Source organism: Natronosalvus caseinilyticus, assembly GCF_017357105.1.
GTDB lineage: Archaea > Halobacteriota > Halobacteria > Halobacteriales > Natrialbaceae > Natronosalvus > Natronosalvus caseinilyticus.
This window is the reverse complement of the sequence record NZ_CP071596.1, coordinates 3224724-3671740: the sequence shown is the minus strand read 5'-3', so window position 1 is coordinate 3671740 and position 447017 is coordinate 3224724. Positions and strand designations below refer to the sequence as shown.

The 447017-nt window shown below is 65.1% G+C and carries 451 protein-coding genes, 2 tRNA genes and 3 pseudogenes (2 of these 456 cut by a window edge); 218 read left to right on the top strand and 238 right to left on the bottom strand.

Going from position 1 to position 447017, the window contains the following annotated elements; translation table 11 throughout:
* A protein-coding gene (gene han, locus J1N60_RS17810) for a Hef-associated nuclease (protein WP_312909293.1) crosses the window boundary here: on the bottom strand, window positions 1-1768 show its 5' portion. Its footprint begins 161 nt before the window's first position; only the first 1768 of its 1929 coding nucleotides appear in the window; its start codon is at window positions 1766-1768; its stop codon lies off the left edge, out of view.
* 180 nt (window positions 1769-1948) lie between these two features.
* On the opposite strand from han, the gene J1N60_RS17805 reads away from it, so the two are divergent.
* Together J1N60_RS17805 and J1N60_RS17800 are read left to right on the top strand one after the other, a co-directional pair.
* Window positions 1949-2446: a Mov34/MPN/PAD-1 family protein gene (locus J1N60_RS17805; protein ID WP_312909292.1), complete on the top strand. Its 498-nt coding sequence runs from the start codon at window positions 1949-1951 to the stop codon at window positions 2444-2446.
* 130 nt (window positions 2447-2576) lie between these two features.
* Window positions 2577-3068, top strand: coding sequence for an FAD synthase family protein (locus J1N60_RS17800; RefSeq protein ID WP_312909291.1), 492 nt, complete (start codon window positions 2577-2579; stop codon window positions 3066-3068).
* Window positions 3069-3193: 125 nt separating this feature from the next.
* Here J1N60_RS17800 and J1N60_RS17795 read toward each other — a convergent pair whose 3' ends face one another.
* The 5 genes from J1N60_RS17795 to J1N60_RS17775 all read right to left on the bottom strand — a co-directional run bounded on the left by J1N60_RS17795 (window position 3194) and on the right by J1N60_RS17775 (window position 7024).
* Window positions 3194-4078, bottom strand: a complete 885-nt coding sequence (locus J1N60_RS17795; protein ID WP_312909290.1) for a sensor histidine kinase — start codon at window positions 4076-4078, stop codon at window positions 3194-3196.
* A gap of 78 nt (window positions 4079-4156) precedes the next feature.
* Window positions 4157-5305, bottom strand: coding sequence for a pyridoxal phosphate-dependent aminotransferase (locus tag J1N60_RS17790; protein ID WP_312909289.1), 1149 nt, complete (start codon window positions 5303-5305; stop codon window positions 4157-4159).
* 45 nt (window positions 5306-5350) lie between these two features.
* The gene (ribH, locus tag J1N60_RS17785) at window positions 5351-5785 is read right to left on the bottom strand and encodes a 6,7-dimethyl-8-ribityllumazine synthase (RefSeq protein ID WP_312909288.1); all 435 of its coding nucleotides are present in this window, start codon (window positions 5783-5785) and stop codon (window positions 5351-5353) included.
* Between the two features lie 194 nt (window positions 5786-5979).
* Window positions 5980-6204, bottom strand: coding sequence for a hypothetical protein (locus J1N60_RS17780; protein WP_312909287.1), 225 nt, complete (start codon window positions 6202-6204; stop codon window positions 5980-5982).
* 160 nt (window positions 6205-6364) lie between these two features.
* A complete protein-coding gene (locus tag J1N60_RS17775) occupies window positions 6365-7024 on the bottom strand; it encodes a GNAT family N-acetyltransferase (protein WP_312909286.1) in 660 nt (219 codons plus the stop codon).
* A 221-nt stretch (window positions 7025-7245) separates the two neighbouring features.
* On the opposite strand from J1N60_RS17775, the gene J1N60_RS17770 reads away from it, so the two are divergent.
* Entirely contained in the window at window positions 7246-8571 is a 1326-nt protein-coding gene (locus J1N60_RS17770; protein WP_312909285.1) for a dicarboxylate/amino acid:cation symporter, read from the top strand.
* 105 nt (window positions 8572-8676) lie between these two features.
* Here the strand turns inward: J1N60_RS17770 and J1N60_RS17765 are convergent, their stop codons facing one another.
* Window positions 8677-9228, bottom strand: a complete 552-nt coding sequence (locus J1N60_RS17765; protein WP_312909284.1) for a hypothetical protein — start codon at window positions 9226-9228, stop codon at window positions 8677-8679.
* Window positions 9229-9417: 189 nt separating this feature from the next.
* Between J1N60_RS17765 and J1N60_RS17760 the strand changes: the two genes are divergently transcribed.
* The gene (locus tag J1N60_RS17760; RefSeq protein ID WP_312909283.1) at window positions 9418-9666 is read left to right on the top strand and encodes a hypothetical protein; all 249 of its coding nucleotides are present in this window, start codon (window positions 9418-9420) and stop codon (window positions 9664-9666) included.
* A 25-nt stretch (window positions 9667-9691) separates the two neighbouring features.
* Here the strand turns inward: J1N60_RS17760 and J1N60_RS17755 are convergent, their stop codons facing one another.
* Window positions 9692-10204, bottom strand: coding sequence for an SPW repeat domain-containing protein (locus tag J1N60_RS17755; protein ID WP_312909282.1), 513 nt, complete (start codon window positions 10202-10204; stop codon window positions 9692-9694).
* A gap of 162 nt (window positions 10205-10366) precedes the next feature.
* On the opposite strand from J1N60_RS17755, the gene J1N60_RS17750 reads away from it, so the two are divergent.
* From J1N60_RS17750 to mutS, 6 genes are all read left to right on the top strand, one after another.
* On the top strand, window positions 10367-13252 hold the full coding sequence (locus tag J1N60_RS17750) for an AAA domain-containing protein (RefSeq protein WP_312909281.1): 2886 nt from the start codon (window positions 10367-10369) through the stop codon (window positions 13250-13252).
* Window positions 13253-13414: 162 nt separating this feature from the next.
* Window positions 13415-13702 carry a gas vesicle protein GvpA gene (gene gvpA / locus J1N60_RS17745; protein ID WP_312909280.1) on the top strand — a complete coding sequence of 96 codons (288 nt, stop codon included), beginning with the start codon at window positions 13415-13417 and terminating at the stop codon, window positions 13700-13702.
* 9 nt (window positions 13703-13711) lie between these two features.
* On the top strand, window positions 13712-14761 hold the full coding sequence (gvpN, locus tag J1N60_RS17740) for a gas vesicle protein GvpN (protein ID WP_312909279.1): 1050 nt from the start codon (window positions 13712-13714) through the stop codon (window positions 14759-14761).
* A 62-nt stretch (window positions 14762-14823) separates the two neighbouring features.
* Window positions 14824-15426 carry a gas vesicle protein GvpO, halophile-type gene (gene gvpO / locus J1N60_RS17735; RefSeq protein WP_312909278.1) on the top strand — a complete coding sequence of 201 codons (603 nt, stop codon included), beginning with the start codon at window positions 14824-14826 and terminating at the stop codon, window positions 15424-15426.
* Between the two features lie 133 nt (window positions 15427-15559).
* Complete coding sequence (locus J1N60_RS17730; protein ID WP_312909277.1) at window positions 15560-15901, top strand: CHY zinc finger protein; 342 nt, start codon at window positions 15560-15562, stop codon at window positions 15899-15901.
* 647 nt (window positions 15902-16548) lie between these two features.
* Window positions 16549-19371 carry a DNA mismatch repair protein MutS gene (gene mutS, locus J1N60_RS17725; protein ID WP_312909276.1) on the top strand — a complete coding sequence of 941 codons (2823 nt, stop codon included), beginning with the start codon at window positions 16549-16551 and terminating at the stop codon, window positions 19369-19371.
* Window positions 19372-19487: 116 nt separating this feature from the next.
* Here the strand turns inward: mutS and J1N60_RS17720 are convergent, their stop codons facing one another.
* From J1N60_RS17720 to J1N60_RS17675, 10 genes are all read right to left on the bottom strand, one after another.
* A complete protein-coding gene (locus tag J1N60_RS17720) occupies window positions 19488-19664 on the bottom strand; it encodes a 50S ribosomal protein L37e (protein ID WP_253437512.1) in 177 nt (58 codons plus the stop codon).
* Window positions 19661-19888: an LSM domain-containing protein gene (locus J1N60_RS17715; RefSeq protein WP_312909275.1), complete on the bottom strand. Its 228-nt coding sequence runs from the start codon at window positions 19886-19888 to the stop codon at window positions 19661-19663. The genes J1N60_RS17720 and J1N60_RS17715 overlap by 4 nt, the downstream gene beginning before the upstream one ends.
* 354 nt (window positions 19889-20242) lie before the next feature.
* Window positions 20243-21367 (bottom strand): phosphotransacetylase family protein, encoded by a 1125-nt coding sequence (locus tag J1N60_RS17710; protein ID WP_312909274.1) that lies wholly within the window; start codon window positions 21365-21367, stop codon window positions 20243-20245.
* Entirely contained in the window at window positions 21364-23460 is a 2097-nt protein-coding gene (locus tag J1N60_RS17705) for an acetate--CoA ligase family protein (RefSeq protein ID WP_312909273.1), read from the bottom strand. Before J1N60_RS17705 ends, J1N60_RS17710 begins: the two co-directional genes overlap by 4 nt.
* 72 nt (window positions 23461-23532) lie before the next feature.
* Window positions 23533-24594 (bottom strand): metal ABC transporter permease, encoded by a 1062-nt coding sequence (locus tag J1N60_RS17700; protein WP_312909272.1) that lies wholly within the window; start codon window positions 24592-24594, stop codon window positions 23533-23535.
* 1 nt (window position 24595) lies between these two features.
* Window positions 24596-25336 carry a metal ABC transporter ATP-binding protein gene (locus tag J1N60_RS17695; RefSeq protein WP_312909271.1) on the bottom strand — a complete coding sequence of 247 codons (741 nt, stop codon included), beginning with the start codon at window positions 25334-25336 and terminating at the stop codon, window positions 24596-24598.
* A gap of 62 nt (window positions 25337-25398) precedes the next feature.
* Window positions 25399-26895 (bottom strand): metal ABC transporter substrate-binding protein, encoded by a 1497-nt coding sequence (locus J1N60_RS17690; RefSeq protein WP_312909270.1) that lies wholly within the window; start codon window positions 26893-26895, stop codon window positions 25399-25401.
* A gap of 314 nt (window positions 26896-27209) precedes the next feature.
* Window positions 27210-27686, bottom strand: a complete 477-nt coding sequence (locus J1N60_RS17685; protein ID WP_312909269.1) for a YbaK/EbsC family protein — start codon at window positions 27684-27686, stop codon at window positions 27210-27212.
* Window positions 27687-27791: 105 nt separating this feature from the next.
* Window positions 27792-28268, bottom strand: coding sequence for a DUF7988 family protein (locus J1N60_RS17680; RefSeq protein WP_312909268.1), 477 nt, complete (start codon window positions 28266-28268; stop codon window positions 27792-27794).
* A 34-nt stretch (window positions 28269-28302) separates the two neighbouring features.
* On the bottom strand, window positions 28303-29265 hold the full coding sequence (locus tag J1N60_RS17675; protein WP_312909267.1) for a carbohydrate kinase family protein: 963 nt from the start codon (window positions 29263-29265) through the stop codon (window positions 28303-28305).
* Between the two features lie 203 nt (window positions 29266-29468).
* Between J1N60_RS17675 and dpsA the strand changes: the two genes are divergently transcribed.
* Window positions 29469-30014 carry a DNA starvation/stationary phase protection protein DpsA gene (gene dpsA / locus J1N60_RS17670; protein ID WP_312909266.1) on the top strand — a complete coding sequence of 182 codons (546 nt, stop codon included), beginning with the start codon at window positions 29469-29471 and terminating at the stop codon, window positions 30012-30014.
* 199 nt (window positions 30015-30213) lie between these two features.
* Here dpsA and J1N60_RS17665 read toward each other — a convergent pair whose 3' ends face one another.
* From J1N60_RS17665 to J1N60_RS17645, 5 genes are all read right to left on the bottom strand, one after another.
* Window positions 30214-31197 carry a tyrosine--tRNA ligase gene (locus tag J1N60_RS17665; protein ID WP_312909265.1) on the bottom strand — a complete coding sequence of 328 codons (984 nt, stop codon included), beginning with the start codon at window positions 31195-31197 and terminating at the stop codon, window positions 30214-30216.
* A 141-nt stretch (window positions 31198-31338) separates the two neighbouring features.
* A complete protein-coding gene (locus J1N60_RS17660) occupies window positions 31339-31548 on the bottom strand; it encodes a hypothetical protein (protein ID WP_312909264.1) in 210 nt (69 codons plus the stop codon).
* A 3-nt stretch (window positions 31549-31551) separates the two neighbouring features.
* Entirely contained in the window at window positions 31552-32046 is a 495-nt protein-coding gene (locus tag J1N60_RS17655; protein WP_312909263.1) for a DUF6691 family protein, read from the bottom strand.
* Complete coding sequence (locus J1N60_RS17650) at window positions 32043-32525, bottom strand: YeeE/YedE family protein (protein ID WP_312909262.1); 483 nt, start codon at window positions 32523-32525, stop codon at window positions 32043-32045. Before J1N60_RS17650 ends, J1N60_RS17655 begins: the two co-directional genes overlap by 4 nt.
* A 189-nt stretch (window positions 32526-32714) precedes the next feature.
* Complete coding sequence (locus J1N60_RS17645; protein ID WP_312909261.1) at window positions 32715-33512, bottom strand: M14 family metallopeptidase; 798 nt, start codon at window positions 33510-33512, stop codon at window positions 32715-32717.
* A 122-nt stretch (window positions 33513-33634) separates the two neighbouring features.
* On the opposite strand from J1N60_RS17645, the gene J1N60_RS17640 reads away from it, so the two are divergent.
* Both J1N60_RS17640 and J1N60_RS17635 read left to right on the top strand, forming a co-directional pair.
* Entirely contained in the window at window positions 33635-34111 is a 477-nt protein-coding gene (locus J1N60_RS17640) for an MGMT family protein (RefSeq protein ID WP_312909260.1), read from the top strand.
* Window positions 34112-34290: 179 nt separating this feature from the next.
* Window positions 34291-34530 carry a DUF2061 domain-containing protein gene (locus J1N60_RS17635; protein ID WP_312909259.1) on the top strand — a complete coding sequence of 80 codons (240 nt, stop codon included), beginning with the start codon at window positions 34291-34293 and terminating at the stop codon, window positions 34528-34530.
* A 7-nt stretch (window positions 34531-34537) separates the two neighbouring features.
* Here the strand turns inward: J1N60_RS17635 and J1N60_RS17630 are convergent, their stop codons facing one another.
* Genes J1N60_RS17630 through lonB form a run of 3 tightly spaced genes read right to left on the bottom strand, consistent with a single transcriptional unit; the run spans window position 34538 to window position 38197 of the window.
* Window positions 34538-34885 (bottom strand): hypothetical protein, encoded by a 348-nt coding sequence (locus tag J1N60_RS17630; protein WP_312909258.1) that lies wholly within the window; start codon window positions 34883-34885, stop codon window positions 34538-34540.
* A 32-nt stretch (window positions 34886-34917) separates the two neighbouring features.
* Window positions 34918-35895 (bottom strand): CPBP family intramembrane glutamic endopeptidase, encoded by a 978-nt coding sequence (locus J1N60_RS17625; protein ID WP_312909257.1) that lies wholly within the window; start codon window positions 35893-35895, stop codon window positions 34918-34920.
* A 4-nt stretch (window positions 35896-35899) separates the two neighbouring features.
* Window positions 35900-38197 (bottom strand): ATP-dependent protease LonB, encoded by a 2298-nt coding sequence (gene lonB / locus J1N60_RS17620; protein WP_312909256.1) that lies wholly within the window; start codon window positions 38195-38197, stop codon window positions 35900-35902.
* 165 nt (window positions 38198-38362) lie between these two features.
* Here lonB and J1N60_RS17615 point away from each other — a divergent pair, with 165 nt between their 5' ends.
* The 3 genes from J1N60_RS17615 (at window position 38363) to J1N60_RS17605 (ending at window position 40470) form a co-directional block, all read left to right on the top strand.
* Window positions 38363-38881, top strand: coding sequence for a nicotinamide-nucleotide adenylyltransferase (locus J1N60_RS17615; protein WP_312909255.1), 519 nt, complete (start codon window positions 38363-38365; stop codon window positions 38879-38881).
* An 84-nt stretch (window positions 38882-38965) separates the two neighbouring features.
* The gene (locus J1N60_RS17610) at window positions 38966-39412 is read left to right on the top strand and encodes an SHOCT domain-containing protein (RefSeq protein ID WP_312909254.1); all 447 of its coding nucleotides are present in this window, start codon (window positions 38966-38968) and stop codon (window positions 39410-39412) included.
* A 164-nt stretch (window positions 39413-39576) separates the two neighbouring features.
* Complete coding sequence (locus J1N60_RS17605; RefSeq protein ID WP_312909253.1) at window positions 39577-40470, top strand: SAM hydrolase/SAM-dependent halogenase family protein; 894 nt, start codon at window positions 39577-39579, stop codon at window positions 40468-40470.
* 67 nt (window positions 40471-40537) lie between these two features.
* Here the strand turns inward: J1N60_RS17605 and J1N60_RS17600 are convergent, their stop codons facing one another.
* A complete protein-coding gene (locus J1N60_RS17600; protein WP_312909252.1) occupies window positions 40538-40921 on the bottom strand; it encodes a HalOD1 output domain-containing protein in 384 nt (127 codons plus the stop codon).
* Window positions 40922-41014: 93 nt separating this feature from the next.
* Entirely contained in the window at window positions 41015-42559 is a 1545-nt protein-coding gene (thsA, locus tag J1N60_RS17595; protein WP_312912616.1) for a thermosome subunit alpha, read from the bottom strand.
* Between the two features lie 233 nt (window positions 42560-42792).
* On the opposite strand from thsA, the gene J1N60_RS17590 reads away from it, so the two are divergent.
* Entirely contained in the window at window positions 42793-43614 is an 822-nt protein-coding gene (locus J1N60_RS17590) for an amidohydrolase family protein (RefSeq protein ID WP_312909251.1), read from the top strand.
* A gap of 41 nt (window positions 43615-43655) precedes the next feature.
* Here the strand turns inward: J1N60_RS17590 and J1N60_RS17585 are convergent, their stop codons facing one another.
* A complete protein-coding gene (locus tag J1N60_RS17585; protein ID WP_312909250.1) occupies window positions 43656-43811 on the bottom strand; it encodes a hypothetical protein in 156 nt (51 codons plus the stop codon).
* A gap of 149 nt (window positions 43812-43960) precedes the next feature.
* Here J1N60_RS17585 and J1N60_RS17580 point away from each other — a divergent pair, with 149 nt between their 5' ends.
* Window positions 43961-45025 carry a M42 family metallopeptidase gene (locus J1N60_RS17580; RefSeq protein WP_312909249.1) on the top strand — a complete coding sequence of 355 codons (1065 nt, stop codon included), beginning with the start codon at window positions 43961-43963 and terminating at the stop codon, window positions 45023-45025.
* 231 nt (window positions 45026-45256) lie between these two features.
* Entirely contained in the window at window positions 45257-45955 is a 699-nt protein-coding gene (locus J1N60_RS17575) for a plastocyanin/azurin family copper-binding protein (RefSeq protein WP_312909248.1), read from the top strand.
* 93 nt (window positions 45956-46048) lie between these two features.
* Here J1N60_RS17575 and J1N60_RS17570 read toward each other — a convergent pair whose 3' ends face one another.
* On the bottom strand, window positions 46049-46570 hold the full coding sequence (locus J1N60_RS17570) for a type II toxin-antitoxin system RatA family toxin (RefSeq protein ID WP_312909247.1): 522 nt from the start codon (window positions 46568-46570) through the stop codon (window positions 46049-46051).
* Between the two features lie 340 nt (window positions 46571-46910).
* On the opposite strand from J1N60_RS17570, the gene J1N60_RS17565 reads away from it, so the two are divergent.
* A complete protein-coding gene (locus tag J1N60_RS17565) occupies window positions 46911-47792 on the top strand; it encodes a sensor histidine kinase (RefSeq protein WP_312909246.1) in 882 nt (293 codons plus the stop codon).
* A 386-nt stretch (window positions 47793-48178) separates the two neighbouring features.
* On the opposite strand, the gene gatB is transcribed toward J1N60_RS17565, so the two are convergent.
* A complete protein-coding gene (gene gatB, locus J1N60_RS17560; protein WP_312909245.1) occupies window positions 48179-49663 on the bottom strand; it encodes an Asp-tRNA(Asn)/Glu-tRNA(Gln) amidotransferase subunit GatB in 1485 nt (494 codons plus the stop codon).
* Between the two features lie 134 nt (window positions 49664-49797).
* Here gatB and J1N60_RS17555 point away from each other — a divergent pair, with 134 nt between their 5' ends.
* The gene (locus J1N60_RS17555; protein WP_312909244.1) at window positions 49798-51093 is read left to right on the top strand and encodes an alpha/beta fold hydrolase; all 1296 of its coding nucleotides are present in this window, start codon (window positions 49798-49800) and stop codon (window positions 51091-51093) included.
* Window positions 51094-51432: 339 nt separating this feature from the next.
* Here J1N60_RS17555 and J1N60_RS17550 read toward each other — a convergent pair whose 3' ends face one another.
* Window positions 51433-52491 (bottom strand): M42 family metallopeptidase, encoded by a 1059-nt coding sequence (locus tag J1N60_RS17550; RefSeq protein ID WP_312909243.1) that lies wholly within the window; start codon window positions 52489-52491, stop codon window positions 51433-51435.
* 132 nt (window positions 52492-52623) lie between these two features.
* Between J1N60_RS17550 and J1N60_RS17545 the strand changes: the two genes are divergently transcribed.
* From J1N60_RS17545 to J1N60_RS17535, 3 genes are all read left to right on the top strand, one after another.
* A complete protein-coding gene (locus J1N60_RS17545) occupies window positions 52624-52956 on the top strand; it encodes a hypothetical protein (RefSeq protein ID WP_312909242.1) in 333 nt (110 codons plus the stop codon).
* A gap of 177 nt (window positions 52957-53133) precedes the next feature.
* Window positions 53134-54093, top strand: a complete 960-nt coding sequence (locus J1N60_RS17540) for a zinc-dependent metalloprotease (protein ID WP_312909241.1) — start codon at window positions 53134-53136, stop codon at window positions 54091-54093.
* A gap of 111 nt (window positions 54094-54204) precedes the next feature.
* On the top strand, window positions 54205-55560 hold the full coding sequence (locus J1N60_RS17535; RefSeq protein WP_312909240.1) for an ATP-grasp domain-containing protein: 1356 nt from the start codon (window positions 54205-54207) through the stop codon (window positions 55558-55560).
* Between the two features lie 87 nt (window positions 55561-55647).
* Here J1N60_RS17535 and J1N60_RS17530 read toward each other — a convergent pair whose 3' ends face one another.
* Window positions 55648-56445 (bottom strand): PRC-barrel domain-containing protein, encoded by a 798-nt coding sequence (locus J1N60_RS17530; RefSeq protein WP_312909239.1) that lies wholly within the window; start codon window positions 56443-56445, stop codon window positions 55648-55650.
* A gap of 286 nt (window positions 56446-56731) precedes the next feature.
* On the opposite strand from J1N60_RS17530, the gene J1N60_RS17525 reads away from it, so the two are divergent.
* From J1N60_RS17525 to J1N60_RS17515, 3 genes are all read left to right on the top strand, one after another.
* Window positions 56732-57334 carry a DNA-3-methyladenine glycosylase family protein gene (locus J1N60_RS17525; RefSeq protein WP_312909238.1) on the top strand — a complete coding sequence of 201 codons (603 nt, stop codon included), beginning with the start codon at window positions 56732-56734 and terminating at the stop codon, window positions 57332-57334.
* Between the two features lie 202 nt (window positions 57335-57536).
* The gene (locus tag J1N60_RS17520) at window positions 57537-59612 is read left to right on the top strand and encodes an LVIVD repeat-containing protein (protein WP_312909237.1); all 2076 of its coding nucleotides are present in this window, start codon (window positions 57537-57539) and stop codon (window positions 59610-59612) included.
* A 70-nt stretch (window positions 59613-59682) separates the two neighbouring features.
* Window positions 59683-60231, top strand: a complete 549-nt coding sequence (locus J1N60_RS17515; protein ID WP_312909236.1) for a metal-dependent hydrolase — start codon at window positions 59683-59685, stop codon at window positions 60229-60231.
* An 8-nt stretch (window positions 60232-60239) separates the two neighbouring features.
* Here J1N60_RS17515 and J1N60_RS17510 read toward each other — a convergent pair whose 3' ends face one another.
* The 3 genes from J1N60_RS17510 to J1N60_RS17500 all read right to left on the bottom strand — a co-directional run bounded on the left by J1N60_RS17510 (window position 60240) and on the right by J1N60_RS17500 (window position 64474).
* On the bottom strand, window positions 60240-62909 hold the full coding sequence (locus J1N60_RS17510; RefSeq protein ID WP_312909235.1) for a heavy metal translocating P-type ATPase: 2670 nt from the start codon (window positions 62907-62909) through the stop codon (window positions 60240-60242).
* Between the two features lie 160 nt (window positions 62910-63069).
* The gene (locus J1N60_RS17505) at window positions 63070-63825 is read right to left on the bottom strand and encodes a helix-turn-helix domain-containing protein (protein WP_312909234.1); all 756 of its coding nucleotides are present in this window, start codon (window positions 63823-63825) and stop codon (window positions 63070-63072) included.
* A 79-nt stretch (window positions 63826-63904) separates the two neighbouring features.
* Complete coding sequence (locus tag J1N60_RS17500) at window positions 63905-64474, bottom strand: DUF8170 family protein (RefSeq protein ID WP_312909233.1); 570 nt, start codon at window positions 64472-64474, stop codon at window positions 63905-63907.
* 202 nt (window positions 64475-64676) lie between these two features.
* On the opposite strand from J1N60_RS17500, the gene J1N60_RS17495 reads away from it, so the two are divergent.
* From J1N60_RS17495 to J1N60_RS17485, 3 genes are all read left to right on the top strand, one after another.
* Window positions 64677-65114 carry a winged helix-turn-helix domain-containing protein gene (locus J1N60_RS17495; protein ID WP_312909232.1) on the top strand — a complete coding sequence of 146 codons (438 nt, stop codon included), beginning with the start codon at window positions 64677-64679 and terminating at the stop codon, window positions 65112-65114.
* Between the two features lie 130 nt (window positions 65115-65244).
* A complete protein-coding gene (locus J1N60_RS17490) occupies window positions 65245-65943 on the top strand; it encodes a haloacid dehalogenase type II (protein ID WP_312909231.1) in 699 nt (232 codons plus the stop codon).
* 109 nt (window positions 65944-66052) lie between these two features.
* Window positions 66053-66889 carry an alpha/beta fold hydrolase gene (locus J1N60_RS17485; protein WP_312909230.1) on the top strand — a complete coding sequence of 279 codons (837 nt, stop codon included), beginning with the start codon at window positions 66053-66055 and terminating at the stop codon, window positions 66887-66889.
* Between the two features lie 13 nt (window positions 66890-66902).
* On the opposite strand, the gene J1N60_RS17480 is transcribed toward J1N60_RS17485, so the two are convergent.
* A complete protein-coding gene (locus tag J1N60_RS17480) occupies window positions 66903-67001 on the bottom strand; it encodes a C2H2-type zinc finger protein (protein ID WP_312909229.1) in 99 nt (32 codons plus the stop codon).
* A 316-nt stretch (window positions 67002-67317) separates the two neighbouring features.
* Here J1N60_RS17480 and J1N60_RS17475 point away from each other — a divergent pair, with 316 nt between their 5' ends.
* On the top strand, window positions 67318-67800 hold the full coding sequence (locus tag J1N60_RS17475; protein ID WP_312909228.1) for a hypothetical protein: 483 nt from the start codon (window positions 67318-67320) through the stop codon (window positions 67798-67800).
* A gap of 321 nt (window positions 67801-68121) precedes the next feature.
* Here the strand turns inward: J1N60_RS17475 and J1N60_RS17470 are convergent, their stop codons facing one another.
* The gene (locus J1N60_RS17470) at window positions 68122-69273 is read right to left on the bottom strand and encodes an acyl-CoA dehydrogenase family protein (RefSeq protein WP_312909227.1); all 1152 of its coding nucleotides are present in this window, start codon (window positions 69271-69273) and stop codon (window positions 68122-68124) included.
* A gap of 114 nt (window positions 69274-69387) precedes the next feature.
* On the opposite strand from J1N60_RS17470, the gene J1N60_RS17465 reads away from it, so the two are divergent.
* Together J1N60_RS17465 and J1N60_RS17460 are read left to right on the top strand one after the other, a co-directional pair.
* Window positions 69388-71364 carry a 3-hydroxyacyl-CoA dehydrogenase/enoyl-CoA hydratase family protein gene (locus tag J1N60_RS17465; RefSeq protein WP_312909226.1) on the top strand — a complete coding sequence of 659 codons (1977 nt, stop codon included), beginning with the start codon at window positions 69388-69390 and terminating at the stop codon, window positions 71362-71364.
* Window positions 71365-71483: 119 nt separating this feature from the next.
* A complete protein-coding gene (locus tag J1N60_RS17460; protein WP_312909225.1) occupies window positions 71484-71867 on the top strand; it encodes a hypothetical protein in 384 nt (127 codons plus the stop codon).
* Here the strand turns inward: J1N60_RS17460 and J1N60_RS17455 are convergent.
* The 18 genes from J1N60_RS17455 to J1N60_RS17370 form a co-directional block, all read right to left on the bottom strand.
* The gene (locus J1N60_RS17455; RefSeq protein WP_312909224.1) at window positions 71855-72427 is read right to left on the bottom strand and encodes an NUDIX domain-containing protein; all 573 of its coding nucleotides are present in this window, start codon (window positions 72425-72427) and stop codon (window positions 71855-71857) included. The two genes, J1N60_RS17460 and J1N60_RS17455, sit on opposite strands and share 13 nt — an antisense overlap.
* A gap of 104 nt (window positions 72428-72531) precedes the next feature.
* Window positions 72532-73338 (bottom strand): CBS pair associated ParBc domain-containing protein, encoded by an 807-nt coding sequence (locus J1N60_RS17450; RefSeq protein WP_312909223.1) that lies wholly within the window; start codon window positions 73336-73338, stop codon window positions 72532-72534.
* 130 nt (window positions 73339-73468) lie between these two features.
* A complete protein-coding gene (locus J1N60_RS17445; RefSeq protein ID WP_312909222.1) occupies window positions 73469-75064 on the bottom strand; it encodes a DHH family phosphoesterase in 1596 nt (531 codons plus the stop codon).
* A gap of 41 nt (window positions 75065-75105) precedes the next feature.
* Window positions 75106-76713 carry an NADH-quinone oxidoreductase subunit N gene (locus tag J1N60_RS17440; protein ID WP_312909221.1) on the bottom strand — a complete coding sequence of 536 codons (1608 nt, stop codon included), beginning with the start codon at window positions 76711-76713 and terminating at the stop codon, window positions 75106-75108.
* Window positions 76713-78239, bottom strand: coding sequence for a complex I subunit 4 family protein (locus tag J1N60_RS17435; RefSeq protein WP_312909220.1), 1527 nt, complete (start codon window positions 78237-78239; stop codon window positions 76713-76715). Before J1N60_RS17435 ends, J1N60_RS17440 begins: the two co-directional genes overlap by 1 nt.
* Complete coding sequence (gene nuoL, locus J1N60_RS17430) at window positions 78236-80272, bottom strand: NADH-quinone oxidoreductase subunit L (RefSeq protein ID WP_312909219.1); 2037 nt, start codon at window positions 80270-80272, stop codon at window positions 78236-78238. The genes J1N60_RS17435 and nuoL overlap by 4 nt, the downstream gene beginning before the upstream one ends.
* Window positions 80273-80276: 4 nt before the next feature.
* Entirely contained in the window at window positions 80277-80582 is a 306-nt protein-coding gene (gene nuoK / locus J1N60_RS17425) for an NADH-quinone oxidoreductase subunit NuoK (protein WP_312909218.1), read from the bottom strand.
* Entirely contained in the window at window positions 80579-80980 is a 402-nt protein-coding gene (locus J1N60_RS17420; protein WP_312909217.1) for a hypothetical protein, read from the bottom strand. The genes nuoK and J1N60_RS17420 overlap by 4 nt, the downstream gene beginning before the upstream one ends.
* Window positions 80977-81255 (bottom strand): NADH-quinone oxidoreductase subunit J, encoded by a 279-nt coding sequence (locus J1N60_RS17415; RefSeq protein WP_312909216.1) that lies wholly within the window; start codon window positions 81253-81255, stop codon window positions 80977-80979. Before J1N60_RS17415 ends, J1N60_RS17420 begins: the two co-directional genes overlap by 4 nt.
* Before the next feature lie 62 nt (window positions 81256-81317).
* Window positions 81318-81779: a NuoI/complex I 23 kDa subunit family protein gene (locus tag J1N60_RS17410; RefSeq protein WP_253437332.1), complete on the bottom strand. Its 462-nt coding sequence runs from the start codon at window positions 81777-81779 to the stop codon at window positions 81318-81320.
* Complete coding sequence (locus J1N60_RS17405; RefSeq protein WP_312909215.1) at window positions 81776-82894, bottom strand: complex I subunit 1/NuoH family protein; 1119 nt, start codon at window positions 82892-82894, stop codon at window positions 81776-81778. Before J1N60_RS17405 ends, J1N60_RS17410 begins: the two co-directional genes overlap by 4 nt.
* Entirely contained in the window at window positions 82891-84546 is a 1656-nt protein-coding gene (locus J1N60_RS17400) for an NADH-quinone oxidoreductase subunit D (protein WP_312909214.1), read from the bottom strand. The genes J1N60_RS17405 and J1N60_RS17400 overlap by 4 nt, the downstream gene beginning before the upstream one ends.
* Window positions 84543-85247 (bottom strand): NADH-quinone oxidoreductase subunit B, encoded by a 705-nt coding sequence (locus tag J1N60_RS17395; RefSeq protein WP_312909213.1) that lies wholly within the window; start codon window positions 85245-85247, stop codon window positions 84543-84545. The genes J1N60_RS17400 and J1N60_RS17395 overlap by 4 nt, the downstream gene beginning before the upstream one ends.
* Window positions 85244-85657, bottom strand: coding sequence for an NADH-quinone oxidoreductase subunit A (locus J1N60_RS17390; RefSeq protein WP_312909212.1), 414 nt, complete (start codon window positions 85655-85657; stop codon window positions 85244-85246). Before J1N60_RS17390 ends, J1N60_RS17395 begins: the two co-directional genes overlap by 4 nt.
* 279 nt (window positions 85658-85936) lie before the next feature.
* A complete protein-coding gene (locus J1N60_RS17385) occupies window positions 85937-86569 on the bottom strand; it encodes an AIR carboxylase family protein (RefSeq protein WP_312909211.1) in 633 nt (210 codons plus the stop codon).
* Window positions 86570-86608: 39 nt separating this feature from the next.
* The gene (locus tag J1N60_RS17380; protein WP_312909210.1) at window positions 86609-87787 is read right to left on the bottom strand and encodes a 5-(carboxyamino)imidazole ribonucleotide synthase; all 1179 of its coding nucleotides are present in this window, start codon (window positions 87785-87787) and stop codon (window positions 86609-86611) included.
* A 74-nt stretch (window positions 87788-87861) separates the two neighbouring features.
* Window positions 87862-88806: a glycosyltransferase family 2 protein gene (locus tag J1N60_RS17375; protein ID WP_312909209.1), complete on the bottom strand. Its 945-nt coding sequence runs from the start codon at window positions 88804-88806 to the stop codon at window positions 87862-87864.
* A gap of 88 nt (window positions 88807-88894) precedes the next feature.
* Window positions 88895-89599 carry a class I SAM-dependent methyltransferase gene (locus tag J1N60_RS17370; protein WP_312909208.1) on the bottom strand — a complete coding sequence of 235 codons (705 nt, stop codon included), beginning with the start codon at window positions 89597-89599 and terminating at the stop codon, window positions 88895-88897.
* 91 nt (window positions 89600-89690) lie between these two features.
* Between J1N60_RS17370 and J1N60_RS17365 the strand changes: the two genes are divergently transcribed.
* Window positions 89691-89828: a hypothetical protein gene (locus tag J1N60_RS17365; RefSeq protein ID WP_312909207.1), complete on the top strand. Its 138-nt coding sequence runs from the start codon at window positions 89691-89693 to the stop codon at window positions 89826-89828.
* Between the two features lie 32 nt (window positions 89829-89860).
* Here the strand turns inward: J1N60_RS17365 and J1N60_RS17360 are convergent, their stop codons facing one another.
* Window positions 89861-90265 carry a PPOX class F420-dependent oxidoreductase gene (locus J1N60_RS17360; RefSeq protein ID WP_312909206.1) on the bottom strand — a complete coding sequence of 135 codons (405 nt, stop codon included), beginning with the start codon at window positions 90263-90265 and terminating at the stop codon, window positions 89861-89863.
* A gap of 135 nt (window positions 90266-90400) precedes the next feature.
* Between J1N60_RS17360 and J1N60_RS17355 the strand changes: the two genes are divergently transcribed.
* From J1N60_RS17355 to J1N60_RS17345, 3 genes are all read left to right on the top strand, one after another.
* Window positions 90401-90682 carry a MarR family transcriptional regulator gene (locus J1N60_RS17355; protein WP_312909205.1) on the top strand — a complete coding sequence of 94 codons (282 nt, stop codon included), beginning with the start codon at window positions 90401-90403 and terminating at the stop codon, window positions 90680-90682.
* Window positions 90683-90789: 107 nt separating this feature from the next.
* Entirely contained in the window at window positions 90790-91620 is an 831-nt protein-coding gene (locus J1N60_RS17350; protein ID WP_312909204.1) for an MBL fold metallo-hydrolase, read from the top strand.
* 36 nt (window positions 91621-91656) lie between these two features.
* Window positions 91657-92370, top strand: a complete 714-nt coding sequence (locus J1N60_RS17345) for a YkgJ family cysteine cluster protein (RefSeq protein ID WP_312909203.1) — start codon at window positions 91657-91659, stop codon at window positions 92368-92370.
* A 218-nt stretch (window positions 92371-92588) separates the two neighbouring features.
* On the opposite strand, the gene J1N60_RS17340 is transcribed toward J1N60_RS17345, so the two are convergent.
* Together J1N60_RS17340 and J1N60_RS17335 are read right to left on the bottom strand one after the other, a co-directional pair.
* A complete protein-coding gene (locus J1N60_RS17340; protein ID WP_312909202.1) occupies window positions 92589-93068 on the bottom strand; it encodes a TRAM domain-containing protein in 480 nt (159 codons plus the stop codon).
* Window positions 93069-93177: 109 nt separating this feature from the next.
* Window positions 93178-94908 (bottom strand): radical SAM protein, encoded by a 1731-nt coding sequence (locus tag J1N60_RS17335; protein ID WP_312909201.1) that lies wholly within the window; start codon window positions 94906-94908, stop codon window positions 93178-93180.
* A gap of 156 nt (window positions 94909-95064) precedes the next feature.
* Between J1N60_RS17335 and J1N60_RS17330 the strand changes: the two genes are divergently transcribed.
* On the top strand, window positions 95065-95223 hold the full coding sequence (locus J1N60_RS17330) for a DUF7559 family protein (RefSeq protein WP_312909200.1): 159 nt from the start codon (window positions 95065-95067) through the stop codon (window positions 95221-95223).
* A 159-nt stretch (window positions 95224-95382) separates the two neighbouring features.
* The gene (locus J1N60_RS17325; protein WP_312909199.1) at window positions 95383-95886 is read left to right on the top strand and encodes an Hsp20/alpha crystallin family protein; all 504 of its coding nucleotides are present in this window, start codon (window positions 95383-95385) and stop codon (window positions 95884-95886) included.
* 140 nt (window positions 95887-96026) lie between these two features.
* On the opposite strand, the gene J1N60_RS17320 is transcribed toward J1N60_RS17325, so the two are convergent.
* The 3 genes from J1N60_RS17320 to J1N60_RS17310 all read right to left on the bottom strand — a co-directional run bounded on the left by J1N60_RS17320 (window position 96027) and on the right by J1N60_RS17310 (window position 98902).
* On the bottom strand, window positions 96027-97262 hold the full coding sequence (locus J1N60_RS17320; RefSeq protein WP_312909198.1) for an NAD(P)/FAD-dependent oxidoreductase: 1236 nt from the start codon (window positions 97260-97262) through the stop codon (window positions 96027-96029).
* On the bottom strand, window positions 97259-98023 hold the full coding sequence (locus J1N60_RS17315; RefSeq protein WP_312909197.1) for a creatininase family protein: 765 nt from the start codon (window positions 98021-98023) through the stop codon (window positions 97259-97261). The genes J1N60_RS17320 and J1N60_RS17315 overlap by 4 nt, the downstream gene beginning before the upstream one ends.
* Window positions 98024-98119: 96 nt before the next feature.
* Window positions 98120-98902 carry a DUF7388 family protein gene (locus J1N60_RS17310; protein ID WP_312909196.1) on the bottom strand — a complete coding sequence of 261 codons (783 nt, stop codon included), beginning with the start codon at window positions 98900-98902 and terminating at the stop codon, window positions 98120-98122.
* A 363-nt stretch (window positions 98903-99265) separates the two neighbouring features.
* On the opposite strand from J1N60_RS17310, the gene J1N60_RS17305 reads away from it, so the two are divergent.
* The 3 genes from J1N60_RS17305 to J1N60_RS17295 all read left to right on the top strand — a co-directional run bounded on the left by J1N60_RS17305 (window position 99266) and on the right by J1N60_RS17295 (window position 101603).
* The gene (locus J1N60_RS17305) at window positions 99266-99862 is read left to right on the top strand and encodes a DUF420 domain-containing protein (RefSeq protein WP_312912615.1); all 597 of its coding nucleotides are present in this window, start codon (window positions 99266-99268) and stop codon (window positions 99860-99862) included.
* Between the two features lie 171 nt (window positions 99863-100033).
* Complete coding sequence (locus J1N60_RS17300) at window positions 100034-101044, top strand: ion channel (protein WP_312909195.1); 1011 nt, start codon at window positions 100034-100036, stop codon at window positions 101042-101044.
* A gap of 109 nt (window positions 101045-101153) precedes the next feature.
* Window positions 101154-101603: a pyridoxamine 5'-phosphate oxidase family protein gene (locus J1N60_RS17295; protein WP_312909194.1), complete on the top strand. Its 450-nt coding sequence runs from the start codon at window positions 101154-101156 to the stop codon at window positions 101601-101603.
* A 13-nt stretch (window positions 101604-101616) separates the two neighbouring features.
* On the opposite strand, the gene J1N60_RS17290 is transcribed toward J1N60_RS17295, so the two are convergent.
* From J1N60_RS17290 to J1N60_RS17255, 8 genes are all read right to left on the bottom strand, one after another.
* Window positions 101617-102396: an ABC transporter permease gene (locus J1N60_RS17290; protein WP_312909193.1), complete on the bottom strand. Its 780-nt coding sequence runs from the start codon at window positions 102394-102396 to the stop codon at window positions 101617-101619.
* The gene (locus tag J1N60_RS17285; protein ID WP_312909192.1) at window positions 102393-103502 is read right to left on the bottom strand and encodes an ABC transporter ATP-binding protein; all 1110 of its coding nucleotides are present in this window, start codon (window positions 103500-103502) and stop codon (window positions 102393-102395) included. The genes J1N60_RS17290 and J1N60_RS17285 overlap by 4 nt, the downstream gene beginning before the upstream one ends.
* Before the next feature lie 137 nt (window positions 103503-103639).
* A complete protein-coding gene (locus J1N60_RS17280; RefSeq protein ID WP_312909191.1) occupies window positions 103640-105463 on the bottom strand; it encodes a bacterio-opsin activator domain-containing protein in 1824 nt (607 codons plus the stop codon).
* The gene (locus J1N60_RS17275; RefSeq protein WP_312909190.1) at window positions 105460-105903 is read right to left on the bottom strand and encodes a response regulator; all 444 of its coding nucleotides are present in this window, start codon (window positions 105901-105903) and stop codon (window positions 105460-105462) included. The genes J1N60_RS17280 and J1N60_RS17275 overlap by 4 nt, the downstream gene beginning before the upstream one ends.
* On the bottom strand, window positions 105893-106306 hold the full coding sequence (locus J1N60_RS17270) for a hypothetical protein (RefSeq protein WP_312909189.1): 414 nt from the start codon (window positions 106304-106306) through the stop codon (window positions 105893-105895). The genes J1N60_RS17275 and J1N60_RS17270 overlap by 11 nt, the downstream gene beginning before the upstream one ends.
* A gap of 63 nt (window positions 106307-106369) precedes the next feature.
* Window positions 106370-108676, bottom strand: coding sequence for a DNA polymerase domain-containing protein (locus tag J1N60_RS17265; RefSeq protein ID WP_312909188.1), 2307 nt, complete (start codon window positions 108674-108676; stop codon window positions 106370-106372).
* A complete protein-coding gene (locus J1N60_RS17260; RefSeq protein WP_312909187.1) occupies window positions 108673-109062 on the bottom strand; it encodes a DUF8156 family protein in 390 nt (129 codons plus the stop codon). Before J1N60_RS17260 ends, J1N60_RS17265 begins: the two co-directional genes overlap by 4 nt.
* Window positions 109062-109826 carry a hypothetical protein gene (locus J1N60_RS17255; RefSeq protein ID WP_312909186.1) on the bottom strand — a complete coding sequence of 255 codons (765 nt, stop codon included), beginning with the start codon at window positions 109824-109826 and terminating at the stop codon, window positions 109062-109064. Before J1N60_RS17255 ends, J1N60_RS17260 begins: the two co-directional genes overlap by 1 nt.
* A 266-nt stretch (window positions 109827-110092) precedes the next feature.
* Here J1N60_RS17255 and J1N60_RS17250 point away from each other — a divergent pair, with 266 nt between their 5' ends.
* Both J1N60_RS17250 and J1N60_RS17245 read left to right on the top strand, forming a co-directional pair.
* On the top strand, window positions 110093-110935 hold the full coding sequence (locus tag J1N60_RS17250; protein WP_312909185.1) for an endonuclease III domain-containing protein: 843 nt from the start codon (window positions 110093-110095) through the stop codon (window positions 110933-110935).
* Between the two features lie 268 nt (window positions 110936-111203).
* The gene (locus J1N60_RS17245) at window positions 111204-111524 is read left to right on the top strand and encodes a HalOD1 output domain-containing protein (protein WP_312909184.1); all 321 of its coding nucleotides are present in this window, start codon (window positions 111204-111206) and stop codon (window positions 111522-111524) included.
* Between the two features lie 87 nt (window positions 111525-111611).
* Here the strand turns inward: J1N60_RS17245 and J1N60_RS17240 are convergent, their stop codons facing one another.
* Entirely contained in the window at window positions 111612-112025 is a 414-nt protein-coding gene (locus J1N60_RS17240; RefSeq protein ID WP_312909183.1) for an EamA family transporter, read from the bottom strand.
* Between the two features lie 238 nt (window positions 112026-112263).
* Here J1N60_RS17240 and J1N60_RS17235 point away from each other — a divergent pair, with 238 nt between their 5' ends.
* From J1N60_RS17235 to J1N60_RS17225, 3 genes are all read left to right on the top strand, one after another.
* Window positions 112264-113265 carry a transcription initiation factor IIB gene (locus tag J1N60_RS17235; RefSeq protein ID WP_312909182.1) on the top strand — a complete coding sequence of 334 codons (1002 nt, stop codon included), beginning with the start codon at window positions 112264-112266 and terminating at the stop codon, window positions 113263-113265.
* Window positions 113266-113487 carry a transcriptional regulator gene (locus tag J1N60_RS17230; protein WP_312909181.1) on the top strand — a complete coding sequence of 74 codons (222 nt, stop codon included), beginning with the start codon at window positions 113266-113268 and terminating at the stop codon, window positions 113485-113487.
* Between the two features lie 113 nt (window positions 113488-113600).
* Complete coding sequence (locus tag J1N60_RS17225; RefSeq protein WP_312909180.1) at window positions 113601-114056, top strand: response regulator; 456 nt, start codon at window positions 113601-113603, stop codon at window positions 114054-114056.
* Between the two features lie 119 nt (window positions 114057-114175).
* On the opposite strand, the gene J1N60_RS17220 is transcribed toward J1N60_RS17225, so the two are convergent.
* Both J1N60_RS17220 and J1N60_RS17215 read right to left on the bottom strand, forming a co-directional pair.
* Window positions 114176-115564: a bifunctional metallophosphatase/5'-nucleotidase gene (locus J1N60_RS17220; RefSeq protein WP_312909179.1), complete on the bottom strand. Its 1389-nt coding sequence runs from the start codon at window positions 115562-115564 to the stop codon at window positions 114176-114178.
* Window positions 115565-115665: 101 nt separating this feature from the next.
* Window positions 115666-117519 carry a MutS-related protein gene (locus tag J1N60_RS17215; protein WP_312909178.1) on the bottom strand — a complete coding sequence of 618 codons (1854 nt, stop codon included), beginning with the start codon at window positions 117517-117519 and terminating at the stop codon, window positions 115666-115668.
* Window positions 117520-117656: 137 nt separating this feature from the next.
* Between J1N60_RS17215 and fer the strand changes: the two genes are divergently transcribed.
* On the top strand, window positions 117657-118310 hold the full coding sequence (gene fer / locus J1N60_RS17210) for a ferredoxin Fer (RefSeq protein ID WP_312909177.1): 654 nt from the start codon (window positions 117657-117659) through the stop codon (window positions 118308-118310).
* A gap of 191 nt (window positions 118311-118501) precedes the next feature.
* Here the strand turns inward: fer and J1N60_RS17205 are convergent, their stop codons facing one another.
* Complete coding sequence (locus J1N60_RS17205) at window positions 118502-118858, bottom strand: helix-turn-helix domain-containing protein (protein ID WP_312912614.1); 357 nt, start codon at window positions 118856-118858, stop codon at window positions 118502-118504.
* Between the two features lie 119 nt (window positions 118859-118977).
* Here J1N60_RS17205 and J1N60_RS17200 point away from each other — a divergent pair, with 119 nt between their 5' ends.
* Window positions 118978-119679 carry a competence/damage-inducible protein A gene (locus tag J1N60_RS17200; protein ID WP_312909176.1) on the top strand — a complete coding sequence of 234 codons (702 nt, stop codon included), beginning with the start codon at window positions 118978-118980 and terminating at the stop codon, window positions 119677-119679.
* Here J1N60_RS17200 and J1N60_RS17195 read toward each other — a convergent pair whose 3' ends face one another.
* Window positions 119680-119802 (bottom strand): hypothetical protein, encoded by a 123-nt coding sequence (locus J1N60_RS17195; protein ID WP_312909175.1) that lies wholly within the window; start codon window positions 119800-119802, stop codon window positions 119680-119682.
* 122 nt (window positions 119803-119924) lie between these two features.
* Between J1N60_RS17195 and J1N60_RS17190 the strand changes: the two genes are divergently transcribed.
* Both J1N60_RS17190 and J1N60_RS17185 read left to right on the top strand, forming a co-directional pair.
* A complete protein-coding gene (locus tag J1N60_RS17190) occupies window positions 119925-121073 on the top strand; it encodes an ATP-NAD kinase family protein (RefSeq protein ID WP_312909174.1) in 1149 nt (382 codons plus the stop codon).
* Window positions 121074-121220: 147 nt separating this feature from the next.
* Window positions 121221-122252, top strand: coding sequence for a phosphate uptake regulator PhoU (locus J1N60_RS17185; protein ID WP_312909173.1), 1032 nt, complete (start codon window positions 121221-121223; stop codon window positions 122250-122252).
* Window positions 122253-122310: 58 nt separating this feature from the next.
* Here J1N60_RS17185 and J1N60_RS17180 read toward each other — a convergent pair whose 3' ends face one another.
* Window positions 122311-122607, bottom strand: coding sequence for a DUF7528 family protein (locus J1N60_RS17180; RefSeq protein ID WP_312909172.1), 297 nt, complete (start codon window positions 122605-122607; stop codon window positions 122311-122313).
* Between J1N60_RS17180 and J1N60_RS17175 the strand changes: the two genes are divergently transcribed.
* On the top strand, window positions 122593-122781 hold the full coding sequence (locus J1N60_RS17175; RefSeq protein ID WP_312909171.1) for a hypothetical protein: 189 nt from the start codon (window positions 122593-122595) through the stop codon (window positions 122779-122781). The two genes, J1N60_RS17180 and J1N60_RS17175, sit on opposite strands and share 15 nt — an antisense overlap.
* Before the next feature lie 87 nt (window positions 122782-122868).
* Here the strand turns inward: J1N60_RS17175 and J1N60_RS17170 are convergent, their stop codons facing one another.
* Complete coding sequence (locus tag J1N60_RS17170) at window positions 122869-124092, bottom strand: LEA/WHy family protein (protein ID WP_312909170.1); 1224 nt, start codon at window positions 124090-124092, stop codon at window positions 122869-122871.
* Between the two features lie 202 nt (window positions 124093-124294).
* Here J1N60_RS17170 and J1N60_RS17165 point away from each other — a divergent pair, with 202 nt between their 5' ends.
* The 7 genes and pseudogenes from J1N60_RS17165 (at window position 124295) to J1N60_RS17135 (ending at window position 128737) form a co-directional block, all read left to right on the top strand.
* A complete protein-coding gene (locus tag J1N60_RS17165; protein ID WP_312909169.1) occupies window positions 124295-124480 on the top strand; it encodes a DUF7525 family protein in 186 nt (61 codons plus the stop codon).
* Between the two features lie 128 nt (window positions 124481-124608).
* Window positions 124609-124833, top strand: a complete 225-nt coding sequence (locus J1N60_RS17160) for a DUF7123 family protein (protein WP_253437200.1) — start codon at window positions 124609-124611, stop codon at window positions 124831-124833.
* A 165-nt stretch (window positions 124834-124998) separates the two neighbouring features.
* Window positions 124999-125424, top strand: coding sequence for an SRPBCC family protein (locus tag J1N60_RS17155; RefSeq protein WP_312909168.1), 426 nt, complete (start codon window positions 124999-125001; stop codon window positions 125422-125424).
* 64 nt (window positions 125425-125488) lie between these two features.
* Complete coding sequence (locus tag J1N60_RS17150) at window positions 125489-126421, top strand: carbon-nitrogen family hydrolase (protein WP_312909167.1); 933 nt, start codon at window positions 125489-125491, stop codon at window positions 126419-126421.
* 374 nt (window positions 126422-126795) lie between these two features.
* A complete protein-coding gene (locus J1N60_RS17145; RefSeq protein ID WP_312909166.1) occupies window positions 126796-127398 on the top strand; it encodes a GNAT family N-acetyltransferase in 603 nt (200 codons plus the stop codon).
* A pseudogene (locus J1N60_RS17140) lies at window positions 127398-127997 on the top strand (GNAT family N-acetyltransferase); the annotation flags it as partial. The gene J1N60_RS17145 and the pseudogene J1N60_RS17140, both read left to right, overlap by 1 nt.
* Window positions 127998-128104: 107 nt before the next feature.
* The gene (locus tag J1N60_RS17135) at window positions 128105-128737 is read left to right on the top strand and encodes a GNAT family N-acetyltransferase (RefSeq protein WP_312909164.1); all 633 of its coding nucleotides are present in this window, start codon (window positions 128105-128107) and stop codon (window positions 128735-128737) included.
* Between the two features lie 40 nt (window positions 128738-128777).
* Here the strand turns inward: J1N60_RS17135 and J1N60_RS17130 are convergent, their stop codons facing one another.
* Both J1N60_RS17130 and J1N60_RS17125 read right to left on the bottom strand, forming a co-directional pair.
* Window positions 128778-129077, bottom strand: a complete 300-nt coding sequence (locus tag J1N60_RS17130; RefSeq protein ID WP_312912613.1) for a DUF5658 family protein — start codon at window positions 129075-129077, stop codon at window positions 128778-128780.
* Window positions 129078-129421: 344 nt separating this feature from the next.
* A complete protein-coding gene (locus tag J1N60_RS17125; protein WP_312909163.1) occupies window positions 129422-131209 on the bottom strand; it encodes an acyl-CoA carboxylase subunit beta in 1788 nt (595 codons plus the stop codon).
* Between the two features lie 397 nt (window positions 131210-131606).
* On the opposite strand from J1N60_RS17125, the gene J1N60_RS17120 reads away from it, so the two are divergent.
* Together J1N60_RS17120 and J1N60_RS17115 are read left to right on the top strand one after the other, a co-directional pair.
* The gene (locus J1N60_RS17120) at window positions 131607-132776 is read left to right on the top strand and encodes a hypothetical protein (RefSeq protein WP_312909162.1); all 1170 of its coding nucleotides are present in this window, start codon (window positions 131607-131609) and stop codon (window positions 132774-132776) included.
* A 55-nt stretch (window positions 132777-132831) separates the two neighbouring features.
* Window positions 132832-133089: a DUF8119 family protein gene (locus J1N60_RS17115; protein WP_312909161.1), complete on the top strand. Its 258-nt coding sequence runs from the start codon at window positions 132832-132834 to the stop codon at window positions 133087-133089.
* Between the two features lie 90 nt (window positions 133090-133179).
* Here the strand turns inward: J1N60_RS17115 and J1N60_RS17110 are convergent, their stop codons facing one another.
* The 4 genes from J1N60_RS17110 to J1N60_RS17095 all read right to left on the bottom strand — a co-directional run bounded on the left by J1N60_RS17110 (window position 133180) and on the right by J1N60_RS17095 (window position 135714).
* Window positions 133180-133998 (bottom strand): HFX_2341 family transcriptional regulator domain-containing protein, encoded by an 819-nt coding sequence (locus J1N60_RS17110; RefSeq protein ID WP_312909160.1) that lies wholly within the window; start codon window positions 133996-133998, stop codon window positions 133180-133182.
* A gap of 99 nt (window positions 133999-134097) precedes the next feature.
* Complete coding sequence (locus tag J1N60_RS17105) at window positions 134098-134676, bottom strand: SprT family zinc-dependent metalloprotease (protein ID WP_312909159.1); 579 nt, start codon at window positions 134674-134676, stop codon at window positions 134098-134100.
* Window positions 134677-134837: 161 nt separating this feature from the next.
* Window positions 134838-135167 (bottom strand): hypothetical protein, encoded by a 330-nt coding sequence (locus J1N60_RS17100; RefSeq protein WP_312909158.1) that lies wholly within the window; start codon window positions 135165-135167, stop codon window positions 134838-134840.
* A 133-nt stretch (window positions 135168-135300) separates the two neighbouring features.
* A complete protein-coding gene (locus J1N60_RS17095; RefSeq protein ID WP_312909157.1) occupies window positions 135301-135714 on the bottom strand; it encodes a DUF7548 family protein in 414 nt (137 codons plus the stop codon).
* Window positions 135715-135805: 91 nt separating this feature from the next.
* Here J1N60_RS17095 and J1N60_RS17090 point away from each other — a divergent pair, with 91 nt between their 5' ends.
* Window positions 135806-136144: a DUF5798 family protein gene (locus tag J1N60_RS17090; RefSeq protein ID WP_312909156.1), complete on the top strand. Its 339-nt coding sequence runs from the start codon at window positions 135806-135808 to the stop codon at window positions 136142-136144.
* Window positions 136145-136312: 168 nt separating this feature from the next.
* Window positions 136313-137293 (top strand): PLP-dependent cysteine synthase family protein, encoded by a 981-nt coding sequence (locus J1N60_RS17085; RefSeq protein ID WP_312909155.1) that lies wholly within the window; start codon window positions 136313-136315, stop codon window positions 137291-137293.
* Window positions 137294-137342: 49 nt separating this feature from the next.
* Here the strand turns inward: J1N60_RS17085 and J1N60_RS17080 are convergent, their stop codons facing one another.
* From J1N60_RS17080 to J1N60_RS17065, 4 genes are all read right to left on the bottom strand, one after another.
* Window positions 137343-137753 carry a CoA-binding protein gene (locus J1N60_RS17080; protein WP_312909154.1) on the bottom strand — a complete coding sequence of 137 codons (411 nt, stop codon included), beginning with the start codon at window positions 137751-137753 and terminating at the stop codon, window positions 137343-137345.
* A gap of 242 nt (window positions 137754-137995) precedes the next feature.
* Window positions 137996-138619 carry an RAD55 family ATPase gene (locus tag J1N60_RS17075; protein WP_312909153.1) on the bottom strand — a complete coding sequence of 208 codons (624 nt, stop codon included), beginning with the start codon at window positions 138617-138619 and terminating at the stop codon, window positions 137996-137998.
* Window positions 138620-138847: 228 nt separating this feature from the next.
* The gene (locus J1N60_RS17070; protein ID WP_312909152.1) at window positions 138848-139693 is read right to left on the bottom strand and encodes a geranylgeranylglycerol-phosphate geranylgeranyltransferase; all 846 of its coding nucleotides are present in this window, start codon (window positions 139691-139693) and stop codon (window positions 138848-138850) included.
* A 162-nt stretch (window positions 139694-139855) separates the two neighbouring features.
* Window positions 139856-140038 (bottom strand): DUF7511 domain-containing protein, encoded by a 183-nt coding sequence (locus J1N60_RS17065; RefSeq protein WP_312909151.1) that lies wholly within the window; start codon window positions 140036-140038, stop codon window positions 139856-139858.
* Window positions 140039-140193: 155 nt separating this feature from the next.
* Between J1N60_RS17065 and J1N60_RS17060 the strand changes: the two genes are divergently transcribed.
* The 5 genes from J1N60_RS17060 (at window position 140194) to J1N60_RS17040 (ending at window position 147056) form a co-directional block, all read left to right on the top strand.
* Window positions 140194-140268: transfer RNA gene (locus J1N60_RS17060), tRNA-Arg, on the top strand.
* A 330-nt stretch (window positions 140269-140598) separates the two neighbouring features.
* A complete protein-coding gene (locus J1N60_RS17055; protein ID WP_312909150.1) occupies window positions 140599-142161 on the top strand; it encodes a type I restriction-modification system subunit M in 1563 nt (520 codons plus the stop codon).
* The gene (locus J1N60_RS17050) at window positions 142158-143357 is read left to right on the top strand and encodes a restriction endonuclease subunit S (RefSeq protein WP_312909149.1); all 1200 of its coding nucleotides are present in this window, start codon (window positions 142158-142160) and stop codon (window positions 143355-143357) included. The genes J1N60_RS17055 and J1N60_RS17050 overlap by 4 nt, the downstream gene beginning before the upstream one ends.
* Window position 143358: 1 nt before the next feature.
* On the top strand, window positions 143359-146331 hold the full coding sequence (locus tag J1N60_RS17045; RefSeq protein ID WP_312909148.1) for a type I restriction endonuclease subunit R: 2973 nt from the start codon (window positions 143359-143361) through the stop codon (window positions 146329-146331).
* Window positions 146328-147056, top strand: a complete 729-nt coding sequence (locus J1N60_RS17040; RefSeq protein WP_312909147.1) for a M48 family metallopeptidase — start codon at window positions 146328-146330, stop codon at window positions 147054-147056. Before J1N60_RS17045 ends, J1N60_RS17040 begins: the two co-directional genes overlap by 4 nt.
* Window positions 147057-147063: 7 nt before the next feature.
* Here the strand turns inward: J1N60_RS17040 and J1N60_RS17035 are convergent, their stop codons facing one another.
* Genes J1N60_RS17035 through J1N60_RS17025 form a run of 3 tightly spaced genes read right to left on the bottom strand, consistent with a single transcriptional unit; the run spans window position 147064 to window position 148766 of the window.
* Window positions 147064-148002: a hypothetical protein gene (locus J1N60_RS17035; protein ID WP_312909146.1), complete on the bottom strand. Its 939-nt coding sequence runs from the start codon at window positions 148000-148002 to the stop codon at window positions 147064-147066.
* Window positions 147986-148204 (bottom strand): hypothetical protein, encoded by a 219-nt coding sequence (locus J1N60_RS17030; protein WP_312909145.1) that lies wholly within the window; start codon window positions 148202-148204, stop codon window positions 147986-147988. The genes J1N60_RS17035 and J1N60_RS17030 overlap by 17 nt, the downstream gene beginning before the upstream one ends.
* Window positions 148197-148766, bottom strand: a complete 570-nt coding sequence (locus J1N60_RS17025; protein WP_312909144.1) for an SWIM zinc finger family protein — start codon at window positions 148764-148766, stop codon at window positions 148197-148199. Before J1N60_RS17025 ends, J1N60_RS17030 begins: the two co-directional genes overlap by 8 nt.
* Before the next feature lie 219 nt (window positions 148767-148985).
* Between J1N60_RS17025 and J1N60_RS17020 the strand changes: the two genes are divergently transcribed.
* Window positions 148986-149306, top strand: coding sequence for a hypothetical protein (locus tag J1N60_RS17020; RefSeq protein WP_312909143.1), 321 nt, complete (start codon window positions 148986-148988; stop codon window positions 149304-149306).
* A gap of 496 nt (window positions 149307-149802) precedes the next feature.
* Here J1N60_RS17020 and J1N60_RS17015 read toward each other — a convergent pair whose 3' ends face one another.
* From J1N60_RS17015 to J1N60_RS16975, 10 genes and pseudogenes are all read right to left on the bottom strand, one after another.
* Window positions 149803-151251 (bottom strand): hypothetical protein, encoded by a 1449-nt coding sequence (locus J1N60_RS17015; RefSeq protein ID WP_312909142.1) that lies wholly within the window; start codon window positions 151249-151251, stop codon window positions 149803-149805.
* A 78-nt stretch (window positions 151252-151329) separates the two neighbouring features.
* A pseudogene (locus J1N60_RS20700) lies at window positions 151330-151494 on the bottom strand (DUF5817 domain-containing protein); the annotation flags it as partial.
* A 541-nt stretch (window positions 151495-152035) separates the two neighbouring features.
* A complete protein-coding gene (locus J1N60_RS17010; protein ID WP_312909141.1) occupies window positions 152036-152959 on the bottom strand; it encodes a DUF4352 domain-containing protein in 924 nt (307 codons plus the stop codon).
* The gene (locus J1N60_RS17005) at window positions 152949-153446 is read right to left on the bottom strand and encodes a hypothetical protein (RefSeq protein WP_312909140.1); all 498 of its coding nucleotides are present in this window, start codon (window positions 153444-153446) and stop codon (window positions 152949-152951) included. The genes J1N60_RS17010 and J1N60_RS17005 overlap by 11 nt, the downstream gene beginning before the upstream one ends.
* A gap of 344 nt (window positions 153447-153790) precedes the next feature.
* Entirely contained in the window at window positions 153791-154033 is a 243-nt protein-coding gene (gene ddfA, locus J1N60_RS17000) for a DdfA family disk-determining factor (protein ID WP_312909139.1), read from the bottom strand.
* Window positions 154034-154091: 58 nt separating this feature from the next.
* The gene (locus tag J1N60_RS16995; protein WP_312909138.1) at window positions 154092-154382 is read right to left on the bottom strand and encodes a DUF7344 domain-containing protein; all 291 of its coding nucleotides are present in this window, start codon (window positions 154380-154382) and stop codon (window positions 154092-154094) included.
* Window positions 154383-154608: 226 nt separating this feature from the next.
* Window positions 154609-155130 (bottom strand): Lrp/AsnC family transcriptional regulator, encoded by a 522-nt coding sequence (locus J1N60_RS16990; RefSeq protein WP_312909137.1) that lies wholly within the window; start codon window positions 155128-155130, stop codon window positions 154609-154611.
* A gap of 381 nt (window positions 155131-155511) precedes the next feature.
* On the bottom strand, window positions 155512-156300 hold the full coding sequence (locus tag J1N60_RS16985) for a hypothetical protein (RefSeq protein ID WP_312909136.1): 789 nt from the start codon (window positions 156298-156300) through the stop codon (window positions 155512-155514).
* A gap of 234 nt (window positions 156301-156534) precedes the next feature.
* Window positions 156535-157551, bottom strand: coding sequence for a tyrosine-type recombinase/integrase (locus J1N60_RS16980; protein WP_312909135.1), 1017 nt, complete (start codon window positions 157549-157551; stop codon window positions 156535-156537).
* 881 nt (window positions 157552-158432) lie between these two features.
* Window positions 158433-159905, bottom strand: coding sequence for a PAS domain S-box protein (locus J1N60_RS16975; protein WP_312909134.1), 1473 nt, complete (start codon window positions 159903-159905; stop codon window positions 158433-158435).
* Between the two features lie 238 nt (window positions 159906-160143).
* Between J1N60_RS16975 and J1N60_RS16970 the strand changes: the two genes are divergently transcribed.
* Entirely contained in the window at window positions 160144-160614 is a 471-nt protein-coding gene (locus tag J1N60_RS16970) for a PaaI family thioesterase (protein ID WP_312909133.1), read from the top strand.
* A gap of 166 nt (window positions 160615-160780) precedes the next feature.
* Here J1N60_RS16970 and J1N60_RS16965 read toward each other — a convergent pair whose 3' ends face one another.
* The 4 genes from J1N60_RS16965 to J1N60_RS16955 all read right to left on the bottom strand — a co-directional run bounded on the left by J1N60_RS16965 (window position 160781) and on the right by J1N60_RS16955 (window position 164904).
* Window positions 160781-162169, bottom strand: coding sequence for a M24 family metallopeptidase (locus J1N60_RS16965; RefSeq protein ID WP_312909132.1), 1389 nt, complete (start codon window positions 162167-162169; stop codon window positions 160781-160783).
* A complete protein-coding gene (locus J1N60_RS16960; RefSeq protein WP_312909131.1) occupies window positions 162166-164106 on the bottom strand; it encodes a UvrD-helicase domain-containing protein in 1941 nt (646 codons plus the stop codon). The genes J1N60_RS16965 and J1N60_RS16960 overlap by 4 nt, the downstream gene beginning before the upstream one ends.
* A 225-nt stretch (window positions 164107-164331) precedes the next feature.
* Window positions 164332-164490 (bottom strand): DUF7563 family protein, encoded by a 159-nt coding sequence (locus J1N60_RS20695; protein ID WP_425499167.1) that lies wholly within the window; start codon window positions 164488-164490, stop codon window positions 164332-164334.
* 228 nt (window positions 164491-164718) lie between these two features.
* Window positions 164719-164904: an HVO_0416 family zinc finger protein gene (locus J1N60_RS16955; RefSeq protein WP_254157529.1), complete on the bottom strand. Its 186-nt coding sequence runs from the start codon at window positions 164902-164904 to the stop codon at window positions 164719-164721.
* Between the two features lie 128 nt (window positions 164905-165032).
* Here J1N60_RS16955 and ubaA point away from each other — a divergent pair, with 128 nt between their 5' ends.
* A complete protein-coding gene (ubaA, locus tag J1N60_RS16950) occupies window positions 165033-165878 on the top strand; it encodes an SAMP-activating enzyme E1 (protein WP_312909130.1) in 846 nt (281 codons plus the stop codon).
* Between the two features lie 249 nt (window positions 165879-166127).
* Here ubaA and cofG read toward each other — a convergent pair whose 3' ends face one another.
* The 3 genes from cofG to J1N60_RS16935 form a co-directional block, all read right to left on the bottom strand.
* The gene (gene cofG / locus J1N60_RS16945; protein WP_312909129.1) at window positions 166128-167309 is read right to left on the bottom strand and encodes a 7,8-didemethyl-8-hydroxy-5-deazariboflavin synthase subunit CofG; all 1182 of its coding nucleotides are present in this window, start codon (window positions 167307-167309) and stop codon (window positions 166128-166130) included.
* A gap of 93 nt (window positions 167310-167402) precedes the next feature.
* Window positions 167403-168038, bottom strand: coding sequence for a 2-phospho-L-lactate guanylyltransferase (gene cofC / locus J1N60_RS16940; protein WP_312909128.1), 636 nt, complete (start codon window positions 168036-168038; stop codon window positions 167403-167405).
* A 98-nt stretch (window positions 168039-168136) separates the two neighbouring features.
* Window positions 168137-169318, bottom strand: coding sequence for a tubulin/FtsZ family protein (locus J1N60_RS16935; protein WP_253437123.1), 1182 nt, complete (start codon window positions 169316-169318; stop codon window positions 168137-168139).
* A 283-nt stretch (window positions 169319-169601) separates the two neighbouring features.
* Between J1N60_RS16935 and J1N60_RS16930 the strand changes: the two genes are divergently transcribed.
* Complete coding sequence (locus J1N60_RS16930) at window positions 169602-169850, top strand: formate--tetrahydrofolate ligase (RefSeq protein WP_312909127.1); 249 nt, start codon at window positions 169602-169604, stop codon at window positions 169848-169850.
* A 22-nt stretch (window positions 169851-169872) separates the two neighbouring features.
* On the opposite strand, the gene J1N60_RS16925 is transcribed toward J1N60_RS16930, so the two are convergent.
* Complete coding sequence (locus tag J1N60_RS16925; RefSeq protein ID WP_312909126.1) at window positions 169873-170814, bottom strand: complex I NDUFA9 subunit family protein; 942 nt, start codon at window positions 170812-170814, stop codon at window positions 169873-169875.
* A gap of 144 nt (window positions 170815-170958) precedes the next feature.
* On the opposite strand from J1N60_RS16925, the gene tmk reads away from it, so the two are divergent.
* The gene (gene tmk, locus J1N60_RS16920; RefSeq protein ID WP_312909125.1) at window positions 170959-171588 is read left to right on the top strand and encodes a dTMP kinase; all 630 of its coding nucleotides are present in this window, start codon (window positions 170959-170961) and stop codon (window positions 171586-171588) included.
* A 33-nt stretch (window positions 171589-171621) separates the two neighbouring features.
* On the opposite strand, the gene J1N60_RS16915 is transcribed toward tmk, so the two are convergent.
* On the bottom strand, window positions 171622-171942 hold the full coding sequence (locus tag J1N60_RS16915; RefSeq protein ID WP_312909124.1) for a DUF7991 family protein: 321 nt from the start codon (window positions 171940-171942) through the stop codon (window positions 171622-171624).
* A gap of 133 nt (window positions 171943-172075) precedes the next feature.
* Here J1N60_RS16915 and pdhA point away from each other — a divergent pair, with 133 nt between their 5' ends.
* Complete coding sequence (gene pdhA, locus J1N60_RS16910) at window positions 172076-173122, top strand: pyruvate dehydrogenase (acetyl-transferring) E1 component subunit alpha (protein WP_312909123.1); 1047 nt, start codon at window positions 172076-172078, stop codon at window positions 173120-173122.
* Between the two features lie 39 nt (window positions 173123-173161).
* Here pdhA and J1N60_RS16905 read toward each other — a convergent pair whose 3' ends face one another.
* From J1N60_RS16905 to J1N60_RS16880, 6 genes are all read right to left on the bottom strand, one after another.
* A complete protein-coding gene (locus J1N60_RS16905; protein ID WP_312909122.1) occupies window positions 173162-173515 on the bottom strand; it encodes a hypothetical protein in 354 nt (117 codons plus the stop codon).
* Between the two features lie 170 nt (window positions 173516-173685).
* A complete protein-coding gene (locus J1N60_RS16900; RefSeq protein ID WP_312909121.1) occupies window positions 173686-175209 on the bottom strand; it encodes a dihydrolipoyl dehydrogenase in 1524 nt (507 codons plus the stop codon).
* Window positions 175210-175282: 73 nt separating this feature from the next.
* Window positions 175283-175513, bottom strand: coding sequence for an Lrp/AsnC family transcriptional regulator (locus tag J1N60_RS16895; RefSeq protein WP_312909120.1), 231 nt, complete (start codon window positions 175511-175513; stop codon window positions 175283-175285).
* A 1-nt stretch (window position 175514) separates the two neighbouring features.
* Window positions 175515-176258, bottom strand: a complete 744-nt coding sequence (locus tag J1N60_RS16890) for a potassium channel family protein (RefSeq protein ID WP_312909119.1) — start codon at window positions 176256-176258, stop codon at window positions 175515-175517.
* A gap of 108 nt (window positions 176259-176366) precedes the next feature.
* Complete coding sequence (locus J1N60_RS16885) at window positions 176367-177515, bottom strand: MFS transporter (protein ID WP_312909118.1); 1149 nt, start codon at window positions 177513-177515, stop codon at window positions 176367-176369.
* Between the two features lie 216 nt (window positions 177516-177731).
* The gene (locus J1N60_RS16880) at window positions 177732-178328 is read right to left on the bottom strand and encodes a winged helix-turn-helix transcriptional regulator (RefSeq protein WP_312909117.1); all 597 of its coding nucleotides are present in this window, start codon (window positions 178326-178328) and stop codon (window positions 177732-177734) included.
* Window positions 178329-178757: 429 nt separating this feature from the next.
* On the opposite strand from J1N60_RS16880, the gene J1N60_RS16875 reads away from it, so the two are divergent.
* Genes J1N60_RS16875 through J1N60_RS16850 form a run of 6 tightly spaced genes read left to right on the top strand, consistent with a single transcriptional unit; the run spans window position 178758 to window position 184990 of the window.
* Window positions 178758-180359 (top strand): ABC transporter substrate-binding protein, encoded by a 1602-nt coding sequence (locus J1N60_RS16875; RefSeq protein ID WP_312909116.1) that lies wholly within the window; start codon window positions 178758-178760, stop codon window positions 180357-180359.
* A gap of 30 nt (window positions 180360-180389) precedes the next feature.
* Window positions 180390-181337, top strand: coding sequence for a nickel ABC transporter permease (gene nikB / locus J1N60_RS16870; RefSeq protein WP_312909115.1), 948 nt, complete (start codon window positions 180390-180392; stop codon window positions 181335-181337).
* Entirely contained in the window at window positions 181334-182260 is a 927-nt protein-coding gene (nikC, locus tag J1N60_RS16865) for a nickel transporter permease (protein ID WP_312909114.1), read from the top strand. Before nikB ends, nikC begins: the two co-directional genes overlap by 4 nt.
* 2 nt (window positions 182261-182262) lie before the next feature.
* Window positions 182263-183333 carry an ABC transporter ATP-binding protein gene (locus J1N60_RS16860; RefSeq protein ID WP_312909113.1) on the top strand — a complete coding sequence of 357 codons (1071 nt, stop codon included), beginning with the start codon at window positions 182263-182265 and terminating at the stop codon, window positions 183331-183333.
* Window positions 183330-184385, top strand: coding sequence for an ABC transporter ATP-binding protein (locus J1N60_RS16855; protein WP_312909112.1), 1056 nt, complete (start codon window positions 183330-183332; stop codon window positions 184383-184385). Before J1N60_RS16860 ends, J1N60_RS16855 begins: the two co-directional genes overlap by 4 nt.
* A 20-nt stretch (window positions 184386-184405) precedes the next feature.
* A complete protein-coding gene (locus J1N60_RS16850; protein ID WP_312909111.1) occupies window positions 184406-184990 on the top strand; it encodes a hypothetical protein in 585 nt (194 codons plus the stop codon).
* A 54-nt stretch (window positions 184991-185044) separates the two neighbouring features.
* On the opposite strand, the gene J1N60_RS16845 is transcribed toward J1N60_RS16850, so the two are convergent.
* Window positions 185045-185242, bottom strand: a complete 198-nt coding sequence (locus J1N60_RS16845) for a heavy-metal-associated domain-containing protein (protein ID WP_312909110.1) — start codon at window positions 185240-185242, stop codon at window positions 185045-185047.
* 161 nt (window positions 185243-185403) lie between these two features.
* Here J1N60_RS16845 and J1N60_RS16840 point away from each other — a divergent pair, with 161 nt between their 5' ends.
* Complete coding sequence (locus J1N60_RS16840; RefSeq protein ID WP_253437094.1) at window positions 185404-185634, top strand: Lrp/AsnC ligand binding domain-containing protein; 231 nt, start codon at window positions 185404-185406, stop codon at window positions 185632-185634.
* 142 nt (window positions 185635-185776) lie between these two features.
* On the opposite strand, the gene J1N60_RS16835 is transcribed toward J1N60_RS16840, so the two are convergent.
* Window positions 185777-186319 carry a DUF5813 family protein gene (locus J1N60_RS16835; protein ID WP_312909109.1) on the bottom strand — a complete coding sequence of 181 codons (543 nt, stop codon included), beginning with the start codon at window positions 186317-186319 and terminating at the stop codon, window positions 185777-185779.
* 208 nt (window positions 186320-186527) lie between these two features.
* On the opposite strand from J1N60_RS16835, the gene J1N60_RS16830 reads away from it, so the two are divergent.
* A complete protein-coding gene (locus J1N60_RS16830; RefSeq protein ID WP_312909108.1) occupies window positions 186528-186674 on the top strand; it encodes a hypothetical protein in 147 nt (48 codons plus the stop codon).
* 6 nt (window positions 186675-186680) lie between these two features.
* Here the strand turns inward: J1N60_RS16830 and J1N60_RS16825 are convergent, their stop codons facing one another.
* A complete protein-coding gene (locus J1N60_RS16825) occupies window positions 186681-187070 on the bottom strand; it encodes a DUF7522 family protein (protein WP_312909107.1) in 390 nt (129 codons plus the stop codon).
* Between the two features lie 166 nt (window positions 187071-187236).
* On the opposite strand from J1N60_RS16825, the gene pan2 reads away from it, so the two are divergent.
* Both pan2 and J1N60_RS16815 read left to right on the top strand, forming a co-directional pair.
* Window positions 187237-188463: a proteasome-activating nucleotidase Pan2 gene (gene pan2, locus J1N60_RS16820; protein ID WP_312909106.1), complete on the top strand. Its 1227-nt coding sequence runs from the start codon at window positions 187237-187239 to the stop codon at window positions 188461-188463.
* 101 nt (window positions 188464-188564) lie between these two features.
* Window positions 188565-189047 carry a pyruvoyl-dependent arginine decarboxylase gene (locus tag J1N60_RS16815; protein ID WP_312909105.1) on the top strand — a complete coding sequence of 161 codons (483 nt, stop codon included), beginning with the start codon at window positions 188565-188567 and terminating at the stop codon, window positions 189045-189047.
* Between the two features lie 123 nt (window positions 189048-189170).
* Here the strand turns inward: J1N60_RS16815 and J1N60_RS16810 are convergent, their stop codons facing one another.
* The 3 genes from J1N60_RS16810 to J1N60_RS16800 all read right to left on the bottom strand — a co-directional run bounded on the left by J1N60_RS16810 (window position 189171) and on the right by J1N60_RS16800 (window position 193146).
* Window positions 189171-191090 (bottom strand): aldehyde ferredoxin oxidoreductase family protein, encoded by a 1920-nt coding sequence (locus J1N60_RS16810; RefSeq protein WP_312909104.1) that lies wholly within the window; start codon window positions 191088-191090, stop codon window positions 189171-189173.
* Between the two features lie 207 nt (window positions 191091-191297).
* A complete protein-coding gene (locus tag J1N60_RS16805; protein ID WP_312909103.1) occupies window positions 191298-191480 on the bottom strand; it encodes a DUF1328 family protein in 183 nt (60 codons plus the stop codon).
* A 103-nt stretch (window positions 191481-191583) separates the two neighbouring features.
* Entirely contained in the window at window positions 191584-193146 is a 1563-nt protein-coding gene (locus J1N60_RS16800; RefSeq protein WP_312909102.1) for a bacterio-opsin activator domain-containing protein, read from the bottom strand.
* Window positions 193147-193259: 113 nt separating this feature from the next.
* Here J1N60_RS16800 and J1N60_RS16795 point away from each other — a divergent pair, with 113 nt between their 5' ends.
* Window positions 193260-193469, top strand: coding sequence for an HVO_0649 family zinc finger protein (locus J1N60_RS16795; RefSeq protein ID WP_312909101.1), 210 nt, complete (start codon window positions 193260-193262; stop codon window positions 193467-193469).
* A gap of 131 nt (window positions 193470-193600) precedes the next feature.
* A complete protein-coding gene (locus J1N60_RS16790; protein WP_312909100.1) occupies window positions 193601-194230 on the top strand; it encodes an HAD family hydrolase in 630 nt (209 codons plus the stop codon).
* Here J1N60_RS16790 and J1N60_RS16785 read toward each other — a convergent pair.
* From J1N60_RS16785 to J1N60_RS16775, 3 genes are all read right to left on the bottom strand, one after another.
* Window positions 194227-194874, bottom strand: a complete 648-nt coding sequence (locus J1N60_RS16785) for a helix-turn-helix domain-containing protein (RefSeq protein ID WP_312909099.1) — start codon at window positions 194872-194874, stop codon at window positions 194227-194229. The genes J1N60_RS16790 and J1N60_RS16785 overlap by 4 nt on opposite strands.
* A gap of 80 nt (window positions 194875-194954) precedes the next feature.
* Entirely contained in the window at window positions 194955-196829 is a 1875-nt protein-coding gene (locus J1N60_RS16780) for a molybdopterin biosynthesis protein (protein ID WP_312909098.1), read from the bottom strand.
* Window positions 196830-197059: 230 nt separating this feature from the next.
* Window positions 197060-198361 (bottom strand): molybdopterin molybdotransferase MoeA, encoded by a 1302-nt coding sequence (locus J1N60_RS16775; protein WP_312909097.1) that lies wholly within the window; start codon window positions 198359-198361, stop codon window positions 197060-197062.
* 91 nt (window positions 198362-198452) lie between these two features.
* Here J1N60_RS16775 and J1N60_RS16770 point away from each other — a divergent pair, with 91 nt between their 5' ends.
* The 9 genes from J1N60_RS16770 to deoC all read left to right on the top strand — a co-directional run bounded on the left by J1N60_RS16770 (window position 198453) and on the right by deoC (window position 206939).
* On the top strand, window positions 198453-199277 hold the full coding sequence (locus J1N60_RS16770; protein WP_312909096.1) for a GIDE domain-containing protein: 825 nt from the start codon (window positions 198453-198455) through the stop codon (window positions 199275-199277).
* Window positions 199278-199422: 145 nt separating this feature from the next.
* Entirely contained in the window at window positions 199423-199830 is a 408-nt protein-coding gene (locus J1N60_RS16765) for an Hsp20/alpha crystallin family protein (RefSeq protein WP_312909095.1), read from the top strand.
* A gap of 15 nt (window positions 199831-199845) precedes the next feature.
* A complete protein-coding gene (locus tag J1N60_RS16760) occupies window positions 199846-201510 on the top strand; it encodes an ABC1 kinase family protein (protein WP_425499358.1) in 1665 nt (554 codons plus the stop codon).
* A gap of 91 nt (window positions 201511-201601) precedes the next feature.
* Entirely contained in the window at window positions 201602-202684 is a 1083-nt protein-coding gene (locus J1N60_RS16755) for an enolase-like domain-containing protein (RefSeq protein ID WP_312909094.1), read from the top strand.
* Between the two features lie 84 nt (window positions 202685-202768).
* Window positions 202769-203863 (top strand): aminotransferase class I/II-fold pyridoxal phosphate-dependent enzyme, encoded by a 1095-nt coding sequence (locus J1N60_RS16750; RefSeq protein WP_312909093.1) that lies wholly within the window; start codon window positions 202769-202771, stop codon window positions 203861-203863.
* Between the two features lie 261 nt (window positions 203864-204124).
* A complete protein-coding gene (locus J1N60_RS16745; RefSeq protein WP_312909092.1) occupies window positions 204125-204499 on the top strand; it encodes a translation initiation factor IF-5A in 375 nt (124 codons plus the stop codon).
* Entirely contained in the window at window positions 204499-205350 is an 852-nt protein-coding gene (locus tag J1N60_RS16740) for an arginase family protein (RefSeq protein WP_312909091.1), read from the top strand. Before J1N60_RS16745 ends, J1N60_RS16740 begins: the two co-directional genes overlap by 1 nt.
* 308 nt (window positions 205351-205658) lie before the next feature.
* Complete coding sequence (locus J1N60_RS16735; RefSeq protein ID WP_312909090.1) at window positions 205659-206159, top strand: DUF5797 family protein; 501 nt, start codon at window positions 205659-205661, stop codon at window positions 206157-206159.
* 141 nt (window positions 206160-206300) lie between these two features.
* Window positions 206301-206939 carry a deoxyribose-phosphate aldolase gene (deoC, locus tag J1N60_RS16730; RefSeq protein ID WP_312909089.1) on the top strand — a complete coding sequence of 213 codons (639 nt, stop codon included), beginning with the start codon at window positions 206301-206303 and terminating at the stop codon, window positions 206937-206939.
* 57 nt (window positions 206940-206996) lie between these two features.
* Here deoC and J1N60_RS16725 read toward each other — a convergent pair whose 3' ends face one another.
* Window positions 206997-208385: a M28 family peptidase gene (locus tag J1N60_RS16725; RefSeq protein WP_312909088.1), complete on the bottom strand. Its 1389-nt coding sequence runs from the start codon at window positions 208383-208385 to the stop codon at window positions 206997-206999.
* A 213-nt stretch (window positions 208386-208598) separates the two neighbouring features.
* Between J1N60_RS16725 and J1N60_RS16720 the strand changes: the two genes are divergently transcribed.
* The 6 genes from J1N60_RS16720 (at window position 208599) to J1N60_RS16695 (ending at window position 213924) form a co-directional block, all read left to right on the top strand.
* Window positions 208599-209063 (top strand): universal stress protein, encoded by a 465-nt coding sequence (locus J1N60_RS16720; RefSeq protein WP_312909087.1) that lies wholly within the window; start codon window positions 208599-208601, stop codon window positions 209061-209063.
* Between the two features lie 82 nt (window positions 209064-209145).
* Window positions 209146-210909, top strand: coding sequence for an archaeosine synthase subunit alpha (gene arcS / locus J1N60_RS16715; protein ID WP_312909086.1), 1764 nt, complete (start codon window positions 209146-209148; stop codon window positions 210907-210909).
* Between the two features lie 68 nt (window positions 210910-210977).
* Window positions 210978-211400: a helix-turn-helix domain-containing protein gene (locus tag J1N60_RS16710; protein WP_312909085.1), complete on the top strand. Its 423-nt coding sequence runs from the start codon at window positions 210978-210980 to the stop codon at window positions 211398-211400.
* 13 nt (window positions 211401-211413) lie between these two features.
* The gene (locus J1N60_RS16705) at window positions 211414-211626 is read left to right on the top strand and encodes a hypothetical protein (protein WP_312909084.1); all 213 of its coding nucleotides are present in this window, start codon (window positions 211414-211416) and stop codon (window positions 211624-211626) included.
* A 148-nt stretch (window positions 211627-211774) separates the two neighbouring features.
* The gene (locus J1N60_RS16700; RefSeq protein WP_312909083.1) at window positions 211775-212683 is read left to right on the top strand and encodes a universal stress protein; all 909 of its coding nucleotides are present in this window, start codon (window positions 211775-211777) and stop codon (window positions 212681-212683) included.
* An 11-nt stretch (window positions 212684-212694) separates the two neighbouring features.
* Window positions 212695-213924, top strand: a complete 1230-nt coding sequence (locus J1N60_RS16695; protein WP_425499357.1) for an inorganic phosphate transporter — start codon at window positions 212695-212697, stop codon at window positions 213922-213924.
* Between the two features lie 28 nt (window positions 213925-213952).
* Here the strand turns inward: J1N60_RS16695 and J1N60_RS16690 are convergent, their stop codons facing one another.
* The gene (locus tag J1N60_RS16690) at window positions 213953-214384 is read right to left on the bottom strand and encodes a universal stress protein (protein ID WP_312909082.1); all 432 of its coding nucleotides are present in this window, start codon (window positions 214382-214384) and stop codon (window positions 213953-213955) included.
* Window positions 214385-214531: 147 nt separating this feature from the next.
* On the opposite strand from J1N60_RS16690, the gene gatD reads away from it, so the two are divergent.
* The 3 genes from gatD (at window position 214532) to J1N60_RS16675 (ending at window position 217080) form a co-directional block, all read left to right on the top strand.
* Window positions 214532-215806: a Glu-tRNA(Gln) amidotransferase subunit GatD gene (gene gatD, locus J1N60_RS16685; protein WP_312909081.1), complete on the top strand. Its 1275-nt coding sequence runs from the start codon at window positions 214532-214534 to the stop codon at window positions 215804-215806.
* A 3-nt stretch (window positions 215807-215809) separates the two neighbouring features.
* Window positions 215810-216808 (top strand): GNAT family N-acetyltransferase, encoded by a 999-nt coding sequence (locus tag J1N60_RS16680; protein ID WP_312909080.1) that lies wholly within the window; start codon window positions 215810-215812, stop codon window positions 216806-216808.
* A 137-nt stretch (window positions 216809-216945) separates the two neighbouring features.
* Window positions 216946-217080, top strand: coding sequence for a hypothetical protein (locus tag J1N60_RS16675; RefSeq protein ID WP_312909079.1), 135 nt, complete (start codon window positions 216946-216948; stop codon window positions 217078-217080).
* Between the two features lie 76 nt (window positions 217081-217156).
* On the opposite strand, the gene J1N60_RS16670 is transcribed toward J1N60_RS16675, so the two are convergent.
* From J1N60_RS16670 to J1N60_RS16660, 3 genes are read right to left on the bottom strand one after another with little or no spacing between them, the layout of a single operon-like run.
* The gene (locus tag J1N60_RS16670; protein WP_312909078.1) at window positions 217157-217456 is read right to left on the bottom strand and encodes a ubiquitin-like small modifier protein 1; all 300 of its coding nucleotides are present in this window, start codon (window positions 217454-217456) and stop codon (window positions 217157-217159) included.
* Window positions 217457-217488: 32 nt separating this feature from the next.
* Window positions 217489-218733, bottom strand: coding sequence for a DUF8167 domain-containing protein (locus J1N60_RS16665; RefSeq protein WP_312909077.1), 1245 nt, complete (start codon window positions 218731-218733; stop codon window positions 217489-217491).
* On the bottom strand, window positions 218730-220013 hold the full coding sequence (locus J1N60_RS16660) for a DUF8167 domain-containing protein (protein WP_312909076.1): 1284 nt from the start codon (window positions 220011-220013) through the stop codon (window positions 218730-218732). Before J1N60_RS16660 ends, J1N60_RS16665 begins: the two co-directional genes overlap by 4 nt.
* A gap of 184 nt (window positions 220014-220197) precedes the next feature.
* Here J1N60_RS16660 and J1N60_RS16655 point away from each other — a divergent pair, with 184 nt between their 5' ends.
* Window positions 220198-221385 (top strand): NAD-binding protein, encoded by a 1188-nt coding sequence (locus J1N60_RS16655; RefSeq protein WP_312909075.1) that lies wholly within the window; start codon window positions 220198-220200, stop codon window positions 221383-221385.
* A 172-nt stretch (window positions 221386-221557) separates the two neighbouring features.
* Here the strand turns inward: J1N60_RS16655 and J1N60_RS16650 are convergent, their stop codons facing one another.
* The 3 genes from J1N60_RS16650 to J1N60_RS16640 form a co-directional block, all read right to left on the bottom strand.
* Window positions 221558-221812, bottom strand: a complete 255-nt coding sequence (locus J1N60_RS16650) for a hypothetical protein (protein ID WP_312909074.1) — start codon at window positions 221810-221812, stop codon at window positions 221558-221560.
* Between the two features lie 101 nt (window positions 221813-221913).
* Window positions 221914-222969: a sensor histidine kinase gene (locus J1N60_RS16645; protein ID WP_312909073.1), complete on the bottom strand. Its 1056-nt coding sequence runs from the start codon at window positions 222967-222969 to the stop codon at window positions 221914-221916.
* Between the two features lie 84 nt (window positions 222970-223053).
* Window positions 223054-223998, bottom strand: coding sequence for a calcium/sodium antiporter (locus J1N60_RS16640; RefSeq protein ID WP_312909072.1), 945 nt, complete (start codon window positions 223996-223998; stop codon window positions 223054-223056).
* 136 nt (window positions 223999-224134) lie between these two features.
* On the opposite strand from J1N60_RS16640, the gene J1N60_RS16635 reads away from it, so the two are divergent.
* The 5 genes from J1N60_RS16635 (at window position 224135) to J1N60_RS16615 (ending at window position 229183) form a co-directional block, all read left to right on the top strand.
* On the top strand, window positions 224135-224944 hold the full coding sequence (locus J1N60_RS16635) for a shikimate dehydrogenase (RefSeq protein ID WP_312909071.1): 810 nt from the start codon (window positions 224135-224137) through the stop codon (window positions 224942-224944).
* An 87-nt stretch (window positions 224945-225031) separates the two neighbouring features.
* Window positions 225032-225715 (top strand): helix-hairpin-helix domain-containing protein, encoded by a 684-nt coding sequence (locus J1N60_RS16630; RefSeq protein ID WP_312909070.1) that lies wholly within the window; start codon window positions 225032-225034, stop codon window positions 225713-225715.
* 126 nt (window positions 225716-225841) lie between these two features.
* Window positions 225842-227560: an aminodeoxychorismate synthase, component I gene (gene pabB, locus J1N60_RS16625; RefSeq protein WP_312909069.1), complete on the top strand. Its 1719-nt coding sequence runs from the start codon at window positions 225842-225844 to the stop codon at window positions 227558-227560.
* Complete coding sequence (locus J1N60_RS16620; protein ID WP_312909068.1) at window positions 227553-228263, top strand: anthranilate synthase component II; 711 nt, start codon at window positions 227553-227555, stop codon at window positions 228261-228263. The genes pabB and J1N60_RS16620 overlap by 8 nt, the downstream gene beginning before the upstream one ends.
* Window positions 228264-228283: 20 nt before the next feature.
* Window positions 228284-229183, top strand: a complete 900-nt coding sequence (locus J1N60_RS16615) for an aminotransferase class IV (protein WP_312909067.1) — start codon at window positions 228284-228286, stop codon at window positions 229181-229183.
* A gap of 9 nt (window positions 229184-229192) precedes the next feature.
* Here the strand turns inward: J1N60_RS16615 and J1N60_RS16610 are convergent, their stop codons facing one another.
* A complete protein-coding gene (locus J1N60_RS16610; RefSeq protein WP_312909066.1) occupies window positions 229193-229576 on the bottom strand; it encodes a DUF7344 domain-containing protein in 384 nt (127 codons plus the stop codon).
* 354 nt (window positions 229577-229930) lie between these two features.
* Window positions 229931-230221 carry a transcriptional regulator gene (locus J1N60_RS16605; protein ID WP_312909065.1) on the bottom strand — a complete coding sequence of 97 codons (291 nt, stop codon included), beginning with the start codon at window positions 230219-230221 and terminating at the stop codon, window positions 229931-229933.
* A 99-nt stretch (window positions 230222-230320) separates the two neighbouring features.
* On the opposite strand from J1N60_RS16605, the gene J1N60_RS16600 reads away from it, so the two are divergent.
* From J1N60_RS16600 to J1N60_RS16590, 3 genes are all read left to right on the top strand, one after another.
* On the top strand, window positions 230321-230674 hold the full coding sequence (locus tag J1N60_RS16600) for a nucleoside triphosphate pyrophosphohydrolase (RefSeq protein ID WP_312909064.1): 354 nt from the start codon (window positions 230321-230323) through the stop codon (window positions 230672-230674).
* Window positions 230675-230752: 78 nt separating this feature from the next.
* Window positions 230753-231733, top strand: coding sequence for a nucleotidyltransferase family protein (locus J1N60_RS16595; RefSeq protein ID WP_312909063.1), 981 nt, complete (start codon window positions 230753-230755; stop codon window positions 231731-231733).
* Between the two features lie 65 nt (window positions 231734-231798).
* Window positions 231799-232491: a hypothetical protein gene (locus tag J1N60_RS16590; RefSeq protein ID WP_312909062.1), complete on the top strand. Its 693-nt coding sequence runs from the start codon at window positions 231799-231801 to the stop codon at window positions 232489-232491.
* An 18-nt stretch (window positions 232492-232509) separates the two neighbouring features.
* Here J1N60_RS16590 and J1N60_RS16585 read toward each other — a convergent pair whose 3' ends face one another.
* On the bottom strand, window positions 232510-233289 hold the full coding sequence (locus J1N60_RS16585; RefSeq protein ID WP_312909061.1) for a hypothetical protein: 780 nt from the start codon (window positions 233287-233289) through the stop codon (window positions 232510-232512).
* 570 nt (window positions 233290-233859) lie between these two features.
* A complete protein-coding gene (locus J1N60_RS16580) occupies window positions 233860-234099 on the bottom strand; it encodes a glutaredoxin family protein (RefSeq protein WP_312909060.1) in 240 nt (79 codons plus the stop codon).
* Between the two features lie 79 nt (window positions 234100-234178).
* Between J1N60_RS16580 and J1N60_RS16575 the strand changes: the two genes are divergently transcribed.
* Window positions 234179-235234, top strand: a complete 1056-nt coding sequence (locus tag J1N60_RS16575; protein WP_312909059.1) for a Gfo/Idh/MocA family protein — start codon at window positions 234179-234181, stop codon at window positions 235232-235234.
* A 263-nt stretch (window positions 235235-235497) separates the two neighbouring features.
* On the top strand, window positions 235498-235713 hold the full coding sequence (locus J1N60_RS16570; RefSeq protein ID WP_254157391.1) for a hypothetical protein: 216 nt from the start codon (window positions 235498-235500) through the stop codon (window positions 235711-235713).
* 35 nt (window positions 235714-235748) lie between these two features.
* On the opposite strand, the gene J1N60_RS16565 is transcribed toward J1N60_RS16570, so the two are convergent.
* Complete coding sequence (locus J1N60_RS16565; protein WP_312909058.1) at window positions 235749-236066, bottom strand: hypothetical protein; 318 nt, start codon at window positions 236064-236066, stop codon at window positions 235749-235751.
* Between the two features lie 109 nt (window positions 236067-236175).
* Between J1N60_RS16565 and lrpA1 the strand changes: the two genes are divergently transcribed.
* From lrpA1 to J1N60_RS16540, 5 genes are all read left to right on the top strand, one after another.
* Complete coding sequence (lrpA1, locus tag J1N60_RS16560) at window positions 236176-236604, top strand: HTH-type transcriptional regulator LrpA1 (protein WP_312909057.1); 429 nt, start codon at window positions 236176-236178, stop codon at window positions 236602-236604.
* A 148-nt stretch (window positions 236605-236752) separates the two neighbouring features.
* A complete protein-coding gene (locus J1N60_RS16555; protein ID WP_312909056.1) occupies window positions 236753-237232 on the top strand; it encodes an SRPBCC family protein in 480 nt (159 codons plus the stop codon).
* 81 nt (window positions 237233-237313) lie between these two features.
* The gene (locus J1N60_RS16550) at window positions 237314-238249 is read left to right on the top strand and encodes a DMT family transporter (protein ID WP_312909055.1); all 936 of its coding nucleotides are present in this window, start codon (window positions 237314-237316) and stop codon (window positions 238247-238249) included.
* A 29-nt stretch (window positions 238250-238278) separates the two neighbouring features.
* Entirely contained in the window at window positions 238279-238563 is a 285-nt protein-coding gene (locus J1N60_RS16545; protein ID WP_312909054.1) for a HalOD1 output domain-containing protein, read from the top strand.
* 72 nt (window positions 238564-238635) lie between these two features.
* Window positions 238636-239349: a J domain-containing protein gene (locus J1N60_RS16540; RefSeq protein ID WP_312909053.1), complete on the top strand. Its 714-nt coding sequence runs from the start codon at window positions 238636-238638 to the stop codon at window positions 239347-239349.
* 6 nt (window positions 239350-239355) lie between these two features.
* Here the strand turns inward: J1N60_RS16540 and hflX are convergent, their stop codons facing one another.
* From hflX to J1N60_RS16495, 9 genes and pseudogenes are all read right to left on the bottom strand, one after another.
* Entirely contained in the window at window positions 239356-240681 is a 1326-nt protein-coding gene (gene hflX / locus J1N60_RS16535) for a GTPase HflX (RefSeq protein ID WP_312909052.1), read from the bottom strand.
* Between the two features lie 407 nt (window positions 240682-241088).
* Complete coding sequence (locus J1N60_RS16530) at window positions 241089-241349, bottom strand: DUF3194 domain-containing protein (RefSeq protein WP_312909051.1); 261 nt, start codon at window positions 241347-241349, stop codon at window positions 241089-241091.
* Window positions 241350-241745: a prefoldin subunit beta gene (locus J1N60_RS16525; RefSeq protein ID WP_312909050.1), complete on the bottom strand. Its 396-nt coding sequence runs from the start codon at window positions 241743-241745 to the stop codon at window positions 241350-241352.
* A 91-nt stretch (window positions 241746-241836) separates the two neighbouring features.
* Window positions 241837-242376, bottom strand: a complete 540-nt coding sequence (locus J1N60_RS16520) for a hypothetical protein (protein WP_312909049.1) — start codon at window positions 242374-242376, stop codon at window positions 241837-241839.
* A 335-nt stretch (window positions 242377-242711) separates the two neighbouring features.
* Window positions 242712-242957, bottom strand: a pseudogene (locus J1N60_RS16515) (KEOPS complex subunit Pcc1); the annotation flags it as partial.
* A 10-nt stretch (window positions 242958-242967) separates the two neighbouring features.
* A complete protein-coding gene (locus J1N60_RS16510) occupies window positions 242968-243102 on the bottom strand; it encodes a DNA-directed RNA polymerase subunit P (RefSeq protein WP_252700721.1) in 135 nt (44 codons plus the stop codon).
* 28 nt (window positions 243103-243130) lie between these two features.
* A complete protein-coding gene (locus J1N60_RS16505; protein WP_312909048.1) occupies window positions 243131-243403 on the bottom strand; it encodes an eL43 family ribosomal protein in 273 nt (90 codons plus the stop codon).
* 137 nt (window positions 243404-243540) lie between these two features.
* Entirely contained in the window at window positions 243541-243942 is a 402-nt protein-coding gene (locus J1N60_RS16500; protein ID WP_312909047.1) for a hypothetical protein, read from the bottom strand.
* 251 nt (window positions 243943-244193) lie between these two features.
* A complete protein-coding gene (locus tag J1N60_RS16495) occupies window positions 244194-244916 on the bottom strand; it encodes a DUF2103 domain-containing protein (protein WP_312909046.1) in 723 nt (240 codons plus the stop codon).
* Window positions 244917-245095: 179 nt separating this feature from the next.
* On the opposite strand from J1N60_RS16495, the gene J1N60_RS16490 reads away from it, so the two are divergent.
* Window positions 245096-245362, top strand: coding sequence for a DUF7967 family protein (locus J1N60_RS16490; protein ID WP_312909045.1), 267 nt, complete (start codon window positions 245096-245098; stop codon window positions 245360-245362).
* A gap of 94 nt (window positions 245363-245456) precedes the next feature.
* On the opposite strand, the gene truD is transcribed toward J1N60_RS16490, so the two are convergent.
* Complete coding sequence (gene truD / locus J1N60_RS16485; protein ID WP_312909044.1) at window positions 245457-246893, bottom strand: tRNA pseudouridine(13) synthase TruD; 1437 nt, start codon at window positions 246891-246893, stop codon at window positions 245457-245459.
* Between the two features lie 201 nt (window positions 246894-247094).
* Here truD and J1N60_RS16480 point away from each other — a divergent pair, with 201 nt between their 5' ends.
* Window positions 247095-249059 (top strand): PAS domain S-box protein, encoded by a 1965-nt coding sequence (locus J1N60_RS16480; RefSeq protein ID WP_312909043.1) that lies wholly within the window; start codon window positions 247095-247097, stop codon window positions 249057-249059.
* Between the two features lie 37 nt (window positions 249060-249096).
* Here the strand turns inward: J1N60_RS16480 and J1N60_RS16475 are convergent, their stop codons facing one another.
* Window positions 249097-249669, bottom strand: a complete 573-nt coding sequence (locus tag J1N60_RS16475; protein ID WP_312909042.1) for a response regulator transcription factor — start codon at window positions 249667-249669, stop codon at window positions 249097-249099.
* A gap of 559 nt (window positions 249670-250228) precedes the next feature.
* Here J1N60_RS16475 and J1N60_RS16470 point away from each other — a divergent pair.
* Entirely contained in the window at window positions 250229-251386 is a 1158-nt protein-coding gene (locus J1N60_RS16470) for an ABC transporter ATP-binding protein (protein ID WP_312909041.1), read from the top strand.
* Complete coding sequence (locus J1N60_RS16465) at window positions 251383-252168, top strand: ABC transporter permease (protein ID WP_312909040.1); 786 nt, start codon at window positions 251383-251385, stop codon at window positions 252166-252168. The genes J1N60_RS16470 and J1N60_RS16465 overlap by 4 nt, the downstream gene beginning before the upstream one ends.
* Window positions 252169-252235: 67 nt before the next feature.
* Here the strand turns inward: J1N60_RS16465 and J1N60_RS16460 are convergent, their stop codons facing one another.
* The 4 genes from J1N60_RS16460 to J1N60_RS16445 form a co-directional block, all read right to left on the bottom strand.
* On the bottom strand, window positions 252236-254722 hold the full coding sequence (locus tag J1N60_RS16460) for a DNA topoisomerase I (RefSeq protein ID WP_312909039.1): 2487 nt from the start codon (window positions 254720-254722) through the stop codon (window positions 252236-252238).
* A gap of 148 nt (window positions 254723-254870) precedes the next feature.
* Window positions 254871-256538: a winged helix-turn-helix transcriptional regulator gene (locus J1N60_RS16455; protein WP_312909038.1), complete on the bottom strand. Its 1668-nt coding sequence runs from the start codon at window positions 256536-256538 to the stop codon at window positions 254871-254873.
* A gap of 60 nt (window positions 256539-256598) precedes the next feature.
* Complete coding sequence (locus tag J1N60_RS16450; RefSeq protein WP_312909037.1) at window positions 256599-257504, bottom strand: phosphatase PAP2 family protein; 906 nt, start codon at window positions 257502-257504, stop codon at window positions 256599-256601.
* A 63-nt stretch (window positions 257505-257567) separates the two neighbouring features.
* Window positions 257568-258176, bottom strand: coding sequence for a LysE family translocator (locus tag J1N60_RS16445; protein ID WP_312912610.1), 609 nt, complete (start codon window positions 258174-258176; stop codon window positions 257568-257570).
* 233 nt (window positions 258177-258409) lie between these two features.
* Here J1N60_RS16445 and J1N60_RS16440 point away from each other — a divergent pair, with 233 nt between their 5' ends.
* Entirely contained in the window at window positions 258410-259366 is a 957-nt protein-coding gene (locus J1N60_RS16440) for an SDR family oxidoreductase (RefSeq protein WP_312909036.1), read from the top strand.
* Between the two features lie 112 nt (window positions 259367-259478).
* On the opposite strand, the gene J1N60_RS16435 is transcribed toward J1N60_RS16440, so the two are convergent.
* Window positions 259479-260441: a DUF3267 domain-containing protein gene (locus J1N60_RS16435; protein WP_312909035.1), complete on the bottom strand. Its 963-nt coding sequence runs from the start codon at window positions 260439-260441 to the stop codon at window positions 259479-259481.
* Window positions 260442-260664: 223 nt separating this feature from the next.
* Window positions 260665-261300 carry a cupredoxin domain-containing protein gene (locus J1N60_RS16430; protein WP_312909034.1) on the bottom strand — a complete coding sequence of 212 codons (636 nt, stop codon included), beginning with the start codon at window positions 261298-261300 and terminating at the stop codon, window positions 260665-260667.
* 196 nt (window positions 261301-261496) lie between these two features.
* Between J1N60_RS16430 and J1N60_RS16425 the strand changes: the two genes are divergently transcribed.
* Entirely contained in the window at window positions 261497-261808 is a 312-nt protein-coding gene (locus J1N60_RS16425) for a DUF7111 family protein (protein WP_312909033.1), read from the top strand.
* Between the two features lie 16 nt (window positions 261809-261824).
* Here J1N60_RS16425 and J1N60_RS16420 read toward each other — a convergent pair whose 3' ends face one another.
* The 3 genes from J1N60_RS16420 to J1N60_RS16410 form a co-directional block, all read right to left on the bottom strand.
* On the bottom strand, window positions 261825-262493 hold the full coding sequence (locus J1N60_RS16420; RefSeq protein ID WP_312909032.1) for an alpha/beta hydrolase: 669 nt from the start codon (window positions 262491-262493) through the stop codon (window positions 261825-261827).
* The gene (locus J1N60_RS16415; RefSeq protein WP_312909031.1) at window positions 262490-263536 is read right to left on the bottom strand and encodes a VOC family protein; all 1047 of its coding nucleotides are present in this window, start codon (window positions 263534-263536) and stop codon (window positions 262490-262492) included. Before J1N60_RS16415 ends, J1N60_RS16420 begins: the two co-directional genes overlap by 4 nt.
* 69 nt (window positions 263537-263605) lie before the next feature.
* Window positions 263606-264544 carry an alpha/beta fold hydrolase gene (locus J1N60_RS16410; RefSeq protein ID WP_312909030.1) on the bottom strand — a complete coding sequence of 313 codons (939 nt, stop codon included), beginning with the start codon at window positions 264542-264544 and terminating at the stop codon, window positions 263606-263608.
* Window positions 264545-264664: 120 nt separating this feature from the next.
* Here J1N60_RS16410 and J1N60_RS16405 point away from each other — a divergent pair.
* A tRNA-Gly gene (locus J1N60_RS16405) sits at window positions 264665-264736 on the top strand.
* A gap of 331 nt (window positions 264737-265067) precedes the next feature.
* On the opposite strand, the gene J1N60_RS16400 is transcribed toward J1N60_RS16405, so the two are convergent.
* Window positions 265068-266090, bottom strand: coding sequence for a hypothetical protein (locus J1N60_RS16400; protein ID WP_312909029.1), 1023 nt, complete (start codon window positions 266088-266090; stop codon window positions 265068-265070).
* 286 nt (window positions 266091-266376) lie between these two features.
* Here J1N60_RS16400 and J1N60_RS16395 point away from each other — a divergent pair, with 286 nt between their 5' ends.
* The gene (locus J1N60_RS16395; RefSeq protein ID WP_312909028.1) at window positions 266377-267249 is read left to right on the top strand and encodes an NAD-dependent epimerase/dehydratase family protein; all 873 of its coding nucleotides are present in this window, start codon (window positions 266377-266379) and stop codon (window positions 267247-267249) included.
* Between the two features lie 32 nt (window positions 267250-267281).
* On the opposite strand, the gene J1N60_RS16390 is transcribed toward J1N60_RS16395, so the two are convergent.
* Both J1N60_RS16390 and J1N60_RS16385 read right to left on the bottom strand, forming a co-directional pair.
* Entirely contained in the window at window positions 267282-267578 is a 297-nt protein-coding gene (locus J1N60_RS16390) for a DUF8072 family protein (RefSeq protein WP_312909027.1), read from the bottom strand.
* A gap of 75 nt (window positions 267579-267653) precedes the next feature.
* Complete coding sequence (locus J1N60_RS16385; RefSeq protein ID WP_312909026.1) at window positions 267654-268304, bottom strand: class I SAM-dependent methyltransferase; 651 nt, start codon at window positions 268302-268304, stop codon at window positions 267654-267656.
* Between the two features lie 190 nt (window positions 268305-268494).
* On the opposite strand from J1N60_RS16385, the gene J1N60_RS16380 reads away from it, so the two are divergent.
* Window positions 268495-268899: a hypothetical protein gene (locus tag J1N60_RS16380; protein ID WP_312909025.1), complete on the top strand. Its 405-nt coding sequence runs from the start codon at window positions 268495-268497 to the stop codon at window positions 268897-268899.
* Window positions 268900-268974: 75 nt separating this feature from the next.
* On the opposite strand, the gene J1N60_RS16375 is transcribed toward J1N60_RS16380, so the two are convergent.
* Entirely contained in the window at window positions 268975-271053 is a 2079-nt protein-coding gene (locus J1N60_RS16375) for a type II secretion system F family protein (protein ID WP_312909024.1), read from the bottom strand.
* Between the two features lie 28 nt (window positions 271054-271081).
* Window positions 271082-273037 carry a type II/IV secretion system ATPase subunit gene (locus J1N60_RS16370; protein ID WP_312909023.1) on the bottom strand — a complete coding sequence of 652 codons (1956 nt, stop codon included), beginning with the start codon at window positions 273035-273037 and terminating at the stop codon, window positions 271082-271084.
* Between the two features lie 193 nt (window positions 273038-273230).
* Between J1N60_RS16370 and J1N60_RS16365 the strand changes: the two genes are divergently transcribed.
* A complete protein-coding gene (locus tag J1N60_RS16365; RefSeq protein ID WP_312909022.1) occupies window positions 273231-273707 on the top strand; it encodes a DUF5793 family protein in 477 nt (158 codons plus the stop codon).
* 94 nt (window positions 273708-273801) lie between these two features.
* On the top strand, window positions 273802-274986 hold the full coding sequence (locus tag J1N60_RS16360) for an ABC transporter ATP-binding protein (protein ID WP_312909021.1): 1185 nt from the start codon (window positions 273802-273804) through the stop codon (window positions 274984-274986).
* 46 nt (window positions 274987-275032) lie between these two features.
* Here J1N60_RS16360 and J1N60_RS16355 read toward each other — a convergent pair whose 3' ends face one another.
* Window positions 275033-275383 (bottom strand): VOC family protein, encoded by a 351-nt coding sequence (locus J1N60_RS16355; RefSeq protein ID WP_312909020.1) that lies wholly within the window; start codon window positions 275381-275383, stop codon window positions 275033-275035.
* A gap of 78 nt (window positions 275384-275461) precedes the next feature.
* On the opposite strand from J1N60_RS16355, the gene J1N60_RS16350 reads away from it, so the two are divergent.
* Window positions 275462-276958: a hypothetical protein gene (locus tag J1N60_RS16350; RefSeq protein WP_312909019.1), complete on the top strand. Its 1497-nt coding sequence runs from the start codon at window positions 275462-275464 to the stop codon at window positions 276956-276958.
* Complete coding sequence (locus J1N60_RS16345) at window positions 276955-277590, top strand: DUF998 domain-containing protein (RefSeq protein WP_312909018.1); 636 nt, start codon at window positions 276955-276957, stop codon at window positions 277588-277590. The genes J1N60_RS16350 and J1N60_RS16345 overlap by 4 nt, the downstream gene beginning before the upstream one ends.
* Window positions 277591-277608: 18 nt before the next feature.
* Here the strand turns inward: J1N60_RS16345 and J1N60_RS16340 are convergent, their stop codons facing one another.
* The 4 genes from J1N60_RS16340 to J1N60_RS16325 form a co-directional block, all read right to left on the bottom strand.
* Complete coding sequence (locus J1N60_RS16340; RefSeq protein WP_312909017.1) at window positions 277609-281979, bottom strand: outer membrane protein assembly factor BamB family protein; 4371 nt, start codon at window positions 281977-281979, stop codon at window positions 277609-277611.
* Between the two features lie 242 nt (window positions 281980-282221).
* Window positions 282222-282698, bottom strand: coding sequence for a DUF2062 domain-containing protein (locus tag J1N60_RS16335; RefSeq protein ID WP_312909016.1), 477 nt, complete (start codon window positions 282696-282698; stop codon window positions 282222-282224).
* 184 nt (window positions 282699-282882) lie between these two features.
* Entirely contained in the window at window positions 282883-283881 is a 999-nt protein-coding gene (locus tag J1N60_RS16330; RefSeq protein ID WP_312909015.1) for an AIR synthase family protein, read from the bottom strand.
* 102 nt (window positions 283882-283983) lie between these two features.
* Window positions 283984-284406 (bottom strand): CopG family ribbon-helix-helix protein, encoded by a 423-nt coding sequence (locus J1N60_RS16325; protein WP_312909014.1) that lies wholly within the window; start codon window positions 284404-284406, stop codon window positions 283984-283986.
* Between the two features lie 426 nt (window positions 284407-284832).
* Between J1N60_RS16325 and J1N60_RS16320 the strand changes: the two genes are divergently transcribed.
* The 7 genes from J1N60_RS16320 (at window position 284833) to J1N60_RS16290 (ending at window position 291943) form a co-directional block, all read left to right on the top strand.
* Window positions 284833-286281 (top strand): extracellular solute-binding protein, encoded by a 1449-nt coding sequence (locus J1N60_RS16320; RefSeq protein ID WP_312909013.1) that lies wholly within the window; start codon window positions 284833-284835, stop codon window positions 286279-286281.
* Window positions 286282-286289: 8 nt separating this feature from the next.
* Window positions 286290-287285 carry a carbohydrate ABC transporter permease gene (locus tag J1N60_RS16315; RefSeq protein WP_312909012.1) on the top strand — a complete coding sequence of 332 codons (996 nt, stop codon included), beginning with the start codon at window positions 286290-286292 and terminating at the stop codon, window positions 287283-287285.
* Window positions 287286-288344, top strand: coding sequence for a carbohydrate ABC transporter permease (locus J1N60_RS16310; protein ID WP_312909011.1), 1059 nt, complete (start codon window positions 287286-287288; stop codon window positions 288342-288344).
* A gap of 3 nt (window positions 288345-288347) precedes the next feature.
* A complete protein-coding gene (locus J1N60_RS16305; RefSeq protein WP_312909010.1) occupies window positions 288348-289556 on the top strand; it encodes an ABC transporter ATP-binding protein in 1209 nt (402 codons plus the stop codon).
* Window positions 289553-289765, top strand: coding sequence for a DUF8005 family protein (locus J1N60_RS16300; protein WP_312909009.1), 213 nt, complete (start codon window positions 289553-289555; stop codon window positions 289763-289765). Before J1N60_RS16305 ends, J1N60_RS16300 begins: the two co-directional genes overlap by 4 nt.
* Window positions 289766-289804: 39 nt before the next feature.
* A complete protein-coding gene (locus J1N60_RS16295) occupies window positions 289805-290884 on the top strand; it encodes a Gfo/Idh/MocA family protein (protein ID WP_312909008.1) in 1080 nt (359 codons plus the stop codon).
* 90 nt (window positions 290885-290974) lie between these two features.
* A complete protein-coding gene (locus J1N60_RS16290) occupies window positions 290975-291943 on the top strand; it encodes a sugar phosphate isomerase/epimerase family protein (protein ID WP_312909007.1) in 969 nt (322 codons plus the stop codon).
* A gap of 57 nt (window positions 291944-292000) precedes the next feature.
* Here the strand turns inward: J1N60_RS16290 and J1N60_RS16285 are convergent, their stop codons facing one another.
* Complete coding sequence (locus J1N60_RS16285) at window positions 292001-292900, bottom strand: phosphatase PAP2 family protein (RefSeq protein WP_312909006.1); 900 nt, start codon at window positions 292898-292900, stop codon at window positions 292001-292003.
* 114 nt (window positions 292901-293014) lie between these two features.
* On the bottom strand, window positions 293015-294919 hold the full coding sequence (locus tag J1N60_RS16280) for an ABC transporter substrate-binding protein (RefSeq protein WP_312909005.1): 1905 nt from the start codon (window positions 294917-294919) through the stop codon (window positions 293015-293017).
* 440 nt (window positions 294920-295359) lie between these two features.
* On the opposite strand from J1N60_RS16280, the gene J1N60_RS16275 reads away from it, so the two are divergent.
* The 4 genes from J1N60_RS16275 (at window position 295360) to J1N60_RS16260 (ending at window position 299023) form a co-directional block, all read left to right on the top strand.
* Window positions 295360-296532: a tubulin/FtsZ family protein gene (locus J1N60_RS16275; protein WP_312909004.1), complete on the top strand. Its 1173-nt coding sequence runs from the start codon at window positions 295360-295362 to the stop codon at window positions 296530-296532.
* A gap of 200 nt (window positions 296533-296732) precedes the next feature.
* Window positions 296733-297509: an SDR family NAD(P)-dependent oxidoreductase gene (locus J1N60_RS16270; protein ID WP_312909003.1), complete on the top strand. Its 777-nt coding sequence runs from the start codon at window positions 296733-296735 to the stop codon at window positions 297507-297509.
* 15 nt (window positions 297510-297524) lie between these two features.
* Window positions 297525-298529, top strand: coding sequence for a TIGR04024 family LLM class F420-dependent oxidoreductase (locus J1N60_RS16265; protein WP_312909002.1), 1005 nt, complete (start codon window positions 297525-297527; stop codon window positions 298527-298529).
* A 113-nt stretch (window positions 298530-298642) separates the two neighbouring features.
* Window positions 298643-299023: a cupin domain-containing protein gene (locus J1N60_RS16260; protein ID WP_312912609.1), complete on the top strand. Its 381-nt coding sequence runs from the start codon at window positions 298643-298645 to the stop codon at window positions 299021-299023.
* A 52-nt stretch (window positions 299024-299075) separates the two neighbouring features.
* On the opposite strand, the gene J1N60_RS16255 is transcribed toward J1N60_RS16260, so the two are convergent.
* Entirely contained in the window at window positions 299076-299516 is a 441-nt protein-coding gene (locus J1N60_RS16255; RefSeq protein ID WP_312909001.1) for a hypothetical protein, read from the bottom strand.
* Window positions 299517-299668: 152 nt separating this feature from the next.
* Between J1N60_RS16255 and J1N60_RS16250 the strand changes: the two genes are divergently transcribed.
* Window positions 299669-300595, top strand: coding sequence for an MBL fold metallo-hydrolase (locus J1N60_RS16250; protein WP_312909000.1), 927 nt, complete (start codon window positions 299669-299671; stop codon window positions 300593-300595).
* Between the two features lie 6 nt (window positions 300596-300601).
* Here the strand turns inward: J1N60_RS16250 and J1N60_RS16245 are convergent, their stop codons facing one another.
* The 6 genes from J1N60_RS16245 to folP all read right to left on the bottom strand — a co-directional run bounded on the left by J1N60_RS16245 (window position 300602) and on the right by folP (window position 306094).
* On the bottom strand, window positions 300602-301339 hold the full coding sequence (locus tag J1N60_RS16245; protein ID WP_312908999.1) for a TOBE domain-containing protein: 738 nt from the start codon (window positions 301337-301339) through the stop codon (window positions 300602-300604).
* 9 nt (window positions 301340-301348) lie between these two features.
* Window positions 301349-302230, bottom strand: coding sequence for an amino acid ABC transporter ATP-binding protein (locus J1N60_RS16240; RefSeq protein ID WP_312908998.1), 882 nt, complete (start codon window positions 302228-302230; stop codon window positions 301349-301351).
* Complete coding sequence (locus J1N60_RS16235; RefSeq protein ID WP_312908997.1) at window positions 302227-302946, bottom strand: ABC transporter permease; 720 nt, start codon at window positions 302944-302946, stop codon at window positions 302227-302229. The genes J1N60_RS16240 and J1N60_RS16235 overlap by 4 nt, the downstream gene beginning before the upstream one ends.
* A 47-nt stretch (window positions 302947-302993) precedes the next feature.
* Complete coding sequence (locus J1N60_RS16230; protein ID WP_312908996.1) at window positions 302994-303962, bottom strand: ABC transporter substrate-binding protein; 969 nt, start codon at window positions 303960-303962, stop codon at window positions 302994-302996.
* Window positions 303963-304066: 104 nt separating this feature from the next.
* Window positions 304067-304765: a 6-hydroxymethylpterin diphosphokinase MptE-like protein gene (locus J1N60_RS16225; RefSeq protein WP_312908995.1), complete on the bottom strand. Its 699-nt coding sequence runs from the start codon at window positions 304763-304765 to the stop codon at window positions 304067-304069.
* Window positions 304766-304900: 135 nt separating this feature from the next.
* Window positions 304901-306094 (bottom strand): dihydropteroate synthase, encoded by a 1194-nt coding sequence (folP, locus tag J1N60_RS16220; RefSeq protein WP_312908994.1) that lies wholly within the window; start codon window positions 306092-306094, stop codon window positions 304901-304903.
* Window positions 306095-306320: 226 nt separating this feature from the next.
* Between folP and J1N60_RS16215 the strand changes: the two genes are divergently transcribed.
* From J1N60_RS16215 to J1N60_RS16200, 4 genes are all read left to right on the top strand, one after another.
* Entirely contained in the window at window positions 306321-306878 is a 558-nt protein-coding gene (locus tag J1N60_RS16215; protein ID WP_312908993.1) for a DoxX family protein, read from the top strand.
* A 60-nt stretch (window positions 306879-306938) separates the two neighbouring features.
* Entirely contained in the window at window positions 306939-307490 is a 552-nt protein-coding gene (locus tag J1N60_RS16210; protein WP_312908992.1) for a DUF8114 family protein, read from the top strand.
* A complete protein-coding gene (locus tag J1N60_RS16205) occupies window positions 307487-308272 on the top strand; it encodes an RNA methyltransferase (protein WP_312908991.1) in 786 nt (261 codons plus the stop codon). The genes J1N60_RS16210 and J1N60_RS16205 overlap by 4 nt, the downstream gene beginning before the upstream one ends.
* A gap of 81 nt (window positions 308273-308353) precedes the next feature.
* A complete protein-coding gene (locus J1N60_RS16200; RefSeq protein WP_312908990.1) occupies window positions 308354-309466 on the top strand; it encodes a hypothetical protein in 1113 nt (370 codons plus the stop codon).
* 134 nt (window positions 309467-309600) lie between these two features.
* Here J1N60_RS16200 and gatE read toward each other — a convergent pair whose 3' ends face one another.
* The 3 genes from gatE to btuC form a co-directional block, all read right to left on the bottom strand.
* On the bottom strand, window positions 309601-311472 hold the full coding sequence (gatE, locus tag J1N60_RS16195; protein WP_312908989.1) for a Glu-tRNA(Gln) amidotransferase subunit GatE: 1872 nt from the start codon (window positions 311470-311472) through the stop codon (window positions 309601-309603).
* A 72-nt stretch (window positions 311473-311544) separates the two neighbouring features.
* On the bottom strand, window positions 311545-312903 hold the full coding sequence (locus J1N60_RS16190; protein WP_312908988.1) for a heme ABC transporter ATP-binding protein: 1359 nt from the start codon (window positions 312901-312903) through the stop codon (window positions 311545-311547).
* On the bottom strand, window positions 312900-313994 hold the full coding sequence (gene btuC / locus J1N60_RS16185; RefSeq protein WP_312908987.1) for a vitamin B12 ABC transporter permease BtuC: 1095 nt from the start codon (window positions 313992-313994) through the stop codon (window positions 312900-312902). Before btuC ends, J1N60_RS16190 begins: the two co-directional genes overlap by 4 nt.
* Window positions 313995-314055: 61 nt before the next feature.
* On the opposite strand from btuC, the gene J1N60_RS16180 reads away from it, so the two are divergent.
* Complete coding sequence (locus tag J1N60_RS16180; protein ID WP_312908986.1) at window positions 314056-315222, top strand: PGF-CTERM-anchored ABC transporter substrate-binding protein; 1167 nt, start codon at window positions 314056-314058, stop codon at window positions 315220-315222.
* Between the two features lie 226 nt (window positions 315223-315448).
* On the opposite strand, the gene J1N60_RS16175 is transcribed toward J1N60_RS16180, so the two are convergent.
* Window positions 315449-316135 carry a hypothetical protein gene (locus J1N60_RS16175; protein WP_312908985.1) on the bottom strand — a complete coding sequence of 229 codons (687 nt, stop codon included), beginning with the start codon at window positions 316133-316135 and terminating at the stop codon, window positions 315449-315451.
* Between the two features lie 407 nt (window positions 316136-316542).
* Between J1N60_RS16175 and srp19 the strand changes: the two genes are divergently transcribed.
* Both srp19 and J1N60_RS16165 read left to right on the top strand, forming a co-directional pair.
* Window positions 316543-316824 carry a signal recognition particle subunit SRP19 gene (gene srp19 / locus J1N60_RS16170; RefSeq protein WP_312908984.1) on the top strand — a complete coding sequence of 94 codons (282 nt, stop codon included), beginning with the start codon at window positions 316543-316545 and terminating at the stop codon, window positions 316822-316824.
* Window positions 316824-317123 carry an H/ACA ribonucleoprotein complex subunit GAR1 gene (locus J1N60_RS16165; RefSeq protein WP_312908983.1) on the top strand — a complete coding sequence of 100 codons (300 nt, stop codon included), beginning with the start codon at window positions 316824-316826 and terminating at the stop codon, window positions 317121-317123. Before srp19 ends, J1N60_RS16165 begins: the two co-directional genes overlap by 1 nt.
* 141 nt (window positions 317124-317264) lie before the next feature.
* Here the strand turns inward: J1N60_RS16165 and J1N60_RS16160 are convergent, their stop codons facing one another.
* Both J1N60_RS16160 and J1N60_RS16155 read right to left on the bottom strand, forming a co-directional pair.
* Complete coding sequence (locus J1N60_RS16160; RefSeq protein ID WP_312908982.1) at window positions 317265-318824, bottom strand: outer membrane protein assembly factor BamB family protein; 1560 nt, start codon at window positions 318822-318824, stop codon at window positions 317265-317267.
* 180 nt (window positions 318825-319004) lie between these two features.
* Window positions 319005-319181: a hypothetical protein gene (locus tag J1N60_RS16155; protein ID WP_312908981.1), complete on the bottom strand. Its 177-nt coding sequence runs from the start codon at window positions 319179-319181 to the stop codon at window positions 319005-319007.
* Window positions 319182-319238: 57 nt separating this feature from the next.
* On the opposite strand from J1N60_RS16155, the gene J1N60_RS16150 reads away from it, so the two are divergent.
* Window positions 319239-320333 carry a presenilin family intramembrane aspartyl protease PSH gene (locus J1N60_RS16150; protein ID WP_312908980.1) on the top strand — a complete coding sequence of 365 codons (1095 nt, stop codon included), beginning with the start codon at window positions 319239-319241 and terminating at the stop codon, window positions 320331-320333.
* A gap of 100 nt (window positions 320334-320433) precedes the next feature.
* Window positions 320434-320880: a DUF7575 domain-containing protein gene (locus J1N60_RS16145; RefSeq protein ID WP_312908979.1), complete on the top strand. Its 447-nt coding sequence runs from the start codon at window positions 320434-320436 to the stop codon at window positions 320878-320880.
* Window positions 320881-321201: 321 nt separating this feature from the next.
* Here the strand turns inward: J1N60_RS16145 and cysS are convergent, their stop codons facing one another.
* The gene (cysS, locus tag J1N60_RS16140; protein WP_312908978.1) at window positions 321202-322707 is read right to left on the bottom strand and encodes a cysteine--tRNA ligase; all 1506 of its coding nucleotides are present in this window, start codon (window positions 322705-322707) and stop codon (window positions 321202-321204) included.
* 157 nt (window positions 322708-322864) lie between these two features.
* Between cysS and J1N60_RS16135 the strand changes: the two genes are divergently transcribed.
* The gene (locus J1N60_RS16135) at window positions 322865-324013 is read left to right on the top strand and encodes an inorganic phosphate transporter (RefSeq protein ID WP_312908977.1); all 1149 of its coding nucleotides are present in this window, start codon (window positions 322865-322867) and stop codon (window positions 324011-324013) included.
* A gap of 84 nt (window positions 324014-324097) precedes the next feature.
* Here J1N60_RS16135 and J1N60_RS16130 read toward each other — a convergent pair whose 3' ends face one another.
* A complete protein-coding gene (locus J1N60_RS16130) occupies window positions 324098-324577 on the bottom strand; it encodes a DUF7523 family protein (RefSeq protein WP_312908976.1) in 480 nt (159 codons plus the stop codon).
* Between the two features lie 211 nt (window positions 324578-324788).
* On the opposite strand from J1N60_RS16130, the gene J1N60_RS16125 reads away from it, so the two are divergent.
* From J1N60_RS16125 to J1N60_RS16095, 7 genes are all read left to right on the top strand, one after another.
* Window positions 324789-325046: a BolA family protein gene (locus J1N60_RS16125; protein ID WP_254160583.1), complete on the top strand. Its 258-nt coding sequence runs from the start codon at window positions 324789-324791 to the stop codon at window positions 325044-325046.
* Between the two features lie 181 nt (window positions 325047-325227).
* Entirely contained in the window at window positions 325228-325689 is a 462-nt protein-coding gene (locus J1N60_RS16120) for a PH domain-containing protein (protein ID WP_312908975.1), read from the top strand.
* 2 nt (window positions 325690-325691) lie between these two features.
* Window positions 325692-327425, top strand: a complete 1734-nt coding sequence (locus J1N60_RS16115; protein WP_312912608.1) for a PH domain-containing protein — start codon at window positions 325692-325694, stop codon at window positions 327423-327425.
* 20 nt (window positions 327426-327445) lie between these two features.
* A complete protein-coding gene (locus tag J1N60_RS16110) occupies window positions 327446-328852 on the top strand; it encodes a class II fumarate hydratase (RefSeq protein WP_312908974.1) in 1407 nt (468 codons plus the stop codon).
* Window positions 328853-329086: 234 nt separating this feature from the next.
* Entirely contained in the window at window positions 329087-329320 is a 234-nt protein-coding gene (locus J1N60_RS16105) for a transcriptional regulator (RefSeq protein ID WP_312908973.1), read from the top strand.
* A 123-nt stretch (window positions 329321-329443) separates the two neighbouring features.
* Window positions 329444-329932 (top strand): PH domain-containing protein, encoded by a 489-nt coding sequence (locus J1N60_RS16100; RefSeq protein WP_312908972.1) that lies wholly within the window; start codon window positions 329444-329446, stop codon window positions 329930-329932.
* Window positions 329929-331686, top strand: a complete 1758-nt coding sequence (locus J1N60_RS16095) for a PH domain-containing protein (protein WP_312908971.1) — start codon at window positions 329929-329931, stop codon at window positions 331684-331686. The genes J1N60_RS16100 and J1N60_RS16095 overlap by 4 nt, the downstream gene beginning before the upstream one ends.
* Before the next feature lie 39 nt (window positions 331687-331725).
* Here the strand turns inward: J1N60_RS16095 and kynU are convergent, their stop codons facing one another.
* A complete protein-coding gene (gene kynU / locus J1N60_RS16090; protein WP_312908969.1) occupies window positions 331726-333030 on the bottom strand; it encodes a kynureninase in 1305 nt (434 codons plus the stop codon).
* A 55-nt stretch (window positions 333031-333085) separates the two neighbouring features.
* Between kynU and J1N60_RS16085 the strand changes: the two genes are divergently transcribed.
* Complete coding sequence (locus J1N60_RS16085; protein ID WP_312908967.1) at window positions 333086-334036, top strand: alpha/beta hydrolase; 951 nt, start codon at window positions 333086-333088, stop codon at window positions 334034-334036.
* Between the two features lie 153 nt (window positions 334037-334189).
* Here J1N60_RS16085 and J1N60_RS16080 read toward each other — a convergent pair whose 3' ends face one another.
* The 3 genes from J1N60_RS16080 to J1N60_RS16070 are packed head-to-tail and all read right to left on the bottom strand — an operon-like array spanning window position 334190 to window position 337115.
* Entirely contained in the window at window positions 334190-335206 is a 1017-nt protein-coding gene (locus tag J1N60_RS16080; RefSeq protein ID WP_312908965.1) for an NAD(P)-dependent oxidoreductase, read from the bottom strand.
* Window positions 335203-336015 carry a sugar phosphate isomerase/epimerase family protein gene (locus J1N60_RS16075; RefSeq protein WP_312908963.1) on the bottom strand — a complete coding sequence of 271 codons (813 nt, stop codon included), beginning with the start codon at window positions 336013-336015 and terminating at the stop codon, window positions 335203-335205. The genes J1N60_RS16080 and J1N60_RS16075 overlap by 4 nt, the downstream gene beginning before the upstream one ends.
* Window positions 336015-337115 (bottom strand): TrmB family transcriptional regulator, encoded by a 1101-nt coding sequence (locus J1N60_RS16070; protein WP_312908961.1) that lies wholly within the window; start codon window positions 337113-337115, stop codon window positions 336015-336017. Before J1N60_RS16070 ends, J1N60_RS16075 begins: the two co-directional genes overlap by 1 nt.
* Window positions 337116-337241: 126 nt before the next feature.
* On the opposite strand from J1N60_RS16070, the gene J1N60_RS16065 reads away from it, so the two are divergent.
* The 10 genes from J1N60_RS16065 to J1N60_RS16020 all read left to right on the top strand — a co-directional run bounded on the left by J1N60_RS16065 (window position 337242) and on the right by J1N60_RS16020 (window position 350441).
* Window positions 337242-338558 carry a glycoside hydrolase family 38 N-terminal domain-containing protein gene (locus J1N60_RS16065; protein WP_312908959.1) on the top strand — a complete coding sequence of 439 codons (1317 nt, stop codon included), beginning with the start codon at window positions 337242-337244 and terminating at the stop codon, window positions 338556-338558.
* Window positions 338551-340089 (top strand): alpha-mannosidase, encoded by a 1539-nt coding sequence (locus J1N60_RS16060; protein WP_312908957.1) that lies wholly within the window; start codon window positions 338551-338553, stop codon window positions 340087-340089. Before J1N60_RS16065 ends, J1N60_RS16060 begins: the two co-directional genes overlap by 8 nt.
* 100 nt (window positions 340090-340189) lie before the next feature.
* Window positions 340190-341506 (top strand): ABC transporter substrate-binding protein, encoded by a 1317-nt coding sequence (locus J1N60_RS16055; RefSeq protein WP_312908955.1) that lies wholly within the window; start codon window positions 340190-340192, stop codon window positions 341504-341506.
* Between the two features lie 15 nt (window positions 341507-341521).
* Complete coding sequence (locus J1N60_RS16050; protein ID WP_312908953.1) at window positions 341522-342412, top strand: carbohydrate ABC transporter permease; 891 nt, start codon at window positions 341522-341524, stop codon at window positions 342410-342412.
* Window positions 342413-342416: 4 nt separating this feature from the next.
* Window positions 342417-343328 (top strand): carbohydrate ABC transporter permease, encoded by a 912-nt coding sequence (locus J1N60_RS16045; protein ID WP_312908951.1) that lies wholly within the window; start codon window positions 342417-342419, stop codon window positions 343326-343328.
* A 1-nt stretch (window position 343329) separates the two neighbouring features.
* The gene (locus tag J1N60_RS16040) at window positions 343330-344472 is read left to right on the top strand and encodes an ABC transporter ATP-binding protein (protein ID WP_312908950.1); all 1143 of its coding nucleotides are present in this window, start codon (window positions 343330-343332) and stop codon (window positions 344470-344472) included.
* Window positions 344469-346532: an MGH1-like glycoside hydrolase domain-containing protein gene (locus J1N60_RS16035; RefSeq protein ID WP_312908948.1), complete on the top strand. Its 2064-nt coding sequence runs from the start codon at window positions 344469-344471 to the stop codon at window positions 346530-346532. Before J1N60_RS16040 ends, J1N60_RS16035 begins: the two co-directional genes overlap by 4 nt.
* Window positions 346525-347691, top strand: a complete 1167-nt coding sequence (locus J1N60_RS16030) for an ABC transporter ATP-binding protein (protein WP_312908946.1) — start codon at window positions 346525-346527, stop codon at window positions 347689-347691. The genes J1N60_RS16035 and J1N60_RS16030 overlap by 8 nt, the downstream gene beginning before the upstream one ends.
* A gap of 8 nt (window positions 347692-347699) precedes the next feature.
* The gene (locus tag J1N60_RS16025) at window positions 347700-349043 is read left to right on the top strand and encodes a glucoamylase (protein WP_312908944.1); all 1344 of its coding nucleotides are present in this window, start codon (window positions 347700-347702) and stop codon (window positions 349041-349043) included.
* A 9-nt stretch (window positions 349044-349052) separates the two neighbouring features.
* Window positions 349053-350441, top strand: a complete 1389-nt coding sequence (locus J1N60_RS16020; protein WP_312908942.1) for a glycerate kinase type-2 family protein — start codon at window positions 349053-349055, stop codon at window positions 350439-350441.
* Between the two features lie 123 nt (window positions 350442-350564).
* On the opposite strand, the gene J1N60_RS16015 is transcribed toward J1N60_RS16020, so the two are convergent.
* Together J1N60_RS16015 and J1N60_RS16010 are read right to left on the bottom strand one after the other, a co-directional pair.
* Complete coding sequence (locus J1N60_RS16015; RefSeq protein ID WP_312908940.1) at window positions 350565-351605, bottom strand: tyrosine-type recombinase/integrase; 1041 nt, start codon at window positions 351603-351605, stop codon at window positions 350565-350567.
* Window positions 351595-351987, bottom strand: a complete 393-nt coding sequence (locus J1N60_RS16010) for a DUF5805 domain-containing protein (RefSeq protein ID WP_312908938.1) — start codon at window positions 351985-351987, stop codon at window positions 351595-351597. The genes J1N60_RS16015 and J1N60_RS16010 overlap by 11 nt, the downstream gene beginning before the upstream one ends.
* A gap of 1909 nt (window positions 351988-353896) precedes the next feature.
* Between J1N60_RS16010 and J1N60_RS16005 the strand changes: the two genes are divergently transcribed.
* The 3 genes from J1N60_RS16005 to J1N60_RS15995 all read left to right on the top strand — a co-directional run bounded on the left by J1N60_RS16005 (window position 353897) and on the right by J1N60_RS15995 (window position 356290).
* The gene (locus tag J1N60_RS16005) at window positions 353897-354295 is read left to right on the top strand and encodes a universal stress protein (RefSeq protein ID WP_312908936.1); all 399 of its coding nucleotides are present in this window, start codon (window positions 353897-353899) and stop codon (window positions 354293-354295) included.
* Window positions 354296-354441: 146 nt separating this feature from the next.
* Window positions 354442-355587 (top strand): methionyl-tRNA formyltransferase, encoded by a 1146-nt coding sequence (locus J1N60_RS16000; RefSeq protein WP_312908934.1) that lies wholly within the window; start codon window positions 354442-354444, stop codon window positions 355585-355587.
* Window positions 355580-356290, top strand: a complete 711-nt coding sequence (locus J1N60_RS15995; RefSeq protein WP_312908932.1) for a polysaccharide deacetylase family protein — start codon at window positions 355580-355582, stop codon at window positions 356288-356290. Before J1N60_RS16000 ends, J1N60_RS15995 begins: the two co-directional genes overlap by 8 nt.
* Before the next feature lie 41 nt (window positions 356291-356331).
* Here J1N60_RS15995 and J1N60_RS15990 read toward each other — a convergent pair whose 3' ends face one another.
* The 3 genes from J1N60_RS15990 to J1N60_RS15980 form a co-directional block, all read right to left on the bottom strand.
* On the bottom strand, window positions 356332-357261 hold the full coding sequence (locus J1N60_RS15990) for a phosphoribosyltransferase HisG-related protein (protein ID WP_312908930.1): 930 nt from the start codon (window positions 357259-357261) through the stop codon (window positions 356332-356334).
* Window positions 357262-357505: 244 nt separating this feature from the next.
* The gene (locus J1N60_RS15985; RefSeq protein WP_312908928.1) at window positions 357506-359245 is read right to left on the bottom strand and encodes an AAA family ATPase; all 1740 of its coding nucleotides are present in this window, start codon (window positions 359243-359245) and stop codon (window positions 357506-357508) included.
* A 71-nt stretch (window positions 359246-359316) separates the two neighbouring features.
* Window positions 359317-360159 carry an MBL fold metallo-hydrolase gene (locus tag J1N60_RS15980; protein ID WP_312908927.1) on the bottom strand — a complete coding sequence of 281 codons (843 nt, stop codon included), beginning with the start codon at window positions 360157-360159 and terminating at the stop codon, window positions 359317-359319.
* A 143-nt stretch (window positions 360160-360302) separates the two neighbouring features.
* Here J1N60_RS15980 and J1N60_RS15975 point away from each other — a divergent pair, with 143 nt between their 5' ends.
* The gene (locus J1N60_RS15975; protein ID WP_312908925.1) at window positions 360303-361067 is read left to right on the top strand and encodes a superoxide dismutase; all 765 of its coding nucleotides are present in this window, start codon (window positions 360303-360305) and stop codon (window positions 361065-361067) included.
* Window positions 361068-361123: 56 nt separating this feature from the next.
* Here the strand turns inward: J1N60_RS15975 and dph2 are convergent, their stop codons facing one another.
* A complete protein-coding gene (gene dph2, locus J1N60_RS15970; protein ID WP_312908923.1) occupies window positions 361124-362173 on the bottom strand; it encodes a diphthamide biosynthesis enzyme Dph2 in 1050 nt (349 codons plus the stop codon).
* A gap of 97 nt (window positions 362174-362270) precedes the next feature.
* On the opposite strand from dph2, the gene J1N60_RS15965 reads away from it, so the two are divergent.
* From J1N60_RS15965 to J1N60_RS15955, 3 genes are all read left to right on the top strand, one after another.
* Window positions 362271-362663 carry a YlbF/YmcA family competence regulator gene (locus J1N60_RS15965; protein ID WP_312908922.1) on the top strand — a complete coding sequence of 131 codons (393 nt, stop codon included), beginning with the start codon at window positions 362271-362273 and terminating at the stop codon, window positions 362661-362663.
* Between the two features lie 119 nt (window positions 362664-362782).
* On the top strand, window positions 362783-363691 hold the full coding sequence (locus J1N60_RS15960) for a cell division protein CdpA domain-containing protein (protein ID WP_312908921.1): 909 nt from the start codon (window positions 362783-362785) through the stop codon (window positions 363689-363691).
* Window positions 363692-363787: 96 nt separating this feature from the next.
* The gene (locus J1N60_RS15955) at window positions 363788-364813 is read left to right on the top strand and encodes a disk-shape morphogenesis protein volactin (RefSeq protein WP_253436680.1); all 1026 of its coding nucleotides are present in this window, start codon (window positions 363788-363790) and stop codon (window positions 364811-364813) included.
* Window positions 364814-364911: 98 nt separating this feature from the next.
* Here the strand turns inward: J1N60_RS15955 and J1N60_RS15950 are convergent, their stop codons facing one another.
* On the bottom strand, window positions 364912-365082 hold the full coding sequence (locus J1N60_RS15950) for a hypothetical protein (RefSeq protein WP_312908919.1): 171 nt from the start codon (window positions 365080-365082) through the stop codon (window positions 364912-364914).
* A 161-nt stretch (window positions 365083-365243) separates the two neighbouring features.
* Here J1N60_RS15950 and J1N60_RS15945 point away from each other — a divergent pair, with 161 nt between their 5' ends.
* Window positions 365244-365651, top strand: a complete 408-nt coding sequence (locus J1N60_RS15945; protein WP_312908917.1) for a DUF7961 family protein — start codon at window positions 365244-365246, stop codon at window positions 365649-365651.
* Between the two features lie 3 nt (window positions 365652-365654).
* The gene (locus J1N60_RS15940) at window positions 365655-366353 is read left to right on the top strand and encodes an METTL5 family protein (RefSeq protein ID WP_312908915.1); all 699 of its coding nucleotides are present in this window, start codon (window positions 365655-365657) and stop codon (window positions 366351-366353) included.
* 18 nt (window positions 366354-366371) lie between these two features.
* On the opposite strand, the gene J1N60_RS15935 is transcribed toward J1N60_RS15940, so the two are convergent.
* Window positions 366372-368222 (bottom strand): rhomboid family intramembrane serine protease, encoded by a 1851-nt coding sequence (locus J1N60_RS15935; protein WP_312908913.1) that lies wholly within the window; start codon window positions 368220-368222, stop codon window positions 366372-366374.
* A 156-nt stretch (window positions 368223-368378) separates the two neighbouring features.
* On the opposite strand from J1N60_RS15935, the gene J1N60_RS15930 reads away from it, so the two are divergent.
* The gene (locus tag J1N60_RS15930) at window positions 368379-368663 is read left to right on the top strand and encodes a DNA-directed RNA polymerase subunit L (protein ID WP_312908911.1); all 285 of its coding nucleotides are present in this window, start codon (window positions 368379-368381) and stop codon (window positions 368661-368663) included.
* A gap of 275 nt (window positions 368664-368938) precedes the next feature.
* On the opposite strand, the gene hisF is transcribed toward J1N60_RS15930, so the two are convergent.
* On the bottom strand, window positions 368939-369751 hold the full coding sequence (gene hisF, locus J1N60_RS15925) for an imidazole glycerol phosphate synthase subunit HisF (protein ID WP_312908909.1): 813 nt from the start codon (window positions 369749-369751) through the stop codon (window positions 368939-368941).
* Window positions 369752-369934: 183 nt separating this feature from the next.
* On the opposite strand from hisF, the gene J1N60_RS15920 reads away from it, so the two are divergent.
* A complete protein-coding gene (locus J1N60_RS15920) occupies window positions 369935-370117 on the top strand; it encodes a DUF7550 family protein (protein ID WP_253436664.1) in 183 nt (60 codons plus the stop codon).
* Window positions 370118-370310: 193 nt separating this feature from the next.
* On the opposite strand, the gene J1N60_RS15915 is transcribed toward J1N60_RS15920, so the two are convergent.
* Window positions 370311-370523 (bottom strand): ribbon-helix-helix domain-containing protein, encoded by a 213-nt coding sequence (locus J1N60_RS15915; protein WP_252701061.1) that lies wholly within the window; start codon window positions 370521-370523, stop codon window positions 370311-370313.
* Window positions 370524-370645: 122 nt separating this feature from the next.
* Entirely contained in the window at window positions 370646-370939 is a 294-nt protein-coding gene (locus tag J1N60_RS15910) for a hypothetical protein (protein ID WP_312908905.1), read from the bottom strand.
* Window positions 370940-371139: 200 nt separating this feature from the next.
* Between J1N60_RS15910 and J1N60_RS15905 the strand changes: the two genes are divergently transcribed.
* Complete coding sequence (locus tag J1N60_RS15905) at window positions 371140-371730, top strand: sulfite oxidase-like oxidoreductase (RefSeq protein WP_312908903.1); 591 nt, start codon at window positions 371140-371142, stop codon at window positions 371728-371730.
* A 1-nt stretch (window position 371731) separates the two neighbouring features.
* Here the strand turns inward: J1N60_RS15905 and J1N60_RS15900 are convergent, their stop codons facing one another.
* The 4 genes from J1N60_RS15900 to J1N60_RS15885 form a co-directional block, all read right to left on the bottom strand.
* Complete coding sequence (locus J1N60_RS15900; protein WP_312908901.1) at window positions 371732-372517, bottom strand: ABC transporter permease; 786 nt, start codon at window positions 372515-372517, stop codon at window positions 371732-371734.
* Window positions 372510-373526 carry an ABC transporter ATP-binding protein gene (locus tag J1N60_RS15895; protein WP_312908899.1) on the bottom strand — a complete coding sequence of 339 codons (1017 nt, stop codon included), beginning with the start codon at window positions 373524-373526 and terminating at the stop codon, window positions 372510-372512. Before J1N60_RS15895 ends, J1N60_RS15900 begins: the two co-directional genes overlap by 8 nt.
* Before the next feature lie 101 nt (window positions 373527-373627).
* Window positions 373628-373987, bottom strand: coding sequence for a group I truncated hemoglobin (locus tag J1N60_RS15890; RefSeq protein WP_312908897.1), 360 nt, complete (start codon window positions 373985-373987; stop codon window positions 373628-373630).
* A gap of 142 nt (window positions 373988-374129) precedes the next feature.
* A complete protein-coding gene (locus tag J1N60_RS15885) occupies window positions 374130-376916 on the bottom strand; it encodes a heavy metal translocating P-type ATPase (RefSeq protein ID WP_312908895.1) in 2787 nt (928 codons plus the stop codon).
* A gap of 193 nt (window positions 376917-377109) precedes the next feature.
* On the opposite strand from J1N60_RS15885, the gene J1N60_RS15880 reads away from it, so the two are divergent.
* The 10 genes from J1N60_RS15880 to J1N60_RS15835 all read left to right on the top strand — a co-directional run bounded on the left by J1N60_RS15880 (window position 377110) and on the right by J1N60_RS15835 (window position 388488).
* Window positions 377110-378462, top strand: coding sequence for an isochorismate synthase (locus J1N60_RS15880; RefSeq protein WP_312908893.1), 1353 nt, complete (start codon window positions 377110-377112; stop codon window positions 378460-378462).
* A gap of 4 nt (window positions 378463-378466) precedes the next feature.
* Window positions 378467-380293 carry a 2-succinyl-5-enolpyruvyl-6-hydroxy-3-cyclohexene-1-carboxylic-acid synthase gene (gene menD, locus J1N60_RS15875; protein WP_312908891.1) on the top strand — a complete coding sequence of 609 codons (1827 nt, stop codon included), beginning with the start codon at window positions 378467-378469 and terminating at the stop codon, window positions 380291-380293.
* 88 nt (window positions 380294-380381) lie between these two features.
* Window positions 380382-381620 carry a cation:proton antiporter gene (locus J1N60_RS15870; RefSeq protein ID WP_312908889.1) on the top strand — a complete coding sequence of 413 codons (1239 nt, stop codon included), beginning with the start codon at window positions 380382-380384 and terminating at the stop codon, window positions 381618-381620.
* Window positions 381621-381717: 97 nt separating this feature from the next.
* Complete coding sequence (locus J1N60_RS15865) at window positions 381718-382605, top strand: 1,4-dihydroxy-2-naphthoyl-CoA synthase (protein ID WP_312908887.1); 888 nt, start codon at window positions 381718-381720, stop codon at window positions 382603-382605.
* A gap of 34 nt (window positions 382606-382639) precedes the next feature.
* Window positions 382640-383290, top strand: coding sequence for a thiamine phosphate synthase (thiE, locus tag J1N60_RS15860; RefSeq protein WP_312908885.1), 651 nt, complete (start codon window positions 382640-382642; stop codon window positions 383288-383290).
* A 114-nt stretch (window positions 383291-383404) separates the two neighbouring features.
* Window positions 383405-384373, top strand: a complete 969-nt coding sequence (locus J1N60_RS15855) for a 1,4-dihydroxy-2-naphthoate polyprenyltransferase (RefSeq protein ID WP_312908883.1) — start codon at window positions 383405-383407, stop codon at window positions 384371-384373.
* Window positions 384373-385416, top strand: coding sequence for a mandelate racemase/muconate lactonizing enzyme family protein (locus J1N60_RS15850; RefSeq protein WP_312908882.1), 1044 nt, complete (start codon window positions 384373-384375; stop codon window positions 385414-385416). Before J1N60_RS15855 ends, J1N60_RS15850 begins: the two co-directional genes overlap by 1 nt.
* Window positions 385416-387086, top strand: coding sequence for a class I adenylate-forming enzyme family protein (locus J1N60_RS15845; protein ID WP_312908880.1), 1671 nt, complete (start codon window positions 385416-385418; stop codon window positions 387084-387086). Before J1N60_RS15850 ends, J1N60_RS15845 begins: the two co-directional genes overlap by 1 nt.
* A 100-nt stretch (window positions 387087-387186) precedes the next feature.
* Window positions 387187-388062, top strand: coding sequence for an NRDE family protein (locus J1N60_RS15840; protein WP_312908878.1), 876 nt, complete (start codon window positions 387187-387189; stop codon window positions 388060-388062).
* A 75-nt stretch (window positions 388063-388137) separates the two neighbouring features.
* The gene (locus J1N60_RS15835; protein ID WP_312908876.1) at window positions 388138-388488 is read left to right on the top strand and encodes a helix-turn-helix transcriptional regulator; all 351 of its coding nucleotides are present in this window, start codon (window positions 388138-388140) and stop codon (window positions 388486-388488) included.
* A 74-nt stretch (window positions 388489-388562) separates the two neighbouring features.
* Here the strand turns inward: J1N60_RS15835 and J1N60_RS15830 are convergent, their stop codons facing one another.
* The 3 genes from J1N60_RS15830 to gatC form a co-directional block, all read right to left on the bottom strand.
* Entirely contained in the window at window positions 388563-388991 is a 429-nt protein-coding gene (locus J1N60_RS15830; RefSeq protein ID WP_312908874.1) for a DUF8048 family protein, read from the bottom strand.
* Between the two features lie 67 nt (window positions 388992-389058).
* Window positions 389059-390333, bottom strand: a complete 1275-nt coding sequence (gene gatA / locus J1N60_RS15825; RefSeq protein ID WP_312908872.1) for an Asp-tRNA(Asn)/Glu-tRNA(Gln) amidotransferase subunit GatA — start codon at window positions 390331-390333, stop codon at window positions 389059-389061.
* A gap of 6 nt (window positions 390334-390339) precedes the next feature.
* Entirely contained in the window at window positions 390340-390618 is a 279-nt protein-coding gene (gatC, locus tag J1N60_RS15820; protein WP_312908870.1) for an Asp-tRNA(Asn)/Glu-tRNA(Gln) amidotransferase subunit GatC, read from the bottom strand.
* Window positions 390619-390844: 226 nt separating this feature from the next.
* Here gatC and J1N60_RS15815 point away from each other — a divergent pair, with 226 nt between their 5' ends.
* On the top strand, window positions 390845-390973 hold the full coding sequence (locus tag J1N60_RS15815) for a hypothetical protein (protein ID WP_312908868.1): 129 nt from the start codon (window positions 390845-390847) through the stop codon (window positions 390971-390973).
* 72 nt (window positions 390974-391045) lie between these two features.
* Here J1N60_RS15815 and J1N60_RS15810 read toward each other — a convergent pair whose 3' ends face one another.
* Together J1N60_RS15810 and J1N60_RS15805 are read right to left on the bottom strand one after the other, a co-directional pair.
* Entirely contained in the window at window positions 391046-392215 is a 1170-nt protein-coding gene (locus tag J1N60_RS15810) for an asparagine synthase C-terminal domain-containing protein (RefSeq protein WP_312908866.1), read from the bottom strand.
* Between the two features lie 5 nt (window positions 392216-392220).
* Window positions 392221-392907 carry a PHP domain-containing protein gene (locus J1N60_RS15805; protein ID WP_312908864.1) on the bottom strand — a complete coding sequence of 229 codons (687 nt, stop codon included), beginning with the start codon at window positions 392905-392907 and terminating at the stop codon, window positions 392221-392223.
* A gap of 334 nt (window positions 392908-393241) precedes the next feature.
* Here J1N60_RS15805 and J1N60_RS15800 point away from each other — a divergent pair, with 334 nt between their 5' ends.
* Both J1N60_RS15800 and J1N60_RS15795 read left to right on the top strand, forming a co-directional pair.
* Window positions 393242-396052 carry a S8 family peptidase gene (locus J1N60_RS15800; protein ID WP_312908862.1) on the top strand — a complete coding sequence of 937 codons (2811 nt, stop codon included), beginning with the start codon at window positions 393242-393244 and terminating at the stop codon, window positions 396050-396052.
* A 93-nt stretch (window positions 396053-396145) separates the two neighbouring features.
* A complete protein-coding gene (locus J1N60_RS15795) occupies window positions 396146-398332 on the top strand; it encodes a S8 family serine peptidase (protein ID WP_312908861.1) in 2187 nt (728 codons plus the stop codon).
* Window positions 398333-398425: 93 nt separating this feature from the next.
* Here J1N60_RS15795 and J1N60_RS15790 read toward each other — a convergent pair whose 3' ends face one another.
* A complete protein-coding gene (locus J1N60_RS15790) occupies window positions 398426-399541 on the bottom strand; it encodes a Gfo/Idh/MocA family protein (RefSeq protein WP_312908860.1) in 1116 nt (371 codons plus the stop codon).
* A 155-nt stretch (window positions 399542-399696) separates the two neighbouring features.
* Between J1N60_RS15790 and J1N60_RS15785 the strand changes: the two genes are divergently transcribed.
* Window positions 399697-400932 carry a trans-sulfuration enzyme family protein gene (locus J1N60_RS15785; RefSeq protein WP_312908859.1) on the top strand — a complete coding sequence of 412 codons (1236 nt, stop codon included), beginning with the start codon at window positions 399697-399699 and terminating at the stop codon, window positions 400930-400932.
* Between the two features lie 56 nt (window positions 400933-400988).
* On the opposite strand, the gene J1N60_RS15780 is transcribed toward J1N60_RS15785, so the two are convergent.
* On the bottom strand, window positions 400989-402074 hold the full coding sequence (locus J1N60_RS15780; RefSeq protein ID WP_312908857.1) for a M48 family metalloprotease: 1086 nt from the start codon (window positions 402072-402074) through the stop codon (window positions 400989-400991).
* Between the two features lie 127 nt (window positions 402075-402201).
* Between J1N60_RS15780 and J1N60_RS15775 the strand changes: the two genes are divergently transcribed.
* The 6 genes from J1N60_RS15775 to J1N60_RS15750 all read left to right on the top strand — a co-directional run bounded on the left by J1N60_RS15775 (window position 402202) and on the right by J1N60_RS15750 (window position 408725).
* Window positions 402202-403338: a DUF4129 domain-containing protein gene (locus tag J1N60_RS15775; protein ID WP_312908855.1), complete on the top strand. Its 1137-nt coding sequence runs from the start codon at window positions 402202-402204 to the stop codon at window positions 403336-403338.
* On the top strand, window positions 403335-403997 hold the full coding sequence (locus J1N60_RS15770) for a DUF7269 family protein (protein ID WP_312908854.1): 663 nt from the start codon (window positions 403335-403337) through the stop codon (window positions 403995-403997). The genes J1N60_RS15775 and J1N60_RS15770 overlap by 4 nt, the downstream gene beginning before the upstream one ends.
* Complete coding sequence (locus tag J1N60_RS15765; RefSeq protein WP_312908852.1) at window positions 403994-405634, top strand: DUF58 domain-containing protein; 1641 nt, start codon at window positions 403994-403996, stop codon at window positions 405632-405634. The genes J1N60_RS15770 and J1N60_RS15765 overlap by 4 nt, the downstream gene beginning before the upstream one ends.
* Window positions 405631-407274: a DUF7519 family protein gene (locus J1N60_RS15760; RefSeq protein ID WP_312908850.1), complete on the top strand. Its 1644-nt coding sequence runs from the start codon at window positions 405631-405633 to the stop codon at window positions 407272-407274. The genes J1N60_RS15765 and J1N60_RS15760 overlap by 4 nt, the downstream gene beginning before the upstream one ends.
* 223 nt (window positions 407275-407497) lie before the next feature.
* Window positions 407498-408088, top strand: coding sequence for a 50S ribosomal protein L15e (locus J1N60_RS15755; protein ID WP_312908849.1), 591 nt, complete (start codon window positions 407498-407500; stop codon window positions 408086-408088).
* A 202-nt stretch (window positions 408089-408290) separates the two neighbouring features.
* Entirely contained in the window at window positions 408291-408725 is a 435-nt protein-coding gene (locus tag J1N60_RS15750; protein WP_312908847.1) for a universal stress protein, read from the top strand.
* Window positions 408726-408783: 58 nt separating this feature from the next.
* Here J1N60_RS15750 and J1N60_RS15745 read toward each other — a convergent pair whose 3' ends face one another.
* The 3 genes from J1N60_RS15745 to J1N60_RS15735 are packed head-to-tail and all read right to left on the bottom strand — an operon-like array spanning window position 408784 to window position 411203.
* Window positions 408784-409377: an NUDIX hydrolase gene (locus J1N60_RS15745; protein WP_312908845.1), complete on the bottom strand. Its 594-nt coding sequence runs from the start codon at window positions 409375-409377 to the stop codon at window positions 408784-408786.
* 18 nt (window positions 409378-409395) lie between these two features.
* A complete protein-coding gene (locus tag J1N60_RS15740; protein ID WP_312908843.1) occupies window positions 409396-410037 on the bottom strand; it encodes a DUF7109 family protein in 642 nt (213 codons plus the stop codon).
* Window positions 410038-410063: 26 nt separating this feature from the next.
* Window positions 410064-411203: a glycosyltransferase family protein gene (locus tag J1N60_RS15735; RefSeq protein ID WP_312908841.1), complete on the bottom strand. Its 1140-nt coding sequence runs from the start codon at window positions 411201-411203 to the stop codon at window positions 410064-410066.
* 230 nt (window positions 411204-411433) lie between these two features.
* Here J1N60_RS15735 and J1N60_RS15730 point away from each other — a divergent pair, with 230 nt between their 5' ends.
* Window positions 411434-411604 carry an HVO_0758 family zinc finger protein gene (locus J1N60_RS15730; RefSeq protein WP_254157149.1) on the top strand — a complete coding sequence of 57 codons (171 nt, stop codon included), beginning with the start codon at window positions 411434-411436 and terminating at the stop codon, window positions 411602-411604.
* A gap of 15 nt (window positions 411605-411619) precedes the next feature.
* On the opposite strand, the gene J1N60_RS15725 is transcribed toward J1N60_RS15730, so the two are convergent.
* The 4 genes from J1N60_RS15725 to J1N60_RS15710 form a co-directional block, all read right to left on the bottom strand.
* Window positions 411620-412714 (bottom strand): aldo/keto reductase, encoded by a 1095-nt coding sequence (locus J1N60_RS15725; protein ID WP_312908839.1) that lies wholly within the window; start codon window positions 412712-412714, stop codon window positions 411620-411622.
* Between the two features lie 89 nt (window positions 412715-412803).
* Window positions 412804-413949 (bottom strand): DHH family phosphoesterase, encoded by a 1146-nt coding sequence (locus J1N60_RS15720; RefSeq protein WP_312912607.1) that lies wholly within the window; start codon window positions 413947-413949, stop codon window positions 412804-412806.
* A 137-nt stretch (window positions 413950-414086) separates the two neighbouring features.
* Window positions 414087-414992: an SDR family oxidoreductase gene (locus tag J1N60_RS15715; protein ID WP_312912606.1), complete on the bottom strand. Its 906-nt coding sequence runs from the start codon at window positions 414990-414992 to the stop codon at window positions 414087-414089.
* A gap of 72 nt (window positions 414993-415064) precedes the next feature.
* Window positions 415065-415529 carry a DUF5791 family protein gene (locus tag J1N60_RS15710; protein WP_312908837.1) on the bottom strand — a complete coding sequence of 155 codons (465 nt, stop codon included), beginning with the start codon at window positions 415527-415529 and terminating at the stop codon, window positions 415065-415067.
* Between the two features lie 286 nt (window positions 415530-415815).
* On the opposite strand from J1N60_RS15710, the gene J1N60_RS15705 reads away from it, so the two are divergent.
* On the top strand, window positions 415816-416829 hold the full coding sequence (locus J1N60_RS15705; RefSeq protein ID WP_312908836.1) for a PQQ-like beta-propeller repeat protein: 1014 nt from the start codon (window positions 415816-415818) through the stop codon (window positions 416827-416829).
* Between the two features lie 21 nt (window positions 416830-416850).
* Here the strand turns inward: J1N60_RS15705 and J1N60_RS15700 are convergent, their stop codons facing one another.
* From J1N60_RS15700 to J1N60_RS15690, 3 genes are read right to left on the bottom strand one after another with little or no spacing between them, the layout of a single operon-like run.
* Window positions 416851-420141, bottom strand: a complete 3291-nt coding sequence (locus J1N60_RS15700) for a DUF7286 family protein (protein WP_312908835.1) — start codon at window positions 420139-420141, stop codon at window positions 416851-416853.
* Entirely contained in the window at window positions 420129-421298 is a 1170-nt protein-coding gene (locus J1N60_RS15695) for a DUF7284 family protein (RefSeq protein WP_312908834.1), read from the bottom strand. Before J1N60_RS15695 ends, J1N60_RS15700 begins: the two co-directional genes overlap by 13 nt.
* Window positions 421295-421855, bottom strand: a complete 561-nt coding sequence (locus J1N60_RS15690; RefSeq protein WP_312908833.1) for a DUF7285 family protein — start codon at window positions 421853-421855, stop codon at window positions 421295-421297. Before J1N60_RS15690 ends, J1N60_RS15695 begins: the two co-directional genes overlap by 4 nt.
* 88 nt (window positions 421856-421943) lie before the next feature.
* On the opposite strand from J1N60_RS15690, the gene J1N60_RS15685 reads away from it, so the two are divergent.
* Window positions 421944-423017, top strand: a complete 1074-nt coding sequence (locus J1N60_RS15685) for a tubulin/FtsZ family protein (RefSeq protein ID WP_312908831.1) — start codon at window positions 421944-421946, stop codon at window positions 423015-423017.
* Window positions 423018-423128: 111 nt separating this feature from the next.
* Here the strand turns inward: J1N60_RS15685 and J1N60_RS15680 are convergent, their stop codons facing one another.
* Window positions 423129-423485: a hypothetical protein gene (locus J1N60_RS15680; protein ID WP_312908829.1), complete on the bottom strand. Its 357-nt coding sequence runs from the start codon at window positions 423483-423485 to the stop codon at window positions 423129-423131.
* Between J1N60_RS15680 and J1N60_RS15675 the strand changes: the two genes are divergently transcribed.
* Window positions 423484-423651: a hypothetical protein gene (locus J1N60_RS15675; protein ID WP_312908827.1), complete on the top strand. Its 168-nt coding sequence runs from the start codon at window positions 423484-423486 to the stop codon at window positions 423649-423651. The two genes, J1N60_RS15680 and J1N60_RS15675, sit on opposite strands and share 2 nt — an antisense overlap.
* Here the strand turns inward: J1N60_RS15675 and J1N60_RS15670 are convergent.
* The 4 genes from J1N60_RS15670 to J1N60_RS15655 all read right to left on the bottom strand — a co-directional run bounded on the left by J1N60_RS15670 (window position 423648) and on the right by J1N60_RS15655 (window position 426708).
* Entirely contained in the window at window positions 423648-424886 is a 1239-nt protein-coding gene (locus J1N60_RS15670; RefSeq protein ID WP_312908825.1) for a DR2241 family protein, read from the bottom strand. The genes J1N60_RS15675 and J1N60_RS15670 overlap by 4 nt on opposite strands.
* A 1-nt stretch (window position 424887) precedes the next feature.
* The gene (locus J1N60_RS15665) at window positions 424888-425763 is read right to left on the bottom strand and encodes a CbiX/SirB N-terminal domain-containing protein (RefSeq protein ID WP_312908823.1); all 876 of its coding nucleotides are present in this window, start codon (window positions 425761-425763) and stop codon (window positions 424888-424890) included.
* A gap of 99 nt (window positions 425764-425862) precedes the next feature.
* Entirely contained in the window at window positions 425863-426501 is a 639-nt protein-coding gene (locus J1N60_RS15660; protein ID WP_312908821.1) for a DUF7524 family protein, read from the bottom strand.
* Window positions 426502-426510: 9 nt separating this feature from the next.
* The gene (locus J1N60_RS15655) at window positions 426511-426708 is read right to left on the bottom strand and encodes a methytransferase partner Trm112 (protein ID WP_312908819.1); all 198 of its coding nucleotides are present in this window, start codon (window positions 426706-426708) and stop codon (window positions 426511-426513) included.
* A gap of 146 nt (window positions 426709-426854) precedes the next feature.
* Between J1N60_RS15655 and J1N60_RS15650 the strand changes: the two genes are divergently transcribed.
* Together J1N60_RS15650 and J1N60_RS15645 are read left to right on the top strand one after the other, a co-directional pair.
* Entirely contained in the window at window positions 426855-428525 is a 1671-nt protein-coding gene (locus J1N60_RS15650) for a GAF domain-containing sensor histidine kinase (protein WP_312908817.1), read from the top strand.
* Between the two features lie 145 nt (window positions 428526-428670).
* Window positions 428671-430890, top strand: coding sequence for a hypothetical protein (locus J1N60_RS15645; protein WP_312908815.1), 2220 nt, complete (start codon window positions 428671-428673; stop codon window positions 430888-430890).
* Window positions 430891-430975: 85 nt separating this feature from the next.
* On the opposite strand, the gene J1N60_RS15640 is transcribed toward J1N60_RS15645, so the two are convergent.
* Window positions 430976-432358: an adenylosuccinate synthase gene (locus J1N60_RS15640; protein ID WP_312908813.1), complete on the bottom strand. Its 1383-nt coding sequence runs from the start codon at window positions 432356-432358 to the stop codon at window positions 430976-430978.
* Between the two features lie 271 nt (window positions 432359-432629).
* On the opposite strand from J1N60_RS15640, the gene J1N60_RS15635 reads away from it, so the two are divergent.
* The gene (locus J1N60_RS15635; RefSeq protein ID WP_254157134.1) at window positions 432630-432935 is read left to right on the top strand and encodes a hypothetical protein; all 306 of its coding nucleotides are present in this window, start codon (window positions 432630-432632) and stop codon (window positions 432933-432935) included.
* A gap of 1 nt (window position 432936) precedes the next feature.
* Here the strand turns inward: J1N60_RS15635 and J1N60_RS15630 are convergent, their stop codons facing one another.
* The 6 genes from J1N60_RS15630 to J1N60_RS15605 all read right to left on the bottom strand — a co-directional run bounded on the left by J1N60_RS15630 (window position 432937) and on the right by J1N60_RS15605 (window position 438469).
* A complete protein-coding gene (locus tag J1N60_RS15630; RefSeq protein ID WP_312908811.1) occupies window positions 432937-435444 on the bottom strand; it encodes a DUF7527 domain-containing protein in 2508 nt (835 codons plus the stop codon).
* A gap of 84 nt (window positions 435445-435528) precedes the next feature.
* On the bottom strand, window positions 435529-435807 hold the full coding sequence (locus J1N60_RS15625) for a UPF0058 family protein (protein ID WP_253436521.1): 279 nt from the start codon (window positions 435805-435807) through the stop codon (window positions 435529-435531).
* A 120-nt stretch (window positions 435808-435927) separates the two neighbouring features.
* On the bottom strand, window positions 435928-436581 hold the full coding sequence (locus J1N60_RS15620) for a uracil-DNA glycosylase (protein ID WP_312908810.1): 654 nt from the start codon (window positions 436579-436581) through the stop codon (window positions 435928-435930).
* Window positions 436582-436666: 85 nt separating this feature from the next.
* Window positions 436667-436888 (bottom strand): DUF7976 family protein, encoded by a 222-nt coding sequence (locus J1N60_RS15615; RefSeq protein WP_312908809.1) that lies wholly within the window; start codon window positions 436886-436888, stop codon window positions 436667-436669.
* A 30-nt stretch (window positions 436889-436918) separates the two neighbouring features.
* Entirely contained in the window at window positions 436919-438028 is a 1110-nt protein-coding gene (locus tag J1N60_RS15610; protein WP_312908807.1) for an Mrp/NBP35 family ATP-binding protein, read from the bottom strand.
* Window positions 438029-438121: 93 nt separating this feature from the next.
* Window positions 438122-438469, bottom strand: a complete 348-nt coding sequence (locus J1N60_RS15605; RefSeq protein ID WP_312908806.1) for a DUF7969 family protein — start codon at window positions 438467-438469, stop codon at window positions 438122-438124.
* A gap of 112 nt (window positions 438470-438581) precedes the next feature.
* On the opposite strand from J1N60_RS15605, the gene J1N60_RS15600 reads away from it, so the two are divergent.
* The 5 genes from J1N60_RS15600 to J1N60_RS15580 all read left to right on the top strand — a co-directional run bounded on the left by J1N60_RS15600 (window position 438582) and on the right by J1N60_RS15580 (window position 442608).
* On the top strand, window positions 438582-439433 hold the full coding sequence (locus J1N60_RS15600; RefSeq protein ID WP_312908805.1) for an eIF2B alpha/beta/delta subunit family protein: 852 nt from the start codon (window positions 438582-438584) through the stop codon (window positions 439431-439433).
* A gap of 155 nt (window positions 439434-439588) precedes the next feature.
* Complete coding sequence (pyrB, locus tag J1N60_RS15595) at window positions 439589-440509, top strand: aspartate carbamoyltransferase (RefSeq protein WP_312908804.1); 921 nt, start codon at window positions 439589-439591, stop codon at window positions 440507-440509.
* The gene (pyrI, locus tag J1N60_RS15590) at window positions 440506-441024 is read left to right on the top strand and encodes an aspartate carbamoyltransferase regulatory subunit (RefSeq protein WP_312908803.1); all 519 of its coding nucleotides are present in this window, start codon (window positions 440506-440508) and stop codon (window positions 441022-441024) included. The genes pyrB and pyrI overlap by 4 nt, the downstream gene beginning before the upstream one ends.
* Window positions 441025-441265: 241 nt before the next feature.
* Window positions 441266-442093, top strand: coding sequence for a hypothetical protein (locus J1N60_RS15585; RefSeq protein WP_312908802.1), 828 nt, complete (start codon window positions 441266-441268; stop codon window positions 442091-442093).
* A gap of 65 nt (window positions 442094-442158) precedes the next feature.
* Window positions 442159-442608, top strand: coding sequence for a universal stress protein (locus J1N60_RS15580; RefSeq protein WP_312908801.1), 450 nt, complete (start codon window positions 442159-442161; stop codon window positions 442606-442608).
* 21 nt (window positions 442609-442629) lie between these two features.
* On the opposite strand, the gene J1N60_RS15575 is transcribed toward J1N60_RS15580, so the two are convergent.
* From J1N60_RS15575 to J1N60_RS15555, 5 genes are all read right to left on the bottom strand, one after another.
* Window positions 442630-443076, bottom strand: coding sequence for an RNA-binding protein (locus J1N60_RS15575; RefSeq protein WP_312908799.1), 447 nt, complete (start codon window positions 443074-443076; stop codon window positions 442630-442632).
* Between the two features lie 70 nt (window positions 443077-443146).
* Window positions 443147-443380, bottom strand: coding sequence for a DUF1918 domain-containing protein (locus tag J1N60_RS15570; RefSeq protein ID WP_312908798.1), 234 nt, complete (start codon window positions 443378-443380; stop codon window positions 443147-443149).
* A gap of 84 nt (window positions 443381-443464) precedes the next feature.
* Window positions 443465-443746, bottom strand: a complete 282-nt coding sequence (locus J1N60_RS15565) for a hypothetical protein (RefSeq protein ID WP_312908797.1) — start codon at window positions 443744-443746, stop codon at window positions 443465-443467.
* Window positions 443743-444588, bottom strand: a complete 846-nt coding sequence (locus tag J1N60_RS15560) for a succinylglutamate desuccinylase/aspartoacylase family protein (protein WP_312908795.1) — start codon at window positions 444586-444588, stop codon at window positions 443743-443745. Before J1N60_RS15560 ends, J1N60_RS15565 begins: the two co-directional genes overlap by 4 nt.
* A gap of 111 nt (window positions 444589-444699) precedes the next feature.
* The gene (locus J1N60_RS15555; RefSeq protein ID WP_312908794.1) at window positions 444700-445392 is read right to left on the bottom strand and encodes a type 1 glutamine amidotransferase domain-containing protein; all 693 of its coding nucleotides are present in this window, start codon (window positions 445390-445392) and stop codon (window positions 444700-444702) included.
* A 258-nt stretch (window positions 445393-445650) separates the two neighbouring features.
* On the opposite strand from J1N60_RS15555, the gene J1N60_RS15550 reads away from it, so the two are divergent.
* Entirely contained in the window at window positions 445651-446109 is a 459-nt protein-coding gene (locus J1N60_RS15550; RefSeq protein ID WP_312908793.1) for an Hsp20/alpha crystallin family protein, read from the top strand.
* 5 nt (window positions 446110-446114) lie between these two features.
* Here J1N60_RS15550 and J1N60_RS15545 read toward each other — a convergent pair whose 3' ends face one another.
* Window positions 446115-447017 carry the 3' portion of a DHH family phosphoesterase gene (locus tag J1N60_RS15545; protein ID WP_312908792.1) on the bottom strand. The gene runs 114 nt beyond the window's last position, so the window shows 903 of its 1017 coding nt (coding positions 115-1017); the start codon falls outside the window, past its right edge; the stop codon is at window positions 446115-446117.

Genomic DNA, 447017 nt, shown 5'->3' with positions numbered 1-447017 from the left:
CCGCCTCGAGCTCAGAAACCATTCGGGGGATGTCGAGGCGGACGCCGTCGCTGCGGAGGACGGCGAAATCGGGCCCGTAGCCGACCGTGATGACCGGGTCGCCGGTTTCCTGGATCTTGCGGTCGTGGATCTCGCCCGTGGTCTTGCCCGGGGCGGGGTAGGTGAACCGATGGGCGTGGTTTTCGACGTCGATCCGGTAGAGGTGGACGCCGCTGTCGAGGCGTTCGTGCTCGACGTGGTTCATGGCGGCGTCGAGCTGGCGGTCGACGTCCCGGCGGGAGCGGTCGGCGAGGAACGTGACCAGCCGCCGGTGCCGGTCCTCGTCGGCGTCGGAGAGTTCGAGGACGTCCTGAATCAGGTGATCGCCGGAGTTGTAGCGGAGCCAGAAGGCGGCGTAGTCGAGGGCCTCGCTGACGTCTCGCAGGCGGTCTTCGTCGTAGTCGTTCTCGGCGGCGAGTTCGAGGTACTGGTCCATCGCGTCGGCCTTCGATCGATCCGAGACGCCGGCCACGGCGGGGACGTGCCGCAGGTCGTCGGTGAGGTCGGGGTCGATCATCCGGGCGAGTTCGACACAGAGCATGCCCGTCGTGATCCGGTAGTCCTCGTCGTGGAGGTACGGGTTGACGTGGGCGTCGAGCAGGCTGCCGACGGCGTCGGGGTCGGGGTGGTGGTGGTCGATAGCGACGATGGGGATGTCGTAGTGGGCCAGCGTCTCGTAGGCGGGTACGTCCTCGGCCGTCGAGCCGTTGTCGAGCATGAGAACGAGGGGCAGTTGCTGGCCGTGTCGCTCGCGATCCTCGAGCGCGAAGTTGAGGTCGCGCGTGGCGTCTTCCATCTCGTAGAACGGCGCCTTCGCGGGCAGGCGTTTGATCAGGTGCTGGGGTGCGTTCTCGTCCTGGTGCACCTCGGCGATGAAGTTCTCGAGGGCGAGCTGGAGGGGGACGGCCGCGCACATACCGTCGCCGTCGGCGTGGTGGCGGACGCGGATTGGTCGCCCCTCGAGGACGGTTCGCCGGAGGAGGGTCGCGACCTCCATGAGGTTCGGGCGGAGTTTCTCGAACGCGGGCCAGTCGATGAGCGGGTCGACGTCGTGGGGCTGGGCGCGCTCCTCGAGGGCGGCCTCGAGTCGTTCGCGGGCCTGGGTCGCGTCCTCGCCGTCGAGGTTCGAGAGGCCGTCGACCTCGATCTGGACGCTCTCCTCGCGGGTTTCGGGGGTCCCAGTGACGCGAACGATGTCGCCCACCTCGACGGAGGGGTAAGCGCGAACGCCGGCCTCCTCGAAGGCGGCACAGGGGACGACGCCGTACTCGTCGGCGATGTGGAAGATCGTCGGGCCGCCGGTCTGTTTGATCTGGACGATTTCGCCCTCGAGGTGGACCTGTTCGCCGACGTTCGCCTCGAGGCGGTCGGTCCCGGTCAGGGGATAGTCGTGGTCGACTGGTTCGACCGTGTAGTCGTCCTCCTCGAGGTCGACGTCGGCCGGCTGGAAGGCCATGTCGCCGTTGTCGCGAACCTCCTCGAGTTCGACGGCGAGTTCCTGGCCGACGCTGAAGGTGCCCTCCAGGACGGATTCGTGGACGAGGCCGGAGACGTTCTCCGAGAGATCGACGAAAACGCCGTACTCGACGATGCCGTTGATCGACGCGAGATACGGGCGGTCGGGTTGGACGTCCGAAGCGGTGCAATCGGGAGCGAGATCGTAGACGACGGAAACATCTCCGTCTTCACTATCACTGTCGCCGGAACCTCCGGCGGAGTCACGTGTCATCGGTGACGGTAGTTTGGTTTCGCCGCGTATAACGCTTGCCAAGGCGATCTGTGGGCGCTTTCGGCGGGTACGGGCGCAGAACCCACGGCCGGTACCAATCCGGACCGCCGGGAACACCGACTCGACCCCCGGGCGTCGGCTTCCGGAACGTTTAGCAACGTCAGGACCGGACGTAGAGGCATGGGTCTGCTGGACGCGCTCTTTCGCTCGAGCGAGATTCTCGGCATCGCCGAGGAAACTCTCGAGTTCGCCCTCGAATCCTCTGAGGCTGCCCACCCCGACGAGTACATGGGCTTTCTTCGAGGAACCGAAGCCGCGGAACTGGGACTCGATCGAGAGGGGCTGGTCATCACCGACGTGCTGATAATCCCCGGAACCGAGTCCAACAGCGTGAGCGCGACCGTTCAGACCAGTTCAATCCCGAACGACGTGAAGGCCCTCGGCAGCGTCCACTCCCACCCGAATGGCGTGATCCGGCCGAGCCAGGCCGACCTCGAGACGTTCGGCCGGGGCAGCGTGCACGTCATCATCGGCGCGCCCTACCGCCGGAACGACTGGAAGGCGTTCGACTCGCAGGGACGGCGGACGCACCTCGAGGTCATCGACGTCGAGTTACCCGACAGCGAGTCGTTTTTCGACTTCACGCAAGCGGACATCGACGAGGAGTTGCGCGGATGAGCGACGCGAACGAAGCGAGTGATACGAGCGATACGAGCGCGGGGAGTACGGCAAGCAAAGCGAGCGACACAAGCGCAGCGGACGCGACGAGCAGTGACGGCAGGAACGCGACTGACGGTGAGAGACTACCATGACGGACACGCGAGACACCGACCGAACGGCACGAATCCGGGGACGAGAGGATCGATCCGACGGGACACTCGTCGTCGCGCAGGGAACCTTCGACCTCCTTCACCCCGGTCACGTCCACTACCTCGAGCAGGCCAGAGCGATGGGCGACGAACTCGTCGTCATCGTCGCCCGGCCGACGAACGTCGATCACAAGGAGGCGCCGATCTGTGCCGCCCGGCAGCGCCGGGAGCTGGTCGCCGCTCTCGAGGTGGTCGACGAGGCCATCCTGGGTGATCGCGAGGACATCTTCCGGCCGATCGAGGAACTCGACCCCGACGTGATCGCGCTGGGTCACGACCAGCACCACGACCCCGGGGCGATCGAAGCCGAACTCGAGTCCCGCGGCATCGATTGTACGGTCGAGCGTGCGTCGGGGCGAGAGTCGAAGTACGACGACGAACTGTTGTCGACGCGATTGATCGTCGAGCGAATTCTTCGGCGTCGGGGGTAACGGGATTCGGCTTACAGGGTTCGGTTTAGGGGATTTGAGCGACGACTCGAGTCAGGTCCAAAGCGCTCGAGTTCTTGCCTCTGCTCGAGTTCGGGCCGATGGGCGTGAACTGGGGCCAAAACCAGTCAGAACACGGCACGCACGGTCGTCCCACCGGCGCCAGCGCTGCCGACCTCGAACGTCCCGCCCGACTCGAGGACGAGGATCTGGGCCAACCAGAGGCCGACGCCGCTGGCGTGGACGAGTTGATCCTCGATGGCCGTCTCGAGTGCCTCGCGTTCGGCCGCTGGGATGCCAACCCCGTCGTCGACGACCTCGAAGGCGACGTGCCCGTCCGCGGACCGCTCGACCGCGAGTCGCACCGTCGGCTCGTCGGATCCGTGGTGGACGATGGCGTTCTCGAGCAATTCGTCGACGGCGAGTTCGACCTTCGGGTGTGCCTCGAGACGGGCGGTCCCCGGAACGTCCGTTTCGATTCGGACATCCGGGTACCGTTTGCGGTAGATCTCGGCGTACTCCTCGACGATCCCCGCCAGATCGACCTCCGTTCGAGCGTGTGGGCCCGTTCCGATCACCGACTCCAGCGATCGCGATTTGTCGCCGATCGAAACCAGCCGTTCGGCTTCGTCCTCGATGATATCGAGGGATTCGTCGACGTCCTCGGTTCGATCGTGGAGCGTCTCGGCGGTCCCCTGGATCACGTTGCAGGTGTTCCGAAGGTTGTGCCTGAGCACGCGGTGGAGCACGCTCGAGTGTCGAAGCGCGAGGTCGAGGCGCCGGTTCGTCTCCTCGAGTTCGCGTCGACTCCGGGCGACGAGAGTGTAGATGATGGCCGTCGAGGCGAGGATGAAGACGAGCCCTTTCGCCGTCTGTGCGACGGCCATGGCCGCGATCGTTGGAAAGATGGCCTCGAGGATCCGATCGGTGAGCACGACCCACAGCCCGCTCACGACCGCGTAGATGCCAGCGATCTGTGCGGCTGTCAGCGATCGACGATTCTCGAGAGCCATATTCTCGCTACGGAGACAATATCAATAAAACTAGGTGTGGGGATGAAAAACGTGGCGGAAGGTACGTCTCGAGGCCGGTCAGAGGTAGTTTTCGGCCGCCAGCCGCTCGATTCCCTCCTCGAGTCGCTCCTCGCTCGCCGCGTAGGAGATGCGGGCGTACCCGGGCGTTCCGAAGGCGCTGCCGGGGACGGTCGCCACGTGGGCATCCTCGATGGCGCCCTCACACCAGGCCTGATCGTCGTCGTCGACGGGGAGCATCATGTAGAATGCGCCGTCCGGAACGGCCACGTCGACGTCGTGCTCCTCGAGCAAGTCGACGACCAGGTCGCGTCGGTCCTCGAACGCCTCGACCATCTGGGTCACGGCGTCGTCGGTGTTCTCGAGGGCCTCGATCCCGGCGTACTGGACGAAGTTCGTCGCCGAGGATACCGAGTGGCTGTGGAGTTTGCCGGCCTGGTCGATCAGGTCTTTCGGCCCGGCGAAGTACCCCAGCCGCCAGCCGGTCATCGAGTAGGCCTTCGAGAAGCCGTTGACCGTAATCGTTCGGTCGGCCATCCCCTCGAGCGTCCCCAGGCTCGTGGGCTCGACGCCGTAGGTAATCTCCTTGTAAATCTCGTCGGAGATGACCGTGACGTCGTGTTCGACGGCCAGGTCGCGAACGCCCTCAAGGGCGGCGTCGGAGTAGACAGCGCCCGTGGGGTTCGACGGCGAGTTGACGATCAGCAGGTCGGTGTCGTCCGAAACGGCCTCGGCGAGGTCGTCGAGGGCGGGCTCGAGCTGGAAGTCGTACGGTGAGAGGTCGACTCGCGAGAGGGAGCCGCCAGCCATCTCGACCATCGCCTCGTAGGAGACCCAGGCGGGGTCGAGGAGGACGACCTCGTCCCCGCTCTGAACGAGGGTCTGGACGATTTCGTAGAGCGATTGCTTCGCGCCGGGCGTGACGATAATCTCGTCCGGGCCGTGGTCGAGGCCGTCGACGGCGAGTTTCTCCGAGATCGCCTCGCGAAGCTCGAGGTGGCCCGCGGGCGTCGTGTAGCCGGTGTGGCCGGCGTCCATCGCGTCCTTGCCGGCCTGGACGACGTTTTCGGGCGTCGGAAAGTCCGGTTCGCCGACGCTCAGGTCGACGACGTCGACGCCGTCGGCCTCGAGTTCGGTGGCGAGTGCGGAGATGGTGAGGGTTGCGGACGGTTCGACTCGGGCAACGCGGTCGGTGAATTCCATGGTCATGGCTGAAGTGGGTTTGGCTGTGGTGGGTCTGGCTGTGAGGCGGTGTCAGTCGACTGGTTCGCGGTCTGATTCCGGTTCCGGCAGTTCCTCGACGAGGTCGATCGCGCCATCGACGGCCTTCGCGGCATTTTGGACGCGCTCTCGAGCCTCCGCGGCTGACATTCCGGGGCCCGTCACTCCGAGGGTTACCGGGGTGTCACGCTCGAGGCTGACGTCGGCCAGGCGGCCGGCGGCGGCGTCGGTGATCACCTGGTCGTGGTCGGTGTCGCCGGTGATGACCGTCCCGATCACGACGACGGCATCGACGGCGTCGAGACGCGCGAGTCGGTCGGCGGCCAGCGGCGCGTCGTAGACGCCGGGGACCGACACCACGTCGTACACGTCGGCCTCGGCGGCCTCGGCGGCTTCGAGGGCGGCGTCCTCCATCCGTTCGGTGATCGGGCGATTGAACTGGGCGATCACCAGCCCGAGCGTGGTCATACTCGAGGCGTGGCGTGGATGCCTAAAAGAGGTACCGCTATGGGCGAGTGTAGCGAGTCAGGCGTACAAGAACTCGTACCCGCTTTTCGGTCCGTTCCAGCGTTCGAGAACCGGTATTCGAGGCGGACTCCGCTGAAGCGCTTGAGCGAAACGGCCTTCCCGAACGGAGGGGTTCGGTCGACGACCGGGACGCCCTAGCTGTTGTACGGCGGCTCGTCCCGGTGATTGTCGGGGTTCTCCTGCTCGAGCGCCTCGTTCTCGCGTTCGGTCGATCCGTGCTCGATGTCCTCCTTTCGCTCTTCCTCGGCTCGGCGGCGACGCGCCTCTTTTTCTTCCTCGGTGAGTTCTTCGTCCTCGTCCGCCTCGGGATCCTCTTTGGCCAGTTCGACGTCTCGGCCGTGATCTGTCTCTTCGGACATAGGCTTCACCAGTTCGTGATTGTCGATTCGCCCAAAAGGCCGTTGGGCTTGCAACCGCCACGGCCTCGCCGCCCCGCGGCCCCACGGTCAGACGGAACGTCGTTCGAACGCAGGTAGACAATTACCATATTTTCTGCAGTATTATAGTATGTTTATTGTATTATTGGCTAGAACTGCCACGATACGGTGGAAAACCCCACTCGACGTCGAAGTCGAGCGTCTCGAGTTCCATTGTCGCCTCCTCGTACTCCGCTCGCACGATGGTGTATCGATGCTGGTCAGTCACCGTCCCGTCCGACCGTGGCGAGTGCTGGCGCAGTAGCCCCTCGTGGCGGCCACCGTACTTCTCGACGTACTTCTCGATCATCCGTCGGGACGGCTCGTTATCGGCAGCGCAGGTCGTGTAAAACGCCTCGAGGTCGTACCGCTCGAACGTCAACTCGACGAACGCGGATGCCCGCTCGAGGCCGTACTCGCGGCCCCAGTACGCCGGTGCGAGAACGATGTCCGATCCGGCGCGGCGAGTGTCCCACTCGGGTTTGTAGGCCGTGGTCCCGACGATGTCGCCCCCTTCGTCGTTCGAGCGAAGGAGGTACCGCGCCCGCTCGCGGTCAGCCCACTGCTGTTCGGCCCGGTCGACGAACACGGCGACCTGGTCGAGCCGCTGGAGCCGGAACCACGGCATGTGTTCGGTCGCATCGGTCTGCCAGTTGTCTCGACTCACGAACGCGTACAGCTCGAACGGGTCGACGGTTTCGTGGCTGATTCGTTCGAAAATCAGTCGGTCCGTCTCGAGGCGGGTGGGAAACAGTGTGTGCATCGTGTTATCCGTGTATCCATCGAATCCGAGGGGTACAAGGTGTGACGGTGCCGTTCAAAAATACCGTAACGCTCAAGGGTTTTTTACGCGTAGTAGTGAGTGACTCTTTGTGCAGTGGAGTGAACCGCGGTAGTAGGCTCCCGTGGCGTTCACCGTCACAGGTGGCGGAGAATCTCACCGACAGCGACACCGATTGATGGCCTCAGCTAGAAGCGGAACCAATGAGCCAGATTCGCGCGCCGCTCCACCGGCGCCTGTGGAGCAGGTATCGATCCGTCCCACTCATCTACCGCATCGCCGTCGCGTTCGTCCTCGGAACCGCCCTCGGCGCCGTCGTCGGGGAGCAGGCGGGCGTTCTCAGCCCGCTGGGGGACCTCTTCTTGCGCCTCCTCGAGATGCTCATCATCCCGATTATCGTCTTCACGCTGCTCGGCGGGATCCGCAAGCTGACGCCGTCTCGGCTGGGCAAGGTCGGCGGGCTCACGGTCGGGCTCTACATCGCGACGACGACTGTCGCGGCCGTCATCGGCCTCGCGGTCGCGAACCTGTTCGACCCCGGCACCGCCGTGGAGTTCACCGGCGGCGAGGCTCGAGAGGCCGAGCCGCCGACAGTCACGGAGGTTCTGCTGGGGATCGTCCCGGAGAACCCGCTCGGGGCGATGGTGGAAGGCGACATCCTCGCGACGATCTTCTTCGTGATCGTCTTCGGGCTCGCGCTGACGTCGGTCCGCGAGGCCACGACCGACGAGTCCGTCGAGGGGGCAATCGGCGGCTTCTTCGCGTTCGTCGAGGCCGGAACGCAGGCGCTGTTCAAGATCATCTGGGGCGTCCTCGAGTACGGCGTCGTCGGCGTCTTCGCACTGATGGCTGCGTCGATCGGGACCGAGGGACTCGGTGCGATCGTGCAACTCGGCGCGCTCGTGGGCGTCATCGCGGTGGGTATCGTGATCCACATGACCGTCACCTACCTCGGCGTGATGACGATGGGGATCCTCGGGCAGTCGCCGCTGGACTTCCTCAATGGGGCGAAAGACGCCATGCTGATGGCGTTCACCACCCGTTCCTCGACCGCCACCTTGCCCGTCACGATCACGGACGCCGAGGAGAACCTGCGAATCGACGAGTCAGTCTACGGCTTCGGGTTGCCACTCGGGGCGACGATCAACATGGACGGCGCGGCGATCCGGCAGGCGGTAACGGCCGTCTTTGCCGCGAACATGGTCGGCATCTCGCTGGGATTAGGCGAGCAGGTGCTCGTCCTCTTTACGGTGATCCTGATCAGCATCGGGACGGCCGGCGTCCCCGGGGCCGGGCTCATTATGCTCACCGTCATCCTGAACGCGCTCGGCTTGCCCCTCGAGATCGTCGGCTTCGTCGCGGGCGTCGATCCGATCCTCGGTCGGATCGCGACGACGAACAACGTTACCGGCGACCTCGCGGTCTCGTCGGTCGTCGGCAAGTGGACCGGTGCGATCGACCTCGCGGACGGGGCGTGGGCCGACGCGCCTGTCGACGGCGGGCCGGAGGAGACCGTGACGACCGATTGACGGTCGGCCTCGATCTCGTCGAGTGGTCTCGTCGATTATTCTCGTTAGGCGTTCTCCTCGAGCGTATTCGCCAAGCGTTCACGTGGAAGATGACGACGACGCTCGCTACATGAACCCACGATCCACCGCGTCCTCTTCGATCAGGTCCTCGAGTTCGGAATCCAGCAACTTCTCGGCGTCTTCGAACTCGTCTGATAACCCCTCGAGTTCGTCGGGGCGGTCGTCCTGGTCGTAGGCCATCGGCCCGAACGCGGGGCTCTCGAGGGCGCCCATCACGTCGTCGAAGAAGTCCTGGGGACGCGTGGGCGCGTCGGCGTGGGTCTGGACGACGGTCTCGAGGCGTCTGGCGACCGACTGGGCGTGGTCCTCGTCCTCCGGCGGGGACTGGACGGCGAACCGGCTGGGCGTCTCCTCGTCGGGGAGAAACGAGCCGATCTCGTCGTCCAGTCGCCGGGCGACCCGGCTTCCGACGCCCCTGACCTCGTAGGGATTTTTCGCATAGGTCTTCAGGACGAGCAGTCCGACTCGGGGGTGGGCGAGGTACATATCTTCGCCGACCCCTCGAGCGCGGTCGCCGGCGACCGCGCGCCACCCCTCGGGGTCGACGTCCCGTTCGACGACGTCCTCGAGCACGTCCTGCCAGTCACGAATCCGCATACTCGAGGATACGCGTCGGGAAGAAAATACGTATCGGTCGGGGCGACACGCGCCCCGTCCGCTGCGTAAGGCGACGTTTCCAGACAAATGTGGGATTGAACCGCCGTCTCGTGATCGGTTTCGAGATCGCTCGAGAACCACAAGAGCTACGAAACCCCCGTTCCGGATTCCGGTAAGAACGGATTTCGCATGCCCGCAACCGATACATTCCCGTTGACGGAACTGTTTCGAACCGCGCCCGTCGAAACCGCACTCGTCGTCGTCGCACCGGTGGTCCTCGCGCTCGCCCAGCTCGCGATCGGGGTGTTCACCGACGGACCGCTCCTCCCCGTTATCGGCTTCGCAATCGTCATGGGCGCGTTCGCCGCCGTCGCCGCTGGCTTTCTCGAGGCCACCCATCGACGGCGGCGACTCGAAGTCGAACTCGAACTCGAATGAGTCTCCCTCGAGCCGTGACTCGAACTCAGAATCGCGACCGCACATCCCCGGTCACGGTTCGCGCGTCTCGAGCCGTGTAGACGGTCCAGCCCGAGAGACCGACGACGAGGAGGCCGGCGGCGAACGTACTCCAGAACAGCGCGCCGACCATTCCGAGGGCGGGAGCCGCGACGATCAGCCAGAGGCCGAGGATGGCGACCAGTGAGGCGACGACCGGGCTCAGCGGGACGTCGTGTCGGATGCGATAGTAATTGTAACCGGCCGTGAGTGCGATGACCAGCCCGACGAGGAGGTTGTTCGTGACCGCGGTCGACGTCGCCCTCGCGTCGAGGAGAAGTCCCGAAAACGCGATCCAGAGGCCAAGTCCGGCGATGATCGCGCTGAGAATCGGCGTCTGTTTCCGCCGCTCTTCGTTCGCGATCTGGGTCGACTCGTCGCGCGGGTCGCGCTCCATGGTTCGATGGCTCCCGGTCGATTCGGTGTGGCGATCGGCCATGATCTCGAGCGGGGTGGGCGCTCGTCGATTCGACTGTCTCACGGTCTCGTCGGACGGCGAGGATAGACAAAAGCCCGTTCTACCGTTACGGCCTTCTGTGGGCAACTACTCCGGTAATACGGTGTTTCCAGGGTGGAAACGATCACGGGAGCGACGCGAGAGCGACCGATAGCGTTTTTCCCTCTCGGGTCCGTCAGAATACCCGTGAACGTACGCGGAACCGTCGCCGGCGAGGTGTCGATCCGAACGGTGTCGACGAGTTACGGCGAGAGCGAACTCGTGGAGGTACCCGTTCGCGTGGAGTCGCTCGAGAGCGAGGCGACGGGTTCGGGTGCAGCGAACGGCGCGGGTGCAGCGGTTCGAGAATTGGAATCGGACACGGACACGGAGACGGCCACGGCCACGGCCACGGTCACAGTCACCTGCTGGGGCAAGTGGACCGAATCCGCCGAACGCCTCGATCCGGGGATGGAACTGCTGGTCACGAACGCCGAGGAGCGCGAGTACCAGGGCGAGACGCAGTACTCGACGACGGGGGAATCCTACGTCGTCGTCGAACCGAGCTTCCTCGTGAACGTGACGGCTATTCGAAACTGGGTCGAGTGCCCGCGCCTGTACTACCTGAACAAGCTCTCGGGCGTGCCACTCAACTACCCGGTGGTCAAGGGGACCATCGTCCACGAGGTGTTCGGCGATCTGCTCCGGGGTCGCGACCTCGAGGCTGCCATCGACGAGCGAATCGACGACCGGGGGCTCGAGTTGGGCTTGCTCGGCGAATCGCGCAAAACGGTCGAAGAGGACGTCCGGAAGAATGCCGCGGCCATCGAGGGGTGGCTCGAGCAGGGGCGGCTTACGGGTGGGGGTGGGGCGGCTACTGCCGCCGAAGACGGGGTGGCCGCTGCCGCCGAAGACGGGGCGGCCGCTGCCGCCGAAGACGGGGCGGTTACTGCCGACAGCTCGTCTCGGTCGTTCGCGCCCGAAGCAAACGAGTGGCGGTCCGAGCAGTTACTCATCAGCGAAACCTTCGGCATCCGCGGACGGGCCGACGCCATCCGCCGGGGGGCACCCGTCGAACTCAAGACCGGGAAGAACCTCCGGAAGGAACCCCGGTTCAAAGACAAGGTCCAGGCGGCCTGCTACGCGCTCCTGCTCGAGGAACACGGCGACCCCGTCGATACCGGAACCCTGCTCTACACCAAGAACTCCGCGCTCGAGCGCGACGAGGAGACCGGCGACCTCACGCCCGCGAAGGACTTCTCGATGGGGGCAGGTCTGCTGAAGTACGTCGTCCGCCTGCGAAACGAGATCGCGGCGATGGAGATGTCGGGGTCGATCCCGACCGGAAAGGAAGCGGACGCGAAGTGTGAGTACTGCTTCGAGCGCGACACCTGTATGGTCGTCTCGGGACGACTCGACCAGGAGTCGAAGGCCGGGTCCATCGGCCAGGCACTCCCCGACGAGGAACTCGAGCACTTCGATCGCTTCTACCGAGCCATCGAGGAGGAACGTCGCGAGGTCCACCGAGAGTACGCCAAACTCTGGGAACAGACCGCCGAGGAACGCGCCGACGACGACCGGGCGATCATCGACCTCGAGTTCGACGGCATGCGTGAACTCGAGGGCGGGCGCTGGGAGTTACGCGCACGCCAGCGCTCCCCGGCGACCTCGAAGATCCGCGAGGGCGACCTGGTGCTCGCGAGCGACGGCCACCCCGTTCGCGGGGAGGCCGAACTCGCCCGCATCGAACGGCTGGACGAGGAGGTCGTCCTGACCGCCGACGAACCCGTCGAGGTGACTCGGCTGGACATCTACCCCTCCGAACTCACGACCGATCGACTGCTGACGGCCCTGCACGACGCCCTGCTGAAGGGCGACCAGCGGCGAAAGGACGTCCTCTTCGGTCGCGTCGAACCGGAGTTCGACGATCTCGAGGAGACGTTCGTCGACAACAACGCCGCACAGGACGAGGCGGTGCGGAAGGCCGTCGGCGCCCGGGACTGCGCGCTGATCCACGGCCCGCCAGGGACCGGGAAGACCTACACCATCGCTCGCGCGATTACCGAGATGGTCGAGCGCGGCGAGCGCGTCCTCCTGTCGGCCTTTACCAACCGCGCCGTGGACAACGCACTCGAGGCCGTGCTCGAATCGTTCGGCGAGGCGGGCATCGACGCCGACGCCGTCGTCCGGGTCGGCAGCGAGAGCGGCGTCCGCGAGGACATGCAGCGCTACCGCCTCGAGCGGTCGGGCGACCCCGAAGAGCGCCTCGAGGAACTCCAGGGCGCGCAGGTGGTCGCGGCGACGACGGCCTCGTGCGGTTCCCGGATCATGGCCGAGCAGTCGTTCGACGTAGCGCTGGTCGACGAGGCGGCCCAGCTCACCGAGCCGGGGACGTACGCCGCCATCGAACTCGCCGACCGGTTCGTGCTCGTCGGCGACCACGAGCAACTCCCGCCGGTCGTGCGTGCGGAGAACGACCTCTCGACCTCGCTGTTCGAACGCCTCGTCGACCTCCACCCCGACGCCGGCGTGATGCTCGGTCGCCAGTACCGGATGAACCAGCGCATCCAGTCGTTCGCCTCGCGGGAGTTCTACGACGGGGAACTGCGTCCGGCGACGCCCGAGGTGGCGGGTCGAACGCTCGGCGACCTCGAGGGCGTCTCCCGCGACGCTCTCCCCGAATCCCTCCGCGACCCCGTCGCGTTCGTCCCGGTCGAGGGCGACAACGAACAATACACGGACGTCGTCGAGGCCGAACGAATCGCCGAGTTGATCGAGACGTACGAGCGAGCGGGACTCGACCGAAGCCAAATCGGCGTCATCGCGCCCTTCCGGGCACAGGTCGCGACCATCTCGAACGCGGTCCCGAGCGACGTTACGGTCGACACCGTCGACCGATTCCAGGGCTCGAGCGAGGAGGTGATCGTCATCTCGTTTACGGCGACCGGCGACCTCGAGGGGCCGATCTTCGAGGACTATCGGCGGATCAACGTCGCACTCACCCGACCCAAACGGGCACTCGTACTGGTCGGTGATCCAGCGGCGCTCGAGTCCGATCCAGTCTACGCGCGGTTGCTCGAGTGGGCGGGGTGAGCTCGGTAAGCGAACAGGGACTCGGTTTGCAGGCGATTCACCGGTCATCGGTCGCGACGATTCGGCTCAAATTGGCGGGTGGAGACGCGTATCGAGTTCGACGAATAGGCTTGCAGTTGCAGTGCAAGCCGTGAACCCCGTTCCCGTTCCTAGTCTGGCTGTATGGCAGCACCACAACGCAGACCCGACTCCTCAAGTCTCGCCGAAGTACTCGACCGAATCCTCGACAAGGGTGTCGTCATCGACATCTGGGCTCGCGTCTCGGTCGTCGGGATCGAACTCCTGACCGTCGAGGCCCGCGTCGTCGTCGCCTCGGTCGACACGTTCCTCCATTATGCGGAGGAAATATCGAAAATAGAACGAGCGAGTTCCGAAGGTGACCTCGAGGACCTCGAGGAACTCGAGATCGAGCAGCGACCTGAATCGTCGCCGAAGTCGGCGGCCGAGTGATCACCACGAATGGGCTCGGACTCCGGACGCAAGCGAAAGGTTCGCGGACGGAAGATCAGAAGCGACCGGTCCGTCAAGGAGCGACGGAAAGCAGAGAAACAGCGTCGTCGGGCAGCGAAGGAAAACGGTAACGGGAGCGGTGCCACCGGCACAGCCGACGCCAGCACCGACGTCCTTCGCTCCCCGCAATCGGCAGCACCGGAGCCGTTCGTCTCGACGGACGCCGTCGAGGACCTCACGACCCGCATCGGGCAGTGGCTCGAGGCCGACCAGCCGGTCCACGTCGTCGGGCCAACCGGTTGCGGGAAGACCGCGCTGGCGCTCTCGGCGGCGGCCGAACGCGGCCGCCCGGTCGTCTGGATCGACGGCGATCAGGCGGTCGACACGGGTACGCTCGTCGGCGAGCACGCCGGTGGCGAGAGCTACGTCGAGGACGACCAGTACGTCAGCGGCGTCCACAAACGGACCGAGGTCGTGCGCGAGCGGTGGGTCGACAACCCGCTCTCGGTCGCCGCCCGCGAGGGTGCAACGCTCGTCTACAACGAGTTCTCCCGGAGCGACCCGCTCGCGCACAACGTCCTGCTGTCGGTCTTCGAGGAAGGCGTCCTCGAGCGGCCCGAGAAGCGCGGCGACGATCGAAAGATCGACGTCCACCCGGAGTTTCGGGCGATCCTCACCTCGAATACGGCCGAGTACGCGGGCGTCCACGAACCGCAGGACGCCCTCCTGGATCGAATGGTCGGCGTCCACGTCGACTACTACGACGCCGAGACCGAGCGCGAGATCGTCGCCGCGCACGTCGACTTACCGGACGACCAGATCGAGCAGGTCGTCGACGCGACGCGAGCGCTTCGCGACGAACTCGACGTGGTCGTCGGGACCCGCGTCGCCATCACGGCGGCGAAGGGGCTCGCGGTCTTCGGTTCCGGGAACGACGATGCCATCGACGACGAGGTGCTCGTGACGGTCTTCACCGACGTCCTGGCGCCGAAGTTCGCCGGTCGCGAGGATGGGGCGGACCTCGCCACCCTCGAGGACCGCGTCGCGGACGTCATCTGATCGACACACCCACTACCCAACGGACACCAACCACTAACTCGCTCGACGACGAAAGAAAACCTATGGCCGAAGCAGAATCCGCGTCGACCGACCAGTGTAAGGCGATCACGTCCTCCGGAGAGCAGTGCTCGCGGCCCGCCCAGGAGGATGGATTTTGCCACCAGCACGGGCCGGACGACGAGACGGTCGACGAGGAGGAGGCGAGCGAGAACGCCGACGAATCGGCTGCGGAGGGATCGACTTCGGAGGACGCCGACGAAACCGACGAAACCGACGAAACCGACGAAACCGACGAAACCGGCGATACCAGTGAGGACTCACAGATGAACCAACAGGAAACCACTGATCCGGAGGCGGTCGACACCGACGACGTCGACCTCGAGGCCGAAACGGACGACGACCAGCTCGAGGGATTCCTCGCGATCCGACGACGGATCGAACGTGCCGCCGATTCGATCATCGGCCATCCCCTCGACACGATCAGCGAGATCTCGCCGACCGACGAGGGCTGGGTGGCCGTCGTCGACGTGGTCGAGCGACGAGCAGTGCCCGACACCCAGGACATCCTGGGGCGGTACGAACTCACCCTCGATTCGGATGGGGCGATCCAGGGCTACCAGCGCCTCGACCGGTTCCGGCGCGGCGACACGGTCGCGTTCGACTGAGCGGACGCCCCACGAGTCTGGTGTCCTGCCGATACCGTCGTGTCCTCCCGGTAGCCTCGAGCCCTGCAACTGTCGGTCCCCTCGAACCCCCGCCGACGCAACACTCTCCTTTCCAGAACTCGACGTCTCGAGCGTGAGTGACTCCGACCGCGACGTACTCGTTCGAGGCGTCGACCTCGACGCCGAAACCCGCTGTGCCCACTACCGGAGCGACCGCGACGTCGTCGCCCTCCGATTCGGCTGCTGTGAAGACTTCTTCGCGTGCTACCGATGTCACGAGGCCGTGGCGGACCACGAGGCGGTCCCGTGGCCGCGCGACCGGTTCGACGAGCCTGCGGTCTACTGCGGCGCCTGTGGGTCGATCATGACGGCTCCCGAGTACCTCGAGTGCGAGCACACCTGCCCACACTGTGACGCGCCGTTCAACCCGGGCTGTCGACGACACGTCCATCTGTACTTCGAAAAACCCTCATAACCGTCCGAAACGCAAAAATCATCTTATGGGCAATAGATCTCCGTCTATACAATCATCGTGAACTAGTAGCCCACCCCCAGATTGAAGCCGAATCGTCCATCCGTGGATTTCCCCGTCTTTGGTACACTCAGCCGTGACATACTTTGACGTCGAGTCCCCACTGTTCGTATCGACCGATAGTTGATACTCGACGTCTTCTTTGACCAACTCGTGAATAATCGCAACCGGCCAGTATGACTTCCCATCGTCAGTATCTCTACTCGAGGGGTTGACCTCTGTGGTCTGTTCGAAAACCGTGGAATCCTTTCGTGCAATTTCAATTTCGACGGTTTGCATTCCCTCTCTGTTATTAATCACTCCAATCGCTACGGGAATTTCAGACTTGGTGAATTCGAGGCATCCCAATGCACTGCAGGCCAACCCGGATACAGCGGTACCAGTAAGAAAACATCGTCTGTTCATAGTACCGATACTTTGGATTTACATTTAACCATATTGATTACTCTTCGTAATCAGACCGCATCTTTTCGAAGCAAGTTCTAGGGTCATTAAATCGACTGCCGGTACTTCTCTATGGCGTTTAGCGACCGGTACTAATCTGGAGCCAACCCAGCAGGTATTTTTGCGTGCGGGCGCCGCTATCGAGTATGGACTCCGCGCTTGGTCCCCCCGAATCGATGTCCGAGCGGCGCGCGGAACTCACGCCGATGATGGCCCAGTACCACAACCTCTGTGCCCGGTACGACGACGCCATCGTCCTCTTCCAGGTCGGCGACTTCTACGAGACCTTCGGCGGCGCCGCCGAGACGACCGCGCGGCTGCTCGAGCTCACCCTCACCAGCCGCGAGGACTCGACCGGCGAGTACCCGATGACCGGGATTCCGGTCGACAATGCCGCCACCTACGTCGAGGACCTGCTCGAGGCCGGCTACCGGGTCGCCATCGCCGACCAGGTCGAGGAACCGGGCGAGTCGGCGGGCGTCGTCGAACGGGCGGTAACCCGGGTGATTACGCCCGGAACGCTCACGGAGGACGAACTGCTCTCGAGCGACGACAACAACTTCGTGGCGGCGGTCGCCGTAGGCGACGGTTCCGTGAACCCGAACCCGGACGCCAACGACAACACAGACGTCGCCCTCGCCCTCCTTGACGTCTCGACCGGCGACTTCCTGACCACCAGCGCCAGCGACGCCGAACGAATCGCCGACGAGATTAGCCGCTTCACTCCCGCCGAGGCGGTCCTCGGCCCGAACGCCCCAGACGAGATCCTCCCGGAGCGGTGTATGGTCACGCCGTTCGACCCCGAGGCGTTCGACCTCGAGCGCGCCACGGACCTTCTCGAGACGTACGTCGCTCGAGCGGAGGCGCTCGTCGCGAGCGACGCGGAGGTTCGCGCCTGCGGCGCCGTGCTCGCCTATGCCGAGTACGTTCGCGGGGGCGTCGAGGGTGCTGTGGACGAGGTCGAGAACGCGGACGAGAACGACCCTGGCGAGACGGACGACGGCGAACCGGACGAGCACGAGCACCAGGAAGACGAAAACGAACACGGAGACGAAGGCGAAGACGACGAAAGCGACGAATCCGGCGAACCAGACCGCCCGCGCCTCGAGTACCTCTCGCGACTCCGCCGGTACGACCCCCGCGAGTACCTGCTCCTCGACGCCGTCGCCGTCCGAAGCCTCGAACTCTTCGAACCGCGGGGCGTCCACGGCCGCGAGGAGGCCACCCTCGTCGGCGTCCTCGACCAGACGGCGAGCGCCCTCGGCGGCCGCAAACTCAGGGACTGGCTCCGGCGACCGCTGCTCGAGGCCGAGCGGATCGACGACCGCCTCGACGCCGTCGAGGAACTCTCCCGAGACCCTCGCACGCGAGAGGCGATCCAGGGCGCGCTGACGGGCGTATACGACCTCGAGCGGCTCATCGGGCGCATTTCCCGGGAGCGAGCCAACGCGCGTGACCTGCGCTCGTTGCGCGACACCCTCGCCGTGGTCCCCGAGATTCGGGAGGCGCTCGAGGACGCCGAGGCAGGCCGACTGGAACGGATCCGCGAGGCGCTCGACCCGCTCGAGGACGTCCGTCGGCTGATCGACCGGGCGATTGTCACCGACCCGCCCCACGAGATTACGGAAGGCGGAATCGTCGCCGACGGCTACGACGACCGCCTCGATACCCTCCGGGAGACGGCCAGGGACGGCAAGCAGTGGATCGACGACCTCGAGGACCGCGAACGCGAGCGGACGGGCGTCGACTCGCTCAAAGTGGGCTACAACTCCGTCCACGGCTACTACATTGAGGTGACGAACCCGAACCTCGAGGCCGTCCCGGAAGACTACCAGCGCCGACAGACGCTCAAGCGCTCCGAGCGCTTCGTCACGCCCGAGTTGAAGGAACGTGAGGACGAGATCGTTGGCGCGGAGAGTCGGGCCGACCAGCGCGAGTACGACCTGTTCTGTCGGATTCGTCGCGACGTGGGCGTGGAAGTCGAGCGCGTCCAGACGCTCGCCGACGCCCTCGGGGCGCTCGACGCGCTGTGTTCGCTGGCGACCGTCGCCGCCGAGTACGATTACTGTCGGCCCGAGGTGCTGGAGTCTGGGGGCGACAGCGATGGAGACGCCTCCCGCATCGAAATCGAGGCCGGCCGTCACCCCGTCGTCGAACGAACCCAGGAGTCGTTCGTCCCGAACGACGGGCGCTTCGACGCCGAGAATCGGCTGGCGATCATCACGGGGCCCAACATGTCCGGAAAGTCGACGTACATGCGCCAAGTGGCTCAAATCGTCCTGCTGGCGCAGGTGGGGAGTTTCGTACCCGCTCGAGGCGCGACGCTCACGCCGGTCGAGCGCATCTTCACTCGAGTCGGCGCCAGCGACGACATCGCGGGCGGGCGCTCGACGTTCATGGTCGAGATGGACGAACTCGCGACGATCCTCCGGGAGGCCGACGAGCGGTCGCTCGTCCTCCTCGACGAGGTCGGCCGTGGCACCTCGACGAGTGACGGCCTCGCCATCGCCCGTGCGATCACCGAACACCTCCACGACGAAATCGGGGCGCTGACGCTCTTTGCGACCCACCACCACCCCTTGACCGAACTGTCCAACGAACTCGAGGGCGCGTTCACTCGTCACTTCGAGACGACCCAGGAGGGCGGCGACGTCATCTTCGACCACGAGATTGCTCCCGGCGCGGCCGCTGGCTCGTACGGCGTCGAGGTGGCGACGGCGGCGGGCGTTCCCGACACGGTCGTCGAGCGTGCTCGCGCGCTGGTTGACGGTGGCGACGGTGATGCGGGCTATACCACCTCCACCACCTCGAGCGACGTCGAGCCGACTCCCGCGCCGACCGTAAGTTCAGACGGCGGCGACGACCCGAGCGACGTCGCGGCCGAGCTCCGGGCGCTCGACCTGGCCCACCTGACCCCCGTGGAGGCGCTCACCGAACTCGACCGGCTGAAGCGGTTGCTCGAGGAGTGAGTCGGGGCCGGTTGGTGAAGCGTGGCTATCGAGGACGGAATGCAACCGATGATCGACAGACGAGAAGTGGCGCGATCACCGAATCGATACGTGAAGAGTCGTCAGATTATCTCCCGTCAGTTGTCGCCGGTTTTGCCCTGCCAGGCGTACGAGCGGCGTTTGGCCGATTTGCCGAAGCCACACGACGAGCAGACGCTCTTCTTGACGTGGTAGGATTTCTCACCGCAGCGCCGACATTTGACGTGCGTCGTCTTGTTCTTCTTTCCTTGGCTCGGGGTTCCTGCGCCAGTCATGGAGTGATCGAAACGACGTTATCGCCGCGTATAATGGTTGTGTCTTGGACCGACGGCTCGTCGGTCGGGTCCGTTTCCTGGGAGACTGAGACGTCCTCGAGGACGAGATTCATGTGCTGGTCGTAGCCGGCGAGATCGCCGACGTACTCCTCGCCGCTCTTGAGCCGAACGCTGACCCGGTCGCCGAGTGACGCTTCGAGGACGTCTAGCGGTCGTCCACTCATACACGTGAAGGCAGTTGTTGGACACTTAACCGTACCGGTCCGGCGGCTCGAGTGGGACCCTTCCGCGGGCGACCAACCTCGAGTCGAACCCGGTCGAAGCGACGTGAGTATTTAAACCACGAAAATTATTAAATACTAGTAATCGCAAGCTGGGCACCAGGGCGACGAGTGAGGGTTTACCGCTGGCTACGTAATATAATGAGTGCCGGAGTGCCTCTGACAACCGGCGATTGCGGCGGGTCCCTGTGCCCGAGGGACGCGCCGTGGTGCTACCTTTTGCCCGACGCGATCATCGCCAGAGCGGTCGCGTTCGATCCACTCGTACACGGGGTCTCGAGCCTCGCTTCCGACCGCTCAGCGAAGCGACTCGAGGTCGGCGTGGTCGGCGAGAAGCGCCTGCATGCGCTCGACGGTCGTCGCGTCGCGGGTGCGGCCGCTCCGGACGATCTCCTCGGCCCGCTCGACGGTCGTGAGCGTGTCCGACTGGATCAGCAGGACGGGGACGCCCTTTTCGGCGGCCTGGCCGAGGATCGCCCCGGACGGGCGGTGACCGCCGGTCAGGATGAGACATTTCACGCCCGGTGCCTCGAGCGCCGCGGAGTGGATGTCCGCGCGGTCGCCACCCGTGATGACGGCGGCGTTTTTGGTCCGCCGGAAGTGTCTGAGTGCGCTGTCGGCACCCATCGCGCCGACGGAGAAGCGCTCGACGTACTCGTCGAGGCCGTTCTCGGACAGTACCCGCCCGCCGAGTTCGTCGGCCAGGTCCTCGACGGTGACGCCGGCCAGCGTCTGGTCGCGTGGCAGGACGCCGTGGACTGGTACGCCCCGCCCCTCGAGGAAGGGTGCGACGTCGGACTCGAGTTGGTCCCGGACGGAGTCGGCGACGGCGTTGAAGAGGACGCCGTCGAACTGGTCGCCGAACGCCTCCGCCGCCGCCAGCACGTCGTCGACGTCCCCCGGGGTCTCGTAGGGGGCGATCACCAGCACGCGCGCGTCGACCAGCGACGCGACGTCCGCGTCGGTCAGGTCCACGATGGCGCCCTGCTCGAGTCGCCCGGCGCCCTCGAGGTACATTCGGTCGCGATCCGCCGCGAGGGCGTCGTAGGCCTCCGAGACGCGCTCGCGAAGTTCCTCCGGGTGTTCCCGTCCCCGAATCGCCTGTTCGATGAACGTCGGCGAGTAGACCACGGGCTCGAGGTCGTGCATCTCGGCGTCGAGACCGAGGATTTCGCGCGCGAGCATCGGATCGGTGTCGATGGTCTTGCCGACGTTGCTCTGGAGTCGGGTTCCCTTGGGTTTCATGTAGCCGACGTCGTCGCCGGCTTCCGCGGCGTGGTTCGCCAGTGCGAGCGTGATCGCCGTCTTGCCCGTGCTCTCCTCGAGGGAGGCGACCAGGATCGGTCGGGTATCGTTCGTCGGTGCGTTCGCAGTGGTGTCGGTGTCGGTTTTGGTTTCGGTTTCCGTATCTGAGTCGGTCATAGCTCCTCCGTGTCAACGGTCAGTCTGAGGTCGATCGCCTGCACGCCGTCGGATCCGGCGACGAGGGGGTTCACGTCGAGTTCGAGGATCGCCGGGAAGTCGGTCACCAGCTGTGAGAGGCGCTGGATCGACTCCACGACGGCGTCGACGTCTGCTGGGTCACGCCCCCGAGCGCCGCGCAGGAGCGGCGCTGCCTTGATCTCATCGACCATCTCTCGGGCTTCGCTCTCGCCGATCGGGGCGACCCGAAGTGAGGTGTCCTCGAGGATTTCGACGAAGATGCCGCCCAGGCCGAACAGGAGTAGGGGACCGAACTGCGGGTCCCGATTCATCCCGATGATGGTCTCGGTCGAGGCCTCGAGGTCGAGCATCTCCTGGACTTGGACGCCGATGATCGTCGCGCCGGGCTGGTAGTTTCGCGCCTTCGCGACGACGTCCTCGTAGGCGTCGTAGACCTCGTCGTCTGCCACTCCTACACGAACGCCGCCGATGTCGGATTTGTGGCTGATGTCCGGGCTGACGATCTTGAGGACGACGTCGCCGTCGATCGACTCGGCGACCGTTCGCGCGTCCGCCGGATCGTCGACGATCTCGCCCGTCGGGGTCGGAATGCCGTAGGCCTCGAGTAGCTCCATCGCTTCGACGCCGAGGCGGTTGTCCGACCGGTCGCGGGCGGTCTCGAGGATCTCGCGGGCCCGCTCGCGGTCGACGTCGAAGGTCGCGGGTTCGTCGGTCGTCGCCTCGCGAATCGAGCGGTAGCGCTCGAGGGCGTCGAGCCCCGAGACGGCTCGGGCGGGGTCGAAGTAGTTGGGGATGCCGGCCTCCCGGAGGACGGCTTCCGCCTCGCGCGATCGACTGCCGCCCATCAGGCTCGTGACGATGGGTTTCTCGTGCTCGTTTCGCTTCTCGATCACGACTTCGCTCAGTTCGTCGTACGGGAGCACGGCTGTCGGGGCGCTGACGACGACGGCGCTGCCGACGTTGGGATCCGAGAGGGCGATATCGAGCGCCGTCTCGAACCGCTCGACGTCGGCGTCACCGATGACGTCGATCGGGTTGTAGACGTTCGCTTCGTCGGGCATCGTCTCGGTCAGTCGGTCGATCGTCTCGTCGGCGAAGCCGGCCATTGACAGCGTCGAGTCGCCGACGGCGTCGGTGGTGAGCACGCCCGGCCCGCCGGCGTTCGTGACGACGGCGACGCCGTCGGTTGCGGGCGTCGGCAGCCCCGAGAGCGCCCGTGCCCAGTCGAAGAGTTCCTGGACCGACCGCGCCCGGAGGACGCCCGCCTGTTCGAGGCCGGTCTCGTAGGCGGCCTCGCTGCCGGCGATGGCGCCCGTGTGCGAGGAGGCGGCCTGTGCGCCTGCGCTAGTCCGGCCCGACTTTACGAGCACGATCGGCGTGTCGTCGCTCACCTCGCGGGCGACCTCGAGGAACTCGTCGCCGTGGTCGATCCCCTCGAGGTAGCCGATGACGACGTCCGTCTCGGGGTCGTCGCCCCACTCACGGACGAAGTCGGTCTCGTCGAGTACCGACTTGTTGCCGAGCGAGACGACGTCCCGGAAGCCGATCCCCTGTTCGTTCGCCCAGTCGAGGACGGCGGTGATGAACGCGCCCGACTGGCTCATGAACGACACCGAGCCCTCGATGGCGTTCTCGGGGCCGAACGTGGCGTTCATCCCGGTCTGTGTGTTCATAATCCCCAGACTGTTGGGGCCGACCAGATTCAGGTCGTACGACGCGGCGAGGTCGCGCAACTCGCGCTCGCGAGCGGCTCCCTCGCCACCGGTCTCGGCAAACCCGGCGGTGATGACGACGACGTTCTCGACGCCTGCCGCGGCGCTCTCCTCGATCGTCTCGAGGACGATCGACGGCGGGACGACGATCACCGACAGGTCGACCGGCGGTGCGCTCGCGACATCCGGGTAACTCTCGAGGCCCAGCACGGACTCCCGGTTGGGGTTGACGGGGACGACGTCGCCCCGAAAGTCAGCCTGCAGATTCTCGAGAATCGCCCGTCCGACGGCGCCCTCGCGGTCGGTCGCGCCGACGACGGCAACGGTTTCGGGTGCGAATAGATCGCGTAACCTTCCCATCGAATGTACTGTTCCCCGGGAAGGGAGTTAAACGTGGGGCCGTTCCCTGCGGGTGGGATTCGCCGGAAGGGGTTAGTGGGTCGAAATCGCCGTGAACGACCGACTCGAGAGCGCGATCGTCAGCAGGTAGATGGCGATGGCGACGACGATGATCGAGCCGCCGGAGGGGAGTCCCTGCGAGATAGCCAGGACGAACCCGCCGGCGATCGAGAGCTGTCCGAACAGGACCGAGAGGACCATCGTTTCCCGGAATCCGCGGGCGATCTGCGAGGCGGCCGCCACGGGAATCACGAGCATTCCGGCGACGAGGATGACGCCCAGCACCTGCATCGAGCCGACGACCACAACCGCGGTCATCACGATCAGGAGGGTGTTGTAGGCGGTGACGTTGAGTCGCGCGACGCGGGCGGCCTGCTCGTCGAACGTGATGAACAGCAACTGTTTGTAGGTGTACGCGACGACCGCGACGACCGCGACGCTGAGGACGGCCATCATCCGGGCGCTCGAGGCCGTGACGATCGAGAGGTCGCCGAAGAGGTAGTCTTCGATGCTGATGCCGCGTTGCCCACGCCCCACACTCACGATCAGGGTGCCGACGGCGAAACTGCCCGTCAGCATGATCGCAATGGGGACGTCGCCGTAGGCGTTCGTCCGTTCGGAGAGCCACTGGACGCCCAGTGCGCCCAGAATCGCGACGACGAGCGCCGCGTACATCGGCGAGCCGGCCCAGCCGACCAACGAGCCGGCAGCGAAGCCGATGGCAACGCCGGCGAAGGCCGTGTGTGCGAGCGTCTCGCCGATCAGCGCCATCTCCCGGTGGACGAGGAAGCTCCCGATGAGTGGGCCGACGACGCCAATCAGAACGCCGGTGGCCATCTGTTGCCACATGAACGACCACTTGAAGACGTTCGTCCCGAGGTAGTAGTCGAGCCACTGGCCGGCGATCATGAACTGCTCGTAGGCGCCGGCCGCCAGCGGATGCGCTCGAAGCCAGTAGAGGACGACGAAGCCAATCATGACGGTGGCGACGAGGCCGGTGACGGCGAGGCCGGCGACCTCGAGGCCGTATCGCAGGCCGGAGTCGTGACTCGAGACCGGTTCGGCCGCCCTGGTGGTGTCTGTCCCTTCGGTCATCTCAGTGATCGTGGTGGACGATCTGTCCCGTCGCCCCGTAGGCCTCGGCGAGCGCGTCGCTCTCGACGAACGATTCCGTGTCGCCGTGGTGGTACAGTTCCGTGTTGATGCAGGCGATTCTCGAGGCGCGGTCCGTGACGACGCCGATGTCGTGCTCGATGAGGATGATCGTGATCCCCAACTCGTTGAGCGACTCGAGCAACTGGTAGAACGCGTCCCGGGACTCGGCGTCGACGCCAACGGTGGGTTCGTCCAGCGCGAGCAAATCCGCCTCGCTCGCGAGCGCACGGGCGATGAACGCCCGCTGGCGCTGGCCGCCCGATAACTGGGTGACGCGCCGGTCCGCGATGTCGGTGATACCGACGGTGTCGAGGGCGTCCTCGACGATCGCGCGATCCTCCTCGGTCAGCCGCGCGTGGCCCGCGTGGGCGAACCGTCCCATGGTCACCGCCTCGCGAACCGTGACGGGCATCGAACCGCCCTGTTCGGTCGACTGCTGGGAGACGTAGCCGATACGCTCGCCGTCGGCGAACTGATCGACCGGTTCGCCGAAGAGGTCGATCGAACCGCTGTCGGGCTCGAGGAGGCCGAGCATCAGGTGCAAGAGTGTCGTCTTGCCGGAGCCGTTGGGGCCGATCAATCCAAGGAACTCGCCTTCCTCGATAGTCAGCGAGACGTCTTTCACGACCGGCGTCTCGCCGTAGGCGAACGACACGTCGCGAACGTCGACCGCGGAAGTCACTGTCGACTCTCCGCCCGCGAGGGAGTTAGTTCTTGCACTTTTGTGCTGGTGTTCGAGGGACATCACTCGGCTTTGAGGGCCGCCCGGAGCGACGGCAGGTTCAGGTCCTCCATCTGTTCGACCCAGCCCCAGCCGCGTTCGTTCCACACGGCCATCGTGCCTCCAACGGGCGTCAGCGGCGCCGTCTCGGTCGCCTGACTGTCCTCGACGATGGTCTCGGCGAGCGGCGGGACCTCGCCCTCGGGAACCTCGAACGGATCGTAGAGGATCGTGTCGATACCGCGTTCGTCGACGAGTTCGATCGTCTCGGCGATCTCGCCAGGGCTCGGGGACTCCTCGGGTGAGACGCCGACCGGCGAGTGGAGTTCGAAGCCGTACCGGCGCTCGAGGTACCGGAACGAGTCGTGGCCGGCGAGGACGGCGACCTCGAGGTCGGCCTCGTCGACGAGCGCCCGAAACTGCTCGTCGACCTCGGCGAGGCGTTCGGCGTATGCCTCGCCGTTGGCCTCGAAGGTGTCCGCGTCGTCGGGTGCAACCTCAGCGAGTCCGTCGGCGATGGCGTGAACGACGTCCGCGGCGAGCACGGGGTCGAGCCAGACGTGCGGGTCGTGGAAGGCGGTCATCCCGGACCCGGCGTCGGCGGCGACCTCGACGCGGAGCGGGTCGGCGCTCGAGTCCCAGACGGGTTCGCTCTCTCGTCGGAGTTCGAAGACGAGGCGCGTGTGTCCTTCCTCGCGTCCGCGTAGTTCGACGGTCTGGCCGTCCACGTGGAGCTCGAGGACGTCCGTCGACGCGTCGTCGGGGACTCGGGCCTCGAGGTGGGCGGATTCGTCGTCCTCGAGCGATAGCTCCTCGCCGTCGGCTTCGAGTGCCACCTCGAGTGTGATCGATCCGTCGACTGGAACGGATGGAATGCCGCCGTCCCAGTGGTCGCCGTGCCAGTTGGCGGTTACCTCGCCCGAGGAGGTGTGTAGTTCGACGGTCTCGACGGAGTGCGATTCTCCGTCGTGGTCACCCTCGCCCTCGTGGTCGTGATCGTCGTGATCGTCGTGATCATCGTGACTGTCATTTTCGTGGTCGGCGTCGCCGTGATCGTCGTGGTCGTCGTGGTCGTCGTGGTCGTCGTGGTCGTGACCGTGATCATCACCCGAAAACGACAGAAACTGTTCTTCAGAAACGCCCGCGAGCGCGTCTATGACCGCCACGTCGGTTCCGTCCGCTTCCGCCTCGAGTTGGGCGGCGATGTCCTGTGCCCAGGTGAATTCGGGCGAGTCAAAGTAGACGAACGCGTCGGTTTCGGCGACGGTTCGAACTAGATCGCCCTCGGGGCTCCAGCCGTGACCCAACTGGCCGGCGTCGACGGGGTCCTCGAACGATCCCACCTCGCCAACCACCTCGTTCGTCCAGTCCCAGAGCGGGAAGAAGGCGGCATATCCGGTGACGTCGTCGGACCCACTGCCGTCGGTCTCGTCCCCGGGTTCGCTCAGACACCCTGCAAACGCACCGATACCGAGAGCCGTCGCACCACGACCCAGTACACGTCGGCGTGTCAGTTCCATACCTCCACCAGCGGTCACGTCGATAAAAGTGTTATTATATCGACGGCCAATATTAATAACTCGTGGCAGAAACACGGGGGTAGATTATTAGAACGGGTCTCGATTGAGTCTGCGCCGGACGGTTCCTCACTGCGACTCGCTGCCGATGGACTGGTGACGCGCGCCCCCGTCGATCACCCGATGTTACTGGACGAATAATACGCTTCCAAACGTCGACCGCTGAGAAGAACCGGACGACAACTCCTGGTTTCTCTCATCAGGTCTGGCTTGGAACACCACTAGACGAGACGGGCCTGCGTGAGAACGAACGCGATTCACTCGACCACCGAGACAACCTGGGCGTTCGTCAGGTTCTCGAGTTCCGTCGGATCGATCGGAAACACCGCTGTAGGCGTTCCGGCCGCCGCCCAGACCGTCTCGAACTCGAGCAGCGTTTCGTCGAGGTACATTGGGACGGGCCGGTCGTGACAGAACGGTGGGACGCCGCCGATCGACCAGCCCAGCCGGGACTTGATTCGCTCCGGATCGGCCATCTCGACGGTCTCGGGCGTGACGCCGACGGCCTCGGCCAGTGCACCTTCGTCGACCCGATTCGCGCCGCTCGTGACCGCCACCACGAGGTCGCCGTCGGCGTCGAACGCCAGCGAACTCGCGATCTGAGCGACGTCGCAGCCGACGGCTTCGGCGGCGTCGGCAGCCGTCTTCGTCCCTTCCGGAAACTCCTCGACGGCCGGATCGAACCCGTACTCCTCTCGAGCCTGTGCGACGAAGGTCGCTGCACGCGGATGCATTAGCCTGAGACTCACACGCACGGGTTTAATAGGTATCGCCCAGCCAGTCTCGTAGCGGTTGCCCGGCTTTCGTGACGGACTCGGCGATCTGAGCGACCACCGCGATCAATGCAGTTCGACAGCCACGGAGACGGACTCGAGCCGACGGTACGCCGGCCCCGAATCTCGTTCGTGTTCGCACTCGCATTCACACTCACACTCGCACTCATACTCGTACTCACGCTCGCGCTCGAGACCAAAGACGTCGAGGCGAACGACGAGTCGTCCCGGCTCGACGGTCGCCCGGAGCAACGGACCGCGACTCGTCACGACGACGTACGGCGGGGCCGCAACCGGTCGTGCGGGCAGGGCGTACCCCGCCGATTCGACCAGGTCATCGAGGAGCGGCGGAAAGGCCTGCAGGAGTCCAGACGCCTCGAGTTCGGCTCGCAGGGGGTCGACGACGGCCGCTCGTTCGGTGACGGTCTCGGCTGGCCACGCCTGGGAGACGGCGTCCGCACACGCCTCGAGGCGCCGCAGAACCCCTCCGTGCTCGTCACAGAGCCGTCTCTCGATCGCTCGCGTCGTGGCTCGGTGGCTCACGGGTGACCACCCGCAATCGCTGTGAGTCGGGGCGTCACGAGTCCGCAGCGTCCAGCCACTGCTGGACCTCGTCCCGGGTCGGGAGTGCCGTCATCGCCCCCGGCTCGGTCGTCGCCCGAGCGGCCACCGCGCTGGCGAAGGTCAGGGTCTCCTCGAGTCCACGTCCCTCGCGAAGCGAGGCAACGAGTCCGGCGACGAACGCGTCGCCAGCGCCAGTCGTATCGACGACGTCGACCTCGAATCCGGGGTGCTCGAAGACGGCCTCGGGCGTCGGTGCCGTCGCGTCCGTCACCACCATCGCGCCCTCGCTCCCGCGCGTCAGAAAGACGGTGTGGGGACCGCAGTCGAGGGCGTCGCGGGCGACGGCTTCCGGCGTCTCGCCCACACAGCCGAGGGCCTCGAGTTCCTCGACGGTGGCCTTACAGACGTCGGTCGCCGCGAGTGCCTCTCGGCCGATTCGCTCGAACGTCTTCGGGTCCGGCCAGAGTTCGGGTCGGTGGTTCGGATCGAAGGAGGTCGTACAGCCCGATTCCTGGGCGCGCTCGAGCAACTCGAGGGTCGCCTCGCGCGAGCGGCCACTCGAGAGGGTGACGCCGCCGGTGTGGACCCACTCGAGCGAGTCGAGGGCGTCGTCGTCGACGGTTCCGGGTGCGAGGCGCGTGTCGGCGGTCCCGTCGCGGTAGAACGAGAACGTCCGGTCGCCCGACTCGTCGTGGGTGACGAACGCGAGCGTCGTCTGCGCATCGTGATCGACCTCGACGAAGTTGTCGGGGAGGCCGTGGTCGGCGAGGACGTCCACCAGGTAGTGACCGAAGGGGTCGTCGCCCACGCGCGTCCAGAGGGCGGGGTCGTGCTCGAGACGAGCGAGCGCGACGGCGACGTTCGCTGGTGCACCACCAGGTCGGCGTTCGAACCGGCCGACGGTCGAGAGCGGTCCCGGTCGGTCGGGGAGGAAGTCGACCAGCGTTTCGCCGGCGACGAGGACGGAAGCGTTCATACGGGCGGATCGGTGGTCCTCGAGTATAGTGTTCCGGGTTCGAGTGCGTGGCTCACAGGCTCGAGCACCGAGCGGGAAACCGGGTCGAGAATTCGATCTCGAGCAATAATTTTCTCGATGTCGTAAAATCTGGTTCTTCCTCGAGAAGAATTATTTTCTAATGGAAAGGCTTTAAGAGGGATGACGACGTAGCCGGAGGTGGGATGAGCACTCAAAAGACCGTCCGCCAGCAGGCCGACACCGTCGAGGAGAACGCGCTGCGACTCGACCAGGAGAAGGCCGAGCAGGTCGTCGACGCGCTGAACACGGAGCTCGCGAACTCGTACGTGCTGTACCACCAGCTCAAGAAGCACCACTGGGTCGTCGAGGGTGCGGAGTTCCGCGACCTGCACCTCTTCTTCGAGGAGGCCTACGAACACGCCGAGGTGGGCGCCGACCTGATCGCCGAGCGTGCACAGGCGCTGGGCGGCGTCCCGGTTTCGGGTCCCTCGAATCTCGAGGACCGCGCGACCGTCGAGTTCGAGGGCGAGGACGTCTACGACCTCCGCACGATGATGGAGAACGACCTCGAGATTTACGGGGAGATCATCGAGTCGATGCGCGACAGCATCGAACTCGCGACGAACCTCGGGGATCACGCGACCGCCCAGATCCTCCGGGAGATCCTCGTCGACGTCGAGGACGACGCCCACCACTTCGAGCACTACCTCGAGGACGAAACCCTCGTGCTCGAGGACGCGACTCACTGAGCAGTCGCGAGCCGACCTGGTGAACGATCTCGTCGACGACCACTTTCTCATCGTTTTTCGCTTCCCGTGAGCGTCGAGACTCGGGACTCGATGCTCGACGTACGAACGTCCCCAGAAATGCTACGTGTACGGACGAGCCGACTTCTCGGCCGCGAACTGGGTTACCCACCGGCTATCGCGGTCCCTGCGACGATTCGTCTCAGGCTTCGCGAAGTTCGCGCAGTTTCTCGCGACCCGGCGCGATCAACTCGTCGAGGTAGCTTGCGAGCGTTCCCTTCGCGTCCGCGGGGTGGAGTTCGCCCGACTCGAGGTCGCTCGCCAGGTCCTCGTAGCTCCCGTACTCGAGGTCCCCGCCGTACTTCTCGGGGCGCTCGACGAGCACGGTCTCGAATCGGGGGAAGACGTGGTACTCGAACAGTTCGAGGACGGGGTTCTCGAGGTCGCCCTCCGGGTCGCGGGTCGGCGGACAGAACGCCGAGTTCACCTTCTCCTCGAGATCGTTGGCCGAATCCTCCATCGAGATGGTGACGCCCTGGCTCGAGGACATCTTCCCCTCGCCGGTCGTGAGGTCGGCGACGATGGGCGTGTGGAGACACGGACGGGCCTCGTAGCCCAGTTCGGGGAGTTCCTCGCGCATCAGCATGTGGACCTTGCGCTGGTCCATCCCGCCGACGGCGAGGTCGAGGTCGAGGTACTCGATGTCCAGCGCTTGCATCAGCGGGTAGACGACGTGGCTGACTTTCGCGGTCTCCCCCGATTGTAACTCCGCCATCGCTCGCTGGGCGCGATTCAGCGTCGTCGACAGCTCGAGTTCGTGGAGGTCCAGCACGTAGTCGTCCTCGAGCTGGTAGCTCGAGCCGTAGACGAACTCGGTCTGGGACTCGTCGAGGCCGTAGGCGAGGAACTGCGCGCGCATCTGCTCGGCGGTGTCCCGAATTTCCTCGAACGTCCCCTTTCCGTTGAGGTAGGCGTGGACGTCCGCGAGCAGGACGATGACCTCCATGCCGGCCTCCTGGAGGTCGATGAGCTTGTTGGCGGTGAGCAGGTGGCCCAGGTGCAAGACGCCGGAGGGTTCGTAGCCGACGTAGACGCGCTTGCCGGCCGGATCGGCGGCGAGTTCGTGTACCTCCTCGTCGGTGACGACCTCGTCGACGTTCCGCGTAATCAGGTCGTAGGTGTCCATACGTGGACGGTACCGGAGCAGGGATTTATGCGTTCTTGAACGATGCGAACGCGACTCGAGATATACTATAGTTTTTATAGTAATATCTGGACTCGAGTGCTTGCCCTAGCGTACTCGCTTGCCGAATACGAAGTGACGCCCTCACTTGTCGAACACGAACCGAAGCGGCAACCCGATCGCGAAACAGAGCGCGGCCAGGATCATCCCGACCGGTGGGATCGGCGCGATCACGAACACGATACCGAGCAGGATGAGCACCGTCGAGAGGCGAACCATACCAGTACGTTCGAGACCCAGCGGGGAAGCCGTGATGCCGGCAAACGCAGCCTCGGCCAGTACGGGGTTCGTCACTCGTCAATCGGCCGTCGTCGCGTCGGTCTTCGCAACCGCCGGCGACGACCGCCAGTAGGCCTGGAGGTACGCGCCGACGAACATACCGGCGATTCCCCAGAGGATCGCGTAGTTGCCGATGCCCAGGCTGGCGTAGGCGGCGCCGGGGCAGATCCCGGACAGTCCCCAGCCGACGCCGAAGATGCCGCCGCCGAGGACGACGTTCCTGTCGAGGATCTTGAGCCGTCGCCCGTAGCGAACGCCGGTCAACGGGGCCTGGCCGAGGACTCGAGACGCGCCGAAGAAGGCGAGGCCGGTGACGGCGGCGCCGCCGAACATGACGAACAGGAGGCCGAAGTCCTCGAACTGGAGAAACGAGAGGACGACCTCCGGTTTCGCCATCTCGCTCAGTGCGAGGCCGACGCCGAAGACGAGGCCACCGAGGAAGACGACGGGCAGGAACAGCGGATGCTGCTCGTGGTCCTGAACGACCGCGACTGGCTCGGGGCTGGGACTCACGGCGACACCCCCGCGGCCATCGCCAGTTGCGCGGTTACGATCGCGACGAGGAGGAACGAGAGCACGCCGACGAACGACGTGCTCGAGACCGACCCGACGCCACAGACGCCGTGACCGGAGGTGCACCCCTTCCCGAGACGGGTGCCGACCCCGATGAGCACGCCGCCGACAAGGAGCCGCCACGGCGCGACCGCCGTCACCCAGGCTCCGCCGCCGGTCGCGAGCGTGTAGAGCGCCGCCCCGGAGACGATGCCGAGGGTGAAGACGACCCGCCAGTCTCGAGAGGCCCGATACCGGTCGAGCCTCGAGAGCGACGAGCCGTAGGATAGCGTCGACTCGAGGAAGGTGCTCGCGCCGGGGGCGACGGCGGTCGCGAGGTAGATGATAACGACGCCGAGACCGACGAGGACGCCGCCGAGGGCGTAGTGATCGATCCCGTTGGGAAACGGTGCGGCCGGGAGGAGCGACTCGAGTGGCATTGGTGTACTCCTCGAAAGGGGGCGGCCCTAGTTCAATGTTTCAGCCGCGGCATCGGTTTCGTTGGTTCAGCGACGGCATCGGTCTCACTGTCTCAGCTGCGTCATCGATTTCACTGGTTCAGCCGCGGCATCGTCGACGCGAACTCGTCCTGCAAACTCGTCGGCGGCCCGACCGGCAGGACGAATCGCTCACTCGGCGACTGTGGAGGCGGTCAGCGTCTCGAGTTTGCGCGCGGTGTACCCGAAGACGTTGCGGTAGCCGTAGGGGGACAGCAAGACGGGATAGAAGGATTCGGTGGCGACCTGCTTATCGCCGTCGGCAGCCGCGAACGCCGCGCCCTCCTCGACGCGCTGGAAGTTGTCGACGAACACCTCGTAGGTGTCGGCGGCCGCCTTGTCGATCCGGTCGACGAGCTGGTAGACCGGGAGGTCCCGCCGAACCGTATCGCCCGGGAGCGCCCCGACGGCGGTCAGGAACGCCCGCGTCAGGCGGTCGGCGTTCTCGGCCGCGGCGTCGCTTCCCTGTAGCCCGCACTCGACCTCTATCGCATCGGCCCCGCTGAATAGTCGCCCGCCAGCGAAGGGGCCGGTTTCGACGAGCGCCGTCACCGGCAGCTGCGGACACAGGTCCCTGGTCGTCTTGCTCAGTTCGTCGACGATGGCGAACGGATCGGCGTGGCTCTGCGTGGAGTGCATCGAGAACGTGAGACAGCCCTCGAGTTCCGCCCCGAGTTCGTGGGCGAGTCTCCCCTCGTGGGTCTCCGCCTCCGGGTGACCCGGGAACGCCCGATTGAGGTCCTCGTCGACGTACCTGACGCCGCGCTCGAGGGCCTCCTCGTTCGCGATGACGAGCTTCACGGGGCGTTTGACCGACGGTTCCTCCTCGATCAGCCGTTCCACGGCGCGGACGCCGCAGGGCTCGTCGCCGTGAATGGCGGCGACGACCGCGAGTTCCGGCGTCCCGGTCCCGAGCTGTACGACTCTCATCGGGCCGTCCTACGCTCGTCGGCCCCAAAGGGGATTCGGTCGACGACAGTCCGCGAGAACGACCTGTTGTCGTCGGCGACAGCGGGCGAATATTCAAGGCGCGGCCGTCCCTGCACTCACCTATGAACGACTTCGCCGATGCGGACGCGGGCATCTACGCGTTCGAGTCGACCTACCTCGAGCGGTTCGTCCAGGTCGGGATCGCCAGCGGTCGAGTGGTGTCGGTCTCGTTCCCGGACCAGCCGGACGAGAACGCCGTCGTCGGGGATCACCCCGTGTTGGATCGCTTCGCCGAGTACCTCGAGGGCCTTTCCGAGGTCGACTTCGCCGATCTCGAGGTGGCCCTGACCGTACCGACCGACCAGCGATCGGTGCTCGAACAGATTCGTGGGATTCCCTACGGAGAGAACGTCGACGTCGCCACCGTCGCCCGGATGGCGGGACTCGATCCCGAGGACGAGGACGACACCATCCTCGTGCGCACGGCGCTCGACGAGAATCCGATCCCCATCGTCTTCCCCGACCACCGGGTTCGGGACGGTCCGAGCGCCGCGCCACCACAGGTCGAGCAGAAGTTGCGCTCGCTCGAGGAACTGTAGCCGCTGGCCTCCGTTTCTAGAGTGCCGGTCCGCCAACGAGCACTCACGACCGACTGTCCGTGACCGATCCTGTTTTCGGAGCGACGATTCCCGGGACTGACGTAACTGAATATGGTTTCTTATTCTGGGAAAAGATACCATACGTGGTTATTATTGCCCCTCGAGTGGACCAACGGACTATGCTCGACGATATCGTCTCGCGATCGGCACTCCAGGCTCGAAAACGAGCCATCGCGAAGACCCTGTGTTACCGCCTGTTCATGATCCTAATTACGACGGTCGTCGCCTGGGTCGTCGTCGGTGACGTCGGCGCGGCGCTCAACATCGGGATCGCGACGAACGTCGTGAAAACGGGGACGTACTACCTCTACGAGCGGACCTGGGATCACATCACCTGGGGCGTCTCCGCGCCGGCGTAGCTCGCGATCACGAGGCCGTCCAGATCGCGTAGACGTAGAGTCCGATCCCGACGAAGACGGCGATCGAGGCGATGGAATCGATCAGGATGTCGACGACGACGACCGCGACGAGCTGGGCGATGCCGCCGACGACGAGGCAGACGCCGGCGCCCCCGAGCGGGGAAAACGTCTCCCTGGCGTTGGAGAGGAACACGGCACCGACGCCCAGGGCAACGAAGCCGAATACGGCGTTTGCAGCGCGGCGAACGACGAAGACGTCGGCGACCTCGGCGTAGAAAAACAGCGCGAAGTAGAGCACGATCCCGACGACGATGGCTCGCTGGACGGTGTCCGAAACGGACTCGAGTTGCTTCATACGCGTTCGAGGGCGGCCAGGTGTTTAGATTCTTAGCTTCCGGTGATCGTCTCGAGCACCGACTCGACGGGCTCGAGTCCCAGCCCCTCGTGAACGACGAACTCGAGGGCGTTGACGAGGTAGTGAGCGACGACGACGGCGAGCAGGCTCTCCGTGACGATGAACAGCGCCGCGAGGACGAATCCCAGGAGGCCGGTGACGACGATGCCGGCGGGCCCTTGCATCCCGTGGCCGATCGCGAACGCGACCGACGACCCCGCGGCGAGCAGCCAGATCGGCACGTCGAAGCCGGCATCGAGGGCGCCGATCAGGGCCGCACGGAAGAGAAACTCCTCGAAGAACGCGACGACCGGCAGGACGGCGACGAGCAGGACGACCCACCCGCGAACGTCGTCTGGGGCCAGCAGTCCACGAAGCGCCTCGTCGTGGTCGACCCCCAGGCGAGTCGCCAGCGCGGCCCCGACTTCGTTCGCCGCGTAGAGGGCGGCGCCAGCGACCGCGCCGACGAGCAGACCGCTCCGCAGATAGCTCACGTCGAGTTCGATTCCGAGCGCCTCGAGCGGGATCGCGGTGTAGACGGCGGCTCCGAGCAAAATTGCGGCAAATAGCCCCTGTGAGAGAGCGACGTTCGCGAGCAACGCTCCGGTCGAGACGTCGCGAGGGTCGGCTTCAGTCTCCGATCGCGTGGTCTCTCGCGGTTCCGTCGGCTGGTGAGGCGCCCTCGCGTCTACGACGGACGCAACGTCATCGGCCGCCGGTCCGTCCCCCTCGACCGCGGACGTAGCCGCCTCCTCCGGCGGTTCCTCTCGAGACGCCGCGTCGGTCGTGCGATCCTCCGAGTCGGTCCGCTGAAGGGGACGGTCGGTCGAGGAATCGGCCTCGAGTGGCGAAGAACGGCCAACACTCGAGCCGTTCGGCTCCTCGAACGCGCGCTGGGTGAGTACCGACAGAACGAGAAGTGCGACGAGGACGACGCCGGAAAGTCCCGCGAACGCCGCCCACTGGGCCATTCGATTACTGCGGGCTCGGGTTCGAGCCGCCGGTTCCGGTCCCGGTGCCGGTGTTGACCTGGCTCTCGAACGCCGAGCCGGTGATCTGCTTGAGCCGGTCGACCAGCGAGTCCTTCTTCGGTTCGCCCATCAGGGCGACGTCGAGGACCTCGCTGATGTTCGAGCACGGGATGATCTCGATCATGTCCTCGTACTCGTCCTCGATCATGACGTCCTGCTCGTTGGTCCTCGGGATGATGACCTTCGTGCAGCCGGCTTTCGCGGCGGCCTCGATCTTGTGCGTGACGCCGCCGACCGGGAGGACGTCACCGCGGACCGAGAGCGATCCGGTCATCGCGACCGACTGATCGACCGGGATGTCCTCGAGCGCCGAGATGACGGCGGTCGCCACCGTGATGGAGGCGGAGTCGCCGTCGACGCCCTGTTGACCGGCCTGGACGAACTGGATGTGGACGTCCTTCTCCGAGAGGTTCACGTCCGAGAACTTCTTGATGATCGCGGAGACGTTCTGGACCGACTCCTCGGCCATCTCCTTCAGCTTCCCGGTGGCGATGACCTGACCCTGGCCCTGTGCCGGGGCGATCTCGGCCATGACGGGGAGCATGATCCCGCTATCCTCGCCCATGACGGCGAGACCGTTGACGCGGCCCTCGACGCCGCCTTCGTTGACCTGCAGTTCGTAGTCCTTGCGGCGCTCGATGTAGTCGTCGGCGAGTTGCTGTTCGATCGAGCGCGAGCGACTCTTCGCCTGCAGGACGTGATCGCGCGAGGTGAACTCGGCGTCCTCGGCCCGCGCGATGTCGCCGGCGACCCGGACGAGCCCGCCCAGGTTCCGGAACAGCAGGGTGAGGTGCTCCTTGCGACCCGCGCGACGCTTGGCCTCGAGGATGACCTCCTCGACGGCCTCGTGGGTGAAGTGGGGCAGGCGGCCGTCGCGTTCGACCTCCTGGGCGACGAAGCGCGCGTACTTGCGGCGCATCTCGGGGGTGTCCTCGATGGTGTCGTCCATGTAGACCTCGTATCCGTAGCCCTTGATTCGGCTGCGGAGCGCGGGGTGCATGTTCTCCATCGCGTCGAGGTTCCCTGCGGCGATCATGACGAAGTCACAGGGGACGGGTTCGGTCTGGACCATCGCGCCCGAGGAACGCTCGGACTGGCCCGTGATGGCGAACTCGCCCTCCTGGATCGCCGTCATCAGCTTCTGCTGGGTGCGGACGTCGAGGGTGTTGATCTCGTCGACGAACAGCACGCCCTTGTTGGACTTGTGGATCGAGCCAGGTTCGACGCGGTCGTGACTCGGGGTCTCCATCCCGCCGGACTGGAACGGGTCGTGGCGGACGTCGCCGAGCAGTGCACCGGCGTGGGCGCCGGTGGCGTCCTCGAAGGGCGCCGTGCGCTGCTCGCCGTTGTTGACGATCATGTTCGGCACCATCGCGTCCATGCCGCGGGAGGTGTACCGGAAGATCAGCCAGATGATACCCGCGGCGAGGATACCGAGGAGAATCTGTCCCGCGAAGAGCGCGTAGACCACGACGATCGCGATGATGATCCACATCAGAATCGACCGCATCTGGTTGCGCTTTCGGGCCTCCTCCTTGTGGGCCTCGATGATCTGTTCGCCCTTGCCCGCCGGCACCGTTCGAACCTTCGGTTCGTTGCCGTCGTCGGGGTTGTGGTAGACGAGTACGTCCTGCAGGTCCTCCTTCGGGAGGAGCTGGCTCATCGCCTTCGCGAGCATCGACTTTCCGGTCCCGGGCGAGCCGATCATCATCACGTGACGGCGCTGTTTGGCCGCCTTGATGATGATGTCGCGGGCTTCGTCCTGCCCGATGACCTGGTCGACCAGTCGGTCGGGAACCTCGATGTCGGCGGTCGAGTCGATCTGGAGGCCGCCGAGCAGGTCGTCTTCGGCGATCTCCTCGTCGATCTCGACGCCCGGGTCGACCTCGACCGTACTGCCGAGGTCCTCGACGGTCTCGATCTCGTCGTCTTCGTCTGCATCGTGTGCGTCGACGGCCGCCGCGTCGGCGTCCTCGATCCCGTCCTCGAGTTTCTCGAGCGATCGCTCGAGGGGGTCCTCGGGATCGGCGTCGGGGCCTGGCCCGGAGTCACCGCCGGCGTCCTCCGTATCGCCCGGCGATTCGACGGCGTCCGAGTCCGTCTCGTCGGACCCACCACTGGGGGAGTCGGCGGTCGTGCCGTCGTCGGCCGGGGGAGCCGCGTCCGCGGACGAGTCCTCCTCGTCGGGAGGGGTTCCATCGTCGTCCGGCGACGGGCCGTCAACGTTCGTATCGTTGCTCATAAATGGCTATTCGGTATCCGAACCGAAGGGATTGCGACTGATATACTTTCTCCCTTCTCCCGATTCGTGGCTACTACAGATGGGGCGTTAGACGGCCGATTTCGCCGGTTTCGCTCCCGCGGGAACCTCGCCACCCTTAAGAGTCCGACCCTCGAGGTGTCAGGTATGACGCGGGGGTTCTACATCGGCCGGTTCCAGCCCTATCACAACGGTCACCACACCATGGTCGAACGGATCGCCGAGGACGTCGACGAACTGGTTCTCGGAATCGGGAGCGCGGGCGACTCGCACTCGACGCGCAACCCGTTCACCGCGGGCGAGCGGATCATGATGCTCACCAAGGCGGTCCAGGAGTTCGATCTGACGACGTACGCAGTTCCGATCGAGGACCTAGAGCGAAACTCCGTCTGGGTGAGCCACGTCCAGAGCATGAGCCCGCACTTCGACGTGGCGTACTCGAACAACCCACTCGTCGTCCAGCTGTTTCGCGAGTCGGGGGTCGACATCCGTCAGTCCCCGATGTTCAACCGCGAGGTCCTCGAGGGGACGTCCGTTCGCGAGCGGATGATCGACGACGAGGACTGGGAGTCACTGGTCCCCGACGCCGTCGTCGAGGTCGTCGAGGAGATCAACGGCATCGAACGGATCCAGATGGTCTCGGAGGACGACTCGAACGGCGCGTGAGTGGCTTGGACGGTTGAACCCGCCAGTCAGGGACGGGCACCCGAACGGAAACAGCCATAGTGACGGGACAAAACTGTGACAGTAATGGCTGAAGACGAGGATGCGCGAGTACTCACGGGCGAGATGGTCGGCCTGTTTTTCGTCCTCGCGTTCGACCTGCTGGTCGTCGTCGGCGTCCTCTGGTACGTCGGCCAGCTCCCGAGTGCGGTCGCGGGTCTCGTGTTCGGCGGCACCGTCGCCGTCTTTCTCGGGTGGATCTGCTATCGCTGGTGGTCGATTCGTCGGTCGAGGGTCGAACCCGACGAGGACACGGCGGTCGATCCCCTGGGGACGCTCCAGGACCGATACGCGGCCGGCGAGCTCTCGGAAGACGAGTTCGAACGCAAACTCGAGCGCATCATGGAATCGACCGAAGCGGTCGAAGACGCCGGTCGAGAGCCGAGAGACGACTCTGACGACGTGACGATCGACCGACGAGAGGGAGCTACCTGCGACCGGTCGGAGACGAGCCAGGACGAACTGCGCGAGTGAACCGGGCTGATTCTCCCGTGTCGCGATCGACCCTCCCGGGTCCTAATCGACCCCAGGCCACAATCGGCTTTGATCACGAGCCGTCCGTCCTCGAGGCGTCACCGGGTGTGCTACGGTGAGAGCGAGCCGTATCGGCTTTGAGGGACCGCCCCGTATCGGCGACCATGATCACGCTCGCTTCGGACTTCGGCTCGCCCTACCCGGCGGCGATGAGGGGCGTCCTCTGTTCGCGAACCGACGCCCGCCTGGTCGACGTCTCTCACGACCTCCCCAGGGGCGACGTTCGCACGAGCGCGTTCTGGTTGCGCGAGACACTGCCGTACTTCCCGCCGGCGACGCACCTCGTGGTCGTGGACCCCGGCGTCGGGACCGACCGACGGGCGATCGTCGTCCGCGCCGGCGACCACGTTCTCGTCGGCCCGGACAACGGCGTGCTCCTCCCGGTCGCCCGCCGGTTGGCTGGCATCGAGGAGACGGCATCGAGCGACGGTAGCAACCTCGGGACGACGAGTGACGACGGCGCCCTCGAGGAGACGGCGCCGAGCGACGACCCCAGCCTCGAGACGTTCGCCGTCGACGAATCGGGCCTCGAGACGCCCGTTCCGTCAGGTCACCACACGAGCGGTGGAAGCACGACCTTCCACGGTCGGGACGTGTTCGCTCCCGCCGCAGCGGCCGTCGAAACCCGGGACGGGGCACTCGAGGATCTTCCCTGGCTCTCCCGACTGACGGAACCCGTCGACTGCAGAGTTTCGGTGGCCGACGTCAGCGAACCGAACGCAGTGACCGGCGAGGTCCTCGCCGTCGACGACTTCGGCAACGTCATCACGAACGTCCCGGGCGACGTTCTGGAGGAAGCCGAGAACGTTCGCGTGAACGACGAACACGTTCCCGTCGGCGAGACGTTCGCGACGGTCGCTCCCGGCGAGCAGGTTGCACTCGTCGGGAGCCACGGCTACGTCGAACTCGACGTCAACGACGGCCGCGGCGACGACGCCTTCGGCCTCGGGGTCGGTGACGAATTCGTCCTCGAGCGGGTGCCTCCCGTCGACGGGTAGCGGCGGTGGAGGTGAGCCTCGTCGCATCCACTGGTGCGGATTCGCCACCATCGCTGGCGGGGAGTCGTCATCCCCGCTTGCGCGGGTCGATGACGATCTCACCGCTTTCGTGAATTCGTATCCTGCATTCGGCGTACTCGAACGACACCACGAGCGCGTTCGTTCCGCCTCGAGATCGAGATTGGGATCGAGACTGGAATTGGGGCCGCACACCGCGGGTGAAGAGGTCGTCGAGCGCTTCGGGATCGACCGCTGCCGCCAGCGGCTCGAGCGACTCGAGGTCGGTCTCGAGGGCTTCCGAGACGGCCATCAGGACCGCGGTCGTAACCGGTTCGTATGTCCCCCCTTCGTACCATGTGTGGTACGTCCCCCGACGGTCGTCGTAGTAGATCGGTCGGTCGGCCGTGCCCCCGGCTCGAACCAGCCGATCTGTCGGTGAGCGATGGGACATACATTTTCGTATGGTATGTCACAACATAACACTATCGGCTGCGATCGGACGACGTGAACGGTCGAGAAAAACGGTAAAACGGACGCGAGGGCGTTATTCGGCGGCGATGACGTCGTCGATGCGGACGATCATCGTCGCGGCTTCGGTGGCACTCTCGACGGCTTCGCGCTTGACGTCGGCGGGATCGACGACGCCGTGCTCGACGGGGTCACCGATGGTGACGGTCTCGCCGTCGGTAATCAGTCCGGCGCGGCCCTCGGCCTCGTGGGCGGCGCGGAGGTCGACCAGCGCGTCGATCGGGTCCTGTCCGGTGTTGCCCGCGAGCGTGCGCGGAACGATGTCGAGCGCGTCGGCGAAGGCCGTCACGGCGAGCTGCTTGCGGCCCTCGATGCCGGCCGCGGCCGAGCGGATTTCGTCGGCGATGGCGATCTCGGTCGCGCCGGCGCCGGGGACAACCTCGCCCGAGTCCAGCGCCGCGGTGACGACGTCCAGGGCGTCCTCGATGGCACGCTCGAGTTCGTCGACGACGTGATCGGTGCCGCCGCGGACGAAGACGGTGACGGCCTCGGCGGCTGCGCCACCCTCGACGAACGCGAGGTCGTCGTCGCCGTAGGTCTCGGTGCGGACGCGGTCGGCGTGGCCGAAGTCGTCCTCGGCGAGGTCCTCGAGGGCGCCGACTCGGCGAGCACCCGTCGCGTTGGCGACCTTACGAGCCTTCTTGTTGGTGATGTCCGCGAAGGTGAGGATGCCCTCGCTGGCGAGCAGCGAAGCGACGCGGTCGTCGACGTCGTCGGTCGTGAAGAGCACGTCGACGCCGCTGTCGATGACGTCCTGGGCGTACCGGCGGAGTTCGTCCTCCTCGGCGTCGAGGGCGGCGTTGAGCTGGTCGATCGAGTCGATCGAGTACTCGGCGTCGACCTCGCCCGTCCGGATGCCGAGTTCGACGTCCAGGATGGCGACCGAGGCGTCCTCGACGCTCGTGGGCATCTCGTCGTGAGCCGACTCCTCGTCGATGACGATCCCGTTGACCAGTTCGGTCGCGTTCGAGGACGCGCCGACCTGGGTGTGGATCTCGACGTTGTCGCGCTGGACACCCTCGTCGGAGTTGACCTGGCGGATAGCACCGACGACGGTCTCGGCGAGCGTCTCCGTCTGGAGACCGCCGGTTCCCTTGCCGGTCATGCTCGAGACGGCGACCTGCTCGAGCAGTTCGTCGTCGACGTCGACGTCGAGAACCTGATCCTCGATGGCCTCGAGGGCGATGCGCGCGGCCTCGTGGTAGCCCTCGACGATGGTCGTCGCGTGGACGTCCTGCTCGATGAGGTCCTCGGCCTCGGCGAGCAGGTTCCCGGCGAGAACGGCGGCCGTCGTCGTACCGTCACCGACTTCCTCCTCCTGGGATTCGGCGACCTCGACGATCATCTGTGCGGCGGGGTGCTCGATGTCCATCTCGTTGAGGATGGTGGCGCCGTCGTTCGTGATGACGACGTTCCCGCTCGAGTCGACGAGCATCTTGTCCATGCCGCGCGGGCCGAGGGTCGTACGTACGGCCTCGGAGACCGCCTTCCCGGCCATGATGTTCGACGACTGCGCGTCGCGGCCCTGTGTTCGGTTGCTGTCCTCGCTCAGGATGAACATAGGCTGTCCGCCCATGCGTCGCTGTTGTGCCATGTGTGAAACCTCACTACTTGTATCGTCAGCACTTCTATAAAAGTATTTCGGAGCCACCGCGGTTCCCTCTGGCGATTGTGTGACGGATGCACACGCCACCTCGCTGGGTCGGTCCCGTTCGGCTCGACGGCGAATTGCCCGTCCTGGTCGAGAGCGGAAGTCGGTACGCCCATGTGTGTCGACCGCAAACGCACGGGCGAATGCTCGAGCTGGAACACGACTTCCGCGTCGTCGACGTCCACGCTCGGCTGTCCCCGGACGGCAGGGGCGACCCGTCGACTCGAGTGCCCCCGGCGACGCCCGACCGAATGGAACGGGAGATGCACCAGGCCGGCATCGTTCGGGCGGTCGTCTTTCCGGGAACCAGGCCCGACGAGTCCTACGTCGCCGCGAACAACGGCGTCGCCCGTCGGAGCGTCGAGCGGCCGTTCGTCGCCTTCGCCCGAATCAACGGCGTGAACGCGCTCGAGACCGACCGAACAGGGCGGTTCCGAAACGCCGTGAGCCGCCGCCAGCCGTTTCACACGACTCCCGAAGACGTCGAGCAGTACGCCTACGACGACCGGTTCCACGGGTTCGTCCTCGACCCGGCGGTCGACGGCGTCCCCGACGAGGCCGTCCTCGCGGAACTCGAGGCCGCGTCCCTACCGGTAATCGTCCGTGGCAGCGAGGACGCGCCGCCATCGGCGCTCGTCGATCCCCTCCTGGATCGGGGGTTTCCGGCGATCGTCTCCCACGGGGGCGGCCCCTCGGTCAGTCGGCCGTCCGCCCACACGTTTCTCGATTTGCTCGAGACCGTCGACGACTGCTACCTCGAGACCAGTGGCGTCCGCTATCGGGAGGTTCTCGAGCGGGCACTGCTCGAGCATCCCGACCGCGTCCTCTTCGGGAGCGGCGCGCCCGACTGGCACCCGAACGTGGCCATCATGGAGATTCTGACCCTCGACGTGTCGGCGGACAAACTGCGCCGCGCGTTTTCGAAAAACGCCTGCCGCGTAATCGACTCGTTGCGGCCCGAGTGACTCGGCGGGCGGAATTTGCAACGAGCAAAACCAGGGCGGCTTCAGTGACGATTGAGCCGAACCAGTAACCCGCCGGAGAGCGCCATCATTACCCCTCCCCAGAGTACCCAGAGCACCGCGTTCTCGAGTTCGTACACCAGCCAGAGCGTGACGACGAAACAGACGCTTAGCCCGAGGATTCGGCGATCGGCTGCCATTGCCCACCACTCGCGTCTCGAGTATCGTGAGGGCGTCGGTTTCGCGTTCGTCCCGGACCGTCGTGATCGAGTCGCAGTCCTCGAGTACGAAACCGGCACGCCGAACCCGTTCCCACGCACTTATGCGCATTCGGGCGACAGACTCGGACATGTCTCAACCGTTCGATCTCGACCTCCTGACCGAACTCACCGAGACCAGCGGGGTCCCGGGGTACGAAGACCGGATTCGCGCCCTCGTCGAGCGCGAGTTCGAAGAGAGCGTCGACCGCGTACGCATCGACGCGATGGGCAACGTCGTCGGCACCATCGAGGGCGAGAGCGACTACAGCGTCGCCGTCGCCGCCCACATGGACGAAATCGGCTTTATGGTCAAGCACGTCGCCGGCGACGACGACGGCTTCGGTTTCCTCCAGCTCGACGCCCTCGGCGGCTGGGACGCCCGCGTCCTCAAAGCCCAGCGCGTAACGATCCACACCGATGACGGCGACCTTCCCGCCGTCATCGGCTCGCCGCCGCCGCACACCCTCGACGAGGAGGAGCGCTCGAAGACCCCCGAGGTCGACGACGTCTACGTCGACACCGGTCTTCCGAAGGACGACCTCGAGGAGCGCGTCTCGGTCGGCGACCTCGTCACGATGGACCAGTCGACCGAGCGCGTCGGCGAGACCGTCACCGGCAAGGCGCTCGACGACCGCGTCTGTCTGTTCGCCATGCTCGAGGCCGCTCGCCGGATCGAGAATCCGGACGTGACGATTCACTTCTGTGCCACCGTCCAGGAGGAAGTCGGCCTCCGCGGGGCGAAGGCGCTAGGTGTCGACGTCGACCCCGACCTCGCCATCGCCCTCGACGTCACTATCGCCAACGACGTCCCGGGCTTCGAGGCCGCCGAGCACGTCACCCGCCTCGGCGACGGTGCCGCGATCAAGCTCAAGGACGGGAGCGTCATTACCAGCCCGAAGGTCCACCGCCGACTTCGGAGCGTCTCCGAGGACGAGGACATCGACCACCAGCTCGAGATCCTGCCCGCCGGGGGCACCGACACCGCCGGCTTCCAGAACACTCGCGGCGCGAAGCCGGTCGGCGCGCTCTCCATCCCGACGCGGTACCTCCACACCGTGACCGAGATGGCTCACGTCGACGACGTCGCGGCGACTATCGACCTGCTCGCGGCGTTCCTCGAGTCCGAGACCGGCGAGCACGACTACCGCTACTGAGCGTTTTCCGTCCGATTCGAGCGTCTTCATCCGTGCGTCGTCGCGTGCCATATCGAATCGGCTTCTCGCCTCACGTTGCGATCTCGCCTCGAGAAACCGGATACTTACACTATATTTTTTATACCAATGTTCGAATCGCGCCCTCTTCGTGTGAACCAGCGGCGACAATCGTGGCGAGTGACGAACGATGGAATCGAAGATTTCAGTACCGGGCGTTGCTAACCCCCTGGTATGAACCCATCCGAGGACGAGACACGACTCTCACGGCGACTCTTTCTCGCCGGTACGGCGGGGACGGCGGTCGCCACCGGCGTGAGTGCGAGTGCACTCGCACAGGAAGACAACGAGACGGATACCGGCGACGGCAACGAAACTGACGGCGACGGCAACGAGACGGCCGAGGATGGCGGTGAAGCGGACAACGAATCCGAAGACGGTGGTGAAGGAAACGAATCCGAAGACGGCGAAGGCGAGGGCAACGAATCCGAAGACGGCGGTGGCGGCGGAGGCGGCGCCACCGAAACCGTCGAGGTCGACGACAACGAGTTCGTCCCCGATAGCCTCTCGGTTGCACCCGGTACCACGGTCGTTTGGGAGTGGGTCGGTGACGCCGACCACAACGTCGCTCCCAGCGAGATCCCGGACGATGCCGAGTGGGAAGGACAAACCGACCTCCAGTCGGATGGGTCCTACGAGCACACGTTCGACGTCGAAGGGACCTACGACTACATCTGTGAACCCCACGTCAGCGTCGGCATGACCGGCAGCATCGAAGTTGCCGAAGGAGCCGGCGGGGGTGGGGAGGGCGGCGCCATCTCGGTAGTACCGGACGCCGCCTGGACGCTCCTCGTCGCGACGCTGGCCGGCGTCCTCTCGACGCTCTCGCTCGTGTACGGCTTCATGCGCTACGGCGGCGACTCAGGCGAGTAACTCGAAATCCACGAACGCAACCTCTTTCTCTCACTCTCTCGGATCCTTCGAAGCGACAGACTCACGCGCTTCGACTCTCGAAACTCGAGCCCGCTATGGCCCCTCGTGAACGGTCAACTCGATCGACCGACGTTCACCCTCGACGTCCGCCACGAGGCGTTCGAGGACGCGCCGGGCCTCGTTCATTAGTCGCGGCCGTAGTTTGTCGATCACCCACCCCATCGAGACGAATCGGGGGAGCGAAACGGCGTCCTCGCTAGCCGAGTGCGGGTCGTAGACGGCCTCGAAGTAGAGACGACTGGCAGTCTCTTCGCTCGGCGGCGCCGCGTCGGGTGCGGGCTCGACGCGCCACTCGCCCTCGGCGTCGAGGTCCTTCGTCAGTCGCCACTCGAGTGACGTCGGCGCCGACACGTCGGTGACCTCCGATCGCGCCGTGTAGCTGAGCTTCCACCAGGCCAGCCGCAGGTCGTAGCGCGTTCCTGGACCACCGTCGCCGTCGACGGTGACCGACTCGAGGTGGTCGGCGTAGCGCGGGTACCGCGAGAAGTCCGCCAGGTACGGAAACACCTCCTCGGGCGAGCGATAGACGACCGTGCTAACGAGGATTCGGTCCACACCTCGAGTATCACGAACGGGACTGTAACTGTGACGGACCGTTTCGAGGTGAGGCACAGCCTCGCGTTTCGTATTCCACCTCCACCTACCTCCTCTCCCACTCCCCAGGCCGCTCGCAGACGACCGTCGTCCGATCCGAATCGCCCCTCGACGGTTGCGACGAGTACGTCTCCAGAGCCGCTATTTTTATGCGAATGCCTCCCAATATCGTGATATCACCCCTAACCCCTCTCCCGACACGAAGCGGTTGCGACCGCCATCGAACGGCCATCGACACGTCATCGAAAACGTCCCCAACGGTATCCTGGTACTATTCGACGACTCTCTCCGGTACCGGATTGTGGGCCCGCGCACCCTTCCGTTTTCAGGAAAACCGACAGCCGAGATGGTCGGCGAATCACTCGACGAGCTCTTCCCCGACGAAACCGCCTCTCGGCTCGAACCCGAACTTCGCGAAACGCTCGAGGGAACGTCCCGCTCTTTCGATATCGAGTACGACGGGCGCGTTCACCACGTCGAGACGAAACCGGTCGCGATCGAGGACGAGCTCTACGGCGTCTTGCTCACCCAGGAGGTCACAGAACCCCGCGAGACGGCGGCCGAACTCGAGGCACAGAACGAACGACTCGACCAGTTCGCGAGCATGGTTTCTCACGACCTCCGAAATCCGCTATCGATCGCGTTCGGCGAGCTCGCGTTGTATCGCGAGACCGGCGACGAAGACAGCCTGGATCGCATTTCGGACGCGCTCGAACGGATCGACGATCTCCTCCTCGACCTGACGATACTGGCTCGCCCCGGCTTGCAATCGGTCGACCACGGTCCGGTTTCGGTCGAAACGGTCGCCCGTGACTCCTGGACGATGGTCGAGACGAAAGACGCTGCCCTCGAGGTCGACGATTGCACCGTGATCGGTAACGATGGACAGCTACAGGCCCTCTTCGAGAACCTGTTTCGAAACGCGATCGGCCACGGTGGGGCGGACGTGACGGTTCGGGTCGGTCCGCTGGCTGACGGGTTTTACGTCGAGGATACCGGCTCAGGTATCGGTGCGTCGACGCGAGAGCGAATCTTCGAGCACGGATTTACCACGGGATACAGCGGGTCCGGTATCGGCCTGACGATCGTCGCACGAATCGCCGACGAGCACGGACTCGAGGTGACGCTCGCGGAGAGCGAGAAAGGTGGTGCACGCTTCGAATTTCGACCCTCGAGCGACTGAGTGGGGAAGACGAGGATAGAGTGCTGGAAAGTGTGAGCACCCGGGCATCCAGTTCCCTTTGCTATGGTGAGAGCCGAGCACTAGCTGTCGGCGGCCGGGATTGCCCGGTGAGTAGCGTCACGACGGTTGCACGCGTGTCTTACAGCTCTCCGCCGCAGATGTGACACGAGTCGGGCTTCAGCGTCGACTGGTGGACGAATTCACAGTGTGTACAGCGGACGACGATGGGCTCTTCTGAACAGGCCATTACTCACTCGTTTCATATAGACAATCGTGTATGTTTCGGAGAGGCACAAGAATTGCACCAACTGAGAACGAACCCGGCTCAGATTCCCACCCGATCCGCCACAGCCCCGAAACGGACTCGAACCGCGTTTCAGTCCGTCTCAGTCCTCGAGTTCCGCGCGCAATAGTCCGTTGACGTCGCCCGGATCGGCGCTCCCGCCGGTCTTCTGCATGACTTGCCCGACGAGGAAGTTGATTGCGCCGCCCTCGCCGGCTTCGTAGTCGGCTACTGCATCGGGATTCTCCTCGATGGCCTCGACGACGGCCGTCTGGACTTCGTCTTCGTCGGTCTTTCCGAGTGCCTCGCGCTCGACGATGGCGTCCGGCTCGTCGCCGTCGTCGAGCATCCCGCGGAGGACGACCTCCTTCGCGTTCTTCGCCGTGATCTCGTCGGTCGCAACGAGTTCGACCAGTCGTGCGACCTCGTCGAGCCGTCCCTCGAGGTCGGTGACGTCCATGTCGCGGTAGTTGAGTTCCCCGAGGAGTTCGTCGGCGACCCAGGTCGCCGCCAGGTCGGGATCGAACGCGCTGGCGACGTCCTCGTAGAAGTCCGCGACCTGCTTCGTGGAGGTGAGCTTCGAGGCCGCCTCCTCGCCCAGGCCGTACTCCTCGCCGAAGCGCTCGCGACGGGCTTTGGGGAGCTCCGGGATCGTAATCTCGTCCTTCCAGTGAGAGACCCGCAGCGGCGGCAGGTCGGCCTCGCGGAAGTACCGGTAGTCCTTCTCGGCTTCCTTCGAGCGCATCGAGACCGTGATCCCGCGGCTCTCGTCCCAGTGGCGGGTCTCCTGTTCGACCTCGCGACCGCGCCGAACCGCGTTCTTCTGGCGGGTCTCCTCGTAGGCCAGCGCCTTCTCGGCGCCCTTGTGACTCGAGATGTTCTTCACCTCGGTTCGGTTGGCCGCCTCGAGTGCCTCGCGGCCGATCGAGCCGTTGCCGTCGACCTCCTCACCGTCGACGATCGAGAGATTGGCGTCAATCCGCAGGCTGCCGTCGCGCTCGGCGTCGAAGACGCCCAGGTACTCCAGCACTTCCTCGAGTTCCGCGAGGAAGGCCCGAACCTCCTGGGGACTGCGGAAGTCGGGGGCCGTGACGATTTCCATGAGTGGCGTGCCGGCGCGGTTGTAGTCGACGAGCGTGTAGTCGGCGGTGTCGATGCTGCCGCCGACGTGCTGGAGGCTCCCGGGGTCTTCCTCGAGGTGGGCGCGTTCGATCGTGATCTCCCGGCGCTCGCCCTCGACGGCGACCTCGAGTTCACCGTCCTGACAGATCGGCTCGTCGTACTGCGTAATCTGAAAGTTCTTGGGGAGGTCAGGGTAGTAGTAGTTCTTCCGGTGAAAGCGGGTCTCCTCGGGGATGTCGGCGTCGATGGCCTTGCCGATCTTGACGGCAGCTTCGACGGCGGCCTCGTTGAGGACGGGCAGGGCGCCGGGAAGGCCCAGGCAAACGGGACAGACGTGCTCGTTGGGGCCGTCGGCGGGGTCGGTGGAGCAGCCACAGAAGATCTTGGTGTTCGTCTCCAGCTGGACGTGCACCTCGAGACCGATGACGGTGACGAGGTCCCCTTGCTGGACGGTTTGTGCGGTCATTGGAAGCGATTTAACCTGCGGGCGCTAAAGGATAACGGACCCGGTGCAGTCACGGATCAGCGCTCGAGGCGGAGAAGCGTCTCACGAACTTGTCAAAGTATTTATTACCACTTCGGTAAATAACGATTTATACGATGGTTCCCTCGAGAAACGCCGAGGATACGGTACGTGAGTTCGTTACACGGTTTGGGGACGGGTCGTTCGCCCAGGCGACCGACCTGCTCACTGCGGACGGTCGAACGGCGGCCGTCGAGTCGTTTCCCGACGAATTTCAGGAGCCAATGGACGCCGAGGATGCACTCGAGTTGTACTGGCTGGGGCTCTATGCACAGTACGGCGATTTCGAGGGTGTGGGCGAGGTAGAGGTGGACGTGGATGAAACCGGCACGAACGTCACACTCGAATTCGAGGACGGTACTGAATGGGCGAGCATCGACATCGACGACGGCACCGGCATCACTGGGTTCTCGTTCTCCTCCACGTACGAGATCCCGGGATACGTCGACAGGAGCGCATTCAGCGAGCGCAACGTGACTGTGGACACCGGAGACGTGAACCTCGAGGGCGTTATCGCGATTCCCGACGGTACCGGCCCGTTCCCGGCCGTTCTGCTCGTCCATGGTGCCGGCATCCACGACCTGGACGGAACCGACGGCGCGTCGAAGATTCTCAAAGACCTCGCGTGGGGGCTCGCTAGCCAGGGGATCGCGACGCTCCGGTACGAGAAACGGCTCGCGAAACACGAGGTCGAGGACGAGAACTACACGCTCGACACCGTCGTCGTCAACGACGCAGTCGCGGCGGTGGACGAACTCGTTACGACCGACAAAGTAGCTGAAGACGCCGTATTCGTCGCAGGACACAGCCAGGGAGGGATGTGCGCCCCGCGAATCGCCGCTCGCCACGGTGACGTCACAGGCATCGTCGCTCTCGATGCGCGGGCCGACTCGACACTCGATCCTGACCACCTCGCGATCCTGCGCTACGAGTTCGAGCCGGATGGCAACCTCAGCGAGGACCAGGAGGCCGAACTCGAGCGCGAACGTGAGACGGTTCGACGCTTGTCCGAGGGCGACTACGCCGATGACGAAACGATCTGGGGACGTCCGGGGATCTGGCACCGCAGCGTCGGAGCCTACGACCCTGCGGGTACGGCGAGCAGTTTGGACGTTCCGTGCTTCGTTCTGAAGGCCGGCCGGGCGGACGAGGAGATGCAACCGGAACTCGCCGCGTGGTTCCGCGACGAATTCGAGAAGTGGCGAACCGTGGACCTCGCGGACGGGAGTCGTGTCGAGTTCTACGAGGGTCTCGATCACTTCCTCCAGAAGGGGTTCACTCCTGCGAATCCGATGGGCCTCTACTTCGGTGGAAACGTCGCGGAGTGCATCGTCTCGGATCTCGTTGGTTGGATTGACGACATCGCACGGTAAGCATCTAATTCGGCCCGGCGTAGATGTCGCTCGTTCGAATAGTGTGTCACCCGGAACACTAACGTCCAGCATCATCCCGTGGCGGCGCGCCGCGTCTGCTGGCTAACCCTCGTGCCGGGCGGGTGGGTTGTAGGTCCACTACCTGTCGTGGCGGTGAAACCGCCGAACGGCTGTCGCGTACCCGGGTTCGCCGAACGGTCATCGCACCCGAAGTGGGTCTACTCGGTCGGGGACTAAAGGTACGCACCCGAGCTAGGCGACGACGCCGCTTATATACTGCGGTCGTTTCTCGAGCGATTGCCGGTCCGGGTCAACGCCCGCTCGAGGCGCCGATACCGATCAGAGATCCACCGAAAACGGCGTGAACTCGTGGGCCGAACTCGCGAACGAGCCCAGCAGATCGGCGATGTCCTCGAGATCCTCGGTATCGACCACTTCCACCGGGGTGTGCATGTACCGGTTGGGGACGCTCACGACCTGGGAGGGAATCGCCCCCGCGGCGGTAAAGAAGCTGTCGGCGTCCGTGCCAGTGCCGAGGCCGAGGGCCTCGACCTGGACCTCAATTTCTTCCTCGTCGGCCACCGTTCGGAGGGCGTCGAAGAGGACTGGATGGTTGGTGCTGCCGCGGCCGAGTGCCGGCCCACCGCCCAGTTCCATCTGGCTCGTCTTCTCGCTGGGTGCAGAGGGGTAGTCGACTGCGTGACCGACGTCGACGACGATTACGGCGTCCGGCTCGAGGTCGAAGCCGACCATCTTCGCCCCTTTTGTTCCCACCTCTTCCTGGACGGTCGAGACGGCATAGACGGTGGCGTCGGTCCCACTCTCGACGGCCCGGCGGAACGCCTCGGCGGCGATCCAGGTGCCGACGCGGTTGTCCATGCCGCGGGCCGCCAGTCGGGTCTCCGAGAGCCAGGAAACGCTCGAGGAGAAGGTGATCGGGTCGCCGACGGCAACTCGCTCGGCTGCTTCGTCCTCGTCTTCGGCGCCGATGTCGATCCAGAGGTCCGAAATTTCGGGCTCGTCGTCGTCCTCGCGCAGGTGGATCGCCGTCTGGCCGATCACGCCCTCGACGGGCCCGTCCTCGGCGTGGACCGTCACGTGCTGGCCGCGAGCGACGGAGGGGTCGCTGCCGCCGATGCGTCCGACGTTGAGGAAGCCGTCGTCGTCGATCGAGCGCACGATGAAGCCGATCTCGTCGGCGTGGCCCGTCAGGGCGATTTCGGGGCCGTCGGGGTCGCCCTCGTGAACGGCGATCGCGTTGCCGTAGGCGTCGGTCCTGACCTCGTCCGCGAACTGCGAGACGTAGTCGATCCAGACGCGCTGGCCGCGGGTTTCGTACCCCGACGGAGAGGGCGTCTCGAGGAGTGAAACGAGAACGTCGCGTGGCTGAGATTCCATAGTGAGTGGTCGGAAGGCCGTGATTTGAACCTGTTGACTCTTCGCGTCCACTCCGGATACGGACTCGTACTCTTCCAGCACGCGGCGACGACCAGCACAACTGGTAAATGACCGCCCGTTGTGGGGCTCAGTATGGGCGATAAAAACATCACCCTCTTCGAGTTGCACCTCGACGGAGAAACCCAGTTCGGACCCAGGAGCCTCAGCGAGAAACTCCCGTTTGGCGACGAGGGAAGCCTCGAGACCGAATCGGAGTCGAAGTCGGAATCGGAATCCGAACTCGAATCCGCGACCGACGACGAGGACGAAGCCGCGGCCGACGACGGCGGCAGGGGAAGCGCCCTCGGCGTCGTCGTCGCGCTCGTCGTCCTGGTCGGCATCGCCGTCGCCGTCAAGAAGTTCCGTGGCGGCGACGAGGAGGAGACGGTCGAGCCGGAAGACGAGCCGGACGTCATCGTCACGTAAGCGACCCGCTCTCGTCGGTCGTCGGTTCGATCCACACACTCGTCGGTTTGGTCGATCGCCACCCTCGCGCGCCTCGAGCCGGGTCGCCGCCGACACGGCGATTACCCGAGCGAAATCGACCGACCGCGAGACGCCACGCGACAGAACGCTTTTTGCTCCCGTCCGCTTACTCGAGGTGTGAATCTCTATCGCAGCGTTCGCGCCGTCGCCGGCGCCTCCGGTGACGACGCGGTCGACTGGCGCGCCGCGGCCGAAGCCGCGAAGGCCTCGACCGAACCCGGATCGCTCGACCTCGAGCCCGACGAGGAAGCCGCCTACGCTCGCGACGTCCGGGATGCCCGCGCGGGCGTCCAGGAGGCCGCTGGCCTCGAGTTCGACGTCCCCGAAGTCGTCGAGATCCAGAATCGGCACCACTGGATCGACGCCAACATCGCCACCTTCGAGCGCGTGATGGCGCCCATGGAGTCCCAGCTGGGCGCGTTCCCCGGCGCCGCGCGGACGATCAACACCGGGACGATGACCGTTTTGCTCGCCTTTCTCGGACGAAACGTCCTCGGCCAGTACGACCCGCTGTTGCTCGCGGAGACGCCAGACGAGGACCACGCGCTGTACTTCGTTCGCCCGAACATCCTCAAGGCCGCGGAGGTCCTCGAGGTCGATTCTGACCGGTTCCGCCGCTGGATCGCCTTCCACGAGGTGACCCACGCGGCCGAGTTCGGCGCCGCGCCATGGCTGTCGACCCACCTCGAATCGCGCATGCAGGAGGGCATCGACGCCCTCGCGGAGGGGTCGTTCAATCGGGACGCGTTCCGCGAACTGGACGTCACGATGACGGTCGTCGAGGGGTACGCCGAGTTGCTGATGGATCACGCGTTCGACGACGAGTACGCGGACCTTCGGCGGAAACTCGACGCCCGTCGACAGGGGCGCGGGCCGATCCAGCGGCTGTTCAGGCGCCTGCTGGGCCTGGGTCTCAAACAGCGCCAGTACGAGCGCGGCAAGTCGTTCTTCGAGGGGGTCACCGACGCTCGAGACGTCGCGTTCGCGAGTCGGGTGTGGGACCATCCGGACAACCTGCCGACTGGCGAGGAACTCGACGATCCTGGACACTGGGTTCGTCGGCTCGAGCGCGCGTAACCCTCGCTCCCTCGAACTGTTCTTCTCTCCAAGGGGATCGACGGACTGAACCGTTCACACGGGCGGCGAGAACTGATAACGCTTTTCCGCGCAGCCAGAGTTTCGTCGACTATGACAGCCGCCGATTCCGTCACGGTGGGGGTACTGAGTCTGCACACGAGCAAGGAGTCGAAGGCGATTCTCAACGCGGTCGAGGAACTTGGCCACGAGACGGCGTGGCTTCGTGAGGAGAACACGGCGATCAGCGTCGACGACGGTTCGGTCACCCTCGAGCCCGACGTCGACGTCATCGCGAACCGCATGCTGCTCTCGAACACCGAACAGCCCTGCGAGGAACTCGGGCTGGCGGATACGCTTAGCCGGCTGGTTCCGATGCTCAACGAACCGTCGGCCACGTTGACGGCGTCACACAAGCTGGCGACGGCGGCGGCGCTCGCGTCGGCCGACATTCAGGTGCCCGATGTCTTCCTCTCGCTCAGCACGGAGCGACTGAACGCGAACCGGGATCGATTCGGCGAAGAGGCGGTCTACAAGACGGCGATCGGGACCCACGGGGGCGGGACCTGGAAGGTCGGTCCCAACGACCCCGTCAACTCGAAGGTCGGGAACCGCTACGCCTTCCTCCAGAAGCTGATCGACCGCGACGGGGAGCGCCACCGCGACATCCGCGTCTACGTCGTCGGCGACGAGGTCGTCGGTGCGATGTACCGCTACGCGCCCGACAACGACTGGCGGACGAACGTCGCCGTCGGCGGTTCGGTCGAGGACGCCACCGACGACCTTCCCGAAGAAGTCACGGACATCGCCGTCGATTCGACCCAGATCGTCGGCCTCGACTACGCCGGGGTCGACATCGTCGAGGGGGACGACGGCTGGTTCGTCCTCGAGGTCAATCCGACGGCCGGATTCAAGGGCCTCTACCAGGCGACCCACGTCAGCCCGGCCCCCTACATCGCGAAACTCGCCATCGAGCGGGCGGGCGGCGAGGTCGACGACGGGCGCGTCTGGGAACTCTCGGCGAACCTCGACGACTCGACGCCTTCTGCGATGCCCGAGAGACTCACCACGACGGACGGCGAGGCCGCGATCATCGGCTACACCGAGGAAGTCGTCCTCTCCGGTACCAGCGGCTCGAAGTCCGTCTACGCCAAGTCCGACACGGGTGCGACGCGGACCAGCATCGACACACGTCTGGCCGCCGACATCGGCGCCGGCCCGATCAAGTCGATCACGCGGGTGAAGTCGGGTAGCAGCAAGACCTCCAAGAGTCGACCCGTCGTCGATGTGGTCGTCGGCGTCGGCGGCAATCAGCACACCGTCACCGCGAGCGTCGAGGACCGCAGTCACATGGACTACCCGGTCATCCTCGGCCGCGACATCCTCGGGAACTACCAGGTCGACGTGAGTCGGCGCGTCGACGGCGACGTGCCGGAGAGTCCGGAGGAGGAAGAAGAGAGCCTCGAGTAGTCGCGAGGGAAAGGAATCTCGAGCAGTCGCGAGAGAAGGAGAGCCTCGAGTCATTGGCGAAAAAAGGACCTCGAGCAGCGCCACAACTCACTCCCGAGTCGACTCCGTCGGGGCGACGATCACAGATTCGTCGGTCACGTCCACAACCTTCGAACGCTCGATCGATACCGAGCCCCGTTCTTGACGTCCCCAGCCGAGTCGGGCCCTGAGCCGTTCTGTAAGTCCGCCCTCGGAGTCGACGAGAAGGTGCTCGTCAGTGACGCCGGCGACGGTGCCGAGTCGCTCCCCGGCGGTATCGACGACTGGCTTTCCCTCGTCGGTCGCGGTGAGCCGATCACCGCCCTCCGAACGTTCCGTTCGTCGTCCCGCTCGCGGCGTCGAGCGCGCGCCGCCGCCCATCGGGGCCTGTTCTTCGCGGACGACGACGCCGCCACCCATCGGCTCCTCGTGATCGATCGATTCGGCGCCGCCGCCCATCGGGACGATTTCGTCCTCGTACTCTCCGCCAGCGGGTTCTGCGGGATCGATCTCGATCTTCAGCGCCTCCTCGTCGGCGAGCGCCTGCTCGAGCGCCGGCCGATCGATCCCGGTTCGTCGAGCGACGCGCGCTCGAGACGTGAGCGCGAAGTACCCGACCTCCTGCGGGTTCGGGTCGTCCTCGAGGTGGACGAACGCCAGGTCGTATCGATCGAGGACGTCCGCGAACGCGCCCCACTCGAGTTCGCGGTGGTCTCCGTTTGGCGAAACGTCTTCCTGATGCACGAAGGTGTACGTTCGCTCGCCGCCCTCCTCGACGACGACGGGGCGGGCGTGGCGGTCGGCGGCCCAGCGTTCGATGCGGTTCGGATCGGTCGTCACCCAGGCGGTCGCGTGGTCGTCGGCCATACGGTTCGGCCGTCGTCCACCATCCCAAATCGTCCGGACTGTTTCGGTCGACAGGCGGCGATTGCCCCGTGCACGACGTCACGTCGATCTGTAACTCGCCGTCTCGGTTCGTCTCCAGACGGCCAACAGGGCCGTTCAGTCGGGCTATCCGCGCACATAGTGCGATTACGAGCGGGGGAGGGAGACGGGACGGCGAGTAACCGTAGCTTTCGGGGGAGACTGGAGACGGATTGGCCGGAGTGCCTCGAGCAACGACCTTTTGCCCGTTCCGTGCTTCTTCCCGTCAATGTCGACGCAGGCAGCAGCCGAAGACATCCTTCGGCGCGATCCGATCATGGCCGAGCTCGTCGAACGGTACGACCTCGCCCCGATCGACGCCTCGATGGGCGAGTACGAACGGCTCCTCGTCTCGATCATCAACCAGCAGTTGTCGACGGTCTCCGCGATGGCCGTCCGCGAGCGCACGTTCGACGTCCTGGGCCAGGAGATCACGCCGAGGCGCGTCCTCGAGATCGAGGACGAACCGCTGCTCGAGGCGGGACTGAGCCGATCGAAGGTCGAGTACGCCCGGAACGCCGCCGAGGCATTTCTCGAGCGCGACCTCACCCGGGAGGGGCTGGCCGATCACACGAACGACGAGGTGCTCGAGGAACTGACGGCGATTCGGGGCGTCGGCGACTGGACGGCTCGTATGTACCTCCTGTTCGTCCTCGAGCGCCCCGACGTGCTCCCACTCGGCGACCTTGCCGTCCGGCGGGGCATCGAAGCGCTATACAACGACGGGGCGGAACTCTATCGAGCGAAAATGCGCGAAATCGCCGAACCGTGGCGACCCCATCGAAGTCTGGCGACGCGGTACATCTGGGCAGACTACGAATCGGACGACTAACTGGAGTAGGCGAACTGGCGCGATCGGCCGGCGCTCGAGGAATTGACGGAACGACTAGCTATAGTATTCGAAGTTATTAACTACAATATATAGAGTAATGAGGCCGCAAAATCGAGGCCGAACACCGTTCGACGAAAGGTGTTGACGCGTTTGTCAAAACGCACTAAAGGCGTTCCATGGTACCACGGCTCGCAGGGATACGATGCCAGCACGTGACACACTCGAGAGCGAGACCAGACGAGCGGTACTCCGAGCGGCTGCCGGGGCGATGGGCGTCGCCGCAGTCGGCGGAACCGCGGGGGCGCACAAGGAGTCGACCAACGGGGGCACCGGCGAGCAGTTCGACGGCGAGCGACGGGACGCGGCGGCGAACACGGAGGTCGTCGGCTACCACAGCGCCGGTGGCGTCGGGCCGGCTTCCCTCTCCGGACAGCCAGCGGACCCTCACTACGGCGGATTCAGCGAATTCCGGGTCCACGACGACCTGGCATTTGCGTCCGTTTTCTCCTCGCGAGACGAGACGCCCGACAGGGGGCTGGCGATCTTCGACGTGAGCGACTTCACGCGCGCCGAGTCCCGTGACGACCTCGAGACGGCCGAAATCGGCTGTCTCGCCTTCTACCGGAACGAGAACGACGCGGCGGCGGTGATGGACGTCAAACTCAGCGACGACGGGCAGTACGCGTTCTGCTCGAAACAGCCGGTCAACGCGCTGTTCGACGAGTCCGACGGCTCGACCGGGACGGACGACCACGACGGCGGGGCCGACGGTGCGGCCCTCGAGGTCGTCGACGTCTCCGATCCGGGGAATCCGGAACTCGTCACTCAGACGACGCTGTCGGTGTGGGTGCTCGGCCCCCACAACGCCTGGTACCACCAGATCGGCGGCCGCGAGTACGTCTTCACCGCCCACGGCGAGGACGGGATAACCGGCGGGATCAACGTCTTCGAGTTCGACCGCGACCTCGGCACGCTCGAGCACGTCAACTGGTGGAACTACGACAGCGAACTCGGTGAACCCGAAACCGGCACCGAGGGCGGAGCCTACTACACCCACGACGTCGTCGTGCAGGACGATCCGCGATACGGAATCCCGATCCTCTACGACGCCAACTGGAACGCCGGCGTGCGTATCCTCGACGCGAGCGATCCGACGGACCTCGAGGAACTTGGCGTCTTCGAGATGGACCGCGCCCACCACGCCGTCCCCGCCCCGACGCTCCTCGGCGGCAAGCGCGTGTTCGTCGCGGGTCACGAGACGCCCGCGAGTCACGAGGACCAGGGGTACGTCCGCACCGACGGCGAGTCCGGGCACTACTACCTCGTCGACGCCGACCCGCTCGACGCGGTGATCGATGGCGACGCCGACTCCGCCTACCTCGGTATTTCGACGACGCTCCTCGAGGACGGCGTCGAACCCGCGAGCAGGGAAGCGTTCGAGATGTACGGCGGCGCCGTCGAGGACGGTGGACCGACTACCGAACTCGACCACTGGATCCTCTTCGAGTCAACCGACCAGACGTTCGAAGAGACGCCAGGTTTCGAGCACGAGGCCGCCGACGACGACTGGACCTACGAGGGCTTCGACGACTTCAACCTGAGCGCGCACAACTTCGACATCGACACCGACGGAACCGTCGTGGCGGGCCACTACCACGCCGGAACCCGGTTCCTGCAGATTACCGACGACTTCGCTCTCGAGGAAACCGGCTACTCCCGCGTCGGACCGGACGTGCCCGAGGACGCGACGCTCGGGGATCTGACCACGGGAACGCCGTTTCACTGGTCCGCCGTGATTCGAAACGGCGTCTCGTTCTCGGGCGGGATCAACGCGGGACCCCAGGCGATCGCCCACGACGGTATCGAGGTGGGCGGCGACACGCCTGTCGACCTCGAGATCGAGCGGGAGGCCGACGCCTCGCTGTTCACCGCCGGCCAGACGAGCCAGGTTCGCGTCCACGTCGACACCGACGAACCCGTCCGCGTTCGGGATCGGATCCCCGTCGACTGGGAGGTCGTCGCCGGCGACGTATCTGTCGAGCAACTCGACGGCTACCGAAAGGTCGTGACTTTCAACGACACCGTCGAGGAGCGCACGCTTCGATACTACGTCGAGGTTCCCGACGACGCGACGGACAGCTACGCCGTCGGCCCGCTCGAGTACGCCCGGCCGACCGTCGAGGCGGATTACGGCGGCGGCGTTTCGGCGAACAATCGACTCTGGCGGAAGGCGAACGGCGAAGTCGACATCTCGACGGTGGTCGGACTCGAGACCTGATCAGACATCGGGTGGATCGTCCCATTGGAGACGGCCACATTCTTTGAACGGTCGCGGAGAAGGTCGATACGTGCAGCCCGTCGTTCACCCCGTCGTCGGCTACCTCTGTTACGCGGCGTACGCACGGTGGAGCCGCGGTGAGCCACCGCGCGACGAATCGGCGCTCGTCGCCGTCCTCGCCGCTAGCCTCGCCGATCTGATCGACAAGCCGCTCGCCGCCGTGGGCGTCGTCGATGTCGGTCGAACAGTCGGTCACTCTCTCCTGTTCGCCGTCCCGCTCGTGGCCGTTGCCTGGATCCTCGCTGCTCGAGCCGACCGCCGAGACCTCGGGGTCGCGGTCGCCATCGGGTACGGCTCGCACGTTCTCGCGGACGTCCCCTGGCACGTGCTGTCCGGGGACTACGCGGAACTGGGGTTCCTTCTGTGGCCGGTGTCTCACATGCCGGCGTACACGGGAGTCAAGCCCCTCGGCCTCGGTACCGTCGCGGGTTTCGAGGCGACGACCCTGTGGCTCGAGGCGGTCATCCTGGTCGCCGGCATCGTGCTCTGGTGGATCGACGGCCGGCCGGGCGTCGGGGCCGTCGGGACCGCCATTGGTCGACTACGCGAGCGCGGATAATCACTGGTTCAGGCGGACGAATCGTCGTCGTCCAGCGTCTCCGGTTCCACTCGCGAGAGCCGCATGGCGTTGCCCGTCACGGCGAGGCTCATCCCCATGTCGCCGATCACGACGGCGTGGATGATCGTCACCAGACCGAACGGGGTCCCCGCAGCCAGCACCGCCTTGACGGCGAGGCTCGAGCCGATGTTCTGGCGGATCACGCCGTTGGCCGTCCCCGAGAGCCGGTAGAGGTACGGCAATCGGGTGAGGTCGTCGCCCATCAGCGCCACGTCGGCGGTCTCGAGGGCGGTGTCGGTCCCGGCGGCGCCCATCGCGATGCCGACGCTCGCGGTGGCCAGGGCGGGGGCGTCGTTGATGCCGTCGCCGACCATCGCGACGGTCCGTGCGGATTCTGTGGATTCGCCGCCCTCGAGGTCGCGAATTACCTCGAGTTTCTCCTCGGGGAGCAGTTCGGCGTGGTACTCGTCGATGCCGACCTCTTCGGCGATGGCGCGGGCGGTCCCCTCGTTGTCGCCAGTGAGCATAACGACGTGAACGCCCTGGTCCTGGAGTTTGGAGACGGCCCACGCGGCCTCCGGACGAACCCGGTCCGCGACGGCGATCAGCCCCAGGAGTCGGTCGTCGGTGCCGACCAGTACGACCGTCTTGCCCTCGGACTCGAGACGGGGCACCACTGTTTGCAGGAGGTCGAGGCAGTCCTCGCGGCTACACTGGGGCTGAGTATCGACCTCTTCGGGGGACACTACGCCGACGCCCGCGCCGCCGTCAGTTCGCGCGTGCGTGTGCTCGAGGTCCAGCCCCAGGCCGTCGAACAGGTCCGGCTTGCCGACGTAGTGGCGCTCGCCGTCGAGGTCACCCTGGACACCGCGGCCGGTGAGCGCCTCGAAGTCCGTCACCGTCGCGTCGTCGCCGTTTGCGTCGACTCCTTGCTCGTCCGCGTAGCCGACGATGGCCTCGCCGACCGGGTGCTCGCTCCGCCGTTCCAGGGCCGCCGCTCCCGCGAGCACGTCGTCCTCGTCGGCTCCCTCGAGGGCGACCACGTCGGTCACCGAGAGCTCGTCGGTCGTCAGCGTCCCCGTCTTGTCGACGGCGAGGACGTCGCTCTCGCCCACGGCCTCGAGGTATCGGCCACCCTTGATCAGCACGCCGTGTTTCGCGGCGCTCGTGATCCCCGAGACGACGCTGACGGGGGTCGAGATGACGAACGCGCAGGGACAGGCGATGACCAGCAGGGTGAGTCCCCGGAGGAACCACGTGTTCCAGTCGGCGCCGACGAGCAACGGCGGGCCGGTCGCCAGCGCGACCGCCGAGACGACGACGATGGGGGTATACACCGCAGCGAACCGGTCGACCAGTCGCTCACGGTTCGTCCGCTCGCGCTCGGCGTCGGCGACGAGGTCGACGATCCGGGAGAGCGTCGACTCGCCGGCCTCGCTCGTGACCTCGACCTCGAGGTAGCCCGACTCGGCGATGGTCCCCGCGTAGACCTCGTCGCCGCTCGAGCGATCGACGGGAACGCTCTCGCCGGTGATCGGCGACTGGTCGACCGCGCTGGTGCCCGCACGGACGACGCCGTCGGCGGGAACCTTCTCGCCGGGTCGGACGACGACGGTGTCTCCTGGCTCGAGGACGTCCGCGGGGACGGTCTCCTCCTCGCCGTCCGCGCGCTTGACGGTCGCCGTCTCCGGCGAGAGCTCCATCAGCTCCCGCAGGGAATCGCGAGCGCGGTCCATCGAGAACCGCTCGAGCAACTCCGCGACGCTGAACAGGACGGCGAGCATCGCCCCCTCGAAGGGGTGGTGGGCCGCGACGCTGGCCAGGATCCCGGCGCTCATCAGGAAGTCGATGTCGAGGCTCCGGGCTCGCAGGGAGTAGTAGCCGCTTCGCAACACCGGCGTCCCGGCGACGGCCGCCCCCGCGATGAACAGCAGGTGGGAGACGGCGAACTCCCGGCCCACCACGGTAGCGACGATCGGGTTCGCGCTCGTAAGGACGAACGCCAGCGCCATCCCGACCGCGAGGAACACGGCGCCGATGGCCGTCGTCAGGGCCCGCCGGGTTCGCCAGATCGGCGTCGACTCCTCGTACTCGGGGTTCCCGTTGTCACTCGAGAGCGGGCGAGCGTCGTAGCCGGCGCCTTCGATCGCGGCGACGACGGTTTCGTCGACGTCGGGCGCGGACCCAGTGCCCGACCTCGACGACCCTACGTCGGTCGCCGACTGGGTGTCCAAACTCGAGGTACTCGCGTCGATCCCCCTCACCGTCACCGTCACGTGCCCCGATCCAGGGAGTGTCTCGACCGACTCCAAGTCCAGGGCCTCGAGATCCGCGAGCGCTCGCTCGACCTTGCTGGCACACGAGGGACAGTCCATCTCCGGGACTGCGTAGGCTCGTTCGCCGGTCCCGTCGGGGTGACCGCCGTCGTCTCGGCGGGTCGACGCCACCACGTCGTAGCCGACGCTCTCGATCCGTGCGCGAATCGCGCTCTCGTCGGTTCGCTCCGGGTCGTATCGCACGAGGAGGCGGCCGCTGGCGACGGCGGGATCGATCTCGGCGACGCCGTCGACTCCCCCCAGGCTACGTTCGATCTTCGTCGCACACGACGAACAGTCCATCTCCGGCACCCGCACCTCGAGTTCGGCCACTCGGGTGCCATCGACGGCTCGATCACTCATTACTGGCGAGTACGAGCCCGGTACCTATACCGCTTATTTGGCGCACGCCAACTTTTGGTTCGATCGGCATGGGTTGGACCCACGGCACGACCCTGATCGACTGCACGTCACAATGGGGTCAATCGCATAAAATGCGGGCGACAGCCTCCTCGACGGACGGCTATCGAGCGGACAACACGGCCTCGAGCGAGTCGTCGCTCGCGACCACCGACTGTGCGAGGGCGGCCTCGGCCCGACGGAGGCGATAAGAGAGTGTCGACCGTGGGATCTCCAACTCCCCGGCCAGCTCCGAGAGTTCGACCGCGCGCGGCGTCTCGTAGTACCCGGCCTCGACTGCTGCCCGGAGGGCCTCGAGCTGCTCGGTCGACAGTCCCAGCCCATCGTCGTGGCTGGCATCGAGCGAGCGGTCGGGATCCACGTCGGTCAGGCGCAGCATCTCGATCCCCGTACACTCGCCGACCTCGGCGTCGAGCGCGTCGAAGAAGTCGTGAATCGGCGCCTCGTCGCCGAGGACGATCCGCCAGCGGTGGCGCCGGCCCTCGCGGTCGGTCTCGAACAGCAGGCCGGGCCCGAAGTGCTCGAGGGCCAGGTGGGGAACTGAGGTGCATACGTCGGTCCGCTCCCAGAACGTGTAGACGATACGCGTGTCGCTCGAGCGGTCGAGCACCTGGGTCTCACAGGAGGCGCCACAGTCGTCCTTGACGAGGCAGTCCGCGAAGTAGGCAGCGTCCTGGTAGGCGGCCTCGAGAGCCTCGAGGGCCTCGGTCGGGCCGGTCGCGTGGTCGACTCGCCAGAGGCTGTCGGGGGTGACGTGACACGACAGCGACCGAATCCGCGCGTCGGAGTGGTCTGCAAGCACGTCCGCCACGGGGTTGGTCCCGGGGTCGTACTCGAGGGCGAAGACGAACTCTCTCATTGGAAGGAGTACGGGGCAGCGGACAAAAAGGGTTCCTGCGGTGTTGCGGGTTTACAGAAGTTCCTGCGGGGTTGTGAGACTACGGAATCGACCCCGTCCGCTCGCGGAGTTCGGGTTCGGTCGACCACTCGAGGAGTTGGCCTTCGTCGTCCAGCAACTCGAAGAAGTGGGCGATCATCGCGTCGAACGCCTCGTACTCGGCCTCTCGATCCTCGTACGCGCGCTTCAGCGCCCACGTCTTTTCTCGAAGCGGCGGATGCGACAGCGCCCCGGCCTCCCATTCCTGACCGCCGCGGTTGTGTTCGAAGACGCCGACGACGACGTCGACTCGACGGACGAGCACGTGAAACTTGAGCGCGAAGTTCGCCGTAAACTCGGGGACCTCCTTCATCAGGAACGCGTGATCGTTGGGTCGGCGTTCGTCGAGGACGTCCCGGACCGCGACCAGCCGCGTCTCCTCCTCGTCGCCGTAACTCCCGATGACGAAGTACGATCGATCGCTGTAGAGCACGCGAGTGAACGCGTCGTGATCCTCGAAGACGGCCCGCTTCAGGGCCTGCACGTCTTCCGGCGTCAGCGACCGGTCGGCCGTCGTTTCGAGGGTCTCGAGTACGTCGTCGACGGCCTCGAGTCGGCCATCTTCGTCCATTATCGTATTTATCGGACGAAAGGCCGTGGAATAGTAGTGTCGGTTCGTTCGCTGGTCGACGTTGCAGCGATCGATTCAGTTACAATCGCCTTAGTCATAATCGACTCGGTTGTTACCAGTATAGTTGCAACCAGTCCAGTTACGACTGTCACAGTCTGTACCCAAACAATTAAATCGCCGGTCGACGTAGCTATCGATAGCCATGTCCCACGACGCCCACGCATCCAACCCGTCGACAGCGGACGCAAGTGCCGAAAGTACGGAGTGGGACCGTCTGCGGCTCATCACCCAGCCGACTCGAGCGGCGCTGCTCAGTGACATCCTCGGCCACCCGAAGGAATCCCCCAGCGTTCGCGAGTTCGACTACCGCAATCTGGACGTCAAACGGAGTACCATCGAGTACCACCTCCAGGAACTGGTCGAGGCCGGCGTCGTCGAGAGGATCACGCTCCCGAACGGTGAGCGGAAACGGGACCTCCCGTCGACGTTCTACGGATTGACCGACGAGGGCTACGACCTGCTCGAGCGTCACGGCCTCCTCGAGGAACAGCCGGTCTGGAAGGCGGTCGACGAACGCCTCGAGAAACCCCCCGAGATCCGGGCGGCGGAGGAACTCGAGCGACACGCGGACGACGCGTAGTCCACGACGCCGCTTTTGTGGTGCTAACTCGAGGGGATCTGCTTCTGGACCGGTAAACACGGTCGAGTTGAGCCGAACGAGAGAATGGGGCCGGCCAAGCTATTTCGCCGCCGGTCGCGAACCCAACGGTATGTCCTCGACCTTCGATCCCGACGCAGTCGAAGCGGTCGCGTTCGATTCGTACGGCACGCTCGTGGACGTCTCGGGGGTCGCCGACGCCCTCGAGCCCCACCTCGAGGAAGCCGATCCGGCCCTCGTCGCGACGATCTGGCGCCAGCGCTCGCTGGCGTACGCGATGGTCGGCAACGCCATCGGCGAGTACGACACGTTCTACGCGATGAATCGTCACGCTCTGCGATTCGCGCTCGAAACGGTCGACGTTGATCTCGAGGAAGCCGAACGCGAGGCCGTGCTCGAGACGTACCACGAACTGCCGGTGTTCGACGACGTTCGCGACGGCATCGAGCGCGTCCGCGACCTCGGGTACGACTGTTACGTCGTCTCGAACGGTAACGAGGCGATGCTCGAGTCGCTGGTCGACCACGCCGACCTCGGCGACCTGCTCGTCGACACGATCAGCGCTGACGAGGTCGAGCGGTTCAAACCCCAGCCCCGGCTGTATCGCCACGCCGCCGACCGAATCGACGCGCCGACCGAGTCGATCGCTTTCGTGGGCGCGGGCTGGTGGGACGTGCCGGGCGCGATGAACGCCGGGTTGCAGGGCGTCTGGATCAATCGACAGGATACGCTCTGGGGACCGTACGACGTCGAACCCGACCTGACGATCGAGACGATCCACGACCTCGCGGCCGAACTCGAGGGGGCGTAGCCTCCGGAGCACTCGTATCAGCCTCCGGTCCCCGTCGCCTCCGGTCTTCCCCTCCCGTGCGGAAGCAAGGCCAAGCACTATCGACAGTGGTGTGACAGCGCGACACGGTATGGAGTACGAACGCTGGACGACCGAGCAATGGACGGAGACGGTATCCGTCGACGAACACGACCTCGAGGTTGCCTACTACGACGAAGGCGACGGCGAGCCGATAGTATTCTGCCACGGCATCCCGACGTCCTCGTTCCTCTGGCGCGAAATCGCCCCGCCGCTCGCCGACGACTACCGCGTGATCGTCCCCGACATGGTCGGGTACGGAAACTCGGCGATGCACGATGGGTTCGACCGCTCGATCAGGGCGCAAGAGGAGATGATCGACGGACTGCTCGACGAACTGGGCGTCGACCCCGTTACGTTCGTCGGTCACGACCTCGGTGGGGGCGTCGGACTCCGGTACGCCGTCCACGAACCCGAGGCAGTCGATCGACTCGTTCTCTCGAACGCGGTCAGCTACGACTCCTGGCCGATCGAGACGATCGTCGATCTCGGGATTCCGTCGACCATCGACGAGATGAGCGTCAAGGACGTTCAGGAGATGGTCGAGAAGATCTTCCGCAACACCCTCGCTGGCGATCCCGACGAGGCGTTCCTGGAGGGAATGTTCGTGCCGTGGAACTCCGAGGAGGGGATCGTCTCACTCTCGCGAAATGCCATCGGGACGAACACGAGCCACACGACCGAGATCGACCCCGGCGAGGTTGCAGCGCGGACGCTGCTTCTGTGGGGTGCCGACGATGAGTTTCAGCCAATGGAGTACGCGGAACGACTCGAATCGGACGTTTCCGAGGCAGAACTCATCGGCCTCGACGGGGCGAACTACTGGGTAATGGTCGATCGGCCGGAGGCGTACCGCAATCGATTTCGCTCGTTTCTCGAGGATGCGTAAAGCGCCTGGACGACTACATCTCGTCTCGGTGTTCCTCCTGATTGTGTTCCTGTAGCTCTTCTTCGCTATCGAACGTCGCTCCACAGAGGTTGCATTCGTGTTCGTCTGCCATGGTGCGAGGTAACGGGCAACACTCGGCCTTATGTAACATCGGCTGTCAGTCGCAAGCACAATCGTCGTCGATTTCGAAGGCGGCTGCTCGGCTTTTGCTGTGGCCGTGATGACCATCGCTCGCAATCCCTCGTTGCAGTCGATGTTGAGCCACCACACCACGTGACGACACGAGAGTAGCTGCCGTCCAGAGCAGGCTGGTCGTTGCTCACGTCGAGAAGCGAGTGCTCGATGTGGGGACGTGGATCTGAGTGGGTGATCTACGGTTCTCGCCTCGAAAGAGGGTTGTCGCTGGTTCGCGTAGTAATCACGGACGCATGAGCGATCGTAAATGGTTCCGGGGGCTGTGGACGTTCTACCTCGAGTACACCAGAACGGGGATGCACACGGCGACCGCGGCGGCGTTCGCCATCTTCGCGCTCCTGGTGTTCGTCGATTCGCTCTTCGCCGTGCTCGCGATCGGCGTATACGTCGTCCCGCCCGTGCTGTTTTACGTGCTCGATCGGGATCTGTCGATAGCCGGTGACGTGGACGAGAACGAGAGGGAATTACCGCGTGAAACGGTCGCAGACAGCGGTGTCGGTAACCGGACCAGGGGTGATGGCGATACTGGCAGCGACTCGGATTCGGATACGGACAGCGACGGTGGTGATACGGATACCGACTCTGATTCGGATAGCGACGACGGCGACACAGACACGGATTCGGACAGCGACGATCGTGATACAGACTCGGATTCGGATTCCGATAGCGACGACGGCGATACGGACTCCGATTTCGACACGCTCCCGCCGGAGTAATCGAGCGTTCCCGACTCGAGAGGCGATGCAATCACAACCGGACGAGACGGTAGTGGCCAGGCGCGCGTCTCGAGCGACAGCGAGAGGCGAGCGCTCCAACGGAAACGCGCGCATTTCCGAGCATCGCGAACGCGTCGCGTTCGCTCAACGGGGAAGGGCAGGCAATCACAGCATCACTACCGCGAGCGAACGCAGTGAGCGAGCGGGCCGACGAGCGACCATCGGGAGCGAGGAGTGCTTTTGGTCCAGCTTTTATCGAGGGACGCTTCGCTGTGCGGCGAAGCCGTCAGCGAAGCAGACCGCAGAATAAAAGGTGGGTTTTTAGAACCCTTTCCCGAGCATCTCGCGGGCGATAATGTTCTTTTGGATCTCCGTCGTGCCCTCGTAAATCTGGGTGATCTTCGCGTCGCGGTAGAAGCGCTCGACGGGGAAGTCGTTGACGTAGCCGGCGCCGCCGTGGATCTGGACGGCCTCGTCGGCGACGTCGACGGCAACGCGGGAGGCGTACTCCTTGGCCATCGAGGCCAATTGGGTGATGTCCTCGCCCTGGTCGACGTTCCAGGCAGCCTTGTAGGTCAGGTTGCGGGCGGCCTCAGTTTTCGTCGCCATGTCGGCGAGTTTGTGCTGAATAGCCTGGAACTCCGAGATGGACTTGCCGAACTGTTCGCGATCCTGGGCGTACTCGAGGGCGGCCTCGGTGGCTCCCTTCGCAATGCCGACGCCCTGTGCCGCGACGGCGGTGCGGGTCTCGTCGAAGAACTGCATCTGCTGGAGGAAGGCGGCGTCTTTCGTGCCGACGAGGTTCTCCTCGGGGACGCGCACGTCGTCCAGGATCACTTCGGCGGTGTCCGACGCGCGGATGCCGAGTTTGCCGGTGATCTTCTCGGTCGAGACACCGTCGCGGTCGGTCTCGACGATGAACTGGCTGAAGCCGTTGTACCGGCCCTCGGCGTCGGGGTTCGTCTTCGTGAGGACGACGAGGAAGTCGGCGACCGTGCCGTTGGTGATCCACATCTTGTTGCCGTTGATAACCCACTCGTCGCCGTCCTTCTCGGCGCGCGTGGAGACGGAGGAGACGTCGGACCCGGTGTCGGGTTCCGAGATCGCGGCGCCGGAGACGGCTTCACCCAGCGCAACGGGCTCGAGGTACTCCTCTTTCTGTTCTTCGGTCCCGAAGTTCATGATCGCCTCACAGCCGAAGGAGGTGGCGACGATCGAGAGCGCGATGCCGGGGTCGACGGCGAACAGTTCCTCGGTGATGATGGCGGTGTCGAGGATCGAGTAGCCCGCGCCGCCGTACTCCATCGGGATGTAGGCGCCGGTCAGGCCCATCTCGGCGGCCTTTTCGACGACGTCGTGGGGGTACTTCTCCTCGACGTCGTACTCGGTCGCGACCGGTTTGACCTCGTTTTCGGCGAAGCGCCTGACTTCCTCGCGGATCTGTTGTTGTTCGTCGGTGAGTCCGAAATCCATAGCCCTAGGTTTCTGCCTGAACGATAAAGAACTTTGTAACCGGAACTAAACTCGAGAACAGTTGTTCCTGTCGAGAGGGAAACGTTGAAACGGGTGCCAGACGCATACGTTCCCATGGAACTGGAGGATATCAACACCATCGCAGTTCTCGGAGCGGGGAACATGGGCCACGGGATCGCCGAAGTGGCAGCGCTCGCGGGCTACGACGTGAACCTGCGTGACATAAAAGAGGAGTTCGTCCAGAACGGCTACGACCAGATCGAGTGGTCACTGGGCAAACTGGCCGAAAACGACCAGATCACCGACGAGGTAGCCGACGACACCCTCGAGCGGATCACGCCGCTGGTCGACGTGGAGGAGTCGGTCGCCGATGCCGACGTCGTCATCGAGGCCGTTCCCGAGAAGATGGACATCAAGAAGGACGTCTACGGCGAGGTCGAACAGTACGCGCCCGACCGCGCAATCTTCGCGACGAACACCTCCTCGCTGTCGATCACCGAACTGTCGGAGGTCACCGACCGCCCCGAGCAGTTTTGCGGGATGCACTTTTTCAACCCGCCGATTCGGATGCCGCTGGTCGAGGTCATCTCCGGGGCTCACACCGCCGACGAAACGCTCGACCTGATCGAGGCACTCGCCGAGGACGTCGACAAGTCGCCCGTCCGCGTCCACAAGGACAGTCCCGGCTTCATCGTGAACCGCGTGCTCGTCCCGTTGATGAACGAGGCGGCCTGGATGGTCTACGAGGACGAGGCCACCGTCGCCGAGGTCGACTCGACCGCGAAGTTCGACATGGGGCTCCCGATGGGCCTGTTCGAACTCACCGACCAGGTCGGTCTCGACGTCGGCCTGCACGTCCAGGAGTACATGCACGAAACCCTCGGCGAGGCCTACGCGCCGTGCCCGATGACCGAGGAGAAAGTCGAGGCCGAGGAACTCGGCAAGAAGACCGGCAAGGGCGTCTACGACTACGAGGACGGCGAGGGTGTCCAGATCCCGACAGACGAAGGGAAGGAGTGGATCGCCGACCGCCTGCTCGCCGTGATGGCCGACGAGGTCGCGCAGTTGATCGACGACGACGTGGCCGGTCCGGATGCCATCGACGAAGCGATGAAACTCGGCGCGGGCTTCCCCAACGGTCCGGCGAAGATGAGCGACCAGCGCGGCCTCGTGGACCTGCTCGAGGCCCTCGAGGACGCCTCCGACGAGAGCGGTGCGGCGCGACACGAGCCTTCGGACGCCCTCCGGGAGTTCGTGGACGAGGGCGGCTTTTACGGGCCCGACGAGGAGGGTGACGGCGAACTCGAGTTCGAGACCATTCGCCTCGAGTACCCCGGCAACATGGTCGGCCACGTCGTCATCGACCGGCCCCACCGGATGAACACGATCAGTTCGGAACTCCTCTCGGAACTGAGCGAGGCCATCGACGTCCTCGAGGACGACGACGAGGTGCGGGCGATCCTCATCACCGGCGAGGGCGAGAAGGCCTTCTCCGCGGGTGCGGACGTCCAGAGCATGGCCGCGGGCGGGGCCGACCCGCTTGGTGCGATCGAACTCTCGAAACAGGGTCAGGACACCTTCGGCAAACTCGAGTCCTGTAATATGCCCGTCGTCGCCGGTATCGACGGCTACTGTCTCGGCGGCGGGATGGAACTGGCGACCTGCGCCGACATCCGGATCGCCTCCGAACGGTCCGAACTCGGTCAGCCAGAACTCAACCTCGGGTTGATCCCCGGCTGGGGCGGCACCCAGCGACTCAAGCACATCGTCGGCGAGGGCCGCGCGAAGGAGATTATCCTCACGGCCGACCGCTACGAGGCCGAGACGATGGAAGACTACGGCTTCGTCAACGAGGTCGTGGGTAACGACGAACTGCTCGAGGAGGCCCTCGAGCTCGCCGAGAAACTCGCTGGCGGCCCGCCGATCGCCCAGCGCTTCACCAAGCGCTCGATGCTCGCCGGCCGCGACGACACCGATGCGGGTCTCGAACTCGAGGCCGCGGCGTTCGGTCACCTGATGGCCACCGACGACCTCATGACGGGGATCACGGCGTTCATGAGCGGCGACGACGCGGAGTTCGAAGGCAAGTAGGTCGTCGAAACGGCGTTCGAGCGATTCGTGTTTTATCGGCGCTTCGGAACCGTGCTCGAGCGAGCGTGAACAGTCAATCATCCAGAAAATATTTATCGATAAAAGGTTACTATTACAACATGAGTTCCCGCCCTCCACCCGCCCGCTCCACTCGTTCGTCGACGACCACGTCGTACGCGAGCGGACAGTCTCGACCGCTCGGCGTCTCGATCATCTGCGTCCTCGGCGGCCTCGGATTCCTGTTCGCCTGGATCCCGATCCTCCAACTGCTCGCCTACGGCGGCGTCGGTACGATCCTCGCGTTCGTGTTCACCGTCGTCAACGTTGGCATGCTGGCCGTCCTCGTCGGCCTCTGGAACATGCAGGGATGGGCACTGACGTGGGCGCTCATCCTCTACGGACTCAGCGCGCTCCTGGACCTGGTGACGCTCAACCTCGTCGGCCTGCTCATCTCCCTCGTGATTCTGGCCTACCTGCTGAGCGTGAGCGATCAGTTCGCGTAACGCTCGAGGAGTCGCCGGAGTTCGGATTCCATCGGCACCTCGTCCAGTGCCGTGGGCTCGAGCCAGGCGTACTCGGAAATGGGTTCGTCGTCGTTCGGGTTCGCCTCGATGTCTACCGTCCCACCGACTACCGCACACTCAAAGACCACGGAGACGGTGCCCTGCTCGCCGTCGGCCCAGGTGTAGGCGAACGCCTCGAGCGGGTCGCCGACGTCGACCTCGAGGCGCGTCTCCTCGTACACCTCGCGCACGAGGGCGTCTCGCGGGTCCTCACCGATTCGTGCGCGGCCGCCGGGGACGCCCCAGATCGGCCCGCTCGGCATGTCGTGTTTGAGGAGGAGGTAGGCGCCGTCGTTTGCGATCAGGCCGCGGACGGAGGCGTCCGCGTGGGCGCAGTCGTCGCTGCCAGCGTGGATGTCTGTGTCGCTGCCAGCGTCAGCGTCAACGTCGACGTCGATGGGGTCGTCAGCAGTCGCAGAGCCGTCAGCGGTAGCAGGATCGTCGACGCCACGGTGGTCGCTTTCGGGGTCACCTGAATTACGGAAACCGTCCTCTCGCATACCCGAGGACGACGCGGCGTGGACAAAATTCTGCTGATCGCTGATTCTCGGTTCCGACCGCTCGCTGGTCACTCACTGGCCCCTTGGTGGTCGCTATTGTGCAATCATTGCTCGCTCGACTGCAATCGTTTGGTCGTCTCCACCAGCGGATGTCTCGCGTAATCGACGACTTCGATGTCGCAGATGGATTCGAGACCCTCCTTTTTCGCCGTCTCGGCCATTCCCAGCGAGAGGCGCCGATCGACCACGATCACGTAGGCGTCCATCTTCTCGAGGTCGATTCGGTCGGCGGCCATCACCCGGTGGTGGCCGTCGGCGAGCAACAACTCGCCGGCGTTGTCGATGACGACGAGGGGTTCGGCCAGTCCCCGCTCGAGTTCGTACTTCCGGCCCTCGAGTTCGTCCGCGTAGACCCGACCCTGGGTCGGGGTCAGGTCGGACAGCTTGATCATCCGGCGTTCCTGGCGCAACTCGACTTCGTGGATGTTCTCGAGGGTCCGCATGAGCTTGCCGACCTTCTCGGGGGTCGCGCGTTCGATCTGGCTCCGGATCACGTCGGCGTTCGCGATGATCCCCACGAGGTTGCCGGCGTCGTCGACGACCGGAAGTTTCTGGATCCCCGATCGGAGGATCACTCTGGCGGCGTCGATCACCTTCATGTCGGGGTGGGCGACGATCAATTCGCGGGACATCACCCGGAAGATGGGTGCGTCGTCGTCGGCGAGCAGGAGGTCACGCGCGCTCACGAATCCCTCGACCCGGCGGCGATCACAGACGGGAAAGCCGCTGTGTTCCTCGCTCTCGGCGATCCGTTCGGCGACCGAGGCAACCGTCTGGTCGGGCGAGACCGTCACCACGTCTCGCGTCATGTAGTCTTTTACGCGGGGTTTGCTGTCGGTGACGATGTCCATGCTCGTTCCATCGTCGGCGGCCGTAAAAAACGCTCCTCTCTGCGGTTCGTCGCGTCAGTTCGACTCGTCGGGTCGCCTCGTTGGCTCGTCGGCTCGCGCGCGCTTCGTCGATACAGGCCTCGAGCCCCGCTCACCCGTCGCGTTCGGCGTCGGCTTCGAGCTGTTCGTCCAGGAGGGCGCTCGAGCCGAACAGCATCTCGCTGGTCTGGCTGTAGATACCGACGGGAGTCCCCGGCTGGGTATCCACCGCCTCGAAGAAGCGGTCTGTGATGACTTCTTCGACGATATTCAGGATGGACTCGCGCTCGGTGCTCTCCTCCATGTCACCGAGGACGCCCATCTCGAGTTGCGCCCCGGCCATGTCGGCGTGCCCGCCGGCGCTTCCGATCTGGTCGAACGCGTCGCGAAGCGTCTCCCCGAGGTCGAGGTCGTTCCCACGTGAACGCGCCGAGACGAACACCATCTCGTCACGAAAGCCGAATACCAGGGTCGTGTCGATGCCATCCATGGCGAGCAGTTGGTCGGCTGCCTGGGGCAGCGCGTCGCGGTCAGTGATGCGTCCGGCGCTGGCGGCGATCACCGATCCACGCTGGACGCGGTTCTTGATCGCTCGCGCGACGGTATCGAGGGTGTCGCCCTCGACGGTCGGGTACTCGATCTTTCGGAGCGTCGCGAAGTCGACGGCGTCCCAGAGCATTGCAGCAGCCTCGAAATCGGGTGGTGAGATTTCCCGGGTGAAGTCCCTGGTATCGACGCGAATCCCGTAGAGCAACGCCGTCGCAATCTGGCTATCGACGTCGATCCCGAAGTACTCGAGGTACTCGGTGAGGACCGTACTCGTCGCGCCGACGCGCTGGCGGAGGTCGTAGAACTCGCCCGGGACCGGTCCGCGCGGCGGGTGGTGGTCGATCACGATGTCGATATCGAGATCCGCCGGAAGCTGGTCGTTCACGCCGGGTCGAGAGTGGTCGACGAGCGCGAACGCATCGTACGCTTCCAGCGAGTCCGTCGGCTCGAGTGTGCGAAGGTCGAGGTCCAGCAAGTTGACCATCGCCCGGTTCTCCTGGTGGGAAATCTCGCCGTAGTAACAGGCCTCGGCCTCGACGCCGACGCTCTCGGCGAGTTCGACCAGCGCGACGGCGCTCGCGATGGCGTCCGGATCGGGGTTATCGTGCGCGATGACGGCGAGCGTCCCCGTGATCTGAGAGAGGTGGGCCCGCAGTTCGATCGCCTTCTGGGCCCCCTGTGAGACCGTACGCTCGGCGACCCACTCGACGACGGTTTCGATCGAATCGACGACGTGGGTCGCCTGCCGTTCGATGGTTCGTCTGTCGTCCTGGCGGTCCGCTTCGGACTCGCTCTCACCCACGTACGCCACGAATATCGCGTCGGGAAATACCGCTCGCGCCGTCTCGAGCGTCCGCCGGTTCTCGCCACTGTCGTCACCGGCGACGAACACGAGATCCGGCGAGCCGGATTCGAACTCCAGTTCGAGGTTTTCGAGAAGCGACCGCTCCGACGGCTCGCCTTGCCGAGCTCGCACGTTCTCCTCCCGAAGCGTCTCGACCACGTCTTCGTCTCTCGAGACGACGAACAACGTCTTGCGATCACGTGCCGTCGTGGCGGAGCCGGCGGTCGATCGAAGGGGTGGCGGGGCCGAGTCCGGCAGCCGCTCGACGACGCGTTGTCCGACGTCCCCACATCCGAGGACGAGCCGGGAGACCATACCGCGGATTTCCACCGAACAGGGTAAAAGCTACCGGGTATTCAGGAGACGACGACCGCACTCGCCGCGTCGATCGCGAGGTCCGCAACCGGCCCGAAGCCGGGCAACAGAACGAGCGTCATCACGGCGGCGAAGACGATGGCCGCGTACAGTCCCGTCGGCGAGCCGCCGAAGTCCCGGTCGACGCCCGAGACTGGGTCGTCGATCCAGACGGCCTTCACGAGCCGCGAGTAGTAGTACAGCGACAGCGCGCTGTTGACCACCAGCGCGGCCGCGACGATCAACATCGCGGGGTTGGCCGACGCCGCCTCGAGGGAGCCCGTGAACAGGAAGTACTTGCTCCAGAAGCCGCCGAAGGGCGGGATGCCGGCGAGGCTGAACATGAACACGGCCAGGGCGGCACAGGCGACGGGCGCCCGGGCCGCGAGGCCGTTGTAGTCCTCGAACGTTCGGCCGACGCCCCAGTACTCCGCCAGGGCGACGAACAGGAACGCGCCGGTGTTCATGAAGCCGTAGACCAGCAGGTGCATCATCGCGGCGCCGAGAACGAGTTCGCCGCCGTCGACGGTCAGCCCCGCCAGCCCGATCAGCGCGTAGCCCGCGTGCCCGACCGAGGAGTACGCGAGCATTCGCTTGACGTTCTCCTGGGTGGCCGCCGCGAAGTTCCCGACCGTCATCGTGACGATGGCCAGGATGATGAACGCGTGAGTCCACTCGAGGCCGATGATCTCGGCCGTCGCCTCAAGCGGGAACGCCGTCGTGAACACGCGAAAGAGGATCACGAAGCCGGCGGCCTTCGAGGCCGAGGAGAGGAACGCCGAGATCGGTGCCGGCGCCCCCTCGTAGGCCTCCGGCGCCCAAAAGTGGAAGGGTACGCTCGAGGTCTTGTACGCGAAGCCACCGATGAGCATCAGGAGCCCCAGTCCGAGCAGACCGCCCATCTCGGAGACGTCGTGGCCCGATCCGGGCTCGGCCTCGCCCGTGACGACGTCGGCGATGGCCTCGAGTTGCAGGTGGCCGGTGACGCCGTAGACGAGGCTGATCCCGAAGACGAAGATGGCCGAGGAGAACGCGCCGATCAGGAAGTACTTCAGACCGGCCTCGACGCTCCCACGGTTGGTCTTGAGGATGGACACGAGCGCGTAAGAGGGGAGACTCGCCAGCTCGAGGGCGAGAAAGATGGTGACGAGGCTGTTCGCCGCGGCCATCGTCGACATCCCGGTCGCCGCGAGCAAGAGCAGCGAGTAGTACTCGGCCTGGTAGGTGTGTCCGGCCATGTAGTCGTAGCTCGCGATCGCCACCATCGCGGTGACGACGGCGACGACGATCATGAAGAACAGCGCCATCTGGTCGACGATCATCTGGCCGCCGAAGAGGTCGATGGCGCCGGCCCCGGCCTGGGACTCGCCGACGACGAACCAGAGGTCGTAGCCAGCGTCGGCGTTCTCGGAGCCGGTTCCCGCGACGGCGAACCAGACCGCGATGGCGAGCGAGACGATGGCGCCGGTGGCGGCGATGCCAGCGAGCGCCGGGCGGTTCGTCGACCGCGGGCTGATGCTGTCGAAGACGAACAATACCATGGCGGTCAGGGCCAGCGCGAGCGTCGGCGCGAGTGCGAGCCACTCCGCCGGCACGAGTGCGTTAACCATCAGGCACCACCTCCCTGTTCGAGGATCGGATCGACTGCGTCAAGGATCATGTCGAAGATCAACTCCGGTGCGACGCCGAGGGCGATGATCAGCCCCAGCAACACGAACATCGGCGCGACGTCGTGGAACGGCGCGCGACCGATTTCGTAGTCGGTCTCGAGCCGGAAGGGGCCAAACAGCGTCCGCTGCATCGCGAACAGCAGGTAGCCGGCGACGATGACGATGCCGAACATCGCCAGGCCGGTAAACAGCGGCGCGTACGTCAGCACCTCGGAACCGAAGGTCCCGAAGAAGATGAAGTACTCCGCCGCGAAGCCGCTCATCAGCGGCAGGCCCATGTAGCCGAACGCGCCGGCGATGAGGATACCGACGGCGATGGGCATCTTGTCGGCCATCCCGGACATGTCGGTAACCATCCGGGTGTGGGTGGCGTTGTAGATCACGCCGACGGCCATGAACATCAGGCCCGAGATCAGGCCGTGGGAAACCATCTGGAAGGTCGCGCCGCCCACGCCGAAGTGAGTGAACGCGATCAGGCCGAGGATCACGTAGCCCATCGACGAGACAGAGGAGTAGGCGACGATCCGCTTGAGGTCCGTCTGGGCCAGCGCCAACATCGCGCCGTAGATGACGCTGATCACGGCGATGGCTGCGATCGGAATCGCGTACAGCTCGACCTGCTCGGGGAACATCGTGAAGTTGAACCGGAGCAGGGCGTAGGTCCCCATCTTCAGCAGGACGCCCGCCAGGAGCACCGACGCTGGCGTCGGTGCCTCGACGTGAGCGTCGGGCAGCCAGGTGTGGAACGGCACCACGGGGACCTTCACGGCGAAGCCGATGAACATCGCGATGAACACCAGCGAGGCGACCGTGCTACCGGCGACGCCGGCGAATCCCTCGGGGCCACCCGCGAGCATCGCCTGCGTAATCTCCGTGAGCGCGAACGACGAGACGTCGAGGCTGAAGACGAGCGTCATGAACGCCCCGAACATTAGCAGCGAGGCGACGTTCGTGTAGACGAAGAACTTGATCGCGGCGTACTTCCGGCGCGGGCCGCCCCAGACCCCGATCAGCAAGTACATCGGGATGAGGACGGCCTCCCAGAAGATGAACCAGACGAAGAAGTCCAGCGCAGCGAAGACGCCGATCAGGTTCGCCTCGATGAACAGGATCAGGCCGTAGAACTGCGACTGGCGCGTGTCGATCGGCGTCCACGAACTCAAGATCGCGAGCGTCGAGAGGACCGTCGTCAGGACGACCAGCGGCAGGCTGATGCCGTCGAGCCCGACGTACCACGAAATCTCGTAGGCGCCGAGTTCGATCCAGGTCGTTCGGGACTCGAATGCGAGCGTGCCGCCGTCGACTAACGCGTTCCCGCTGCCGTCGAAGGCAGTGAACAGCCAGACCGACAGCGCGACCGGCACGAGGCTGATCGCAAAGGCTAGTTTTCCGGCGATACGGTTGGGCGCGAGGAACGTCACCAGCGCGCCCACAAACGTGACTGCGAGTAGCGTCTCGATCATCATACGAACCACCCTCCGAGCACGCCGAGCACCACAAGCAACGCGATGAACCCGACGATGATCAGTGCCGCGTAGTTCGTCACGACACCGGTCTGCAACCGCTTCACGCGGCTTCCGCTAAAGAGGCTCACGCTCGAGACGCCGTTGACGACGCCGTCGATGACCGTCTGGTCGAAGCGGTCGGCGGCTCGAGCCACCGGCAGCGTGAACTTCTCGGCGAGCCAGACCTGGTACTCGTCCTGGTAGTAGTTGCTGCGCAGGACGGTTCGCGCGCTGCCCAGGTTCTGGGTGTGTGGGACCGGGTCGGGTACGTTGTACAGGATGTACGCGAGGCCGGCGCCCGCGAGCGCGAGGCCGAGCGAGAGGCCGGCGCCGAGCAAGAGCGTGATCGTCTCGGAGCCGATGTAGCCCTCCTCGAACGCCACGGCGTCGTGGTAGGCGTGGTAGGTCAGGTCGGAGAACCCGCCGTACTCGCCGTCGAGCCAGAACTCGAGGAACGTGATCTCGGCGCCGGTGAGCTTGTAGATCGGCGCGAGGTTGGCAGCGCCGGCGACCAGCGCCAGCACGCCCAGCGTCGCGAGCGGAATCTTGATCGGCAACCCGACCGGGTGGGGGTTGCGCGCGGTCTCCGTCCGGGGTTCACCGTGGAAGGTCAGGAAGACCATCCGGAAGGTGTAGAAGCCGGTGAAGAACACGGCGATCAGGCCCATCGCGTACGCTGCGAGGAAGATCGGCTGCTCGAGGCCGACGATGAGAGCGTCGTAGAGGATCTCGTCTTTCGACCAGAAGCCCGAGAACGGGACGATGCCCGCGAGCGCGAGTGCGCCCGCGAGGAACGTGTAGTAGACGACGGGGGCTCTGTCCTTGAGCCCGCCCATCTTCCACATGTCCTGTTCGTGGTGCATGAGGACGATGACGGCCCCGGCGCCGAGGAACAGGAGCGCCTTGAAGAAGGCGTGGTTCATCAGGTGGAAGACGCCAGCGACGTAGCCGCCGACGCCCAGTCCGAGCATCATGTAGCCGTACTGGCTGATGGTCGAGTACGCGAGCACCTGCTTGATGTCGTCTTTGACGACGCCCATCGTCGCGGCGAAGAGTGCGGTGAAGCCGCCGGTGAAGGCGATGACCGCGAGCGCCGTCGGCGACTGGGCGTAGAAGCCGAACATGCGGGCGACGAGGTAGACCCCGGCGGCGACCATCGTCGCGGCGTGGATCAGGGCCGACACCGTGGTCGGACCCTCCATCGCGTCCGGGAGCCAGGTGTGCAGCGGGAACTGCGCGGACTTCCCGATGACCCCGCCCAGGACGAGCAGGCCGGTGATCGTCACCCAGGTCTGGGCGTCGAAGCCGAACAGGGTCTCCTCGTTGCTGATCGCTTCCTCGGCGGCGGCGACGAACGAGCCGTCGCCCTGGAAGGCGAGGGTGCCGAAGGTCGCACCGATGGCGACGACGCCGATGAGGAAGAAGTAGTCCCCGAAACGGGTCACCAGGAACGCCTTCTTCGCGGCCGATGGCGCGGATTCGGTGCGGAACCAGAAGCCGATGAGCAGGTACGAACAGAGACCTACCAGTTCGAAGAACATGAACGCCATCAGCAAGTTGTCCGCGACGACGAACGCGAGCATGCTGAACGTAAACAGCCCCAGCTCGGCGTAGTAGCGTCGCAGCCCCGTTTCACCTTCGGCGTTCATGTAGCCGAGACTGAACAGGTGGACGAGGAACGCGATGAGCGTCACGATGACGAGCATCAGTGCCGACAGCGGGTCGAGCAGGATGCCGAACGTGAACTCGATCGTCTCCTCGCCGGTCTGACTCAGCGCGTCGCCGGCCACCCACGTGAAGTACGTCTCCTGTCGCTGGCCGCCGGTCGCGACGCCTGCCAGCACGAACAATGACAGGACCAGCGACCCGGCGGTCGCGACGATGCCGGCGAGTGCGCCCTTCTTCGGCATGTAGTCGCCGAAGAGCAACGCGACGACGAACGCCGCGAGCGGCAGGAGGACGATTGCCGGCGCCAGATCGAATGCAGTTTCCATAGAATTACCACCTCATTGCCGACGGAACCGTGACGTCGACGTCACGGAAGTTTCGATACAGCACCAGGATGATCCCGAGGCCGACGGCGACCTCTGCAGCCGCCAGCGCCATCGTAAACAGGGCGAACACCTGCCCCGTGAGATTGCCGTGATAGGACGAGAACGCGATCAGATTGACGTTGGCCGCGTTCAGCATCAACTCGACGGACATCAGGAACATCAGTGCGTTGCGACGCGTCAGGACGCCGAACAGCCCGATACAGAACAGGGCCATCGCCAGCAGGACGTAGGACGTGACCGCGACGGTCACCGGTCCTCACCTCCGTCGGTGGCGGCTTCGGCGCTCCCACTCCGGCTCGAGTCCGCCGGCTGACTCTGCGTCGAGAGCGCGGTGACGGGTTCGCCAGCCTCTTCGCGCTTTGCGAGCACGAGCGAGGCGTCGAGGGCGGCGTCGAGGACGACGGCGATCAGCAGGAACGAGAAGAGGAACGGCTCGGTGTTGCCCATTCCCATCTCGCCCGACTGCAGCGCCGTGTAATCGAACATCGCGTAGCCGATCTCGGCGGTGATCGACACGCCCTCGGGGAAGCCGACCATGTTGCCGAGGCCGGCGTTCCACGTGATCAGCGCCATCATCGCGAAGAGTACCACGGCGAGCACGCCGGGTACCAGGCTCGTTCCGAGTCGGAGCTTCGGGCCCGTCGTCATGCCCGCGGCACCTCCTCGTCCGGTTCCGATTCCTTCTCCGCCTGCGTGAGCATCACGGCGAACGTAATGAGGATGAGAACCCCGCCCACGTAGACGAGAATCTGCATCATGGCGACGAACTCCGCCGCCAACATCACGTAGTAGACCGCGACGCTCGTCAGCGACACGCCCAGCAGGAGCGCCGAATGCCACGGATCCTGCATGAGCACGACGCCAACTGCACTGCCCAGCGTGACGAACGCGAACAGTGCGAACGCGATCAGCTCGTATGTCATTGGTGTTGTCTGGTGTTGTATGCCCTTTGTAGATTTCGAGATGGGCTGGTCTCTAACTGGTGTTACTGGTAGTCGACCTCTCCTTCGCCCTCGCCGATCCAGCCGCCGCGGTCGGGTTCCCGGGACTCGAGCGGATCGATGTCCTTGTACCACGGAACGGCCTTCAGCTGCTCTTTGTTGTAGACGAGGTCGTGTTTCGTGTCGCCCGTGAACTCGAAGTTCTGGGTGAGCAAGATGGCGTCGACGGGACAGACCTCCTCACAGAGTCGGCAGTAGACGCACTGGCCGATGTGGAGGTTGTACTGTTCGCCGTTTCGTTGGGCGTCCGTGACGATCTGGATCGTGTCGTTCGGACAGACGTTCTCACACTGGCGACACCAGATACAGCGCTCCTGGCTGAACTTGTGGACGCCGCGGAACCGCGGCGAGACGTCCGGTGTCGTCTCGGGGTACTCCACCGTGAAGGTGTTGCCGTCCAGTGCGTGTTTCATCGTCGTGGCCATGGATTTGAGGAGTCCGATCATGGGAATACCACCATCGCGAGGGCGAGATCGGTCTCGAGGAGACCCACGATGATCGCCGTGAACACCAGGTTGGCGAAGGCGAGCACGAGCATCCCCTTCCAGCCGATCTCGATGAGCTGATCGATTCTGACGCGCGGAAGCGCCGAGCGGAGCCACTGGGTGAACAGGAAGACGCCCCAGATCTTGATGGTGAACCAGACGATACCCGGAAGTACCGGGCCGGCCGGGCCACCGAGGAAGATCGTCGCGATGATCGCCCCGCCGAGGAAAATGTGGATGAACTCCCCGAGGTAGATCAGGACGAAGTAGACGCTCGAGTACTCGGTCTGGTAGCCAGCAACGAGTTCGGTCGGCGCCTCGGGCGTGTCGAACGGGTTACGGCCGACCTCCGCCACGTTCGCCACGAGGAAGAGGACGAACGCGAACGGGTTGACGAACGCGTACCACATCGGAATGTCGAGGCCGCCGAGGCTGATCAGCGTCTCGGCCTGTGCGGCCACGATTTCACTCATCTGCAGGGTGCCGGCGAAGATGACGACGGACATCCCCGTGACGACGAGCGGGATCTCGTAGGCGACGTTCTGGGCGACCGCGCGCAGGCCGCCGAGCATCGAGTACTTGTTCGCGGAGGCGTAGCCGGCCATCACGAGGCCGACGCTAGCGATGCCGGCGACGGCGAAGACGTACGCCAGTCCGACCTCGGGGTCCGCGAGGTGGATGCCGGATCCCATCGGGATGACGGCGAATCCGAGCAATGCGGACGCGGCGATGACGATCGGCGCGAGGTCGTACGCCGGGCGGTCGGCGTTCTCGGGGATGATGAGTTCCTTCGAGAGCAGGCGAACGGCGTCGGCGACGATGATCAACAGGCCGAACGGACCGATTCGGTTGACCGCGATTCGGTCGGTGAACGCGGCCGTGATCTTCCGTTTCGCCCACGGACCGGCGACGGCGGTCATCGTCAACATGAACGTGCCGACGAAGGCTGCCGCGAGTAACGTCGCGATCAGTTCGCCGCCGAATCCGAGGTTGTTGAGCCCGGTCAGGTCCCCGAGGCGTTCGGGGAGCAAGGGGCCGCTGTCGCTCTGGAGCGGGGACAGACCTGCCGCGGTCATCGATCCACCTCCCCGAGCACGATGTCGAGGCTCCCGAGCGAGGCGATCAGGTCCGGGATGTACTCGCCGCGGGTCATCTCGGGTAGTGCCGAGAGGTTGTGGAAACACGGACTGCGGATCTTGAAGCGGCCGGGCTTGTCCGTTCCGTCCGAACGGATGTAGATGCCGAGTTCGCCCTTGGCTGCTTCGACACCGCGGTAAACTTCCGTGTCCGCCGGCGGCTTGAGCGTCCGGGGGACGTTACTCTGGATCTCCCGGTCGTCCTCGGGCCAGTCCTCGAGCAAGTCGACACACTGCTCGATGATCTTCGCGCTCTCTTCGACTTCCTGCATGCGCACGAGCACGCGCGAGTAGTTGTCCATCCCGTCTTCGGTGATGACGTTCCACTCGAGGTTCTCGTAGTAGCCGTAGGGGTCGTCCCGCCGGAGGTCGATGTCGACCCCGGAGCCGCGAGCGGTCGGGCCGGTCGCGCCGTAGGATTTGGCGACCTCCGGCTCGAGGATGCCGGTGTCGACACACCGGATCTGGAAGATTTCGTTGGTGACGATCAGGTCCTCGTACTCTGCGACCTTCTGGGGGAGGTCGTCGAGGAAGTCCCGCGTCTTCTCGAAGAACTCCTCGCGGGGTTCGGGCAGGTCCCAGGCGACGCCGCCCAGGCGGAAGTAGTTGAACATGAGCCGCTGGCCCGTGAGGTCCTCTAAGATGTCCTGGACGACCTCGCGGTCGCGGAACGCGTACTGGAAGACGGCGGTGAAGTCGCCGAAGACGTCCAGCGCGAAGGTACCGAGCGCCAGCATGTGCGCGGCGATCCGGCACAGTTCTGCGCCCATCGTCCGGATGACCTGGGCGTACTCGGGGACCTCGATGTCCGCGAGGTCCTCGACGGCCCGGGCGTAGGCCCACTCGTTGAGCAGGCCGGCCGAGACGTAGTCCCAGCGGTCGGGATAGGGCATGATCTGGTGGCGGTAGGTGCCCTGCTGGCACATCTGCTCCTCACAGCGGTGGAGGTAGCCGATGTCCGGGTCGACGTCGACGACCGTCTCGCCGTCGAGGACGGTCTTGACGTGCAACACGCCGTGGGTCGCCGGGTGGTGGGGCCCGACGTTCAGGAACATCGTGTCCGTGTCCGAATCGTGGTGGTCGGGCTGGAGCGGGTTGGCGTGTTCCGACAGCGTCACGACTTGCGGTTTCTCCTGGTTGTAGTCGTTCGAAAGCGGGTGTCCTTGCCAGGTCTCGGGCAGGAGAATCCGTCGCGGGTCCGGGTGGCCTTCGTAATCGATGCCGACGAGGTCGAAGTTCTCGCGTTCGGCCCAGTCGGCCGCCCGGAAGACGGGTTCGGCCGTCTGGCTGACGGGGTCGTCAGTCGACGTCGGGACGACGACGCTGACCTCCTGGGTCGGGTCGTCGTACTTCTTGAGGTGGTAGATAGACTCGTAACGGTCCGCGTACTGCTGGGCCGTCACGCAGGAGAGGTAGTCGAAGCCGGCCTCGTCGCGGAGGTCGAAGAGCACGTCCTGGACGGCGTCCGGCCGAATAACGAAGCCGGGCGCGTTCATGTGATCGTCTCGCGCGAGCGCGCGGTCGCCGATCAGTGCCTCGAGTTCGTCCTCGGAGACCTCGAGCCCCCCTCGGGGTTCGAGTTCAGTACTCATGGCGAGTCACCCCAGTTGTACCGCATGACGAGGTCTTCCTCGTCGATTTCGGCTGCCAGTTTCTGAACGAGTTCGTCCCGTGGGAGGTCGCCGAACTCCTCGAGTTCGTAGGGTTTGACGACGACCGGCGAGGACTCGCCGTTGGCGATGCGCTCCTGGAGTTTGGCGACGCCGTAGATGAGCGCCTCTGGCCGTGGTGGACAGCCCGGAACGTGGATGTCGACCGGGATGATCTCCTCGGCACCCTTCACGACGTTGTACCCTTCCTGGAACGGACCGCCGGAGATCGTACACGAGCCCATGCCGACGACGAACTTGGGTTCGGGCATCTGGTCGTAGACACGCTTCATGCGCGGTCCGAACTTCGAGACGATGGTCCCGGGAACGATCATGACGTCGGCCTGTCGCGGCGACGCGCGGGGGACGCCGGCCCCGAATCGATCGAGGTCGTGTTTGATCGCGTACGTGTGAATCATCTCGATGCTGCAGCAGGCGATGCCGAACTGCAGCATGAACATCGACGACCCACGGACCCAGTTCATGAACTGGTCGAACTTGGTGAGGATGAACGGCGAGGCTCCGAACGCCTCCCGCAGCTTCGAGTTCATCCTGGCGTCGACGCCGGCACCCATGCGGGCGTCGCGGTCCGCTGTCGAGGGAGCGGTACTCTCGTAAATTTGTTGGGTTGGTTGGTTACTCATGGTCGATCGACCTCGGATTCGACCTGCTGGGGCGATTTCGCCCACTGTACGGCACCGTTGCGCCAGGCCCACGCGAGTCCGACGACGAGGATGGCGACGAAGAGCAACATCGGACCCAGTGTGGACGCGAGTCCGTACTCCTCGGCTCCGAGCGCATCGGCGTAGGTGACTGCCCAGGGGAACAACAGGACGGTCTCGATGTCGAAAACGAGGAAAAGCATCGCAACCATGTAGTACTGGATGTTGAACCGAATGCGCGTCCCGCCGGTCGGCACCTCGCCACTCTCGTAGGTGGCACGTTTGCTCGTCTCGGGGACGGTCGGCCGCAAGAGGTACGATGCCGCCATCATGCTGAGCGGAATCAGTAGCCCCACGAGCGCCAGCGCCCCGATAGCTATCCAATCGTTCATCTCCGTAACGTTCGGGGGTTGGAAACGCACCCATATAAGGGTTGATTCTTTGTTTTTCGCCCGATTTCGACCCGCTGGAGCCCCTTGCGAACGGATCGCTCGAGTGAGAGTCAGCCGCCCCGAACGGTCGTCGCCGTCGAGGCGGGAAAAAACGGCAGAATGCGGCCGGTATGCCGTCGCTCGAGGTGTGGCTTCGATCCGGTTCGACGCGAGGCCACCTATCGGTGTCGAGGCGCGGCCTCAATCCGGTCCGACGAGTGGCCACGCGACGGTCGCCGGCTACTCCTCGCGGTAGGTCGTCACACCACCGTCATGGAGCCGCTTCGAGACGGCGCCGACCTTGAGCTGGAGGTTCTCGTGGTAGGCCACTAACCGCTCGCGAATCTCGTCGTGCTGGCGGGCGAGAATCTGGGCGGCCGACAGCGCCGCGTTGAACGACTTGCCCGCGTCGACGGCCGTGAGCGGGGCGCCCGTCGGCATCCCGATGACGCTGTCGACGGACTTCTCCTGGACGGGGACGCCGATGACGGGCAGGGGATAGGCGATGGAGGCCGTCATGTTCGGCAGGTCCGCCGATTTCCCGCCCGCGCCGGCGATGAGTACCTCGAGGCCGCGGTCCTCGGCCGTCTCGGCGTAGGCCGCCATCAGGTCGGGCGTGCGGTGAGCGGAGGTGACGTAGGTCTCGAAGGTGAAGCGCTCCTCGGGCGGGTTCTCGTAGTCGGTCTGTTCACCGAAGCCGAGTTCGCCGACGAGGGCGTCGTAGGCGCCGGGTCGCCGACCGCCGGTCAGCATGACCTCGAGGTCGGAGTCGCTACCCATGACGATGCCCACGTCGGGGGTCTCCTCGGTGGGTCGGTCCTGGTCGGCTTCGCGGTGCAGTCGGTCGATGAGGTCGGATACGGTGTCTGCCATCTGTGTGATGTCTCTGGTCGTGTTTCTGTTCTGATGCGTTCACTGACTTTCGAACGCCACCGCGTCTCGAAGCCCGCGGGCGCGCTCGAGCAGTTCCTCGCGTGTCTGATCCTCGCGCGTCTCGTCGCCGTCGGCGGTCACCGTGACGTGGCCCATCTTCCGGAGCGGCCGGGCCTCCCGCTTGCCGTACCAGTGGAGGCTCGCGGCGGGCGCCTCGAGGATTCGTTCGACGTTTTCGAGGGCGGCCGGTCGTGGCTCCTCGACGTCGGCGAGCAAGTTCGTCGAGACCGTCGGCACCCGAAGGGCGGTCGAACCGAGAGGCCACCCCAGGACCGCCCGTACGTGCTGTTCGAACTGCGAGGTGCGGGCGCCCTCGATGGTCCAGTGACCCGAATTGTGTGGACGCGGGGCGATTTCGTTCAGTAGAATCTCCCCGTCCCGGGTTTCGAACAACTCGATTCCGTATATTCCGCGCCCCTCCATCACCTCGAGCACGTCCTCGGCGACCTCGCGGGCGCGTTCGAGCACGGCGTCGCTCGAGCGGGCGGGAACGACGGTCTCTCGCAGAATCTCGTCTTCGTGGACGTTCTCCCCGACGGGGAACGTTGCCGTCTCGCCGTAGCCCTTGGCCGCGATGACCGAAATCTCGCGCTCGAAGTCGACGAAGGACTCGACCATCGCCGGCCCGGCCACGGCCTCGAGGGCGGCTTCGGCGTCGGCTTTCGACTCGACGGGGACGTTTCCGCGCCCGTCGTACCCGCCGGTTCGGGCCTTGAGCATCACTGGGGCACCGTAGTCGTCGATGGCCTCGCGAACGTCGGCGGCGTCCTCGACCGCCCGAAACGGCGGCACCGGCACTCCGGCGCCCTCGAGTTCGCGCTTCTGGACCAGTTTGTCGTGAATCGTCCGCAGCGTCGCCGGATCGGGGTGGACGGGGACGCCGGTCTCCTCGCGGACGCGCTCGAGGGCGTCCTGGTCGGCGAGTTCGATCTCGAAGGTGAGGACGTCGGCGCGTTCGGCGAGCTCCTGAATGCGGGCCTCGTCGTCGAAGTCCCCCACGAGCTGGTCGCGGCTGACGCCCGCGGCTGGGCAGTCTGGCGTCGGATCGAGGACGATCACGTCGACGCCGAGCGGCGAGGCGGCCTCGGCGAGCATTCGGCCGAGTTGCCCGCCGCCGACGACGCCGACCGTCGGGCCAGGTGACTCGAGAGTCGTCATGTCCGGCGATTCTCAGCGGTCGGGTATAAGGATTCTCACTCTGTATCTGTACGCGCAGTACTCGCCCGTCTCGGTCACTCCGGGGCGGCGTCCGGATTCTCGCCGTCGGTGGACCGACGGTCGTACACGCGGACGGCTCGATCGTGGCGCGTCGAGACCCCGTTCGGGTTCCGTCTCGGGGTCCGATCGTCGTAGCGGGCTCGAAACCCGTCGACGAGGCCGCGAGCCGATCCCTGGAGCACGTCGACGCCGTTCCCGAGCCAGTTCGTCGGCGTCCCCTCGCCTGAAAAGATGGCGCGAGCGCCGCTCGCGGCGTCGGCAATCGCTCGACAGACGAGGCGACCGAGTGCGGTCGGCCTAGGCCCGTAGTTCTTGGTCAGTCGGTAGCCGAGCGACTGGTACCGATCGCCCCAGTCCCGGTCGGGCGTGCCGCCGTCGGTTCCGACCTCGCTTCGGACCGCCATCTCGGGGAGCCAGGTCACGTCGAAGCCCAGTCCGGCGAGTCGATGGGAGCAGTCCTGGGCACCCGCGGTCGGCACGTACTCGTCGAACCCGTCGAGGTCCTCGAGCACCGTCCGATCGAACGCGACGTTGGCGCCCTCGAAGAGGGTGACCGACCGGCCGACGATCGACGTCGAGTCGGTCCCTCGCGGGCCGCGATCCGTTTGCCCCCGGATCGGGCCCGTAACGACCTCCGCGTGACCGGTGATGGCTGTCTCGAGGGCGTCGTACCATCCGGGTTCGACGACGTACTCGCCGGTGAGGAAGACGACCACGTCGCCGGTCGCCGCCTCGAGGCCTGCGTTCCGCGAGACGTTGCGGGCGCGATCCGAAATCTCGACGAGCACGTCGACGTCGTCGCGCTCGCGGACGGCCCCCGTCGTCCCGTCCGAGGACGGCCCGTTGACGACGATCACTTCGCTCGAGGCTGGGAGCCGGTCGTCGAGGGCGTCCAGGCACGAGAGCAACCGCTCCCGGTCGTTCAGCGTCGAGACGACCACCGAGAGCGTCGCGTCCATACGAACGTGTAAACGACACCGATACTAAAAATAGACCGGGTTCGCGTTGATACAGTCAGTTCTGCCGACATGACGCGAGAGCGCCGTCTCAGAGCCTGACGTTCCAGTACGAGACCGACATCAGGTGGTCGCTCAGCGGGAGTCGACCGACTGCCCGGTCGATCGCTCGGATCGGTGACGCGAACGCATTCGGGATCGCGCGATAGAGTCCGTAGGGGACGAGGAAGTCGTCCTCGACGTCGACCAGTTCGAGACCGTTTTTCGCCAGCAAGATGCTCACTTCGCTCTTCGAGTACAGCCGCGATCCCATCGGTAGCGCCCAGTTGTAGACGCTTCGCGTGCTGAATCGGTTGAACGTGTCGAAGACGATTCGTTCGCGGGAGACGCGTTTCATCTCGCTCAAGAACGCCGCCGGGTCGTCCGCGAGGTGGAAAAAGCGCATCGCGACGACGGTATCGAAGTGGTCGTCCGGGAACGGTAGCCGGCCCGCGTCACCGCGGAGAAACTCGAGCGTTCCCGAGACGCCGGCGGCTTTCGCTTTTCGGCGTCCCTGCTGTAACATCGCTGCGGAGATGTCGAGCCCGACGACGTTTGCCCCTTCCTGGGCCAGCATCACCGTGAATCGCCCGGTACCACAGGCGATTTCGAGTACGTCCTGATCCTCGAGCGGACCGAGCGCGTCGAGGACCGCGGCTTTCTCCCGGCGGTCGATTAGCTGCCCGCCGCGGGAGAATCGTTTCTCGTCGTACTCCTGGGCGACGTCGTCGGCCTGGTACCATTCCTGTCCTTTCACACTGAGCGAACCTACACGGGCCGGAGGATAAAACGATACTGGAGTCGGTTCGACAGAACGAGTTTTGTGCCGTGGTACCGTACTGCATAGTATGCCCACCTGCCCGTACTGCAAGCGAACGGTCGAGACCTCGGCGCTCATCCGTCACGAAACCGGCGACCTCCTGATCGTCCACTGTCCCGACTGTCACGGCGCGATCGGCACCTACCGGGAACCAGGACGGTTCTGAAATCGCAGTGGGTGTCTCGAGTGCGTCTCGAGTCAGTCACCGTTCGCGACCACGCGATCGGGTCGAATCCGTAGAATAACGCGTTCACCCGCTTCCTCGCCGTGATGCGGGTATTCCTCGCGCTCGAAGTACCGCCGGGTCAACTCGTCGATGTGCTCGACTGCCCCCTCGGCCGTGACTTCCTCGACTTCTCCGCGAATCGAGAGGTACCGGTACGGATCCTCGGGATCGGGAATCGAGACGCCGACCTTCTCGTTCTGGCGAACGTTTCGCTCTTTCTGGCGATTTCGGGCCGTGTTCACGAGGACGTACCCGTCTTCGTCACGGTCGATCCAGACCGGCGTCACCTGCGGCGTGCCGTCCGGCATGACGGTCGCGAGGTGAGCGACAGTTTTCCGTTCGAAGAGGTCCGCAAATCCCGCTGGGATAGAGTCCATACGCTCGTCTTGAGGCGCCGCGAAAAAGGTCCTCGGGCGCCGGATAGGTATGTGCCTTAAACACCTATTATAATCTCAATTGTTCGTATCCCCATATAGGGAAGGTTTACCAGTACGTCTCGGATCGTGTGTGGTATGAGCATGAGTACCGCTGACGACCATGCCGTAGCCGCCGAGGAGGTTCTCTCCGAGGCCGAATACCGCGACCGCCTCCGCGATCTGCCACCGAGTGCGAAACTCGTCGCGAAGGTTCTCGAATCCGATTCCCCGCTCTCGCAGGGACAACTCGCCGAGGAATCGCTCCTGCCCGACCGGACCGTCCGGTACGCGCTCAACCGCCTCGAGGAAGTCGACCTGGTGGACTCGCGGTACAGTTTCCGCGACGCGCGCAAGCAGGTCTACTACCTCCAGCACTGATCGCGAACTCCACTTACGTACCGACTGCGAACTGCACCCTGCCATACTCCCGGTGTCGCTCGCCGACACCGCCATTTTCAGCATCTCCGAGTCCCAACCGTGACCCGATGACGATCACGCGCCACCCGATCCCGGTCTCGACGCGGGCACCCGGCGGCCACACGAACGCCTACGTCGTCGGCGAGGACCCGGCTATCCTCGTCGATCCGGCCGGTCGAACGCCCGACCTCGACCGAATCGTTCGCGAGCGCGGGGTCGGCCACGTCGTGGTCACCCACACCCACCCCGACCACGTCGGCGCCGTCTCGTCGTACGCCGCGGAGCTCGAGGCGACGGTCTGGGCGCGCTACGGTCGAGACTTCCGATTCGAAGCCGCCACGGGCGTTCGAGCGGACGCGACCCTCTCCCCGGGGGACGTTCTCGAGGTCGGTGGCGGCTCCCTCCAGGTTCTCGACGCCCCCGGCCACGCCCCGGACCATCTCGCGTTCGTCGAGCGGAAAACGGGTGCGGTGCTCGTCGGCGACTGCGCCGTCACCGAGGGAAGCGTCGCCGTCGGCGCCCCCGAGGGCGACATGCGCGCGTATCTGAGTACGCTTCGACGGCTCTACGCTCGAGGCCCTCCGCGACTCTATCCGGGACACGGCCCGCCCGTAGCGGACCCACGCGAACGACTTGCTGCCCTCCTCGAACACCGGAAGCAGCGCGAGCGTCGCGTCCTCGCGGCCGTCGACGGGGGTGCCCGGACTATCGACGCGATTCTCGACGCGGCGTACGACAAACCGCTCGATGGCGTCCGGGATCTTGCTGGCGCGACGGTCGAGGCTCACCTCGAGAAACTCGCCGTCGAGGGGGCGGTGACCTGGGATGGCGCGCGGACCGATGTGACAGGAAGAGCCAGAGAGGGAGGGGCAGGGAGCAGGCGCGCCCGTGACGAGTGACTTATCCCCCGCTGTCGCCACCGACGACACGTATCCGTGAGCAGCGAATCACCCTCGACGTCACTCGAGGACGAACTCGAGCGCGCCCGTGCGCTGTCGGTCGACGACCTGGCGACGGCCATCGAGTCCATCGGCTTCGAGTGCACTCGCTGTGGCGCGTGTTGTCGAGGGCACGGGGAGGACGAGCACACCGCGACGGTGTTTCCCGACGAGGTGCGCGAACTCGGTGAGTCGAACGACGCATCCCAAGACGCCTCGAGCGAGGACACCAGCTACGACTGGCGCGACGTCGCCCGACCGATGCCCTACGGCCTGACCGAGGGCTCGGACGGACTCGAGGGCGAGACCTTCGAGTGGGCGCTCCAGACCGACGACTGCGGGGACTGCACGTTCTACACCGAAGACGACGGCGTCGGCGCCTGTACCGTCCACGAGGATCGCCCGCTGATCTGCCGGACCTACCCGTTCAGCGTTGCACTCGCGGGAACCAGCCAGCCGATGGGCGACGCCGTCGACGAGTCCGGGATCGTCCGTGCGCACGAGTGCGAGGGGCTCGGCCGCGATATTTCGAGGGGCGAGGCCGAAGACCTTGCTCGTGCGCTGAAAACTCGGGCCGTTCGCGAACTCGAGGAAGCGATCGCGGTTGTCGAGAATTACTCGCCCGCGGCCGCAGGTGGCGACGAGACGGTCGTCGTCCACGATTCGGAGGGGGCGAAACGGCCAGACGGGAGCCGACTCGAGGACGAGTAACCGGAACCGCGGTGGGACGGTTGTCGCTCAATTCCGGGTGCGATCCGCTGACAGCAGTTCGTCGGCAATCGCTCGCCAATGTGAGTCGACATTTGCCGCTGATAACTGATAGCCGATACCCGATAACTGATAGCCGGTAGCTGGTAGCCGGCAGCTGGTAGGCAATAGCTAGTAGCCGACCAGAACCTAGATCGGGGACGTGATCTCGAGAAAAACGGTCAGAACGTCTCCTCGATAATCTCGCCGACGGCGAAATTCGACTTGACCTCGCTGACCTCTATCTTCACGCGGTCACCAACGTCTGCACCGGGGACGATGATGACGTACCCGCGTTCGACGCGAGCGATCCCGTCGCCCTGCTTGCCGATGTCTTCGATCTCGACGTAGCGGGTTTCGCCGACGTCGACCGGCGGCTGCGGTTCCGATGGCGAGGTCGTCCGTGACGACGCCGTCCCCGAGCCGTCGGCGCCGGTCCCGGTTCCGGTTCCGGTTCCGGTCCCGCTGGCACTCGCGGTTCCAGCGTCGGTGTCGACGCTCGAGGCCGCGCGTTCACGCGAGATGAGCGCGACGCGGAGCACCTCCCCGGGTTCGACGTCCCCCGTATCGATCTCCTGACGCGGTATTTCGATGACGTAACGGTCGTCCTCTTCCGACACTTCTGTGCTAAACAGACACAGGAGTTTTTCAGATATTTCCACAGGTAGACCCTCGATTTCAGTCTGCATCGCATGTGTAATAGTACTACCGACCGATATCGCCCAATTACGGACTCGATCGGCCCGAAATGCTCCCGATTCGGGCTGGCCGTCAGTCCAGCGCGGAGGGCTGAGAGAGCGTCGCGAACACCGAGACGTCGACCGTCGACTCGAGGTCGGGCATCGATTCGTGGGGTCGGTCGACGATGATGTCACCCGCGGTGCGGTCGCCGACGCCGGGGATCGCCGTCAATTCGTCCATCGACGCCGCGTTGAGGTCGAGCGGGTACGGGACGCCCGTGACGGATCGGTAGCCGTGATCGACGACGGCCACGTCGATCGTCGACCCGAGCGGGCGTTCGCCGGGAATCCCGACCAGCAGGGGATAGGTCCCCAGCTGGCGGCCGAACGTGTGGCCGTCCTGGTGGTACTCGAGGTGGACGTCCGATAGCACGGTACCGGCCGGTGCGACGCGCTCGAGCATCGGGTTGTCGACGGTCTCGCGGACCTCGCGCTTGTACCGCTTGAACAGCTTCTTGTGCTCTCTGGCGATGGAGGCCCCGGTGTCGGACATCTCGGTACCGTCGAAGGCCATCACCTGCCTGATGTTCACTCGCCGGAGCACTAGCCCCTCGTCGTAGACCCGCCTGAGGAACTCGAGGTTGTGGTCGTAGGTCTCCTCGCGTTCCTCGAGCAGGCCGTGGAGCAGGTTGATGCCGGGGAGGAGTTTCGGGAGGCGTGGCGGCTCCTCCTCGAGGTCGGCCGGCAGCGAGGGACCGCTCCCCGGTTGCTCGCCGGGTCGCCAGCCGCCTTCCTCGTTGACGACGCGAACCGCTTCGAGACACTCCTCGGCAGTGACGTTGAGGTTGTTCGCCTCCTGGACCACCGGGTCCGCGGACTCGAGGCCGAACGCGGCCGTGTCGCCGGGCGTGTTGTGCTCGGCGATGATCCGGATTCCCTCCCGCGAGGCCTCGGGCCAGTTCGCGATGGTGACCGGATTCATGTTGTCGAGGTGGAGCGTCTCGAGGTCGGGGGCCACTTCCCGAATCCCGCCGTAGAGCTCCCGGAGGGCGTCGGGGTTCGGGGCCTCCCCGTCGCCGCCGTAAGCGAGGATGTCGGCCTGGCGGCCGAGGCGGAAGTGTTTCACGCCGTAGTCGGAGAGCGCGTCGACCTCGTCGATCACGGATTCGGGCGGCCGGAACGAGGGGTTGCCGTACAGCGGCTCCGTGCAGAACGAACACCGGTAGGCACAGCCACGTGAAGTCTCGAGTTCGCAGATGAGGTAGTCGGGATGGTTCGGGTGCTGTTCGACGATGAACGCACCTTTCCGGGCCCACCGCGTGGCTTCGGGGACGTCGCGCATCCGGTTGTTGAAGCCCTCGAGACCGCTCTCGAGGAGGTCGTAGACGGCGGCCTCGACGTCCCCCTTCGCGACGAAGTCGAAGTCCAGGTCCTGGCGCTCGGTCTCGGTCGCCCCCTCGTTGGCGTCGCCGACGCCGAACTTGACGGGGCCACCCATCAGGCTCGTGCCGCCGGCCGTCCAGGCCAGTTTCCGGACCTCGCCGGGTTCGGCGGGCGTTCCGCCGACGTACTTGCCGGGGACGGTCATCCCGCCGAGGTAGATCAACAGGTCGGCCTCGTCGACGTCCCGCCAGCGGTCGGGAACCTCGCGCAGGCCGTCGATCGTGTGGTAGGTGATTCGCTCGGGCGGAACGCCGGCGTCGACGAGCGCCCCGGCCGTGTAGCGCGGGTACGTCGACACGTACGGCGGGACCCCGAAGTGAGCCGGTTCGTCGACGTAGCCGTCGACGACGGTCACCGCGAGCGTTTCGGGGTCGGTCATGGCTCGAGGTAGCGCCCCGAGGCGTAAAACCGTGACTGTCCGTGAGTCGCGTTCGTCTCGACCATCGTAGGTGTCCCACTACGACGGCGATGGCTCCCGACCGCCTCCGGTGCCGCGAACCGTGCTTTGATACCGCTGCCCGCGCTACCCTGGCGTATGCCACCGACGAAGGAAATCGCGTGCACGGACGAGGACTGCTTCCTCGACATGTTCGAGAACCACTACACCTACGACGTCCCGGAGGACCACGGCGTGAGCGACCTCTCGTGTCCGGTCTGCGGGGGGACCGAGTGTCTCGAGGAGATCGAAGTATAATTCCTCTCGGAGTCGCTGGTCACGTCAACGCGTCGAACAGCGTCTGACGTTTATTTAGAAGATCCAAAAAGAATAACAAGGTGGACGTGGTATCGGTATACAGGGGAGCCCTCCCACCAGTACAGGCCGCCCGTCCCACTCCCCGCGAGGTGACAACAAGTGAGTCTCAGATCGCTGCGCGAAACCGTCGGCGACACGCTTTACCGACAGGTCGGTCGCGCACGCAGCCACGTTCAGGAGCACCGTTCGCTACCCGTCGACGTCCTCGAGAGCGAGGAGTCGTATCTCGTCGTCTTCGATGCCGCCGGCGCCGAACCCGGAGACCTGCAGGTCCGGTACATCGACGGCACCGTCAAGGTACGAGTCGAGCGCTATCGAGCGTATCACGACGGCTTCGAGATGCGCTTTCCCGGTCGCGGGATGACCCTCGACGGCAAAACGACCCTGCCCGACGACGCGCTCGTCAATCCCGACGCCGGCACCGCGACGCTCACCGACGTCGGAACCCTGCAGATCACGATTCCGAAGGAGGGCTCTATCGATAGCGACGGGGCCGAGGAAGCCCCGGCGGCCGCCGAAGACGACGCTCTCGAGGGGAATCCCGACGCCATGGCGCCGTCGGATCTCAAGCCGGGCGCCGAGCAGGTCGTCGTCGACGATTAACCGGGCTGTCAGCGGTCGTTTTCTCGCTTTCGGTCTCGAATGTCTCTTTCCGGCACAATCGATCGGTATCGAGTCTCGAGCGACGCCAACCGCCCGCCCTCGAGTCCGAATCCCGAACGGAGTGCGTGGCCGGACACCCGCTACCGTGGCTCGTCCTCGATAGCCATTCCCTCGACGACGTCGAAGGATTCGGTTCCCGTAAACCGAGTGGGGTCGAACGCCGGAATGCCCTCACCACCGAGGATCTCGTCCGCGATTCTGGCGCCGATGGCCGGCGCGCGCATGAAGCCGTGACCCTGGAACCCCGTCGCCACGTACAGGCCGTCGTGGCGTTCGCCCACGAGCGGGTCCCCGTCGGGCGTCGCGGTGCAGACGCCGGCCCAGGCGCGGGTGATCTCCGCCTCACCCAGTTCGGCCTCGGGGAACCGGTGGGCGACGCGCTCGCACAGTTCGTCGGCGAATCCGGGGTTCGCTCCTCGCTCGTAGTCGTCAGGATCGATCTCGCGTTCCTCGGTGCCGTTGCCCGCGAGCAGGCCGTCCGGATGCGGTCGGGCGTAGAAGCCGTCCGTCGCGTCGTAACACATCGGCTCTGGGAGGTCCCCGGTCGCCGTCATCGCCTGGACGCGATAGGGTTTCATCGCGATGGGGAGTCCCGCCGCTTCGAGGACGGCCTTCGTATGTCCGCCGGCGGCGACGAGGACGGCGTCGAACTCTCGTTCTCGCTCCGTCCCCTCGCGAACCACGCGCGGCGGATCGACGCGAACCTCGACCGGGGCGTCCGTCTCGACGGTCGCGCCCGCGCCGCTGGCCGCGGCGGCGAGGCAGGCCGTGTACCGCGCCGGGTCGGTGTAGCCCGCGGCCCCGGCGATGCCGGCGACGGCGACGTCGTCGGTTCGCAGGTGCGGGAACCGCTCGGCGAGTTCGTCGGCGTCGACCTCGAGGGCCACCACCCCTCGAGACTGCATCGCCTCGATCCCCTCCCGGATGTGTGCCGCTCGCCGCTCGTCGCCCTCGCGGGCGAGCCAGACGTACGGACACTCCACGAAGGGGAAGGTGTCGTCGCTCGAGAGCGATCGGAAGCGCTCGATCGCTGCCGCGCCGATTTCGGCGTCGAGGTCGTCGGCAAACGCGTTGTAACAGACGCCGGCGGCGCGGCCGCTCGAGCCGCCCGCGACCTGCCCCTTCTCGTAGAGCGTGACGTCGGCGCCCTCGCGAGCGAGGTCGTAGGCGGCCGTCGCGCCCACGGCACCGGCGCCGACGACGGCGACCTCGAGGCCGGCGCCGCGGTCGACGAACGCGTCGGCGCCGACGGCGAGTTCGTGTTCGGAGATCGTCTCCGCCCCCTCGTTTTTCGCGTCGAGTCCGCTTCCACTCATACGTGACCCGTGGGCCAGCAGTCCTCGAGCGGTCGTGCCGCCAGCCAGTCGAGCAGCGCGTGGAGTTCGTCGCTGGCGGCCTCGAACAGCCGTTCGCCCTTCGCGGGGTCGGCCTGGGTCGGCTTCCCGACCGCACCGGTCTCCGAGAAGTCGATGGTGTCGAAGCCGACGTTCGCACCGTGGACCGCCTCGCCCCAGCCCTCGCCGGCGCCCGATTCGGCCTCCTCGAGTCGGTCCGGTCGAATCAGGTCCTCGCGGACGTGCCAGAGGACGCTCGACTCCATCGCGTCGGCGTGGCCGCCGTTCTCGTCGAAGAGGTCGTCGGCGAGGTCGCCCACGCTATCCCACCAGTTCCACGGCGGCGCGAAGGCCGTTTCCTCGTCCCGAAGGGTACGAGCGACCCGGTTCAGTGCACTCGAGTTGCCGCCGTGGCCGTTGACCACGACGGCCTTCTGGACGCCGTGTTCGGCGACGCTCGAGAGCGTTTCCCGGACGTAGCGCTCGAAGGTCTCCTCGCTTACGAAGAGCGTCCCGTCGAACTGGCGGTGGTGGACGGAGACGCCGACCGGTACCGTCGGGAGCACGACGGCGTCCTCGCGGTCGGTGGCCGTTCGGGCGAACGCCTGCGCGGCCATGTGGTCCATGCCCAGCGGTAGGGCCGGGCCGTGCTGTTCGGTGCTCCCGGTCGGGAGGACGGCGACCTCGGCGGCCTCGAGCGTGTCGGCGGCCGCCGTGGTCGTCTGTTCGGCGAGCAGTGTCATGTGCCACCGTGGGCGTTCGGGGCACTTACGTGTAGGTGGTTTCTCGCTGAAACGTCGGCTCGTGTCGGACCGTCGAGGGTGGATCTGGGCCGAGAATCACTCGAGCAACGACTCGAGCCCCTGGGCCGGGTAGCCGACGACCGTGGTCGCGCCCGCCTCTCGGAGCGCGTCCGTCCGCTGGGCGACCTCGCGCTCGGTTCCCACGAGGGCGAAGTCCTTCGCAGCGGCCAGCAGTACTTCCCGCGCTCGGCCCTTCGCGGTCGAATCGACGGGCGCACCTTCGGGCAGCGCTCGCGAGACGGGCCGGCGCCTCGAGACGTAGGCGCCCACGGCGTCCAGGACGGCGTCCTCATCGTCGGTGAGGACCGTCGGCGCGTAGACGGCGATCTCGCCCGGAAAGCCCGCTGCGCGGATAGCCCGGAGCTCGCGCTCGGTCCTCCGCGAGAGCAGGTCGTACTGGGCCGCGCCGGTCGCCATTGCGACGCGCTCGACGCTCTCGGTGCCGACCCAGGCGTCCGGTGCGGTCTTCAGGGCGGCCCCGAGGCGCGGGGCGACCGCCCGCTCGCGTTCGGCGTCGGTCAGGTAGGCCGGGTGGCCGGCGACGAAGACGCGGCCGACGGTCTCGGGCAGCGCCGAGAGCAGGGAGTCGTCCCCCAGGGGGTCGAACCCGTCGGCGCGGACCGGCGCCGTGACCCGGACGTCGGCCGTCCGGGCGAGTGCCTCGAGGGTCTCGGCGCTCGGCAGGTGGTCTCGTCCCTCGTAGTCGACGGCGACCGTGTCGACGGGGACGTCTCGGGCGTCCAGGACGTCACACTCGGCGGGTTTGACGGCGATGCCGTCGAGGCCCGCTCGCGCGACGGCGGCGGTGCTCGTCAGCATCGGCGATCACCCTGTGCGACGGCTAGACGGCTGTAACTAGAAAACACGCGGAACTCGATCCATCGTCTGTGCGACCATGTGCTCGACCCTGGGCGGTACGCGAGCAAAAAGGTGGCGCTCCGCGCAATTGCGACCGCGAACCCGCACGCCGACGCGAGTGGACGCTGCGGAGATTTTGGTACCGGGCTCGAGTCACCTCGAGAGGCAGGTCCGACGATGAACGTATTACTATAAAACATATAGTATAGTGCGAAACCGACTGCCAGAGCGGGGCCGTCGGGCGTCGAGAATCGAGAGAACCAGACGGCTAGCGGGAAAAGGGCAAGACAGATACGAAACGCGTTCAAACCTCCGACAATGGCCATCGCAACCGCGACCGCGAAACGGCGGATCAGGAACAACCCGCTCCGGGCGACGATCCTCCTGACGGTCGTCGGCTACGGACTCGTCCTGGGAACGTTCTTGCTCGATCTGCCCATCTACCCCGACCTGACGAACGCACAGGTCAACGTCTTCTCGAGCGTCATCGCGCTCATCAACGCGACGACGACCGTCTTCCTCGCCGCTGGCTGGTACTGGATTCGTAACGGCGAGGTCGAGAAACACCGCTTAGCGATGTTGACCGCGTTCGCGCTCATCCTCCTGTTTCTCGTGGTCTACCTGATTCGGGTGGGTGGTGGCGGGACCAAATCCTTCGTCGGGCCCGACCTCGTGCGGACCGCCTACCTGCTCATGCTCGCGATCCACATCCTGCTGTCGATCGTCGCCGTCCCACTGGTGCTCTACGCGCTATTGCTCGGGCTGACGCACACCCCCACGGAACTGCGAAGGACGGCCCACGCTCGAGTCGGGCGATTTGCCGCCGGCTCGTGGCTCCTGAGCCTCGTCCTCGGCGTCGTCACGTACCTGCTGCTCGATCACGTCTACACATACGAGTTTAGCTGGCTGATCGTCGGCTGATCGTCGGCTGATCGTCGGCTGGTCGTCGGCTGGTCGCTGAGAGTCGGCACCTCGAGCACGTCGTCGGTCGTCGACCGTCGATCAGGCTCGAGGCTAGCGGATCCGACAGCGGGCCGACAGCGGGCATTGTCACGCGATCCTTTGACGGATATCGGCCCCGTGAAACGAGGTATGCAGTGGCTGTACCTCGGACTTGGCGCCGTCCTCTTGATCGCCGTAATCGTCGACATCATCTGGACGACGCTCTGGGTCGACGGCGGCGCCGGGCCGCTCTCCAGGCATCTGACGACGGGCACCTGGCGGATACTTCGTGTCGTGGGTCGGAGCCGACCGCGAGCGCTCAGCACGGCCGGCCCGCTGATCCTCACCCTCACGCTCGCCATGTGGATCGGGCTCCTCTGGCTCGGCTGGACGTTCCTCTTCGCCGGCGGCGACGTCGCGCTCCGGAGCACCCAGACGAGCGCTCCGGCCGACTGGGCGGGGCGGCTCTACTACGTCGCGTACACGATGTTCACCAGCGGCAACGGCGACTACACGCCGACCTCGAGCACCTGGGAAATCGCGAGTTCGTTCACGACGGCGACGGGGATGGCGCTCGTGACCCTCGGCGTCTCCTACGTGATCACGGTGCTGGGCGCCGTCTCGTCGAAGCGATCGTTCGCCAGCGACGTCACGGGACTGGGGAACAGCAGCGAAGCGTTCGTCAGGACGGGGTGGGACGGCGACTCCTTCGAGGGCCTCGAGCGCCCCCTCGAGTCGCTCGCGACGCAGTTGAGCCAGCTAGCCGAACAGCACAAGTCCTACCCGATCTTGCACTACTACCACAGCGAGCAGGGTGACCGGGCCTCCGCGATGGCGGTGCCGATTCTCGACGAGTCGCTCACGCTCCTCCGGTACGCCGTCGAGGCGGAGAACCGTCCGAACGAGACGGTCCTCACCCACGCCCGCTCGAGCACGGACGACTACCTCGAGACGCTCGACTCGGCGTTCATCGAACCGACTACGGAGGCGCCGCCGCCGCCCGATCTCGACCGCTTGCGCGAGGCCGGCATCGACACGGTATCGGACGACGACTTCGAGCGGGTTCTCGAGGAATCCGAGACGCGGCGTCGGCACCTCCTCGGTGTCGTCAGGGCCGACGCATGGTACTGGCCGCCGGTCGAAGAGGACGGTGAAGACTGACTCGGAGGGAAGGGGGAGTGACTCGAGTCGCTCGGAAGCGTCGCCCTTTCCACGGCACAGACCCACACTGGGTGGCGGCTTTTTACCTCGACTCGTCGATAGGGACTCCATGAAGATTCGCGACTCGTTCTCGAGGGCGGAAATCGACGACTATCTCGACGAGGCGACGGTTCCGATTCGCCTCGCCTGTCACACGCCTGCAGGCCGTCTCTGGATGCTCTCGCTGTGGTTCCAGTACCGCGACGGCGTTTTTCGGTGTGCGACCGGCGCGGACGCCGACGTCGTTCGGTACCTCGAGCACGATTCGAGCGTCGCGTTCGAGGTTTCGACCAACGATCCCCCGTACGCCGGCGTCCGCGGGTCGGGGACGGCGACGGTCGATCCGGATCCCGAGAAAGCGGTCCTGCGCGAACTGCTCGAGCGATACCTCGACGGGACAGACTCGAGACTCGCGCGCTCGTTGCTCGAAAAAGATCGTAACGAGGTGACGATCACCGTCGACCCCGACGTCGTCTACGGCTGGGACTTCAGCGAGCGGATGGCCGATGTGGTCGAGTAGCTTTCACCTCCCCTCAGTCCGTCCGCGGAATGGACCGAGCCCCCAGCGCGAACGTCAGGACGGCGAGGACCGCGAGGACCGCGAGGTTCCCGAGCGCCGGATCGACCCCGGCGACGCCCGCGGTGCCAGATGCCGCCCCCGGATACGTGACCGCGCGGACGCCGCGAGCGAAGTACGTCAGCGGCGAGAGGGCCACGACCGGCTCGAACCAGCCGGGCAGTTGCTCGAGCGGGACGAACGTCTCGGAGAGAAAGAGCAGGGGAAGCCCGAGGGCGTTGCTCGCGGCGACGGCGCCGTCCTGGGAGTCGGTGTAACTCCCCAGCATCGCCCCGATGCCACAGAAGCAGACGACGCCGACGAACACGTACGGGACGACCAGCGGCGAGTAGACGATCTCGGTGCCCGTGAGGAGAACGACGAGCGCGAGGATCAGCAGGCTCGCCAGGCTGATGATGATCGCGTTGACGACGGTCTGGGAGCCCAGCCACTCGGCGCGGGAGAGCGGGGTCGTCGCCAGTTTCTCGAAGCGGTTCCCCTCGCGGTGGCGGGCGACCTCGCTCCCGAGCCGCGAGAACGGCGTGAAGAGGACGACGACGGCGAGGTAGCCGGGGACGTAGTAGGCCGCCGGCTCGGCGAAGAGGCCGCCACCGGTCGGATCGGTGCGCACGAGGGCGCCGAAGATGACGATCAGGATGACGGGGAAGAAGAACGTGAAGAAGACGGCGGTCCGTCGACGGGTGAACGACCGCCAGTCGGCGTCGATCTGGGCCTGAAGGCGGCCGAGGCGGCTCATCGCGGGTCACCTCCCCGATCGAGGACCTCGGGAGTACGCTCGTCGGTATCCTCGAGGGAGCCGCCGGCACTCTCGAGGTCGCCCGCCAGCGCCAGGTAGACGTCCTCGAGGCTCGGCTCGCTCCACTCGAGGCCGGTGTAGCTCACGCCCGCGGCCTCGAGGGCTTCGACCACGTCGCCGATGTCGGTTGGCGGGAGGTCTCGGACGACGAGTTCAGCCGGGCTCGAGTCGACGGGGTAGGGGAGCGACTCGAGGGCGTCGGTCGCTGCGGGGACGTCGCTATCGGCTCCGGTGTCGGCGGGGTGAGGATCGGCCCTGGTGTCGGCGTTCCGCCGGCTGGGCTCGTCGCCGCCGTCGGCACTGTCGCCGGCCGACTCGAGTTCGATCCGCAAACGACTCGAGCCGCCGTGCTCGGCGACGAGTTCGGCGGGCGCTCCCTGCGCCAGGAGCGACCCGTTCGCGAGCAGGCCGACCCGGTCGGCGAGGCGTTCGGCCTCGGCCATGTCGTGGGTCGTAAGGACGATAGTCGTCCCGCCGGCCGCGAGGGCCTCGAGCAGGCGCCACACGGTTCGTCGACCCGCAGGGTCGATGCCGGTCGTCGGCTCGTCGAGGAAGAGCAGGTCGGGATCGTTGACCAGCGTCGCGCCGACGCAGACCCGCCGTTGCTGGCCGCCGGAGAGGTTCTCGTACCACGTGTCACCGGCGGTCTCGAGCCCGACGTCCTCGAGGACGGTTTCGGGGTCGCGCGCGTCGTCGTACAGGCCGGCGTAGTACGCGAGCAATTCGCGCGCGGTGAGTCGATCCGGCGGCGAGAAGTCCTGTGGCAGGACGGACAGCCGGTTCCGGTCGACGGCCGACGGCTCAGTGCCGAGGATCGCCACGGACCCCGAATCTGGGACGGTCGTGCCGGTCAGCGCCCGGACGAACGTCGTCTTTCCGGCCCCGTTGGGCCCGATGAGGCCGACGACTTCACCCGGATCGACGGTCAGCGAGACGCCCGAGAGCGCGACAGTTTCCCCGTAGGATTTCTCGAGGTCGTCGGCGTGGACGTCGACGATCGTCTCTCTCCCGTCGCTCTGCCTCCCGTCCGACCTGGACCGGCTCATACGAGCGCGTAGCCAGCGGTCGGGGGTAAGCGGTTCGATTGCGGGCTCGGGACGGGCACGATTGCGTCTCGAGTGGGTTTCGAGCGTATCTCGAGCGCGTCCCGAGCACGTCTCGAGTCGCCCGTCCGACGCGTCGCCTACTCGCCGCCCTCGTCGGACTCGGACGCCGAAAACACCGAATCGAAGAACTTCTGCTCGGCCGCTCGTAGGTGCTGGGTGAACGTCGCCGGCGAGATGTCGAGGCGCTCGGCGACTTCCTCGCCCGTGCTCGTTCGCGGCCACTCGAAAAAGCCCGACATGTAGGCCGTCTCGAGGGCCTCGTACTGTCGGTCGGTCAGCTTCGTCTCGAGCAAGCCCGGGCTGGGAATCGACGGACTCGAGCGATCGGTCGTCCGCTGGGCGGCGTAGGTCGCCCCCGGGCAGATCGATTCGACGGTCTCGATGACCCGCGCCGTCTCGCTCTGCTGGGAGAGTTCGATGACCAGCCGAAACGTCCCGTCGTCGATCCGGGCGGACTTGACGCGACCGCCGCGGGAGGCGACCGTCTCGAATAGCTCGATGTCGCCCGTCTTCGTGAGTTCGAAGTCGTACTCGTTTCGTCCGGGGGTGAGGACGCGAAACTCCTCGAGGTCGTCCGTGCGGTCGATCGCCGAGCCCAGCTCCTCGTGGTCGATGCCCTCGGCGGAGCCGTACGCCAGAATGCGATCGCCGGATCGGATGAACTGCTCGATCGTGACCTCGGCCGACTCCCTGGCCGTCGCCTCGACGAGTGGTTCGATCGCACCCTCGACCCGGAACTCGAGTTCGAGGACGGCGTCCGAGAGGAGCGCGTCCTTTCGCTCGAGCGCCGCAATCGCGTGCCCGATGACGTCGCCGAGCCGACCCAGGAGCGTCTGCTCGTACTCGGTAAACGCGTGTGGTCGAGACGAGTACACGTTCAGGATACCGTACCGGACGTTGTCGTGGAGGATCGGGATCGCTGCCGACGATCGAAACGAGCGCTCTCGTGCCGACTCCCGCCAGGGTTCGTAGGACGAGTCGTGCTCGATGTCTCGAACGACCTGAATCTCCTCCGTCTCGATCGCGAGGGCGGTCGGTCCGCTGCCGTGTTCGCCGTCGTCGTCGGTGATCGTAATCTCGTCCAGGTACCCGTCTTCGACGCCGGCCGCTGCCCTGGGAACGATCTGGGAGCTCCCGGGGCTGACGTCGCCGATCCAGACGAACCGGTAGGCGTCGTCGGCGGCGAGCCGATCGCAGACCGCCTGCTCGAGCGCCTCGCGGCTGCTGGTCGTGATCGCGTCGCGGGTGATTTCCTGGCCGATCCGGTTGAGTCGGTTGAGCGCCTCGAGTTCCTCGCGTCGGCGCTCGCGTTCGATGAGCTGCTCGTGGCGCTTGATGGCGTGAGCGATTGTCCGGACGAGCATTGGGCTGGTCACCTCGTCTTTTACGAGGTACTCCTGGGCACCCCGCGAGATGGCCTCGATTCCCGCGTCGCTGTCTTGCAGTCCGGTCAGGACGATGACCGGGGCCGTCGCGTCGCTCTCGAGAACGGCCGTTAGCGTCTCGAGCCCGGCGCTGTCGGGGAGGTTCAGGTCGAGGAGGACGACGTTGATCGAGGGGGTCGATGCGGACGTGGATGCAGATGCGGACTCGGACCCGGAGTCGGATGTAGACGGAGGCGCGGATGCGGACGCGGACGCGGGACCGGGGCCAGTCGGCAGCGTAGCGTCGGGGTCGTTCCCGTCGGTCGACGACGTGGCTCCGACGTCGGGGGAGTCGAGATACGCGAGGCCGTCCTCGAGTCGCGTCTCGTGGTGAACGACCGGCGACTCGCCGTCTGAGGAGTCCGATCCGAGTCGCCGGTTCAACTCCTCGACGCCCGAGAGCATCTCCTCGATGAGACGGGCGTCGCCTGGATTGTCCTCGATGAGCAAAATTTCGAGGGAGTCGTCCCCGCTCATTGGTCCTCCGCTGGCGGCAGGTTGACGACCGACAGCCAGAAGCTTTCGAACGACCGGACGACCTCGATGAACTCGTCCGGGTTGATCGGTTTCGTGAGGTAGGCGTTCGCGTACTTCTCGTAGGACCTGACCACGTCCTCTTCGGCCTCGGAACTCGTCAAAACGACCGTGGGAATGCGCCTGAGCGTGGGGTCATCCTTGAGTTCCTCGAGCACCTCCTCGCCGTTCTTCCGGGGTAGATTCAGATCGAGCAGGATCAGGTCGGGACGGGGGGCGTCCTCGTAGCCGTCTCGCCGGTAGAGGAACGACAGCGCGTCGACGCCGTTTCGGGCGACGTGAATGGTGTTGTCGATCCGTCCCTCCTTGAACGCTTCCTTGGTGAGTCGGACGTCGCCGGGGTTGTCCTCGACGAGCAGTATATCGATCGGGTCAGAGTGCATGAGTAGTGTCCTCGTGTCTATCGTCGTTCTCGTGGTCCCGTTTCCGTTCGGCGTGGGCGGCGGTCGGGAGCGTGAACTGGACCGTCGATCCCGTCTCGAGCGTCGTCTCGATCTCGGTATCGCTCACCGCGACCGTCCACACGTGTTCGTTCCGCGTCGCGTCACTATGAACGCTTGGTGGCTCGGTTTCGGCGTCCGTGATCGCGGTGTCGGTCGGGTTCGTCAGGAGGCGTCGCGGCCGACGTTCGCCACTGGCCACCGCTGGCAGTGATGCGACCGCCGACAACGACGTGACCGTCACCACCCTATCGCGCTCCCCGGTCATCGCTTCCGGTTCGACGACGGTCTCCCGTCGATCCAGGTGAGCGCACCGGTCGCCGGATGCCTGCTCCCTGCTCGCCATCGCTAGCGTCGAAAAGGTGATCTGCTCGGGTAAATGTAGCGGTCGAGACAGTCTACTCGTCGCTTATCGGGTAAATACCGACAGCGAAACCGTCCGATCGTCTTCGAGGGCGCGCCGGATTCGCGACCGATCCCATCCCAGGGCGGCGGTGACGCTCTCGGCCGCGCGGAGCAGCAGGGTCGCGTAGTAGTCGACGTCGTATCTGTCTCGTTGTTTCCCGTCGGAGTCCGATACCGTATGCTCACGGCCTGCATCCGCATTCTCGAACGCAAGACGTACGCGCTCCTCGGTCCGCGTCGCACCGTCGTCGACGACGACGTACTCGACGGCCTGTCCCGGCCGCCGGGGGACGTCGTGCCGTTCGTACCGGCGCAACGCACCCACGACGTGCGTCTCCTGGCTGTACGCCTCGAGCGGTCTCGAGACGCGTTTCGTGATCACCAGGTCGTCGCGGTCGACCGCGCCGCGACGGAGGTCACCCAGCCGACGGGCGAGGTGGTCACAGACGGCGGCCGGGTCGCGGGTCTCGTCGAGCACCTCGAGAAACTCGCGCTGGCAGTCGGCCACGAACGCCGGCGTGTGGCGCTGACGACACTCGAGGCCGCGGACTTTGAACTCGCCGGTCGTCCGTTTGCCGACGTATTTCGTGAGTGCACCGGCGCCGGCGCCAGCACTGACGGCGGTGGTCGCGATTCCGCTTTCGCTCCTGCGCTCGCCCTCGCCGCCGCTCGACTCCCGCAACGGCACGAAACACACCCACTCGTAGCGTCCGTCGTGCTCGATGTCGATACCGGCGTCGCGACTGATCTCGGCGATCACACCCTCGAGCGGATCGGGCTCGTCGACTCGCGGCGTCACCCAGAGGCTGTCGACGATGCCGTGGACGATTCGCCAGCCGGCGTCCTCGAGGCGTTCCTTGGCCCGGAGGGCAATCTCGCGGGCGTGGGCGTTGATCGCCTCGTGGCACTCGATGCGCCCGAACTTCGCGTTGCGGTAGCCCTGGTAGCCGAAACAGGAGACGAGCACCCACTTGATCGCGCCGGACTCGGCCCGCAGCCGAGCAGCCTCGTCCTCGCCCGGGTCGTCGCGGAGTCGGCGCTTGCAGGCCGCCCGGCGGTCGAGCAGGGGACGCAACACCGCCGGGAGGAAACCGTCAGTCGCGCAGACGTCGTACTCGAGTTCGGGGACCGACCCGTCCTCGCGGCCAGTTCCGAGGGTCGGACGGATGTCCCGGCACCCTCCCTGGCAGCCGACGGTCTCCGGACTCACGTTGTGTCGGCAGATGATCCGCGGGTACAGCGAGGCGAAGTCGAGTTCGTGGACGTCCTCGTGGAGGCCAACCTCGGGGGCGAACGTGAACCCGCCGCGGTCGGCCGCGTGCAGCGTCGAGACGTCCTTGAACACCTCGGGATCCCACTTGTTGAGCGGGGCGGGAACGCCCCACGCCCGCGCCTCACGGATCTGGATCGCCGTCAGCACGGACCCGATACTGGCCCAGGACGCCTCCTGAAGGGGTTTTCGAGACCGCTGGACCAGGTACTCGAGGCCGGCGAGCCCGGACTGGTGCCACAGGAAGCTGTTCGATCGGTCGACGATCGCTCGGCCCGGAACCCGGTAGCGCGCCGGGGAGTGGCCGACCTGTCCGTAACTCGCGTACGTGCTCTCGCCCGCCAGCTTCGTCCAGCCGGGGAGTCGCCCGAGGTGGACGCCCTCGAGGCCCGCGGCGGCCGCCGCCCGCTCGACGGCCGGCACGAGGTCGCCGTGGCTCACCACGAGCACGTCGGGGTCGCGGCGCTCGAGTCGCCGACCGAGCGACCAGAGGACGTCCGCCGGATCGCCGGTCACCGACTCGCCGTCGATCTCGAGGCTCGAGAGGTCGCCCGACGCGAGCGCCCGGTCGTCGACGGTAATCTCGAGGGTCCGGAGGGGTCGACTCGGCGCGGGGTCGATCTCCTCGTCGAGGCAATACCGAAAGCCGGGCGTGAGATCGACGTCGAACAGGCGGAGGGTCCCGGGGGCGTGGTGCTCGCGACCGTAGACGCCTCGAATTTCCGCGGCCAGCGTCCGAACCTCGTCGACGCGCTCGAGGCCGACGCGGAGCATTCTCGAGGGGTCGTCGGCGTGGTGGGCGTGCAGACTCGGGTAGCGGTTCTCGAACGCCGTCTCGCACACTTTGGGATCCGAGGCGAGGGCGTCTCGGAGGGCCTCGAGCGCTTCGAGCGGGCCGTCGACGAACAGCGCGGGGACGTAGTCGGTGCGTTCCTCGAAGGTCGCGCCAGGGAGGTCGTCGTCCGAATCGCCGTCTCCCTCCTCGCCCTCGAGCGTCCACTCCCTGACGAGGCCGTCTTCGAACTCGAGGGTGAAGGTCACGGCTGGTCGCCTCCTCCGGTGCTGGCTCTCGATTCGGCGTCCGGGTCGGCGTCGGCTCTCGAACCGGCGTCCGTATCGGCGTCGGGGCCGATGTCGATGTCGCTGTCAACCTCGGCCTCGAGCGAATCCAGTGCCGACTCGAGCGTCGCCACCCGCGCTTCGAGCCGTCGGATCGCCGTCTCGTGGGCCACCAGCAGCGACAGCACCAGCGCCCGCTCGGGGTCCGCCGCGTTCGCGTACCCCGCCGCGTCGGCCACGTTCCGCGCCCGCTCGAAGAGGCGATCGAAGTCGGCCTGGCGCTCCCGGCGCAACGCGCGTCGCATCGGTTTCCAGTCGTCCTCCAGCCGCCGGAGCGCGTCGCGATAGGTGGGGTTGGTTCGCCCCATCAGGCGAGCACCCCCTCGAGCGGGTCGATCGACGGGTGGTCGGTCCCCGTCTCCGTCTCCGTCCTGGGCTCCCACGGCCGCTCTGGATCGACGGCTCCGAAGAGGTTGACCCAGTAGGGGATCGTCGTCTGCCAGACGGGACCGTGCCAGTAGCCCATCGTCTCGAACCCCTCCCCCTCGAACCGCAGCCCCTCGCGGGTGCGCGTACACTCGATGGTCGAGTCCGCCGCGGCTTCGAGGCGCTCGACGGTCGTCCCGGGGACGTTCGGGCCCGCAGTGATCACGACGGGACACTCGAGGCCGCGACCGAGTTCACCCAGGACGGCGAGCGTCGACGCGAGCAGATCCGTCCGTTCCCACTCGCGGAGGTCGCCGTCCCGGTAGAGCGAGGCGACGTTCGGCGCGATCACGAGCGGGGTGTCGGCGTCGGCTCGTCGCACGACCGCCCGGACCAGCGAGTGGTGCTGGTAGGCGGTGAACGCCCGGGCGATCCGCAGTCGCTCGAGCGCTCTACCGGACCCCGGTGCACACTCGTAGAGGGCGTGTGTCGAGGCGACGTTGCCGGCGTCGATCCAGTAGGCTCGACCGCGGGAACTGCCCGCGGTCGCCGGTTTCTCGGCCGGCCGGTCCGACCGCCCGGGAGACGCATGGACGTCGGCCAGATACTCACAGACGAGTCGGTGAACCGCGGCCGACCGTCGTGACGGCGTTCGAAGCAGCGTGAGTCCGGACTCGAGCGTCGAATCGTGTGTGATTATCGTCATGGCTATCCGATCGGTCGAGCACGGCCGGGATAACTATCGGGGGGCCGTTTCCGAAATTTCCGATAACTGGTGAAGTACTCATATCGGGGGTCTTGGAGCGTATAACGCGGAAAACGTTCTTTCCGAAATCGTTTCCGAAACTCGAGGGCAGCCGTCGACGAACTAGCAAATGGTGCTCCGACGACGTACTCGAGGCACTCATCGAGCCGGCGCCTGCCAGCCGTGATTCCGGCGCCGTTTTGTGACCGTAGCGGCTACCCTCGAGCATGCCAGACGAGGCCGACCCCGAACCCGCGGTGAACATCAGCGGTGGCGCCGACGGCGGCGGCACGGCGGCTACCTTCGACCCCGCGACCGCGGACACGCGGGCCGAACTCGTCGTCGATCGCCTGGGTGAACGCTACTGGCAGAAGACCTACGGTGGACAGGACGCCTTCGAGTGTCTCGTCCGGACGATCCTGAGCCAGAACACGAGCGACGTGGCGAGTCAGCCCGCCCACGACGCCCTGCTCGAGCGATACGGTGGTCCAGAGACGGAAACCGACCTCGCAGCCGCGCTCGCCGACGCCGAACGCGCGAGACTCGCGGAGACCATCCAGCCGGCCGGGCTGTACAATCAAAAGTCCGAGGTCATCCAGACCGCCGCCGACTGGGTCCTCGAGCGCTGGGGCTCGGCGGCCGCCTTCGACGCGTTCGTTCGCGAGAGCGACCCCGCCGAGGTTCGGCAGACGCTGCTCTCAGTCTCGGGCGTCGGACCCAAGACGGCCGACTGCGTGCTCCTGTTCGCCGGCGGTCGAAACGGCGTCTTCCCCGTCGACACGCACGTTCACCGCATCTACCGCCGGCTCGGCATCGCCCCCGCCGACGCCGACCACGAGGGCGTTCGCGAGGTACTCGAGCGGGACGTTCCAGCAGAGAAGTGCGGCTTCGGCCACACCGCCAGCATCCAGTTCGGCCGGGAGTTCTGCACGGCGCGCACGCCGGCGTGCCTCGAGGATCCCGAGGCGTGCCCGATGGCCGACGTCTGCGACCAGGTCGGCGTCTATCCCGAGACGGGCGAGGTCGTCGACCCGGCGGACGCTCCAGAGGCAGCTGACGAGGAGCCCTGACGTCCGACCATCGAGTGAGTCTGCGGTGTAATTCGTACATTCCTGCCTGTCTGAGGAAGATAATAACTAGAGGTCACTCACTTCAGTATGTGAATCGAGAGAGGGAACGCCGTAAGACAACGTCCCCGGGGCCGTCGCCCGCACGCCCCCCGTTCGGACTTTATTTTGTAGGACAAATTCGTGTAACGCGTCTCACAAGCCTTTATTGTACATTCCAACATAGCAACTGGTCCGTCACACGATGTGACCGTTTCCACGACTGATACCCATGACAGCACCATCATCGACCCACCCCGGCACGCCAGCTGCAACCGTTCCACGAACGACGTCGTTCACCCACGACTGGGCGGACGGCGACGACGGTGAGGACCTCGCGACCAGGATCGTCGAGGCCGTCGCCGAGATCACCGACCAGGACGAAACCCGCGTCGAGCGCCTCTACGACCGACTCGATCCGGACTCGCTCAACAGCCTCTTTTCCCGGACCGACGCGAATCGGTACGCCGGAGACGGCCTGGTGATGTTCACGCTCGAGGGATGTACCGTCACCGTCTACGGCTCCGGGCTGGTCGTCGTCCAGCGGGCCTGAAAGGCGATCGATTCATCGCTCTCGTCAGGAGAGTGAGCAGCCCGCTCGAGGAAATCGCGAACAGCCCGCTCGAGGCGGGGGAGGACGTCAGTTCGCGAGCAAGACGACGGCGAGGACGGCGAATCCGATCCCGGCCACGTTCTGGATCGTCAGGGATTCGCCCAGGACGACGACGCCGATGATCGTCGCGACGACGAAGTACAGCGCCGAGATGGTGGCAACGACGCCGACTCGTCCGGCGCTCAGGCCCGCGTAAAACGCGACGGCGCCGACCCCGGCGAAGACGCCGGCCGCGAGTGCGTAGGTGACGCCCGTTCGCTCGAGCGCCAGCGGTTCGTTCTGCGCAGCGATGTAGCCGAGTGCGATGAGCACGCTCGCGGCGTACGAGAGGATCATCGCGAGTTTCGGGTCGATCGTCCGGGTCGCTTCGTTCGCGAGGACCGTCCAGAGGCCCCAGGCGCACATGGCGAGGACGGCGAGGGTGATCGCGTGCTGGCTCATACAGGAAGGGCATCGGGAGGGGACCAGTAATTTCCGTCTTCCGTCTTCCGTCGCTCGAGCGGTCCCGGTTCGCCGACACTCGAGTACAGCTGCAAACGACGTCACCACGACGTTCGGGTCGGTTCCCAGTCGATGGGAATCTGCCGTTCGTTCATGGGTCGCTCCGGAATAGCGCTAGACAACCACAGGCGGCCCGGCGGCTGCCGACCGCTGACCGCCGATCGTTGACGATCCACCGATGAACGAGACACTCGCCACCCAGACCGACGAGGAAGCGACCGACCGGACCGAGCAGCGCAACCGAACTGAGCAGAGTGACCAGACGACCAGCGACGCTCGGGTTCGGACGTGTCCGGAGTGTGACGGGCGAATCGCGCACGACGCGGAGCACGGCGAGCGTGCGTGTGTCGCGTGCGGACTCGTCCTCGACGACGACGAGATCGATCGCGGCCCCGAGTGGCGGTCGTTCTCCGACGCGGAGTCGAACGCGCGAAGCCGCGTCGGCGCGCCGACCAGCGATCTGATGCACGACAAGGGGCTCAGCACCGTCATCGACTGGCGCAACGAGGATGCCTACGGCAATCGTCTCTCGTCTCAGAAACGGGCACAGTTCCAGCGGCTGCGAACCTGGGACGAACGCTTCCGGACGAAGAGCGCTCAGGAGCGAAACCTCAAACAGGCGTTCGGGGAACTCGAGCGCATGGCGTCGGCGCTCGGGTTGCCGGACCCGTGCCGCGAGACGGCTGGCGTCCTCTATCGGCGAGCCGTCGAGGAGGAACTGCTCCCCGGGCGATCGATCGAGGCGATGACGACCGCCTGCCTGTACGCTGCCGCCCGCCAGCACGACACTCCGCGCACACTGGTCGAGTTCGAGACGGTCAGCCGGGTCGAGAAACTGCCGATCCAGCGGGCCTATCGGTACGTCTCCCAGGAACTCGGGCTCGCGATGGAGCCGGCCGATCCGGTTCACTACCTCCGCCAGTACGCCTCGGACCTCGAGGTCAGCAACGACGCCGAGCGCCTCGCCCGCGAGATGCTCGAGACGGCGAAGGACCGCGGCGTCCATAGCGGGAAGAGCCCGGCGGGGCTCGCGGCCGCGGCCGTCTACTCCGCGTCGCGCCTGGCGAACGAGACGGTCACCCAGGCGACCGTCAGCGACGCCGCGAACGTGAGCGAGGTCACGATCCGGAACCGCTACCAGGAACTGCTCGAGGTGTACGGCAAGCACGGTGACGAGTAGATGCACCAGGAACACCTCGAGCGACCGATCCTGCGTGCCCTCGAGGAGGGGCCGTCGATGCACGTGATCGACCTCGCCGACCGTCTCGAGGCGCATCCGGTGACGGTGGACCTGGCGTGTAGTCACCTCTACGAGGAGGGCTGTCTGGCTCCGTCCACCCAGGGCGTGTACGCGGTTACCGAACGTGGACGGCGGCGACTCGAGGTGGGGGACGATGGATGAAACGACTCTCGAAGAAGGGTGCGATTATCCTCGCCCTATTCCACCTGCTACATCCGTGAACCGAAAACGGAGCCAGGCGAGCCACTTATACTCTTCCGCCGGCAGATGCAACTATGGGTAGCCGCCCCTCGCCCCCCACCGAAGCGCAACTATTACTGGTCGAAGACAACCCCGGAGACGTACGTCTCATCGAGGAAGCCTTCCGCGACGGCCACATCGCCAACAACCTCCACACCGTCACCGACGGCCAGGCAGCGCTGGACTTCATCCACCGCCGCGACGAGTACGAGGATGCACCCCGTCCGGACCTCATCTTGCTGGACCTCCATTTACCGCGAGTGGACGGCGAAGACGTGCTTCACGAGATCAAATACCACGAGGAACTGGAAGACGTCCCAGTCATTATTCTATCGGGAATGAACGAGGATCTCATCAAGTCACGCGACCTCGACCACGATGCGGACGAGGATGCGGTCCTCGAGAAGCCGGTCGACCCGGGCGAGTTCGTCGACGTAATTCGCGAGTTCGACGACTTTCGGCTGTCCGTCGTTCGAACCGACGAGAACTGAGACGCCGAGACGGTATCGTCGAGCGCTCGAACGGGTGTGCTACTCGCCACGCGCCGTCTCCGGTGTCGTCTCTCGAGCGTCGAGGAAACCGACGGAATCCCTCTTCCCTCGAGCCGTGCTCAGTCCCTGAGCGACCGAACCGCCTCTGGCGCCTCGTCCACGGTCGCCGTCATCCGCTCCTCGACCGTCGAGAGCCCGTTCCGGGCGACGTACTCGACCAGCGCGGGGTGACATCGGCCGTGGACGTCGACGACGCGGTCGGGCTCGAGCGGGTCGAACAGCCGGTGCTCGAACGCGAACGCCGGCGCGGCCACGGTGTAGGACGCCCCCGGGTCCACCGACCTCCCGTCCAGCGTCGCTGACTCGAGTTCGAGGTCGCGTTCGGTTCGACGCCAGCGAACGCGTCCGCCGCTGAGGTGGCCGAACACCTCGAGGTCCGGGCCGGGCGTCGCCAAGCTCTCGAGCAGGGTGGTGACCTCCTCGCCGTCCAGTCGGGCGGTTCGGATCTCGTTGTCGAAGGGGACGGCCGACCGGAGGTCGCCGACCGTGACGGCGCCGGAGAGCGGTGGCCCGGCCCGCAGGGACATCGCGTTGTACACCGCGAGGTCGGCGTCGGCGGCCCAGCGGATGGCGTCGCCGACAGTGTTGCCGACTGCGCTCTCGGGATAACACTGATCGACGGTCCGAGGGATCGGCGTCTGCGCTTCGGCGATCGGTTGCTCGAGGCCGAGGTCGGCCCGCAGGTCGCGGTAGGCGTCGGCCACGTCGGTCGCGACCGGGGCGGCGGGCACGTCGTGGAGGTCGGCCATCGGGCCGTCGGGAGTCAGCCGAACCTCGGCCAGCAGACTCCCGCGCTGGCCGGGACGGACCACGAGGGTGCCGTCGACGCGCTCGGCCCGGACGTCGTGGACGTGCCCGCCGAGCACGAGGTCGACGCCCTCGAGTCGAGCGATATCGTCGTCGGCGTGGCCGGCGTGTGAGAGGACGACGACGGTCTCCGCACCCCGGTCTGCCAGCGCGTCGACCGCCCGTTCGACCGCCGGAATCGGGTCCTCGGCCGTCAGCGACTGGGCGCACGGATGCGGCCGAACGGTCTCGGGGTCGGTGACGCCGACGAAGCCGATTCGGGTGCTGCCGACGGATCGAATAGCGGTCCGTTCGACGCCCCGCTCGCCGGCGAACCGCTCGCCGGTCGCCGACTCGAGGAGGTTCGCCGTGAGCCAGGTCTGTGGGGAGTTCGCGACGACGGACTCGAGGGCGTCCCGGCCGTTGTCGAAGTCGTGGTTGCCGAAGGTCGCTAGGTCGGGTTCAACGGCCTCGTAGAATCGTTCGACGTGGCGACCGCGAGTCTCCATCGAGAGCAGCCCCGGCGCGGTGGTGTCGCCGGTGTCACAGAGCAGGGTCTCGTCGTCCCGGCACTCGCGGATCAGGTGCGCGAGTCGGCCGAGGCGGGCGGGGTCGTCGTAGGCGTTCTCGAGGTCGGAGTAGTGGAGCAGTCGGGGAGCCATCGCTTCGGGGTCGCTCGAGGTTCGTTCTTCAGAAGGGTAATTCTACCGGCACGTTCGCGATCGTCTCCAGGGCACGACCGCGACTGCGACCGAAACCGGTCCTATCCGCTCCAGCGCGCATCCGCGAGCGTCCGCTGGATCACGTCGTTGCCGACCGCCTCGCCCAGCGTCTCGAACCCGGCCCGTTCGCTCCGATCCTCGGCGTTGGCCACCAGCCGCGAGACGATAAATTCCGGCGTCGACCGGCCAACCGTCCCGAACCGGGGCTGGTAGTCGACCAGCAACTCGAGGTCGGGGTTCAGCCCCTCGGCGAAGATGCCGTCCACCCTGGCTTCGGGCGGCAGGGGCTCGAGGTCGTCCGCGAGGTGGGTGACGAAGACGCCCAGGGCGTCGCGCTCGACGGTCAGCCGGACGAGCCCGTGGAGCAAGTCGGCGGCGCTCCCAGGTTCGGTGATCGCCTCGAACTCGTCGACGAGCATGAGGGTTCGGCCGCCGCTCGAGAGCGGCGGGACGATCGATCGCAGCGTCGACTCGAGGACGCCGGCGTTGAAACTGGCGTGCCGGCGGTGGAAGACGAGCGCGTCGACGGGCGTCACCTCGGCGCGGTCGGCCGGTACGGGCAGCCCCATCGTCGCCAGCAGGACGACCTGGCACAGCGTCTCGAGCAGCGTCGTCTTCCCGCCGCTGTTGGCGCCGGTGAGGACGGCGACGCGTTCGTCGCCCGGCAGTTCCTCCTCTGTGACGGGGTTGCTCCTGGGCTCGAGTTCGATCCGGGTCGCGGCGTCAGTACCGCCCCCAGCCTCGAGGGCTTCGACTCCCTCCGTATCGAGCGCCTCGCCCGTCACGCCGTGCTCGCCCAGCGCGTAGGTCACCGGCTGGACCGACTCGCCTCGAGCGGCCAGCGCGACGTTCGTCGCCCGAACGACGGAAACCGCGGCCTCGTCGCCCGTCCGGAACGTCGGCCGGGTGCAGTCGTACGCCAGCGCGAACCGGGCCAGCGAGAGGTGGAAGGCGATGTCGTCGACGGCCGCGACCGCCCGGTCGATCGCCTCGCGGGCGTCCTCGAGTGTGGTCTCGAGGTCGCTTCGAACGGTCGCCTCGCGCTCGTCGACGGCGCTCGTGAGATCCGATCGCAGGCTCCGGAGGGTGCCGCCGACGAAGTCCGTCGCATCCGTCGCCTCGGTCGGCATGGCCTCGCGGACCTGGTCGATCGTGACCTGGGTCTCCTCGAGTAATCGATCCTCGAAGGCGTCCCGGAAGGCCGTCACGTCGCCGACACCGTCCGATCGCAGGTCCTCGATCACCTGGAGGGCGTTGGCGTCCATGTCCTCGACGGCGCCGAGCGCCGAGCGAAGCCGGTCGAGTTCCTCGTCCGCCCCCTCCTGAACGCGGCCGTCTTTGAGCGCGCCCAGCGCCGCGGCGGCCGCCTCGAGCGCGTCCGTCTCGAGGTCGGCGATGGTCTCGAAGGGACCCGTCTCGACTCCCGATTCGCACAGCGCGAGCGCGGCCTCGACGGCGGCGCGTTCGCTCCCGTCGCGGTCGTCGTATTGCTCGTAGGCCGCGAGGACGGTCTCGCGGTCGTCGTCCGCGAGCGATTTCCAGGCGTCCCGGGCCGCGAGCACGTCGTCGAGCCGGGCCTCCATCGCCTCGACGCTCGTCAGGGGCGTGAGCACGCGGATGCGGTCGGCCGCCCGGTCGGTCACGGCGTGGTCGACCGCCAGGTCGAGGAGTTCCTTGTACGCCGCCCGGGCGTCGCTCGTCGCGAGGGTGTCCATGCCCTCCCCGCCGGTCGCTCGCCGGAGGATTCGGGTCGCTCGCCCCCTCGAGAGACCGGCGTCGGTCAACGCCCGTACGTCGCCGCCCTCGATCGCCCTGATCGCCCGCTCGGTCCCCAGCGTGTCGGTGAGGGCTTCGCGGGTCTTCGGCCCGACGCCCCAGTACGCCTCGAGTCGCATACCTCCCGGTTCGAAGCGAGGACCGTAAAGACTGCGCTCGCCGCCGGCTATCCAATCAACGGTCGCCACCGGCTATCGCAACCGGCGGGATCGACCGTTGGGGCAAAGTATACAACCGCCATCCCGCTAGCCCTACTGTGGAGTCCCCGTTCGACGTTCTGCGGATCGAACCCGGCGCGGACGACGCGGCAATCGAACGCGCGTTTCGCCAGCGGGTGAAGGAAGCCCACCCGGACCACGGCGGGTCGACCGTCGAGTTCAGGAAAGTCCACGCCGCACGCGAGCAACTGCTCGTGGGCGATACCGGGCCGCTCGAGCGAAGCGATTTCGCCGTGGACTCCGGACCCGGGACGAACGGCGCGGCAGAATCCGACGACACCTCGAACACCGCCGAGGTCACCTACCTCAACTACGACGCCCTCACCGACCACGGCTGGGCCCTCGAGGACGACGCTCTCCTGGAGAAGGCGGCCGAAGCCGACCTCGCCTCGAGCGACTACGGACGCGTCCAGGTCGACCCCGGCGAGACGCTGCTCGAGGCCACCGAGGACGAGGGGTTCGACTGGCCCTACGCCTGTCGAGGTGGCGCCTGTGCGAACTGCGCCGTGGCGATGCTCGAGGGCGACCTGTCGACGCCGGTCGATCACATCCTGCCCGAGGAGATGGTCGACCGCGGCATCCGCCTCTCCTGTGTCGGCCGGCCGCTCACCGACGACGCGGCCGTCGTCTTCAACGTCAAGCACCTCCCCGAACTCGACGAACTCAGGTTGCCGCCGCGTCCCTTCGAGTGATCGACGGTCGTCTGCGGTTCGTGGTCGCCCGTTCGTCCGCTCGGCCGATACTATAGATTATATAGCCTGTAGCAAATGGCCCCGACGCGATTGCAGGCACAGCGACGCGCTCGAGAACGAACCCGAACTCCTCTCCACCACATCCGACGATCACGTATTCGAACGGTCGGCCCCCTTTCCCGACGTTGACGTCACCGCAGCTGATCCTGGAGCCGATTCTTCGCTTCCGTTCGGCGCTTCTGAGAGAACTGTGGGCGCTCGGAGGAGAAGTCGACCTCGATCTCGTCGAGCGTTCGCCGGTAGATGTTCGTCCGGCGCCCCTCGTTCGAGAGCTGTCGCCCCTCGCACTCGAGCAAGCCGGCGTCGACGAGTTCCTCGATCCGGCGATAGCAGGTCGCGATCGGGACCTCGATGTCCTCGCTCAGCGCCTGTGCGGATTTGGGGGTGCCTGCTGCACAGAGAATTTCCGCACTGTACTTGCTGCCGAGAGCCGACAGAAGCGCATCTGATTCGCTATTCCGTTGTTCCGTCCAGCCACCACGTGTCATCATTGTCTTCGCTATGTGAATTATAAGAATTGAATCTTGTGGCTGTTTCTACCCATACAGTTATATACCAGGACGCAGGCCGACGAGCAACCTTTCCACCAGCGGTCCCAACCACGGGTATGAACGTCGCGGTCGTCACGGTCGGAGACGAACTGCTCGCCGGACGGACGGAGAACACGAACGCCACCTGGCTCTGTGCTCAATTCGACGAACGGGGGATCGACGTCGAGCGCGTGACGACGCTTCCGGATCGCGTCGGTGACATCGCCCGCGTCGTCAACGAGTATCGGGCCGAGTACGACGCGGTCGTCGTCACCGGCGGCCTCGGACCCACCCACGACGACCGCACGATGGAAGGCGTCGCCGCCGCCTTCGGCCGGTCGCTCGAGCGCAACGACGAGGCGCTCGCGTGGCTGGAGTCCGAGGGCGGGTACGCACGCGAGGACCTGACCGCGGGGACGGCCGACCTGCCGCGGGGTGCTCGTCCCCTCCACAACGTCGAGGGGGTCGCACCAGGGTGCGTCATCGAATCGGTGTACGTCCTCCCGGGCGTGCCCGCGGAGATGGAGGCGATGTTCGCGACCGTCCTCGACGAATTCGACGGAGAGCCCCGCCACCGCGAGGTCGTCGTCGCCGACGAACCGGAGAGTGCGCTCGTCGGCCGACTCGAGGGCGTCCAGGAGGAGTTCGACGTGGTCGTCGGCAGTTACCCGGGCGAGTCCGTTCGGATCACCGTCCAGAGCCCCGACCCGGCAGACGTCGAGGCGGCGACGGCGTGGCTCCGCGAGCGCGTCGAGGAGGTCGAGGAAGTCGAGGAGTGATCAGCGATACAGGTACAGCGCCCAGAACGCCGTGATCAGGAGGCTGACGACGAGAACGGTCCAGCCGGCGATCTCGATTGGGAAGTCGCCCGAGGCGAGTACGACGTGCGTGAGGTCGACCATGCCCACACCTGTGTCGTCGCCCTTCTTAACTGTTCAGAAACCGCTCGAGTGCTCGAGCGACAGCACAGGCCGTCGACAGCCGAGTCGCACGGCTTTTTTTGCCGCGCGGTCGATGGCCACCCATGGACACGCTCGGGGTCGTCGTCAATCCGATCGCCGGCATGGGCGGCCGCGTCGGACTCAAGGGAACCGACGGGAAGGTCGCGGAAGCGCGTCGTCGCGGGGCCGAACCGCGCGCGCCAGAGCGAGCGGTCGAAGCCCTCGAGGCGCTTGCACGGCGCCGACCCGAGCTGACCGTCTACACCGCCGCGGGCCCCATGGGCGAGGACGCGGCTCGAGCGGCGGGGTACGACCCGGAGGTGGTCTACGGCCCGTCGCGCGTCGCCGGTGGAGGCAGTGAGAGCGATGAAGCCGATGGGGGCAATGAGGACAGCGAGACGAACGACCACGGCGATTCGTCCGAGACATCGGCCGACGACACGAAAGCTGCCGTCCGCGCGTTCCTCGAGCGCGGCGTCGACCTCGTGCTGTTCGTCGGCGGGGACGGGACGGCCGTCGACGTGGCCGAGGTGCTCTCCGAGGACGGTGAGAGGGAGACGCCCATGCTCGGCGTCCCTGCAGGCGTGAAGATTTACTCCTCCGTCTTCGGCGTCACGCCGGCCGACGCGGGACGAATCGCCGCCGAGTTCGACCGCGTCGAGGACCGCGAGGTCAACGACATCGACGAGGATGCCTACCGCGAAGGCGAGGTCCGGGCCGAACTCCGGGCAGTCGTCCCCGTCCCCGTTGCGAGCGGCGTCCAGTCGAGCAAACAGCTCTCGAGCGGGAGCGTCGACGCGCTCGCAGAGGGGTTCGCCGACGAAATCGACCCGGAAACGACCTACGTCTTCGGGCCCGGAAGCACCGTCGGCGCGATCGAGTCCGCCCTCGGAATCGACCCCTCGCCGCTGGGCGTCGACGTCTGGCGCGGCGGCGAGGTGCTGGCCCGCGACGCGAGCGAGTCCGAGATTCTCGCCGTGCTCGAGGAACCCGCGGTGATCGTCGTCTCGCCCATCGGCGGCCAGGGGTTCGTCTTCGGGCGGGGCAACCACCAGCTCTCCCCCGCGGTGATCGAACGAGCGGACGTCGAGGTGGTCGCCAGCGACGACAAACTCGATGGCGTCGGCCAGCTACGGGTCGATACGGACGACGAGGCGGTCGACGAGTCCCTCCGCGGGTGGATGCACGTTCGCACCGGTCGGTTCACGACGCGGTTGTTGAAGGTGGTCTGAGCGAGCGGCAGGTCCGAATCGCTCGGTTCGACGAGGCGTATAAGGTCGCGCTCGAACGGACCGAGAGACACTAGTACACATGGACAATCTGCAACGAATAATGGCCGTATAGTCAGGACTAAGGTGTGACAGCGCCTACCTCGTGCCATGGAGACGCGGAAAGTTCAGCGGCTCGGGCCGTCCACCCTGGCGATGACCCTCCCGGCGGAGTGGGCCAGCGAGCACGGCGTCGAGAAAGGCGACGAGGTCTCGCTGCGGATGGGCGGCAAGGGAACGCTGACGGTGATGCCCGAATCGGCGAACTTCGGGGAGACCGAGGCCACCATCCGAACCGACAACCTGGACGCCGACGCGGTCGAGCGTGCCATCGTCGCCCAGTACGTCCTCGGCCGGCGCGTCATTCGCATCGAGTGTACCGACGGCGCCCTCGAGTCCGCCCACATCAACGCGGTCTACCGGGCGGAGACGCAGCTCATGGGCCTGGGCGTCATCGAGGAAACGCCCGAGAGCATCTCGATCCGGTGTTCGGTCGACCCCGAAGACTTCACCCTCGACAACCTCTTAGAGCGCCTCGAGCGAACCGGCCGGACGATGCGCGGGGAGGCGATCAAGGCGCTCGCTCACGGCAATCCCGACCTCGCCCAGCGGGCGCTCAACCGGGAGCGCCAGGCAAACAAGATCTTCGTCCTCCTCCTGCGGTTGATCTTCACGGCGTACCAGAATCCCACGCTCGCCCGTGCGGTCGGTCTCGAGTCGGGCTTCCCCCTGATCGGCTACCGGTCGATCGCGAAGAACCTCGAGTTGACGGCGGACAACGCCGAGGACATCGCCGACATCGTGATGGAAGCGGAGGGCCACACCCTCAACGTCGAGAAGTCGGTGATGCGCGAAATTCGGGAACTCACGGAGGCCGTCGACGAGATCACGGCCCTCGCCGTCGAGTCGGCCGTCGAGCGCAACTACGACAAGACGATCGAGGCCCGCAAACTGTTCCACGACATTTCCGACCGCGAACGAGAGATCCTCGCGGACTTGCCCGAGATGCAAAACGAGGACCTCCTGCAGGTCAGGGAGGTGCTGGTCAGCCTCCAGCAGACGGCCCAGTACGCGATTCGAAACGTCGAGATTGCGGCAAACCTGGCGCTGAACGAGGAGTCCGAGCACACGACGATTAAATAAGATCCTCGAGTCCCCGTCGTGTTCGAGTCTCGTGAACACTCGATCGACGGCTACCGTTTCACCGTTTGACCACCTCGAGCGGCCGTCGACTCACGAGTCGGCAGTCGAACGCCGGATGCTCGACGAAGTGGCGGACCAGCATGTGACGCCTCGAGCCCGTGATTTTCGCCCCCTGGCAACCGACCGCGTCGGCGTCGAACTGGTTCGGAAGGTCGGCGTACAGTGACTCGAGCGCCTCGAACGAGTCGAACACCTGCTGGTTCCCCGCCGAGTCGGCACCGCGCCGGGAGACCACGTAGGTGCCGTCCTCGCGCCGGGTGCCGGCGGTGTGGACGTACTCGTGGCGATCGGTCAACGCGTTGCCGATTGCCGACTGGACCGCCAGGGCCTCCTCGCGAGTGAGGTCGTGGGAGGCGTGCTCGAGGTCCAGCGTGATGCCGTCGCCGTCGCCGGAACGAACGCGAACGGGGACCGAATCGTCGACGGATCGAGCGTGTTCGTGATCGTCTCGACCGTCGCTGGTCGATGAACTACGCGAGAAGAACGCGATCAGGAGCGGTTTGACTCCGTTGCATGTCGGGGTCTACAGGTGCCGGTACCAAAACCCTGTCGCCGGTTAGATACCGAGGAGGCCGTCGTCGTCCCCGTCGTCACTGTCGGTCCCGTCTTGGTCGTCTGTTTCGTTGCCGGTCTCCCCGGTCTCGTCGTCTGTCCCGTCCCCGGTCTCGTCGTCTGCCCCGTCCTCGGTTCCGTCGTCTGACTCGTCGCCCCCACCGTCACCCGACTCCGCCTCGTCGTCCTCGCCTGCACTCGAGTCCGTTTCGTTTTCCGCATCCGCACTCGAGTCCGGCTCACTGCCGTCGTCGCTTCCGTCACTGGCCTCGTCGTTCCCCCAGATGTCAGTCTCCATCGTCTCCTCGTAGGTCATCGACTCGAGGGGAATCGTGATCGTCGTGCCGGAGGCCAGTTCGAAGGTGGCATCGAACTCGATTCGGAGATCCGAGACCTGCTCGTTTTCGATGTGGGTGACCCACCAGTCGTCGAGGTTTTCGTTCTCGATGCGCGTCGTCGTCACGATGGTCGTCTCCTCGCCGGGCTGGAGGACGTACTCGCGGTCGCTCTCGCCGAGGCCGACGGTCACGTCGTTCATCGTGATCTCGTAGCCGAGCTGGCTCATCGGTATTGCGTAGCTCTTTGGGTTGTAGACGTCGAACTCGAGCCGAAGTTCCGTGTGTTGCTGGTCGACGCCAGCCCACTGGCCTCGCGTGGCGTTGACGTAGAGGATTGGATCCTCGACGAGCGCCCGGTTGGCGTTGATCGGTCGAGTCTCCTCGGAGTTAAAGGCCGAGAGGAGGTCCGTCTCGACGGTCTGCTCGTTCGTTACCTCGGTCGACCGGCCGACGAGGCCGCTCGAGATGGTCGCGTCGATCTCGACGTGGGTCTGCTCGCCGTTTTCGATGTGGGTGACCCACCAGTCGGGAATACGTTCGTTTCGCATCTCGGTCCGGAGCGATTCCGTCGACGTGCCCGGCTCGACGGTGATGTCCTCGCCGCTCCCGTTGGCCATTTCGACGCCGTTCATCCTGACGTCGTACTGTGCGTCGACGTCGGCGGAACCCAGGCCGATCGGGTTCGGATTGTGAATCGTCAGGTCGGTTAGAATTTCGGTTCGTTCGTCGTCGACGTCGCCGAACTCGTTGTCCATCGACTCGAGCGCGGGGACGCCGAGTACTCCCGCACCGAACGCGCCGCCGATAGTGACGGCGACGGCGAGCACGAGGGTTCCCACGATTCGGACCGCGCTCCCGAGAAAGAGTGATCGGAGTGTCTGAAGTACCATGCGTTCGTCGTGAGATCCGTTGGAACCTCGAGACTGTAAACGTGCGGGATTGTCTGGAATAGGTATCGGTGGCTTCGTCGTCACTCGAGGCACCTGCGAAGGGGGCGTGCTGGCTCGGCTGGAAGACCGCAATTTTGTCGCGAACGAACGGACTCGCTGACGAATGAATGCAATTAAGGAGGCCCCCACACAACGCGCCAGCATGGCAGACCACACGCAGACGACCGACAAGGGGGTCGGAGTGGGGCTGGTGTTCGGCGCCGTTGCGATCCTCAGCGCACTCGTGATGCTCACGACGGCACCGGAGATTCAGGCGGCCTGGGGCTTCGCCGCAGCCGTCACGTTCAGCGCCCTCGCGATCGTCGGCATGCACTTTTACTGGCACTGATCGCACGTTACTCGAGACAGACGATGGAGAGCGGACGGCTGACGACTGACGTGGTTCTCTTCGACTCCCATCGGCTGAAACCCCTCTCAAGAGTTAAGGCCACAGACGACCTATCTTACATACGGACGATGACGGACTACTCCGACGAAGAGCAGCGGATAATCTCGTACCTCCGTGAGAGCGCCGCCCGCGGCGAGCAGTACTTCCGTGCGAAAAACATCGCAAAAGCGATTGGCCTCTCCTCGAAACAGGTCGGCGTCCGCCTCCCCCACCTCGCCGAGAAGACCGAGGACATCGACATCGAGAAGTGGGGCCGCGCGCGCTCGACGACCTGGAAGGTCACGATGAGTTAATCGCTCGGGTTGGGATCGATCGGTGGCACGGCCCCACGGCGGCACGGTCGAACCACCGACCCACCCTGGGAGTGTGTCGCTCGGCGGCCGACCGATCGACACGTGCGTGAACGATGGTTCGCTCGATTCACCGTCTTTTTACCATTTACCCACCGACAAAGGAGTATGACTGTCCGGATCGATCGGTCGTTCGAGTTGCAGGCACCACCCGAGCGCGTCTGGGCGTTCATCGCCGATCCGGAAAAGCGCGCTCGAGCGATTAGCGTCGTCAAAGACTTCACGACGGACGACCCCGACGGTCGACGGGCGACCTGGCACGTCGAGATCCCGCTTCCGCTGGTAACGCGGACGGTCAGCATCGACACCGAGGACGTCACCAGGCGCCCGCCCGAGTACGTCAAGTTCGTCGGCCGATCGAAACTGCTCGACGTCACGGGCGAACACGAGATCATCGAGACGAGCGGGGGAAGCCGCCTCGAGAACACCTTCGTCGTCGACGGACACCTGCCGGGCGTCGAACGCTTCTTCAAGCGCAACCTCGACGGTGAACTCGAGAACTTACAGCGCGAACTCGAGCGCGAGGTCGAGTGATCGGGACGCCGACAGGCGGATTACGAGTACGGAGACGAGACACGCGACGGACTCACACACCACCATGACCGAAAATACCGACGCGGCGGCGGAGGCGACGACGGACGAGCACGGAGCGGCCGAGCACGAAGGCAAGGATGAGGGCAAGCACGAGCGTGAGCACGCGCACGAGGACGTGGACGAGAGCGAGGGCATCTCCCTCGCACTCGCACAACTGGCCGTCGAGGCCGGCGACCTCGAGGGCAACCGCGACCGGGCGGTCGACGCGATCGAACGAGCGGCCGCTCGCGGCGCCGACCTCGTCGCTCTACCCGAACTCTTCACGGTGGGATACTTCGAGTTCGACCTGTACGCCCGCAGCGCCGAACCGCTCGAGGGGGAGACCCTGGGCCGACTTCGCGACGCCGCTGTCGAGAACGATGTCGCCGTCCTCACGGGCAGCTTCGTCGAGGACCTCGCGGCGACCGACTCGGTGGAGACGCCCGCCGACGAGGGATACGCGAACACCACGGCACTGCTCTCCTCGTCAGGAGACCTCGAACTGGTATACCGGAAATACCACCTGTTCGGGTACGAGTCCGCCGAAACCGAACTCCTCGTCCCCGGGGAGGCTATCGACACGGCGACGGTCTGCGGACTCACCGTCGGCGTGAGCACGTGTTACGACCTGCGGTTTCCGGAACTGTACCGACGGCTGGTCGACCAGGGCGTCGAGTTGATCCTGGTCCCGAGCGCGTGGCCGTACCCGCGCCTCGAGCACTGGCAGACGTTGTCTCGAGCGCGAGCGATCGAGAACCAGTGTTACGTGGCGACGATCAACGGGTCGGGGTCGTTCGAGGAGGCCACGCTGCTCGGACGGTCGACCGTCTACGATCCCTGGGGGACGGTGCTGGCCTCGAGCGGGGACGACCCCGCCCTCGTGATGGCCAACGTCGATGCGGGGGCCGTTTCGAACGTCCGGTCGCGGTTTCCGGCCCTGCGGGATCGGCGACTGTAGGCTACGCTGCCGAGACCACTGGGTTTTTATTCGCTCGCCTCCCACCTTCCGACGCCGGTTACAAGACGCTTTTCACGTCACGACCGGCATTGCGCGTCGTCTCGGCCCGTCGCGCCTCGTTCCCGGGAAACGAGGGCAACTCACCGCCTCGCCCACTCCTTTCGCCACTCGATTTCGAATGCCAGTTCGAGCGCGTAGTCTCGAACGGACGACGAACGGCGACTCGAGTCGGTCGGGGACTCGCTCGAGACGATAGCGCCCCCGCTAGACGACGATACTTCGAAAAGTATCGTATCCCTATCGACCGTGGTACATTCGTTAGCGAGGAACACAGGTGGGTCAACGCTTTTTACTCCGCGTCCATCCACGCTCGTATGACGACGCTCTTTCCCGAGACCATCGAGACCGATCGGCTCCGTCTCGAACTGGCCGACCCCGAGTCGGTCGATATCGAAGAATTATACGGAGTATACTCGGGCGACGCACTCGAATCGGCGTTTCGGTACGTCCTGATCACGCCCTTCGAGACCGCCTACGACCCGCTTTCCTTCCTCGAGTCGGCACGCGAAAACCACCAGGATGGATCGTCGGCGATCTACATCATTCGACCTCGGGAGAGCGAAGACGGTGCCGATGAGCTGGCGGGAACGACGACCCTGTTCGTCGACTGGGACTGCCGGCGGGCGGAACTGGCGATCGCTCTCGTCCCCCGGTTTTGGGGTCGGGGCTACTCCGGTGAGCGTGCCGAAGCACTCCTCGAGGTGGCGTTCGAACGACTCGACCTGGAGGTCGTCGTGGTCTCCTGTCACCCCGACAACGAGCAATCGAGGCGAGCGATCGAGCGGTACGTCGATCGTTTCGGTGGCCAGTACGACGGCCGCATTCGGAACGCGAGAGTACTCGACGACGAGCCGATCGACCTTCGCCGGTACACGATCGACCGCGAGCAGTACGCCGGGGCGGGGGTGGCGGCCTGATGCCCGAGCATCCGCTCTTTCCCGAAGTGATCGAAACCGACCGGCTCCGTCTCGAGGCGCTCCACGTCGACGAGACCGACGATGACCTCTTCGACCTCTTCGAGATCTGCTCGTCGGATCCGGGTATCGAGGACGTCACCGAATACGTCACCTGGGATCCACACGAGACGCCGAAGGAGACCCTCGAGTTCCTCGAGTACGTCAGCGAGAAGTGGGACGACTCGAGCGGTGGCTCCTACGCCATCTATTTGCGGGACGGTGAAGACGGCGCTGGTGAGTTCGCCGGCGACGCCGGCTTCTCGGTCGACTGGGAGAAACGAACCATGACCCTCGGCGTCTGGTTCCGCAAGCGCTTCTGGGGTCGCGGGTACTCCGGCGAGCGCGCGGCCGCGTTTATGGAACTCGCGTTCGAGCGCCTGGATCTCGAGCTAGTGGCCGTCACGGCGCTGGTCGACAACGAGAAGTCGAATCGCGCGATCGAACGCTACACCGAGGCCCACGGCGGCGGCCGCGACGGGCTCCTCCGCAACTGGCGCGTCGAGGACGGCGAGCCGATCGACCTGTATCGCTACAGTGTCTCCCAGGAGGAGTACCGCGAGTGCGATGATCGGCCGGACGTCGGCGTCTCGTTTTCGGACGAGGCTCGAGGGCGACTCGACGCGGGAGTCCGGGAAGAACGAACGGACGAGGGCATTGACCGGGACCGATGAGCCACCTCTTTCCCGACGCCATCGAAACCGACCGCCTCCGCCTGGAGCGACTCTCGAGCGAGACGGTCGACCCTCTGAGGTACTACCGGATCTGTGGCTCGGATCCCGCCATCGACGACGTGACGAGGTACACGCCCTGGGACCCACACGAGACGCCGAACGAGACCCTCGAGTTCCTCGAGAACCGCGAGGACGCCTGGAACGAGTCGCGGTCGGCGGACTACGTGATTCGACCGACGGACGACCAGGACGGGGCCGACGAAATCGCCGGCACCTGCGGCCTCGGCGTCGACTGGGCGAAGCGAACCGGCGACCTGGGAATCTGGCTCCGCGAACGCTTCTGGGGCCGGGGGTACTCGGGCGAGCGGGCCGACGCACTCGTGACCCTCGCGTTCGACCGACTCGAGCTCGAGGTCGTCTCGGTGCTCGTCCGGGCGGACAACGAGCGCTCCCTGCGCGCGTGTGATCGGTACGTCGAGCGCCTCGGCGGGAGCCGGGACTGTCGGCTCCGAAACTGGTGGACGATGGCCGTCGACGAACCGACCGACGCGGTGCGGTACACGATCACGCGAGCGAGTTACGACCCGTCGAAGAGGCGATCGGCGGTGTCGCTCGAGGCGAGTCGGTGAGCGGATCACTGACTCGGACCGTTGCTCTCACGCCACCGACTCAGAGAATCGACGAGATCAGGTAGACGTTGAGCACCACGGCCGTAACCCACGGCAACGCCAGCGCCGCCGGGATGATCGGTCGGTAGGTTCGTTCGAGGACGGTCCGGCAGACGAGCGCGACGAGGACGGCACCCGCCTTGAGCGCGAGCATCCCGAGGAGTCCCCAGTTGTCGATTACCCCGCGGGCGACGGGGTTGGACTCCGCGAGGCCGAGCTGGAGGCCGACGAACGTCGTGACGACGTCACCGACGAGCGAGGCGGCGACCACCAGCCAGAGGGCGGTCTCGAGGCCGTCCATCCGGGCCGTCTCGAGTCGAAGGCGGCGAGACCGCTGGACCCGGGCGCGGAGGCCGTCCGTGGACATACGCTCCCTGCCGGAATCGAACCGGCGCGAACCAGCGAGAGCGTCTCCCGCTACCGTAGAGTCGGCTATTGTTATGGAGTCTCGAGGACGGTGTACGCTCGAGTTACTGGCGAGTAAGCGGACGCTACAGGCCTCGAGAGGGTTGGCGTCAGCTACACTCGCAGGAACTCGTAGTCGGCCGCACTCGCGGGCGATTGGCATCTCCCACACTCACTCACGAGCACGTCGAAATACGCCTCGAGTGACCGATTACCGGCTCACAGAATGCACCTACCGGATCACAGAATCGTGCCGTGTTTCTTGCTCGGCAGTTCCTTCTCGAGGCCCTCGTAGAACGCGAAGCGGTTGGCCAGTTCCTCCCGGAGCGAACTCGGGGGAACGATCTCGTCGACGACGACCTCGCTGGCCATGCGGTGGATGTCGATGTCCTCGCGGTACTCCTCGCGGAGGCGCGCCTCCTCCTCGGCGCGCTCGTCTTCGTCATCGATTTCCGCCAGTTTCCGGGCGTAGACGGCGTTGATCGCCGCCTCGGGACCCATGATGGCGATTTCGCCAGACGGGAGGCCGATGATGCTCTCGGGATCGTAGGCCGGGCCACCCATCGCGTAGATACCCGCGCCGTAGGCCTTCCGGACGATGACCGTCTGTTTCGGGACCGTCGCCGACGAGGTGGCGTAGATGAACTTCTTCCCTTTCTCGAGGATGGCGTCCTTCTCGACCTGGGAACCGGCCATGAAGCCGGGTGTGTCACACAGGTACAACAGCGGGACGTTGAACGCGTCGGACTTCCAGATGAACTCGGCGGCCTTCTCGGCGGCGTCGGGGAAGATGGCTCCCGCGCGGTGGGCCGGCTGGTTGGCGACGATGCCGACGGGGCGGCCGTCGATCCGGGCGTAGGCGGTGATGATCTCTTTGCCGTAGTCGGGTTTCAACTCGAAGTAACTGCCCGCGTCGACGACCCGTTCGATGACGTCGACCATGTCGTAGCCCCGGTTGGGGTGCTGGGGAACGATGGAGTCGATGCCGTTCGGGGACTTTTTGGGGGCTCGAGGCTCGCTACGGGGCGGGTTCTCGTCGGCGTTGTCGGGCAGGTAGGTGACGAGCTGGGCGACGAGTTCCCGGGCGTGTTCCTCGTCCGTGGCGACCAGGTCGGCCGAGCCGGACTCGCTCGCGTGGACGCGAGCGCCGCCGAGCTCCTGCATGCTGATCTTCTCGCCGGTGACCATCTCGACCATCCGCGGCGAGGCGATGGCCATCGCGGACATCCCCTCGACCATGATGGTGAAGTCGGCGAAGACGGGCGTGTAAGCTGCCCCGGCGATGCAGGGTCCGTAGAGGACGCAGATCTGCGGGACGCGCCCCGAGAGCATCGAGTGGTTGTAGTAGTACTTGCCGATCCCCTCGCGGTTGGCGAAGAAGCCGGTCTGCTGGTCGATTCGTCCCCCGGAGGAGTCCATCAGGTAGAGCACCGGCTGACCAGTCTTCAGGGCGCGCTGTTGCATTCGCAGGAACTTCTCGACGCCTTTGGCGGCCATCGATCCGCGCTTGACGGTGTAGTCGTTGGCCATGAAGTGCAGGTCCCGGCCCTCGAACGTGGCTGCGCCCGTGATCAGGGCGTCCGCCGGGAGGCGGTCGTCCGCGTCGAACTCCGCGAACTTCCCGTCCTCGAAGAGGAACTTGCTGTTCTCGCCGTCGAACCAGAGGTCGATCCGGTCGCGGACGAACAGTTTCCCCTCCTCGGGCAACTGTTCCTTGTACTTCTCGTGACCTCCCTCGAGGATCTCCTCGATTTCCTCGAGGAGTTTCTCCTCGCGTTCGGTCGGGCCGAGGTCGTCCGCCGTGGCGGACGCCGTGGCGACAGCCTGATTGGTGGCTGCGGCGCCTGTGGCGCCGTCGTCGTCGTTCGAACTCGAGGTCGAGTTCGATTCCGGCGGCGAGACGACGACGGCCGGTTCCTCCCCGTCCCCGACGTACACTTCGACTTCGTTCCCGACGTACTCGGCCAGCGCCGTCCCGATCGCCGACGCCTCCTCGTCGGACGCACCCGGTCCGATACGAACGTTCATGGCAAATTCTGCGAGGAGGGGGGAAAAACCGTTTTCCCTTTTGCCCGGTCGCGGGGTTCGTGATACCGTATCGCAATCCTCGAGACAGTCTCTCGACGTATCGTATCACATTTCTCGAGGCGATCACTCTGCGCGCCGGAGAGTAGGGTGAGCGGAACGATCGGGAGCGCCGCGAAGCGACAGTGAGACGAGGGCGAGACAGCGGTCGGTTCCGGACATCGGCCGTCGTGACCACCGCCGCAGTGGCACACGTTCGACGTGTATCCCCGGAATCACGCAAGTACACCAATTTAGTGGGTAAGTGTGGATTGTTCGATCTGTGCACTCGACCTGTCGATGTACGGGAGAATTAGCTTTCCCCGTAGGAGGGCCATCTACGCTCGTCTCTCGAGCCACGATGAGTTCTGATACCGACGGGTCGACCGAACAGCGACTGGCGTCCCTCCGTGAGCGGGTCGCTCGCGGCATGGACCGGCGGGAGTTCATCCGGACGCTCGTCGCGGCGGGGTACAGCCTCGGCCTGGCTCGCGTCCTCGGCGTCGACGACTTCCTCGCCGCAGCGGACGGCGAGGTGCCCGTTGTCACGGCCCTCGTTCGGACGGACCCCGACGACCCGTGGTCGGTCGACACCCGCACGCGATCGGTGCCAGCGTCGTGGTACGCGAGCGTCTCCAAAGCGTTCGAACTCAACGAACTCCTCGCGGAGTCGACGATCACCGGCTACCTCGGGAGTGCCGTCGTCCCGGGAACGTACGACGACGGTGGCGCGACGATCACGGTCGAGGTATCCGTCGAAGCCGACGCCGTTCGCGAGGTACTCGATCGAGCCGTCGACGGCGTGTCGATCAACGTCGATACCATTCGAAACCTCGACGGACTCGAGGACGACGTCCAGCGCGAACCCCGTCGAGCGCGTGACCCGGCGTCGACGCTCGTTCCAGCTGGCATCTCCTGTGAGACCGATACGAGCATCGCTACGCTCGGGCCGGCGCTGTACGAACCCGGGTCAAATACTCGCTACTTCTCGACTGCCCACCACGCGTTCGACGGCGTCGAGGACGCGCACGGGGCGACCGTCTCGCTCCCGTTCGAGAACGGCCAGCGAACGGAACTCGGAACGGTCACCGGGAGCTATTCGGTTGCGGACGTCGTAACCATCGACCCGACGGGTCCGTACCGGCCGAGCAGCACGATCGACGGCGACCGCCAGTACGACATTCAGGGACAGTTCACCCGATACGGCCTGGCCGACCTGGTCGCCCGCGACGAACCCCTCGAGAAGGTCGGTGCGCTCACCGGTCAGACAAGCGGCGAGATCCAGGGCATCGACGCCGTCTCCTGTCTCACCGGCTCGGTGTGTCGACGCGGCCAGTTGCGATGGGGCGACGAGACGGACATGGCCGACGGCGACAGCGGGTCGGTGAGCTTTCACGCCGATCCGGTCGGCGATGACGGGAGCGTTCTCATCGCGGGCTTCAACAACGCCCGAACCTGGTGGCCTGGACAGAGCTACGTCTGGGGAATCGCGGCCTATCAGCTGACCGAACAGCACGGGTTTCACTTCTGAACGCAGGTCAAAACCAACGCCAACGCCATACCAACCCACGGAACCAGCCAAACCAATGACCACCACATCACGACGACACGACTCGACCGACGGCGCGCGAACGTATCGGACGCTCGTCCTCGGCTGGATCCGCCTTCTCGCGGATCTCGCTATCCTCACCCTCTGGACGGTCTTCCTGGCGCTGCTGTTCCTCGAGACGGCCTGGCCCAGGTGGGCGTTTTACGCGCTCCTCGTCGGCGGAGCGGCAGGGTACGTTGCCATCACCGCTCCCTGGATTCGCGTCGGTGCGGTGACTCGGCAGGCCGAGGAGTAGAACCGGACTCGCCGCGCTGACTCGTCGAACAGACGGGGAGGACGGGAGTCGCCGTCACTCGTCGAACAGTCGGGCGGACAGGAACCATCGTCACTCGCCGGGATAGTTCTCGGCGTACTCGAGTTTGTGCTTGAACGCCCGGTAGGCGTTCTCGCCCTGTTCGGTGAGCGTGATCACGCGGCGTCGACCCACCGACTCGATCTCGACGTAGCCGTCGGTCTCGAGGGGATCCAGGACGTGCGTGTCGAGGACGCGAAAGGCACCCTTGTCCTCACCGCCGGGGTGGGCCTCCGGCGGGGCGCGATCGGCCATGAACGAGAGGCCGACGTCCCGGGCGAACTCGATGCAGTCTTTCTTCTTCGGTGGCGTCGTCCGGTCCTCGTGATAGCCGTCCCAGGCCGCGGGATCGGCGAGAAAGCCCATGATCGCGATCTGGTCGCGGGTGGGCGATTCGATCGGATAGGTCGGGAGACTGTAGACGTCCGCGGCCCCGTTCGAGATCGGTGCCATCGTCGGATCGTGTGCGTACCCCTCGGGTTCGACGTAGTAGGCGGTCGCGTCGGTCGAGACGTCCATGCAGGCCATGGTCGCGCCGATGGCCGCGATGGTGCCGCCGCCGGAGACGTTCACGGAGACGGAATCGGTCGCGTGCTCGTCGGCCAGGGTCGTCACCTCTCCGAGGACGGCGTAGACGTCCGTCAGATCGCACTCGCGGCGACGAACCGTGGTCGCAGTCGACTCGAGGTCCGAGACGAGCTCCTCGCGGTAGTCGGGGACGACCCGGTCCGGATCGTCCGTCGGGTGCTCGAGGAGGTAGACGAGGTCGGCCCGCTGGTCGCAAATCGGCTCGAGGACGCGGTCGAACTCGTAGCCGAGGGGTACGATGTGTACGCGCTTGACGACGTCCATACGACGACCGTCCGCGGCAGGGAGATAACTGTACGGGATTCCCTCTCCGTCCACCGGCTGCTGAATGTCGAACGCCGAGTATCGGGGTCGATTCTCCCGCTACCAGTCGTCGCCGAGGGCGGCCTTCGTGCCGGCGTACTCGCTCGCAGTCGTCCAGCGCCGGCCGCTCTCGGCGTGCTCGACGGCGTAGTCGCTTCCGCAGTTCCCACAGCGGTACCGTTCGGGCGTCGTCACCGGTGCCGACGCGCGGTGGCGACTCGCCCGCCAGTCGCAGTCGTCGTTCAGACAGCGCAGGACGTACCGCGGGTCCGCGAAGGAAGGGCAGTGACGCGGGGCCTCGAGTTCGGCGGCGACGCGGCGAAATCGCTCGCCGTGACCCGACTCGCCGAAGCGCTGGTACTCCCAGGCGTGGACCAGTTCGTGGCGAACGACCGCGGCGAAGGTCTCCCAGTCGTAGGCCTCGTAGGCCCGCCGCGAGAGCACGATGGTCGCCACCTCGCGGTCGGCGTGCCAACGACAGGCTCCCGCCCGGCGCTTCGCACGCGCCGAGACGTCCCACTCGAGGCGGTCCCAGTCGACGTCGATGTCGACGTCTCGCGCGTGGATCCGGGCGCGGGCGAGGAGTTCGTCGTCGATGGTGGGCGACGGGTCGGTGTCGCTCGAGTCGGCGTCGGACACGGGTTACCGACCGCGACGAATGCTCGAGACGTAGTCGTTACGGTCGTGATCGTGGTCGCAATCGAGACCGCGGCCGCGACGACCGTCCCGATCGTCCGATGGGACGTATCCGGGCGATGTCGCTGTCGCTGGTCGCACGATCCAGCGGAGAATCGAGAGACTCAGTTGGTGACGCCGTAATCGATGTGAACCGTCGGGACGCTCGTCGAGTCGGGTGCGGATTCCCCGTTCCAGTCGACGACGCGAACGTTCGCCATCTCGCCTGAGAATCGGAACCGCCTGACACCGGTGTCGATCGACCCTTCGGCGACACTTCCCGAGACGACGGTAGCCGACTCGGTGGGTTCGTCGTCGACCATCTCGAGATCGCCGTCGACTGCGATTTCGAAGCTCGAGGGGACTCCGCGACCGACGATTGTCACGAGGTGTGGAAGGGTGGAGTGGTGCTGTGGCGTCTGTGCGTCGTCTGCAGCCGGAGTGTCACGTGCCATATCCGATAACCTGAGTAGCGCGTCATAAGCTTTCCTGTAGAAATATTGGTAGAACAGGGAGACTGTGACGGCGGCGGTAGTTTTCAGCCTGTTGAGTCGAGTTCGCGATCGGCGGGGGATGGCCGAAGCGAGGTTAGACGAGGTCGAGTACCAGCGCGTACCAGCCGGCAGCGGCGGGCACCAGGGCCGAAATTGCGGTCGTGAGCCATCGATGGTACACGAACCAGTCGACGCCGCCCTCGAATACGACACTTTCGGGGACCGAGACGGCCCACTGGGCCGTCACGAGCAACAGGACGAGTCCCAGCACGAGCGTCACGCCGGCGACCAGATCCGGTTCGGTCCTGGTCTGCCTCCCCGCCGCGAAGAGGACGACCGCGACGAGCGCGAACAACGAGAGCAGGTTCGAGCCAGCGAGTCCGGCGGCGTAGTACTCCTCGAGGACGCTCGTCTCGACCTCGAGGAGGACGTAGGGCGCGAGCGCGACGGCCGCGTACGCGAGCGCCGCGACGATCCCGAGCGTAGGCGGGCGCTGGTGTGGGTGCATGCTCGAGGAATCGAAGGCGGATGGGTTAATTGCGACGATTGGCTCGAGACAGAGGACAACACTCAACCCGCTGGCGCGCACATCGGCTGGTATGGGACTCGGTAGTACGGCCAAGAAGATCCAGAACCTCTCGGATCGCGCGGAAGCCATGTATCGCCAGGTGCAGGAACTCCAGCAGCGAATCATCCACCTCGAGGAGGAAGTCGACGACACCCACGACACGGTGACGAAGCTCGACCACAACGTCACCGAACAGCGGGCGCTCCTGCTCGCGATCGCCGACGAGCACGGAATCGACGGCGAGCAGATCCTCGCCGATGCGGCGATCGACGACCCGGAGGGAACGGACGCCGAGGAGGAATCAGCCCAGTCGGAAGGGGACGCGAAAGGAGACGCAGACACCGACGCGCCAGCCCAACCGAGCGAGTAACGACCGGCTTCGATCCGGCGTCGGTATTCGATCCAGTGTCGGTATCGGCCACCGCTCGAGTCAAACGTTTCGATTCAGCGCTCCTTTTCTGCAGTTCGCGCTCCGAACTGACGCCCGCGCCAGTGGTGATGAGAAGACCTAACAACAGGGGTAACATTTGCCAGCACGATGACGACCTACGAGCGACCGTTGGATTCGGTGCTCGAGACGATCGGTGAAACGCCGCTCGTGCGGATCCACGAGGGACCGACCGACGTCCCGATCTACGCGAAACTCGAGACGTTCAACCCGGGGGGAAGCGTCAAGGACCGTATCGGCCGCTACATGCTCGAACGGATGCTCGAGCGCGGCGACGTCGAACCCGGCGGGACGATCATCGAACCGACCGCCGGCAACACCGGTATCGGCATCGCCGTCGCCGCCGGCCAGTTGGGACTCGACGCGATTTTCGTCGTCCCCGAGCGCTTCAGCGTCGAGAAACAGCAGCTGATGGCCGCGCTCGACGCCGAGATCATCAACACGCCGACCTCGGACGGGATGGGCGGGGCAATCGAACGGGCCCATCAGCTGGCCGAAGAACTCGACGACGCCGTCGTCCCCCAGCAGTTCTCCAACCCACTCAACACCGAAGCCCACTACGAGACGACCGCCCCCGAAATCTACGAGGCGCTCGAGGGAAGCGTCGGCGCCGTCGTCGCCGGCTGTGGGACGGCCGGGACGCTCATGGGTCTCGCTCGCTACGCCCGTGAACGGGACCCCGATACCTACGTCGCCGCCGTCGAACCCGAGGGCTCTCTCTACGGCGAGTTCCTCGGCGAGGATCGCGAGGAGGGCGAGTACAAGATCGAGGGCATCGGGACGCACAACGTGGAGACGAACGAACTGTTCGACCCCGACCTCGTCGACGACGTCTTCGCAGTTGGCGACCGAGCGGCCCACGACGAACTCGCCCGTCTCGCCGCCGAGGAGGGCCACCTCGTCGCCTCGAGCGCCGGCGCGGCCAGCGTCGCCGCGCGACACGTCGCCGAAGGGATCGCCAGCGGCGAGATCGACGCCCCTCACCAGTCGGTCGTCACGGTGTTCCCCGACTCGAGCGAGCGCTACCTCTCGAAGGGGATCTATCGCTCGTTCGAGGAGTGGGACGGGTGACGAAACGCGGATTCGTTCGCTAACCTGCTAACCTCTACTACTGCCCAAGCTACGCCATCAACCGCGGGTGCTCGACTTTCATACACCGATCCTGGACGACCGTCCGCCCCGCGTCCTCGGCTCGCTCGGCGGCGTCCTGATCGACAATTCCGAGCTGGGTCCAGATGACGTCGGCGTCCGCCCGCTCGAGGGCCGCGTCGACGATTCCCGACACCTCCTCGCTGGGTCGAAACACGCAGACGACGTCGATCGCCTCGTCGACGTCGGCGAGTTCGTCGACCGCCTCGCGACCGAGGAGTTCGTCGGCGTACGGGTTGACCGGGACCACGTCGTAACCGTGCTGGTGTAAGTACGTCGGCACGTCGTGGGCCGCCTTTCCGGGCGTACCCGAGCAGCCGACGACGGCAATCGTCTCTCGCTCGAGAATCTCCCGCAGCGTGGCATCGTCGGTTACTGGCATCACGTGGGCTTCGTGCCGGAAGCGGGTCAACGTATCTATTTTCTGGCGGGCGGGAAGCAGATGGGGTCGTGACTGGGGCCCGACGGAGATTCGATGAGGACTCGACGTGGATTCGACGTGGGTTCGATGAGCACTGGACGGTGATTCGACAGGGGACTCGAGTCGAAGGCGTCCTCCAGGCAGTCAGCAACCGAACGATGAGACTAGCCGGAAAAGCAGTTCCACTCGAGACGTACTCTCGATCAGGACAATCCAGCCGTCCGGATCGTCTGCTCGCCGTCGCCTCCTTCGTCGATCTCGACGACGCCGTCGAAGAGTTGTTTGAGCGTGTTCATCGTCTGGTCGTCGTGGGCCGTCGAGTCGATGACGTAGACGCCCAGGGCGTCGGCGCTCTGGATTCGGCCGGTAAAGACGTGGAGAAACCGAAAGACGGTCTGGAGGTCCGAGTACATGAGCAGCGTCGAAATCGAGTGGAGGAGGATGCGATTTTCGGTCAATCCGCGAACCTCGTAGAAGTCCTGGAGGTACTCAGAGAGTTTGATCCCGATTCCGGTCATGTCGACCGGCGAGGACGCGTACTTGATCCGCGGGTCGTCGTCGGCCGTGCCGATCCCTCGCTGTTTGGTCACGCAGTCGACGACCCCCACGTCGGGATCCTCGTTCACCGTCCGCGTTGTAAACTCGGTGAGAACTTTCTCGGCGCTGTCCTTCGTTGTGACGATTATCGTCCCCTCTCCCCCGTCGGCGCCGCTCGCGAGCACGTCGAGCGCGAGATTGCGCTTCCCCGTGAGCGGCGGGCCAGCAATCAGCACGTTCGTCCCCGGGGTGATCGACTCCTCCGGGCGGACGTCTGCGAGATCGTACATACCAGATACCCCGTTCGTCGGCAGCCACGGTCACGGTCGACGGTACTTCCCAGCGGCTGCACTGACGTATGGTATGTAGATGCAGCAAGCGGGATATAGTACTTTTGATTATACAGTTGTCTGCGTGTGTTTCGCGTCGGAAACGAGAATACTGAACGGCGAACAGGACTGGCAACGCTACAGACTGACCGCCCCGGTCTCGAGGCGGCGTGGTCGGTGGTCGGTGGACTACGTAAGGAGCAACGCGGCGCGACCGACGATGAACGCCAGCGCCGCGAGGAACATGCCGTACTTGAGGTGTGATTGTCCCGCCGTTGGATTCCGGTAACTCTCGACGGCCGCGTACAGCATGACGAGATCAGCGGGGACGACGACGAGCAGGTACGCGAGGCCGAAATAGCCGTTCAGGTACGGAACTGGGCTGGCCACCACCGCGACGACGAGCAAGACCGTCGCGACGTGGAGCGCCGATCGTTCGCCGATTGCAATGGGCAACGTGTTGAGCCCCTCTTCGCGGTCGCCGTCGACGTCCTCGACGTCCTTGATGATCTCCCGCGTCAGCGTCGACACGCCGGCGAGCAGGAACAGGACGACCGCCGCCCGGACGTCGCCGACGGCGGCCGCACCGAACAGGAACGTACTTCCGACGAGGTAGGCCACGAGCGCGTTGCCGATTCCGGGCAGCCCCTTGAAGTACTCCGTGTACGTGATCAGCACGAGGAGGTTGATCACCGCGATGGCGATCGCAATCGGCGGTAACGTGACTGCGATCGCGACGGCCGCGAGGAACATCGCGAGGCTGAACGCCAGCGCCCCTCGTGGGGACACCGCGTCTCGAGGAATCGGTCGCTCTGGCTGATTGATCCGGTCGATCTCCCGGTCGAAGTAGTCGTTGATCGCGTTGCCTGCACCGACGGCGAACGCCGTCGCCCCGATTGCCGCGCCCAGGTGCGGCGGCGCCTCGCCGACTCCGCCGGCGACGAACCCGCCGATGAACGTCAACACTGAGGCCGCGACGACGTTCATCGGCCGCGTCAGTTCGAGTAGCCCGCGGATCGTCTCTCCCGTCGCCATGTGCTGGTGTGCTCATCGATTCCGTATAAACGGACCGATACGTCCATCTGTGGGTGTTCGAGGTTGCTCGAGGATGTCTGGAGACGCCGCCATTGCCACGAAAAATTCGGAGTGAGCCTGGAGGACCCTGGTTCACTGGAGGCTGCTACCTGCCTCCGATAATCAGCGCATCTCCTCGAGTTCACACAGCACCCCGCTATCGACGGAAATCCACTGGGTCATTCGCTCGTCACCGGTCGCACCCACGGGGACCATCGTCCAGGTGCCTTCCTCGTCGGTGAGCAACTCGAGGACGTCGGCTGATCGGTCGGTCGGTGACTCGACCGGGGATTCGGAGACAGTCATGCTTACTTACGGGTTGGTCACCGTTACTGGTATCTATGCTGGTGATTATCACTACCTGGGAACAGGGGCCGGCGGTGGCCTCGAGAGTGAGATCACGTGACTCGGACGACCCGAATCGAGTGACTTATACCGGGTCGACGAAAAGCAGGTGGTGTGGGCGCTTAGCTCAGTCTGGACAGAGTGCTTGGCTTCGGACCAAGTTGTCACGGGTTCAAATCCTGTAGCGCCCATACTCAATTTAACCGATTGGAAGTTGACCGAAAGCGGCGAGGCCGTATAAACGATCGGTCGATTCCGGCTCGAGAGTTCATGACGATCTGGCACGGGGGTCGAGGCTGTCGTGCGAATTCCTCGAGAGTTACACCCACGCGCAGGGACATAAATCACGGGCTACATACATCGGGGTCGCGACGATACTGATACTGATTGATCAGCACGCGCCCGCGCATGAAGGCCCAAAGAAGCCACGAGCTCGGAGGTCGAACACCATCAAGAGCGATCCCCAGATATTCTCTCTCGGAACGGAAAGTTACACATAGCATCAATGACTGGATAGGGGTATGGATCCAGAACAGCAGACGCTCGAGAGCGTCGACGAAGATCACACGCTCTCCCTCCCCGATCTGCGTACGCATCTCTGGGAGGCCGCTGATATTCTACGCGGTAGCATTGACTCCTCTGACTACAAGAACTACATCTTCGGCATGCTCTTCCTCAAGCGGGTCAACGACCGCTTCGACGAGGAAACCCTTGAGATCGCCGACGAGCACGCCATCCCCGAGGGGATGGTTCGCGACGATCGCGACCTCCACGAGGAGTTCTGGGTGCCCGAACGCGCTCGCTGGGAACACATCAGCGCACAGTCGACCGACATCGGCGCGACGTTGAACAAGGCCCTCGAGGCGATCGAAGACGAGAACGACGAGATCGACGATCGCGTCCTCAGCAGTATCGACTTCAATGACAAAGACCGCCTGCCCGATCAGGTGCTCGACAAGCTCGTCCGCCACTTCGGGACATATCGGTATCGCAACGAGGACCTTGAAGATCCCGACATTTTCGGGCGTGCCTACGAGTACCTGATCCGGCAGTTCGCCGACGACGCCGGGAAGAAAGGTGGGGAGTTCTATACGCCGCGTGAGGTCGTCCAGCTGATCGTCGAGTGTGTGAACCCCGAAGAGGGTGATCGCGTCTACGATCCGTGCTGTGGCTCTGGTGGGATGCTCATCTACTCAGCCCAGCACGTCGCCGACAACGGCGGCAGTATGGACGATCTCGCCCTCTACGGACAAGAGCGCAACCTCGACACGTGGGCAATCGGCCAGATGAACATGCTCCTTCACGAGGTGAAGGACGCGAAGATCGCGAAGGGCGACACGATCACCGAACCCAAGCACGTCACCGAACACGACGAGCTCGAGCTCTTCGACAAAGTGATTGCGAATCCTATGTGGAATCAGAAGGAATGGAGCAAAGAGTGGGTCGAAGAGAACGAGCCCTACGGCCGCTTCCAACATGGATTGCCACCGTCGAACCGCGGTGACTGGGCGTGGATCCAGTTGATGATCTCGAGCCTGAACGAGACAGGGAAGGCGGGCGTCGTAATGGACAATGGCGTACTGTTCCGCTCACGATCTGAGAAGAAAATTCGGAAACCAATACTCGAGGCCGACATCGTTGAAGCTGTGATTGCGCTTCCAGAGAATTTGTTCTACAATACGTCCTCGCCGGGGTGTATACTCATTCTCAACAAGGACAAGCCTAAGGAGCGCGAAGAAAAGGTCCTCTTCATCTACGCCGAAGATCAAACGCTTCGAGAGTCTGGAGTACAGGTATACGAAGAACTTTCGAATCAGAACGAACTTCTACAGGATGGCGTCGATCATCTCGCCGAGACATACCTCTCAGGTCGAAAGGAGGATCATCACAGCCGATTAGTCAACTTAAAGGAGATTGAGGAGAACGACTGGAATCTTAGTGTCTCACGGTATATTGATACCACTGAACCTGAGGAACCAATCGACGTAAGCGAGAAGCTTCGAGAGTTAGATGAATTAGCGGAAGAGCGGAAGAAGAATGATGAAAAACTGCAGCAGTATATGGAGGACTTACAATACCGATGACCAGCGGACAATTCAGTGAAAAATCTCTCCAAGAAGGGTACAAATTTGCACAACTCGGGCCAAAATCTATCCAAATACCTAAAGAATGGTGTGTGACAAAAATATCAGAAATATCGGAAGTAAAATATGGAAAATCACTCCCTGATACTGGCGGAGAAATCCCAGCAGTGGGTTCAAGTGGATTATACGATTATGTAAACAAATCCCTGATCGATGATGACACGATTGTAATCGGGCGGAAAGGTTCAGCAGGAGAAGCTTATCTACTTCGTGAACCATGTTGGCCGTCAGATACGGCTTTTTATTTATCGGAATTTAAACATGATAAAATAGATTTAGGGTTTGTTTATCACCATATGTCATTACATTCTCTATCAGATGAACTTGAACAAACATCGATTCCAAGTTTGGACAGAAACCGTTTAGAAAATTATCAAATGCCTGCTCCGCCGCTCTCAGAACAGCAGCAAATCACTAATATACTCTCAGTAGTTGATCAGGAGATCCAGCAAACAGACGAGATTATTGAGAAAACAGAAGAATTGAAACGCGGTCTTAGAAATGATCTAATCATTAATGGGTTAACACACAAAGAGTACCAACCATTTAGAGTGGGGCCCTTTGATTTTAAAATACCAAGTAGTTGGGATGTATGCACCGTTAGTGAATGTGTTGACAATTTGGATAGCCAACGAATTCCTGTAAAGAAAACCGACCGTGAGGAGATGGAGGGAGACATTCCTTATTACGGTGCATCGGGGCAAATTGATACTGTCGATGACTGGTTATTTAACGACGAACTCTTACTACTAGCAGAAGATGGAGAAAACCTATTATCAAGAAACAAGCCCATTTCATTTAAAGTAAGTGGAAAATCATGGGTTAATAACCACGCACATGTTCTGAAACCAAACAGTGATATGTCCCTTGTTTATTTATTGAACTATTTTGAAGTATTAAGCTATGAGCCATACGCAACTGGAACAGCGCAACCAAAGTTGAATCAAAAAGTATTAAACTCGCTCAAGGTCCCCAAACCACCAAAATCAGAACAAGACGAAATTGCAGATGTTCTAAATCAGGTGACAGCTAAGATTGAACAAGAATACAAAAGACGCACAATACTTCAAGAACTTAAACGCGGTCTCATGCAGGACCTCCTCACTGGAAAAGTGCGCGTTAACATAAATAACTGATATGTCCAACGAGTATGCCGAGACCGAACGCCCCGCCCTCAAGACCCTTGCGCAACTCGGTTGGAAAGTCGTTGATCAGCAGGAAACGGGATGGAATGAATCCCGTGAAACGCTATCCTCTGTTGTACTCGAGCCCTGCCTTCGTAATGCCGTCGAACGCTTGAACCCTTGGCTTGACGAGAACAACCTGAACAAGGTCGTCCGCGAGATTCAGCAGACTGCGGGGACGAGCACAATGCACGAGAACGAGCAGATTCACGAGCTGCTCGTGCGACATACAACGGTCAAACAGGATCGCGGCCACGGCAAGAAACACCAGACGGTCAAGTACATCGACTACGAGCACCCCGAGAATAACGACTTCTTCGCGCTCAACCAATTCCGCGTCGAGGGACCGATCGAGACGATCAAGCCGGACATCGTACTCTTCGTCAACGGCATCCCGCTCGGCGTGATCGAATGCAAGGCTCCGACAATCAAAGAACCACGAAGCGAGGCACTCGAGCAACTCCAGCGCTACCAGAACGAACGGACTGAAACCGGCTCAGAAGGCGCTGAGCGACTTTTTCGATACAACCAGTTCTCAGTCGCGACGTGGTACGAGGGCGCGGTGATGGGCACCTACGGCACGCCGAAAGGCCAGTACAAGCCGTGGCGCGATCCCTACCCCGTCGACGACGAGTACCTCGCCGATCGCTTCGATCTCGACGGCTACGTTCCCGACCAGTACCGGATGCTTTACGCGCTGTTCGAGCCCGAGCGCTTGCTCGATCAGCTCCGCCATTTCACTGTCTTCGAGAACAAGCAGAACAAGCGCGTGAAACTGGTTGCTCGCTACCAGCAGTACCGGGCAGTACACAAAGCCATCGAGCGGATCGAGAAGCGTCACCAACGCGAAGCACCGGGTGGCGTCGTCTGGCACACTCAAGGGTCAGGGAAGTCGCTCACGATGCTCTTCCTCGGCCTCAAGCTTCGCCGCGAGAAGGCCGATCCCACGCTCGTCCTCGTCACCGATCGACAGGCACTGGATCGACAGATCCACGCAACGTTCGAACGCTGTGGCTTCCCGAACCCTGAGCGCGCCGAAGGGATCGACGACCTCCGCGATAAACTCTCGAGTAACGCGGGTGGGACGATCACCACCCTCATCCAGAAGTTCCAGCTCGAGGAGCACGAGGAGGGTGACTTCCCCGAGCTCTCGACGGACGACGACATTTACGTGATGGTCGACGAGGCCCATCGGACTCAGTACAAGCACCTCGCGAATAACATGCGGACGGCGCTCCCGAACGCGTTCTACATCGGCTTCACGGGGACGCCGATCGAGAAGGACGATCGCGACACCCGGCGAACGTTCGGCAACTACATTGATACGTACACGATCGACCAGTCGCTCGCCGACGACACGACCGTCGAGATCCTCTATCAGGGCCGCCTCGCCGACATGCACCTCGAGGGGGAGACGCTCGATCGCATGTTCGATCGGATTTTCGCCGACTACACCGACGCCGAGAAAGCGGAGATCAAGAAGCGCTACGCTCGTACACAGGATCTCGCCGAAGCCGAGTCACGCATCGAGCAGGTCGCCCTCGATATCATCGACCACTACGAGAACGAAATCGCGGACACGTTCAAGGGAATGGTCGTCACCACGAGCAAGCGCGCGGCCATCACCTACAAAGAGAAACTCGATCGGTTGAACGGCCCAGAGTCACGCGTCGTAATCTCGCACGGCCACAACGACCCCGAGGCCGTGAAACGCTGGGCACCAAGCGATTCGGAGCTCGCCGAGTACAAGGAGTCGTTCGTCGATCCCGATGGCGAGGTCGAGCTCCTCATCGTCTGTGACATGCTGTTGACCGGCTTCGACGCCCCTGTCGCACAGGTCATGTATATTGACAAGCCACTGAAAGAGCACACCCTCCTACAGGCGATCGCCCGGGTGAACCGGCCGTTCACCGACAAGAACTACGGGCTGATCATCGACTACTACGGCGTGTCGAACGATCTCCGCGAAGCGCTCGCGATGTTCAGCGCCGACGAGGTCGAGCGCGCACTGGTCCCCCTCGAGGATAAAGGAGCTGAGCTCGAGGCCGCCCACCGAAAGGCCATCATGTTCTTCGATGATCTCGACGACGTTGAGGCGTGCGTCCAGACGCTCGAGCCCGAGGACACCCGCATCGAGTTCAACAACGCGTTCAAGCGCTTCTCGACGCTCATGGATATCGTCCTCCCGGATCCGATGGCGAACCCGTACAAAGAGGATCTCGAGCGCCTGAGCGACGTCTACGCTCAAACAAAGCAACGCTACCGTGACGAGGAGATGAACCTCGAGGGGACCGGCGAGCAGGTCCGGGAGTTGATTCAGGACCACATCCGCTCCTCGGGAATCGAGGTATTGAACGACGAGCCCGTCTCGGTGATGGACAAGAGCGAGTTTGACGCGAAACTTGATACGTTAGAGAGCGACGAAGCTCGAGCGAGTGAGATGCAACACGCCATCAAACACGAGCTAAACGTACGCTTCGACGAGGACCCCGTCCACTATGGCTCGCTACAGGAACGCGTCGAGGAGCTCATCGAGAAGTACAAACAACAGCGCCTCTCCGATCGCGAGATCATCGAAGAGCTTCGAGAGGTGCTCAATGAGATGCAGTCACGCCACCAGCGCGCCCGCCGCAAGGGCCTCGACGGGACGACCGAACTCTCGTTCTACCACGCCCTCGAGGACGTCCTCGGCGAGCAGAAAGCCGAGCTCGACGAGGAGGTCGTGCTCGAGCTCACGGGGCGGCTCGTGGCCGCTGTCGAGGAGTCAGTGACGTTCGTCGAGTGGAAAGAGCGTGTGGGCGTTCTCCAGAAGATCCGCAAGCGAGTGAAGATCGCACTCTACAAGACCGAGGTCGACTTAACGTCTGCCGAGCGCGACGAGCTGACGAATCGCGTCATCCAGCTGGCTCGTGCCCACTACGAATGAGAACGTTTCATATCGGCCAGACCGTCATCCCCTACGAGATCGACTGGGTCGCGGATCGCGAAACGCTTGACCTCTCGCTTGACCACTCCCTCGAGCTAACCGTTCGGGCGCCGATGACGATGACCATCGACGAGGTCGAGGACGTCCTCGAGAGCCGCCGTGAGTGGCTCCTCGAGAAGCTCTATCACCTCAAAGAGCAGTCGGAGCCACCTTACCCCCGTGAGTATCTGAGCGGCGAGAAACTCCCCTACCGAGGCCGCCAGTACCGCCTCGACGTAATCGAAGCCGACGTCCCCGAGCCACAGCTCTCGTTCGATGGCAACGAGTTCACCCTCCGCACTCATCGGTTCGACGCGCCGAGCGATCACGTCAGCATCCGCCGCAAGCGTCAAGCCATCGTCGACTGGTACCTCCAACGAGCCGATGCCGATCTCCCCGAGCGGAGTGAGCGCTACGAGGCGAAGCTCGGCCTCTCATCGGTCCCGATCGAGGTCGGCGAGCTCGAGGGGAGCTGGGGCGAGTACCTCGACGGCACGATCCGGTTGAACTGGCGACTGATTCTCGCGCCTGTTCGCATCCAAGATTATGTGATCGTTCACGAGCTGGCGCACAATGTCCACGACGACCACTCAGACGCGTTTTGGAATACCGTTGGGACGTTGACCCCCGACTATAAGGACCGGCGGGAGTGGCTTCGTGTGAACGGCAATTCGCTCGTGGTTTGAGACCTCGCTATCGTTCGTTTGATGAGTTAGTCAGCCTTTCCCACGTGAAAGACACCCAAGGTTCATCGGTATACATCGCCCTCAACGCGTCCTCGATTATACTGTATTTCACTTTTGAAACTGCCGCCATGAGCACCAACAAAAACATCAATCCCTGAACGAACCCAACAAGCGATACAACTTTTTGATAGCCTAATGCGGCATCCATCTTGTCGAGAGACTCAAAGTCATCATCTGGACTGTATGCCAAGAATTCCAGCACAGAAGACCGGTAAATTATCGACACCGCGATAACTAATAGCCAGCCTTCGATTACCACATCCATAGGAATTCCATATATTGAGGCCTGTAGCACCTTTACTCCTGCCAACTGAGCTGCTATTAGTATGGCTCCAAGAAGTATCGACAATCGTGTCTCCCCCGATTCAAGTCTGTTTGTCGCATCCTGCTTTACTCGATCCAGCTCTGTCCGGTACCTTTCTGGCTCGTCGAAGCTGAGATGTCGTTCATCCTCTTCTGCTACAATCCGAACCATCATGTCTCGCATAGTACGAACCTGAACGGCGAGGTATGACGCTACCACTCCGTTCGTCAGCGACTCTCTCCAGACATTCCCTTTCCCACCAACATATGGAACCACGAATGTGACCAGATAGATTGCTGCTAAAACGACGGAAAGGATAGCGATTAGGACTGCTTTCAGTGATCCAACTACTAACTTCGGAATCACCAACACCACCCCAAACATCACCCCAACAAAGATCTGTAAAACAGAGAACAGAGAGCGAGAAACGATGGAGACGTACTTTTTGAACCATTCGAAGTGAAGAATATGAAGTATGAAGGCAGGGATAAGCAGGAGTGCCAATAAATATTCAAGTAACACTACTACCATTTCATCCGAATATACAAGGTAGAGTGACTTACCTCTAACCCATCCAACCATTCGCCGAAAGCGTCGTTTGTCGGGTCGTTGCGAGGACGACGTCGTCACCCCGCCAGCGCGCTCGACACGTGATCGAGCAAAAGTCGAGCGTATACTTGTTGCCGGGGCCGAACCCCGTCGAGACGATCTCGAGCACGCCCGAATCGACCAGCCGCCCGCAGTCGGCGCACGTTGCCTGAGTCGTGGCTGATGCACTACTCATCGGCTTCCCTCGTGCTCTCGTCCGCCGGCGTTCGGAAGCCAGCCCGCCAGCACATGAAGCACGGAAGCTCGCCGACACAACAGCAGTCGGCCGGGCGCTCACGGCCGCCGTCGGCGATCGCACGCCGTGGGGTGCCACGCCCGTCACTGCCGGCCTCGACATCGTCACCGTCGCCAGCCACGTGACCAGCGGCGAAGATGGGCTCGCCGTCGACGTGGGTGGCCTCAAGCAACTGGCTCTCGAGCGCGTCGCGGTTCACCCACGCCGGGATTGGCCGCATTCCCGTCTCGTAGGTGACGCGGGCGGCGTGCTTGCACGTCCGCCGACCATCGGCGGTCGGAAGATTGTACTGGGCGTCCGGGCACGTACAGCGGGGCTCGTCGAGCACATCGACCGTGTACGTCTTGCCGCTCTGGGTGACGACGACGAACAGCCCGTCAGCGCCCGCCACCTCGGGGGCGTGTTCCATCACCGTCATGCATTCGGTGAGCGCACGCACGTCGCGGCGGTCAAGTCGGTCGCCGGCGGTACTGTTTTTGCGGTCGGTTGCGTAGGTTGACATGGTCCTTGCTCCCTATTGAGGACCGGCCGCGGGTGTCCTACCACCCGCGCGTTCCGAAACACGCCGAGGCGGCCGTCTGTCCTCATCTATACCTACAACGGCATAGACTATAAAGCCCTTTCACGACACCTGAGACTGTCGTTATTGGTGATAAACCTACAACGGCATTGCCCACAACGGAACGATCTAAGGCACTCGGCAGTGTAGTCCAAATCATCGATGACACGACCGTACAGAGTTGAGGCCGACGCGTGCCTCGAGGCATTCGTCGATCGCGAGGATGCCGCGGAGCCGCTGACCTCCAGCGAGGTCGCCGAGGCAGTCGGGATCGCGCGTCGGACGGCACACAAGAAGCTTGAGGAGCTCGCCGATCGGGGGGTTCTCGCCTCGAAGCAGGTCGGCGCTCGGGGGCGCGTCTGGTGGATCCCGGACGATCACGGCGTCGATCTCGAGACGCTCATCGCGCAGTCAGCCACCAGTGACGGCGAGGAGGGCCCCACAGACGCCGAGAGCGCGTCTGCAGCCGAGAATGATGGATGACCAGCCCAGAGCAAGAACACGCTGACGGGCGTGAGAGGGCGCAGATGCAGCTGGGCGTATCGTACCCTTCGATCAGTGAAAGAAATAATGTTGGACATCCAATTCACTTGCGGGGAGAAACAGGAACCGGCCGATTCGCGAAATCGGAGTCCGTACCTGAGCGCAGATGGGTGATATACAACCTATACGTCCTTCATGATTCGATTGCCGGGGATGACGTAGTCATCCCCGATAGTTCACGAACTACTGGTTGTAAGGAACGAGATTTCGTCCCTGAAAGGTTCATATACTCCAGTTGGGAAGAGAGATAGACTTGTCCGGCGGCCAGCCCACCCGTGTTCATGATACCACCCCCGTCGTTTTGCGTAGGGGGTCGATTTGTTCAGTCAGCCGGACTACTTGCTACTGACGTTCTCCAGCCAACGCGTTCTACGCTATTCTTTGCTCTTCGCGTTAGTAACTAACAGGAGACGGTACCAAACCGTGCCATCGTAAATCATCCCTGTGTGAGCGTTTTCGATGCTGACGTGAATCGCGTATCTGTAGCAAAGGGTAAGGCCAAACCAGCGAGGTCACGGCCTTCCGATACTCGAGTTCCGTTCTCGAGGTCATCCGCAAGTCCATAAATCTCCTGCGGGGTCATCGACGCTAACCGTGCGAGATTTCGGAGCTCCGACCGGTGGTAGTCACGGATGTCTGTCTCATGATCCTCAGAATCAGTTACCCACCACCCTGACGGTTCTAAGGAGAGCGATCGAACAGCCACTTGAGCAGGTTTCCCAGCCGGTGCATTCAGCAACTCATGCCAGTCAGCCTGTAGGTCTGCAGGCTTCATCACTTGTTGTTCACCTCCATAGACGACGTGGAGATGAGCCACCAGATCACGGTGTGGCTCGAGCACGCACACATAGTCTGGGGTGTACCCCGGTCGGGGGCGCGACTGGGCATCATAGGTGAAACGATCCCGATGGAGACGGGTTAGCGTCTCTCTTATAACTCGTACTGAATCATACACTGACGAGATACACTCTCGCGGGGTCGTATACGTTACCCACGTTGCGTAGTCGTAGAATTCTTCTAATACGTCAGCGGCGCACTCATACACTGCACGCGTCCGGTTTGCCTCTCCCGAATCGGTAAATCTACATACTGCCTCCACTGGCTTTCCGTGAGGTTCGATCGTCTTCGGCTCCCCTTTTTCATCGATCATCGTTTCCCCGTGTTCAGCCAGTTGTCTCAGCAACAGCGCCCGTTGAGGATCTGTCTGAATCCGACGGGTTGACCGTAACACTCTCTCGACTCGCTCCCTTGGGAGAGCGCTACTTGCACTATCCCGACTTGTCGTGGCTACCCCGCCGCCGTCTCCGTTTCCTAACTCGTCTATGCTACGTATCAAGGTGACCCCTTTCTCAGCCGGGCGGACCCATACGAAATCGCCAGAGAGCTTCGACTTTTCGAGATATTCCGGGTATTGAGCGATGAAGTCGTGCAACAGGTGATAGTTTCGATCACCAGTCTCCCATTCATCGCCGAATACCTCATCCAGCAGTACTGAAAACGGGATCCCCTTAGCTGCCCGATCTGGGTGCAGTACTGCGGTTTTGAGCAGTAGCGTTTTCTTCATCGCTCGTTGATCGCCCTTCCACGGCACCTCTGCATCAGAGAGGTCCAGATACGGAACTCGCCCAGTTCTTTTGGACGGGCGCGAGGAACTCTCGTCGACGTCGTGTTCATTGACGGAAGACAGCTGATCATCAACCGCCTCAGCGAACGCGTCAGCGTAGAACGGCCGATCATCAACCAGCGCTTCAAACGCATCTGCTTCCGGAATCTGGAGGTCAACCTCCTCAGCGAACACGTCAGCGTAGAACGGCCGATCATCAACTTCCTCTGCGAAAACCTCCGCGAAGAGGAGTTCGTCAGCAACAGGTTTGAACTCCGGCACTGGCGCATTTGCTCGCTCGGCCAGTCTTCGAGTCCGTGATTTACGCGCGGCTTCGAATCGATCGTGCTCGGACAGTATTCGACGCTTTCGGGCAGGAAATTCCTTCTCGCATCGAGGACACAAGATGGTGTCTTTTTCCCGGAGCTGGTAGACAATCCACAGCTGTGAGCACTCAGAGCAGCCTATGACCGCGTAAGCCGGCTTAGAGGGCGACCTCCTGCTACGGTCCGCGTTCGTTACCACGCGAACCGCCTCCAGAAAACCAGTTTATCCTGAATATCCAACAATTCCGGCCGTGAAAGCAGGAACTTGCTACCGTTCGTGTTCGAGGGTGCGGGGTGTTCTACCGCGGTGAATTTCCGAGCGTACATCTCCAGCTGTGTCGATGACCTATCTCTACGGCGCGTCACTGCCGTCAAGAGAAACCCAGAGACGCCGTTTGGTCGCAGGAGCCCGCAAGGCTAAGTAGAGCCGGGGCTAACTGACCATGGGGAACTCCTCTGAGTTCCTCGAACTCATCACTTCAAGCTCGCGTGAGAGACCCGTACCAATGAGATGTCACGCGAGCGAGAGTTTAGTCTACATTTCTCTATTTGAGTATATTGCTCGGAATGTATAACTCGTTCGCTAAACCTCTTTAAACCCCCCGAGGGCGGCGCATTCTCTGATGTGATTTGCAGGTGGATCGCGCAGGTGTAACCTACAGAAGAAAACTACACGTGATGTGTCAATTAGCGCTATACATTACTCGACATGGTGGAAAGAAAATACGAAGGCAATTCTATTAACGGAGTTGCCAGAACGTCTTGTCCCCCTCGGCGAACAGCGAGAACTCGAACACCCAGTACAGTGGCTCGCGCTCCGCCTCGGCCTCGTAAGCGAGCTGGCCTCGGCGCTCGTCTCCATCCGCGATCGGCGCCCCCTCCTCGAAGGCGCGCTCAAGGGACGACGTCGCGCCCAGATCCTCGTCGTAACTCAGTCCCTCGCCATCCTTGAGTTGCATCTGCAACAGCGTCGAGACGAGCTGTTCCTCGCCTGTGGCGTTTGCGACCGTGAGGTCGACGATGACGTACTCGTGGTCGGCTGCGGCCTCCGTGAACTCGTCAAGCTGTGTCTCCGTGGTTGTCTCGTTGACGGTGACGGCCGTCCCCTCGTGCTCGACGGTGTCACCGACCCCGTGGACGTCGATCGCGAGCTCCTGCTCGAGCGTCGCCGGCTCGTCACTCGTGGTTTCGAGATCGATCACCGCCCGCTCGAGATCGCCGAACAGACCGATATCGAAGTCGAACTCGAGGACGAATCCCGACGCATCCTCGGGCACCTCGTAGACGAGATCCCCGCGTTCGACCTCGCCCGGCGCGATCTGGCCGTCATTGAGGGCCTCGGCCGTCCCGTAGAAACTCTGGTCGTAGGTGTAGGACTCATCGTCGCGAATGCGTGTGCTCAGCAGGCCGCTCACCGTATGGAACTCGTCGCTGGTGTTCTTGTAGGCGATCCGGACGACGAGGAACTCGGACCCTGCCTCGGCCTCCGTGAACTCGTCGAGCGAGTCCGTCAGCCGCGCTCCTTCGACGAGGAGGTGTAACGGGTCTCCTTCGATCAACTCGCCGACGACCGCGCTCGTGTCCTCCTGTGCGGCTGCTGAGGCGCTCGTGCCCGCAGTGGCGACGAGCGAGCCGAGGACGCCGAGGAAGACTCTACGGATCATAGCTCTCCTGTGAGGCGCTCGCTCGAGCACTGAGTTTCTTCTTAGCGCGTCGGTTACTGAAGTAGCCCAGCGTGAACACCACGAGGGCGATGAGGAAGAAGACGAACCCCCAGAGAAACAGACCGAGGATACTGCCGACGAACGCACCAGCCTCTTCCGCCCCAGAGCTGCTATCGGGGGCGAGGATCGTCGGGACGTAGAAGAGGATCGGCGCCAAGACCAGTAGGCCGGCGGTCAGATACAGTCCCGTCCCGAACACAGCACTCGGGAGGGGCTTTCGGTAGAGATAGTATGCCGACAGCAACGTAGCCACGACGAACCCGGCCGCCGCACCGCCGATATTCGACAACGAAAGGGCCACGAGGCCACCGATGAGCACGCCCAGCACGACGGCTGGAACAAGTTTCATCACCGCGATTCGGCGCCCCGTGGGTACTGTGTCGAACGATTCTTCCCCGATCTCACCGCTTGCTGTTTTTCGTGCCATGCAATCTCATACTACAGCACCATTACACATAGTCCAAACACAATTGTTACCATCGGAATATTTCATAGAGAAGATGGCTCTCTCGTCGTGAAGAGTTGCTTCTTCGACAACATGAATAGGGAAGTCACTGTGGAGTTGTGAGAAAGGAGTCGAGAAAGATAGGGAAGGGAAGCTCTGTTGAAATCCTTAGTATCTTATTGGATTCGCCTGCTGAATATAGGGGGTGTACTCAGCAGAACTCGGTGGCTTAGTTTTCATCTTCGTCTATACGAGAAACGACGGCACCGGGGGCGTGTGGGTCGAGTTCCTTTCCTGCGAGGACGTTGTAGCGCCGGAGTGAACCGTTATTCTTCAAGGCTCACGTCGCCGTCTGCGGTGACGGTGACTTCGTAGCCGCAGTAAGTGAACGTCACAGTTCCGCCTGTCGGGTTCCTGCTGGCGAATAGCGAATCTAATGAGTCGGGGTCGATTACGTCGTGCAGTTTCTCGGGCAGTTCAGTGGGGTGAACATCCATTTCCTTGGCAACAGCCTCAATTACGGCATTGCTCAATACATTGTTTGAAGAAGTGGGTGACGACGGACTCATGTGTAAGTCTGATTGTGCGACTACGCTTAATGTGGCGGCGAAGGCGGCCTCTTCGTCGTCACTCTACACCTTCGGACGCGATAAATTTGAGCAACGACCGAATCTCATCGAACTGTGGCCCCTTGATGATTTCATTTGTCTCTTCGTTCCACTCGATGTAGCCGTAGTCTTCGAGTTTGGGCAAGTGGACGTGATACATCCCGGTCTGCAAACGTTGTTCGGCGTCAGTCAGTACTGATTCTCCTGTGAGTGATTCAATCCCTGCATCCTGCGGATTCGATTCGAGAAGGTCAAGCAAGAGTGTTCGGCGCTGTTCGTGTGCGAGTGCGTTGAAGGTGTTGTCGTTCATTGTTTTGGTGAGGCGTCCACTGTGAGGGGTGAGGGGCCGTCGGACTCCGGTGGTTACATTTTTGGTAGCCGATAGAGCGAGTAGCGGTATAACCGTTTTGTAACAATAGATGTGCATATTCGAGATAACACAGATTCGCCAGAATTTATTGCGTATTTCCGGATTGGCTGTTGCTGATTACACGATATGCGGCTGAAAAACTGTGGAATACGGAAATCAACACCGCTCATTCAGTTGCAGACTCGTCTTCTTCGTCTGGTGTCTTGTCGCGCGCGTCCTTCTCTGCACTTTGCAGGAAGAAGTGGTTGAACGGTTGGACGTACCGCTGCCTCATCATCTCTGACGACTCGATTTGTACGCCGATCTCGTGGATGGCGTCGGTGATTCGGGTAACATCCCTCGAATTCGTCCCGACCACATCGACGTGGACGTTCCGTCGGCCAGTTAGCATTTCACGAACGTCGATAACACCCTGAATCTGTCGAATTTGCTCCGAGTAGTTTTGTAGTTCAGTTGGCAGCACGGAGATAACGAACGTGATTTGCAAAGGGAGATTGGCCGCTTCGTAATCTATCTCCGGGTGATAGCCTTTGATAATACCGTCATCTTCGAGTTGGTCGATACGATTGCGGATGGTACTGGCCGAGACGCCCACCTTGTCGCCCATTGCTTCGGCTGTCGTGCCCCGAGCGTCCCGCTGTAACAGGTAGAGGATACTCCGGTCAACGTCGTCCAAGTCGCGTCCCATGTATCGAACGTCGGCGTGGCAGGCATTAACACCTTTCCCCGACGCTGATTCGCAGTGGGGCCCACCTTCTGAGTGTGAGGGAACTATACCCTTCAACCGTGGTGCTCGTGTGAGATACGCGCCTTGTATCTCGCAGGGACTCTACGGACTATCGAGCTGCTGTCAGAATCGGTGTGCGAGATACAGAGGATGAGTACAGCACGATGGCTTCGTTTGTTTCACACTGAGTCCAATGAACCAGCTGTTCCGTAGATCTGCTTACTGGTTGTGTCACCCAATTATATCTGGCTTTGAATTATGGCCAGTGATCAACACTATTGCGAGAGACTGATTGGAGTTGCTGGCTTCAAGAGAGATTCTTCGTTTCTTCCGCGAAGCGAGCTACGGGTTATTCATCGTCGACCACTCGAGCCATCCCTCAACGTGGTCAATTTTCGCGGGATCGCATCGTGGATAGGGGAAGTAGACTGTTTGCGTGTCTCCCGGAGCGAGATCGTCAAAAAATTCAGTACTTTTGCCAGCGTATGCCACTGTCGTCTCATCGAGGTACGCCTTCAGGTGTGGGTATAGCCTGACATCCTTCGTGTGATCATTGGTAACTGTCCCAGCGTATCCATACACCGAAACGTCAGCGTACGTTCCAATCTGGCCCCACTCCCCATCAATCGTTGCGTACTCCTCAGGGACAGTCCCGATATCGTCAACCCCGCCTTCTTCGACGGTGAGCGAATACCCATCTATCGCGTTGGGCTCGCCTTCAGAAGTCACCACCGTGAACAAATACGTCTCGTCCTCAGCAACGCTGAATCCTGTATCCTTTGCATGGGACTCGTCGGAAAATTCTGCTTGGACCTCCGGGAAACTCCCATCTTCCCTCGCCGCAATTCGACCACGAACGCCGTATCGACCGCTCTCTGTGTCTCTGAAAAACTCGTGATCGGTCACGAGTTCCGCGTATAATCCCTCAAGATCCGATTCGAGAGATTCACCGTCGGCACAGATTGGGGTGAAATCGTCGTCGAACGTCTCCGTGGCAACCGTGTCGACGTCTCGGTCATCCTCGGGGGCCAATTCAGTTCCGTCATCCGGACTTGAATCACGTGAAAGACACCCCGCTACGCCAGCAGCTGGTGCCGTGAGCAATCCAAGGAGATACCGTCGTCGTCTCATTTGTTGAATTATTTAGACCCGCCCGGAAATAGTTATTTGGATAACTAAAAGAGGGGCTGTAGGTACTCCTGTGAGAGATGCGTAGTCTTGGCTGGACAGGGAGTACCCCGCCTGTACTGAGCGTTCGGTCTTCCGCGTTGGTCCTTCCTCATCCCGTGCAACATTCGCGCTCTGTATGCAGCACGTCTCTCGAATCATATCACCTATCAAGGGTTTCAACAGAGCCGGAAGGGATTAGATGGTATCCAGATACTGGCGTCGCTGTTCCATCTTCTCCGATTCCGAGCGCTGGTCGTAGTGAACCTCGAGCACTTCTCGCGAGACGTTCGCCCGATCGCTCACGGCGTGATCGGGCCACTCCGATTTCAGCCAGTGGGTGATCGCGCCACGCCGGATCGCGTGCGGCGACACTGATGACGGACACGCGTAGGGTTTCGTCGAGCCAGCGGCGTCACAGTCGTCGATCGTCCGCCCATGGGGACAGTCTCCGGTGACGACGCAGGGACGCGTCCACATGTATACCACCTTCCGAAGGTTGGTCTTGTGACTGCGACCGTGTGGCGAGGCGCACAGCGGCTCACGATCGAAGGCGTCGGTCACCGCTGGTCGACGATCGGCCAGCCAGTCGTCGAGGATCGCACAGGTGTCGTCAGCGAGGGCGATATGGCGCTCACCACCGCCCTTGTTCTTCAGGGGAGTCTCGCTCTCGGGCCGGTGATGAACCTCGAGCGAGCGGCTCGTTGGATCGTAGTCCTCGACGTCGAGCGTATGCAGGGCACCGATACGGAGTCCACAGTGCCAGAAGAGGGTAAGGACAACGTGATCGAAGGAGGCGTGCTCGTAGCGCTCGAGGTACTCGAGGATTGCCTCGGCGCGCTCGGCGTCGAGCATCTGCGTGCGGACGTTGTCCTCCGGTTCGAGCGTCGGGCTCTGGACGGCAAGGTGCAGGTCGGTCGGCGCGAAGCCGAGCTGTTCACACCAGCGGATGAACACCCGAAGGGTATCCATCTGCGTTTTCTCGCTCACGCGGTTGAGGTCACCGTCGTCACGCCGCCACAGCCGATAGGCGTGGAGATCGCGACCGGTCAGGTCGGCGATCGTCTCGATACCAGTTTCGTCACACCACCGAAGGAAGTGGCCGAGTCGTGAGCGGTGGGCGTAGAGCGTGCTGGTGGTGACGTCGGGCTCGCGGTCGGTGAGGTACATGTCGTACGCTTCGTCTGGGTCGATCGGGTCGAGTGTCGTGGTCATAGTCTCTGTGAGGAAGACCACGGTGCCTCGAGCCACCCCCGCCGAACCACGCCGCGGTGGCCGACTGGCGCTTCCACGTGGGGTCGGGGGCCTGCTTGGCCCACCGCGTCAGGAGCCCGGGCGCGCAGGCACGGAGTGCCGAGCACCCCGGAACTGGGAAGTTGTCACGGGTGAGCGCTGAGCAGCGCGAAGCGCGAGTTATGGAAGAGGTTCTGCAACTTTGTTGCAGGTTCTCTTCCCGTGGTTCCAAATCCTGTAGCGCCCATCCCTTCGCCGCCCGATTCGAATCCAGTGAACAACGCCGAGTCGCTTATATACCAGAGCACGGACTCGACGATGGGTAGCCGATCGGCGAGGGACCACCGCCCCATCAACGTCCTTTGGACGGCGGTATCGCCACACTATCGGGGGCTCGAGCGGGTGTGAAGATGGCCCAACTCGGCCGATACGATTACGACGCTCGAGGATAACTATCTATCAGCGCGGGGAGGGGGTTTGTCGTTGCCAACGTCGCCCTCACTGCGGATCAGCTACCACATCATTGTTAGCCCCGCGCTGCTTCTTTAGCCGAGTAGACCGTTCCTGGACCGACTGATCTCGTCCTGCTCATCGTCTCGCTCTTCGACGAGTCTACCATTACCACCATCTGCGACGAGTCCACCCGCCGCAGGCGACCGGAAAGAAACCTGGCATCTCGCCCTCATGGACCCTCGACGCTCGAGTACGTCCGCTGTCGCGCTACACCGACTCGATGCGGACGCCAGCGTGGTCGACGCGCCCGCCTGATCCGGAACCGAGTCACAGCCATTCGAGGGTCGTGCACGCTGTTCGTAGTCGAGAGCGTGGGCGAGCGCGAGTGTGTCGCAGCGGGCGGGAGACACTCAGTTGGTGACGGGCTCGACCTCAGTGACGTTCTCGAACTCGAATCGAGCGCCGCCGGATTCGCTGTCGGTCACTGAACACTTCCAGCCGTAGGCGTCGACCAGTTCCTGGACGAACGTGAGCCCGAGGCCCATCCCACCGTGGTCGCCGGCCGTCGTGTACCCCGTCTTGAAGATTTCCTCGCGCTCGCTTTCGGTGATGCCGACCCCGTCGTCGGCGACGTAAAACCCGGTCGGGAGATTGCCGACCGTAATCGTGACGTCGCTACCGCCGTGTTCGATGGCGTTTTCGAAGAGGTTGCGAAAGAGGTGCTGGACGTACGTCTCGTCGATTACCGCCGTCCGGTCGGTCGCAATGTCGATGGTCGCCTCACCGCCATCGATTTCGTCCCAGGCCTCGTGGGCGACCGCCGCGAGTTCCATGGGCGTGCGCTCGGCGTGGACGCTTCGTCCCTGGGTGAGCACGAGCATGATCTCGATGATGTCTTCAATACGGTCGAAGGCCTCGGTGACGTAGGCGTGTGCCTCCGGATTCTCGTCTGCCGAAAGCTCGCGGCTGTAGATCTGTCCGATCGAGACGGGGTTGCGAAGCTCGTGAGCGACCATCCCCGCGAAGCTCTCGAGGCGTTCGTTCTGTTTCTCGAGTTGTCGTTTCCGGCGGTTCCGTTCGGTGACGTCGCGGACGACGCCGGCGAGGTCCCGGTCGCCGTTCTCGCCCGGAAGCGGTGAAATCGTCCACTCGACGTCGACCGTCTCGCCGGAGGCAGTCTCGAGCGCCATCTCGTAGGAGAGTCGGTCGTCCGATTCGTCCTCGACGTCCCGCTTCGCCCGTTCCATCAGGACCTCCGGGTCCGCGTCCGAGTCCTCTATGAGCATCGAGGAGTGCGACCCAACGAGTTCGTCGCGCGAGTACCCGACCATCTCGGCGTAGGTGTCGTTGACCAGCAGGAAGTACCCGTCGTCGTCGACGACGAAGATGCCGTCGTTGACGGTCTCGACGATCGTCTTGTAGCGCTCGAGTTCCTGGCTGTAGCGTTCGGCTTCGCGTCGGCGTTCCCGCGCGTCCAGCGTTCGGGTCTTCGCCCGTCCATCGTGGTATCCCATCCCGAGACCGGCTGTCGCGGCGAGCGACGTGAGGATGAGGAGGTTCGCGACGACGTCGCTGAGACCCGAAACGACGTGGATGAACAGCAAGATAGCGAGTATCATCCCGATCGCGCGAAGACACCATTTGGCCACGCTCTCGTACGCGTCGGGCCTGATATCGGTGCTCGGTAACTGGTACCCGCCGTAGAGAAGGGTCAATCCGGCCAATCCTGACAGAATCGAGATGGTGATCACGTCGTCGAGCAATCGTAGCTCGAAGGCGTACGTCAGCGGAAATCCGGCGGCGGCCACCACGTAGAAACCGCCGAGATACAGGATTGTCCGCCGACCGCCGATCCTGGAGACCAGTTTGGAAACGATTCGCATTACGTAGAGGGCTACACTGAGTCCTATTGATAGTTCGTGTTTTTGTGCATTGGAGAGAGAATCCGACGGAAAACCCCGGATAGAGCGTGACAGCGCGGTCGCTCCTCGAGAGGGTGGCACCTGTGGAGGGCGTGCGAGTAGACTGCACTCTCGATAGACGGAGAACGCATAGAAACGAACCCGACCGGACGAACGCACAAACGCAGGAACCAAATCGCTGGCTTTCCCACTCGAGGGTATGACCGCGTCCTACGACGACATCGCCGCCGTTCTACAGGGATACATCGACGAGAACCACGAGTTCCTCTCGTGGCTAGGAACGACGGTCGAGGACGTCGCCGAGGGGCGGATGACCATGGCCATCCCCTACGACGAGAAGCTGACGAACACGCGCCCGTCGCGGGCCGACGGAAGCGATCGCCGTCCGGACATCCACGGCGGCGTCGCCGCGACGCTCGTCGACACCGTCGGTGGCCTCGTCTTTCACACCACCTTCGAGAAACCCCTCGAGGCGGGTTCGGCGACCATCAATCTCAACGTGAACTACCTCCGGCCGGCGACCGGCGACCTCGAGGCGACGGCGGAGATCGTCAGAGCGGGAAGCAGCGTCGGCGTGAGCGAGGTGACCGTCGCGAGCACGACGCCGGACGGGGAGACGCGAGAAGTCGCGACCGGACAGGGATCCTATCGGCTCTTTCGGCCGGAGTGACCCCCGTCCTGTGGCCGTAGCCAGCGCTCAGTCTCAGGAGAGTCACGGTTCACGATTTGCTGTTCACGGTTCTCGATTCATCCCTGCCGAATCAGGGGTGCCGACTCACGGTTCATGAGTGTCGGATGTCGACCCACTACCACGAGCCACAACCACCACGAAACCACTACTCGTTCGAGGGCCGCATCGACCACGAGGCCGGCGAGAGCCACTGTGCGTCGTCTTCGGTTCGAACCAGAACGTCCGCGAGGCGAACGCGTCCGGCGTCCGTCCCCACCGCCGCATCGACACAGATCGTGGTCCCGACGGCGACTGACTCACCGCTGCCGATCGGCCGCTCTCGAGGCTCGAGTCCGATCCCCGTCACCTGAACGTCGATCGCGTCCGACTCGCCGAACCCGAACGCGCGAATTTCCGCCTCGAGGTCGGCCTCGAGGGCTGAGACCGTGTGCTCGCTGGCGCTGGCCATCGTCCGAACCGACCGGAAGGCGTGGGTGAGCGCGACGTGTGCTCGCCGTTCGGCTCCGCCGTCTGGATCGACGACGAGGGTTCGAACGAGGCGGCCGTGGTAGCCCGACGGCGTCCGAACCAGGGCATCGATTTCGATCGGTCGGTCGGCCGCTAGCCGATCGTCGCCCGTCACGGTCGTCGACACCGGTCGGCATCCGGCGTCGAGAACGGCCTGGTCGACGGCGCTAGAGATGTCGGCTGGTGTGAGGGGGTTACTTTCACTCTCGCTTCTACCTTCTCCTTCGACCCTATCCTCGCCTTCACCCTCGACCTCGACTTCGGCCCTGAGCTCGAGCGAGTGTGTTCCTGTTTCCGTTTTCGTTCCCGTTTCCGTTCGCGTTCGCGTTCGCAGGCCGTCGCATTTCGCCTCGGAATCACCATCACCCCTCACGACCGTCGCCGTCGCCAGCATCGACCTCGCTCGCTCGAGGCCGTCGCGAGCGGCCGTCTGGGCGCGCTCGAGCGCCGCCAGTTCGAAGTTGTCTTTGGTCGTTCGAAGCGTCGACAGGACGTCGCTCGAGGCGAGGATGAATCCGGCCCGTTCGAGGTAGCAGGCGGCGTCGTGTAGTATCGTGGCCGGTGTTAGGACGCGTTCGCCACTCTCGCCGTCTCCGTGTGTCTCCGAAATCGCCTTCGCCACGGCTTCCGCGGGGTGGGTCGCTCCGTTCGCCCGCTGTTTTCGGGTCGCCGTCTCGAGGTACCAGTGCTCGCGTTCGGGCTCGTGCTCGCGGTCGACAGCGATCGCGACTGTCGTTCCGGTGGCGGTCGGCGCGTTCGTTGTCAGCGCGTTCGCTGTTGGCGTCGAATCGGCATGCTTCGCCCTCCCGTTCGCGGTCGCGAGCGTGCTCGCATTCGAGTTCGCGTCCGATTCCCGAGCGCCGTTGATGCCGGCAAGTAGACAGTACCGGATCAACGGATCGCGAACCGGACCGCAATGAACGAACGCCCTCGCCGATTCGTCCTCGAGGCGCGTTCGAATAGTGTCTCTCACCCGCGTTCGTATCGCCTCGTCGGTTGCCGTCGGGTGTGATGCCCGTTCGGTCACGGCGCTTCGACTTCGGCTTCGTCGACGTCGACGTCGGCTTCGGCGTCTGCGTCGACCTCACTTTCGCCGTCGAGTCGCTCCGCCTCTGACAGCTGGGCCTGCTCGACGAGTTCCTCGAGGTCGGCCCCAGTTTGGCGATTGTTGAGCAGGACGTCGATCGAGAGCGTCGGTGCACCGTCGACGAGGTTCTCGAGGAGGACGAGGCGTTCCCGGGCGCGGGACATGCCGACGTAGAAGACGCGGCGCTCGTTGTCCGTCAGGACGGGCACGGGCGAACTGGTCTTGGTGAACTCCTCGACGCCGGGGACGTCCTCGGGGTCGTCGACCGTGGCAACCATCTGCTCGACCACTTTCTCGGTGAGGTCGGTGCCGACGAAGACGTGGTCGGCCTCGCGCCCTTTCGCTGAGTGGATCGTGCCGACGCGGACCTGATCGGTGGCCATCCCCTGGTAGGTGCCGATGGCGAAGTAGGCCTTGATCGACTTCTTCTGGAAGTTCGTCACCTTCCGAACCATGTCCGAGGCCGAGGCCGGATCGGGGAGGAACGGGGCGTAGTCTCTGATCACGTCGACCGGGATCATGAGTTCCTCGAGGTTGTCGATGCCCGCCTCTTCCTGACGCTCGTCGATCTCGTCGAAGAGGGCGTCGCGCTCATTGGTGCCGAACGCCGAGTCCATGAGCATGTCGGCGAGACGCCGGGCCTGCAGGCCCGTGACGTCTTCGTCCGCGTCGATGGCCTCGATGGCGCGGACGTACTGGGTCAGTCGATCGGTCCACATGCGCTGGTCGGTCAGCGCGGTAAAGGGGATCCCCTCGGTGATGAACTCGTCGATGAACTGGAACATCTGGTAGCGCGCTCGGAAGAGCAGCATGATCGTCCCGTCGTCCTCGACCAGCGTCTGGCGGACCATCCGCACCAGATCGAGCATCGACCGGTTCTGGTAGGCCTCGACGAGGCCACCCTCCTTGCGTGGGTTGAGGTCCTTGTCCTGGCGAACCTCGATGTGGCGAATCTCCTGGTTGACCGCGTTGAGCACGTTCGACGGTAGCCGGTAGGAGTTCGGGAGGATGACGTCCTCGTCGACCTCCTCCTCGAGCAAGAGCGCGGGGTCGGCTCCCTGCCAGGAGTAGACGACCTGGTCGTCGTCACCGGCGATCAGGACGCGCTCGACGTGGGGTTTCCACTCCTCGTAGACGTCGTACTGCAAGGTCGTGATGTCCTGGAACTCGTCGATGATCAGGTAGTCGACGTTCGGGACGAGCGAGCGCTGTTTCACCCGCTCGAGCATGTCCGCGAACCCGATCTTGCCTTCCTGTCCCTTGTAGTTGCGCCAGGCGCGGATCGCCTCGGGGACGTCGATCCGGTCGTCGTCGGAGGGCCACGTCGGCGTGTACTTGTTCCCCTCCTGGGCGTTCGGGTCGATTTCGGGCGGGAGTCGAACCTCCTCGACGTCCCACTGGAACGGCACGTCGTACCAGTCGGCGACCTCCCGACGGGTGCGCTGGAGCCACTGACTCGTCGCAATGATCTTGTTCCCGATGGTCGTCGACCGTGCGGTACGCCGTCCGGCGCCGCTGTACTCGTCCTCGTACTCGAGTCCGTAGTCCTCGCAGAACTCCTCTTTGTCCTTCTCGCCGATGACGTCACCACGAGAGAGGTCGAGCAGGTTGTACGCCTTGGCGTGCATCGTACAGACGTTGCCCTGGAGGGCGCGTGGACTCTCGTCGAGGCGCTCGGCCAGCCGTTCTCGAATCTCCTGGGCGGCCGCTCGCGTGTAGGAGACGACGAGGATGTCACGAAACGTCACGTCGTCTGCCTCGAGGATCTCTTCGACGTGATCGAGGAGTGCCGTCGTCTTCCCGCTGCCGGGGCCGCCGAACAGCCGAGTGACGTGTGCCCCCGCCTCAGCATCCGCGTCCGTCTCCGTTGTAGCCATTGTACCATATCAGGGACGCAACTCCTATAAGTCACGTGGGTTTCATCCGACGAACGGGCGAATATTTGACGAGTCGGGGAATCACGGTACATTCGCTTTCTCGTCGACCTCGAGACTACAGAGTCTCGGTGCGGTTCGTCGACAGGATCCTCCGGATATTTCCGATAGTTGTTCCGGGGGAGGGAGTAGAGGGGGCGATTCCGGGGACGCTCTCGGAAACGTGATTCAATTATTCCGGGGCGATCGTGCCCGACGAATCTCTGCACCGTCACGTATCTTGTCCGTACACTCCGGACAGACGCGCGGATTGTCGACGTTCCGAGGGGTAAACACTCTCGCATAAGCGTCCGTCACGAACGCACCGCAGTTCTGGCATTTCGGCATTGATGATCCCTCGTCTCTCGGTCAGCGACACGTCGTAATAATTCTATCGACTATGAACATATGAAATTATGAGGGTCGGGAGGGAATAGCGCAATACCACGGCACCGCGGTGCGTATCGCAATCACTGCTCAGCGTCACCGTGTACGGCCGCGGTACGCACACCAGGCGGTGGCGATCGCTACGATCGACTCGAGTTCGGCGAAAAAGCGATGCGAACCTGTCCCTGGCTACGGTCGCGGATCCCACCCACAGACGGTACAGGTCGTCGCGGACGTATCGTGAAGGCCGCCGCAGTCCGGACACTGCTTCTTGTTGTAATCACGTTTCCAGCCTGTTCGCTCCGTAGAGTGGCCGTTGTCGGCGAGGAACTGATCGAAAACGTCGTCTCCGGCACCGTTGGGTGATGATGCCATGGTCATGCTACAACACACCATACACGCACATAAAGCATCGGGTAGTGACAGTCATTATCAGTCACACTCGAGAGCGACGACGCGTTCGGTCCCGCGGACTTTTCTCGTTCCCGTCCGAAGTAGAGGGCATGAGCGACCTTCGCTTCGATCCCACCCAGCTCGACCGCTACTCGAGACACGTCATCATGGACGAAGTCGGCCCCGAAGGCCAGCAGCGGCTGCTCGAGGGCTCGGTCCTGATCGTCGGAGCGGGTGGCCTCGGGTCGCCAGCGATTCAGTACCTCGCCGCGGCGGGCGTCGGCCGGCTCGGCATCGTCGACGACGACGTCGTCGAGCGGTCGAACCTCCAGCGTCAGATCGTTCACGGCGACGACGACGTGGGCCGACCGAAGGTCGACAGTGCGGCCGACTACGTCGCACAGCTCAACCCGGACGTCACCGTCGAGAAACACGAACAGCGGCTCACACCGGCGAACGTCGCGGACCTGGTTGCCCACTACGACGTCGTCCTCGACGCCAGCGACAACTTCGCGACCCGGTACCTCCTCAACGATCACTGCGTCCTGACGGGGACGCCGCTCTCTCACGGCGCGATTTACCGGTTCGAGGGGCAGATCACGACGTTCGACAACCGGAACCGCGAGGCAGCGTCGGAACCGACGCCGCCGTGTTACCGCTGTCTCTTCCCGGAAGCTCCCGAACCCGGCACGGTTCCCGACTGCACGACGACCGGCGTGCTCGGCGTCCTTCCAGGAACCGTCGGCTGCATTCAGGCGACCGAGGTCGTAAAACTCCTCCTCGAGACGGGCGAGACGCTCGAGGGACGGCTCATGCTGTACGACGCGATGGGCATGACCTTCGAGACCGTCGAAATCAGGCACAATCCGGACTGTCCAGTCTGTGGCGAAGAGCCAGCTATCGAGTCAGTTCGTGACGCGAGCTACGAAGAAACCTGCTCGCTACCGGCCGAGTAACCGCCACCGACGCGGCGCCTACACTTCCATCAGGTACTCTGGACAGGCGACCCAGTCGCAATCGTCACACGCGAAGCCGCGCTGTTCGAGATCGAGCGAACTGGAACCGCACTTCGGGCAGGCGCTGACTGTTGCCATACTACTCAATTAGTTATACTCGTACATAAAACCCAGTCACACCGGTCACCGTTGCTGACAGCGCCGTTCCAGAACTCGATTTCGAGTAAACAGCACCCTGGAATCAGCAGGCTACTCGAGCGTCGCTCGAAAGCGCCGCCCGGCGTCGTCGTTGGCCTCGAGGGCTCGCCGAATCGTCGGCGAGAGCCACGCTCGACCGTCAGCGACGCTCGCCTGTTGCGTTCCCCCGCTGACGCCGTCGACGCCGTCGGCCAGAACCCCATTGAAATCGTCACTTCGCAGTCCGGCGGGCAGGAACCGCTCGTAGACCGGCAGCCGCTCGCGGAGCGGGACGCCGGCGTGCTCGGCGACGGCCTCGAGTTCGTCCAGCGCGGGCCAGGCGTAGTCCGGGTTGACGTGGTCGTCGGTCACCGGCGAGACGCCGCCGAGGTCGTCGATGCCGCAGTCGACCAGATCCCGGGCAGGTGCGAGGTTCGGCGGCACCTGGACCGACACCTCCTCGGGGAGCCCGACCCGCGCCATCGCCGTCACCCGTCGCATCGTCTCGAGGCCGGGCGACCCGTCCGTCCAGCGCTCGTTGTTCGCGACGGGCTGGACGATCACCTCCTGGACGTGATCGTAGCGCTCGTGCAGCTCACGAATCGCGAGCAGGCTCTCAGCGCGGTCGCGCCAGGACTCACCGATACCCACCAGGATCCCGGTCGTGAACGCCACGTCGAGTTCGCCCGCGTTCCGAATCGTCCGCAGGCGCTGACCGGGCAGCTTTCGTCGCGGCCCTGCGTGGGCGTCCACGTCGGCCGTCGTCTCGAGCATCACGCCCATGCTGGCGTTGACGTCCGCTACCTCGGCCATCTGCTCGAGCGTCTGATCGCCGGGATTCGAGTGTGGGAGCAGTCCCTCCTCGAGGGCGACCTCGCAGGCCGCACGCAGGTACTCGTGGATCGAGTGGTAGCCCCAGTCGGCGAGCTGGTCGTGAATCTGCGTGTACCGGTCGTCGGGGTCGTCGCCGAACGTGAACAGCGCCTCGGTACAGCCGGCGTCGGCCCCTCGTCGGCAGATGTCTCGGACTTCCTCGAGCGAGAGGAGCGAGGCCTGACCCGGCGGATCGAAGTACGTGCAGTAGGTGCAGGTGTACCGGCAAGCCGTCGTGAGCGGGATGAACACGTTCCGGCAAAACGAGAGTTCGGGGGCGGGTTCGACGTCGCTCGGCGTCACCTCGAGCAGGCGCTCGACGTCCGATTCGGCTATCGACACCTCGACGTCGTACTCTGCAGTCCCCGGAATCGTCGTCATCGGCTCTCGTCTGGACGGAGTCCTCCCGGGCCTAAAACGCTTCACTTTACCGTCGACGGGGTGACGCCAGCCGATGCGAATACACACTGTCGTCTACCGGACCAGCCGAACCCGCCCCTCGGTCGTCTCGAGGTCGAAGCCGAACGCCTCGAGCGCCGCTCGCGTGTGGTCGCCGCCGTGGAGCCACCCCTCGACCAGGTCCGCTGGCTCGTCGACGTCGGTCGCCAGCCGGAAGGAGTCGACCGTCTCGAGGCTGGCTTCGATCTCGCGGGCCTGCCGCCGATGGTCGAGAATGGACGCGCCGTGGTAGTCCGTTCGGAACGCGGGGTGACGAACGACGAGCGCGTTGGTGCCGCCGCCGCGTCCCGGTGCGACGACCACCTCGCCGGGCGTCTCGAACAGCGTCTCGAGCGCCGCGGGCGTCGCGAGCGCGAGATCCGCCATGACGATTGCGACCGTGTCGTCAACGGACTCGAGGACGGCGTTGACCGCCGGTGTGAGCGCCCGGTCGTCGACGATCACGTTCACGTCGGGATCCTCGAGCGCGTTCAGCGTCGATGCCGAGAGCGGCTCCGTCGCGAGAATCGTCGGCTCTCGACCCACCGCCCGGAGCGCCGAGCAGACGTCAGCGAGCATCGCTCGGGCGAGTCGCCGTCGCTCTTCGCGCTCGAGGACGGGCGCGAGGCGGGATTTGGGGGATTCCTCGGCGAACGGGACGACGACCTGCATTCGTCGACTCTTTCGAACCGGGGAGTAAAAGCGCCTCGGAGTCGGCGTCGAGCAGACTGAAACCGTCGACCCACGAAACGAAAACGTAGCCGGTCAGCTCAGAACAGCGGCTCGAGTTCGTCCTCGTCGTCCTCGACGAGGGTCTCGAGATTCTCCTTGCTCTGGGACTCGATGTCCTCCATGTTGTCCTGGGCCTCGATGGCCACCTGCTGGAGGCGCTTGATTCGCGGGACGTTCGTCACGCCCGAGAGCAAGATCGCCGCCGACACTTCGGGGACGTTCTGGGGGTAGTCCCCGCCGCGGACCTCCATGCTGCCGGTTTCCTCCTCGAGCCACTTCCGCCCGCGCTCGATTCCTTTCCGGTTCAGGTACTCGCTGGGGCCGGAGAGAACGAGCAGGGCGCGTTCGGCGCCTTCGATCTCGCAGGGCAGAGTCAAGCGCCCGAGGGCGGCCTTGCGGACGAGGCTCGTGATGCGGTTGGTCGTGTTGGCCGCGTCGAGGCCGTCGTCGGCGCCGGCGCCACCGCCGGTAAATCGGGAGAGGAGCCCACCACTGGTGTTGAGTTCGACGTCCTCGGAGGCGTAGCCGACCGTGGAGACGCCGCCACCCGAGAGGGTGTTGATGATCTCCGAGGAGTCGACGACGCTCTCGGCGACTTCTTGGCCCTCGCCGACCTCGCCGGCACCGAAGAGGATGCCGAAGCGACGGACGATCTCCTCGTTGATCTGGTCGTAGCCGCCCTCGACGGACTCGCCGGTCTGTCGCCAGGAGTCGTTGTCGAAGACGAGCAGGTTGTCGACCTCGCGGACGAACGTCTGGAACGACCGGGCGGCGTTCAGCGTGTAGATGCCACCCTCGTCCGTCCCGGGCAGGATGCCCAGACCGTAGACGGGGATCGTGTAGATGCGTTTGAGGTGCTTCGCGAGGACGGGCGCGCCGCCCGAACCCGTGCCGCCGCCCATGCCCGAGACGACGAGGAACGCGTCGACCTCGTGAGTCGGGATGGCGTCGACGGCGTTTTGCACCTCGTCGATGTCTTCCTCGGCGATTTCCGCGCCGAGTTCGTTGTCTGCGCCCACGCCGTGGCCCTTCACCCGGGCCTGGCCGATGAGCACGCGATTCTCCTGGGGTATATTCTCGAGTCCGATGAGGTCCGCTTTCGCGGAGTTTACAGCGATCGCCGCACGGACGATTCCGCTGTTGGTCCGGTCGTCGAAATCGAGAAATCGATCGACGACCTTCCCACCGGCCTGTCCGAATCCAATCATCGCCAGCTTCATTGTTAGTAGGGGGCTCCGTTGACTCGAAAACAGAGCGATGAGGGATATAAACTTTGTGTTAGTCTGAAAGTCTCACACCCCTGAAAGTCGCCAAAAATTGGCAGACGGCATCGATGTGGGCACGTCGAGAACGTCGCTGTGAAACCCCTACACTGGTCGATTATTTGAACTGAGGGGAGGTCGCTCCACACGCCGAAACCACCTCACGTCGCCGCCGTATGCCGTTCCCAACGCGTAACAATCAGGCGTCTATTTTACCGCTTCGGCTGGTCGAGTACTCCCTATGACCAGTACGGATCCACGGTTCGACGCGATATCCGGCGACGCCGAGAGCTCCAACGCCGCGACGTATCGTCTCATCGAAGACTCGCCGCGGACCTCGGCCTCGAGCCGACGGATCTCGAGCACCACTGCGGGGCCGGGTTTCGTCGTCGAGCTCACCGGCGACGTGATGACGAAGACGGGGCTCCCGGCCGAACCGGCGGCGAAAGCACTCGACTTCGGGCCCGACGGAACGATTACCGGGCTGTGACCACGCTGATGGTCGGTGCCCGTCAGGCGGCTTCCGATCGGTGACTCGAGGGTGGTGACTCCGACGACTCCGGCCCCGACCCAGAGAGCCCGAGGTACTCCTCGAGCGTGCGAAGGTCATCCTCGGTGCGGCCGAACGCCGTCACGTCGTTGTCCGCGACGGTGTTGTCGACGTTCAGTGACCGAACCTGGTCCGGGCCGAACGGAACGAACGGGACCGGTCCAACGGCGGCGGCGCCGAGTTTGGCCAGCACCATCGGGATCGGGAGCACGGTGACCGACCGCCCGTCAGCCTCGTAGGCCAGCTCCGCCACCCGTTCCATCGTCAGGACGTCTGGACCACCGATCTCGTAATACTGACCGATGTGGCGGTCGTCCTCGAGAGCGTCGGCCATCATGGGAGCCAGATCGCCGACCCAGATTGGCTGGAACGGTGTTTCTCCGCCGCCCGGCAACCCCGTGAGGTACGGAGTCGTCAGCTTCTTCGTGAATCTGACGAACTCGTCACCTTCCCCAAAGACCACCGAAGGACGAAAGATCGTCCACTCGAGTGCCGACGCCGTCACCACGTCCTCCGCGAGGCCTTTCGTCCGGAGGTACTCGGTCGGGGCGTCGGGGTCGGCGTCGAGGGCGCTCATCTGGACGAACCGCTCGACGCCACCCTCTTCAGCCGCGCGCACGAGATTCTCCGTCCCGCCGAGGTGGACCTCCTCGTGGCTGGTCCCGCTCGGCGGTTCGAACAGCGGCGACAGCGCGACGAGGTTGACGACGGCGTCCTGAGCGGCAACCGTCTCGACGATCGAGTCGTACGCGCTCACGTCGCCCACCGCGGTTTCGACGCCCTCCGGGACCGAGTCGGGGTTCGGCTCTCGAGCGAGGGCCGTCACGTCGTGGCCGCGATCTCGCAACTCGCGACACAGGTTCGTGCCGATGAAGCCGGTTCCGCCAGCGACCAGTACGTTCATGGGTCGAGAAAGGATGTCGGACGGCTTATAAGTACGGCCTTACAGCGTACGTCAGCGTGCAGCGCGGTCTCGAGTGACGGCCCGCCGCCGACACATCGACCCGCCGCCGACACATAATTGTACCCCACGGCAGGATATCCGTGTATGTTGGTCACGCTCGAGGGACTGGACGGCACCGGCAAGACGACGGTCTGGGAGGCGCTCCACGACGTCTATCCCGACGCGACGTTCACCCGAGAACCGACGTCGGGCGAGACCGGATCGTGGTACGGCAAGGCCGTCTACCGCTCGATCGAGGACGACGATGCCGACTCCCTCGCCGAACTCTTCCTGTACACCGCCGATCACGCCGATCACCTCTCGCGCGTGATCGAACCTGCCCTCAAGCGCGGCGACCTCGTGATCTCCGACCGGTACTCTGACTCGCGCTACGCCTACCAGGGCGCGACCCTCGAGGGGCGGATCACCCGTCCGATGGAGTACATCGTGGGCATCCACCGGGCGTTCACGACCGATCCTGACCTGACGATCTACCTGGATCTCGACCCCGAGACGGCCGCCGCTCGAGCGGGCGCGACGAACAAGTTCGAACACGCCGCCTACCTCTCGCAGGTACGGGCGAACTACGAACGCCTGCTCGAGAACGAACCGGATCGATTCGTCCGGGTCGACGCCAGCCAGCCCCCGGAGGACGTCCTCGAGGCCGTCGAATCGGTGCTGGCGGATCGCCTCGAAGCGGACACGGATGCGGACCCGGGCGCAAACGCGCGCTGATCGCGCCGCAGGTTCGACGATTCGACGGGGACGTCACTTCGCGGTGTCTGGGAGCTCGACTTCCTCCGGGTGTGGCATCCAGAACACGTCGATCGTGTACCCCAGCACGATTGGCAGGGCGATGGCGACGACGAACGCCGTCACTGCCGAGCCGAGATTCGGCCCCAGTCCCAGCGGGCCGGAGAGAACCAGCAGCGAGACGAACAGCACGACGGGGATCACGAGCGCGACGTAGACGAGCGTCCCCCAGTCGGTCTCGAGTCGAATCCTGAAAAACCGGGTCGAGACGGCGGCAAACAGCGTGTGAACGCCGACGATGACGAGGAGCCCGATCGCGTCGAGGGGCGACACCATACCTCGAGTATCGGCCGGGGGCTCTTTTCCCTGTCGACCTGAACCTGAACCTGGACCCGGACCCGGACTCGCGGCGAGCGCGTCGGAAGTCGGAACCAGAACCACTTTCACCACCGCGAGAGACCCACCCGCCATGCACCGAATCATCGGGGAGTACGACCTCGAGGAGACGCCGTTTGGCGAGACGGAGGCGCTCGCGTGTTACCGGGACCTGGTCCGGACGCGGCGCTTCGACGAGCGAGCGCTGGCCCTCCAGCGCCGGGGCTGGATGAGCGGCTACCCGCCCTACAAGGGACAAGAGGCCTCGCAGGTAGGGGCCGCACACGCCCTGGACGAGGACGACTGGGTCGTCCCCACCTACCGCTCGAACGCCCTCCAGATCGCCCACGGCGTCCCGATGAGCGACATTTTCCTCTTTCGACGGGGCCACCCCGAGTACGCCTCGAACCACGACCTCAACGTGTTCCCGCAGTCGGTCCCCATCGCAACACAGATCCCCCACGCGGCAGGACTGGGAATGGCCGCGAACTACCGCGCGTCCGACGAGGCCATCCTCTGTTACTTCGGCGACGGCGCCACGAGCGAGGGCGACTTCCACGAGGGGCTCAACTTCGCGGGCGTCTTCGACGCGCCCACCGTCTTCTTCTGTGAGAACAACGACTGGGCGATTTCGCTCCCCCGGGAGAAACAGACCGCGAGCGCCACCATCGCCCAGAAGGCCGAGGCCTACGGATTCGCCGGCGTCCAGGTCGACGGGAACGACCCGCTGGCCGTTCTGGGCGTCACGAAGCGCGCCCTCGAGCGCGCCCACGACGGCGAACCGATGCTCGTCGAGAGCCTGACCTACCGCCAGGGCGCCCACACGACCAGCGACGACCCCTCGCGCTACCGCGACGACCGCGAGGACCTCCCCGAGTGGCGCACCGCGGACCCGCTCGAGCGATACGAGACGTATCTCCGCGAGCAAGGTGTCCTCGACGACGATCTCGTCGAGTCGGTCCGCGAGGACGTCGAGGCCGAAGTCGAGGCGGCCGTCGAGACGGCCGAGGATGCGCCGGCCCTCGACCCGTCGGACGTGTTCGACCCCGTCTACGACGAGCCGACCCCTCGGCTCGAGGAGCAACGCGCCTGGCTCGAGGGCTTTCTCACCGACCACGACGTGCAGGAACTCGAGCACTGACGCTCGAGCGACGTCGAGTCTCCGCGCCCCCAGGAGCAGTCACCGCGACGATTTCTCGCTTTCCCAGTGTTCCTTCCCGAACTGCGAGAGCGACTCCCAGCCGATCCGGTCGCCGAATGAGCGGATGGCCTCCCCGAGACGATCGGTCGATTCGACCTTCATCTCCGCGTCGCTTCCAGCTCTGGGGGTGACCCGGCCGTCGTCGGTCACGTCTCCCTGAAACAGCGTCCCCGATTCCCGGCTGTAGAGCACGGGCGTGCCGGGATTCGAGATGCCGACGAATCGGGCATCTTCCGGCGGTTCTCCTGAACGATCTTCGGGCCAGTGAATCTCGGGGTTGTCGTCGAGTGGTTGGTCCTCGAGGTACTCCGGTTCCGGGCGTTCGTCCGACATACGGGGCGATACGACGCGCCGTTCGAAAAAGCCGGGACTTGCATCGACCGGCCGCGGACTCGATCGATACGGAATGGGCTGGACGGGGACGGCCTGGACGATACGGTCGAGTCGCGAACGTGCGATCGTCGTGGCCGCTTCTCAAGAGGGTCACTCGGCAGATACGGGCATCAGTGCTGGTGGTCGGGGTCGTGCTGCTGGTCGTCGCCGTGATCGTGATGGTGGTCGGCGTCGTGCTGGTGATCGTCACCGTGATGATGGCCGGAATGGCCGTCGTGATCGTGATTGTCACCCCGGGTGAACTGCCCGGTAAACGCGCGCTGGACGACTTCGGGGAGCGCCGGGTGAACGTGGACCGCACTCCGAACGTCCTGGACCGTCCCCGTGCCGGACTTCATAGCGACGACGACCTCCTGGATCAGCGTCGAGGCGTCCGACCCCACGATGTGACACCCCAGGATCGTTCCCTCGAGGTCGATGACCACCTTCACGAACCCCTCGGCTTTCATCGCCGCGCCGCGGGCGGTGTCCTCGTAGCGGTACGTGTTCGTCGCGTACTCCCGGCCGTCGTCTCGGAGGTCGGCCTCGCGAGCGCCGACACCGGCGACTTCGGGCGAGGTGAAGACGGCGAACGGCATCGCGTCGTAATCGACCGGCTGTGGGTGGTCCCCGAAGAGGTTGCGGGCGACCGCCTGGGCTTCGTGGTTCGCACTGTGTTTCAGCAGGTACTCGCCGACGATGTCGCCCAGCGCCCACACGCCCTCGGCGTCCGTCCGCAGGTACTCGTCGGTCTCGACGAAGCCTCGAGCGTCCGTCTCGACGCCCGTCGCCTCGAGGTTCAGGGCGTCCGTGTTCGGGCAGCGACCGGCGGCGACCAACAGGGCATCGCCGGTGGCGGTCACCGGCTGCGCGTCCTCGAGGAGTCCGTCGCCGTACTCGTAGGGCTTCGCCTCGGCGGTGACCTGGCCGTCGGAAGCCGAGACGGCGGTCGCCTCGTGGCCGGTGTAGACGGTGAACCGGTCGGCGAATCGGTCGGTGAACGCCTCGGCGACCTCGTCGTCGGCCTCGGGGAGGAGCATCGGCCGCCTCCCGACGATCGTCACGTCGCTGCCGAACGTGCCGAAGAAGTGCCCCAGTTCGGCTGCGATGTATCCACCTCCTACGATCACCAGGTGTTCCGGTGGGCTCTCGAGGCGGAGTGCCTCGGTACTGGTCAGGTACTCGACGTCCTGAATGCCATCGATCGGCGGGATCGTCGGGCGAGTCCCGGCCGCGATGAGGATCGTGTCGGCCCGGAGCTGTACGCCGTCGTCGTCGCCGCCGGAGACCTCGAGCGTTCGGTCGTCGACGAACCGTCCCTCGGCCTCGAACAGCGCGTGATCGGACGAAGAGCGCAGGCCGCGGCGGATCGATTCGGCGTCCGCTTTCACGTCTTGGTTGACCTCACGAACGATACCAGCGAAGTCGACGTCGTCGACGCTCGCATCGATCCCGAACTCGCCGGCGGACTCGATCGTCTCGAGGACGTCGGCGTGATAGAGCAGCATCTTCGAGGGGATGCAGCCACGATTGAGACACGTCCCGCCGAGACGCCCCTTTTCGACCACGGCGACGGACTGTCCCTGGTTGACGGCCGCGTTCGCCACGTCGAGGCCCGAACCCGATCCGACGACGAGAAAGTCGAACTCCTGCATACGGGTTTCACGCGAAGATGTAGTATAAAACACCGAGGTCGAACCGATCGCCTGGCGACATCGTGATAGCAGATCAGTCCATCGCGATGTACGTCTGGGTGTCCTCGACACCCTGAATGCCCTGGATCCGCGTCGCGGAGATTTCCTTCACTGCAGCGGGCGTCTCGACGCGCGCCTTCGCGATGATGTCGACGTCGCCCGCGACGATGTGCGCCGATTCGACGCCCTCGATCGCTTCGACGGTGTCCCTGAGTCGATCCGCCTCGCCCGTATTCGCCTTGATCATGATGAACGCAGTGACCATACTAGTTGCCTCCGTCGTGTTCGCCGTCGTTCGCTGCATCCGGGATCTGGTCGACGATTCCGCCGTCGGCCGACACCGCCCGATCCGGTGACTCGCCCACGAGAATCTGCCTGACGTCGCTCAACACGTCGAAATCCGCCAGGACGACCAGTCGGTCACCGGTCTCGAGCGACTCGTCCTCGGTCGGAATCGCGAGCTGGTGACCCGCCTTGCCGAACGCGAGCAGGGTCGCGTTGGCCGGCAGCTGGAGTTCGCTGATCGTGTACCCTCGAACCGGGGCCTCGTCGGTGATCGTCAACTCGACGACCTGGAGGTGCTGGGCGATGTCCGCGATAGCACGAATCGTCCCGCCCAGCAGGGCGTTCTTCGCGCCCATCGCGCCCAGTCGCTCGGGATAGATCACGTCGTCGACCTCGTCGGCGTACTTGCGGTAGATCTCCTCGCGGTAGTCCTCGTCGATGCGCATGATCGTCCGACAGCCGTGGTGTTTGGCGATCATGCACGCCGCGAAGTTGACGTTCAGGTCGCCCGTCAGTGCGCCGAGGGCGTCGGCCCGATGGACGCCCGCTTCCTCAAGGTTCTCCTCGCGGGAACCGTCGCCCTGGACGACCTCGAAGTCCTGGCCGCGCGCCCGGCGGACCTTCGCCTCGTCGTACTCGACCAGCGTTACCTCGTGGCCCTCCTCACGTAAGACGCGCGCAGTGCGGAGGCCGACCCGACCGGCGCCGATGATGACGAACCGCATGGAGTGGGCTACGCCGGCAGCCGTGAATAATGTTACCCCGGTTCACAGCTTCGTTCGAGGGAGCAAGTAGACGAGATCATTCGTCGTTCTAACGAGGCCCGTGAGCCGTTAATCCGACGAAATCTTGGCTACCGTGTCGTCACTTCGAAGCGGAGAACTCAACGCGAGCAATGCCCCCGAGCCAGCTATGAGGACGAGACCGGCCAGAGAGAGGGCCAGAATCGGGCCCGTCACGTCCGAGATGACGCCGCTTCCGAGCTGGAACGGGATCACGGTGACCGAACTGACCATCGCCATCGCGCTCAACACGGAGGCACGGCCGGTCGTTCCGACGTGGATATTGACGTGCTGGATCGCGAGCGAGCGCGATGTTTCGACGACGCTACGCGCGCCCAGGAGGACCGGGATGGCGAGTACTGGTGCGAACCAGAGTGCCACTAACCCCGTACCGACGAGAAACGGGACCGTGGCGAACCAGCCTTTGACGCCGACAGTCTCGTAAATTCGACCGGTGTGATAGCTCAGCCCGGCGGATACGAGGCTCACAATCGCGTAGAACCAGCCGAGAAGCGGCTCGACGGTCGACTGCGAGGCGCCTAACTCGAGGACGGCCGTTTCGAAGACGGGCTGGAGGAATATTGAAGTGACGTATAGGACCGCTGCAAAGAGGACAAAGTAGTACAGGACGAACGCTCTAATCCGGCGGATGCCGATGGTCTTTTTAATCAGGTTCACCGATTCCCGAAACCGTAATCGATCGGGAGTAGCGCGCCGGTAGCTCTTCGGTTCGGGCATCGTAAACACGACGACGATGCCGATAGCCATCACCCCCGCGGCGAGAAAGAACGGATACGCGAGGTTTATTCCGCCGATGTAGCCACCGATGACTGACGCACCGGCGCCGATAGCGAGCGCGAGCGCTTCGCCCCGTCCACGAACGTGAGGAAAGTGATCGCTTCGGTTCAGGTCAGTTAGACTGTCGTACAGCCACGCGTCCTCGCTCCCGGACCGGAAGTTATAGCCCATCGACCAGGTGACGAACAGTACCAGTAACTCAAGAAACGAGTCCGCGAAACCGATCGCAACGAGAGTCGCTGTGATGAGTACCGACCCGATCAGTAACGACGGTCGGCGACCGAACCGGTCGCTCACGTAACCGGTCGGCACCTCGCCCAACAGGGTGGTCAGGTTGTACGCCGCCTCGAGAATCACGACTTGCGTAAACGAGAGCCCTTGAGAGAGAAAGTAGAGGTACATGATGGGTCTATAGAACTCGACAGCTTTCGTCGATTTGTAGAAGTAGTACTTTAGGATCGTAGGTGAAATCGACAAACTGCCTTTGAAAGCCATCGTACTAAACCGAGGTCAGCTATCGAGCATGAATCTTGTTATGACAGCGATCGCGATTCCGTAATACCTCGTTGCTACCGCTTTCGGTACAGAAAGTGGGCCGCTCTTTCCGCGCGGTATCTCTTAGCTTTCGGACTGTGGGCTAAGCCGGTCGTGACGTTTCGTAAAGTGATTTTCACACGACGTACAACAGAATTGTTTGAGTTTGCCGCCGACGCGGTTTACGACACCCTCGCTGGTTACGGTATTCCCGCATTCGGCACATGAGAGCGCGAATTCCGTCCCGCTCAACGTAAACGATCGATCGGTTTCCGTGAGGAGCGCGACCTCATATTCGGTGATCATCGTCTGATCGAACTGCGCGAGGATCCACTCTCGAGGATTCGTCTCCGGGGCGTTCGCGTAAAAGACGAGATCTGAACCTATCGTCGCATAGATGTGTTCGACTTCAGGAATCGTCGTTAACTGCTGTTTGACGATGTCGAAACACTCGGGCCGAGTGGAAACGGTGACGAGAATCGGGAGGCTCCGTCGAAGCTGCGAGCGGTCGATGTCGATGGTAAACTGGCGAATGATCCCCTGTTCTTCGAGTTTGCTGACGCGATCCGAGACGGCGGGAGCCGAGAGGTCCACGGCGCTCGCAACCTCGTTGAAAGGCCGTCGTCCGTCCTCCGCTAGAAGACGGAGAATCTCGAGGTCCGTCTCGTCGAAATTTTTCATAGTGGGGGATTTTCGAACCAACCATTATATAATTTACCTTGGCCGCTTCTATTCCTATGGATGTAAAGTGCCGGCGCCACGTGAGGTGACGCCGAGGTTCGACGACTTAACGCTGCAAGTGGCCGGTTCGGGAGGCAAGCGAAGAACTGAAACGTGCTCTTCCGTCCAATGGTCCGTTATCGACTTCGTTTCCCTAATTAATGTCTTCTAAACTTATTGGAACAATGCGATTGGAATGATTCACTCCAGTAAGTAAGTCATACCAGTGAGCACCATATTGTTTCAGGCGTTTTTTAGAGATTAATATTATATAGTAAATTATTAGACGGCCGAAATCACGACCGTATATAAATAACCCGCCCTACGGACATACAAGACTTATGGATGGGGGCGCCAGATTCATGGTATCGATCGCGAGAGTGTTAGAATATGACACGCAACACGCAATTGAACGATAGACGGACAGTACTGAAGACTCTGGGTGGCGCTGGTATCGTCTCCTTAGCAGGATGTCTTGGCGGCGGTTCGGACGACGACAACGGAAACGGGAACGGCAACGGTGACCCGGACGATCAGGACCGGAGTGAACAACTTCCAAGCGCGACGATAGCGCTGAACGACGACCCGACGAGAGACGACTGGAACCTCTACGGTGGCGTAACACCGTACTGGACAAACATCCTCGAACCACTCGTCTGGGTCTCGACGGATATGGAACTGGAACCGTGGCTCGCGACCGACTGGGAACAGGTCGAAGACACGGTCTGGGAGTTCTCGCTCCGCGAGGGCGTCACGTTCCACAACGGCGAGGAGATGACCGCCGACGATGTCGTCTTCTCGTTCGAGGGCATCCTCGAGGAGTGGGCATGGGCCCCTGGGTGGATCCACGTCGAGTCGGGTGACATCGTGGCGCTCGACGATTACACGGTCGAGTTCACGACGACGGATCCATTCCCGACGTTCCCAGGGACGATCGCACACAATATGGTCGCAATCCAGCACCCCGACCGGGACCACGAGTCCGGCACTGTCATCGGCACCGGACCGTTCCAGGTCGACGAGATCGAAAAACAGCAGGAAGTCAGGACGACGGCCTTCGAAGACTACTGGAACGACGAACCAGTCCTCGAAGAACTCACGTTCCGCGTGATCGAGGATCCCAACACGCGAACGCTCGCGCTCGAGAATCGCGAAATCGACCTCGCGCTCGCGCCGCCTCGCACGCGAGTCTCGTCGATTGAGGACGACGACTCGCTCTATCTCGAGCGCCAGAACCGCCCCGGCGCCGGGTACGTCGGCATCAACCTCTACAAGTCGCCGACCGACGACGCGGACCTCCGTCGCGCACTGAATCACGCCGTCTCCCAGGAGACCATCGTCGAGACGATCCTCGAGGGCGTCGGCGAACCCGCACGCGGCCCGATCTCGCCGGTCATCTACTGGTCGGCCCACGACGACATTGACGGCTACGAGAAAGACGACGACCGCGCCTCCGACCTCGTCTCGGATTCGAGTTACGACGGCCAGGAGCTCTCGATCCTCGTGGCGAACGACATGGTTGACGGTCGAGAGATGGCCCAGGTCGTCCAGGGAGCGATCGACGGAATCGGCGTCAACTCCGAGATTCAGGCCCTCGAACGGGCCGCGTATTCGGAGGCCGTCCGTAACGGCGAAGCCCACCTCATCCTCAAGGAGAGCGGCTCGAACAGCGGTGACGCTGATTACATCATCTACGAGGGATTCCACTCGGAGGGCGACGTCAACCAGCGCCTCTATGGGGAGGACGGGACGGGGCTGCACAACCTCGGTGGCGAAGTCGACGAACTGATCGAACAGGGATTCCAGACGGGCGACGAGGAGGAGAAAGCGTCGGCCTACAAGGAGGCCCAGCAGCACATCGCCGACCAGGCCGTGACGATTCCGCTCTATTACAGCGAGTACATCGCGGCGGCCCACGCGAACATCGACGGTGCCGAACTGGGTGCTATTCCTCAGTTCTCACGCTGGACAAACCTCGAGCACTGGGAGTAGCCCACGAGTCTCTTCCAGAATAGATAAACGATGTGGAAATTCGTTCTCAGACGGTCTGTAACGTCTCTGTTCGTCCTCTTCGGGGTGTCAGTCCTGACCTTCCTCATGGTGTTTTTCACGCCGGGGGACCCCGCGGAGACGATTCTCCGTCAGCAGATGGGCGGACGGACGCCACCGGATGCAGCGATCGAACAGTTTCGAATAGAACAAGGGCTGAACGATCCGATACTCGTTCAGTACGGAGACTGGGTCGCGAACATCCTGCAGGGGGACCTCGGCCAGTCCTACCACAACGACGCCTCGGTCGTCCAGTTGATTTTCGAAAACCTCTGGCCGACGTTCGAGCTGGCTCTCGCCGGACTGTTCGTCGCCCTCGTTATCGCCGTCCCGACGGGCGTCATCAGCGCCGTTCACAAGGGCGGTCGACTCGACTACGGGAGCCAACTTGCCGCGCTCCTCGGACTATCAATGCCGAACTTCTGGCTGGGTTACCTGCTCATGCTCGTCTTCGCGATTCAGTTGGGCGTGTTACCAACGTCCGGGTACGGCACGGCCGATCAACTCGTCTTGCCGGCGATCACGCTCGGTACTGGCATGGCGGCGATTGTCACCCGCCTGCTCCGGTCGTCCATGCTCGAGGTGCTCGACGAGGAGTACATCCGCACGGCGCGATCGAAGGGGTTGCGTGAGCGTATCGTGGTCTACAAACACGCCCTGCGCAACGCGCTCATCCCCGTGATCACGATCGTCGGGCTTCAGTTCGGGTATCTCCTCAATGGAGCCGTCATCATCGAGATGGTCTTTCAGCGACCAGGTCTCGGCCGACTGCTGATTGACTCGATCTTCGCCCGCGACTACCCGATCGTCCAGGGGCTCGTCCTCGTGATCGCGGTGTTCTTCGTCGTCACGAACTTCCTGGTCGACGTCACCTACCGGTACGTCGACCCCCGAATCTCGTTCGAAGGTGCATCCAAATGACTGACGCAAACCTCGACGAACGCGCGTCGTTCGAAGGACAAACTCGCCGTGAGCGGATACGATCGCTGTACAACTCACGAAAGGCACGACAGTTTCGGGCGAATACGTTGAACGTCGTCGGGCTGATGATCGTTCTGACCATCCTCTTCAGCGCCCTGCTCGCCCCGTTTCTAACGCCGTACGAGCCGGCCAAACAGGACCTCGAGAACCGCCTCGAGTCCCCGTCGGTCGACCACCCGCTGGGGACCGACCAGCTCGGCCGTGACATCCTGACGCGATTGCTTTACGGTGCTCGCATCTCACTGCGAATTGGCGTCGCCGTCGTCGGTATCTCGCTGGCTATCGGTACGGCGGTGGGAGTGACGGCGGGGTACGCCGGCGGCTACGTGGACGAAGCGCTGATGCGGTTCGTCGACGTCCTGCTGGCGTTTCCGGGGCTATTGCTCGCGCTCGTCATCGCCGGCATCCTCGGGCCCAGTCTGACGAACATCATGATCGCGCTCGCCGTCGTCGGCTGGACCAGATACGCTCGCGTGATACGCGGCAGCGTACTCTCGGTCAAAGAACAAGAGTTCGTCAAGGCCAGCCAGTTGATGGGCGTCGGTCGTCTCACGATCGTCGGTCGCCACATCGTGCCGAACGTCATCGGCCCGGTGGTCGTCCTCGCGACGATCGACATGGCCGGCGTAATCCTCGGGACCGCCGGATTGTCGTTCCTGGGTCTCGGTGCTCAGCCGCCGACGCCCGAGTGGGGGACGATGATATCCGAAGGTCGAAACTACCTGCAGGACGCCTGGTGGGTCGTGAACTTCCCCGGCCTGGCGATCATGCTCGCGGTTCTCGGATTCAACTTGCTCGGTGACGGGCTTCGCGACGTCCTCGACCCCCGGGAGACGGACGCGGTACAGAACGAGGGATTCTAAGCATGACAGAACCACTGCTCTCGGTCGAAAATTTACACACCTGCTTCGATACGTACGAAGGAACCGTTCACGCCGTCAACGGCGTGAGTTTCGACGTCGACAAGGGAGAGATCCTCGGCATCGTCGGCGAGAGCGGAAGCGGGAAATCCGTCACCGCGCTCTCGACGATGCGACTCGAGGACCCCGGACGAATCGCCGCTGGGTCAATACGGTTCAGAGACACCGAATTGACGACGGCCGACGACCGCGAGATCCGCCGGATCCGCGGTGACGGTCTCTCGATGGTGTTTCAGGATCCGATGACGACGCTCAATCCGGTCTTTACGGTCGGCGAACAGATCGTCGAATCGCTAAAGATCCACGATGACCCGACATCGCAGACGCTTCGAGAATACCTTCGTGTGCCGCTCTTACACGACCGCTCGGACTGGCGAGAAAAGCGCGCGCGGGTCGTCGACCTGATGGAAGAGGTCGGCATTCCAAACCCGGCCGAGCGACTCGATGCCTACCCCCACGAGTTCTCCGGTGGGATGCGCCAACGAGCGATGCTCGCCATCGCGCTCGCGAGCGAACCTGATCTGCTGATCGCCGACGAACCGACGACGGCCCTCGACGTCACAATTCAGGCGCAGATCCTTCGCATCATCGCCAGGCTCAGAGATGAACGTGACATGTCCGTCGTAATGATCACCCACGACCTTGGCGTCGTCGCCGACATCTGTGACCGTGTTGTCGTGATGTACGGCGGCGAGGTCATGGAGAGTGGACCGGTCGAAGAGATCCTGCAGGAACCGAAACACCCCTACACGCAGGCGTTACTCGAATGTATGCCCCAGGAAACCGCGCGGAAGGAGCGATTGGAGACGATCAAGGGGCAGGTTCCGGATCAACTCGGCGACGTCACGGGGTGTCCGTTCGCGTCTCGGTGTGACTATGCTCGCGAGGCGTGTCGGTCGGGACCGATGCCGACGATCGACTGCGGTGAGGATCACCGGGCGAAGTGCTGTGAAATTCGTCGGGTGAACGACGATCCCACGCTGGCCTCGACCCTCGACGCGGAGGGAGAACAATGAGCACGCGAGTCGAATCGACGGACGACCGCGATCACGAGCGCGACGCGAGCAGGGTCGTCGAACTCGAGAACGTCACGAAGGAGTTCGCCCTTGACGACTCCCTACTCGATCGTCTGTTCGGTACGCGGACGACGATCACCGCCGTCTCCGGTGTCTCGCTGGACGTGTACGAGGGCGAGACGCTCGGAATCGTCGGCGAGAGCGGCAGCGGAAAGTCGACGCTCGCGAACCTCGTTACTGGGCTTCACTCGCCGACGGCAGGTGACATTCGGATCGACGGGCAACCCGTTGGGTCCGTAACGAAGCGCTCGAGCGAACTGCTGGCCGACGTGGGGGTCATCTTCCAGAACGCCAAATCGAGCGTCGATCCGCGGATGACCGTCAGGCAGGCGATCGCCGAACCGCTCAAGACGCAGGGATGGTCGCGGGCTGATCGGAGAGACCGCATCGCCGAATTGCTGGAACAGGTGAACCTCTCGGAGCGCTACGCTGATCGATACGCCCACGAACTTTCGGGTGGTCAAGCCCAGCGAGTCGCGATCGCCCGGGCGATCGCGACAGAACCACGGGTGCTCATCCTCGACGAACCGGTATCCGCCCTCGATGCCTCGGTGAAAGGGAGCATCATCAACCTCCTGTTGCGTCTCCAGCGCGAACTCGATCTCACCTACGTCCTCATCAGCCACGACCTGAGCGTCGTCAAGCATATCGCCGATCGCATCGCCGTCATGTACCTCGGCGAGTTGATGGAGGTCGGCGAAGCGGGTCCACTCTTCGAGTCGCCAGCCCATCCCTACACGGAGGCGTTACTCGCGTCGATTCCCGACCTCGATCCCACCACGTCGGTGCTCGACGCAACCATTCTCGAGGGTGACATCCCGAGTCCAGTGGATCCGCCGAGTGGGTGCGTCTTCCACACGCGATGTCCGATTGCCGAGGACCAGTGTCGAACGGATGTTCCCGACGCAGTCGACCTCGAGGGGACGGTTTCGAAGTGCCACTTCGCCGAGCGCGTCGCTCGAGCGAACGACCAGCAGGACTATGGGTCATGACTCGAGATAGCGACGAGAGAATGGACGGCGACTCCCCGGCAGGACCGACCGACGATACGGAAGAAGCGAGCGACACGGCACCGGTGAATGCGACGGACGCCGAAGCGACCGTTCGGTCGGCGATCAGCGACGAACTGGGCGTCCCCGAAACCCCGCCGGACCCGGAAACGAGCTCGCACGTTCTCCCCGACGAGAAACTCGCCTACCCCGACTTCGCGTTCGAATCGGGGTCGATGGACGAGGACGGCGGGTTCGACCTCGAGCAACCGCTCGACCGCGAGGAGATGCGCGCGTGGCTCGAGGACCTCTCGAGCGGCCTCGCCAGTCACGACGTGGGCGTCTCGACGCCGACCGACCGGGCCATCTTCGGCATCGGCGCCGGCGACGTCTCGATGCGGTTCGACCCCGACGAAAATCACACCGGCACGCTCGAGGTCACGTTTTCGGTGAAGGCGAAACTCATGACGTTCTCCGACGACCCCGACGAGCGCGAGGCGGGGGCTCGCGGCGGCGAGGGATTCATTCCCCTCGAGATGCTTACGAGCGAAAAGCGGCCAGAGCACTTTCGGTGTTACAACTGGATCGACGATCCAGTCGACCGGTAGAACGAGTGTCCGATCAATCGGTAGAACGAACGGGCGTTCGCTGGCGAGCCGCGTTTAGGCAGAGGCGCCGTAGCCGGCGTTCTCGATCGCCTCGACGATCGCGTCGACGTTGGCGTCACCCTCGACGGTGACGGCGTCCGATTCGTTGTCCGCCGACGCCTCGACGACGCCGTCGACGTCCTCGAGCGCTCGTTCGACCGTGTCCTCGCAGCCGCCACAGCTCATGCCAGTTACCGTGATGGTTCGTGCCATACACTCACTTTGGGCTCCAGGTTTTTGCCAGTTACTGCTTCGACCTCTCGCTACACTCACCGCGGGACTTTTGATACGAAAGTTTCGGCGAATTCTCGAGGCGTCGGCGTCGGTGGCCGGGCAAACACTTTAGTCGTGCCAAGGAGTACCACACGAAAGTAATGGTTCACGCGTTCATCATGGTGAAGACCGCTGCCGGCAAATCCGAAGGACTCCTGGCGGGCATCCGCGACCTCGAGAGCGTTTCGGACGCTCACATCGTCGCCGGCAATTACGACATCATCGCCGAGGTCGACGCCGACGAGGTGTACGGCGTCCTGAAGGCGGCTTCGGGCGATATCCAGAGTCTCGACGGGGTTTCGGATACGAAGACCTACATCGCGATGGACTGAATCGACGTTTGCGAGATTGTGTACTGCGCGACAGGTCCCGTCGCTCGAGTTCGTAGATGACTACATCTAAGGAGAACATAATACGCCTCGAAACAGAACGCGGACGCATCCGTGCGGCGCGACTCGAGGCGATCAACCCTCGTTAAAACGGGCTGTCGTACTCGTCGCCGTGGTCGCCAGCAGCGCCTTCGGCAGCCCGCTCTCCCGCGGTCTGGGCGTTCTCGACTAGCGTTGCCGCGGGCCCCTCGTACTCGTAGCCTGGAATGATCCCCTGCGCGTAGGTTCCCTCGACGTACTCGATCAGCGCTTTGGCGTCGTCGATCCCCTCTCTGGCATCCCAGGCGACGTACTCGAGGGTGACCGTCACGACTCCGTCGTCGCGATCGATCCGCGGCGCGTCGTGCGTGCCGGTTTCGGCGACCGTGAACACGTCCGCGAGTCGACGCTCGAACGTCTCGAACCAGCCGTCTTCGACCACCGGGGCGACGCGGTCGGCGGTCGCCGCGTCGAGCGTCGGCAATCGGACGGTAACGGTAATCGAGCCGTCTCGCGGCCCCTCGGCGGCAGTTGCGCTCACGCGCGCCTCGAAGACCGTGGTCTCGAGCGCGTACGTCGCGTCGTCGACCGGCGAGAACGCCTCGTGCGCCTCGAGTGCGTCGGCGACGGCCGTCGGTAGCTTCGTCATACGTGGGCGAACGGTGGGTGCGAAAATGGGTGTTACGCCAGCGGTAGGCCTCGGCTTGCGATGTCAGGGTCCAATAGAACCGTCCCATCACTTCGGCTACCATTTCACAGGCGTTCGACCGGTTCCCGTCCGTTTCGCCGCGAACAACGGTGGGATACAGCGTTAATGTCGTGCATAACTACACGTGGGTCGCCCGTTCGTCGGAAGCATGGCACTCGATAAGTACGCTGCGGAGAAGCGACGGTTCGCTCGGCTGCTCGGCACCGACGGGGAACTCGGCTCGGGATTACCGATCGGCTCCCCCGACAGACCGAGCGAGTCAGGCGACGACGACGAGCGGTCGGAAGCGTGTTGACGGCGCTTACTCGCGATTGCGCTCGCCCAGGAACGACTCGAGCCCGGTTGCGACTTCTTCGAAGTCCTTGACTGTCAGCCCGTCGGTCGTCGCGAAGACGCCCTCCCGATCGGTCGTCACGCGGATGAGAAACCCGTTTTCGAATACGCGGATGGTGTACTCGTAGTCGCCCAGTTCGGAGCCCTCGTAAGCGGTCTGGGCGGTCTTGAAGCCGCGCCACTCGTGACCGATGAAGCTCGTGAGGTCGGCGTCGCGCTCGAGGTCGTCGCGGAGGTACAGCTGTTCGAAGTCGTCCCGGGTGAAGTACGTCACCGACCGGAGGCTGTCGCCGACAGCGGTTCGACAGGTGGTGACGATCTGATCGGCCGTTTCGTCCGTGAGCAGACCCGTGGCCATATCGGGGAAGGGGACCCCGGCCGCTTAAATGGCGCGGGCGGCGACAGACGGCCGACGGGTGCCGGGCCCGGGCCGTGAGCTTTTGCCGGCGAATCGGGACCACGTCGATGTCCTCTCCGCGACCCAAAGGCAGATGTACCGTCGGCAGTTATGCTCGGTCGTCAGGATGTCTCGAAGTCCCTCGCTCCCCGACACACCGAGTCGGGAGATCGATCCCGATCTCTCGGACGAAGAACGGCTCGAAGCGCTCCACGACCACTTTCTACAGCTGACAGCGGCCAGCGAGCAGCTGTCAGAGCAACTCGGCGCCGCCCGCGACCGGCGAACACGCCTCAAGGAACAGGTCGACCGTACCAAACGCGAAAACGAGGTCCTCAAGAGTTCGTCGCTGTACCTCGCGACCGTCGAGGACCACCTGGGCGACGAGGTCATCGTCAAGCAACACGGGAATAACCAGGAGGTACTCACCGAAATCGGTCCCGACTTCGCCGAGGAACTCGAGTACGGTGACCGCGTCGCCGTCAACGATTCCTTCGGTATCCAGCGGATCCTCTCGGCGGAGACGGACGCCCGCGCGCAGACGATGGAGATTACGGAAAAACCCGACGTCAGCTACGACGACATCGGGGGGATCGACGACCAGGTTCGCGAAGTCAGGGAGGCCGTCGAGCAACCGCTCGCCCAGCCCGAACTCTTCGAGAACGTGGGGATCGAACCGCCGAGTGGCGTCCTGCTCTACGGGCCGCCGGGCACGGGGAAGACGATGCTCGCCAAAGCCGTCGCCACCCAGACCGACGCCACATTCATCAAGATGGCCGGCTCCGAACTCGTCCGCAAGTTCATCGGTGAGGGGTCCCGCCTGGTTCGAGACCTCTTCGAGATGGCCCGCGAGCGCGAACCCGCCGTCATCTTCATCGACGAGATCGACGCCATCGCCGCCACGCGTACCGAGTCGAAGACCTCCGGCGACGCCGAGGTCCAGCGAACGATGATGCAGCTCCTGAGCGAGATGGACGGCTTCGACGAGCGCGGTGACATCCGCATCATCGCCGCGACGAACCGCTTCGACATGCTCGACGACGCAATTCTCCGCCCAGGTCGGTTCGACCGTCTCATCGAGGTCCCCGAACCCGATGGCGAGGGACGACAGCAGATCTTCGAGATCCACACGCGGACCATGAACGTCCACGACGAGGTCGACTTCGAGGACCTCGCCGAACAGACGGTCGGGTTCACGGGCGCGGAAATCGAATCCGTCGCTACCGAGGCCGGGATGTTCGCCATCCGCGACGAGCGGACGACCGTCGGGCAATCGGACTTCGAGGCCGCCCTCGAGAAGATCGAGGCCGGTGATCGGGAAGTCGTCACGTCGGCGAACTACTTCTTCGACTGAGCTACGCCTTCGAGCGACACACTCGAGACCCGCAATTTACGTACTGGCACGACGCCAGCGAAATCGCAAGCCCTTACGCCGTCGGTCCCCGACTCCCGCTCATGAGCACGATTCGCGTCGTCTGGGGATCGGCGACCGCCTCGACGGAGATGGCCTCCTACGACGCCGCCCTGGCCGACGCTGGCGTCGAAAACTACAACCTCGTGACGGTCTCGTCGGTGATTCCCGCAACCGCCGACGTCGAGGCGGTCGGCACGGCGCCCGACCTCGGTCCCGCCGGGGAACGACTCACCGTAGTACAGGCTCGAGCCACCGTTCGCAGCGAGGGACGCGCCAGCGCCGCGCTCGCGTGGGCCCAGTCCGATTCGGGGAACGGTCCCGGTCTGTTCTACGAGAACGCAGGCGAAGCCGACCCGGAATCCGTCGAATCCCGGGTACTCGAGGGCCTGGCGGGCGGACAGACCCTGCGCGAGTGGGTGTTCGACGAACCCGAGACGCGAATCGAGACGGTTCGGGGGGAACCGGACGGCTACGCGACGGCCGTGGTGCTGGCGGCGTACGGCGAGAGCGAGCCGATCTGCTAGCGGGTTTTAGCGAGGTCTCGACGCGGACTGGGTGCCAGCGAGCCGGTGAACGACGCTCGAGCGGGTCGAATTCCCGTCGAAAAGTGACTGGTGATCGGAAACCAGTCGACGACGACTGGATCGTCAGTCGTCGGCCGGAGCCGGCGAGTCGCCCGCCGAGACGCCGGTGCCGGGGCCCATGTCGATGCCCAGTTCGTCGAGTTTCTCGTCGGGAACGACGCCGTCGACCCAGCCGCGGTGCTCGTAGTACTCTTCTTTCATCTCCTCGAGTTCGCAGTACTCGCCCTCGCTGGCACCCTGGCCGCGGATGCCGTCCTCGAGGAACCGGTCCGGCAGGGAGTCGTCCGCGCCATCGAAGCCGGCGAGGTTGTTGTAGTAGCGCTCGAGGTTGTAGATGCGCTCGCCGGCCTCCATGAGTTCGTCCTCGCTCACGTCGAGGCCGGTCATGCCGTTGTACTGGGAGACGTACTCCTCGATACCCTCCGCGAAGGCGTTGAACTTGCAGATGTCGAAGCTGTCGGAGATGGCGTGGAGGTCCTGGAAAGCGGCGGTCAGCTCGCCCTTGCCCTCCCACTCGTAGGGATCGACCTTCTCGGGAATGCCGAGAATTTCGGCGGCGGGCGTGTACCCGCGCAGGTGACACGCGCCCCGGTTCGAGGTGGCGTAGCCGATGCCCATCCCCTTCATGCAGCGCGGGTCGTAAGCGGCGATGGTCTGGCCCTTGACTGCGAGCGAGTTGTCCTGGGCGTCCTTGCGGTCGGCGACCCGGCGCGGCCCCTCCGCGAGCAGGTCGGCGAGGTCGTCCTCGCGGCGACCGATTCGGTCGATCATGTCGATCATCGTCTCGTAGTCGCCCCACTCGAGGTCGCCTTCCTCGAGTTTGCCCTGCTCGGACATCTCCATGGCCATTGCCATCATGTTGCCCGTCTCGATGGTGTCGACGCCCACGTCGTTACAGCGCTCGATCATGAGGGCGACGGCGTCGCGGTCGGTGTGTCCCGAGTTCGGGCCGAGCGCGTAGGCCGACTCGTACTCGTAGGACTCCGTCCGGACGTTCATCTCCTCGCCCTTGTGCATGGTCTGCACCTCGACTTCCTTCTTGCAGGCGACCGGACAGGAGTGACAGGTCGGTTCGTCGACGAGGATGTTCTCGCGGACGTTCTCGCCGGAGACGCGCTCGGCGTCGATGTCGACGCCTTCGGCCTCGCGCATGCTCTCGGTCGAGGTGTACTGGGCGTTCTTCGTCGGGAGGCCGTCCATCTCTTCGCCGATGTTCATCAGGACGTTCGTCCCGTACATCGAGAGGCCGCCCTCGTTGGGTGCGGTGACGTCCGACTCCTGGATCGCCTTCATCGCTTGCTGGTGTCCCTCCCTGAACGTCTCCTGATCCGCGGGCTTTGGCATCTTCGTCGTCGACTTGACGACGACCGCCTTGAGGTTCTTCGACCCCATCACGCAGCCGGTGCCACCCCGACCGGAGGCCCGATCGTCCTCGTTCATAATGCAGGCGTACTTCACGCCGTTCTCGCCGCCCGGGCCGATGGCCATCAGCGAGAGGTTCTTGCCGTAGGAGCCGTCTACTTCCTCCTCGAGTCGGTCGCGCGTCTCGTGGACACCGCTTCCCCAGAGGTGAGCGGCGTCACGGAGTTCGACCTCGCCGTCCTCGACGACGGCGTAGACGGGCTCGTCGGCCTTGCCTTCGAACAGCAGGCCGTCGAAGCCGGCCCACTTGAGCCGTGCACCGGACCAGCCGCCGTGGTGGCTGTCGGTGACGGTGCCGGTCAGCGGCGATTTGGTACAGACCGCGATCCGACCGGACATCGGGACCTGCGAGCCAGTGAGCGGACCGTTCATGAACGCGAGCAGGTTCTCTGGCCCCTCGGGATCGACGTCTGGTCCGTTCTCGAAGACGTACTTTACGCCGAGTCCGCGAGCCCCGATGTACTTCCTTGCGTCCTCGTCGTCGATCGGCTCGTAGTCGACCGACCCCGAGGAGAGATCGATGCGAGCAACCCTGTCGTGAAAGCCGCCGAGTTCTGTCATGGTAAACTCTCTTCGTTATATTCGTTTCGTAGCCTGTTAGGCGTTCCCACGGGTCCGTAACCAATTGTCCTTACGTCGTGGAAACCGTCGACGGACCCGGCTCGGTGACGAGTCCGTCCGCTGGCGTCGCTTCTCTGGTTTCGGGTCTCTGGCCTCTGGTTTTCGAGTCTCGAGTCTCGGTTTCTGTGTGTCGAGACTCGAGGGCGGCTACAGTAACAGGGCGACGATCGCGAGGATGATGAAGATCAACACGAAGATCCGTGCGATCTCCATACTCACCCCGGCGACGCCGCGGGCACCGACCGCCGCGGCGATAATCGCCAGGACGAAGAAGATGATCGCCCAGTACAGGAAGCCGCCGCCACCGATCTGAAGCGGGATCTCGAGCATGTGTGGTCAGCCACCACAATCGAGTATATAAACGCTGGTGACTGTCCTACTCGATTTTCGACGCTAAGGGGCGACTACGCGATGGACCGCGAGAATAAGCCGATCATTCTTCGGCCCGCTCGTCGCCGAAGAACGCCCGACAGAGTTTCGCTTCGGCATTTCTGAGGTGTTCGTGAAACGTCGGTCGGGAGACCCCCATCGAACTGGCGAGTTCCTCACCGGTGGTCGGACGGGGCCACTCGAAGTAGCCGCCGAGGTAGGCCCGCTGGAGGGAGGCGAACTGGCGGTCGGTGAGTGCGTCCTCGAGTCCGGCGGCGAACTCCTCGCTGGTCTCGCCGCCGCGTTCGCGCTGTCGAAACGAGAGCACGTCCGCCCCGTCGTAGCGAGCCTGAACCGCCTCGACGACGCCACGAACGTTCGTCGAGTGTGGAATCCCGAGGCTGACCCGGGCACGGCCGTCTTCGGCCTCGATCGACTGGACGAGGATGCCGCGTTCGGAGAGCCACTCGACGAGGTCGTCCTCGGCGTCGAGTTCGATCAGCGTGCGGTCCGTCCGCTCGACGAGAACGGCGAGATCGATTCCCTCGAGACCGTCGGCGGCCGCCGCCAGTTCTTCGGCGTCGGCGTTCGTGACCGTAAACAGCGATGCCGTGTCGTCGCCCGTTCGGTGAACCGATCGGCGGTACTCGAGGCGGCCGTCCGTCTCCGCGCTGATCGCGACCGGCGCGAGGGCGCGGTCGCGGATCTCGAGTTCGACGACGACGACGGCGTCCGTCGCGAGCATGCGACTCGTCTCCCGGGCATTGATCCCGCTGGCGACCGCTCGCGTCAGTGCCGAGAGGATGATCGTTTCCCGGTCGTCGACGTCGCGTTCGGCGGCGCTGCAGACCGTCAGCGTTCCGTACTCGACGCCGTTGTAGTCGAGCGGAAACGAGGCGTGGGTCCACCCCTCGATCGTATCGACGGCGACCGACCCCGTGTCGAGGGTGGTCGTCGCCGGGTGGTCGGCCTCGATCGGCACGTCGCCGGGATCGACGCCGACGCTCGCTCGCACCTCGAGCGTGTCTGTTGCGGGATTGCGTTCGCCGATCCAGACGCCCTCGTAGGCGGCTTCCTCGGCGATTCGGCTACACACTGCGGTCTCGAGGTCGCTCCGGGAGGTCGATCCGGCGACGACACTGGTCATGTCCTGGATCAGGCCCTCGACGCGATCGAGGATGTACTCCAGTTCCTCGGTTCGTTCCTCGAGGGCGAACTCGGCTGCCTTTCTGGCCGTGACGTCGTTCTGGAAGCCGACGTAGTGTGTGACGGTTCCCGCCTCGTCACGAACGGGGGCGATCGTCACCTCGTTCCAGAACTCGGTGCCGTCATCTCGGTAGTTCCGGAGTTCGACTGTCGTCGGCCGTTCTTCCTCGATAGCGGCCCGCATTTCCGCGACGACTTCGGGGCTCGAGTCCGGCCCCTGGAGGAACCGACAGTTTCGTCCGAGAACCGCCTCGCCGTCGTAGCCGGTGAGTCGCTCGAAGGCCGGATTGACGTACACCAGCGGGTTGTCCTCGCGGGACGGATCGGAGAGCGAGACACCGATCGGTGCCTCGTCAATAGCCCTCGCCATCACGGCTCGGTCAACGTCACCTTCTCCGTGTCGTCCGTCCGTGTCGTCCATGTCCGTTCTAGTTTCGGGCCGGTCATAAAACGCCAGTCTCTGTCGTGCTGGTGAACATTCTTCGTTCGTGACTGATGCGGACAATTATACGACCTCGAGTTGTATGTTAACACATGTCTATACAACGAAGTCGGTCGCCGTTCGAACGACTGCGCCAGCGACTCGACCGAACCAGCGCCCGGTGCCGAGAGTGCGGCTACGACGGCGACGACGCGGGCTGGCACGTGACGACGTCCGGACGGTCCGTCCACTACCGGTTCGTCTGTCCCTCCTGTGCCGGCGTCGAGACGAGGGAAGTCAGGCTCGAGACACCGCGTCGGTGAGGGTACGGTCCTGTGAGTTCCGCGCCCTCGAGCGAGTGACGCCCGGCGCCCGACGCCCAACAGAGGAACCGTCTCCGACGGCGCTCGCGGCGACACACACTTATAAGCAGAGCGATTACTGGTAGCTCCACATGGTCTCGGAGTACGACTTCTGGCTCCTCGATCTCGACGGAACCCTAGTCGACGTCGAGTGGTCCTACACCCGCGACGTGTTCGACCGCGTCGGCGACCGGCTCGGTCGAGAGTTCACCGACCGGGAGGCCGACATCCTCTGGAACGGGCTCACCGGCTCTCGCGACGCCCAGCTCAGGGCCTGGGGCATCGAGCCGTCGGCGTTCTGGGACGCCTTCCACGCCGAGGAGGATCCGCTCGTCCGCGCCGAACAGACGTACCTCCACGAGGACGCCGCGTTCGTCGGCGACCTCGAGACGCCAGTCGGACTCGTCACCCACTGCCAGCAGTTCCTGGCCGATCCCGTCCTCGACCACGTCGGGATTCGCGACTGGTTCGACGACGTGCTGTGCTGTACCCCGGAGACGGGCTGGAAGCCCGACCCCACGCCCGTCGAACGGGTGATGACGAACCTGGGCGTCGCGAAAAACGGACACAAGGGCGTCCTCGCTGGCGACGGTGCCGGGGACGTCGGCGCCGCCTGGAACGCGGGTCTCGACGCGATTCACGTCGAACGCGTCGGCCACGACCGGCGCGGACGCTGCGTGCTCGGCGACTACCGCGTCCAGTCGTTCGAAGAACTGTTCTAGTCGGTCGTCTGCTCGGTCACCGGTTGTACCTCCGCGTCGACCAGCGTCCCGTACGCGCGGCGCAATCGTTCCGAGAGCGCCTGATGGGAGATGCCGAGGTCGCTCGCGAGTTCCTCCATCGAAATCTGGCGCGGAATCTTGAAGTACCCCTTCTCGAACGCAGCCGTCAACGCCTCGTGTTGCTCCGGCGTGAGCCGCGTGTTCCCCGTCGACACCGTCGAGACGTCAGTGACGCGGATCAGGTCGACCGTAATCCCCTGGCTCTCGAGGGTCTCGTGAGTATCGACGAGGTGCTCGCGCGTCCGAAACCGCATCTTGAACTGCCACCAGGAATCGACGCCGCTCGCCTCGAGCAGCGAACCGCCGGAGGAGAGCAACTCGTCGTAGAGGTACTGTCCGCGCTCGGAGTCGACGTCGTAGAGGAGTCGGTCTTCGGCGCTCGCGACCAGTTCGAATCGCTCGATCGTGTCGTCGGCCGCGAAGGCGTTCTCGATCGCCTCGCAGGTCGTCCCCGAGACCCAGATCGACGGGAGCGTCTTCGACACGGAGGACTCGAGTTCGAGCCTGGCCTGTGGGGCGCGCTCGAACGTCGTCTCCATCGCCGTATCCGAGGCCGGGATCCGAAACTCGGCAATCGTCGACATCACACACACTACACCGCTCGGGCGTAAAACTGCTACTTCGAAGATCCTGACTACCGGCGCCCTGAGACAGTCTCTGTACGTTATTCGAGTTTTTCGTGGAGAGCCGACTCGAGTTCCCGAACGCCCGGTTTGTCCACGCGGTCGGCCGCCGCCCAGACCCGGACGGGTTGGTCGCCGCAGGAAACGAATCCGAGGCTCAATCGCTCCGCGGTCTCCCGGAGCCCGAGCGCAACGTCCGCATCCCCGCCGATGACCCGTCGAGCGGGACTCTCGTGAGCACGGAGCCCTATGTCGAAGCCGTCGATAGCCGTAGTGAGATCGTGGCGGTCATGGCCACGTTCGTCCGCGAGTTCCGCGAGAGCGGCGCCCAGGCTCGTTCGCAACCCCGAGTCAGTCGTCCGATTGACGAACCGCAGGTCGCGGTCGACGAGCGACTCGAGCCCTTCGACCTCGGCCGGGTTCCCCGCAGGCACGATCAGCCCCCACTCCCGCTCCCAGGAGCCGAGTTCGGTGCCCTCGGGTTCGCGATCCGGCTCGACCGGCCCGGCGACCACGGCCACGTCCGGCGTTCCCGCCCGAAGCCGACGCAGTGCGGGGCGCGACCCAATCGGGAGGTATCGTGGTCGCTCGAGGCGGTCGAGGACGCGGTTGAGGGTCGGATCGTCCTCACCGACGCCGAACAGCGTCGGGAGCCGACGATCGGGCGAGAACAGTCGGATCTCGAGTGTCGCCCCCGTCCCGAGGTAGTCCGTGTCGGCGTCGATTTCGACGACGCCGTCGGCTTCGACGAGGCTGGTCGTCGCCCCGCTGCCCTTGTCGACGGGATAGACCAGGTACTCGCCGTCGCCGTCGGTCGTGACGCCGACAGGCAGCAGGCGATGTCGACCCTGCTCGGATCGTTCCTCTCGAGCCAGGCGGCCGGTCAGCGTCGCCGTCTCGGGTTCCGGAACGCCGGCTGCCTCGCGGATTGCGGGCGCGACGAACGTCCGGAAGACCATCATCGCCGAGACGGGGTAGCCGGGGAGGCCGACGTAGGCGGACTGTCCAGCCGAATCCGACCGCTCGAGGCGCCCGACCAGCATCGGTTTCCCGGGTTTGACGCTCACGCCGTGTAACAGCAGGTCCCCTCGCTCCTCGATCACGCGGTAAATCACGTCGACCGCGCTCGCGCTTGTCGATCCGGACGAGAGCACGAGATCGCACTCGTCGGCCGCGTCCCGAAGCACGCGCTCCATCTCTGCCGGATCGTCGCCCGCGTGGGGATAGAGCACTGCCTCGCCGCCCGCGTCCTCGACGCCCGCGGCGACCGTGTAGCTGTTGACGTCGTAGATCTGCCCGCGGGCACTCTCGAGGTCGCCGCCCGGGCGGACGAGTTCGTCACCGGTCGAGACGATTCCCACGCGGGGACGGGCGCGAACGGGGACCTCGCCGACGCCCAGTGCCGAGAGCAGGCCGATCTCCCGCGGCGTCAGCTGCGTCCCCGGCCCCAGCGCGCGCTCGCCGGCGGCGACGTCAGCCCCGGCGAACATGACGTTGTCTCCCGGCGCGACGCTCGTGCGGACCAGGACCGTCCCGTCCTCGACGTCCGTCCGCTCGACGGGAACCATTGCGTCGGCCCCCGGCGGCATCACCGCCCCCGTCGAGATTTCGACCGTGCCGCCCGATTCGACCTCGAGTCCCGGCTCTTCGCCGGCGTGGACCTCCCCCACCAGTTCGAGGCGAGCCGGGTCGGCCTCGTCCGCGCCGAACGTGTCGCTCGCGCGGAGAGCATAGCCGTCCAGACTCGAGCGGTCGAACCCGGGCACGTCCAGTTCGGCGTCGACGCGCGTCACCAGTACCCGGCCGCGCGCCTCCGACAGGGGGACGCGATCGATGCCGCCCTCGAGCGACAGCGATCGGATCGCCTCGTGGGCTTCCTCGGGCGTCGCGAGATCCCGAAATTCCTTGCGGTCCATGGGCGTTCTTGGAAGCGATGCGGTAAAAACCTCGAGTGTCCATCGGAGCGCTCGGCCACTGCGCTCCAGCAATGTGCCGAGGTTTATATCCGAAGGAGCGGCCACCCCCGGCGTGAACTGACTCGAGACGCGGTCCGCGCGGCGGTCGTGCGACACGACGGATCGCGGTCGCGGTCGCAGTTGCAGTGTGTCGCCTGTTCGCCACAGCCCGACGCCTCGCCGTTAGGTCCTCAGAACCAGGGCTCCCAGTTCTCCACTGCTACCGTTTCGCCCGCCGGAATCCCCTCTCGCTCCTCCGGGACGACGACCCAGCCATCGGCTAGCGCGACGCTCGAGAGTACGCCCGACCCGCTCGCTCGCGTGGGGGTCGCGACCAGCTCCCCACCTTCTTCCCCTTCCTCGTGTCGCTCGTGCGCCTGCTCGACTCCCTCATCCGCCTCGAGCGACACCCGGGCGAACGTTCGCGTTCCTGGCTCCGAGGCGATCTTTCGCTCGAGACGCGCCGTCACCGTCGGATGCGGGGTCGCCTCGGTCCCCTGGAGCCACGCGAGCGTCGGCCGCAGGAACTGGACCGCGTTGATGAGACACGCCACCGGATACCCCGGCAACGCGAGCACCGGCGTTTCCTCGACGATGCCGAGACAGACCGGGTGACCGGGTTTCAGCGCGACGCCGTGGACCAGCACCTCGCCGAGGTCGTCGATCACCTCCGGTAGGAGATCCCGCTGGCCCACCGAGGAGCCGCCGGTCGTGACGACGACGTCCTTCGTCAGGTCGCGCTGGATCGCCACGCGAAGCGCCTCGGCGTCGTCCGTCACGACCTCGCGGTGGGTCGCGTGTCCACCCCAGCGCTCGACCAGATGCGAGACCGTCAGCCCGTTGGTCTCGATCACCTCGCCGGGGTCGGGATCGGCCTGGACGACCTCCTCGCCCGTCGGCACGACGCCGACGGACGGCCGACTCGAGACGAGTGGCCGGTCGGTCCCCGCCGACCGAAGGAGGCCGAGGTCCGAGGGGCGCAGTCGATGGCCCGGTTCGTACAGGTTCTGGCCGGCCTCGACGTCTTCCCCGACGGGCGCGAGGTTTTCGCCCTCGGCGACAGCGTCGAGCACCTCGAGTTCGCCCGTCGCCCCGAGCGATTCGGCGTGTTCGAGCATGACGACCGCGTCGGCGTCGGCGGGGACGGCGCTCCCGGTGTGGACCCGACGGGCCGTTTTCGGGGGGAGCGCGGTTTCGGGGTCGGGCTGCTCCTCGAGGGCCAAGACCGCGGGTGAGCGTTCGCTCGCACCGAACGTGTCGGCCGCTCGCAAGGCGTAGCCGTCCATCGCCGCTCGCTCGTAGTGGGGGACGTCGACGTCGGCGGTGATCGGCTCGGCCAGGACGCGGCCGTCGGCGCGTGAGAGCGTCACGCGTTCCCGGTCACACCGGACGCTTCGCTCCTCGAGGGCGGCCTCGAGGGTCGATTGGGCGTCGTCGACGCGGGTTCTGACTCTGAACCCTGACTCCGTGCGGTCGTGGTCGGCACCCTTCATACCGCATAGAGGGACGGCCGAGGAGGAAAAACGTGCGGGTCGGCGGCGAACCCGACGACTTTTGTCCTCGCCTACAAATTGGAATCCGAACATGTCCGTCCTGGTCCTCTCTCTGGCCGCCCTCGGTGTGCTCCTGGGCCTCGTCCTTCTCGGCTACGGCCTCCGCGAACTGGGCTTCGCCTATCGCATCTTCGCACGCGACCCGCACACGGTGCTCGACACGCCCAACGGCGGGTCCGTCGAACTGTCCGGAACCGTACTCGCCTGGGACGACGTCCTCGAGTCGCCGTTCACCGAGACGGCCTGTGTCGCCGTCGAGTACGCCGTCGAGGAGAAACGCCGGAAGTCGACCAACAACGGAAGTACCACGAAGTGGGTCGAAATCGACGGCGGGACCCTGGTCGTGCCGTTCCGTCTCGAGGACGAGTCGGGGAACGTCCTGGTCGACCCGCGAGGGGCGGACCTGCGGCTCACTGAGGACGCGCGGATTCGCGTCGAGGGAGGCGAGGCGCCGCCGGTGCCGATCGCACGCTACATCGAGCGCGACGAGGACGTCTCCGACGAGAACACGAGCCTCTCACTCGGGCCGCTCGAGATTTCGACCGGACGGGATCGGCGCTACCTCGAGCGCCGGCTGGACGTCGGGGAGTCGGTCCACCTGCTCGGGACGGCTCGGCGCGACACGACGGCCTCTCGAGAGACGGGACAGGTGAACGCCGTCGTCGAGCGGTCGATCCCGCCGGAATCGGGCCTGCTGGCTTGCGTTCGCCACCGCCTGTTCGGCCCGCCGTTTCTGCTCTTCGACGTGAGCGAGCGCCGTGCGGCACGCCGCGTCGCGGTCCGAGGACTGCTTTCGACGCTCGCGGGCGTCCTGTTCACCGTTATCTCTCTCGCCGTCGGCGCCGGCGGCCTCTGATCCGTTCGTGGGTATGGAGACGTTGGTCGATACGGGAACGGTGGGTCAGTACGGGATAATTGGTCGAGACAGGTACGGTGAGTCGGCACGGAAACGGTCGGTCGGGACCGCGGCCTTTTTCGTCACGGCGTTCGAACCTGTCACTATGTCAGCGCTGCGCGACGCCCTCCGGGACCTCTCCGACGCCGCGTTCTTCGATCTCCTCGAAAGCGACGAATCCTACCTCCTCGTACTCGACGTGCCAGGGGTTTCCGCCGAAACCGTGGATGTCGCCGTCGAAGACGGCCGCATCCGGATCGAGGCTCGCCGCCAGAAGAATCTTCCCGAGGAGTACCACTACCTCGAGGAGAACCGCCCCCTCTTCGTTGACGTCGACCTCCCGCTACCCGACGACGCGACGGAATCCGACGCCGCGGCGAGCGTCGACCGCGGGGTGCTCGAACTCGCACTGCCGAAACGGGAGGGAACCGACCGGACGCCGATCGACGTCGTGAGCGATTCCGAGGACTCGGCCGCCGGAGACGCCGACAGAGACGGGAACGGAGACATCTAACCCGGGTGAGCTAACCTGGGCACCCTTCGCGCGTATCGACGGTTCGTCGTCGTCGCGTGGCACTTCCTGCCGCTGTTACTGGCGTACGCCCGCGACCGCCGTCGCTGGATCGTCTTCGGACGGCCACGCCGCGTCGGTTCGGAGACCCACCGCGAGCGCGCGGAAGTCCTGCTCGAGTCGTTGCTCACCCTCGGTCCGACGTTCATCAAACTCGGGCAGTTGCTCTCGACGCGACCGGACGTCCTCCCCCCGGCGTACATCGACGTGCTCTCGGCCCTCCAGGACGAGGTACCACCGGCCGACTGGGCCGACGCGCGAGTCGTGCTCGAGGAGGACATCGGCCCGGTCGAGACCCGCTTTCAGGACTTCGATACCGACGCAATCAGCGGTGCCAGCCTGGGACAGGTCTACCGCGCATCGATCGGCGGCGACGACGTCGCCGTGAAGATCCGGCGGCCGGGAATCGAGGCCCTCGTCGAGGCCGACCTCCGGGTGGTCCGGTGGTCGCTCCCGGTACTGATCCGGTTCGTCGACGAGTCCCGGTCGTTCTCCCTCGAGAACCTCGCCGACGAGTTCGCGAAGACGATTCGCGAGGAGATGGACTACCATCGCGAGGCCCGGATGCTCGCCGAGATTCGCTCGAACTTCGCCGACGACGATCGGTTTCTCATCCCGGAGGTGTACGAGGGCTACTCGAGCGACCGGGTCCTGACGATGGAGTACCTCGGCGGGACGAAGATCAACCGCGTCGACGAACTCGACGCGAAGGGAGTCGACCGCCAGCAGGTCGCAGAGAACCTCCAGCGGTCGTACCTCCAGATGATCATCGACGACGGGGTCTTTCACGCCGATCCTCACCCCGGAAACCTGGCGGTGACCGACGACGGACGGATCGTCTTCTACGACTTCGGAATGAGCGGCCGCGTCGACGCCTTTGTCCAGGACAGGATTGTCGAGTTCTACATCGCGATCGCCAACCAGGATATCGATGCAATCCTCGATTCCCTCATCGCGATCGGGACGCTGAGTCCCGAGGCCGATCGGGCCGTGATGGCCGACGTGATGGAACTCGCCATCGCCGACGCGCGCGGCGAGGACATCGAGCAGTATCGCGTCCAGCAGATCGTGGGCCAGATCGAGGACTCGATCTACGAGTTTCCGTTCCGCCTCCCGAAGAACCTCGCGCTCGTGCTTCGGGTGGCGACCGTGGTCGAGGGCGTCTGCGTGACCCTCGACCCCGACTTCGACTTCATCGCCACGGCGACGGACTACCTGACCGAACAGGGCTACCGCGAGGAGTCGATCCAGCGGGTCCTCGAGGACACTGCGGGCGAGGTCAGGGACGCCAGTCGATCCGCGGTCAGGATCCCGCCGAAACTCGAGCGGACGCTCGACCGTTTCGACCGGGACGACCAGTTCGTCCGGGTTGGGGTCGAGGACAGCGATCAGGTGTTCGCCACCCTGGCGAAGCGACTGGTCTACGGCATGCTCCTGACCATGTCGCTGTTCTCGATGGGGGTGCTCTACGCGCTCGACGCACCCATCGCGGCGGTCGTCGCGGCGATCTTTTCGGCCGTCCTCTCGATCGTCCTCTACTGGTCGTTCCGGACGCCGAGTTCCATCTCGACGAAACCGCAGTTCACGCGCCAGAATCTCAGGCAGCGTCGGGAGCAGGAGTAATCGAGGCCAGTCAGTGGCGATTGGCCAGCCTCGAGTGCTGCAAGCGCACGAGCGCACGAACGTTCATCGGTCTGGCATCCCAACGAGACGTATGGATACGGACTTCGACCGTCTCGCCGACCTCGAGGTACACGTTGACGACGTCGAACTCGAGCGACTCGAGCGGGACACGTCGAGCGATTTTACGCGGGTGACGACCGAGGTCGCGCTCTCGGGACCGCACTCGAGTAGTGAGCAGGTTACGGGACGCGGGGAAGACGTTACCTACGACGCCGAGGAACACGACGCCCTCCACCGGGTCGGGTTGCCAACCGACGACATCGAGGGCGAGTTCACGCTGACGTCGTTCTCCGATCGCCTCGAGGACCTGGACCTGTTTCCGGCGGGCCCACCCGACCGCAAGGACTTCCGGGACTACCGTCGCTGGGCGCTCGAGAGCGCGGCGCTCGACCTGGCGCTCCGCCAGGCCGGAACCTCGCTCGGGGATGCACTCGATCGCGAACCGAACCCGCTCCGCTTCGTTGCGAGCACCCGCCTCGGGGAGCCGCCGTCAACCGAACGGGTCGAGCGCCTTCGCGACGCCGTTCCGTCCCTCGAGTTCAAGCTCGATCCGACGCCCGAGTGGACCGACGAGGTCATCGACGACCTGGTGACGACCGACACGGTTCGCATCCTCGACCTGAAGGGACAGTACGAGGGAACCGAGGTGGACGTGCCGGCGGATCCGGAGTTCTACGAACGCGTGCTCGAGTCGTTCCCGAAGGCCGTGATCGAGGATCCGGGCGTGACCGAGGAGACGCGCCCGCTGCTCGAGGCCCCGGAGGTCCGGAACCGGCTCTCCTGGGACGCCCCGATTCACGGGGTCGAAGACGTCGAGGCGCTGCCGTGGGAGCCCCGCTGGCTGAACGTCAAGCCCTCCCGATTCGGCTCGCTCGAGTCGCTGCTCGAGACGATCGCCTACTGCGAGGAGCACGGGATTCGGTGTTACGGCGGCGGGCAGTTCGAACTCGGCGTCGGCCGCGGACAGATTCAGTTGCTGGCCGCGCTGTACTACCCCGACGGCCCAAACGACGTCGCCCCCGGTGTCTACAACGACCTCGAGGTCGCCACCGAGTTGCCGCCGAGTCCGCTCGAGCCGGCGGCGGGCGACGAGCGGGTCGGGTTTCGCGGGTAGGCGAGTCAGGTTCCGGTGGAGCAATTCGGATTTCTCTGTGAACGAGTCGGTGGCTCTTTGCCGTCTCGTCTCCCTCATTTTGGCATGCACATCGAACCCTTCGGCCTCGAGCGCTGGTTCGCCGAGTACGAACACGAGGCGGACGTCATGCTCGCCGAGAGCGGGATTCGAAGCCTGCCGGCGAGTCGCTTCGACACCGACCCCGGCGACCTGGGGTACGTGATTCCCACCGACGGCGACCCCGACCTCCGGGCCGAAGTCGCGGACCGCTACGACCGAGAGGCCGACGAGGTGCTCTTCACCGTCGGCACCCAGGAGGCGAACTTCCTGGCGTTTCTGTCGCTGCTCGGCGCCGACGCGTCGGCGAGGTCGTCGCGATCAACTGGCGACGGCCACGCCGTCGTCGTCACGCCCACCTACCAGGCGCTCCACGCCGTCCCCGAGGCCGTCGGCGAGGTCACGCGCGTCTCGCTCGAGCCGCCGACGTGGGAACTCGACGTCGACGCGGTCGCCGACGCGATCCGCCCCGACACCCGGGTGATCGTCCTCAACAACCCGAACAATCCCACGGGGCGGTACCATCCGCTCGAACGAGTCGAGGCGCTCTACGACCTGGCGGCGGACAACGACGCTTACCTGCTCTGTGACGAGGTCTACCGCCTGCTCGCCGACGACCCGCTGCCGCCGGTCGCCAGCCTCGGACCGCACGGACTCTCGACGACGAGTCTCACGAAAGCCTACGGCCTCGCCGGGACCCGCTTCGGCTGGCTCGTCGGCGACCGCGAGGTGATCGAGGCCGCCTGGACCTGGAAGGACTACACGACGATCTCGCCATCCATCTTCGGCCAGCACGTCGCGAAACAGGCCCTCGGCGAGCAAGAGGACGACATCCTCGAGGAGAACCGCACCCTCGCGGCGACCCACCGCGACCGCGTTCGCGAGTTCGTCGACGCCCACGACCTCGAGTGGTACGACCCCGTCGGCGTCAACGGATTCGTGACGATTCCCGACGGCTTCGAGAACGGGACCGAGTTCTGCCGAACGGTCGTCGAGGAGGAGAGCGTGGTGCTCGCACCGGGCGACCTCTTCGGCTTCGAGGACTACTTCCGTATCGGGTTCGGCCTTCCGACCGGGGAACTCGAGGAAGGACTCGAGCGCGTGGGTCGCGTGATCGAGTAAGTGAAAAGCTCGTCACTCTCGACTGGATTCGCCCGTCGTCGACGTCGATTTCGAGCGGGGAACCAGACAGCCGTTGTTGATCCACTACAAGTTTACTGACGGAGGCGGCGACGTGGAGTACCTCGTGGCGCCGCGGATCAGCGCAACCTGAGACGCAATGTGCAGTCCCCGCTGTCCGGGTCGATCGACCGCTCGAGGCCGCCGATTCGTCTCAGAGCGCGATTCAATCCCTTTATCACGTTCGATTGATTACCCCGCTGTATGGCGAAGCAACAGAAAGAAGTTCGCGACCTCGGAGAAGGCGGCTACGTCCTGATCGACGACGCAGCGTGTAAAATCGACTCCTACTCGACGGCTAAGCCCGGCAAACACGGCAGCGCCAAGGCCCGAATCGAGGCCCGGGGCGTCTTCGACGGCAAGCGACGCTCGCTATCCCAGCCCGTCGACGCGAAGATCTGGGTCCCGATCATCAACCGCAAACAGGGTCAGATCGTCTCCGTCGACGGCGACGACATGCAGGTTATGGACCTCGAGTCCTACGAGACCATCACCATGCGCATCCCCGAGGACGTCGACGCGTCCCCCGACGACAACATCGAGTACCTCGAGATGGAAGGCCAGCGCAAGATCGTCTGATGTACCCGGGGGCGACCGCCGATCGAACGGAGGCGAACTTCGTGGTCGTCGGTGCGCCCCTCGACGCATCGACGACCTTCGCGCCGGGGACTCGCTTCGGTCCCCGACGCATCCGCCATTTTTCGGAGACGTTCGACGATTACGACCACCGGACGGACCGGCGATTCACCGACTGCGCCGTCCACGACGCGGGCGATATTCGAGCGTGGGACGCGGTGGACGAGTACCTCGAGTTCCTCGAGGGCACCCTGCGCGACGTCCACTGGGACGACGCCGTCCCCCTATTGCTCGGCGGCGAGCACACCGTCTCGGCGGCAGGTGCGGGCGCGGTCGACGCGGACGTGTTCGTCTGTCTGGACGCCCACCTCGACTTGCGGAGCGAGTACGACGGCAATCCGCTCAGTCACGCCTGTGTGACCCGCCGCATTCTCGATCCTGACGACTACGATGACGCGCCCGACATCGACGTCGAGGAGGCGATCATCATCGGCGCGCGGACGGGCAGCGAGGAGGAGTGGGAGCGGGCGAGCGAGGACGACGTGACCGTCGTTTCGCCCGACGAGGCGGCCGACTTCGTCCCCGAACTCGAGGACCGCCTCGAGGGTCGGGAAGCGTATCTCAGCGTCGACATCGACGGCGCCGACCCGGCCTACGCGCCGGGCACGGGGACGATGGAACCGTTCGGCCTCGATCCCCGGACGATGCGCGACGTCGTGCGGACTGTCGCGCCACACGCCACCGGGTTCGACGCGGTGGAGGTCAACGACCGCGACGACGGGCAGGCCGCCTCGCTGGCCGGGAAGCTGTTGCGAGAGTTCGTCTTCTCGCGCGTTGATGCACTCGAGTCGTAGTCCGGGTTATCTGGACAACTCGAGCCGTAGCCTGGATTCTGAACACCGAATTCTCCAAACCTGGGATGCTCTGAACATTGGAATTGCTCGGTGTGACAGCCGACCGGTTCGAAGTCCTGTGTGTATTACAATAGATTTTATAGTATTGAACACAGTGGAGGCGTACCCGTACTGTTTCCCCTCGAGCGCTCTCATTTCGAACCCATGCTGTTCGCGTCGTATCGGCCGACACAGCGGCCAGCCTCGAGTCCCGTCCCCGTGACGCAACGCAAAAATAGCGGACGCCCGTACGTCGAGGTGATACGAGGATGACGCTCTCCGAGGAGGCTCGCGAACGACTGGCGGACGTGGTGGAGTTACAGCCGACGAAAAACAGCGAGTTGCAGGATCGGTGGAACCTCGAGAGCGGGAGCGAGGTCCACCAGTTCCTCGAGAACGAACTGGGTGAGTACTACTTCCGGGACGACAACAGCCTGATCCGGGCGACCCCCGAGGCGGCGGACCTGGTCGACGTCGAACCCGGCGTCGTTAGCGAGGAAGGCGAGGGACCCCCCTCGCGGATCCGCGTCCCCGAACTCCAGGCGCAAATCGTCGAGGTGCTCGCCGAGCCCGGGGAGCGTTCCCAGAGCGTCGTCGCCGTCCTCCACGCCCTCCGGGACGCGTTCGACGTCGACCCCGACGTCGAGGACGTCCGATCCGGCCTTCAGAGCCTCCGGCGCAAGGATGTCGTCGAGGTCGAGTACCGGACGGTTCCAACGTTCCGACTCGCCGTCGAGCGCGACGACCTCGAGGTCGCCGTCTCGCGGTGACTGCCGGCTGACTCGAGGCCCTGTGGTGACCGCCGGCGAACGCGAACGCGAACTCGAGCCTCGAGATAACTGCCACGAACGTCGGACCGGAGACCGCTCACTACCGGACGCCTTTTTATCCCGCGAGCGAGTCGGGCCGGTATGGACCGCAGCGAACTCGCACCCCTGATCGACCACACCGTCCTCGGCCCCGAGACGACGCCGACAGACGTCGAACGCGTGCTTGACGAGGCTTCAGAACACGGGATGAACGCCTGTATTCCGCCGTACGCGGTCGGAGACGCGGCAGACTCACATCCCGAGGTAACGCTCGCGACCGTCATCGGCTTCCCGCACGGCCAGCACGACCACGAGGTAAAACACCTCGAGGGCGAACTCGCCTGGAAGGCCGGCGCCGACGAACTCGACGTGGTGATCAACGTCGGCCTCCTGCAAGCCGGTGAGACGGACGCGGTAGAGGCCGAACTCGAGGAACTGGTCGCAGCCGTTCCCATCCCCGTGAAGGTGATCATCGAGACGGCGCTGCTGACCGACGAGGAGAAACGTGCGGCCTGCGAGGCGGCGAAGGCGGCCGACGCGACGATGGTCAAGACGTCGACCGGGTTCGCGGACGGTGGCGCCACCGTCGAGGACGTGGAGTTGATGAGCGAGTACCTCCCCGTCAAGGCGAGCGGCGGCGTCGGAAGTTACGAGGAAGCCCTGGACATGATCGACGCCGGCGCCGAGCGAATCGGCGCCTCGAGTGGGGTGGCGATTCTCGAGGGTGCCCCGGACGCCTGATCGGTGTCAGCAACCGGTCTCGAGGGGCGCCCTGTTCATCTCGAGGGGCGCCCTGTTTCAATCCCAGGCGCGAGGCCAGGTATCCGACGCGCGCATTCCCGGTTCGTAGTGCTGTTCTCGAAACGCCTCCCGAAGATCCGTGGCGTCGATTCGTGACGGGGTTCGCCTCGAGAGTGTGCGAACCAGGAGGGCTGCGAGCATGGCGTGCGTTCGAATATTCCGCACATCGACTTTATCGCGGGTGTCGGCGGCCGTGTGTCCCCAGCCACGCCCTCGCTCGCCGCCGCCCGCCGGTTCGCTGTGTAACTGGAGGGCGGGCACGCCGGCCCGGAGGAAGGGCCAGTGATCGCTGAACGGGTGCGGATCCGTCTCGTGGACGACGGGCTGACCGTAGCGTTCCCCGACTTCGGTCGCCAGCGCACGCATCTCTTCTGAAGCGTGGGAGTACGCCTGCGGGTTCCGGAACCGACCCGCCCCGTCGACGTTGACGACGGCGCGGATTGACTCGAGGTCGAGGCGCTCGGCCAGGGCTTCGGCGCCCAGTAGTCCAATTTCCTCGCAGCCGACGGCCGCGACGCGGACCCGACACCCGAGATCCGATTCGACGTCGGCGAGGATCGAAGCTGCCCCGAGGATCGTCGCGACGCCACAACCGTTGTCGAGGGCCCCTTCGGCGACGTCGTGGGCGTCGTAGTGAGCGAGCATTAGGAGTTCATCGTCGGTATCGGGGCCGAGGGTGCCGACGACGTTCTGGCTCGAGCCGTCCGTGGTCGTCGCCTCGACGCGGAGGTTGGCCCGGGCGTTCGCGGATTCGTCCGCACCACTCGTCGGCGAATTGGCGTACTCCGTCAACCAGTCGTGAGTCTCCGCGCTGACGCCGATTCCGGGGATGGCTGCCTCACGGTCGAACCGTAACGACCCGGTCGGTGGCAGTTGTCCGGGAACGTGGTTGGCGAAGACGAACCCGGCCGCGCCGGCGTCGACCGCGTGGCCGAACTTCTCCATGCGGTGGACGAACCGCTGGCCGGCCGGGGTGGTCGTGCTCGCGACGACGATAGCTCCCTCGACGGCCTTGCCCGCGGCGTCGATTTCCTCCGGGGTTCCGTAGCCGACGTCGACCAGCGGCGCCTCGAGGTCCGCCGCCGGGGCGTACGGCAGCGCGAGTGCCTCGAACTCGCGCTCGACGGGATCAGTGACGACGAAGGTCGTCTCCCCGCGTTCCCAGTACTGGATCGGAAACGACTCGAGACCGACGTTCGCCACGCCGACGCGTTCGAACGCCTCGGCGACGAGGTCGGCCGCTGCCCGTTCTCCAGGGGATCCACCCATGCGGTTCTCGAGCTGGGTGAGCGCGGTCAACAGCTCCCATGGTTGGTCGTCGGACCAGGCCCATCCGAGCGCTCGCTCGAGCCGACTCGAGTCGTCCGGTTCCGTCGGTGTGGTCATACCCGTTGGCAGGACTCGAATCGAGAAAGTCGTTGGGTTGGCGCGAGAGACAGGCAGGCACCCAATCTGTGAATTCTGACACGACTTTCCGTGGTTCATTCGATCGTGTCACCACTCCCCAACCCCGTGAGGTGCTCACAGACGTACGATACTGTTCCCCATGAGTCGTGTATTCACGCAAATATTATCACAATCCCGAGCGTATCAATGAATATGAACACAGGACTCGTCGTCGTCGACGACACGGACCGACATCGATCGCTGCTCGAGACTGCTGGCGAACTCGCCGCCGGAGCGGACGCCGAACTCGTCTTGCTTCCCATGACCACGACGGACGAGGTCGACGCCGAGCGCGAGGCCATCGGCCAGGTCAGCGACGCTCACGTCGCTGCCTACGGCACGGACACGATCGAAAATCGTCTCCTCCACAATACCGGCCAGCTGGCACGGGAAGCACTCGAGACCGTCGAGGGCGAGGTCGACTTCACCGTCGTCCCGAAAATCGTCGACGCGAACACGGAGGCGACGGCCATTCTCGACGCCGCCGAGGAACACGGCTGTGATCACATCTTCCTCGTCGGCCGCAAGCGCTCCCGGACCGGGAAGGCCCTCTTCGGCAGTCTCGCCCAGACGATCATGCTCACCTTCGACGGGCAAGTGACCGTCGAACTCGAGTAAGCCACCCTAACCCACGATTTTCGCGTCCCGGCGTTCGACCCGTATCGACAGCCTCTTTCACCCGCCGCGCTCGAGTGTGGATATGACCGACTACTTCGAAGTCCACGCGCGCGACGGGGCCGCGCGCCTGGGGGAACTCCGCCTCGAGACGCCGCGGACGACCCCGGCGCTCGTCGGCGACCTGCTCGAGGACGGCGGGTCGCTGTGGGCGGCCAACCGCGGCGTTCCGGACGGCGACGAGTCTTCGCTGACCGTCCTGCCCCACCGCGGCTTCCCCGGTGGGACGGCCGAGCCCGTTCGCGAATCGTTCGCCGTCGACTACCCCGACGTCTCCTATCCGAGCGTCGCCGTAATCTTGAGCGCCAGCCCTGCCGACGAGGGGACCGACGCCTACGCCGTCTCCGACGTGCAGTCGGTCGTCGGTCACGGGGCCGCGCTCGTCGAGGCCGTGGTGTCGGTCCGGGAGACCATCCCGGCCGACACCGCACTGGTCTTCTCGGGCGTCGCGACGCCCCGGAACGTCGCCCTGCTCGCTTACGCGGGCGTCGACTGCTTCGACGCCGCCAGAGCGACGATCAAGGGCACCCAGGGGAAGTACCTCACCACCGAGAGCGAGTACTTCCTCGAGGACCTCGAGGAACTGCCGTGTTCGTGCCCGGCCTGCCAGACGCCCCGCGAGGAGTTCACGCGAGCGGACTGCGCCGAACACAACCGGAACGCCTTGGACGCGGAACTCGCGATCGTCCGCCAGCGGATCCGGGACGGTCGTCTGCGCGACTACGTCGAGGGCCAGGCTCGCCAGGAACAGTGGCTCACCGCCGCGATGCGCGAACTCGACTCCCAGTGGACCTACCTCGAGGAGCGAACGCCCATCCTCCGGGAAGCGAACCTCGACGCCGCGACCGAGGACACCCTCCGGCGCGTCGAGATCCAGCGCTTCGCCGACCGCGTGACCAGCCGCTACCGCAACCGGTTCGACGCGCCGCTCGTGCTCGTGCCCTGCTCGGCCCGCAAACCCTACAGCGAGTCCCAGAGCCACAGCCAGTTCCACCGGGCGATCCAGTGGCGCGGTCATCTGGTCTCGATGACCTCGCCCATCGGCGTCGTCCCCCAGGAACTCGAGACGACCTACCCGGCCCAGCACTACGACACCGTCGTCACGGGGCGGTGGTCCGAGGACGAGAAAGGGTTCGTCGCCCGCGTCCTTCGGCGCTACCTCGAGCGAAACGCGTACCCGCGAATCGTCGCCCACGTCCCCGACGAGGGCTACCGCGACATCGTCGAGCGCGTCGAGGCCGAACTCGACCTCGAGGTGACCTATACCATCGACCGGGGTGCCCACCCGATCGACGACGAGTCCCTGGCGAATCTGAGCGACGCCCTCTCCGGCGAACCCGCGTACCAGAAGCGCGAACGTGAGCACAACACCGTCCGGGCACTCGCGGACTACCTCCTCGGCGACGGTGCCGGCGACGACCTCTTCGAGAAGTTCCGGACGACGAGTCGCTATCCGCGACTCCAGATTCGGGATATCGATTCCGAGGAGACGCAACTGGCGACGATGGTCCCCCAGTACGGCACCCTGTCGTTCACGCTGGAGGGCGCGAGACGCTGGGTCGCGAGCGACGCGCCGACGAAGCTCCTCGAGATCGACGGCTTCGTCCCGCAGGGAAGCGTCCTGGCGCCGGGGGTCGTCGACGCCGACGAGGACATCCGCGTGGGCGACGAGGTCGTCGTGGAAGGGCCGAAGGCGTTCGGTATCGGTCGCGCCGAGATGTTCGGCCGCGAGATGGTCGAGAGCACGCGCGGCGTGGCCTGTGAGATTCGCCACGTCGAGGAGAAATAAAAACCGGACTTCTCGACGGTTCGAGAGGCAATAACACTGAAGAAACCACCCTTCGTAGCCACTCGTAGATGGGAACCGATCGTGTGCATGGGACTGGCGGGGACCCTCCGGAAGACCCGAAGAACGTAGAAGACCTGCTTCCAGAACCCAGCGTCCTCCGCCTCGAGGAGTACCTCGCGATGCACGTCGCAATCGGCCACCGAATCCGCTACGAGATCCTGTACCGACTCGTCCACGGTGGCGACATGAGCCTGAAGGAACTCGAGGAAGCGATCGGGATCGACGACAGCACCCTCCGCTACCACCTCAACGAACTCGTGGACGTGGGACTCCTCCAGAAACGCCAACGTACGGAACATGACCAGGACGGGCTGTACACGTACTATCGGGCGACCGTGTTCGGCGAGGTCACGCTCATCGAGGGCGTCGACGAACTGATCCGCGGCGAGTGGGCGTTCGAACGGCTGTACGATAGCTCGACGGAGGCGTGACCCCCTCACCGCGATGAGTACGCTCGCCTTTCTCACGTTCGGCTGTTTCGCTCTCGGAGCGAGTGCACTCGTGTTCGTGCTCGTGGCGAATCTCGAGCCCCAGCCGGAGTATCCGCCGGTCATGACGACCACGATGCGATTTATCGGCGGGCTCATCGCCCTGTCCGGCGTCGTGCTGGGGCTCGTCTTTCTTGGATACGCGTTCCGCTCTTACACCGGTCTGTGAACCGTTCCAGTGCGTTTCACGGTTTGGAATCATCACCACGTCTGGAGCTCGGTACGGCGGTTCGATGTCCACGGTAGCCGTCAGGTCGTCCTCGAGACACCGTCAAGGAGACCATACCTTTTCATCACCATCCGTCGAACTAGTCTCGATGGACTACTCTCCGGAGTCCAGACCGGTGCTGGTCGCGGTGGCGAACCCCCAGCACGCCGAGCAACTGGTCCGGACCGCCAGCGACCTCGCCCGCCTCCTCGAGAGCCACGTCACGATCGTTTCGGTCGCCGTCAAACCCAGTTCCTCGCCGTTCTCGGTATACAAGGACGAAACGATCGTCGAACGCTTCGCCCAGGATACCCAGGAACTCCTCGACGCGTCAATCACGGTGGCCCCCGAGGACGTTCCGATCGAACGCGAGATCGTCGTCGGTCGGACGATCGCCGACGGCGTGCTCGAGGCGATCAGACGCACCGACGCGCGCGCGCTCGTCATCGGGTGGCACGACAGTCGGCGTCGAACCGACGCGATCCTCGGCACGAACCTCGACCAACTCATCGAGAACGCACAGTGTGACCTCTACGTCGAGCGAATCGGCTACGAAGCGAACGGCGTCGATTCGATCCTGGTGCCGGTGGCCGGCGGCCCCCACGTTCGACCGGCGACGCTCGCGGCGAAGGCGATCGCCGCCCGCAACGACGCGACGGTGCACCTCCTCTCGGTCGTCGAACCGGACGTCGACGAGGACGCCGCGCGCGACCACCTCGAGGCAGGGGTGCAGTTGCTCGAGGATGCGCCCGATTCCGCCTTCGGTCCCGATATCCGGGTCGAGACGGCGGTTCGAACCGGCGAGGACGTTCCCGCGACGATCGCGGAACTGGCACCCGATCACGACGTGCTCGTCTTCGGCGTAACGCGCCAGGGGGCGATTCAGCGGCGACTCGTTGGGTCGATCCCTCAGCGGGTCATCCCTCGAATCGACGAGACGGTCATCCTCGCGCGTTCGGGTACCGTCGTTAGCCCGTCTCGTCTCGAGAAACTCAGGGGATTGTGGAGACGAGGGTAACGGTGGCGACGATGCTGGCGCTGACGGTCGTCCCGGCGGCGACGTTGACGTTCTGGACGTTCGTCGGACTCGCGACGATCGCCTGCCTGTTCATGGCGTGGTCACTCGGTGCGAACAGCAACTCGCCCCCGTTCGCGCCCGCGATCGGTGCCAACGCGGTTTCGACGCTCCGAGCCGCCTTCCTGATCGGAATACTCGCCGCAGCGGGTGCCGTCACGCAGGGCGGGAGCATCTCCGAGACGGTCGGGGCCGAACTCATTCGCGGTGCCATGATCACCCCACTGGCCGCGACGACGGGACTGCTGGTCGCCGCGACGTTCATGTCGTTCGGCGTCTACTCCGGCTATCCGGTTCCGGCCGCCTTCGCGACGACCGGCGCGATGGTCGGCGTCGGCCTCTCGCTCGGCGGCGACCCGGCGTTCGGCACGTATCGACGAATCGTTACGTTCTGGGTGCTCGTCCCGCCGTCGTCGGGCGGAATCGCGTTCCTGACGGCGAAACTCCTCCGCAGAGACGACATTCCGGAAACCGTCGGCGTTCCGGTGCTGGCGGCCGTCGTCGCGGGCATTCTCGCCAATATTCGACTCGGCGTGATTCCCCATCCCGCCCGCTCGCAGGGATCGGTTGCGGAACTGGTCTCACACGCGCTCGGGAGTCCGACCGTCCTCGGCGTCGACCCGTCCGTCGTCGGTGCAACCGCCGCGTTCGCTGGCCTCGGCTTTCAGTTCATCCGTCGGAAAGTGGTCGCGTCGGTCGAACGGGGTATTCGGTCCTTCCTGCTCGTCCTGGGCGGGATCGTCGCGTTCAGTAGCGGCGGCAGCCAGGTCGGCCTGGCGACGGGGCCGCTCGAGGCGCTCTACGGGACCGAACTCGGACTTCCGAGCGTCGTGTTGCTCGTCATCGGCGCGTCCGGAATCCTGGCGGGGGCGTGGATGGGGGCGCCGCGATTGCTGCAGGCGACGTCGCGGGAGTACGCCCAACTCGGGGTTCGGCGCTCGATTGCAGCGCTCGTGCCGGGGTTCGTCATCGCCCAGGCGGCGATCGCGCTGGGCATTCCGATTTCGTTCAACAACATCATCATCTCGGGCGTGATCGGCGGTGGACTGGCCGCCGGATCTGCCGGCGTCTCCCGGCGAAAAATCGGGGTGACGGTACTCTTCTGGGTGCTCACGCTGGTCACGTCTATCGGAATCGGATTCGGACTCTACCGGCTGTTGTCGTCGCTTCTCGGGACGAGTTGAGGACAGGGTTACCGTCACCGGACGTTCGTCACCGGACGACCGTGACCGACACGGGCGCCTCGCCGACCACGGTCGTCGCCACGGTGCCGAGCAGGCGGCGAACGGTACCCATCCTGGGGCCGCCGTGACCGCCCAGCACGACGTGATCGACGTCTTCGGTGTCGACGTACGCGAGGATCGTTTCGGCCGGTTCGCCGGTCTCGACGACCGTTTCGATCGGCCGCTCCTCCGCCGAAACCTGGCGACGGGCGCGCCGAATCGACTCCTCGGCGTGGGCGCGCGCTGCCTCGAGTCGCTCCTCGTCGGCCTCCAGCACGCCGCCTTCGCTCATGGTCGCGTCGAGCGGCGTCACGACGTTCAATATAGTGATGGGTGAGTCGAACGTCTCGAGCGCGTGTGCGAGCGCATCGACGGCTAACGGTGAGCCATCCAGCGGGACGAGCACGTGTTCCGGGGCCACGCGTTCCCGTTCGAGTGCCAGCGGCTTGTATATCCCCCTGCCCAACGTGTGGGGTTCCGGGTAAACGAGCGCAATCGTCTACGAGCTGAACACCGTCACCCGGCCCGAAAGCGTGCTTTCAAGTCCGACGACGCGAAAGCGATCACCATGAGCCAGACCCCAGCCCCCGGCGATCGAATCCGCGTCGATCGTGCGGGCCGGACGTACGAGGGCGTACTGCTCCCCTCGAGCACCGACGAGCACGTCGTGGTGAAACTCGAGGGCGGGTACAACGTCGGTATCGACCGCGAGGAGGCGGATCTCGAGGTGCTCGCCGAGGACGTCTACGACGTCGAGGGAGCCCAGGCGGAGTCCGATGCGAGCTCCGAGTCCGAGATCGAGTTCGACGAGGACCTCCCCACCATCGCACTCATCTCGACCGGCGGCACTATCGCCTCGACGGTCGACTACCGGACGGGCGCCGTCACGGCCCAGTTCGACGCCGAGGACGTCCTCCGGGCGGTCCCCGACCTGGCGGGCCGAGCGAACTACCGCGGCCGGGTCGTCGCCAACATCCTCTCGGAGAACATGGAACCGCCGATCTGGCAGGACCTCGCCGAGGCCGTCGCCGAGGAGATCGAAGATGGCGCCGACGGCGTCGTCGTCATGCACGGCACGGACACGATGCAGTACTCCGCGTCGGCACTCGCGTTCATGCTCGAGACGCCGGTTCCCGTCGTCTTCACCGGCAGCCAGCGCTCCGCGGATCGCCCTTCCTCGGACAACGTGATGAACGCCGTCTGCGCCGTCGAGGCCGCGAAAAGCGACTGCGCGGAGGTGCTCGTCTGTATGCACGCGAGCGAGAGCGACACCACCTGTGCGCTCCACCGCGGAACTCGGGTCCGAAAGAACCACACGTCGCGCCGGGACGCCTTCGAAACCGTCGGCGCCGAACCGGTTGGCGAGGTCGACTACGACGACGAAACGGTCTCCTTTCAGGGGAAGTACCGCGAACGCGACGCGGTCGACCTCGCCGTCGAGGCCGACCTCGAGGAGGACGTCGAACTGGTCAAGTTCACCCCCGGCATGGACCCCGCCTTCCTCGACGTCGCCGCAGAGTCGTCGGGTCTCGTCCTCGAGGGAACCGGGCTCGGCCACGTCCACACCGATCTGATTCCAAAGGTCGAGGAACTGGTCGAGGAGGGCACGACGGTCGTCGTGACCAGCCAGTGTCTCGAGGGGCGGGTCTGTGACCGCGTCTACGACACGGGCCGAGACCTGCTCGCGGCGGGCGTCCTCGAGGGCGAGGACATGCTGCCGGGAACCGCGAAGGTGAAGCTCATGTGGGCACTGGCGAACGCGGACGACCTCGAGGAGGCCATGCGGACCTCGCTCGCGGGCGAGATTCAGGAGCGATCCGTCTCGTGGGAGAGCCAGCGGTGAGCCATGCGCGACAGCCACACCAGACCTGGCGACGGGACCGACGCCGACGACGACCTCGAGATTCGGCAGGCGACGCTCGAGGACCAGGACGCGGTCGTCGAACTGACGAGCGACATCTGGACCGACCGCGGCGGGGACTACCTCCAGTACGTCTACCCGGACTGGCTCGAGGACCCCGACGAGGACCACAAGCGGACGTTCCTCGTGGACGCGAATAGGAGCGACGCCGGCGGCGACGACGTGGCAGTCGCCGGACTCGTCCAGGCGGTCATGCTCTCGTCCGACGAGGCCTGGTTCCAGGGGCTACGAATCCACGGCGACTACCGCCGTCGCGGCCTCAGCCAGCGCCTCAATCGGGCGTGTTTCGACTGGGCGCGCGAACGCGGAGCGACCGTCGGCCGCCTGATGATCTTCTCCTGGAACGCACCCGCGCTCGGAGCGTCCCGGTCGGCCGGATACGAACCCGCGACGGAGTTCCGCTGGGCGCACCCTGCCCCCGACTCCGATGTGTCCGGTCCCGATCCGGTGTCGACCGCCGACAACGCGGCACGGGCGTGGCGCTACTGGAACCAGAGCGCGGCTCGAGACCACCTCCGGGGACTGGCGCTCGACCCGGACGAGTCGTGGGCCCTGCGAGAACTCATTCGAGCGGACCTCGAGCGGTTCGCCGCCGACGAGGGCGTGTTCACGGTCGATCGGCCGAGCGGCGTCGCCGGCGTGAGCTACCGGAACCGGACCTACGACCGGGAGACGGAGGCGGGCGAGACCGAACACTGGGTCGAGTACGGCGTTAGCGCCTGGGACGACGAGGATGCCGCCCGCTCGCTGTTCGCCGCGATTGCCAGGGACGCCGCTCGACTCGAGGCCGACCGGACGCGCGTCCTGATCCCCGAAACGGTCGGGGCCGTCAGCGACGCCTCGTTCGCGGGGGCGCCGATCTCGGACGAGCCGGATTTCGTCCTCGAGATAGATCTTAGCGGCTCTCACGGGCAGCTCGAGTGAGGGCACGACTCGGTACTGGCGCACGCCCCGAGGCCGTTCGTCGGCCAGTTTCTACCGGCCGAGAGGCCGTCCACTGACGAATCGAATCCGCTGAGCAACGACGAAAGGGTTAACTATCGAGACTCGGACCCTCGAGTATGTCGCTCGGAGACGCCCTGTTTACCTACGAGGAGAAACAACTTCCGCCGGTCGTCGTGATCACGACGGCGCTGTTGACCGTCGCGCTCGTCGCTGGAGCGGCGATTCGACTGGTGTTGACGCTCCTGTTGTGACTCGCGAAATTTCGTAAGTGGCTCCCGGGTCCGGCCCCAGCTTCCGGTTTCTATCCTGACCCCGACCCGAACCCGATCAGCCGCCGCTAACCGGCGGAAACAGCGCCAGTTCGTCCCCCGCCTCGAGTTCCGTCTCGAGTCCCTCCTCCTGTGACCGGACGTCGGCACCGTTGCGAAGGAGGTTGATCTGGGAACGCAACTCGCCGTCCTCGAGGACGCGCTCGGCCAGCGCCGGTCGGTCCTCGAGCAGGGCGTCGAGGGCGTCTCCGACGGTGTCGCCGGGTTCGGCGGCCACGGTCACCTCGCGGTCACCCGCGTGCTCGGCGAGGTCCGCGAACAGCTTCCATTCCAGAGAGGTGGATGTGGACGTGGTCATATATCGTCGCTATCGTCGCTGGAGGCAAGTAGCTACCGCTCCCGTTCTTGCTCTCGTTCCTGCTCCGGCACCCGCTCTCGAAACCGGGCCTGGGCCAGTTCGTCCGGCCGACCCATGATGTAACACGTGTCACCGGCCTCGAGGTACCGGTCGCCGTCGGGGAACGGCACGAGCGCAGGGACCGTAGTCGTCCCCGCGCGACCGCCTTTCGACGATTCGAGCACGAGCGGGAGTCCAGGCAGCACGTCGACTCGAGCATCGACCAGGGGGCCATCGGCCTCGACCGAGACCGTTGCGACGGTCGTGTCGGCCGTTCGCAACAGTGCCCGAAGCCCCCGACTCGCGTCGGCCGTGCTGGGACGCGTCACGAGCCGGAACTCGAGACCCGGGTCGAGGCTGGCGGCGTCGTCCTCACCGATTGCGAGCGTGACGACGTCCCCGGCAGTCGCCCGGAGGTCGGCCGTCGCGACTCGGCGACTGTCCGGGCCGTCGGCAGACCAGACCTCGACGACGTCGCCGGGGCTGGCGTCCGGGGCCGGATCGGCGCGAACCGCTACGGCGACCGATCCCGGCGCGAGCGTCGGCCCGATTCCAGACGGAACGCTCCCGACCGCGAGGTGGTCGACCGTGCCGTCCTGGCTCACCTCGAGGTCGACGTAGCCGATGCCGTAATCGGCCTCGAGCCGGTCGACGAGGCGGTCGCGCAGGGTAGCGACAGTGAGTCCGCGGGGAAACAGCAGCGTCTGCCCGGCGACGGTGGCTTTCGTCTCGTCGTCGACCGGATCGTAGCCCTCGGCGTCCTCGATCTCGTCGGGGAGGTCGATGGTGATGACCCGCCCGGCCGACCTGACCAGCTGGCTCACGTCGTCGATGGTTCGGGCGGTGGCGACGGTGCCGACGTCTGCCGCCAGTCCGTCGCCCGTTCGGCGGCCGACGTCGGCCGCGATCGCACTGACGACGAACGACGCGACGGTGAAGATAGCCGTCTCCGGGTCGAGCACGTCGGCGTTCCCGAGGATCGCGGACTGCAACGCCGTCTGGGTGTTCAGCCACAGGGCGACCGCGACCAGTCCCGACAGGACCGCGACGCCGTCCGGGATGCCGTCGCCGCTGTACCACCGGTAGACGAACGCCACGGCGGCGCCGATGGCCCCCGAGAGGACGACGAACCCGAGAATCCGCACGACCGCGTCGAGGACGAGTTCCGACGTTCCCGTCGTCACGAGATCGATTCCGCCGACGAGGAGGCCCCCGTTCGTGAGCGTGGCGTCGATCATCGCGCCCCCTCGGTGACGCTCGCTCGCGTCTCCGGCTCGAGGAACGCCTCGATGTCGGGCTCGCGACCGGCGACGTACACCTCGTCGCCCGGCTCGAGCGGGCCCTCGACGCCGGTACCGAACTGCCAGTTTCGTGCGGTGTCGGCGTCGCCCGCGTCCGGCCGCCGGTGGGCGAGACAGACGAGGCTGCTTTCCTCGGAATCGAGTCGTCGAGCCGCGTCGACGGTCCGGAGCACGATCCGTCTGATCGCGTAGCCGGCCTCTCGGAGGCGCGAAAACGCCTCGAACGCGTCTTCGGTCGCTCGAGCGCACACCGTGAGGCGGGCCGACTCGGCGCCGAGGACAGTTTTCGCGCGACGTCGGGGCAGGGAGACCGTGATTCGGCCGGTACCCCCGGCGGTGGCGAGCCGGGGAGCAGTCGCTGTGGGCGGGGTAACGGGTTCGTCGTCGCTCGAGGGCGTGTCGATCACGTCGTCGGCCGCGGGGTCCTCAGTCGCGTCGTCGGCCGAAAGCGACTCGTCGACCGCCGTTCGGACGCTACAGACAGTGCCCTCAATGGTCTCGCCATCGGCGTCGACGACGACCTCGTCGCCGCGAGCCGTCCCGGTTGGAACGAGTGTCGTGATCGAAACTGCTCGGTGGCCGTCGGGAATCCGTTTCGAGAGGCCGCTCGTAGGCGGCGCGGCGGCGATCGTCGCCTGCCCCCGCTCGTCGATCGAGACGTCGACGTCGGCGAGGTCGTGATCGGTTCGGAGCCGCTCCTCGAGGCGAACCGCCAGTTCCGAAAGCGGGAGGTCGGCGGGGAATCGCCACGATCCGCTCTTCAGCGTCGATCGAAGCGCGGGCGACAGCGGCGGGTACCCCTCGAGGTCGTGAATCTCGCCGGTGGGTCGGACGGTCACCTGGCCCACGCTGCCGACGAACTCGACGACGTCCGCCGAGAGCGTTCGCTGGCGGAGCGCCGTCAGCGAAAGGTGTCGCGGGAGTTCGGCGCCGAGTTTGTCCCCCTGGTTGTGGGCGTACAGCGCGAGCATCAACACGACCAGGACGGCGACGAGCAGGCGGGGCGACTGGGCGATGTCGGGTTCCACTAGCCCGAGGAGGCCGCCCTGAACGCTCGCGATGGACAGGGCCATCACCACGACACCGAAGCCGGGGAGGCCGACGCCGGTGAAGTACCGGACCAGGAAGCCGAGCGAGCCGGCGGCGAACGCGGGCACGATGCCGGTCAACAGTCCCAGGTACAGGCCGAGGAGTATCTCGAGCAGGAGCGTTGCCATAGGTTGGGACAGTCACGGATCGGATAAACCAGTACCGACCGCGGCGAGCGCCTCGAGTGCACGTCGAGGAGTGGCGTCACCTCGAGCCAGTGTGGGCGCCTCGAATCGCCGAGAGCGACGAATGGTCGGCGCAACCCGCCCTGAAACCGTGTTCGTTTAATCGCTGGCCGACGACACCTCGAGTATGGTCGGTGAGCGTGTGGCCCGGCGATTGCCACAGAACTGGACCTGGATCGTCGGGACGCGAGCGGCGGTGCTTCTCTCGCTGGCCGTTGCCCTATTGTCGGTCGCGACCGGCATCGTCAACATCGAGCAACCGGCCGCGGACTTCGGGCCCGTCGCTACCTACGTTCCGTCGATCGTCCAGCAGGGCGTCGGCTTCACCGGCGCGCTGACAGGGTTTCTGATGGTCGCGAGCGCGCTCGCGCTCCGACGCGGGCTGCGAGTCGGCTGGTACGCAACCGTCGTCTTGCTCCCGATGACGGCGATCCAGGGGCTCCTCCAGGCGAGTCCCTACTCGATTCCGCTGGTCGTCCTCTCGCTGATTTCGCTCCCGACGGTGCTCGTCACTCGCCGACAGTTCGACCGCGAACTCGGGCTGACGACGACCCAGCTAGCAGCGGGCGGGGCGCTCGTCGGTGTCCAGGCCTACGGCACCTTCGGCGCGTTCGCCCTCCGGGAGGACTTCGACGGCATCTCGAACCTCCTCGACGCCTTTTACTTCACGCTCGTCACCTCGAGCACCGTCGGCTACGGCGACATCGGCCCGACCTCGCCGGACGCACAGCTGTTCACCATGTCCGTCGTCGTCCTCGGCGTCGCCAGTTTCGGTATCGCCATCGGGGCGCTGGTCGGCCCGGCGATTCAGGCGCGGATCACGAAGACACTCGGAAAGATGACAGAATCACAGCTCGAACTCCTCGAGAACCACATCCTCGTCCTCGGTTATGGCGAGTTGACCGAACCGATCGTCGACGAACTCAACGCGGCCGGCCGCTCGTTCGTCATCGTCACGAAGGACCGTGAAGCGGCGACCGAGCTCGCCGAACGGGACATCCCCGTCGTGACGGGTGACCCGAGCGACGAAGCACCCCTCGAGCGCGCTCACATCGAGCGCGCGGCGGCCGTCGTCGTCGCGACGAATCACGATGCCGAGGACGCGCTCTCGGTACTCACCGCGCGCGAACTCGCCTCAGACCTGCGAATCGTCGCGGCCGCGACCGATCGGGAGAACACGACCAAACTCGAACGGGCGGGCGCGGACGCCGTGATCAGCCCGGCCGTCCTGGGCGGGAGCCTGCTGGTTCGCTCGGCCCTCGGGAGCGACAATTCGGCACTGATCGATCGGATACTCGAGGACGAGGAATCGTGACTCGGCGCTGATCGATTACGTTCTCGAGGACGAGGAATCGTGACTCGGCGCTGATCGATTACGTTCTCGAGGACGAGGAATCGTGACTCGGCGCTGATCGATTACGTTCTCGAGGCCGAGTGACGATGTCGAAAAGCGAACGCCAACTATACGTTCGGAAGTCGGTTCGGGCTCAGTGTCTGGCCAGGCTAAGTCGGTATCGGCGCTTCGTTCCCGGCAGACGGACCGTCTCGAGGGACCGCGCCGTTCGCACGAGTCGAGCGACCGTGAGCGCCCCGACGGCGCCGCCGACCGCTGCCAGCGCCGGAACCGGGTACGACAGCGCGATCAGGAACCCGACGAACCCGACCAGGATGGCCAGGGAGACGACGAGACGCGGCACCGACGCGACGTGGACGCGCTCGGGGTGGGGGTAGTGTGGCATCATACACGTAGTAGTAGGACCGACACCTGCATAAGTATAATCTGAAATTCATTTCTGTAACGCGGGTTACTGAAATTCGCTTCGGTAACGGGCAGTGAACGTCGTCACCTGCCCTGGACGCCCGTGAACTCGAATCGAGCGCCGCCAGTGGGGCTCTCGGTAACCGCGACGTCCCAGCCGTGAGCGTCGGCGATGGCGCGAACGATGGCGAGCCCGAGTCCGGAGCCGTCGGTCGAAGAGGAGACCCCCTGCTCGAGGACGGCTTCGCGGCGGTCCGCGGGAATGCCCGGACCGTCGTCCTCGACGTAGAAGCCGTTTTTGAGCGTGCCGATTCGAATCACGGTATCCGGTCCGGCGTGTTCGATCGCGTTCCGAAAGAGGTTCTCGAGCAGTCGTTTCGCTCGCGTCGGATCGGCTCGAATCGTCCGGTTGCTCGAGAGTTCGTAGCTCGAGTCGCCCGTTTCGACGACGGCCCACGCCTCCGAGGCGAGGTCCACGAGTTGAACCGGCTCCCGGTCGGTGACCTGCGTGCCGTTTCGGGCGATCGACAGTGAGTCGTCGATCAACTCGTCCATCCGCTCGAGGGAGTGATCGACCGCCTCGAGGTGGCTCGGGTCGCCCGTTCGATAGGTCTCCTGGAGCCGGCCCTGGGCCACGCTCAGCGGGTTCCGCAGGTCGTGGGAGACGACGCTCGCGAACTCCTCGAGGCGCGCGTGCTGGCGTCTGGCCTCGCGGACGGCCGATCGCTGGCGGATTTCGTAGAGTCCGGCAACGGTTCCGGCAGCGACCCCGACGGTCCCGCTCATGAGGGTCAGGTACAGCGGCGTCGTGACGCCGGCCCCGTCGAGGCGGAGGACGTGCAGGTGGAGCGCAGTGACGAGTGCGGCCGCCAGGAAGCCGCCGAGGCCGTAGGCGAAGACGGTGAAGCGGTCGCGGACGCCGACGCCGCCCGCAACCAGTCGTCGGTCGGCGAGGACGACGGCCGTCGCCGCGAGCAGCGGGAACGCGCTCTCGAGGAGCGCCCGGCTCGAGGCGTTCTCGACGGCGATGCGAAAGCCGATGGTCGCCGCGAGCAGGAGGCCGAGTGCCGAGAGCGGCGACACGGGCAGGCGCTCGCCGAGATCGGCTACCCAGTCGTCGTCCGCGACGGCGCGTTGCACGCTGAGGACTTCGCCCAGGGACGCATCAATCTACGGGATTGTCGCGGGCTCGAGTAAATCGAAGAAATCGGTCCGGAAGACGGGTCAAACGAACAGGAACCGGATGAACACGGCGTACGAAACGACGAGGACGGCCCCGTCGACTCGGGTCAATTGACGTCCGCGCCACATCATGCCGACGAGCACGAGCGTGAACGCGACCACGAGCGGGAGTTCGAACCGGAGCACGGCGTCCGTGACCGTAATCGGCACGGCGACGGCGAGTAGCCCCAGTACGGCGACGATGTTGTAGATGTTCGAGCCGACGACGTTGCCGACGGTGAACTCGGTCTCCCCGCGTGCGGCCCCGACGGCCGAGGCGGCGAGTTCCGGCAGGGACGTCCCGAGCGCGAGCACCGTCACCCCGACGACGAACTCGGAGACGCCCATCGCCAGCAGGAGCGAGGAGCCACCGGAGATCAGCCAGCGAGAGCCGACGAGCAGGGTGACCAGTCCGGCAAGGACGAACGCGACGTCGCGCGGGGCGACGCCGTCCCGGCCCCCGTCGGGCATCTCGGCGGCCTCGGGGCTCGAGTTCACGGTGTGGAGCAGATACCCGGTGAACCCGGCCAGCACGGCCAGCAGTATTCCTCCCTCGAGTTTCCCGATCCGCCCGTCGAGGGCGAGCACGGGGAGCAAGACGGCCGCGAGGACCATGAACGGGACGTGGCGACGCATCATCGCGTCGCTGATCGAGAGCGGTCGAATGAGCGCGGAGACGCCCAGGACGAGGGCGATGTTGGCGATGTTCGAGCCGACGACCGTCCCGAAGCCGACGTCCGACGAGACGTCGAGGGCACCCAGAATGGCGACGAACAGTTCGGGGGCAGTCGTCGCGAAGGCCACGACGGTGACGCCGACGGTGGCCGCCCGGAGGCCGAGACCGAGCGCGAGGTTGCCGGCGCCCTTGACGAGGAGTTCGGCTCCGCCGAAGAGCGCGCCGGCGCCGAGAGCGAGCAAGAGTGCGGAGAGGAGTGTTCCGTCGACCATCGATACCAGGGTGGTACTCGAGACGGTGGTATAAGGCGTGTGAAACGCGGTCGGTGCGGACTACCGGATCACTGGATCGTCAGGAAAGCCTGCCGGAGTCACACCCGTTATACCCGCCCGGGAACCACTCACGCGCATGCAGGTCTTCGGTCTCCTCGGGAATCCGGTTGGCCACTCGCTCTCGCCGCCGATGCACGAAGCAGCCTACGACGCGCTCGACGTCGACGCCAGGTACGTCACGTTCGAGCCGGACGCGAACCCGGACGCGCTCGAGCGGGCCATCGACGGCGCGCGGGCGCTCGGAATCGCCGGCTGCAACGTGACGATTCCGTTCAAGCAGGACGCGCTGGCCTTCGTCGAGCCAGACCCGCTGGCAGCGCGGATCGGCGCGGTGAACACGATCGACTTCTCGCCGGACGGGCCACCCGCGGGGTACAACACCGATGCCGTCGGCGCCGTCCGCGCGCTCCGCGAACACGATGTCGCCCTCGAGGGAGCGTCGGCGGTCGTGGTCGGCGCCGGCGGGGCCGGTCGGGCCATCGCGTTCGGACTCGCCGACGAAGGGGCGGAGGTGACGGTGGTGAACCGGACGGTGTCGCGCGCCGAGGAACTCGCCGCAGTCGTCCCCGGCGCGACCGCCGGCGGCCTCGACAGTCTCCCCGACGTGGTCCCGGATACGGACGTGCTGGTCAACGCGACCAGCGTCGGGATGGACGAGGACGTGTCGCCGATCCCGGCGGACGCCCTTCACGGCGAACTGACGGTGATGGACGCGGTGTACAGCCCGCTGAAGACGCGCCTCCTCCAGGAGGCGGCGGACGCCGGTGCGGCGACCGTCGACGGTGCGTGGATGTTGCTCTACCAGGGCGTCGAGGCGTTCGAGCGGTGGACGGGGCTCGAGGCGCCGGTCGACCGGATGAACGAGACACTTCGGTCGCGACTCTAACGGCACTACCTGTCGCAATCCGTGTGCGTACCGGCAACTGTCCGATATCAGACGACTTTAAGTAGCGGTGGTAACTACCCTCCGATAATGGGACTCCTGCAGAAGCTACAGTCGCTTCTCGGCATCGGTGACAGCGACGCCGACGCTCGGTCAACAGAGGGCCGTGACGGTGGTGTCACAATCGAACGCAAACGAGGCCAGGATGCGGCGGAGACGTCGACCGATTCCGGGGCGCCGACGGAGGAGGGAACGACCGAATCGACGACTGGTTCGTCTGACGAAGACGTTGGTGAGGACGAAGACGCCGAAGCGGAAGACGTCGCGGACGAACCGATCGTCGAAGCGGAAAGCGAACCCGCCGACGAAGCCGACGAAACCGAAGACGCCACAGTCGAATCGGACGAAACAGCTGAATCGACCGACACGGACGAGGCCGCGAAAACGGCCGCTGCCGGCACCGATGCCTCGAGTTCGACCGACGCGATGACCGAGGTTCCCGACGACGTCGACGAAGCCGCCGAACCGGCCGAAGCCACGGGACCGACCACCGAGGACGCCACCCCCGAGGCCAGCAAGGTGCCGGACGATCACAGTCAGGAACCGGTCGACGTCATCAAGGGCATCGGCCCCGCCTACGCTGACCGACTCGAGGGTGCCGGCGTCGAAACCGTCGCCGACCTCGCGACGGCAGACGCCGATTCGCTCTCGGAGGACACGGACATCTCCGCGAAGCGACTCCAGGGCTGGATCGACCGGGCGGAAGTCCGATAACTCGACTCGTCGTTCGGTTTTCCTCTCTGCCTCGAGTGACGCCGACAGTGCAGGGGCGAGCCGATACGAACTCGAACTGACGTGAGAACCGCAAAAGCGTTAGGCCACCCGTACCTCGACTCGAGCATGAACAAGCCGCGCGTCGTCACGGACGAGGAGGCGTTCCTCGAGGCCGTCAGGACGGTTCGTATCGACGCCGGCGACGGTCGCTCACCCGGAGTGCGGGGAGCGGGCCGAATTCGTCTCCCCGTCGAAGTCGCGGTCACCGTCAACGACCCCTTTCTCGCCTATCGCCGAGCTCGGCGCGAGTCGGCTCCCGGCGCCTTCCTCGAGACGACCGGCGGCCAATCGGGCTGGGGCTACTTCGGGGTCGACCCCGTCAAGCGGCTGATCGTCGGGCCGGATGCGGCTGTGCTCCGCGATCGGTCGTCCTCGGGTTCGGAGCGCCTCGACTCGCCGGAAACCGTCGAGGAGCCCGTTACGAGAGCGGCGTCACAGTCGAAGTCACAATCACAATCACAGTCGCCGACACTCGCTGCCCTCGAGGGACTGCTCGAGGGCACGTCGCTCGTCCGTGGGGACTGCGACGTGCCCTACCCCTGCGGCGTCGTCGGCTGGCTCTCCTACGACGTCGCCCGCGAACTCGAGGACCTGCCGGGGAGCGCCGTCGACGACCGCGGACTGCCCAGACTCGAGGTGGGCGTGTACGACCGACTTGCGGCGTGGGAGTGTCCGGTCGACCCGGACGACCGCGTACGACTCAGGGTGACGGCCTGTCCGTCTATCGACGCCTCGACGCTCGAGGAGGGGGATTCGACGGGCGAGTTAGAGAAAACCTACGAGCACGCTCGCTCGCAGGCGCTCGAGCTCGCCCGACGAGCGCTCGAGGGCGACCCCACCGTCGGCCCGCCACCGGCCGACGCGACGGAGGCGACCTTCGAGAGCACCTGCGGCCGGGACGCGTTCGCCGACCGCGTTCGATGGGTCAAGCAGTACGTTCGCGACGGCGACACGTTCCAGGCGAACATTTCGCAGCGTCTCGTCGCCCCCGCGGCGGTGCATCCCGTCGCCGCCTACGAGGCGCTTCGGACCGTGAACCCGGCCCCGTACTCCTGTTTGCTCGAGGGGCGATCCACGGACCTGGTGAGCGCGAGCCCGGAACTCCTCCTCGAGCGCGACGGCGCCTCCGTCCGCACCGAACCCATCGCTGGAACCCGTCCCCGGGGCGAGGATCCGGCGGCGGACGCGGCACTCGAGGCCGACCTCCGCGGTGACGAGAAGGAACGCGCCGAACACGCGATGCTGGTCGACCTCGAACGAAACGACCTCGGGAAGGTCTGTACCTACGGAAGCGTCGAGGTCGAGGAGTACCGCCGGGTCGATCGGTACTCCGAGGTCATGCACCTCGTCTCGAACGTCACCGGGCGCCTCCGACCCAACGCGACCCTCGGCGACGCGATCGCGGCGACGTTCCCCGGCGGGACGATCACGGGGGCGCCCAAGCCCCGGACAATGGCGATCATCGACGAACTCGAGGCGACCCGACGCGGGCCGTACACCGGCGGCGTCGGCATCTTCGGGTTCGACGGTCGGGCGACAATAAACATCGTCATCCGAACGCTCGTCCGCCACGCCGAGGCGTACCACCTCCGGGTGGGCGCCGGGATCGTCCACGACTCCGAGCCCGAGCGCGAGTACGACGAAACGCTCGCGAAGGCCCAGGCCTTGCTGAACGCGATCGACGCGGCGCTGGACGAGCGGGTGACGATGACGCTCGAGGCCGGCGGTGAGGCCGGTAGCGGTATCGAAGTCGAGAACGCCGACGGCGGTGATCGCGATGACTGATCTCGACCACTCGACCCGCATCCTCGTCGTCGACAACTACGACTCCTTCGTCTACAACCTCGTCCAGTACGTCGGAGAGTCCGCGGACGAGGTCGTCGTCCGCCGAAACGACGCGATCACCCTCGAGGACGTCCGCGCGCTCGACCCGACCGGCATCGTGGTCTCGCCGGGACCCGGAACGCCGGCAGACGCGGGCGTCACGACTGACCTGTTCGCCGAGCTCGCGTACCCTACCCTCGGGGTCTGTCTGGGCCACCAGGCGCTGTGTGCGGCCAACGGCGCGCCGGTCGTCCACGCCCCGGAGGTGGTCCACGGCAAGCCCTCGACGATCGAGCACACGGGCGAGGGAATCTTCGAGGGGCTCCCGACGCGACTCCGGGTTGGCCGGTACCACTCGCTGGCCGTCGAGCGGGAGTCGCTTCCGGACGACCTGCTCGAGACGGCGTGGACGACCGACGAGCGCGACGTGTTGATGGCCGTTCGCCACCGCGACCGCCCGCACCTCGGCGTTCAGTTCCACCCCGAGAGCATTCTGACGGGGACAGCCGATAGCGAACCCGGCGACGAGTCGGACGAGGACCCAGATCACTCGAGTCGAGCGTACACGGACAGCGACCGCATCTCCCTCGAGATCGGCAGGCAGATGATCCAGACGTTCTGTACCTTTGCCGCCGAGTACGACGCCAGAGGCCACAATGTCTAAAGACAACTCTGAGGGTAACGATGTCTGAGGACGAACTCACGAGCGAGCGCCTGTACCACCTCGACGGCGAACTCGTCTCCGCCTCCGAGGCGACCGTCAGCGTCGACGACCGGGGCTTTCGCTACGGCGACGGTGCCTTCGAGACCCTGCGGGCCTACGGTGGTTCGATCTTCGAGTGGGAGGCCCACGCAGACCGCCTCGAGCGAACCTGCGAGTCGCTCGGGCTCGAGCACGGCTTCTCGCGCCAGGAACTGCTCGACAGAATCGAGGCGACTCTCGCTGCTAACGACCTCGCGAACGCCTACGTCCGGCTGTCGATCACCCGCGGCGTCCAGCCCGGCACGCTCGCTCCCCGGCCCGAGGTCGACCCGACGGTCGTGGTGTACGTCAAACCGCTCCCCAGGGGCGGCCTCGAGGGCGAGCCAGTGTGGGACGGTCCGGCCACGCTCCAGACGGTCAAAGTGCGGCGAATCCCGGACGCCGCGCTCCCGGCGGGCGCGAAAACGCACAACTACCTGAACGGCATCCTCGCGCGGCAGGAACTTCACGACGCCGACGAGGCGCTCGTTCGCGACCTCGAGGGGGACGTCGCCGAGGGGGCGACGAGTAACGTCTTCTTCGTCGACGACGGCGGGTTGCATACGCCGACGACGGAGGGACCGGTCCTCCCCGGCATCACCCGGCGTGTCGTCCTCGAACTCGCGGCCGAGGCCGGGATTCCGATCGACGAGGGCCGATTCCGGCCGGAGGACGTCCGCCAGGCCGACGAGGTCTTTCTAACGAACACGACGTGGGAGGTGCGTCCGGTCGATCGAGTCGATGGGATCGCCCTCGGTGAGGGCGACGACCGTGAGCGGCCGGTGACGTCGCTCCTGGCCAGATTGTTCGACGAGCGAGTCGAACGGGCTCATTACGAGTGACGAGAGGGGTCAAAACGAGGCCGGCGCGACCAGGTCCCGTTCCTGGTCGTACTCGAGCAATCCGGCGTCGACCAGTCGGGGCAGGTGGTCGTGATACAGCGAAATGTAGACGTTGGCAACGCGTTCGGCCGACAGTTCGGTGATGGACTTGCCGGTTTCACACTGGGCGACTTCCTCGGCCGCGTCCGGTAACGTCAGCTCCTGTCCGTGTTCGTCGAGTACGGAGAGCAACAGCCGCCGGCGCTCGGCGGCCACTGCCCGGAGCGTTTCGTCAATCGCCGCCGCCGACTCCGGCTGATCGCCGATCCACTCGAGGAGGTCGAACGCCAGTTCCGAACAGGCCTCGTGTGGGTCGGAGTCGGGGTTAGGGTCGGGTCCGGGAGGTTGCGTCATCGTTTCCCTCCGGAATTAGTGCGGGTTCGCGCTCGTGAGCGCCACTGTCGTGTGCTGTGTAAGGGGTTGAAACGGGAAGAGGGACTGAAACGGAAACAGGAACGAGAACGCGAGCCAACCTGCACTCGAGTGAAGCGGCGTCTGCTGGAACGGAAACCGAAACGGAAACGAAACCGGCGATGGCGGCCCCGAGCGACGCCTATCGCAGACGCTCGGTAATCGTTCACTCGATCGTTCATACCCCGATTGTCGGTGCGACGACTGATATCCGTATCGACTTGGGCACACGCCAGCGCGGGTCGACCCGCCAGCGCTGTAGCCCGAATACGCCCCGTACGCCGCCCGGGCGGCCGACTACTCGATGGTGAACGTCGGTTCGTCGACGGCTTCGCTCTTGCACTCGGGGCACCGAGAGGGGAGATTCAACAGGTCGTCGTACGCGTCGAAGCCGCACTCGCGACAGGCGGGCGGGGCCACGAGAAACTGCTCGTCAGTCCCGTCGACCGAGCGGGCGACGTGTTCGGCGTGGCGGAGCACGGCCCCCGCCGTCAGGTCGAGTCGGGTCGCGAGCGCGCTCGGGGTCGCCGGTTCGTCCCGGAGCGCGTCGGCGAGGCGTTGACGCGTCGTTTCGTCGGCTTCTCGCATGGCGGTTCGTCGTGACTGAACGCCTCGTCGGTTATAGAAGTTCGCTTTCGACCGCCCCGAGTCGACACGCTCGAGTGGTTCCCGTTCGACCGCAGGCGTATGCCGCGCATCTACGACAAACTGGTCCGCGACGAAATCCCGACGATCGTCGAGGCCAACGACGAGCGACCGATCACCCACGTCGCCGACGACGAGGAGTACGATAGGCGGTTGCTCGCGAAACTCGAGGAGGAGTGCGCCGAGTATCGCGAGGACCGGAGTCTGGACGAACTCGCCGACGTCCTCGAGGTGGTTCGGGCGTGCTGCGTCCACGAGGGCTGGTCGACCGAGGAACTCGAGGAACGCCGACGAGAGAAGGCAGCCGAACGAGGCGGGTTCGAGGCGGGGATCGTGCTCGAGGCGGTCGTCGAACGTCACTCTCAGTCGACGCCCGACGAGAACCGAGAATTATAGGACAACTACGGGGACTCGCGAATTCCGTTGCTCGAGAAAGGGCAAGTGTCTTACACCCTGCTGGTGAATTGCGAGTGTATGAAGGCCGTCGTTCTCGCCGGAGGATACGCGACTCGGCTGTGGCCGATTACCAAACATCGACCGAAGATGTTTCTCCCGATCGGCGACTCGACCGTCATCGACCGGATCTTCGCCGATCTCGAGGCCGACGAGCGGATCGACGAGGTGTTCGTCAGCACGAACGAGCGCTTCGAAGCGGAGTTCGAGGCTCACCTCGCGGCGTCGGACTTCGAGAAACCACGCCTGTCCGTCGAAGACACCACAGCAGAGGACGAGAAGTTCGGCGTCGTCGGCGCGCTCGCCCAGCTCATCGAGCGCGAGAACGTCAACGATGACCTGGTGGTCATCGCCGGGGACAACCTCATCAGTTTCGACGTCGCCGACTTCGTCGACTACTTTGAGGCGCAGGGGACGCCGACGCTCGCGGCCTACGATGTCGGGTCGCGTGAGAAGGCCAAATCCTACGGCCTCGTCGAACTCGAGGGCGAACGTGTCGTCGACTTCCAGGAGAAACCGGACGATCCGAAGAGTACGTTGGTCTCGATCGCCTGCTACGCGTTCCCCCGCGAGGATCTCTCCTTGCTCTCGACGTACCTCGAAGAGGGGAACAACCCGGACGAACCCGGCTGGTTCATCCAGTGGCTGCAGAATCGCCAGCCGACCCACGCGTTCACGTTCGAGGGCGCCTGGTTCGACATCGGCACCCCCGACAGTTACCTCGACGCCGTCGCCTGGTTCCTCGACGGCGACAACTACGTCGCGGAGTCGGCGGTCCTCGAGGAGACGACCCTCGGCGAGAACGTCCACGTGATGGACGATGCGGTCCTCGAGAACACGACGCTCGATCACGCGGTCATCTTCCCGCAGGCAGAGATTCGTCACGCCGATATCCGCCGTTCGATCATCGACGAGCAGACGCGCCTCGAGAACATGGACCTCGCGGGGGCGCTCATCGGGGCACACACGACGATTACGAACGGCGCACCCGAGGAGCCGTAGGTGTCGAAGGGGTAGCGTGGGCGGTACACCTATTTATCCCGGCTGTGTTGTCGCTGACGAGAATTATGGCCTCTCCCCAGGCGGTGCTCGATCGGTTCGCCGACGGCGTCCCATGTACGTCGCTGGCCGATTCGTTTCGCTCGTTCGAGCGACCGGCCGGCGACGAGCCGATGTTAGCCCTCACGGCGGCGACGGCGGCCACGGGTGGCGGATCCGAGACAAGATCGGTCGTCGAAGCCGCCGAGGAGCGTCTCCTCGAGCCCGGCGAGGTGACGTCGTTTTCGGGCGTCGCCGACCTCGAACCCGACGACGAGCGACTCCAGGAGGTCTTTCACGCCGACCGAAAATGTCGCGTGTTCTGTGCGGTGGCCCGCGTCCTCGCGAACCGACCGGAGCCCTCCGACACCGAGGCGCTGTGGTCGTGGGCCGCTGAAGCCGACGTCTATCGGTACGACCGGGATCCGGTCGGCGACGTCTCGGGCGTCGGCCCGACCTCGTTCCAGTACCTTCGCCAGCTCGCCGGAATCGACACGGCCAGGCCGAACGCCGCACTCGAATCGCTGCTCGAGTCCGTTGAGGACGACTCCCGGACGGCCGTAATCGAGACGAGCGAGCCGCTGCGGACGCTGGCGTCGTGTGAGTGGCTCTCGCTGACGACCAGCTATCGGCCGCTCGAGATCGATCGTCTCGCGTGGTGGCTCGAGGCGAGCGACGACGAGCGAGCGCGGGCGCGAGCGGTCGACCAGTCCCTCGAGTGAACGGAGCCGCTTTCTCTCCTACTCGTCGTCGCTCGCCGATTCGTTGGATCCGCTTTCCGTCGAGTCGCTCGCGGAACTCCAGCCGACGCCTTGCTGGCCGCCCTGTCCATCGGTAATCGTCGCCTTGCCGCTGGAGGGCGCCTCACCGTCGTAGCTGACATGGACCAGCAGCCCAAGGTTGGTGATCTCCTGTGTGCACATCTCGTCGTCGCTACTGGTGTCGACCGCCGCCGCGGCCATCGAGATGCCGTCCTCGGTCGTCACCTCGAGTGACTTCAACTGGAGTTCGGAGCACCCGTTACTCCCCTGGGTCTCGAGCGCGACGAGCGAGTCCGCCTCGAAGTCCGTCGCCTCGAGGAGGTCCGTGATGGCGCTGCGTTCGTCGTCCTGTCGGGACTCGAGGTCGAGGTGAGACTCCGCTTCCTCGCGGCTCGAGAACGGTACAGCGGTCGTCTCTCCGTCGTTCGCCTCGTACTGGACGGTTTCGTAGTCGGTGACCTCGTCGCCGACCTCCGTGGATTGACTGTCGTCGCTCGAGTCGTTCTCCGTGTCGTCGTCTCCGTTGCCGCTGTCCGCGTCGTCTCCGTTGCCGTTCTCGGTGTCGTTCGATCCGTCGTCGGTGTCGTTCGAATCGTTCCCTGTTCCGGTTTCGTTCCCGTCGTCGGTGTCGTTTTCGTCGTCTCCGTTTCCGTTTCCGTTTCCTGCACCCGGGTCGCTACTCTCTCCGAGGCAGCCGCCGATCGCCGAGACGCTTGCGATGCTCGCTGCGGTCAACATCCGTCGCCGAGTGATCTGCATATGCGGGGGTTGTACCCGGGTTCCCCTATAAATCACGGAAGGTGAAATGCGTATTTTAGCGAGCGAGATAGCGCTCGTCTCGGACTCGAGACGGCGGTGGATCCGGTTCTCGAGAAGTGTGACGGCAGAATAGGCAGATAACGGCTGGCGTTACGGACCTGCCACATCGCCATAACGATTCTGCCAGGAGCCACACCACCACCCGAGGCGCTGTCTGGCGATGGCTCGTGATAGTGCGTTCGGTCGAAACCGGGCGGGGGCGGGGAGCCCGCCCTGGTGAGAGACATGAGCGTACTCGAAGCGGGGGCGAGTCCACGTTCGAGTTACGGGCACGGACACAGCACTCGACTGTCAGCGCGTCGTCCCGTCGGCCGCGACGTCCGAGCGAACGTCGAGTCGGCGACGGGTTTTGCACCGATCGCGCACCCGACGGGGCGTGTGTTCCCCGCATCGTCACCGACGACCGTTTCCCCCTTTGTTATTCAGTGGCACACGAGCGCGTAGCCCGTGCCGACTGGCGACAGGCACCGGCTACCATCACGTAGCCGGTTCCTACGGCTCTCGAATCGGTCAGGCGAGCGTTCGATCAACGTACTCGAGGATGTTGTCCGATTCGGCCATCGTGACCCCGCGGTCCTCGTCGACGAGCACCGGGACGCCGCGCTGACCGGAGATTCGCTTGACCTCGTCGCGTCCGGAGTGCATCGCCTCCGTCCACACCGTTTCGTAGCTGACCTGGGCGTCATCGAGCGCGTCGGCGACCGTTTCACAGAACGGGCAGCCCTCGAGCTGGTAGAGCGTGATCGACATGAGCGAGGCTTCGTGTGGCTCACCAAAAACGTCGCGGGTGACGGCGGAACCGTCCGGTTTTGCGTCCGGCCAAACACCCATGTCGGTCGACGGTGTGGAGACCCCTGTGACGACTGCTAGTACCCACGCGGAACCGCTTCGCATCGGCATCGTCGGCCTCGGCTACATCGGCTCGTACGTCGGCGATCAGTTCAACCGCCATCCCGACGCCGAAGTGGCCGCCGTCTGCGACCTGGACACCGACCGGCTGGCGTCCGTCGGCGACCAATTCGCCGTCGACGAGTCTCACCGGTACGAGTCCTACACGGCCATGCTCGAGGCTGCGCCGCTGGACGCCGTCCTGGTCGGGACGCCCCACACGCTCCACTACGAACAGGTGGTCGCCGCTCTCGACCAGGGACTCCACGTCTACTGCGACAAACCGCTCACGACGGATCTCGAGCACGCGCGCGACCTCGCTGACCGGAGCGAAGGGGGCGAGGAAGTGTTGATGGTCGGCTACCAGCGCCACCTCCAGACGGCGTTTCGGACGGCTCGAGACCGCTTCGCCCCCGAGAGCGAGGACGGAACCGACCCCACCTGGCTCACCGCCTCGATCACCCAGGGCTGGATCGAGGACTCCACAGGCACCTGGCGGCTCGATCCCGACCTCTCCGGCGGCGGCTTCCTCTACGACACCGGCAGTCACGTGCTCGACGGCGTCCTCTGGTCGACGGGCCTCGAGCCTGAATCCGTCCGGGCCAGCATGGACTTCCACGACGACGAGCAGCGGATCGATCGACGGGCACACCTCGACGTTCGGTTCACAAACGGCGCCACCGGCTCGTTCTCGTTCCTCGGCGACGCCCCGGCGGTCCGCGAGCACATTCACGTCTGGGACGACGAGGGCGCCGTCTACCTCGAAGGCAAGCAGTGGCGATCCCGACGCGTCTTCGAAATCGACACCGAGAGCGCGGAGTACCACCCCTACATCGACCCGCGTCGAGAGCGCTCACGCGCGGACGCGTTTCTCGAGAGTGTCCTGGAGGGGCACGAACCGCCGGCGACGGCCCGGGACGCCCTCGCCGTGACGGCGCTGACCGAAGCGGCCTACGCCTCGGCGCGACGTGGCGAGCGAATTCCGGTCGAGATCTGACTCGAGTGATCGATTTTTTGGCTCGAGTCGCGAGTATCGACGCCCCGGTAAACGACCGCCTTCGCTCGAGTAGGGGCGGCTAACGGCGAGGAGACGGCTCGAATCCTGGGTTTGCTCGAGCGAGGCTAGCCTCACGCGATCGCTCGAGTGAATCCCACCCGAGGCTCGAGAATATCTGCCGTCAACGGTAGCGAGCGCATAGCGAGCGCGTCGAACGCGGTACTCGCTGGATAACTACGAGTGATCTCAGTGTGTCGCCAGCTATGATAGAGTGTACCAACTGTGAGACCGCGCAGTTCCTGCAGATTACCCAGAGCCGCGTCTTCTTCGAGGATGGGGAACTGATCAACGAGATCATGGAGACGTACCAGTGTACGCTCTGTGACTCGACCGGCCAGTACACCTACAGCGAGGACGCCGAGGATCCGATCGTCGACGGCTCGATCCAGGTCACTGGCGAGCGGCCGAAGTACGCCTGATCTCGAGGGCCTCGGTTGCCCCCGAGCCGATCGGTTCACTCGTCGTGCCAGCCCCAGCCCTGGGCGAATCGCTTCGTGAGCGACGCCAGGACGAGCAACGTGACGAGCAACCCGCCGAACGCCAGCGGCTGGTAACCAAACCGGATCTGGGCGAGTCCGTACGCGATCGTCACGACGCCCATGAGCAGGGCGGTCGTCCCCGCTCGACGCGAGACGTAGGCGGGGTCGACGCTGTCGTCGTAGTGGACGTGGAGGTCGGCCCGACCACGGACGGCGATGAGCCAGGCGGGGACCAGGATGACGAGCCCGCACCCGACCCAGAAGAGTCCCATAGCGACGTCGAAGGCGACCATCGACGTCCGTTCTGTCGTCGGTGCGAATAAGTCCGCCGGTAGACACGTCGGCCGAAACTCGGCTTTTCAGATACAAAAGATATTTTTCCGCCCGAGCAAAAGAGTGGGTATGAGCACCCGCCCGACGGAAGATCGCATTCTCGAGGTCCTCGAGGAGGACGCCCAGGCGTCCTACGCCGAGATCGCCTCGCGAGCCGAGGTCTCGAAGCCCACGGTTCGAAAGTACATCAACCAGCTCGAGGAGGACGGCGTCATCGTCGGCTACTCGGCGGACGTCGACCCCAAGAAGCTCTCGAGCCAGACCATCGCCTTGGTCGGCATCGACGTCGCCAGCGAGCGCTACGTCGAGGCGACCCGGGCGCTCAAGGCCCTCGACGAGGTCGAATCGCTGTACACCTCGAGCGGCGACCACATGCTGATGGCCGAAGTGCGGGCGGCCAACGGCGACGAACTCGGGGACGTAATCGCGACGGAGATTCTCCAGATCGAGGGTGTGACCGCGGCACATCCGTCGTTTTTGCAGGAACGGCTGAAGTGAGGCCCCCTCGAGGCCCGTACACGGCTCTCTCCGGACGCTTCTCGAGAACTGGTGGCGATGTACCGGCCGTGGCTTTCCGAGAACTGCTGGCGAGTGAACCGCCGTCAATAGTCGAACTATTTTCCCTCGAGGCGTCGTATCCCCCGCCATGGCAACCTACGAGCGATCGATCCGCATCGACGCACCCCTCGAGGAGGTCTGGGATTTTCACTCGCGCGTCTCGGGACTCGAGGCCGTGACCCCGCCGTGGCTGAACCTGCGAGTCGAGGCAGTGATGGGGCCCGACGGCGAACGAAATCCCGACATTCTCGAGGAGGACGCGGAAATTTCGATGTCGATCCGCCCATTTGGCGTGGGTCCCCGCGTTCACTGGACGTCGGTCATCCTCGAGCGAGATTCTCGCCCGGGACGAGCGTACTTCAGCGACGAGATGGTTCACGGGCCGTTCGCCACCTGGGTCCACACGCACTCGTTTTTCGCCGACGGCGAGCAGACGGTACTACGTGACAGGATTGAGTACGCTCTGCCGGGTGGGTCCCTCGGCGAGGCGGTAGCGCCGTGTTCGCGAGTCGGCTTCGAGGGGATGTTTCGGGACCGTCACAGGCGAACGCGACGCGCGCTCGAGTAACGCCCTTCGTGCACTGATCCGGCGTCGCCCACGTTGTCCGGTTTCGCTACCCCTATAGCACTCCCCTCGAATCTGAGTCACGTGATTCCAGACGTCTGCGACGGCGGCGACCTCGAGGTCGTCCCGGGGGCTGCGCTCGCGTTCGCCGTCCTCGCGGCGAGCACGAGCGCAATCTTGATCCGCTGGAGCGCCGCCCCGAGTTCGGTCGCGGCGTTTTACCGCGTGCTGTTCACGACGGCGATCGTCGCCCCGATCGCGCTGGGATTCCACCGCGAGGAGTTCGATCGGCTCTCGAGACGTGACCTCCTCGGCGCGACCGTCGCGGGGGTCGCCCTCGCGGCCCACTTCGCGTCGTGGTTCGAGAGCCTGTCGTACACGAGCGTGGCCGCTAGCGTCACGCTCGTCCAGACTCAGCCGCTGTTCGTCGCCGCCGGCGCCGCGCTCGTCCTGCACGAACGGGTGACGAGAACGACGGTCGTCGGCATCGTCGTCGCCATCGCCGGCGCGGCCGTCATGTCGTTCGGCGACGCCGGGCAGGCCCCGGTCGCGGACGCGACACTCTACGGGAACGCGCTCGCGCTCTTCGGCGCGGTGACGGTCGCCGGCTACGTCCTCGCAGGGCGTTCGATCCGTCAGCGCGTCTCGCTGTTTCCCTACGTCACTGTCGTCTACGCCGCCTGCGCGGTCACGCTCTTCGTCCTCGTCGGCGTCCAGGGCCACGACTACGTCGCCTACCCGCCTCGAGAGTGGGCACTCTTCCTCGCGATGGCCGTCGGGCCCGGTATCCTGGGCCACACCGTCTCGAACTGGGCACTGAAGTACCTCGAGTCGGTCGTCGTGAGCGTCGCCTGGCTCGGCGAACCGGTCGGCTCGACCGTGCTGGCGCTCGCCCTCCTCGGTGAGATCCCCGACGTAGCGACGGTCGTCGGCGGACTCGTCGTGCTCACTGGAATCGGGTGGACCACGGTCGACCGCCGTCGCCGGAAGGCGCGACTCAGCGAGGAAGGACAGGCTTAATACAGGGACTCGGGAACGTGGGAATACGTATGGGGTCGGGGGAAGACACCATGGCTTCGCCGTTTCAGACAGCACCTAGCCTCGCCGTCGTCGAGGCGGTGGCTCACGCGGAGAACGTACCCGTCGAGGAACTCGCACCACCGACCTACCCGCCGCTTCAAGAGGCGATCGATCCGCAGGCGCTCGATCAGTTGCTCGAACCGACGTCACCGACCCGGCAGCAAAACGAGGTCACCGTGCAGTTTCAGTACTGTGGCCGCCAGGTCACCGTCGACAGCACCGGTCAGATATCCCTCGAGTCCCTCACAGACTGAAATCTCACGAGACCGTCCTGCCAATCCGGCGGACGGAACACTCTTTTTACCGAGTGACTTTCAGTGTGGTATATGGAGAGCCACTACGAGGTCCTCGGGGTGTCGCCGGAGGCCGACACCGAGGAGGTCCGACGTGCCTATCGGGCCCTCCTCAAGCGGCACCATCCCGACCAGGGTGGCTCTCGAGCGCGGTTTCTGCGAATCAAGCGTGCCTACGAGACGATCACGGGCGAGCAGCACGCCCCACCGGACGGCGTACACGTCGAGTACTACGACCCGACGACTCGAGACGGCACGCCACCGATCGGTCCGACGGTCGACGGCTCGCTCCTGACGCTGTCGCTCGTCGGCCTCGTCGACGGCGTCGCCCTCGGAAGGCTCCTCGAGCACCCCCTCGAGTTCGGGACGAGGGTGACGGCCGCATTTTTCACCGCACACAACACCGGTGACCGGCCCCTCGCGTGGCGTGGACGCTCGAACACCAGTTTCGTCGGCGACGACGGATTCCTCTACCAGGGGTCGAACGTCCTTCGCCCACCCGCCGCGAACCTCCCCTCGCGCTGGTGTGGTACCGACGCCGAGATTCCGCCGGACCTGGCGCTCGACGCGGTCGTCGTCACCCAGACCGTCCCCGAGGGCGTCTCCATCGAGAAGGTGGTCTACACCCAGCCGGGGCCCGATGGGAGCAGGGAGCGGTACCTGTTCGACATTCGCCCGGGGCTTCGCGAGACGCTCGATCGGGTGCCGTACGAGCGCGAGCGCGAACGCGACCGGAAGGAACCCTGAGGGTAGCTACATCCGGTCAGCGGCCCCCCGAAGCCGTTCGAGAACCGCCGGACGGCCCGTGCACTCGAGGACGACCGTCTCGTCGCGGTACGTGACGTCCTCGACGGCCGTCCGATCGTAGGCTCGCGAGATCAGCGCCATCGCCTCGTCACCCGTAGGCATCTCGAGGCGGAGGCGTTCCGTCGGCAGGTAGTCCTGGATGCGTTCTCGAAGCGCCTCGAGGTTCGTCCCCTCGCGAACGCTGACCGGGGTCGGGTCCAGACCCGCGTCGGTGGCGAGGGCGACGCGAGCCTCCCGTTCGCCGGACTCGAGGCGATCGATCTTGTTCAGCGCGGTGACGATCCGATCGGCGTCGACGTCCTGTTCGGCGAGGACGTCGAGGGACACCTGGAGCCGTTCCTCGACGGTCTCGAGGTCGTCGCTCGCGTCGACCACCAGGACGACGACGTCGGCCGCGCTTGCCTCCGAGAGGGTCGCGCTGAACGACGCGACGAGATCGTGTGGCAACTCGTCGACGTAGCCGACAGTGTCCGTGACGAGCACGGGTCGGCCGCCAATCGTGGCCCGGCGGGTCGTGGTCTCGAGCGTCTCGAACAGACGGTCCGCGACGCTGGCGGTGGCGTGTTTGTTCGAGCCGTCGAGGGGGTCGTCATCAGCGACGCCGGCAGACCCGGACGACTCGAACGACAGCTCGTCCGCCAGCCGGTGCAACAGCGTCGACTTCCCGGCGTTCGTGTAGCCGGCGATGGTCACGAGGTCGAAGCCCTCCTCGCGGCGACGCTCGCGGAACTGCTCGGCCGGATCCGGGCATTCGGACAGTCGACGCTCGAGTCGCGAGATTCGGTCGCGGACGTCGTAGACCGGCGTCCCGCTCTCGGTAAACCGGTTGAACATTCCCTCGTCGCTCGCGGCGATCAGTCGGGGCAGGTCGTAACGAAGCTGGGCGAGTTCGACCTGGAGGCTCGCCCGGCGAGAACTCGCCCCCGCCTCGAAGATGTCGAGGACGAGTCGGTAGCGATCCAGGACGCTCGTCTCGTCGGGAAGCGTCGATTCGATGGCGTGGTGTTGACCCGGGGTGAGCCGGTCGTCGACGACGACCGTCGACGCGTCGCTCGAGGCGACCGTTTCGGCCAGGTCTTCGAGCCGACCCGCCCCGAGGTACGACCCCGAATCGGGGTGCCCGGACTGGGTAATCGTGTCGACGACGCCGTAGCCAGCACTTTGGGCGAGCGATTCAATTTCGGCCGTTTCGATCGGCGTCGTCGGCTCGCGGGCGACGACGGCGGGTTTTGGCGGGCGGTTCGTGGACGGGTTTGCACTCGGTCGTGACATGTGTCGATGGTGGGTACCAGGTCGTTCAGACCTGGTCGGAAACGGTTCGGCGGCGCTGGATTCGTCGCAATCTACGCGAATAGGAGCGCCGCCGCTCGAGGCCTCCTCGAGTCCGGGGTTCTCGACGTGAACGAGTCGCGGATCAGCGTGCGAGCGACTTGCGACCGATTAGCAATGGACTAGCGATCGACCGATGCCGCTACGGACGGGAGCCGAACGCGCCGCAGCGGCCCCGTCGAGCGAGAATCCCGGTTCAGTGAAAAGAAAGGGTCTCCATTCGTCTCGACTCGAATCTCGACGGGTACCGTAAAAACCGTTGGGGTAGTGTGTTATCGAATCGCATATCTGGACGAACGGTCACTACTGTTCATCACTGGTTACTACGCCAAAAACCGGCCGAGGCGCCGTCACTCGCCGAACAGGTCGTCGACCGCCGACCGGGCAGCGAGGGCCGCCTCGTCCGCAACGGCATCGGGATTCCGTTCGCCGGCGTCGTCCGGCACGTTCAGGTAGACGTCCACCTCGAGGACGCCGTCTTCGAAGACGACGGTGACGTCGTAATCACGGACGGAAGATTGCTTGTACGCCGAGAAGATGACGTCTTCGGCGGCGTCTGAGGCGGTCTGGACGACCGTCTCGTCGTCCGGTTCCGACTCGCTCGCCGGCATCTACGCGCCGCCGGCGCCCGGGCCGCCCGGACCGGCGGGCCCGCCCATGCCGCCACCGCCCAGCAAGTTCTGCAGCTCTTCCTGCAGGCTCTCGAACTGCGTCTGGACGCGCTCTTCTTGCTTCTCGAGGGTCTCGAGGCGGATCTCGAGGGTGTCGGTTTTCTCCTCGAGCTGCTCCTGGGCCTCGTCGTACTCGGTCTGGACGAACAGTTCGCCGACCTGGCGGTACATCGTGGTGTCGTCGTCGACGTCCTCGAGTTCCTCGAGGGCGGCCTGCGCGTCGTCGAGCGAGGATTCGGCTTCCTGCTTCTGGACGGCGACGGTCTGGGCCGTCTCTTGCAGGTCCTGGAGCTGTTCGATCTTCTCCTGTGCCTCCGGTGGCAGATTGCCTTGCATGTCTCGACGGTTGCCCTCCGCACTGATAAAGCCAAGCTTTGCGTCTCGTGAGTCGATTCGCCTCCCGCCGTCGCGTTCGACGGGAGTCACGTCACCCCTCGAGACGGTCGCGAACGGACGGTGGGACGGCCGCGACGACGGATGCGGATCGATCATGGTCGAGCCACACGAGCGTCGTCTCGCCGAGCGACCGCGCCCGAACGCGCTGAATGGATGCACGATCGGCCTCGAGCGTCGTCTCGAGCGCACCGAACCAGCGACTGCCGACAGCCCTCTCGTGGGGAAACGACGTCACGACGAGCACGTCGTCGGTGAGGCGACCGGCGGTTGGCAGCCACCAGCGAACGGCGACGAAGGTCGCATACACACCGCCGACGGGGAGCAGGTACCAGAACGAGGATCGCTCGAGACCGAGCACGAGTCCGAAGCCGCCAGCGTGGATCACGGCGCCAGCGCCGGCGAACGCGACGAGCGATCGGATCGGCGCGTGCTCGACGACGGATCGGGTCGGATCGCTCGGTTCCGGCGCGCGAAGTCGGAGGAAGGTCCGGCTGTGTTTCCAGCGAACGAGTCGCGCGAGGAGCCAGCCAAATCCGGAGAGGGTGACGACGAAGGCGGCGATTAGGACCACACCGACTGCCAGCACTGGCGTCGAACCTGCGCGCGAAGGAACCACTGCCTCGAGAGCGAGAAAACGCGGCGAGCGCGGAGAGCAAGACGACGAACCCGCCCGAAATAGTCCAGGAGGCGTACAGCAACGCGCGGAGAAGTCTCGAGTTCGTCGGCGTCAACTGCCAGGTATCGATGGGTTGGGCCGTCGAGTCTTCGTTCGGGGACGGCTCGAACGGTGAGCAGGTGGCGTCGTCAGCCATCGCCGTCGTGGCTGTCGTGGCTGTCGTCGCCACCCGAACGATCCGTCTCGTCCGCCTCGATCGTCTCGAGGCTCCGGCTCTGGTACCGGTATCGCTCCCCGACTATCGTCGCTCGCTCCGCGACGTCGACCAGCGAGAACCAGGTGTTGAGCGCCGCGCGGAGCGCCGTCAGGTCACGGGCGAGGATCGAAACCGCCACCGTCTCCGCGTCGCAGTCGATCGTCGTCCGCGAACGGTCGTCGTCGATCTCGCCGACCTCGCGGGCGACGGCCTCGGCGACGGTCGTCGCTCGAGTCGGCGACTCGTACTCGAACTCGAGGGTGGCGTCGTGGGGAAACACCGGAAAATGCCTAGTTGACGTCGACGGTCTTGACGTCTCGACTGCGCTCTTTGAGGAGTACGCGGTGGCCGCAGTAGGGACAGCGGACGCCCCCGTACTCGTCGAGCTGTACGTCGCGTTTGCAGCGGGAGCACTTGTAACTCATGTGAGGTGGTGTGGTCTGGGTTGTCGGACTACTCGTCGGAGTCCTCGCCGAGTGCGGCCCGGATCGAGCGACGGACGGTTTCGCCGGCCGGGGTCTGGGGACGGTAGGCGCCGCCGGTGAAGACCTCGCCGGTCTCCTCGTTCTCCCAGATGCCGGGGCCGAGGCGTTTGACGTCGTCGCCGTCGACCTTCGAGGACTGCATGTCGTGTTCGATCTCCGAGACGCGTCGTCGAGCGACGCGTCCGTATCGCGCTCCGAATCGGCCGGCACTCCCGACCTTGCCTCGCTTCTTTTCGGCCATAGTATCGGTTTCTACCCACCTCGTTCTGATAAAGGTGTTGAGTTGGGCTCGTCGTCTTTCACGGAAGGTCTGCTTCAGTCCGGTCTGATTCGTCCTTTCGTCTCGATCTCTCGAGGTGGCCGTTCTTGGACGTTCCGTCAAACGCTCTCGTCAATAATGCGACCGACGCCGCGGTGAACGTCGTGGACCGACACCCGTCCGTTCCCGAGCTCCGAGGCCTTCGCTCGTAGCTGGCGGACGAGTTCGTCGTCCAGGTAGCCGTACACGTCGATCGATTCCATGTCCACGAACTCCCCGATCGGCGGGAACTTCGGTCCGGCGACCTCCATGTGTCGCTCTAGCGAACTCTGGTCGTCGTGCACGTGAATTACCGTCATCTGCTCTTCGTCCCCGCTGAAGTAGACGTTGTAGGCCAGAATATCCGGAACGTTCGCCTCGACGAAGTCGGCCAGCTCCGCCATCGCTGGCTCGAGGTCGTCCATCGCCCCCTCCCGTACCGCCGAGCGGTCGACGTACACGACGAGATTATGTTCGGCCATCCCGTCCCCTCGGAACAGCGTCCCGACGGAACGCTGTCGTACGATTCGGCTTCCACAGTGTCGGTGTTCTCGCTTCTGTCGTTGTCATGATCCTCTCCTATCTTGCGCCCGCCACGGCGCCACCTCCCTCGACGACGGAACGTCGGTACGGGCACTCTGACTCGCTACGTGATGGAGAATGTTATATGTTACCATACAACACTCATGCGAAGCGAAGGGTCGCCTCGAATCCCCTCGAGCCGCACAGCCCGTCACTCCTCGCGCAAGCCCGCCTCGAGCAACGCCTCGTTTAGATCCTCGCGGACGACCTCGCCCAGTTCGCGGTCGCGGGCCGTCGTCACGATCCGGTTCTCCTGGACGCTCGAGCCGTCGCGCAGGAGCATGCGGACGTTGCCGCCGTCGTCCGCCCGCGTGACCTTCGCCCGGAGCCCCGACTGCGAGCCGGTGCCGCCGGCGTCGATGGGACCGGGGATCACCTTCTTGACGTGGGGGTGGCCCGCGACGGTCTGGATCGCTCGCATGCCCGTCCGTCCGCCGATGAGGGTCGTGTGGCTCCCGCCGAGTTTGTCCGCCGGCGCCGTCTCGACCACGTCGAGCGCCCGGTCGCCGCGTCGCTCGAGGACGGCCGCGACGGGGTCGTCGTCCTCGACCCGGTAGAACGCGTAGTGAGTGTCCTCGCGAACCGCCTGGATCACGTCCCGATCGCCCGCGGCGTAGACCTCTTCGGGGCGCTTTCGGCGGAGTTCGTCCCCGAGCAGGCTCGCGAAGTTTCTGAACTCGACGACCTCGAGGTCGCCCTCCTCGGGCGCCGTCGTGATCGTCGTCTCTCCCAGCCGCGTCTCGTCGTCGAGCATCGTCAGCGTCGCCCGGTCGCGAGCGGCCTCGAGGACCACCGTGTCGGTGTTCCCGGTGCGACAGACGAGACAGAAGTCGCCGGGTTTCTCGAGGGGCGATCCGCAGTGGCGACACTCCATGGACGTGATTGCCGTCGAGCGCCTAAAACTGCGGTGTTTCGAGGCTGGGACCGTAACGGTGTCCAGAGCGGATCATCGGCCCGGGGGGTCGGCTCTGGCGCGAGTCGCGGGTACTGTCTCCACCGGCGCTGTCAGGGGACAGGGGAACAGGTATCAGTAACCGCCTCGTGTACGGACGCATGCCACCAGAGTCCGGCGACGTACGCGCGTGGCTCGTCGAACGCGGCTACACCGATCGCGACCTCGTGATTCTCAAGTACGCGACGCTCGAGGGGAACCGGGTCTACCGAAAGGAAATCGCCTCGCAGGCGCTGGGTGCGGTGACGGCCGCTAAAGACGTCTCGGTCGACGACCTCGGCACCGTCGAGGAGTCCGAACTGCAGGAACGGTACGCCGCCGAGGCGAAACGGATGGAAGCGGCACACGATCCCGACGACGAGGTCTGAGGGCTCGTCCTCGAGGGTGCCTGGACGCCGGTTCACGAGTCGCGAGGCGCGAGTCACGAGTAGTGAGCCGTAAGCCGGCCTGGTGAGACCAATCTCACCCGAGTGCGAGCGGGTCGCTCTTGAGGTACTCGCGCATCACGACCGTCGCGTACGAGCCTTTCGGGAGCGAGAACGAGAACGTCAGCGGACCCGCGTCGACGGTGAGCGGCGTCCGAACGAGGATCGCTCGCCTGGTTCCGGTCGAATCGAACTCCCCAGGTAACTCGAAATCCGCGGGCTCGAGGTCGAGATCCGCGAGCACCTGTCGTTCGATCTCGCCCGGTTCTCCGTCGGCCAGCGTCGTCTCGGTACCGACCAGCGGCGCGGTGACGAACGCCCGGCCGCGCTCGCAGTGGCGAGTCACCGACCGCACCCGGCGCTCGTCGACGCGTTGACTGCGGTCGACGTCGGGCAACTCGAGGCCCTCCGGCGCGTCGCGATCGGCGAAACAGACGACGTCGCCGGCGACCGGACAGTCGAACGGGAGGCCGGCCGCGAGCCGCTCGCTCAGGATGCGGTTGAAGACGAACGACTGGGCGGCGTGGACGAACAGCCGCTGGAGGTTCGAAGGGAGTCGCTCGAGGGCGTTTCGGAACGTCTCGGGGGACGGGTTCTCGCTGCCGTCGCCGTCTCCGCTCTCAACGTCTCCGCTCTCGCCCTCCCCGCTCCCGTCATCGCCGCCTTCAGCGAGCTCGTGGAGCATCGAGCGCTCGTACTGGAGGCGATTCGGAAAGCGCTCGAGCGCCTCCTGCCAGTCGCGAGTCTCCTCGACGAACGCCCGCGCGGACTGGGTGTCCTCGGGTTCCGCCTCCGTCGGTCGGCCGAGGTAGGCCATGACGGCACCCTCCCAGTCACCGCGGACGATTTCGAGGCCGACCTCGTGGGTAATGGGTCGCTTGCTCCCGAAGCGTTGCTGGCCGAAGACGTTGGGGACGCCGATGGTTGGCTCACTGTCGTCGCTCCCAACTCCACCCCCGTTCTCGCCCTCGAGCCCCGCAAACGCCGCCAACTCGTCCGTGATCGCCTCGACTCGCTCGAGCGCGCCTTCGTCCGGGTCGCTCACGACCAGTTCGAACGCGTTGCCCGCCAGGTCGCCGAACTCGAGGGAGCGCCCGGCCCGGCCCAGCACGTCGATGTCGGCGCGGTTGGGGTCGGGGAGGTCCGCGGGGTCGGCGCCGTAGACCGAGAACAGCTGCGTCGTGATCGCCCGCTTGTCCTTGGTTCCCGCCCAGGACACCCGCTCGCGGGAGACGCCGAGTTCGTTCGAGAGCCGTCGCGCGAAGTCGTTCGTGTCCCAGCCACGGAGCGTCGCCCGGAAGACCAGGTGCGGGTAGGCGTCGGTCGAGGCGTCGACCGGCTCCGTGGGGAACCGCTCGAGTTCGCGGACCCGGAAGTGCTCGTCGCGGTCGCGGAGGCGACCGCCGATGCCGTCGGTCTCGGAGACGTAGTGCTCGATGCCGACGGCCTGCTCTATGGGGTGGGCCTGGCGCATTCGTACGTCGTTCCGTGGCGGCGGCGCAAAGTTGCCACGGTTTTCGACGGTTCCTCGCTCGCATCGAGACGTCACCGCAAGAGCAATTTAGTATCGTGACGCACGAGGTACCAACACCGTGAGGAGTCCCGCCAGTAGCGCCCGGCCAGCCCCGTTCGCCGTCGATACCAGTCTCACATCGAGCGCAGGAGCTCCTCTCGAATGACCGTCGATACCCAATCAGCTCGAGACCGCCCTCGCGTGCTCTGTGTGAGCGGCGATCTGGAAACGCGAGCCGCCCTCACTCGAGCGCTCGCCGACGCGAGCGTCAACGTCGTGCTCGCCCGGACGAACGCCGCCGCAATCGAGCGACTCGAGCACGAACGGGTCGGCGTCGTCGTCCTCGACGTGGAGACCGTCTCCCAGGTGCCGTCGCTGCTCGAGACCGTCGAGACGCGGTGGCCGGGGACGCCCGTGTTCGGCTACCGCGACGGGGTCGACGCTCCGGAGGGCGGCGATCACGACGACGATCACCTCGAGGGCGTCGACGACACCACCGACCTGCCGACGTTCGAGCAACCAGATGCGCTCACCAGTGCGGTCGCGGCACACCTCAAGGACGGCGCCGCCCAGGTCGCGCTCGTCACCAATCGTGTGAAACGCCGCCTCGCGGACGCCCGGACCGCGAGCGAGATCGAGCGGGCGATTCGAGAGCCGTTTACGACCCGCGACCGCTACCTGTTCGCCTGGGTCGGCGAGTACGACCCCGGCGAGCGGGCGATTCTTCCCTGGATACCCACCGGCGCGGCCGTCGACTGGCCGCTCCAGCGAACGTTTTCGATCGGGGACGGCTCGCACCCGCTGCTCGAGTACGTGCTCCGGTCGCGAACGTCCACCGTCCGCCGCGGACTCGACGAACTGTCGACGGTAACGGCGATTCCGTTCGGAGAGGTCGCCGTCGAACGCGGGGCGACCTCCGTTGCGGTCGCCCCGCTGGCGACCGAGGACGATCGGTACGGCGTCCTCGTGGTCTACGCCGACGTCCCGTTGAGCGAACGCGAACGCGAGGCGATCGATTCGGTGGCCGAAACCGCGTCCTACGCCCTCGAGTCGATCGCGATCCGGGGCCAACTCTCCCAGCAAACGCAGTCGCTTCGCCGGTACGAACGACTGGTCGAGACGGCCGGCGACGGGATGTACGTCGTCGACGCCGACGGCCACTTCACGACGGTCAACGACGCGCTCGTCGAGATGACTGGCCACACCAGGGAAGGGCTCCTCGGGGAGCACCACTCACTCCTGTTCGAGGAGCCAGACGACGAACGCCAGGTCCAGGACGGTGCGTCCCGACACCCCCTCGAACGATTGCCCGACTCGAACGAGACGGCGACGACCTTCGAGACGATCCTCGAGACGAAGGCCGGCGAGCGAATTCCCTGCGAGACACAGGCGGCGGTCGTCGGCGACGACGACACCTTCCGCGGCACGGTCGGGGTAGTTCGCGACGTCACTGATCGAAAGCGACGCGAACGCAAACTCCGCGAGCAAAACGAGCGTCTCGATGCGTTCGCCCGGATCGTCAGCCACGACCTTCGCAACCCGCTCGGCGTCGCGCAGGGGTATCTCTCCCTCGCCGAGGAGACGGGCGCCCCGGACGATTTCGCGCAGGTCCGCGACGGACTCGAGCGCATGGAGGCGATCATCGCCGACGTGCTCGCCGTCGCGCGCGAAGGCGAGTGGGCGAGCGACCTCGAACCGATCGACCTCGAGACTGTCGCCAGGGAGGCCTGGGAGAACGTCACCGTCGAGAACGCGACCCTGACCGTCGAATCGTCGGTGACGCTCGAGGCGGATCGGTCGCCGATGCTCCGGTTGCTCGAGAACCTGTTTCGTAACGCGATCGAACACGGGTCGACCGACGATGCGAGTCCGCTCACGATCAGTGTCGGCCGACTCGAGCGCGACGGCGCAGTCGATGGCTTCTACGTCGCCGACGACGGCCACGGGATACCCGAATCGATCCGCAACGAGGTCTTCGACTCGTCCGTGTCGACCGGTTCGGAGGGAATCGGTCTCGGCCTCTGGGTCGTCAGGGAGGTCGCCCACGGCCACGGCTGGTCGGTCAGCGCGGTCGAGAGCGAGGAGGGTGGCGCGAGGTTCGAGTTCGAGTTCGCGGTCGAGGAGTAACCGTTCGGATTTCGGTCTGAAAGCAGAAGTGACACGCTCAGTTTTCGGTCTGGAGGTCCTGGAACGCGCCGACGAAGTCGTCGTGGGTGGACATTCCGGAAATCGTCTCGTCGACCTGATCCCGGAGCGTCTCGACACGATTTGTGAGTTCCTGGTACTCCTCGTGATCTGTGAGTTCGCGGTCGGCCTTCTCGGACTCGAGGAGCGCTTTCTTCGAGACCAGGGCGTAGTACTCCTGGATGTCGGTCTTGTACTCGGATCGGGTCGATACCTCCTGGACCATCTCGAGGAGTTCGTCCTTCGAGACCGGCTTGACCAGATAGTCGTCGAAGCCCATCTCGATGATGTCGAAGTCGGGGTCGACGGCCGTGACCATCACGACGCGACAGTCGTATCCATCGTTACGGATGTGCTGGAGGACTTCGTCGCCGGAGAGCCCCGGCATGCGACGGTCGAGGAGCACGACCTCGACAGAGTCGGTCATCTTCTCGAGGGCTTCCTCGCCGTCGTAGGCGGTGGCGACGGGACGGTCCGCTCCAAGCCAGGCCGCAAAGAGATCCGCGAGACGAGACTCGTCGTCGACGACGAGAACCTCGGGTTCGTCGCTCACGGAAGAATCACCCCGTTCTCGTCTTCGATTGCAGGCACGCGTCACAAATGGTGGCTCTAGTTGATAAATCTCGCGACCACTGATCAATAATTTGATGATTATCGACAATCTCGAGAGTTCCTGCCGAGATTCGTTTCCAGTAGAGTCGAGCGGTTCTCACCCGCGAGCACCGCCGTTCCCGTTCGCATCATCGATTGAACCGATTCTAGCGAACGAAGCCGTCGATAGAACCGCTTTCAGCGCGAGCAGCGAAGGATGGTGACACACCGTGCGTCTCTGATTCCCTGCAATCCTCTCATTATCGGCATTCCTCAAAACTCAATGGCCAATATATTTTGGATTCACCTCCCGGTGGCGCCATCGACGGCCAAAGAACGGTGGTCGACTCCGCGCTGCGAACGTGATCGACGGCCGATTCCGCGCGGGGAACGCGATTGTCCGCAGATTGCCAGCGGTCTGGTGTGCGACATCGGCCCGCCCGACGGAGCCGCGATGGCTGCAATCCCTCCGGAACGACTTCGGGAAATAGTTACGACAATCGGCGACGGAGATGCTGTCAATGAACCAATCATCTGGCCGTCTCGAGCCCTCGCCGGGAGCCGATCACGACTCTCGAGCGAGTCGATCCTCGAGCGACGAACCGACGGCCGATTCCCGGTCGAGCGAGCCGATTCTCTCGGCGACCGGCCTCACGAAGACGTACGGCGATGGCGACGCCGCTGTCAGGGCCGTCAACGAGATCGACCTCGAAATCGAGCGCGGAACTGTCGTCGGCCTGCTGGGACCGAACGGGGCCGGCAAGACCACCATCATCAAGCTCTTGCTGGGGCTGATCATCCCCGACTCGGGGACGGTTCGTCTCGACGGCACCGATCCCATCGACGACCCGCGCGCAAGCTATCGTTCGGTCAGCGCCATGCTCGAGGGCGCGCGAAACAGTTACTGGCGGCTCACCGTCCGGGAGAACCTCCGCTTTTTCGCCCGCCTGGCCGATCGACCGGCCGACGCCGACCGGATTGACGCCCTCATCGAGCAAGTCGGGCTCACCGCGAAAGCGGACACCACGGTCAACGAACTCTCTCGCGGGATGAAACAGCAGGTATCGCTCGCCTGCACTCTGATTCGGGACACCCCGATCGCGTTCCTCGACGAGCCGACGCTGGGTCTCGACGTCGAGCATTCCCTCGAGTTGCGCCGCCAGCTCCGCGACCTCGTCGAACGGGAGTCCCGAACGGTCGTCCTCTCGAGTCACGACATGGACGTGATCGAGGCCGTCTGTGATCGGGTGATCATCGTGAACGACGGCCGGATCGTGGCCGACGGGACGGTCGACGAACTGGTCAACGTGTTTCAGTCTCGCTCCTACCGGTTCACGCTCGAGGCCCCGGTACCGGACGCGGCGAAGCGGACCCTCGCGGAACGGTTCGGCGTCGACGAGTGGACCGAACGCGGCCCGGAGCAGTCGTTCGAGGTGGCGCTCCAGGACGACGCGTTCTACGACCTCGTGGCCGTTCTCGAACGGACGAACTGTACGTTCCTCGGCGTCGAGACCGTCGAGCCCGACCTCGCGGACGTCTTCCTCGAGGTGACTGGCGAAGCGAGTGGTGACGATGGCGACGACGATGGCGAGTACGGCCGCAACGGCGTCGACGCCGGCCACCAGCGGAGCGCCACACCGAGTGGGGACGTACCGGTCGACGACGGAGGGGCACGATGAGCGGGCGAGCTGGCTACATCGGACTGACGAGAGCCATCTTCGAGAAACAGCTCATCCTCTTGCGCCGATACTGGATCAACACGACGATGATGCTGGTCGGCTTCTACCTGTTTTTCGCCGTGATTTTCTTCGGCGGGCAGGCCGCCGCCGGCCCCGCCTTCGACGGCACCCTCGACGGACTCGTCGTCGGTTTCTTCCTCTTTCTCGCGGTGACGGCCGCCTACTTCGACGTCGCCGGTAACGTGATGCGGGAAGCCCAGTGGGGCACCCTCGAGCAGCTGTTCATGTCGCCGTTCGGGATTGGCCGGGTATTGCTCGCGAAGACGCTCTTCAACGTGGTCTTCAGCATCGCCATTGCCATCGCTCTGCTCGCGATCATGCTGCTGACGACCGACCGGACGCTCACCGTCGACCCGCTGACGATCGTCCCGCTCGTGCTCGTCACGATCCTCCCGGCGATCGGGCTGGGCTTTCTCTTCGCCGGACTCTCCCTGCTGTACAAGCGGATCGAGAACGTCCAGCAGCTCCTCCAGTTCGCCTTCATCGGCCTGATTGCCGCCCCTGGCGCGCTGGACTCGACCGTACTGGTGATCGTCCCCTTCAGCCTCGGGAGCGACCTGCTCTACCGAGCGATGATCGACGGTGTCCCTCTCTGGGCGATGTCCGGGCTCGAGCTGGTGGCCCTCGTGCTCAACGGCGTGGCCTATCTGCTGGTCGGCTACGCAGTCTTTCACCTCCTGGTTCGGCGGGCCCGGCGGCTCGGCGTGATGGGACACTACTGAGCTCGGACGGTCGCGTCGATTCGATCTCGAGTTCCGGGGCCGCACCTGCCGACTCTCGGCGAACGTCTCAGGCCGCCGTCTGCCAGGTCCGGACACGATCTTCGCTCACGCCCTCGACCGCACTGGCGAGCGACTCCGGATCGGCCTCGAGCAGGTCGTCGATCGATTCGATCCCGGCCGCGGTGAGTTTCTCGACGGTCTTGGCGCCGATTCCCTCGATCGACTCGAGGGCCGATCCGCTCTCGGCCTCTCGAGCCTGGAACTCGCGGTAGTTACAGATGGGACAGCCCAGTTCCCAGGGCTCGTCGCCGTTGTGGACGACGAGTTCGGGCAGGTCGTGTTCGTCACAGCGCTCGTCGGTGACCTCGATGTCCCCCCGGCGCGGGAGGGGTAGTGAGTACTCACAATCGGGGTAGCGGGTACAGCCGACCAGCCGCGAGCCGTTCTGAAGCGTCTTGATCGCGAGTTCGCCGCCGTGTTCATCACCGCAGTCGGGACACGTTCCCAGCACCGGCCCTTCGCCGGCCTCTTCGGCCTTACAGAGCGGGCAGCCGTGAACGAACGTCTGTCGCCCGGCGAGCATCTTCACCTCGTGGAGGTCGTGCTCGTCGCAGGTCTCCTCGAGGATCAGGGGCTTGCCCGTCGAGGGGAGCGGCAAGGTGAACTCGCAGTCGGGGTACCCGTCGCAGCCGACGAAGTACGAGCCGTAGCGGCTCCGGCGAACGAGCAGGTCCTCACCGCAGTCGGGGCACGGGCCCAGTCGCTTGTCCGCCTTCAATGACTTGCGGAGGTGATCGCCAACCTCGTCGCGGGAGGCCCGCAGCTGCTCGAAGACGGCTTCGAGCATCTCGCGGGATTCGTCCGTGACGTCTTCGAGCGTGGCCTCGCCCGTCGCGATGGCGTCCATGTCGGCCTCGAGCTGGGCCGTCATCTCCTCGCTGACGACGCGGTCGGCGTAGTTCTCCGCGGCGTCGACGACTGCCATCGCGAGCTGGGTCGGTCGCGGCGGGTCGTTCTCGATGTAGCCCCGGTCATAGAGCTTCTCGAGGGTGTTGTGCCGGGTACTCTTCGTCCCGATGCCGAGGTCCTCCATGGTCTCGATGAGCCGCGACTGGCCGTATCGCCGCGGCGGCTGGGTCTCCTTCTCCTCGAGTTCGACGTCGCCGATGGCGAGTTCCTCGCCCTCCTCGACGGCCGGGACGTAGTTCTCGGAGGTGTTGAAGTACGGGTAGACGTCGTGGTAGCCCGCTTCGACGAGGCGCTTGCCGTTAGCCTTGAGTTGGCAGCCGCCGGCCTCGGCGACCACCTTGAGGTGCTCCCAGATCGCCGGCTCGGCGACCGTCGCGTAGTAGCGGCGGACGACCAGTTCGTAGACTCGCCACTCGTCCTCGTCGACGTCTCCGCCGCGGGCTGGAATCTCGCCGGTCGGGTGAATGGGCGGGTGGTCGGTCGTCTCCTCGTCACCCTCCGTGGGCACGAGGTCGCCGTCGCCCTCGAGCAGGTCCTCGGCGGACTCGCCCAGAACGGGGTGACCGACGAACGAGTCGAGCAACTCCTCGGCCTCGAGGTCGTCGGGGTAGACCGTGTTGTCAGTCCGCGGATAGGTGATGTACCCGGCGGTGTAGAGGTCTTCTGCGATGGACATGGCCCGCTTCGCAGAGAAGCCGATAGCGCTCGCCGCCCGGATGAACTGGGTCGTGTTGAACGGTGCCGGCGGCGTGTCCGTCCGCGTCCGCGCGTTGACCGACGTGACCGTCGCGGAACTGGCGCTCGAGAGCGTCTCGTAGGCGCCCTCTGCCGCCGATTCCTCCCAGACACGCTCGGCCTCGTTGTCGTCCTCGTCGAGGTAGAAGTACTGGGCCTCGAACGGATCGTCGTTCTTGATCAGGTCGGCGAATAGCTCCCAGTAGGTCTCGGGGTCGAAGGCTTCGATCTCGCGCTCGCGGTCGACGATCAGCTTGAGGGTGGGGCTCTGGACCCGGCCGACGGAGATGAAGTCGTTGCCGAGCTGGCCCGACGACAGCGAGAGAAACCGGGTGAGCGCGGCTCCCCAGACCAGGTCGATGATCTGGCGCGCCTCGCCCGCCGCCGCGAGGTCGAAGTCGATCTCGTCGGGTTCGGCGAAGGCGCTCTGGACTTCGTTTTCGGTGATCGAAGAGAAGCGAACGCGGTCGATCGGCACCTCTTCGTTGACCTCGCGAACGATTTCGTAGGCCTCCTTGCCGATGAGTTCGCCCTCGCGGTCGTAGTCGGTCGCGATGGTCACGCGGCCGGCCTGGCGGGCCAGGATGCGAAGCGTCGCGACGATGTTCTCCTTCGTGGGCGTCTTCTCGATCGAGGCGTCGACGAGTTCGACGGGCTCGACGTCCCGCCAGTCCGAGTATTCCGGCGGGAAGTCGACGCCGACGACGTGGCCCGACAGCCCGACGCAGCGCTTGCCGCCCCACTCGTAGACGTTCACGCCGTTCTCGCGGGTCGCGTCGGCGGACTCGCCGCTCAGAATCTCCGCGATTCGTCTCGCCGCGTTGTCCTTCTCCGTGATAATCAGCTCCACGGCGTCTCACCTCCCGGTCCTCGAGGCACGATCATTGGGCCCCGGTACGACCGAGCCCCGGATAACCCTTTCGGGGAAACCGACGGACGCGGCCGCTGTACGTGTTCGCGAGCACGCGACGCGGCAGTCCGCAGTCGTCGTCGAGCGATCAGTCGTCCGCCGGAGCCGGAGCCGACGCCGGGTCGCTCGAGTCGACGTCGCCTTCGGCCTCGAGCAGGGCCGACCTGGCGTCCTCGGAGAGTCGATTGCGGACGGCCCGGCCATCTCGCTCGCGGACGACGAAGCCCGCCTCTTCGAGCGTCGTGAGGTGGTGGGAGACAGTGCTCGGATCGAGGTCGAGCGCCTCGGCGAGGCGTCCGTTGGACGCGTGCTCGAGTGCGGCCAGCTCCTCGAGCACTCGTCGGCGGGCCGGTTCGGCGAGGATGGCGTATCGCTCGTGGTCGGCCCCGTCCGTCCCGTCCGTCCTGCCCACTCCGTCCATCCCGTCTGCCCCGTCCGCCTCGATCGGGAAGTAGCGTCGCTTGCCCCCGACCTTGACTGAGGTGAGCAGGTTCTCGTCCTCGAGCACCCGGACGTGGTGGCGAACGGTCGACAGGGCGACGCCGCTCCGGTCGCTGAGCGCCGAGAGGTACAGTCCCGGCTCCTCGGTGATCGTGTCGAAGACGGTTCGCCGGTGATCGTTCTCGAGCGGATCCGAGTCGTCGTACCGGCTGTACCGGAGCAGGGCCAGCGCCTCGACCGGGAGGGCGTTCCGGAGCGCGGCCAGCCATCGACGAGGCTGGCTGCCGGTCCAGCTGGCGACGGCGTTCGTTGCGCTCGTCCCGGCGCCGGCGCCGGCACCCGCGCCGGCACCAGCACTAACCCCCATTCCCGACACGGCTACCGCCCCGAGTAACCCAACGAGCACACCGTTGACGGCGTGTTGCGTCTCGGGACTCGAAGCGGAGCCGAATCCGGACCCGCTATCGTCGGTGGTGGTCGTGGCGTCGTCATTTCGATCCCCGTCCCCCTCAGTGGCTTCGGTCCCGTCACTTTCCCCGTCGACCGCCGTCCCAGTACCCTCGAGCGATTCGTCTGCGTCGTCATCGAATTTCACGTCATCGGCGGACGCGTCGACGCTCACGTCGGCGTCGAGTCGCGTCTCGAGCAGGGAAGTGCCCGAGAGCGTGGTCGTAGTCGTGGTCTCGAGTTCGTTTACGGCGTCGGTGGTCGTGGTGTCCTCGATCGCGTCGACCGTCTCGTTAGTCGTGTTCTCGACGGTTTCGGTAGTATCGTTCGTGGTATCCTCGACGGATTCGGTAGTGTTTTCTGTCGTTTCGACTACCATCTCCGTCGAGGCCGTCGTGTCGTCGACTGTCTCAGTAGTTCCGTCAGTCGTGTTTTCGAGCGTGTCACTCGAGTCTGCAACCACGTCGTCTCCATCGTCGGTCACGGTTTCGTCGGATTCAGCCGTCCCATCGACGTCGTCGGTTTGATTTTCGTCGGTGTCGACTGTGTCGTCGGTTTCGTCTTCGACGGCGTCGGTGGTGTTCTCACTCCCGTCGGTTACGTTTCCGTCAGTTACGTTTTCGTCCGAGTCCGTCGTCTCGTTGACCGTCTCGTTCGTCTCTTCGATATCGTCGTCCGGATCGTCGTCCAGATCGTCGACTGGCAGAGTCGTCGACTCGAGCAGCGTACCCACGCTCGAGCCGTCGATGTCGTCGTCTCCCGTGGCCACCGCTATCGCGGTTCCGGCGACGATCCCCACGACACTGGCCGTGGTCACGACGAAGACGAAGAGGAGACTGGTGACGAAACGGGTGCTCGACGAAACCATACCTTCAGATAGCCAGTTATTCGCCAGCCACTATATGTTTTCTCTAATAATCAACCCAGATCACGCCGGAACGAGACGTTCGAGGCTCGAGGGGCGCACGACGGGTGCACCGATCGCGAACGCCGTGAACAGGCCCGCGACGAGACTCGCGGCCAGCGCGGGCACCCGGGTAACCGTCACGACGGCGAGGAGTGCCGCGCCCAGCGACAGCGCCGCGATCAGCGCGCGACCCGAGACGGGGTGACCGAACGGCGTCATCCGGATTCGGCTGCCGTCGAAACGGGTCGCCTGCCAGCCGACGAACGCGCCAAGGGTGGCTCCGGCCAGGAGTATCGCGTCCGGTTCGGCGGCGCTGGTGTACAGGTAGAACCCGCTACACAGGATGGCCAGCCCGAAGGTCGCTGCGGGTTCGTCGGTGTCGACGCGAGAGAGGACGAGGTGCGTCCCGGCCAGCAGCGTCAATCCCAGGGCAACGCCGGCGACGACGTCCTGGAGGTAGTGGACACGGAGGACGACGCGAGTCGCCGAGACGGTGGCGACGAGGGCGGCGGCAGCGGCGTATCGCGTCCGTCGGCTTCCGACGGCGAGGACGCCCGCCAAGCCGAAGTAGAGGATCGTGCTCGTCGTGGCGTGCCCGCTCGGGAAGCCATACCCGGTCGCGGTCGCCGTCGCCTCGTACAGCGGCTGGACCATCGTCGAGACCGTCTCCGGGTCCCGGAGCGGCTCGTCCGGGCGGGGAATCGCGAACAGTGCCTTGAAGCCGCGGTAGATGCCGATTCCCGAGAGCATCACCCCGGCGAGCGTGGCGACCTGGCGGCGTTTCGACGGGTGGAACCAGTACAGCCCCAGGAGGACGACGGCGACGAACCAGACGTCGCCGAGCTGGGTGAGCAGGGCGACCAGGATGGCCTGCCAGTCCGGGACTGTCGACTGGACTGGCTGGATCACGTCGGTTCCAGGGCTCATCGCTTCCACGTTCACGATGGAGCCTATAAACGCTTGTTCCAACCGGAACGACGGACACCCTTCTCACACGAGGCCCATCACGCCGAGGCCGAGAAACAGGACGCCAAATCCGGCGAGAACGAGGCCGCTCACCAGGGCTACCGCGGGGGCGAAGGCGTCGACGCGTCGACCGGCTCGGGCCAGCGCCGCCGGGTAGGTCGTAATCCAGAGGACGATTCCACCGAAAAAGCCGACCAGGAGGGCGAAACTGCCGGTCTCGACGACGAACGATCCGGCGAGCGCATCGCCGATCCCGGGAACGTGGGCGAGCACGTCGAGCGTGCCCGGCTTGATGAGGCCGACGCCAACGGTGAGCCAGAAGCCGATCTGGAACGGGTTCGTCGCAGCGAGGACGAACGCCTTCTGGAAGCCGGTCGCTCCCGCCTCGAGGTCGTCGGTGAACGACGCGGCGCCGCGGGCCTCCCGCCAGGCGCCGACCGCGAAGACGAGCATGAGGACGCCCCCGAGGAGGTAGAGTACCGACTGGAGGGCGCCGTAGCGCTCGACGACGGCGACGACGCCGACAAACGCGAGGACGAGAAAGAGGACGTCGGCGATCATCGCCCCGAGGCCGGCCCTGAATCCGGCGCCCCAGCCTCGAAGCACGCTCTCCTCGGCGATGATCGCGTTCATCGGGCCGGGCGGTGCGGCGAGAGCGATTCCGAAGACGACGCCCGCAGCGAGTGAGGTGAGAGTCGGCGACACAGCTACCGTCTCTCGTGTCGGCAGCGATAAAAGTTCGTCGGGGTCGCCCGTTTTCGCCTCGAGTTCGTCCTCGCCTGTCTCGAGTCCCTCCTCATTCGAGCGATTCCACGCAGCGCGACAAACCGTCGATACTTAGGCCCCCTCGCTCGAATCAGTCTCCTATGACGAAGGCAGCGGCGGACGACGCAGACAGGGTGGCCACCGACGAGCCATCCGCCGACCGCGAGGGTATCGACCGGGCCGGAGACGCGTCCCGCACGGGGACAGACGAAGCCGCTCGAGACACCGAAGGGTACACGCGAAAGCGGTGCGTCCTGATCACCGGCTGCTCCTCGGGAATCGGCAAGGCGACCGCCCGCGCGTTCCTGGACGAGAACTGGCGGGTCGTCGCGACCGCTCGCGACACGGCCGACATCGAGGACCTCGCCGACGCCGGGTGTGAGACGCTCGAACTGGACGTCACCGACCCCGGCCAGGTTGCTCGCGTCGTCGAGCGAACGGTCGACGTCGGCGGCGCGATCGACTGTCTGGTCAACAACGCCGGCTACGCCCAGATGGGGCCGATCGAGGACACGTCGACGGCTGACCTCCACCATCAGTTCGACGTGAACGTCTACGGCCCGCACCGCCTCGCTCGCGCGGCGCTTCCGCACATGCGAGCGCAGGGATCCGGCCGGATCGTCAACGTTTCCTCCGTGCTCGGTCGCCTCTCCTTCGCCGGCACCGGCCCCTACTCGGGATCGAAACATGCACTCGAGGCGATGAGCGACGCGCTCCGCGCGGAGGTCGAGGGGTTCGGAATCGACGTCGTGGTGATCGAACCAGGGCCGGTCGAGACCTCGTTCACCGAGCGGGTCGAGGAGGAAGTGCCGGACGACCAAACGTCAGCCTACGAGTCGCTCTACGAGATCATCGAGGAGAGCCAGCTCGTCGGCGGTGGCGGGCCGCTCGCCTCCGACCCCGAGGACGTCGCTGCGGCCATCGTCCACGCGGGGACGTGTCCAGAGCCGCCGGCCCGGTACCCGGTCGGCCCGCTCGCTGAGTACGGCCTCTACGCGCGCTTCCTTCCCGACAGTCTCCGGGATGCCGCCTACGGCCTCGTCAAGAAGCTGGTTTGAGCTGGTCTGTATAGATCTGAGTTGTCCTGAACAGGTCTCTGCCGGTCTGGGAACCCCAGCGCTCGTGCGCTCCGACCCCACACGATGATCGATCATCGAACTCGACGAGCGCTCAGCGTGGCGCCTCGAGTCCCCTGCCGACGCCGAGCCAGAGGATTCCACCGATCGCTCCGAGCGCCGCGACGACCCGGTGGCCGACCTCGATCAGTACGCCCCGGTCGGCCGTCGGTTCGTGACGGAAGAGGAGCCAGTTCCCGTCGCCGTCGCCGAGCACGACGGCCCCCGAATCGAACGCGAGCGAGACGAACACGAGGACGACGACCCCCAGCGCGGTTGCGACGACCGTCCCGACGGTTCCGACGAGAAAGGAGTGGGCGACTCGAGCGGGTGGCCTCGACTGTGAGCCTGTAGAACGGCCGTAGATTGCGAGTGCTCCGTCCCTGTTCTCGTCCCCGTCTACGTCTTCGTTTCTGTCTTCGTTTCCGTCGCCGTCCTCGTCTCCGCCCCCATCGGCAGGCACCGGCCCGACGCGAACGCACTCGGGGTACTCAAGCAGCCGGCTGGCCATCCAGCAGTCCCCGACGGATCCCGCGACGTTGGCGGCGAGGAGGACGAGCGGCCATCGAGCGCCCAGGGCGACCGCGAGCGCGAATCCGACGACCGAGATGACGACGACGGGAGCGACCAGGATGGCGACCATCTGATTGCGGCCGTAGTCGGTTCGCGTCTCGGCGTAGGCGTAGGGAATCCCGAACCGGGCCGTCCGAACGCCGTAGCGTGGTCGGCCGCCGAAGTGACGCATGACCACGCCGTGGAGGAGTTCGTGGGGAACGGCCACGACGAAGAACGCGCCGACGACGAGCGCGACGACCTCGAGTCCGCTCGCCAGGGCCGACGGATCGACGACGACGCCGTCGAACGGACGGCCGAGAGCGGCGCCGTGGAGGTCGAGTGCGACGTACCAGCTGTACAGGAATGCGACCGCCGAGCAGAGCGCCCAGCGGCCAGCAGCCGACCGCGGAGCCCGCAGGCTCGCGAGGTGCTGATAGGACGATCGATCGTCGGTAGCGGTCACGGCTGCGACAGGTGGCAGTTCGTGACGAACGAGTTAGGGGTATCGATTCGGACGGCTGTCGCGTTTCGGCGGGCGGTGATCGACTCGAGTACGCTTGCGGTCGCGCTCGCTGTTCGTACGCTGTTCGTACGCTGTTCGTACTCTCGTATACCGTACTCTCGTGTCCGGGTTTTCTCGCGTGACAACATGTTCGCGTGCGCGTTCACCAACCCTCGAGCACCGACTACGCACCGCCACCGTCGGAAACGACGTCGATGGACCCGCGCTGGCCCCAGGAGTCGTGTAGGTCGCAGACGTACGCCGCCGCGTCGGCGGTCGCCTCGAACGTGAGCGACTGTGACTCGGCATCCGTTGGTTCAGTTCGGTAGTCCCGGACGACGTCCTCGTTTTCGTCACGGATTTCGACGTTGTGCACGTGTCCGTCCGCGTTGTGCCAGGTGATCGTGTACCGCTCCCCTTCAGTGAGCACGAGCGTCGGATTTCGTTCGTCGGCGATGGCGGACGGTTCGAGCCCCGTGAAGTGAGACGTCCGGGCTTCGAAGACGAACTCGTCGACGTCCGTCGGGGCCGTCTCGCCGGAACCATCCGTTTCCTCCGCTCCATCGCTGTCGCCATCCTCGGTATCTCTGTCTGCGTCGGATTCGGAGTCGGATCGGCCGTCGTCCTCTGTTGTCTCGCCGTCGCTATTGGATTCGTCGCCGTCCGTTTCGTTCTCACCGGTCGGGGACTCGTCGGAATCGTTCGCTTCGGTTGTCGTGTCGTCGCGTTCGTTCGCCGGACCGTCGTCGGATTCAGGCTCCTCCTCTGCCAGACACCCGGCCACGAGCGACGACCCCGTAGTCGCTCCGAGGAGGACCACGAATTGGCGTCGCGAAACGAGTCTCGAGCGCGTCATCGGGTCGACACTCGAGAGCCGGTCGAATAAGTACGGGATCCATACTCTCGTCAAGGAATGATTATCATGTGGTTCGACACTACCGTCGAGACGAGTCAATCGCCTGTCCAGGAGACCAGAACCGATACTTTCGCGTACCTACCCCCCGAAATCGCGTCGTATGACCGACGAGCGAGCGGAAGGCGATGGCGACGCTGACGCCGAAACGCGTGCCGAAGCGAACGGCATCACCGCGACCTACAGCGAGACGGACGACGAACGGGTGCTCGAGTTCGACCGCGACGGGACCACGGCGGCCGTCGCCCAGAACCGCGAGGGGTACGCGATGCTCAAGGTTCGACCGACCGCGACGGGCGACGAGCTGGAGCGCTACTACGGGTTCGACATGGCCCTCGACCACGTCGCCGAGCGTCTGGGGGTGGCGCCACACGAGCTCCCGGTTCCGGAGTCTGCAGCGGACATGGGGATGTAGGCGTTCGAGTGGCCCGCTACCGAGTCGTCGACTCGAGCACTGCCTCGACCCGTCGCTCGAGCCAGGCAAACGCCTCGTCGCTGACGGCGTGGCCGGTGTCCGGCGTGATCACGAGATCGACATCTCCGTCGATAGACTCGAAAAATTCGGCGGTCGATCGTAGCCCCGACGAGGAGACGTTCGGGTCGTCTTCGCCCGATGCGAGCAGAACGGGGGTTCCCTCGAGCGAGCCTACCGCCGGACGGTCGTCCGCTCCGCTCGAGACGCCGGGAACCGTTCCAGCGAGGATGCCGGCACCGCCGTAGCGCCGAGGCGACTGGCACAGAAATTCGGCCACGACGCGAGCCCCCTGGGAGAAGCCGACGAGCACCGTTCGCTCGGCGCCGACGCCGACACTCGCCGCTCGCTCGAGACACGCCTCGACGCGGTCGACACTCGCTGCGAACCAGGGGTCGTCGGGTTCGAGTTCCGTTTCAGGCGTCGACGGATACCACCGGCTCCGGAACGCCTGCGGGGCGAAGACGGCGAGGCCGTGGCGCGAGAGTGGCTCGAAGAGGTTGATCGCCCCCTGTGCGGTCGCGCCCCGGCCGTGGACGACGACGAGGGCGGCCCGACTGGCTCCCGCTGGCGCTCCGGCCTGGAGTATCGGCTCCGTCGCGTGCGAGGGCGGTCGATCCTCGGTCACGGCCGATCGACCTGATCGTCGGTTTCGTCGGCTCTCGATTCGTCGATCTCGTCGGCTCTCAATTCGTTCGTTTCGTCGGCTCCCGATTCACCCTCGTCACCCCCGTCGCCACCTGGAATCGTCACCGGCGGTAACTGGCTCTCGATCAGCTCACGGTCGGCCTCGAATCGGGGAGGCAGGTACAGCGCGTTGGGGCTCGAGTCGGCGACATCGAAGCCGGGCGACTCGGTCGCGAGTTCGAACAGGATGCCGCCGGGCTCGCGGACGTACAGCGAGTGATAGAAGTGGCGGTCTTTTACCCGGGAAGTGTCGTACCCGCGCTCACGGAACAGGTCGTGCCACTCGTAGAGTTCGTCGACGCTCGCGGCCCGGATGGCGACGTGGTGGATCGTCCCCGGGCCCTCGCGGCCGTACGGCGTGGATCGGTCGAGAATATCGATAACTCTCGCGTGAGTGCCGTCTGCGCGATAGCGAATTCGATCCCCTTCTTGGCCGACTCGCTCGAGCCCCAGGGTCTCGAGCGTGGCCGCGGTCGCGTAGGGGTTGACCGGCGTCACGGTTACGCTGTGGAGTCCGCGGATGCCGATTGACGGCGGGACGGGGCCGTCCTTCCAGGCCTCTATCGGCGAGGACTCCGTGACCGGCGACGACCGCTCGACGAGTTCGATGGGTGTGCCGTCGGGATCTGTGATCGAGAGCACGCGTTCGTCGAACCGGGTTTCCTCCTTGACCTCGTGACCCCGGCTCTCGAGTCGCCGCCGCCAGGACGAGACCGAACCCGACGGGATCGCGAAGGCGACGGCCGTCGGCTGAGGCGCGCCGAGTCGGCCGGGATCGACGTCGCCGTAGGGAAAGCACGTCAGGATCGCTCCCGGCGTGGCCGCGGGGTTGCCGAAGTAGAGGTGGTGGGCGAGGATGTCCTCGAAGTTGACCGTCCGACAGCGCAGGGCCAGCCCGAGCGTCTCGAGGTAGAACTCGAGCGTCGGCTGGGGCGGGCCCGTGATCGTCGTGACGTGGTGGAGTCCGGGAGTATCGGTGAGCATCTTCGGTCTGGTCCGGTTGATTCGCGTCCGGATTCCCCTCGAGTGCCATCGACTCGAGCGAACGCGGAATCAGGAATCCGTCCGCGGCAACTCCGCCGAGACGTACTCGAGGAACTTCTCCGGGTGTTCGGCGTGGGGCATCTGGGTCGCGTAGTCGATGACGACGAGGTCGAGATCGGCGGCATCGGCGAGTTCCCGGCCGTCACGGAGCGGAACGAGTTCGGCGTCTCGCCCCCAGACCAGCGTGGTCGGGACCTCGAGTGCCGCGAGTTCGGTCGCCAGGTCGAAGTCGGAATCAGGGTCGAGTGTGCCGGCAACGAACGAGGCGGGCGCGTACTTCGCCCCAGGCTGGTGGGCGCTCTGCCAGGCGTACTCGAGGGATTCGGGGTCGATCCGGTCGGCGTCGTAGAACCCGTCGCGCTCGTAGAAGTACCGGGTCGAGGGTTTGCTCACGAGGACGTTGAACAGCGCGGTGCCGACGAGCGGGGTCCGGAACAGGGTCCGGATCCACGGCCGGCGCTCGGTGGTATCGGCCAGCGGGCAGATCAGGATCAGGCGCTCGAGGTCGACCTCGGACGCGGCGTCGACGGCGAACGACGCCGAGAGCGAGGAGGCGACGACGATCGGGGTCTCGGTCTGGTCGTGGAGGAACTCCTCCAGGAACTCCGCGTAGAGTTCGGGCGAGTACACGAGCGGCGGGCGGTCGGAGCGCCCGAACCCGGGGAGGTCGACGACCGTCACGCGGTAGGTGTCAGCGAGCTCGTCGACGACGTCGGCGAACTCCTGCCCGCTCGCCGCGGCGTGGATCCCGTGAACCAGCACCATGTCCGGGGCGTCCGGCTCACCGGCGACCGTGTAGCAGACGTCCATCCCTCGCCAGTGGTAGGTTCGCTCGACGCCGGGAACGGGGTTCTCGAGGGGACCGGCGCGGGACGCCAGGAGGCGGTTCCCGAGTGCGGTCAGGCCGACGGTTCCGGCGGCCACTCCGAGGGCAGATCGAAGCTTCATGGGGTATTCTTCGACGCGCGTGCCCTTATCGATGGGGTTTGTGTATCCCGGGCGTCGGTGTATAAGTAGCGTCCGAAAAGGGAACGCCCTTAAACCAGGGCACCCAACAATCGGCTGCCTGCGTGGTTGGTCTAGCGGCTATGACCTCAGCCTTCCAAGCTGATGACCCGGGTTCAAATCCCGGACCGCGCATTACTGTCGCGAGCAAATTCGCGAGCGACGGCAATCGCACTGCGGGATTTGAACTACGCGAGACCGAACGGAGTGAGGTCTCGCCATCGAGTTCAAATCCCGGACCGCGCAGTCGGCGGACGACACTTTCAATTCACAATTGGTGGTCCTCTCTCGAGCGCGAGCGACATCTGAGAGCCCGAATCTCGAGTAACCGGAACTCGAGTAGTGCACGGATTTCGAGTTCGCTTTCGATTTACCGGTCTTGTCGAACCCCGCTGACAGAGATACGTTTCAGCAGCCAAACTGAATACACTCACGCGGAATCGGTTCTCGGGGTCGAACCGAATCGTTACGTCGACAGGTCGTCGGCCCACTTCGCAGGGAGGATGCGTAGCAGGCCGTCAGTCGTGAGATCCTCGGTCGTAACGAAGAGAATGTCATCGCCACCGAGGACGGCGGTACCGCCGCCGAATACCTCGTCCCAGTGGTTGAGGACGGCGTCGGGGATCGGTAGCTCGCGGACGTCCTGGCCGATTTCGCTACTGGCAACGTACTGTATCTCGTCACGACCATCGAGAGCGTCGTAATCGATGGAGACCAACACTGCGTCGTCGCGCGCACGGATTCCCCAGAACGTCTCTGTCGAGTGAGCCAGATAGCCCTGATTGAACGCTCTCTGTGGCGCCGGGACCTCTCGACTCTGCCTGTCGAAGGCCGCCTCGCCCAGACGATCGATATCCGCTGTTTCGGTGCCATCGCCGGCGTCAGTGCCCTCATCGGTCGTCGTCACGTCGCTCGTCCCTTCCTCGCCACCGACATCTCCCGTCTCGCGTTCGGTTGCCTCCGATAGGTCCTCGCTCTCGACGCCGATGTCGACGACATCGCGCTGGCTGACCGATGCCGACTCGGCGTCAGATTCGGGCTCGAGCCCCGATTCCACGTTCTCGATGTCCGGGGACGTGTCAGCGACCTCCACGGCCGTCTCGCCGGTGGTGTGGTCTCCCTCGCCGACGTCGCCGGTTTCATCGGTGACCGCATCGAGATTGGGCGACGTGTCTGCCACGTCAGTTTGCTCGACGTCAGACACTTCGCCGCGGCTCTGGGACCGCCGCTGGCCGAGTGCGGCCGCCACGAATCCGGCTCCCAGGACGAGCCTGGCGAGCCCGCGCTCGCGCTCGCCGGCCAGGAGCGCTCGGATGCCGCTGAGGAGGCCCGTCCCTCCGATGATTGCCGTTACTGTACCCGATTCGACGCCGCGCCGGAGGGACGGTGCTGCCCTCGAGAGGTACTCACGGCCGCTTCTCGCTGCGGCCCGCACGGTATCGACTTCTGACTTCGACTCCGATCGTGCGCTGGTATCGGTCTGGTTCACGCCGGATCGTTCGGTCGCGACACACAAATCCTCACCGTCACACATGTTATAATTCGATCAGTAATCGCGCCCAGTTGGTGCTCTGTTAAATAGATGCCCCGTGCCTGTATTCCGTAGGCAAATGTTCTCGTCTACGGATGATTTCAACGAAGCTACTATAGCTGGTGAACTGTCTCGTGTTACTGCACTCGAGTCACGAATCCCAATTGACGAACGGAGTAACTACGAGTGACGAGATAGCGGCTCTCGCACGGAACGCTTTGTACGAGGCCCCTGTACAGCCCGTATGAACGTCCTCGTCACCGGCGCGAACGGTACAGTCGGCACCGCGCTTCGCGACCACCTCGAGTCCGAACTCGACGCGAATTTCGAGCCCACCTGGATCGACATCGAACCACACCAGGAGTACGAGACGACGATGGGCGACGTCACCGACTACGCGACCGTCCGGGAGGCGATGGTCGGCCAGGACGCCGTCGTCCACCTGGGGATGCCCGACTTCCTCGGCGGTCCGGGTTCGCGTTCACTCGCCTGGAGCGAGGGGTTCGCCGCGAGTTGTCAGGCGATCGGCAACGTCCTCGAGGCGGCGGCCAACGAAGGTCTCGAGACGGCCGTCTACGCCTCGTCGAACCACGCGGTCGGCATGTACGAGGTGCAGAACGCGCCCGAGATTTACGGCTCGGATTTCGACCTCGATATCGATCACACCGCCCCACTGCGGCCCGACTCTCGCTATGGCGTCGTCAAGGTCTTCGGCGAGGCGATGGGACAGCTGGCGGCGGACGCCCACGGAGTGAACGGCTACGCGATTCGGATCGGTTCGGTTCGCGATCCGGAGTACGACCACCCCTACGGGGACGCCGAGCGCGGCGTCGACCGGGGCGAGTTCGAACGCGAGAGCGAGGCCTACGAGGAGCAGGTCGCCCGCCAGAAGTGTATGTGGCAGTCGCGTCGAGATCTCGCCCGGGAGGTCGCTCGCTGTCTCGAGCGCGGGGCCGAGGTTGCTCGAGCGGCGGCTGACGACGAACGTGGCGAGTTCGACGTCTTCTACGGCCGCAGCGCGAGCGACCGAAGCTGGCTCGACCTCGATCACGCACGCGAGGTTATCGGCTACGACCCGGCTGACGATGCGACGGCGTGGCAGGGGCCGCCGGAGTGACGATCGGGGAGATCGACAGGCGGTTACGGACGTTACTCATCGGCCGCCTCGGCCTCGAGTACGCGTCCGACCATCGACCAGTCCGCTTCGTCTCCCTCCTCGTTCGATGCCCGGCGACCGACGAGGACCGACTCGTTGTCCGCGCTCGAGACGAACCGATACTCGACGTCGGGTTCGTCCTCGCGGCTCCCCTCGGCTTTGAACTCCTGCTGGAAGAACTCGACCCAGTCCATTTCGAAGACGGCCTCGGTGCCGTCCTCGAGGGTGAGTCGAACCGCCCTGGGCGAGACGTTGTGGATGCGCTTCGCGATCGGATTCAGATCGGCCATATGAGTCTCGAGACGGTGGGAGGGAGAAACGGTACCGGTTTCGCTCTCGGCTGTCGCTCGAACAACCGCCCCGGATCAGCCGTCCGATCGAACCACCGCGTAGCAGTTCCCGCTCGAGATCACGAGAGAGACGGTTTCGAGCGCGCTCGTCTCGAGATCGGCCTCGAACTCGTCGGGATCGTAGATGTGGTAGAATCGGTCGACCGCCTCGCCACCGGGGAGGGTCCACTCGACGGTCGTGTCGAAGCCCGCGTTTTCGTCGAAAGCGTCGTGGGCGGTGCTCCAGGCGCTCACGAGGGCGACGCCCCCGGGGGCGAGCACGCGAGCGAGTTCGTCGAGGCTCGCTACCCGCGCAGCCCTGGTCGGCAGGTGGTGAATCGTCGCGACGTAGACGGCGGCGTCGACGGCGTCGCCTCGGAGCGGGAGGGACGCGGCCTCGCTCTGCACGAGATCCACCGAGAAGCCACGCTCGAGGGCGCGGTTTCGGCCGGTCTCGAGTAACCCGCGGCTGACGTCGAGCCCGACGACGCGCTGAACCCGCTCGGCGAGCACCTCGGCGTGTCGGCAGTTACCACAGCCGAGGTCGAGACCGAGTTTCAGGTCGTCTGCACCGCCGACGTACTCGTCGACGAACGCCTCCACCTCCGGCCAGGCGTACTCGCGCGTGGACGCGAAGTGGGTGGCGATCCGGTCGTACGTCTCCCGTACCTCGCTCCGTCTGTCCATCTGGCTCGAGGTCGGTGGCGTCGAACCAAAAACGTTCGTTCCTGCCGGTGACGGGCCCGTTCGAACGCGTCGGTCGATGTGCAGCGTCGTCACCGCCAGAATTCGTGGAGTCCATCGCCTACTTCGGCGGGTGGCTGTCTGTTCCGTTGCAAGCACAATCCCTACACCCGCTCGTGGCGCACGTTCGCCCATGACCGACGTTGTCGACGACGACCTCGAGATCCAGCGCGATCTCGGCGAGGCCACGATCGTCTACGAGGAACCGGACGAGGGAACCGTCAGGAAGACGATCCCGAACGAACACGTCGCGTACTTCCAGGACCACTGGATCATCAAGACCGACGAGGACGAGGAGGGTCACGACATCATCCGGCGGATCCCGACCCGGCGCGTCCACTACGTCGAACGATCCGTCGAGGAGTTCGAGCAGGAAGTCGAGACGCTGCTCGACCGGGTCCAGTCGTTCGCCAGCGAGTTGCAGACGAAGATTCCGGTCGGCGGCGGCAAGGGCGGGAACGACGAACCCGCCGAGCCGCGGCGAATCACCGTCGACGATTCCGACACGGACGCCGACGGTCAGACTGGCGAGGAGTGACTCGAGTCCGCTGTCGACGACAATCCTCGGATCACGACGGCCCTCCGATCGATACCACGAACAGCACTTCGACCCTCAGATCACGACCGCGAACAGCACGAACGAGAGCGCGACCATCGCCACGGCGTGTTTCACCCCGGCTTTCACGTCTCCTGTACTCAACTGTCCGGCGATCAGCCCCGAGAGCGCCCCCTGAATGAGCGTCGCGTGGTAGAACAGGAGCGTGTAGGTCGCAGCATCGACGTTGTCGAGCCCCGACAGCCCGTCGACCTGGGACGACTCGAGCGACTCGCTACCACCCTCGACGGCAGCCGCCTGGAGCGTCGGCAGCATGTAGCCCGCCAGGACGGCGATGATGAACAGGAAGACGAGAAACGAGATGTAGACGACGACCATGTACTCGAGCATCGCCTGCTGTCGGGCGCGCTTGAGCCGTCGGTCGGCCGCGGCCTGCCGGGCGGCGATCCGCAACACGGTGGCGAGGTTCCCGCTGGCGTTCATCGCCTCCGTCAGGAGCGTCACGACGCGGGAGGCCGCCCGCGTCCGAACCCGGACGCCGAACCGGACGAGCGCCGTCTCGAGGTCGGCCCCCCACTGGACGTCCGCCCAGATGCGCTCGAGCTCGACGTCGAGTGCGCCGAGGTCCGAGTCGCGGAGGCGACCGATCGCCGAAACGAGCGCCACACCGGCCTCGTTGACGCTCGCGAGGCGGTCGAGGAAGTCGGGGATGGCCGCTTCGACGGCGTCGACCCGCCGCCGGTGAATCGCATACAGGACGGCGAACGTAGTCCCCACGAGGAGGCCGGCGACGACCAGGACGTCGTCGATGGCGGCCGCGTCGATTCCGGCCTCGGTCGTCGCCTCGGGGAGTCGCCAGGCGATCAACCCGAGCGCGACCGGCCCCGTTACCAGGAGCGAGCGTGCCGGTCGGTCGAGCAACGTCTCGAGCGGGGATCCCAGTCGGTCTCGAACCGCTCGAAGACGTCTGTAGATGTGGATTCGCTCGACGTTCGGTGGGGTGTCGTTTCGGAACCCACCGTCGGTTTGGGCGAGAGCCTGCTGGGACGGTCCCGGATCGTCGACGTCGCCCTCGTCGATCGTTCGGCCGGGGTTGACCGAGTCGGTGACCATGCTCAGGTAGACGATGAATGCCAGGTTGCCAAACGGCAGGATGACGTAGATCAACACCTGCAGGGGGCCGAGGGTGTCGCCGACGGAGATGCCGATGACGAACAGAATCGTGATGAGAAACAGCGGCCCGGCGACGAGGACGGTGACGTACGATTCCGCGAGCGTGCCGAGCAAGTCGAGCATGCGCTCTTGCTGAGACTCTGACTCCTCCTGATAGTCGTGATACTGGCGCTCGAGGAACGACGAGAGGCTGTGGCCGCTCTTGAGGACGCTGATCAGGTTTTCGGAGAACTCGCGGAACTGGGGGCTCGGGGAACGCCGGCTCATCGTTTGCAGCGCCGTGATCACGTCCGTCCCGAAGGTGTCCATGTTCCGAACGGCGACGCGAAACTCGCTCGCAGCCTCCCCGTAAGTGTCGTCGTGAGCGGCGACGATACGGACGACCGTGGGGAACTCCATTCCGCTCTGTGAGAGGGCGTAAATGAACGCGACAGTCGACGGCAGGGTGTACTCGATTCGTCGTGCGCGGTTGTCGGCGACGTAGCCCGGGTACCACCACCGAAACCAGTAGGTGCCGACGCCGGCGAGCACCCCGAGGGTCAGACAGGAGACGAGCAAGAGCCCGAATAGCTCGAGTGCCGAGAGCGTCGGGATGCCGGCGACGTTCGCGAGAAAGGAGAGGGCACCCGGTAGCTGCTCGCGCATCACCGCGGGTTCGATCGAGAGGACGAGCAGGAGTCCCCAGCTGACGTAGATGCCGAGAATACTGCCGACGACGGCGAGCAGGCCGGCGTAGAGGAGGGACTTCGCCCCGTACTCGCGGTAGGTGGTCGGGATGTGGGCCGCTCGAAGCGCGTCCTGTCTCCCGGGGTGTTCGGACCTGAACTCCTCGACGTAGGGGCCGAAGAGCCGATCCGCCATCCGGGCGAGGAGCGTATCGACTCCCCGGTTGACGGCCGCGAACAGAACCGGCGAACAGAGGACGACCGCGAACGCGAGCGGGAGGAAGTTTGCGCGAGTCATGATTGTGGGTGCAGTCGCGCTCTCCGCGTTACTCCGTCTCGAGCGAGTCGCCCGCTCGCTTCGGCGGTGTTGGGTCCGTGTCGTTCTCTTCGTTTTCGGTTTCGCCGGTCTCGGTCCCGTCAACTCCGCCGCTCTCGCTCGCGTCCTCGATCCGCTCGAGCACGCGTTCCTGATCGGCGTAGTACTCGTTGACGAGCGCCGTGAATCGTCGGTAGTCCGAAATCTCGTGTTCGAGCGCGTACTCGAGGAATCGTTCCCGGTTGCGTCGTTCTGTCAGGAGCTCCTGCTGGGTCCAGCCGCGCTCGTGTTGAATCTCGGCTACGACGTGGCTGGTTTCGGCGGTGAACGTGTCCGTCTCGCCGTCCCACGAGTAGGCCGTCGAGTAGTCCAGCTCACCCGTTCGCTGGTCGACGCCCTCGATCTCTGCGAGGACCTTGTTCCGCCGGACGCGCTCGCCGCCGAGCCTGGTGAGCGTCTGCACCGAGAGGATGTCCAGGCTCTGGACCATCGCCCGGGGGACGTTGATCGGCTCGTTCTCGAGCCGATTGATGACCGTCTGCACGGAGTCGGCGTGCATGGTCGAGTAGGTCGTGTGGCCGGTGTTCATCGCCTGGAAGAGCGTGATGGCCTCCTCGCCGCGAACCTCGCCCACGACGATGTACTCGGGGCGGTGGCGAAGCGCCGACCGCAGGAGGTCGTACATGGTGACGTTCTTCCCCTCGTGGATGCGCTCGCGGGTGACCGAGGAGAGCCAGTTGTCGTGGTGTAACTGAAGTTCGCGGGTGTCCTCGATGGTGAGGACTTTCGAGCGCGGCGGGACGAACATCGAGATGGCGTTCATGCTCGTCGTCTTCCCCGAGGCGGTCCCACCGGCGAAGAGCAGGCTCTTGTTGTGCTCGATGGCCAGCCAGAGGTAGGCCATCTGCTCGACGCTGAACGTCCCGTACCGGACGAGGTCGACCGGCGTGAGCGGTTCGTCGGCGTACTTTCGGATGGTGAACGCCGATCCGCGCGGGGTGACCTCCGTCCCGAGGGCGAGTTCCGCTCGGGAGCCGTCCTCGAGGGTCGTCTCGACCATCGGGTCGCCGATGGAGATGTGGCGTCCGGAGTGCTGAGCGAGGCGGACGACGAACCGATCGAGTTCGTCCTCGCCGAAGCTAACGTCCGTCTGGACGTCCGTGTACTGGTCGTGGTAGACGAAAATGGGAAGGTCGTACCCGTCACAGGAGACGTCCTCGACGTGCGGGTCGTGCATGATCGGGTCGAGCCGTCCGTAGCCTCGAAAGTCCCTGAATATGTAGTAGAAGAGTCGGTAGAACGTCGCCATGTCGACCTCCGCGCCGTAGCGCTCGAGGTACTCGCGGACGGTGGATCGAAGCAGTTCCTCCACGTCTTCGTCCTCGTCGGTCTGTCGGTAGAGCAGCGGATCGCGCACGTCCTCGAGCAGCGTCTCGAGCACGAGTCGCTCCTCGTTGGTGAGCGTGGGTTCGACCGTCCGGTAGCGGTGGTGGTTGGCGGCCTCGTCGTACTGGATCACGACGAACGAGAAGGGGGCGTTCACCCAGTAGCGACCGACTTCCTCGAGGCCGTCCACGTCGTCGAACGTGACGAGCGGGCCGTGGGCCTCGGGATCGTAGGCCGTCACGTCGATGTGCGAGCCCTGTAGTACCTCGACCACTCGACGCAAGGTCCGTCGAATCTGGTCGAACGTGGACTCGAGTGCCGAATCGGGAGGGATCGTCGTGTCGTCGTCGACGTCCGAGGAGATTTCGTCGGTTCCGGCGTTCTCGCCGCTGCCAGCATCCTCGGCGGTTCCGGCGGTTCTGGCGTCCTCGAGGCCCGTGGGCGTCGAACCGTCGTCGCCGTTCACTTCGCTCGCGTCGGTTGCCGACGATGGGTCACTCGCGGGGGCATTCGTGTTCCCGGTAGTGTCCGCGGTGGTGTCGAGTTCGGCCCCTGCATCGGTGTCGTTGTGTGGTTCCATCGTCTCTGTTCGCAGTCTCTTCTACGGAGAGGCCGTATCGTCTTAAATCAGATGGCCATCTGCCGAGTACTAGACGCGCGGATTCGGCGGACGTCGGCTCCGTTTCCTCACTAGACTGTCTTGTTCGGATGTGCAGAAAACGCACAATGGGCGTTACGTTCATACCCCGTGAGTGCGAAGTTGCCGGTGCGTAATGAAGCGCGAGCACTTCACGTTGTCTGCCAGCAACGTCGACTGGATCGAGACCGACAGTGACCCGAAGAAACCCGCCGTAACGATCGACTGCACTGGTCCAGCGACACTCCTCCGAGACCGTCTCACCGGCCCAGATGGCGAGCCGCTCGAGGCCCGCGAGACGGACGCCGCGCTTCGACTCCAGGGCCCGATCGATGCCGAAGATACCGACGGCGTCGTCAGCGTCACGAACCGCGTGACCGGCGAGTTCGTCCTCGAACTCAACGTCCCCGCCCAGGACGTCCTGCAGTTCATCCGGGCCGCTCGTGGGTACGACGAAGACACGACGGACGACGACGGCGGGCGCTACCACGTCACGATCACCCTCGACGGCGAACCGTTCGTCGAGTACGAAAAGCGCACGTTCCTCGTTTACGACGACGACGGCGACTTGCTCCGTCACCGGAGCCTGATCCCGAGCGGCGTCGAACTGTAGCCGCTTGCGGGGACTCAGTTCCGACCTGCCGGGAACGGACCGGCAGCTATAAGTGTTTTAGGGTAGCCTAAACTAACGAAGACAGCGGTTGCCAATGGCTCACGAATCCCTGCTCACGTCGACGGCCGACGACCGGCCCGCGGACGCACCGCCCACCAGCGACGTCGTCCTCGAACTCGAGAGCATCGCCAAGCGCTACGGCACCGAGGCGGTTATCGACGACCTCTCGCTCACGGTCCACGACGGCGAAATCCTGACCCTCCTCGGCCCGTCCGGCTGTGGCAAGACGACGACGCTCCGGCTCATCGCGGGCCTCGAGCGACCGAACGGCGGCGAGATTCGCCTCGACGGCACGTCCGTGGCCGGGAACGGTTCGTTCGTCTCACCGGAAGAACGCGGCGTCGGCGTCGTGTTCCAGGAGTTCGCGCTCTTTCCGCATCTGACTGCCAGGGAGAACGTCGCGTTCGGGTTGACCGACTGGCCCGCGGACGAACGCGAGGCCCGCGTCGACGAACTGCTCGCCCTCGTGAACCTGAGCGAGCACGGCGACGACTATCCCCAGGAACTCTCCGGCGGCCAGCAACAGCGGGTCGCGCTCGCTCGCTCGCTCGCCCCCGAACCCGAGATGTTACTGCTTGACGAACCGTTCTCGAACCTCGACGTCGACCTCCGCGTCGAGATGCGCGAAGAGGTTCGGCGCATCATCAAAGAAACCGGCGTGACCGCCGTGTCGGTCACCCACGACCAGGAGGAGGCGCTCTCGGTGTCCGACCGCGTCGCCGTCATGAACGACGGCGACCTCGAGCAGATCGACGAACCCGAACGCGTCTTCCAGCACCCCAAATCGCGGTTCGTTGCAGGCTTTCTCGGGCACGCGAGCTTTCTGTCGGGGACCGTCCGCGGCGACCACGTCTCGACGGCCCTGGGTCGCGTCCTGCGAGCGGACGTCGACGGTCTCGTCGCCGAGTACGACGGAACCGACATCGACCTCCTCCTCCGCCCCGACGACGTGACGGCTTACCCCGCGAGCGGCCCCGAAGCCGACGGGACGGTCGTCTACCGGCGCTACCTCGGGCCGACGATTCTCTACCGCGTCGAACTCGACGACGGCGGGACCATCGAGTGCATGCACAATCACTCGGACCGGATCGACCTGGACGAGCGCGTCGCCGTCAGGGTGACCGCCGATCACGACCTGGCGTGGTTCCCCGCCGACCAGCGCGTTGACGCCGTCGAATCGAGCGTCGAGAGCGAGGCGACCTCGAGTTCGGCTGATTGATCGTCTGTTCGGCCGATTGAGCGTCTATTCGACTGCCTGACTTCTCTTACAGCGAATCAGTCTCGTGACGAAACGTCTGAAACTCGAGCGTCCGTCCCTCCGGATCCTCGGCGAAGAACTGGTAGATTCGATAGCGATCGTTCTCGACCGGTTCCCCGCGCGCCCGATCCGCGAGGTGTTCGTACATCGCGTCGACCTCGCTCGCGGTGTCGAAGACGAACGTGATCGTCCCGTCCGTGTCGGCGTTCTCGCGAGCACAGAATCCGATAAGGAGGTTGTCGGAGGAGAGGATCGTACAGTCGGGCTGTTCGAGCCACCGTTCCGCGCCGAGCTCCTCGACGTAAAAGTCGACGATCGACTCGAGCGATTCGGTGCCGAAGAAGACGATGCCGGCCATGGTCGAATCGAGTACGGGTGACGGAAAAACCGTTGGGGTGTCGGAGTATTTATAGGACGTCCATCGACAGTGACAGGTATGTCTCAGTCGGTCGGTCGACGGATGGCGACGGCCGCCGTGTTGTTGTCGGTGGTGCTCGCCGGCTGTGCGGCGCCGATGGCCGACACGAGCGGCGACGGGCCGCCGGACGACCGCGCGACCGACGAGCGATCGCTCGAGGTCCACGGGGACCTGCCCCTCGACGCGAACACGACGTTCGAGCGTGTGCAGGCGCTCCTCGCGGTCGACCTCCGGCCGCCGACGGTGTACGTGAACGAGCCCATCGCGCGGCTACCGCGAACCGTCCAGGACCCCTCGAGTTTCTATGCCGTGATGGGAATCCCGGCACCCGATCCTGATGACGGGGCCGAGGAACTCCGGGTCGGTGGCGTCTCGAGTCCCATGCAGGCGGTGTACCTCTTGCCCGAGGCGGACGCCTCGGCGGCGGCAATCGAACAGGTGCTGGTCCACGAACTGGTCCACACCGCGCAGTTCCAGCGTGGCGCACCGCAGCGAGTCCAGGCGGAGATTCCAGCCGAACACCGCGGCACGACCGACGCCCGACTGACGGTGACGAGCCTGATCGAAGGAAGCGCCGTCTACGTCTCGAGTGCGTACGTCGAAACCTACGACCTGCTCGTGGCGCCCGAGGACGAGTTACTCGAGTCGCTGTACCCGAACGCGAATCCGGGAACCAGGGTCGCCTGGGGGCCGTACCACCACGGCGGTCGATACGTCGAGGCAGCGGTCGATTCGCCGGCGACCCACTGGAGCGTCTACGAGACGCCGCCGGTGACGATGCAGGAGGTTCGCCGCGGCGAGCCGGCAATCGCCTCGGGCGAGGCCGAACTCGAGCCGTTCGATATTGACGTCGATACCGAATCCGCTAGCTGGGAGCGCGACCCCGCCGGAACGGACGTCGTTGGGTCGTTTGTCCTCGAGCAGGTACTCGCATCAGAACTCGTCCCGGACGCGGCGAGAGACGCCGCCGCGGGCTGGTCATACGACCGCGTGCGGCGGTTCTCGAGCGAAGGGGCCGTGGCCGGCGACGGCGACAGCGGCGATAACCGGGTCGACAGCTACGCCTGGGCGATCAGATTCGAGGACGAATCGAACGCCTCGCTCGCGACGGACGCGATGGCCACGGCACTCGAGCGCCGGGCGACGAGCCTCGAACCCGAATCCGGAGTCGACGCGGCGAATCGCACAGCGACGACGACGCGCTGGCGAACCGAGACGTACGCCTTCAGCCTCGAGCGCGCCGACGACCGGACGCTCGTTCTGTTCGCCGGCGACGAGGCGTTCGTCGAGTCGGCGAGTCTCGAGAGGATTTCAGCGACGGGCGACGTTCGAATTACGTTCGACGAGGGGGGCTCGACGGATTCGTCGCTCGACTCGAGTCGACGCCTGTTCTCGAGCGAGGTGATCGAAACGGCCCAATCGGCAGTACGGCCGCCGCGCCCTTCGCCTGGCGACACGCTGTCGGACGCACGATCGACGGCTCGCGGCGCCGTTCCTCTCGGTGGTGCGCCATGACCGACTATCGCTCGCTGGCGATCCGCTGTGGCGTCGCCGCCCCGACCGTCGCCCTGGCCGGAATCGTCCTGTCGACGTTCGTCGCGACTCCCGAGACGTTCACCTGGCGAACGCGCGCACTTTCGGACATGGGCCGAGTCACTGCACGAACGTTCTGGCTGTTCAACGGCGGTCTCGTCCTCGGTGGCCTCTTCGGTACACCGTTCGTCGCCCTGCTCTGGACGCGTGCTCGCAATCGGCTCGAGCGGATCGGTATCGCGCTCACCGGTGTCGCCGTCCTCTGCATGGTCGGCGTCGGGATCTTCTTCCTCGGACACACGGCGTACTACCTCGAGTCGAGCTTGCACGGTCTCGCCGCGCTGACGGTGTTCGGCGTCGCTCCGGTCGCCCAGCTGCTCACCGGGACGGGACAGGTGCTGGCCGGCGATCGGTGGGTCGCGATCGCGTCGATCTGGCTCGGTGTCACCCACCTGCTCGGTTGGCTCGGCTGGCTCCTCGTTCGTTCTACGGCGCCAGACCCGGGGCGCTGGTTCGCCGTCCCGGAGTTCGTCGCCGCCGTCGCCTTCGGCGCCTGGATACTGATCCTCGCGAGAACGGCTGCCGCTCGGTCAGGGACTCGAGGCGGGTCCTGAGAGACGGCTCGAGAACGGCTACTGGTTCGCGCCGAACCGGGTGAACAGCCCGGAGAACCCGATGCGATCGGCCCACGAGGACTGGTCGTCGCCGAGGGCGGCGATACCGCCGGGGCCGGCGGTACACAGCAGCCCGCTCGCCACCGTCAGCCCCTCGAGGGCCGCCCCGGTTTCGGTGTCGTATCGCCACCGTGCCGCGCCGTCGGTCGCATCGAGTGCGTAGATGACCCCCTCGTCGGTGCCGACACAGCAGGTGCCATCGACGACGGCCGGTGCGGTCGGCGTCGCTCCACCGGTGTCGAACCGGAACCGTTCGACGCCCGAGGCCAGGTCGACCGCGTACACGCTCAGATCGGCGCTGGCGACGTAGACCGTTCCGCGGGCAACCGCCGGGGCCTCGAGGGCGCCGCCCGTGTCGAATCGCCAGCGAATCGCGCCGTCGGCCGCCTCGAGGGCGTAGAGGCTGTCGCCGTCCGTGGCGACGACGAGGTCGTCCGTGGCGGCGAGATAGCTAGTTTCCTCGGCGTTCGCGTCCTCGTCGCCGCCGCGGCCGCCGTCGTCCTCGACGTCGACCGCTGCCCGGAGGTCGCGCGTCCACTCGAGCGAGCCGGATTTGCCGTCGATGCGTCGAACGACGCCGTCCGTGGTTCCGGCGAAGACGCCACCGCCGGTGACCGCGACCTCCGCGACGGCCACGGTCTCGTCGGTCGCGAACGTCCACTCGACGCGGCCCGACTCGGCCTCGAGGGCGTACACCGATCCGTCGTCGTCGGCCGCGTAGACGGTTCCATCGGCGACGGCCGGGGCGACCCGGCAGGTCGCGTCCAGCCGGTACTGCCAGCTTCGTTCGCCGGTCTCCCGCTCGAGCGCGTACATCGTCCCGTCAGCGCTCGCGGCGTAGACCTCGTCGGCGACGACAGCGGGCGGCCCGGTCACGATGCCGTCGGTTTGATACCCCCAGCGCTCGTCGCCGGTCTCGAGCGAGATTGCCAGTACGCGACCGCTGCCGGTGCCGACGTAGACGGTGTCGCCGACGACAGTCGGTGCGGTCGTTCGCACGTCCGGATCGAACCGCCACTGGACGTCGACCGCCGACGAGAGCGGGTTGCCGTCGGGAACGGCCCCGGTCCGTGCGGCGTCGGCTCGAGCGGCGCTCCAGTCGCCCCACTCGTCGTGGTCGTCGATGGGTTCGTGCGCACTCGTCGCCCGGTTCTGGGCTCGAACGGCGGCCTCGGCGACGGCCGGGACTGGATCGGCTCCGAGCGGCTCGAGGATCGACGGCTCGACGCCCACGAATCCGAGGCCGTGACACGCCTGTTCCCTGACGCGGCTGTCGGGATCGGCCAACCGGGCGACGAGGGTGTCTCTCGCCGCCGCGAGGTTCACGTCGCCGCGAGGTGCCAGTGCGGACAGCGCGCGAATTGCGAACGCTCGAACGCTGTCGTCTTCGTCCTCGAGCGCGTCCACGAGCGCCGAGGCGCTCGACTCGAACCCGCCGTCGTCGTCTTCGGCGACCGCTGCGAGGGTTCGGGCTGTCGTAACCCGAACCACGGGCGAATCGACGGCGAGGCCGGCGGCGATTTTCGAGATCGCTGTGGGTCGCAACCGCTCCGAGCAGTCGGCGAGCACCGACAGTGCGAGCACTGCCGTTCCGGCCGCCCAGGGATCGCCGTCGACGCGGCGGCCGAGCCCCGAGAGCTGATTGTTGATCGCGTCGGTATGCGTCGGCGTTTCCCCGCCGGCCACGAGCGACGCGGCGTCGACCAGTCGATCCTCGACGGCGTCGAACTCCGTCTCGAGCGTCGAGTCGTTCTCGAGGACGGCGACGGTCGCGAGTGAGAGCGTCGCGTAGCCGCGAACGGCCGGCGTCTCGTGTTCGAGGAGGTCGGCGACGGCATCTGCATCCTGGCTCACTGCTCCCGGCTCGACCACGGCGAGCGTCGCGAGGTCGGCCGCGACTGCTTCCATCGGTCGATCACCTGGACGATCGAGGAGGAGCGCCACGACGGCCCGATCCGATCCATCGGCGACGGCCGAGAGGGTTCGAAGGTGGGCCTGGCGTTCGAGACGCTCGGCGTCCGCCAGTCGCTCGAGCAGGCTCGAGGCGAGCGGTTCCACGATGGCCGTATCGACGCGAGCGAGGTCGGCCAGCGAACGGGCCAGGGCGGTCGTCCTCGCCCCCGACCCGTCGTCGAACTGGTCGAGGACGGCCTCGGTCGGCGTCGGATCGGTCTCGATGGGTCTCGTGAGGATGGTTTCGAGGGCTTCGAGCGCGGCACTCCGTTCGGCTGGTCGACAGTCGTCGGCGAGTCGATCGAGAACGGCGTCGACGACGGCAATCGTTTCGTCGCCAGTCTCCGGGAGCAACACGCCGAGGGCCTCGAGTGCGCCGGTTCGAATCGAGGCGTCGTCGGCGGTCGTTTCGGCGACAGCCAGTGCCCGGGCCGGCGATCGAACGCGATCGCCATCGGGACCGATCGTGGTGAGTGCGGCGACGACGTTCGTTCGGACAGTTCGGTCGGGATCGTCTACCGCTCCGAATAGTGCGCCCAACGCCGACCGAACGTCCTCGGGGTAGGCCTCCCCCAGTCTCCGGAGGGCGATCGCGGCGTTGTTGCGGACGCTCGCGTCGTCGTCCTCGAGGCTGGCCGCCAGCGGTTCGACGGCCGAACGAACGTCTCGTGGCCGTTCCGTGGCGACGCCGGCGAGGTCGCGAGAGGCCGCTCTCCGGACGGCGACGTCGTCGGCTGCGAGCCGGGTCGAGAGGGACCGAACGGCTGGATGAACGCCCGCGACCTGCGCTTCGGCCACCTCGGCGAGCGACCGGGCGGCGTGACCCTGTTGCCACGTGTCGATTTCGTCGCCTCGTCCCGTCTCGAGCTGTGCGAGGGACCGTTCGACGACCCCCTGATCGACGGCACCGTCGCGAGCGATGGCACCGAGCGCGTGGGCGGTCGGCCGTCTGACCGACTCGTTCGGCTCGTCCAGGCACGCGGTGAGGGAGGGAACCACGGCGCGAACGGCGTCGGGATCGACCGCCGCGACGGCGGCCAGGGCTCGAGCGACGTTCGCCCGAACCGACGCCTCGTCTTCGTCTTCATCTTCGTCCCCGTCCCCGTCCCCGTCCCCGTCCTCATCCTCGTCGTCGAGGCGAGCCGCGAGGTCCGCCACGACGGGCGCGACGGCGTCGGGGTGCTCCTCGGCGACGGCCTCGATTGCGGCGGCAGCGTGTTCACGGGTTTCGATCACGTCGTCCTCGAGGACTGCAGCGAGCGCGCCGACCGACGACTGCACGGTGGCTGGCCGTTCGTCGGCGACGGCACGCAAGGTCGCCGCTGCGTCAGTACGGACGGCTGTCTGAACGTCGGTCAATCGATCGGTGACGGGCGGAACGGACGACTCGAGACCCGACAGCGCGGGGTCTGCGGTGGCAACGTGCCGGAGTGCGTGGATGGTCGGTTCGCGAATCGAGGGGGCATCGGCGAGCGCCGCCGTGAGCGGATCGAGTGCGGTCGACGCTCGCGCCGGCGTCTCGGCTGCGACCGCCAGCAGCGTGTGCGCGGCGTCCTCACGGACGCTTCGGTTTTCGTCGTCGAGTCGTTCCGCGACGGGTTCGACGGCGATCGGTGTGGGGTCGTCTTGGACTGCGAGCGCGCGGAGTGCGGCCATCGCGTCGGCCCGGATCGCTCCGTAGTCGTCGAGCCGTTCGAGCAGGGGCGTGGCGGCGTCGGTCGTCGCGGCGAGCGCGGTCGGGTCCGATTCGGCGACGGCCCGCAGGGCTCGAACGGCGTGTTCGCGAACCATCTCGTCCTCGTGGTGGGCGACCGCGGCGATCGAGGCTGCCACGGGTCTGACCGCCCCGGGGTCGGCGTCGGCGACGGCCGCCAGTGCAGCGGTCGCTCGCCGGCAGACGAACGCGTCTTCGTCTTCGTGATCGTCCTGGTCCTCTTCCTCGGCGGAGACGACCGCCGCGAGCGCCTCGACCGACTCGAGCAACGCCGCCGGTTCTGCGTCACTGATCGCCGCGAGCGCGTCGACGGCGTCGACACGGACGGCGGTCGATCCCTCGAGTCGATCGGTCAGCGCCGGAACGCCAGCCGCGACTTCTGCCGGGTGCTCGGTGGCAATTGCTGCGAGCGCCGCCGTCGCGTTGGCGCGAACCGACGGTTCGTCCTCGAGTCGGTCGATCAGTGCCGGAACTGCCGAGCAGACCTCGCGCGGTCGGTCGGCCGCCTCACCGGCGAGCGTGCTGGCCGCGTACGTGCGAACGTCGGGGTCGTCGGCCGAGAGAAAGCGCTGTAATTGGTCGATCCCGAGGGTGACCTCGAGGTCGTCGTCCGGCTCCCCGAGCATGGGGTCGTCCGGGTTCGAAGTGTCGTTTCGTGGCATAGATGCGTGATGGACGCAGACCGTGCTGGTTCAGCACGGTCCACAACTGATTGTGAATCCGTCTGGGGGGAGTTAATTCTATCCCCACTATTTCGGTGCCTAAGACTGTCAGTTGGCGCTGTATCTCGAGTTTTCGGATGTGAAAGATCGTCTCGAAATGCGGGTGTGCATGTGTGAGTGGGGCGAACGCGTCAACTACCCCGTTGGCGGCGGTAGCGAGGTACAGAACGGACCAAAAACGGCTACTTCCGCCAGAACGGAGTGGGGAGGTCGCTGGCCGGGGAGGCCGTCTGCTGGTCGGCGCGCTCGACGTAGTTCCGGACCAGATAGTACGCCGCGACGTAGGCGACGCCGGCGAGCACCACTGCGAGGATGAGATTTCCGATGAGCAGGAGCTGGATCAACAGCAGGGCGGTCTCGAGGTGTGTCCACCTGGTCGCGATGAGGGGATCGGTGCCGAAGAGGGTCGCACCGACGTAGAAACTTCCGAGGTAGACGGCGGGTTTGATGGCGGGATTCAGGACGGCCACGGAGGAGAAGATCGCGGGCTTCGAGATCCAGGACCACCAGTACGCGAACAGGAAAAACGAGCCGATTCCGAGCCCACCGGTCGGCAGGGCCGTGACGAAGATGCCGATGGCAAAACTCGTCGCGACCTCGTGGGGCGTGTGTTCCTCTTCCCACGCCGTCCGGAGCGCGTGCCGTACCCGGTCCTGCACGCGTATCACTCGGTCACGGAACATACTGCCTATCAGCGCAACCTCATCTATCGAGAGAGAAAAGCGTGTCGACAGGTGTCAACCGGAAATACTGTATTGGGACTCGAGTCGGGTTTACACGACGGTACGCCAGCGCTCGAGAGTGGATAGATGAATGTTCGCGCGTACGAGTTCGACGCGCTCCTCAGGCGTCGCTCTCCTCCCAGAGCGAATAGAGGTCGTCCATCACCGGGTCGGCGATCGATTCCCCGTCCAGAACGAGCGACGGTCGTTCGGCGTCGCCCTCGAGTGCCCGGACGCGACCGACGACCGTCGCCTCGAGGTCGGCCGTCGAAACTGCGTCGAGACACGCCTGGAGGTCGTCGTCGGGAACCGTCGCGAGCAGTGCTCCAGAGCCGAAGATCCGGAGCGGGTCGACCCCGGCTGCCGCACAGAGGGTCGCCGTCTCCGACCGGACCGGAATCGCGTCGCGGTCGACCTCGAGTCGAACGCCCGAGGCCTGGGCGAGTTCGAGCAGGCCGGCCGTCACGCCGCCCTCGGTCGGGTCGTGCATCGCAGTCGCGTACTCTCGGAGGACTCGGGCGTCGGGGACGACGCTAATCTCCGACAGGAACGCCTCGGCGCTCGAGCGCGCGGTCTCGTCGACGTCGAGTTGTTCGCCGAAGTCCGCCGCCAGGATGGCGGTCCCCTCGATGGCGGCGGCTTTCGTCAAAAGGACGTGGTCGCCCGGTTTGGCACTACCGGTCTCGAGAACGCGGTCGGCGGCGCCCATCGCGGTCAGCGAGACCAGGGGTCGCTCGAGGGCGTCGACGTACTCGGAGTGGCCGCCGACGATGGTCGCCCCCAGCGAGCGAGCGGCGGCGTCCAGGTCGTGGGTGACGGTCTCGAGGGTGTCGTCCCCGTCGTCGGCCGCCGACGGGGGGAGCAGGATGACGGTCGTGAGCCAGCGGGGGTCGGCCCCGCTGGCGGCGACGTCGTTGCAGACGACGTGAACGCCGAGGGTGCCGACTTCGCTGGCAGCGAGTGAGATGGGGTCGGAACTCACGACGAGGTGGCCGCCGGGCCAGTCGATGGCCGCCGCGTCCTCGCCCGTCGCGGGACCCTGCAAGACCGACTCATCGGCGTCACCGGTTCGGCCGAAGACGTGCGCCACGAGGTCGTCGGGGTGGACTTTGCCGGGCATACGACGAACGTGGGCGATGGACGGCTTGTAGCTGTCGAAGGCACAGAGGCGGCAACAGCTACTTCAAAAAGTGTAGTAGCACGTCGTGCTACCGAGGATTGATCACTCGCTAATCGTCTCAAGTCCGTCGACCGGATTGACCGAGTAATCGACCGAGAGGACGTCTTTGGTCGCCCGGATCTTGCCGACGAACGTCGAGATGTCCTCGAGCGAGCCCTCCAGGACGAACAGTTCCATACAGAAGTGATCGCCGACGTGGCTGTGGAAGTTCGAGGCGACGAGCGACTCGTGTTCGTGGCGGAGGCGCATCATCCGCTCCTCGACGCTGGTCGTCTCGTAGTCGAACATGACGGTGACGATGCCCATGAGTTCGCGGTCCTCGAGTCGGGTGTCCTCGAACTCGCCGAGGAGGTTTCGGGAGGCTTCCCTGACGACTTCGCTCCGACCCGTGTACCCGTGATCGTCGGCGAACTGATCGATTCGCTCGAGCAACGCATCCGGCATCGAGACGCTTACGACGGCCATATAATAATCTGATACCATAGAATTGTTAAACCTTATTATTCCACCTCGGTCTGGGTTCAGAGTCAGAGTTAAAGCCGGACACGGATTCGGGTTCGACCCGGTAGTCGACGTTACCGCTCGAGTCGCGGATCGAGGGTTGACGATTGGCGTCGACGGCTTTACAGTCCCGAGAGAACTCCTCGTTACGCTTCCTCGCCGCGGGCCAACGGTGTCTTGCCCAAAAACTCGGAAACGGTGACGGGCGTCGACGAACGACGCGAGACGAACACTCGTGGCGAAACCGGGGGCTGGAATCGTTTGATTCCGACCTCGAGTCGGCGGCTATATCCCTCGATGAGTAACTCGAGATTACACGCCGGAAGCGACGAGGCTGGGATGTGTATTCTCTCTATTACAATGGCCGGTCCCCGCACACGAGTGCACGTTATGTCTGGAAATCGGCCCCGAAACGCGCCACGCTCGCGGGTCTCCCGTCGGACGTTCGTCGCCGCAGCGGGTGCCTCCGGTGCGGTGGGACTTGCCGGGTGCATCTACGGCGGCGGTGGTGACGACTCCGAGGGAACGGTCTCGTTCGGCTTCGACCCGAGCGCAGCGAACGAGGTCGGCGACGATATCGAGAGCCTGTACCACGAGAATGGGCTGAGCGAGGACATCGAGATCGAGTTCCGCCCCGGGGCAGACAACAGCGACGAACGCCGGGACAACTACCAGACGGCCCTCGACACCGGGGAAGCCGAACCCGACCTGATGCTGATGGACAACGGCTGGGTCAACGTCTTCATTCAGCAGGGACTCATCGCGAACCTGAACGAGGAACTCGAGGAGGAAGACGTCCAGCGCGTCAACGACGAGTACTTCGAGGGGTTCACCGCGACGGCTCGCGACCCCGAATCCGAGGACCTCTACGGCGTACCGCTCTTTCCGGACTTCCCGGTGATGATCTACCGAAAGGACTACGCCCGCGAGGCCGGCTACGAGGACGGCGACTTCGAGACCTGGGCCACCGAACCCATAACCTGGGAGGAGTGGTCGAATCTCGCGGAGGAAGTCGTCGACGCCTCCGGCGCCGAGTTCGGCCTCTCGACGCAGTGGGACGTCTACGAGGGAACGTCCTGCTGTACGTTCAACGAGGTGTTGAGTTCCTGGGGCGGCGCGTACTTCGGCGGGCCGGACAACCTGTTCGGTCCGGTCGGCGACCGGCCGGTCACCGTCGACGAGCCCGAGTTCGTGGACTCGCTGCGGATGATGCGAACCTTCGTCGATCCGGAGTACGGCGACGCGCTCGAGGGCTACGCCTCCGGCGTCGCCCCCTCCGACATCACCTCCTGGACCGAAGACGAGTCCCTGCCCGAGTTCGAGAACGGCAACGCGGCGTTTCACCGCAACTGGCCGTACGCGATCCGCGCCGCTGCCGAGGAACACGGCGTCGACAACGTCGGGACGATGCCGATTCCCTACGCCGTCACCGAGGACGAGGCGAACCAGTCCGGTACCGGCGGGACGACCTCCGCCCTCGGTGGCTGGCACATCGTGCTCAACCCGAACTCGAACAACCTCGAGCAGGCCCGCGAGGTGTTGCGGGTGTCGATGGAGGACGACTTGCTGCTGGGCATCCTCGACATCTGGGGCTGGCTCCCGCCCAAGCCCGAACTCTTCGAGTCCGAGGAGGCCGAGAGCATCGAGCCGATGGGCGCGTACATGAACACGCTTCGCCTCGCCGGCGAGAACACGATGCCCCGTCCCGTCACGGAGGTCTGGGGCACCGAGTCGACGCGGATCGCCGAGGAGGCCAACAGCGCAGTTTCTGGCTCGAAGGATCCCGAGGACGCTGCCGCGGACCTCCAATCAGCGCTCGAGGACATCGAATCGGGGTGACGTGACCTATGAGCACCGAACAGGGATCGAGCGGCCCGACGCGCGAATCGAAGCGGTCGGGACCGTTCGTCGCGATCACCAGGTGGATGGAGAACCTCGGCGAGACCGGCTTCGCCTACCTCCTGTTGACGCCCGTCTTCGTCCTCCTCGGAGCCATCGCGCTGTACCCGCTCTTGCGAACACTCGAGATGTCGCTGTTCACGGACCTCATCGGCGCGGGATCGGGGGAGTTCGTCGGCCTCGATCACTACGTGAGTCTGTTCACCGGCGACGCGGATCGGTGGCTCCCCGGATCGTCGACGTTCCTGCCGACTGACCTCACCAGCAGCGCGATGTTCCGAAGCGCCCTGATGGTGACGCTCATCTTCACGTTCGTGAGCGTCTTCTTCGAGACGATCATCGGATTCGGCCAGGCGCTCGTCCTCGACCAGGACTTCCGGGGCCGGAGCTGGGTTCGCGTGGCCATCATCATCCCGTGGGCGATCCCCATCGTCATTCAGGGGATGATCTTCTACCTGATGTTCCACCCGAGCACCGGGTTCGCCGCCGACCTGATCGCCGCGCTCGGCATCGTCGCCCAGGAGAACACGCTGAACGATCCCTCGAGCGGACTGATCATCGTCACGGTCGCGGACATCTGGAAGACCTCGGCGTTCATGGCCCTGCTCATTCTCGCCGGCCTCCAGAGCATCGATCGGAGCCTCTACGACGTCGCGAAGGTGTCGGGCGCCACGCGCTGGCAGCAGTTCAAGCTCATCACGTTCCCGCTCATCCTGCCGACGCTGGGCATCGCCATCCTGTTCCGGACGATCGACGCCATGCGCGTCTACGGCCTGATCGACTCGACGGCCGGCTGTACGGCCGTCCCGTCGCTTACGTGCATGGTCGTTGCGACGTTCACGAGCCAGCGTGGGCTCGCCTCGGCGATCGCGTTCGTCACGGCGGGCATCATCGGTGCAGTCGTGTTGATCGTCGTCTACCAGCAGTACAGGGAGGGATTGTAGATGAGTCCCGAATCGGGAACTGGAACGCCGCCTCGAGCCGAGTCCGGAACGCCCGACGCCGCGTCGGAAACACGCCGCGGACAGACCGAAGACGACGGGCGAGGCCCGCTCGAGCGATGGACGCGGTCGGTGCTCACCGACTCGGGGAGTCGAGACCGCCTCTACCGGGCGCTGTTTTACGTCGTCGCGATTTTTTTCCTGGCGACGACGCTGTTCCCGTTCTACTGGCTGCTGGTGCTCGCGTTGACGCCCAACACGGACATCATCGCGGGCGACTGGACGCTCTCATTCCTGGGCCTCGAGATTCCATTCCCGACGCCCCAGGCGTTCCGCGTGGAGTCGTTCGTCGAGGTCTTCGAGGTGATCCCGTTCCACCTCTACGTCTTCAACAGCTTCGTGCTGGCGACGATCACGACCGTTATCGTCATCATGATCGCGAGCCTCGCGGGGTACGTCTTCGGGCGCCTCGAGTTCCCCGGTCGCGGGGCGCTCATGCTCGGTATCCTGGCGATTTCGTACTTCCCGCCGGCGGCGTTCCTGGTGCCGCTGTTCGAGGCGTTCACCGGCAACGCGGTCGTGATCCCGTTCCTGGGCGTCGAACTGTTCCAGTCGCCGCGGCTGGTCAACAGCCCCGCGTCGATGGTCCTGCCGTTCAGCGCGCTGTTCTTGCCGCTGTCGATCTTCATCCTCACGACGTTCTACGCCCAGATTCCCGACGGCCTCGAGGATGCCGCGCGCGTCGAGGGGACGACCCGACTCGGGGCGCTGTTCAGAGTGATCATGCCTCTGTCGGCACCCGGTGTGGCGACGGCGGCCGTGCTCACCTTTATCGCCGTCTACAACGAGTACTTCTTCAGTTCGATCATGGCTATCGGGAACGAGCCCCAGAACTGGTCGCCGCTGGTCGGTGGCATCCTGAGCTACCAGACCCAGTACTCGACGGAATTCAACCTGATGGCGGCGGCGAGCATCGTCGGGGTCCTGCCCGTCGTGATCCTCGTCGTCGTCGCCCAGGAACGCATCGTCAGCGGACTGACCGCCGGCGCACTCAAGGAGTAAACTATGGCACGCGTAACACTCGAACACGTCACGAAACGCTACGAAGACGTCACCGCGGTCGACGACATGAACCTCGAGATCGAAGACGGGGAGTTCGTCTGCCTCGTCGGCCCCTCGGGGTGTGGGAAGTCGACGACGATGGAGACCATCGCCGGGCTGACCAAACCCACGGAGGGGAAGGTATATATCGGCGACGTCGACGTCACGACCTTGCCGCCGAAGGATCGCGGGGTGTCGATGGTCTTCCAGAACATCGCGCTGTTCCCGCACATGGACGTCTACGAGAACATCTCCTTCGGCCTCCGACTCCGAAAGTACGACAAGGACGAGATCGATCGCCGGGTCGACCAGGCCGCCGACATCGTCCAGCTCGAGGGCATGCTCGACCGGATGCCCGACGAGATGTCCGGGGGGCAGCGTCAGCGTGTCGCTATCGCACGAGCAATCGTCCGCGAGCCGGACGTCTTCCTGATGGACGAACCGCTGGCGAATCTCGACGCCAAGCTCAGAGTCCACATGCGGACCGAACTCCAGCGCCTGCACAAGGAACTCGACACGACCATCGTGTACGTCACCCACGACCAGGCCGAGGCGATGACGATGTCAGATCGCATCGCCGTCATCAACGCCGGCGAACTCCAGCAGATCGACCCGCCACTGGTCTGTTACAACGAACCCGCGAACCGGTTCGTCGCCGGCTTCATCGGCTCGCCGTCGATGAACTTCGTCGAGGGCGAACTCGTCGAGGATGGCCTCCGAAGCGAGTGGTTCGACGTCGCGTTCGATCCGGCAGCAATCGAGGGCGTCACCGTCGGCGACCCCGTGACGCTCGGCGTCAGACCGGAGGACGTCCACCTGGCCGACCGAACCGGGTCATTCGCGACCGCCACGCAGGAGATCCCCGTCACCACGGACGTCCTGGAACCGATGGGTAACGAGGTGTTCGTCTACCTGCGCCTCGCGGACGGCCCGAGTCGAACGATGGACGAGGACGTCGCCGGGGCCTCGACGGGCGAGTTGCTCATGAGTCTCGACCCCGACACGCCGATCGAGGAAGACCAGGAGACGGGCGTCGTCCTGGACCGCTCGAGCATCCACCTCTTCGATTCGACCACCGGCGAGGCGCTCGCTCACGGCATCGAGACGTTCGCCGAACAGCCCCGGGGCGACGACACGACGCCGACCGAGGCGGAGTCCGACAGCTACTCATGAGCGACCTCGTCATCGCGATTTACTACGGCGGCCTGCTCGTCCTGTTCTTCTTCTGGATCTACGGGATCGTCTCGTTCGTCCTCGACGTGCGATACAAGATCGTCCCCGGAATCCGCCGGTATCGCCGGGGACGACGGCGCCTCGAAGACGATGCGACGGAGCGAGACGAACGGAAAGAACGGGACGAACGGGAACGACAACTGTACTGAGTCGAGTCTGGACTCGACCGGGAGACGCACTCACCGCACATGACGCCACAACACGACCGAACGACGCTTCGAACCGGCCTCGTCGGCCTCGGCAACATCGGGCAGTACCACGCCGAGCGCCTGCTCGACCTCGGCGTCCCCCTCGTCGGCGGCATGGACATCTCCGCGGACGCTCGAGAGAGCTTCGCCCGCCGCTACGACGTCGACGCGTACGACGACCACACCGACCTCTACGACGAGGTCGACGCCGTGATCGTCACCACGCCGAACAAGTTCCACGAGGAGTACACCGTCGCCGCGCTCGAGCGAGAGGTGCACGTGCTGGTCGAGAAACCGCTCGCGCACTCCCTCGAAAGCGCCAGACGAATCGTCGACGCCGCGAAGGCGAGCGAGGCCGTCTGCATGGTCGGGTTCAACAACCGCTTTCTGAACACCGTCCGAATCGTTCGCGACCGGATCGAACGTGGCGACCTCGGGCGGGTGAATCACATCGAGGCGAACTACGTCCGCCGGCGAGGCGTTCCGGGTCGTGGCTCCTGGTTCACCCGTCGGGCGGTCGCGGGCGGCGGCTCGTTAATCGACCTCGGGGTACACGCCATCGACCTCGCGCTCTACCTTCACGAGTACCCCGACGTCGTCGAAGTCAACGGCGTGACGCGAACCGAGTTCGGCACCCAGGAGGAGTACGCTTACCTCGACATGTGGGGCGACGACGCCGGACCGGAGGAGTTCGACGTGGACGACTCCGCCAGCGCCTTCATCCGATGTGCGGACGAACGGACCATCTCGCTCGAGGTCGCCTGGGCGACGAACCGCCCGCCGACCCACGAGTTCTTCGTCCGCGGGACCGAGGCCGCCGCGCGGTTCGACTTCCTCGAAGGGGACCTCTCGTTTTACTCCGCGAGTGCGGCCGGCCCACACCACCTCGAGGATACGTCCGTGGAGACGGCGCACAACGACACCCACGCCGACGAACAGCGCGCATTCTTCGACGCCATCGTCGGCGGTCGGTCGCTCGAAGACAGCGTCGACCAGGCGTTCGCGGTGCAGCAGGTGATCGACGCGATCTACCGCTCGAGCGACCTGGGCAGGTGCGTGATGGATTTCGAGTCCCCTTGATCGCCTCAGGTATCGCTGTCGAAGCGTAGAGGACTGGACGACTGCGCGTACCCGCCCTTTTATTTCGCCGGCAGCCGTCGATCGAGACGTATGGACATCGGCGTACACACTCCACCACTGTACGGTGAATCGCTCGAGGACGCCGTCGCCTACCTCGCCGAGCGCGGCGTCGGCGCGATCGAACCCGGCGTCGGCGGCTATCCGGGCGACACCCACTTGCCTCGAGACGAGTACCTCGACGACGAGGACGCGCAGGCGGACCTCCACGCGCTGCTCGAGAACCACGAGATGCGAATCAGCGCGCTCGCGACCCACAACAATCCGCTCCACCCCGACGAGGAACGCGCGAGCGAGGCGGATACGGAACTCCGCGAGACGATCGAGTTGGCCGACCAGCTCGACGTCGGCACCGTCACCTGCTTCTCGGGTCTCCCGGCGGGTGGACCGAACGACGAGGTCCCCAACTGGATCACGGCGCCGTGGCCGAGCGAACACGCCGACGCCCACGAGTACCAGTGGGAGGTTGCCCGCGAGTTCTGGGGCGACCTGGCCGCCTACGCGGACGATCACGGCGTCGACCTGGCGATCGAGATGCACCCGAACATGCTGGTCTACGAACCTAGCGGCCTGCTTGAGTTGCGCGAAGCGACCAACGAACGCGTCGGGGCGAACTTCGACCCCTCGCACCTCTACTGGCAGGGAATCTCGATCACGGACGCGATTCGCCACCTCGGGAACCGCGACGCGATCCACCACGTCCACGCCAAGGACACCCGCATCTACGAGGAGGAATCGCGCGTGAAGGGCGTCCTGGACACGACGGCCTACGACGACGAGCCCAACCGGTCGTGGCTGTTCCGCTCGGTGGGCTACGGCCACGGCGAGGGCCACTGGAAGGACATCGTCTCGACGCTCCGGATGGTCGGCTACGACGACGTGCTGAGCATCGAACACGAGGACTCGCTCACGAGTTCGACGGAGGGCCTCGAGAAGGCCATCGAACTGCTCGAGCGGGCGGTCTTCACGGACCAGCCGGGCGAAGCGTACTGGGCCGAGTAGCCAGTTTCGCCGTCACCGCCGGTTGTGCTGATCTAGCGCCGTGCTACCCGCTACCCGCTACCCGCTACCGCTATCTGCTCGCCCCCAGGTCCGGCGAGACACGGCCGTCAGGAGCGGCCCTCGGTACTTCTCGAGGTCGAAGTTGAGCCCGATGTAGACGCTTACAGCGGCGAGAACGATTCCGGCGGCGACGTCCGAGAACCAGTGGATGCCGAGGTACATCGTCGAGAGAACGACGCTCAGTGCCAGAATGCCCGAGATGGGCACCCAGAGCGGATACTCGTCGCGGGTCGCCAGCGCGAGGAAGAAGACGCTCACCGACAGCGACGTGTGAAGCGAGGGGAAGACGTTCGTGTTCTGGTTGATCTCGTTGGTCAGGAACCGGGCCTGCGGGTAGGACTCGTAGAGGAGCGGGACGACCTCGAGGGCGAGGAGGTTTCGCGGCCCGTAAGCGATGAACAATACGTAACAGAGCAGGCCGATGGCGTAGTTCGCCGTAAACGCGAGCACCAGCGAATTGAACCGGTCCATTCGCCGCAGCGAGAAGTACGCGACGAACGGGAACAGGAGCAAGAATGCGTAGCCATAGAGGTAGCTGAAGACGAAAAACGACGTCAGGAGGTCGCTCTCGAGCGACTGGAGTACGATGACGGGGTTCTCGGCGAACAGTTCCCGCTCGAATCGGTCGATCAGCGGCGTGATGTTTCGGCCGACGACGCGAAACTGTAACCACGACATGACGTCCTGGGAGGTCCACGGGGCGCTCTGGGAACCTCCCCATCTGAGGGCCAACACGCCGAGGAGAGCGCCGAGAGAGAGGGATGCGCTTCGAAACCGCGACCCGGCATCCCTGAGTGCGCGGGTGAATCGTGCCGGCCCGACTAGGACCAGCGTCGCAGAGCAGAGCATCACGCCGACGCCGAGCGCGAGATCCACCACGACTCCTTCGAGTGCCATACGCACCTGGTACGTTCTCGACGGGGTTAAAACAATCTGCTCGCGGGCGAATCTGTTCACAGTGACTGACCGAAGGCCCAGCCTCAGGTTCGTACGAAAAGCCAGCGCGGCCGATCACTCGACGAGTTCGCCGTTGACGTAACTGTACCCGGCCTCCTCGAAAAGCGCTCGTGCCTGCTCTTCGTCGAGTTCTCCCTCCTGGCCTGGAAATCCGTATCCCGAAGCGTAGCGGTCGGTGTCCCACCGGTCGTCGGGGATGCCAACGAAGGCGCTCTGGGTCTCTGGCGCGCTCGCATACCCGTGAAAAATCGTCTCGACCGCATTTTCGCGGTCGATCAACTGCGATATCACGCCCCTGAACCGGGGGTTGCCGAGCGAGGAGTGGGTCAGGTTGTACCCGATCATGTAGAACGCCCCGGTGTCCTGGGTCGTCGTCCGAATGGATTCCTCGTCTGCGACCTCGTCGAGTTGGGTCGCCGGGACCTGATTGGCGATGAAGTCGAGGTCGCCGTCGATCAGCGCGTCGAGAGCGGCGCCAACGTTCGGCAGGACGCGAAACTCGAGGCCGTCGAATCTGGGAGCTGTCTCTGTGGACGCGTCTTCGTCGTCGGATTGCTCGTCCCCGTTCCCGTCTCCGTCTCCGTCTCGGTCACCGTCCTCGGGCCCGTCGTCCGTCTCGTTGTCGGCTCCGTCGTGCTCTGGCTCCGTCTCGGGGGCATCCGTCGCCGGTTCGTCATCGCCTTCGCCTTCGCCCTCGCCTTCGGTTTCGGACTCGGACTCGTACAGCACGTGATCCTCGAACACCTCGAGGGTGACCGACTCGCCGTCTTCGGATTCGACGAACGCGAACAGGCCGGAGCCGACGGGTTCGGAGTTGTCCCAGTTGAGGGCCTCGGTCTGGTGATCACCGACGAGTTCCGACCGCTCGTACCAGATGTGCTCAGGCAGCAAGGGGAGCGTCAGCGCCCACCGAGCCACTTCTCGAGAGACGCCATCGAAGTGAACGCGGACCGTGTGTTCGCCAGTCACAGTGACCTCGTCGATCAGCGATTGCCGACCTCGTAGCTGTGGAGCCGTGACGGGGCTTTCGGCTTCTCCGAGCGAGGTGTCGGAGAGGAAATCGACCGTGAACCGGACGTCCTCGGCGTCGATTGGCTCACCATCGTGCCAGTGGAGACCGTCGTGGAGCGTCACCCTCGCCTCGAGTCTGCCGCCGGATTCGTCCCACTCGATACGCTCGGCGAGCCAGTGGACGTACTCCTCGTCGAACTTTCGAACGAGCGGATCGTACACCAGGTCCAGAATCGTCTGGACGTCGGTCAGGTCGACGACGAGCGGGTTCAGGCGTGATGTGCGCTGATAGCCGAACAGGCCGGCACGAAGCGGGCGGTCAATCTCGTCGTCGGGTGGGTTCGTAACGGCCTCGAGGTACTCCCGTGGGGTGAACGGGATCTGATACAGCGAGAGGTCGGCGTCGACGGCGCCGAGGTGGTCGTGGTGGGCGACGACGGTGTACGGAGCCGTATCGTCCTGGGTGAGATAGGTAAACAGGGTATCGAAAATCTCGCGTCGGTCGTCTCCCCTGGCTTCGCGCTGTGAATCGAGGTAGCCGTCAGTCGTGGGATCGGAGAATCGAAACGGGTTCTGCCAGCCCTGTTCGCCGACGAAGTCCGAGTGGAGAAGCGACCGGAGCGAGTCGACCTCGTCGAAACCGGGGTGGCGAATGATGAAGACGTCGTAGTTTCGTTCGATCAGTACCTCCCGGTAGAGTTCGGCTTCCTCGAGCGGGACGTGATCGGTGTCGATCCCGACCGCACGGAGGTTGTCGGTCAACTGGTTCGCGATCTTCGGGGCGATGACGTCGTCGTCGGTCGGAACGGTCTTGATCTCGAGGGAGACCGGGTCGGGCGAGGTGCCATTGGTTCCAGACCAGATGTACTCCGAACAGCCGGCGAGGGACGCGCTGGCAGTGGCCCCGAGTGTGGCCAGGAGGTCTCGCCGGCGTACCCGTTTATCCATCACCTCTCTGGTTACTTACGGCGCAGTATATGACTTTCTACTCAGTCGACATTGCGTGTCTCTGGTAGTTTGCCGCCCTCGAACGAAGGCGGCACCCCTTCGATCACGTCGGAGAGGACGCATCGAACACGACGATCACCAGTGGGCACTCTGCAGTCGCGCGATACGCGCGAGACGGAAATCGAGTGTATAACTCGAGCGTCGAGAATCGAGTTCTGGTTCGAGTGACGCCTCGAGTAATCGCTCCCAAACGTCCCGTAGCGACCGATTACCCGCTCGCTCGAATCCCGGCGTTCGCAGTACGGTCGGCATAACAATGGACGTATACGAAGCCCTGATAGTACGGCTCCCAGACAGGTATTCCGCGACGATCGCCCGCGTGAATCGGGGCGAGCGCTGTAAGGCGGGAATACCAGGCGGTAGCCGACGGAAACAGAGCCATGAAACTCGCACTCATCGGTTTCGGTCAGGCAGGCGGAAAGGTCGTCGACGCCTTCTGTGCGTTCGACGAAACGATCGGCGGCCACGTCGTCGAGGCGGCGATCGCCGTCAACACCGCGACGGCCGACCTGCGCGGACTCGAGCACGTCACTCCCGAGAATCGCGTCCTGATCGGGCAGTCTCGCGTAAAAGGCCACGGCGTGGGCGCAGACAACGAACTGGGCGCCGAAGTCGCCGCGGCGGACGTCGACGAGATACAGACGGCAATCGATCGCGTGCCCGTCCACGACCTCGACGCCTTCCTGATCGTGGCCGGTCTGGGCGGCGGGACGGGATCGGGCGGTGCCCCCGTACTTGCGACGCACCTCAAACGGATCTACAACGAACCGGTGTACGGGCTCGGCATCCTCCCTGCGACGGACGAGGGTGGCATCTACACGCTCAACGCCGCCCGGTCGTTCCGGACCTTCACGCGCGAGGTCGATTCGCTGCTCGTCTTTGACAACGACGCCTGGCGCCAGACCGGCGAGTCGGTGGGGAGCGGGTTCGAACGGAGCAACCGGGAACTCGTCGAGCGAGTCGGCCGACTCTTCGCCGCGGGCGAAGTCTCGTCGGGTGACCACGTCGCCGAGAGCGTCGTCGACGCTTCCGAAATCATCAACACGCTCGAGACCGGCGTCGCCACGATCGGCTACGCAACTCAGTCGGTCAATTCGAACACGTCCGGTATCCTCGAGCGCGTATCCGGAACGTCCTCGAGCACCCACTTTGGCACCGAACACGAGGCGACAAATCGGATCACGAGCCTCGTCCGAAAGGCGACGCTGGGCCGACTGACGCTCCCCTGTTCGGTCTCGAGCGCCGACAAGGGGCTCGTCGTGGCGGCCGGCCCGCCGGACGAGCTCAGCCGGAAGGGAATCGAGCGCGGACGAACCTGGCTCGAGGAGGAGACCGGGAGCATGGAGATCCGCGGCGGCGATTACCCACGACCGGGCGCCGACGAGGTGGGGGCTATCGTCCTCCTCTCCGGGGTCACGGACGTACCACGCGTCGAGCAACTCCAGTCGGTCGCCGTCGAGACCAAAGAGACGACCTCGACGATTCGAGCCGAACAGACCGGCGGTCTCGAGTCGCTGCTCGACACCGGTGGGGAACTCGACGCGCTGTTCTAGGCGCCGGACGTTCGAGAAGGCCGAGTGACCATCCGTTTCGACGTTCCGCGACCGCCACCGCCCTCGAGTGCCCACTCCCTGGTTTTTAGCACGGACTCGAGAATCGTCCCCCGTCGATCGATCACGGGACATACAACGTTAAGAGAGTTGACTGTGTATTCGGCCACGAGCATGGGTACCACGAGACGGAGTGACCGACGATGACGGTCGAACAGTTCCACATCGACGGCGACGTCGCCATCGTGACCGGCGCCTCGAGCGGCATCGGCCGGACCATCGCCGAGCGCTTCGCCGACGACGGCGTCGACGTCGTAATCTGCTCTCGTGAACAGGAGAACGTCGACCCCGTGGCTGAGGCTATCGAGGAAAGTGACCGGCCTGGAAACGCACTCGCCGTCGAGTGCGACGTGACCGATAGCGAGGCCATCGCGGCCCTCGTGGAGGCGACCGTCGAGGCGTTCGGCGGACTGGACGTCCTCGTGAACAACGCGGGCGCCAGCTTCGTGGCCAACTTCGACGGCATCAGCGAGAACGGCTGGCGAACGATCCTGGACATCAACCTCACCGGAACCTACCTGTGTACCCACGCGGCCGCCGACCACCTCAAGGACGGCGGCGGCATCGTCGTCAACCTCTCGAGCGTCGCCGGGATCCAGGGCGCACCGTACATGAGCCACTACGCGGCGGCGAAAGCCGGCGTCAACGCGCTCACGTCCTCGCTGGGCTTCGAGTGGGCGACCGAGGGCGTGCGCGTCAACGCCGTCGCTCCCGGCTTCGTCGCGACGAAGGGCGTCGAGGCCCAGATGGGAATCAGTGCCGACGAGGTCGACCGCGACGACCTCGATCGACGGATGGGAACCGTCGAGGAGATCGCTGATGTCGTCCAGTTCCTCGCCAGCCCCGCCTCGTCGTACCTCGTCGGGCAGACGCTCGAGGCCGCCGGCAAACCAGCGATTATGGAGAAACCCGACGTCTGATATTTGAGACCTACTATGACCCGAAAAACGCTTCACCTGCCCGTCGCCGCACAGCCCTCCGTCCAGTCACTCGTCGACATCGCCAAACGAGGCGAGGATAGGGGGTACGAACGCGCGTGGGTCCCGGAAACGTGGGGGCGCGACGTCGTAACCGTCCTCACGCGAATTGCGACCGAGACCGACGAGATCGGCATCGGTCCGAGCATCGCCAACGTCTACTCGCGCTCCCCGGCACTCCTGGGCCAGACGGCCGCCACCCTCCAGGAGGTCTCCGACGGACGCCTCCGCCTCGGTATCGGCCCGAGCGGCCCGGCCGTCGTCGAGGGCTGGCACGGCGTCGACTTCGACCGACCCCTCCGGCGCACGCGCGAGTACCTCGAAATCGTCCGAGCCGTAACCAGCGGCGAGACGCTGTACTACGACGGCGACGTCTTCTCGCTGGCTGGCTTCCGGTTACGCTGTGACCCGCCCGAGACGCCGATCCCCGTAGACGTGGCCGGCATGGGGCCGAAGTCGGTCGAACTCGCGGGCCGGTTCGCCGACGGCTGGCACGCCATCGTCTTCACGCCCGAGGGGATGCGCGAACGCCTCGAGGACCTCGAGCGCGGCATCGGCCTCGGCGACCGCGAGCGCGACGACGTTCGCGTGACGCTCTCGCTGACCGCTTGCGCGCTCGAGGACGGCGAACGAGCCCGTACCCTCGCCCGCCAGCACCTGGCGTTCTACGTCGGCGCGATGGGCACGTACTACCGGGAGTCCCTCGCCCGGCAGGGGTACGAGGAGGAGGCGAACGACATCGCGGCCGCCTGGTCGAGCGGCGACCACGAGCGGGCGTGTTCGCTGATCCCGGACGACCTGCTCGACGACCTCGGCGCGGCGGGGACGCCCGAGCGAGCCCGCGCCGAACTCGAGAAGTTCGAGGCGATCGACGGCGTCGATTCACTCGCCATCGGCTTCCCGCGGGGGGCTACGACCGAGGAGATCGAGGCGACGATCGACGCGCTCGCGCCCGAACGGTGAGTCGTGCTCGAGGCTCCGGGTAAGAACTTCGACGGACGAATCCGCCGATCTCCTTCGCCAGCTAACACGAGTGAGCGTTTAAGAGAACGCGTCACGAAACTCTACCCATGAGCATGAGCTATCGGAAGGTCAACTACGAGGAGGTCGAGCAGGTCTCGGACGCGATGCACCTCCTGAGCGAACCGCTGGGCTGTCGGCAAGTCGGCGTCACGTTCTCCCGGTGCCCGCCGAACTGGAACAGCAAACCGCACGATCACACCGGCGACGATCACGAGGAGGTGTACGTCCTGGTTCGCGGCACCGCTGAGGTTCGCGTCGACGACGAGTCGGTCCCCGTCGAGGAGGGGGACGCGGTCTGGATCGCACCGGAGGCAGAACGGCAGATCAGAAACGGTGACGAAGAGAGCGCGTTCGTGCTGATAAGTGCCCCCGAGTTCGATTCGGGGCAAGCCGACGACGACGATACCTGGTCGCTCACGGGTTTTCAGGGTTGAGTCGCGATCACGGTCTTGCTCTCGCACGTACCCTCACTCTCACGCTAACTCCTCACTCTCGAGCGTCCGTCGGGCGAATCACGTCATCGACTGCCTCCCGAAACCCGTCACTCTCGCAGTACCAGAGCCACGTCCCGGTCAGGGCGGTCACGAGCGACAGGGCGACGACTGCGACGACCGACGCGGTGTACGCACCGGCGGAGTCGCCCGTGACGGCGCCGACGTTCGCGGGATTGTCGTGGACGAAGAAGAAGTAGACGACGAACCAGCAGGTCGTGGCGGTCGTTCCCACCAGCAGCGGCGCGCCGTAGCCGTAGTTCTTCACCCAGACGAACCCCATCGCGAGGAGCGGGCCGAGGTAGCCGACGAGCACGATGAACTCGACCTGGCTCTCCGTGTACGTCACGCCGGCCGCCGACTGGGCGATGGCGAACAGGGCGCCGCCGACGAGGTAGCCGGTGAACGCCATCGTAACGATGAGGCGTCGATCCACGTTCCTCACTGGCCGTTTGAGAGGCTTAATTGTTGCCGCCAACTCGAGGACTGAGTCGTCACGACAGCGGGACGCCACGCCCCTCGAATCCGGGAATCGCCGTCGAATTCGGGAACCGGTCGACTCAGGTACCGGGCGCCGAAACGACGACTATGACCGTGGTTCGACTGCCAGTCGGCGGCGGGACGCCCGAGGGAACCAACAGCGCCTACCTCGTCGACGAACGGGTCCTCGTCGACCCTGGACCGCCGACCGAGGCCGCGTGGTCGGACCTCCGAACGGGACTCGAGGCCGAACTCGAGACGCTCTCGAACCTCGAGTACGTCGTCTGCACCCACTGGCACGCCGACCACGTCGGGCTGGCGCCGCGCCTCGCCGAGACGTGCAACGCAACGATCACCATGGGCGAGCGCGACGCGCCACTGCTCATGGAGTACGCCGCCGAGCGCGAGGCGCGCCTCGAGCGAGACGCCGCGGCAATGACCGACTGGGGCGTCCCCGGGGACGTCGTCACCGCAGTCGTCGAAGGGGATCGGCCGTCACCGCTCCCCGACGCGACGCCCGTCGAGTCGCTGGTCGACGGGCAGACCATCGCGGGCCTCGAGGTGGTCGAGACGCCCGGCCACACGGCGGGGCACGTCTCGCTCGCCACCGACGAGGCGCTCGTCCTCGGGGACGCCGTGTTGCCCACGTACACCCCGAATGTCGGCGGGAGCGACACGCAGACTCGCGGCACGGACCCGCTCGGTACCTACCTCGAGACGCTGAATCGACTCCTCGCCCGCGAAGGCGTCGAATCGGGGGCGGTGACGCTCCGTCCAGGTCACGGTGAAACCGTCGATCCCGAGCGGATCGAGGCGATTCGAGACCACCACGACGAGCGAACGCGACGCGTCGAGACGGCCCTCGAAGAACGCACGGTGGCGACGCCGTGGGACCTCGCCCGTGACCTGTTCGGCGACCTCGAGGGGATACACGCCAAGTTCGGAGCCGGCGAGGTCGCGGCACACCTGGAGCGACTCGAGCGGGACGGTGCCGTAGAGTGCGAAGACGGTGGCGGCTACGCGCTCGCTGAGTAAGTTCTCTCAGTCCACGAGCGAGTCGTCCACACTCTCGAGCGGAATCGCCCGTGCCGCGGTCGCCTTGAACGACGCGACGATGGGGCGACCCGATTCGAGACCGAGGGAGTCGACGCTCGTGCGGGTGACGAGCGCCTCGAGCCTGGTTTCGTCGGCCTCCGTTCGCGCCTGTTCTCCGTCCACGTCGACGCGAATCTGGGCGACCGCGGTTCCCTGCTCGACGCGCTCGACGGTGCCCTCGAACCGGTTGCGAAAACTCGTCAGTCCGGGTTTCGATCGGTCGTCCGGATCGGACAGGACGACCGCGTCCGACCGGACGCTCACCTGGACCGTCTTCGAATCGGCGGGTGCGACGGCGACGACTCGCCCGATTTCGGTCTCGACCGTCGCGAGTTCGCCCTCGCGCTCAACGACGGTCCCCGACAGCACCGACTCCGTGACGCTCGCGACGCCCTCGAGGGCCGTCTGGTGGCGCTCGAAGCGTCGGCGGAGGTCCCGCGCGGTCTCGGTGATGGTGGTTCCCCCGCCGTCGGCGCCGCCCCGGTGGCGCTCGGTGAGTGGGCCGAGTTCGTCCTCGAGTTCGACGATCCGACGCTGGAGTCGGGCGTAGGACCGCCCCAGGGCGTCGGCCGCCGCGTGCATCGAGCCGTGGGCGTCGATCGCTTCGAGCATCTCGACGTCGCGGCGGTCGACCGTCACCTCGCCGACGGTGAGTTCCGTTCGATACCCGCGCTCGATCGTCATTGGTTCGTTTCAGTAGACCAGGTCCCCCCGGATAAACTGTCGCGTTCGGTCATCGGTCGGGTCCTCGAAGATGGTCTCGGTCTCGTCGATTTCGACGATTCCGTCGTCCAGGAGGAGGCCGACGCGGTCGGCCACGCGCCGGGCCTGGTGCATGTCGTGGGTCGCCAGCGCGACTCCGATACCGTTCGCGCGGGCCGTCCGGACGGCGTCCTCGAGGATCGCCGTGTTCCGGGGGTCGAGTTCCGACGTGGGTTCGTCGAGGACGAGGACGTCCGGATCGTACGCGAGCGCTCGAGCGAACGCGACGCGCTGGGCCTCGCCACCCGAGAGCGAGTCGACGTCGCGGTCGGCGTACGAGGAGAGGCCGACGACCTCGAGGGCATGCGCAACGGCCGGGGACGTCGACGTGCGTCCGAAGATCGAGGCGAACCCGCGTCGGACCCGTTCGAGCCACCCCTGTCGAACGCGCAATCCGTAGGCGACGTTCTGCCGGACGCTCGCGTCGAACAGATTCGGCTCCTGGAACACCATGCCGACGCGTCGCCGGTGGTCGAGACGCTCGCCGTTACTGTTCGCCCAGACGTCCTCGCCGCCGTGACGAATCGTCCCGTCGTCGGGCCGCTCGAAGAGGGCGAGCAGTCGCAACAGCGTCGTCTTTCCGACGCCCGAGGGGCCGATGAGCGCGACGACCTCGCCGGGGGCGACCGAGAGGGTGACGTCCTCGAGGACGCGTTCGCAGCCGTAGCCGTGGGAGACGCTGCGAGCCTCGATGGGTGTCCTCGGTGCGTTCGTCGCGTTCGTCGCGTTCGGTCCGTCTGTCTCGTCCGTTTCGTCCGTTCCGTCTTTCCCGCCCGTTCCACCCGTCGAGCCCGCCCCATCTGCCGCCCTCATCGGTACCGTCCACCCCCGCTATCACCCAGCCGAAGTACCAGCGCGTTCACGAGCAAGACGAGCGCGACCAGCACGCCACCGAGGATCATCGCCGTCTCGTACCGGCCCTGACGGGCCTCGAGCTGGATCGCCGTCGTGAGCGTCCGCGTGTACGACTCCCCGGAGACGACGATGTTCCCACCGACGATGAGCACCCCGCCAACCTCGCTGATCGCCCGGCCAAATCCGGCGAGGACGGCCGTCGCGATGCCGTAGCGGGCCTCCCTGATCGTCACGATGGCCACGTCGAGCCGGGTGCCGCCCATGGCGAACGCCGCGTCGCGAACGCCGTCGTCGACGCTCGAGACCGCCGCGAGGCTGACGCCGGTGATGACCGGCATCGCGAGGACGATCTGGGAGAGGATCATCGCCTCCGGCGTGAAGGCGAGCTCGAGCGGGCCGAGTGGCCCCTGGTTCGAGACCCCGAAGAGCACGACGAGTCCGACGACGACGCTCGGAAAGCCCATTCCGGTGGTGATAATCGAGGTGAGCAGGCCCTTTCCGCGAAACGACGTGAATCCCAGCGCGAGCGCGATGGGCAGGCTGAGAAACGTGCTCACGAGGACGGCGGCGGTGCTGACGTACAGGGAGACCTCGATGATGCTCCTCACGTAGTGCCACTCGAAGGGGAACGCGACGGCCGGGGTCGACACGGCCTCGAGTGGCAGTTCGCTCATCGTCTGCGTCATCTCCGTGGAACCATTGTAGCCGTTCCGAATAGTGATCACTCCTGGTCGGTCGACCCGTTAGACGAACCGCTGGACGAGTCGCCGGACGACGACTGCCAGGCCGTCGGCACGTACTGCTCGAAGTTTGGCTCCTCGGCGAACGCCTCGGGGAAGAACAACTGCTCGTCCGAGACGGTGTACCCCTCGATGATCTCCTGGCCCTCGAGGCTCGTCAGGAAGCCGATGTAGGCCATCGTGAGGTCGTAGGCCACGTTCTCGTGGACGGCCGGGTTCACCGCGACGATTCCGTAGGGGTTCATCAGGGACTCCGGCCCGTCCTCGACCGGCCCCTGGACATGGATCTCGAGGTCGATCTCGGACTTCATCGAGAGGTAGGTCCCCCTGTCGGCCAGGGTGTACCCGCCCATCTCGTTCGTTCGGGTCAGCGCCTCGCCCATCCCCGACCCCGTTTCGACGTACCACTCGCCGCTCTCGGCGGGTTCGATGCCCGCGTCCGCCCACAGTTGCTTCTCCTTCGTGTGGGTTCCCGAGTTATCGCCTCGAGAGACGAACGTAGATTCGGTCTCGGCGATGGCCGAGAGCGCGGCATTCACGTCGCCGCTACCGTCGATCCCCGCCGGATCGTCGCTCCCGCCGACGATGACGAAGTCGTTGAACATGAGGTCACGTCGGTTGACTCCGTAGCCGTCCTCGAGGAACTCGTCCTCGAGCGAGCGTGCGTGGACCATGACGACGTCGGCGTCACCGTTTCGCGCCGTCTCGAGGGCCGCCCCGGTTCCCTTGGCGACGGTGTGGACAGTTGCGCCGAAGCGCTCCTCGAACGGTTCGTTCAGCGCAGCCAGAAGCCCCGTGTCGTCGGTGCTGGTCGTCGTCGCCAGCGTAAGGGTTTCGCCGGCGATCTCGGCCCCGTCGTGTTCCGAATCGCCGCTCGCGAAACAGCCGGCGACGCCGGCCGCCGCGGCGGATCCGGCGACGGCCAGGAACCGACGGCGTTGTATCGGCATGGATACCACGATACGCTCCAGTCGCAAATAACCGTCGATCGGCCGTAACCGGATGTGGTTACGGACCGGGGATGTGTGACGACACGCAGTAGCGTCGAGCTGAGTTACTCGAGCGGCAGCGCCCGTACGTCGATTCCGTCACGACGGCCGTCGAGCACCGAAAAGGTCTCGTCGCGACGACGCTCGATCCAGTAGAGTAACCGCTCGGCCCACGCAAGCTTTTTCGATTTCACCGCGTCCACGGACGGGTCGTCGAAATCCCAGCCGACGAATCCCAACCGACCAGCCTCGAGGTGGTCCGCGAGAAACGCCGCCCGGTCGCCGTCGGTGAAGCCGCCGAAGTTGCGGACGGGTCCAGCCGGTTCGGCCTGCGTTGTCGGCAGGACGAACTTCCGGTCGCACTCGGGGACCACGGTTCGAAGGGCGGGAACGTTGTCGCCGTGCGCGTGGACGACCACCGGGGTTTCGTGGTGGGTGAGCCGTTCGACGGTCTCCGGATTCTTGTCGAGATCGGTTACCATGCAATCGACCTCGACGCCGGCGGCCTCGAGTACGTCCACCGCCGTCGAGGCCGCGATCACGACCTCGGCCGCTCGAGCCGTCTCGAGGGCCACGTCGGTCTCGAGAGACGGTCCCGCTCCGGCGACGACGGCCCGGGCTCCGCTGACGAACGCGAGTCGCTCGAGGTCGAAGGGTGAGGTGAGCCCCGCGAGCACGTCGCGAGCGCGCTCGTCGGCGGCCCGATCGAATCCGAAGTCCCTGAGAATAGCGTCGTATACCGGTTCCCACTCGTGATAGTCCATAGACGTCACTGTCCCATGTTAGAGCCGACCGCAATAATCCGTTTGTGGGCCGAGCGTTGCCTCGCAAGTACCCCTACCCGTGAGGCCACCCGGCTTCCACTTCCCTCTTTCGAAGCGGACGCCATAAGCTTTCTCTTACTCGAGCACCCGTCTGACGGCGTTCCAGGCGCCTTCGGTTTCGTCGTCTGAGCCCTCGAGGCGCGCGAAAATCCCGGATAGTTGATCGGCAGACGCGCACAACAGCATACGCCCGTCAGACAATTCGACCGGGGTTGCGCCCGTATCGTGTGCCAATTCGCCGACTCGTTCGCGTTTCGATGGCGTGAGGCCGTCGATTTCGAGAACCTGATTAAACATTTCGTGGGCCAGCGACGGATCGACCCCACCCTCGCGAAGGTGCGCTCTGAGGTCGCGCGTCGACTCGACCTCGAGCCGAGTGACGCGAACACCGTCTTCCAGTACCTGCTCGCGGTCGGTGAACGCCTTCCCGATGCGTGCGGCATCGCGCGTCTCCGCCACGTCGTGCGTTCGGACGACGTGGGCCCCGCGCTCGACGGCCAGCGCGGTCGCCGCGAGGCTCGCGGGGAGTCGCCCCTCCGTATCGCGCCCGACGAGGTCGCCGAGGAAGTTCTTCCGGTTGATCGAGACCAGCATCGGTCGGCCGAGGGCGCGAAACTCGCGAAGCCGGCGAAACGTCTCCCGGTCGTGTGCGAGCGTCTTCGCCTCGCTCCAGCCGCCGAAAGCGGGGTCGACGATGGTCTTTGCGGTCAGCCCGTTCTGCTTCAGCGCCTCGTAGATCTGGTCGACGTAGTCGGCCGACTCGACCCACTCGGGCGACTTCCGGGCGCTCCAGTCGGTCTCCTCGACGGCGCCGGGTCGCTCGAGGTCCGGCGGGCTCGCCATCTTCACGACGGCTGCGTCGTGCTCCCGGCAGACCGCGGGCATCTCGGGGTCGGCGAACCCGCAGATGTCGTTGACCATATCGAATCCGCTCGCGAGGGCCTCGTCGGCGACCGCGGCGTAGCGCGTCTCGATCGAGAACACGGCGTCCCCGGAGACGCGATCGATCGTCTCGAGAGCGACGTGGAGGCGATCGAGTTCCTCCGCTGCGCTGAGCACGTCGAAGCGCTTGTTCGCCGACTCGAGGCCGACGTCGACGATGTCCGCACCCTCGCCGACGAGTTCTTCGTCGACGTACCGGGCCGCCTCTTCGGGATCGTCGAACACGCTCGGATCGTACGGCGACTCCTCGCTGACGTTCAGCACGCCCATGATCCGTGGCGGGTACTCGTCTCCGATGCCCAGTCCCGCGGCGTCGACGCTGTCCATGGAGGTACTCGAGCGGGCGGCTACAAAGGGACCGTGATTCCGGCGAGCAGTTCAGTCGTCGGACCCAGGGAGCGTCCGTCGCGAAGCGGTCTGTCGAGGTGATCACGAAAACGCCCCTCGAGCGAAACGAACATCCACTTGCAGATCTGTTTCCCAGCAATCGGGAACCACATCCCCTTCTTAGGTGGATAGGAAGCCTACGATTACCTGTAAGAGGTACAAGACAATGTCAACTAACACGTTCAACCGGCTCGAAAGCCGCTACGGCGGTATCACTCTCGAAGGCCACCCCCACGCCCTGTCGGCGTGGTTCGTCGTCGCCCTTCGGTTCGTCATCGGCGGCATGATCCTGTTCGCCGGTCTCGGGAAGGTCAGCGAGTGGCCGTTCGACGCGAGCGGTTACCTCGTCCACGGCGTCGACGCGGCCAGCCCCGTCAGCGGGCTCTACGCCTCGATGGCGGCCAACGCCGCGCTGATGGACGTCATCAACGTCGCCATCCCGGTGACTCAGGTCCTGATCGGCCTCGCACTCATCGTGGGCGCGTTCGTCAGGCTGGCGGCCCTCGGCGGCGCGCTCCAGATGACCGCCTTCTACCTCGGCGGATGGGAAGGCGACGTCCTCGCGCTGTTCGACTCGACGCTGATCTACGCGGTCGTCTTCCTGACGATCGCCGCCTTCGGCGCTGGCCGCATCCTCGGCCTCGACCGCTACCTCGAGCAGCTCGAGATTCGCGGCGAAGCGCTCGTCGAGCGGTACCCGCCGATGCGGTACCTGCTGGGCTGAGCCTTCGACCACTCGACCACCGAACAGTCTCTTTTTGTCTTCGCGGCCGAAACCCCGACCATGGGAAAAGTGAGTATCGGGATGCGCGGCTGGCGCTTCGACGAGGCGGACATCCTCGACGAAGACGGCGACTTTCTCCCGCTCGCGCAGATGCCCGAGGACGCCCGCAAACGGATGATTCGGCTCGACGTCATCTACAACGCGCCGTGTCACGGCTGCTGGTTGATCCACGGCGACGACAACCTCGAGGCGTGCAACCGCGCGCGGTACGTCTACGGCGAACCCCTCTCGGAGGTCATCCTCTGTGAGGAACACGAACCCGACTTCGTCTACTGGTTCCGCGAGGAGGGTGGCGATGACCACCGCGGCAGCGACGACTTCGCGGAGGCGTTCTACGAGTGGTTCCTCGAGGGCGGTCGCGCGCCCGAGGGCTACGAGGGCATGGAGTACGTCGAGACGGACCCGTCGGATCTACCGAAGCCGCCGAAGGCCGATCCCGACGAGCACGGCGACCTGATGGGCGACGACATCAGCGAGCGGGTCGGGCTGAGCGACGAGGACATCGCCAACGCGGACGTGGACTTCGGCGCCGAGTATCCGGGCCGGAAATGACCGACGACCCGCGAACGCCTTCGCCTGAAACCGGTGAGAGGGGTCGTCGAAATCCGCCCGCCGTCGCCGTCGTCGACGCCCAGACCCCCGGTAACGTCGGCACTATCGCTCGAGCGATGAAGAACTTCGGCTTCTCGGAGCTGCTGCTCGTCGACCCGCCCGTACTCGACCCCGATGGGGAGGCCTACGGCTTCGCCGGCCACGCGCGCGAGGACGTCCTTCCAAACGCGCGAGAGGTGTCGTTCGACGCCCTCGTCGAGGAACGCCACACTATCGGCACCACGGCGATCACTAACGAGGACGATCACCACCACGTTCGCTTTCCGTTCTCGACGCCCGCGGAACTGGCCGATCGCCTCGAGGGCGTCGCCGCCGACACCGTCATCGTCTTCGGCCGCGAAGGCGTCGGCCTGACGAACGCGGAACTCGCCCGCATGGACGAAGTCTGCTCGATACCCGCCAGCGCCGAGTACCCGGTACTCAACCTCGGCCAGGCCGCGACCATCACGCTCTACGAGCTCCGGACGCTCGCGCTCGGACCCGACGACGTTCAACTTCCCGACCTCGAGCGCGTCCGGGCCGACGAACCGTCGCTCGAGCGGCTGTACGACCAGTGGGAAGCCCTGCTGGCGGAGATCAACCACCCCGAGGAGAAGCGGGCGAAGACGATGCGGATGCTCCGGCGACTCCACGGTCGAGCCGATCCAACGGTTCAGGAGGTCAACACCCTGCTCGGCGTGTTGCGCCGGGCGACCGAGCGCCCGGACCGCGAGGGGAACTGAAGTGCAAGAATGGACGGAGAGGTATCAACACTCCCGGAAGTGGCCATCAGGGATATAGTCCTCGGCTCACGACCACGAGCAATGGACGCACACCGCCGCCACGTTCTCGCAATGCTTGGCGCCGCCAGCACGCTTCTGGCCGGCTGTTCCGACCTCGCCGACGAGGGCGATCAGTCACTCGAGACGAACGATGACGAGGATAGCGAGGAATCGAACGCCGACGATGACACCAACGGGGCCGACGAGGACGAAACCGACGAGGAGACGACGCCTGCCTGGCTCGAGGGTGGCGAACTTCCCAGTTATGCGTCGGTGCTACCGCCGGCTGACGCGCTGGTCGACGGCGAAACGACCTCGCGAGAGTACTTCGTCACCGCCGTCGACCTCGCGACCATCGTCGGGACTCTCGATGACGACCCGGGCGAGGGATCGGTGCCGGACGACCCCCTCCTCCAGAACCCGATCGCCGTGGTGTCGCTCGGCATCTACGGACTGTTCGCGCTCGGATCCTCGCCCATCGCCCAGGTACAGGCCGAAGCGGAGGGCGAGTCCGACGACGCCGCCCTCGTCTACGTCGACGGCGCATACGCCCTCTACGGCGCGTACGATCTCGAGACGGCCCGCTCGGGGCTCAAAGGTGAGGGCTACGAACTGCAGGCCGAGGCGGAAGACGGCGCCGACGACTTCGTCGTCTTCGCGGACGACGCCTCGAGCGAGGTCGTCGGCGTCACCGAGGAGGCGTTCGTCTACGCGTTCGGCTCGGATCAGGCCCGGTCGCTCGCGGTCGTCTCTGCCATCGTCGAGACGAACGTCGGGTCCCAGTCGCCGGCCCACGAATCCAACGCGACCGTCGAGACCCTGCTTCGCGCGGGGGCGAACACCGGAATCACGTCCTGTCTGACCGGTGGCGGCGAACCGCTCACCGACCTCGAACCGGGCGACCAGGTCCAGGAGGACGACGTCGCGTTCGATTTCTCGCCCTTCGAGGGGGCGACGGGCGTCGTCCAGGGACTGCAGCTCGCGGAGGACGAGTCGGATGCTCGCGTGATCGTCACGTACGAGTCCGAAGCCGCCGTCAACGTCGACCGCCTCGAGTCGGGACTCGGCGGCGAGGCGCGTTCGTTCGACCTCGAGACGGGCGGGTCGGCGGCACTCGTCACCGCCGTCTACGGGACCGATCCGATCGAGGAGTGACGGCCGGGTGGGCGGTTCTCGAACGGTGTGAGCGGAGCCACTATCATTTTTATACCATAATACTTCAAAATATGTATCAATAGTTGCCGGTTCGCCTCGCTACGGTCGCCTCGAGTACGAAAGGTCTCGAGCGATCAGGAACGCTTCTGAATCTCCTCGCGCAGCACCTGGCTCACGAGGTCGCCGTCGGCCTTCCCGCGCAGGGCGCCCATGCACTCGCCCATGAGCCCCGAGAACGCCTGCATGCCCTCACTCTCGACCTGATCGGCGTTTCGCTCGACGACCTCGAGGACGGCCTCGCGGACGTCGTCCTCGGCGGCCGACCCGAGGCCAGCCTCCTCGGCGACGGCCTGCGGATCCCGGTCGGGTTCGTCCGCGAGCGCCGCGAGGAGATCCGGCACGCCCTCTCTCGCCAGGTCGCCGTCCTCGGCCATCGCGAAGACGGTCTCGAGGTGATCGTCGGAGAGGTTCTCGACCGGCACGTCGTCTCGGTGTAGTTCCGTGAGCGTCGACTCGAGGGTCGTCGCGGCGAAGGTCGAATCGACGCCGTCGGCGACGACGCGCTCGAATAGCGGCATGTGGGTGCCGTAGGCGACCTGTTCGGCGAGGCCAGCGTCGAGGTCGTACTCGGCCTGGTAGCGCTCGACCTTCTCGGTCAGGAGTTCGGGTTCGGGAACCTCGCTCGGATCGGGTTCGACCGGCGGCACGTCCGTCTCGGGGTACATCCGGGCCGCGCCCGGGAGCGGGCGGAGGTAGCGCGTCGACCCGTCCTGGTTCGCGCCGCGGGTTTCTTCGGGAACGCCCTCGAGGGCCGTCCGCGCCCGGTCGGCGACGGCGTCGATGGCGGATTCTGCGACCTCCGTCGCGGCGGCGACGATGGCCACGGCGTCCTCGTTCGACGCATCCACTGCGTCGCGGAGCGCCGCAACCTCGTCGTCGGTCACGCCGTAGGCCGGCAGTTCGTCGGTGTGGAAGATGCCGCCCGCGCCGTGGCGTTTCGCGTGGTCGGAGAACTCGGTTCCGAGGCGGCGGTCGGGGGCGATATCGCGGCCGACGAGGCCGTCGAACCCTTCGAGGCGGACCCCGAAGACGGACCCGCCGTCGTTTAGCGCCCCGGCGACGACGCCGCTGTCGGTGTCCTCGAAGACCGCCGTCACGTCTTGTGGATCGTGGACCGCGGCCTCGCGAGCCTCGAGTTCGTCGCGGATCGAAACCAGTTCGGCCTGGCGCCCGACCTCGGTACGGACGATGTCAGCGATGTCGTCGAGGCTCTGGACGCCCTTGATCTCGACGCGAGCGCCGTCGGCGATGGAGACATTGACGTCCTGGCGGATCGTTCCCAGGCCGCGCTTGACCTTCCCGGTCGAGCGTAGCAACATCCCGATGCGCTCGGCCGCTTCCTGGGCCTGTTCTGGCGAACGGACGTCCGGTGCCGTGCCGATCTCGACCAGTGGAATGCCGAGGCGGTCGAGGCTGTACGTCACGCCGTCGTCGGTCTCCTCGACGCGCTGGGCGCTCTCTTCCTCGAGCATCATGTCCTCGATGCCGACGTCGCCCGCGGTCGTCTCGATCGACCCCCCGGTGGCGACGAGCGTCGAGCGCTGGAAGCCCGAGGTGTTCGAGCCGTCGACGACGATTTTTCGCATCACGTTCGCCTGGTCGACCGGCGTCATGTCCATCAACTGGGCGACTTCGAGAGCCGTCTCGAGGGCCTCCTCGTCGAGGCGGTGGGGCGGTTCGTCGTCCTCCTCGACGAGACAGGTGCTGTCGTACGCGAGGTAGGTGAACTCCCGTTCGACCCGACTCTCCTCGAGGGCGGCCTCGTCGAGTTCGCCGAGTTCGCTCCGGGTCGGGTGGAGGTAGCGGGTGAACCGGCGGGCCGATTCCTCGGGTTCGCGCAGGTCGGTCGGACACGCACAGAACAGTTTCGTCGCCGTATCGAGTTGCTGGTGAATCTCGAGTCCGGCGACGAGACCGAGCGCCTCGTAGTCGTAATCCGCAGTCATTGGCGAGCACTCGGTGGCCGAGGGGTAAAAAACCGTCCAGTCCGTCTCGGGAGCACTGTCACGAAAGCCGACTCAGTCGTCGTCGCTCGAGGGGTCGTCGAAGGCGGTTTCGCGAACGTCAGCATCTCGCTCGGCGATGGTTCTCGCCGTCACCTCGAGCACCGACCCCTCGGTCGCCTCGAGTGCGCCCGCCTCGACCCGTCGGTATCGCTCCGTCCCCGCCTCGCCGACGAAGTTCCGCTCGGACAGCGGCCGGGTGTCGAGGGCGACCAGCGACGGCGCGGCCTCGAGCGCCTCGAGCAGGAGTTGCGTTCCGGGCGCGAGGTCGAAGTCGACGAGCACTGTCGCGTCGGCCGCGCCGACGAGTTCGTCCACGCGTTTCCGAGCAGTGGCCGAAACTGGCGCGAACGGTTCGGTTCGCACGCACTCGAGGCTACGTTCGGTCGCACGTTGGTCGACAATTCCCCCGACTGGAGCGGGACCGACCGTCACCTCGGCGCCCGCGCGTTCGAATCGTTCTATCACGTCGGCGGCGGTTTCTCCCGTCCCCACGACGTGAACGCGCCGCCCCTCGAGCCTCGCCGGGGTCGTCGATTCGATCTCCTCGTCGTCCACGGTATCGCGATCACCGTGCTCTGAGCGCGGAAACGCCGTCACGCTCGCCGCCCCCGTCACCGGGTGGCGGGTCACGGTCGCGTTGGCGTCGAACGCGGACGCGAGTACCTCGGCGGTCAGCACCTCGGCAGGCTGCCCGGCAGCCCGCATCGACCCGTCGGCGAGAACGAGCAATCGATCGCAGTACCGGGCCGCCAGGTCCAGGTCGTGAATCGCGGCGACGACCGCCCGACCATCAGCGGCCAGTTCGCGGGCCAGCTCGAGCGTTTCGACCTGGTGGTTCACGTCCAGGCTCGCCGTCGGTTCGTCGAGCAACAGCAGGGGCGTGTCCTGAGCGAGCGCGCGAGCGATGAGTACCCGCTGGCGTTCGCCGCCGCTAACCGCGTCGATTGGCCGATCGGCGAAGCGGGCCGTTCGCGTCCGCTCGAGCGCCCGGTCGACCTGCCGACGGTCGGCCTCGGAAGGCGGGGAAAACCGCGATCGATGGGGGTAGCGCCCCATCTCGACCACGGTGCGGACGTCGAAGGCGAACGACAGCGAGGTGTTCTGGGGAACGACGCTCACCAGTCGGCTCGTCTCGCGGGAAGCGAGCGTCGCGACGTCCTCGCCATCGATCCGGACGTCGCCGCTCGCGGGCGTGATCGCGCCGCTGAGCGCTCGCAAGAGCGTGGTCTTCCCCGCGCCGTTCGGACCCACAAGCCCGACGAACTCGCCGCGATCGACGTCGAGTGAGACGCCCTCGAGGACCTCGAGGTTTCCATAGGCGACCTGGAGGTTGTCTATTTCGACGAGCGGTCGGGGGGACGAGGCGGTCACAGCGAGTGCACCTCCCGTCGAACGAGTAGAAAGAGGAAAAACGGCGCGCCGAGGGCTGCCGTGACGATTCCGACCGGAACCTCTGCGGGCCCTGCTCGAGCGAGGGTGTCCGTCGCGACCAGAAACGAGGCGCCGGCGAGCGCGCTTGTCGGGAGCAGGATTCGGTGGTCGGGTCCGACGACCAGACGCATCACGTGCGGGACGACCAGTCCGACGAAGCCGATGACGCCCGCAACAGCGACGCTCGCAGCCGTGACGACGCTCGCAACCGCGAGGAGGAGTATTTTGGTTCGTTCGACGTCCACGCCGAGGTGGTGGGCGTCCTCTTCGCCGAGTAAGAGCACGTTCATCTCTCTGGTGTACGCGCCGAGTACGATCACGCCGGCGAGAACGAACGGTAACGAGAGCGATACGTCGCTCCAGGTACTGTTCGAGAGGTGCCCCATCAGCCAGACGACCGCCTCCCTGAGACTGTTGCCGCTATGGACGAGCATGTACGAGATCATCGCACCGAGAAACGCCTGGACAGCGACGCCGGCGAGCAACAGCGTCGCGACGGGAGTCCTCCCGCCGTTGGTTGCGATTGTGTAGACGAGAAGCGCCGTCGCAATCGCTGTCGCGAATGCCGCCGGCCGCAGTCCGATCGGGACGAGCGCTGGAAACGCGATGGTCGCGACGGCGCCGACCGCTGCGCCGGTGGAGACGCCGATGATCGACGGATCGGCGAGTGGGTTCCGGAAGAACCCCTGCATGACCGTTCCCGCAGCAGCGAGTGCGAAACCGACCGTCGCTGCGACCGCAATACGCGGGAGTCGAACGTTCGCGACGATCGTCTGGTGGGCGTCGCGAATCTCGAACGAGAACAGACCGGTGTACTCGAGCCTCGGAACGGGGATAGACCACTCGAACAGTGGCACAGTCAGGCTTCCGAATACGACCCCTGACGGGATCACGACCGCGTTAAGAATGGCATGCGCCACCGTAATTGGATCGATTTTGACCGGGCCGAAGCCGGCACTGGTGACGACAACCACCCCCAGGAGCAGCGTCAACCCCGATGCCCACGAGAGGATCCGATCCCGTTCTCTCACAGTACGCAATCTCGCTTGCTTTAGATAAATATTTGTTGGAGTATGGCACTACGATCTATCGATGCGAAAACCACTGGCCGTATTGATTGCTGTGCTAGTCGTCATCGGCGGCTTCGCGCCGATGGCAGTCGCCGGTAGTAGTACTGGTAGCGTTCCGACCGCTCAGTCCACCTCGGACTGTGAGTATCCACTGACGGTTACGGACGCGACCGGTACGGAGGTCACGCTCGAAGAACCGCCGGAGCGCATCGTCGCGCTCCAACCGAGTGACACCAAAATCGTCTATGGTATCGGCGCCGAAGACCGACTCGTCGGCATGCCGATCAACGAGTACACCGCCAGTCACGACCCCGGCGACCGGACCGACATCAGCATCCCCGACGAACTTCACATCGACGTCGAAACGGTGATCGACCTCGAGCCCGACATCGTCCTCGCGGCAGACGTAACGCTTGAGGAGGACGTCGAACAGCTCCGAGATGCCGGCATCACGGTCTATCACTTCAAGACGGCGACATCCCTCGACGACGTCCGCGATATTACGACCCGGACCGGCGAACTCACCGGTGAGTGCGGCGGCGCCGAAGAGCGGATCGACTGGATGGACGAACGCCTCGAGGTCATCGAGACGGCACTTGAGGGCGAGGACCGACCGCTCGCGTTCTGGTCGCTCGGCTTTGGATACACGGCCGGCGCCAACACGTTCCAGGACGAAGTGCTGACGACTGCTGGCGTCGATAACCTCGCTGCAGAAGTGGGACTCGAGGGCTGGCCCGAGATCAGCGACGAAGTGGTTGTCGAGGAGGACCCCGATTGGATCATCTACGGCGTCAACGAGGAAGGGGAAGATCCGGCCCTCTCCGAGGGGGCGATGCAGACGACCGCCTACGAGAACGACCAACTGGTCGCCGTCGACGCGAACACGATCAATCAGCCGGCACCCGACGTCGTCTACGCAATCGAGACGATCGTCGAGGCGGTCCACCCCGAGGCGTACGCGGAAATCGAGGCTGAACTCGAGGGTGGCATCGACGCCGATGACGAGCAGACCGACGACGATCAATCGAACGAAAGCGAAGCTGATTCCGACGCGGAGACCGACGACGATGAGCGTGACGAGGAGAACGAAACTGCGGACGATGGCGAATCCGAGGATTCCATCCCCGGCTTCGGCGTACCTGCGGCACTGGCTGCCCTGGTGTGTCTACTTGGACTGCGTCGGTTGTAATTCCCTTCTGTTGTCTTTGCCGACTGACCCGCGGTGACGAACCGCGCGGAAATACCGACCATCCGCCGAGGCGGAGGCGATCCGAGGATTTTCGAGGACAAATAGTGGTCGGGTACGCTTCGAGTGATCGGTGAATTGGTCAGAAAAACTGCGTGTGATTCAGAGGCGCTAGGCTTCGAGTCACCTTTCGTCAGGGGTGAACGTGGGGTTATGCGTCTGAATTCTCTTATGCCTCTTCCTTTCGCTTCTCCTTTTTAGTCTTCTCCTCTGCCTCTTCTTTTCGTTTTTCCTTCTCGTTCTTCTCATCGTCGGCGTCGCAGTCATCGTCGTCGTTGTCGCTATCGCCGTCCTCGTCCTCGTCCTCGTTTCCCTCGTCACCATCATCGCCGTCGTCGCCGTTGCCGCCATCGCCGTCGCTTCCGTCGTCGCTATCATCGCCGCCATCACCGTTGTCTCCATTTCCGTCGTTGCCGTCGTCACCGTCACCGTCGTCGCCATCACCACCGTCGTCCTCCTCGAGTTCACCACAGAACCGAATATTTGAGATCCCGGCTTGCTGTCCGCTCTGTCCCGCTTCGAGATCCGTTTCAATTACCCCATCGGTCGCGCCGTCGCTGTAGTCGTAATCCTCGCAATCGTTACCACCGTAGACGCGCACGGCGTACACGACACAGTCGTCGTCGACGGCCCACTCGAAGCTGTATGCGTCGCAGTCGTCTCCCTCTTCATCTCCCTCCGACTCGGTCACTTCCACAGTGATCGCACAGTCGCCCTCGGTCTGCTCGACGGAGCAGTCGTCGAACTCGTGGACCGCTAGCAACTCGCCATCGGGACAGTCGTACTGCCCCGGCGGCACGCACCCCTCCTGCCCGCTATCCTGTAGCGATCCGAGACACCCACTCAGCGACCCCATGGCCACCCCAGTCGCCACCAGTACCGTTCGTCGTTTAATGGTGTTACCCATGTGCGCACCGATACCATCACCAGATATTGTTAGAGACGTGTTAAAAAACCGAAAAATAACCAGACTAGTGATTCGATACTACCTTCTCTCTGTACGATCGCCATATTTCCCGGCACAGTGGGACTACAGGCCAGGTAGGGTCACCGAACGCCTGATCTCTCGCCACGACGAGCAGATTTCCAGTCGACCGCGTCGCAAGTGACCGAAGGCCGATCCTCACGAGTCGCTATTCGAGACGAGACGGCACTCGAGTCCCGATTCCACGTCCCATACCGACTCGGAACCGGATTCCGCTCTATCTGCACGCCCGTCTCGTTTTGAAAAGCGTTTACTCACCCGCCCGCCGAGTTGGTCCCATGGTCGAGAACGTCATCTGGCCCGCGTACCTGGATTCCACCCGCTCGCGGGCCGAGGGGCGACGCGTACCCCTCGAGCTGGCAGTCGAGGAGCCGACGGTCGAGGAAATCGCGAAGGCGGTCCAGCAGATCGGCTACGACGCGACTGTCGAGCGCGACAAAGCCTACTCGAGAGAACACTGGGAGCCTCGTGGCCGGGTCGTCGTCCGCGGAACCGAGGACTCGACGAAGAACGACCTCGTCCAGGCAGTCGCGGCGTACGTCGTCGCGCTGCGAGAGTGATGCGGCGGGTTGGAACGGTCGTTCGGACGGCCCAGGGGCTCGCGGTGTTGCGGGCTGAGCCTGTGGGCGACGGGGACGGCGGGGACAGAAGGGACGGCGGGGACAGAGGGGACGGAGGGGACGGCGGGGACGATAGCGGACGAAACGCCATCGGTACGATGGTCCTGAACGACTCCCTCGAAACCGTCGGTCGCGTCGTCGACGTGTTCGGTCCGGTCGATCGACCGTATCTCGCGGTTACGCCGCAGTCGAGCGTTCACCTGCCCGGTCTCGTCGGGTCGACACTGTACGCACGATAACGTCGCACGTTTCGTCCGTTGTAGCGGATTCCTGTCGTAGTGGCCGTCGACGTCGGTCTCGAGCCACTTCCCCGGATCTGCCTCGAGCCACTGTTCCTCGGATCGACCTCGAATCATTATTCTCGGGTCGACCTCGAGTCGTCACTCCTCGGATTCGTCCTCGTCGACGCGACGTCGCAGCCACTCGAGGGCGAGTCCGCCGCCAGCGAGTGCCCCAATGCCGGTGAATCCAGGGGTCTCGTCAGCGGACGATCCGCCGTCCCCGGTTTCGGATTCGTTTTCGGTGTCGTTGGAGCCGATGGTCTCGTTGGTCTCGTTCGTCTCATCGGCACCGCTCGAGTTGTCGGTACTATCGCTCTCGTTGCCCTCGCTGATGTCGCTCGATTCGTCCCCGGAGCCGCCGTCGTCAGTATCGTCACTTCCGTCGGAGCCGTTCTCCTGGTCGTCGGTATCGTCGTCAATCTCGCTCCCTTCGTCGTCGTTGTCCCCATCCTCGCCCTCACCGCCCGGCCGCAACGCGGCCAGTGCGTCGCCGTCGACGCTCCCGACGTAGAGCGTTTCGTCGACGAGTGCGAGGGGACTCAGTACTGCCCTGGTGTCTCGCTCCCAATCGACGGAGCCATCCCAGGCGTCGAACGCGTAAAAGCGCATCCAGGACTCCTCGTCCTCGTCTGTCGATTCTGAATCACTCTTGAGACCGGCGTAGACGTGCTCTTCGTCGATGATGAGCGGACTGGTCCCTTCGCCGGACGGCTCCGGTTCCCACTCCTTCTCCCCCGTCTCGAGATCGTGGCCCGTCGCGGTATCGTTGTTCGTCCCATCGACGGTATAGACGAGTTCCGAACCGATCACGGGTGGGTGATTGTGCGCTCGACCGGCCACGCGAGCGACTCGACCCCCGGATTCGACGTCGTGGTAGGAGAGCCCAGCGTCCGACTCGCCCCGATAGCCGGCAGCCAGGGTGCCGTAGTCCACGACCGGCGTGATCGCCCTGAACTGTCCATCGTCGTCGTTGGCCTCGAGGTCGAACGTCCAGCGTTCGGAACCGTCGCTGGCCTCGCGTGCGTACAGGCGCGTCTCGTCCGCGACAAAAACGGCACCGTCGTCGATCGGGACCGACGATTCGTGTAGCTCCCCGTCGTCCGGATCGAACTGCCACTGTTCTTTCCCACTCGAGGCCTCGAGCGCGTAGAGGACGCCGTCGCCGACGACGAACACGACTCCGTCGGCGACGTTCGGTGAGCGAATCCCGTCGCTATACTCGAGATCGAGCCGCCAGCGAACGTCGCCGTTCTTGGCGTCGACCGCAGTGAGTGCCTCGCCGCCGACGTAAACAGTTTCGTCGGCAACCGCCGGCGTCCGATCGGCGCCGAGGTCGTCGGTTTGCCACAGCTGTGACCCGTCCGCGGCGTCGTAGGCGTGGACGGAGCCGTCGTCCGCTCGGAGGTAGACCGTCTCGTCGACGACTGCGATATGGCCGCCACAGTCACACGACCAGGCGACCTCGAGGGACCCGGGGTCGTCGATTCCCGAGGCGACCCGCGCGTTGTTTCCGGACCTCCCGCCGAGGGAAGGCCAGTCTCCCGGGTCGGCGGCCGTCGATGCGACGGCAGTCGTCCCACTCGCTGCGGCGAGGGCACTTCCGGCGGTGATCGTTAGCCCGGTACGCCGGAGAAACGTTCGTCGGCTGTGGTCTGACATACGCGGGCCCTTTGACGCTACCCAGTTATCTACTGTTTCGGTAACTCGATTTCGACATCGAAACGGTACTCGTGAGACGATTGCGCCGGGAGCAACGGACCACGTCCCTGGGTCGAAAATAACCGTTCACGAAACCAGGCTCCGATTCGTTTCGCCGAAGTGACACGCGAGGTGGCCGATTCAGGGACGTCGTGCGTTGGTCGGCGCTCCACTCATGAAGTCGCTTTCGGCCACCCGCCGGCACAGCCACTCGAGGGTGGATCCGTCACTGGCGTCGACCTCGTTCGAGTCGCCGGAATCGTTGGTGACGTTGGAATCGGTGCCGTCGGCCCGGATTCGTACTCTATCACCAGACACTAGTGCGATCGTTTCGAGAACGCAACACCAATACGACGGCCGCTCAAATCGCGACCCATGAACGAGCGGATCCGGTTGGGCAGCGCGGTCGGGTTCACCTGCCTCCTCTTTATCGGCGTCCAGTTCGGCGCGCTCGCGCTAGTCGAACCCTTCACCGCCGCCGAGATGCAGGCCGTCGAGGACCCCTCCGACCCGACGAACAGCCTAATCTACGTCGGGGCGATTCTCGTGATGACGGCGTTCATGCTTGCGGCGTTCAAGTACGACCTCCAGTGGGTCATCCGGGGACTCATCGTCGGCGTGAGCGTCATGCTCTCGTGGTTCGTCTTCGCCGAAATCCTCCCGCCTGTCGCCACGGTTGCCTCGTTCGGTGTCCTCCCCCTCTTCGTCTCGCTGGGCGTCGGTGCCGCCCTCGTGATCTATCCCGAGTGGTACGTCATCGACCTCGCCGGCGTCGTCATGGGCGCGGGTGCAGCCGGACTCTTCGGGATTAGCTTCGGCCTCCTGCCCGCTCTCGTCTTGCTCGTCGTGCTCGCCGTCTACGACGCGATTAGCGTCTACCGGACGGAACACATGCTCGACCTCGCCGAGGGCGTGATGGACCTGCACATTCCCGTCGTCCTCGTCGTGCCGACCTCGCTGTCGTACTCCTTCCTCGAGGCTGGCGAGGTGCCCGGTGAAATCAAGAATCGAGACGCGGGATCGACGACCAACGGCGGTTCCCCGGAAACCGATGCGGACGATTCCGACGGTTCAACCGTCGAATCGACCGATCAAGAGGCCGCCGAGAACGAACGAGAGCGAGAGTGGACAGAGCCAGAGCAAACAGAGCCAGAACCGGACACAGAACCTGAAGGCGTCCGCGACGCCCTCTTCATCGGTCTCGGTGACGCCGTCATCCCAACCATCCTGATCGCCAGCGCCGCCTCCTTCCTCGAGGCCGGCGCGCTCGACGTCCCGCTGATCACGCTCAACGCGCCCGCGCTCGGTGGCGTGCTGGGCACGCTCGCGGGGCTGCTGGTCCTGATGGCCATGGTCCTCAAGGGCCGACCGCACGCCGGACTGCCGTTACTGAACTCGGGAGCGATCGGCGGTTACCTCGTCGGCGCGCTGTGGGCTGGCGTCCCAATCGCGACGGCGCTCGGCCTGTGAGTCGGCGACTTTCGACCACGTCGATTCGTGCCTGGGGGCGGTCTCGATGGCGTGGACGTGAACGTGAAGGCTTATAGCTACCCAACTGGTCAGTTAACACATGAATCGGCCGTTCTCGAGGAAGCGCCCGTGGCTCGCCGCGTTGCTCGGGGTACTCGTCACCGGCTTCGGTCACTGTTACCTCCGGCGCTGGCGACGAGCACTGGGCTGGATCGTCCTCCTGATCGGCGTCAGCATCGCGTTCGTCGAGACGGCCACGATCGAGGCCCTCGCAGCCGGGGAGGGTGCAGATCTGGCGGAACTGTCCCCGCTCCTGTTCGTCGCGGTTCTCAGCGTCGTCGACGCGTATCTGCTCGCGGTGGCGCACAATCAGGTCGTCCAGCGGACACCCGCACCCGACGGGAGCCTCACGCACTGCCAGTACTGTGGGAAGGAACTCGATACGGACCTCGAGTTCTGCCACTGGTGTACGAGCGATCTCTCGGACATTACGTATCTCTCGGACGTCGAAGGGAAACAGGAGACGTTCTCCGAGTCGGACCGGTAGTCTCCACCCCCTCTCCTTCCTGTCTCCGTAACGTGGCCTCGACGTACGCGACAGCCACCCGCCGCAATCGAAAGTGCTGAGCGTTCGTCGAAGACGGTTGATGCCGACGAAAAACGAACGACGTAGTTTCGACCAATTTCTACGCGTCACGCTGTCTCGCTCCTATCGCTGGATTAGACCTGCTGCGACCGTTCCTGCCTGCGCTCGGAATGCTGATCTCGAGTCCATTACGAGCACTCTCGAGTTCATCACGAGCATTCACAAGTCGATTGCGAGCACTGACGACGGTCGAACCAGGGAGTGTGACGTGAATAGCCGCCGTCACGGAAGCCGATACGTCGGCCCCTCGTCCGTGTCCTGCACCTCGACGCCGATGGCCTCGAGTTCGTCGCGCAACTCGTCGGCGCGTTCGTAGTTACCCGCGTCTCGCTCCTGTTCGCGTATCTCGAGGACCAGCTCGACGACTTCGCCTGCGAGTTCGACGTCGCCGCTCGCGTCGACGCCGCCGAAGGTCAACCCGAGCACGCCGCCGAGGTCCTCGAGGGTCTCGACGGCTCGTTTCAGACCCTGGTAGTCGTACGCTTTCGACCCCGATTCGCTCTCGCCTTCGGCGCCCTCGAGGTGACGATTCGTCGCGCTCGCGACCTCGAGCAGTGCCGACTGCGCTTCCCGCGTGTTGAAGTCGTCGTTCATCGCCTCGGTGAACGCCTCCCGTGCGGCGTCCACGGACTCGCGAAGCTCCTCGTCGGCGAGTTTCGACTTCGCGGCGGGGGAATCGAGGGCGTCGACGGCGGCGTCGTAGGCGCGCTCGAGGCGTTCCCAGCGCTCTTCGGCCTCCGCGATGGTCTCGTCGCTGTAGAGTTGCTGGCTGTTGTACGCGCCCGCGGTGAGGAACGTGCGAAGGACGTTGGCCCCCCACGTCTCGACGGCCTCGTCGACGGTGACGAAGTTACCCAGACTCGAGGACATCTTCGTCTCGCCCATCTGGAACAGCTCGCAGTGGAGCCAGTAGCGGGCGAACCGGTGGCCCGTCGCGGCCTCGCTCTGGGCGATTTCGTTCTCGTGGTGGGGAAAGACGAGGTCCCGGCCGCCGACGTGAACGTCGAGGGTCTCCCCGAGGTGGGTCATGCTCATCGCCGAACACTCGATGTGCCAGCCCGGTCGGCCCTCGCCCCACGGCGAGTCCCAGGTCTGGCCGGTCGGCGTCTCCTCCCAGGTCGCGCCCTTGCTGTGTTCGTGGACCGCCTCCTCCGAGACCGGACCTGCCTTCCAGAGCGCGAAGTCGGCCGGGTGGCGCTTCTCGGCCTGTTCGTCGGGTTCGCCCTGGGCTTCGATCGACTCGATGTCCTGGTTCGAGAGCGCGCCGTAGTTCTCGAACGTCGTCACGTCGAAGTAGACCGAGCCGTTGGATTCGTAGGCGTAGCCCGACTCGACCAGCGTCTCCACGAGGTCGATGATCTCGGGGATGTGCTCCGATACCCTGGGGTAGACCTCCGCGCGCAGGAGGTTCAGCGAGCGCATGTCTTCGATCGTCCGTTGGACGTAGGTTTCGGCGACTGCGGCTTCGTCGTCGCCGAGGTCGTCCTGGCCGACGCGGGCGACGATCTTCTCGTTGACGTCGGTGAAGTTCTCGACGTGACGGACGCCGTAGCCGAGGTGCTCGAGCCAGCGGTGCATCACGTCGACGTGCACCCACGAGCGGGCGTGCCCGAGGTGGGGCGGGTCCGAAACCGTCAGGCCACAGTAGTAGAGGAGGACGTTATCGGGATCCTGTGGCTCGAACGGCTCCGTCTCGCCCGTCAACGTATTCGTCACGTGCAGGGTCATTACTCGAGTGTCCTCGCGGGCGGACCTTAAAGCGTCGGATGGGATGTCGACCGTCAACACGGGCCCGCTCGACGGGCCGACCGCTCGCGATTCACGCTCTCCCTCACCAAGCTATTTTGGAAGAAGCGTTATCAACGGATTTCGAAACGTTGAGACAATGCCCGAGCCACTGCTGATTTTTGCTATTCTCATCGCCGTCTTCGTCGGATTCAACATTGGAGGCTCGACGACGGCGCCGGCGTTCGGACCCGCTGTCGGGGCGTCGCTCGTCCCGAAAGTCGTCGCTGGGGGGTTGATGGCCGTCTTCTTCGGCCTCGGTGCCGCAACGATCGGCCGTCGCGTCGTCGACACGCTCGGACAGCAGGTACTCCACGATTCGTCGCTCTTCACGCTCGAGTCGAGCATCGTTATTCTCGGCCTCGTCGGCCTCGCGCTGTTCGCCGGGAATCGGACTGGCGTTCCGGCCTCGACCTCGATGACGACCGTCGGGGTGATCGCGGGTCTCGGCGTGGCCAGCGGCGAGCTGCAGTGGGCGACGATGCGTGAAATCCTGTTCTGGTGGGTCGTCGCCCCGATCGCTGGGTTCGCCGTCTCGGTAGTCGTCGGTTACGTCTACTACCAGCGAGTCGCCGACTGGATCTCGTCATCGAGTGCAGACGAGCCGCTGTTCGCGATCGACCGATCGGGAACGATCCCGACGGTGACCGTCACCTCGAGCCAGCGCGACGAGTTGCTGGCCGGTGTGATCGTCGTCGGGGTCGGCTGTCTCATGGCGTTCAGTTCGGGCACGTCTAACATCGCGAACGTCGTCGCCCCGTTGATCGGCGGCGGCGTGATCGAGATGCCGATCGGGATCGGTCTTGGCTCGGCCGCTGTCGCCCTGGGTGCACTGACGATCGCCCGTCGGACCCTCGAGACGCTAGGGAGTGACATCGTCGAACTGCCGCTCCCTGCCGCGCTCGTCGCCTCGACGGTCAGCGCGACGATCATTGTCGTGCTCTCGTTACTGGGGATTCCCGCCAGTTTCGTCGTCGTCGCGACGGTCTCCATCGCCGGACTCGGCTGGAGCCGAACGCTTCGAGGCGACGGCGATTCCGAGAACAGGCTCTCGACACCCGTGGGTGACGGTGGTGTCGAGCCAGCCGAGAAACACGGTGCCCTCACGCCGACAGGAGACGGCGAGCCCGAACGCGAACTGGACTTCGATCCGCTCGAGAGTGCCCGAGTCGTCACCCTCCAGCACGTGCTCCCCGGCGTCGCGACCGCCAGTGCCTACGTCGTGTTTTCCGTCGCACCGGTCTACTGAGCGCGGAGACACGAGGCTGGAGGCGTTCTTGCTCACTCGAGTTTCGATGCGTTCCAGTTCACTCGGGTTTCGACGTGCTCCTGTTCACTCGAGCGTCCTCTCGACCGCTCGAACGGTGTTCGCCCCATCGAGACGCTCGACCGCGACGAGCAGCGTTCCGGGTTCGAACCCGACGGCGACCACCTCGATACCGGCGATGGTCAGCGACGCGAGTGCCGTCGAAACCGCCCATGCATCCACCGCACCCGTCGCGACGATGACCGTATACGGACTCGAGTTGCCCCCGGTGCCGAGGACGGTCGAGCCGACTGCCAGGAGCGCTTCGTCGGGATCGTCGACCGGCCCGACGCCGCTTTGCATGCGAACGCGGACGCCCCGCTCGTCCGACTCGAGCGGTTCGAGTTCGTCGGCGTAGCGTCTGAGCGCCGTCGCGATCGCATCGGCTTCGCCGTCCACTGCGAGAAAACGAGCGGCGGCAGTGTAGTTCACCACGCCTGCACGGAGCGCGGTGTGGAGAAACGGGTGGGCGTCGACCGCCCGTCGCGTGTCGGCTGCGAGTGACATGGTCGGCGGTCTGGAGGCGACCAGTATAAACGCGCCGGCCGACGGCGAGGGAATCGGTACGGGTAGTAACGGAGACGATGACTATAGAAATCGTAGTAATGGAGGCGACGATAACGGGAACGGCAACGGCAACGAAGACGTCGACACGGGAGGCGGTGCCAGAGGCGACGAGACCGGGGCGCTTTTGAGCACATCGGACGATGAACCGGACATGGAACCCGAAGCCGTCGAATCCCTCATCGAATCCGAACTCGAGGACGCCGACGTGACCGTCGGTCGCGCCCGCGGCGACCACGACGACGATCACCTGGCGGCGACGGTCGTCTCGCCGGCGTTCGAAGGCCTCCCCCTCGTCCAGCAACACCAGCGCGTCTACGACGCCCTCGAGGGCCACATGACGACGGACATACACGCCCTCGAACTGTCGACGTATACGCCCGCGGAGTACGCCGAGCGCGTCGACGACTGAACGCTCGTCGCTTCCGGCTACGCGCTCGACAGCCACGACTCGAGACCCGACACTCGACGACGGCCCGAATCCCGGCGCTCGACCGAAACGGCCCAGTGATTGAACGCTCGAGCGCAACGTATCGAGACCGAACGTACCACCAATCCGCACGTTTATCCGACCCAGGTGTGAGGGTTCGGCTATGGAATCGTTGCATCCGCGCATTCGCCTGGTGTGGATCGCTCGGTGGGTGCTGCTGGCGACCCTCCTCGGCGTCGCCGTCAGCGCGGTCGACCAGTGGCTGTACTCGATCCCGGTCGCCGTGACGGTCGCCGTCGTCGCGCTCGCACTCGTTCTCGGCGTCGTCTACGCCGTCGTCCTCTACGGGCGCTGGCACTTCGACCTCCAGGAGGACGCGCTCTACCTCGAGCGGGGCGTCGTGACGTTCGTCGAGACGGCCGTCCCGTTCGTCCGCGTCCAGCACGTCGACACGCAGTTCGGCCCCGTCGAGCGCGCACTGGGCCTCTCGAGCGTCGTGGTCTACACGGCCGGCTCACGAAACGCGGACGTGCGGGTCCCGGGACTCACCCCCGAACGCGCCCGTCGGCTGCAGGACACGCTCCGCGAACTGGCCGTCGAGAGCGAGGCCGACGACGGCGTATGACTATGTCGGACTCGAGTATCCATCGCCTCCACCCGTTGAGCGCGCTCACGACCACGCTCCGGTCGGCCGTCGTCGGGCTCTCGATGCCGTTCTTCTTCGTGAGCGTACTGAGCGCCGTCTTCGACGCTGTCTCCGTCACCTGGGCCCTCTATCTCGCGCCCGTCGGACTGCTCGTCGGCGCCGGATACGGCCTCGCGTACTACTACCGGTTCGAGTACGCGCTCACCAACGACACGGTCGACGTCGCCTCCGGCGTCTTCTCCCGGCGCGCTCGAGAGATCCCCTACCGACGCATCCAGAACGTCGACGTGCGCCAGGGGGTGTTCCACCGCGTGGTGGGACTCGCCGTCGTCTCGATCGAAACCGCGGGCGGTGGCGAGACGGAAGCGGCACTCGACTTCGTCGGCGAGGACGAAGCGAAACGGCTCCAACGCGAAATTCGGCGACGAACCGCCAGACGAGTCGGTGAGACCGAGGCCGCCACCGGTACGTCCGCTCCAGCTCCACGCTCCACGAGCACGCCGGACGAAACCGACCAGCGCGAGCACGACCGCGACCGTGGGAGCGGGTCCGAGCACCTCTCGAGCGGCCAGACCTCGGCCTCCACGGACTCGGGTCTCGAGGCATCGACCACGGAGACGACGGAGGCGGAGACGGGGACAGAGGCGCCGTTCGAGGACGACCGGCCGACGCTACTGTTCGCACTTGACGCCCGAGAGCTGTTGCTCTACGCGTTCACGACCGTTCGTCCAGCGGCGGCCGCCGGCGTCCTCGCGCTCGCGTTCTTCTTCACCGACCAGGTGGGGGCGCTGTTGCTCGCGACGGCTCAGCCGTTCGGCGGGCCTGCCTCGTTCACGGATGCGACGCCCACAGGGTACGTCGCCCTGGGGATCGCCTCGGTGATCAACGCTGTCGTCGTCACCTACGCCGTCAGCGTCGCCTACACCTTCGCCACCTACTACGACTTCCGGCTTGGCCGTGCCGGCGACGACTTCGTCTACGAGCGCGGCCTGCTCCAGCGCTATAGCGGCTCAGTTCCAGCCGAGAAGGTCCAGTCGGTGACGATCACCGACAATCCGCTCCAGCGCGTCCTCGGCTACGCCGGCCTCTGGGTCGAAACCGCCGGTTACGGCCCGGACTCGAGCAGTGGAAGCACGTCCGCCGTCCCGCTGGCGAGGGTCGAGCGGGTCCAGACGTTCGCAGAGAACCTCACGGGCACCGAACCCCCGCGATTCGAGTCGCCACCGACAGTCGCTCGTCGACGCTACCTCGTGCGCTACGCGCTCGCCGCGGCAGTTCTCGTGGGGGTCGCGTTCGGAATTTCGAACCTGACCGGCTTCGGGACGGAGTACTGGTATCTCTCGGCAGCCATCTTCTTCGCGGTGCCCCCTGCAGCCCACCTGCGCTACGTCAACCTCGGCTATCACGTCGGCGACGACCACCTCGTGATCCGCCGGGGCTTCTGGCGGCGGCGAACGACCGTGATTCCGTACTACCGGATCCAAACCGTATCGAATCGCCGGTCGATCTTCCAGCGTCGACTCGGGCTGACCTCGGTCGTCGTCGACACGGCTAGCTCTCAGACGTTCGTCTGGAAGACGCCGACCATCTACGACGTCGACCTCGAGGACGGCCGTGCCGTCGCCTCGACGGGCCGAAAACGGTTGCAGACCGCCCTGGGCGAGCGCCGCGACGCGACGGACGAGGGGCCACGGTTTTCGGTGGATTTTACCTGACGCCCACGAACCGCTAGGGTATGGGAGACGAGTTTCGCATGGAGGAGGACAGTCTCGGCGAGATGCAGGTCCCGGCCGACGCCTACTGGGGCGCACAGACCCAGCGCGCGGTCGAGAACTTCCCCATCTCGGGGATCACGTTCGGCCGCCGGTTCGTTCGCGCCCTCGGCGTCGTCAAGAAGGCCGCAGCCCAGGCCAACCGCGACCTCGAGTTGATCGACGACGAGATTGCCGACGCCATCGTCGAGGCGGCCGACGAGGTTATCGCCGGCGAACTGGACGACCAGTTCCCCGTCGACGTGTTCCAGACCGGGTCTGGCACCTCCTCGAACATGAACGCCAACGAGGTCATCGCCAACCGCGCCGCCGAGATCATGGGATCGGAGATCGGTGACCGCGTCGTCCACCCGAACGACCACGTCAACTTCGGCCAGTCGAGCAACGACGTGATCCCGACGGCAATGCACGTTGCGAGCCTCGAAGCCGTCGAGAAGGACGTCATTCCAGGCCTCGACACGCTTCGTCAGGCGCTCGAGGCCAAAGAGGCGGAGTTCGACGACGTCGTCAAGACTGGCCGGACGCACCTCCAGGACGCCACACCCGTGACCCTCGGCCAGGAGTTCGGCGGCTACCGAACCCAGGTCGCGAAGGGGCTCGCCCGCGTCGACAAGACTCGCGAGCACCTCGCGGAGCTCGCCCTCGGCGGAACCGCGGTGGGTACAGGGCTGAACACCCACCCCGAATTCCCCGGACGTGCCGCCGAGTACATCACGAAAGAGACTGGCGTCCAGTTCCGCGAAGCCGACGACCACTTCGAGGCCCAGGCCGCCCACGACGCCATGTCGGAGGCCCACGGTGCGCTTCGCGTCGTCGCGGGCTCGCTCAACAAGATCGCCAACGACCTCCGACTGCTGGCCTCCGGCCCTCGAAACGGGCTCGGCGAAATCGAACAGCCCGAGAACCAGCCCGGCTCGTCGATCATGCCCGGCAAGATCAACCCCGTCGTCGCCGAGGCCGTGAATCAGGTCCACAAACAGGTCGTCGGTAACGACGCTGCCATCGCTGCCGGCGCTGCCGAGGGCCAGATCGACCTCAACCTCTACAAGCCCGTCCTCGCACACAACTTCCTCGAGTCCGCCGAACTCCTCTCGAACGCGAGCACGGTATTCGCCGACCGCTTCGTCCGCAAACTCGAGGCCAACCGGGAGTTCTGTGAACGGCAGGTCGAGCAGTCGATGGCGCTCGCCACCTCCCTCAACGTCCACATCGGCTACGACAAGGCCAGCGAGGTCGCGAAGACGGCGCTCAAGGAGAACAAGACGGTTCGGGAGGTCGCCCTCGAGAAGGGCTACCTCACGGAGGACGAGGCTGACGAGGTGCTCGACCCGCGGAAGATGACCGAGCGCGGCATCCTCGGCGACGAGTAACTACCAGGAACTCGATATAGTTCGAGTAGCGTTTTTCCACCGCGGTTTTCCCTCGTTTTCTCGAGTCGACCTGTAATCGAAATTGATAGGATCGCATCACGTTCGTCGGATCGTGACGCTCATTTTTCCTCGAATACGACGCCAAAATCGACCGATAGCCGCCCAATCGGCAGTGGATACGGTGAAATAAACGAACCCACGTAATTTTTGGCCTGGGTTCACGTCACTTCTAGTATGCACACCTGTCGTAACTGCAACCAGTCGTTCCAGACGTCGCTCGCCCTCGAGATCCACCGGGACTCGTGTGAGAAAGGGCAACTGTACTGTCAGGTCTGTGGGGAGCGATTCCGGGAACGCGACGCGACTCGAGACGGGTGGCACTACGCGTGCCCGACGGCGGACTGTGACGGCGAGGGACTCCACGAGGACCTCTACGAAATCGACGCGATTCGCAAGGCAACCCACTGATCGACTGAATCGACTACTCCACTGACCGTCTGACTGGCTGCCCCTCTAATCGCTGCGGCCACTCCTCTCAATTTCTGCCCGCTGTCAGACGCTTTATCGGGCTGTCCATCGAATCCCGACCCGATGGAACGACTCGAGCCGAGGATTCGTTGGGTCTGGATCGTCGCTGCCGTCGTTCGAACCGCGATACTGGGCACCGTCCTCGGCGGCCTCCTGGCGGCGTTACAGACTCGCGAAGTGCTGGCGATCGGAATGGATCGGATTCTTCTCGGAACCGTCGCCCTCGCCGTCCTCGTCTCCCTCGTCCGGGCCGCCGTCGCCTGGCGCCGGTACGCCGTGTTCGGCTTCACGCTCCGCGACCAGTCGCTGTACATCGAGCGCGGCGTCTTCACCCGGATCAAGACCGTAATCCCCTACGTCCGCGTTCAACACGTCGACTCCAGGCGGTCGCCGCTCGAGCGAGCCCTCGGACTCGGGACGCTCGTGGTCTACACGGCAGGGTCCAGGAACGCCGACGTGGCGATTCCCGGCCTTACGCCCGACCGGGCCGAGGCGTTACAGGAACGGCTCCGCGAACTCACGATCGAAACCAACGGTGAAGACGCCGTATGAAGCGCCTCCATCCGTCGTCGGTGATCGTCCGCTCGCTCTCGCGGAGTCTCAACCTCGGCTTTCTCTTCTTCGTCGTCGGCCTCGTCACGTCTCCCGGGGCGGCCGGACCGAACCTCTTCGTCGTCGGCGTGTTCGTCCTGGGCGGAATCCTCGTCGGCGTCCTCTACGAACTGGCTTACTACGAGCGGTTCCGGTACGCGGTCACCGACGACACCTTCGACGTCGTCTCGGGGGTCGTCTCGCGACGCGACCGCGAAGTTCCCCTCCACCGGGTCCAGAACGTCGACGTTCGCCAGACGGCGCTCCACCGCCTGTTCGGCATCGCGGCGGTTCACGTGGAGACGGCCGGCGGAAGTCGGACCGAGATCACGCTCCGCTACGTCGACGAGGCGGAGGCTCGAGCGCTCACCCGTCGTCTTCGAACGGGTGCTGAGGCCGAGGCCGAAGTCGAGGGGGAGGACGGTGGCGCCGATTACGAAGGGCCGGCGAGCGCTGACACTGACGCTGGCCACGCGACTCGAGAATCAGCCAACGGACTTGCGAGAGAGCGCCACCAGGACGCCGAACGGACCCTCTTTCGGATCAAACCCAAGGAACTCGCCATCCTCAGCGTCTTTACGATCGATCCCGGCGCGAGCCTCCTCGGAGGCCTCATCCTCTCGTTCGCGAGCGGGTTCGATCCGACGACGCTCGTCCCAATCGACCTCCTCGAGAGCGACCTCCCCGGGACGGGACTGGTGGCCGTCCTCTGGGCGGGATTCCTCTTTCTCCTCGCCGCCTGGGTGCTGAGTGCGCTCCTCACGCTGACGCGTTACTACGGCTTCCGGCTGACGCGAGTCGGCGACGAACTCTACTACGAACGCGGCCTGCTCCAGCGCTACAGCGGGACCATCCCGCTCGAGAAGGTCCAGACGCTCACGATTACCGAGTCCGTCCCCTACCGGTGGTTCGGGTACGCCTCACTGGCGGTCGAGACTGCCGGCTACGGTCCCGAACAGTCCGGGTCTCGCGGGACCGAGTCGGCGATTCCGCTGGCCGAGTTCGGGCGCGTCGTCGCGCTGGCCAGGTCGATCGAGCCGTTCGGGCCGAGCGAGACGAGCGAGACGGGTGAAGCGACCGGGGCGACCGAGCGGGCCGAGATGGCTGATTCCACGGGGCCTGCCTTCGAGGATATCGGCGGTGTCGCCACTCCTGCCGACACCATCGACGCTCCCACCGACGCAATCGACGCACCTGCTGACGACTCACACGACAATGACCTCCCATCGCTCGAGCGACCGCCGCTCAGGGCCCGCGAACGCTACGCCGTCCGGTACATCGCGGTCATCACCGTGGTGCTCGCCGCCGGCTACGTCCTGGCCGTTCGAACCGAAATCGTGCGCGACTGGCACGCGTTCGCGCCACTGCTCTTCCTCGTCCCGCCCGCCGCCCACCTGAAGTGGCGCAACCGTGGCTATCGGGTGGACGAGGCGTACTTTTACGCGCGAACTGGCTTCTGGCGACGTTCGACGAAAATCGTCCCCGCCTACCGGGTGCAGTCCGTCCTGTACGCACAGACGGTGTTCCAGCGCCGGCGTCGGCTCGCGAGCGTGACGGCGGACACGGCCAGTTCGGCGACCCTCCTCGGACGGTCCGCGACGGCCCACGACATCGACGCCGAGAGAGCGCTCGAGGTCCAGTGGACGCTCGAGCAGCGGTTACAGGAGCAACGACGACTTCGGTCTCGCGAAAGTGGTGGGTCGGCCAGCGACTGAGGCGAGGTGGACCTGGACCATTCGAGAACCGCCGGATTCTCAGGTCACGGCATCGGGGTTGACTGCCTCGAGCGAATCCTCGTCGAACAGCGTCTCCACGACGTCCACGAAGGCCCAGACGTCGTGATAGCCCAGATATAGCGGTGCAGGGCACACTCGAACCACGTTCGGCGGTCGGACGTCGACGACGTAGCCGCGCTCCCGGAGGGCTGCACCGAGGGCATAGGCCTGCTCGTGCTCGAGGGCGACGTGGCCGCCGCGGCGGTCGGTCTCGCGAGGGGTGCCGACGTCGACGCCGTACTCGCTCAGGCGTTCGTCGGTGAGCGCGATGAGGTACTCGGTGAGCGCGACCGACTTCCGCCTGATGGCTTCGAGTCCGGCCTCCTCCAGGACCGACAGCGCGCCGTCGAGCGGTGCGGCGGCGAAGATCGGAATCGTGCCGATCTGCCAGGCGCCCGCAGACGTGGCGGACGTGTACTCGAGGTTCAGGTCGAACTGGGTCTCCTTCTCGTGGCCCCACCAGCCGGCGAGTCCAGGACGCGTCCCGAAGTGGCGTTCATTGACGTAGAGGCCGGCGACAGCACCGGGGCCGGCGTTGCAGTACTTGTAGTGACACCAGACGGCGAAGTCCGCGCCGATTCCCGAGAGGTCGTGAGCCATCGCGCCGACCGAGTGGGCCAGGTCGAATCCCGCGAACGCGTCGTGCTCGTGGGCGACCTCGGTGAGTGCCTCGAGGTCGAACAACTGACCGCTCCGGTAGAGCACCGAGGGGAAGAAGACGATGGCCGTCTCGTCGTCGACGGCCTCGCGGATCGCGTCTTCCTCGATGGTTCGGCCGTCCTCGCTCTCGACGCGGACGAGGTGCTCGTTGGGGTCAAGTCCGCGCGCCCGAAGCTGGGAGGCGATGGCGTAGTGGTCGGTCGGAAAGTCGAGTTCGTTGACCACGACGGTGTCGCCGTCGGCCGCCTCGAGGAACGTTCCGATCAGCGTGTGGATGTTGACCGTCGTCGAGTTACCGACGACGACTTCGTCGGGATTCGCGCCGACCATCGGCGCCAGTCGCTCACCGAGGCGCTCACCGTACCAGAACCACGGCGGGTCGCCCTCGGTCCAGCCGCGTACGCCGAGGGTACGCCACTCCTCGACGACGTGCTCGAGGGTGGCGACGGCCTCGTCGCTCGCCGGGCCGAGCGAGTTGCCGTCGAGGTAGCACGTATCGGGTACGTCGAAGCGGTCGCGGAAGCCCTCGAGCGGATCGCTCGCGTCAAGTTCGCGGGCCGTCGACTCGCTCGCGTCGAACTCCCGGTCGCTATCCGGTCCGGATCCGGCCTCGGGGTCGCTCATATCCTCCCCTTCGGGGCCACCCCCATTCATCTTTGTGCCGCGGCAAAGGGCCGTCATGGACGCTCGACGGACCGACCTCGATCCGCAGGTCGCGGCCCTGCTCGCCGAACCGACCTACCAATCGCTTCCGCCGTGGCACGCCCTCTCGGTCGAGGCGGCCCGGCGACTCGAGGACGATGTCTTCGGCGGCGAGCCGACGATTTCGCTCCCCGAGGTGACAGACACCGCGATTCCCGGAGCTGACGCCGGAAGCGAGATTCCGATTCGCGTCTACCGCCCGCTCGAGGCCCACGACCTCCCGGTACTCCTCTTCTATCACGGCGGCGGCTGGACGCTCGGCACGCTCGACTCCGCCGACGACCTCTGCCGGGCCTTCGCCGCAGAGACCGAGTCGCTGGTCGTCTCGGTCGACTATCGACTCGCCCCCGAACACCCGTTTCCGGCACCGCTCGAGGACGCCATCGCCGCCCTCGAGTGGGTCCGCGAACACGCGGCAGCCATCGGCGGCGACCCGGATCGAATCGGGGTCTGTGGCTCGAGCGCGGGGGCCAACCTCGCGGCCGCTGTCGCCCGGTGGGACGCCCACAGGGGAGACGACGTGCTCGCCCAGCAGGTGCTCTGCTATCCGATCACCGACCACGCGTTTGACACGCCGTCGTACGTGGAGAACGCGGACAGCCCACTGCTCACCCGCGCGGACATGCGCTGGTTCTGGAACCAGTACCTCCGACACCCGGTCGACGGCGTGAACCCCTACGCGTCGGTCCTGCGGGCGTCCTCCTTCGATAGGCTTCCGCCCACTACTGTCGTCACCTGTGGCCACGACCCACTTCGTGACGAGGGAATCGCTTACGCCGAGGCGCTCGAAGATGCAGGCGTGCCCGTGAGCCATCACCATTACCCTTCGTTGCCCCACGGTGCGTTGAGCCTGGCCGACGAGGTCGAGCGGTCGGCCGAGGCGATGGAGAAGCTCACCGACCGGATCCGTTTGCGGTTCGTGCGGTAACGTAGCGTCCTCACGAGAAGCTGTACCAATCCGGCTGGCATATCACTACAGATCTTGTAGTTTATACTATAGGTGTATAGTAATGAATTGAGTAGATGGCGTCGTCGGGTGCTCCAGGAACACTCGCGTACAGGTGCCGTAGAGGAGGAACGATTACTCCGCGGCCCGAAAGTGAGCGTCTAGCAACTCGGCCCACGACTCGTTGGCGTCCCGCGTTCGTCCCGCGATGTGGGGGGTGTGAACGACGTTGTGCCGGTCGAGCAGTGGATCCTCGAGAGCCAGTGGTTCTTCGTCCCAAACGTCCGCCGCGAGGGCGATCTCGTCGGCGAGGACGCGCTCGCGAACCGCGTCCATGTCGACGACGCCAGCGCGCGTGATCAGGACGACGACACAGCCCTCGGGTAGCGCGTGAATCAGGTCGGCCGTGATCAGTCCCTCGGTGGCGTCGGTCAGGGGAACCGTAGGCGCGAACACCTCGGCGTCCGCGACCAGCGCCTCGAGCGAGTGAACGCGCCGCGCGCCGGTACGGTGGAAGCACGGTTCGTCGGCGTAGGGGTCGTAGGCGGCAACGTCCGCGCCGAGGACGTTCGCGACGTCAGCGTAGGTGCTTCCGATGTTCCCGACTCCGGCGACGCGGACTCGAGTTCCGGCGACGGTACCGTTAGTGAACCGGGGATCGTCAGCGAATTGGTGACCGTTCGCACCCGGCACGTCGTTGTCGAGCTGGTCGAGATCCCAGGGATCGTGGCTCTCGATCATTCGAGAGTGTTTCTGCGGGATCTGGCGGAGCGCATCGATAGTGAGACCGATGCCGAACTCTGCAACCGACTGCGCCCAGAACCCTTCGTTCGTGTGATCGAGGACGGTGACCCCGCGCTCGCGCAGGCGGTCGTGAACCGACTCGTCGACCGCGTACATCGAATCGGTCATGACGAACGCCGACTCGAGCCCAGAAAGGGCTTCGATGTCTGCATCGGTGACCGGAACGCCGAGGGCAGCGATCTCGGTTATGGACCCGGGTTCGTCGAGGACCGCCGTTAGCCGATCGGGTGTCTCCTCGAGCCGATAATAGTCGACGGGACCGCGCTCGGTCCACAACGTTCGAAGGTGGTCGGCGGCCAGCGGCCAGACGTCTTCGAACAGCGGCCCGACGACGATGGATCTGGTCACGCCCGCTCACCCCCGTCTCCGAAGAGAAATCGCATCGTCTCCAGCACGTCTACAGGCATTCGCTCGGGGAACGACGGATACGCCGGCACCTCTGCGGTGATCCAGCCGTCGTACTCGATTTCCGAGAGCGTCTCGCGAACACGCTCCCAGTCGACGTCGCCTTGTGGTGGATAGGTCACACGATGGTTGTCGACCAGCCAGTCCTTGACGTGGATTCTGGAAATTTGGCCCTGGAGTGTCGCCAGCCAGCGACTCGGAAGTCCCGAGCGGAGCGCGTTTCCGACGTCGAAGTAGGCCGCGACGGGTCCTGCTTCCGAAACCTCCTCGAGGAACGCTTCGAATTCGGTGGGAGACGGGAGAAAGTTATTCTGGACGTTTTCGAGAGCCAGGGTGACGTCCCGTGCTTCGGCGTATCCAGCCAGTTCACGGACCGACTCGACCGCCTGGTCGTATCCGAGATCGTACTCGCGCCCGTCCTCGATCACGGCGGGGACGATCAGCACGTTCTCGGCGTCGAGTGCGACGGCGGCATCGATCATGTTTTTGGCGAGTTCCATGCCGACCTCGCGGCGTTCGTCCTCCGAACTCGAAAGGGGGTACTCCCAGTGCTCGATCGTCGAAATTGCCGGCACCTCGAGGCCATAGTCCGCGATCGTCGCTGCGACCTCGCGCCGGCCGGCGTCGGTCGTTAGCGGGCCGCCGCGCTCGAGGTTCGGCTCGATGCCGTCGTACCCCGCTGCTGAGAGGATCTCGCAGGTCGTTTCGAGATCGTCCGCGGGGAACCCGCTCTGGTTGAGGCCGAAGCGCATCAGGTCTCACCCCCCACGTCGCCATCGATCGATTCGGGTGGGTCGATGACCACACGCGTCGCTTCGATGTCCTCGAGGGTCGCCCCTCGCCCGCCGATGCCGTACTCGAGACCGTCGGATTCGAGGACGAGGGTCGCCTGTCCGGCCAGTTGCGTCAGCGTCAGCGCCCCGTCCTCGTCGGGCCGTCCTGCGGAGATAATCTCCGTGATCTCCCCGGAGAGGCTTACGTTCTCGCCCGTCTGTGTGTCGAACCCACGAACGGTAGCCGGTATCGCAGTGCCAGCATTGACGATCGGCGCGATGTCCTGGACACATTCGCGCACGTCGACGTATTCCCGTTTGGTGCCCGCAGCGGGGGCGTAGACTGGTTGCCACGTTCCCCAGAGTGCGCTCTGGAAGTACCAGTGGAACACGTACGATAGCGTGAAGTCGTCGATGATAATTCCGTACTGGTCACTCGGGTGCGACTGAGACGAAAAGAACGTGTGGGTCCGATCGACGAGCGCGGTAAACGGCGCCGGCAACGTCCGGTGTCGAGCCTCGGTCGCCACGCTCTCGAAGTCAATCTCCTCGACGACGTGGGGCTCCTCGAACCCGGTGGCGATACAGAGTTTCACGAAGACGCCGCGCTCGACGGCGTCCTCGAGTGACGGGCGGACCGCCTCGAGTTGCGACGGTGAGACGGCGATCTGGATTCGATTGGTCGCTGCTTCGGCTGCTATCTGGAACTGCTCGATGACCGAGTCGAAGCGCTTGACGATCGAGATTTTGTGATCGCTGATCTCCGGCTGTTCCCAGCGCTCTTCGATCGCCTTCGCGGTCGTCGAGAGCGTCTTCGCTCGCTCCTCGAGATCGGCCATCACGTCCGCGGGATCGCGCGGCTGGGCTGTTAGCGCCGAGTCCTGCTCGAAGGTTTCGATGTAGTTGTCCCGCTCGAGATCCCTGAGTACGTCATAAATCCTTGATTTCGGTACCCCTGCCTGCTCGGCAATCTTGACCGCTGGTGCGGTACCGCGCTCGAGAATTGCGAGGTAGGCATCGGCCTCGTACTGGGAGAGGCCGGCTTCCTGAAGCCCGGATCGAAGGTCGTCTTCGTTCATCTTCTCACCTGATTATCCTTTGTCTGTACGAGGTGGTCGACGATCGATTACACGATACATATATTTTCACTATAGTACCTACACAGTAGCAAATGCTTATATATCTTTGTGAGACACCGCTTGCGTATGACAACTGTTGACGAAATACACGTCGTTCACCTCTCACACACCGACGTCGGGTACACTCACGATCAGCCGACGCTCTGGGACCTGCATTGCCGGTTTCTCGAGCGAGCCATCGACCTGGCAGAGGAGGATCTCGCCATCGACGGACCCGCAGCGTTTCGGTGGACGGTAGAGGCGACCGCGCCGCTCCTGCACTGGCTCGAATCGGCGCCGCCAGAGCGGATCAAAGCACTCCAGCGCGCGGAGTCGGCCGGTCGGATCGAAATCACGGGAATGCTGGCGAACGCGACGCCGCTGTACGGCCCCGCGGAAACCGTCGAGTCGCTTCGCCCGGTCGAAATTCTTCGAGACCGGTACGGGTTCGACGTCCGATACGCTGTGAACTTCGACGTCAACGGACAGAACTGGCCCCTCGTCGACGCACTCCTGGACGCCGGAATCGAGGGATTTTGGATGGGGATCAACAACCACTTCGGCGCGGCCGCGACCGACCGACCGTCGTTGTTTCGCTGGGAGGGGCCGAGCGGCCGAACGATCCCGACCCTCGACGGCTATCACTACTCCGCGGGTTGGAATCTCGGCATCGAACGAGACCTCGAGACGTTCCAAACTCGCTGGGAGGCGGTCGCCGACCGTCTCGACGCCGTGGGGTACGATTTGCCGACGCTTCCGATCCCGGCGTACCACCCGTTCGGCGACAACGGGCCGCCGTTCGACCGGTACGGCGCGTTCGTCGAGGCGTGGAACGACCGACCAGCAGTCCGCGAGGGGCGGTCTCCACGGCTCAAACTGTCGACGCCCTCCCTGTGGTGGGAGTCCGTCGACGACGCCCTCGGAGACGCGCCGATTCGACGCGGCGATTGGACGGATTACTGGAACTTCGGCTGTCTCAGCAGCGCTCGCGAAACGGGGATCAACCGTGAGAGTCGGCGCAGACTGCTGACTGCAGACGCGATGGAGGCGGTCCTCGGTGCGCTGGGCAACGGGCGGAACGAACGGCCACGCTACCGTCGCGTGGGCGCCGGTACTCGAGAACGCGCGTGGCGGAACCTCGCGTACTACGACGAGCACACGTGGGGTGCGGACACCGCGATAAGCGACCCGCAGAGCGAAGACACGCGAACCCAGTGGAATCACAAGGCCCAGTACGCCCACTCGGCACGCAACGACAGCAACGCGCTACGACGGGATGCGGTGGCAGAGGTAGCCCGCTACGTTCTCGACGCGGACGGGGCGGAAACTGCGGCGGAACGCGACCGCGAGGCCGAGTGCACGCCCGATCGTGAAGTCGCTTCCGAGGAGGTGGCCGATGAGTGAAAATCCGTCGACCGATCTGCTCGTCGTGAACCCGCTTCCGTGGCGACGAACCCAGTTAGGCCCGATCTCGCGGCACGTCGTCAGTCCCCGCGGCATCGTCGACGATCCGACGGCCGCCCGCCACTTTCAGGACCGGGACCGATCGCGCTCGACGCCTGCGGCGTTCGACAACGGGGACGACTCGGCCGTCTTCGGATCGAATGCCTACTGGCTGCCGCCAACGGAGCTTCCGGGATTCGGATACGTCGTCGTTTCGGCGGACGAACTGCGCATCCTCGAGGGTGAACGAATCGACCGAAGCGAGGTAATCGAAACCGGCGGCTACCGGGTAACGTTCGACCTGGAGCGCGGCGGCGTCTCGAGTTGGTACGACGTCGAACGCGAGACAGAGTGGATCGACGGCTCCTGTGAAGAGGGATTCGCAGGAATCGTTCACGAACGAGTCGCGGACGAAGGGCACGAGCGACCCCGACAGTTGCTCTATCGGTACGACGCCGACGTGAATCGTCGACTCGTAGCGACGGGTGCGACCGGGACGTACGACGGATTTCGGGCCGACTGGGGCGCCAGCCGTGAACGGTCGAACGAGGTGCTCAGTCATCGAGTTTCGGCGCTCCCGGGCGGATTCGAGATCCGGCAGCGTCTCCGCGTACCGACGCTTCGCTCCCCCGTTTCGTTACGGCTATTCCTCGAGGATTCCGGAGATTCGATGGTCGTCGACGCGGCGTGGGAGATGGGACTGGACACGCACCCCGAATCGACGTACCTGACGTTCCCGTTCGCCCTCGACAGCCCTACTCCGTACGTCGACGTCGGCGGGCACGCGATGCGTCCCGGCCGCGACCAGTTGTCCGGAACGTGCCACGACTACTACACCGCACAGCGGTGGGTCGCCTTCGGCGGCGAGGAACGGAGCGTCACGGTCGGTTGTCCGCTCAACCCGATGGTGCAGTTCGGCGGCTATCACTTCGCGGAGACTCGTTCGACCACCGATCTCGAGCGGGCGTTACTGTTGGGCTGGGTGACGAGCAACTACTGGGATACGAACTTTCGGGCCCGTCAGCCGGGGCTCGTGCGTGCGCAGTATCACTTTCAGCTACACGCCGATTCGTTCGACGAAGCGAGAGCTCATCGGCTAGGAATGGAAGCCGAGCACCACGAGCCGCTGGTCCAGACAACCGGTGAATCCACGGCCAAGCCGCTCGAGGAGCGATCCCGCGGGCTGACGCAGAGCTTCCTCGACCTACCCGAGCCACCGGTGTTGGTTCACCACGTTCGACCCGACGACGCGGACCCTATTGGATTCCCAGACGCGGGAGACGCGCGCGGCTCCGGGTGGATCGTTCTCGTTCTCTCGAACGTGAGCGACGAGCCTCGGGAGGCGTCGATCGGTTCCGGTCTCCTCACCGTCGAGGCCGTCGAGGCGGCGGTCGACGAGGGATCACTCCAGCTCTCGAACGGAACGGTTTCACTCGCAATCGACGGGAGATCCTCGTATCGTTTGCGACTGCGATGTGCACCAGCGGAGTAACGCACCACGACGACCACGCACTGACATCCGTAGTAACCTTAGTGAATAAGACACCCAAAAACATTAAGTAGTATTATTCTCCATATTGGGATGGACTACCATGACAGACCGAGAACTCGGGTTCGATCGGCGAGCGGTACTGCAGGGGATCGGGGTAACGGCAGCCGCCGGAGCGACTGCAGGGTGTCTGAGTACCATCACGGGGGGTGACGACGGAACCAACGAAACCACGTTCTGGACGACGAACGTCGAGCAGGATCGACAGGAAGTCCTGCAGAAGCTGATCGATAGCTACGACGGCGGAGAGATCGACATGGTCCCGGTCGAGGAAGGCGACCTCCCCACGCAGATTTCGTCGGCACAGGCATCGGACACCTTGCCGGCGTTCGGGGAGTGGGGGCTGGACCCGATGCAGAACCTCGGAAGCGAGGGACTCCTCTCGAGCGACACGGCGGAGTCGATCGTCGACGAAATTGGCCGAGACGACTTTTACGAGGGCGCACTATCGCTTGCGACGTCCGCCGACGGCGACCTGCTGGCGGTTCCGGCTCACGGTTGGGTGCAGGGATTCTGGTACCGACAGAGTGCGTTCGACGACGCCGGACTCGACGCCCCTACGACGTGGGACGCCATCCTCGAGGCCGCGGAGACGCTCCACGATCCGGACAACGACGAGTACGGGGTCGTCGTCGGCTCCGACGAGACGCCGTTCGCCCGGCAGTGTTTCACGCCTTACGCCCGGTCGAACGGGGCTCGCGTATTCAACGCCGACGGCGAAATCGTCTTCGACAGCGACGAGATGGTCGAAGCGCTCGAGTTCTACGGTTCACTCGCCGAATATAGCCCACCGGGGGCCGATACCTTCGACACGGCGAATAACACGTATCTCAACGACCAGTGTCACCTCATCATGTACTCCTCGTACATCATGGGCGACATCTCCAGCAACGCGGACGGACTGGCAGAGGACACCTCCTTCGCACCGTACATCGAGCATGAGCGGCGCAGTTCGTTCGGTCAGCTCGTCATGTTCAACGTACTCGACACCGCCAGCGACACCGAGACGGAGACCGCACAGGGCTTCGTTGAGCACGTTCTCACTGGCGAGGAATACGTCGACTTCCTTCACATGGCGCCCGGGGGTATGAACCCAGTACTCCAGTCGACGGCCGAAAGCGACGCGTACCGCGATAACGAGACGCTTCAGGAGTGGGGGCAAGAGACCCTCGGAAACATCTCGGGCGCGTTCGACAACATCGAACGCTTCGGCTACGTCGACGGCCAGATGATCCCCGAATTCGGGGACATCACCAGCCGCACGCTCGTCGCTAAAGCGGTCAGACGAGTGTCCGAAGGAGAAGACGCCCAGACCGTCGCGGACGAAGTTGCCGAGGAGATGCGCGACGTGATCAACTAACCACCACTCGAACCAATGGCCATACTCACCCGTAGCGGTGATCGGACGATCGAGGAGAAGGAGGCGCTCCTGGGTTACGCGCTGATTGCCCCCGCCCTGGTATTGATCGCGGCGGTTATCCTCTACCCGGTCCTGTACAACGTCTATCTCAGTTTCACGATTGTCCCGCTCAACCCCAACGAGTCTCCCCAGTGGATCGGCCTCGAGCACTACTCCACCCTGCTCGGGAGCAGTCAGTTCTGGGGCGCGTTGTGGACGACGGTCGTATTCACGTTCTTCAGCACGACGCTGGCGACCCTCGGGGGTCTCGGAACCGCACTTCTGTTCAATCGTGCGTTTCGTGGTCGACGGTACGTGCGCGGACTCGTGTTGCTACCCTACGTCGCACCCCTGATCTCGGTCGCGTTCGTCTGGCGGTTCATGCTCGACCCGCTGTACGGAATCGTCCCCTACATCGGGAGCGACCTCCTGGGGCTCTACGACGGCAACGTCGATCTGTTGAGCAACGGCGACACCGCGCTCTGGTCCGTCGTGTTCATCGACGCGTGGCGGTACTTCCCCTTCGCGTTCCTGATGTTGATCGCTCGCGTGCAGGCGATACCGAGCGACATGTATGAGGCAGCGAAGATCGACGGGGCCTCGAAATTTGCCCAGTTCAAGGACATCACGTTGCCGGAACTCAAGTACATCCTCGCGACGGTGTTCTTGCTTCGGTGGATCTGGAACTTTAACAAGTTCGCGGACATATGGTTGTTGACCCGCCGGGTCGAGACCCTCCCGATCTACGCGTACAAGGTGGCGTTCGCAAACTACCAGCACGGACAGGCGGCGGCGATCTCGATGGTGCTGTTTCTGGCGTTGATCGTGTTCGTGCTCGGGTACGTCGCGTGGGCACTAGACTGGTGAAACGATGAGTACGAAGCAATCCACCTACCGACACGTCGTCGACTCGTTCAAGAACGCACTCGGCGTCGGGGAGGCGACCATCGAGACGTCGCTCTTCGAACGGGTCGTATTCTATCTCGCGATGGGCTTGACCTTGCTCGTGACGCTCTTTCCGTTCTACTACATGACCGTCGCGAGCCTCTTGCCCGAATCGACCCTCTACACGCTGCCACCGACTCTCATCCCGACCGAAATCACGTTCGAGCACTATCGAACAGTATTCGGGCCCGAGACGTTCCCGTTCATCACGTACTTCAAGAACAGCTTCATCGTCTCGGTGGTCACCGCCGGAGCGTCAGTAGTCATCGCCACCTTCGGCGCCTACAGCTTCGCCCGCCTGGACTACCGCGGCCGGGGAATCTTTTCCCGCGGCGTCCTCATGGTCTACATGTTCTCGGGCATTCTACTCGTCGTCCCGATGTTTCAGGTGATCGTTTGGCTCGGCTTCGTCGACTCGCTGGCGAGCCTGTTCATCACGTATCTCGTCCAGACGCTACCCGTCTCACTGTACATGCTCGGCAACTATTTCCGGTCGATTCCGGAGGAGATCGAGGAAGCCGCTATCATGGACGGCTACTCCCGTCTCGAGGTAATCTTCAAGATCACGCTGCCGCTGTCGGCGCCGGCGATCGTGGCCGTGTTCTTCTTCACGTTCATGATCGCGTGGAACGAGTACCTGTTCGCCAGCATCTTCCTGCAGTCCCAGAGCGTGTTCACTCTGCCGATCGGGATCGAGGCACTGTCCTCGAGCTTCCGTCAGGTCTGGGGCCAGATCATGGCGGCGTCGTTGCTGACGAGCATTCCGCTGATCGTGATGTTCACCTATCTCGAGAAATTCATGGTCGAAGGGCTCACCTTCGGGGCGGTGGAGGGATAGCATGGCAGAGCACACACTCTCCGAGTCCGAGACGGAAACGACCAGCCTCGGAACCGACGCCTTCTCCGAAATTCGTCTCGACGGCGTCACCAAGCACTTCGGCGACCTGCTGGCCGTCGACGACCTTAACCTGACGATTCGGGACGGCGAGTTCCTCGTCTTGCTCGGCCCTTCGGGTTGTGGCAAATCGACCACTCTCAGAATGATCGCCGGCCTCGAGATCCCCTCCGAAGGAACCATCGAAATCGGAGAGCAGGACGTTACCGAAACGCTTCCCCAGAAGCGGGATCTCTCGATGGTCTTCCAGAGCTACGCGCTGTACCCGCACAAAACCGTCAGAGGCAACCTCGAGTTCCCGCTCGAGAAGCTGGATCTCGAGGACGATGAAATGGAGGCGCGAATCCGGCGAACCGCCGAATTGCTCGAGATCGACGACCTGCTTGACAACAAACCGGGTCAGTTGAGCGGCGGGCAACGCCAGCGGGTCGCACTTGGACGGACCATCGTCCGCGAGCCGAAGGCGTTCCTGATGGACGAACCGCTGTCGAACCTCGACGCGAAACTTCGCGTCCAGACGCGAACCGAACTGCGTCGCCTCCAGCAACAACTGGGAACGACGACGATCTACGTCACCCACGATCAGGAGGAGGCGATGAGTCTGGCCGACCGCATCGCGGTGATGAACGACGGTCGCCTCCAGCAGGTTGGCACACCAAAGGAGGTCTACGAGAATCCCGTCAACGAGTTCGTCGCGGGATTCCTGGGGGAGCCGTCGATGAACTTCCTCGAGCCCGAACAATTGAAATCGATTAGCGGCGAGAACTCGCTCTCTGGGGCGGCGACGATCGGCGTCCGTCCCGAAGACGTCACCGTCGCCGAAGAAGACGGCCACCGACACCGACAGGGAGATGAACAAATGCAGTCACACCACTCGGGGCAGACCTACCAGCTGGAAGGCGAGACGCTCGTCGTCGAGCCTCTCGGAAACGCGTACGAGATCGAGTTCGACTGTGACGGAACGGTCGTCACCGCTCGCTTGCGCCACCGGCCCGAGACGACCGAGCCGGGATCGGCGGCGACCCTGCAGTTCTCCGCCGACGCGATTCACCGGTTCGGGCCGGAGGGGGAGGTGATCGACGAATGATCCCCCAGGACTGTGCACTGACGGTTCGAAACGGCGTGGTCTGCGTCGTCGGTCCCGACGGAGACGTGCGAACCCAGCCTGATGAGTCGGGGGTCTACGCGAACGATACCCAGTACCTCCGGCAGTTCAGCGTTCGAGTAACCGACCGAACCGCTCCCGGACGAGGCTGGGATCGGCTGGAGCGACGCGCTGGACCCGGAGGCGTCACCACCGTTCTGATGGGTGCCGCCCCTGGGGACGGACGTGGGGACGCTCGTGAGTTCGTGCTGAAAAAGCGCCTCTCGATCGAGGAGGCTACGGTCGTCCTCGAGACGACGGTTCGAAACCACGCCCTCGAAGAGCGGGTGCTCGACCTCGAGTTCGAAATCGGTAGCGCGTTCCGACACGTCTTCGAGTGTCCTGGGTTCTTTTCGCCGCGTGAGCCGGTCGACCGGGAGATTTTCGCGACCGCCTCCGAACACGAAGAGACGGTAGCCATCGTTGGTACCTCGCCCGATGGGACCTCTCGCAGGGCGGCGATTATCGTCGAGGGATGCCGTCTCGAACGCGTCGATTCTGCCGGCGAGGGCGCTCGAGCCACGTTCGAGCGGACGATCGATCTGGCGGCCGGCGAGAACCGAACGGTCGTCGCCACCGCGACGCTACGACCGATGCGTGGCGAACCGATTCCTGTTCCCGAGTTCGACCTGTCCCCTGTGACGTCCCTCGAGGTCCCGACCGCGCCCCCGGCGTCGAAGACGGATCCGAGTCCAGCGTCCCTTACGAACGCGCCCCTCGAGCAGGTTCTCGAGGCCGCTGAAGCCACCCTGCAGGTGTTGATGCTCCCCGAGGGCGTCCCTGCTGCGGGTGCCCCACGTTTCGTCGCCCCGTTCGGACGCGATGCCCTCCTCGTCGGGTTTCAGACGCTGCCGTTCGCACCCGAGCTGACCGAACGAATCCTCGAGTACCTTGCCGAGCAACAGGCGTCGACGACCGACACCGACACCCGCGCAGAACCCGGAAAGATACCTCACGAGGGGCGTCTCGGGGACCGTCCGGCGCTCGGTCGATCGATCCGCAGGCCGTACTACGGAACGGTGGACGCGACGCCGCTGTTCGCCGCGCTCGTCGCTGCCTACGCGGAATCCAGCGAATCCCCGGTCTCGGACGACCTGTACGCCGCCGCCGTCGAGGCCGTCGAGTGGACGATTTCGGCGGGCGACGAAGACGGACTTCTCTGGTACGAGCCCCACGATCACGAGTACGGGCTCACCCACCTCGGCTGGAAGGACAGCGCTCGAGCGATCGCTCATCCCGACGGCACCGCGGCGACGCCACCGATCGCGCTGACGGAGGTACAGGGATACGCCTACCGGGCGCTTCGCGGCGTCGCCCGTCTCGCCAGTACACGCGACGACGAGGCCCGTTCGGCCTCGCTCGAGGAACGAGCCGGCAACCTGCAGAGCGCGTTCGACGAGGCGTTCTGGCTCCCCGGGGCAGACAGTTATGCCCTGGCGCTCGACGCCGGCGGACCGGTCGAGGCGGTCGCCTCCAACCAGGGCCACGCCCTGTGGTCGGGAATCGTCCCGGCCGAACGGGCAGAGAGCGTGATCGATCGACTGCTCGAGCCGGACATGCTGGCCGACGCCGGCGTCCGAACGTACTCGTCCTCGCACCCGGCGTTCGATCCACTCTCCTACCATCGTGGGAGCGTCTGGCCCCACGATTCCAGCCTCGCCGCGCTCGGGTGTGCGCGGTACGGCCGCGCGGACGCCGTGGACGAACTCGTCGACCGCGGACTGGGTGCGCTCTCGAGCGGCCTCAAGGCCAGTCCCGATCGGTGGGGCTTTCCCGAATTGCTCGTCGGCCTAGACGAGCCCGCCGTGGACGCCGGACGCGCTCGCCACCCAGATTCGTGCGAGCCAGCGGCCTGGAGCGCCGGAAGCGCGTTCGGCTTCACGCAGGCGGCGTTGATCGCTGATGGCGTGATTTCAGCGCAACCGATCGAGCGAACCGTGGACTCCGAGTCGGATCCAGACGTTGACGGCGACACCCACCCGGAGGTGACTATCGATGGCTGAACTCACACTACAGGACGTTACGAAAGTCTACGACGATACAGACGGCGAAATCACGGCGGTCGACTCCGTCTCACTAACCGTCGAAGACGGAGAATTTCTCGTTCTCGTCGGCCCATCGGGGTGCGGGAAGTCGACCACACTCCGGATGATCGCGGGCCTCGAGACGGTAACCGATGGCGCGATCAACATCGACGACCGGACGGTTCACCGACTCGCACCGAGCGAGCGAAACGTGGCGATGGTGTTTCAGAGCTATGCGCTGTACAAGCGCATGACGGCCCGTCAGAACATGGGCTACGGACTCAAGCACTCGACCAACATGGCCGCCGACGAGCGAGCAAATCGGGTCGAAGAGACCGCCGCCCTCCTCGACATCGAGGAGTTGCTCGAGGACAAACCCGAGGCGATGAGCGGCGGGCAAAAACAGCGGGTCGCACTCGGGCGGGCACTCGTTCGAGATCCGGACGTATTCCTGCTCGACGAGCCGCTCTCGAACCTCGACGCCAAACTTCGATCGCACATGCGTACCGAGCTCCAGCGGATTCAGGCCGATCTCGACGTGACCGCGGTGTACGTGACTCACGATCAGACCGAGGCGATGACGATGGCGGATCGCATCGCCATCATGGACGACGGCGTCCTCCAGCAGGTCGATCCACCGGAGGTCGCCTACGAACATCCCGTCAACGAGTTCGTCGCGAGCTTCCTCGGGAGTCCGGCGATGAACGTCTTCGACGTGATCGTCCGCGCCGAAGGCGATCACTACGCGTTCGACCTCGAGGGGACGACGCTCGGCCGCGTTCCCCAGGAGTCCGTCGAAGACGATCTCGAGGGACGGACGATCCGGTTTGGGGTTCGACCCGAGGACCTCACTCTCGACGCTGGGGGCGAAGACGAAAACGAAACCGGGAGCCACTTCCTGGCCACCGTTTCGGTTACCGAATACCAGGGTAACGACAACTTCGTCTACCTCGACGTCGACGGTCGTTCGATGACGGCTCGCGTCAGGCCTTCGGTCTACCCGGAGACTGGCGACGAAATCGAAGTTGCCATCGCTCCAGCCGACATTTATCTGTTCGATCCAGACACGACGGCATCGATCAAGACCCGCGGTTTCGGCGAAACACGCAGCGACACCCAACCGCTCACCCGCAAGTAAAATCTCTTATGACCTGTTCTCAGCAGACGACGGACGGTATCGCCTTTCAGCACTCCAAAGCGATCGCGAACCCAGAATTCCATCTCGACGTGCTGGACGAACTCACCTACGAAGCCGAGGTCGAGGGTGGGGTACCCCTCGCAAGCGATCCGGACAATCGGTATCCCTACGCATATCCGCGTGACATTGCCTCGATCACCCGCGCGTGGCTGACGGCGATCCGACACGATGTGCGACCGACGGAGTGTCTGAACCGGATTCTCGAATCGGCCCGTTTCATGATTGCCGTCGAGGATGACGGCCGCTGGTATCAACGATACGCGCTCGACGGGACCGAACAGGGCATCTACCGGCAGGAGGACAACGTCGCCCACGGCATCCGAATTATCGCTCACGCCGTGGTCGCCCTCGAGACCGTGACAGGTCTGGAAGCGGCCGACGAGGCGTTTCTCTCTGCGGCCGTCGAGGCGATCGACGCCGCAGTGGCACATGCGCGGCGCGACCTCTACGACGCTAACGCTCATCTGATCGAGAGCACCACGAGTATTCACGAGGGAGCGATCGAATCCGGCTACACCCTCTGGGTCAACTGCGCGTTCCTTGCCGGCTTTCGGCAAGCACTCGACGCCTTCGAACGGATCGACGCCGCTACAAACATTGCAGTCGATGCGGAGCGAGACCATATCGAGGAATTTCTGAACCGTCTCGAGCCTGGTGTAAAGCGGTGCTTCGCGGTCGACGACGTTCCAGTCCCCCGGCGCTTTACGCCGGACGGAGAGCGCGACGACCGTCCCGATATCACACTTCTGGCACCCACGTACTTCGACCTCGAGGATCTGTTTGGAGATCAGGCGATTCGAGCCGCTGAACGGGCCGCAGCGGGGTTAGAAGATCCGCGACTCGGGGGACTCCAGCGATTCCGCGGCTTCCACCGCGACCACGAAGTCCACCAGCACGGTGGTACAGGCCCCTGGATGCAGTACACGGCGTGGCATGCGCAGTATCGGTACGATCGAGGCGAACTCGATCGCGGTGACGACGTGCTTTCGACGATCGTTAGTCACGCGGACGACGATGGCTTCATCCCCGAGCACCTCTCGACGCGCGACCGGTTCGAACAGTTCCGAGCGCGGGAGTGGAACACTGGCGTTGACTTCGATAAGGAGTTCGACCCGGACGTGCTCCGCGACGTTCCCTTCGACCGTGTCGTCGAGGAACTCGAGTCCATGCGGAGGGCGTACGACGGGATGGCTGAGGCCCTCGAAGAGAGCGAGGTCATCGCTTTTGCGGCACCTCTGGCGTGGTGTCACGCCGAGTTCTTGACCGCGCTACTCAAACGGGCCAACGAGTAAGGTGTCGATATGGATGTCCCACGGATCACCGTCGAGGACTACGACGCACTCGCCTCGAGCGAACCGCGAGCGGTCGCTCTGGACTGTCTGATCGCGGGGACCGATGCCACCCACCCACGACGGGTCGTCTTCGACGCGCTCGCGCTCGAGGACGAGCACCTCACTGTCACCCCGGTCGCCGGCCCATCACAAACCTACGACCTCGAGGCGTACGACGACGTCGTCGTTATCGGCGGCGGAAACGCCGCAGGCCACGTGGCCGCGGCGCTCGAGTCCCTACTGGGGGATCGAATCGACGGCGGCGTCGTGGTCACCGACGACCCCGTCGAAACCGACCGGATCGACGTGATGCCCGGCGATCACCCCGTCCCCTCCGAACGCGGTCTCGAGGGGGCGAACGCGGTCCTCGAACGGGCCGCGAACGCTGGCCCGGACGACCTCGTCCTCGGCTGTCTCACCGGGGGTGGGAGCGCTCTCCTTCCGGCACCCGCCGAGAACGTTTCGCTCGAGGACCTCCGGAAAACTACCGAGGCACTGCTCGCCAGCGGTGCGCCCATCGACGAGCTCAACGTCGTCCGGAAACACCTCTCGAGGTTCAAGGGCGGGAATCTCGCCCGCGCCGCGGCTCCTGCGACCGTCGTCGGGTTGCTCGTCAGCGACGTCGCCGGAGACGACCAGAGCGTGATCGCCAGCGGACCGCTCTCGCCCGACGAGACGACCTTCGCGGACGCGCTCGACGTGTTCGAGCGGTACGGCATCGGCGCTCCGAAGTCGGTTCTCGAGCACCTCCGACGCGGAGCCGACGGCAACGAACGAGAGACGCCAACCGACGACGATCCCGCGTTCGACGACGTCGACTGCCACGTCGTCGCCAATGCGAACACGGCGCTCGAGGCAGCCCGCGAGGTCGCCGTCGACCGCGGCTACGCGCCGCTCGTACTATCCTCGTCCGTGCGAGGCGAAGCACGCGAGGCCGCGAAAACGCAGGTCGCCATTGCCGAGGAAATTGCCCGGACGGGGAAGCCAGTAGAGCCACCAGCCGTCGTCCTCTCGGGCGGGGAAACCACTGTCACGCTTGTGGACGATTACGGTCGAGGCGGTCCGAACCAGGAGTTCGTTCTCGGTGGGGCGCTCGAACTCGCGGTCCCGGCGGTCGTCGCCAGCGTCGACACCGACGGCATCGACGGTGCGACGGACGCGGCGGGAGCCATCGCCGACCAGCGAACCGTCTCCCGCGACGGCTCACTCGATCCGCTGAAAGCGCGACGAGCGCTCGAGCGGAACGACGCCTATCCGACGCTCGAGGCGGCCAACGCGCTGATTCGGACGGGAGCGACTGGAACGAACGTCAACGATCTTCGAGTTCTCGTCGTGGAACGGGGCGTCGCCGATCAGTAAAATCCGACTCGAGTTCGATATAGCAAGATACGATTTATTTGTCTGGCGTGGGTCGGGCAGTATGGACAATAATACAACATTTTTATCTTCGATTTACGAATCAAAAGCCCGGAAATCGACCGTTCAGACTCCCAGCGAGTAGATGTTCGCTTCGTACACCGTTCGGACTTGATCCCCCCAGTCGTGGGTGTACGTATCGATGACGTCGCTCGCGACGTCCCCGCGCAGATACTTGACGACCCCGCGGTCTCCCGTTCGGTCGCGGAGATGGGTCGTGAAGAAGTGTCGGAAGTAGTGGGGCGTCACGTTCTCGCTCGCGCCGCCGCCGGTCCGATACCAGCCTCGCCTGCGGGCGTGTTCCTCGACGATATAGCGCACGTCCGAGGGCTCGAGGCGCCGTCCCCAGCTGTCACCAGTGTCCAGAAAGAGCGGTTCGGCCGTCGACCGCGCGTCGGGTCGAATCGCCAGCCACTCGGCGAGAACCGCCTGTAGCTCCGAATCGACCGGGATAACGGTCCCCCGCTTGCGCTTGTTCGACGCCGTCCGCTCCTCTCCGTTGACGACCGCACCGCGAACCGGCTTCTCGTCGACGTACAGCGAATCGGGACGGGCCTCGAGCTGGACCTGCGGCGTCCACTCGAGATCGACCGTCTCGAAATCGGTGTGGAGATCGCGTAGATCCAGGTTGCAGAGTTCGCCGACACGCATTCCCGTCTTGAGGAGGGTGACGACCACGGCACGCTCGAGAGGGTGTGCGAGGTCGCCGACAAACGACCGCATTTCGGGAATCGAAATCTCACGCCTGGTCGGGTTCGTGTCGATCGATTCGTTCATCTCTTCGACAACCAGCGACATCGGATTCCCCTCGAAGGCCTCGACGCGGGTCATGTAGTCGTAAAACCGGTGGACGTAGGAGGCGTAGGTGGCGATCGTACTCGGCTCGAGACGGCCTCGCAGGGAGTGCACCCAGGCCATACACTCCCGTCGGGTCGCGTTCGCAGGCGAGACACCGCTCTCGTCCTCGACGAACGACTCGAACTGTCCGAGCACGCGTTCGTAGGCCTCGACCGTCCGCTCGCTCTTGCCGTGATAGCGTTGCTCTTCGAGGAAGTAGGATACTGGCTCCTCGATCGTGGCTGGCTCGCTCGCTCGGTCAGTTGCCATCGATATCACCACTCAGGGTGTACCCGCCGTGGCGACCGCTGTATCGAACCTGGTTCGTCGCCTGGAGACGCTCGAGCGTCTCGTCGAGTTGAGACTCGATGTCGTCGCTCACCGCCTCGAGCAATTCTTCCCACGAATACGTCCCGGAACGAAGCAGCTCGAGGACCTGTGTTTCGAGGCCGCTACCCCCAGGGGTGGCGTCCGGAGAACGGGGTTGCTCTGATGGCGACTCGAACCCCTTTCGGCCGGCTTGTACCATACTCCTTACATACTCGCTCTGGCTCATGTCGAGTTCGTCGGCGTGGGCGGCCCAGTTCTCTTTCTGGTAGCTGGGCACGTAGGTTCTGACGACGACGGTCTCGGAACCCGGATCGTCACTCATGAACGACGGTCCGTACTCGAGGATAATCAATCTAGCTGTTACTCGAGATAAGAGCCCTTATCTAAACTCGAACACCTGAATTACGCCTGTATCTAAGTATGTTATTATACATTTGCTACCCCAATACACTATGAATTGAGATTATAATCTATCCATGGTGAGTACGTGGCTCGAGATTACTATCTACCCGATTGCCGCTTCATTTGGAGACTCGCCTGGTGAGTTGCGAGTGACGAAGCTGAACTGGGGACGCTTCCTTCAGCGTCCATGTCGTTTACGTCCCAAATCTCTGGTTAGCCGAAGCAGGACTTCACTGATTTTTGAGAGTTATTTCGACGGCAATCGAGCTAACGGAAGCTGGTAGCGACAACCGGTCCTGGCAAGTGATCGAACGATGGTCAAATGACCTTCAAACGTTCGCTCAAGAGCGCCGATGAATGCGTTCGTCTGACGTCGCGAGGGATATCCATCTCTGGGTGGCGAGCGACGGCGGGACAGGTCGTCTGCGCGAAGCCGCTGGCCTAGTGATTCGCAGGTCAGCTATTCCAGAAATCAGCCGTAGTACGCACACCATCCCGGTATCGAGAGGGCAGTGTCCATCTACCGATCGGACTCGAGCGTCTACGTGAGGACGGAAGGAAACCCATGGATCCGGATTGCGTATCACAACCAATACGCTATCGATCCGACCTCATCCGAAGGCGGAAACGACTCGTTCTGCAGGATGGGGAGGCGGCTGATGCCGTTCGAGAGGGGTTTTCACCGGGATTATAGACGAGGGTCCGGAAGGTACGTTCGCTCTACGAGTGACACCGTCTGGAGGCGATTGCGACACTGAGACGGTACTGACCACGCTGTAGCAGCGTCGGGAAGCCTTCGTGTGGCTGGAGCGAGAATAGTGACTGTCCAGAACGGGAACTCACCCCGTATTCGATGACGATCTCCATCGGTCGACTGGATTGGCTGGCCTTTCGTGTCACTGTACTCTCGACACTCCTCCAATCGTCGTTCGTAGCGACTGAACTGCAATTGAATCGCACCCGAATCCCTCGAGGAGTACGCAGTCGAGGACAGCGCTGATCGTTTTGTCGATGGGGTAGCGCGTCCCGGTCGTGGAGAGAGCGCATTCCTCAATTCGGCCAGGTCACCTCGAGCCGTTCGAATCTGGCCTCGCTCCATACAGTGCGTACGGAGGTCAGTGTACGGGTGAGAGCTGGTGGGTTGAGGGCTTGGCGACCCCTATCTCTCGAGGGGCAGAGAACCGCTCACGCGGCCCGTGAGGGTGTTCGACGCCATGGTGACGGCCCCTTTATCCAGATCTGTCCCGGTGGTGTGCTGCGTCCAGCTACTGCCGTTTTCTACCGAACATAGCACGCCGTTCGTCTCACGATAGATTCGGAACTGGTGACGGGAACGGTCGATGTACCTCGTGGACGGTGAGCGTGAATATCGATGGGGACGTGGTCGGCTCGTCCGATCCAGGCGTTCGATTGCTGCTCGTCCTGAGCCTTTCGTGCAATTTTTCGTTCAGTCCGTATTTCCGGGCTGGAATACACGAGGTTCGATCCCTCGGTATCTCCTCCCGGCCCCGGCGAACCTGGACTGAACTGGTGGTAGTTGCGAATTTTATCCCAATATTTTGTCAAAAGGTCCGTCTAACCGAGGACTGGTACACGACGGATAAACACTATTCCGCTATATCGAATTGACGTTATTGGGAACAGTCACGGGAACTCGAGTATCGCCAGGAGTATCGCCAGACGGCGTGGCCACCGTGATAATCGGAGTCGGTTTCTCGAGTTTCTCGAGTGTGTTTCGCCCGGGTTACGAACTGAGTCACGAACTGGTCGCTTCCGGACTGGTACCCTTCGACCGTACCTATTTGTCACCGCGTCGTGACTGTCCACCTATGTCCACGATCCTGCTGGCAGTCGATCGAGACGAGGACCGGGCGGTCGCACAAGCGGAGTCCATCGTCGAGCTCGAACTCGAGTCGGCGTCAACCCGAGTCAGAGTCGTCCACATCTTCACCAATAATCCCGAAGGGGCGTCCGTCACACAGCTCGGTGCCGTTCGTCGAGCGAAGGCGGTGCTCGAGGGCGCCGGGTTCGACGTCGAGGTGGAGGGGAGAAGTGGTGATCCCGTCGACGAAATCCTCGACGCCGCGGACGAACACGACGCGGATGTCATTACGATTGCCGGTCGAAAACGGTCGCCGGCCGGAAAGGCACTGTTCGGCAGCGTGGCCCAGGGTGTGTTCCTCAACACGAACCGGTCTGTCTTGCTATGCAGTGAACGGGACGCCTGACCGCCTTCCGAGGCTGATCGGCCCAGGTGAGATCGGGATTTCATCGACGATACCACCCTCTGCGGGCCATCGATCGCTCGAGCAGGCATCGCCCACGTGATGGAAATCGGCATCTAACAATGTGACCGTCTATCTTCATTGCGGACATGACCGCCGACAGCGAACACTCGATCGTCTACGTCGGGTGTACCGCACCCGGGAACCAGGTGCTCGAGTCCCTCCTCGAGCACGACCTGCCCATCGACTCGGTCGTGACGATCGACCCCGAGATGGCCGCGGCGAACGCCGTCTCTGGCTACGCCTCCCTCCGACCGACCGCGGAAGCCCACGATCTCGAGGTGTACCACCCTCGGACGTACTCGATGACCGACGCGGCCGACCTGGATCACTTCCGGACGATCGATCCCGACCTCCTGATCGTCAACGGCTGGCAGCGACTGATCCCGGAGGCGATCCTCGAGACGGCTACCTACGGCGCGCTCGGAAATCACGGCAGCGCGTTCGGCCTGCCGAAGGGTCGCGGCCGCTCGCCGCTCAACTGGTCGCTCATCGAGGACCGCGACCGGTTCCTCCTCTCGGTAATTCGACTGGACCCCGGCGCCGACTCCGGGGACGTGGTGACGACCAGAAAGTTCGATATCACCGAGTTCGATACAATCGAAACGCTGTACTACAAGGTCTCGATGTGTCTCGAAGCGATGCTCGTCGAGGTCGTCGAGCCGATTCTCGAGGGCGAGCGGCCCTTCGAACCGCAGACTGGAGAGCCGACGTACTATCCGAAGCGCACTCCCGAGGACGGCGAGCTGCACTGGGCGAACGGGACTCGAGAACTGTACAATCTCGTTCGAGCGGTAGCCGATCCCTACCCGGGCGCGTTCACCTACGTCGACGTCGACGGCGACGTTGGCGGCGATTCGAACCTCGACGCGACCAGCAACGACGACGCCTCCCGAAACGGTCTCGAGCAGGTCATGATCTGGGACGCCATTCCGTTCTCGTCGGACCTCGCGAAGTCGCCTCCGCCCGGGACGATCGTCGAGGTCTTCTGGACCGACGAGTTCGTCGTCGCGACCGGTGACGGAACCTTGCTCGTCCGTGAGTGGGAAGTGGACTCGAGTTCGAACTCGGACTGGGAACCCGCCGTCGGCGATCGGTTCGAGTCCCGCGGCGAACCGAATCGCGTTGACCGGCCCGACCACCACGAGAATCTCTCGAGTTCGGGTTCGGATTCAGGTTCGGGTTCGAACACAGATTCGGATTCAAATTCAGATCAGGGTGACCGGAATGCCTGAGCTCTCGACCCTCGAGCGCCTCGAGTACACGCTCGAGGAGTACGAACACCTCCTTCGTACGTTGCTCGAAGATGGCGTCTCCTTCGTGGACTTCGGCCGACCGCTCGGTCGCGACGAGGTGATCCTGCGCCACGACGTCGACCTCTCGCCGGAACTGGCTCTCGAGATGGCACGACTCGAGGCCGCACTCGACATTTCGTCGACGTACTGCGTGCTGGTGACGACGCCGATTTACAATCTGCTCGAGGTCGATCAGTCGAAAGCCCTGGCCGAGATCCAGACGCTGGGCCACGACGTGGCGGTTCACTTCGACACCCACCACTACTGGGACGACCGGCCGAGCAACGACGAACTCCGCACGCAGGTGCGAGCGGAGTGCGACGTGCTGGGGACGATCCTCAACCGCCACGTCGACGTCGTCTCGTTTCACCGCCCACCGGAGTGGGTGCTCGACGTCGACTTCGATGGCTTCGAGAACGCCTACCAGCCGGCGTACTTCTCGGAGGTGACCTACCGGTCGGACTCGAGCCAGAAGTGGCGCTCCGAACCGCCGTTCCCGGAGGGACGACCGGAGCGGATGCAACTGCTGGTTCACCCGGGGTTGTGGGGAGAATCTCCCAGACAGATGGCCGACATCGTCGCCGAAATCGCGACGAGACAGCGTGCGCACGTCGATTCGTATCTGGACGGACTCGGCGTTTGAGGAGTGCGTGGCGTACCCGGAGGCTCGGTGAGGTGTTACGACTACGAGAGTGCGACCTCGAGTTCGGTCTCCGTGTCGTCACCCGCAAGTAGCGACCGTACGGCGGCCACTTCTGAGGAAATTTCGGCCGCGTTCTCCATCAGCACCGTCTCGCTGGGGAACAGTTGCTCGCCCAGCACCAATCCGTGGTCCCTGGCGGTCGAGCCGGTGACGGTGAGGTAAACGCCGACGCCCGCTTCGGCGATGGCACGCTCCTCCTCGACGCCCTCGTCGGGGTATCGAAACCGGACGTTCTCGAGACTGTCGGTCCCGAGGACGGCCCGAACCAGTCGTTCGTACCGCGGCGTGATACACAGCGGCCCCTCGTAAGTCTGCAGGAAGTCGCGATCGATCGGCTCGCTCGAGGGGGCCGCCTCGGGCGTCGCCATCAGCGTGTGGTAGACTGTGTCACCGAGACCCGAAACGACCTGGACGTCGGTGTTTGCGGGATTGATCCGGGCGTTGACGTCGGCGATGCGTTCGAGCGGTTCGGCGCGCAAGTCGACGACCTCTTCGAGGACGAGGTCGGCGCTGTCGAATCCGAGCGCGAACTCGTGGGTTCGAAGGGCGCGAAACGGCTCCTCGCGGCCGACGAGGACGAGTTCCGTTCCCTCGGAGACGCCGTCGACGCCCTCGAGCGGGATCGTGACGCTGTCGAAGACGATCCGCCGTGGCTTGCCGGCTCGATCGTCCCGGAGCAGGGTGTACTCGGGTGCCGTCGGATCGTCGACGGCGCTGTAGGTGGCGAGGCGATGGTAGACGTCGGGCTGGTCGGGCTCGACGGAGCCCTTGGTCACGGCTTTCTCGTGTCGAAGCGTCGTGATGACGTCGTCCGCGAGCTCCGGTACGTCGAGTCGACGCGCCAGCAGGTCGAGGACCGACTCGAGCGGCCGACCTTTTCGCGGTATCGCGAGTGGAATGCGCTCGCCCATTGGCGTAGCTGTGAGACGGGCGGCTAAACCGGTTGCGTTTCAGGTGAGATTGTCGTGACTGTGGTGTCGTGGCGGCTGTGGCGACCGTGGCGGCTGGCTACCCTAGTGTCCACGGTGGCGTGGCAGCCGTGACATAATACCCAGGGCGGTCGTGGCTGCGGTAGGGTCCGGAGCCAGCCAGATATCGATCGAAACGAGAGCGCAGAACGGTAGGCAGAAGGGAACGGCCAGCAGAACGGAACAGCTACTCCGAAAACATCGAACCCAGCTGATCGCGCCACTCCGTGATGTCCGTGACCTCGTCTCGAACCTCCTCGAGGTCCTCCTCGAGGTCTTCGACGTCCGATTGGACATCCTCGACGTCCGACTGGACGTCCTCGACCGACGATTCGACGTCGTCGATACCTTCCTGCAGATCGGTTTCGACTTCCTCGAGGTGGCCTTCGACGCGCTCCAGATCGTCCTCGAGGTCGTCGACCGTCGAATCGGTATCAGCGAGTTCGTCCTCGAGGTTCTCGGTACGTTCGTCGACGGTTTCGACCGTCTCGCTGACCGCCTCGAGGTCGGCCTCGAACGAGTCGACTAGCTCCGTGAACTCGGTGATGAGCTGTTCGCCGGTCCCGTTCTCGTCGAGGAACTCCTCGAGCGCGCCGGTGTAGGCGGCGAGTTCTTCGACCCGGGACTGGAGGTGCTCGATCTTCGCGGCGTCGCTTCCCGAGAGGGTGGCCTCCGGTGGTTCGGAGTCGACCTCAACGTCCAGGGCCGACCGGATCGCCTCGCGGTCGTCCTCGTCGAGTTCACCGGAGCGGAGTTCTTCGGCGAGGGCCGCGCCGATGGACGCGGCGTCGGTCGGAAGCGGTCGAGCGTCGGCCGCCGCGTCTGTGGTCTGCTCGTCGGTCACGTCGGTTTCGTCCGCGTCCGTATCGCCGTCGGTGGGATCCTCGAGGTCCAGTTCCTCTGCCTCGGCATCTTCGGCGTCGGCGTCTTCGGTATCGTCTACCGCGTCGTCTGCATCGTCTGCGTCGTCCGCCTCAGCGGCCGCCGCCTCGAGGTCGAGTTCGATCGTCGGCGCGTCGTCGTCTTCCGTTTCGTCCTCGTCTGCGGGATCCGGCAGTTCATCGCCGTCGAAACCGAGGTCGATGTCGGGGGCGTCCTCGTCCTCGTCGTCTTCTTCATCCGCCTCGACGGGGGTCGGATCGGTGTCGACGTCGCCCAGGTCGAGGTCGAGTCCTTCGTCCTCGTCGAGGAAGCCGCCGGTGTCTTCGTCAGCGTCGTCAGCGTCGTCGGAAGCCGTATCCTCGCTTTCCGATTCGTCGAAGTCGAGGTCGATCGACTCGTCCTCGTTTTCAGCTTCTGTGGTCCTGTCGTCTTCGGCTTCCGCGGATTCGTCCTCCGCTTCGCTCGACTCCTCATCGTCTCCATCGTCCACACCACCCTCGTCGTCCTCGAGGCCGGGCACGCTGTCGGCCTCTCCCGACAGCATGTCCTTGACCACCTGATTGCTATCGTCGGCGATGATGTCGTCGATCATCGTCTCGTCGAGGTGGTCGGCCGCCTCCTCGTCGACCTCGGCTTCGTCCTCCAGCCCCCCATCAGCATCCTCGTCCCCGTCCTCGTCCGTGGACACGCTCTCGATCGTCGGTTCGGTCAGGAAGTCGGTCTGATCCGTCTCCTCGTCGAGGCGGACGCCGTAGACCGTGACCAGCGGGTCACCGGGCGAGACGACGCCGGAGAACTCGACGTGGTTGTCCTGGAACGCCGTCCAGTTCTCGCTGTGGTACTCCGGGTGAAAGCCGACGCTGTCCATGGGGAACGATTCGGGAATGTCCTCAGAGAGTTGGACTGTCGCTGGTTCGTCTCTCGTCGATTCGAATTCGAACCGGACGGCCGGCACGGGGAACTCGTCTGCGGTGAACGACTTTCGCACCGTTATCCCACTGTCGGTCACCTCGACCACTTTCTCACCATCCGCGGTTTCGCTCATGCGAGCAACGTTAATTCAGCATTACCTTAAAACGAACGGGCGCTCGTTCGGGTGATCGAACGGGCTCTTTCTCAGCCGAGATCGACCCGATCGCCGATCTCGACGACCTCGAGTCGCTCGGGGTGATCGAAGCTCCGGGCGTGGTGGTGGAGCACTTTCGGATCGGCGGTCAGCCCCTTCCACATGTCCCAGTGACTGGGGAGCAGGGTCTCGAGCTCGAGTACCTCGGCACACTCGATAATCTGGTTCTCGTCGTTGTACCATCGCGTGCGCTCGGGTTCGCCCGTCTCCTTGTCGGGGATGGTGCCGACCGTGCCGAACGCGAGGATGCCGAGGTCGAGGTCGTACGCCTCGCCGATGCGCTCGAACGAATCGTCCTCGGGGGGTTTGGTGTCGCCGCCGTGGAACACCGTGCCCGCCTCGTGTTCGATCACGTAGCTCACGGGGTGGGTCGCGTCGGGGTCGTTGGCCGCCTCGACGTGGACCGTGAACTCGCCGATCTCGACGGTGTCTCCCTCCGTCACTTCCGCGAACTGGTCGTCCCTCACGTCCCAGTTGTCGGTCCACGCTTCGTCTTCGCGCGCGACCGCGAGGCTGTCGTCGGGGCCGTACAGCGTGGCGCTCGAGTTCGCCAGCACCGGCGCCTGACTCGGGCCATGGACGTGGTCGGTGTGTTCGTGGGTGACCAGGACGGCGTCGGCGTGGTCGACGTCCTCGGGGTCGAAGGGGACTGGAACCATCCGTACCGTCCGTGGCGGGTCGCCCAGGCCGACGTAGGGATCGACGTAGATGGTCGTCCCCTCGCGTCCCTTCAGGACGAAGCCGTTACAGCCCAGGTACCAGATCGCGACCCCGTCGGGGTCGGCCGATTCGATCGCGTTCGGGAGCCAGTCTCCCCAGTCGCTCGTTGCCATGCTCGAGTCTGTGCGAGGGCGGTGGGTAAGTGTTGTCGTTCGGTTCCAAACGTTTACTACGTCAATGCTGCAACGGGGTGGATTTCGCCACCCGTCTATCGCCTGCAGAACATTCATTCAGAAACTCGTGACAGTCACACCTGATGCATCGGCCAACACCTGACAGACGAACCGTCCTCCAGACGCTCGGTATCGCGGCCGGCACGGCGATACTGGGCTCGACGACGTCCGGTGTCTCGGCAGACGACCACGACGCGGACTCACAGACGCAAATGAGCTACGAACTCCCCGAACTCTCCTATGACTACGACGCGCTCGAACCGCACATCGACGAACGCATTATGGAACTGCACCACAGCAAACACCACCAGGGGTACGTCGACGGCGCGAACGAGGCCCTCGAGACGTTCGAGGAGATGCGTGCCGACGGCGACTTCGAGGATATCCAGGCGGCGAAGCGCGACTTCTCGTTCAACCTGTCCGGTCACGTCAACCACGTCGTCTTCTGGGAGACGATGAGTCCGAACGGCGGCGGCGACCCCGACGGCGAGTTGCGGGAGGCCCTCGAGGCCGACTTCGGTTCGATCGAGAACTTCCGCGCGGAGTTCACCGCGGCGGCCGAGGGCGTCGAGGGCGGCGGCTGGGCGATGCTGTTCTACGACCCGCTCGCGGACGGACTCGTGATCGGCCAGCTCGAGGGACAGAACGACCTCGCTCACCAGGGGTCGGTGCCGATCCTCGCGCTCGACGTCTGGGAGCACGCCTACTACCTGCAGTACGAGAACGACCGGTCGGCCTACGTCGAAGAGTGGTGGAACGTCGTCGACTGGGACGGTGTCACGTGTTACCACCAGGCGGCGACCGACGCCCAGGCTCGGCCACCGGAAGACTGTAAACAGAACTGCTAACCGGACTCGAACAGGTGTCCGGTTACTGGGTCCCGTGAACCGACAGGTCCTGTGGACTACCAGGTCCCGTGGAACGTGTCGAACTCGAGGCTCTCGAGGGGTTCGTTTCCGACGGCGATTTCGTACTCGCCGGGGGTCAGCATCGGCTTGTGAAATCGCGGCCCATCGTCGGTCGTGATCCGGGGACAGCCGGTGTTGACGAAGGCGTCCATATCGAAGTTGCGCAGGCGGTCGGGGGTGACTTCGTCCATCGTGATGAGGTAGGCGTCGTCGTTGCCCTCGAGGATCTCCTGGGCCATCTCCCAGCGGCCCTGCCCGATTTTGGTACAGAAGATGACGCCCCACTTTTCGGCGTCCATCGCGCGGTGGACGGCGCCGTAGCGCTGTTTCATGAACTTCTCCGTATCGGCGACGGTGACGACGTTGTTGACCGGGTCGGCGATGACGACGTGCTTGTCCGGGTGTTCCATCGCCAGCCCCAGCGGGTGGAACTTGCCGCCGCCGACGTAGAGCACCTGGTCGGCGGGGACGTCCGCGCTGGCGTAGTTGCACCCCAGCACCTGCCCTTCGTGGGTCAGGCGGTCGTCGCCGCGACGCGTCTTCACGTCGTAGCCGCGATCTTCGAGGTACACGCGCATCTCCTCGAACCGGTTCATGTGCTGGGCGGTGGTGACGAGTCCGACGTCCGGCGTCTCCTCGGCCGGCTCGAGGGTCTCGAGGGCTTCCTCGATGATCGGCGTCACCTCGACGTTCGAGAACAGCGGGACGTAGATGACCTTGTCCGTGTCCTTCATCGGCGAGTGGCCGAAGTGGACGAACACGTCGGTGCGTTTCATCAGGTAGGTGTCGAGGTCGCAGGCCCCGTAGCAGGGCTGGCCCGAGAGCATGATCGTCGCGTCCTCGGGGACCAGTTCCCGGAGGTCGTCGGCCACCTTCGGCCCGCGGCGTTTCAATCCCTCGGGAAACTGCAACCCAATTTTCTTCGCGTCCTTCTCCTCGACGGCCTCGACGATTCGCTCGAGTTCGTAGTCCCACTCCCGGTCGTGTTTGAGGGACATTCCCGTGTTCCGGAGGTCACCCTCGCTGTACTCCGACTCCTGGCTCATTGGACGATATTACGGACGCGGACGTAAAACGACGCGGGTTTCCGGCGCCGATGGCGGATCCGGCACATACAAACGGCCCGCGTCCCAACCTGGGTTCATGAGCGTCGAAACCGCCCCCGACCCGACCGAGACTGACGTCGAATCCCTCGGCGAAGCACTCGGCGAAGCTATCACGACCCTGCCCGAGTACGAGGCCTTCGAGGAGGCCCAGCGCGCCGTCGAAACGGACGAAGAAGTTCAGACGAAAATCGACGAATTCGAGCGCGTGCGCCAGGAGTTCATGATGGCCCGCCAGACGGGGACGGCCTCCCAGGAGGACTTACAACACCTCCAGGAGACCCAGCAGGAACTGCACGCGATGGAGCCGATGGCCGACTTCCTCGAGGCGAAAGGCGACCTGACGGCGCGTCTCGAGTCGATCAACCGGGCGATTTCGGACCCGCTCGCGGTGGACTTCGGCAGCGAGGCTGGCGGCTGTTGTCACGACTGAGCGGCCTCCACCGACCTGAACCACCGTTCTGGTCACTCGCGTTCCGCTCGAACCAATCGCGAACGAAGCGAGTAATTTTCGTCCCAACAGTCATAATACTGGAGGGTAAATGGAGGTCAATGGCAGCCGAAGACCCTGCAGATGGGTACCTGTTCGACCTCTACCGGCGCTACATCGGCGAACCGGACGACCGGACCGATGTGTACGTCGGGTTCGGACTGTTTCTCGGTGGTATCGGATTCGCGACCGTCGCGCTACTCATTTACCTGTGGAGTAGCACACTCGAGCCTCGCTCCCCGGCGCACCTCGCATGGGTAGAGCCGGCGTACTCCGTCGCGATGATCTCGCTTCCCGTCCTGATGCTGGGAATCGTGGTCTTGCTCCCGTCGGAACGACGTGTCCTGTACACCTCGATCGCCGGCCTCGCCGTCACGGTCGTGGCCGTCGGTGGATTCTTGTACGCCTACCCCGATCACTGGAACGGGTACGGGAACGATTACACCGCCCAGATCGTCGCGGTCTACGCCGTCGGACTCGCCGGCGTCACCGCTTCGACGGGGGCGGCGCTGATCGCGCACTATCTCGAGATGGCCCGAGCCGTCGACGACGCGAAATCGGATGAAAACAGCGAGGAACTCACCTACTCTGACGAGGAAATTCGAGACGACATCGACGCCGCGATGGAGGGTGTCGAACTCTCCTGGGGTGGCGTCGAGAAGTCCGAGCACAAGCGACTGACGTTTTCCGACCACGAGTTCGACAGTGAAAACCTGGACACGAACATGGCGACGAAGACGACGCGCTCGAGCGGCGTCGACGCGCAGGTCGCGGGCCTCAAGGGGCTCAAGGGTGGGGAGAAGAAGACCGCCGTCTCGGAGTCGTCGGTCGACGACCAGACCCAGAAGCTCAAGGAACTGCGAGAACAGCGACGCAAGGAACAGGCCGCTAAAGAGGCCGAGGGTCGTCGCATTGCGAACCCGTTTTCGGGGCTGCTCGAGCGTTTGCGTTCGCTGGTAAATCGTAATTAACGCGCTGACCGGTGGAGCAATCCGGGCTTATAACACCTAGCGGTACCGGAAATAAACGCACATAGATTTATAATCCGTCAGTGGAGTTGAGGAAACATGGCCAAAGGCCTAGACGTTGGAACAATGAACATCCTGTCGGCACAGCAGGATGGTTCCGATACCGTATTTGTGCAGCAGCGTAACTCCTTCGTGGAAATCGAATACTCCGATATGGCGGAGCAGATGCTCTCGCGGAGCGAAGTCCTTCACATCCGAAAGGACGACAAGGTGTACGTCGTCGGTGACGACGCGCTCAACTTCGCGAACATCTTCAACAAAGAAACCCGTCGGCCGATGAAACACGGCATCCTCTCGGCCGACGAGAAGAGCGCGATCCCGATGATGAAGCTCATCATCGAGCAGGTCGTCGGCGAACCGTCCTACCCCGACGAGAAACTCTACTTCTCGACCCCCGCCGATCCGATCGACGACGATCTCTCGACGCTCTACCACCAGAAGACGATCGAGTCGTTCCTCAACGACATCGGCTACGATGCCGAACCGATCAACGAGGGGATGTCTGTCATCTACTCGGAACTCGCGGACAACAACTTCACCGGCCTCGGCATCAGTTTCGGCGCCGGGATGACGAACGTCTGTCTCGCGTACTACGCGGTCCCGGTCATGAAGTTCTCCGTCGCCCGCGGTGGCGACTGGATCGACGAGCAGGCCGCCCGCGCGACTGGTACCCCGGTCGACAAGGTCACCTCCATCAAGGAGGACAACTTCGAACTCGACTTCACAACCGACGTTGGCGGCGTCGAGGGTGCGCTCTCGATTTACTACGAGAACCTCCTCGACTACGTCATCGAGAACATCGTCAAGGAAGTCGACGACGAGGACGTCGAGGAAGGCCTCGACGTGCCCGTGGTCGTCACCGGCGGGACCTCGAGCCCCAACGGCTTCGAGGCCCTGTTCCGCGACCACTTGCAGGACGCGGCGATCCCGTTCTCGATCAGTGGTGTGAGCCACGCCGACGAGCCGCTGTACAGCGTCGCTCGCGGTGGACTCGTCGCCGCTCGTTCGGACGAGGACGTCGATTACGAGGAAGAGGAAGCCGAAGCGACGGCTGCGAGCGAGTAGCTCGTCCGGTTCCCGGTTCTCGAGTTCCGGTTCTCGAGTCCCAATTCGCGTTTTTCTTCGATAGCGTTTCCCTCGAGTTCGACGGTCGTCAGCGATCGCTACGTTTCGTAAAAGCGGTTGAACGCGTCCTGCCAGGATTCGTACGCCATCTCTCGGCTCTCGTGTTCGACGGGTACGTCCGCGAATCCGCACCGATTGCACGCGATCGTCGTGACCTCCCCCAGCGTGAGCCGCTCGAGTGGAGCCTGGCACCGTGGGCAGTCGTCCATGGCTACGGCATGACAGGCAGCTATCTTAAGTGTATGTTCTCCGTCCGCTGGCGCTGACACTGACACCGGCGCTCACGGCGAACTATTGTCGTTCGACCCCAAACTATATTACTACTAAGCATTTGCAAAACTATTTGTATGCGGCCTGTGTATGCCGTCGTATGAGCACCACTTCGTCCCCCCAGTTCGAGCGAACGATCGACCGCTGTCGGCCGACCGACGTCACTCCCGTGGCGCTCGACGCCTCGGATCTCGACTCGACGGCCCCCGAGTACCTGCGCGACCTCAAGCGCGAGTTCACGCGAAACGACCTCTTCCCGGCCGGCCTGACGGTCGACGCCTGTTTCGCGGAGGACTGTTCGCTCGACACGCAAGCCGAAATCGATCGTATTCGAAGCTACGTTCGCGCCGGCGCGTTCCTCGGCGTCGGCACCGTGACCGTCGATTGCGACGACGTCGCGAACGCCGAGAAGGTCCGTCCCGCGCTCGAGGCCTGTGCCGAACGCGCCGACCGGGAAGGGCTCTCGTTCGAACTCGACGCACCCATTACCCTCGACCGCGAAGCGTAGGCGATGCCCTCGGGGCTCTCCCGCCGACAACTCGCCCGCGTTCTCGAGTCAGTTGCCGATTTTCCCGCTCCCGACATCGACCTCGAGCAGTACCTCACGCCCGCGGAGCTCGCCGCTCACCTCGGTCACCTGGCCGCCGTCCAGGGTGACCTGACCGGCGCGATGGTGCTCGACCTTGGAACCGGAACGGGGATGCTGGCGCTGGCTGCGGGCCAGTACGCCCCCGACGGCGTCGTCGGGGTCGACGTCGACGCCGACGCCCTGACCCAGGCGAGACGCAACGAGGGGACCGTCGGCGAGGCGGCTCGCGAGGTCGGCGCCACCTCGAGCGTCGGACCGAGTTCGGGCTACGAATGGATTCGCGCGGACGCGTCTCGACTCCCACTCGAGCGGGGGAGACTCTCCGCGCCCGTCACCGTCCTCTCGAACCCGCCGTTCGGTGCCCAGCGAGGTAACCGCCACGCAGATCGGCGGTTCCTCGAGGCCGCCGCCGACCTGGCCGACGTCTCCTACACCATCCACAACGAGGGGAGCCAGGCGTTCGTCGAGTCGTTCGCGGCCGACGAGGGCGGCACCGTCACCCATGCGTTCGGAGCCGAGTTCCCGGTCGACCACCGATTCGCCTTCCACGACCGCGAGCGGGCGGTGCTCGAGGCCGAGGTGTTTCGGATCGAGTGGCGGGGACGGGAGTCGCGGTCGTAGTTCGGGTTCGGAATGCGGTCAGTTGTACGTCTCCTTGCTCGCGATCTGAACCGTCGTCTCGCCGGTGGTCACGAACAGGTCGTTCCTGAGACGAGTGAACTCCAGGCCGTCGACCGTGACCGACTCGTCGGCTGCCGGAATGTCGGCTCTGGCCGGGTCGGCTGATTCGTTCTCCCTGACCTCGAGGACGAACGCGCCGTCGTCGGGTACGATCGTGACGTTCTTGCCGTCGATTATCGCATTAGCCGTCGACGGCTCCGAGGCGTGGGCGAGCACCCGCCGGTCGTCGTGCTCGAGCCAGACCTGGTAGACGGTGTCGTTCCCGACGGGGGTCCACCCCGCGCGAGTGGCGGTGATCGACTCCCGCCAGCCGGGGCCGCCGACGTGGACGGTTTCCGAGCCGCTGAAGGCTAGGCGCTGGGCGGAGACGGACTCCGACCAGATGTGACGGTCGGGACTCGAGACGATCACGCCGCTGCCCTCGACCCCTCCCGCGTCGAACGCCTCGAGGTCGACGACGGAGGCGATCGGGTTCTGTGCGCGTTCGGCATATGTGATCGAGTAGTCCTCGACGGTGAGCGTGCCTTCCGTCGAGCCTGCGTCGTCCCCGTCGAGGACGAACAGGTTGACCGGAATCGCTGGCCCGCAAATCGCCGCGAGAACGACGAAGACGACCACGACCGCCGCGTACTGGCGCGAGGTCCTCGCGAGCGATGGGACCCGGGATTTCGGGTGCGCGACGAGTTCGTGGAGTCGATCGTTGGTCGCCGCGTCGTTCGCGAGTAATCGGGAGAGGAGGCCGCCGTCCTCGAGTATCGGCGCGGTCGGCCGCGAGAGCCGACGCTCGAGACGGGCTGGGAGGATCGATCGCTGGGAGCCAGCGACCGCGATGGTGATCACGAGCGCGAGCGCGATGACGACGACGACGCCGGGGCCCCGAAACAGGACGTACCGGTTCGCGCCGTCGAACCAGTAGATCGCCCAGAGCGACTTCGAGAAGCCGTAGATGAGGACGGCGAGCCAGATCGCGAGCGGGTCCGGCCGGTAGCCGTCGTCCCGGCGGTCGAAAATCACGAGTGCGACGACGAGGCCGACGAAGAACCCGAGGGCGTGACCCTGGATGGCCGTCGACGCCCACCACGGGGCCGACGGCGGCCGGGGCTGGACGACGTACCACCCGATCGGCCGCTGGAGGGCGCCGTAGATCGTCGACAGGGTGCCGTGGACGCCGATGGCGCCGATGAGCGTGACGATGGGGTACCGAACGATCGCGAAGCCCGCGAAGGCGAAGACGACGCCCGAGAAGCCGATGACGGGGCCCAGCGCGAAGAGGCCGGTGATCACGCCGACGGCGAGGACGCCCGTGGGGAAGACGACGAGGGCACGAAGCCAGGGATTCGTCAGGAGGGTCGAGGCGAGGCCGCCCAAGGTACTTGAGGTGCTCGAGGTGCTCGAGGTGCTCGAGTTCGACTCGACGGTTCGAGTTCGACTCCCGTTCGCGTAGTGCCCCCACGCGTACTCGGCGATGGGCGCCACGACGACGGCGCCGGTGAGGTTCCCAGTGAGGTGACCCGGGTAGGCGTGAGCGAACGGAGCGGTGAGGATGCCCAGCGGATAGAAGAATGACCACGCGCGAAACGGCGTTACGACGGGGTTGTCGAAGTCGGTGATCCCGTCCTGGACGAAGAGGTAGACGGTGATCACGAAGCCGACGACGACCAGCGTTCCCCACGGCACGCCGAGGACGAACCGGTCCTCGAGGACCTCCCGCCAGCGTCGCTCCCGCGGATCGAGTCGGCTGACGACGAATAGCGAGCCGAGCACCGTCAGGACGACGAGTGCAGTGAGTCCGGTCGTCAGCCAGTTCATATCTGCTGGTAAGGGGGGAGCCGTATAGGGATTTCCCTCTTTACAGGGGCTCAAGTGCCGTCTGGTTTGTGGCGAGGGGAGCCGCGGCAGCCGACGAGTGAGGCCGATGCCAGCGGCTTCGAAAGGTACAAGCGGCCAACGGCCGGAGAGTGGGACATGGAACTGCGGGTCACCGAGAGCAGCGAGAACGAACTCTCGATCGAAATCGTCGGCGAGGATCACACGTTTATGAACGTACTCAAGGGTGCGTTGCTCGAGCACGACGACGTGAGCGCGGCAACGTACGACATGAACCCAGAACAGTCGGGCGGTCAGACCGATCCCATCCTGACGATCAAGACCGAGGGCGACGTCGAACCGCTCGACGCGCTCGAGGAGGCGGCCGGCGACGTTCGGTCGAAGACGGCGGCGTTCCGCGACGCGTTCGAAGCGGCGGTTTGAGGATCTCGCTGCTGTTCTCAACCTGGTTCGACGGACTGGTAGCACGTGGTCCGTCGTGAGCTGTGAGTCGGACGACTCGAGTCAGGCAAACCGTGCGAGTCTACGAACTGAACCATCCGGATGACCCAAGCGAGCCGTGCGAACAGCGTCGGCCGACCTGGATCGCTCAACTCGAGGTACCGACGCGATGCCTGCGCCGCCTCGAGACACCGAATACGACCTGAAATCGAACGCGATCGTTCAGTCCTGAAAGTGACGGCGGTGACTGCGAGCCGTTACAGCCTGACCGGCACGTCGCGCTCGTCGAGGTAGCGCTTGACTTCCTCGATCGAGTACTCTCCGAAGTGGAAGATGGAAGCCGCGAGGCCGGCATCGGCGTCTGCCTCGGTGAACACCTCGTACATGTCCTCGGGACCGCCACAGCCCGAGGAGGCGATGACCGGCGTGTCGACCGCCTCGGAGACGGCCTTCATCAGAGGCACGTCGTAGCCGTCTTTCGTCCCGTCGGCATCGATCGAGTTGACGAACAGTTCGCCGGCGCCTCGAGACTGAGCCTCCTGGGCCCACTTGACGACGTCGATGCCGGTCCTCTCGCGGCCCCCTTTCTTCGTGCACTCGAACCAGCAGGACTCGCCGTCGACGTCGACGTAGTGTTCGCCGCCCTCGTCGAACCGTCGCCGCGCGTCGACGCTGATGACGATGCACTGGCTGCCGAACGCGCGGGCGCCCTCGTTTATGAGGTCGGGGCGCTCGAGGGCGCCCGTGGTGATCGAGACCTTGTCGGCCCCCGCGCGCAGGGTCTCCTTGATGTCGTCGGCGGTCCGAATGCCGCCGCCGACGGTCAGCGGGATGAACACCTCGTCGGCGACTCGCTCGACGACCGAGAGCATGGTCTCCCGTCCCTCGGCGGAGGCGGTGATGTCGAGGAAGACGAACTCGTCGGCCCCGGCCTCGTTGTACGCGCGAGCCATCTCGACGGGGTCGCCGGTGTACTCGAGGTCCTCGAAGTGAACGCCGGTGTAGACCGCCGGGTTCCCGTCGTCGTCGACGTCGACGTCGATACACGGGATAATTCGCTTGGTGAGCATCTGACTCGAGGTTGGGCCGACCGGGGTTTGACGGTTTCGACCACGGCAGGTGCCCGCGTCTGCGTTCTCAGCGTCCATGGTCAGTCGCTCACGATCCGTGATTCATCATCCGCCGCCCGCCATCCATCTTCCCTCTTCCGTCGTCTAGTAGCGCTTAAGTGCTCGAGTCAGAAACACTCACGTATGACAGACGAGACGGAACCCACCCACGACGAGGATTCGGGGGCCACCGTCGGCCACGACCTCGAGGACGAGCGAACGACCGCGCCGATGAGCCCCTTCTCGCCGCGCGATGCGGCGTTCGGGTTCGTCGTGATGGTCATCGGCGTCGCGATCACTCTCGCGATCCCGATGGGTCTGTTCTAACTGCCAACCGCTACCTGCCATCCGCGTTTTCGCCGTCGCCCGAGGCTCGCGATTCTCTCGAGCACGCCACGTCGAACACATCACGCTGAGCACACCACGCCAAATACAGGAAATTCCGGTGGCTCGACCGTGAGCGAACACTGCACTATAATTAAAAAACGGCGTCGGAGGCCACCACAGCCACCGGAGAGAGTCAGAAAACGTACTCGTCGTCGTGGCCCATCATCCCGTCGTTCTCGAGGCCCGGTTCCTCCTCGTCCATCGGGCCACTCGTCTTGTACGCCTTGATCCCCGTCGAGAGCAGGTCTTCGATCGCTTCTTCGCGGTTGACGAACTCGCCGCGTTCCACCATCTGCGCGATCTGCATCTCGAGATGTTCCGGTATCGTGATCTCTACTTTCGGCATCTGATTCGGGTTTCGGTGAGGGGGTATTTAAGATTGACGGGGCCGGGAATGGGCGTCCACGGTGCAGTCGCTCGCGACGGTGTAGCGGTGAAAAATACGTGCGTCAGAAACGTCGGCGCCCGCTACTTGCTCATCATCGACTCGAGCGTGTTCTTGATCGACGAGGCCGGCTTCGCCAGCATGTCCAGTTGTTGGGTCATTTTCCGCTGGTTGAAGTAGCTCGCGAACGCCAGGATCGTCGGTGGCCAGAGGCCGACGAAGAGTCCTCGCTCCTTGTCTCCTCGCGCGAAGAAGTAGTACCACGAGAGGCCGACCGACGCGGCTGCAGCCATAACCGCAGGTCCCATGGCCTGGGATCCCTTCGTTTCCATCTCGCCACTCGTCTCTCGCTCTGTGAGTCGTTGTGTACTCGCCATGCGATTGCCCCATCGCCCACGTTCGTATTGGTTATAAAGCGCGTATCCCTCGGTACCGAGGGATTGGTTCCCTGGGGCGTTCGTTCCATCCGGTTCCATTGGGGTCAACGGGCGGGGAATCTCGGATTTACTGCGCGAAACGGAGCGCCCGTCGACCTCGAGCGGTACGGTTACGGTCGTCCCGCACGGACGAGTCGACGATGAAGGACGTCACGAACCTCTACCAGGAGTTCGGCGACGAACGGTTGCCGCCCGGACAGCGCGAGACGTCGAAGTTCCCGGTCCTCTCGAAGGGCGAGACGCCGCCGTGGGACCCCGACACCTGGGAGTTTACCGTCACCGGCGCCGTCGAGAACCCCCTCTCGTTCACGTGGGAGGAGTTCCGCGATCTGCCGGCCGAAACCCAGCGCCAGGACTTTCACTGCGTCACCGGGTGGAGCAAATTCGACTGCGAATTTACCGGGGTGCCCTTCACCGAACTGACCGAGCGCGCCGGGGTGACGGACGACGCGGTCCACGTCATGTTCGCGGCCCTCGACGACTACACGACGGACCTCCCGCTCGAGGACTGCCTCCGCGACGAGGTGCTCTTCGCGTGGGCCTTCGACGGAGAACCGATCGCGCGCGAACACGGTGGGCCACTTCGAGTCGTGACGCCACACCGCTACGCCTACAAGGGGGCGAAGTGGGTCACCGGCGTCGAATTCCTGACCGAACCGGAACTGGGATACTGGGAACGACGGGGGTACTCCGAGACGGCCGATCCCTGGCAGGAAGAGCGGTACAGCTAGATCAGACGTCTTTTCGCGTGAACCAGGCGCTGCTGGCGAGAACTAGGACGAGCGTGATCGCGACGAGAATCGCGACGCCGACGAAGTCGTACTCGCCCTGGAGGAGAACGTCGTTCGGATCGTAGTAGCGCATCGGGACGATTGCGCCGAGGAACTCGTAGCCGGTTCCCTCGAGCAGCGATTCGACGAGGAAGATTCCGAAGGTGATTCCGAGGGCGGCGCGCTGGGCGATCCCCACTCGGTCGAAGACGACCGAACAGCAGAGCCCGATCCCGGCGCAGGCGAAAAGGTAGGGGATCGACAGCAGGTGGACCGCGAAGACGTCCGCCACGGAGAGCGACTCGTCGATGAGCCACCCGCCCGCGAGGATCACCGGCGGGAGGAGGAGGTTCACCGAGACGATGGGCACGGCGAGGGCGGCGAACTTCTCGACGACCAGTTGCGGTCGCGAAACCGGCATCGCCAGGATGGTGTCCATCCGGCCGCGGTCGACGTCGTCGGCGATCAGTCCGGCGCCGCTGTAGGCCAGGTAGAGTCCGAGGAGGATGACCCAGCCGAAGACGTAGAACTCGAAGGCGAGAAAGCCCTCGAGCGACGCCATCGTCTCGACGTCGAACAGCTGGAGGATCTGCGGCGGGTACGCATCGAGGAGTTCGTCCTCCTGGAACGAGTTCCGGAAGGACGGATAGACCCAGACGATCATCGCGGCCAGCGCGATCATCCCGAGCGAGAGGTAGAGGCTGCCTTTCACTCGCTTTCGGGCCTCGTACCGGAGGAATTCAAACATCGTCCTCGCCTCCGTAGAACCGCATGAAGACGTCCTCGAGCGGCGCCTCCTCGATCGAGAGGTCCAGCAGGTCGTACGGCGAGAGGCGCTCGAGCAGGGCGTTGATGTCGCCGGTGAAGGTGAATGCACACTCGGTGAAGTGCGCCGTCTGTTCGCTCGCGACGGCCGGGCTACCCTCGCTGTGTCCGTCGCCATTGCCGCCATCGTCGCCTCTGTCACCTCCGGGTCCGTTGGTACCTCCGGCACCGCCACCACCCTCGCCGCTGGCGTTCGTCTCGAGCCCGTGAACGCCCTCGAGGTCGAGCGTGTCTACGGGGATCGAGTCGTTGGCGTGGATGCGGACGACTTTCCCACTCCGGGTCAGCAGGGTCTCGATGGGGTCCACGGTCACCAGTCGCCCGTTGCGGATGATCCCGACGCGGTCACAGAGCCGGCGAACCTCGCTCAGGATGTGCGAGGAGAAGAACGTGGTCACACCTCGATCCCGCTCTGATCGCAGGAACTCCGAGAAGCGCTGTTTCATGAGCGGGTCGAGCCCGCTGGTCGGTTCGTCCAGGATCACGAGGTCGGGGTCGTGCATGAACGTCGTGACGATCCCGAGTTTCTGGACGTTCCCGCGGGAGTACTCGCGCACCTGGCGGTCGAGCGGCGGGTCGAACAACTCGAGCAGTTCGTCCCTGCGCTCGCCCCCTTTCACCGCGGCGTGGAGGTCGAGGATTTCAGTTCCGGTCGCCTCCTCGTCGAACCCGGGGTCGTCCGAGAGGTAGCCGATTCGCCGGCGGGCCTCGAGCAATGCCTTCCGGTTGCGGATATCCGCGCCGAGGACCTGAGCCGATCCTGCCGTCGGCGAGATGAAGCCGAGCAGCATGCGAATCGTCGTGGTCTTGCCCGCCCCGTTGGGACCGAGGTAGCCGAAGATTTCGCCGCGGTCGACGGTGAGCGTGAGGTCGTCGGCCGCTCGCACGTCGCCGTAGTCCTTCGTGAGCCCCTCGAGTTCGATGACGGCCATACTCGAGGCTACTCAGCACGGCCATTTGGTTGTACTGGTGGTGATACCAGTTACCTGAGAGAATCCGGAGCATCTCGTGGCCGTGGCTCTCGAGGGGTCTGCTACCGACCGAGGATCGGTTCCTCGAGTTCACCCACTTCCGCGAGAATCGCCTCGACGTGGTCCTCGTCGACGCCGTTTTCGAGGAGGGCCGTCTCGAGGTAGGCTGCGACGGCGTCGAAGTCGGCGGGATCGAGATCCAGGTCCGCGTGCGCCTCGCGCATGTCTGCACCCGTGTACGTGACGGGGCCACCGGCGACCGAACTGATGAACTGGACCTGGTGGGCGTACAGTTCCTCCATGTCGTAGCCGTCGAAGTAGCCCGCGAGCTGATCGTCCGCGAGAACCATGTCGTAGAAGTCCGTGACGACCGATTCGACGGCTTTCCGTCCGCCGATTTTGGCGTAGACTTGTGGTGCCATCGTCGGCTCTATTTTGCCGTGAGATTCGAATCGTTCGCCACGTTCTCACTGCGTGGGAATCGGCGAAAGGGGGCGCCTACTCGAGGAGCGACCGGGGCATCTGGAACGTCTACTCGAGGAGCGACCGGAGCGACCGAAATACCTACTCGAGGAGCGATCGAAGGCAATTCCCGCCCAGCAGGCCGAGCCCGACGACGCTCGCGAGGATCGCCACGAGCGGGTTCAATAGTCCTGCAGCGGCGGCGGGGATCGTGAGCACGTTGTACGAGAAGGCCAGCCGCTCGTTTTGTTCGACCCGTTTCCGGGCGGCGGCGGCCAGTTCGAACGCCGTCTCGATCGACGCGAGGTCGTCCTCCACGATCGCCAGGTCGGAGGCGTCGGAGGCCAGGTCGGTGCCGCTCCCCAGCGAAATCCCGAGGTCAGCCTCGGCCAGCGCGGGCGCGTCGTTCGTCCCGTCGCCGACCATCGCCACCTGCCCGCGTTCCCGGAGGTGGCGAACCGTCGCGACCTTCCCCTCGGGTGGGACGCCCGCAAACGCGTGGGAGACCGCCGGGTGAGCCTCGAACGCGTCCGTGGCCTCCGGATCGTCGCCGGTCAACACGACGACGTCCATGCCGCGCGCCTCGAGTCCCGAGAGCGTCTCCTCCCAGCCGCCGCGGACCTCGTCGCCGACGACGATTACGCCCTCGGCTGTTCCGTCTCGACCGACGACGACGGGGAGGCGTCCGAAGCCGCGCGCCTCGCTCGCGCGGGTTTCGACGTCCGCACCCAGCGTCCATCCCCGGTCGACGAACGCGTCGGGGTGGCCGACGAGCACGCGACTGTCGCCGACGGCCCCCTCGACCGCGTTTCCGTGGCTCTCGAAGTCCGACACCCGGTTCACAGTGGCGTGTTCGCCGGCTGCGCCGCCGTCGGGGCGAGTCGCAGTGTCGTCGCCGTGGTCGGTACCAGTCGAGTCGGACCCGCCCGCGCCGTAGGCTCGAGCAATGGCGTCCGCAGCGGGGTGGGACGCCCGCTGCTCGAGCGCTCCCGCCGCAGACAGGAGTTCGTCGGGCGCCTCGGCCTCGAGGACGGTCATCTCGCCGCGGGTGAGCGTTCCGGTCTTGTCGAAGACGATCGTGTCGATCGCTCGGAGCCGCTCGAAGACGGTCTCGTCGAAGACGACGATGCCGCGCTCCAACACCGCCTCGATGGTCGTCGCGATGGATAGTGGCGTCGCCACGCCGAGCAGCCAGGGGGTGCCGACCAGGACGACCGTCAGCGACCAGAGGGTCGCCTCGCCTGGACCGCGCCCGAGGACGAGCGCGACGACGCCGGCGACGATTGCGGTGCCGACGAGCGGTCGAACGAGTCGATCGGCCAGGTCGTCGACCCGCCGCTGGGCCCCGTGGACGGCCGTCTGGAGGTTCCAGACCGTGTCGGTGAGGCGCTCGAGGCTGCTCGAGCCGCGATCGTCGACTTCGATTACGGCGGCGTCCGCAGTCACGATCGAGCCGCCGACGACCTCGTCGCCTGCCGCCTTGGCGATTGGAACGGACTCGCCGGTCACGATCGCTTCGTCGACCGTACAGGCCCCCTCCGCGAGGACGCCGTCGATCGGGATGCGTTCGCCCTGCTTGATGAGGACGGTGTCCCCGGCCTCGAGGTCGGCAACGTCGACGTCGGTCGTCGAGCCGTCGGCCTCGTACCGGCGTGCGCTGTCGACCTGGGAGATCGTGAGTTCGGTCAGCCGGTCCATCGCGCGCTGTTTGACCATCGACTCGTAGAGGATCGCGCCCATGACGGCGGAGGCGACGACGAGCACGAGGTCGAAGTAGACGTTCGGGCTGGTCACGAAGACGGCGACGGAGCTGTAGAGGTAGGCACCGACGATGGTCATCGCCGCGAGGAGGTCCGTGTTCGGGCGTCGGAGCTTGAGGCTGACGTAGGCCCCCCGGAGCAGCGGCATTCCGGTGACGTAGAGGACGATCCCCGTCAGGACGAAGTAGACCCGCATGAACATGATGCCGCCGTCGGTGAAGATCGTCTGGAACGACGAGAGCGGGCCGATGGGCGCCATGTCCGCCATGTACGACGGGTAGAGCATCACGACGTAGGGCAAGAGCAGGAACGACCCGAAGACGACCCCCAGGACGTACCGGACCTGGCGCATGTCGTCGGTTCGTCGCTTGCGGACGCCGCTCATCTCGCGCGAGCGGCGGCTCTTCCCGGTCTGGTCCGCCTGTATCTGTGATCCCGCATCCTCACGGAGGTACGCCGTGTACCCCGTGATGCTCAGGGCGTCCCGAAGTTCCTCCGGTGCCACCGCCGTCGGATCGTGATCGACGCGAACCGACTCCGTCACGTAACTCGCCTCGGCCTCGAGAACGCCGTCGAGGTCGGTCGCGACGGACTCGAGGTAGGCCTCGCAGGTGGCGGTGTGCATGCCGTCGACCCGGAGGTGGGTGCGTATCGGCGGGCGGTCGTCCTGTTCGTCCCCCTCGTCCTGGTCGCGCTGGTCGCCCCCTTCGTCCTGGTCGTCCTGGTCGCTCCCTTCGTCGGCCTCGGCTTCCGGCGAGGTCTCGTTCTCGCCTTCAGTTGGGTCACCGTCGGCATCGTCTGGGCTGCCCTCGTTCTCGACGTCGGCGTCTCTCAGCGCCTCTTTGGCTTCACCCGTGGCGTCTTTCAGCGGACCCTCCGACTCACCGTCTTCGTCCGCCGCCTCGAGGGGCTCATCGCGCACGTCGGTCGAAAGATTCGGGGGTCCCGATTCCACCGCGAGATCCGCCGATGGGTCCGGCTCGAGCGCCTCCCAGACGCGCCGACAACCCGGTGAACAGAACGTCGCCTCGTCCTCGAGCGTCGCCTTCTCTCCGGGCGACGGCTCCTCGACCGCGCGGCCACACAGCGAACACGCGATTGCCGCTGGCGCCTGGTCGTCCTCAGCCACTGCAGACCACCGGGCGGTCGGCGATCCACCCCTGTTCGCGGGTCCGTGCGAGCCGCTCGACGGGGCTACGTCGGCTGCCCGATCTCGAGACCATTGGCGACCGTAGGGACGCGAGCCGTTAAACGAGTTCGAAATTGGACCTCGAGAGAGCGACCTCGAAACGCTGAAGGCGCCCCCACTCCGAAATGCGCCAATGGATCGACCGTCGGGACAGGGACGAGTCGACGCGAGCGGGCGGGCGACGACGGCCGTTGCCGATGGCCGACTGGTGAGCCGAAGTCGTCCAATCGGCGACGTCTCGTTCGGCACGATTCTGGAGCACGCCCAGGGAACGCGGGCGCAGTGGGCGACGGCCGACGGCCTCGAACTGGTCGGCTGGGGCGAGACCGCCCGGTTGACCGCGAGCGGACCGGATCGGTTCGACGAGATCCGGGCGCAAGCGACGGCGGCGTTCGACGGCGTCGACCACGACGGCCCCGCCGTCGCCCGCCCGCGAGCGTTCGGCGGATTCGCCTTCCACGACGGCCACGAACCGCGCGACCCCTGGACGTCGTTCGCCGCGGCGACGTTCGTCGTTCCGTCGGTGGTTCTCGCGCGAACCGACGAGGGAACGTGGCTCACTACGGTCGACACGAGCGACGACGACGCGACGGCGGCACTCGAGTCCTGGCACGACCGACTTTCGGGCGGACCCGCGATGCGCTCGAGCGGGACGGGTCCCGGAATCGACGACACTCGACGAACGACGACGCGCGAACAGTGGACCGAGGGCGTCGAGACGGCCCTCGAGCGCATCGCGGACGGCGTCCTCGAGAAGGTCGTCCTGGCCCAGGCCCTCGAGGTCGACCTCGAGGGGCCCCTCGACGTGCCAGCCTGTCTCGAGCGACTGCGCCGACAGTACCCGAACTGCTACCGGTTTCTCTTTCGGGACGGCGAGAGCGGCACGTTCTTCGGCGCCCCGCCGGAGCGCCTGGTCGGGAAGTCCGGCGCCGACGTCCGGACGGAGGCGCTCGCGGGGTCGGCCCCCCGGGGCGACTCCAGGGAGGCCGACGAGGAGCTGGCCGACCGACTCCTCGACAGCGAGAAGATCCGGCGGGAACACGGCATCGTCGTCGACACGATTCGCAGCCAGCTCGAGGCGCTCGCGGCCGACATTGAAGTCGAGAAGCGACGGGTCAAACGGCTGGCCACGATTCAACACTGCTGGACCCCAATCGAGGCGACGCTCGAGTCAGACCACCACGTGCTCGACGTCGTGGAGGCCCTGCACCCGACGCCCGCGGTGGGCGGCATTCCTCCCGAAGCCGCCTGGGAGACGATCCGCGACGTCGAGACGTTCGACCGGGGGTGGTACGCGGCACCGATCGGCTGGTTCGACGCCGCCGGCGACGGCGAGTTCGCCGTCGGCATCCGCTCGGGAGTCGCTCACGAGGACACGGTGACGCTGTTCGCCGGCAACGGCATCGTCGCCGACAGCGACCCCGACGACGAGTGGGACGAGGTCGTGCTCAAGTACCGACCGATCCTGGACGAACTTCGCGAGTGATCTCATGACGGCACCGAACCGCGCGACGCTCTGGGCTCGCACGCTCGTCGACGAACTGGCCGCTGGGGGCCTCGAGGCCGTCTGTCTCGCGCCCGGCAGTCGGTCGACGCCGCTGACGGTGGCGTTCGCCGAACATCCCGAGGTCGAGACGTACTCCCACCTCGACGAGCGCTCGGCGGCCTTTTTCGCTCTCGGACGCGCGCGTCGAATCGGCGAACCGACCGCGCTCGTCTGCACTTCGGGGACGGCCGCGGCGAACTTTCACCCGGCGGTGATCGAAGCGAGCCAGGCCCGCGTGCCGTTGCTCGTCCTGACCGCCGACCGTCCGCCCGAACTGCGCGACAGCGGGGCGAATCAGACGGTCGATCAGGTGAAGCTCTACGGCGACGCCGTTCGCTGGTACGCCGAACTCCCGGTGCCCGAACCCGACGAGCGCGCACTTCGCTCGCTGCGGACGACGGCCGCTCGAGCGCTCGCCCGGACCTCGGGTACGCCGACGCCGGCTGGCCCGGTTCACCTGAATTGCCCGTTCCGTAAGCCACTCGAGCCGACGCCGGTTCCCAACGCCGTGCCGGCGGCGCTCGAGGACACGCTGGCTGGACGGGGTCGAGACGGGCCGTTCGTTCGGGTGTCGGCGGGGGAAACGACGTCACCGGCGGACTCGCGAGCACCCGAACGGATCGCTCGAGCGCTCGAAGACGCCGCCCGGCCGCTGATCGTTGCGGGGCCAGCGGACCCGCCGATCGGTGAACCCGAAACGAGCGCCGTCGTCGAGGTCGCGACAGCCGTCGGCGCGCCGGTCTTCGCAGACCCGTTGTCGACGCTGCGGTTCGGGCCGCACCTCGAGTGGACGGCTGAGGACGAACCGGTCGTCTACGGCGGCTACGACGCCTACGTCGAGGCCGTTCCGGACCCCGACGTCGTCGTCCGGTTCGGTGCCTCTCCAACGTCGAAACCCCTCCGATGCGCGCTGCAGGACGCCGACTGCCGGCAGTTCCTGGTCGACCCCGCGGGCGAGTGGCGCGAGGCGACGTTCACCGCGACCGATCTCGTCGTTTCCGAGCCCACACCCCTCTTCGAGGCCGTCTCGAGCGAACTCGAGGTCGAGACGGCGCGCAAAAGCGTCGAAAGAGACTGGCTCGAGACGCTCGCGGCCGCCGAGGCGCACCACTGGGACCTGTGCAGAACGACCCGGTCCCGATCGAGCCTCGAGTCTGCCTCCTTCGAGGGGGCCATCCTCGCGACGGTGCTCGAGCACGCGCCCGACCCGTCGACCGTCTTCGTCTCGAACAGCATGCCGATTCGGGACGCTGACCGCTTTGGCGAGCCCCGAGACGCGGACCTCACCGTTCTCGCGAACCGGGGAGCCAGCGGGATCGACGGGATCGTGAGCACGGCACTCGGAGCTGGCAGCGCGACCGACGATCCGCTGGTGGCCGTCACCGGCGACCTCGCGCTCTACCACGACTCGAACGGTCTGCTCGCGCTCGAGCGCTGCGGCGTCGACGCGACAATCGTCCTGCTCGACAACGACGGTGGCGGCATCTTCCACAAGCTCCCGATCGAGTCGTTCGATCCGCCCTTCACCGAGCAGTTCAGGACACCCCACGGCCTCGAGTTCGATTCACTGGGGGAGCTGTACGGGTTCGACGTCCGCCACGTCGATCCCGTCGAATTCGAAGACGCCTACCGCGAGTCACTCGCCGCGTCCGGCACCCAACTACTCTTGGTGTCGTTCGACGCCGAAGCCAGTCACCGACAGCGCGAAGCGCTCGAGGAGCGCGTGCTCGAGGCGGTCCGCGACCTGGTATCGAATCGCGACCTCGAGTAAGAGTCCATTGAGACCGTTGCCGGTACGACCCGAGTATATGCCTCGTTACCAATCCTCTTGCCGCTAGGCGGATTACTCGAGACTATCGATGGTCGAAGCCGCCGGTATCGATCTCCTGAACCTGCTGCTGGTACTCACGCTCGCGTGGATATTCGGCCTCCTCGTCGAGCGTGCCGGCTATCCCGCCCTGATGGGGGAGATCCTCGCGGGAATCCTCTTCGGGCCCGCACTGCTGGGACTCTTACACCCGAGCGAGACGCTCGACGTCTTCGCCGAGTTCGGCGTCTTTTTGCTGATGATCTACGTCGGCATGGAGGTCGACATTAACGACCTGTTCGAACTCGGACCGCAGGCGCTGATGGTCGCGTTCGGCGGCTTCATCGCCCCGTTCGGACTCGGCTACCTGGTCGGCGTCTTCATCGGCGTGTCGATCGAACAGGCGCTCTTCATCGGCATCGCGATGGCTGCAACCTCCCTGGCCACGAAATCCCGAATTCTCGTCGACCTCGACATCCTCGACACGCGGATCGCGGGGGTGCTTCTCGGCGGTGCCCTGCTGTCCGACGTGGGGGTGATGGTGGTGTTCACCGGTGTCATGAGCTTCGTCGAAACGGGAACCGTCACACCGCTGGGCCTCGGATTGGTCGTCGGTGAGGCCCTGTTGTACTTCGCGGCGGCACTCGTCTTCGGCAACCGATTCCTGCCGTACGTCTGGGTCAGGATGGAAGACTGGATGGAACGTCACCGATTCGTCGACAAGACGTCCGCGTTCACCGTCGCGCTCATCGTCGCCCTCATCTTTGCGTTCTTCGCAGCGCTCGTCGAACTCCACATGATCATCGGCGGATTCATCGCCGGACTGTTCCTTCGCCAGGCACAGCTCGAGCCGGACATCTACGAGCACATGTACGACGTGATGTACGACCTGGCGATGGGGCTGTTCGCGCCGATTTTCTTCGTCACCATCGCGTTCGACCTCACGCTCGACGTGTTCACCGACAGCCTGGGACTCCTCGCGCTCATCGTCGCGAGCGCATTTCTCAGCAAAATTCTCGGGAGCTGGCTGTTTACCCTTCCGACGAAACTCACCTCGAGGGAGGGCCTCGTCATCGGGTTCGGGATGAACGGCCGCGGCACCGTCGAGATCGTCATCGTCTCGATCGCGCTCTCCGCGGGCGTCATCGGCGAGGAGCTCTTCTCCATTCTGGTCTTCACGGCGATTTTCACCACGGCGCTCGTCCCGCCGACGGTCAAGCTGGGCGTCGAGTGGCTCGAGCGGTCCGGCGAACTCGTCTTCATGGATGATCTCGATCTCGAGGTCGATTGATCGAGCGCAACGGTCCGTCGGGGAGCGAATCCGTACACGGGAACGAGAGCAGCGGGAGACGAGAACCTATTTCACGACCTCGAACCCACGTCGAACCATGGTTTCGGAAACGTTCGACCCCGACCGGTGGGAGCCGGTCGAGGGGTTCGACTTCCGCGATATCACGTACCACCGGTCGCTCGAGTCGGGGACCGTCCGCATCGCGTTCGACCGCCCCGAAGTGCGCAACGCCTTCCGGCCCGGGACCGTCGACGAACTGTACGACGTCCTGGACCACGCCAAGCGCCAGACCGACGTCGGGTGCGTCCTGCTGACGGGAAACGGGCCCTCGCCCAAAGACGGCGGCTGGGCCTTCTGTTCGGGCGGCGACCAGTCGATTCGCGGCGACGCTGGCTACGAGTACGAGGGCGACGAAACGCGCGCGTCCGAACAGGGTCGACTGCACATCCTCGAGGTCCAGCGCCTGATCCGCCACATTCCGAAAATCGTCGTCTGCGTCGTTCCGGGCTGGGCCGTCGGCGGCGGCCACTCCCTGCACGTCGTCTGTGACCTCACGCTCGCGAGTGAGGAGCACGCGAAGTTCCTCCAGACCGATCCCGACGTGGGGAGCTACGACGCCGGCTTCGGCTCCGCCTATCTTGCCCGCCAGATCGGCCAGAAGAAGGCCCGCGAGGTGTTCTTCCTCGGGAAAACCTACTCCGCCGAGGAGGCCGCGGAGATGGGGATGGTGAACGAGACCGTCCCCCACGAGGACCTCGAGGAGACCGCCCTCGAGTGGGCCGCCGAAATCAACGCCAAGAGCCCGAACGCGATGCGGATGCTCAAGTACGCGTTCAACATGGCCGACGACGGCTTCGTGGGGCAGCAGGTGTTCGCCGGCGAAGCGACGAGACTGGGCTACATGACCGACGAGGCCAAGGAGGGCCGAGACGCCTTCAACGAGGGGCGAGAACCGGACTTCTCGGAGTATCCGTGGCACTACTAACAGTACCTGTGGCACTACTAGCCCGAGAGCGACGATGATTGACTCGAGCGCAACGGATCCCGGCGAGTGGCGCACCTACCTCGTCACCCAGGAGTCGGTCTCGGCCGGGAGATCGACCCTCGAGGTCGTCGACGCGGCACTCGAGGGCGGCGTGGACGTGATTCAGCTCAGGGAGAAGGGCGCGAGTGCCCGCCGTCGGTACGAACTCGGGCTCGAACTCCGCGAGCGAACAGCGGACGCGGACGTCCCCTTGATCGTCAACGATCGAATCGACCTCGCGCTGGCGATCGACGCCGACGGCGTCCACGTCGGTCAGTCCGACCTCCCAGTGGCGGTCGCTCGAGACATCCTGGGTCCCGACGCGGTCGTCGGCTGTTCGGCCTCAACGGTCGCCGACGCGAAGCGGGCGGAAGCCGACGGCGCGGACTACCTGGGCGTCGGCGCCGTCTACGCCACGTCCTCGAAGGACGTCGACCCCGACGAATCGGGCGTCGGGCCGGCGCGAATCGCCAGCGTCGTCGACGCCGTCTCGATCCCCGTGATCGGCATCGGCGGGATCACCGCTGAGAACGCGAGTCCCGTCGTCGAGGCCGGTGCGGTCGGCGTCGCGGTGATCAGCGAGATCACGGCCGCCGACGATCCGAAAGCGGCGAGCGAGCGACTGGCGGCGGCAGTTCGGCGTTGATGGGACCGTATGCCGTCGCTGTCGAGACCGCGGGCCATCACTGACAGCCACCGAAAGGCGCCACCGCGGCCGCAATGCCAACGTTAACACTCTCTCGAGTGGCACGTTCGAACAATGAGTACGGCAGAGGTGTCTCGAACGAAGGCCTGGGTGATGGCCGCTCGTCCCCAGACGCTGCCGGCGGCCGCCGCGCCAGTGCTCGTGGGAACGGGTCTCGCCGTTTCCGAGGGCGTGTTCGCGGCGCTCCCCGCGCTGATGGCCTTCGTCGGGGCCGCGTTGATCCAGATCGGAACGAACTTCGCCAACGACTATTACGACGCCGTAAAGGGTGCCGACACGGACGATCGCGAGGGGTTCACCCGAGTCACCCAGTCGGGGCTGATCGACGCCGGAGCGGTCAAATTCGCGACGCTCGTCGCCTTCGCCGCGGCCATTCTCTCGGGCGTCTACCTCGTCTACGTCGGCGGCCTCCCGATCCTCGTCATCGGCCTGGTGAGCGTCTTCTGTGGCTGGGCGTACACCGGCGGCCCCTATCCCCTCGGCTACCACGGCCTCGGAGACCTCTTCGTCTTCGTCTTCTTCGGCGTCGTCGCCGTCGTCGGCACCTTCTACGTCCAGGCGGCCGCCCACATCGAGCCCCTGATCACGACGATTCCGACAGGGACGATGCCACTCGAGGCGTTCGTGGCGAGCCTCCCCATCGCCGGCCTCTCGACGGCGATTCTCGTCGTCAACAACGTCCGCGACCTCGAGACCGACGCCGAGACGGGCAAGCGCACGCTGGCCGTGCGACTGGGCTACCGGTTCAGTCGCCTCGAGTTCGCGGCGCTCGTTTCCCTCGCGTACGTCGTCCCGCTCTGGTTCTGGCTCGGCTGGGGGTTCTCCGGCTCGGTCCTCTTGCCGCTCCTCACCGCCCCGTACGCGCTCGCGGTCATCCGCACGGTCTGGACCAGAACCGACGGCGAGGCGCTGAACCCGGCCCTCGAGCAGACCGGGAAACTGCTGGCGGGCCACGCGCTCCTGTTCGCGGTCGGCATCGCCCTCGAGGCCGGACCCGTGGTCGGAACCGGGGTGGGGCTCTGATGGGCCTCGACCTCCGGTTTCGCCCCTTCGAACTCGAACTCGAGGAGCCCTTCGAGTCGGGCGACGCGACGATCACGACCCGCGAGGGGTTCCTGATCCGCGCCGAGTTCCAGGGGGTCGTCGGCATCGGCGAGGCGACCCCGCTTCCGGGCTGGACCGAATCCCTCGAGGACTGCGAACGTGCGCTCGAGGAAGCCGTCGACGCCGCCGACGACGGGTCGGGCGCTGCCCTCGACGCGGTCGAGGACACGGCGGCGGCCAGACACGGCGTCTCGCTGGCGATTTCCGACTGCTACGCGACCCGCGGGGCGCGCCCGCTCTACCAGTATCTCGGCGACGGCTCTCGAGTCGCCAGGGTTCCGGTCAATTCGACCGTCGGCGACGACGACGCGGACGCGACCGCGGCGGCCGCACGCGACGCCGTCGACCGCGGATTTCGCTCGTGCAAACTCAAGGTCGGCCGGCGCTCAGTCGACGAGGACGTAACGCGCGTCGAGCGCGTCCGGGAGGCCGTCGGTGACGACGTCGAGTTGCGGGTCGACGCGAACGGGTCGTGGACGTTCGACGAGGCCGTCGAGGCCATCTGCGGACTCGACGACGCGGACGTCTCGATCGTCGAACAACCGCTGCCAGCCGGGGCGCTCGAGGGACACGCCGACCTCCGCGGCCGCGGTCCGAAGATCGCCCTGGACGAGGGCCTGCTCGAGCACGGCGTCGACGCGATCTGCGAGGCGAGTGCCGCCGACGTGCTGATCCTGAAACCGATGGCCCTCGGCGGCCTGGACGTCGCTCGAGAGGTCGTCACCTGGACCGGCGAACTCGGCCTCGAGAGCCTGGTGACGACGACCATCGACGGCGTCGTGGCGCGGACGGCAGCGGTTCACCTCGCGGCTGCGGTTCCCGACGTCCCGCCCTGTGGCCTGGCAACGGGCGAGTTGCTGCAGACGGATCTCGGTCGCGACCCCGTGCTCTTCGAGAAGGGTGCCGCCGTCGTCCCGCAGGCGAAGGGGCTCGGCATCGACGACGTGTGGGGGGCGACGTGATGGGCGCAGGTGGCTCAGCGGGTGCAGGCGACCCGGCGGGACTCGAGTGGGCGACCGAAGACCTCCTCGCACGGCGAACGGCGACGACGCCCGAGCGGACAGCGTTGATCGACGCCGACGAGGGCACTCGATACAGCTACGGGGACCTCGACCGAGCCGTGGACGCCCTCCTCGAGCGACCGCCAGGCACGTCAGGTGATCGACTCGGCGTCGTCCTGACGACCCGGCCCGCGTTCGTGACGCTGCTCTTCGCGGCGATGCGCGGTCGACGAACGCTCGTCCTGCTGAACGTCCGCGAGAAGGCCGAAGAGTTGCGGTCGAAGGCGACTCGAGCGGGCGTCACCGCCCTCATCTGTGAAGACGAGACCGAGGGGCTGGCACGTGAGATCGGCGACGGATTGGTCCCGATCTACTCGGTCGACGGCGAGCGGGGCGGGAGCGACTCGAGTCCGCTCGTGTCTCTCTCATCGCTCGTTTCACTCGAGCCGAACGCGGGACGTGACCGGTCACTCGAGTCGAGCACGGATCGAAACCCGATACCCGAGCCGGAGTCGGGTACAGAAGACGAGGCGAATCGGACCACCGAACTGGCCGACTCCGGCGGGGGAAGCGGCGGGAATGAACTCCTCGTCGCCTTCACCTCGGGCACGACCGGCGAACCCAAAGGCGTCCGTCTCACCGCGAGGAACCTCGTCTCGAGCGCCACGGCGTCGGCGTTCCGGCTCGGCGTCGATCCCGACGACCGCTGGCTCTGCTGTCTCCCCATGTACCACGTCGGGGGGCTGGCGCCGGTCTTCCGGTCGACGCTGTACGGGACGACGGTCGTTCTCCAGCGTGAGTTCGACCCGGACGCGACCGCGAAGGTGATCGAATCACACGATGTGACCGGCGTCTCGCTCGTCCCGACGACGCTCTCGCGGTTGCTCGAGACCGGCTGGCGGCCGCCGGCGAGCCTCCGGTTCGTCCTACTCGGTGGCGCTCCCGCGAGCCCAGACCTGATCGACCGCTGTGGGCGACGCGGCGTCCCCGCGTGCCCGACCTACGGCATGACCGAGACGGCCTCCCAGATCGCGACGGCGACGTCCGAAGAGGCGGTCGCCCACGAGGGTACCGTCGGACGACCGCTCGTTTGCACGGAGGTGGCGATTCTCGACGACGACGGGGACCCCGTCGAGGTGGGCGAGACGGGCGAAATCGTCGTCTCTGGCCCGACAGTCACGCCGGGCTACCTCGAGGCCGAGCGAACCCGGGCCGCGTTCGACGAGCGCGGCCTCCACACGGGCGACCTCGGTCGGCGCGACGAAGACGGTCGCCTCTGGATTCTCGACCGGCGGAGCGACCGGATCGTCACCGGTGGCGAGAACGTCGATCCCACTGCGGTCGCGGCCGTTCTCGAGGACCATCCCGCGGTGTCGGCCGCCGCCGTCGTCGGCCTGTCCGACGAAGAGTGGGGCGAGCGCGTCGGCGCGCTGGTCGTCGCCTCGAGCGGGGAGGAGATCGATCCGCACGCGCTCAGAGCGTACTGTCGCGACCGCCTGGCCGGATTCAAGTGTCCGAAGACGATTGGGATCGCGTCGTCGCTCCCGCGAACGCACTCCGGAACCGTCGACCGCGAGCACGTCCGCGCACGGCTCGAGGAGGTGGGCGTCGACGTCTCGAGCGGTCGGTGAAGTCCCGAGCGGGCGTTGGTGTCTCGAGTGACAGATGAAATGCCGAGCGGTCGGTGAGGCCTGCTAAAACGCTAAGGGCGTCGCGCACGTCCATTCCGACGTGTGCACCCTGACGCTCGCCTGGCAGGTGTTCGAAGACGCGCCGGTCGTCGTCGCCGCCAACCGCGACGAGGGTCTCGAGCGACCGAGCGAATCGCCGGATCTGTACGCGACCGACCCCCTCGTCGTCGCCCCGCGCGACGCCGAAGCCGGCGGCACCTGGATCGGGTTCAACGACCACGACCTGTTCGCGGGAATCACGAACCGGTGGACCGACGCCGACCTCGCGGGCGAGCGCTCACGCGGTCGCCTCGTCGCCGACGCGCTCTCACAATCCTCCGCGCTCGAGGCCCGGGCCTCTGTGACGGAGGCCGTCGACGCGGTGGCGTACGAGGCCTTCAGTCTCGTGGTGGCCGACCCCGACGACGCCTTCGTCCTCGAGTGGGACGGCAGGTTACGGGAAACGACGCTCGAGTCGGGCGTGCACGTCGTCGTCAACGTCGGCTTCGACGAAACGTTCGAGATTCCACACGAACGAGCGGACGCTGCGACGACTCAGGCCGAGAACGCCCGTCGCGTTCAGCGGGACCTCTCGTCCGCCGCAGTCGAGCTGGTCCCCGACGGGGAGGACACGGCCTCGAGCGACGGCGTCCAGGCTTCGAGTGCAGACTCGACCCGAACGCCTACGCTCGAGTGGCTCGAGCGGGCCCGAACCGTCCTCGGCGATCACGAGTACGGCGTCTGCGTCCACGGCGACGGGTACGGTACGCGGTCATCGTCGCTGATCGTCCTCGGGGACCGACGCGGGTACGCGTTCGCCGACGGCCCGCCGTGTCGGACGCCGTATCGGGACGTCGAGGTCGACGCCGGGAGCCGCCTGGAGCGCCCACTCGAGCCGCTGGCCGCGAACCTGACCGACCGCGAAGGGCACATTTAAGCGGCTTGCGACCGGTGGATGGAGTATGAACGCGCCGGAACCAGGAGCGATCGGTACGGTCGGAGGGGAGTCGCGATGAGCGTCTCGACCGCCGAAGCGGAGCTGTCGGAGGACGAGTTCGCAGGCCTCGAACTCGTCCGGCAGACGAGCGGGATCCACCAGAGCGACTTCTGGAAGGAACTCGGCGTCTCCTCGCGCAAGGGGAGCCGCATCGTCGAGTCGCTGGTCGAGAAGGAACTCGTCGACCGCGAGGAGACCGTCTACAACGGCCACAACACCTACTACATCACGCCGACGGCTCGAGACCTCGACTTCACCCTCCTGATGGCCGGTGACATGCTCTCGCCGTTCATCGGCGAGGAGGAAGTCGATCCCAACAGTGACGCCTTCTCGCAGTGGATCATGAACCTGGCCTATCAGGAGTAACGGCTCGCAGTTCGCGGTCGAACTACGCGTTTTACGGTCCGCGGTTCGCTGATTTTCGCCCCAGAATCCTCGCTTTAGACGCCGTCGGGGCGCCGTTCGATCAACACGAACGGGTCTCGCTCGCGGTTGTAGTAGGGAACGTCGCCGTCGATCGCTTCGATCAGGCGGCGGTGGACCTCGCGCGCTGCCCGCCCTTCGTCGGGACTGAGGTGGTGGAGTCCGCGCATGTCGAGCCAGAAGTCACCGTCGAGCCAGAGGAGCGTCTCGTCGTTCGACTGGTAGACCATCTCGCCTTCGTCGGTCAGTCCGTCGATCGCCAGTTGTCGGCCCGAGAGCTGGGCGCGCGCGAGCACGGCGACGAGCTGGCGTCGCGAGACCGGCGCGTGGAGGGCGACGTCGTCGATCGTCTCGCCGAAGTACTCCTCGACGAGGTCGCAGGCGCGAGAGAACTCGTCGAACTCGATTTCGGTAAACTCGACGTCCAGATCGGGTCTAATCTTCATGGGGACCTCTCGTCGTCAATTCGTCTCACGGTTCGCAAATCAAGTATATAAATTTACGTAAACGATCCTACTCGAGCGCGCTCGCCGCTCGGACAAGGCGGCGCTCGCCGAAGGCGGGGCCGACGAATTGGATGCCGACCGGGAGCCCCTCCGTCTCGCCGGCGGGTGCCGAAATCGCCGGCAGATCCGCCAGGTTGACCGGGACTGTGTTGGCGTCGGCCAGGTACATCTGGAGCGGGTCGTCGAGGCTCTCGCCGAGTTCGAACGGGGTGACCGGCATCGTCGGCGACGCGAGCACGTCCGCTTCCTCGAGCGCCGCGTCGAAGTCCTGCTTGACCCACGCGCGGGCGTCCTGGGCCTTCTTGTAGTACTTGTCGTGGTAGCCCGCCGAGAGCGCGTAGGTGCCGAGAAGGATGCGGCGTTTGACCTCGGGGCCGAACCCTTCCGCGCGCGCCTTCGAGAACGACTCGTTCCAGTTGCCCTCATAACCGCCCGAGTGGCCGTAGCAGACGCCGTCGAAGCGCGCCAGGTTCGACGACGCTTCGGACATCGCAATTACGTAGTAGGCCTCGACGGCGTGTTCGACGGAGGGGAGACTGACCTCGTGGGTGGTCGCCCCCTGGTCCTCGAGCGTGCCGATGGCGTCCCAGAACGTCTCGACGACGGCCTCGTCGGCGCCCTCGAGCAGTTCCGTCGGAATGCCGATGGTGAGTCCGTCGACGTCGCCGTCAGCCGCCGCGGCGTACGATCCGCAGTCGGCGTTGGGATCCTCGCGGGTCGTCCCGTCGTACTCGTCGGGACCGGCGATGACGTCGAGGAGGGCCGCGGCCTCCTCCGTGGTCGCCGCGAGCGGGCCGATCTGCTCGAGGCTGTTGGCGTAGGCGACGAGGCCGTACCTGGAGACGAGTCCGTAGGTCGGCTTGATCCCGACGACGCCGCAGAACGCGGCGGGACAGCGGATCGATCCGCCGGTGTCCGAACCCAGCGCGAGGTCGGCCTCGCTGGCCGCGACGGCCGCGGCGGAGCCACCGGAGGAGCCGCCGGGGACGTGCCCCGGCGCGGCGGGGTTGTCCGTCGGGCCGAAGTGGGAGGTTTCGGTGGTGGTCCCCATGCCGAACTCGTCCATGTTGGCCTTGCCGACGATGGTGGCGCCCGCTTCCGTGATGCGGTCGACGACCGTGGCGTCGTACGGCGGCACGTACTCCTCGAGCATCCGCGACCCGCAGGTGGTTCGCACGTCCGCCGTGGAGATGTTGTCCTTGACCGCGACCGTCTGACCGGCCAGCGGCCCGTCGTCGGCCCCGTCGATGGTCGTCTCGGTGATGAAGATGTCCTCGCTCATGGCTGATCAGGAGACGTTCGGCCCCTTGAAGTAGTCGTCCTCGCTGTCCGGCGCGTTCCGGAGCGCCGCGTTCGTCTCGAGGCTGTCGCGGACCTCGTCGGCGCGCATGACGTTCGTCAGGTCGGCGTCTGTCTCGACGTCCGGAACCGAATCGAGCGTCTCGAAGGCGGCCAGGATGTCGGCGAACTGCTCGGTGAACTGGTCGACCTCGTCGTCCTCGAGATCGACCCGGGCCAGCGCCGCGACGTGGCGGACGGCCTCGGGGGTGACGGCGTCCTCGCTCATATGCGACCACTGAGGGCACCGGGGAGTAAGGGTTTCGATACGCCGGGGTGGGCCGACTTCCGCCCGTCCAGGTTCTCGCGAGGGAGTTCGGATCCCTCGGGCCGGGCGACTTCTGGCAGGCCAGTGCGTTCAGGCCCGCCTTGACTCGTCCGAAACGACGGATTTCCGCCGCTCGAGGGGCGTTAACGACCCCATAGTAAGGGTAGGGAACCTCGATGGTCGTCGTATGGAATGCGATAACTGTGCCACGAACGACTCGATCGCGTACACGCTCAAGACGCACCTCGAGAGTGAGCCATCGGAGACAGTCGACCTGCATTTCTGTTCCTCGCGCTGTCTCGGCGACTGGACCTGAGCCCGCGCCTCGAGTCGTCGCGTCCTCGCCCGTCGAGCCGTCGATTCCGGCGGTCCATTCCACCCATCAGCGCTAGCTCGAGAGAAGCGACTCGACGTACCGCGTGACGTGATCGTCCATCCGTCGCTTGTAGCCGGCCTGGCGGGCGAGACGGTCGAGTTCGCGAGCGACGAGGCTGCCGTACTGGACGGCCTTTTTCTCCCGCCGGGCAACGGAGTCGGGCAGGTATCGACTCGCGACCGCTCGGAGCGCCCGCTTTCGCACGTCCTCGTCGGCGAGCAGGTGCGGGGGAAGCGCGAGCGCCGCCTCGACGACGGCGTCGTGGAGCAGCGGCGCGACGGGTTCGACGCCGGCAGCTTCGACGGCCAGCACGTCTCGTGGGAGCTGGGCCGGGAGCGTCTCGATCTGTTCTCGAACCGCACCGCGGACCGTTTCGGCCTCGACGCGGTGATCGAGGTGGACGACCTTCTCGTAGCCGCCAAAGAGTTCGTCGGCCCCCTGGCCGACGGCCATCGCGTCGAAGCCGTCCGCGGCGATCCGTTCGGCCACGAGGTACAGCGGCAGGGCTATCTGAACGTCCATCGCGTTCGTTCGCCCGATGGCGCGGGCGACCCTGGGCGTCGCACGCTCGAGGTCGCTCGGCTCGAGGGAGACGACGGTCAGGTCTCGGCCCATCGCCTCGGCAGCCGTACGGGCGGCTTCGACGTCGTGACTGTCCGGGAAGCCGACGACGTACAGCGGCGCGTCGAGCAACTCGGCGACGAGCGCCGAGTCGACTCCGCCGGAGAAGGCGACGGCGACGTTTCGCGCGTCGACGGCGTCGATAGCGGTGGTGATGGCGTCGTCGACGGCGTCGATGGCGGTAGCATCGTCTCTTCCGTCGACCGCTGATTCCGAGACGTCGATTTCGGGAAGGGACCAGACCCGTTCGAGCCCCGACGGTCCCAGGCGGGAGCCCGCGGGAACGAGTGCTGGGGCCGCCAGGGGTTCGGGCGAAAACGCCACTCGATCGAGGGCAAGCGAGACGTCACCCTCGAGGACTGGTTCCTCGACGAATAGGGGAACGCGCCCGAGGACGTCACGCACGAGCGTGTCGTCGATCCAGCCGGCGAAGCCCGCGGTTCCGGGGAGGGGGTCGCGCGTCTCGAGGGCGTCGCGGACGAGGGTGGCCGAGGCGCCCTGAAGGGGGTGTCCCTCGGTATCGCCACGAGAATCGGAATCGGAATCGCAACCGGAATCCATACCCGTCATCGAAACAGCTGAAAGACGCCGCCCTTGATCCGGCGCTTGACGCCGCCGGCGGCCTGCCGGAAGCTGATGTGCCAGGGCGTTCGCTTCCCCTCGATCGTCGTCCGTCCGTCCGCGATGGCCTCGAGGATCGCGTCGGCCGACCGCTCGTCGGTGTCGACGCGCGTGACCGCCTGGCCGACCATCTCGCCGATGTGAGCGTCGCTCCCGGCGGTCATCGGCAGGTCTCGAGAGCGAGCGAAGCGTTCAGCCTGGCGGTTCGCCCGCCCGGTCAACAGGCGGGAGTTGTAGACTTCGATCGCGTCCGCCTGCGCGAGGTCGGTGCGCGATACCCGCGCCATCACCCCGTGCCGGGATTCCTGGAACGGGTGGGGGACGACGGCGATGCCGCCCTGCTCACGAATCGCCTCGAGGGTGGACTCGTAGGAGAGTCCCGGCGGAACGGCCTCAGAGAGACCGAAGCCGAGGACGTGGCCCGCCTTGCTCGAGATTTCCATACCTGGAATGCCCACGAGGCCGTAGTCTGGGGCGCGTTCGACGGCCTCGAGGCTCGCGGCGATTTCGTCGTGGTCGGTGATCGCGATGGCGTCGAGACCGACGGCGGAGGCCTGCTCGAGAATGAACTCGACCGGGTCGCGGCCGTCGTACGAGAGCGACGAGTGGACGTGGAGTTCGACCGACAACACGGTTCTCTGGGTCGTACTCGTGGCGGGCCGGACAAAATACTGCCGATCGATTGCGGCCGGTGGTGGCTCCCGGGTTGGAGTCTCGGTTCTAACTATAGATACTATAGTTAGCGGTCGAGACTGAACGACGCTCGAGGCGGACCGGGACGACGCTGGAAAAGCTAAGTTCTGGGTTCGAGCGTGATTCACAGGACTCGATAGTTCGACGAACCCTGAAAATATCAACAAAAAATATATCACGATCTATACGTTCCACAAACATGTAGCCTCATTTGGATCGGTTTGTCACAACCGTTTATGTTATCAAGGACGTTGGAATACGCGTTCACATCCCATGTCAGGGAGTAACGGAGATCAGCAGAGGGGAACCGGGTTCTCACGTCGAACATTCGTCAAAGCGACCGGGGTCGCCGTAGGGGCGGCACTGGCCGGTGGGGCTGCGACGAACACTGTTGGAGCGACCGACGACGTCGATCCACGATACCTGAACTGGCGGGCGCTCGAGGCGCGTCACGCCTGGGATCGAGGATATCGCGGCCGAACCGATCGGACGATCGCGCTGACCGACTCGGGACTGGACTCGCGACATCCGGATCTCGGGCCGTGGAACGGAGTCCAGGCGTTCGTCGAGGACGACCAGGTCAAACTCACGAAACCAGACGAAAACGACCTCGAGCGCGTCGAGACCGGCGACACCGAGTCCTTCTCGGGAACGATGGGGCCGGGAACGTTCGCCTCCGGCGAGGAGAAGTACCACGAGTTCACGACGCCCAGCGGCGTCGAGGAACTGGACGCCTCGCTCTCGTGGTCGCCGTTCGTCGAGAACAGCAACGACCTCGAACTGCGCCTGGACGAGTACGTCGACGGCCAGTGGGAGACCGCCGCGCGGGCCGCTTCGGCGGACATGCCGGAGACGATTCGAGCGGCGGTCACGCCAGACCGTCGCTATCGCTTCGTCATTGAGGCGTACATCAACACGCTCTCGGAGTACGATATTTCGGGCACCTACTTCGCGTACGAGGGCGAGCGAACGACCTACGATTCGAGCGTCGTCTTCGAGGGAACCGACGGGACGCCGACGGCCGACACCCCCAAGACGGTGGGCTGGTACGACGCCGGGTCGCGCTACGGGTTCTACGAGCGTCCGCGCGACGAGAACGGACACGGCACCCACTGCGCCTCGATCATGGGCGGCAGCGGACGGGCGAGTGCCGTCGACCCGGACACGGTCCAGACCGACGAACCTCGCACTGCGCTCTCGGCGGTGACCGGCAACTACCTCGCCTACGAGGTCGACGCCGACGCCGGGACGGGCGTCTTCGGTTCCGCGTTCGGCGAACTCATCGAGGTCCTGATCGAGGGACCCGATGGGCAGACGCTCGAGCGGACCACGCTCGACACCGACGAGGGCGTCCAGGACAACGTGACCGCGGTCACCCCGGCCGAGGAGTCGGGCACCTACACGGTCTACGTTCGGACGGCCGAGGGCGAACTGGCGACATCCGCGTACGTCGATTCGGTCGCTGCCGGGGCGTTCTGTGATCCCGAAACCACCGCGGCCGATCGAACCGGCGAACACGACGGCTTCCACTCCGGTATCGCGCCGAACGCGAGCCTCGTCTGTCTGCAGGGGCTCTCGGGTCCGACCGAGGACCTGGGCCGACACGCCGAGGACTTCGCCGACCTGTTCAACATGCGGGCGGTCAACATGTCCTGGGGCTACGTCGGCGGCTTGCCGCTGGGCGCAGCGGCGGGCACGCTCGACCGCATCCCGGCTCGAATCAAGGAGATCGCCGACGCGGGCGTGCTGACGGTCGCGGCGGCGGGCAACGCCGCGACGCCGGTGAACGGAAACGGCTCGCCGGCCGTCGCCGACGAGGCCATCTCCGTGGTCGCGACCGGCCCGCTCGACGGCATTTCGGCGTACTCGAGCGGCGGCATCGGCGGCATCGACGAGGAGGACTACGACACGTACATGAAGCCCGACGTCACCGCGCCGGGCGGGTACGTCACCGACCTCGCGAACGCCGCCGACACCGGCGTCGCGGACCAGCCGGAGGACGAACAGCCGCCGATACGGGGCTACACCGGCAAGGCCGGCACGTCGATGGCCTCTCCCTACACGAACGGGACCGCCGGCCTGGTCGCGCAGGCGATGGAGGAGGACGCGCCCTCGAGCATCGCGCTGCCCGAACCGACTGACACGACGTTCGACGACGTGATGCGCCTGAAACAGGTGCTCCTCGCCACCGCATCGGAGACGGCGCTCACCGCCGAACCTCACCACCGCGCGAAGGTCCCCACCTACGACTTCGGCGGTCGCGATCCGTTCGAAGGGTACGGTCGCGTGAACCCCGGCCCAGCGATCGACGCCGTGACCCGGGAACTGTCGGGTACCTCGAGCGAGGTCGTCGGCCTGAACGTCCCCGAAGACGAGCGCGCTGCAGCGGGCTACGTGCAGGCGGGGCCGGGAACGGTCACCGCGAGCGTCGAGGTCAGCCACCTCTCGGGCGGCGACAAGGGCGCGGCGAAGGGCGACCCGCACGTCGACCTGTTCGTCTACGACGCCGCAAACCCGGCCGACAACGGCGAGCCGAACGTACTCGGGCGGGCCCAGGGGCTCGACGGGGCCGCCGAGACGTCGGTCTCGTTCGGCCGCGACGCCGGCGAGCAGACGGTGTTCGTCGTCGCGAAACTGGTCAACATTCCGGGCTGCGTCAACGGCGACGACGTGCAGGTTCACTTCGACCTCTCGGTCGACGTCGAGGACGGCTTCTTCGTCGACGGCAACCGCGACGACGACGCCAGCGTCTTCACGGGCGGCCAGACCAACCACGTCGAGTTGACGGCGAACCCGAGCGCCGACGCCGAACTCCGGGACGTCGTTCCCGCCGAGTGGGACGTCCTGACCGAGTACTCCGACGACGTCGAGCGCGTCGAGGAGGGCGAGGGCGTCCAGTACGTCTACTTCGGGACGGCCGCGGCCGACACCGACACGTCGGTTGAGTACTTCGTCGAGGCGCCCGACGAACTGCTGCTGAGCGACACCTACGCATTCGGCCCCGCCGAGGTCGACGCAGGCGACGGCTGGGTCGCGATCTCGGGAACGAGCGACTCCAACGTCGTCGTCGGTCAGAGTACCTAGAATCCGGTTCACCGCCACGAGCCTCGAGTCTACGGCCCGAACGATAGCTCGAGTCTCGAAGCGCACCACTACCGATACGAATCTACTTCCACGATGTCAGAGGACACGTCACGACACGTAAACCGACGCACAGTACTCAGGACCGCCGGCGCCGCCGGCGTAGCCTCGCTCCTCCCGTTTTCGGGAACCGCGGCGGCCGACACGGACACGTCGGTGCTCGACGACCAGCTCGACACCACGAGCGACGCGCTCCAGGAGGTCATCGTCGTCTTCGACGACGCCGACTCGGTCGGCCTCCTCGGAGACCTCGACCTGCAGGCGGGCCTCGTCGAGTACGAGGTGCTCCCGATGGCCTACACCGCCCTGACCGGCGATCAGCTCTCGACGGTCGCCGACTGGGACGCAGTTCGGCGAGTCGCCAAGGCCGTCGAACTCGAGTTCTACAACGACGATTCGCGTGAGGCGACGGGCGCCGACGCGGTTCAGTCGGACCTCGGCTACGACGGCTCGTCGGTCGACGCGGTCGTCATCGACTCGGGCTTCTCCGGGCCGCACCCGGACTTCGACGGGCGACTCGAGTCGAACTGGCAGTGGGTCGACGATCCGCTGGGTGATCCCGATCCGGACTGGATCGACCTCGGTGCCGGCGCGGACACCGACGACCTGGGGCACGGCACCCACTGTGCCGGCATCGTCGCCGGCGACGGGTCGGCGAGCGACGGGCAGTACCGCGGGATGGCCCCCGGGGCCCGCGTGTCGGTGTATTCGACCAACGAAGCCGTTTACCTGCCGTTCGTCGTCGGCGCGTGGGATCACATGTTGGCCCGGGCTGACGACCCCGACGACGACTTCGACCCCGACGTCGTCTCGAACTCCTACGGCGTCGCCCGCGATATGCGGTACAACCCGAACGACCCCGTCAACGTCGCGTCCTGGGAGGCGTTCCAGCGCGGGATCGTCCCCGTCTTCGCGGCGGGCAACGACGGCCCCGACCCGGACACCCTCTCGCGGTTCGCGAAGGCGCCCCACGTCCTCGGCGTGGCGGCCACCCGCGACGATAAGCACGTGACGGACTTCTCCTCGCGCGGGCGAACGCCCGACGAGGATCGGGAGACCAACTACGACCGCCGGACGGCCCTTCGAAACCTCGAGAAGTTCCACGCCGCGATGACTCGCGGACAGTACGTCGTCGACACCGAGTCGTGGACGGGCGAACTCGGCCCCACCGGGACCGGGAGCGATTACTACGAGTGGGTCGCGGCGAAAAACGCCGACGTCCTCGAACTCGACCTCTCGTTGACGCCAGACGGCGAGCAGATCACGCTCACCGTCCACCGGGGTTCGAAAGACGGCGAAGAGGTCGCCAAACTCGGCGAAGAGCCGGTCTACCAGCACCAGACGCTGACGACGGACGTCGAGGGCGGCGAGACCTACTGGATCGAGGTCGAACCCGCGACCAACGTCGTGGTCACCTACGAGCTCGCCCTCGAGGCGTTCGAACAGCTCGGCGAACCGTATCGGTACCGGCCGGTCGGACTCTATCGCCCCGGCGTCGCGGCGCCGGGCAATTCAGTGATGAGTACGGTCGGCCCGACCGATCCCCTCGACGCGCTCGAGCCGGACGAGGAACTCTACTACTCGCCGATGACGGGGACGAGCATGGCCTGTCCGGCCGCCGCCGGCATCTGCGCCTTGGTGATCGACGCCGCGCGCAAGAACGGCCACGACTGGTCGCCCGCAGACGTCATCTACACGGTCGAAGCCCAGGCCCGCGACGTCCACCCCGCCTACACGCCGTGGAACGCCGGTGCCGGCTTCGTCGACGCACCGTCGGCCGTTCGGCGAGCGGAGACCGGCGACTTCGCGAAGCACAACGACGTCGAACTGGTTGATCCCGACACGCCCGAGACGCTCGAGGTGACGGGCGCTCGAGAGGACGACGGGTCGGCGTTCACCGCGGGCCAGACCAACCGCGTGGACGTGACCGTCGAGTCGGTCTCACACGAGGCAACGGTGCGGGACGTCGTCCCCGCCGAGTGGTCGGTCGACGAGGCACACGGCGACGTCGAGCGCGTCGAGGAAGATGGCGACGTGCAGTACGTCTACTTCGGGACCACGATTCCGGGCGAAACGGCCACGTTCACCTACTTCGCGGAGGCGCCAGCAGAGACGGGAACGTACACGTTCGGCCCAGGTGAGGCGAACGCGGCCAAAACGGACGACGACTGGGTGGCGTTCGGCGATGCCGACGACAATACCGTTCTGGGTGCAGAGACCTGAGGTAGTCAGTCTCCGTTTCGGCTCGAGCGGCGGCCCATCTTCGTTTCGGCTCGAGCGATACCCGTCGAGAATACGTTCCGCGACGCTTCCCAGCTACTCGAGGCTCACCCACTCGCCGCGCTCGTCGCTTCGCTCGACGGCGTCGAGCACCCGCTGGGCGGCCAGTCCGTCCTCGAAGCTCGGTTCGTACTCCTCGCCGGCATCGACGGCCGAGAGGAACTCGTAGTTCTCGTGGACGAAGGTGTGCTCCCAGCCGATGACGTGTCCCGGCGGCCACCAGTGATCGACGTAGGGGTCGTCCTCGTCGGTGACCAGCACGGTCTCGTAGCCCCGATTCCCCTCGCGCAGGACCTCGAGTTCGTTCAGCCGCTCGAGGGAGAATTTGAGACTCCCCTTCGAGCCGTGAACCTCGATCGTGTGGTCGTTCTTGTGTCCCGTAGCGAATCGCGACGCCTCGAGCGTGCCCATCGTCCCGTTCGCGAACTCGACCTGCGCGGAGTAGGCGTCGTCGACGGTGACGGGGCGCGTCTCCCCGCCCCCCGTGGGCCGTTCGTCGACGAAGGTTCGAAGGTGACCGCTAACACGCTCGATCTCGCCAGCAAGATCGTCGCTGCCGACGAGGAATCGCAGGAGATCAACCGTGTGCGAACCCAGGTCGCCGAGGGCGCCGGATCCGGCCATTTCCTCGTCGTTTCGCCAGGACCACTCGGCCTCGGGGTCGACCAGCCAGTCCTGGAGGTAGCGCCCGCGGACGTGGTGGATTTCCCCTAACTCGCCCGCCTCGAGCAGGTTCTTCGCGTACCGAATCGCCGGCACGAACCGGTAGTTGAACGCGGCGCCGGCGGGGACGCCGGCCTCGCGGGCCGCCTCGGCCATCTCCTCGGCGGCCTCGAGCGTCGGCGCAAGCGGCTTCTCACAGAAGACGGGGGTGCCGGCCTCGAGGGCGGCGATGGTTGGTTCGGCGTGGACGTGGTTCGGCCCGAGGTTGTAGAAGACGTCGACTTCGTCCACGACGTCGGCCCAGTCGGTGGCCGTCGAGGCGAATCCCAGGCGGTCGGCGGCGTCCGCGAGGGCGTCCTCGTCCCGGCCGATCAACACCTGCCGCTCGACGTCCGGCGCGTCGGGGAAGAACATCGGGAGCCGTGCGAACGCGTTCGCGTGCGCCCTGCCCATGAATCGATACCCCAGTACGCCGACGGAGAGACTCATGGCCGCATATTCATTCGCACGGTAGTTATTGGTTTGCGTCTCGACTCGATTCACACTCTCTTTGGGCGAAAAATAGCTGCCGATAATACGAGAGCGAGGCAAATATTACTGGTAGATGGAAAGGTATTACCGGCAATCTATCGTGGTCGTCGAGTATGGAACAGGAAGACCGTGCTGCGTTCGAGACCCGAGCCGTCACCGCCGGGGAGGAACCGTTCCGCGTCGGGAGCGAGGCGGGCGACGTCACCACCCCCATCCACCTCTCCTCGACGTTCACTCTCCCTGGACTCGACACCGACCTCAGCCTTGAGGACGTCGATCCCGACCGCGGCGAGTTTCTCTACTCTCGACTCTCGAACCCGACGCGACACGCCCTCGAGAAGCGTCTCGCGAGCCTCGAGGGCGGCGAGCACGCGATGGCGTTCTCCTCGGGTACCGCCGCGATCTTCACGACCCTGCTCTCAAGCGTCGAACCCGGCGATCACCTCGTCGCGGGCGACGGCCTCTACGCCGGCACCCGACGGATGCTCGAGTCCGTGTTTCGGGACCGCCTCGGCATGGACGTCTCGTTCGTCGACGGAACCAACCCGACGGCCGTCGAGTCTGCCGTCACCGACGAGACGGTCATGATCTGGATGGAGACGCCGACGAACCCCCGGATGACCCTGTGTGACGTGACCGCGGTCGCAGAAATTGCCGGGAGCTACGACGCCCTTCTGGGCGTGGACAACACCTTCGCCAGCTCCTACTTCCAGCGCCCGCTCGAACTGGGCGCCGACGTCGTCGCACACAGCACGACGAAGTACCTGAACGGGCACTCGGACTCGATCGGCGGCGCCGTTGTCACGAGCGACGACGACCTCGCCGAGGGGATCGGGTTCCAGCAGCAGGTCGGGGTGGGCGACATGCTCGCCCCCTTCGACAGCTACCTCGTCCTCCGAGGGCTCAAAACGCTCCCGATGCGCATGCGCCAGCACGAGACAAACGCGATGGCCGTCGCCGAGTTCCTCGAGGGCCACGACGCCGTCACCGACGTCTACTATCCCGGCCTCGAGTCTCACCCCCAGCACGATCTCGCCACCCGACAGATGGAGGGCTTCGGCGGCATCCTCTCGTTCGAACTCGACGGCGAACTCGAGGACGCGAAACGGTTCCTCGAGGCGCTCGAGGAGTTCACCCTCGCGGTCAGCGTCGGCGGCGTCGAGAGCCTGATCGAACTTCCGGCGGCAATGACCCACGAGCCGATCCCGCGAGCGGAGCGGGAAGCCGTCGGCATCACCGACACGTTGATTCGCGTGTCCGTTGGCGTCGAGTCGGTCGACGACCTGGTCGCGGACCTCGAGTCGGGGTTCGCGGCGCTCGATGCGCCGTCCGTGGCGGCCGACGACTGAGGCCGTTTTTTGGTTCCGTCTCCGATAACGACTGAGGTATTTCCTGCCCCAGAATTTCACCCCGCGTACGGCGTCCGTTCCAGTTCAGCAGCCAGTTTTCGGAGCCGCGCGATACGCTCGGTCGTCGAGGGATGGGCGTAGGTGTCCACCTGGAGCGGGTCGCCACCGTCCGTCGCTCCCTCCCGTGACCGATCGAAGCCGTGCGGAAGCAAGCACATTCCCTCGAGGCCACGGTAGTGGCCGCTGCTCGTCGCCCCGTCCTCGACGCGGGCGTCGTTCGTCGGGACCGTCGCCTCGCCGTCGAGTCGCTCGAGGACGCCCGCGAGCGTTGCCGGGTCGCCGGTGGCGAGGGCCCCGGCGCGGTCCGCGACGAACTCCCGCTGGCGCGAGAGACTCCGGCTGAGGAAGACGACGACGGTCGCGACCACGCCGAGGACGATCCCGCCGACGACGACGGTGACCGCCAGGGCCACGGCGAGTTGTAGGAGTCCACTCGGGGTGAACACGGGCGCCTCGATGAACGACGACCCGAGGAGTGCCGCGACGAGCAGGAGGCCGCCGTAGACGTACGGCCGGGTCCACTGCGGCAGGTGATCCCCGAAGACGACGTGTTCGTCGGCGATCAGTGCCGGGAGGAACGAGGCGAGGGTCATCACCGCCGCATCGCGGTTCTTCAGGTGTGCGAGTTCGTGGGCGAGGACGGCGTCGAGTTCGGCGGCATCGAGCGTCTCGAGGAGCCCTTCACTGACGACGATGGTCCCCGAGCGGACGCCGTCGACGGCGAAGCTGTTTGCCACGTCGGTGTCGGCCACCGCAACCGTCGGCACGGCAACGTCTAGCTGGGCGGCGAGTCGCGTCACGCGGTCGGTCAGTTCCGGCCGTTCGTCGGGTCCCAGTACCGCGGCGTCGGCTTCCGCCAGCAATTCGAGGCGTGCGTACCGCAACTGGACGGCGAGGAGACACCCCAGACAGAGGGTGGTCGTAAGCGCGTACGCGACGCCGCGAGAGAGCCCGATGCCGTCGAAGACGGGGACGAGCCAGGGCTCGAGCAGTGCGACGAAGACGAGGGCGAGCACCAGGTTGGCGAGGACGACGGCGCCGAGCGTCGTCGCCATTTGCCCGAGGAGTTTGCGAGAGACCATGCGCCAGGTTGAACCTGTCGCTCGAAAATAGTTTCGTCACGCAGACGTCGCGACCGTCAAACTGTCCGATCGACTACCGGTCACAGTGGTAATATTTTTACGGGTCGACCACGCACGAAGCGATAGTGTGGGATACGACCGCCACAACGCCGCCCTCGTCGTCTGTTGTGTCCTCGCGATCCTCGCCGCCGCCGCGTTCCTCCCCGCGGCCGGCTACGGCGACTACCCCGACCAGGACGCCGTGAGCGACGACCACTACCTCGACCTCGAGTCCGGACCCGAGACCGACGGCGAGAACGGCACCGACGACCGCGACAGCGAGCGAAGTGACGACCCCGACGCGAACGAGTCGACGCCCGACGAAGAATCCGTCGGCCGGGCGAACGACTCGGACGCCGAGGAGACGAACGAGACGGACGACGAAAACGAAACAGTCGACGACGAGAGCGGTACCAACGAGACTAGCGACGAAAGCGACGACGATAGCAGCGCCAGCGTCGGTTTCCTTCCGGCCGCCGGTCTGCTCCTCGCCTGTCTGCTCGTCGTCCCGATTGGCCTGCTCTGGCGGGCGACGCACCCCTCTCGAGCCCCCGGCGTCGCGAACGCCGACGTGACGATTCCGGACGGCTTCCTCCCCCGATTGCAGTTTCGACTCAAGCGAATTCCCCAGGTGACGATGACGGCGACGATCGGACTCGCGCGGGTGACGCCAGCGATCGTCGACGGCGTCGTCGGAACCGGTCGAGCTATCGGATCCGGGATCGGGCTGGTCGGTCGGGGTCTCGGGCGCGGGCTCGGCTCCGCGCTGGTCTCGATTCCGGCCGGTTTGTCGAGGACACTGGGTTCGCTCGGCGGGCTCTCGATCTCCGGCGGCGTCGCGTCGCTCTTCGGTGGCTTCACCCGCCGTCGACGTTCCAGCCGGTCTGGATCGGGAACGGCCACTCGAGGCAATGGCAACCGCGATGAAGACGAGGACGAGCCCGAAACAGGGGACGACCCCGGTCCGCAGACGGTCGAGGAAGCCTGGGCCGCGCTGACCGAACTCATCTCCGCGCGACGGGATCGATCGAAAACGCCAGGTGAATACGCCAGTGCGGCGGTCGACGCCGGTTTCCCCGAATCCGCCGTGTCGACGCTCACCGAGACGTTCCGACAGGTACGGTACGGAAACTACCCACCGACGGACGACCGTATTCGTCGGGCTCGAGCGGCCTACGACCGAATTGTCGCGACGGCTTCCCACGAGGACGGTGATCGGGAGTGAAGCGAACGCTCCTACTCCTCGTCGGAGCGGGCGCCCTGCTGGCAACGCTCCTGTCGACGACTGGATCGCTCCCCTCGGCGGCGGGCGCCATCGCCCGGGACGGGATCGTCCTCGTCGCCGGCGGCGTCGCTGCCCTGCTGGGGCTGGGCGTCCTGCATTCGGTCGCGGCCGAGACCGATACCGGACCGAACGCACGAATCGGGCGCGCGGACGAGCGCGTCGAGTCGGACGTCGAGCGGATCGGCGCCGACCTCGAACGTGCGCTCGAGCGAGGGTCCCTCGACGAGCCCCGGGACCAGCGTGTGCTCCGAGTGCGGGCCCGAAACCGGACCCGGGTCGCCGTAACTGACGCGGTGATGACGACGCTGATGGCCGACGACCACGGCGTGGATGAGGCACGCGAGCGGGTGCAGTCGGGGACGTGGACCGACGACCCGCGGGCGGCCGCCTACCTGTCTGGATCGGTGTCGGTGCCGGCGAAAATGCAACTGTTCGACTGGCTCGCCGGTCGCCGAGAACAGCGACAGCTCGAGGCGGCGCTGGCCGAGTTGGCGGCGCTGCGGGAGGTGCCAATCGAGAACCACCTCGCGACGCGGTCGGATTCCGGAACCCGTCGATCCGGCGCATCTTCCCGATCGCGAGGGAGGACGGACCCATGAGCGACGCGAACGCGCTCGATCTCGGCGGCGACGTGGATCGCGAGGGCGGCTCCGAGACGGTTCTCGACCAGGAGAGCGGCGCCGACGTCCGTTCGGAAACGGGGTCGGGGGTCTCGCAGACGGCGGCTTCGACGGATTCTGGTACCACCTCCGGTGAGGTGAGCGAGTCATCACGATCCTCGAGTGATGGCTGGAACGGAGACTCGAGCGCTGGCGAAAGCGGAGACGAGACCGAGCGTACAGGCGTCCTCACAGACGACGAACGGTCCGTTCGAACGGCGGGGACCGTCGCCGACCAGCAGACTGACTCGAGCGACCGCTGGACGGTCGCTCTCGGGATCGCTCTGCTCGCCATCGGCACCGGCGTCCTGGCTCGCGACGCAACCATCTTCCTCTCGTCCGTCGTCGCCCTCACGTACGCTGCCTACGGCTACGCGACGACACCGCCGTCCTCGACGTTCGACGTCGAGCGCCGACTCGAGCCGTCAGCCCCCGTCCCCGGCGAGTCCGTTTCGGTCTCCGTCGAGGTGACCAACCGGGGGAGCGACGCCGTTCCGGACGTTCGGGTGGCCGACGAGCCGCCGGTCGACCTGGCGGTCGAGGGGGAAACCCGGGCGATCAGTAGTCTGTCTCCGGGCGAATCGGTCGCGCTCGAGTACGTCGTCCGTCCCCGACGGGGCACGCACGTCTTCGGTGACGTCGTCGTCGAAACCCGGAACGTCAGCGGGAGCGAACGGCAGGTGACGCGGTACGAGTTCGGGATCGACGGCGGTGACGATGGCGACGGTACAGGCAACGGCGAAGACGACAGCGATAGCGGTGACGAGGGGGAGGAAGCGAACACGGACTGCCTGTCGTGGAACGACGCACTCGAGCGGCTCCCGCTCGCAGGCCAGACGATCCAGCACACCGGCCGGGTCGAGACCGACGTCGGGGGCGAGGGGCTCGAGTTTTACTCGCTTCGCCCCTTCCAGCCGAGCGACCCGATGCGCCGCGTCGACTGGAAGCGACTCGCCCGCACCGGCGAGTTGACGACCATCGAGTTCCGCGAGGAGCGGGCCGCGTCGGTCGTCGTAGTCGTCGACGCACGAGACGACAACGCGGTCGTTCGCGAACCGGGCGAACTCGACGCCCGGGCGCTCTCGGTCCGGGCGACCGAGTGGCTGGCGACCACCCTACTAGCCGAGAACAACCGCGTCGGCGTCGCCCTCTACGGCGGTCGCGGCGATTACCTGCTCCCGCGGACTGGCCGCGACCAGCTGGCACGCGTTCGCCGGTTGCTCGACGGGGAGTGGTGCGGCTCGTTCGGTCGCCCCTCGTGGCTCGCCCACGGCGACCGCGCAGTCGACCGGTTCTGCCGGCACCTGGCCGACGAGAAACAGCTCGTCTTCGTGACCCCGCTGCTCGACGACGACCCCGTCGCGTCCGCCCGGCGATTCCGCGCGTACGGCCACGAGGTGACGGTCGTCTGCCCGGCGGTGACCGAACGATCCGACGACACGGCGGCACTCGAGCGCCTCGAGGCGGACCGTCGGCGGTCGACGCTTCGCAGCCACGGCGTTCGCGTCGTCGAGTGGCACCCCGACGAGTCGCTCCACGTCGCGATCGACCGAGGAAAACGGCGGTGGTCCTCGTGAGTGCGGAACGCACGAACGAATCCGCGGATCTAGGAACGGCCGCCACGCTCCTGGCGGTGCTGACGACGGTCGGCGTCTGCTGGGGGGCTGGCGTCGAACTCCCGGGGACGGTAGCTGGCTTCGGCGCCCTCGGAGTGGTTTGGGGCGTCGCGCTCGCCGCGTCGGACCGGCTCGGTCGACGGGCCGTCGGCAGCGTGCTCGTTACGGGAGGTCTGTTCGCGGTTATCGTCGGGTTCAACGTGGCCGTCCTCGAGGGCGTCGTCGAGGCGCTTCTGGTCGCCGGGGCTTCCCTGGCGATCCTCGCCGTCGGCGCCGCTGGGGTCGACGCGACGACCGACTGGGCGTCGTTCGCCTGGTCGGTTCGCGATTCGACGGTGACGTCCCTGCCCGTCGTGGCCGGGACGTACCTGCTGGCGACCGGTGCCGTCGGCACGCTGTTTTTCGCGACGGCGGTACTACTCGAGGCGCTGACGAGCAGTACCCACGCGAGTGTTCTCTCCGTCCTCGCGTTGCTCGCCGTGGCGGTGCTCCTGGCTTCGTGTGCAGGGACCGTCCTCGAACTGGCCCGTCTCGACCGGACGTCACCGCTGACGTTTCGGTCGGTGGTGGGCCGCGTCGCCGACCTTCCGACGGGTGGCTACTACGTCCTCGTCGTCGCCGGCTTCGTTCTGGCGGCCCCGGGAACGGGTGACGCGATCGACTCGGTGCTGCGTGCGATGGGACCAGTCGGAACGCTCGTGCTGGCCGTCCTGTGGAGCGGCGGCCTCCACGTCGTTCTCCTGGGCGTAGCCCTCGGCGCGGTGGTGATCTGTCTCGGGTGGTTGGCCACGCCGCCGCTTCGCGCCTGGTTCGGACCGTACCCGCTTCGAACGGCTGCGTTCGCGACCGGCGGCGTGGTCGTCCCACCCGTGGCGTTCCTCGTCGCATCGGCCGTCCCGTCGATCGATCCGCTGCTGGCGATCTGGGCGGTGTTCGGTTCGCTGCTGGCCGTCGTCGTTGTCGAGTTGGTGGTCGCGTCGCTCGCCTCGGGAGTCGACGAACCGCGGCGCTGGCTTCGGCGACTCGGCTGTGGCTCGATACTGGGCGTCGCGTTCGTCGGATCGCGCGTGGGTACGAGTCCGATCGGGGTATTCCTCGCCGTCGCCGCGGCGATCACGGTCTGGGACCTCTCCGAGCGAACCCAGGGAATACGAACGCACCTCGGCCCGTGGACCGACAGCCGGCAGACGGAACTCGTTCACGCGACGGCGACGGTCGTCGTCGGCGGCCTCGGCGTCGGCCTCGCCGCTCTCGCGATGTACGGCATCGGCGCCGTCGATCCCCCAAGTCAGCGCTGGCACGCCCTCGCTCCAGTGACGCTGGCGCTCCTCGCCGTGCTCGCGCTCGCCGGTTCGATCGGCGTGGACGCCGACTGGGCCTCGGCGTCGACCCTCCGTGGGGTCGCTCGAGACAGGCTCCGGATCCAGGTTGCCGCCGTGCTCGTCGTCACCGTGTTCGTGCTGGTCGCCGCGGCCCTGGTCGACGCGGTTGACGCGCTACTGGCGGTCGCTCTGTTGATCGGCCTGCCGATTGCGGCGCTATGGATCGTCGGTCGGCTCTCAGGCAGCGACTTCAAACAGCCACCGCCGGGCGGCTATTGACGAACGCGTTCGGTGCCACGAGTGATCCCGTTCAGTCGACGTACACTCGCGAACGAACGGTTCGAAGCGCTTATACCCGCCACGCTGATAGCACCAATCGACTCGTCGGCCCGCGGGCGACGGCGGGCACCTGTTCGGCTCGCGCCACAGGTTGGAATGTGGAAGCTACTCGCGTCTCGAACGCGAGACCGCTTCTGAACCGGGAAACGCCCGCAGACTACCAATGGCACGAAGCTTCTACTCCCACATCAAGGAGGCATGGAAGAACCCGGGCGACGGCAAGCTCGGCGAACTGCAGTGGCAACGCAAGCAGGAGTGGCGCAAAGAAGGCGCTATCGAGCGTATCGAGCGCCCGACGCGACTGGACAAGGCACGCGAACTCGGCTACAAAGCGAAGCAGGGAATCGTCGTGACGCGCGTCGCCGTCCGCAAGGGGAACGCGCGCAAGCAGCGACACAAGGCCGGACGCCGGACGAAGCGTCAGGGCGTCAACCGCATCGGTCGCCGGAAGAACATCCAGCGTATCGGTGAAGAGCGCGTCTCTCGCAAGTACCCCAACCTTCGCGTCCTCGCCAGCTACTGGGTCGGTGAAGACGGCGGGCAGAAGTGGTTCGAAGTGATCCTCGTCGACCCGAACCACCCCGCCATCGAAAACGACGACGACCTCAACTGGATCTGTGCCGACACGCACAAGAACCGCGCCTTCCGCGGGCTGACCAATGCCGGCAAGTCCAACCGTGGCCTCTACAACCGCGGCAAGGGGACCGAACAGGTCCGTCCCTCGCTGAACAGCGGCAAGCGCAGTTCCGAGTAATCGCACACTCGGCCGCTCGTCCACTCAGCCGCTCGAGACTCACTTTCTGTAAACGCGTTCTGCTCTTCTCGAGCGGCGGCACCATTTTCGTTCGCGGTCGAGTAGTTCGAGTAGCTCACATCGCTCGAGCCACGCGAGCGAACGTTCCAGCCAGCCAGGAACGGTAGCCGATATTAACATACTGGAGCGTGTACGGTCACCCATGCGAGACCGAATCCTGGTTCCAGTCGACGGCTCCGACCGCGCGGCAGATGCCCTCGAGTTCGCATTCGAGGAGCACCCGGACGCGACCATCGTCGGCCTCCACGTCATCGACCCGGCCGACCTCTACGGGGCGCCGGGTCTCGAGGGAGGTGCGATGATCAACTACGAGGAGATCCACCGACAGAGCAAGGAACGTGGTGAGACACTGCTCGAGAACGTCGCCGAGAAGGCGGCCGACCGCGGCGTCGACTGCGAGACCGAACTCGTCGTTGGGCGCGTCGCGCGCTCGATCATCGACTACGCCGAGGAGAACCCGGTCGAGCAGGTCGTGATCGGGAGTCACGGTCGACGGGGTGCGAGTCGAATTCTCCTGGGAAGCGTCGCGGAGACGGTCGCTCGTCGCTCGCCGGTTCCCGTGACGATCGTTCGGTGAGTCGGCCGATACAGTCTTCTGGCACGTACTTACCGTACTTACTATCCACGGCGGGTCGTCAGTACTGCGAGCGCTCGACCCGCTCGGGCGCTTCGAAGGGCGTCGACAGTTCGAGCAACTGGACGAGAATGCGCCCCGTCGCCCCCCAGACGGTGTAGCCGTCGACGTGAAAGTAGTGGATAACGATGTCGCCGTAGTAGGGGTGGTCGCGTCTGTCGTACTCGTAGTTGTCGGGGTCGAGAAACGCCGAGAGCGGCAGGACGACGATTTCGGCGACCTCGCGTTCGTCCGGGTCGTACAACCGGTCCGGAATTCGCCCGACGAACGGCGTGACGGCGTACTCCGTGACCGTTCGAATGTCGTCTAGCTGGCCGACCACGTCGACCGCCGACGGCTCGAGACCGATCTCCTCGTCGGCCTCCCGGAGGGCTGTCTCGAGGATCGAGTCGTCCTGGGGCTCCCTGCCGCCGCCGGGAAAACTCATCTGGCCGGGGTGTTCTCCGAGGTGATCGGCCCGGCGCGTAAAGAGCAGGTGGTCCTCGCCGTCGCGGTCGATCACGGGGGTGAGTACGGCGGCGTCGTACGGCTGGTCGTCGATCTCAGTGGGCTGGAAGTCGGCGACCGCCTCGAGTGTGAGCCGTCGAGTCGTCATACGAATACGAATCCTCGGTCAGGCGTCCTCGAGCGCCTCGACGAGTCTGGTTCGTTCGGCCGTTAGGTCGAGCGGCGCCCACGCCTCGAGGTCGTAGCTCAGGTCGATCAGGTCCTCGATGGCCGTCTCGTTCACGTTCTCGGTACCGTCCATGCTCTCACCCTCACCCTCGAGCACCGCCTCGACGTCCGCCAGAAATCGGTCTCGAGCAGCCTCTCCGACCGCGTCCTGGTCGGGGTCGCGCGGCGACACGTCGAGGATGTGCGGGAGGTCCTCTGCGTGCTCGGGGGTGCGAGGGAACGCGGTCGGACCGGGGACGAAGAGCGCGTCCCCGTCGCCGTTGGCGTTGCCGTCGCCGTTGCTGTTGTAGTTGTTGTAGTTGTCGTAGTTGTCGTAGTTGTCGTTGCCGTCGCCGTTACCGTCCTCGGAACCTCCATCGGTGGCACGACCAGCGCCACGGGGTTCATAGCGAACCAGCGCGAACGCGTCCAGCGACGCCTCGATCGCTCCCGCCGCGGCGTCCTCGTCGACCGACTGCCCGTCCGCGCGGAACGCGACCTCCGAGAGGGCGCGCTCGAGTTCCGTCCGGGTGAGCCCGCCGAAGAGGTCGACGATCCCGGCGAGTTCGTCGCTCGTCCGCTGGTCGAGTCCGGTCCCCATAGCTCCTGCAACGGACGAAGCGGTGATTAGTCTTGCGTGGTCGACTCGAGCGAGGGAGCCGAAGGCGTCCACGGCGTCGCCGCCTGGACGAGCGCATTCGGATCGACGGGCGCCGCCGTCCAGGGTGGGAGCCGTCGTTCCCCTCCGGGTGGGGTGAGCGACCTCGCGTAGCGCGTTACCTGCTCACGCTCCCCGTCTCGATCGTACGAGAGGTCGTTGAACGCCGCGTCGGCCCCGTACTGGTCGATCAGCCGGTCGGCGACCGCGCGGTAACGCGTTGCCAGGGTCTCGTAGTCGACGTCGACGTCGTTGGCCTGGAGCACGCGAAGAATGGAAGCGGCGACGTCCCGACTCATCCCCTCGAGGCCGGATTCGCCGTCGACGGTTCGGTGATCGTGTCGGTGGATACCGAGGTCGACCTGCGCGGATCCCTCGAAGCCAGCGTGTTCGAACGCGTCGCCGAGGGTCGCCACCTCGAGCCCCCACGCCCGGGGCGGCTGGAGTCGACTGGCGAGGTCGGCCGTCATCGCGAACTCGCCCGCCAGCGCGTATCGAAACGCGGCGAGGTATTCGACGACGGGGTCGTCGTGGTCGGTGCGCAGCGCCTCGACGAGGGGCTCGTAGAGGAGGCGACAGAGCCGCCCGTAGAGTTTGCCGTTTTCGACGCGCGCGTAGTATCCCTTCGAGAAGTCGTAGCCCATCGCCAGCGGCTCGAGCAACCGAGCGACGTGGTCCGGTCGAAAGCTCGTCGCGTCGGCGTCGTGGACGACGACGTACTCCCCCTGGGTTGTTGCCGGGCCGAGCGCGAGCCACACGTCGCGTCCCTTCCCCAAGTTGCCGTCGAGTCCCCTCTTCGACAGCAGATCCCCGACAGCGGGTGCGTTACACCACAGCACCTGAACCGGCAGGTCGAACGACTCGACCCACTCGCGAAACGACTCGATCCGGTCGGGGTCGGCCCGCACCGGAACGATCACGCGCTCGGGGACCGGTCGAATCGACTCGAGCGCCGACAGGACGCCCGTCGCTGCAGGCCGCTCCTGTTCCCGGTCGGTCATCGGCACGACGACGACGGTCCGCTCGAGAACGGGTTCGAGGCCGTCGAATCCGACGGGGGCTTCCGTCAGTCGGTGGAGCGTGGCGACGCGCTCCTGGGTGTACTCCATCGATGAATCGTTCGGCTGGAGGGTAAAAACGGCGACGAATTCGGCGAAGCCCGCCTCGAGGCCGGTATTTCGACTATCTCAACTCTACGAACGGGATGACCGGCCCGCACGCGGCCCGGATCCCGGTCGTAACGCGCTTTGGCCCGTGCCCACGCAGGGTCAGTGACCTTCGAATCGAAATAGTTCCGAGACACCGGTCTTTTTCTTCTCCACCTTCGTAGGTGGTCAACATGAAATCTATCCGGAAGGCGCTCCGCGAAGGGGAACTCGAGAAAGACACCTACGAGCGAGTGACCTGCGCCGAATGCGGGAAACCGCTGAAGACGGAGAACGACCCGGACACGATCACCACGATTCGGCGGTGTCCGAACTGCGAACGGGAGTGGAAGGAGATCCGTTAGGGCTCGTCGGAATCGCTATCCGGGCCCGACGAAGAGGTCGTCGAACGTCGACGCCCCGAGTGGATCGAACCGCCCGGCGTCGACATTCTCCTCGACGTGTTCGGGCCGACTCGTGCCGACCAGCGACGTCGTTACCCCCGGCGCCGACCGCGCGAAGTTGATCGCCCGCTGGACCGGCGAATCGCCCTCGAGAACCGTCGCCACGTCTTCTGGAAGGTCGTTCGTGAGTTCGCCCTGGGCGATGCTCGCACTCGTGAACACGTTGAGCCCGGCTTCGGTGGCAAACTGGAGGACGCTCTGGGGCCCCTCTGGACCCGGCTGACTCGCGACCGTGAACGCGTCGGCCATCGCGACGTTGAACGGCAGTTGAATCGCCCGAAAGTGGGTACCACCCGTGCCCGCTTCGCGTGAGGCGGCGCGGGCGCGCTCGACGATCTCACCAATAGAGAGGTACGACGGGTGATCCTCCGGGATCCGGAACGCCTCCCAGGTCGCCACGCCGTAGTGTGAGAGGTCTCCCGCGGCGGCCCGCTCCTCGAGCCGGACGAACGTCGCCTCGAGCTGGTCGTAGACGGTTTCTCGGGACCGTTCTCGCAACTGGGTCTCCGGGTTGTGCACGTAGTAGAGGTCGACGTGCGTGTCGAGGTTCTCGAGGGACCGATCCAGCTGGTCCTCGATGTAGTCGGGGGCGATGCAGTGGCTCCCCGCGACGAGATCCTCTCGGTCGACGAGTCCGGGCTCCACGTAGGTTTCCCTGACGTACTCTCCTGGGTCGTCCGGGCGCTCGCCGTCGAAGGGGACGAAGCCGCCCTTCGTCGCGACGAAAATCGCGTCGCGGTCGACATCCGTCCGCTCGAGGGACCGTCCAACGACGCGTTCGCTTCGCTGGCACCGGTAGTTGATCGCGGTGTCGATCACATTGGACCCGCACTCGAGCGCTCGCAGGATGGCTGCCTCGTAGCCCTCGTCGACGTCGTCCGTCGGTTCGCCGAGGTAAGTCCCGAGGCCGATACTCGAGAGTAGCCCGTCGCCGTAGCGCCTGAAGTACGTTCGCCCGAACTCCTCGTAGTGATCGTCGCGGTATTCCCACGTCGCCGGTCCGGTAGCCATGCTCGTGTCTTGGACTGTCGACGGTAAAAGCGCGACTCTCCCCGGCCTCTCGAGTCGTGCGGAGCGGTGGGCAAGCAGTAGCGACGGCGTCAGGAACGCTCGCCCGACATCGCCGAGAAGACGCGTTTTTCGAACTCCGGTTTGCTCACGCCGTCGGAGGGGCCGATGCCGTTCATGTGATCGACCGACACCTGGCCGCCGCCCATGCGCGCGTGACCGCCCGCGTTCGCCATCGGGATGTCGCTGACGGCGTGGCGCAGGGCCTCACCCATGTGAACGCGGTCGTCTCGAGAGCGACCGGAGAGGTGAATCGTGCCGTCGTGTTCGCCGTAGACCACGACCGCCGTGACGCCCTCCAGGTGCATCAACTCGTCTGCGGCCTGGGGAATCGCGTCGACGTTACCGATCTCGCCGACGTCACAGATGGCGAACGATCCCTCGATGCGCTTCTTCTGGATCGCGTCGGCCTTGATCTGGAGCACGTCGTCGCTCACCTGCGGGTTCGCGATCCGGTCGAGCTTCTCCTCGTCGATGGCCGGAAAGAGGAACGAAGCGGCCTGGAAATCGGCCGCCGAGCACCCCTTCGTGAGGTGGTTCGTATCCGAGAGGATGCCGTAGAGCAGCCCCGTCGCCAGTTCCTCGGTCAAGTCCACGTCGCCACCACTGGAGTCCTCGCTATCGACCAGGTCGACGCCAATCTCCTCGAGGTACTCGACCAGGATCGCCGACGCGGCGCCGTAGTCCGTTCGCACGTCGGTAAACGTGGTTCCCGCGCCGTTTCCAGGGTGGTGGTCGACGACGACGAGCGGTTCGACCATCTGGGCGCCGGTGAACCCCCTCGGCGTGTTGTGATCGACCAGCACCACCGTCTCGGAGTCGATGTCCGAGGCCGACTCGACGGTCTCGAGTTCGAGTTCGAGTACGGTTCGAAACGCTCGATTCTCCTGGTGGCGGATCTCGCCCGGATAGTAGATCGTCGCGTCGGTATCGACGCTCTCTGCGATCGCCGCAACGCCCATCGCCGATGCCATCGCGTCCGGATCGGGGTTCGGATGCATCATCACCGCCACGTCGTCGTACTTCGTGAGGAGCCGTCGGAGTCGATTCCCTGGCGATCGGTTGAACCAGCGAAGAACCCACCAGCCACCGAGTGCGAGGGCCACGAGTCCGACGACTCCCAGCGAGAGGACGAGCGGGTCGATCACCCGTAACGACTCGACGGACTCGCTGACCATCCCGACGCCACCACTAGCACCATCGGCCACGGGATCGATTCGTGTGCCGCCCCGGGTTCCCATACCCCACACTCAAATTGAACGCCCATGAAGGTTCCCCTCGATTGTAACGTCCACAAACCGCCTGTAATAACCGCCTACGATGGCGAATTCTCCAGATATGCCGTGATCGCTGACTCGTATCCCTCTCGATAGGTCGGGTACTCGAACTCGTATCCCAGTTCGCGCAATCTTGCGTTCGAACACCGCTTTGCTGTGAGGATTCGTCGTCGGGCCGCCGCCGAGAGATCCCCGGTCTCGAGCCGCTCTGCTTTCGTTCGCTTCTCGGGTGCCTCCAGGCCACATCGAGCGGCCAGCCAGTCAGCGAACGCCCACTTCGACGCCGGTTCGTCGTCGACTACCTGTACGACGTCGCCGCGAGCGAGGTCGTGCTCGAGGAGGTATCGGACCGCGCCAGCGGCATCGTCTCGATGAACCATGTTCAGGTACCCCTCGGTGACCGGTCCCTCGAGATAGCGCTCCAGACGGTACCGGTCCGGCCCGTAGAGGCCGGCAAAGCGAGCGACCGTCCCCTCGAAGCCGTCCCCGTACTCGGGCGGCCGCTCGAGGGCAATTCGCTCGGCCGCTGCCAGCACCTCGGTCTTCTCGGTCGTCGGCTCGATCGACGTCTCCTCGTCGACCCACTCGCCGTCGTGGTCGCCGTGAACGCCCGTCGAGGACGTGTAGACGAGACGGTTCGGCTGATGGTCTCGTTCGCCGAATGCTCGGATCGCGGTCTCGAGTCCCTCGACGTACACGTCTCGAGCGGCGTCAGCTCCTCGACCGCCGCTGCTCGCGGCGAAGACGATTGCATTGACGTCGGGGACGTCCTCCAGCGACGGCGCGTCGGTCACGTCGGCCTGGACGGCCTCGAAACCGGCGTCCTCGATAGCCGCGAGTCCGTCGGCGGATCGACGGACGCCGATCACCTCGTGGCCTCGTTCCTCAAGCTGGCGGCCCAGTTCCAGACCCACGTATCCACAGCCGAGAATAGCGACGCGCATACCCATGCCCGTACTCGGGAAGCCGAGTGCATAACGACTTCGACGACATCATGACCTCGACGACTGCGCTCCTCACATACCGCGGTCGACGATTGCGTACTGAATCGCGACGTACTCCTCGAACGTCATCGGTGCGCGGCGTTCGATCTTCTGTTGAATCTCCGTGGCGCCGAGGCCGCCGTCGAGGTCGGCCGCAAGCGTATCCACGTCGACGACGGCCGTCGTCATTCCCAACAGCAGGTGTTCACCCGCGAGTTCGACGATCGTCTCCGGGTCGGGCTCGCCATCCTCGAGCGACTGAATCTGGGCGGCCTCCTCGAGAGTCAGGTCCGGTGCCTCCCTGTCGCGGAGCGCCTTCAGTTTCGATCGGTCGACGTCGGTTTCGGTCTCGGCGTGCTCGAGGCCAGCGTGCTCGAGTGCCGACCGAAGGTCGTCGTCGTATTCGGCTCGAAGCGCGGTGGCGGATTCGGGGACGGAAAGGCGCTGGTCGTAGAACATACCTGAGGAAAGGTCGGTCAGCACCAAGTCGGTTTTCATCGACGTGTTTCGATTCGATATTCCTATATTAAGATTGTAAAATCAAGTCATTACATTCTTATAGTTTTACTACCTCTGTCGGTCAATGCCTTCCCAGACGAGACGACGATGGCTCGCAACGTGCGTTGGTGCAAGCGTCACGAGCCTCGCCGGGTGTGCCGATTTCGGCAGTTCCGATTCGCCGAAAACCGACTCGAACGACTCTCAATCCACTGGATCGAGCAATGGTGGACTCATTTCGGGTGGACCCGGTGAGGAACCGACGGTCTCGAGCGACGAGTGGCCGATGGCCGGCGTCGACATCCAGAATACGGGATATCACCCAACCGCGACCGGCCCAACGGACTCCGTTTCGGAGCGATGGCGACTCCAGACCGGTGGCCGGATTACGGGTGGAGCAGCAATTGCCGATGGGACGGCGTATATTGGAAGTTGGGATTCGACATTTTACGCGATTGATTTGCTCGAAGGGGAGATTGAGTGGTCGGTGGACCGGGGCGCTTCAAATTTTGGAGAGACTGCAACGGTATTGGATGATAAGTTGTATGTTAATGATGGAGGAGGAGACGTTGTCGCATGGAATAAACAAACTGGTGATAAAATATGGGACAGTTTCAGGGATAGACTTGCTGCCTTAGGCAGTCCAACAGTTTTTGACGGGACTCTCTATACAAACACTGATGATGGGCAAATTGTTGCACTTGACTGCCAAACAGGTGATATTGAATGGACCCATGAAATACGCGGCCGGGGAACAAGAACGACAACGGTATCAAATGGTATACTCTATGCGGTCGGTGTTCCCCATTACATATATGCCATTGATCTTGAAACTCAAGAACGACTTTGGGAAACTGAGATGGATAATACAATGATGGGATTTGCTGCTAATGAGGATTATCTCTATGTAGGGTCCCAAGGCAGTGAAGCAATCTATGCGTTTGATCTCTATAACGGGGAAATCATATGGACTTGTGAAGTTAGTGAAATGGTCATATCATCTACTTCATATCATGATGGTTCTGTCTTCGCTACAACAAGGAACGGTATTGCGTGTGCAGATGCTCTAGATGGCAGTCTCCAATGGGAAACGGCATCTGGAGGATTCGGAGGAGGTGTCTCTCTTACTGATGAGACTTTATATACCGGTTCACCTGATGGTGTTTATGCTTTTGACAACACAACGGGCGAAGAGCTGTGGTATTATGAGACGAGTGGGAATATAGTATCTGAGCCTGCGTTAACCGATGGGATGCTTTTCATCGGGACTGGGGAAGGAACGATCTATGCGCTCGAGTAAGTGGACTTTCGAAGAGATTTCCTAGGAGCCACAGGCTACTGTCTCGCTGTTTTCGAGATACCCAACATCGGGCCATGTTTCTGTACATTCAGTTCTAACTCCTGTACGATCACCAACTCCTTGTCCACCAGGTGGAACAACAATTACGACGACTGTGCCCCCTCGAAACGATATTGCCTTATTTGAACCTAGTCGCTTCTGGTTGCCACCAATATTTACTGAAACGTTCTTGTCCTCTCGAACATAGGTCGTTCCTTCAGTAACCAGCGGTGTTCCAGTATTGGCTGCAACTTCAAATCGAGCGTACTTTGCTTCCACATCCACGTCCCACACGTTCGCCGTCGCAACCCAGTATCCCGGGACTGGGGTAATTGGAATGCCAGCAGGAACACGTTTCGGGGAGTCTCCTTGTAACCAGTCCTCTTCATCACTAATTACGATATCACCCTCTTCGTTGACGATTTCCGCGTTCTCGAGACGTTCTTTAATTACCTCATCTGTTTTTCCCTCAACTTTTTTCCGGATCTCTTCATCAAGGTCATCTAACCTATTATCGAAGGAAACAGTTTGGTCTGCAATACTCTCTGTAACAATCGGCCGAGCAATGGCTGCAACCTTTGCTTCCCACGCTTCTTGTCGCCCCTCAAACTCGTCTGGATACTCGTCGCTTAACTCTTCGACAATCACTTCAGTGATCGGTTCAGTAACAGCACCATCTCCTAAAGCTATCGCTGTTTCATCAATTGGCCCCCAATCATTCAGTGTCTCTTTAATCGACTCTTCAACTTTTGAGTTAACTCTTACAATATTGGTTTTATCTTCATCGAATAATTCGATACTCACATCAAAAGCAATATCGCCAGATAACCCAGTGAATGAACTGCCTATAATTCCTTCAATATCATCCACCTCTTCGTTCAAACCAGCCCCTACCGCCTCTGCCAACTTCGCCGCCCGCAACGTCTCCCCCGCCGTCCGCATCGGCACCCGCTGCTCTTCCTCTCCGAGATCCAACCTCGGAATCTTCGACAGAATACCCGTCATCACCGAATCGTACGGAATCGAGAAGTAGTTCGAATTTCGCGTCGCCATCGGCGCAAATTCCGAATCGTTTCCCACCGCCGGCACTCGCTCGGCCGTCACGTTCTCCGTCACCAGATACGACGGCGACCCCGACACCCGATAGCTCACCCCCTCGAGCAACGGAACCTCCTCGATCGGCTCCGGTTCCGGTTCTGACGTACTCATCGCCTCCTGCATGTACGCCGTCGCATCCGCTAATCCGGAGTTCGCCTCCTCGAGTTCGTCGTCCAGTTCGCCCATCACGTCGTCGTGCGTTTCGGCCACAGCCTCCAGGTCAGAGAGCAGGAGTTCGAAGTACGCGAGCCGAGCCTCGTACGTCGCCTTTTCCGCTGGATCGGCGTACGGTCTGTTCCGCTCGAGGTAGGTATCCCGTTCAGCCTCGACCTTCGCGATCAAATCCTCGACGGGCCCGTCCTCGCCAGGTTCTTTGATCATGTCCGCACGTTCGAAGGTCACCTCGAGGCCTTCGAGGTCCGCCTGGATCGCGGTGAGATCATCGATCACGTCGGCCTCGAGGACGCCATACTCGTAGCCGGCGTCGAGTCGTTTTCGCGACGGAATTTCGAGGGAACGCTCGAGGTCGGCCCCGGAGTGAGCCTCGACGGCGGCGTCCGCAAGCAGCCGCTCGAAACCGGTTTCGGTGCGTGCGCCGACGAACGCGTTCGCAGCTCTGTCGGGGACGTCGCTGAAGTCACTCGAGTAGACGCCGGTCCCGCCGTACTTTCGGTGAACGCCGTACTCGGCCCGGGCTTTGACCTTCGAGTCCGGGCTGTGATCGGCTTCGTACAGACGAACGCGCACGTCGAACGTACTCGTCCCGGTCGCGTTCGTCTCGATCCGTTCGGTCTCGTTCGTGCGGGTGTCGTTCCAGGTCGCGGTGCGTTCGAAGCCGTTGACGACGGTGGCGTCGTAGGTGTAGTACGAACTCGCCCGACCAGGATTGCGAACGATGACGTCGGTGACCGTCGTGTTACGGTACGTTCTCGGCGAGCGATCCAGACGCTCCCAGTGTGCGCCTTCGTCGGGTGGGGCGGGTTCTGCGCGCGTGTGTGTTTCGTCGATGGCGACAATCGAGGCGGCGTCGACGGTATAGACCCGGTCGAACGCCGCCGGAATCGAGTGCTCGTTGTCCTCGTCGAACATGTATCGAAGCGGCATGTACGCGCTCTCGCTAACGGCGATCGTCTGTTCTTCGTCCATCCCGGGTGCGTGACCGGAGAGGTCCTGCAGTGACGGTGCCTCGGGCGGATTGCCGCCGACCTGATCGCCGTAGACGTACTGGAGGGAGTCACACACGTCCTGGCTGTCGATACTCGGTGACTCGCCGTCGTTGTAGCCGCCGTAGAGGTCGTCGCCGTCTTTGGCCGCGAGACAGAGCCAGGCCTGGCGCATGGCGTCGCCGCCATCGGCGTCCTGGGTACCGAAGACGCCGCGCTGGGTCGCATAGGCGGCGCTGTTGGCCGTCACCTCGACGTGGCGATTGGCGATCACCTCCGAGACCGGCATACCGGCGTACTGGGCGTAGCCGCGGGCCCACGCGAGCGGGTACAGTCGGCCACTGAATTGCCGGCCAAAGCCCGATCCTTCGAGCGCACCGGTGTTGAGAGCGGTCTCGTAGGCGGCCGTCCGGCGCTGCAGTTCGAATAGCGGCGTCGGCACGGAGACCGTCACGGGTTCGACGCGGCTCGCGACCGTCTCGCCGTCGCGTTCGACGGCCGTTCGGACGCCGTCGATCGTCACCTCGAGGCGGCCGACGTCGTCCGCCGAGACCGTCATCCGATCCATCCCACGTTCGAGCGACTCGAGGTCGGTCGCGGGCGGGACGGAGACGGTCGTGGTCGTTCCGCGGACGTGCTGCCCGGCGCCCGCGAGGTTCCTCTGTACGTTCAGGTAAATCCGAAGGGCGAGGTAGTTTTCGAGGATTTCGCGGTCGCTACTGGCGTTGACGAGGTCCCCGTAAGGAGTGTTCGCGGGTTCGATAATCGGCTCGCTGGCGACCTGATCGGTCGCGTCCAGGACCGCGTGTCGGATGGCCGTTTGCGTCGCGGCGGTCGTTCGATCCATCGCGACGGCGGGATCGACGTCGGATTCGGGGGCCGGTCGCGACTCGAGTGCACCCACGAGAGTGATACTGCTGACGAGCAACAGTACACCGATGAGCGCGAACGGGACTCGCCCACGGTCGTCGTCCGCGAGCGAGATGGTGGGCGTTCGGGTCACGTCTCCCACACTCGTACGACGATGGTGACGTCCTCGACCGCGATGGCGTCCGCGGCTTCTTCAGGGGTATCGAACCGCGATTCCATATCGGCAGCCATCGACCCGGCGAGGGCGTCGACGATCTGTGCGTTCGCCGCCTGTGCGTCGCTGTTCGACTGTTCGAGTGAAGTCTCGAGATCGGCAGGATCGATCCCGTCCAGGGCAGTCGCGAACCGTTCGTACCGATAGACGGTTCGGTCCCGGTCGAGGCCGCCGCGCTCGAGTACGAGCGACGTCTGTTCCGGCGGGAAGTACCCCTCGACGATCGCTGTGGAAACGCTGGTTGCGATGGGATGGTACGCCTCTTCGTCCGGGTTCTCGTCCTCGTACTCGCCCTCGTTCCTGCTCCCGCCGCCACTCTCATCTACGTCCCCGTCGCCACCCTCGTCTCCGGCGAAATCGGCGGCATCGATGCGGTCGAGCGCGAAGCCGCTGGGCACGGTCATCGAGACGCTACTCACGTCGGCGGTCGGTGACGGGGTTGGACCGATGTGCGCTCGTCCCTCGAGTGGCGCCCCCTCGTAGGGCGTCCAGTGGGCCGCCACGGCGACGTCACCGTCGACGACCGCGAACTCGCTGGCGATCGGCCCCTCGATCGCCGTCGCGAAGAGGCGACCGTCCTGCGTGAGTAGTTCGTCCTCGAGCGACACGTTCGCGAGTGCGGCGTCCGCGAGAACGCCAGCGGCCGGACCGTGTGTCACGCGCGTGAGTTCGCTCCTGGTGTAGTCGTCCGGATCGGCGTAGGCGTCCTCGGGGGCGCGCTCGAGGACTGGTTCGAGCGTGTATTCGACGCTGACTGTCGTCGAGCCGAGCAGTTCGACCGCGTGAGTCGCCGTTTCGGGAGTGTGGCCGGTATCCTCGTCACCTGCGAGATAGATGCCGAGGACGCCGACGGCGGCGCTCATCAGCACGAGACAGAGTGCGACGTCGAGGACCGTACTGACGGCTCGGCCGTCGCCGATGCAGCGCCTCGGGGTGCCGGTATTGGCCGCGGCCGACTCAATATCATCGGTCGTGGATGGATCGGTATCATTCGTGGCCGACTCGGTTTCGGCCACGGACGCGAGACCAGATACTGACGACAGGAGGTCAGGCACTGACGACCCGGGGCCGGGCGTTGACGTCACGACCGGACCTCCACGTAGAGCGTTGCGCTCGACACCTTCCCCGAGGGCTCGAGGATGGCGATCGGGCGGGTCGCGGTGTCGTCAGCGCTCCCTCCAGGCGTCGGGGTGGATGAGGGCGGGCGATCACCCGTTGCAGAGCCACGCTCGTACCGACCGTCGACGTACCTCGCCCAGCGTCGCGTTTCAGGGTGACCTTCCTCGAGCGTCGTGACCGTCACCGTCACGGTCCGGTCGCTAGGCAGCCGATCCGTCGGAATCTTACCGAGCGAATCGCCCGGCCGGTTCGGATCGTAGACGCCGTCGGCGGCGATGGTCGCGTGCACGGCCTCGAGCGTGGGTTCTGCAACGGAGCGATCGCTGCTCGTCTGTCCCATCCCTGAGAGTGCGCCGGCGTACACGCCGAGTGCGAGACAGACCGTGGCGACGGCCACGAGTGCGGCGAGCGGTTCGGTTTGCCCGCGCCGGTTCGAACGGTCCGTTAGTGGAGCCGTACTCGAGTGAGGCGGGCCCTCGCAGTACCGTCGAACCACCCGGCGAGCGGTGGGAAACTGGAACATGGCCTCCTCTGGCCGCCCCATCGCATATAAACGTCAGACGGTGAAAATGATCCGGAACGTTGAACTTCATCCCCTCGGATTCCTGAATATGAAAGTAGCCCTGATTGGGATCGGCCAGGCCGGTGGGAAGGTGGTCGAGCGCCTCACGAAATTCGACGCTGAAATGGAGTTCGACGCCGTCCAGGGAGCGTTCGCCATCAACTCCGCGACTCCGGACCTCCAGTCGCTCGAGCACGTCGAGACGCACCTGATCGGCGCCGACCGGGTGAACGGACACGGCGTCGGCGGCGACAACGAACTCGGCGCTGAGATCATGCAGTCGGACGTCCAGGAGGTGCTGGGCGACCTCGATGGCCACGTCACCTCCAGATCCGAGGCCATCTTCGTTGTGGCCGGTCTCGGCGGCGGCACCGGAAGCGGTGGCGCACCGGTTCTCGTCCACCACCTCCAGCAGGTCTACGACATCCCGGTGTACGCGCTCGGCATCCTCCCCGGGCGGAACGAAGGGTCGCTGTACCAGGCGAACGCGGGTCGATCGCTGAAGACGCTCGTTCGCGAGGCCGACGCGACGATTCTCGTCGACAACGACGCCTGGCACAGCCAGGGCGAGAGCGTCGAGAGCGGATTCGAGTCGATCAATCAAAACATCGCGCAGCGATTCGGCCTGCTCTTCGCGTCGGGCGAGGCCGTCGAGGGCGTCGTCGACTCGAGCGAGGTCATCAACACGCTTCGCCAGGGTGGAATCGCCGCGCTGGGGTACGCAAGCGCGCCGTCGAGCGACGATAGCACGCAGAACATTCGAAGCGTGATGAGCGTCTCCCGGCAGGCGTTGCTCACTGGAACGAGTTTGCCGGAGGCGCGAGTCGGCGACGCAGCGTTACTGGTCATCGCGGGGAAACCGGAGACGATTCCGCGCAAAGGCGTCGAGAAGGCGCGGCGCTGGCTCGAGGACGAGACCGAGAGCATGCAGGTTCGGGGTGGGGACTTCCCCCTCGATAGCGATCGGATCGCCGCGCTGGTCCTGCTGGGCGGCGTCGAACGCTCCGATCGGATTCAGGAGTTCCTCGACCGTGCGCGTGCGGCCCAGCGCGTCGAAGACGAGAAAGCGGCCGGCGACCCGGCCGACGCCTTCGCGAACGACGAACTCGAGAATCTGTTCTGAAGGCTGTCGGCTTTCAAGCGGGCATCGGGATTCCCTCGGTCGTCGAGACCCCTCGATTATCGACCATCGATCACTCGACGTGGACTCCGCTCACCATTCACTACTCATCGCTCATTCGTTCGGATTTTCGTCCTGCACCTCGACGATCTCCGCCTGCTCGAACGTCTCGATGCCGCCCTCGAGTCTGACCTGGATGGTCTTTCCGGGGAGCGCCGAGTCGTCGTCCTCGTTCGATCGCTGGGGGACGGAGACAGCGGTGACGCCGTCGATCGTGACGTCGCGACGTTGAATGGGATCGCCCTCGTACTCGACGGTTTCCCAGGTTTCGACGTCGAACTCCTCGATATCTTCGCCGAAGTACTCCTCTGACTCCCGTTCGATCGAGTCCGCAGTCTGGGATTCGCCGGTCGTTCGGTTGTCGTCGAACTGGACTTCCTCGTGTTTGTACTGCTCGAGCTGGACGAGCATGCCATCAATCACCACTCGAGCGGGCAAAACGCTGTGTGCGGCGTATGCAAGAGACCCGTACCTCGAGCGTACGGAGAAGGAGCGGTACTCGAGACTCGAGGAGGCCGACGATCACCATCTCGAGGAGGTCGGCGCTCGGGACTCGAGGGGGTCTTCGGCTCCTTAGCGATCGGTCGCTTCCTCGCCGAACGAGCCGTCGTCCATTCGCTTCGCGCGGAGGTATCGCGCCCGGTAGCGGTTCGCACCGTCGTAGACGTCCGCCTCGCGGATCTCGTCCACTCGCCCATCGGCGACGGCGTTGACGATTTCGGCCAGCTGATTCATCTCGGTGGTCGTCAACTCGAGTTCCCACGTCTTCTCCTCCTCGCTCTCGAGGATGGCCCACTTCCGGGCCGCGGCCACGACGAGGGAGCAAGGTTCCCGGCAGGGGAAGACGCCGTCGCCGTGGTCGGTGTCGATCGGTTCGTCGGCCGCGTACTCCCACTCCCGCCGTTTGAGACACTGGGAGTCGACGCAGCAGGCTTCGGTCAGCCACTCGAGGGCCTCCCGCGGGAGTTCGTCGATCACGTCGTAGATGCCGGTCTGGCGCTCGGCCGTCTCGAGCCAGTGGTCGACGTCGAGGTCGCCGCGTTGCTCGCGGTGCCAGTTAGCGATGGTGGCCGGGTAGATCGTGCGGACGGTTTCGACGAGGTCGTCACCCGACAGGCCGGCGAAGTGCCACCCAGTCACGAGTGTCGGCGCGGTCTTCAGCGGCCGGTACCGCCCGTCCTCGTCGTAGGTGACGATTTCGCGAGCGTCGCGAGGATCGTTGTGATCCTCGAGCGTCTCGTCGGTGGCGTCGGCGTCCTGGACGTGGCGGATCTCGTAGACGCGCTCGCCGCAGCCGGAGTGGCCGCTGCTTTCTCTCGCGAGACGAGCCGTGATCTCGAGTTCGCCCCAGTGACGGACGACGCCCGACTCGAGGGCGTCGTATCGCTCGAGGACGTCGCTCGCGTCCGTTTTCGTCTCTCCTGTCTCGACGTCCGGATCGTCCAGCGGCGCCCCCTCACACCACCGCAAGAACGCGCGTCGAGCGGTTTCGCGGCCGCCGACCGTTCGCTCCCAGACGTACCAGTTCGTGACGTAGGGGGCGATCGGCTCGAGCGCCCGGCTGGGATCGTCTCTCGACGCTGGGCTCGCGCCCGCGTCAGCGACGGTCGACGCCTCGATTTCGACGGTCGCGGTCGGGGTTTCGAGCCGGTAGGCTGACCCGTCCGCGAGTCGCTCCGCGACGAATCCGTCGAAGTCGATCGTCGGCTGGCCGTCCTCGTCAGACTCGCGGATCGTCTCGAGGAGCGCCTCGAGCACTTCGTCGGCTACTCGCCACCCCGTCGTCTCTACGTCGGGAGCGTCTTCGACCACGTCAGTCACCCGCCGCCGGCGTCTCGCTCGTCCAGGACTCGACTTGCTCGAGCGCGTCGCCGACGTCGGCGCCGGCGTCGACCGCGCGTTCGAGGATCACGTCGGCCATCAGCGGTTCCGTTCCGACCGCTCCGGCGTACCAGATGCGCTGGCCGTCGACGATGCCAGGTACGTCCCAGCCCGTCCGGTAGTCGTCGGTGAGCCCCATGTCTTCGGGAATGTCCTCCTGTGTGTGGAAACCATCGGCGACGAACAGCGGGACGACGACGACGTCTTCGCTCTCGAAGTAATCGGTGACGTCGTCGACTTCCGGTTCCTCGTCCATGTAGAGGGCTCGCACTTCGTCGAAGCGATCCATCTCGCGGATGCGCTCGGTGTGGTACTCGATGGCCTTCGCGGAGTTCTCGTTTCGCTCGGTCCCGTGACCGACGACCGCGAGGCCGAAACCAGGGCCGACGTCGGGGTCGTCGGTCACCGTCTCGGCACGCTTGACGATTACGTCGGTCATCGCGTCGTGCGTGCCGACTGGGCCGCAGTAGTGGACGGTCTTCTCGGCGTCGCCGACCTCGAGCGTGACTTCGGTGGCGTCGGTGCCGTCGGAGTCCCACAGGTCGGGGTCCCAGCCCTCGAGGCGGAGCTCTCGCGGGATCACCTGTTCGGTGAAGTACCCCTCGCTGATGAACAGGGGGACGACGAACACCTCGTCGGATTCTACGGTCCGTATCACCTCCCGGAAGTGGGGCTCTTCCTTCCAGAATCCCTCCCGAACCTCGTCGAAGGCGCCCGTCTTCCGGATCGTATCCGCGTGGTCGTACGTCGGCTGTGCGGAGTCCGGATTCAGGTGCGATCCGTGTGCCGCGATGACCAGCGCTTGCATACTCGGTCGTTAGGATGGCAGCGGTTTATCGACTTCGCTGTCGGTGCGTTCGCTGTCGGCGTCCCTATTTCCTACCCTCTACCCTCTACCCTCTACCCTCTACCCCGGCGGCTCGAGCCGTCCGACCAGCAGGGCGACCGCGACGACAACTCCGACCGAGACGATCAACACGCTGACGTACGCGACGGTCCCGCCGATGACGGCCGCCGTCGACCAGGCAATCGCGATCGCGAGGACGGCCAGAGCGAGCACGCCGAGGGTACCAGGATCGAGCCCGCTGACGGCTCGAAGCTGTTCGACGGCGCGCTCGAGCGCCGTTGGTTCCGGTTCCTCTCTGGCGGGTTCGCCGAGCGTCTGGTCAACGTCGACTGGACGGGTCGTCGGGAGCAGCGTCACTGAGAGCGTCGTTTCAGTCGCGCCGTATCCCGTCGAGAGGACGATCGATCCCTCGAGTGGCGCCTCGAGCGCCACCGGATCGAAGTCGATCATGATGGGGGTCGGTCGGTCGGGGTCGACGTAGTGGTTTCCGTCTCGAGCGTTTCCATTGCCCCCGTTCAACGCCTCGATCGACGCGGCACCCGCTAGCTCGCCGGTCAGCCGGCAGTGAACGTGTGCCGGCCCACCCTCGCTCTCGAGTCGGATCTCGAACGGGTGGCTCGCCTCGAGCGAGCTGGCGCTGGCGGTGAGGCTGTCGGACCCGGTTCGATCGACGGTGACGGTGGCCGCGTGTCGAGACACGAGATCACCTTATGCCGGCGATTGTTCGCGCATGTCCGGAGGGAGCAGGTTCGGAATGCCGTCTTCGATCGGGTACGATTCACCACAGCTAGTGCAGACGAGCGAACCCGAGATGATCTCGTCGTCCTCGTCGTACTCGGGGTCCTCGAGTTCGAGGTCGTCTTTGTCGAGCGGGCAGCAAAGGATCTCCAGCAACGACTCGTTCATGGTTCGACAGGGGACCGCATCCAGCAAAAGGTTTCGGGAACGGCCGCGTGTCGACGATTGACTGACGGTCGTGAACATTTATATGAGTGGGTGAGAAGAATAAAACGAGACGACGGCGTCGAACGCTGGTCTCTCTCCTCTCGACTATGGTTGCTTCGAAGACCGTCGAATCCATCGGGCGACTGGGCGATATTGCGACGACACTCGATGCGTGTACATCCGTCGAATCCGTCTACGAGCACGCGCTGATCGCGGCGGCGGACGCGCTGTCGTTCGAGGCCGCGAGCATCTCCACAGAGCGAGACGGGCGCTTGTTCCCCCGGGCAGTGTACGCGAACCACCTGATTCCCGGCCAGGCGCTCTCGGCGGACGCCGGCATCGCCGGTCGGACGCTCGCAACCGGGTCCACCATCGTGGTCGACGACCTCCGAGACGACCCCGACGCCGCTCCGACGTGCAACTCCTTTCGCTCCGTCCTCTCCGTCCCCATCGCCGACGATGGCGTATTCCAGGCGTTCTCGTCGGAACCAGGCGCGTATTCCGACCTCGACCGACGAATCGGCGAGACGCTCGTCGCAATCGTGGTCAACGCTCGAACCAGCGTCGAGCACGAGGCAGCACTGGAGGCCGAACGGGATCGATTCGCCGCGCTGTTCGAGAACGTGTCCGACGCGGCTGTCCAGTACCGAATCGAAGGCGAGCGCTACCGGATCGAGCGCGTCAATTCCGCGTTCGTTCGCGTCTTCGGGCGTGACGCCGAATCGATCGTCGGCGAAACGATTGCGGACGTACTCGAGGTACCCGACGACGGAGGCGACGAATCCACTCGAACGCCGCTGATCGAACACGCACCCGACGGCGAAACCGAAACCGAAGTCGTCAGAAACACGCCATCCGGACCACGACCGTTCTTGCGCCGAACGGTCCCGATTGCAACGGACGACGAAACGACCCGAGGATACCGGATCTACACCGACCTCACCGAGCTGAAAGTCCGGGAGCGCGAACTCGAGCGACAGAACGAGCGCCTCGATCAGTTCGCGAGCATCGTCAGCCACGACCTCCGAAATCCCCTCACGGTCGCGAACGGCTATCTGGGATTCGTCCGGGACGAACTCGGCGAAGACCACGATGCTGTCGCCGCAATCCAGCAGGCTCACGACCGAATGGAACAGCTCATCGACGACGTGCTGGCGGTCGCTCGCACGGGTGACGCGACGGGAAGCCTCGAGCTGGTCAGACTGTCCGTCGTCGCCGAGCAAGCCTGGGAACACGTCGACACGCGAGACGCCCGTCTCGAACTGGACGACGGCGGTGTCTGGATCGATTCGGACCCGACGCGCTTGCTCCAGTTGTTCGAGAACCTGTTCCGAAATTCGGTGGAACACGGTTCGGCACGCGATCGCCGTGGATCTCGTGGTGCCGACGTCGTGGAGCACGGCACCGCTTCGGGCCAAACCGGATCCGAATCCGACCCTGGCGGCGATTCGCCAGGAACTCGAGGCGAAGCGGCGGTCTGCGTCCGGGTCGGCACGTGCGACGACGGGTTCGCGGTCGAGGACGACGGCCCCGGAATCCCCCCGTCTGAACGGGAGGCGGTGTTCGAATCCGGCTACAGTTCGGACTCCGGAGGGACCGGACTCGGTCTCGCGATCGTCGATCGAATCGCGGACGAACACGGCTGGAGCGTCGAGTGTACCGACGGATCGGCTGGTGGGGCGCGATTCGAGTTCACGAGCGTCTATCTCATCCACGAATCCGCGGTTGGAACGCCCGATTCGTCGGCAGTTCCGGAATCGAACGGTGATGAGCAGTGATCCGGTTCACTCGAGTCGTTCGATTCGGCCGATTCGCTCGAGTTGCCCGATCCGCCCGATCCGTCCAATTCATTCGACTCGCCCAACCTACTCGAGTCACTCGAGCCCATCGAGAGGCCGCCGTGTTGATATCGGGGGTGGTGGCGTGAACGGTGCTGGCCCCGGCGCTAGCCCCAGCCCCAGCCCTGGCCCCGGTCCGGACCTCGACCTCGTCGACGTCACGTTCCATACCGCCAGTTCGTCCCTCGACGTAACCGACATCGCGGGGAACGAACTCTCGTTTGGACTGACCGGGTGGGACCCGTTCGTGGACGACTGCGACGTCGGCGAGCAGGTCGACGCGACGATTACGGCTCGAGTCACGGAGATCAGGTACGACCTGCAGAACTTCCTCAAAGTAATTCGGTCCGACGGCTCGTTTCAGGTCGAACGGAACGGACAAACGACGGCCACTGCCCGCGACGACGTCGGCACCGACCGACCGGTCCGATACTCGTTACCCGAGGGACAGTACCGGTGTTCGGTCGAATCGACCATCAACGTCCACCTCTGGTTCGACGGTGCCGGAACGATCAGATACCGGCCGGAATCCGGACTTACGATCTCGTTTCCTCATCCCACGACGGTCACCTTCGGTTTCAAGACGTACGTCGACTACCCGCGCCACGAGTTGACCGTCGAACCCACGACGGAAGGGTTTGCAACGGCCGTGTCGCACCTCGGCGCCGCCATTACGAAGACATCGGTCGACCGAGTCCACCGGAACAACCGGGGCTATCCGCCGACGATTCGCCTCGGGTCGGAGACGGTCGTACCGGCGGCCGTCGAGGCGGCGACACCCGACACCGGCATCGAACTCCTGATCCCGGACTCGCTGTCGGCGCTCTTGCCGGCGGCTCCACTGGCGTACTATCTGGGGGCTCGCGTCCGCGTCCAGGACGACTCGGCACCGATCCTGCGTGCGCCTGCTGTCGACGTCCACCACGAGTTCGACCCGCTTCCGGCGTTCGAAGGGCAGGCGGCAGCGCTGTTGGAGCGCGTCTTCTTCCTCGATATGCTCGCCACGTGGTACGACGATTCGGAGTGGACCGTTCGGGCGCACGGTCTCCTCGAGTCGGCCGGAATCGACCTCGAGCCGTGCGTCGAGGCACCGCTCGCGGAGCGTCTCGAGGCCTATCTCTCGTTTCCAGGGTCGCCGCTCGAGGAGGCGCTTCCCTCCTGGCCGTTCCGGATGACGGTCGATCCGTCGCCGGAATCGGTCGCTCAACTTCCCCATCTGTTGTACGATATGGCGGCGATCGAGCTTCCGAAGGAAGCGGAGGCGGATGCGGTGGAGGTGACGGAAGCCGGTTCTCCCTCGAGCAACAAACGGCGATTCGAGGCGATTACTCGGCTGCGAGGTCGCCTGTGGTCGGGTCAGACCGCCTCGGACCTAACCGACGCCGCGTTCACGGCGACGCCCGTCGCCTACCGCAATCGCCTCGAGTATCTCGGACGCGACCACCGACGGCGAGCGGTCGTCGTCGCGTTCACGGACGAAACCACGGACGCAGAACGATCAGCAATCGTCGATCGCTACCGACGACGAGACGACGTGCTCTCACCGACCGTGACCGCGCTCGAGACGCCCTCTCGCGAGGAACTCGCCGACGTCTTCGAGACGGGGGTGGACTTCCTCCACGTCATTGGCGACTGCTCCGAGGCCGGCATTCGCTGTCGTGATGGCGTCCTCGAGCCAGCGTCGCTGGCGGAGAACGACGTCCAGTTGTTTCAGATTGACGGTCCTCGATCGCTCGCCCTCGACCTCGTCGAGCGCGGGAGCGTCGCCGGGGTCGCCAAAGCCCCTGGAGTGAGTAGCGATAACGACGAGAATGGCGATCACTCGAGCGACACGACCGTCGGCGAACTGCTCCTGTACGGTCACAGTCTGGCCACGGCGACGCTGTGTGCGGCCAGAACCGACACCATCCAATCCCAGTCCCAGCCTCGGTCGCGAGCCGTCGTCGGCGACGGCAGCTGCCGGTTCGTCGCTAGCTGGTGGCCGACCCTGATTTACGTGCTAACTGCTGGCGACCGTCGAGCCAGTACTGGGGACGGTGACGAGTGCACAGCCGGTGACGGAGACACTCGAGGAGAGCCGGACGACCTCCGGGTAACGGCCGTTCCGTTCCCGATCGATCCGGTCGGCGGATACGCGGTCCCCAACTGGGACGACGAAAAGCGCCTGCAACCGAATCCACTCTCGTTCGACGTCGATCCCGAATCGGTGACCGACTTCCTCGCGGAATCCGAAGCCCCGATCTACTACGACGGTCGGTTTTACTGGCCGGAAGAACAGCTACTGCTCGCCTATCCGATCGCGTGAGCCGGGTCCGTGACGAAACGGATCCTGACGTGCTCGAGAACGCGCCAGAAAACGGCTCGGTTCGTCGAACGGGCGGCCTGGAGCGCTACTCGTCGTAAGGCGACTCGAGGACGACCGTCTGTTCGCGTCCTGGACCGACCCCGATGGCGTAAAGCGGCGCGTCGAGTTCCGTCGAGAGGTACTCGAGGTACGTCCGCGCGTTCTCGGGGATGGCCTCGTAGCCCTCCTCGGCGACGGCCGCCCAGTCGACGTCCGGCCAGCCCTCGAAAGTACGGTAGGTGGCTTCACAGCGGGCCCACTGCTCGGTCGTCGGTGGGACGGTGAAGATTTCCTCGCCGTCGAACTCGTAGCTGTGGCCGACCTCGACCTCCTCGAGTCCGGCGAGGACGTCGATGTGGTTGACCGCGAGGCCGGTGAAGCCGTTTGCGCGGGCGGCGTGGCGCAACATGGGGATGTCGAGCCATCCGACGCGGCGGGGGCGCCCGGTGACGGTACCGTACTCGCCGCCCTCGTCGCGGATGTAGGTCGCGAGTTCTTCTTCGTCTTCGTTCTCGTCGGCCGCATCAGCCTCGTAGCCGGGAGTCTGCCCCTCGACGCCGCCGAGTTCGGTCGGCAGCGGGCCGGTGCCCACCCGGGAGAGGTAGGCCTTCACGATGCCGATGACCTCGCCCTGGCCGACGACGGTCGGTCCCAGGCCGGTGCCGACGGTCGCGCCCCCGGCAGTCGGGTTCGACGACGTGACGTAGGGGTAGACTCCGTGGTCGATGTCGATCGACGTCCCCTGAGCGCCCTCGAGCAGGACGTTCTCGCCCGCGTCGACGCGCTCCTGGAGGAAGGTGCCGCAGTCGACGGTCATATCCTCGTCCTCGAGGCGCTCGCCGTAGGCGCGGTAGGTCTCGAAGAGGTGGCCGACGTCGAAGGCGTCCGCCGTCTCGCCCTCGAGCGTCACGCCGAAGACGTCCTCGGCGAGCGCGCGCTTCTGGGGGACGACGTACTCGAGGCGGTCGCGCAGGACCTCGGGGTCGAGGAGGTCGCCGATGCGAACGCCGCGGCGGCCCGCTTTGTCCTCGTAGGTGGGGCCGATGCCGCGCTTGGTCGTTCCCGCGGCGAGGTCGGCCTTTTCTTCCTCCTCGATGCCGTCGAGCACGCGGTGATACGGGAGTATCACGTGCGCGCGCTCGGCGACGCGAACGTCGGGTTCGAGGCCCCGTTCACGGAGTTGATCGAGTTCGTCGAACAGCGTCTCGGGGTTGACGACGCAGCCGTTGCCGAGGACGCCGGTCTTGCCGCGCACGGCGCCGGATGGCACCAGCGAGAGTTTGTACGTTTCGCCGCCGTGAACGACGGTGTGGCCGGCATTGTCGCCACCCTGGTAGCGAGCGACGACGTCAGCAGCGTCGCCGTAGAGGTCGACGACGCCGCCTTTGCCCTCGTCGCCGAGTTGCGACCCGACGATTGTGACAGTCATACAGGCGCCGGATTCTTGCCCGGCCGATAAACCGGTTACGGTCTGTGGGGCGCGAGAGGCGACATTCGATCCACGTTCGTGTATAGGGGACTCCTTTTCGAAGAGAAAATCTGGGTAGTCGTGAATATCTTTTCGAGCATTCGTCGCCCTCTGCCCCAATATCTGAACCCGAAACGTTAACTCCTGTCACGACAGAGTGTCAGGTGACGGTTCATTTTGCCGCGACTCGAGGGCAATCTTTAAAAGGTGCAAAGACAAGTTAACAAATGCCATGATAGACCGACTTGAGAAGGAAGTCGATATGCTGGAACGACATCTGCAGGTCCTGAAGATGGTCATCGAGAACGAACCGATCGGGATCGTCAAGATGTCCAACGAAACCGGGTACCCCCACCACAAGGTTCGGTACTCCCTGCGCGTCCTCGAGGAAGAGAACCTCATCGAGCCCTCCAGCCAGGGTGCGATCAAGACCGAGCGGACGGTCGAGTTCGTCGACGAACTCGACGGCAAACTCGACGAGATCGTGGACAAACTCGAGGGCATGAAGATCGAAGACGTCGCCGAAGTCGAAGGCTAGCCTAGAGTTCTGGGACGTTCATGTGGAAGCCGCCCGAACGCGACTCCACGAGACACAGGTGATATCCACCCTGTTTTCGCGACAGCGACACGTAACTCAGCCGTGAGTCTCGCGTGAGGAAGCCGCCGCCGCCGGTCGCCTGCTCGGTCACCTCGAGGGCGCCCGGTTCGAAGAAACTCGAGGTGACGAAAAACGCCGCGGCGAGTTCGCCGTGGTTGGCTTTGACCGCCGAGACGGACTCCTCCAGCGTCTCGAGATCCGTCTGACTGGCGGGATCGCGCGATCCGTCGAGGTTGGCCGCGAGCAACGGGTTCCCCATCTTGTCGAAAGCGACGACGTCGAATGCGACTTCGTCGGGAACGCCCTCGGTGTCGTCCCCGTCGAGGGATATCGAGGCGTCGAGTTCGGCTCGATCGATGCGGGGGAGGGCGTCGTAGAGCTCACCGAGGCCGTCCGCGTGGCCGGTATCGCGGATCTCGAACGGCAGGGTCGCGACGAGCCACTCGACGAACTGGTACTCGATCCGCGACCCGAGGAACGCCTCGTAGGACTGGCCGTCGACGACGACCTCGCTCGCGTCGAACTGCGTGTGGTGTTCGAGACGGAGGTTCTCCGCGACGTCCTCACGACTCACGTTATCTTCGTGAGCCGTCGCTAACGTGGGCTGGCTCTTCGAGGCGTACCGGACGAACAGGTTGGTCCTGGAGAGCGCCTCCTGGGGCGAGAGGCTGGTCCCGTCGACGGGGACGCCAGCGGCGTCGGCCGCTCGAACCCGCTCGAGTTCGGTCTCGAGCGTCTCGATGCGCTGTTGCAATCGGTCGACGGTCGCCGAGAGTTCCTCGGCGCGCTCCCGGTACCGGTCGCGCTCGGTCGCGAGTTCCTGCTGGCGCTCCTTGAGCGTCCCCTTCTCTCGCTCGAGTTCGTCGACGCGCTGGGTGAGTCGGTCGATCTTGTCCTCGCGCTCGAGCATGTCCTCCTCGAGGGCCTCCCGGGGGACGTTTCTCGCGCTGCTGGCGTTGGACTGAGTACGACCCTGTCCCGGTCCGCTGGGGGTTCCGTCCTGCTGTTGCTTCGATTGGTCCTTACTCGAGTTCGACGCCTGGGTCGACGAGGCCCCACTGGCTGCTGACGAGGCGGTCGACGATCCGGACTGGCGCGACCGACCGCCCGTCGTTCGGCGCCGACCCTCGGTGCTCGATCGCGATTTCGACCCGTCGTCGGACCGGTCGGGACGCGAGGTCTTCTCCGGGTCGATCGAGGGGATGTTCCGGGTTTCCCGCCATTGCTCCTCCTGTTTGAAGCGTTCGTCGAGCGGATCGGTCTCCGACGGCTCGTTGTCGGTGTCGGGTGCTCGGTCGGCCGTCTCTCGTTCGTCGCCGTCCTGAACCTCGGGGGCTTCACGGTCTTCGCGGGCCTCGGCCCCCCTGTCGTCTTCGTCGTCTTCGTCGACACCCTCCCAGGGAACGCCGTCGGCGCCGAGTTCCTCCGCGGCTGCCTCAACCTCCTCGGGATCGGGCGACTCGCCCGAGGCCGGCGGCATCGGTTCGGCATCCTCCACGGGCGTCTCCGCGTCCGGCCCGTCGCCGGTCGACGTATCGGGCGCGTCGGAGTGGTCGCGACTGGGCTCACTACCCGCGTCTGATCGGCTCTCACCATCCGCTGGAGGCATCGGCTGCGCGTCGGTAGTCGACCCGTCATCGGCCGACTCGGCGTCCGCTCGAGCGTCGGCTTCGGTCGCCGGTTCCGTGATGCCGGTCGTCTCTACTGTCTCCGAGTCCGGTTCGGCTGTCGCAGTCGTCGTGATCCCACCGGCGGTATCGCTCGTTTCATCGGAGACCGGTTCTGACTGCGATTGGCCGTCGCGCTCGCCGTCGGTCGACGGACTGGACGCATCGGCTATCCCGCTCGCAGCGCCGGACCCGGCCGCCGATGCCGTCGAGCCCCCGGACGTCGGCTCCGGTGTCGGTGCCGACCCCGGGACGTCACGGATGTCGACGTCGACGTCGACGACCTCGTAGATACCGACCTCGTCGTCGGCACGCTCGAACGCTTCGTCGCCGGTCAGGAGTCGCTGTGCGTTCCCGATGTAAGCCGCGGCCATCCGGCGACCGCCGTAGTACACGAGGTAGTAGTCGCCGCTGAGTACCTGCTCACTCAGTTCGACGTAGCCGGTGAACGACCCCTCCTGGAGCGTCTGGTCGACCTCGCTCAGTGGCGTGTCGTTCGTGTAGTACTTCGCCCTGGTTTCGCCGCCCTGTTCGTCCATCGTACACAGCAACGGGAGCGAGGGGTGGGGTGCGACGTACGTCGTCCCACTCGCTCCGTCGAACTGCTCGAGAGCGCCGTCGACGACGCCGACGATGCGTCCGTTGAGCATGAACGCCCAGGCACCACCGGACGTCACGGCACCGGAGAACTCCTCGTCGGCGAGTGAAGAGAGACCGTCGTAGCCGCCGGAAAACGGACGGGAGTCCCATCGCTCGACGCGCTCTTGCGTGCGCGGATCCATGTTTCAACAAGCGAGGACCGGTGTAAATACGTTTCGCCTGGTTCGGTGGCGAACCCGAAAACGATCGTCGGCCTCGAGTCCCAGCTAGATCTTCGACTCGGCGTCGTCGGCCAGTTCCTTCATGCGTTTGCCGATCCGGCCCGCGCTCGAGAACTCGTCCTCGCTCATCGCGTTCGCGAGCGCATTACCGAGGACGAAGACGGCGTGTTTGTGCTCGCTCTTCGACTTGTGGACGTCGTCGGGGTCGACGTCGAGTTGGTGATAGGCGTCGAAGAGGCTCTCGTCGACGTGCTCTCGCTCGGAGAAGTACTCCATGATGACGACGAGTTCGTCGTGGAGCTCGAGCAGTTCGTCCTTGTGCATACTCGCGACTATGAACGGTTCCGATTTAAGCGTTGTGTGGCTCAGCGTGCCAAATTCGGGCGATCAGTCCCGACAGTTCCGGCGTCCGCGGCCTCCGCTTGGTCCTCCCCGCGGCCCCCGTCAGCGCCCCTGTCGCCCCTTCGTCTGTCGATAATCGGACGCCATCAGGTCGACGAAGTGCTCGAGCCAGGCCTGGGTCTGGGCCTGGGTCTGGGACGCGGGCTCGAGCATGGGCACGAGTTCGAAGCCGCGACCTCGGATCGTCGTCGCGTGGTGGGTCTCGATCTCGAGGTCGTCCGCGGCCGTCGTCGTGTACTCGGTGCCGATTTCGGTGAGCGCGCGCTGGCCCACGGGGACGATGATCTCGGGATTTATCATGCGAATTTCGGCGTTGAGGTACGGTTCGCAAGTGATAATCTCCTCGTCCGTCGGCGGGCGCTCGGGGTCCCGACAGCGAGTCAGCAGGGTGAGGTAGACGTTGGCGAGTTCGGGTTCCTCGGGGTCGCTCGCGCTCGCGCAGAGGCCGAGTCGCTGGAGGATTCGGTACAGTCCTCCCATCCCCTCCCCGGGTTCGTCTTTGGGGCCCAATTCGAGGAACGGAATCCCGACCGCGTCGGCGCGCGCGCTCGGTCGCTCGCCGACGAACAGGAAGTCGGCTCCCACGTCGCCGTAGCCGTGGACGACCTGCGTGCGCGGCGCACAGAGTTCAGGGCAGTTTTCGCAGGCCTCGTCCATGCCGAACGGGTTCGCCGTCGACTGCTGGTTCGCGTCCACGGTCGTCCCTGGGGCCGGCGGCTACAAAAACGACGCGCTCCGACCTCCGATGGCCCTCGACGCTCGAGGCCCCCAGAGCCGGACGTCAGCGCCCGAGACCGCCGCGTTCTGTGACCTCGAGGATGAACTTGACGTTCCGGACGATCTCCTCGGGCGAGGTGTCCTCGGCCTCGTCGTAGAGGTCGCTCGTTCGGTAGAGGATGTTCGCCAGTTGCTTGCTCTCGCTCGAGTCGCCGCGGACGTCGTCGGCGATTTCTCGGAGCAGGGCAACCCGTTCGGAATCGGGCTCGAACTCGTCGTCGCTCATGGTCTCTCAGTGTACTCGCTCATGATCGGCTCAGCGCTCGCTCTCGCCCGTACCCGCGCCTTCGCCCGCGTCGACCGGCGGCGTTCGCTCGGCAACCGACTCGGAGACGGCTCGCCGGTGGACGATGCCGGTGTTGTTCGCGACCGACGCGGTCAACTCGCGGAAGGCCTTGCCGGTCTCGCTCGCCTCGTCGAGGACGGTCGGCTGGCCCTCGTCGCCGCCCTCTCGAACGCGTGGGTCGAGCGGGATCGAGCCGAGGAAGGGCAGGCCGTGCGTCTCGGCAAACGCCGACCCACCGCCGGCTCCGAAGATGTCGTGTTCGCCGCCGCAGTCGGGGCAGACGAACGTGGCCATGTTTTCCGCGATGCCCAGGACGACGGTGTCGTGGCGGGCGAACATCTGGAGCCCCTTTCGGGCGTCGTCGAGGGCAACGTCCTGGGGGGTCGTCACGATCACCGACCCCGTCACCGGGATGGTCTGGAGCATCGTCAGCTGGGTGTCGCCCGTTCCCGGCGGGAGGTCGATCACCAGGTAGTCGAGGTGGCCCCACTCGACGTCCTCGGTGAGCTGGGTGATCACCTTGTGGACCATCGGGCCCCGCCAGATGACGGGGTCGTCCTCGCCGACGAGGAAGGCCATACTCATCAGCTTCACGCCGTACTTCTCCGGCGGGACGAGCGTCTCGTCCTCGGTCGCCATCGGCGGCTCGTCGGCGTCGACCATGCGGGGGACGTTCGGCCCGTAGACGTCGGCGTCGAACAGGCCGACGCGGGCGCCCTGCCGGGCGAGCCCCGCCGCGAGGTTGACCGCGACGGTCGACTTCCCGACGCCGCCCTTCCCGGAGGCGACGGCGATCACGTTCTTGACGTTCGGGAGCACCGCGTCGCCGCTCGAGTCGTCGCGGTCGGGAATGCTCGCGGAGAGCTCCGGGTCGATCCCGTCCTCGGCGAGGGCGTCCCGGACGGCGCCGGCGATAGCGGTTTCGGTCGGCGAGTACGGCGCCCCGAGGGCGAGGTCGACGGCGACCTCGCCGTCCTCGCTCACGGTCACGTCGTTCACGAGGCCGAGCGTGACGATGTCGTCCCCCAGTTCCGGGTCCTCGACCGTTCGCAGACGGTCTCGGACGGCGGCTTCGTCCATACCTACTGGTGGCCGCTGGCGCTCGAAAAGCGTTGTGTTGTCTTCAGCGGGCGCCGGCCTCGAGCGCTCGTCGCCCCGCTCGAGGCTGCCGTCTCACGTTCGGAAGTCGAACCGCGGGCCGCCGTAGGTGGGCGGCTCCGGCTCGAGTTCGACGCCGTGTTCGAATCGAACGAAGTTGAGGAAGTAGGGGCGGCCACAGCCCTCGATCACGTTCCCGTCGCGGTCGGTCACCGGTCCGTCCTCGCCGCAGCGAAAGGCGATGCCGTCCGCCGCCTCGCGAACCTCGAGCGGGTCGGTTCGCGTCGCGTACTCCCAGCCGGGCTGGCGGACGGTCGTCACGGACCGATCCGCGAGGTCGGGGGCGCGCTCGAGGCTCACGACGGCGTCACAGTGCGGGCAGGTGTAGCGAACGGTGACGGTGTCCGTGTCGGCGCCAGTCATACCAGGTTCCACGCCGCGGCGAGCCAAAAGCCGTGCACTCGATTTCGGCCGGCATCGACGGCAGAACCAACCACCCGGAACACCTTTTGTGCTGACCGCAGTCTGCTCGAGTATGATCGACGAGACGGCCGAGGAGATCAAGGAAATGCAGACGCACAGTTCCTCGGTGGTAGCGATAAAGGCGACGCGCGCGCTGACGGACCTCCTCGAGCGGGATTTCGCGACCGTCGAGGAGTACGTCCGCGACCTCGACCGAAACGCGACGGCCCTCCGTCGGGCAAACCCCTCCCACGCCTCGCTCCAGAACGCGGTCCGGGAGGTCGTCCACCAGGTCGAGGACGCCGACCCGGACACCGTCTCGGAGGCCAAGACGTTCACCGAAACGGCAATCGAGGACGTTGTCGCCCGCGTCGAATCCGGGAAGACGCGAGCCGCCGAGAACGCCCTCGAGTACCTTTCGGACGGCGAGACGATCCTGACCCACGACTTCTCCTCGACTGTCATCGAGGCCCTCGAGCTGGCCACCGAGCGCGGGATGAGCTTCGACGTCTACGTCACCGAGGCCCGGCCGCGCTACATCGGTCGCAAGACGGCCCGGCAACTGGCGACGCTACCGGGCCTCGACGTGACCCTGATCACCGATAGCGCCCACGGCCACTACCTGCCCGAGTGTACGCGCGTGCTCATCGGCATGGACTGCATCGTCGACGACTTTCTCTACAACCGCGTGGGCACCTTTCCGATTGCGTCGACGGCGGCCCAACTCGAGGTTCCGGTCACGGTGCTCGGCTCCGCCGCGAAGATCGTCTCCGAGGGCTTCGCCTTCGAGAACGAGTACCGGACGCCTGTCGAGGTCATGGCCGAGCCGACGGAGGGATTCTCGATCGAGAACCCGGCCTACGACGCGACTCCTGTCGCCCTCCTCGAGAGCGTGATCACGGACGAAGGGAAGAAGACGTTCTGAAGACGGGAAGGCGGGGAGGGGGACAAACGAGGTCGGAGCAGGGGCCAGGACCAGAGGCAGAACGAACAATTGGCGACCGGGGTCGGAGAAATAAACGGCGAACAGGGATGGGGAGATTCAAGAGGCCCGCGCGTCCCATCTCGAGTAGACACGAGATGCGCCACGATCACCTCATCACGAGCAAACACCTCACGCGAGAGGACATCGAGGCCGTCCTCGACCGGGCCGCCGAGATCGACGCCGATCCGGACGCCGTCGCCGGAAAACACGAGGGGACGATCCTCGGCCTGCTCTTTTTCGAACCGAGCACCCGGACGAAGATGAGCTTCGAGACGGCCATGAAACGCCTCGGCGGGGACGTCGTCGACATGGGATCCGTCGAATCCTCGAGCGTCAAGAAGGGGGAGACGCTCGCCGACACAGTCCGCGTCATCGAGGGGTACGCCGACGCTATCGTCGTTCGCCACCCGAGTCAGGGCTCTGCGAAGATGGCGAGCGAGTTCGTCGACGTCCCGCTGATCAACGCCGGCGACGGAGCGGGCCACCACCCGACCCAGACACTGCTCGACCTCTACACGATCCGGGAAAACGCCGGCCTCGACGACCTCTCGATCGGCATCATGGGCGACCTGAAGTACGGACGGACGGTCCACTCGCTGGCCTACGCGCTATCGAACTTCGACGCTCACCAGCACTTCGTCAGTCCGGAGAGCCTACAACTGCCGCGGGAAGTCGTCTACGACCTCCACCAGGAGGGGGCGTCCGTGCGCGAACACGAGAGCCTCGAGGAGGTCCTCGCCTCCCTGGACGTGCTCTACGTGACCCGCATCCAGCGCGAGCGGTTCCCGGACGAAAACGAGTACCAGCGAATCGCCGGCGAGTACCAGATCGATCTCGAGACGCTCGAGGCCGCGAGCGACGACCTCACCGTGATGCACCCGCTCCCGCGGGTCGACGAGATCGCGCCCGAGATCGACGATACCGATCACGCGGCGTACTTCGAACAGGCCCACAACGGGGTGCCGGTTCGGATGGCGCTGCTCGATCGCCTTCTCGAGGGAGGTGTGTCTCGATGAGCGATAATCACGGTCACGACGACGATCACGGCCACGAGCCCGACCACGACCACGATCAGGACCACGAACTCCGCGTCAGCAAGATCCGAAACGGCACCGTCATCGACCACGTGCGGGGCGGCCAGGCGCTGAACGTCCTCGCGATCCTCGGCATCGACGGCAGCCAGGATGAGGAGGTCTCTGTCGGGATCAACGTCCCCTCCGACCGACTCGCCCGCAAGGACATCGTGAAAGTCGAGGGCCGCGAACTGAGCCAGGAGGAAGTCGACGTGCTCTCGTTGATCGCGCCCGACGCGACGATCAACATCGTCCGCGAGTACGACGTGACGAGCAAACACCGCGTCGAACGACCCGAGGAGGTCGAAGGCGTGCTGACCTGCCCGAACGCGACCTGCATCACGACCGAGAACGAACCCGTCACCTCCCGCTTCGACGTCCTCGAGGACGGGGTTCGCTGTTCGTACTGCGAAACGATCGTTCGCGACGAAATCGCCGACCTGATCGACTCGCGCTAGCTGGCGAACCGATTTCTCGTTCTATTTCCGAGACTATCCAGAATTGCTAAGTGTTAGGCGATTGATTCTCTACGCGTACATGTCGCGTACGATCGAATTCCTGTTCGTCCTGGTCGTCGTCGTCGTTCTCTGGAAAGTCGTCTTCGCCACGTCCGAGGTCGACGTCGAGTACGAGCCGACCGAGTAGAGAGGAACCGAGCGAATCAGAACCGCTTACCGTCTCGACGTCCTATCGCGGCCCATGTACGGCGTCGTGACGCGAAACCCCGACGAGGTCGTGTGGGACGACTTCGGTCGGGCGTTCTACGAAGTCAAGGACGTGACCGGCCGGTCCGCCGAACCGCTCCCCGACGCAGTGAACATGGTCTCCTGTTTCGGCGACAACGCGGCGGCCGACGCCGACCCCTCGCTCGTCCCCGTCGACGACGAGGGTCGTCCCGCCACGCGAGAGCGGCCCTACTTCGACTGGGCCTACATCTGTCCTTCGCGAACCGAGTACCGGGAGGGGCTCCTCGAGATTATCGACGACTGCGTCGCCGCGAACGGGGACGTTCGACTCGATGACGTCGGCTTCCCGCGCGCAGAGTACTGCCGATGCGAGGTGTGCGAACGACGCTTTGCCGAGAGCGAGTTCGACGATCGCTTCGCGTGGCGCGCGAATGTGATCACCGAGTTCGTCGAGGCCGCTGCCGACCGCATCCCCGGTCGAGTATACCTGACGCTGTATCCCGACCCCTACCCGGGACACCTCTACGAGCGATCCGGGCTCGACCTCGCGGCCCTCGAGCCCCACGTCGACGAGTTCGTCGTCCCGCTCTACGACATGGCCTACACGACGACGTACTGGCTCGAGACGATCGCCAAAGGGTTCGAGAGCGCGCTCGAGACGCCGTTCAGTATCGAACTCTACGCGGTGAACATCGACCTCGAGAACCTCTGTCGGGCCGCCGAGGTGGCCGGTCACTACGGCACCGACGTCATCTTCGGCTACGAAGCGGGCAACGCGCGGGCCGCGGTGCGGCGACTCCAGGCCGACCGGCGCGAGGGTGTCTCACACGGCGACCCCTGAGGCGACTGCGGCAAACGCCGACACATACTATTTGACCGTGGGTATCGAACACACGACTCACACCGATGTACGAGCGAATCCTCCTCCCCACCGACGGCAGCGAGACGACGGGTCGCGCCCTCGAGCACGCGATCGACCTCGCGAACCAGTACGACGCCGCGCTACACGTCCTCTACGTGATCGACAAGGCCGTCTTCGCGGGCGACGTCGAGACCGGCCCCATCGTCGAGCAGTTCGAGACCGTCGGCGACTCGGTCCTCGAGGACGTCTCCGGCGAGGCCGCCCGGGCCGGCGTCGAGCCGGTTATCACCACGCTCGAGCGTGGCAGTCCCCACACGAAGATTCTCGAGTACGCCGAAAGCCAGGGGATCGATATGATCGTGATGGGGACGCACGGCCGGACCGGGCTGGATCGCTACCTGATCGGGAGCGTGGCCGAGAAGGTGGTTCGACTCTCCGACGCGCCGGTGTTGACGGTTCGCCAGGCAGAAGACGTTTCGGGCGACGGGCGGTAACCGGTAACGACGCGTTATCAGTCACTCCTCGCCGGATTCGGCCGCCAGCTCCTCGAGCACCGTCTCGGCGTTTTCGACGGCCTGTGGCTTCTTCGCCGGGTAGGCCTCGACTTTCGCGCGGAACGTGATTCCCTCGCCGAGTCGGACGTCCCCGCCGAAGGCGGCCTGCTTGTCCAGGCGGAGAAACAGTTCGCAGTTGTCGGTGACGCGGTCGTCGAGTTCCGCCAGCAGCCGGTCGAACGCCTCGAGGTCGGTCAACTGGGAGAGCACGTGGCGAACGTCGTCTGCGTTCTCGACGCGGGCTGAGAGCACGAGGATACGGTCCCCGTAGTGGCCCTCGCTCTCGACGCGGTCAATCTCGAACTCCTCGGGGAGGAAGCGTCTCAGCGCCGCCTCGACGCGCTTGTCGTCTTCGGTGGCGTAGCAGAACGTTCGCAGGTCGACGTAGTGAAGCGGAATCTGTGGCATCGGCGTGTCCTCGAGTCGGGGTCGAACGGGCGGTGGTGAGACGTGCTACTGAGGGCGGGATCGAGACCGATTACGCGTCGTCTTCCTCGTCGTCTTCCTCGTCCTCGACGGTGGCCTCGTCGACGTCCTCGGCTGCTTCGAGGGAATCCTCCGGAACGCCGGCCTCTTGGCCGTCCTCGAAGCTGATCGTGTAGGTCGTGTCGCCGAACATCGACTCCATCGTCTGGGTGATGGTGCCAGTTTCGCCGTCGAACTCGCTGTGCTTGTCGTGCAAGACGACGTGGTCGTCTTCGTCGAAGCTCATACCGGCTTTTCCCCGTCGTCGGGTAAAAAGGGCGTGATTCCTGCCAGCCTCGGCGAATCCGTTCGAGTCGGGAAGACCGATGGGTTACCGGGTGAACACGGCTCGCGTCCACTCGTATACCGTTCCGACGACGACCGAAATCCCGTAGCACCCGGCGACGAAGGGGATCCAGTAGACCCAGAGCTCGAACTGTGGCGCGAGCCGGTGGCCGATCGCCGACCCAATCGAGTAGATGATGTAGCCGGGAAGCGCGAGCGGGGAGAACAGGGCCGTCTTGAGCCAGCCGAGGCCGAACGGAACGACCAGGAAGAGAAACGTGCCGACGGTTGCCGGGCTGGCTAGGACGCGTCGGAGAGTGATAGTCATCGGGCCACCTCCGTGTCCGTGTCCATGTCTGTGTCCGTTTCCATCTCGAGCAGGCCGTGCAGTGCGAGAACGCGGGCCGCCGCCGCTCGCGTAAACGCGTTTTTCGTGGACCGGTCGAGCATGAAGCGGGTCGTCTCGAAGAGGTAGGCGGTCGACCCCAGTTCGTGCGCTGCCTTCTTGAACAGGAGCGGACTCGGTTGGGTACTCTCTCGAGCAACGAACCGATGGGCGGGCATGTACCAGGGAACGAGGTCCTCGTTGAGAGACGTCGCGAGGTTGTCGCCGTGGGCATCAGGCGTGTGGAAAATCGCCTGGCCGACGTACCGGTCGTGGAGGCCGAAGATGCCGAGCGATCGATGCAGGTCGAGCACGATGTCGGGGTCGTAGCGTTCGACGGCGTCCCAGATGCCGCGAGCGAGGTCAGTTATCGGTTCGCGATCCAGCGGAAACATCCGGTTGAGGTCTCCGTCGATGCCTTCTCGCTGCTCGTTCTCGACGGCGACGCGGTTCGTCTCGGGGACGACGACGAGCGTCCCTGCATCGGGGTTCCAGTCGGCCATTTCGTTGGCGACGTCGATGCCGTTGTACTCGTCGCCGTGGATTCCGCCGAACACCATCACTGTGGGACCGTCCGCCGGCGCATCGATCGCGTGCAGCGGTGTCTCGTGTTCTGTTCCGGGGAGGAGGCGCTCCGTCTCCCGTTCGCCCCCATTCGCCGTTGCCGACGCTCGAGCCGCCGAAACGAACGAATCGGTACGAAACGTCTGACTCGCGGCGGCCGCGACCGTGACCATCCCAGCGGCGAGCGCCCCACCGGCGCTCAGGACCGTCCGTCGGTTCATCGTTCAAACCGATAACGTGCTCCCTTAAGCGGGTTTCCATCGGCGAGACCAATGTCAAAATGGATATGATTCGGCGACCTCTTCCCCTGGTGTGAACGCTCGAGCGCGTTCTCACTGACCGTTCTGACCGAGTTCCTCGAGCAAGGTCTCGGCTGCGGCCCGGGAGGATTCCGGCCCACGGCCCGTGATCAGGTCGCCGTCGACGATCACGTCCGTGTCGGCCTCAACGTCGGCGTCCCAATCGGCGCCGGCGGTGGCGACCTCGTCTTCGACCCAGTAGGGGAGCTTGCGGCCGTCGGGGAGCAGGTCCCGGTCGTCGACGATGTCTTCCTCCCAGGCGTTTGGGAACCCGGTGACCCGTTTCCCGTTGGCGACGAACGCGCCGTGGCTGTCGCGGGCGAACGCGAGGATGCCGACGGCGTGGCAGACGACCAGGGCCTTTCCCTCGCCCTCCAGAATCGTCCGCAGGGCGACCCGAGCGTGGTGATCCTGGTTGACGTCCCACTCGGTGCCGTGCCCGCCCGGGAAGACGACTGCGTCGAAGTCCTCGGCGTGGACGTCTGCGATTGCTTCCGGATCGTTCAGTCGTTCGTCCGTCTCGTGGCGCTCCTGGACGCGTTCGGCGGTCTCCTCGCCGACCGTCTCGGGATCGATCGAGCGGTCGTCGATCTCCGGCGGCCCGCCAGAGGGCGTCGCGATCGTCACCACGACGCCCGCGTCCTCGAGCGTCTCGAGCGGGTCGATACACTCCTCGCCCCAGTAGCCGTACTCGCTCACGACGAATAGTGCGTTTGCGTCCGTCATCGATCGAATGGACGAGTGCCACGGGGGAGTATCCTCCCCTGTCGTGTGCAGGGGGTGCCCTCGAGCGCTCCAGTATCCCGATGTCTCGGTAGCCCGACGCCAAAGCACCCGATGTCACATTGCACCAGTACCCGGTGTCCCGACCCTTCCCCGTCCCGGCACCCCAACGCCGCGCCACCCCGGTGCACTCAACTATTCTGACGGTCACCCCGACGTGCAGAGGACTTTTCGGCCCCGACGGCGTTACTCGAGACGACCATGTCACGACGTCCCAAGCCACTCGACGATCTCGGTGCGTTCCTCGAGCGACTCGGCCGCGAGTTCACGGCCGCGACCAGTTCGTGGAACCCCGAGTTTACCCCCAGAGGCGGCCTCGGCTGGTCGCTCCACGATCGCGACCCGAACGTCGACGTCACCGACTACGGCCACGCGTTCGTCGTCAGCGCCGACGTCCCCGGCTACGACGCGGACGACCTCGAGATCCAGGTGTCGGCCGAGAGCCTGCAGATACGCGGTACTCGGGACCAGACGCGAGATCGCGACGATGCGAGCATCATCAGACACGAACGGCGAGCCAGTTCCTTCAACCGACGGGTGGCGCTTCCCGACCCGGTCGAGACCGACGCTGTCGACGCGACGCTCAACAACGGCGTCCTGACTGTTACGCTCGCGAAACGCCAGCCGGCGGACGAACCCAGGCGGATCGACATCGACTGAGCGATTCACTCCTTGGAACCGTTCCCGGAATCGAGATTCAGTGCCTCGAAAAATCGTCGTCGAACCCGGGTGCCGACGAACGCCAGCACGCTCTCGTCGTCGCTGGCTTCGTCGGCGAACAGTCCCAGCCCAATTCGGCCGCCAGCCATGTCGTGGTGACCGCCGACCGACCCGAACTCGCCGTAGGCGTCCACGAGTACGTCGCCGATGTTAACCCGCGGATCGATCGAGCGCCCGCTCAGTCGAACCGTCCCGTCGACGATGCCGTAGGTGAGCGTCGTGTCGACGCCCTCGATGTTGAGGAGGTAGTCGGCTGCCTGGGGAAGCGCGTCCGTCTCGACCGTTCGACCGACGCTCGCGGTAACGGCCGATCCGCGACGCTCGCGGGTTGTTATCGCCCGACCGATCGCGTCGATCGTTGCCGGCGAGAAGGCGCTACCGTACAGCTGTTCGAGCGTCTCGAGGTCGGCCTCGGGGTACACCGCCAGCGCTGCTTCGTACTCTCGCTGGGTCGGCTCGCGGACGAAGTCCAGACGCTCGCGGTGGAGCGCGAAGAGCAACGCGGACGCCAGTCGCGTCGTCAGCGGGACCTCGAGTTCGTGGAGGTACTCGACGAAGATCGTCGCCGTCGCCCCGTAGTCGGTTCGGACATCGACGAACGTCGCGTCGCCGGATTCGCCGGGGTGGTGGTCGACGATCACGTCCGGTTCGAACCGCGCGTCGAGTGCCGTGTTCGCCGTTGGCATGGAGTGGTCGACGAACGCGAGACAGTCATACTCGCCGATATCGAGGTCCTCGAGCGGTTCCACGTCGATCTCGAGGCGATTGACGAACGCCCGGTTTTGCTGGTGGGATATCTCGCCGCCGTAGGCGATGGCCGTCTCGGTGACGTCCTGATCGGTCGCGAT

Excerpts from the sequence above, each read along its gene's own strand:
- J1N60_RS17465 (WP_312909226.1), top strand. The coding sequence starts at position 69,388 with ATGGAACTGGAGGATATCAACACCATCGCAGTTCTCGGAGCGGGGAAC.
- J1N60_RS16845 (WP_312909110.1), bottom strand. The coding sequence starts at position 185,242 with ATGGCACGAACCATCACGGTAACTGGCATGAGCTGTGGCGGCTGCGAG.
- J1N60_RS15890 (WP_312908897.1), bottom strand. The coding sequence starts at position 373,987 with ATGGCACCACAAGTCTACGCCAAAATCGGCGGACGGAAAGCCGTCGAA.
- J1N60_RS15655 (WP_312908819.1), bottom strand. The coding sequence starts at position 426,708 with ATGAACGAGTCGTTGCTGGAGATCCTTTGCTGCCCGCTCGACAAAGAC.
- J1N60_RS16835 (WP_312909109.1), bottom strand. The coding sequence starts at position 186,319 with ATGACGAAGCTACCGACGGCCGTCGCCGACGCACTCGAGGCGCACGAG.
- J1N60_RS17685 (WP_312909269.1), bottom strand. The coding sequence starts at position 27,686 with ATGCATCCGCGTGCAGCGACCTTCGTCGCACAGGCTCGAGAGGAGTAC.
- gvpN (WP_312909279.1), top strand. The coding sequence starts at position 13,712 with ATGGGCTCGGACTCCGGACGCAAGCGAAAGGTTCGCGGACGGAAGATC.
- J1N60_RS16085 (WP_312908967.1), top strand. The coding sequence starts at position 333,086 with ATGGACGCTCGACGGACCGACCTCGATCCGCAGGTCGCGGCCCTGCTC.
- J1N60_RS16505 (WP_312909048.1), bottom strand. The coding sequence starts at position 243,403 with ATGGCCGAAAAGAAGCGAGGCAAGGTCGGGAGTGCCGGCCGATTCGGA.
- J1N60_RS16010 (WP_312908938.1), bottom strand. The coding sequence starts at position 351,987 with ATGAGTGACGATCCGGGTTCCGAGACCGTCGTCGTCAGAACCTACGTG.
- J1N60_RS17505 (WP_312909234.1), bottom strand. The coding sequence starts at position 63,825 with ATGAGAGAGTTCGTCTTCGCCCTCGAGTACGACCCCGGGACCAACCCC.
- cysS (WP_312908978.1), bottom strand. The coding sequence starts at position 322,707 with ATGACCCTGCACGTGACGAATACGTTGACGGGCGAGACGGAGCCGTTC.
- J1N60_RS17205 (WP_312912614.1), bottom strand. The coding sequence starts at position 118,858 with ATGACACGTGGTGGCTGGACGGAACAACGGAATAGCGAATCAGATGCG.
- J1N60_RS16070 (WP_312908961.1), bottom strand. The coding sequence starts at position 337,115 with ATGAACGAAGACGACCTTCGATCCGGGCTTCAGGAAGCCGGCCTCTCC.
- J1N60_RS15575 (WP_312908799.1), bottom strand. The coding sequence starts at position 443,076 with ATGCCACAGATTCCGCTTCACTACGTCGACCTGCGAACGTTCTGCTAC.
- pan2 (WP_312909106.1), top strand. The coding sequence starts at position 187,237 with ATGTCTCGAAGTCCCTCGCTCCCCGACACACCGAGTCGGGAGATCGAT.
- J1N60_RS16395 (WP_312909028.1), top strand. The coding sequence starts at position 266,377 with ATGAACGTCCTCGTCACCGGCGCGAACGGTACAGTCGGCACCGCGCTT.
- J1N60_RS16985 (WP_312909136.1), bottom strand. The coding sequence starts at position 156,300 with ATGAGACGACGACGGTATCTCCTTGGATTGCTCACGGCACCAGCTGCT.
- J1N60_RS16565 (WP_312909058.1), bottom strand. The coding sequence starts at position 236,066 with ATGGTCGCCTTCGACGTCGCTATGGGACTCTTCTGGGTCGGGTGCGGG.
- J1N60_RS16045 (WP_312908951.1), top strand. The coding sequence starts at position 342,417 with ATGAGTACGAAGCAATCCACCTACCGACACGTCGTCGACTCGTTCAAG.
- J1N60_RS16495 (WP_312909046.1), bottom strand. The coding sequence starts at position 244,916 with ATGGAGTGTCGCCACTGCGGATCGCCCCTCGAGAAACCCGGCGACTTC.
- J1N60_RS17790 (WP_312909289.1), bottom strand. The coding sequence starts at position 5,305 with ATGACCATGGAATTCACCGACCGCGTTGCCCGAGTCGAACCGTCCGCA.
- J1N60_RS17545 (WP_312909242.1), top strand. The coding sequence starts at position 52,624 with ATGGGCGATAAAAACATCACCCTCTTCGAGTTGCACCTCGACGGAGAA.
- J1N60_RS15935 (WP_312908913.1), bottom strand. The coding sequence starts at position 368,222 with ATGAACTGGCTGACGACCGGACTCACTGCACTCGTCGTCCTGACGGTG.
- J1N60_RS16000 (WP_312908934.1), top strand. The coding sequence starts at position 354,442 with ATGACCGCCGACAGCGAACACTCGATCGTCTACGTCGGGTGTACCGCA.
- J1N60_RS16270 (WP_312909003.1), top strand. The coding sequence starts at position 296,733 with ATGACGGTCGAACAGTTCCACATCGACGGCGACGTCGCCATCGTGACC.
- J1N60_RS17090 (WP_312909156.1), top strand. The coding sequence starts at position 135,806 with ATGGGACTCGGTAGTACGGCCAAGAAGATCCAGAACCTCTCGGATCGC.
- deoC (WP_312909089.1), top strand. The coding sequence starts at position 206,301 with ATGGACCGCAGCGAACTCGCACCCCTGATCGACCACACCGTCCTCGGC.
- J1N60_RS16530 (WP_312909051.1), bottom strand. The coding sequence starts at position 241,349 with ATGCCGGCGAGCGAGTCGGAACCGGACGACGAGACGGTCGTCCAGACC.
- J1N60_RS17700 (WP_312909272.1), bottom strand. The coding sequence starts at position 24,594 with ATGACCGAAGGGACAGACACCACCAGGGCGGCCGAACCGGTCTCGAGT.
- J1N60_RS17520 (WP_312909237.1), top strand. The coding sequence starts at position 57,537 with ATGCCAGCACGTGACACACTCGAGAGCGAGACCAGACGAGCGGTACTC.
- J1N60_RS15635 (WP_254157134.1), top strand. The coding sequence starts at position 432,630 with ATGATAGACCGACTTGAGAAGGAAGTCGATATGCTGGAACGACATCTG.
- J1N60_RS17580 (WP_312909249.1), top strand. The coding sequence starts at position 43,961 with ATGTCTCAACCGTTCGATCTCGACCTCCTGACCGAACTCACCGAGACC.
- J1N60_RS16100 (WP_312908972.1), top strand. The coding sequence starts at position 329,444 with ATGGAACGACTCGAGCCGAGGATTCGTTGGGTCTGGATCGTCGCTGCC.
- J1N60_RS16825 (WP_312909107.1), bottom strand. The coding sequence starts at position 187,070 with ATGGCCACGGGTCTGCTCACGGACGAAACGGCCGATCAGATCGTCACC.
- J1N60_RS16915 (WP_312909124.1), bottom strand. The coding sequence starts at position 171,942 with ATGGTGTCGCCCCTCGACGCGATCGGGCTCCTCGTCATCGTCGGCGTT.
- srp19 (WP_312908984.1), top strand. The coding sequence starts at position 316,543 with ATGGTCGAGAACGTCATCTGGCCCGCGTACCTGGATTCCACCCGCTCG.
- J1N60_RS17045 (WP_312909148.1), top strand. The coding sequence starts at position 143,359 with ATGTCCAACGAGTATGCCGAGACCGAACGCCCCGCCCTCAAGACCCTT.
- J1N60_RS16265 (WP_312909002.1), top strand. The coding sequence starts at position 297,525 with ATGACCCGAAAAACGCTTCACCTGCCCGTCGCCGCACAGCCCTCCGTC.
- J1N60_RS16590 (WP_312909062.1), top strand. The coding sequence starts at position 231,799 with ATGGCCTCTCCCCAGGCGGTGCTCGATCGGTTCGCCGACGGCGTCCCA.
- J1N60_RS16075 (WP_312908963.1), bottom strand. The coding sequence starts at position 336,015 with ATGCGCTTCGGCCTCAACCAGAGCGGGTTCCCCGCGGACGATCTCGAA.
- J1N60_RS15730 (WP_254157149.1), top strand. The coding sequence starts at position 411,434 with ATGAAATCTATCCGGAAGGCGCTCCGCGAAGGGGAACTCGAGAAAGAC.
- gatB (WP_312909245.1), bottom strand. The coding sequence starts at position 49,663 with ATGACCGCACAAACCGTCCAGCAAGGGGACCTCGTCACCGTCATCGGT.
- J1N60_RS16765 (WP_312909095.1), top strand. The coding sequence starts at position 199,423 with ATGTCAGCGCTGCGCGACGCCCTCCGGGACCTCTCCGACGCCGCGTTC.
- hisF (WP_312908909.1), bottom strand. The coding sequence starts at position 369,751 with ATGCTCACCAAGCGAATTATCCCGTGTATCGACGTCGACGTCGACGAC.
- ribH (WP_312909288.1), bottom strand. The coding sequence starts at position 5,785 with ATGACCACGCTCGGGCTGGTGATCGCCCAGTTCAATCGCCCGATCACC.
- J1N60_RS17085 (WP_312909155.1), top strand. The coding sequence starts at position 136,313 with ATGACGACCTACGAGCGACCGTTGGATTCGGTGCTCGAGACGATCGGT.
- J1N60_RS16995 (WP_312909138.1), bottom strand. The coding sequence starts at position 154,382 with ATGAACGACAACACCTTCAACGCACTCGCACACGAACAGCGCCGAACA.
- J1N60_RS15955 (WP_253436680.1), top strand. The coding sequence starts at position 363,788 with ATGGCCAAAGGCCTAGACGTTGGAACAATGAACATCCTGTCGGCACAG.
- J1N60_RS17575 (WP_312909248.1), top strand. The coding sequence starts at position 45,257 with ATGAACCCATCCGAGGACGAGACACGACTCTCACGGCGACTCTTTCTC.
- J1N60_RS17645 (WP_312909261.1), bottom strand. The coding sequence starts at position 33,512 with ATGAGAGTCGTACAGCTCGGGACCGGGACGCCGGAACTCGCGGTCGTC.
- J1N60_RS17225 (WP_312909180.1), top strand. The coding sequence starts at position 113,601 with ATGGGTAGCCGCCCCTCGCCCCCCACCGAAGCGCAACTATTACTGGTC.
- J1N60_RS17095 (WP_312909157.1), bottom strand. The coding sequence starts at position 135,714 with ATGCACCCACACCAGCGCCCGCCTACGCTCGGGATCGTCGCGGCGCTC.
- J1N60_RS16030 (WP_312908946.1), top strand. The coding sequence starts at position 346,525 with ATGGCTGAACTCACACTACAGGACGTTACGAAAGTCTACGACGATACA.
- hflX (WP_312909052.1), bottom strand. The coding sequence starts at position 240,681 with ATGTCACGACCGAGTGCAAACCCGTCCACGAACCGCCCGCCAAAACCC.
- J1N60_RS17535 (WP_312909240.1), top strand. The coding sequence starts at position 54,205 with ATGACAGCCGCCGATTCCGTCACGGTGGGGGTACTGAGTCTGCACACG.
- J1N60_RS16755 (WP_312909094.1), top strand. The coding sequence starts at position 201,602 with ATGGATACGGACTTCGACCGTCTCGCCGACCTCGAGGTACACGTTGAC.
- J1N60_RS17115 (WP_312909161.1), top strand. The coding sequence starts at position 132,832 with ATGACCACCACATCACGACGACACGACTCGACCGACGGCGCGCGAACG.
- J1N60_RS15995 (WP_312908932.1), top strand. The coding sequence starts at position 355,580 with ATGCCTGAGCTCTCGACCCTCGAGCGCCTCGAGTACACGCTCGAGGAG.
- J1N60_RS17605 (WP_312909253.1), top strand. The coding sequence starts at position 39,577 with ATGATCACGCTCGCTTCGGACTTCGGCTCGCCCTACCCGGCGGCGATG.
- J1N60_RS16585 (WP_312909061.1), bottom strand. The coding sequence starts at position 233,289 with ATGCAGATCACTCGGCGACGGATGTTGACCGCAGCGAGCATCGCAAGC.
- J1N60_RS16700 (WP_312909083.1), top strand. The coding sequence starts at position 211,775 with ATGGACTACTCTCCGGAGTCCAGACCGGTGCTGGTCGCGGTGGCGAAC.
- nikC (WP_312909114.1), top strand. The coding sequence starts at position 181,334 with ATGACTGACGCAAACCTCGACGAACGCGCGTCGTTCGAAGGACAAACT.
- J1N60_RS16250 (WP_312909000.1), top strand. The coding sequence starts at position 299,669 with ATGACCGTGGTTCGACTGCCAGTCGGCGGCGGGACGCCCGAGGGAACC.
- J1N60_RS17350 (WP_312909204.1), top strand. The coding sequence starts at position 90,790 with ATGACGATCACGCGCCACCCGATCCCGGTCTCGACGCGGGCACCCGGC.
- pyrI (WP_312908803.1), top strand. The coding sequence starts at position 440,506 with ATGAGCGATAATCACGGTCACGACGACGATCACGGCCACGAGCCCGAC.
- J1N60_RS15755 (WP_312908849.1), top strand. The coding sequence starts at position 407,498 with ATGGCACGAAGCTTCTACTCCCACATCAAGGAGGCATGGAAGAACCCG.
- J1N60_RS17640 (WP_312909260.1), top strand. The coding sequence starts at position 33,635 with ATGAACGACTTCGCCGATGCGGACGCGGGCATCTACGCGTTCGAGTCG.
- J1N60_RS16610 (WP_312909066.1), bottom strand. The coding sequence starts at position 229,576 with ATGACGCAACCTCCCGGACCCGACCCTAACCCCGACTCCGACCCACAC.
- J1N60_RS15975 (WP_312908925.1), top strand. The coding sequence starts at position 360,303 with ATGCATCGGCCAACACCTGACAGACGAACCGTCCTCCAGACGCTCGGT.
- J1N60_RS17315 (WP_312909197.1), bottom strand. The coding sequence starts at position 98,023 with ATGACACTGCTCGCCGAACAGACGACCACGGCGGCCGCCGACACGCTC.
- J1N60_RS16050 (WP_312908953.1), top strand. The coding sequence starts at position 341,522 with ATGGCCATACTCACCCGTAGCGGTGATCGGACGATCGAGGAGAAGGAG.
- gvpA (WP_312909280.1), top strand. The coding sequence starts at position 13,415 with ATGGCAGCACCACAACGCAGACCCGACTCCTCAAGTCTCGCCGAAGTA.
- J1N60_RS15865 (WP_312908887.1), top strand. The coding sequence starts at position 381,718 with ATGGTTTCGGAAACGTTCGACCCCGACCGGTGGGAGCCGGTCGAGGGG.
- J1N60_RS17005 (WP_312909140.1), bottom strand. The coding sequence starts at position 153,446 with ATGGCACGAAAAACAGCAAGCGGTGAGATCGGGGAAGAATCGTTCGAC.
- J1N60_RS17765 (WP_312909284.1), bottom strand. The coding sequence starts at position 9,228 with ATGCGGATTCGTGACTGGCAGGACGTGCTCGAGGACGTCGTCGAACGG.
- J1N60_RS17470 (WP_312909227.1), bottom strand. The coding sequence starts at position 69,273 with ATGGATTTCGGACTCACCGACGAACAACAACAGATCCGCGAGGAAGTC.
- J1N60_RS16735 (WP_312909090.1), top strand. The coding sequence starts at position 205,659 with ATGACGCTCTCCGAGGAGGCTCGCGAACGACTGGCGGACGTGGTGGAG.
- gatC (WP_312908870.1), bottom strand. The coding sequence starts at position 390,618 with ATGAGCGAGGACGCCGTCACCCCCGAGGCCGTCCGCCACGTCGCGGCG.
- J1N60_RS17020 (WP_312909143.1), top strand. The coding sequence starts at position 148,986 with ATGACACGACCGTACAGAGTTGAGGCCGACGCGTGCCTCGAGGCATTC.
- J1N60_RS15855 (WP_312908883.1), top strand. The coding sequence starts at position 383,405 with ATGAGTACGGCAGAGGTGTCTCGAACGAAGGCCTGGGTGATGGCCGCT.
- J1N60_RS16370 (WP_312909023.1), bottom strand. The coding sequence starts at position 273,037 with ATGGAACCACACAACGACACCGATGCAGGGGCCGAACTCGACACCACC.
- J1N60_RS15880 (WP_312908893.1), top strand. The coding sequence starts at position 377,110 with ATGGATCGACCGTCGGGACAGGGACGAGTCGACGCGAGCGGGCGGGCG.
- J1N60_RS16710 (WP_312909085.1), top strand. The coding sequence starts at position 210,978 with ATGGGAACCGATCGTGTGCATGGGACTGGCGGGGACCCTCCGGAAGAC.
- J1N60_RS16630 (WP_312909070.1), top strand. The coding sequence starts at position 225,032 with ATGGGACTCCTGCAGAAGCTACAGTCGCTTCTCGGCATCGGTGACAGC.
- J1N60_RS16055 (WP_312908955.1), top strand. The coding sequence starts at position 340,190 with ATGACAGACCGAGAACTCGGGTTCGATCGGCGAGCGGTACTGCAGGGG.
- J1N60_RS17145 (WP_312909166.1), top strand. The coding sequence starts at position 126,796 with ATGACGACGCTCTTTCCCGAGACCATCGAGACCGATCGGCTCCGTCTC.
- J1N60_RS17495 (WP_312909232.1), top strand. The coding sequence starts at position 64,677 with ATGTCCCACGACGCCCACGCATCCAACCCGTCGACAGCGGACGCAAGT.
- J1N60_RS16815 (WP_312909105.1), top strand. The coding sequence starts at position 188,565 with ATGAGCACGATTCGCGTCGTCTGGGGATCGGCGACCGCCTCGACGGAG.
- J1N60_RS17440 (WP_312909221.1), bottom strand. The coding sequence starts at position 76,713 with ATGGTTAACGCACTCGTGCCGGCGGAGTGGCTCGCACTCGCGCCGACG.
- J1N60_RS17275 (WP_312909190.1), bottom strand. The coding sequence starts at position 105,903 with ATGCACTCTGACCCGATCGATATACTGCTCGTCGAGGACAACCCCGGC.
- J1N60_RS16750 (WP_312909093.1), top strand. The coding sequence starts at position 202,769 with ATGCACATCGAACCCTTCGGCCTCGAGCGCTGGTTCGCCGAGTACGAA.
- J1N60_RS15980 (WP_312908927.1), bottom strand. The coding sequence starts at position 360,159 with ATGGCAACGAGCGACTGGGGAGACTGGCTCCCGAACGCGATCGAATCG.
- kynU (WP_312908969.1), bottom strand. The coding sequence starts at position 333,030 with ATGAGCGACCCCGAGGCCGGATCCGGACCGGATAGCGACCGGGAGTTC.
- J1N60_RS17040 (WP_312909147.1), top strand. The coding sequence starts at position 146,328 with ATGAGAACGTTTCATATCGGCCAGACCGTCATCCCCTACGAGATCGAC.
- J1N60_RS17460 (WP_312909225.1), top strand. The coding sequence starts at position 71,484 with ATGAGTTCCCGCCCTCCACCCGCCCGCTCCACTCGTTCGTCGACGACC.
- J1N60_RS15950 (WP_312908919.1), bottom strand. The coding sequence starts at position 365,082 with ATGGACGACTGCCCACGGTGCCAGGCTCCACTCGAGCGGCTCACGCTG.
- J1N60_RS16785 (WP_312909099.1), bottom strand. The coding sequence starts at position 194,874 with ATGTCGACGATTGCCGAGTTTCGGATCCCGGCCTCGGATACGGCGATG.
- cofG (WP_312909129.1), bottom strand. The coding sequence starts at position 167,309 with ATGACGACGATTCCGGGGACTGCAGAGTACGACGTCGAGGTGTCGATA.
- J1N60_RS17170 (WP_312909170.1), bottom strand. The coding sequence starts at position 124,092 with ATGGTACTTCAGACACTCCGATCACTCTTTCTCGGGAGCGCGGTCCGA.
- J1N60_RS16570 (WP_254157391.1), top strand. The coding sequence starts at position 235,498 with ATGATAGAGTGTACCAACTGTGAGACCGCGCAGTTCCTGCAGATTACC.
- J1N60_RS15605 (WP_312908806.1), bottom strand. The coding sequence starts at position 438,469 with ATGACTGGCGCCGACACGGACACCGTCACCGTTCGCTACACCTGCCCG.
- J1N60_RS16640 (WP_312909072.1), bottom strand. The coding sequence starts at position 223,998 with ATGGTCGACGGAACACTCCTCTCCGCACTCTTGCTCGCTCTCGGCGCC.
- J1N60_RS17400 (WP_312909214.1), bottom strand. The coding sequence starts at position 84,546 with ATGAGTACTGAACTCGAACCCCGAGGGGGGCTCGAGGTCTCCGAGGAC.
- J1N60_RS17255 (WP_312909186.1), bottom strand. The coding sequence starts at position 109,826 with ATGACGATAATCACACACGATTCGACGCTCGAGTCCGGACTCACGCTG.
- J1N60_RS16790 (WP_312909100.1), top strand. The coding sequence starts at position 193,601 with ATGGTCTCGGAGTACGACTTCTGGCTCCTCGATCTCGACGGAACCCTA.
- J1N60_RS16160 (WP_312908982.1), bottom strand. The coding sequence starts at position 318,824 with ATGTCAGACCACAGCCGACGAACGTTTCTCCGGCGTACCGGGCTAACG.
- nikB (WP_312909115.1), top strand. The coding sequence starts at position 180,390 with ATGTGGAAATTCGTTCTCAGACGGTCTGTAACGTCTCTGTTCGTCCTC.
- J1N60_RS17150 (WP_312909167.1), top strand. The coding sequence starts at position 125,489 with ATGACCGAAAATACCGACGCGGCGGCGGAGGCGACGACGGACGAGCAC.
- dph2 (WP_312908923.1), bottom strand. The coding sequence starts at position 362,173 with ATGAGCCAGGAGTCGGAGTACAGCGAGGGTGACCTCCGGAACACGGGA.
- J1N60_RS15895 (WP_312908899.1), bottom strand. The coding sequence starts at position 373,526 with ATGGCCGTCATCGAACTCGAGGGGCTCACGAAGGACTACGGCGACGTG.
- J1N60_RS17195 (WP_312909175.1), bottom strand. The coding sequence starts at position 119,802 with ATGGTCGACCTCACGCACGTCGTACTCGCCTCGGGCGACTTCCCAATC.
- J1N60_RS16345 (WP_312909018.1), top strand. The coding sequence starts at position 276,955 with ATGACCGACTATCGCTCGCTGGCGATCCGCTGTGGCGTCGCCGCCCCG.
- J1N60_RS17760 (WP_312909283.1), top strand. The coding sequence starts at position 9,418 with ATGCCCGCAACCGATACATTCCCGTTGACGGAACTGTTTCGAACCGCG.
- J1N60_RS17290 (WP_312909193.1), bottom strand. The coding sequence starts at position 102,396 with ATGAGCCGCCTCGGCCGCCTTCAGGCCCAGATCGACGCCGACTGGCGG.
- J1N60_RS17110 (WP_312909160.1), bottom strand. The coding sequence starts at position 133,998 with ATGGACGTCGTCAAGCGCGTACACATCGTACCCCTCGGCTACGAGTTC.
- J1N60_RS16740 (WP_312909091.1), top strand. The coding sequence starts at position 204,499 with ATGTACCCGGGGGCGACCGCCGATCGAACGGAGGCGAACTTCGTGGTC.
- J1N60_RS17260 (WP_312909187.1), bottom strand. The coding sequence starts at position 109,062 with ATGGGGCGAACCAACCCCACCTATCGCGACGCGCTCCGGCGGCTGGAG.
- J1N60_RS16425 (WP_312909033.1), top strand. The coding sequence starts at position 261,497 with ATGACCGACGAGCGAGCGGAAGGCGATGGCGACGCTGACGCCGAAACG.
- J1N60_RS16115 (WP_312912608.1), top strand. The coding sequence starts at position 325,692 with ATGTCGGACTCGAGTATCCATCGCCTCCACCCGTTGAGCGCGCTCACG.
- folP (WP_312908994.1), bottom strand. The coding sequence starts at position 306,094 with ATGGACAGCGTCGACGCCGCGGGACTGGGCATCGGAGACGAGTACCCG.
- J1N60_RS17490 (WP_312909231.1), top strand. The coding sequence starts at position 65,245 with ATGTCCTCGACCTTCGATCCCGACGCAGTCGAAGCGGTCGCGTTCGAT.
- J1N60_RS17310 (WP_312909196.1), bottom strand. The coding sequence starts at position 98,902 with ATGCTGACGAGCACCGCCGCCGTCGCGCGAGCGGGCCTCGACGGCATC.
- J1N60_RS16135 (WP_312908977.1), top strand. The coding sequence starts at position 322,865 with ATGCCCGAGCCACTGCTGATTTTTGCTATTCTCATCGCCGTCTTCGTC.
- J1N60_RS15965 (WP_312908922.1), top strand. The coding sequence starts at position 362,271 with ATGAGCGTCGAAACCGCCCCCGACCCGACCGAGACTGACGTCGAATCC.
- J1N60_RS16840 (WP_253437094.1), top strand. The coding sequence starts at position 185,404 with ATGGTTCACGCGTTCATCATGGTGAAGACCGCTGCCGGCAAATCCGAA.
- J1N60_RS17335 (WP_312909201.1), bottom strand. The coding sequence starts at position 94,908 with ATGACCGACCCCGAAACGCTCGCGGTGACCGTCGTCGACGGCTACGTC.
- J1N60_RS17420 (WP_312909217.1), bottom strand. The coding sequence starts at position 80,980 with ATGACGACGGGCCCGAAGCTCCGACTCGGAACGAGCCTGGTACCCGGC.
- J1N60_RS17590 (WP_312909251.1), top strand. The coding sequence starts at position 42,793 with ATGCTCGAGCTGGAACACGACTTCCGCGTCGTCGACGTCCACGCTCGG.
- J1N60_RS16165 (WP_312908983.1), top strand. The coding sequence starts at position 316,824 with ATGCGGCGGGTTGGAACGGTCGTTCGGACGGCCCAGGGGCTCGCGGTG.
- J1N60_RS15675 (WP_312908827.1), top strand. The coding sequence starts at position 423,484 with ATGCCATCAATCACCACTCGAGCGGGCAAAACGCTGTGTGCGGCGTAT.
- J1N60_RS15910 (WP_312908905.1), bottom strand. The coding sequence starts at position 370,939 with ATGGCGAGTACACAACGACTCACAGAGCGAGAGACGAGTGGCGAGATG.
- J1N60_RS17055 (WP_312909150.1), top strand. The coding sequence starts at position 140,599 with ATGGATCCAGAACAGCAGACGCTCGAGAGCGTCGACGAAGATCACACG.
- J1N60_RS16290 (WP_312909007.1), top strand. The coding sequence starts at position 290,975 with ATGGACATCGGCGTACACACTCCACCACTGTACGGTGAATCGCTCGAG.
- J1N60_RS17775 (WP_312909286.1), bottom strand. The coding sequence starts at position 7,024 with ATGCACACACTGTTTCCCACCCGCCTCGAGACGGACCGACTGATTTTC.
- J1N60_RS16180 (WP_312908986.1), top strand. The coding sequence starts at position 314,056 with ATGCGAAAACCACTGGCCGTATTGATTGCTGTGCTAGTCGTCATCGGC.
- J1N60_RS17245 (WP_312909184.1), top strand. The coding sequence starts at position 111,204 with ATGACAGCACCATCATCGACCCACCCCGGCACGCCAGCTGCAACCGTT.
- J1N60_RS17330 (WP_312909200.1), top strand. The coding sequence starts at position 95,065 with ATGCCACCGACGAAGGAAATCGCGTGCACGGACGAGGACTGCTTCCTC.
- J1N60_RS17215 (WP_312909178.1), bottom strand. The coding sequence starts at position 117,519 with ATGCGACTCGAGGCGTACTGGGGCGTCGGGCCGAAGACCCGCGAAGCC.
- J1N60_RS15845 (WP_312908880.1), top strand. The coding sequence starts at position 385,416 with ATGGGCGCAGGTGGCTCAGCGGGTGCAGGCGACCCGGCGGGACTCGAG.
- J1N60_RS17805 (WP_312909292.1), top strand. The coding sequence starts at position 1,949 with ATGGGTCTGCTGGACGCGCTCTTTCGCTCGAGCGAGATTCTCGGCATC.
- ubaA (WP_312909130.1), top strand. The coding sequence starts at position 165,033 with ATGAGCGACCTTCGCTTCGATCCCACCCAGCTCGACCGCTACTCGAGA.
- J1N60_RS15920 (WP_253436664.1), top strand. The coding sequence starts at position 369,935 with ATGACAGACGAGACGGAACCCACCCACGACGAGGATTCGGGGGCCACC.
- J1N60_RS17485 (WP_312909230.1), top strand. The coding sequence starts at position 66,053 with ATGGAGTACGAACGCTGGACGACCGAGCAATGGACGGAGACGGTATCC.
- J1N60_RS15550 (WP_312908793.1), top strand. The coding sequence starts at position 445,651 with ATGTCACGACGTCCCAAGCCACTCGACGATCTCGGTGCGTTCCTCGAG.
- J1N60_RS17435 (WP_312909220.1), bottom strand. The coding sequence starts at position 78,239 with ATGATGATCGAGACGCTACTCGCAGTCACGTTTGTGGGCGCGCTGGTG.
- J1N60_RS15815 (WP_312908868.1), top strand. The coding sequence starts at position 390,845 with ATGGAATGCGATAACTGTGCCACGAACGACTCGATCGCGTACACGCTC.
- J1N60_RS17715 (WP_312909275.1), bottom strand. The coding sequence starts at position 19,888 with ATGAGTGGACGACCGCTAGACGTCCTCGAAGCGTCACTCGGCGACCGG.
- J1N60_RS16890 (WP_312909119.1), bottom strand. The coding sequence starts at position 176,258 with ATGCGGTTCGTCATCATCGGCGCCGGTCGGGTCGGCCTCCGCACTGCG.
- nuoL (WP_312909219.1), bottom strand. The coding sequence starts at position 80,272 with ATGGAAACTGCATTCGATCTGGCGCCGGCAATCGTCCTCCTGCCGCTC.
- J1N60_RS16600 (WP_312909064.1), top strand. The coding sequence starts at position 230,321 with ATGCCGCGCATCTACGACAAACTGGTCCGCGACGAAATCCCGACGATC.
- J1N60_RS16040 (WP_312908950.1), top strand. The coding sequence starts at position 343,330 with ATGGCAGAGCACACACTCTCCGAGTCCGAGACGGAAACGACCAGCCTC.
- J1N60_RS16060 (WP_312908957.1), top strand. The coding sequence starts at position 338,551 with ATGAGTGAAAATCCGTCGACCGATCTGCTCGTCGTGAACCCGCTTCCG.
- J1N60_RS15990 (WP_312908930.1), bottom strand. The coding sequence starts at position 357,261 with ATGGGCGAGCGCATTCCACTCGCGATACCGCGAAAAGGTCGGCCGCTC.
- J1N60_RS15680 (WP_312908829.1), bottom strand. The coding sequence starts at position 423,485 with ATGCTCGTCCAGCTCGAGCAGTACAAACACGAGGAAGTCCAGTTCGAC.
- J1N60_RS16310 (WP_312909011.1), top strand. The coding sequence starts at position 287,286 with ATGAGTCCCGAATCGGGAACTGGAACGCCGCCTCGAGCCGAGTCCGGA.
- J1N60_RS16095 (WP_312908971.1), top strand. The coding sequence starts at position 329,929 with ATGAAGCGCCTCCATCCGTCGTCGGTGATCGTCCGCTCGCTCTCGCGG.
- J1N60_RS17450 (WP_312909223.1), bottom strand. The coding sequence starts at position 73,338 with ATGGACATCGTCACCGACAGCAAACCCCGCGTAAAAGACTACATGACG.
- J1N60_RS15735 (WP_312908841.1), bottom strand. The coding sequence starts at position 411,203 with ATGGAGTACACCCAGGAGCGCGTCGCCACGCTCCACCGACTGACGGAA.
- J1N60_RS17615 (WP_312909255.1), top strand. The coding sequence starts at position 38,363 with ATGACGCGGGGGTTCTACATCGGCCGGTTCCAGCCCTATCACAACGGT.
- J1N60_RS17025 (WP_312909144.1), bottom strand. The coding sequence starts at position 148,766 with ATGTCAACCTACGCAACCGACCGCAAAAACAGTACCGCCGGCGACCGA.
- J1N60_RS15940 (WP_312908915.1), top strand. The coding sequence starts at position 365,655 with ATGCCCTCGGGGCTCTCCCGCCGACAACTCGCCCGCGTTCTCGAGTCA.
- J1N60_RS16350 (WP_312909019.1), top strand. The coding sequence starts at position 275,462 with ATGTCTCAGTCGGTCGGTCGACGGATGGCGACGGCCGCCGTGTTGTTG.
- J1N60_RS16745 (WP_312909092.1), top strand. The coding sequence starts at position 204,125 with ATGGCGAAGCAACAGAAAGAAGTTCGCGACCTCGGAGAAGGCGGCTAC.
- J1N60_RS17800 (WP_312909291.1), top strand. The coding sequence starts at position 2,577 with ATGACGGACACGCGAGACACCGACCGAACGGCACGAATCCGGGGACGA.
- J1N60_RS17285 (WP_312909192.1), bottom strand. The coding sequence starts at position 103,502 with ATGAGCCGGTCCAGGTCGGACGGGAGGCAGAGCGACGGGAGAGAGACG.
- J1N60_RS17650 (WP_312909262.1), bottom strand. The coding sequence starts at position 32,525 with ATGCCACTCGAGTCGCTCCTCCCGGCCGCACCGTTTCCCAACGGGATC.
- J1N60_RS17050 (WP_312909149.1), top strand. The coding sequence starts at position 142,158 with ATGACCAGCGGACAATTCAGTGAAAAATCTCTCCAAGAAGGGTACAAA.
- J1N60_RS17530 (WP_312909239.1), bottom strand. The coding sequence starts at position 56,445 with ATGGCCGACGACCACGCGACCGCCTGGGTGACGACCGATCCGAACCGC.
- J1N60_RS16545 (WP_312909054.1), top strand. The coding sequence starts at position 238,279 with ATGGGGTCGGGGGAAGACACCATGGCTTCGCCGTTTCAGACAGCACCT.
- J1N60_RS15945 (WP_312908917.1), top strand. The coding sequence starts at position 365,244 with ATGAGCACCACTTCGTCCCCCCAGTTCGAGCGAACGATCGACCGCTGT.
- J1N60_RS16340 (WP_312909017.1), bottom strand. The coding sequence starts at position 281,979 with ATGCCACGAAACGACACTTCGAACCCGGACGACCCCATGCTCGGGGAG.
- J1N60_RS17780 (WP_312909287.1), bottom strand. The coding sequence starts at position 6,204 with ATGTCCGAAGAGACAGATCACGGCCGAGACGTCGAACTGGCCAAAGAG.
- J1N60_RS16230 (WP_312908996.1), bottom strand. The coding sequence starts at position 303,962 with ATGCCGATACAACGCCGTCGGTTCCTGGCCGTCGCCGGATCCGCCGCG.
- J1N60_RS17500 (WP_312909233.1), bottom strand. The coding sequence starts at position 64,474 with ATGGACGAAGATGGCCGACTCGAGGCCGTCGACGACGTACTCGAGACC.
- J1N60_RS17770 (WP_312909285.1), top strand. The coding sequence starts at position 7,246 with ATGAGCCAGATTCGCGCGCCGCTCCACCGGCGCCTGTGGAGCAGGTAT.
- J1N60_RS17030 (WP_312909145.1), bottom strand. The coding sequence starts at position 148,204 with ATGAGTAGTGCATCAGCCACGACTCAGGCAACGTGCGCCGACTGCGGG.
- J1N60_RS16355 (WP_312909020.1), bottom strand. The coding sequence starts at position 275,383 with ATGGCCGGCATCGTCTTCTTCGGCACCGAATCGCTCGAGTCGATCGTC.
- J1N60_RS16175 (WP_312908985.1), bottom strand. The coding sequence starts at position 316,135 with ATGGGGTCGCTGAGTGGGTGTCTCGGATCGCTACAGGATAGCGGGCAG.
- pabB (WP_312909069.1), top strand. The coding sequence starts at position 225,842 with ATGAACAAGCCGCGCGTCGTCACGGACGAGGAGGCGTTCCTCGAGGCC.
- pyrB (WP_312908804.1), top strand. The coding sequence starts at position 439,589 with ATGCGCCACGATCACCTCATCACGAGCAAACACCTCACGCGAGAGGAC.
- J1N60_RS16525 (WP_312909050.1), bottom strand. The coding sequence starts at position 241,745 with ATGCAAGGCAATCTGCCACCGGAGGCACAGGAGAAGATCGAACAGCTC.
- J1N60_RS16855 (WP_312909112.1), top strand. The coding sequence starts at position 183,330 with ATGAGCACGCGAGTCGAATCGACGGACGACCGCGATCACGAGCGCGAC.
- J1N60_RS15690 (WP_312908833.1), bottom strand. The coding sequence starts at position 421,855 with ATGTTCCAGTTTCCCACCGCTCGCCGGGTGGTTCGACGGTACTGCGAG.
- J1N60_RS16300 (WP_312909009.1), top strand. The coding sequence starts at position 289,553 with ATGAGCGACCTCGTCATCGCGATTTACTACGGCGGCCTGCTCGTCCTG.
- J1N60_RS17410 (WP_253437332.1), bottom strand. The coding sequence starts at position 81,779 with ATGATCGGACTCCTCAAATCCATGGCCACGACGATGAAACACGCACTG.
- J1N60_RS15560 (WP_312908795.1), bottom strand. The coding sequence starts at position 444,588 with ATGAACCGACGGACGGTCCTGAGCGCCGGTGGGGCGCTCGCCGCTGGG.
- J1N60_RS15650 (WP_312908817.1), top strand. The coding sequence starts at position 426,855 with ATGGTTGCTTCGAAGACCGTCGAATCCATCGGGCGACTGGGCGATATT.
- J1N60_RS16490 (WP_312909045.1), top strand. The coding sequence starts at position 245,096 with ATGCCACCAGAGTCCGGCGACGTACGCGCGTGGCTCGTCGAACGCGGC.
- J1N60_RS17625 (WP_312909257.1), bottom strand. The coding sequence starts at position 35,895 with ATGGCCCAGTGGGCGGCGTTCGCGGGACTTTCCGGCGTCGTCCTCGTC.
- J1N60_RS17365 (WP_312909207.1), top strand. The coding sequence starts at position 89,691 with ATGCCCACCTGCCCGTACTGCAAGCGAACGGTCGAGACCTCGGCGCTC.
- J1N60_RS16905 (WP_312909122.1), bottom strand. The coding sequence starts at position 173,515 with ATGTCGGACGAACGCCCGGAACCGGAGTACCTCGAGGACCAACCACTC.
- J1N60_RS16895 (WP_312909120.1), bottom strand. The coding sequence starts at position 175,513 with ATGGTCACTGCGTTCATCATGATCAAGGCGAATACGGGCGAGGCGGAT.
- J1N60_RS17665 (WP_312909265.1), bottom strand. The coding sequence starts at position 31,197 with ATGGACACCTACGACCTGATTACGCGGAACGTCGACGAGGTCGTCACC.
- J1N60_RS16385 (WP_312909026.1), bottom strand. The coding sequence starts at position 268,304 with ATGGACAGACGGAGCGAGGTACGGGAGACGTACGACCGGATCGCCACC.
- J1N60_RS16295 (WP_312909008.1), top strand. The coding sequence starts at position 289,805 with ATGACGCCACAACACGACCGAACGACGCTTCGAACCGGCCTCGTCGGC.
- J1N60_RS15710 (WP_312908837.1), bottom strand. The coding sequence starts at position 415,529 with ATGAAAACCGACTTGGTGCTGACCGACCTTTCCTCAGGTATGTTCTAC.
- J1N60_RS16830 (WP_312909108.1), top strand. The coding sequence starts at position 186,528 with ATGGCACTCGATAAGTACGCTGCGGAGAAGCGACGGTTCGCTCGGCTG.
- J1N60_RS16465 (WP_312909040.1), top strand. The coding sequence starts at position 251,383 with ATGAGCGGGCGAGCTGGCTACATCGGACTGACGAGAGCCATCTTCGAG.
- J1N60_RS15725 (WP_312908839.1), bottom strand. The coding sequence starts at position 412,714 with ATGGCTACCGGACCGGCGACGTGGGAATACCGCGACGATCACTACGAG.
- J1N60_RS17185 (WP_312909173.1), top strand. The coding sequence starts at position 121,221 with ATGGAGACGCGGAAAGTTCAGCGGCTCGGGCCGTCCACCCTGGCGATG.
- J1N60_RS16970 (WP_312909133.1), top strand. The coding sequence starts at position 160,144 with ATGACCGCGTCCTACGACGACATCGCCGCCGTTCTACAGGGATACATC.
- J1N60_RS16480 (WP_312909043.1), top strand. The coding sequence starts at position 247,095 with ATGACCGTCGATACCCAATCAGCTCGAGACCGCCCTCGCGTGCTCTGT.
- J1N60_RS16595 (WP_312909063.1), top strand. The coding sequence starts at position 230,753 with ATGAAGGCCGTCGTTCTCGCCGGAGGATACGCGACTCGGCTGTGGCCG.
- J1N60_RS16675 (WP_312909079.1), top strand. The coding sequence starts at position 216,946 with ATGTCGCTCGGAGACGCCCTGTTTACCTACGAGGAGAAACAACTTCCG.
- J1N60_RS16320 (WP_312909013.1), top strand. The coding sequence starts at position 284,833 with ATGTCTGGAAATCGGCCCCGAAACGCGCCACGCTCGCGGGTCTCCCGT.
- J1N60_RS17510 (WP_312909235.1), bottom strand. The coding sequence starts at position 62,909 with ATGAGTGATCGAGCCGTCGATGGCACCCGAGTGGCCGAACTCGAGGTG.
- J1N60_RS16360 (WP_312909021.1), top strand. The coding sequence starts at position 273,802 with ATGGCTCACGAATCCCTGCTCACGTCGACGGCCGACGACCGGCCCGCG.
- J1N60_RS16695 (WP_425499357.1), top strand. The coding sequence starts at position 212,695 with ATGCTGGCGCTGACGGTCGTCCCGGCGGCGACGTTGACGTTCTGGACG.
- J1N60_RS15715 (WP_312912606.1), bottom strand. The coding sequence starts at position 414,992 with ATGCGCGTCGCTATTCTCGGCTGTGGATACGTGGGTCTGGAACTGGGC.
- J1N60_RS16035 (WP_312908948.1), top strand. The coding sequence starts at position 344,469 with ATGATCCCCCAGGACTGTGCACTGACGGTTCGAAACGGCGTGGTCTGC.
- J1N60_RS17295 (WP_312909194.1), top strand. The coding sequence starts at position 101,154 with ATGAAGATTCGCGACTCGTTCTCGAGGGCGGAAATCGACGACTATCTC.
- J1N60_RS16665 (WP_312909077.1), bottom strand. The coding sequence starts at position 218,733 with ATGATCGACGCCACGCTCACGAACGGGGGCCTCCTCGTCGGCGGAATC.
- J1N60_RS16650 (WP_312909074.1), bottom strand. The coding sequence starts at position 221,812 with ATGATGCCACACTACCCCCACCCCGAGCGCGTCCACGTCGCGTCGGTG.
- J1N60_RS16125 (WP_254160583.1), top strand. The coding sequence starts at position 324,789 with ATGGAACCCGAAGCCGTCGAATCCCTCATCGAATCCGAACTCGAGGAC.
- J1N60_RS16330 (WP_312909015.1), bottom strand. The coding sequence starts at position 283,881 with ATGCCCGGCAAAGTCCACCCCGACGACCTCGTGGCGCACGTCTTCGGC.
- J1N60_RS17235 (WP_312909182.1), top strand. The coding sequence starts at position 112,264 with ATGAACGAGACACTCGCCACCCAGACCGACGAGGAAGCGACCGACCGG.
- arcS (WP_312909086.1), top strand. The coding sequence starts at position 209,146 with ATGACCGACTACTTCGAAGTCCACGCGCGCGACGGGGCCGCGCGCCTG.
- J1N60_RS16240 (WP_312908998.1), bottom strand. The coding sequence starts at position 302,230 with ATGAGGGCGGCAGATGGGGCGGGCTCGACGGGTGGAACGGGCGGGAAA.
- J1N60_RS15850 (WP_312908882.1), top strand. The coding sequence starts at position 384,373 with ATGGGCCTCGACCTCCGGTTTCGCCCCTTCGAACTCGAACTCGAGGAG.
- J1N60_RS17010 (WP_312909141.1), bottom strand. The coding sequence starts at position 152,959 with ATGATCCGTAGAGTCTTCCTCGGCGTCCTCGGCTCGCTCGTCGCCACT.
- J1N60_RS16975 (WP_312909134.1), bottom strand. The coding sequence starts at position 159,905 with ATGCGAATCGTTTCCAAACTGGTCTCCAGGATCGGCGGTCGGCGGACA.
- J1N60_RS16800 (WP_312909102.1), bottom strand. The coding sequence starts at position 193,146 with ATGGACGACACGGACGGACGACACGGAGAAGGTGACGTTGACCGAGCC.
- mutS (WP_312909276.1), top strand. The coding sequence starts at position 16,549 with ATGGACTCCGCGCTTGGTCCCCCCGAATCGATGTCCGAGCGGCGCGCG.
- J1N60_RS16960 (WP_312909131.1), bottom strand. The coding sequence starts at position 164,106 with ATGGCTACAACGGAGACGGACGCGGATGCTGAGGCGGGGGCACACGTC.
- J1N60_RS17035 (WP_312909146.1), bottom strand. The coding sequence starts at position 148,002 with ATGGTTGGATGGGTTAGAGGTAAGTCACTCTACCTTGTATATTCGGAT.
- J1N60_RS17405 (WP_312909215.1), bottom strand. The coding sequence starts at position 82,894 with ATGACCGCGGCAGGTCTGTCCCCGCTCCAGAGCGACAGCGGCCCCTTG.
- J1N60_RS17100 (WP_312909158.1), bottom strand. The coding sequence starts at position 135,167 with ATGGCACGTGACACTCCGGCTGCAGACGACGCACAGACGCCACAGCAC.
- truD (WP_312909044.1), bottom strand. The coding sequence starts at position 246,893 with ATGCGCCAGGCCCACCCCATAGAGCAGGCCGTCGGCATCGAGCACTAC.
- J1N60_RS16795 (WP_312909101.1), top strand. The coding sequence starts at position 193,260 with ATGTCTATACAACGAAGTCGGTCGCCGTTCGAACGACTGCGCCAGCGA.
- J1N60_RS16580 (WP_312909060.1), bottom strand. The coding sequence starts at position 234,099 with ATGTCGATCACGCTCTACCAGCTCGAGGGCTGCCCGTTCTGTGAAACG.
- J1N60_RS16500 (WP_312909047.1), bottom strand. The coding sequence starts at position 243,942 with ATGGCCGAACATAATCTCGTCGTGTACGTCGACCGCTCGGCGGTACGG.
- J1N60_RS17415 (WP_312909216.1), bottom strand. The coding sequence starts at position 81,255 with ATGACATACGAGCTGATCGCGTTCGCACTGTTCGCGTTCGTCACGCTG.
- J1N60_RS20695 (WP_425499167.1), bottom strand. The coding sequence starts at position 164,490 with ATGCCGAAATGCCAGAACTGCGGTGCGTTCGTGACGGACGCTTATGCG.
- J1N60_RS17080 (WP_312909154.1), bottom strand. The coding sequence starts at position 137,753 with ATGCCAGTAACCGACGATGCCACGCTGCGGGAGATTCTCGAGCGAGAG.
- J1N60_RS17300 (WP_312909195.1), top strand. The coding sequence starts at position 100,034 with ATGCAGTGGCTGTACCTCGGACTTGGCGCCGTCCTCTTGATCGCCGTA.
- J1N60_RS16575 (WP_312909059.1), top strand. The coding sequence starts at position 234,179 with ATGTCGGTCGACGGTGTGGAGACCCCTGTGACGACTGCTAGTACCCAC.
- J1N60_RS17635 (WP_312909259.1), top strand. The coding sequence starts at position 34,291 with ATGCTCGACGATATCGTCTCGCGATCGGCACTCCAGGCTCGAAAACGA.
- thsA (WP_312912616.1), bottom strand. The coding sequence starts at position 42,559 with ATGTTCATCCTGAGCGAGGACAGCAACCGAACACAGGGCCGCGACGCG.
- J1N60_RS17130 (WP_312912613.1), bottom strand. The coding sequence starts at position 129,077 with ATGGACGGCCTCGAGACCGCCCTCTGGCTGGTGGTCGCCGCCTCGCTC.
- J1N60_RS16005 (WP_312908936.1), top strand. The coding sequence starts at position 353,897 with ATGTCCACGATCCTGCTGGCAGTCGATCGAGACGAGGACCGGGCGGTC.
- J1N60_RS16130 (WP_312908976.1), bottom strand. The coding sequence starts at position 324,577 with ATGTCACTCGCAGCCGACACGCGACGGGCGGTCGACGCCCACCCGTTT.
- J1N60_RS17610 (WP_312909254.1), top strand. The coding sequence starts at position 38,966 with ATGGCTGAAGACGAGGATGCGCGAGTACTCACGGGCGAGATGGTCGGC.
- J1N60_RS15835 (WP_312908876.1), top strand. The coding sequence starts at position 388,138 with ATGAGCGTCTCGACCGCCGAAGCGGAGCTGTCGGAGGACGAGTTCGCA.
- J1N60_RS17630 (WP_312909258.1), bottom strand. The coding sequence starts at position 34,885 with ATGAAGCAACTCGAGTCCGTTTCGGACACCGTCCAGCGAGCCATCGTC.
- J1N60_RS17445 (WP_312909222.1), bottom strand. The coding sequence starts at position 75,064 with ATGGTCTCCCGGCTCGTCCTCGGATGTGGGGACGTCGGACAACGCGTC.
- J1N60_RS16900 (WP_312909121.1), bottom strand. The coding sequence starts at position 175,209 with ATGCAGGAGTTCGACTTTCTCGTCGTCGGATCGGGTTCGGGCCTCGAC.
- J1N60_RS17190 (WP_312909174.1), top strand. The coding sequence starts at position 119,925 with ATGGACACGCTCGGGGTCGTCGTCAATCCGATCGCCGGCATGGGCGGC.
- J1N60_RS16930 (WP_312909127.1), top strand. The coding sequence starts at position 169,602 with ATGACCAGTACGGATCCACGGTTCGACGCGATATCCGGCGACGCCGAG.
- J1N60_RS17160 (WP_253437200.1), top strand. The coding sequence starts at position 124,609 with ATGACGGACTACTCCGACGAAGAGCAGCGGATAATCTCGTACCTCCGT.
- J1N60_RS17395 (WP_312909213.1), bottom strand. The coding sequence starts at position 85,247 with ATGAGTAACCAACCAACCCAACAAATTTACGAGAGTACCGCTCCCTCG.
- J1N60_RS16415 (WP_312909031.1), bottom strand. The coding sequence starts at position 263,536 with ATGCTCACCGATACTCCCGGACTCCACCACGTCACGACGATCACGGGC.
- J1N60_RS17360 (WP_312909206.1), bottom strand. The coding sequence starts at position 90,265 with ATGGACTCTATCCCAGCGGGATTTGCGGACCTCTTCGAACGGAAAACT.
- J1N60_RS17705 (WP_312909273.1), bottom strand. The coding sequence starts at position 23,460 with ATGGGAAGGTTACGCGATCTATTCGCACCCGAAACCGTTGCCGTCGTC.
- pdhA (WP_312909123.1), top strand. The coding sequence starts at position 172,076 with ATGCACCGAATCATCGGGGAGTACGACCTCGAGGAGACGCCGTTTGGC.
- J1N60_RS16380 (WP_312909025.1), top strand. The coding sequence starts at position 268,495 with ATGACCGACGTTGTCGACGACGACCTCGAGATCCAGCGCGATCTCGGC.
- J1N60_RS15870 (WP_312908889.1), top strand. The coding sequence starts at position 380,382 with ATGGTCGAAGCCGCCGGTATCGATCTCCTGAACCTGCTGCTGGTACTC.
- J1N60_RS15810 (WP_312908866.1), bottom strand. The coding sequence starts at position 392,215 with ATGGATTCCGGTTGCGATTCCGATTCCGATTCTCGTGGCGATACCGAG.
- J1N60_RS17355 (WP_312909205.1), top strand. The coding sequence starts at position 90,401 with ATGAGCATGAGTACCGCTGACGACCATGCCGTAGCCGCCGAGGAGGTT.
- J1N60_RS16680 (WP_312909080.1), top strand. The coding sequence starts at position 215,810 with ATGCGCGACAGCCACACCAGACCTGGCGACGGGACCGACGCCGACGAC.
- J1N60_RS16885 (WP_312909118.1), bottom strand. The coding sequence starts at position 177,515 with ATGTACCTCTACTTTCTCTCTCAAGGGCTCTCGTTTACGCAAGTCGTG.
- J1N60_RS15720 (WP_312912607.1), bottom strand. The coding sequence starts at position 413,949 with ATGGTCAGCGAGTCCGTCGAGTCGTTACGGGTGATCGACCCGCTCGTC.
- J1N60_RS16305 (WP_312909010.1), top strand. The coding sequence starts at position 288,348 with ATGGCACGCGTAACACTCGAACACGTCACGAAACGCTACGAAGACGTC.
- J1N60_RS15960 (WP_312908921.1), top strand. The coding sequence starts at position 362,783 with ATGGCAGCCGAAGACCCTGCAGATGGGTACCTGTTCGACCTCTACCGG.
- J1N60_RS16445 (WP_312912610.1), bottom strand. The coding sequence starts at position 258,176 with ATGAACGCGATCATCGCCGAGGAGAGCGTGCTTCGAGGCTGGGGCGCC.
- J1N60_RS17065 (WP_312909151.1), bottom strand. The coding sequence starts at position 140,038 with ATGACTGTCTCCGAATCCCCGGTCGAGTCACCGACCGACCGATCAGCC.
- J1N60_RS17690 (WP_312909270.1), bottom strand. The coding sequence starts at position 26,895 with ATGGAACTGACACGCCGACGTGTACTGGGTCGTGGTGCGACGGCTCTC.
- J1N60_RS16210 (WP_312908992.1), top strand. The coding sequence starts at position 306,939 with ATGGGAAAAGTGAGTATCGGGATGCGCGGCTGGCGCTTCGACGAGGCG.
- J1N60_RS15705 (WP_312908836.1), top strand. The coding sequence starts at position 415,816 with ATGGCCGGCGTCGACATCCAGAATACGGGATATCACCCAACCGCGACC.
- J1N60_RS16615 (WP_312909067.1), top strand. The coding sequence starts at position 228,284 with ATGTCTGAGGACGAACTCACGAGCGAGCGCCTGTACCACCTCGACGGC.
- J1N60_RS15915 (WP_252701061.1), bottom strand. The coding sequence starts at position 370,523 with ATGCCGAAAGTAGAGATCACGATACCGGAACATCTCGAGATGCAGATC.
- J1N60_RS16810 (WP_312909104.1), bottom strand. The coding sequence starts at position 191,090 with ATGACAGAACTCGGCGGCTTTCACGACAGGGTTGCTCGCATCGATCTC.
- J1N60_RS15565 (WP_312908797.1), bottom strand. The coding sequence starts at position 443,746 with ATGACTATCACTCTCCGACGCGTCCTAGCCAGCCCGGCAACCGTCGGC.
- J1N60_RS16980 (WP_312909135.1), bottom strand. The coding sequence starts at position 157,551 with ATGACCACGACACTCGACCCGATCGACCCAGACGAAGCGTACGACATG.
- J1N60_RS16025 (WP_312908944.1), top strand. The coding sequence starts at position 347,700 with ATGACCTGTTCTCAGCAGACGACGGACGGTATCGCCTTTCAGCACTCC.
- J1N60_RS16260 (WP_312912609.1), top strand. The coding sequence starts at position 298,643 with ATGAGCTATCGGAAGGTCAACTACGAGGAGGTCGAGCAGGTCTCGGAC.
- J1N60_RS16145 (WP_312908979.1), top strand. The coding sequence starts at position 320,434 with ATGAATCGGCCGTTCTCGAGGAAGCGCCCGTGGCTCGCCGCGTTGCTC.
- J1N60_RS16805 (WP_312909103.1), bottom strand. The coding sequence starts at position 191,480 with ATGCTCGAGATCCCGCTTCAGATCGGTGGCGGCGGCTTCCTGTACTGG.
- J1N60_RS16120 (WP_312908975.1), top strand. The coding sequence starts at position 325,228 with ATGGAATCGTTGCATCCGCGCATTCGCCTGGTGTGGATCGCTCGGTGG.
- J1N60_RS15750 (WP_312908847.1), top strand. The coding sequence starts at position 408,291 with ATGCGAGACCGAATCCTGGTTCCAGTCGACGGCTCCGACCGCGCGGCA.
- J1N60_RS16605 (WP_312909065.1), bottom strand. The coding sequence starts at position 230,221 with ATGCGAGAAGCCGACGAAACGACGCGTCAACGCCTCGCCGACGCGCTC.
- J1N60_RS15830 (WP_312908874.1), bottom strand. The coding sequence starts at position 388,991 with ATGAAGATTAGACCCGATCTGGACGTCGAGTTTACCGAAATCGAGTTC.
- J1N60_RS15640 (WP_312908813.1), bottom strand. The coding sequence starts at position 432,358 with ATGACTGTCACAATCGTCGGGTCGCAACTCGGCGACGAGGGCAAAGGC.
- J1N60_RS17585 (WP_312909250.1), bottom strand. The coding sequence starts at position 43,811 with ATGGCAGCCGATCGCCGAATCCTCGGGCTAAGCGTCTGTTTCGTCGTC.
- J1N60_RS16850 (WP_312909111.1), top strand. The coding sequence starts at position 184,406 with ATGGACGGCGACTCCCCGGCAGGACCGACCGACGATACGGAAGAAGCG.
- J1N60_RS16275 (WP_312909004.1), top strand. The coding sequence starts at position 295,360 with ATGAAACTCGCACTCATCGGTTTCGGTCAGGCAGGCGGAAAGGTCGTC.
- J1N60_RS16720 (WP_312909087.1), top strand. The coding sequence starts at position 208,599 with ATGAACACAGGACTCGTCGTCGTCGACGACACGGACCGACATCGATCG.
- J1N60_RS16955 (WP_254157529.1), bottom strand. The coding sequence starts at position 164,904 with ATGGCATCATCACCCAACGGTGCCGGAGACGACGTTTTCGATCAGTTC.
- J1N60_RS17075 (WP_312909153.1), bottom strand. The coding sequence starts at position 138,619 with ATGTACGATCTCGCAGACGTCCGCCCGGAGGAGTCGATCACCCCGGGG.
- J1N60_RS16725 (WP_312909088.1), bottom strand. The coding sequence starts at position 208,385 with ATGACCACACCGACGGAACCGGACGACTCGAGTCGGCTCGAGCGAGCG.
- J1N60_RS16110 (WP_312908974.1), top strand. The coding sequence starts at position 327,446 with ATGGGAGACGAGTTTCGCATGGAGGAGGACAGTCTCGGCGAGATGCAG.
- J1N60_RS15570 (WP_312908798.1), bottom strand. The coding sequence starts at position 443,380 with ATGAGCTTCGACGAAGACGACCACGTCGTCTTGCACGACAAGCACAGC.
- J1N60_RS15555 (WP_312908794.1), bottom strand. The coding sequence starts at position 445,392 with ATGACGGACGCAAACGCACTATTCGTCGTGAGCGAGTACGGCTACTGG.
- J1N60_RS17795 (WP_312909290.1), bottom strand. The coding sequence starts at position 4,078 with ATGGCTCTCGAGAATCGTCGATCGCTGACAGCCGCACAGATCGCTGGC.
- J1N60_RS17220 (WP_312909179.1), bottom strand. The coding sequence starts at position 115,564 with ATGGCTCCCCGACTGCTCCACTACTCCGACCTCGAGAACGCCTACGAC.
- J1N60_RS16540 (WP_312909053.1), top strand. The coding sequence starts at position 238,636 with ATGGAGAGCCACTACGAGGTCCTCGGGGTGTCGCCGGAGGCCGACACC.
- J1N60_RS16020 (WP_312908942.1), top strand. The coding sequence starts at position 349,053 with ATGGATGTCCCACGGATCACCGTCGAGGACTACGACGCACTCGCCTCG.
- J1N60_RS17200 (WP_312909176.1), top strand. The coding sequence starts at position 118,978 with ATGAACGTCGCGGTCGTCACGGTCGGAGACGAACTGCTCGCCGGACGG.
- J1N60_RS15610 (WP_312908807.1), bottom strand. The coding sequence starts at position 438,028 with ATGGACGAAGCCGCCGTCCGAGACCGTCTGCGAACGGTCGAGGACCCG.
- J1N60_RS15930 (WP_312908911.1), top strand. The coding sequence starts at position 368,379 with ATGGAACTGCGGGTCACCGAGAGCAGCGAGAACGAACTCTCGATCGAA.
- J1N60_RS15580 (WP_312908801.1), top strand. The coding sequence starts at position 442,159 with ATGTACGAGCGAATCCTCCTCCCCACCGACGGCAGCGAGACGACGGGT.
- J1N60_RS16450 (WP_312909037.1), bottom strand. The coding sequence starts at position 257,504 with ATGAGCCCTGGAACCGACGTGATCCAGCCAGTCCAGTCGACAGTCCCG.
- J1N60_RS16780 (WP_312909098.1), bottom strand. The coding sequence starts at position 196,829 with ATGGACCGCAAGGAATTTCGGGATCTCGCGACGCCCGAGGAAGCCCAC.
- J1N60_RS16015 (WP_312908940.1), bottom strand. The coding sequence starts at position 351,605 with ATGGCAACTGACCGAGCGAGCGAGCCAGCCACGATCGAGGAGCCAGTA.
- J1N60_RS15615 (WP_312908809.1), bottom strand. The coding sequence starts at position 436,888 with ATGAGCGACGACGAGTTCGAGCCCGATTCCGAACGGGTTGCCCTGCTC.
- lonB (WP_312909256.1), bottom strand. The coding sequence starts at position 38,197 with ATGAGCAACGATACGAACGTTGACGGCCCGTCGCCGGACGACGATGGA.
- J1N60_RS16315 (WP_312909012.1), top strand. The coding sequence starts at position 286,290 with ATGAGCACCGAACAGGGATCGAGCGGCCCGACGCGCGAATCGAAGCGG.
- J1N60_RS17240 (WP_312909183.1), bottom strand. The coding sequence starts at position 112,025 with ATGAGCCAGCACGCGATCACCCTCGCCGTCCTCGCCATGTGCGCCTGG.
- menD (WP_312908891.1), top strand. The coding sequence starts at position 378,467 with ATGACGGCACCGAACCGCGCGACGCTCTGGGCTCGCACGCTCGTCGAC.
- J1N60_RS15800 (WP_312908862.1), top strand. The coding sequence starts at position 393,242 with ATGTCAGGGAGTAACGGAGATCAGCAGAGGGGAACCGGGTTCTCACGT.
- J1N60_RS15740 (WP_312908843.1), bottom strand. The coding sequence starts at position 410,037 with ATGGGGACCGGACTCGACCAGCGGACGAGCGACGAACTCGCCGGGATC.
- J1N60_RS16280 (WP_312909005.1), bottom strand. The coding sequence starts at position 294,919 with ATGGATAAACGGGTACGCCGGCGAGACCTCCTGGCCACACTCGGGGCC.
- thiE (WP_312908885.1), top strand. The coding sequence starts at position 382,640 with ATGATTGACTCGAGCGCAACGGATCCCGGCGAGTGGCGCACCTACCTC.
- J1N60_RS16620 (WP_312909068.1), top strand. The coding sequence starts at position 227,553 with ATGACTGATCTCGACCACTCGACCCGCATCCTCGTCGTCGACAACTAC.
- J1N60_RS17280 (WP_312909191.1), bottom strand. The coding sequence starts at position 105,463 with ATGAGCGGGGACGACTCCCTCGAAATTTTGCTCATCGAGGACAATCCA.
- J1N60_RS17600 (WP_312909252.1), bottom strand. The coding sequence starts at position 40,921 with ATGTCCCATCGCTCACCGACAGATCGGCTGGTTCGAGCCGGGGGCACG.
- tmk (WP_312909125.1), top strand. The coding sequence starts at position 170,959 with ATGTTGGTCACGCTCGAGGGACTGGACGGCACCGGCAAGACGACGGTC.
- J1N60_RS16705 (WP_312909084.1), top strand. The coding sequence starts at position 211,414 with ATGAGTACGCTCGCCTTTCTCACGTTCGGCTGTTTCGCTCTCGGAGCG.
- J1N60_RS16065 (WP_312908959.1), top strand. The coding sequence starts at position 337,242 with ATGACAACTGTTGACGAAATACACGTCGTTCACCTCTCACACACCGAC.
- J1N60_RS16875 (WP_312909116.1), top strand. The coding sequence starts at position 178,758 with ATGACACGCAACACGCAATTGAACGATAGACGGACAGTACTGAAGACT.
- J1N60_RS15745 (WP_312908845.1), bottom strand. The coding sequence starts at position 409,377 with ATGACGACTCGACGGCTCACACTCGAGGCGGTCGCCGACTTCCAGCCC.
- J1N60_RS15765 (WP_312908852.1), top strand. The coding sequence starts at position 403,994 with ATGAGCGACGCGAACGCGCTCGATCTCGGCGGCGACGTGGATCGCGAG.
- J1N60_RS17720 (WP_253437512.1), bottom strand. The coding sequence starts at position 19,664 with ATGACTGGCGCAGGAACCCCGAGCCAAGGAAAGAAGAACAAGACGACG.
- J1N60_RS16440 (WP_312909036.1), top strand. The coding sequence starts at position 258,410 with ATGACGAAGGCAGCGGCGGACGACGCAGACAGGGTGGCCACCGACGAG.
- J1N60_RS17070 (WP_312909152.1), bottom strand. The coding sequence starts at position 139,693 with ATGGCGACGGGAGAGACGATCCGCGGGCTACTCGAACTGACGCGGCCG.
- J1N60_RS15585 (WP_312908802.1), top strand. The coding sequence starts at position 441,266 with ATGTACGGCGTCGTGACGCGAAACCCCGACGAGGTCGTGTGGGACGAC.
- J1N60_RS17380 (WP_312909210.1), bottom strand. The coding sequence starts at position 87,787 with ATGACGACTCTCGAGTCACCTGGCCCGACGGTCGGCGTCGTCGGCGGC.
- J1N60_RS16225 (WP_312908995.1), bottom strand. The coding sequence starts at position 304,765 with ATGGACTATCACGAGTGGGAACCGGTATACGACGCTATTCTCAGGGAC.
- dpsA (WP_312909266.1), top strand. The coding sequence starts at position 29,469 with ATGAGCACTCAAAAGACCGTCCGCCAGCAGGCCGACACCGTCGAGGAG.
- J1N60_RS17555 (WP_312909244.1), top strand. The coding sequence starts at position 49,798 with ATGGTTCCCTCGAGAAACGCCGAGGATACGGTACGTGAGTTCGTTACA.
- J1N60_RS16325 (WP_312909014.1), bottom strand. The coding sequence starts at position 284,406 with ATGGCCGTCGTAAGCGTCTCGATGCCGGATGCGTTGCTCGAGCGAATC.
- J1N60_RS16860 (WP_312909113.1), top strand. The coding sequence starts at position 182,263 with ATGACAGAACCACTGCTCTCGGTCGAAAATTTACACACCTGCTTCGAT.
- J1N60_RS16235 (WP_312908997.1), bottom strand. The coding sequence starts at position 302,946 with ATGAGCGAACTGCCACTCGAGGCCGTGTCGACCCCGGCCGTCGCGTTC.
- J1N60_RS17135 (WP_312909164.1), top strand. The coding sequence starts at position 128,105 with ATGAGCCACCTCTTTCCCGACGCCATCGAAACCGACCGCCTCCGCCTG.
- J1N60_RS17320 (WP_312909198.1), bottom strand. The coding sequence starts at position 97,262 with ATGAGTGGAAGCGGACTCGACGCGAAAAACGAGGGGGCGGAGACGATC.
- J1N60_RS17710 (WP_312909274.1), bottom strand. The coding sequence starts at position 21,367 with ATGACCGACTCAGATACGGAAACCGAAACCAAAACCGACACCGACACC.
- J1N60_RS16880 (WP_312909117.1), bottom strand. The coding sequence starts at position 178,328 with ATGAAAAATTTCGACGAGACGGACCTCGAGATTCTCCGTCTTCTAGCG.
- J1N60_RS16925 (WP_312909126.1), bottom strand. The coding sequence starts at position 170,814 with ATGAACGTACTGGTCGCTGGCGGAACCGGCTTCATCGGCACGAACCTG.
- J1N60_RS16775 (WP_312909097.1), bottom strand. The coding sequence starts at position 198,361 with ATGAAGGGTGCCGACCACGACCGCACGGAGTCAGGGTTCAGAGTCAGA.
- J1N60_RS15780 (WP_312908857.1), bottom strand. The coding sequence starts at position 402,074 with ATGGTCTCTCGCAAACTCCTCGGGCAAATGGCGACGACGCTCGGCGCC.
- J1N60_RS16200 (WP_312908990.1), top strand. The coding sequence starts at position 308,354 with ATGGACGCACACCGCCGCCACGTTCTCGCAATGCTTGGCGCCGCCAGC.
- J1N60_RS16655 (WP_312909075.1), top strand. The coding sequence starts at position 220,198 with ATGGTCGGTGAGCGTGTGGCCCGGCGATTGCCACAGAACTGGACCTGG.
- J1N60_RS16390 (WP_312909027.1), bottom strand. The coding sequence starts at position 267,578 with ATGGCCGATCTGAATCCGATCGCGAAGCGCATCCACAACGTCTCGCCC.
- J1N60_RS15905 (WP_312908903.1), top strand. The coding sequence starts at position 371,140 with ATGAAGGACGTCACGAACCTCTACCAGGAGTTCGGCGACGAACGGTTG.
- J1N60_RS17480 (WP_312909229.1), bottom strand. The coding sequence starts at position 67,001 with ATGGCAGACGAACACGAATGCAACCTCTGTGGAGCGACGTTCGATAGC.
- J1N60_RS16205 (WP_312908991.1), top strand. The coding sequence starts at position 307,487 with ATGACCGACGACCCGCGAACGCCTTCGCCTGAAACCGGTGAGAGGGGT.
- J1N60_RS15685 (WP_312908831.1), top strand. The coding sequence starts at position 421,944 with ATGAAAGTAGCCCTGATTGGGATCGGCCAGGCCGGTGGGAAGGTGGTC.
- gatA (WP_312908872.1), bottom strand. The coding sequence starts at position 390,333 with ATGAGCGAGGACATCTTCATCACCGAGACGACCATCGACGGGGCCGAC.
- gatD (WP_312909081.1), top strand. The coding sequence starts at position 214,532 with ATGAGCCAGACCCCAGCCCCCGGCGATCGAATCCGCGTCGATCGTGCG.
- gvpO (WP_312909278.1), top strand. The coding sequence starts at position 14,824 with ATGGCCGAAGCAGAATCCGCGTCGACCGACCAGTGTAAGGCGATCACG.
- J1N60_RS15795 (WP_312908861.1), top strand. The coding sequence starts at position 396,146 with ATGTCAGAGGACACGTCACGACACGTAAACCGACGCACAGTACTCAGG.
- J1N60_RS17165 (WP_312909169.1), top strand. The coding sequence starts at position 124,295 with ATGGCAGACCACACGCAGACGACCGACAAGGGGGTCGGAGTGGGGCTG.
- J1N60_RS17375 (WP_312909209.1), bottom strand. The coding sequence starts at position 88,806 with ATGGACGCGACGCTCTCGGTGGTCGTCTCGACGCTGAACGACCGGGAG.
- J1N60_RS16365 (WP_312909022.1), top strand. The coding sequence starts at position 273,231 with ATGAAGCGCGAGCACTTCACGTTGTCTGCCAGCAACGTCGACTGGATC.
- J1N60_RS17455 (WP_312909224.1), bottom strand. The coding sequence starts at position 72,427 with ATGCGAGAGGACGGTTTCCGTAATTCAGGTGACCCCGAAAGCGACCAC.
- J1N60_RS15900 (WP_312908901.1), bottom strand. The coding sequence starts at position 372,517 with ATGTTTGAATTCCTCCGGTACGAGGCCCGAAAGCGAGTGAAAGGCAGC.
- J1N60_RS15625 (WP_253436521.1), bottom strand. The coding sequence starts at position 435,807 with ATGCACAAGGACGAACTGCTCGAGCTCCACGACGAACTCGTCGTCATC.
- J1N60_RS17250 (WP_312909185.1), top strand. The coding sequence starts at position 110,093 with ATGCCAGACGAGGCCGACCCCGAACCCGCGGTGAACATCAGCGGTGGC.
- J1N60_RS17125 (WP_312909163.1), bottom strand. The coding sequence starts at position 131,209 with ATGAACGTTCGTATCGGACCGGGTGCGTCCGACGAGGAGGCGTCGGCG.
- J1N60_RS17475 (WP_312909228.1), top strand. The coding sequence starts at position 67,318 with ATGAGCGATCGTAAATGGTTCCGGGGGCTGTGGACGTTCTACCTCGAG.
- J1N60_RS15600 (WP_312908805.1), top strand. The coding sequence starts at position 438,582 with ATGATCGACGAGACGGCCGAGGAGATCAAGGAAATGCAGACGCACAGT.
- J1N60_RS16375 (WP_312909024.1), bottom strand. The coding sequence starts at position 271,053 with ATGACTCGCGCAAACTTCCTCCCGCTCGCGTTCGCGGTCGTCCTCTGT.
- J1N60_RS16770 (WP_312909096.1), top strand. The coding sequence starts at position 198,453 with ATGTCCGTCCTGGTCCTCTCTCTGGCCGCCCTCGGTGTGCTCCTGGGC.
- J1N60_RS16150 (WP_312908980.1), top strand. The coding sequence starts at position 319,239 with ATGAACGAGCGGATCCGGTTGGGCAGCGCGGTCGGGTTCACCTGCCTC.
- gatE (WP_312908989.1), bottom strand. The coding sequence starts at position 311,472 with ATGACTGCGGATTACGACTACGAGGCGCTCGGTCTCGTCGCCGGACTC.
- J1N60_RS16470 (WP_312909041.1), top strand. The coding sequence starts at position 250,229 with ATGAACCAATCATCTGGCCGTCTCGAGCCCTCGCCGGGAGCCGATCAC.
- J1N60_RS16285 (WP_312909006.1), bottom strand. The coding sequence starts at position 292,900 with ATGGCACTCGAAGGAGTCGTGGTGGATCTCGCGCTCGGCGTCGGCGTG.
- J1N60_RS17675 (WP_312909267.1), bottom strand. The coding sequence starts at position 29,265 with ATGAACGCTTCCGTCCTCGTCGCCGGCGAAACGCTGGTCGACTTCCTC.
- J1N60_RS17155 (WP_312909168.1), top strand. The coding sequence starts at position 124,999 with ATGACTGTCCGGATCGATCGGTCGTTCGAGTTGCAGGCACCACCCGAG.
- J1N60_RS15630 (WP_312908811.1), bottom strand. The coding sequence starts at position 435,444 with ATGGATCCGCGCACGCAAGAGCGCGTCGAGCGATGGGACTCCCGTCCG.
- J1N60_RS15785 (WP_312908859.1), top strand. The coding sequence starts at position 399,697 with ATGGAACAGGAAGACCGTGCTGCGTTCGAGACCCGAGCCGTCACCGCC.
- J1N60_RS16555 (WP_312909056.1), top strand. The coding sequence starts at position 236,753 with ATGGCAACCTACGAGCGATCGATCCGCATCGACGCACCCCTCGAGGAG.
- J1N60_RS16935 (WP_253437123.1), bottom strand. The coding sequence starts at position 169,318 with ATGAAGCTGGCGATGATTGGATTCGGACAGGCCGGTGGGAAGGTCGTC.
- J1N60_RS16215 (WP_312908993.1), top strand. The coding sequence starts at position 306,321 with ATGTCAACTAACACGTTCAACCGGCTCGAAAGCCGCTACGGCGGTATC.
- J1N60_RS17230 (WP_312909181.1), top strand. The coding sequence starts at position 113,266 with ATGCACCAGGAACACCTCGAGCGACCGATCCTGCGTGCCCTCGAGGAG.
- lrpA1 (WP_312909057.1), top strand. The coding sequence starts at position 236,176 with ATGAGCACCCGCCCGACGGAAGATCGCATTCTCGAGGTCCTCGAGGAG.
- J1N60_RS15790 (WP_312908860.1), bottom strand. The coding sequence starts at position 399,541 with ATGAGTCTCTCCGTCGGCGTACTGGGGTATCGATTCATGGGCAGGGCG.
- J1N60_RS17385 (WP_312909211.1), bottom strand. The coding sequence starts at position 86,569 with ATGGCAGACACCGTATCCGACCTCATCGACCGACTGCACCGCGAAGCC.
- J1N60_RS17525 (WP_312909238.1), top strand. The coding sequence starts at position 56,732 with ATGTCGACGCAGGCAGCAGCCGAAGACATCCTTCGGCGCGATCCGATC.
- J1N60_RS16670 (WP_312909078.1), bottom strand. The coding sequence starts at position 217,456 with ATGACCACGTCCACATCCACCTCTCTGGAATGGAAGCTGTTCGCGGAC.
- J1N60_RS16660 (WP_312909076.1), bottom strand. The coding sequence starts at position 220,013 with ATGGCAACGCTCCTGCTCGAGATACTCCTCGGCCTGTACCTGGGACTG.
- J1N60_RS17390 (WP_312909212.1), bottom strand. The coding sequence starts at position 85,657 with ATGAACGATTGGATAGCTATCGGGGCGCTGGCGCTCGTGGGGCTACTG.
- J1N60_RS16510 (WP_252700721.1), bottom strand. The coding sequence starts at position 243,102 with ATGAGTTACAAGTGCTCCCGCTGCAAACGCGACGTACAGCTCGACGAG.
- J1N60_RS16245 (WP_312908999.1), bottom strand. The coding sequence starts at position 301,339 with ATGACGATCGAGCGCGGGTATCGAACGGAACTCACCGTCGGCGAGGTG.
- J1N60_RS16105 (WP_312908973.1), top strand. The coding sequence starts at position 329,087 with ATGCACACCTGTCGTAACTGCAACCAGTCGTTCCAGACGTCGCTCGCC.
- J1N60_RS16410 (WP_312909030.1), bottom strand. The coding sequence starts at position 264,544 with ATGAAGCTTCGATCTGCCCTCGGAGTGGCCGCCGGAACCGTCGGCCTG.
- ddfA (WP_312909139.1), bottom strand. The coding sequence starts at position 154,033 with ATGAGTCCGTCGTCACCCACTTCTTCAAACAATGTATTGAGCAATGCC.
- J1N60_RS17120 (WP_312909162.1), top strand. The coding sequence starts at position 131,607 with ATGAGTTCTGATACCGACGGGTCGACCGAACAGCGACTGGCGTCCCTC.
- J1N60_RS15985 (WP_312908928.1), bottom strand. The coding sequence starts at position 359,245 with ATGAGCGAAACCGCGGATGGTGAGAAAGTGGTCGAGGTGACCGACAGT.
- J1N60_RS16635 (WP_312909071.1), top strand. The coding sequence starts at position 224,135 with ATGCAGGTCTTCGGTCTCCTCGGGAATCCGGTTGGCCACTCGCTCTCG.
- J1N60_RS16990 (WP_312909137.1), bottom strand. The coding sequence starts at position 155,130 with ATGGGACGCGACTTGGACGACGTTGACCGGAGTATCCTCTACCTGTTA.
- J1N60_RS15665 (WP_312908823.1), bottom strand. The coding sequence starts at position 425,763 with ATGCAAGCGCTGGTCATCGCGGCACACGGATCGCACCTGAATCCGGAC.
- cofC (WP_312909128.1), bottom strand. The coding sequence starts at position 168,038 with ATGCAGGTCGTCGTCCCGTTCGCCGAGGAATCCCCCAAATCCCGCCTC.
- J1N60_RS16455 (WP_312909038.1), bottom strand. The coding sequence starts at position 256,538 with ATGGTTTCGTCGAGCACCCGTTTCGTCACCAGTCTCCTCTTCGTCTTC.
- J1N60_RS17270 (WP_312909189.1), bottom strand. The coding sequence starts at position 106,306 with ATGGCGAGCAGGGAGCAGGCATCCGGCGACCGGTGCGCTCACCTGGAT.
- J1N60_RS17550 (WP_312909243.1), bottom strand. The coding sequence starts at position 52,491 with ATGGAATCTCAGCCACGCGACGTTCTCGTTTCACTCCTCGAGACGCCC.